The organism is Mesorhizobium sp. L-2-11, from assembly GCF_016756595.1.
Classification (GTDB): Bacteria; Pseudomonadota; Alphaproteobacteria; order Rhizobiales; family Rhizobiaceae; genus Mesorhizobium.
The window spans coordinates 4,924,594-5,385,966 of record NZ_AP023257.1 but is presented as its reverse complement, the minus strand read 5'-3'; the positions used below and the strand labels follow the sequence as shown (position 1 = coordinate 5,385,966).

406 protein-coding genes and 10 pseudogenes (1 of these 416 only partly in view) are annotated in these 461,373 nt (G+C 61.0%); 236 read left to right on the top strand and 180 right to left on the bottom strand.

Features of this window, described 5'->3' with window-relative positions; translation table 11 throughout:
* The first annotated feature begins 106 nt into the window (after positions 1 to 106).
* From coxB to JG739_RS25650, 12 genes are all read left to right on the top strand, one after another.
* Positions 107 to 985, top strand: coding sequence for a cytochrome c oxidase subunit II (gene coxB / locus JG739_RS25705; protein ID WP_202363969.1), 879 nt, complete (start codon positions 107 to 109; stop codon positions 983 to 985).
* Positions 986 to 1,022: 37 nt separating this feature from the next.
* A complete protein-coding gene (ctaD, locus tag JG739_RS25700) occupies positions 1,023 to 2,672 on the top strand; it encodes a cytochrome c oxidase subunit I (RefSeq protein ID WP_202363968.1) in 1,650 nt (549 codons plus the stop codon).
* Positions 2,673 to 2,749: 77 nt separating this feature from the next.
* Positions 2,750 to 3,694 (top strand): heme o synthase, encoded by a 945-nt coding sequence (locus JG739_RS25695; RefSeq protein ID WP_202363967.1) that lies wholly within the window; start codon positions 2,750 to 2,752, stop codon positions 3,692 to 3,694.
* 2 nt (positions 3,695 to 3,696) lie between these two features.
* Positions 3,697 to 3,858: a hypothetical protein gene (locus JG739_RS25690; protein ID WP_202367727.1), complete on the top strand. Its 162-nt coding sequence runs from the start codon at positions 3,697 to 3,699 to the stop codon at positions 3,856 to 3,858.
* Positions 3,859 to 3,865: 7 nt separating this feature from the next.
* Positions 3,866 to 4,507, top strand: coding sequence for a cytochrome c oxidase assembly protein (locus JG739_RS25685; protein ID WP_202363966.1), 642 nt, complete (start codon positions 3,866 to 3,868; stop codon positions 4,505 to 4,507).
* Position 4,508: 1 nt separating this feature from the next.
* A complete protein-coding gene (locus JG739_RS25680; RefSeq protein ID WP_202363965.1) occupies positions 4,509 to 5,390 on the top strand; it encodes a cytochrome c oxidase subunit 3 in 882 nt (293 codons plus the stop codon).
* 81 nt (positions 5,391 to 5,471) lie between these two features.
* Positions 5,472 to 5,858, top strand: a complete 387-nt coding sequence (locus tag JG739_RS25675) for a DUF983 domain-containing protein (protein WP_202363964.1) — start codon at positions 5,472 to 5,474, stop codon at positions 5,856 to 5,858.
* Complete coding sequence (locus JG739_RS25670; protein ID WP_202363963.1) at positions 5,855 to 6,652, top strand: SURF1 family protein; 798 nt, start codon at positions 5,855 to 5,857, stop codon at positions 6,650 to 6,652. Before JG739_RS25675 ends, JG739_RS25670 begins: the two co-directional genes overlap by 4 nt.
* 153 nt (positions 6,653 to 6,805) lie before the next feature.
* Entirely contained in the window at positions 6,806 to 7,816 is a 1,011-nt protein-coding gene (gene ispH / locus JG739_RS25665; protein WP_202363962.1) for a 4-hydroxy-3-methylbut-2-enyl diphosphate reductase, read from the top strand.
* Positions 7,817 to 7,821: 5 nt separating this feature from the next.
* The gene (locus tag JG739_RS25660; protein WP_202363961.1) at positions 7,822 to 8,784 is read left to right on the top strand and encodes a homoserine kinase; all 963 of its coding nucleotides are present in this window, start codon (positions 7,822 to 7,824) and stop codon (positions 8,782 to 8,784) included.
* A complete protein-coding gene (gene rnhA, locus JG739_RS25655) occupies positions 8,781 to 9,308 on the top strand; it encodes a ribonuclease HI (RefSeq protein ID WP_202363960.1) in 528 nt (175 codons plus the stop codon). Before JG739_RS25660 ends, rnhA begins: the two co-directional genes overlap by 4 nt.
* A gap of 40 nt (positions 9,309 to 9,348) precedes the next feature.
* Positions 9,349 to 9,942, top strand: coding sequence for a histidine phosphatase family protein (locus JG739_RS25650; protein ID WP_202363959.1), 594 nt, complete (start codon positions 9,349 to 9,351; stop codon positions 9,940 to 9,942).
* Positions 9,943 to 9,946: 4 nt separating this feature from the next.
* Here the strand turns inward: JG739_RS25650 and JG739_RS25645 are convergent, their stop codons facing one another.
* The 3 genes from JG739_RS25645 to JG739_RS25635 form a co-directional block, all read right to left on the bottom strand.
* Positions 9,947 to 10,426, bottom strand: a complete 480-nt coding sequence (locus JG739_RS25645) for a DUF2938 domain-containing protein (protein ID WP_202367636.1) — start codon at positions 10,424 to 10,426, stop codon at positions 9,947 to 9,949.
* Between the two features lie 169 nt (positions 10,427 to 10,595).
* Entirely contained in the window at positions 10,596 to 11,096 is a 501-nt protein-coding gene (locus JG739_RS25640; RefSeq protein WP_202363958.1) for a peroxiredoxin, read from the bottom strand.
* A 120-nt stretch (positions 11,097 to 11,216) separates the two neighbouring features.
* Positions 11,217 to 12,023 carry a protein-disulfide reductase DsbD domain-containing protein gene (locus JG739_RS25635; protein ID WP_202363957.1) on the bottom strand — a complete coding sequence of 269 codons (807 nt, stop codon included), beginning with the start codon at positions 12,021 to 12,023 and terminating at the stop codon, positions 11,217 to 11,219.
* A gap of 169 nt (positions 12,024 to 12,192) precedes the next feature.
* On the opposite strand from JG739_RS25635, the gene JG739_RS25630 reads away from it, so the two are divergent.
* Positions 12,193 to 12,801, top strand: coding sequence for a YqgE/AlgH family protein (locus tag JG739_RS25630; protein WP_023799312.1), 609 nt, complete (start codon positions 12,193 to 12,195; stop codon positions 12,799 to 12,801).
* Positions 12,802 to 13,012: 211 nt separating this feature from the next.
* Here JG739_RS25630 and JG739_RS25625 read toward each other — a convergent pair whose 3' ends face one another.
* From JG739_RS25625 to JG739_RS25615, 3 genes are all read right to left on the bottom strand, one after another.
* The gene (locus tag JG739_RS25625) at positions 13,013 to 14,038 is read right to left on the bottom strand and encodes a transglycosylase SLT domain-containing protein (RefSeq protein ID WP_202363956.1); all 1,026 of its coding nucleotides are present in this window, start codon (positions 14,036 to 14,038) and stop codon (positions 13,013 to 13,015) included.
* A 348-nt stretch (positions 14,039 to 14,386) separates the two neighbouring features.
* Positions 14,387 to 14,713, bottom strand: coding sequence for a nuclear transport factor 2 family protein (locus tag JG739_RS25620; RefSeq protein ID WP_244749571.1), 327 nt, complete (start codon positions 14,711 to 14,713; stop codon positions 14,387 to 14,389).
* Between the two features lie 529 nt (positions 14,714 to 15,242).
* Complete coding sequence (locus JG739_RS25615; RefSeq protein WP_202363955.1) at positions 15,243 to 16,121, bottom strand: LysR family transcriptional regulator; 879 nt, start codon at positions 16,119 to 16,121, stop codon at positions 15,243 to 15,245.
* Between the two features lie 151 nt (positions 16,122 to 16,272).
* On the opposite strand from JG739_RS25615, the gene JG739_RS25610 reads away from it, so the two are divergent.
* Both JG739_RS25610 and JG739_RS25605 read left to right on the top strand, forming a co-directional pair.
* Positions 16,273 to 16,536, top strand: a complete 264-nt coding sequence (locus JG739_RS25610) for a DUF4242 domain-containing protein (RefSeq protein WP_202363954.1) — start codon at positions 16,273 to 16,275, stop codon at positions 16,534 to 16,536.
* Positions 16,537 to 16,686: 150 nt separating this feature from the next.
* Complete coding sequence (locus JG739_RS25605) at positions 16,687 to 17,715, top strand: oxygenase MpaB family protein (RefSeq protein WP_202363953.1); 1,029 nt, start codon at positions 16,687 to 16,689, stop codon at positions 17,713 to 17,715.
* Between the two features lie 108 nt (positions 17,716 to 17,823).
* Here the strand turns inward: JG739_RS25605 and JG739_RS25600 are convergent, their stop codons facing one another.
* The 5 genes from JG739_RS25600 to thrC form a co-directional block, all read right to left on the bottom strand.
* A complete protein-coding gene (locus JG739_RS25600; protein ID WP_202367635.1) occupies positions 17,824 to 18,234 on the bottom strand; it encodes a DoxX family protein in 411 nt (136 codons plus the stop codon).
* A gap of 244 nt (positions 18,235 to 18,478) precedes the next feature.
* Positions 18,479 to 21,367: an EAL domain-containing protein gene (locus JG739_RS25595; protein WP_202363952.1), complete on the bottom strand. Its 2,889-nt coding sequence runs from the start codon at positions 21,365 to 21,367 to the stop codon at positions 18,479 to 18,481.
* A gap of 2 nt (positions 21,368 to 21,369) precedes the next feature.
* Positions 21,370 to 21,966 (bottom strand): GNAT family N-acetyltransferase, encoded by a 597-nt coding sequence (locus JG739_RS25590; protein WP_202363951.1) that lies wholly within the window; start codon positions 21,964 to 21,966, stop codon positions 21,370 to 21,372.
* Between the two features lie 15 nt (positions 21,967 to 21,981).
* Positions 21,982 to 23,274 (bottom strand): M16 family metallopeptidase, encoded by a 1,293-nt coding sequence (locus JG739_RS25585; RefSeq protein WP_202363950.1) that lies wholly within the window; start codon positions 23,272 to 23,274, stop codon positions 21,982 to 21,984.
* A gap of 14 nt (positions 23,275 to 23,288) precedes the next feature.
* Positions 23,289 to 24,686 (bottom strand): threonine synthase, encoded by a 1,398-nt coding sequence (gene thrC / locus JG739_RS25580; protein WP_202363949.1) that lies wholly within the window; start codon positions 24,684 to 24,686, stop codon positions 23,289 to 23,291.
* A 127-nt stretch (positions 24,687 to 24,813) separates the two neighbouring features.
* On the opposite strand from thrC, the gene JG739_RS25575 reads away from it, so the two are divergent.
* Positions 24,814 to 25,488, top strand: a complete 675-nt coding sequence (locus JG739_RS25575; protein WP_202363948.1) for a hypothetical protein — start codon at positions 24,814 to 24,816, stop codon at positions 25,486 to 25,488.
* Positions 25,489 to 25,527: 39 nt separating this feature from the next.
* On the opposite strand, the gene JG739_RS25570 is transcribed toward JG739_RS25575, so the two are convergent.
* Positions 25,528 to 26,217 (bottom strand): HAD family hydrolase, encoded by a 690-nt coding sequence (locus tag JG739_RS25570; protein ID WP_202363947.1) that lies wholly within the window; start codon positions 26,215 to 26,217, stop codon positions 25,528 to 25,530.
* Between the two features lie 177 nt (positions 26,218 to 26,394).
* On the opposite strand from JG739_RS25570, the gene JG739_RS25565 reads away from it, so the two are divergent.
* On the top strand, positions 26,395 to 27,528 hold the full coding sequence (locus tag JG739_RS25565; protein ID WP_202363946.1) for a site-specific DNA-methyltransferase: 1,134 nt from the start codon (positions 26,395 to 26,397) through the stop codon (positions 27,526 to 27,528).
* An 8-nt stretch (positions 27,529 to 27,536) separates the two neighbouring features.
* Here the strand turns inward: JG739_RS25565 and JG739_RS25560 are convergent, their stop codons facing one another.
* The 3 genes from JG739_RS25560 to mutY are packed head-to-tail and all read right to left on the bottom strand — an operon-like array spanning position 27,537 to position 29,754.
* Positions 27,537 to 27,920 carry a hypothetical protein gene (locus JG739_RS25560; RefSeq protein WP_202363945.1) on the bottom strand — a complete coding sequence of 128 codons (384 nt, stop codon included), beginning with the start codon at positions 27,918 to 27,920 and terminating at the stop codon, positions 27,537 to 27,539.
* Positions 27,921 to 27,934: 14 nt separating this feature from the next.
* Positions 27,935 to 28,546 carry an HAD family hydrolase gene (locus JG739_RS25555; protein WP_202363944.1) on the bottom strand — a complete coding sequence of 204 codons (612 nt, stop codon included), beginning with the start codon at positions 28,544 to 28,546 and terminating at the stop codon, positions 27,935 to 27,937.
* Between the two features lie 47 nt (positions 28,547 to 28,593).
* On the bottom strand, positions 28,594 to 29,754 hold the full coding sequence (mutY, locus tag JG739_RS25550) for an A/G-specific adenine glycosylase (protein WP_202363943.1): 1,161 nt from the start codon (positions 29,752 to 29,754) through the stop codon (positions 28,594 to 28,596).
* A gap of 55 nt (positions 29,755 to 29,809) precedes the next feature.
* Between mutY and JG739_RS25545 the strand changes: the two genes are divergently transcribed.
* The 4 genes from JG739_RS25545 (at position 29,810) to JG739_RS25530 (ending at position 35,922) form a co-directional block, all read left to right on the top strand.
* Complete coding sequence (locus JG739_RS25545; RefSeq protein ID WP_202363942.1) at positions 29,810 to 30,310, top strand: DUF721 domain-containing protein; 501 nt, start codon at positions 29,810 to 29,812, stop codon at positions 30,308 to 30,310.
* A gap of 130 nt (positions 30,311 to 30,440) precedes the next feature.
* Positions 30,441 to 31,187, top strand: coding sequence for a DsbA family protein (locus JG739_RS25540; RefSeq protein WP_202363941.1), 747 nt, complete (start codon positions 30,441 to 30,443; stop codon positions 31,185 to 31,187).
* A gap of 117 nt (positions 31,188 to 31,304) precedes the next feature.
* The gene (gene smc / locus JG739_RS25535) at positions 31,305 to 34,763 is read left to right on the top strand and encodes a chromosome segregation protein SMC (RefSeq protein WP_202363940.1); all 3,459 of its coding nucleotides are present in this window, start codon (positions 31,305 to 31,307) and stop codon (positions 34,761 to 34,763) included.
* Between the two features lie 172 nt (positions 34,764 to 34,935).
* Positions 34,936 to 35,922 (top strand): NAD-dependent epimerase/dehydratase family protein, encoded by a 987-nt coding sequence (locus JG739_RS25530; RefSeq protein WP_202363939.1) that lies wholly within the window; start codon positions 34,936 to 34,938, stop codon positions 35,920 to 35,922.
* A gap of 78 nt (positions 35,923 to 36,000) precedes the next feature.
* Here the strand turns inward: JG739_RS25530 and JG739_RS25525 are convergent, their stop codons facing one another.
* From JG739_RS25525 to JG739_RS25490, 8 genes are all read right to left on the bottom strand, one after another.
* On the bottom strand, positions 36,001 to 36,831 hold the full coding sequence (locus JG739_RS25525; protein ID WP_202363938.1) for a BtpA/SgcQ family protein: 831 nt from the start codon (positions 36,829 to 36,831) through the stop codon (positions 36,001 to 36,003).
* Positions 36,828 to 37,736, bottom strand: a complete 909-nt coding sequence (locus tag JG739_RS25520; protein ID WP_202363937.1) for a PfkB family carbohydrate kinase — start codon at positions 37,734 to 37,736, stop codon at positions 36,828 to 36,830. Before JG739_RS25520 ends, JG739_RS25525 begins: the two co-directional genes overlap by 4 nt.
* A 3-nt stretch (positions 37,737 to 37,739) precedes the next feature.
* The gene (locus JG739_RS25515) at positions 37,740 to 38,510 is read right to left on the bottom strand and encodes a glutamine amidotransferase (protein WP_202363936.1); all 771 of its coding nucleotides are present in this window, start codon (positions 38,508 to 38,510) and stop codon (positions 37,740 to 37,742) included.
* Positions 38,511 to 38,529: 19 nt separating this feature from the next.
* Positions 38,530 to 39,639, bottom strand: a complete 1,110-nt coding sequence (locus JG739_RS25510; protein ID WP_202363935.1) for a phosphotriesterase family protein — start codon at positions 39,637 to 39,639, stop codon at positions 38,530 to 38,532.
* Positions 39,640 to 39,643: 4 nt separating this feature from the next.
* Positions 39,644 to 40,648, bottom strand: coding sequence for an ABC transporter permease (locus tag JG739_RS25505; protein WP_202363934.1), 1,005 nt, complete (start codon positions 40,646 to 40,648; stop codon positions 39,644 to 39,646).
* Positions 40,645 to 41,442 (bottom strand): ATP-binding cassette domain-containing protein, encoded by a 798-nt coding sequence (locus tag JG739_RS25500; RefSeq protein WP_202363933.1) that lies wholly within the window; start codon positions 41,440 to 41,442, stop codon positions 40,645 to 40,647. The genes JG739_RS25505 and JG739_RS25500 overlap by 4 nt, the downstream gene beginning before the upstream one ends.
* A 73-nt stretch (positions 41,443 to 41,515) precedes the next feature.
* The gene (locus JG739_RS25495) at positions 41,516 to 42,454 is read right to left on the bottom strand and encodes an ABC transporter substrate-binding protein (RefSeq protein ID WP_202363932.1); all 939 of its coding nucleotides are present in this window, start codon (positions 42,452 to 42,454) and stop codon (positions 41,516 to 41,518) included.
* Positions 42,455 to 42,573: 119 nt separating this feature from the next.
* Positions 42,574 to 43,185, bottom strand: a complete 612-nt coding sequence (locus JG739_RS25490; protein WP_202363931.1) for a cupin domain-containing protein — start codon at positions 43,183 to 43,185, stop codon at positions 42,574 to 42,576.
* 680 nt (positions 43,186 to 43,865) lie between these two features.
* Between JG739_RS25490 and JG739_RS25485 the strand changes: the two genes are divergently transcribed.
* The 16 genes from JG739_RS25485 (at position 43,866) to JG739_RS25410 (ending at position 61,915) form a co-directional block, all read left to right on the top strand.
* Positions 43,866 to 44,690 carry a class I SAM-dependent methyltransferase gene (locus JG739_RS25485; protein WP_244749569.1) on the top strand — a complete coding sequence of 275 codons (825 nt, stop codon included), beginning with the start codon at positions 43,866 to 43,868 and terminating at the stop codon, positions 44,688 to 44,690.
* Between the two features lie 4 nt (positions 44,691 to 44,694).
* Positions 44,695 to 45,666, top strand: a complete 972-nt coding sequence (locus tag JG739_RS25480; RefSeq protein ID WP_202363929.1) for an NAD-dependent epimerase/dehydratase family protein — start codon at positions 44,695 to 44,697, stop codon at positions 45,664 to 45,666.
* Complete coding sequence (locus JG739_RS25475) at positions 45,663 to 46,838, top strand: glycosyltransferase family 4 protein (RefSeq protein WP_202363928.1); 1,176 nt, start codon at positions 45,663 to 45,665, stop codon at positions 46,836 to 46,838. Before JG739_RS25480 ends, JG739_RS25475 begins: the two co-directional genes overlap by 4 nt.
* Positions 46,835 to 49,084, top strand: a complete 2,250-nt coding sequence (locus JG739_RS25470; RefSeq protein WP_202363927.1) for an AGE family epimerase/isomerase — start codon at positions 46,835 to 46,837, stop codon at positions 49,082 to 49,084. The genes JG739_RS25475 and JG739_RS25470 overlap by 4 nt, the downstream gene beginning before the upstream one ends.
* Positions 49,085 to 49,154: 70 nt before the next feature.
* Entirely contained in the window at positions 49,155 to 49,628 is a 474-nt protein-coding gene (locus JG739_RS25465) for a hypothetical protein (protein WP_202363926.1), read from the top strand.
* 362 nt (positions 49,629 to 49,990) lie between these two features.
* Positions 49,991 to 50,506: a hypothetical protein gene (locus JG739_RS25460; RefSeq protein ID WP_202363925.1), complete on the top strand. Its 516-nt coding sequence runs from the start codon at positions 49,991 to 49,993 to the stop codon at positions 50,504 to 50,506.
* 251 nt (positions 50,507 to 50,757) lie between these two features.
* A complete protein-coding gene (locus JG739_RS25455; protein WP_202363924.1) occupies positions 50,758 to 51,567 on the top strand; it encodes a tyrosine-protein phosphatase in 810 nt (269 codons plus the stop codon).
* A 251-nt stretch (positions 51,568 to 51,818) separates the two neighbouring features.
* Positions 51,819 to 52,346, top strand: a complete 528-nt coding sequence (locus JG739_RS25450) for a polysaccharide biosynthesis/export family protein (protein ID WP_244749568.1) — start codon at positions 51,819 to 51,821, stop codon at positions 52,344 to 52,346.
* 51 nt (positions 52,347 to 52,397) lie between these two features.
* On the top strand, positions 52,398 to 54,770 hold the full coding sequence (locus JG739_RS25445) for a GumC family protein (protein ID WP_202363922.1): 2,373 nt from the start codon (positions 52,398 to 52,400) through the stop codon (positions 54,768 to 54,770).
* Positions 54,658 to 55,917 carry a tetratricopeptide repeat protein gene (locus tag JG739_RS25440; protein ID WP_202363921.1) on the top strand — a complete coding sequence of 420 codons (1,260 nt, stop codon included), beginning with the start codon at positions 54,658 to 54,660 and terminating at the stop codon, positions 55,915 to 55,917. The genes JG739_RS25445 and JG739_RS25440 overlap by 113 nt, the downstream gene beginning before the upstream one ends.
* Positions 55,914 to 57,233 (top strand): O-antigen ligase family protein, encoded by a 1,320-nt coding sequence (locus tag JG739_RS25435; RefSeq protein ID WP_202363920.1) that lies wholly within the window; start codon positions 55,914 to 55,916, stop codon positions 57,231 to 57,233. The genes JG739_RS25440 and JG739_RS25435 overlap by 4 nt, the downstream gene beginning before the upstream one ends.
* 245 nt (positions 57,234 to 57,478) lie before the next feature.
* Positions 57,479 to 58,384, top strand: coding sequence for a sulfate adenylyltransferase subunit CysD (gene cysD / locus JG739_RS25430; RefSeq protein WP_202363919.1), 906 nt, complete (start codon positions 57,479 to 57,481; stop codon positions 58,382 to 58,384).
* A 2-nt stretch (positions 58,385 to 58,386) separates the two neighbouring features.
* Positions 58,387 to 60,324 carry a sulfate adenylyltransferase subunit CysN gene (gene cysN, locus JG739_RS25425; protein WP_202363918.1) on the top strand — a complete coding sequence of 646 codons (1,938 nt, stop codon included), beginning with the start codon at positions 58,387 to 58,389 and terminating at the stop codon, positions 60,322 to 60,324.
* Between the two features lie 10 nt (positions 60,325 to 60,334).
* Positions 60,335 to 61,123: a 3'(2'),5'-bisphosphate nucleotidase CysQ gene (cysQ, locus tag JG739_RS25420; protein WP_202367634.1), complete on the top strand. Its 789-nt coding sequence runs from the start codon at positions 60,335 to 60,337 to the stop codon at positions 61,121 to 61,123.
* A gap of 124 nt (positions 61,124 to 61,247) precedes the next feature.
* Positions 61,248 to 61,487, top strand: a complete 240-nt coding sequence (locus JG739_RS25415; protein WP_091589846.1) for a type II toxin-antitoxin system VapB family antitoxin — start codon at positions 61,248 to 61,250, stop codon at positions 61,485 to 61,487.
* Positions 61,487 to 61,915 carry a type II toxin-antitoxin system VapC family toxin gene (locus JG739_RS25410; protein ID WP_202363917.1) on the top strand — a complete coding sequence of 143 codons (429 nt, stop codon included), beginning with the start codon at positions 61,487 to 61,489 and terminating at the stop codon, positions 61,913 to 61,915. The genes JG739_RS25415 and JG739_RS25410 overlap by 1 nt, the downstream gene beginning before the upstream one ends.
* A 138-nt stretch (positions 61,916 to 62,053) precedes the next feature.
* Here JG739_RS25410 and JG739_RS25405 read toward each other — a convergent pair whose 3' ends face one another.
* From JG739_RS25405 to JG739_RS25390, 4 genes are all read right to left on the bottom strand, one after another.
* Positions 62,054 to 63,196: a DegT/DnrJ/EryC1/StrS family aminotransferase gene (locus JG739_RS25405; RefSeq protein WP_202363916.1), complete on the bottom strand. Its 1,143-nt coding sequence runs from the start codon at positions 63,194 to 63,196 to the stop codon at positions 62,054 to 62,056.
* Between the two features lie 254 nt (positions 63,197 to 63,450).
* Positions 63,451 to 64,374, bottom strand: coding sequence for a carbohydrate kinase family protein (locus tag JG739_RS25400; RefSeq protein WP_202363915.1), 924 nt, complete (start codon positions 64,372 to 64,374; stop codon positions 63,451 to 63,453).
* A complete protein-coding gene (locus JG739_RS25395) occupies positions 64,371 to 64,817 on the bottom strand; it encodes an RbsD/FucU family protein (RefSeq protein ID WP_202363914.1) in 447 nt (148 codons plus the stop codon). The genes JG739_RS25400 and JG739_RS25395 overlap by 4 nt, the downstream gene beginning before the upstream one ends.
* A 3-nt stretch (positions 64,818 to 64,820) precedes the next feature.
* The gene (locus tag JG739_RS25390) at positions 64,821 to 66,047 is read right to left on the bottom strand and encodes an ROK family transcriptional regulator (RefSeq protein WP_202363913.1); all 1,227 of its coding nucleotides are present in this window, start codon (positions 66,045 to 66,047) and stop codon (positions 64,821 to 64,823) included.
* Positions 66,048 to 66,316: 269 nt separating this feature from the next.
* Between JG739_RS25390 and JG739_RS25385 the strand changes: the two genes are divergently transcribed.
* From JG739_RS25385 to bglA, 10 genes are all read left to right on the top strand, one after another.
* Positions 66,317 to 67,294: a sugar ABC transporter substrate-binding protein gene (locus JG739_RS25385; protein WP_244749982.1), complete on the top strand. Its 978-nt coding sequence runs from the start codon at positions 66,317 to 66,319 to the stop codon at positions 67,292 to 67,294.
* Between the two features lie 157 nt (positions 67,295 to 67,451).
* On the top strand, positions 67,452 to 68,516 hold the full coding sequence (locus JG739_RS25380) for an ABC transporter permease (RefSeq protein WP_202363911.1): 1,065 nt from the start codon (positions 67,452 to 67,454) through the stop codon (positions 68,514 to 68,516).
* Between the two features lie 2 nt (positions 68,517 to 68,518).
* Positions 68,519 to 69,301, top strand: coding sequence for an ATP-binding cassette domain-containing protein (locus JG739_RS25375; protein WP_202363910.1), 783 nt, complete (start codon positions 68,519 to 68,521; stop codon positions 69,299 to 69,301).
* A gap of 316 nt (positions 69,302 to 69,617) precedes the next feature.
* Positions 69,618 to 72,080: a glycogen/starch/alpha-glucan phosphorylase gene (locus JG739_RS25370; RefSeq protein ID WP_202363909.1), complete on the top strand. Its 2,463-nt coding sequence runs from the start codon at positions 69,618 to 69,620 to the stop codon at positions 72,078 to 72,080.
* A 51-nt stretch (positions 72,081 to 72,131) separates the two neighbouring features.
* Positions 72,132 to 74,345, top strand: a complete 2,214-nt coding sequence (gene glgB, locus JG739_RS25365) for a 1,4-alpha-glucan branching protein GlgB (protein ID WP_202363908.1) — start codon at positions 72,132 to 72,134, stop codon at positions 74,343 to 74,345.
* A 36-nt stretch (positions 74,346 to 74,381) separates the two neighbouring features.
* Entirely contained in the window at positions 74,382 to 75,650 is a 1,269-nt protein-coding gene (glgC, locus tag JG739_RS25360) for a glucose-1-phosphate adenylyltransferase (protein WP_202363907.1), read from the top strand.
* Positions 75,651 to 77,096 carry a glycogen synthase GlgA gene (glgA, locus tag JG739_RS25355; RefSeq protein WP_202363906.1) on the top strand — a complete coding sequence of 482 codons (1,446 nt, stop codon included), beginning with the start codon at positions 75,651 to 75,653 and terminating at the stop codon, positions 77,094 to 77,096.
* Between the two features lie 3 nt (positions 77,097 to 77,099).
* Positions 77,100 to 78,728, top strand: coding sequence for an alpha-D-glucose phosphate-specific phosphoglucomutase (locus JG739_RS25350; protein WP_202363905.1), 1,629 nt, complete (start codon positions 77,100 to 77,102; stop codon positions 78,726 to 78,728).
* Positions 78,729 to 78,957: 229 nt separating this feature from the next.
* Positions 78,958 to 80,970: a glycogen debranching protein GlgX gene (gene glgX, locus JG739_RS25345; RefSeq protein ID WP_202363904.1), complete on the top strand. Its 2,013-nt coding sequence runs from the start codon at positions 78,958 to 78,960 to the stop codon at positions 80,968 to 80,970.
* The gene (gene bglA / locus JG739_RS25340) at positions 80,960 to 82,585 is read left to right on the top strand and encodes a beta-galactosidase BglA (protein WP_202363903.1); all 1,626 of its coding nucleotides are present in this window, start codon (positions 80,960 to 80,962) and stop codon (positions 82,583 to 82,585) included. Before glgX ends, bglA begins: the two co-directional genes overlap by 11 nt.
* Before the next feature lie 10 nt (positions 82,586 to 82,595).
* Here bglA and JG739_RS25335 read toward each other — a convergent pair whose 3' ends face one another.
* Together JG739_RS25335 and JG739_RS25330 are read right to left on the bottom strand one after the other, a co-directional pair.
* The gene (locus tag JG739_RS25335; RefSeq protein WP_244749567.1) at positions 82,596 to 84,380 is read right to left on the bottom strand and encodes a pilus assembly protein TadG-related protein; all 1,785 of its coding nucleotides are present in this window, start codon (positions 84,378 to 84,380) and stop codon (positions 82,596 to 82,598) included.
* Positions 84,381 to 84,815 (bottom strand): TadE/TadG family type IV pilus assembly protein, encoded by a 435-nt coding sequence (locus JG739_RS25330; protein ID WP_202367632.1) that lies wholly within the window; start codon positions 84,813 to 84,815, stop codon positions 84,381 to 84,383. It lies immediately after the preceding gene.
* Positions 84,816 to 85,245: 430 nt separating this feature from the next.
* On the opposite strand from JG739_RS25330, the gene JG739_RS36435 reads away from it, so the two are divergent.
* The 5 genes from JG739_RS36435 (at position 85,246) to JG739_RS25305 (ending at position 91,367) form a co-directional block, all read left to right on the top strand.
* Entirely contained in the window at positions 85,246 to 85,506 is a 261-nt protein-coding gene (locus JG739_RS36435; protein WP_446720514.1) for a diguanylate cyclase domain-containing protein, read from the top strand.
* 447 nt (positions 85,507 to 85,953) lie between these two features.
* A complete protein-coding gene (locus JG739_RS25320) occupies positions 85,954 to 87,546 on the top strand; it encodes a peptide ABC transporter substrate-binding protein (RefSeq protein WP_202363902.1) in 1,593 nt (530 codons plus the stop codon).
* Positions 87,547 to 87,708: 162 nt separating this feature from the next.
* Positions 87,709 to 88,632 carry an ABC transporter permease subunit gene (locus JG739_RS25315; RefSeq protein WP_202363901.1) on the top strand — a complete coding sequence of 308 codons (924 nt, stop codon included), beginning with the start codon at positions 87,709 to 87,711 and terminating at the stop codon, positions 88,630 to 88,632.
* Complete coding sequence (locus JG739_RS25310) at positions 88,625 to 89,746, top strand: ABC transporter permease (protein ID WP_202363900.1); 1,122 nt, start codon at positions 88,625 to 88,627, stop codon at positions 89,744 to 89,746. The genes JG739_RS25315 and JG739_RS25310 overlap by 8 nt, the downstream gene beginning before the upstream one ends.
* Before the next feature lies 1 nt (position 89,747).
* A complete protein-coding gene (locus tag JG739_RS25305; protein ID WP_202363899.1) occupies positions 89,748 to 91,367 on the top strand; it encodes an ABC transporter ATP-binding protein in 1,620 nt (539 codons plus the stop codon).
* Positions 91,368 to 91,618: 251 nt separating this feature from the next.
* Here JG739_RS25305 and JG739_RS25300 read toward each other — a convergent pair whose 3' ends face one another.
* Positions 91,619 to 92,446, bottom strand: coding sequence for an alpha/beta fold hydrolase (locus tag JG739_RS25300; protein WP_202363898.1), 828 nt, complete (start codon positions 92,444 to 92,446; stop codon positions 91,619 to 91,621).
* Positions 92,447 to 92,946: 500 nt separating this feature from the next.
* Here JG739_RS25300 and JG739_RS25295 point away from each other — a divergent pair, with 500 nt between their 5' ends.
* Both JG739_RS25295 and JG739_RS36245 read left to right on the top strand, forming a co-directional pair.
* A complete protein-coding gene (locus JG739_RS25295; protein WP_202363897.1) occupies positions 92,947 to 93,897 on the top strand; it encodes an AraC family transcriptional regulator in 951 nt (316 codons plus the stop codon).
* A gap of 65 nt (positions 93,898 to 93,962) precedes the next feature.
* Positions 93,963 to 94,167 (top strand): annotated as a pseudogene (locus JG739_RS36245) (microcin ABC transporter ATP-binding protein); the annotation flags it as partial.
* 171 nt (positions 94,168 to 94,338) lie between these two features.
* Here JG739_RS36245 and JG739_RS25285 read toward each other — a convergent pair.
* From JG739_RS25285 to rnk, 4 genes are all read right to left on the bottom strand, one after another.
* Entirely contained in the window at positions 94,339 to 94,785 is a 447-nt protein-coding gene (locus tag JG739_RS25285; RefSeq protein ID WP_202363896.1) for an SRPBCC family protein, read from the bottom strand.
* Between the two features lie 46 nt (positions 94,786 to 94,831).
* A complete protein-coding gene (locus tag JG739_RS25280) occupies positions 94,832 to 95,275 on the bottom strand; it encodes an SRPBCC family protein (RefSeq protein WP_202363895.1) in 444 nt (147 codons plus the stop codon).
* A gap of 49 nt (positions 95,276 to 95,324) precedes the next feature.
* On the bottom strand, positions 95,325 to 95,804 hold the full coding sequence (locus JG739_RS25275; RefSeq protein ID WP_202363894.1) for a VOC family protein: 480 nt from the start codon (positions 95,802 to 95,804) through the stop codon (positions 95,325 to 95,327).
* Between the two features lie 625 nt (positions 95,805 to 96,429).
* Positions 96,430 to 96,891: a nucleoside diphosphate kinase regulator gene (gene rnk / locus JG739_RS25270; protein WP_202363893.1), complete on the bottom strand. Its 462-nt coding sequence runs from the start codon at positions 96,889 to 96,891 to the stop codon at positions 96,430 to 96,432.
* Positions 96,892 to 97,908: 1,017 nt separating this feature from the next.
* Between rnk and JG739_RS25265 the strand changes: the two genes are divergently transcribed.
* On the top strand, positions 97,909 to 99,408 hold the full coding sequence (locus tag JG739_RS25265; RefSeq protein WP_202363892.1) for a DUF6600 domain-containing protein: 1,500 nt from the start codon (positions 97,909 to 97,911) through the stop codon (positions 99,406 to 99,408).
* Positions 99,409 to 99,473: 65 nt separating this feature from the next.
* Here the strand turns inward: JG739_RS25265 and JG739_RS25260 are convergent, their stop codons facing one another.
* The gene (locus tag JG739_RS25260) at positions 99,474 to 99,923 is read right to left on the bottom strand and encodes a dihydrofolate reductase (protein ID WP_202363891.1); all 450 of its coding nucleotides are present in this window, start codon (positions 99,921 to 99,923) and stop codon (positions 99,474 to 99,476) included.
* Positions 99,924 to 100,228: 305 nt separating this feature from the next.
* Between JG739_RS25260 and JG739_RS25255 the strand changes: the two genes are divergently transcribed.
* The 8 genes from JG739_RS25255 (at position 100,229) to JG739_RS36240 (ending at position 105,716) form a co-directional block, all read left to right on the top strand.
* Complete coding sequence (locus JG739_RS25255; protein ID WP_342216426.1) at positions 100,229 to 100,405, top strand: DUF1127 domain-containing protein; 177 nt, start codon at positions 100,229 to 100,231, stop codon at positions 100,403 to 100,405.
* A gap of 77 nt (positions 100,406 to 100,482) precedes the next feature.
* Complete coding sequence (locus tag JG739_RS25250) at positions 100,483 to 100,665, top strand: hypothetical protein (RefSeq protein ID WP_202363890.1); 183 nt, start codon at positions 100,483 to 100,485, stop codon at positions 100,663 to 100,665.
* Between the two features lie 226 nt (positions 100,666 to 100,891).
* The gene (locus JG739_RS25245; protein ID WP_202363889.1) at positions 100,892 to 102,229 is read left to right on the top strand and encodes a tetratricopeptide repeat protein; all 1,338 of its coding nucleotides are present in this window, start codon (positions 100,892 to 100,894) and stop codon (positions 102,227 to 102,229) included.
* Between the two features lie 70 nt (positions 102,230 to 102,299).
* On the top strand, positions 102,300 to 102,716 hold the full coding sequence (locus JG739_RS25240; protein ID WP_202363888.1) for a DsrE family protein: 417 nt from the start codon (positions 102,300 to 102,302) through the stop codon (positions 102,714 to 102,716).
* Between the two features lie 149 nt (positions 102,717 to 102,865).
* Positions 102,866 to 103,681 carry an alpha/beta fold hydrolase gene (locus tag JG739_RS25235; protein ID WP_202363887.1) on the top strand — a complete coding sequence of 272 codons (816 nt, stop codon included), beginning with the start codon at positions 102,866 to 102,868 and terminating at the stop codon, positions 103,679 to 103,681.
* Between the two features lie 203 nt (positions 103,682 to 103,884).
* Positions 103,885 to 104,007 carry a DUF1127 domain-containing protein gene (locus JG739_RS25230; RefSeq protein WP_202363886.1) on the top strand — a complete coding sequence of 41 codons (123 nt, stop codon included), beginning with the start codon at positions 103,885 to 103,887 and terminating at the stop codon, positions 104,005 to 104,007.
* Between the two features lie 3 nt (positions 104,008 to 104,010).
* On the top strand, positions 104,011 to 105,291 hold the full coding sequence (locus tag JG739_RS25225; protein ID WP_342216424.1) for a hypothetical protein: 1,281 nt from the start codon (positions 104,011 to 104,013) through the stop codon (positions 105,289 to 105,291).
* Between the two features lie 62 nt (positions 105,292 to 105,353).
* A complete protein-coding gene (locus tag JG739_RS36240; RefSeq protein WP_342216423.1) occupies positions 105,354 to 105,716 on the top strand; it encodes a tetratricopeptide repeat protein in 363 nt (120 codons plus the stop codon).
* A 242-nt stretch (positions 105,717 to 105,958) separates the two neighbouring features.
* On the opposite strand, the gene JG739_RS25220 is transcribed toward JG739_RS36240, so the two are convergent.
* Positions 105,959 to 106,672, bottom strand: a complete 714-nt coding sequence (locus JG739_RS25220; RefSeq protein WP_202363885.1) for a response regulator — start codon at positions 106,670 to 106,672, stop codon at positions 105,959 to 105,961.
* 69 nt (positions 106,673 to 106,741) lie between these two features.
* The gene (locus tag JG739_RS25215) at positions 106,742 to 110,413 is read right to left on the bottom strand and encodes a PAS-domain containing protein (RefSeq protein WP_202363884.1); all 3,672 of its coding nucleotides are present in this window, start codon (positions 110,411 to 110,413) and stop codon (positions 106,742 to 106,744) included.
* Between the two features lie 465 nt (positions 110,414 to 110,878).
* On the opposite strand from JG739_RS25215, the gene JG739_RS25210 reads away from it, so the two are divergent.
* The 3 genes from JG739_RS25210 (at position 110,879) to JG739_RS25200 (ending at position 113,658) form a co-directional block, all read left to right on the top strand.
* Complete coding sequence (locus JG739_RS25210; protein WP_202363883.1) at positions 110,879 to 112,261, top strand: FAD-binding oxidoreductase; 1,383 nt, start codon at positions 110,879 to 110,881, stop codon at positions 112,259 to 112,261.
* 107 nt (positions 112,262 to 112,368) lie between these two features.
* A complete protein-coding gene (locus tag JG739_RS25205) occupies positions 112,369 to 112,998 on the top strand; it encodes a DUF924 family protein (protein ID WP_202363882.1) in 630 nt (209 codons plus the stop codon).
* Between the two features lie 30 nt (positions 112,999 to 113,028).
* Positions 113,029 to 113,658 (top strand): NAD(P)-dependent oxidoreductase, encoded by a 630-nt coding sequence (locus JG739_RS25200; RefSeq protein WP_202363881.1) that lies wholly within the window; start codon positions 113,029 to 113,031, stop codon positions 113,656 to 113,658.
* Between the two features lie 151 nt (positions 113,659 to 113,809).
* On the opposite strand, the gene JG739_RS25195 is transcribed toward JG739_RS25200, so the two are convergent.
* Positions 113,810 to 113,971: a hypothetical protein gene (locus tag JG739_RS25195; RefSeq protein ID WP_202363880.1), complete on the bottom strand. Its 162-nt coding sequence runs from the start codon at positions 113,969 to 113,971 to the stop codon at positions 113,810 to 113,812.
* A 745-nt stretch (positions 113,972 to 114,716) separates the two neighbouring features.
* On the opposite strand from JG739_RS25195, the gene JG739_RS25190 reads away from it, so the two are divergent.
* Positions 114,717 to 114,977: a DUF680 domain-containing protein gene (locus tag JG739_RS25190; protein WP_202363879.1), complete on the top strand. Its 261-nt coding sequence runs from the start codon at positions 114,717 to 114,719 to the stop codon at positions 114,975 to 114,977.
* A gap of 173 nt (positions 114,978 to 115,150) precedes the next feature.
* Here the strand turns inward: JG739_RS25190 and JG739_RS25185 are convergent, their stop codons facing one another.
* Positions 115,151 to 116,860 (bottom strand): ABC transporter ATP-binding protein, encoded by a 1,710-nt coding sequence (locus JG739_RS25185; RefSeq protein WP_202363878.1) that lies wholly within the window; start codon positions 116,858 to 116,860, stop codon positions 115,151 to 115,153.
* A gap of 160 nt (positions 116,861 to 117,020) precedes the next feature.
* Between JG739_RS25185 and JG739_RS25180 the strand changes: the two genes are divergently transcribed.
* The 6 genes from JG739_RS25180 (at position 117,021) to JG739_RS25155 (ending at position 123,185) form a co-directional block, all read left to right on the top strand.
* Complete coding sequence (locus tag JG739_RS25180; protein ID WP_202363877.1) at positions 117,021 to 117,305, top strand: DUF2218 domain-containing protein; 285 nt, start codon at positions 117,021 to 117,023, stop codon at positions 117,303 to 117,305.
* 28 nt (positions 117,306 to 117,333) lie between these two features.
* Positions 117,334 to 118,236, top strand: a complete 903-nt coding sequence (locus tag JG739_RS25175) for a siderophore ABC transporter substrate-binding protein (protein ID WP_202363876.1) — start codon at positions 117,334 to 117,336, stop codon at positions 118,234 to 118,236.
* A complete protein-coding gene (locus JG739_RS25170) occupies positions 118,233 to 119,213 on the top strand; it encodes an ABC transporter permease (RefSeq protein ID WP_202363875.1) in 981 nt (326 codons plus the stop codon). The genes JG739_RS25175 and JG739_RS25170 overlap by 4 nt, the downstream gene beginning before the upstream one ends.
* A complete protein-coding gene (locus JG739_RS25165; RefSeq protein WP_202363874.1) occupies positions 119,206 to 120,180 on the top strand; it encodes an iron chelate uptake ABC transporter family permease subunit in 975 nt (324 codons plus the stop codon). The genes JG739_RS25170 and JG739_RS25165 overlap by 8 nt, the downstream gene beginning before the upstream one ends.
* On the top strand, positions 120,177 to 120,935 hold the full coding sequence (locus JG739_RS25160) for an iron ABC transporter ATP-binding protein (protein WP_202363873.1): 759 nt from the start codon (positions 120,177 to 120,179) through the stop codon (positions 120,933 to 120,935). The genes JG739_RS25165 and JG739_RS25160 overlap by 4 nt, the downstream gene beginning before the upstream one ends.
* 168 nt (positions 120,936 to 121,103) lie before the next feature.
* Positions 121,104 to 123,185, top strand: a complete 2,082-nt coding sequence (locus JG739_RS25155) for a TonB-dependent receptor domain-containing protein (RefSeq protein ID WP_202363872.1) — start codon at positions 121,104 to 121,106, stop codon at positions 123,183 to 123,185.
* A gap of 143 nt (positions 123,186 to 123,328) precedes the next feature.
* On the opposite strand, the gene JG739_RS25150 is transcribed toward JG739_RS25155, so the two are convergent.
* The 5 genes from JG739_RS25150 to JG739_RS25130 are packed head-to-tail and all read right to left on the bottom strand — an operon-like array spanning position 123,329 to position 129,804.
* A complete protein-coding gene (locus JG739_RS25150) occupies positions 123,329 to 124,174 on the bottom strand; it encodes a sugar phosphate isomerase/epimerase family protein (RefSeq protein WP_202363871.1) in 846 nt (281 codons plus the stop codon).
* The gene (locus JG739_RS25145) at positions 124,171 to 125,514 is read right to left on the bottom strand and encodes a DUF6005 family protein (RefSeq protein ID WP_202363870.1); all 1,344 of its coding nucleotides are present in this window, start codon (positions 125,512 to 125,514) and stop codon (positions 124,171 to 124,173) included. The genes JG739_RS25150 and JG739_RS25145 overlap by 4 nt, the downstream gene beginning before the upstream one ends.
* Positions 125,514 to 126,785, bottom strand: coding sequence for an AMP-binding protein (locus JG739_RS25140; protein WP_202363869.1), 1,272 nt, complete (start codon positions 126,783 to 126,785; stop codon positions 125,514 to 125,516). Before JG739_RS25140 ends, JG739_RS25145 begins: the two co-directional genes overlap by 1 nt.
* Positions 126,786 to 126,797: 12 nt before the next feature.
* A complete protein-coding gene (locus JG739_RS25135; protein ID WP_202363868.1) occupies positions 126,798 to 128,507 on the bottom strand; it encodes an IucA/IucC family protein in 1,710 nt (569 codons plus the stop codon).
* A complete protein-coding gene (locus JG739_RS25130) occupies positions 128,491 to 129,804 on the bottom strand; it encodes an IucA/IucC family protein (protein WP_342216466.1) in 1,314 nt (437 codons plus the stop codon). The genes JG739_RS25135 and JG739_RS25130 overlap by 17 nt, the downstream gene beginning before the upstream one ends.
* Between JG739_RS25130 and JG739_RS36235 the strand changes: the two genes are divergently transcribed.
* The 14 genes and pseudogenes from JG739_RS36235 (at position 129,799) to JG739_RS25075 (ending at position 147,219) form a co-directional block, all read left to right on the top strand.
* On the top strand, positions 129,799 to 130,326 hold the full coding sequence (locus JG739_RS36235; RefSeq protein ID WP_342216472.1) for a hypothetical protein: 528 nt from the start codon (positions 129,799 to 129,801) through the stop codon (positions 130,324 to 130,326). The two genes, JG739_RS25130 and JG739_RS36235, sit on opposite strands and share 6 nt — an antisense overlap.
* Before the next feature lie 432 nt (positions 130,327 to 130,758).
* Complete coding sequence (locus JG739_RS25125) at positions 130,759 to 132,636, top strand: AMP-binding protein (RefSeq protein WP_244749564.1); 1,878 nt, start codon at positions 130,759 to 130,761, stop codon at positions 132,634 to 132,636.
* The gene (locus tag JG739_RS35540; RefSeq protein WP_244749563.1) at positions 132,527 to 133,597 is read left to right on the top strand and encodes a lysophospholipid acyltransferase family protein; all 1,071 of its coding nucleotides are present in this window, start codon (positions 132,527 to 132,529) and stop codon (positions 133,595 to 133,597) included. Before JG739_RS25125 ends, JG739_RS35540 begins: the two co-directional genes overlap by 110 nt.
* Positions 133,598 to 134,024: 427 nt before the next feature.
* Positions 134,025 to 135,308 (top strand): adenylate/guanylate cyclase domain-containing protein, encoded by a 1,284-nt coding sequence (locus JG739_RS25120; RefSeq protein ID WP_202363866.1) that lies wholly within the window; start codon positions 134,025 to 134,027, stop codon positions 135,306 to 135,308.
* 21 nt (positions 135,309 to 135,329) lie between these two features.
* Positions 135,330 to 135,545, top strand: a pseudogene (locus tag JG739_RS35535) (tetratricopeptide repeat protein); the annotation flags it as partial.
* 265 nt (positions 135,546 to 135,810) lie between these two features.
* Positions 135,811 to 136,842, top strand: coding sequence for a substrate-binding domain-containing protein (locus tag JG739_RS25115; protein WP_202363865.1), 1,032 nt, complete (start codon positions 135,811 to 135,813; stop codon positions 136,840 to 136,842).
* A 106-nt stretch (positions 136,843 to 136,948) separates the two neighbouring features.
* Positions 136,949 to 138,487: a sugar ABC transporter ATP-binding protein gene (locus JG739_RS25110; protein ID WP_244749562.1), complete on the top strand. Its 1,539-nt coding sequence runs from the start codon at positions 136,949 to 136,951 to the stop codon at positions 138,485 to 138,487.
* Between the two features lie 19 nt (positions 138,488 to 138,506).
* Positions 138,507 to 139,496, top strand: a complete 990-nt coding sequence (locus JG739_RS25105) for an ABC transporter permease (RefSeq protein ID WP_128245196.1) — start codon at positions 138,507 to 138,509, stop codon at positions 139,494 to 139,496.
* Positions 139,497 to 139,524: 28 nt separating this feature from the next.
* A complete protein-coding gene (locus JG739_RS25100) occupies positions 139,525 to 140,505 on the top strand; it encodes a sugar-binding transcriptional regulator (RefSeq protein ID WP_202363863.1) in 981 nt (326 codons plus the stop codon).
* Entirely contained in the window at positions 140,502 to 141,497 is a 996-nt protein-coding gene (locus JG739_RS25095; RefSeq protein WP_202363862.1) for an aldo/keto reductase, read from the top strand. The genes JG739_RS25100 and JG739_RS25095 overlap by 4 nt, the downstream gene beginning before the upstream one ends.
* A gap of 18 nt (positions 141,498 to 141,515) precedes the next feature.
* Complete coding sequence (locus JG739_RS25090; protein ID WP_202363861.1) at positions 141,516 to 143,246, top strand: glycerol-3-phosphate dehydrogenase/oxidase; 1,731 nt, start codon at positions 141,516 to 141,518, stop codon at positions 143,244 to 143,246.
* Positions 143,219 to 144,061 (top strand): class I fructose-bisphosphate aldolase, encoded by an 843-nt coding sequence (locus JG739_RS25085; protein WP_077381191.1) that lies wholly within the window; start codon positions 143,219 to 143,221, stop codon positions 144,059 to 144,061. Before JG739_RS25090 ends, JG739_RS25085 begins: the two co-directional genes overlap by 28 nt.
* 27 nt (positions 144,062 to 144,088) lie before the next feature.
* The gene (locus JG739_RS25080; protein WP_202363860.1) at positions 144,089 to 145,603 is read left to right on the top strand and encodes an FGGY-family carbohydrate kinase; all 1,515 of its coding nucleotides are present in this window, start codon (positions 144,089 to 144,091) and stop codon (positions 145,601 to 145,603) included.
* Positions 145,600 to 147,219 carry a GMC family oxidoreductase gene (locus JG739_RS25075; RefSeq protein WP_202363859.1) on the top strand — a complete coding sequence of 540 codons (1,620 nt, stop codon included), beginning with the start codon at positions 145,600 to 145,602 and terminating at the stop codon, positions 147,217 to 147,219. Before JG739_RS25080 ends, JG739_RS25075 begins: the two co-directional genes overlap by 4 nt.
* A gap of 84 nt (positions 147,220 to 147,303) precedes the next feature.
* Here the strand turns inward: JG739_RS25075 and JG739_RS25070 are convergent, their stop codons facing one another.
* Positions 147,304 to 148,092, bottom strand: a complete 789-nt coding sequence (locus JG739_RS25070) for a class I SAM-dependent methyltransferase (RefSeq protein WP_202363858.1) — start codon at positions 148,090 to 148,092, stop codon at positions 147,304 to 147,306.
* Positions 148,093 to 148,206: 114 nt separating this feature from the next.
* On the opposite strand from JG739_RS25070, the gene JG739_RS25065 reads away from it, so the two are divergent.
* The 4 genes from JG739_RS25065 to JG739_RS25050 all read left to right on the top strand — a co-directional run bounded on the left by JG739_RS25065 (position 148,207) and on the right by JG739_RS25050 (position 151,939).
* Positions 148,207 to 149,337 (top strand): ABC transporter substrate-binding protein, encoded by a 1,131-nt coding sequence (locus JG739_RS25065; protein ID WP_202363857.1) that lies wholly within the window; start codon positions 148,207 to 148,209, stop codon positions 149,335 to 149,337.
* Entirely contained in the window at positions 149,327 to 150,397 is a 1,071-nt protein-coding gene (locus JG739_RS25060) for a FecCD family ABC transporter permease (protein WP_202363856.1), read from the top strand. The genes JG739_RS25065 and JG739_RS25060 overlap by 11 nt, the downstream gene beginning before the upstream one ends.
* Complete coding sequence (locus JG739_RS25055) at positions 150,391 to 151,176, top strand: ABC transporter ATP-binding protein (RefSeq protein ID WP_202363855.1); 786 nt, start codon at positions 150,391 to 150,393, stop codon at positions 151,174 to 151,176. The genes JG739_RS25060 and JG739_RS25055 overlap by 7 nt, the downstream gene beginning before the upstream one ends.
* A 508-nt stretch (positions 151,177 to 151,684) precedes the next feature.
* The gene (locus JG739_RS25050) at positions 151,685 to 151,939 is read left to right on the top strand and encodes a hypothetical protein (RefSeq protein WP_202363854.1); all 255 of its coding nucleotides are present in this window, start codon (positions 151,685 to 151,687) and stop codon (positions 151,937 to 151,939) included.
* 347 nt (positions 151,940 to 152,286) lie between these two features.
* Here JG739_RS25050 and JG739_RS25045 read toward each other — a convergent pair whose 3' ends face one another.
* The 8 genes from JG739_RS25045 to JG739_RS25010 form a co-directional block, all read right to left on the bottom strand.
* Positions 152,287 to 153,900, bottom strand: coding sequence for a DUF7055 domain-containing protein (locus tag JG739_RS25045; RefSeq protein ID WP_202363853.1), 1,614 nt, complete (start codon positions 153,898 to 153,900; stop codon positions 152,287 to 152,289).
* A 57-nt stretch (positions 153,901 to 153,957) separates the two neighbouring features.
* Complete coding sequence (locus JG739_RS25040; RefSeq protein ID WP_202363852.1) at positions 153,958 to 155,112, bottom strand: glycosyltransferase family 4 protein; 1,155 nt, start codon at positions 155,110 to 155,112, stop codon at positions 153,958 to 153,960.
* Between the two features lie 12 nt (positions 155,113 to 155,124).
* Entirely contained in the window at positions 155,125 to 155,787 is a 663-nt protein-coding gene (locus JG739_RS25035; protein WP_202363851.1) for a class I SAM-dependent methyltransferase, read from the bottom strand.
* 6 nt (positions 155,788 to 155,793) lie between these two features.
* The gene (locus JG739_RS25030) at positions 155,794 to 156,183 is read right to left on the bottom strand and encodes a GtrA family protein (RefSeq protein WP_202363850.1); all 390 of its coding nucleotides are present in this window, start codon (positions 156,181 to 156,183) and stop codon (positions 155,794 to 155,796) included.
* Positions 156,180 to 156,869 (bottom strand): class I SAM-dependent methyltransferase, encoded by a 690-nt coding sequence (locus JG739_RS25025; RefSeq protein WP_202363849.1) that lies wholly within the window; start codon positions 156,867 to 156,869, stop codon positions 156,180 to 156,182. Before JG739_RS25025 ends, JG739_RS25030 begins: the two co-directional genes overlap by 4 nt.
* A gap of 72 nt (positions 156,870 to 156,941) precedes the next feature.
* Positions 156,942 to 157,835: a glycosyltransferase family 2 protein gene (locus JG739_RS25020; protein WP_202363848.1), complete on the bottom strand. Its 894-nt coding sequence runs from the start codon at positions 157,833 to 157,835 to the stop codon at positions 156,942 to 156,944.
* Positions 157,816 to 158,157 (bottom strand): glycosyltransferase family 2 protein, encoded by a 342-nt coding sequence (locus JG739_RS25015; RefSeq protein ID WP_274609403.1) that lies wholly within the window; start codon positions 158,155 to 158,157, stop codon positions 157,816 to 157,818. The genes JG739_RS25020 and JG739_RS25015 overlap by 20 nt, the downstream gene beginning before the upstream one ends.
* 655 nt (positions 158,158 to 158,812) lie before the next feature.
* Positions 158,813 to 159,757, bottom strand: coding sequence for a lipid kinase (locus JG739_RS25010; RefSeq protein WP_202363847.1), 945 nt, complete (start codon positions 159,755 to 159,757; stop codon positions 158,813 to 158,815).
* Positions 159,758 to 159,910: 153 nt separating this feature from the next.
* Between JG739_RS25010 and JG739_RS25005 the strand changes: the two genes are divergently transcribed.
* The 12 genes and pseudogenes from JG739_RS25005 (at position 159,911) to JG739_RS24955 (ending at position 171,572) form a co-directional block, all read left to right on the top strand.
* The gene (locus JG739_RS25005) at positions 159,911 to 160,144 is read left to right on the top strand and encodes an AbrB/MazE/SpoVT family DNA-binding domain-containing protein (RefSeq protein ID WP_202367628.1); all 234 of its coding nucleotides are present in this window, start codon (positions 159,911 to 159,913) and stop codon (positions 160,142 to 160,144) included.
* A pseudogene (locus tag JG739_RS35530) lies at positions 160,141 to 160,295 on the top strand (DNA-binding protein); the annotation flags it as partial. The gene JG739_RS25005 and the pseudogene JG739_RS35530, both read left to right, overlap by 4 nt.
* Before the next feature lie 156 nt (positions 160,296 to 160,451).
* Entirely contained in the window at positions 160,452 to 161,534 is a 1,083-nt protein-coding gene (locus tag JG739_RS25000; protein ID WP_202363846.1) for a hypothetical protein, read from the top strand.
* Positions 161,513 to 163,093 carry an ABC transporter ATP-binding protein gene (locus JG739_RS24995; protein WP_202363845.1) on the top strand — a complete coding sequence of 527 codons (1,581 nt, stop codon included), beginning with the start codon at positions 161,513 to 161,515 and terminating at the stop codon, positions 163,091 to 163,093. The genes JG739_RS25000 and JG739_RS24995 overlap by 22 nt, the downstream gene beginning before the upstream one ends.
* 298 nt (positions 163,094 to 163,391) lie before the next feature.
* A complete protein-coding gene (locus JG739_RS24990; RefSeq protein ID WP_244749981.1) occupies positions 163,392 to 165,236 on the top strand; it encodes a TRAP transporter large permease in 1,845 nt (614 codons plus the stop codon).
* A gap of 43 nt (positions 165,237 to 165,279) precedes the next feature.
* On the top strand, positions 165,280 to 166,296 hold the full coding sequence (locus tag JG739_RS24985; protein ID WP_202363843.1) for a TRAP transporter substrate-binding protein: 1,017 nt from the start codon (positions 165,280 to 165,282) through the stop codon (positions 166,294 to 166,296).
* Positions 166,297 to 166,374: 78 nt separating this feature from the next.
* A complete protein-coding gene (locus JG739_RS24980; protein WP_202367627.1) occupies positions 166,375 to 167,178 on the top strand; it encodes an SDR family NAD(P)-dependent oxidoreductase in 804 nt (267 codons plus the stop codon).
* 8 nt (positions 167,179 to 167,186) lie between these two features.
* On the top strand, positions 167,187 to 168,038 hold the full coding sequence (locus tag JG739_RS24975) for an IclR family transcriptional regulator (RefSeq protein WP_244749980.1): 852 nt from the start codon (positions 167,187 to 167,189) through the stop codon (positions 168,036 to 168,038).
* Positions 168,035 to 168,211: a hypothetical protein gene (locus JG739_RS24970; protein ID WP_202363841.1), complete on the top strand. Its 177-nt coding sequence runs from the start codon at positions 168,035 to 168,037 to the stop codon at positions 168,209 to 168,211. The genes JG739_RS24975 and JG739_RS24970 overlap by 4 nt, the downstream gene beginning before the upstream one ends.
* Entirely contained in the window at positions 168,211 to 169,836 is a 1,626-nt protein-coding gene (locus tag JG739_RS24965) for an acyl-CoA synthetase (protein WP_202363840.1), read from the top strand. Before JG739_RS24970 ends, JG739_RS24965 begins: the two co-directional genes overlap by 1 nt.
* Before the next feature lie 10 nt (positions 169,837 to 169,846).
* Positions 169,847 to 170,605 carry an SDR family NAD(P)-dependent oxidoreductase gene (locus JG739_RS24960; RefSeq protein WP_202363839.1) on the top strand — a complete coding sequence of 253 codons (759 nt, stop codon included), beginning with the start codon at positions 169,847 to 169,849 and terminating at the stop codon, positions 170,603 to 170,605.
* 10 nt (positions 170,606 to 170,615) lie between these two features.
* The gene (locus tag JG739_RS24955; RefSeq protein ID WP_244749561.1) at positions 170,616 to 171,572 is read left to right on the top strand and encodes a PCC domain-containing protein; all 957 of its coding nucleotides are present in this window, start codon (positions 170,616 to 170,618) and stop codon (positions 171,570 to 171,572) included.
* 88 nt (positions 171,573 to 171,660) lie between these two features.
* Here the strand turns inward: JG739_RS24955 and JG739_RS24950 are convergent, their stop codons facing one another.
* The 6 genes from JG739_RS24950 to JG739_RS24925 all read right to left on the bottom strand — a co-directional run bounded on the left by JG739_RS24950 (position 171,661) and on the right by JG739_RS24925 (position 177,068).
* Entirely contained in the window at positions 171,661 to 172,644 is a 984-nt protein-coding gene (locus JG739_RS24950; protein ID WP_202363838.1) for a branched-chain amino acid ABC transporter permease, read from the bottom strand.
* Positions 172,644 to 173,531 carry a branched-chain amino acid ABC transporter permease gene (locus tag JG739_RS24945; RefSeq protein WP_202363837.1) on the bottom strand — a complete coding sequence of 296 codons (888 nt, stop codon included), beginning with the start codon at positions 173,529 to 173,531 and terminating at the stop codon, positions 172,644 to 172,646. Before JG739_RS24945 ends, JG739_RS24950 begins: the two co-directional genes overlap by 1 nt.
* Before the next feature lie 69 nt (positions 173,532 to 173,600).
* Positions 173,601 to 174,797 carry an ABC transporter substrate-binding protein gene (locus JG739_RS24940; RefSeq protein ID WP_202363836.1) on the bottom strand — a complete coding sequence of 399 codons (1,197 nt, stop codon included), beginning with the start codon at positions 174,795 to 174,797 and terminating at the stop codon, positions 173,601 to 173,603.
* A 45-nt stretch (positions 174,798 to 174,842) separates the two neighbouring features.
* Positions 174,843 to 175,589 carry an ABC transporter ATP-binding protein gene (locus tag JG739_RS24935; RefSeq protein ID WP_202363835.1) on the bottom strand — a complete coding sequence of 249 codons (747 nt, stop codon included), beginning with the start codon at positions 175,587 to 175,589 and terminating at the stop codon, positions 174,843 to 174,845.
* Complete coding sequence (locus tag JG739_RS24930; RefSeq protein WP_202363834.1) at positions 175,582 to 176,337, bottom strand: ABC transporter ATP-binding protein; 756 nt, start codon at positions 176,335 to 176,337, stop codon at positions 175,582 to 175,584. The genes JG739_RS24935 and JG739_RS24930 overlap by 8 nt, the downstream gene beginning before the upstream one ends.
* A 584-nt stretch (positions 176,338 to 176,921) precedes the next feature.
* Positions 176,922 to 177,068 (bottom strand): hypothetical protein, encoded by a 147-nt coding sequence (locus tag JG739_RS24925; protein ID WP_202363833.1) that lies wholly within the window; start codon positions 177,066 to 177,068, stop codon positions 176,922 to 176,924.
* A gap of 176 nt (positions 177,069 to 177,244) precedes the next feature.
* Between JG739_RS24925 and JG739_RS24920 the strand changes: the two genes are divergently transcribed.
* The 3 genes from JG739_RS24920 to JG739_RS24910 all read left to right on the top strand — a co-directional run bounded on the left by JG739_RS24920 (position 177,245) and on the right by JG739_RS24910 (position 180,992).
* Positions 177,245 to 178,339, top strand: a complete 1,095-nt coding sequence (locus tag JG739_RS24920; RefSeq protein ID WP_202363832.1) for a glycosyltransferase family 4 protein — start codon at positions 177,245 to 177,247, stop codon at positions 178,337 to 178,339.
* A gap of 77 nt (positions 178,340 to 178,416) precedes the next feature.
* Complete coding sequence (locus JG739_RS24915) at positions 178,417 to 180,585, top strand: amylo-alpha-1,6-glucosidase (protein WP_202363831.1); 2,169 nt, start codon at positions 178,417 to 178,419, stop codon at positions 180,583 to 180,585.
* 197 nt (positions 180,586 to 180,782) lie between these two features.
* Positions 180,783 to 180,992: a hypothetical protein gene (locus JG739_RS24910; RefSeq protein WP_202363830.1), complete on the top strand. Its 210-nt coding sequence runs from the start codon at positions 180,783 to 180,785 to the stop codon at positions 180,990 to 180,992.
* Positions 180,993 to 181,434: 442 nt separating this feature from the next.
* Here the strand turns inward: JG739_RS24910 and JG739_RS24905 are convergent, their stop codons facing one another.
* The 4 genes from JG739_RS24905 to JG739_RS24890 are packed head-to-tail and all read right to left on the bottom strand — an operon-like array spanning position 181,435 to position 183,583.
* On the bottom strand, positions 181,435 to 181,608 hold the full coding sequence (locus JG739_RS24905) for a hypothetical protein (protein WP_202363829.1): 174 nt from the start codon (positions 181,606 to 181,608) through the stop codon (positions 181,435 to 181,437).
* Between the two features lie 33 nt (positions 181,609 to 181,641).
* Positions 181,642 to 182,769: a WD40 repeat domain-containing protein gene (locus JG739_RS24900; protein ID WP_202363828.1), complete on the bottom strand. Its 1,128-nt coding sequence runs from the start codon at positions 182,767 to 182,769 to the stop codon at positions 181,642 to 181,644.
* Positions 182,770 to 182,783: 14 nt separating this feature from the next.
* Complete coding sequence (locus tag JG739_RS24895) at positions 182,784 to 183,071, bottom strand: hypothetical protein (RefSeq protein ID WP_202363827.1); 288 nt, start codon at positions 183,069 to 183,071, stop codon at positions 182,784 to 182,786.
* A 35-nt stretch (positions 183,072 to 183,106) separates the two neighbouring features.
* Complete coding sequence (locus JG739_RS24890; protein WP_202363826.1) at positions 183,107 to 183,583, bottom strand: hypothetical protein; 477 nt, start codon at positions 183,581 to 183,583, stop codon at positions 183,107 to 183,109.
* A gap of 560 nt (positions 183,584 to 184,143) precedes the next feature.
* On the opposite strand from JG739_RS24890, the gene JG739_RS24885 reads away from it, so the two are divergent.
* From JG739_RS24885 to JG739_RS24850, 8 genes are all read left to right on the top strand, one after another.
* Positions 184,144 to 185,817 carry an aromatic/alkene/methane monooxygenase hydroxylase/oxygenase subunit alpha gene (locus JG739_RS24885; RefSeq protein ID WP_202363825.1) on the top strand — a complete coding sequence of 558 codons (1,674 nt, stop codon included), beginning with the start codon at positions 184,144 to 184,146 and terminating at the stop codon, positions 185,815 to 185,817.
* A gap of 53 nt (positions 185,818 to 185,870) precedes the next feature.
* Positions 185,871 to 186,932: an NADH:ubiquinone reductase (Na(+)-transporting) subunit F gene (locus JG739_RS24880; protein WP_202363824.1), complete on the top strand. Its 1,062-nt coding sequence runs from the start codon at positions 185,871 to 185,873 to the stop codon at positions 186,930 to 186,932.
* 50 nt (positions 186,933 to 186,982) lie between these two features.
* Complete coding sequence (locus tag JG739_RS24875; protein WP_202363823.1) at positions 186,983 to 188,041, top strand: aromatic/alkene monooxygenase hydroxylase subunit beta; 1,059 nt, start codon at positions 186,983 to 186,985, stop codon at positions 188,039 to 188,041.
* Positions 188,042 to 188,057: 16 nt separating this feature from the next.
* On the top strand, positions 188,058 to 188,429 hold the full coding sequence (locus JG739_RS24870) for an MmoB/DmpM family protein (RefSeq protein ID WP_202363822.1): 372 nt from the start codon (positions 188,058 to 188,060) through the stop codon (positions 188,427 to 188,429).
* Positions 188,430 to 188,504: 75 nt separating this feature from the next.
* Positions 188,505 to 189,527: an amidohydrolase family protein gene (locus JG739_RS24865; protein ID WP_202363821.1), complete on the top strand. Its 1,023-nt coding sequence runs from the start codon at positions 188,505 to 188,507 to the stop codon at positions 189,525 to 189,527.
* 5 nt (positions 189,528 to 189,532) lie between these two features.
* A complete protein-coding gene (locus JG739_RS24860; protein WP_202363820.1) occupies positions 189,533 to 190,333 on the top strand; it encodes an iron-sulfur cluster assembly protein in 801 nt (266 codons plus the stop codon).
* A gap of 77 nt (positions 190,334 to 190,410) precedes the next feature.
* Positions 190,411 to 192,042, top strand: coding sequence for a molecular chaperone GroEL (groEL, locus tag JG739_RS24855; protein WP_202363819.1), 1,632 nt, complete (start codon positions 190,411 to 190,413; stop codon positions 192,040 to 192,042).
* 38 nt (positions 192,043 to 192,080) lie between these two features.
* A complete protein-coding gene (locus JG739_RS24850; protein ID WP_202363818.1) occupies positions 192,081 to 193,124 on the top strand; it encodes an NAD(P)-dependent alcohol dehydrogenase in 1,044 nt (347 codons plus the stop codon).
* Positions 193,125 to 193,313: 189 nt separating this feature from the next.
* Here JG739_RS24850 and JG739_RS24845 read toward each other — a convergent pair whose 3' ends face one another.
* The 3 genes from JG739_RS24845 to JG739_RS24835 all read right to left on the bottom strand — a co-directional run bounded on the left by JG739_RS24845 (position 193,314) and on the right by JG739_RS24835 (position 196,973).
* Entirely contained in the window at positions 193,314 to 195,389 is a 2,076-nt protein-coding gene (locus JG739_RS24845) for a sigma-54-dependent Fis family transcriptional regulator (RefSeq protein ID WP_202363817.1), read from the bottom strand.
* Between the two features lie 102 nt (positions 195,390 to 195,491).
* Complete coding sequence (locus tag JG739_RS24840) at positions 195,492 to 195,965, bottom strand: hypothetical protein (RefSeq protein ID WP_202363816.1); 474 nt, start codon at positions 195,963 to 195,965, stop codon at positions 195,492 to 195,494.
* Positions 195,966 to 196,322: 357 nt separating this feature from the next.
* Positions 196,323 to 196,973 carry a GntR family transcriptional regulator gene (locus JG739_RS24835; protein WP_202367625.1) on the bottom strand — a complete coding sequence of 217 codons (651 nt, stop codon included), beginning with the start codon at positions 196,971 to 196,973 and terminating at the stop codon, positions 196,323 to 196,325.
* Between the two features lie 205 nt (positions 196,974 to 197,178).
* Here JG739_RS24835 and JG739_RS24830 point away from each other — a divergent pair, with 205 nt between their 5' ends.
* The 3 genes from JG739_RS24830 (at position 197,179) to JG739_RS24820 (ending at position 201,578) form a co-directional block, all read left to right on the top strand.
* Positions 197,179 to 198,573, top strand: coding sequence for a malonyl-CoA decarboxylase (locus JG739_RS24830; protein ID WP_202363815.1), 1,395 nt, complete (start codon positions 197,179 to 197,181; stop codon positions 198,571 to 198,573).
* A gap of 22 nt (positions 198,574 to 198,595) precedes the next feature.
* On the top strand, positions 198,596 to 200,116 hold the full coding sequence (locus JG739_RS24825) for a malonate--CoA ligase (protein WP_202363814.1): 1,521 nt from the start codon (positions 198,596 to 198,598) through the stop codon (positions 200,114 to 200,116).
* Between the two features lie 112 nt (positions 200,117 to 200,228).
* Positions 200,229 to 201,578 (top strand): SLC13 family permease, encoded by a 1,350-nt coding sequence (locus JG739_RS24820; protein WP_202363813.1) that lies wholly within the window; start codon positions 200,229 to 200,231, stop codon positions 201,576 to 201,578.
* A 180-nt stretch (positions 201,579 to 201,758) separates the two neighbouring features.
* On the opposite strand, the gene hutC is transcribed toward JG739_RS24820, so the two are convergent.
* The 8 genes from hutC to JG739_RS24780 form a co-directional block, all read right to left on the bottom strand.
* Positions 201,759 to 202,490, bottom strand: coding sequence for a histidine utilization repressor (gene hutC, locus JG739_RS24815; protein WP_202363812.1), 732 nt, complete (start codon positions 202,488 to 202,490; stop codon positions 201,759 to 201,761).
* A complete protein-coding gene (locus JG739_RS24810) occupies positions 202,487 to 203,488 on the bottom strand; it encodes a zinc-dependent alcohol dehydrogenase (RefSeq protein WP_202363811.1) in 1,002 nt (333 codons plus the stop codon). Before JG739_RS24810 ends, hutC begins: the two co-directional genes overlap by 4 nt.
* Before the next feature lie 6 nt (positions 203,489 to 203,494).
* Positions 203,495 to 204,817, bottom strand: a complete 1,323-nt coding sequence (gene hisD, locus JG739_RS24805; RefSeq protein WP_202363810.1) for a histidinol dehydrogenase — start codon at positions 204,815 to 204,817, stop codon at positions 203,495 to 203,497.
* 34 nt (positions 204,818 to 204,851) lie between these two features.
* The gene (locus tag JG739_RS24800; RefSeq protein ID WP_202363809.1) at positions 204,852 to 205,652 is read right to left on the bottom strand and encodes an ABC transporter permease; all 801 of its coding nucleotides are present in this window, start codon (positions 205,650 to 205,652) and stop codon (positions 204,852 to 204,854) included.
* On the bottom strand, positions 205,649 to 206,593 hold the full coding sequence (locus JG739_RS24795; RefSeq protein ID WP_202363808.1) for an ABC transporter permease: 945 nt from the start codon (positions 206,591 to 206,593) through the stop codon (positions 205,649 to 205,651). Before JG739_RS24795 ends, JG739_RS24800 begins: the two co-directional genes overlap by 4 nt.
* Positions 206,594 to 206,659: 66 nt before the next feature.
* Positions 206,660 to 207,766: an ABC transporter substrate-binding protein gene (locus JG739_RS24790; RefSeq protein WP_202363807.1), complete on the bottom strand. Its 1,107-nt coding sequence runs from the start codon at positions 207,764 to 207,766 to the stop codon at positions 206,660 to 206,662.
* Between the two features lie 35 nt (positions 207,767 to 207,801).
* Positions 207,802 to 208,947 carry an ABC transporter ATP-binding protein gene (locus JG739_RS24785; RefSeq protein ID WP_202363806.1) on the bottom strand — a complete coding sequence of 382 codons (1,146 nt, stop codon included), beginning with the start codon at positions 208,945 to 208,947 and terminating at the stop codon, positions 207,802 to 207,804.
* Between the two features lie 93 nt (positions 208,948 to 209,040).
* Positions 209,041 to 209,814, bottom strand: coding sequence for an SDR family NAD(P)-dependent oxidoreductase (locus JG739_RS24780; protein WP_202367624.1), 774 nt, complete (start codon positions 209,812 to 209,814; stop codon positions 209,041 to 209,043).
* A gap of 286 nt (positions 209,815 to 210,100) precedes the next feature.
* On the opposite strand from JG739_RS24780, the gene JG739_RS24775 reads away from it, so the two are divergent.
* The 4 genes from JG739_RS24775 (at position 210,101) to JG739_RS24760 (ending at position 212,824) form a co-directional block, all read left to right on the top strand.
* Positions 210,101 to 210,487 carry a transposase gene (locus JG739_RS24775; protein ID WP_183445375.1) on the top strand — a complete coding sequence of 129 codons (387 nt, stop codon included), beginning with the start codon at positions 210,101 to 210,103 and terminating at the stop codon, positions 210,485 to 210,487.
* A complete protein-coding gene (gene tnpB, locus JG739_RS24770) occupies positions 210,484 to 210,828 on the top strand; it encodes an IS66 family insertion sequence element accessory protein TnpB (RefSeq protein WP_183445374.1) in 345 nt (114 codons plus the stop codon). Before JG739_RS24775 ends, tnpB (JG739_RS24770) begins: the two co-directional genes overlap by 4 nt.
* Before the next feature lie 76 nt (positions 210,829 to 210,904).
* Entirely contained in the window at positions 210,905 to 212,545 is a 1,641-nt protein-coding gene (tnpC, locus tag JG739_RS24765) for an IS66 family transposase (RefSeq protein ID WP_183445373.1), read from the top strand.
* 36 nt (positions 212,546 to 212,581) lie between these two features.
* Positions 212,582 to 212,824, top strand: a complete 243-nt coding sequence (locus JG739_RS24760; RefSeq protein WP_202363805.1) for a plasmid stabilization protein — start codon at positions 212,582 to 212,584, stop codon at positions 212,822 to 212,824.
* A 137-nt stretch (positions 212,825 to 212,961) separates the two neighbouring features.
* Here JG739_RS24760 and JG739_RS24755 read toward each other — a convergent pair whose 3' ends face one another.
* Positions 212,962 to 213,204, bottom strand: coding sequence for a hypothetical protein (locus tag JG739_RS24755; protein ID WP_202363804.1), 243 nt, complete (start codon positions 213,202 to 213,204; stop codon positions 212,962 to 212,964).
* 530 nt (positions 213,205 to 213,734) lie between these two features.
* On the opposite strand from JG739_RS24755, the gene JG739_RS24750 reads away from it, so the two are divergent.
* Together JG739_RS24750 and JG739_RS24745 are read left to right on the top strand one after the other, a co-directional pair.
* Complete coding sequence (locus JG739_RS24750; RefSeq protein WP_202363803.1) at positions 213,735 to 214,361, top strand: transglutaminase-like cysteine peptidase; 627 nt, start codon at positions 213,735 to 213,737, stop codon at positions 214,359 to 214,361.
* 298 nt (positions 214,362 to 214,659) lie between these two features.
* A complete protein-coding gene (locus JG739_RS24745; protein ID WP_202363802.1) occupies positions 214,660 to 215,397 on the top strand; it encodes a TylF/MycF/NovP-related O-methyltransferase in 738 nt (245 codons plus the stop codon).
* A 9-nt stretch (positions 215,398 to 215,406) separates the two neighbouring features.
* On the opposite strand, the gene JG739_RS24740 is transcribed toward JG739_RS24745, so the two are convergent.
* A complete protein-coding gene (locus JG739_RS24740; protein ID WP_244749978.1) occupies positions 215,407 to 216,237 on the bottom strand; it encodes a GSCFA domain-containing protein in 831 nt (276 codons plus the stop codon).
* Between the two features lie 404 nt (positions 216,238 to 216,641).
* On the opposite strand from JG739_RS24740, the gene JG739_RS24735 reads away from it, so the two are divergent.
* The 7 genes from JG739_RS24735 (at position 216,642) to JG739_RS24705 (ending at position 224,696) form a co-directional block, all read left to right on the top strand.
* Positions 216,642 to 218,447, top strand: a complete 1,806-nt coding sequence (locus JG739_RS24735; protein WP_202363800.1) for an ABC transporter ATP-binding protein — start codon at positions 216,642 to 216,644, stop codon at positions 218,445 to 218,447.
* Positions 218,448 to 218,453: 6 nt separating this feature from the next.
* On the top strand, positions 218,454 to 219,632 hold the full coding sequence (locus tag JG739_RS24730) for a hypothetical protein (protein ID WP_202363799.1): 1,179 nt from the start codon (positions 218,454 to 218,456) through the stop codon (positions 219,630 to 219,632).
* A 166-nt stretch (positions 219,633 to 219,798) separates the two neighbouring features.
* Positions 219,799 to 220,812, top strand: coding sequence for a hypothetical protein (locus JG739_RS24725; protein WP_202363798.1), 1,014 nt, complete (start codon positions 219,799 to 219,801; stop codon positions 220,810 to 220,812).
* Entirely contained in the window at positions 220,812 to 221,984 is a 1,173-nt protein-coding gene (locus tag JG739_RS24720; RefSeq protein WP_202363797.1) for a hypothetical protein, read from the top strand. Before JG739_RS24725 ends, JG739_RS24720 begins: the two co-directional genes overlap by 1 nt.
* A 191-nt stretch (positions 221,985 to 222,175) precedes the next feature.
* Entirely contained in the window at positions 222,176 to 223,210 is a 1,035-nt protein-coding gene (locus tag JG739_RS24715; RefSeq protein ID WP_202363796.1) for a hypothetical protein, read from the top strand.
* 38 nt (positions 223,211 to 223,248) lie between these two features.
* Complete coding sequence (locus JG739_RS24710; protein WP_202363795.1) at positions 223,249 to 224,013, top strand: sulfotransferase domain-containing protein; 765 nt, start codon at positions 223,249 to 223,251, stop codon at positions 224,011 to 224,013.
* 86 nt (positions 224,014 to 224,099) lie between these two features.
* Positions 224,100 to 224,696 (top strand): sulfotransferase family protein, encoded by a 597-nt coding sequence (locus JG739_RS24705; RefSeq protein WP_202363794.1) that lies wholly within the window; start codon positions 224,100 to 224,102, stop codon positions 224,694 to 224,696.
* 18 nt (positions 224,697 to 224,714) lie between these two features.
* On the opposite strand, the gene JG739_RS24700 is transcribed toward JG739_RS24705, so the two are convergent.
* Positions 224,715 to 225,500 carry a sulfotransferase family 2 domain-containing protein gene (locus JG739_RS24700; protein ID WP_202363793.1) on the bottom strand — a complete coding sequence of 262 codons (786 nt, stop codon included), beginning with the start codon at positions 225,498 to 225,500 and terminating at the stop codon, positions 224,715 to 224,717.
* Between the two features lie 462 nt (positions 225,501 to 225,962).
* Between JG739_RS24700 and JG739_RS24695 the strand changes: the two genes are divergently transcribed.
* The 8 genes from JG739_RS24695 to JG739_RS24660 all read left to right on the top strand — a co-directional run bounded on the left by JG739_RS24695 (position 225,963) and on the right by JG739_RS24660 (position 236,023).
* Positions 225,963 to 226,490, top strand: coding sequence for a sulfotransferase domain-containing protein (locus JG739_RS24695; protein WP_202363792.1), 528 nt, complete (start codon positions 225,963 to 225,965; stop codon positions 226,488 to 226,490).
* A gap of 303 nt (positions 226,491 to 226,793) precedes the next feature.
* Positions 226,794 to 227,963, top strand: a complete 1,170-nt coding sequence (locus JG739_RS24690; protein ID WP_202363791.1) for a glycosyltransferase family 4 protein — start codon at positions 226,794 to 226,796, stop codon at positions 227,961 to 227,963.
* 108 nt (positions 227,964 to 228,071) lie between these two features.
* Positions 228,072 to 228,887, top strand: a complete 816-nt coding sequence (locus JG739_RS24685; RefSeq protein ID WP_202363790.1) for a glycosyltransferase family 2 protein — start codon at positions 228,072 to 228,074, stop codon at positions 228,885 to 228,887.
* A 78-nt stretch (positions 228,888 to 228,965) separates the two neighbouring features.
* Positions 228,966 to 229,694 carry a glycosyltransferase gene (locus JG739_RS24680; RefSeq protein WP_202363789.1) on the top strand — a complete coding sequence of 243 codons (729 nt, stop codon included), beginning with the start codon at positions 228,966 to 228,968 and terminating at the stop codon, positions 229,692 to 229,694.
* 1,262 nt (positions 229,695 to 230,956) lie between these two features.
* Positions 230,957 to 231,676, top strand: coding sequence for a Crp/Fnr family transcriptional regulator (locus JG739_RS24675; protein ID WP_202363788.1), 720 nt, complete (start codon positions 230,957 to 230,959; stop codon positions 231,674 to 231,676).
* 404 nt (positions 231,677 to 232,080) lie between these two features.
* Entirely contained in the window at positions 232,081 to 232,851 is a 771-nt protein-coding gene (locus JG739_RS24670) for a response regulator transcription factor (RefSeq protein ID WP_202363787.1), read from the top strand.
* A 59-nt stretch (positions 232,852 to 232,910) separates the two neighbouring features.
* Positions 232,911 to 234,851, top strand: a complete 1,941-nt coding sequence (locus JG739_RS24665; protein WP_244749977.1) for a GNVR domain-containing protein — start codon at positions 232,911 to 232,913, stop codon at positions 234,849 to 234,851.
* A 314-nt stretch (positions 234,852 to 235,165) separates the two neighbouring features.
* Entirely contained in the window at positions 235,166 to 236,023 is an 858-nt protein-coding gene (locus JG739_RS24660; RefSeq protein WP_342216422.1) for a sugar transferase, read from the top strand.
* Between the two features lie 69 nt (positions 236,024 to 236,092).
* Here the strand turns inward: JG739_RS24660 and JG739_RS24655 are convergent, their stop codons facing one another.
* On the bottom strand, positions 236,093 to 236,335 hold the full coding sequence (locus JG739_RS24655; RefSeq protein ID WP_202363785.1) for a hypothetical protein: 243 nt from the start codon (positions 236,333 to 236,335) through the stop codon (positions 236,093 to 236,095).
* 397 nt (positions 236,336 to 236,732) lie between these two features.
* Positions 236,733 to 236,951 carry a hypothetical protein gene (locus tag JG739_RS24650; RefSeq protein WP_202363784.1) on the bottom strand — a complete coding sequence of 73 codons (219 nt, stop codon included), beginning with the start codon at positions 236,949 to 236,951 and terminating at the stop codon, positions 236,733 to 236,735.
* A gap of 307 nt (positions 236,952 to 237,258) precedes the next feature.
* On the opposite strand from JG739_RS24650, the gene JG739_RS24645 reads away from it, so the two are divergent.
* Positions 237,259 to 238,971 carry an FG-GAP repeat domain-containing protein gene (locus JG739_RS24645; RefSeq protein WP_202363783.1) on the top strand — a complete coding sequence of 571 codons (1,713 nt, stop codon included), beginning with the start codon at positions 237,259 to 237,261 and terminating at the stop codon, positions 238,969 to 238,971.
* Between the two features lie 214 nt (positions 238,972 to 239,185).
* Here the strand turns inward: JG739_RS24645 and JG739_RS24640 are convergent, their stop codons facing one another.
* The 4 genes from JG739_RS24640 to JG739_RS24625 form a co-directional block, all read right to left on the bottom strand.
* Positions 239,186 to 239,581: a GtrA family protein gene (locus tag JG739_RS24640; protein WP_244749558.1), complete on the bottom strand. Its 396-nt coding sequence runs from the start codon at positions 239,579 to 239,581 to the stop codon at positions 239,186 to 239,188.
* 70 nt (positions 239,582 to 239,651) lie between these two features.
* A complete protein-coding gene (locus JG739_RS24635; RefSeq protein WP_202363781.1) occupies positions 239,652 to 240,965 on the bottom strand; it encodes an NAD(P)/FAD-dependent oxidoreductase in 1,314 nt (437 codons plus the stop codon).
* A gap of 9 nt (positions 240,966 to 240,974) precedes the next feature.
* Positions 240,975 to 241,910: an NAD-dependent epimerase/dehydratase family protein gene (locus tag JG739_RS24630; protein ID WP_202363780.1), complete on the bottom strand. Its 936-nt coding sequence runs from the start codon at positions 241,908 to 241,910 to the stop codon at positions 240,975 to 240,977.
* A 221-nt stretch (positions 241,911 to 242,131) separates the two neighbouring features.
* Positions 242,132 to 243,814, bottom strand: coding sequence for a glycosyltransferase family 39 protein (locus JG739_RS24625; RefSeq protein WP_202363779.1), 1,683 nt, complete (start codon positions 243,812 to 243,814; stop codon positions 242,132 to 242,134).
* Between the two features lie 337 nt (positions 243,815 to 244,151).
* Between JG739_RS24625 and JG739_RS24620 the strand changes: the two genes are divergently transcribed.
* The 7 genes and pseudogenes from JG739_RS24620 to JG739_RS24590 all read left to right on the top strand — a co-directional run.
* Positions 244,152 to 245,621 carry a UbiA family prenyltransferase gene (locus JG739_RS24620; protein ID WP_342216421.1) on the top strand — a complete coding sequence of 490 codons (1,470 nt, stop codon included), beginning with the start codon at positions 244,152 to 244,154 and terminating at the stop codon, positions 245,619 to 245,621.
* A gap of 248 nt (positions 245,622 to 245,869) precedes the next feature.
* The gene (locus JG739_RS24615) at positions 245,870 to 247,114 is read left to right on the top strand and encodes an FAD-binding oxidoreductase (protein ID WP_244749557.1); all 1,245 of its coding nucleotides are present in this window, start codon (positions 245,870 to 245,872) and stop codon (positions 247,112 to 247,114) included.
* On the top strand, positions 247,111 to 247,857 hold the full coding sequence (locus tag JG739_RS24610) for an SDR family oxidoreductase (RefSeq protein WP_202363777.1): 747 nt from the start codon (positions 247,111 to 247,113) through the stop codon (positions 247,855 to 247,857). Before JG739_RS24615 ends, JG739_RS24610 begins: the two co-directional genes overlap by 4 nt.
* A gap of 89 nt (positions 247,858 to 247,946) precedes the next feature.
* Positions 247,947 to 249,377 (top strand): hypothetical protein, encoded by a 1,431-nt coding sequence (locus tag JG739_RS24605; RefSeq protein WP_202363776.1) that lies wholly within the window; start codon positions 247,947 to 247,949, stop codon positions 249,375 to 249,377.
* Between the two features lie 209 nt (positions 249,378 to 249,586).
* Positions 249,587 to 249,753, top strand: a pseudogene (locus JG739_RS24600) (IS5/IS1182 family transposase); the annotation flags it as partial.
* 157 nt (positions 249,754 to 249,910) lie between these two features.
* On the top strand, positions 249,911 to 250,708 hold the full coding sequence (locus JG739_RS24595; RefSeq protein ID WP_202363775.1) for an FkbM family methyltransferase: 798 nt from the start codon (positions 249,911 to 249,913) through the stop codon (positions 250,706 to 250,708).
* A gap of 149 nt (positions 250,709 to 250,857) precedes the next feature.
* A pseudogene (locus tag JG739_RS24590) lies at positions 250,858 to 251,128 on the top strand (IS5/IS1182 family transposase); the annotation flags it as partial.
* 55 nt (positions 251,129 to 251,183) lie between these two features.
* On the opposite strand, the gene JG739_RS24585 reads toward JG739_RS24590, so the two are convergent.
* Positions 251,184 to 252,557, bottom strand: a complete 1,374-nt coding sequence (locus JG739_RS24585; protein ID WP_202363774.1) for a polysaccharide biosynthesis/export family protein — start codon at positions 252,555 to 252,557, stop codon at positions 251,184 to 251,186.
* Positions 252,558 to 252,993: 436 nt separating this feature from the next.
* Here JG739_RS24585 and JG739_RS24580 point away from each other — a divergent pair, with 436 nt between their 5' ends.
* From JG739_RS24580 to JG739_RS24570, 3 genes are all read left to right on the top strand, one after another.
* A complete protein-coding gene (locus JG739_RS24580; protein WP_370463496.1) occupies positions 252,994 to 254,277 on the top strand; it encodes a glycosyltransferase in 1,284 nt (427 codons plus the stop codon).
* A gap of 233 nt (positions 254,278 to 254,510) precedes the next feature.
* On the top strand, positions 254,511 to 255,494 hold the full coding sequence (locus tag JG739_RS24575; protein WP_202363772.1) for a class I SAM-dependent methyltransferase: 984 nt from the start codon (positions 254,511 to 254,513) through the stop codon (positions 255,492 to 255,494).
* A 29-nt stretch (positions 255,495 to 255,523) separates the two neighbouring features.
* Positions 255,524 to 256,483, top strand: a complete 960-nt coding sequence (locus JG739_RS24570) for a glycosyltransferase family 2 protein (protein WP_202363771.1) — start codon at positions 255,524 to 255,526, stop codon at positions 256,481 to 256,483.
* Positions 256,484 to 256,725: 242 nt separating this feature from the next.
* Here the strand turns inward: JG739_RS24570 and JG739_RS24565 are convergent, their stop codons facing one another.
* From JG739_RS24565 to rfbF, 5 genes are all read right to left on the bottom strand, one after another.
* The gene (locus JG739_RS24565; RefSeq protein WP_199202942.1) at positions 256,726 to 258,081 is read right to left on the bottom strand and encodes an IS5 family transposase; all 1,356 of its coding nucleotides are present in this window, start codon (positions 258,079 to 258,081) and stop codon (positions 256,726 to 256,728) included.
* A 280-nt stretch (positions 258,082 to 258,361) separates the two neighbouring features.
* Positions 258,362 to 259,534 (bottom strand): class I SAM-dependent methyltransferase, encoded by a 1,173-nt coding sequence (locus JG739_RS24560; protein WP_202363770.1) that lies wholly within the window; start codon positions 259,532 to 259,534, stop codon positions 258,362 to 258,364.
* A 44-nt stretch (positions 259,535 to 259,578) separates the two neighbouring features.
* Positions 259,579 to 260,832 carry a class I SAM-dependent methyltransferase gene (locus JG739_RS24555; protein ID WP_244749556.1) on the bottom strand — a complete coding sequence of 418 codons (1,254 nt, stop codon included), beginning with the start codon at positions 260,830 to 260,832 and terminating at the stop codon, positions 259,579 to 259,581.
* A 19-nt stretch (positions 260,833 to 260,851) separates the two neighbouring features.
* The gene (locus JG739_RS24550) at positions 260,852 to 261,895 is read right to left on the bottom strand and encodes an NAD-dependent epimerase/dehydratase family protein (protein WP_202363769.1); all 1,044 of its coding nucleotides are present in this window, start codon (positions 261,893 to 261,895) and stop codon (positions 260,852 to 260,854) included.
* Entirely contained in the window at positions 261,831 to 262,670 is an 840-nt protein-coding gene (rfbF, locus tag JG739_RS24545; RefSeq protein WP_244749555.1) for a glucose-1-phosphate cytidylyltransferase, read from the bottom strand. The genes JG739_RS24550 and rfbF overlap by 65 nt, the downstream gene beginning before the upstream one ends.
* Positions 262,671 to 262,759: 89 nt before the next feature.
* On the opposite strand from rfbF, the gene JG739_RS24540 reads away from it, so the two are divergent.
* Entirely contained in the window at positions 262,760 to 263,584 is an 825-nt protein-coding gene (locus JG739_RS24540) for a PIG-L deacetylase family protein (protein ID WP_202363768.1), read from the top strand.
* A gap of 226 nt (positions 263,585 to 263,810) precedes the next feature.
* Here JG739_RS24540 and JG739_RS24535 read toward each other — a convergent pair whose 3' ends face one another.
* On the bottom strand, positions 263,811 to 265,916 hold the full coding sequence (locus tag JG739_RS24535; RefSeq protein WP_244749554.1) for a DNA-binding protein: 2,106 nt from the start codon (positions 265,914 to 265,916) through the stop codon (positions 263,811 to 263,813).
* Between the two features lie 559 nt (positions 265,917 to 266,475).
* Between JG739_RS24535 and JG739_RS24530 the strand changes: the two genes are divergently transcribed.
* The 5 genes from JG739_RS24530 to JG739_RS24510 all read left to right on the top strand — a co-directional run bounded on the left by JG739_RS24530 (position 266,476) and on the right by JG739_RS24510 (position 271,508).
* Positions 266,476 to 266,772 carry a hypothetical protein gene (locus tag JG739_RS24530; RefSeq protein ID WP_202363767.1) on the top strand — a complete coding sequence of 99 codons (297 nt, stop codon included), beginning with the start codon at positions 266,476 to 266,478 and terminating at the stop codon, positions 266,770 to 266,772.
* Positions 266,773 to 266,857: 85 nt separating this feature from the next.
* On the top strand, positions 266,858 to 269,005 hold the full coding sequence (locus JG739_RS24525; RefSeq protein ID WP_202363766.1) for an FG-GAP repeat domain-containing protein: 2,148 nt from the start codon (positions 266,858 to 266,860) through the stop codon (positions 269,003 to 269,005).
* A gap of 155 nt (positions 269,006 to 269,160) precedes the next feature.
* Positions 269,161 to 269,913, top strand: a complete 753-nt coding sequence (locus JG739_RS24520; protein WP_202363765.1) for an FkbM family methyltransferase — start codon at positions 269,161 to 269,163, stop codon at positions 269,911 to 269,913.
* Positions 269,914 to 269,943: 30 nt separating this feature from the next.
* A complete protein-coding gene (locus tag JG739_RS24515; RefSeq protein WP_244749553.1) occupies positions 269,944 to 270,573 on the top strand; it encodes a class I SAM-dependent methyltransferase in 630 nt (209 codons plus the stop codon).
* 410 nt (positions 270,574 to 270,983) lie between these two features.
* Positions 270,984 to 271,508: a class I SAM-dependent methyltransferase gene (locus JG739_RS24510; protein ID WP_202363764.1), complete on the top strand. Its 525-nt coding sequence runs from the start codon at positions 270,984 to 270,986 to the stop codon at positions 271,506 to 271,508.
* A 35-nt stretch (positions 271,509 to 271,543) separates the two neighbouring features.
* Here JG739_RS24510 and JG739_RS24505 read toward each other — a convergent pair whose 3' ends face one another.
* The 3 genes from JG739_RS24505 to JG739_RS24495 form a co-directional block, all read right to left on the bottom strand.
* Positions 271,544 to 272,866: a glycosyltransferase family 4 protein gene (locus JG739_RS24505; protein ID WP_202363763.1), complete on the bottom strand. Its 1,323-nt coding sequence runs from the start codon at positions 272,864 to 272,866 to the stop codon at positions 271,544 to 271,546.
* An 11-nt stretch (positions 272,867 to 272,877) separates the two neighbouring features.
* Positions 272,878 to 274,329 carry a lipopolysaccharide biosynthesis protein gene (locus JG739_RS24500; RefSeq protein ID WP_202363762.1) on the bottom strand — a complete coding sequence of 484 codons (1,452 nt, stop codon included), beginning with the start codon at positions 274,327 to 274,329 and terminating at the stop codon, positions 272,878 to 272,880.
* Between the two features lie 820 nt (positions 274,330 to 275,149).
* Positions 275,150 to 276,358 carry a glycosyltransferase family 4 protein gene (locus JG739_RS24495; protein ID WP_244749552.1) on the bottom strand — a complete coding sequence of 403 codons (1,209 nt, stop codon included), beginning with the start codon at positions 276,356 to 276,358 and terminating at the stop codon, positions 275,150 to 275,152.
* Positions 276,359 to 276,815: 457 nt separating this feature from the next.
* Here JG739_RS24495 and JG739_RS24490 point away from each other — a divergent pair, with 457 nt between their 5' ends.
* Entirely contained in the window at positions 276,816 to 277,721 is a 906-nt protein-coding gene (locus tag JG739_RS24490) for a glycosyltransferase family 2 protein (protein ID WP_202363760.1), read from the top strand.
* 168 nt (positions 277,722 to 277,889) lie between these two features.
* Here the strand turns inward: JG739_RS24490 and JG739_RS24485 are convergent, their stop codons facing one another.
* The gene (locus tag JG739_RS24485; protein WP_446720574.1) at positions 277,890 to 279,335 is read right to left on the bottom strand and encodes a DUF4214 domain-containing protein; all 1,446 of its coding nucleotides are present in this window, start codon (positions 279,333 to 279,335) and stop codon (positions 277,890 to 277,892) included.
* A 408-nt stretch (positions 279,336 to 279,743) separates the two neighbouring features.
* On the opposite strand from JG739_RS24485, the gene JG739_RS24480 reads away from it, so the two are divergent.
* Positions 279,744 to 280,910, top strand: a complete 1,167-nt coding sequence (locus JG739_RS24480; protein ID WP_202367617.1) for a glycosyltransferase family 4 protein — start codon at positions 279,744 to 279,746, stop codon at positions 280,908 to 280,910.
* A 93-nt stretch (positions 280,911 to 281,003) separates the two neighbouring features.
* Positions 281,004 to 281,459, top strand: a complete 456-nt coding sequence (locus tag JG739_RS24475; RefSeq protein WP_202363759.1) for an NUDIX domain-containing protein — start codon at positions 281,004 to 281,006, stop codon at positions 281,457 to 281,459.
* Positions 281,460 to 281,524: 65 nt separating this feature from the next.
* Here the strand turns inward: JG739_RS24475 and phnF are convergent, their stop codons facing one another.
* Together phnF and JG739_RS24465 are read right to left on the bottom strand one after the other, a co-directional pair.
* On the bottom strand, positions 281,525 to 282,310 hold the full coding sequence (gene phnF, locus JG739_RS24470; RefSeq protein ID WP_244749550.1) for a phosphonate metabolism transcriptional regulator PhnF: 786 nt from the start codon (positions 282,308 to 282,310) through the stop codon (positions 281,525 to 281,527).
* Entirely contained in the window at positions 282,307 to 283,488 is a 1,182-nt protein-coding gene (locus JG739_RS24465; RefSeq protein WP_202363757.1) for an alpha-D-ribose 1-methylphosphonate 5-triphosphate diphosphatase, read from the bottom strand. The genes phnF and JG739_RS24465 overlap by 4 nt, the downstream gene beginning before the upstream one ends.
* 135 nt (positions 283,489 to 283,623) lie before the next feature.
* Here JG739_RS24465 and JG739_RS24460 point away from each other — a divergent pair, with 135 nt between their 5' ends.
* The 3 genes from JG739_RS24460 (at position 283,624) to phnE (ending at position 286,123) form a co-directional block, all read left to right on the top strand.
* Positions 283,624 to 284,481, top strand: coding sequence for a PhnD/SsuA/transferrin family substrate-binding protein (locus JG739_RS24460; RefSeq protein ID WP_202363756.1), 858 nt, complete (start codon positions 283,624 to 283,626; stop codon positions 284,479 to 284,481).
* Positions 284,482 to 284,586: 105 nt separating this feature from the next.
* On the top strand, positions 284,587 to 285,336 hold the full coding sequence (locus JG739_RS24455) for a phosphonate ABC transporter ATP-binding protein (RefSeq protein ID WP_202363755.1): 750 nt from the start codon (positions 284,587 to 284,589) through the stop codon (positions 285,334 to 285,336).
* Positions 285,329 to 286,123: a phosphonate ABC transporter, permease protein PhnE gene (gene phnE / locus JG739_RS24450; RefSeq protein WP_202363754.1), complete on the top strand. Its 795-nt coding sequence runs from the start codon at positions 285,329 to 285,331 to the stop codon at positions 286,121 to 286,123. Before JG739_RS24455 ends, phnE begins: the two co-directional genes overlap by 8 nt.
* Positions 286,124 to 286,260: 137 nt before the next feature.
* Here phnE and JG739_RS24445 read toward each other — a convergent pair whose 3' ends face one another.
* Entirely contained in the window at positions 286,261 to 287,319 is a 1,059-nt protein-coding gene (locus JG739_RS24445) for a calcium:proton antiporter (RefSeq protein ID WP_244749549.1), read from the bottom strand.
* Positions 287,320 to 287,735: 416 nt separating this feature from the next.
* On the opposite strand from JG739_RS24445, the gene JG739_RS24440 reads away from it, so the two are divergent.
* Positions 287,736 to 288,392, top strand: a complete 657-nt coding sequence (locus tag JG739_RS24440; RefSeq protein ID WP_202363752.1) for a TerC family protein — start codon at positions 287,736 to 287,738, stop codon at positions 288,390 to 288,392.
* An 82-nt stretch (positions 288,393 to 288,474) separates the two neighbouring features.
* Here the strand turns inward: JG739_RS24440 and JG739_RS24435 are convergent, their stop codons facing one another.
* Both JG739_RS24435 and JG739_RS24430 read right to left on the bottom strand, forming a co-directional pair.
* On the bottom strand, positions 288,475 to 289,605 hold the full coding sequence (locus JG739_RS24435; protein ID WP_202363751.1) for a site-2 protease family protein: 1,131 nt from the start codon (positions 289,603 to 289,605) through the stop codon (positions 288,475 to 288,477).
* 383 nt (positions 289,606 to 289,988) lie between these two features.
* On the bottom strand, positions 289,989 to 290,426 hold the full coding sequence (locus tag JG739_RS24430) for a CBS domain-containing protein (protein WP_202363750.1): 438 nt from the start codon (positions 290,424 to 290,426) through the stop codon (positions 289,989 to 289,991).
* A 290-nt stretch (positions 290,427 to 290,716) separates the two neighbouring features.
* On the opposite strand from JG739_RS24430, the gene JG739_RS24425 reads away from it, so the two are divergent.
* Positions 290,717 to 291,127: a DUF427 domain-containing protein gene (locus JG739_RS24425; protein ID WP_202363749.1), complete on the top strand. Its 411-nt coding sequence runs from the start codon at positions 290,717 to 290,719 to the stop codon at positions 291,125 to 291,127.
* 70 nt (positions 291,128 to 291,197) lie between these two features.
* Here JG739_RS24425 and JG739_RS24420 read toward each other — a convergent pair whose 3' ends face one another.
* The 5 genes from JG739_RS24420 to JG739_RS35520 form a co-directional block, all read right to left on the bottom strand.
* The gene (locus JG739_RS24420) at positions 291,198 to 291,614 is read right to left on the bottom strand and encodes an HD domain-containing protein (RefSeq protein WP_202363748.1); all 417 of its coding nucleotides are present in this window, start codon (positions 291,612 to 291,614) and stop codon (positions 291,198 to 291,200) included.
* Between the two features lie 229 nt (positions 291,615 to 291,843).
* The gene (locus JG739_RS24415; RefSeq protein WP_244749548.1) at positions 291,844 to 293,256 is read right to left on the bottom strand and encodes a PAS domain S-box protein; all 1,413 of its coding nucleotides are present in this window, start codon (positions 293,254 to 293,256) and stop codon (positions 291,844 to 291,846) included.
* Between the two features lie 275 nt (positions 293,257 to 293,531).
* On the bottom strand, positions 293,532 to 293,696 hold the full coding sequence (locus JG739_RS24410) for a DUF3309 family protein (RefSeq protein ID WP_023799553.1): 165 nt from the start codon (positions 293,694 to 293,696) through the stop codon (positions 293,532 to 293,534).
* A gap of 241 nt (positions 293,697 to 293,937) precedes the next feature.
* Positions 293,938 to 294,159, bottom strand: a complete 222-nt coding sequence (locus JG739_RS24405; protein ID WP_123147253.1) for a hypothetical protein — start codon at positions 294,157 to 294,159, stop codon at positions 293,938 to 293,940.
* A gap of 8 nt (positions 294,160 to 294,167) precedes the next feature.
* Positions 294,168 to 294,350 (bottom strand): hypothetical protein, encoded by a 183-nt coding sequence (locus tag JG739_RS35520; RefSeq protein WP_244749547.1) that lies wholly within the window; start codon positions 294,348 to 294,350, stop codon positions 294,168 to 294,170.
* Between the two features lie 170 nt (positions 294,351 to 294,520).
* Between JG739_RS35520 and JG739_RS24400 the strand changes: the two genes are divergently transcribed.
* Complete coding sequence (locus JG739_RS24400; RefSeq protein WP_202363747.1) at positions 294,521 to 294,952, top strand: hypothetical protein; 432 nt, start codon at positions 294,521 to 294,523, stop codon at positions 294,950 to 294,952.
* A 115-nt stretch (positions 294,953 to 295,067) separates the two neighbouring features.
* On the opposite strand, the pseudogene JG739_RS36430 reads toward JG739_RS24400, so the two are convergent.
* Positions 295,068 to 295,175: pseudogene (locus JG739_RS36430) on the bottom strand (DUF4396 domain-containing protein); the annotation flags it as partial.
* 141 nt (positions 295,176 to 295,316) lie between these two features.
* Here JG739_RS36430 and JG739_RS24395 point away from each other — a divergent pair.
* The 5 genes from JG739_RS24395 to JG739_RS24375 all read left to right on the top strand — a co-directional run bounded on the left by JG739_RS24395 (position 295,317) and on the right by JG739_RS24375 (position 298,807).
* Positions 295,317 to 295,778 carry a YbhB/YbcL family Raf kinase inhibitor-like protein gene (locus JG739_RS24395; RefSeq protein WP_202363746.1) on the top strand — a complete coding sequence of 154 codons (462 nt, stop codon included), beginning with the start codon at positions 295,317 to 295,319 and terminating at the stop codon, positions 295,776 to 295,778.
* 246 nt (positions 295,779 to 296,024) lie between these two features.
* Positions 296,025 to 296,231 (top strand): sugar phosphorylase, encoded by a 207-nt coding sequence (locus JG739_RS24390; protein WP_202363745.1) that lies wholly within the window; start codon positions 296,025 to 296,027, stop codon positions 296,229 to 296,231.
* Positions 296,232 to 296,293: 62 nt separating this feature from the next.
* A complete protein-coding gene (locus JG739_RS24385) occupies positions 296,294 to 297,700 on the top strand; it encodes a Do family serine endopeptidase (RefSeq protein ID WP_202363744.1) in 1,407 nt (468 codons plus the stop codon).
* Between the two features lie 160 nt (positions 297,701 to 297,860).
* A complete protein-coding gene (locus tag JG739_RS24380) occupies positions 297,861 to 298,298 on the top strand; it encodes a DUF2267 domain-containing protein (protein ID WP_202363743.1) in 438 nt (145 codons plus the stop codon).
* Positions 298,299 to 298,342: 44 nt separating this feature from the next.
* Entirely contained in the window at positions 298,343 to 298,807 is a 465-nt protein-coding gene (locus JG739_RS24375; protein WP_202363742.1) for a YbhB/YbcL family Raf kinase inhibitor-like protein, read from the top strand.
* A gap of 25 nt (positions 298,808 to 298,832) precedes the next feature.
* Here JG739_RS24375 and JG739_RS24370 read toward each other — a convergent pair whose 3' ends face one another.
* Entirely contained in the window at positions 298,833 to 300,308 is a 1,476-nt protein-coding gene (locus JG739_RS24370) for an FAD-dependent oxidoreductase (RefSeq protein WP_202363741.1), read from the bottom strand.
* A 78-nt stretch (positions 300,309 to 300,386) separates the two neighbouring features.
* Positions 300,387 to 301,298, bottom strand: coding sequence for a hypothetical protein (locus JG739_RS24365; RefSeq protein ID WP_202363740.1), 912 nt, complete (start codon positions 301,296 to 301,298; stop codon positions 300,387 to 300,389).
* 50 nt (positions 301,299 to 301,348) lie between these two features.
* Here JG739_RS24365 and JG739_RS36425 point away from each other — a divergent pair.
* The 3 genes and pseudogenes from JG739_RS36425 to JG739_RS24350 form a co-directional block, all read left to right on the top strand.
* A pseudogene (locus JG739_RS36425) lies at positions 301,349 to 302,071 on the top strand (PfkB family carbohydrate kinase); the annotation flags it as partial.
* Positions 302,072 to 302,171: 100 nt separating this feature from the next.
* Positions 302,172 to 302,345 (top strand): hypothetical protein, encoded by a 174-nt coding sequence (locus tag JG739_RS36420; protein ID WP_244749546.1) that lies wholly within the window; start codon positions 302,172 to 302,174, stop codon positions 302,343 to 302,345.
* 89 nt (positions 302,346 to 302,434) lie between these two features.
* On the top strand, positions 302,435 to 303,187 hold the full coding sequence (locus JG739_RS24350; RefSeq protein ID WP_202363738.1) for a hypothetical protein: 753 nt from the start codon (positions 302,435 to 302,437) through the stop codon (positions 303,185 to 303,187).
* A 143-nt stretch (positions 303,188 to 303,330) separates the two neighbouring features.
* Here JG739_RS24350 and JG739_RS24345 read toward each other — a convergent pair whose 3' ends face one another.
* Entirely contained in the window at positions 303,331 to 304,389 is a 1,059-nt protein-coding gene (locus JG739_RS24345; protein ID WP_202363737.1) for a LacI family DNA-binding transcriptional regulator, read from the bottom strand.
* A 212-nt stretch (positions 304,390 to 304,601) separates the two neighbouring features.
* Between JG739_RS24345 and JG739_RS24340 the strand changes: the two genes are divergently transcribed.
* From JG739_RS24340 to JG739_RS24310, 7 genes are all read left to right on the top strand, one after another.
* Positions 304,602 to 305,591, top strand: coding sequence for an autoinducer 2 ABC transporter substrate-binding protein (locus tag JG739_RS24340; RefSeq protein WP_202363736.1), 990 nt, complete (start codon positions 304,602 to 304,604; stop codon positions 305,589 to 305,591).
* A gap of 89 nt (positions 305,592 to 305,680) precedes the next feature.
* Positions 305,681 to 307,195, top strand: a complete 1,515-nt coding sequence (locus JG739_RS24335; RefSeq protein ID WP_202363735.1) for a sugar ABC transporter ATP-binding protein — start codon at positions 305,681 to 305,683, stop codon at positions 307,193 to 307,195.
* Entirely contained in the window at positions 307,188 to 308,189 is a 1,002-nt protein-coding gene (locus JG739_RS24330; RefSeq protein ID WP_202367615.1) for an ABC transporter permease, read from the top strand. Before JG739_RS24335 ends, JG739_RS24330 begins: the two co-directional genes overlap by 8 nt.
* On the top strand, positions 308,186 to 309,181 hold the full coding sequence (locus JG739_RS24325; protein WP_202363734.1) for an ABC transporter permease: 996 nt from the start codon (positions 308,186 to 308,188) through the stop codon (positions 309,179 to 309,181). Before JG739_RS24330 ends, JG739_RS24325 begins: the two co-directional genes overlap by 4 nt.
* A gap of 5 nt (positions 309,182 to 309,186) precedes the next feature.
* Positions 309,187 to 310,035 (top strand): sugar phosphate isomerase/epimerase family protein, encoded by an 849-nt coding sequence (locus tag JG739_RS24320; protein WP_202363733.1) that lies wholly within the window; start codon positions 309,187 to 309,189, stop codon positions 310,033 to 310,035.
* A gap of 4 nt (positions 310,036 to 310,039) precedes the next feature.
* Positions 310,040 to 311,500, top strand: a complete 1,461-nt coding sequence (locus tag JG739_RS24315; protein WP_202363732.1) for an FGGY family carbohydrate kinase — start codon at positions 310,040 to 310,042, stop codon at positions 311,498 to 311,500.
* The gene (locus JG739_RS24310) at positions 311,497 to 312,189 is read left to right on the top strand and encodes a class II aldolase/adducin family protein (RefSeq protein ID WP_202363731.1); all 693 of its coding nucleotides are present in this window, start codon (positions 311,497 to 311,499) and stop codon (positions 312,187 to 312,189) included. The genes JG739_RS24315 and JG739_RS24310 overlap by 4 nt, the downstream gene beginning before the upstream one ends.
* Positions 312,190 to 312,261: 72 nt before the next feature.
* On the opposite strand, the gene JG739_RS24305 is transcribed toward JG739_RS24310, so the two are convergent.
* Entirely contained in the window at positions 312,262 to 312,735 is a 474-nt protein-coding gene (locus JG739_RS24305) for a phosphatidylglycerophosphatase A family protein (protein ID WP_202363730.1), read from the bottom strand.
* Positions 312,736 to 313,083: 348 nt separating this feature from the next.
* Between JG739_RS24305 and JG739_RS24300 the strand changes: the two genes are divergently transcribed.
* The 5 genes from JG739_RS24300 to JG739_RS24280 all read left to right on the top strand — a co-directional run bounded on the left by JG739_RS24300 (position 313,084) and on the right by JG739_RS24280 (position 316,248).
* Positions 313,084 to 313,503 (top strand): CDP-alcohol phosphatidyltransferase family protein, encoded by a 420-nt coding sequence (locus tag JG739_RS24300; RefSeq protein ID WP_202363729.1) that lies wholly within the window; start codon positions 313,084 to 313,086, stop codon positions 313,501 to 313,503.
* A gap of 51 nt (positions 313,504 to 313,554) precedes the next feature.
* Entirely contained in the window at positions 313,555 to 313,941 is a 387-nt protein-coding gene (locus tag JG739_RS24295; protein ID WP_183445375.1) for a transposase, read from the top strand.
* Positions 313,938 to 314,282, top strand: a complete 345-nt coding sequence (tnpB, locus tag JG739_RS24290) for an IS66 family insertion sequence element accessory protein TnpB (protein ID WP_183445374.1) — start codon at positions 313,938 to 313,940, stop codon at positions 314,280 to 314,282. Before JG739_RS24295 ends, tnpB (JG739_RS24290) begins: the two co-directional genes overlap by 4 nt.
* Positions 314,283 to 314,358: 76 nt before the next feature.
* Positions 314,359 to 315,999, top strand: a complete 1,641-nt coding sequence (tnpC, locus tag JG739_RS24285) for an IS66 family transposase (RefSeq protein WP_183445373.1) — start codon at positions 314,359 to 314,361, stop codon at positions 315,997 to 315,999.
* Positions 316,000 to 316,059: 60 nt separating this feature from the next.
* Positions 316,060 to 316,248, top strand: a complete 189-nt coding sequence (locus tag JG739_RS24280; RefSeq protein WP_202363728.1) for a hypothetical protein — start codon at positions 316,060 to 316,062, stop codon at positions 316,246 to 316,248.
* 66 nt (positions 316,249 to 316,314) lie between these two features.
* Here the strand turns inward: JG739_RS24280 and JG739_RS24275 are convergent, their stop codons facing one another.
* Entirely contained in the window at positions 316,315 to 316,989 is a 675-nt protein-coding gene (locus JG739_RS24275) for a protein-L-isoaspartate(D-aspartate) O-methyltransferase (RefSeq protein WP_202363727.1), read from the bottom strand.
* A gap of 478 nt (positions 316,990 to 317,467) precedes the next feature.
* Between JG739_RS24275 and JG739_RS24270 the strand changes: the two genes are divergently transcribed.
* Positions 317,468 to 318,460, top strand: a complete 993-nt coding sequence (locus JG739_RS24270) for a glycosyltransferase family 2 protein (protein WP_202363726.1) — start codon at positions 317,468 to 317,470, stop codon at positions 318,458 to 318,460.
* Positions 318,461 to 318,639: 179 nt separating this feature from the next.
* Here JG739_RS24270 and JG739_RS24265 read toward each other — a convergent pair whose 3' ends face one another.
* Positions 318,640 to 319,938, bottom strand: coding sequence for a polysaccharide biosynthesis/export family protein (locus tag JG739_RS24265; protein ID WP_202363725.1), 1,299 nt, complete (start codon positions 319,936 to 319,938; stop codon positions 318,640 to 318,642).
* Between the two features lie 557 nt (positions 319,939 to 320,495).
* On the opposite strand from JG739_RS24265, the gene JG739_RS24260 reads away from it, so the two are divergent.
* From JG739_RS24260 to JG739_RS24245, 4 genes and pseudogenes are all read left to right on the top strand, one after another.
* A complete protein-coding gene (locus tag JG739_RS24260) occupies positions 320,496 to 320,711 on the top strand; it encodes an exopolysaccharide production repressor protein (RefSeq protein WP_202363724.1) in 216 nt (71 codons plus the stop codon).
* A 563-nt stretch (positions 320,712 to 321,274) separates the two neighbouring features.
* Entirely contained in the window at positions 321,275 to 323,143 is a 1,869-nt protein-coding gene (locus tag JG739_RS24255; RefSeq protein WP_202363723.1) for a Wzz/FepE/Etk N-terminal domain-containing protein, read from the top strand.
* A gap of 206 nt (positions 323,144 to 323,349) precedes the next feature.
* Entirely contained in the window at positions 323,350 to 324,486 is a 1,137-nt protein-coding gene (locus tag JG739_RS24250) for a glycosyltransferase family 4 protein (protein WP_202363722.1), read from the top strand.
* A 41-nt stretch (positions 324,487 to 324,527) separates the two neighbouring features.
* Positions 324,528 to 324,632, top strand: a pseudogene (locus JG739_RS24245) (IS66 family transposase); the annotation flags it as partial.
* Positions 324,633 to 324,782: 150 nt separating this feature from the next.
* Here JG739_RS24245 and JG739_RS24240 read toward each other — a convergent pair.
* The 4 genes from JG739_RS24240 to JG739_RS24225 form a co-directional block, all read right to left on the bottom strand.
* Positions 324,783 to 325,742, bottom strand: coding sequence for a class I SAM-dependent methyltransferase (locus tag JG739_RS24240; protein WP_202363721.1), 960 nt, complete (start codon positions 325,740 to 325,742; stop codon positions 324,783 to 324,785).
* 2 nt (positions 325,743 to 325,744) lie between these two features.
* On the bottom strand, positions 325,745 to 326,710 hold the full coding sequence (locus tag JG739_RS24235) for a glycosyltransferase family 2 protein (RefSeq protein ID WP_202363720.1): 966 nt from the start codon (positions 326,708 to 326,710) through the stop codon (positions 325,745 to 325,747).
* The gene (locus JG739_RS24230) at positions 326,707 to 328,023 is read right to left on the bottom strand and encodes an O-antigen ligase family protein (protein WP_202363719.1); all 1,317 of its coding nucleotides are present in this window, start codon (positions 328,021 to 328,023) and stop codon (positions 326,707 to 326,709) included. The genes JG739_RS24235 and JG739_RS24230 overlap by 4 nt, the downstream gene beginning before the upstream one ends.
* Before the next feature lie 244 nt (positions 328,024 to 328,267).
* A complete protein-coding gene (locus JG739_RS24225; RefSeq protein ID WP_202363718.1) occupies positions 328,268 to 330,325 on the bottom strand; it encodes a hypothetical protein in 2,058 nt (685 codons plus the stop codon).
* A 345-nt stretch (positions 330,326 to 330,670) separates the two neighbouring features.
* Here JG739_RS24225 and JG739_RS24220 point away from each other — a divergent pair, with 345 nt between their 5' ends.
* Positions 330,671 to 331,414 (top strand): sulfotransferase family 2 domain-containing protein, encoded by a 744-nt coding sequence (locus tag JG739_RS24220; protein ID WP_202363717.1) that lies wholly within the window; start codon positions 330,671 to 330,673, stop codon positions 331,412 to 331,414.
* 3 nt (positions 331,415 to 331,417) lie between these two features.
* Here the strand turns inward: JG739_RS24220 and JG739_RS24215 are convergent, their stop codons facing one another.
* From JG739_RS24215 to JG739_RS24190, 6 genes are all read right to left on the bottom strand, one after another.
* Positions 331,418 to 332,959, bottom strand: coding sequence for a lipopolysaccharide biosynthesis protein (locus JG739_RS24215; RefSeq protein ID WP_202363716.1), 1,542 nt, complete (start codon positions 332,957 to 332,959; stop codon positions 331,418 to 331,420).
* Entirely contained in the window at positions 332,895 to 334,094 is a 1,200-nt protein-coding gene (locus JG739_RS24210; RefSeq protein WP_202363715.1) for a glycosyltransferase family protein, read from the bottom strand. The genes JG739_RS24215 and JG739_RS24210 overlap by 65 nt, the downstream gene beginning before the upstream one ends.
* Positions 334,095 to 334,200: 106 nt before the next feature.
* Positions 334,201 to 335,343 carry a hypothetical protein gene (locus JG739_RS24205; protein WP_202363714.1) on the bottom strand — a complete coding sequence of 381 codons (1,143 nt, stop codon included), beginning with the start codon at positions 335,341 to 335,343 and terminating at the stop codon, positions 334,201 to 334,203.
* A 91-nt stretch (positions 335,344 to 335,434) separates the two neighbouring features.
* Entirely contained in the window at positions 335,435 to 336,652 is a 1,218-nt protein-coding gene (locus tag JG739_RS24200; RefSeq protein WP_202363713.1) for a glycosyltransferase, read from the bottom strand.
* 46 nt (positions 336,653 to 336,698) lie between these two features.
* Positions 336,699 to 336,869, bottom strand: coding sequence for a hypothetical protein (locus JG739_RS24195; RefSeq protein WP_202363712.1), 171 nt, complete (start codon positions 336,867 to 336,869; stop codon positions 336,699 to 336,701).
* Positions 336,870 to 336,882: 13 nt separating this feature from the next.
* Complete coding sequence (locus tag JG739_RS24190; protein ID WP_202363711.1) at positions 336,883 to 338,130, bottom strand: glycosyltransferase; 1,248 nt, start codon at positions 338,128 to 338,130, stop codon at positions 336,883 to 336,885.
* Positions 338,131 to 338,596: 466 nt separating this feature from the next.
* On the opposite strand from JG739_RS24190, the gene JG739_RS24185 reads away from it, so the two are divergent.
* The 6 genes from JG739_RS24185 (at position 338,597) to JG739_RS24160 (ending at position 345,019) form a co-directional block, all read left to right on the top strand.
* Entirely contained in the window at positions 338,597 to 340,597 is a 2,001-nt protein-coding gene (locus JG739_RS24185) for a hypothetical protein (protein ID WP_202363710.1), read from the top strand.
* On the top strand, positions 340,582 to 341,229 hold the full coding sequence (locus tag JG739_RS24180) for an SGNH/GDSL hydrolase family protein (RefSeq protein ID WP_202363709.1): 648 nt from the start codon (positions 340,582 to 340,584) through the stop codon (positions 341,227 to 341,229). Before JG739_RS24185 ends, JG739_RS24180 begins: the two co-directional genes overlap by 16 nt.
* Positions 341,226 to 341,486 carry an acyl carrier protein gene (locus JG739_RS24175; RefSeq protein WP_202363708.1) on the top strand — a complete coding sequence of 87 codons (261 nt, stop codon included), beginning with the start codon at positions 341,226 to 341,228 and terminating at the stop codon, positions 341,484 to 341,486. The genes JG739_RS24180 and JG739_RS24175 overlap by 4 nt, the downstream gene beginning before the upstream one ends.
* 10 nt (positions 341,487 to 341,496) lie before the next feature.
* Positions 341,497 to 343,059, top strand: a complete 1,563-nt coding sequence (locus JG739_RS24170; protein ID WP_202363707.1) for an amino acid adenylation domain-containing protein — start codon at positions 341,497 to 341,499, stop codon at positions 343,057 to 343,059.
* Positions 343,059 to 344,207 carry an acyl-CoA dehydrogenase family protein gene (locus tag JG739_RS24165; RefSeq protein ID WP_202363706.1) on the top strand — a complete coding sequence of 383 codons (1,149 nt, stop codon included), beginning with the start codon at positions 343,059 to 343,061 and terminating at the stop codon, positions 344,205 to 344,207. The genes JG739_RS24170 and JG739_RS24165 overlap by 1 nt, the downstream gene beginning before the upstream one ends.
* Before the next feature lie 503 nt (positions 344,208 to 344,710).
* Positions 344,711 to 345,019, top strand: a complete 309-nt coding sequence (locus tag JG739_RS24160; RefSeq protein WP_202363705.1) for a hypothetical protein — start codon at positions 344,711 to 344,713, stop codon at positions 345,017 to 345,019.
* A gap of 63 nt (positions 345,020 to 345,082) precedes the next feature.
* On the opposite strand, the pseudogene JG739_RS35515 reads toward JG739_RS24160, so the two are convergent.
* The 10 genes and pseudogenes from JG739_RS35515 to JG739_RS24115 form a co-directional block, all read right to left on the bottom strand.
* Positions 345,083 to 345,229: pseudogene (locus JG739_RS35515) on the bottom strand (IS630 family transposase); the annotation flags it as partial.
* Positions 345,230 to 345,364: 135 nt separating this feature from the next.
* Positions 345,365 to 346,648, bottom strand: a complete 1,284-nt coding sequence (locus JG739_RS24155; protein WP_202363704.1) for a hypothetical protein — start codon at positions 346,646 to 346,648, stop codon at positions 345,365 to 345,367.
* Positions 346,649 to 346,682: 34 nt separating this feature from the next.
* Positions 346,683 to 347,426, bottom strand: a complete 744-nt coding sequence (locus JG739_RS24150; protein WP_244749545.1) for an SDR family oxidoreductase — start codon at positions 347,424 to 347,426, stop codon at positions 346,683 to 346,685.
* The gene (locus JG739_RS24145) at positions 347,423 to 348,856 is read right to left on the bottom strand and encodes an FAD-binding protein (protein ID WP_244749544.1); all 1,434 of its coding nucleotides are present in this window, start codon (positions 348,854 to 348,856) and stop codon (positions 347,423 to 347,425) included. The genes JG739_RS24150 and JG739_RS24145 overlap by 4 nt, the downstream gene beginning before the upstream one ends.
* 11 nt (positions 348,857 to 348,867) lie before the next feature.
* A pseudogene (locus JG739_RS24140) lies at positions 348,868 to 349,152 on the bottom strand (NAD-dependent epimerase/dehydratase family protein); the annotation flags it as partial.
* A 179-nt stretch (positions 349,153 to 349,331) separates the two neighbouring features.
* Positions 349,332 to 350,972, bottom strand: a complete 1,641-nt coding sequence (gene tnpC, locus JG739_RS24135; protein ID WP_183445373.1) for an IS66 family transposase — start codon at positions 350,970 to 350,972, stop codon at positions 349,332 to 349,334.
* A gap of 76 nt (positions 350,973 to 351,048) precedes the next feature.
* Positions 351,049 to 351,393: an IS66 family insertion sequence element accessory protein TnpB gene (gene tnpB, locus JG739_RS24130; protein WP_183445374.1), complete on the bottom strand. Its 345-nt coding sequence runs from the start codon at positions 351,391 to 351,393 to the stop codon at positions 351,049 to 351,051.
* The gene (locus tag JG739_RS24125) at positions 351,390 to 351,776 is read right to left on the bottom strand and encodes a transposase (RefSeq protein ID WP_183445375.1); all 387 of its coding nucleotides are present in this window, start codon (positions 351,774 to 351,776) and stop codon (positions 351,390 to 351,392) included. Before JG739_RS24125 ends, tnpB (JG739_RS24130) begins: the two co-directional genes overlap by 4 nt.
* Positions 351,777 to 351,841: 65 nt before the next feature.
* The gene (locus JG739_RS24120) at positions 351,842 to 353,161 is read right to left on the bottom strand and encodes a UbiA family prenyltransferase (protein WP_202363703.1); all 1,320 of its coding nucleotides are present in this window, start codon (positions 353,159 to 353,161) and stop codon (positions 351,842 to 351,844) included.
* A 241-nt stretch (positions 353,162 to 353,402) separates the two neighbouring features.
* On the bottom strand, positions 353,403 to 354,770 hold the full coding sequence (locus JG739_RS24115) for an exopolysaccharide biosynthesis polyprenyl glycosylphosphotransferase (RefSeq protein ID WP_202363702.1): 1,368 nt from the start codon (positions 354,768 to 354,770) through the stop codon (positions 353,403 to 353,405).
* Positions 354,771 to 355,156: 386 nt separating this feature from the next.
* Between JG739_RS24115 and JG739_RS24110 the strand changes: the two genes are divergently transcribed.
* Positions 355,157 to 355,879, top strand: coding sequence for a Crp/Fnr family transcriptional regulator (locus JG739_RS24110; RefSeq protein WP_202363701.1), 723 nt, complete (start codon positions 355,157 to 355,159; stop codon positions 355,877 to 355,879).
* 318 nt (positions 355,880 to 356,197) lie between these two features.
* Complete coding sequence (locus JG739_RS24105) at positions 356,198 to 356,491, top strand: hypothetical protein (RefSeq protein WP_202363700.1); 294 nt, start codon at positions 356,198 to 356,200, stop codon at positions 356,489 to 356,491.
* Positions 356,492 to 357,241: 750 nt separating this feature from the next.
* On the opposite strand, the gene JG739_RS24100 is transcribed toward JG739_RS24105, so the two are convergent.
* Positions 357,242 to 359,392: a GDSL-type esterase/lipase family protein gene (locus JG739_RS24100; protein WP_202363699.1), complete on the bottom strand. Its 2,151-nt coding sequence runs from the start codon at positions 359,390 to 359,392 to the stop codon at positions 357,242 to 357,244.
* A gap of 27 nt (positions 359,393 to 359,419) precedes the next feature.
* A complete protein-coding gene (locus JG739_RS24095) occupies positions 359,420 to 359,812 on the bottom strand; it encodes a hypothetical protein (protein WP_202363698.1) in 393 nt (130 codons plus the stop codon).
* A gap of 481 nt (positions 359,813 to 360,293) precedes the next feature.
* On the opposite strand from JG739_RS24095, the gene JG739_RS24090 reads away from it, so the two are divergent.
* Together JG739_RS24090 and JG739_RS24085 are read left to right on the top strand one after the other, a co-directional pair.
* A complete protein-coding gene (locus tag JG739_RS24090) occupies positions 360,294 to 362,015 on the top strand; it encodes a hypothetical protein (protein WP_202363697.1) in 1,722 nt (573 codons plus the stop codon).
* A 183-nt stretch (positions 362,016 to 362,198) separates the two neighbouring features.
* Entirely contained in the window at positions 362,199 to 363,545 is a 1,347-nt protein-coding gene (locus tag JG739_RS24085; RefSeq protein WP_244749543.1) for an SGNH/GDSL hydrolase family protein, read from the top strand.
* Positions 363,546 to 363,610: 65 nt separating this feature from the next.
* On the opposite strand, the gene JG739_RS24080 is transcribed toward JG739_RS24085, so the two are convergent.
* Positions 363,611 to 364,651, bottom strand: a complete 1,041-nt coding sequence (locus JG739_RS24080) for an EscU/YscU/HrcU family type III secretion system export apparatus switch protein (RefSeq protein ID WP_202363696.1) — start codon at positions 364,649 to 364,651, stop codon at positions 363,611 to 363,613.
* An 84-nt stretch (positions 364,652 to 364,735) separates the two neighbouring features.
* Between JG739_RS24080 and JG739_RS24075 the strand changes: the two genes are divergently transcribed.
* Positions 364,736 to 365,539 carry a tetratricopeptide repeat protein gene (locus JG739_RS24075; protein WP_202363695.1) on the top strand — a complete coding sequence of 268 codons (804 nt, stop codon included), beginning with the start codon at positions 364,736 to 364,738 and terminating at the stop codon, positions 365,537 to 365,539.
* 220 nt (positions 365,540 to 365,759) lie between these two features.
* Here the strand turns inward: JG739_RS24075 and JG739_RS24070 are convergent, their stop codons facing one another.
* The 7 genes from JG739_RS24070 to JG739_RS24040 form a co-directional block, all read right to left on the bottom strand.
* Positions 365,760 to 366,209 (bottom strand): hypothetical protein, encoded by a 450-nt coding sequence (locus JG739_RS24070; RefSeq protein WP_202363694.1) that lies wholly within the window; start codon positions 366,207 to 366,209, stop codon positions 365,760 to 365,762.
* A 13-nt stretch (positions 366,210 to 366,222) separates the two neighbouring features.
* Positions 366,223 to 367,572, bottom strand: coding sequence for a type II and III secretion system protein family protein (locus JG739_RS24065; RefSeq protein ID WP_244749542.1), 1,350 nt, complete (start codon positions 367,570 to 367,572; stop codon positions 366,223 to 366,225).
* A gap of 57 nt (positions 367,573 to 367,629) precedes the next feature.
* Positions 367,630 to 369,795, bottom strand: a complete 2,166-nt coding sequence (gene sctV, locus JG739_RS24060; RefSeq protein WP_202363693.1) for a type III secretion system export apparatus subunit SctV — start codon at positions 369,793 to 369,795, stop codon at positions 367,630 to 367,632.
* Positions 369,792 to 370,103: a hypothetical protein gene (locus JG739_RS24055; protein WP_244749541.1), complete on the bottom strand. Its 312-nt coding sequence runs from the start codon at positions 370,101 to 370,103 to the stop codon at positions 369,792 to 369,794. Before JG739_RS24055 ends, sctV begins: the two co-directional genes overlap by 4 nt.
* 17 nt (positions 370,104 to 370,120) lie before the next feature.
* The gene (locus JG739_RS24050; RefSeq protein ID WP_244749540.1) at positions 370,121 to 370,498 is read right to left on the bottom strand and encodes a hypothetical protein; all 378 of its coding nucleotides are present in this window, start codon (positions 370,496 to 370,498) and stop codon (positions 370,121 to 370,123) included.
* A gap of 59 nt (positions 370,499 to 370,557) precedes the next feature.
* Complete coding sequence (locus tag JG739_RS24045; RefSeq protein WP_202363692.1) at positions 370,558 to 371,538, bottom strand: SctD/MshK family protein; 981 nt, start codon at positions 371,536 to 371,538, stop codon at positions 370,558 to 370,560.
* 112 nt (positions 371,539 to 371,650) lie between these two features.
* Positions 371,651 to 371,833 carry a hypothetical protein gene (locus tag JG739_RS24040; protein ID WP_135901656.1) on the bottom strand — a complete coding sequence of 61 codons (183 nt, stop codon included), beginning with the start codon at positions 371,831 to 371,833 and terminating at the stop codon, positions 371,651 to 371,653.
* Between the two features lie 213 nt (positions 371,834 to 372,046).
* On the opposite strand from JG739_RS24040, the gene JG739_RS24035 reads away from it, so the two are divergent.
* Positions 372,047 to 372,907, top strand: coding sequence for a MurR/RpiR family transcriptional regulator (locus tag JG739_RS24035; RefSeq protein WP_202363691.1), 861 nt, complete (start codon positions 372,047 to 372,049; stop codon positions 372,905 to 372,907).
* A gap of 87 nt (positions 372,908 to 372,994) precedes the next feature.
* A complete protein-coding gene (locus tag JG739_RS24030; protein WP_202363690.1) occupies positions 372,995 to 384,898 on the top strand; it encodes a LysM peptidoglycan-binding domain-containing protein in 11,904 nt (3,967 codons plus the stop codon).
* On the opposite strand, the gene JG739_RS24025 is transcribed toward JG739_RS24030, so the two are convergent.
* Both JG739_RS24025 and JG739_RS24020 read right to left on the bottom strand, forming a co-directional pair.
* Positions 384,874 to 385,833: a LysR family transcriptional regulator gene (locus tag JG739_RS24025; RefSeq protein WP_202363689.1), complete on the bottom strand. Its 960-nt coding sequence runs from the start codon at positions 385,831 to 385,833 to the stop codon at positions 384,874 to 384,876. The two genes, JG739_RS24030 and JG739_RS24025, sit on opposite strands and share 25 nt — an antisense overlap.
* A gap of 39 nt (positions 385,834 to 385,872) precedes the next feature.
* Positions 385,873 to 386,574 carry a L,D-transpeptidase gene (locus JG739_RS24020; protein ID WP_244749539.1) on the bottom strand — a complete coding sequence of 234 codons (702 nt, stop codon included), beginning with the start codon at positions 386,572 to 386,574 and terminating at the stop codon, positions 385,873 to 385,875.
* Positions 386,575 to 386,775: 201 nt separating this feature from the next.
* On the opposite strand from JG739_RS24020, the gene JG739_RS24015 reads away from it, so the two are divergent.
* From JG739_RS24015 to JG739_RS23930, 18 genes are all read left to right on the top strand, one after another.
* Entirely contained in the window at positions 386,776 to 387,423 is a 648-nt protein-coding gene (locus JG739_RS24015) for a type III secretion protein (RefSeq protein WP_244749538.1), read from the top strand.
* Between the two features lie 20 nt (positions 387,424 to 387,443).
* On the top strand, positions 387,444 to 388,076 hold the full coding sequence (locus JG739_RS24010; RefSeq protein WP_202363688.1) for a hypothetical protein: 633 nt from the start codon (positions 387,444 to 387,446) through the stop codon (positions 388,074 to 388,076).
* A 9-nt stretch (positions 388,077 to 388,085) separates the two neighbouring features.
* The gene (sctJ, locus tag JG739_RS24005) at positions 388,086 to 388,925 is read left to right on the top strand and encodes a type III secretion system inner membrane ring lipoprotein SctJ (protein ID WP_244749537.1); all 840 of its coding nucleotides are present in this window, start codon (positions 388,086 to 388,088) and stop codon (positions 388,923 to 388,925) included.
* A complete protein-coding gene (locus tag JG739_RS24000) occupies positions 388,922 to 389,545 on the top strand; it encodes a SctK family type III secretion system sorting platform protein (RefSeq protein ID WP_202363687.1) in 624 nt (207 codons plus the stop codon). The genes sctJ and JG739_RS24000 overlap by 4 nt, the downstream gene beginning before the upstream one ends.
* Positions 389,546 to 389,550: 5 nt before the next feature.
* Positions 389,551 to 390,174 (top strand): type III secretion system stator protein SctL, encoded by a 624-nt coding sequence (sctL, locus tag JG739_RS23995; RefSeq protein WP_202363686.1) that lies wholly within the window; start codon positions 389,551 to 389,553, stop codon positions 390,172 to 390,174.
* A complete protein-coding gene (locus JG739_RS23990; RefSeq protein ID WP_202363685.1) occupies positions 390,171 to 391,529 on the top strand; it encodes a FliI/YscN family ATPase in 1,359 nt (452 codons plus the stop codon). The genes sctL and JG739_RS23990 overlap by 4 nt, the downstream gene beginning before the upstream one ends.
* A 1-nt stretch (position 391,530) precedes the next feature.
* The gene (locus JG739_RS23985; protein WP_202363684.1) at positions 391,531 to 392,004 is read left to right on the top strand and encodes a hypothetical protein; all 474 of its coding nucleotides are present in this window, start codon (positions 391,531 to 391,533) and stop codon (positions 392,002 to 392,004) included.
* Positions 392,005 to 392,122: 118 nt separating this feature from the next.
* Positions 392,123 to 393,130, top strand: coding sequence for a type III secretion system cytoplasmic ring protein SctQ (gene sctQ, locus JG739_RS23980; RefSeq protein ID WP_202363683.1), 1,008 nt, complete (start codon positions 392,123 to 392,125; stop codon positions 393,128 to 393,130).
* Positions 393,123 to 393,776, top strand: coding sequence for a type III secretion system export apparatus subunit SctR (gene sctR / locus JG739_RS23975; protein ID WP_202363682.1), 654 nt, complete (start codon positions 393,123 to 393,125; stop codon positions 393,774 to 393,776). Before sctQ ends, sctR begins: the two co-directional genes overlap by 8 nt.
* Positions 393,777 to 393,794: 18 nt before the next feature.
* Positions 393,795 to 394,064 carry an EscS/YscS/HrcS family type III secretion system export apparatus protein gene (locus JG739_RS23970; RefSeq protein WP_202363681.1) on the top strand — a complete coding sequence of 90 codons (270 nt, stop codon included), beginning with the start codon at positions 393,795 to 393,797 and terminating at the stop codon, positions 394,062 to 394,064.
* Positions 394,065 to 394,073: 9 nt separating this feature from the next.
* Positions 394,074 to 394,889 (top strand): type III secretion system export apparatus subunit SctT, encoded by an 816-nt coding sequence (sctT, locus tag JG739_RS23965; protein WP_202363680.1) that lies wholly within the window; start codon positions 394,074 to 394,076, stop codon positions 394,887 to 394,889.
* Positions 394,890 to 395,078: 189 nt separating this feature from the next.
* Positions 395,079 to 395,900, top strand: a complete 822-nt coding sequence (locus JG739_RS23960) for a D-glutamate cyclase family protein (protein WP_202363679.1) — start codon at positions 395,079 to 395,081, stop codon at positions 395,898 to 395,900.
* A gap of 266 nt (positions 395,901 to 396,166) precedes the next feature.
* Complete coding sequence (locus JG739_RS23955) at positions 396,167 to 397,558, top strand: glycoside hydrolase family 16 protein (RefSeq protein WP_202363678.1); 1,392 nt, start codon at positions 396,167 to 396,169, stop codon at positions 397,556 to 397,558.
* A gap of 188 nt (positions 397,559 to 397,746) precedes the next feature.
* Complete coding sequence (locus tag JG739_RS23950; RefSeq protein ID WP_244749973.1) at positions 397,747 to 399,402, top strand: type I secretion system permease/ATPase; 1,656 nt, start codon at positions 397,747 to 397,749, stop codon at positions 399,400 to 399,402.
* Complete coding sequence (locus JG739_RS23945) at positions 399,402 to 400,712, top strand: HlyD family type I secretion periplasmic adaptor subunit (protein WP_202363677.1); 1,311 nt, start codon at positions 399,402 to 399,404, stop codon at positions 400,710 to 400,712. Before JG739_RS23950 ends, JG739_RS23945 begins: the two co-directional genes overlap by 1 nt.
* A gap of 77 nt (positions 400,713 to 400,789) precedes the next feature.
* Positions 400,790 to 401,089: a hypothetical protein gene (locus JG739_RS23940; RefSeq protein WP_202363676.1), complete on the top strand. Its 300-nt coding sequence runs from the start codon at positions 400,790 to 400,792 to the stop codon at positions 401,087 to 401,089.
* Positions 401,090 to 401,820: 731 nt separating this feature from the next.
* On the top strand, positions 401,821 to 402,486 hold the full coding sequence (locus JG739_RS23935) for a dienelactone hydrolase family protein (protein ID WP_202363675.1): 666 nt from the start codon (positions 401,821 to 401,823) through the stop codon (positions 402,484 to 402,486).
* Positions 402,487 to 402,608: 122 nt separating this feature from the next.
* Positions 402,609 to 405,152 (top strand): NAD-dependent epimerase/dehydratase family protein, encoded by a 2,544-nt coding sequence (locus tag JG739_RS23930; RefSeq protein WP_202363674.1) that lies wholly within the window; start codon positions 402,609 to 402,611, stop codon positions 405,150 to 405,152.
* Between the two features lie 161 nt (positions 405,153 to 405,313).
* Here the strand turns inward: JG739_RS23930 and JG739_RS23925 are convergent, their stop codons facing one another.
* The 3 genes from JG739_RS23925 to JG739_RS23915 form a co-directional block, all read right to left on the bottom strand.
* Entirely contained in the window at positions 405,314 to 405,736 is a 423-nt protein-coding gene (locus tag JG739_RS23925) for a hypothetical protein (protein ID WP_202363673.1), read from the bottom strand.
* On the bottom strand, positions 405,729 to 405,995 hold the full coding sequence (locus tag JG739_RS23920; protein ID WP_202363672.1) for a type II toxin-antitoxin system prevent-host-death family antitoxin: 267 nt from the start codon (positions 405,993 to 405,995) through the stop codon (positions 405,729 to 405,731). Before JG739_RS23920 ends, JG739_RS23925 begins: the two co-directional genes overlap by 8 nt.
* Before the next feature lie 356 nt (positions 405,996 to 406,351).
* Entirely contained in the window at positions 406,352 to 406,606 is a 255-nt protein-coding gene (locus JG739_RS23915) for a DUF982 domain-containing protein (protein ID WP_202363671.1), read from the bottom strand.
* 116 nt (positions 406,607 to 406,722) lie between these two features.
* On the opposite strand from JG739_RS23915, the gene JG739_RS23910 reads away from it, so the two are divergent.
* The 7 genes from JG739_RS23910 to JG739_RS23880 all read left to right on the top strand — a co-directional run bounded on the left by JG739_RS23910 (position 406,723) and on the right by JG739_RS23880 (position 411,675).
* Positions 406,723 to 407,247, top strand: a complete 525-nt coding sequence (locus JG739_RS23910) for a metallophosphoesterase family protein (RefSeq protein ID WP_202363670.1) — start codon at positions 406,723 to 406,725, stop codon at positions 407,245 to 407,247.
* A 172-nt stretch (positions 407,248 to 407,419) separates the two neighbouring features.
* Positions 407,420 to 408,574 (top strand): DUF3182 family protein, encoded by a 1,155-nt coding sequence (locus JG739_RS23905; RefSeq protein WP_202363669.1) that lies wholly within the window; start codon positions 407,420 to 407,422, stop codon positions 408,572 to 408,574.
* A gap of 78 nt (positions 408,575 to 408,652) precedes the next feature.
* Positions 408,653 to 408,874 (top strand): hypothetical protein, encoded by a 222-nt coding sequence (locus tag JG739_RS23900; protein WP_202363668.1) that lies wholly within the window; start codon positions 408,653 to 408,655, stop codon positions 408,872 to 408,874.
* Positions 408,875 to 409,166: 292 nt separating this feature from the next.
* Positions 409,167 to 409,385, top strand: coding sequence for a hypothetical protein (locus tag JG739_RS23895; RefSeq protein WP_202363667.1), 219 nt, complete (start codon positions 409,167 to 409,169; stop codon positions 409,383 to 409,385).
* Between the two features lie 191 nt (positions 409,386 to 409,576).
* Positions 409,577 to 410,104, top strand: coding sequence for a YciE/YciF ferroxidase family protein (locus JG739_RS23890; protein ID WP_202363666.1), 528 nt, complete (start codon positions 409,577 to 409,579; stop codon positions 410,102 to 410,104).
* A 331-nt stretch (positions 410,105 to 410,435) separates the two neighbouring features.
* Positions 410,436 to 410,930 (top strand): hypothetical protein, encoded by a 495-nt coding sequence (locus tag JG739_RS23885; protein WP_202363665.1) that lies wholly within the window; start codon positions 410,436 to 410,438, stop codon positions 410,928 to 410,930.
* Positions 410,931 to 411,111: 181 nt separating this feature from the next.
* Positions 411,112 to 411,675: a sigma-70 family RNA polymerase sigma factor gene (locus JG739_RS23880; RefSeq protein WP_202367604.1), complete on the top strand. Its 564-nt coding sequence runs from the start codon at positions 411,112 to 411,114 to the stop codon at positions 411,673 to 411,675.
* A 58-nt stretch (positions 411,676 to 411,733) separates the two neighbouring features.
* Here JG739_RS23880 and JG739_RS23875 read toward each other — a convergent pair whose 3' ends face one another.
* The 20 genes from JG739_RS23875 to JG739_RS23780 all read right to left on the bottom strand — a co-directional run bounded on the left by JG739_RS23875 (position 411,734) and on the right by JG739_RS23780 (position 431,000).
* The gene (locus tag JG739_RS23875) at positions 411,734 to 411,916 is read right to left on the bottom strand and encodes a hypothetical protein (protein WP_202363664.1); all 183 of its coding nucleotides are present in this window, start codon (positions 411,914 to 411,916) and stop codon (positions 411,734 to 411,736) included.
* Between the two features lie 281 nt (positions 411,917 to 412,197).
* Entirely contained in the window at positions 412,198 to 413,376 is a 1,179-nt protein-coding gene (locus JG739_RS23870) for a class I SAM-dependent methyltransferase (RefSeq protein ID WP_202363663.1), read from the bottom strand.
* Positions 413,373 to 414,362, bottom strand: a complete 990-nt coding sequence (locus JG739_RS23865) for a GNAT family N-acetyltransferase (RefSeq protein WP_202363662.1) — start codon at positions 414,360 to 414,362, stop codon at positions 413,373 to 413,375. Before JG739_RS23865 ends, JG739_RS23870 begins: the two co-directional genes overlap by 4 nt.
* A 9-nt stretch (positions 414,363 to 414,371) precedes the next feature.
* Complete coding sequence (locus JG739_RS23860) at positions 414,372 to 415,436, bottom strand: glycosyltransferase (protein ID WP_202363661.1); 1,065 nt, start codon at positions 415,434 to 415,436, stop codon at positions 414,372 to 414,374.
* A complete protein-coding gene (locus tag JG739_RS23855; protein ID WP_202363660.1) occupies positions 415,433 to 416,284 on the bottom strand; it encodes a PIG-L deacetylase family protein in 852 nt (283 codons plus the stop codon). The genes JG739_RS23860 and JG739_RS23855 overlap by 4 nt, the downstream gene beginning before the upstream one ends.
* 7 nt (positions 416,285 to 416,291) lie before the next feature.
* Positions 416,292 to 417,224 carry a beta-xylosidase gene (locus JG739_RS23850; RefSeq protein WP_202363659.1) on the bottom strand — a complete coding sequence of 311 codons (933 nt, stop codon included), beginning with the start codon at positions 417,222 to 417,224 and terminating at the stop codon, positions 416,292 to 416,294.
* On the bottom strand, positions 417,217 to 417,978 hold the full coding sequence (locus JG739_RS23845; RefSeq protein WP_202363658.1) for a TIGR04290 family methyltransferase: 762 nt from the start codon (positions 417,976 to 417,978) through the stop codon (positions 417,217 to 417,219). Before JG739_RS23845 ends, JG739_RS23850 begins: the two co-directional genes overlap by 8 nt.
* A 2-nt stretch (positions 417,979 to 417,980) precedes the next feature.
* Positions 417,981 to 418,787 carry a sugar phosphate nucleotidyltransferase gene (locus JG739_RS23840; RefSeq protein WP_202363657.1) on the bottom strand — a complete coding sequence of 269 codons (807 nt, stop codon included), beginning with the start codon at positions 418,785 to 418,787 and terminating at the stop codon, positions 417,981 to 417,983.
* Positions 418,787 to 419,890, bottom strand: coding sequence for a CgeB family protein (locus tag JG739_RS23835; protein ID WP_202363656.1), 1,104 nt, complete (start codon positions 419,888 to 419,890; stop codon positions 418,787 to 418,789). The genes JG739_RS23840 and JG739_RS23835 overlap by 1 nt, the downstream gene beginning before the upstream one ends.
* 13 nt (positions 419,891 to 419,903) lie before the next feature.
* Positions 419,904 to 420,500, bottom strand: a complete 597-nt coding sequence (locus JG739_RS23830) for a histidine phosphatase family protein (protein ID WP_202363655.1) — start codon at positions 420,498 to 420,500, stop codon at positions 419,904 to 419,906.
* Positions 420,497 to 421,600, bottom strand: coding sequence for an inositol-3-phosphate synthase (locus tag JG739_RS23825; protein ID WP_202363654.1), 1,104 nt, complete (start codon positions 421,598 to 421,600; stop codon positions 420,497 to 420,499). Before JG739_RS23825 ends, JG739_RS23830 begins: the two co-directional genes overlap by 4 nt.
* A 131-nt stretch (positions 421,601 to 421,731) precedes the next feature.
* A complete protein-coding gene (locus JG739_RS23820) occupies positions 421,732 to 421,881 on the bottom strand; it encodes a hypothetical protein (protein WP_202363653.1) in 150 nt (49 codons plus the stop codon).
* Positions 421,882 to 422,055: 174 nt separating this feature from the next.
* Positions 422,056 to 423,102, bottom strand: coding sequence for a UDP-glucuronic acid decarboxylase family protein (locus JG739_RS23815; RefSeq protein WP_202363652.1), 1,047 nt, complete (start codon positions 423,100 to 423,102; stop codon positions 422,056 to 422,058).
* Between the two features lie 23 nt (positions 423,103 to 423,125).
* Entirely contained in the window at positions 423,126 to 424,235 is a 1,110-nt protein-coding gene (locus JG739_RS23810) for a CgeB family protein (protein WP_202363651.1), read from the bottom strand.
* Entirely contained in the window at positions 424,232 to 425,326 is a 1,095-nt protein-coding gene (locus JG739_RS23805) for a CgeB family protein (RefSeq protein ID WP_202363650.1), read from the bottom strand. Before JG739_RS23805 ends, JG739_RS23810 begins: the two co-directional genes overlap by 4 nt.
* Positions 425,323 to 426,453, bottom strand: coding sequence for a CgeB family protein (locus JG739_RS23800; protein WP_202363649.1), 1,131 nt, complete (start codon positions 426,451 to 426,453; stop codon positions 425,323 to 425,325). The genes JG739_RS23805 and JG739_RS23800 overlap by 4 nt, the downstream gene beginning before the upstream one ends.
* Positions 426,454 to 426,455: 2 nt before the next feature.
* Positions 426,456 to 427,556, bottom strand: coding sequence for a glycosyltransferase family 4 protein (locus JG739_RS23795; RefSeq protein WP_202363648.1), 1,101 nt, complete (start codon positions 427,554 to 427,556; stop codon positions 426,456 to 426,458).
* A complete protein-coding gene (locus tag JG739_RS23790; RefSeq protein WP_202363647.1) occupies positions 427,541 to 428,833 on the bottom strand; it encodes a TIGR04295 family B12-binding domain-containing radical SAM protein in 1,293 nt (430 codons plus the stop codon). The genes JG739_RS23795 and JG739_RS23790 overlap by 16 nt, the downstream gene beginning before the upstream one ends.
* On the bottom strand, positions 428,830 to 429,897 hold the full coding sequence (locus tag JG739_RS23785; protein ID WP_202363646.1) for an NAD-dependent epimerase/dehydratase family protein: 1,068 nt from the start codon (positions 429,895 to 429,897) through the stop codon (positions 428,830 to 428,832). The genes JG739_RS23790 and JG739_RS23785 overlap by 4 nt, the downstream gene beginning before the upstream one ends.
* Positions 429,894 to 431,000, bottom strand: a complete 1,107-nt coding sequence (locus JG739_RS23780; RefSeq protein ID WP_202363645.1) for an NAD-dependent epimerase/dehydratase family protein — start codon at positions 430,998 to 431,000, stop codon at positions 429,894 to 429,896. Before JG739_RS23780 ends, JG739_RS23785 begins: the two co-directional genes overlap by 4 nt.
* A gap of 302 nt (positions 431,001 to 431,302) precedes the next feature.
* On the opposite strand from JG739_RS23780, the gene JG739_RS23775 reads away from it, so the two are divergent.
* Positions 431,303 to 431,575: a hypothetical protein gene (locus JG739_RS23775; RefSeq protein WP_202367603.1), complete on the top strand. Its 273-nt coding sequence runs from the start codon at positions 431,303 to 431,305 to the stop codon at positions 431,573 to 431,575.
* A gap of 116 nt (positions 431,576 to 431,691) precedes the next feature.
* Here the strand turns inward: JG739_RS23775 and JG739_RS23770 are convergent, their stop codons facing one another.
* Positions 431,692 to 432,288: a response regulator gene (locus JG739_RS23770; RefSeq protein ID WP_202363644.1), complete on the bottom strand. Its 597-nt coding sequence runs from the start codon at positions 432,286 to 432,288 to the stop codon at positions 431,692 to 431,694.
* 1 nt (position 432,289) lies between these two features.
* Positions 432,290 to 432,484 carry a hypothetical protein gene (locus JG739_RS23765; RefSeq protein WP_202363643.1) on the bottom strand — a complete coding sequence of 65 codons (195 nt, stop codon included), beginning with the start codon at positions 432,482 to 432,484 and terminating at the stop codon, positions 432,290 to 432,292.
* Positions 432,485 to 432,649: 165 nt separating this feature from the next.
* On the opposite strand from JG739_RS23765, the gene JG739_RS23760 reads away from it, so the two are divergent.
* The 3 genes from JG739_RS23760 (at position 432,650) to JG739_RS23750 (ending at position 439,964) form a co-directional block, all read left to right on the top strand.
* Complete coding sequence (locus JG739_RS23760; RefSeq protein ID WP_244749536.1) at positions 432,650 to 435,748, top strand: CheR family methyltransferase; 3,099 nt, start codon at positions 432,650 to 432,652, stop codon at positions 435,746 to 435,748.
* Positions 435,745 to 436,104 carry a response regulator gene (locus JG739_RS23755; RefSeq protein WP_202363641.1) on the top strand — a complete coding sequence of 120 codons (360 nt, stop codon included), beginning with the start codon at positions 435,745 to 435,747 and terminating at the stop codon, positions 436,102 to 436,104. Before JG739_RS23760 ends, JG739_RS23755 begins: the two co-directional genes overlap by 4 nt.
* Positions 436,105 to 437,336: 1,232 nt before the next feature.
* Entirely contained in the window at positions 437,337 to 439,964 is a 2,628-nt protein-coding gene (locus JG739_RS23750; RefSeq protein WP_244749535.1) for a caspase family protein, read from the top strand.
* A 465-nt stretch (positions 439,965 to 440,429) separates the two neighbouring features.
* Here JG739_RS23750 and JG739_RS23745 read toward each other — a convergent pair whose 3' ends face one another.
* Positions 440,430 to 440,996, bottom strand: a complete 567-nt coding sequence (locus JG739_RS23745; protein ID WP_202363640.1) for a DUF6931 family protein — start codon at positions 440,994 to 440,996, stop codon at positions 440,430 to 440,432.
* Between the two features lie 190 nt (positions 440,997 to 441,186).
* On the opposite strand from JG739_RS23745, the gene JG739_RS23740 reads away from it, so the two are divergent.
* On the top strand, positions 441,187 to 441,717 hold the full coding sequence (locus tag JG739_RS23740; RefSeq protein WP_202367601.1) for an OmpA family protein: 531 nt from the start codon (positions 441,187 to 441,189) through the stop codon (positions 441,715 to 441,717).
* 135 nt (positions 441,718 to 441,852) lie between these two features.
* Here JG739_RS23740 and JG739_RS23735 read toward each other — a convergent pair whose 3' ends face one another.
* The 9 genes from JG739_RS23735 to tagH form a co-directional block, all read right to left on the bottom strand.
* A complete protein-coding gene (locus JG739_RS23735; protein ID WP_202363144.1) occupies positions 441,853 to 443,016 on the bottom strand; it encodes an IS4 family transposase in 1,164 nt (387 codons plus the stop codon).
* Between the two features lie 203 nt (positions 443,017 to 443,219).
* Positions 443,220 to 445,541 (bottom strand): M23 family metallopeptidase, encoded by a 2,322-nt coding sequence (locus JG739_RS23730; RefSeq protein WP_202363639.1) that lies wholly within the window; start codon positions 445,539 to 445,541, stop codon positions 443,220 to 443,222.
* Entirely contained in the window at positions 445,538 to 446,044 is a 507-nt protein-coding gene (locus tag JG739_RS23725; protein WP_202363638.1) for a DUF1036 domain-containing protein, read from the bottom strand. The genes JG739_RS23730 and JG739_RS23725 overlap by 4 nt, the downstream gene beginning before the upstream one ends.
* Positions 446,045 to 446,055: 11 nt before the next feature.
* The gene (locus JG739_RS23720; RefSeq protein ID WP_202363637.1) at positions 446,056 to 448,776 is read right to left on the bottom strand and encodes a serine/threonine-protein kinase; all 2,721 of its coding nucleotides are present in this window, start codon (positions 448,774 to 448,776) and stop codon (positions 446,056 to 446,058) included.
* 5 nt (positions 448,777 to 448,781) lie between these two features.
* The gene (locus JG739_RS23715) at positions 448,782 to 449,549 is read right to left on the bottom strand and encodes a PP2C family protein-serine/threonine phosphatase (RefSeq protein ID WP_202363636.1); all 768 of its coding nucleotides are present in this window, start codon (positions 449,547 to 449,549) and stop codon (positions 448,782 to 448,784) included.
* Positions 449,546 to 449,707 (bottom strand): hypothetical protein, encoded by a 162-nt coding sequence (locus JG739_RS23710; protein WP_202363635.1) that lies wholly within the window; start codon positions 449,705 to 449,707, stop codon positions 449,546 to 449,548. Before JG739_RS23710 ends, JG739_RS23715 begins: the two co-directional genes overlap by 4 nt.
* 1 nt (position 449,708) lies before the next feature.
* Positions 449,709 to 453,272 (bottom strand): type VI secretion system membrane subunit TssM, encoded by a 3,564-nt coding sequence (tssM, locus tag JG739_RS23705; RefSeq protein ID WP_202363634.1) that lies wholly within the window; start codon positions 453,270 to 453,272, stop codon positions 449,709 to 449,711.
* A gap of 22 nt (positions 453,273 to 453,294) precedes the next feature.
* A complete protein-coding gene (tssL, locus tag JG739_RS23700; RefSeq protein ID WP_202363633.1) occupies positions 453,295 to 454,803 on the bottom strand; it encodes a type VI secretion system protein TssL, long form in 1,509 nt (502 codons plus the stop codon).
* A 426-nt stretch (positions 454,804 to 455,229) separates the two neighbouring features.
* Complete coding sequence (tagH, locus tag JG739_RS23695; protein WP_202363632.1) at positions 455,230 to 456,282, bottom strand: type VI secretion system-associated FHA domain protein TagH; 1,053 nt, start codon at positions 456,280 to 456,282, stop codon at positions 455,230 to 455,232.
* 200 nt (positions 456,283 to 456,482) lie between these two features.
* Here tagH and JG739_RS23690 point away from each other — a divergent pair, with 200 nt between their 5' ends.
* The 3 genes from JG739_RS23690 to JG739_RS23680 are packed head-to-tail and all read left to right on the top strand — an operon-like array spanning position 456,483 to position 459,580.
* A complete protein-coding gene (locus tag JG739_RS23690; RefSeq protein ID WP_202363631.1) occupies positions 456,483 to 458,810 on the top strand; it encodes a type VI secretion system Vgr family protein in 2,328 nt (775 codons plus the stop codon).
* 9 nt (positions 458,811 to 458,819) lie between these two features.
* Positions 458,820 to 459,245 (top strand): DUF6484 domain-containing protein, encoded by a 426-nt coding sequence (locus tag JG739_RS23685; RefSeq protein ID WP_202363630.1) that lies wholly within the window; start codon positions 458,820 to 458,822, stop codon positions 459,243 to 459,245.
* Complete coding sequence (locus JG739_RS23680; protein WP_202363629.1) at positions 459,245 to 459,580, top strand: hypothetical protein; 336 nt, start codon at positions 459,245 to 459,247, stop codon at positions 459,578 to 459,580. Before JG739_RS23685 ends, JG739_RS23680 begins: the two co-directional genes overlap by 1 nt.
* Before the next feature lie 66 nt (positions 459,581 to 459,646).
* On the opposite strand, the gene JG739_RS23675 is transcribed toward JG739_RS23680, so the two are convergent.
* Both JG739_RS23675 and JG739_RS35510 read right to left on the bottom strand, forming a co-directional pair.
* Positions 459,647 to 460,552 (bottom strand): hypothetical protein, encoded by a 906-nt coding sequence (locus JG739_RS23675; protein ID WP_202363628.1) that lies wholly within the window; start codon positions 460,550 to 460,552, stop codon positions 459,647 to 459,649.
* Positions 460,553 to 460,570: 18 nt separating this feature from the next.
* Positions 460,571 to 461,373 carry the 3' portion of a PAAR-like domain-containing protein gene (locus JG739_RS35510; protein ID WP_244749534.1) on the bottom strand. It continues 265 nt past the right edge of the window, so only the last 803 of its 1,068 coding nucleotides appear in the window; its start codon lies off the right edge, out of view; the stop codon is at positions 460,571 to 460,573.

Genomic DNA, 461,373 nt, shown 5'->3' with positions numbered 1-461,373 from the left:
ATAGAGTATGGTTTGAACCAGCCTCGGGACTTTCCGGGATTCCCGTCCCGGCGTTGTTCGATATCCTTGCGGTCCGATCGCGAGGAACTGGGAGATAATGACGGCAATGAGAAAATTCCTAGCAGGCGCCAAATTCCTGGCAAGCGCTGCCGCCACACTGTTCACCGGCGCGTCCGCCCATGCGGCCCAGCCTGCGCCGTGGGAGGTGAGCTTCCAGCCCGCCGCCACCGAGATGATGCGGCAGATCGCCTGGTTCGAGCACTATACGCTGTGGTTCATCGTGCCGATCACCCTCTTCGTGCTCTTTCTCATCGCCTATTGCATCCTGAAGTTCCGCGCCAGCGTCAACCCGATCCCGTCGCGCACCAGCCACAACACGCTGATCGAAGTGATCTGGACTGTTGGGCCGGTCGTCGTCCTGCTCTTGCTCGCCATTCCCTCGTTCCAACTCCTGACCGCGCAATACACGCCGCCGGAGGAAGCCAAGCTGACCGTCAAGGCGACGGGAAACCAGTGGAACTGGGACTACGAATACCAGACCGAAAACACGCTTTCCTTCAACTCGGCGATCCTGGCGGATTCTGACCGCGCCGCGGCCGGCAAGGAGGACCGCGGCGTCTATCCGCGCCTGCTCGCCGTCGACAACGAGATGGTGGTGCCGGTCAACACCATGACCCGCGTGCTGGTGACGGCGGCGGACGTGATCCACGCCTTTGCCATGCCGTCCTTCGGCATCAAGACCGACGCGGTTCCGGGTCGCATCAACGAGGTCTGGTTCAAGGCGGAAAAGGAAGGCCTCTATTACGGCCAGTGCTCGGAGCTCTGCGGCAAGGACCACGCCTATATGCCGATCGCGATCCGCGTCGTCTCCGACGCCCAGTACAAGACCTGGCTGGCAGCAGCCGGCACCGACCTTCCCGGCGCCAACAAGGCGCTGATGGCCGAGGTCGACGGCAAAGACAAGGTAGCGGCCGCCGGCAACTGATGCCGCGACCAGAAAAGATCAGGGAACGGAGCCGAACATGGCAGACGCTGCAGCTCACGACCACGACCACAAGCCATATCATGGCTGGGTCCGGTGGGTGTATTCGACCAATCACAAGGATATCGGTACGCTCTATCTGATCTTCGCGATCATGGCGGGCTGCGTCGGCGGCGCCCTTTCGGTCGTCATGCGCATGGAACTGCAAGAGCCGGGGATCCAGATTTTCACCGGCCTGGCGCAGATGGTCTACGGCTTGAATGCCGACGCCGCGCTCGACGGCGGCAAGAGCATGTACAACGCCTTCACCACCGCCCATGCGCTCATCATGATCTTCTTCATGGTCATGCCTGCGCTGATCGGCGGCTTCGCCAACTGGATGGTGCCGATCATGATCGGCGCGCCCGACATGGCATTCCCGCGCATGAACAACGTCTCGTTCTGGTTGCTGCCACCGGCTTTCATCCTGCTGATCATCTCGGCCTTCGTGCCGAGCGCGCCTGGCGCCTACGGCGTCGGCGGCGGCTGGACGATCTATCCGCCGCTATCGACCTCGGGCCAGCCGGGACCGGCAATGGATCTTGCGATCCTGTCGCTGCACATCGCCGGCGCCTCGTCGATCCTCGGCGCCATTAATTTCATCACCACCATCTTCAACATGCGCGCGCCTGGCATGACGCTGCACAAGATGCCGCTGTTCGCCTGGTCGGTGCTGATCACCGCTTTCCTGCTGCTGTTGTCGCTTCCGGTCCTGGCCGGCGGCATCACCATGCTTCTGACCGATCGCAATTTCGGCACCACCTTCTTCGCGCCCGATGGCGGCGGTGACCCGATCCTGTTCCAGCACCTGTTCTGGTTTTTCGGCCATCCGGAAGTCTACATCCTGATCCTGCCGGGCTTCGGCATCGTCAGCCACATCGTCTCGACTTTTTCGAAGAAGCCTATCTTCGGCTATCTCGGCATGGCCTATGCCATGGTCGCGATCGGCGCGGTCGGCTTCATCGTCTGGGCGCACCACATGTACACGACCGGTCTGTCGCTCGACACGCAGCGCTATTTCGTGTTTGCTACCATGGTTATCGCGGTGCCGACGGGCGTGAAGATATTCTCGTGGATCGCCACCATGTGGGGCGGGTCGATTTCGCTCAAGACCCCGATGCTGTGGGCGATTGGCTTCATCTTCCTGTTCACCGTCGGCGGCGTTACCGGCGTCCAGCTTGCCAATGCCGGTCTCGACCGTCCGCTGCACGACACCTATTACGTGGTTGCGCATTTCCATTATGTGCTGTCGCTGGGCGCGGTCTTTGCAATCTTCGCCGGCTGGTACTACTGGTTCCCGAAGATGACCGGCTACATGTATTCGCCTGTCATCGCCAACACCCACTTCTGGGTCACCTTCGTCGGCGTCAACCTCGTCTTCTTCCCGCAGCATTTCCTCGGCCTCTCCGGCATGCCGCGCCGCTACATCGACTATCCGGATGCGTTTGCCGGCTGGAACATGGTGTCGTCCTACGGCTCGTATATTTCGGCCGTCGGCGTGGTTATCTTCCTTTATGGCGTGTTCGAGGCCTTCCAGAAGAAGCGGGTTGCCGGCGCCAATCCATGGGGCGAGGGTGCGACGACGCTTGAATGGCAGCTGTCTTCGCCGCCGCCCTTCCACCAGTGGGAGCAACTGCCGAAGATCAAATAGGCTTCTGCTTGGGGGAAATACGGAACCGCCAGTTCGCCGGCGGTTTTGGCCAACGGAATGATGGACTTTAAGTACGCATGGCCCTTGTCGACGACACATTGACTGACGAACCGGGCTTTCGCATGTCGGAAGCGACGGCGGGCGATTTCTTCGCCCTGTTGAAGCCGCGCGTCATGTCGCTGGTGGTGTTCACCGCCTTTGTCGGCCTGGTCGCCGCACCTGTGACCATCAATCCGCTTCTGGCGGTGATCGCTATTCTGGCCATTGCCATTGGTGCCGGAGCGTCCGGCGCGCTCAACATGTGGTATGACGCCGACATCGATGCTGTGATGACCAGGACCGCCGGCCGTCCGGTGCCGGCCGGCCGCATTCGGCCAGGCGAGGCGCTGAGTTTCGGCCTGGTGCTGTCGGTGCTGTCGGTGATGACGCTCGGCGTGCTGGTCAACTGGCTGTCGGCCACACTCTTGGCCTTCACCATCTTCTTCTACGCCGTCGTCTACACGATGTGGCTGAAGCGCTGGACGCCGCAGAACATCGTCATCGGCGGTGCTGCCGGCGCCATTCCGCCGGTGATCGGCTGGGCCGCGGTGACCGGAACCGTCAGCCTGGAAAGCGTCGTTCTGTTCCTCATCATCTTTTTATGGACGCCGCCGCATTTCTGGGCGCTCGCCCTGTTCAAGTCCGAGGACTATGCCAGGGCCGGCATCCCGATGATGCCGAATGTCGCCGGCCAGGCTTCGACCCGACGCCAGATCTTTGGCTACGCGCTGATCCTTGCGCCGGTTGGCGTGCTGCCATGGCTGCTCGGTTTCACCACGCCCGCCTATGGCGTCTTTGCGGTGCTGCTTGGCGCCGGCTTCGTCTGGTATGCGTGGCAGGTGCTGCGGATGGCGGACGACGACCATGTGATGAAGCCGGCCAAGGCATTGTTCGGCTATTCGCTGCTCTACCTCTTTGCCATTTTCGCCGTCTACCTTGCCGACTGCGTTGTCGGCCGCGTGCTGACCATGGGCGGAGCATGACCATGGTCGACAAGAAGCTTGAACTCGTCACGCTGACCGAGCGCCAGCAGAAGGCCCGGCGCAACCGCTCGGTGGCCATCGGCCTGGCACTGGCCGTGCTTGTCGCCATCTTCTATATCGCGACCGTCGTGAAATTCGGTCACAACCTCACCGGAACGATGTGAGGCTCAGATGAACCGCCAAACCGTGATCCATCCCGAAAAGAAGAACACCAACCGCATCGTCGCCGGCGTCTGCATCGCCTTTTTCGGCGGCATGATCGGCATGGCCTATGCTGCGGTGCCGCTCTACGCGATGTTTTGCCAGGCGACCGGTTACGGCGGCACCGTGAAACGCGCAACGCAGCAATATGCCGACCGCGTGCTCGACCGCGATATCACCATCCGTTTCGACGCCAACACAGCCGGCGTGCCCTGGCAGTTCGGGCCGGTCGCCCGCTCGGTCACCATCAAGATAGGCGAGACGGCGCAGGCGCATTATAGCGCCACCAACAAGTTCGTCCGCGCCACCACCGCCCGCGCCACTTTCAACGTGCAGCCGGAATTTGCGGGATCCTACTTCAACAAGGTCGAGTGTTTCTGCTTTACCGATACGACGCTGAAGCCTGGCGAGACGCTCGACATGCCGGTCGTGTTCTATGTAGATCCCGACATCGTCAATGCGCCGGAATTGAAGGACCTGAAGACGATTACCCTGTCCTACACGATGTTCCCGGTCGAGAAGAACGAGAAGAAGAAGCCGGTCGTGTCTTCGGCGCCGGCCGAAGGCACAAGCAACAAAGTTTCACATACCGAACGAAGCCTCGGGGGTTGATATGGCAGACGCGCACGCAAAACCACAACATGACTACCATCTCGTCGACCCGAGCCCGTGGCCTTTCCTCGGCTCCGTCGGCGCGTTGGTCACCGCGATCGGCGGCGTCTGTTACATGCAGTATCTCAAGGGCAGCGAATTCACGATGTTCGGCTTCAACATCGCCAATCCGTGGCTGTTCTTCATCGGCCTCTTGATCGTCATTTACACCATGTACGCCTGGTGGTCGGACACCATCAAGGAAGCGCATGAAGGCCACCACACGCGTGTCGTGTCGCTGCATCTGCGCTACGGCATGATCATGTTCATCGCCTCCGAGGTGATGTTCTTCGTCGCCTGGTTCTGGGCTTTCTTCGACGCCAGCCTGTTTCCCGGCGAGGCACAGCAATATGCCCGCGCCGCCTTCACCGGCGGTGTCTGGCCGCCGAAGGGCGTTGAGGTCCTCGACCCCTTCCACCTGCCGCTCTACAACACCGTCATCCTGCTTCTGTCGGGCACCACGGTGACCTGGGCGCACCACGCGCTGCTTCATGGCGATCGCAAGGGGCTGATCAACGGTCTGGTGCTGACCGTCGGTCTCGGCATCCTGTTCACCATGGTGCAGGCTTATGAATACATGCACGCGCCGTTCGGCTTCAGGGATTCGATCTACGGCGCCACTTTCTTCATGGCGACCGGCTTCCACGGCTTCCACGTCATCATCGGCACCATCTTCCTGCTGGTCTGCCTGGTCCGCGCGATGAAGGGCGATTTCACGCCCAAGCACCATTTCGGCTTCGAGGCCGCCGCCTGGTACTGGCACTTCGTCGACGTGGTCTGGCTGTTCCTGTTCGCGTCGATCTATGTCTGGGCCTCGAGCGGCGCGGTCATCGAAGGTCACTGAATCTTCTCGGGGAAATCGATGAGGCGGCTGCGGCGACGTGGCCGCCTTATCTTTTGGGGTGAAGGGCATTAAAGTATCGCAATGCGTGACGACAAGGCGATCTGGCCAGCAATCGATCCGATTTCGGCAGGCCTGCACGGCCGCTGCCCGCGTTGCGGCGAGGGACGACTGTTTTCCGGCTTCCTCACCGTCGGCAAACGCTGCGCCAATTGCGGCCTCGACTATTCCTACGCCGATGCCGGCGACGGTCCGGCGGTGTTCGTCATCCTGATCATCGGCTTCATCGTCGTCGGGCTGGCGCTGTGGATGGATGTGACGCTGAATCCGCCGCTCTGGCTGCATTTCCTGCTGTGGATACCGCTGACGCTGGTGCTTTGCCTGGGCGCGCTCAGGCTGATCAAGGGCGTGCTCCTGACGCTGCAGTACCGCAACAAGGCGGCAGAGGGCAGGCTGGACCTCGGCGAATGAGCACGACATCCGCTTCGATTGCAGGCCGTTCGCGGCCGAAGACGGCATTGCTGCTTGGCCTCGGCCTCGTGCTGTTCTTCTTCCTGCTGGCGCTCGGCACCTGGCAGCTCCAGCGCCTGTACTGGAAAGAGGATCTTCTCCAGACAATCGACCGGCGCACGCACTCAGCGCCCGTGCCGTTGGCCGAGGTCGAAAAGCGGTTTGCCGCCAGCGGCGATGTGGATTACATGCCGGTGACGGCATCAGGCACGTTCCTGCATCAAGGCGAGCGACATTTCTTCGCGACCTGGGAAGGCCAGTCCGGTTTCGATGTCTTCACGCCCTTGCATCTGGAGGACGGCCGCTTCGTTCTGATCAATCGCGGCTTCGTGCCGTACGATCTCAAGGACGCGGCCAAGCGCCCGCAAAGCCAGGGTGCGGGCCAGGTGACGGTGACGGGGCTCGCCCGCAATCCGCTGCCGGCAAAGCCCTCGATGATGCTTCCCGACAATGATCCGCGGAAAAATATCTTCTACTGGAAGGATCGCGACGCCATGGCGGCCAGCGCCGGCCTGCCGGCCGGCGCTGGGCTGGTGCCATTCTTTATCGACGCGAATGCTGCGCCGAACCCGGGTGGACTGCCGGTCGGGGGCGTTACAATCATCGACCTGCCGAACAGCCATTTGCAATATGCCGTAACCTGGTTCAGCCTTGCCGCCGCCCTTGCCGGCGTCCTCATCTTCAGGCTTCGCCGCGCGGCGAAAGACGCATCGGCCCGAAAATCGGAATCGATTTTCGGAAAGCACGATGCGTAGATTGAAAGTGTTAGAGCGTACTTTGTGCGTCCAAATGGACGCACGTCGCTCTAATGATCGGCACCGGCGCTCTTGACAGGCAGGGGTGCGCACCTCATTTCGCGCCTTGAGTTCCAGACTTGAGTTCACGCTACGACCAACCGGCCGGGAATCATGCTTCACACGACCACAAAGCCACCGCTGACGATAAGGCTCTGCCAGCCGCGCGGCTTCTGCGCCGGCGTCGACCGCGCCATCCAGATCGTCGTGCTGGCGCTGAAGAAATACGGCGCGCCGGTCTATGTTCGCCACGAGATCGTGCACAATCGCTACGTCGTCGAGGGGCTGCAAAGCCTCGGTGCGGTGTTCATCGAGGAACTCTCCGAGATACCAGCTGAGCATCGTCAGAGCCCGGTCGTCTTTTCGGCGCATGGCGTGCCGAAGTCGGTGCCGGCGGACGCCCAGGCGCGCAACCTCTTCTATCTCGACGCCACCTGCCCGCTGGTGTCGAAGGTTCACAAGCAGGCAATGCGCCATCAGCGGCTCGGCCGCCATGTGCTTCTGATCGGCCATGCCGGCCACCCGGAAGTGATCGGCACGATGGGGCAGTTGCCGGACGGCGCCGTCACCTTGATCGAGACCGAAGCCGACGCCGCGAATTTGGTGCCCGCCGACCCGCAGGCGCTCGGGTTCGTCACCCAGACGACGCTGTCGGTCGAGGACACCGCCGGCATCATTCGGGTGCTTAAGGACCGTTTTCCCGATTTGCATGCGGCGGCAGCGGAATCGATCTGCTACGCCACCACCAATCGCCAGGAAGCGGTAAAGGAGACCGCCGCGGGTGCCGATCTCTTCCTGATCGTCGGCGCTCCCAACTCCTCAAATTCGCGGCGTCTTGTCGAAGTGGCCGAACGCGCCGGCGCCTCGATGTCGCTTCTGGTGCAGCGCGCCTCAGAGATTCCATGGACCGACATCGCCGGCATCTCGACGCTCGGTCTGTCGGCAGGTGCCTCGGCGCCGGAAATCATCGTCGACGAGATCATCGATGCGTTCCGGCAGCGCTTCGACGTAACCATCGAGCTGGCGGTGACGGCGACGGAAACCGAGGATTTTCCGGTGATGCGGGTGCTGCGCGACGTCAAGCTGACGGCGGCCGACATGGCTTTCGTCAACGGGGCCGCGTAAGGTTCATGGCGGTTTACACCGACGTCAGCGAAGGCGATCTCGGCGCTTTCCTCGAGGCCTATCCAGTCGGCGATCTCCTGTCCTACAAGGGCATCGCCGAAGGCACCGAGAACTCTAATTTCCTGCTGCACACGACCAGCGGCTCCTACATACTGACGCTCTACGAAAAGCGCGTCGACAAGGCCGACCTGCCGTTCTTCCTCGGCCTCATGAGCCATCTCGCCAGGAAGGGCATTTCCTGCCCGCTTCCGGTGACCGCGCATGACGGCGACGTCATCGGAACACTTGCCGGCCGGCCGGCGGTCATCATCACCTTCCTCGAAGGCGTTTCACTGCGGCGGCCGACATCAGCGCATTGCGGCGAGGTCGGCAAGGCGCTGGCGGCGCTGCATCTGGCCGGCGCCGACTTTCCGATGACCCGTCCGAATGCCCTTGCCATCGATGGCTGGCGCAAGCTGTGGAGCGCCTCTCGCCTTCGCGCCGACGAGGTCGAGCCGGGACTGGCGGCCGAGGTCGATGCCGACTTCGCCGATTTTGAGCGGAGCTGGCCGAACGGCCTGCCGGAAGGCATCATCCATGCCGATCTTTTCCCGGACAATGTCTTCTTCCTCGGCGAGAAACTGTCGGGGCTGATCGACTTCTATTTCGCCTGCAACGATCTGTACGCCTATGATGTCGCTACCTGCCTCAATGCCTGGTGCTTCGAGAAGGATTTTTCCTTCAACCTGACCAAGGGCACGGCGCTGCTTGCCGGCTACCAAAGCGTGCGGCCCTTGAGCGGCGAAGAGAAAGCTGCGCTGCCGATGCTGGCGCGCGGCTCGGCATTGCGCTTCATGCTGACCCGGCTTTACGACTGGCTGACCATTGCCAACGGCGGGCTGGTCGTGAAACGCGACCCGACCGAATATATCAGGCGCATGCGTTTCCACCGAGCGATCAAATCTCCTTCCGAATACGGGCTGACATGACCAAGCGCGTTGAAATCTTCACCGATGGTGCCTGTTCGGGCAATCCGGGGCCTGGCGGCTGGGGGGCGGTCCTGCGCTTCAACGGCGTCACCAAAGAACTGTCGGGCGGCGAGGCTGCTACCACCAACAACCGCATGGAACTTTTGGCCGCCATCTCGGCGCTCAATGCGCTGAAAGAACCCTGTGCCGTCGATCTTTATACCGACAGCAACTATGTCAAGGACGGCATTTTCAGCTGGATCGACGGCTGGAAGCGCAACGGCTGGAAGACCGCTGCCAGGCAACCGGTGAAGAATGCCGAACTGTGGCAGGCGCTCGACGAGGCGCGCAACCGTCATCAGGTGATCTGGCACTGGGTCAAGGGCCACGCCGGCCATCCGGAGAACGAGCGTGCCGACGAGCTGGCGCGGCTCGGCATGGCGCCGTTCAAGAAAGGCTCCGTCAAGACCGCGACGCCGAAGCCAGGTCCGCAGTCGAAGCAGCCGGCGATCGCAAAGCCACGGCGCTCGACCCAGAGTTATTGAATTCCCGCTCTGGGTCCGCTCTCTGGCAGGAAGACCTATCATGCCGATCGCATACTACATCACGCATCCCCAGGTTCGGATCGATGCCAATGTTCCAGTGCCAGAGTGGGGGCTATCCGACATCGGGCGAGCGAGAACGTCTGCAATGCTCGATCAGCCGTGGGTTCGGTCGATCCGGCGTATCGTGTCATCGGGTGAACGCAAGGCGATAGAAACCGCCGAGATACTCGGAAGGCATCTCCGCCTTGAGGTCGAGGTGAGGGAACGGATGCATGAGAATGACCGATCGGCAACCGGTTTCCTGCCGCCTGGGGAGTTCGAAGCGGTCGCGGACCAATTCTTCGCCAATCCATACAGCAGCATTCGCGGATGGGAGCGGGCAATCGATGCTCAGCATCGTATTCTGAGCGAGGTAGACACTGTGCTCGGCACAGATGACGCCGCCGACGTTGCTTTCGTGGGCCACGGAGGTGTCGGAACGCTTCTGCTGCTTTCTCTCGGCGGGCGGGAGATCAGCCGCGAGGCGGATCAGCCAGCGGACGGCGGGAACTATTTCGCGTACGATATCCGCGCGCGTCGCGTTGTCCACGGATGGCGGCCGATCGACAGGCTGGCGCAGCTCCGCGACGATTAATTGGCTAACGGATCAGCAGCGCCGTGCCGAAAAGTCCGAGCGCGAACACAGTATGCGACACGAGGTTGAGGGCGCGGATCTGCATCGGGTTGGGGCGCTTTGACGCGGCCCAGCCGGCGCCCATGCCGGGCGCCAGCAGGAACCATCCGGCGCCTACGGTGACGATGCCGAGGATGAAGGCGGGCAGGAAAGTCGGCGCGGCCAGCCACGCTGCTCCCGCCAAAACGGCCAGAATGATGCCGTAGATGATGCCGACAAAATAGTGGAAGGCCCAGCCCAGCGCCGATTCATGCGCATAGGGTGCTGCCTCGCCGATATCGTCATGGAAGACCTTGCCGTCCCTCAGGTGCCAGACCCAGCGACCGACCAGTCCCCAGTTCGGTCGCGGCTGAGCAAACACCGTGTTCAGGAAAATCGCCCAGAGGTCCATGAGCGCCGTGGCGCCAATGCCGATTGCCACAGCGCGCCAGAAGTGGTCGAACATCATTGAGGTCCCCCAAAGCAGGTAATTCCCGAACAGCTAGCGCACGCCCGAAACCGGTTTGTTGGGATCGTGCGGCTCAGAAGTTTGGATCGTTCTTTGCACGCCCAATTGGACGCGCAACTGCCCAAACAAGTGTGATCGTCAGGCCAAAGGAGCGTGAAACCTCGGCCTATGCTGTCGCCAAAGCGGAAAGCTGTCCGAGAATGTGAGCAGCACCGGATTCATCGACGCCGGGCTTTGTCTCGACATTGAGCGCGGTGACCTTGCCGTCGTCGACGATCATCGAAAACCGCTTCGAGCGCAGCCCCATGCCACCGCCGGAAAGGTCGGCGTCGAGACCGATCGACTTGACGAAATCGCCATTGCCGTCGGCAAGATAGAGGATCTTGCCTTCACCGCCGCTGAAGCGCGCCCAGGCGCCCATCACGTGGACATCGTTGACGGCGACGACGGCGATGGTGTCGACGCCGCGCGCCAGGATGGCGTCGAAATTGTCCAGATAGCCAGGCAGATGGTTGTTGGAGCAGGTCGGCGTGAAAGCGCCGGGAACAGCGAACAGCACCACCTTCCTTCCCGAGAAGATCTCGGCCGTCGTGATCGCTTTTGCGCCGTCGGCAGTCATCGTCTTGAACGTCGCTTGGGGCAGCTTGTCGCCAACGGCAATCATCATCGTGGTCCTCGTTTGACTCATGGAAGGGAGTGTCCTTGCGATAGCGAATTCAGCCGTTCCCCGCAACTGTCGGGGAGGCTGGAGCAAAGGACGTTCGACCTGAACATCCTTTGCTCGGAATCAAGGGAACGGCAGCAGGCCTTCGACGGCGCCGGCCGCAGTTGTCAGCGTGTAGTAGAGTCCGCCATCTGTCGGCGTCGACGTCGGCCTGTCGAGGATCTGCACGGTAAACACCAGCTTGCCGTCCTTTTCGCTGCGGGCCGGCACGCCGAACATGTAGCCGAACTCACCGGCGACGAAGAAATCCGCTGCTTTGGCATTGCCCGGAAAGCTCGCCTCGACAATCAGTGTCTCGCGGTCGCCCGGCAGGATATTGACGCCGAAATCGGGATTTGCGGGAGCAGGCAGCGTTGCAAGGGCCGCCTTCACCAAAGCGGCGTCTTCGACATTGTCCGGATCAGAGCTCGGATCGATGGTCAGCTTTGTTTGCACCGGGATGCAGATCGTCTCACAAATTCCGAGAAAGATATCGGCATCGATGACGGCCGGCTCGTTCGGCGCCGACAGCGTGAACGTTACCGGCAGCGAAACCGGATGGTCGTAGCCGGCCCATTTGCCGGAGCCGTCGTCGTGGCGCTGGGGTGGCGGAAACGAAAACGTCGCGTTGGCAATGTTGGTGCTGGCCGAGATATCGATTTGCGGCGGCACGCCCGCGTCGCCCGGATCGCGCCAGTAGGTTTTCCAGCCAGGCTTGAGCGCAATATCGAGGACGCCATGGATGCGCCCGGCTGTGTCGGGCTTGCCGCTGGTCACAAGGCGTACTTTGCCGCCCTCGCTGTCGTACCAGATCGACGAGGTGGCTGCGGCGGGAAGGCCGCTCCCACATCCAACAGCGGCGCTGAGCGCAAGGACTTTCAAGCTTTGCATGGCGGTGATTTGAGCGTCCGTTCGTGGCTGCGCAATGATTTCATGGCGTCGCTGCTATCATATTTGCGTGACCTCGGGCACAGCTTTGCGTGCCTTAGATGCACATCTGCGACCAAATCGCGCGCGGCGCATCTTTTCGGCGCTCCAGAAACGCGTTACGCTCTCCCTCATGGACTTGTTGCGCCACAAGAAGATGGCTGCGGGACGCGGCTTTCTCGACGACCAGTTCCTGATTGCCATGCCCGGCATGAAGGACGACCGCTTCACGCGCTCCGTCATCTATATTTGCGCGCACAGCGACGAAGGCGCGATGGGCCTGGTCATCAACCAGACACAGCAGATGCTGTTTCCGGATCTTCTCGTGCAGCTCGGCATCATGAACGAACAGGAGGCGATCCGCTTGCCTGCGCAGGCCCGCGACTTCGTCGTCCGCAACGGCGGACCGGTGGACCGCAGCCGCGGCTTCGTTCTGCATTCGGGCGACTACCGCGTGGAATCGTCGCTGGCCGTCTCCGACGACATTTGCCTGACCGCGACCGTCGACATATTGCGCGCCATTTCGTCGGGCCGCGGGCCCCGGCACGCGCTGATGGCGCTCGGCTATTCGGGCTGGGGCGCCGGTCAGCTGGAAAGCGAAATCGCCGAGAACGGTTGGCTGACCTGCCCGGCCAATGCGGAGCTTCTGTTCGATACCGACATCGAGCGCAAATACGACCGGATACTCGCTTCGATCGGTATCGACCTCGCGCATCTCAGCCTGGCCGCCGGTCACGCCTAGAGGTGAACCCTATCCGACCGCGACGCCCGCCTGGGTGGAATCCTGCTGTCTGCTAAATGCTTGTCGCGCAAAAAGCATGCCCTCGGGCCTGACCCCGAGGGTGCGCAGCGGATTTGCGATAGCGACATGCATAAAACAACGACCTGAAGCGTGTCACGTGAGGCCGATCAATCGCGACGCGCTTAGAGGTGAAAACCCGATACCTGGCTGATTACCGCCGCATTGCCGTCGCCAGCCGTTTGCCCAGATCGTAGACGAGATTCTCGAAACCGGCTGTCCAGGACAGGTCAGCCTCTTTCACGCGGGTTTCGACATCGCTGTATTTGCCGATGCGGGCTTCCAGGAAGGAGCGCAGGCGCTGGTGAAACTGGCCGACGGTGAGCTGTTTTCCCTCGGCCTTGAAGATCGCAATGTTGAAGCGTGCCGCCTTGGGGAAGATTTTGCTGGCCGTGGCATTGGGCTTCTCATCGGCATTCGACAGGAGCGCTGCTGCCCCGTTGGTGCCAAGAAAATGGGGGAGGTAGAGATCCTTTTCATCCATGGCCTTCTCAAGACGAGCTTCGATGCGTTGCTTGGCCGCGAGAAGGTTCTTGGCCGCAAGTGCCGCCGACAGATAGGGATCGCGCCTGAATTCAAGGATGCGCTGTTCTTCGGCCTTGTCCTCGACGAAATGGTATTCGCGTTTGCCCTCAGGGCGGGTCCGGATCAGTTCCGCTTCGTCGCCCAGGCCGAATTCTGCACCGTACTTCTTCACCGCCTCGAGCCATGTCTGGTCGAGGAATTGCATAAGACCAAGCGCCGACCCTTTAGACGGGCGATTGTTGATGTCGAAGGAGGATTCCTTCTCGGCGATCGCAAAAAGCGTATCGGCAGGAAATTGGGTGTCCTTGGCTGCACGAAGGATTTCGCTGGCGATGTGCTGCGACACCTTGTACTCGCCGAACTCGTGCATCGACATGCCGATGACGATCTGTTCCGCGCCTTCGGATAGGATGGAGACGGTGCCCTTCAGTGCCTGAGCCAGCGTGGGTTCTCCCTCGCGTCCAGAGGTCGATCTGGTGTCTGGATCGATGAAGTCGAACTCGGGCGCGGCCGAGGGGAAACTCAGAGCCGAGAACGGAACAGCAGTGGCAACCGCGGCTTCGGTCACGCCGTTGACCAGGACTCCCGAATAGACCGGCCATGGCAAGACTGCCACTGTCGCCGCCAGGCCAAGCCCCGCGATCCTTTTCGACAAAGGCCGGCCGCCCGAAAGGATAACGGCTCCGCAAGCAAAGAATTCAAATGTTCTTTGGAGTGACGCCAGGTCCCCCTCCGTTCCTTGTCTACCCGCCCAGATACTTTGGGTCAGATCTATTTCCAACGTTGAGCCGCCAACGTCGAAAAAGACAAGAAGAACGGTCAGTGCTTCATTTAACTAGGCATGGATAATGGCGGCACAATGGCCACAGTGCGGCAAAATAATTCGAAATGTAAATCAAATCGAGGGCTGCGTAGCCGATGCGTTGCTTGTGGGCAATCCTTTCGGCTCTCAAACGGCAGACCGGCAGCCAGAGCGCTCCGTCGAATGGCAATACTCTTCACATCAATCAGCTTCGCCGCGTGCAAGGGCGGCCGCCTGTTCCAGGCTCACGCCCTTGACCAGTGGGTCGGCGTGCCGATGCACCAAGCGCCATTCCGCCTCTTCGCGGCGATAGACCAAGGTAACCCGAAGCGGCCAATCCTGGGCCGGCAGACCGCCGACCTCGACGTGCGGGCATTCAATGATCGCGAGGACCACCATGTCTGCGGAACCATAGGCTTGAAGAAGCTCCTGCTCGAAGGTGCCGTTCTTGAAAAAGCGGCCCATCGCCTCGATCCGCTCTGCAGTCAGTTCTGAAGCCCGCGTGGGCTTTCCTCCGAAGGGAGACATCAGCAGGAAGTCCTCGGTATGTGGGAATCACCTCGTAGTACTTCGTTATCTCCCCCCGCATCAGCGCCGAATTTGCTTCCGCAGACCGCTCGACGAGATCGGCAGCCGTCTGGTTTATAGCAGCCTCCTCAAGAGCCTGCGCCAAGGCTTTCGTTAATCTTGCAGTTTGTGACAATGCCACGCCAGCGCTTGCTGCGGCGAGAAGGGAACGTCTTGATACCGGCATGCGGGTGCTCCTGCTTCTGTTTCGGATGTGAAGCGCGCCTTGCGCTACTCCGCTTGCTCAGGAGATCGCACTTCAATGATGCTGAATCCAGTGATATGATTTCATCAATATGCTGAACGGAGTTGACCCAACGCAGACCTCAACCTCCTACCTAGCGACGAGCGCAACGCAGGCCGGGCGGCCGAAAAGTTGAATCTGACGCTTTGGCAGTCAGCCATCGGCTAGGCCGATTGCGTTGCCTTCTTCCTGAAATAGGGGTCGGTACCGGTCCGAGGAACACCAGTCGGCAGAAGGCATCTCAAATCAGCCTGGCCAATCAAACGTCTGGGCAGCTCGGACCATTGCCGCCGTCGCCGGGCTATAGGGCCGGCCCGGAACGCTAGCCAGGGACACCGTGCGTGCCACCGCGGGTTCGATCAGCGGACGCTGCAAAAGTTCAGGCGATGTCACCGAATATTCAGGCATGAAGGCGAAGCCGATCCGCGCCAGCACCATCGATTGGATCCAATCCTCACGCTCGGAACGAAAGCGGGCATAAAGGCTGACGTTTCTTTCCTGGCACACACCCATCACCAGGTCCCGCATTTCGCAGGACAGACGATCGACATAGGGTTCTTGAGAGAGATCGACCAACTTGATTGCATTGAGGCTCGCAAGCCGGTGATCCGGCGCGAATACGACGACGTAACGCTCGCTGTAGAGATCATGGACGCGGAACGCCGCTCCCAATCCCTCCAGCGGATTGAGAACGGCAACATCGAGATCGCCTTGCTCAAGCCTGTTTTTCAGTTCCTGAACGCTCGCCTCGCTAACTTCAAGCTCGACGCCATGATAATCGCGCTGGAACTTTGCGAGAAACCGGGCGAGTTTCACATGGCCGATGGTCGACATGACGCCGAGGCGGATCGGCACCTGGTTGAGCAGCCTGAAATTGTCGGCGAGCGTTCTGGTTGCGTGGGCCTCCTGCATGATCTGCTGAAGATGCGGCAGAATGGAGCGCCCGAACTCACTCAGGAGGACGCGCTTTCCCTCGCGGTGGAACAAGGGCGCGCCAAGCTCATCCTCGAGCGTCTTGACCGCTTTGGTGAGCGCCGGTTGAGACACATTGCATTCGGTAGCAGCCTTGGTGAAGTTCAGCATCTTCGCGGCGGCAAGCACGTAGCGGACCTGAAACATCTCCATGGCGAGCCCTCCCGAGGCGGTTCCACGAAACGACATTATAGTCCTTTCATCGATAACTGTCGGCTATCGATCGATAGAATAAATGTCGTTCTCTTTCGCCCGCCGTTGCATTCAACTCCGGTAGTCACTGTTCACAGAAGGAGATCTGGAAATGACCGTCTACATGGTGGAACGCGATCTCAAGGGCATCAGCATGGAAGCTCTGGGAGATGCGCAGAAGGCGGCGATCAGCAAAGCCGCCGAGATGACCTCCAACGGCACCGACATCAGCTACCTGCGCTCGACCTTCGCACCGGAGGACGGGCGCTGCATGTGCCTGTTTGACGCTAATTCCGATGTCGACGTGAAGCGTCTAAACGACGATGCGGGGCTGCCCTATCACAGAATCGTGCCGGCGCTCGATCTTACCCCATAGGGCTGGCGCGACCGGGCTCGCGATGGCTATCCGGGCCCGGTGTTCTTGCGGAGTAATGCAGCGCGTCAGTTTGAATCTTTGGAACGACGGAAGGGCCAAGACGTTCGTGCTGCATCCGCCAGCCACACGCGTTGCCAGGAGAGTCGGAGCATGTTTGGCAATTCGGGCACCCTTCCTCTGCCTCGCCCGCTTGAGCGTCGTGTGGATACTCTTGCGCAGTCGTTCATGCGCCAGCGGCTCGGATCGCGGATGGACTTCTCGACCCCGCAGGGCGAGCCGGCGCTGTTGCCGCCCAACTCGGTGTCGTGGCGTATTTTCAAGAACCCGGTTGCGCTGTTCATCGGCGGGGCTACGGCGGTGCTGCTCGAATTGGCAGAGCCGCGAGTTCGCGACGCCATTTGGCAGCACAGCACATTCCGCTCCGACGCGCTCCGACGACTACAGCGCACTGGCCTCGCCGCCCTGGTCACGGTCTACGGTCCCCGGACCAAGGCCAAGGCCATGATTGAAGGCGTGGTCAGGATGCATGGGCGCGTTTCAGGCCAAACAAGCGAAGGTGAGCCATACCACGCCACCGACCCGGAGTTGCTGGACTGGGTGCAGGCGACGGCTGGGTTTGGTTTCATGGAGGCCTATCACGTCTATGTGCATCGTCTGCATTTTTTCGAACGGGATGCGATGTTCGCCGAGTCTCGCCCCGTCGCGCTGCTCTATGGTGCGACCGGCGCGCCCACGTCTCAGGCCGAACTTTACGGGCTGTTCGACGTGATGAGGCAAAGACTCGTCGCGTCGCCGATCGTCCTGGAATTCCTGCAGATCATGGAAGACGTTCCCGCCTTGCCGGAAGTGGCTCGGCCGCTTCAGCGGCCATTTCTGAAGGCGGCTGTCGAGATCCTGCCCCGCTGGGTCCGCAAGCGGTTGGCACTCGGCGACCGCTGGACGTTAAAGCCGTGGGAGCGCGCTTTTGTGAAGACGACGGCTGCAATCTGCGAGAGCATGGTGCTCCCTTCATCTCCGGCCGTCCAGTCGTGCCGTCGCCTCGGCCTTCCCGAGAACTATCTCTATCGCCGACAGAAGGCACCCAGAACACGAGCGTCCGGCCGCGATCATGCGGGTCATCAGTTTGATGCCCGCACAACGGAAAGCGACGGGTCGAACGTGCGGCAATGGCCGCCCTAAGCCCGAAAGCGACGATCAGCGGCGTCGAAATTTCTTGTCATTTCCACTTGGCAGGCTGTCGGACATGCTCCGCTGGAAGCCGCCCGGGAAGTTCCCTCGCGATCCTGTTCAGGGCGTCGCGAGGCCGGTCCCGCGACGGGCCGCATCGACGCTCCACGCGCCGCCTCCCGCGAAAAAGAAGTACAGGAAAATGAAGCAGTAGAGGATCGACGAGTCGCCCTGGTTGACTACCGGAAAGAAGCTTTGCGGCGCATGCGCCATGAAATAGGCGACCGCCATGTTGCCGGACAGAATGAACGCGACCGGCCGGGTGAAGAGTCCGAGGGCAAGCAGCGCGCCTCCGATCAGCTCGATCAATGCCTGAATCACAAGAAATCCCGACAGTTGCATCGGCTCGGGAGCGGGCGGAAAATTGAATAACTTTTGAGTTCCGTGCTCCAGAAACAGCAGCGCCGACATGATCCTCACGACGCTTAACCACACCGGAGCCCAGGCAGAAATCTTGTCGAAATTCATCAGTTGGCCTCCATCATGACCCGGTGAGGCTGAATTGTCAGCGGGTCTGCTCTTCGCACCGATTTCGCGGAGAGGGTATGATGCACAGCGCGAGCGGTAAACCGTACTCCCAGTTCACAGTCGCGTGACCACCGGTCGTTGGAGTGCCGAGCCGCGGGAGACTTTCGATGCGCTCCAGCGGGTGCCAATCGCCAGGCTCATGCCGCCCCAAATGGGCAGCGGTTTTGGGACAACGACATGAACAAGATCAAGCCCGGGTCAGCGGATACTGTTCCTTCAGCGTCCTCAGCACCTGATCACCGGGCATCGGCGCGCCGAACATGAAGCTCTGCACATATTCGCAGCCCATCTGGCGCAGCTCGAGTGCATCGCTTTCGTCCGAAATACCCTCGGCCACGACCGAAAGGCCGAGTTCATGCGCCATGTTGACCATCGATTTGAGCAGCACCGCGCGTTTCGGTGTCGTGTCGTCGACAAAGCTCTTGTCGATTTTGATCGTATCGAAGGGAAAGCGCGTCAGATAGGCCAGCGATGAGTAGCCGGTGCCGAAATCGTCCAGCGACAGGCCGATGCCAAGTTTCTTCAGTTTGTTCAGCACATGGGCTGTCTGCTCGGGATTGTCCATCACCAGCGATTCGGTGAGTTCGAGCCGGAAGCAGCGCGGCTTCAGATTGGCCCGCGCGATCACCGAGCGAACGTCGCTGACCAGATCGCGGCGGATGAGCTGTCGGCTGGACAGGTTGACCGAAACCGACAGCGGCGCGTCGCCGATCTGCTTTTGCCATCCCGCCAGATCTTCGGCGGCCTGTTGCATGGCGAACAGGCCAAGCTGCACGATCAGGCCGCAGCTCTCGGCGACCGGAATGAAATCGCCTGGCGGGATCATGCCACGACGCGGATGGTCCCAGCGCAAGAGAGCCTCGAAGCCGGCAACACTGCCGTCTTCCAACCGCACGATGGGCTGGTAGGCGAGTGTGAATTCGCGGCGTTCGATGGCGCGGCGCAGGTCCGACTCGAACTGCAGCCGGTCGGTCCCGACGGTGCGGAAGGCGGGTCGGAACGGTTCGATCCTGTCGCCGCCAAAACGCTTGGCCTGGTGCATGGCAAGCTCGGCGTCCTTGACCATGTCCTCGGCCGAACTTTGCGCCGAGGTCCAGGTGACCAGACCGATCGAGGCGGTCAGCACGATCTCGCGCTTGGCAAAGGTGATCGGATTGTTGATCGCATGCTTGATGGCATCGGCAACGGCTGCGATGCGAGCCGGGTCCTGCTCGGAAAGCAGCATCAGAGCGAACTGGTCGCCGGCAAAGCGCGACAGCGAATCCTTCGGCTTGAGCAGCCGGTGCAGCCGACGCGCAACAGTCAGTAGGATGGTATCGCCGGCCGAAATGCCGAGCCCGTCATTGACCTGCTTGAACCGGTCGATGTCGATGACGAAGACGGTCGGACGGACCTTCTCTTCCGTGCGCGCGATCGAGATGATCGCCTCCAGCCGGTTCATCAGCAATTCCCGGTTCGGCAAGCCGGTCAGATTGTCGTGCACGGCATCGTGCAACAGCCTTTCCTCGGACTTCTTCTGCTCCGTCACGTCGACCATGGTGCCGACGCAGCGGATGACTTCGCCGTCCGATCCGATCACCGGCCGGGCGCGCAGCGAAAACCAGTGATAGTGCCCGTCGGCGCCGCGCAGGCGGAAATTCTGCGACACCCGGCCGCGCCGGTGCTCGAGCACCACGTCGAGCGTGGTGCGGAACGTGTCGCGGTCGTCGGCATGGAGCACCGGCAGCCAGTTGCGGGCAGCGCCGCCCAGGCTGTCGGGCGCAAGGCCAAGCTGGATGCTGACATCCGGCCTGGTGACGACGCGGTCGCGCATCACGTCCCAGTCCCACACCGTGTCGCCCGATCCGGCCACGGCCAGCGCCTGCCGTTCGAGATCGGAGAACAGGCCCTGATGCAGCGCACCGCCGGCAAAGGCGTGCTGCATGACGGTGAAGCCGATGAGCAGGATGATGAGGATCAGACCGCCGCCCAGTGCCGGCTGGGCGATGTCGTTGTCGAGCATGCCGGTGATCGCCATCCACGACCCGCATAGCCACAACAGGACCATGACCCAACTGGGCACCAGCATGATGGCGCGGTCGTAGCCGCGTATGCCGAGGAAGATGATCAGGCCGAGACCGGTCAGCGCGGTGGCGGCGAAGGACAGCCTGGCGATGCCGGCGGCGACCGCCGGGTCGACGATTGCAACGCCGGCGATCAGCAGCAGCCCCAGAATCCAGACCAGAGCGCCGTAGCTGAAATGGCCGTGCCATCGGTTAAGGTTGAGATAGGCGAACAGGAACACCACGAAGGTCGCTGCAAGCGCCACCTCCGTTCCGGCCCGCCACATCTGCTCGTTGCCGGGCGATATTTCTAGGACCTTGTTGAGAAAGCCGAAATCGATGCAGATATAGGCGAGCACCGCCCAGGCGAGTGCTGCGGTTGCCGGGAACATCGAGGTCCCCTTGACGACGAAAAGGATGGTCAGGAACAGCGCCAGGAGGCCGGCGATGCCGATGACGATGCCGCGAAACAGCGTGTAGGAATTGACCGAATCCTTGTAGGATTCCGGCTCCCAAAGATAGACCTGCGGCAGTTTGGGCGACGCCAGTTCGGCAATGAAGGTGACCACCGTTCCGGGGTTCAGGGTCACCCGAAACACATCAGCATCGGGGCTGCTCTGGCGGTCGAGCGCGAAGCCCTCGCTGGGCGTGATCGCGGCAATGCGGGTCGAGCCGAGATCCGGCCAGAAGATACCGGAATTCACCAGCCGGAAATGCGGTGCGACGATCAGCCTGTCGAGCTGCTGGTCGGTGGTGTTGGCAAGCGCGAACACCGCCCAGTCGCCGGTCGAGCGCGCATCATTGGCCTCGACCTCGATGCGCCGCACGATGCCGTCCGGTCCGGGCGCAGTCGACACCTGAAAATTTTCGCCCTGGTTGCGGTAGATTTCGACGGCGCCCGAAAGGTCGAGCGCCACATCGTCGCGGGCAATCTTGATCGGTTCGACGGCGAAGGCCGATGACGCCGCGCAGAGCACGACGATTGCCGTCAGCACAAAGGCGAACAACGACCCGATTCGCAGGAAATTCGTCAAAATCAGTCCTTCGTTTCCGCGCCCGGCGGATCGTCCTCGATCCGGGCGTAGAGGTAGTGGTCCTGCCAGATGCCGTTGATCCTGAGATAGGATCGGAGAAGTCCTTCGCGCCGGAATCCGGCTTTTTCAAGCACGCGGATCGACCGGGCGTTGTCGGGAATACAGGCAGCTTCGATCCGGTGCAACCTCAGCGTATCGAAGGCGAAGCGCGTCACCACCTTGACCGCGTCGGTCATCAGGCCACGGCCGCTGTAGCGTTCGCCGATCCAGTAGCCGATATGGCCGCTTTGCGCGACGCCGTGGCGGATATTGCCGAGGGTGATTCCACCGACAAGCTTGCCGTTGCTTTTTTCGAAGATGAAGAAGGCTATGGCCGTTCCCTGCGCATAGTCTTCGCGATAGCGGCTGAGGCGATGCCGCCAGGCCGTGCGGTCGAGCTCATCGGGGTTCCAGCGCGGCTCCCACGGCTCCAGGAAGGCGCGGCTTTCGCCGCGCAGCACCGACCATTCACGATAGTCGTTGGTCAGCGGCACGCGCAGCGTGACCCGGTCACCCTTCAGTGCCGGCAGGTCGCGGCGAAAGAAAGGGAGCGCGAACATGGCGCGTTGATGGACTTAGACGGCGAGCTTTCGGGCCGTGGTCTGCGTGCCCGAAAGCGACTCAAGGACCGCCTCATAGGGAGCGAGCGTGCCCACCGGTCCGACGGCAGTCAGCGTCGGCTTGGTCGAAAACAGCCGTGACGACAGGTCCGTCAACCGCTCGACGGTCAGCGCCGACAGCCGTTCCATCAGCTCTTCCTTGGCGATCGGCCGGCCGAACAGAAGCATTTGCCGGGCGATCTGCGAGGCGCGACTGGCTGGGCTTTCAGCAGACATGATCAGGCCTGCACGGTACTGGGCGCGTGCCCGGTCAAGTTCCTCCTGCAGGATGTTCTCGCCGACCTTCTGCAACTCGCCGATGACCACCGGCACCAATTCGGCAATGTCGCTCTGCCCGGTCGCGGCATGGACGCCGAATATGCCGGTATCGGAAAAACCCCAGTGGAAGGCATAGACCGAATAGCACAGCCCGCGCTTTTCGCGGACCTCCTGGAAAAGACGCGACGACATGCCGCCGCCAAGGATCATCGACAGGACCTGCGAGGCGTAGAAGTCGCGTACATGATAGGCGCGGCCCTCGAACCCCAGCACGATCTGCGCGTCCATCAGGTCGCGGTCCTCGCGGAAATCACCGCCGACATATTGCGCATATTGCGGCATGGTGTTGTCGGACTTGCTGCGGAAACCGCCGAGATGCTTCTCGACCTCGCGCACGAAGTTGTCGTGCTTGATGTCGCCGGCGGCAACGATCACCATGCGCTCGGCGCCATATTGCCGTTCGATGAATTTGTGCAATTGCTTTGAGGTGAAGGATTTGACGGTTTCCGGCGTGCCGAGGATGGAGCGGCCGATCGTCTGGTGGCGGAAGGCGGTCTCGGTGAAGTGGTCGAAGACGACGTCGTCGGGTGTATCGTGTGCGGCGCCGATCTCCTGCAAAATCACATGCTGCTCGCGCTCCAGCTCCTGAGGGTCGAACTCGGATTCCTGCAGGATGTCGGACAGGATATCGACGGCCAGGGGCACGTCGTCGCTCAGCACCCTGGCATAATAGGAGGTGGTCTCGACACTGGTGGCGGCATTGATCTCGCCGCCGACATCCTCGATTTCCGAGGCGATCTCGAAGGCGCTGCGCCTTCTGGTTCCCTTGAACGCCATGTGTTCAAGCAGGTGGGCCATTCCGTGCTCTTCGCTACGCTCATTGCGGGCGCCTGATTTGATCCAGGCGCCAAGAGCGACGGATTCGAGGCTTGGAAGGGTTTCGGTGGCGACTGTCAGGCCGTTCGACAGACGGCTTACCTCAACACCCATATAGCTGATACTCCCTAACTTGCCGCCCGCGTGTGGCGGCTAACATAATCTTCCACCATTTTCAGGTCGGATGGAAGTACCGTGTATTTTTCCTCTGACGTCATCAACCCGCCTAGCCATGCAGGCAGGGCAGGCGACACGCCGCTGGACGCTTCGACGGCGGCCGGGAATTTTGCCGGATGGGCGGTGCCAAGCACCACCATCGGCACGGCATTAGTGGCATTTGCAACCGCAACGTGCATGGCCGCGGCCGTGTGCGGGTCAAGCAGATAGTTGCTGGCTGCGAGCGTCGCGCGGATCGTGGCGGCGACTTCGTCCATGGTCGAGCAGCCGGCGTCGAATTCGGAGCGGATCCTGGCGATCTCGCCCGCTTCGATAGTGAAGGCGCCGGACTGATTGAGGCCGTTCATGTAGCGCCGCACGGTCGAGGCGTCGCGGCCGGCCGCCTCGAACAGCAAGCGCTCGAAATTCGAGGAGACCTGAATGTCCATCGACGGCGACGTGGTCGAAAAGACGCCTTTCGTGCGGTATTCGCCGCTCGACAGCGTGCGCGCCAGAATGTCGTTGTCGTTGGTAGCGATGATCAGCCGCTCGATCGGCAGCCCCATCTTCTTGGCGGCGTAGCCGGCGAAGATGTCGCCGAAATTGCCGGTCGGCACCGTGAACGAAATCGGCCGGTCGGGCGCGCCGAGCGACAGCGCCGATGAGAAGTAATAGACGATCTGCGCCATGATGCGGGCCCAGTTGATCGAATTGACGCCGGACAGCGATACTCGGTCGCGAAAACCGTGATCGTTGAACATGTCCTTCACCAGGCCCTGACAATCGTCGAAATTGCCTTCGACCGCCAGCGCATGGACATTTTCGGCGGTGGACGTCGTCATCTGCCGCTGCTGCACCGGCGAAACCCGGCCGTGCGGGAAAAGGACGAAGATGTCGGTGCGGTTGCGCCCCGCGAAGGCATCGATGGCGGCCCCGCCGGTATCGCCGGAGGTGGCGCCGACAATGCTGGCGCGCTGGCCGCGTTCGGCAAGCACATGGTCCATCAGCCGGGCGAGAAGCTGCATGGCGACGTCCTTGAAGGCAAGCGTCGGGCCGTGGAAGAGTTCCAGAACGAACATATTCGAGCCGGTCTGCACCAGCGGGCAGACCGCCTCGTGACGGAACGTCGCATAGGCTTCGCGCACCAGGCGTTCGAACACCGGCGTCGCGATCTCGCCGCCGAGAAACGGCGACAGCACGCGGATGGCGAGGTCGGGATAGGCAAGGCCGCGCATGGCGCGGATCTCCGCCTCCGAAAACTGCGGCCAGATATCAGGCACATAAAGTCCGCCGTCGCGCGCCAGGCCCGCCAGCACAGCGTCGGAAAATCCAAGCACGGGCGCTTCCCCGCGGGTGCTCACATATCGCATCGTCATGTTCCATTGCTGCCGGGCGGTATTGTCCGCGCCAAAGTGGTTAATTTCGGTACTTGCTCAGTCGCATTTTTGCCGCGCGGTTGATATACGTCACCCGCTTTGCGAGAGGGAAGTGCAGTTCATGGCGTTCCATACATTTAACGGTCGTTTTGTCGCGGGTCTGGCTCTCACCGGCTTTATGCTTACCGCCGCCGGCTGCCAATCAGGCGGCAGTAGCATGCTGGGCTTGGGAAAGAAGGACACGACACCGCCACCACCTCCAGACCCCAAGGTCCTCGCCAGCCAATTGCTGGCCTATTGTCCGAACGTGACGCTGCGCGACGGCACCGCCTATTTCAACACCTATGCCAAGGGCAGCCAAAAGCCCAAGAAAAAAGCCGCCGCCGAGGATGCAGAAGCTGCCGCGCTTGGCGCGAGCAGCGACCAGCAGGACGATTCCGCCAAGATCGTCTATCAGGCCTCGATCATGGATGTGACCCGCGACTGCAACCGCGCCAACGGCTCGCTGACGATGAAGATCGCCGTCGCCGGCAAGGTCGTTCCGGGACCGATGTTCAGCCCTGGCACCATCACCATGCCGATCCGTATCGCTGTGATGCATGGCAAGGAGGTCCTTTACTCGCAGCTTCACCGACATCAGGTCCAGGTTACCAATCCCTCGAGCGCCACCCAGTTCGTCTTCACCGATTCGAACGTTGTCGTTCCCGAGCCCACCGCGCGGGACTATCAGGTGTTCGCCGGCTATGACGAAGGCCCGCCGAAGAAGGCCGACAAGAAGGTTGCCGCGGCCGAATAGCCGCGGCTTTGGAGCTGCGCGTCCATCTGGACGCCTGCTTCACGCATCCGCCGACCACTCCGACAGGGCGGCGATCACGCTTTTCAGTTCCGCCCAGCGGCGGATGACCGTTTCGGCGCCGGCCTCGGTCAACGCGTCGGCATGCCCGGGATAGCTGTGCGCCGCTCCGGTGAAGCCGATCACACGCATGCCGGCTGTCCTGGCGCCGGTCACGCCATGCACGGAATCCTCGATGACGAAGGTGTTCGCCGGATCGGCCTGGAGCTTTGCCGCGGCAAAGAGAAACACGTCGGGCGCCGGCTTGGATTTCCCGCTTGGTGTTTCCAGCGAGGAAAAAATCCGGCCGCTGAAATACGGCAGCAGATGCACCTTCTCCAGCATGAATTCGATCCGCTCGGAGCGCGAATTCGAGCAGATGCAGCGCGGCGCCGTCACCGCGGCAACCGCCTCGTGCACCCCGTCGATGGCGCGCACGTCGCTGCGCAGGCGGCGGTCGACCAGGTCTTCGGCGCGATCGATCAGCGAGGCCTGGAACGGGACGCGGGATTTTTCCTCGACCCGCATCATGATGTCCTTGAAGGTCAGCCCGGCATAGGTTTCGGAAATCTCCTCAGCCGATATCTCGTAACCGGCCGACGTCAAAAGCTCGGCTTCGATGCGCGCGGCGATGATTTCGGAATCGACGAGCACGCCGTCGCAATCGAAGATGACAAGGTCTGGCTGGGGCATCGCGATCCGGGAAAAGCGGGAGGGAGAAGGCTGAGACGTTTCAGGCCGGCGCGACATACACCAACAGGCCGGCCTTCGCAAACTACCGCGGTGCGGACCCTTGGCCTTCACCGAATATTTACGCTGATCGGTAACCATAACAGGGAGTAAACAGTAACGCGTGCTTTGGGTGTCACAATGTCTGCCGTGCGTCTTCTCGACGAGCTTTCCCATGCTCCCCAGCAATCCGAATGGCTGGACACGATCCTGAAGGGCGATTGCGTCGCCGCACTCGACCGGCTGCCCGAAAAATCCATCGACGTGATCTTTGCCGACCCGCCCTACAATCTGCAGCTCGACGGCGATCTGCATCGTCCTGACCAGTCCAAGGTCGATGCCGTCGACGACGCCTGGGACCAGTTTGCAAGTTTTGAGGTCTACGACGCCTTCACCCGGGCCTGGCTGCTGGCGGCGCGCCGCGTGCTGAAGCCCAACGGCACCATCTGGGTCATTGGCTCCTACCACAACATTTTCAGGGTCGGCGCCAAGATGCAGGATCTGGGGTACTGGATCCTCAACGATGTCGTCTGGCGCAAGACCAATCCGATGCCGAATTTCCGTGGCCGCCGCTTCCAGAACGCCCATGAGACGATGATCTGGGCCTCGCGCGATCAGAAGGGCAAGGGTTACACCTTCAACTACGAAGCGCTGAAGGCGTCGAACGACGACATCCAGATGCGGTCCGACTGGCTGTTTCCGATCTGCACCGGCGCTGAGCGCCTCAAGAACGAAAACGGCGACAAGCTGCATCCGACGCAGAAGCCCGAAGCGCTGCTCGCCCGCATCATGATGGCCTCGACGAAGCCCGGCGATATCGTGCTCGATCCCTTCTTCGGCTCCGGCACCACCGGCGCCGTGGCCAAGCGCCTCGGCCGCCATTTCGTCGGCATCGAGCGCGAGCAGGCCTATATCGACGCTGCCAACGATCGCATCGATGCAGTCCGGCCGCTGGACAGCGCTGCTCTTACCGTGCTCAGCGGCAAGCGCGCCGAGCCGCGCGTTGCTTTTGTCAGCCTCATCGACACCGGGCTGATGCTGCCGGGCGCCACGCTCTACGACGCCAAGAAGCGCTGGGCGGCGAGGGTGCGCGCCGACGGCACCGTGGCGGTCGGCGACAGCGCCGGATCGATCCACAAGATCGGTGCGGAGGTGCAGGGGCTGGATGCCTGCAACGGCTGGACCTTCTGGCACTATGAGCGCAGCGGCGGCCTGACCCCGATCGACGAGCTTCGCCGCATCGCCCGCCTCGGCATGGAGCGGGCAGGGGCCTGATCGCAGGTTCAGGCCTTATCTTCCTCAAGAATAATTTCGGTCAACTCGCCTTTAGCCATCAGTGAAAGCTGGTTAGTGAAGCGAGACAGACGCGAATAGTCTGTACGAAGCCGAACTCGCGCAAAATCATCGGCTTCGATCTCTTCGGCAACCTCAATCTGGACGGTCAGATGGCCTACGCCATCCGCCGGAAAAACGGAGATTTTTATCAAGCCGGGCGACTCCAAAGAGAGCATTGCGCTCTGAAGGGGGTATGCCTTCAGCGACGTAATGAATTCGCTTACTTCGCTCTCTGGGAAATATACGACGCCATGGCCACGAAAATTGCCATGCTCGATATCGATATCGAGCATGGGCCAGTGCGGGTCGTAGGTTAAGACAATTCTGCCCATGCCGTATTGCTCTATTAGAATTCGATGCCGTATCGTTCGAGGTCCGCCTCGAGCGTCTTTGCGTCGGTGAACAGCACCGACTGCCAGCCGGCGGCCTTGGCGCCGTCGACGTTCTTCTGGCTGTCGTCGATGAACAGCGTGGCCGCGGGTTCGAGGCCGAACGCGGCGACGTGATGGTCGTAAATGCCGCGATCCGGCTTGATCATGCCGATCTCGCCCGAAATGGTCACACCGCGCGGGCGGTTGAGAAAGTCGAAACGCTGCCGGGCTTCGGCAAGCGTGTCGGCCGCGAAATTGGTCAGCATGGTGACGTCGTGGCCGCTCTCGATCAGCTTGTCCATGATCTGGACGCTGTCGTCATAAGCGTGCGGCACCATCTCGTGCCAGAGGCGGCGGAAGTTGCGGATGTTTTCGGCGTGGTCCGGGTGTTCGGCGATCAGCAACGCCTCGGCCTCTTCCCAGGTGCGGCCGCGGTCCTGCTCGATGTTCCAGTCGTGCGTGCAGACATTATCGAAAAACCACTTTCTCTCCTCGGCATCAGGAATGATACGGCTGAACGGCAGGTTCGGATCGTAGTGGATCAGCACTCTGCCGATGTCGAAAACGATGTGGCGGATTTCGGTCATTCTTGTTCCTCGTTCAACGCAATTCAATGCGGGGCGATGTGGGCGATTCAATGTGCGCGCTGCTTCTTCGTCGCGCCCGGTATCGCCGCTTCGATTACCTTTTTCATGACGGTGGGCAGTGCTTCGCCGGAAATTTCGTCGGCCAGCGACCAGAAATGCCCCGCTGGGGCGGCGACATCGGTCATCGCTTTGAAGACGTCGAGTTCGAGCGCGAAATGGGTGAAGACATGGCCAATTTTCCCGGCTGGGCGCCAGTTGCCGGGGAAGGGCGCCGCCGCATCCGTGGTGGCGCCGTCGATCCGCGCGGTCCAGCCGGTCGTCGGCACTTCGGTCATGCCGCCGAGCAGGCCCTTATCCCCGCGTTTGCGCAACAGTATGGCGCCATCGCCACGCACGGCGACGAAGGCAGCCCCGCGCCGCAATGGTTTCTCGCCCTTCGGCAGGCGGACAGGGAAGCGTTCGGCATCGCCCGAAATAATGGCGCTGCAATCCTCGCGCAGCGGGCAAGGCATGCAGCGCGGCTGCCGCGGCGTGCAGATCGTCGCGCCGAGATCCATCATCGCCTGGGCGAAATCGCCCGGTCTGGTCGCTGGAACCATGCGCTCGACATGGGTGCGAATGTCGCTCTTGGCCTCGCTCAGCGGCGTGACGATCGAAAACAGCCGGGAAACCACCCGCTCGACATTGCCGTCGACGACCGCGGCGGGCTGGTCGAAGGCGATCGCCGCGATCGCCGCCGCCGTGTAGGCGCCGATGCCGGGCAGCTCTCTCAAGCCAGCTTGCGTATCCGGAAACTTGCCGCCTTGCCGCGCGACGAGATCGGCGCAGGCCTTGAGATTGCGCGCGCGGGAATAATAGCCGAGTCCGGCCCAGGCCTTCATGACATCTTCGGTCGGTGAAGCGGCCAAAGCCTCGATATCAGGCCATTTCTCGACAAAGGCCCGGAAATAGGATTTTGCCGCTTCGACCGTGGTCTGCTGCAGCATGACTTCGGAAAGCCAGACCCGGTAGGGATCGGGCCGTATGCCGCGTGCCAACTCGCGCGGCGCAATGCGCCACGGCAAGTCGCGGTGATGCACGTCGTACCAGGCGAGCAGGCGGGACGCGATCTCGCCGCTGTCTCCGGACGCGGCCTTGCCGCTGTCTCCGGATGTGGCTTTGCCGCTGTCGCCGGATGCGGTCTTGCGGGTCTGGTCGTGCAGTGCCATTGATCGAGGACTGGCCTAACCGATGCATGGTGAAGGTCGTGACTGGAGAACGCACATGGCAGGGAAAAGGCCCTTCGGCAATCCCGTTCCGGTGAGTGATCTCGCAACCCAGATCCTCGATCCGGTGCTGCGCAAGCGAGCCGGCATGTCGATCGGGCTCGTCCAGTCCTGGGAGGAGATAGCCGGGCCGCGACTTGCCAGCCGTTCGCGCCCTGAAAAGATTCAATGGCCGCGCCGAATGCATGACGATGATCCGTTCGAGCCGGCGGTGCTGGTCATCGCCTGCGAAGGCATGGCAGCGCTTCATCTGCAGCACGAGACCGGCGAGATCATCAACCGGGTCAACGCCTTTCTCGGCTTCAACGCTATCGGCCGCATCAGAATCGTGCAAAAGCCGGTCACGGTTGACAAAGGGCGGCTTAAGCCGAGCCTCCGGCCGCTGACCGCGGCCGAGAAGGTGAAGCTGTCAGGCGCTGTCGGAATGATCGAGGACGATGGGCTGCGCGCCTCGCTGGAGCGGCTCGGCGCCACCATTCTCGGTCAAAAGAAAACATAATCTCGCGCTTTCGTGATCGCGTACCCAAGATTTGGCGATTGGAATGGGGACGGCGATGCCTTAATTCGCGCCAACTCTCGCCTTTTCTAGCCTTTGCATTGCAAAATCCAACCATTGTCAGGTGATTCGTATGCCCCGTCTTTTGTCCCGCAGAAACCTCCTGTCGTCGCTGGCCGCCATTCCGGCGGTGGCTCTGCTCGCCGCCTGCAGCGACTCGGGCGAGAAAGCCGTGGCGGAGGATGTGAAGCCTGCGGCCCCCGCCGATGCGATGAAGCCGGCCGATCCGGCCAAGCCCACCGCTGCGGCCGCGGCCAAGGCGCCTGAGGCCCAGGGCACGGTGGACATGGCCGCCTTGCTGAAGCCCGGCGCACTGCCCGACATGCAACTCGGCAAGGACGACGCGAAGGTCACGATCGTCGAATATGCCTCGATGACCTGCCCGCACTGTGCGCATTTCCATGAAACCACGCTCCCGGCGCTGAAGACGAAATACATCGATAGCGGCAAGGCCCGCCTTATTCTGCGCGAATTCCCCTTCGACCCCAGCGCCGAGGCCGGTTTCATGCTGGCGCGCTGCTCCAAGGACAATTATTTCCCAATGGTGGACGTCCTGTTCAAGCAGCAGGCGAACTGGGCAGGTGTCGCCAATACCAAGGACGCCCTGCTGCAAATCTCCAAGATGGCCGGTTTTACACAGGAGTCATTCGAGGCCTGCTTGACGGACCAGAAACTTCTGGACGATGTGAGGTCGGTCCAGAAGCGCGGCGCCGATGAATTCAAGGTCGACTCGACGCCGACCTTCTTTATCAACGGGAAGACCTACAAGGGGGCGCTGTCGATTGAGGAAATCTCGGCCATTATCGACCCTCTGCTCTGACGTTTCGGCAGCGCCGAAGCGGCTGCGCGTCGGCGTGCGCGACTTTTTGTTGCGCCGCGAGTTCTTGTCGCCAAATCGCGAAACACATTTGCAAAACCCGCTTTTGGGGCGGCGCGAATGAAATTCTCGCGCCTTCGCCTACTCGGTTTCAAGTCGTTCGTCGAACCTGGCGAGTTCGTCATCGAACGCGGCCTGACCGGCATCGTCGGGCCGAACGGCTGCGGCAAGTCAAACCTAGTCGAGGCGCTGCGCTGGGTGATGGGCGAAAGCTCGTACAAAAACATGCGCGCGTCCGGCATGGACGACGTCATCTTTTCCGGTTCCGGAACGCGTCCGGCCCGCAACACCGCCGAAGTCACGCTTTTCCTCGACAACAGCGACCGCAGCGCGCCCTCGGCCTTCAACGACGCGGACGAGTTGCAGGTTTCGCGCCGCATCGAGCGCGAGGCGGGCTCGCTCTACCGCATCAACGGCAAGGAAGCCCGCGCCAAGGACGTGCAGCTGCTTTTCGCCGACCAGTCGACCGGCGCCCGTTCGCCCTCGATGGTCGGGCAGGGCCGCATCGGCGAGCTGATCCAGGCCAAGCCGCAGGCGCGCCGCGCGCTGCTGGAAGAGGCGGCCGGCATTTCGGGCCTGCACACACGCCGCCACGAGGCAGAACTGCGTCTGAAGGCGGCCGAACAAAATCTGGAACGGCTGGACGATGTCGTCGGCGAGCTGGAAAGCCAGATCGAAAGCCTGAAGCGCCAGGCTCGTCAGGCCTCGCGCTTCAAGAACCTGTCGGCCGACATCCGCAAGGCTGAAGCGACGCTGCTGCATCTGCGCTGGACGCTGGCCAAGACGCAGGAAGGCGAGGCGCGCTCGGCGCTGGCGATCGCCACGGCACTGGTCGGCGACCGCGCCGCCGCCCAGATGGCTGCGGCCAGGGAGCAAGGGATCGGCGCCCATCGGTTGCCCGACCTGCGCGACGCGGAAGCCGCCGCCGCTGCCGCCTTCCAGCGCCTGTCGATCGCCAAGACGCAGATCGAGGAAGAAGCGGGCCGCATCCGCGCCCGCCAACTGGAACTCGACCGCCGGCTCCAGCAGCTCGACGGCGACATCGTCCGCGAGGAGCGGATGGTCCGCGACAATGCGGATATTCTTGAACGCCTCGCCGCCGAAGAAGCCGCGCTCACTACCGAGAACGCCGGCGCCGCCGACCGCGAGGCCAGCACCCGCGCGGCGGTTGAACAGGCTGCGTCGACGCTTGCCGCCAGTGAAGCCAAACTCGCCGGGCTGACTGCCGAACGGGCCGAGGCCGCCGCCTCCCGCAACCAGATCGAACGAACGCTGCGCGACACCGCGGAGCGCCGCGACCGTTTCGCCCGCCAACTCGCCGATGTCGACCGGGAATTGTCCGATATCGCCTCCAGGGTCGCCGGCCTGGCCGATCCCGCCGAGAAGCAACTTATGGTTGAGCAAGCACTGGCGCTGCTCGAGGAGACCGAAGCCGCGGCGATTGCCGCCGAACAGGCTGTCGCCGAGGCGCGCGCGGCGGAGAGCGCCGCCCGCCCGCCGGTTCAGGATGCAAAGGCCGAGCTGGCGCGAATCGAAACCGAGGCCCGCACGCTGGCCAAGATCCTGAATGCCGCGAGCGGCGACCTCTTCCCGTCCGTGCTGGAGCAGATCAGCGTCGAGCGCGGCTACGAGACGGCGCTGGGCGCCGCCCTTGGCGAAGATCTCGACGTGCCGCTCGACCGCAGCGCGCCGGTGCATTGGGGCCAAAGCGAGGTTCAGCCCGGCGACGCCGCTCTGCCCGAAGGCATCAAGAGCCTTGCCAGCGTCGTCCGCGCGCCGGCGCAACTCGCCCGCCGATTGGCGCAGATCGGCATCGTCGAGGCCGCCGACGGAAACGGGTTGCAGGCGCAGCTTGCTCCAGGGCAGCGGCTGGTCAGCCGCGAAGGGGCGCTCTGGCGTTGGGATGGGTTCACCGCCAGCGCCGATGCGCCGACCGCCGCCGCGCAGCGGCTGGCGCAGAAAAACCGGCTGGCCGAGCTCGACGCCGAGGCGGTCCACGCAACGCGCATCCTGCGCCAGGCCGAAGGGGCCCTTGCCCTTGCCGAGCAGGCGCTTGCCCGAGCGAGCGAGGCCGAGCGCAACGCCCGTCAGGCCGGGCGTGATGCCCAGCATGGGCTGGACGCCGCCCGCAACGCGCTGGCCGAGGCCGAGAAGGCCGGCGGTGAGCTGTCGAGCCGGCGCGCCGCGCTCGACGAGGCGCGCGCGCGCATCGTCGACAGCCATGAAGAGACGGCGGCGGCTTTTGTCGAGACCGAGATGCTGCTGCAAAGCGCTCCCGATCTCGGTGATCTGCAGTTGCAACTCGATCAGTCGGCCGCCAACGTCGCTCGCGACCGCGCCACCCTTGCCGATGCCCGCGCGGTCCATGAAGGCTTGAGGCGGGAAGCCGAAGCGCGCTCGCGCCGCCTAGACGCCATCGGCGCGGAACGCCGCAACTGGCTGGAGCGCGCCGAAAACGCATCGACGCAGATCGCCGCACTCGGCGAACGCAAGGCCGAGGCCGAGGCCGAGCGCGAAAGGCTGGCCGACGCACCCGACGAGATCGACGCCAAGCGGCGCGCCTTGCTGTCGCAGCTTGCCGAGGCCGAAAGCCTGCGCCAGGCCGCCGGAGACCGGTTGCAGGAAGCGGAAAGCAAGCAGTCCGAACTGGACAGGGCCGCGACATCGGCGATCCAGTCGCTGGCCGAAGCGCGCGAAACCCGCGTCCGCGCCGAAGAGCGGCTGACCGCTGCCGATGAAAGACGGCTCGAGGTCGAGGCGCGCATCCAGGAAACACTGAACACGCCGCCGCATCTGGTCATCCGTCACACCGGCCTGGAGTCCGACAGCCCGATGCCGGAGATGACCGAGATCGAGCGTCAGCTCGACCGGCTGAAGATCGAGCGCGAGCGGCTGGGAGCCGTCAATTTGCGCGCCGAGGAAGAGCAGAAAGAACTGTCCGATCGGCTGGAGACTATCGTTTCCGAACGCGAAGACATCATCGAGGCTATCCGCAAGCTGCGGCAGGCGATCCAGAGCCTGAACCGCGAAGGCCGCGAACGGCTGCTGGCTGCCTTCGACGTGGTCAATGGCCATTTCCAGCGGCTGTTTTCGCATCTGTTCGGCGGCGGCACGGCGGAACTGCAACTGATCGAGTCCGACGATCCGCTCGAGGCCGGTCTCGAAATCCTTGCGCGGCCGCCCGGCAAGAAGCCGCAGACGATGACGCTGCTTTCCGGCGGCGAGCAGGCCTTGACGGCGATGTCGCTGATCTTCGCCGTGTTCCTGACCAATCCCGCGCCGATCTGTGTGCTCGACGAAGTCGATGCACCGCTCGACGATCACAATGTCGAGCGTTTCTGCAATCTGATGGACGAAATGGCCGCCACCACCGAGACGCGCTTCGTCATCATCACGCACAACCCGATCACCATGGCGCGCATGAACCGGCTGTTCGGGGTGACCATGGCCGAGCAGGGCGTCAGCCAGCTCGTATCGGTCGACCTGCAGGCGGCCGAGGCCCTGCGCGAGGCGAGCTGACGCGTCGACCGCACAGCTTGTCGGTAGCGCCTATTGGGGCTTTCGGCTAAAGCACGAATTGGACTAGGTCGGTTCCGTCATTCCGATGTAGCATTTTGATATTGCGCATGATCCTTTCCGCAATCGATCTCGATTTTGCGATCATGTGCCATCATATGCACGGAGAACCTTGTTGCCTGTACTTGTCACCGGAGCCGCGGGATTCATCGGCAGCCATGTTTGCCATCATCTCCTGAGCAGGGGGGAAGCTGTCGTCGGCGTCGACAACATGAACGACTATTACGACCTGGCGCTCAAAAAGGGGCGCCTCGCCCGCCTGCAGCCTCACAAGGATTTTTCATTCCATCAGATCGACATCGCCGAACAGGGCGCTCTTGCCGACGCTTTGGCCGGACAAGGCATAGTCAGGATCGTCCATCTCGCCGCTCAGGCCGGTGTGCGCCATTCACTCGACAATCCGAGGCTCTATGTCCGTTCCAATGTCGTCGGCCATCTCGAGATGCTCGAGTTCTGTCGCGCGCAGCCCGCATTCGAGCATCTGGTCTATGCCTCGTCGAGCTCGGTCTATGGCGGCAACCGCAAGGTGCCGTTCAGCGAGACCGATCAGGTCGACAAGCCGGTCTCGCTCTACGCCGCCACCAAGAAGTCAGATGAATTGATGAGCCATACCTACGCCCATCTCTTCGGGGTGCCGCAGACCGGCTTGCGATTTTTCACCGTCTACGGTCCCTGGGGCCGGCCCGACATGGCCTATTGGATTTTCACCAAGGCGATGTTCGAAGGCAAGCCGATCCGGGTGTTCAACAATGGCGAGATGTGGCGGGATTTCACTTATGTCGACGACGTGGTGAGAGCTGTCGTTGCCGTGCTCGACAAGCCGCCATCGGCTGAAGTTCCGCCGAACAGGCTCTACAATGTCGGCAACAACCGGCCGGTGCGGCTGGGCGATTTCATCGACACTCTGGAAAAACTGCTCGGTGTAAAAGCGATCCGCCACAGCGAGCCGATGCAAAGCAGCGATGTCGAGCGGACCTATGCCGACATGACGGCACTGGAGCGCGATTTCGGCTTCAAGCCGAGCGTTTCGATCGAAGATGGGCTGAAGAAATTCGTCGACTGGTACCGGTCCGAATGGGCTAAGAGATCGCCGACAACGTGACTGCGGCCTGCGGGTCGTCGTCTGCGGGTCTCCGCCTTTGCGGCTCAAGGCCGCAGCTTCGCTCCAGTCGCCGCTCGATTATCGCCTCAGCCCGGCCATGAACGTCTTTACGCGGGCAGGGTCGACCTGGTTCCACCAGACGCCGTCGTGCTTCAGTGAGCTGGCGATGATGAGGCCATCGACGACGCCAAGAATATCGTTTGCATTATCAGACGTCACGCCGCTGCCGACCAGCGTCGGTAGGCCGGCAGCCTCTTTGATCATGCTGATATAGCTCAGATCCGCAGCGTGCCCGGTGCGCTGACCGGTCGCAATAATGGCGTCGGCGTCGAAGAAGACCAGATCCTTGACCAATTCCTCCACCGGGCGGTCGGCAACGATCGCGTGCGCGCCGTGCTTGACATGAGCATCGGCGAAGATGCGGATGCCGTTGGCGCGCAGCCTGGCGCGATACCGTGCCGCGCGACCCGACTCCCCCTCGACAAAACCCTCATTGGCGACATAGGCATTTGCCCATTGATTGACGCGGATAAAGCCCGCGCCAGCGGCACTGGCGATCGCAAGGGCAGGGATCGCGGCGTTAGCGAGCACATTGATGCCGACCGGCTTGCCGAGTTCGCGGCGGATGCGGTCGGAAACGACAGCCATGTAGGCCGCTGTCTCCGGTCCGATATCGTCAGGTTTGGCAAACGGTATGTCGCCATGATTCTCGACGATCACGCCGTCGCATCCGCCATCGAGATAGGATCTCGCATCGTCCAGACCGCGCTGATAGATCGACTCGACCGCCTCGCCGTCATAGCGCGGCGCGCCGGGAAGCGGCGACAGGTGAACGACGCCGATCACCACCTTGGTGCGGCCGAAAAGTTCTACGAGCACGTCGCCGCCTGATTGGCCGAGTTGGGTCATGAGAGCTCCGTTCGATCGATGAGCGCCGCCATTTCAGACGCGGAAGGACAGGATATCAATGTGCCCGGGCGAGTCACCGCAATCGCCGCGGCCGCGAGCGCGAATTTCAGCGCTGGGGCAACCGACATTCCCTTGGCAAGCCCGCCGGCCAAACAGCCGCAAAACACATCCCCGGCGCCGCTGGTGTCGAGCGCCTCGACGCGTGGCGCCGGCAAACGAAGCGATCCCACCCGGTCCGGGCCAAGCACGAGACAGCCTTCCGCACCAAGGGTGATCACGACTGTCCCGGCGCCTTTGGCCGCCAGCGCGTCGGCGGCGGCTGACATGTCATCCTGGCCGGTCAGCGCTTTCGCCTCGGATTGATTCACCACCAACAGCTGCGCCAGGCCGAAGTCAGGCAGAGCCGCCGCATCGACAGGGCTGGCATTCAGGACGGTGCGCGCGCCATTTTGCTGTGCTGCCCGCAGGCAGGCATCTGTCGCGGCGCCCCGCAAATTTCCCTGGCAGACCAGGATGTCGCCAAACGCGATCCGGCGCGAAAGTGCAGTTTGCGCGATCGGATCGAACGCCTCGCTGCAGGCGACGCCGCTGACGATGAAGTTCTCGCCGCCGGCATCGACGATGATGGTCGAGCGGTCGCTTGGCAGGTCCAATTCAATCGCCTCGAGGTCCGACAGCTCGCTGTCGAGGTGGCTCCTGATCCATGTGCCTGCGCGGTCCGTGCCGAGCGCCGTCCAAAACGTTACCGCAGCACCGGTGCGCGCGGCCGCAACCGCCTGGTTTGCTCCCTTGCCGCCGAGGCCATCGGCGTAGCTGCTGGCGTTCAAAGTCTCGCCGGCGGCAGGGAAGCGGCCGACGCGAAAAATCGTGTCGACGCAGGCATTGCCGACGACATGGACATGCATCGCTCAGCTCTCACCGGTCGCCCAACTCAGCATCTGTCCGAACAGGGTTTTGTAGCCGTTCCAGGCGATAAACTCCGGTGGCAGCCAATGCGGCCCGACATCGGACGTCCAGGCCACAGTGCGGCCCTTGCCGTAGTGGCCGGTGACAAGCAGCGGCAGCGATCCATAGTCGGACGATACGGTTGCAAGAACTTCCGCCCCGTCTTTCGGCGTCACCTCGTTGAAGCCGAGCAGGATTGGCCAATCCGAACCGAGACCCCTGAGGATCGGATGGTCCGAGGAGCCTTTCAGGACAGGCGAAAACCCTTCCGGCACCTCGACACGGTCGTCGAACGCGAGGCAGCTCACCGGCAGCACCTCTTCGACCGGCGTCTTGCGATAGCGCGCGCCGCCATTGATGCCCTGAAAGCTGTAGTAGCCGCCGAACATCAAAAGCCCGCCGCCGTCGCGCACATAATCGCGCAGCAGCCGCAGCCGGTTCGGCGTCGGCTTGGAGTGAACCCAGGTGTCGGGATGCAGAAGCAGCGTGTTGGCGCCGATGTCGGAGAGCACCACCGCGTCATAGGCCGAAAGCGTCTCCATAGTTTGCGGAAAGCTGCGCTGCGCCTCATGTGCCGGCATGAACGTCACGTCGAAGTCGGTCGCCTTCAGCGCCGTCAGCAATTCGTCGGCGCCGGTGTGGTAGGTGACCGTCGGAAACTGGTCGAAGCCCTTGATATGGGTGGCGGTCGACACCCAGGATTCGCCGGCAAGCAGGATTTTTTTCTTGGACATTTGAACTCCGTCGTAAGTCTCAGCCGCAAGTCTGGGCTTGATTCTGCCGCGAGAACACGGCTTTCGGATTGGCGATCAGCATGCGGTCGATGGCTGACTGCTCGACGCCATGCCGTTTCAGGCGCGGTATGAAATGCTTGAGGATGTAGCCGTAGCCGAAACCGCCGAAGCGGGTCAGCATGATCTTGAGGAAAACATCCTGAGACAACAGCAGGCGATCGCCGAAACCGACCTCGACAAGTGCCGCGATTGCTCGCGCGTTCTCTTCGTCGGAGGGCGATTGTGCGTCCTGATCGGCATAATAATAGTCCATGCCGATCATATCGTATTCGAGGAACGCGCCGCGCCGGGCGAGGCTTGTCTGGTAGTCGAGATCGTTGTGGCTGGGGTTCATGTGACAGAGCACAGTGTGGTGAAGATCGGCGCCCTCGGCCTCCACGACATCGAGCACCTCGTGCGCCAGCCGCTCCCAGCCGGGCAGGTGGATCGACAGCGGCACGCGGGTGATGCGCGAGGCCCGCGCCGAAGCTTGCAGCGACTTTCGTTCCTCTGAAGTAAAATCCTTGCTGACGCCGATCTCGCCGATCAGGCCGGCCAGGATCGGCGGCTGCGTCTCGCCGCCGCCGACGTCGTTGACGATGAACTCGGTCACCGCGTCGACATCCATCGCCTTCAGCCATTCGGGATGGGTGTGTTCCAGATAAAAGCCGGTGCCCATGACGATCTTCAGGCCGGACATGCGGCTGATGCGGGCGAGCTTTTCCGGCTCGCGGCCGATGCCGATATTGGTCGCGTCGACGACGGTATGGCCGCCCAGTGCGCGATAGCGTTGCAGCTCAGACAGGGCCAGGTCACTGTCATCGAGCGAAACATTGTCGCGGTTGACGTAAGGGTTCATGCGCAATTCGCCGATGATCTCGATGTTCACCGGCTGCTCGGCGAGCGCCATGTCGTCGGGATGACAGGGACATTTCCAGCTGCGCGCGCCGTCGAGCAAGATGTGCTCGTGCATCAGCGTAATGCCCATTTCTTCAACCGGAACGGGGCCGAGCACGGTCATCACATGGCCGGTATCGACCCCGATCGCCAGCCGCTGCCTGGGAGCCGCATCATCGAAGAGATCGCTCATAGGCTCAACGGCTCCGTACGGCGCCGCGGAACAGGCGGAAGTTCAGCCAGATGGCGATCAGGATGATCGTTCCGGTCACGATCGGCGTCAGGAAAGGCGACAGATGCGCCAGGATCAGGCCGTTGCCGATGACGGCCACGGTAAGCGCGCCGAGCACCGTGCCGACGATCGTTCCGCGGCCACCGAACAGACTGGTGCCGCCAAGCACGACGGCAGCGATCACTTCGAGCTCAAACCCTTGCCCGGCATTCGACGATCCGGATCCGAGCCGGGCCGCAATGATGATCCCCGCAAGTGCTGCCGCAGCGGCGGAAATCACGTAAACAAAAAGCGTCATCAGCCGCGTGTTGACGCCGGCGCGCCTGACCGCTTCGGCGTTGGCGCCGATGCCGGTCACGTAGCGGCCGAACGGCGTCTCGTTGAAGGCGATATAGGCGATCGCCAGGATCGCCAGCGCGATCAGCGCCGGCGCCGGCACGCCAAGCAACCAGGCGCGGCCCAGCACCGTAAAAGGGCTTCCCGGCTCGATGGGGATCGAGTACCCGCCGGTGATCAGCAGCGCCACGCCACGGATCACCGAAAGCCCGGCAAGCGTGACGATGAAGGCCGGAATGCCCTCATAAGCGACGAAATAGCCCTGCACCGCGCCAAGCAAGGCGCCCAGCGCAAGCATGGCGAGGATGACCAATGGCCATGGCAAGCCCAGTTGTAGCAGCGTCGCCGACAGCGTTGCCACCAGTGCCAGCACGGAGCCGACCGAAAGGTCGATGCCGCCGGTGGTTATGACGAATGTCATCGCCGCGGCGACGATCAGCAATGGTGCCGACTGACGCAGGATATTCAGCAGATTGGGCGACGTCAGAAAGGCGTCCGTCGCCACCGAAAAGATGACGCTGACGACAAGAAAGAACAGCGCGATCGACACGACACTGCCATTGGCAAGCACCGCATCTCGCCACGTGCCTTCGCGGACCCTTTGAGACTGAGCGGAGTGGGTCAGGTCGCTCATACTGGCGCTCCATCGCGATAGGCGTTGGTGGCTGAACGAGCGTTGAACTTGCGGCCCACGATCAGGTTGACGACATCCTCGATATTGGTTTCGCCGATCAGCCGCTCGGCGACGTTGCGTCCTTCGTACATGACCTGGATGCGGTCGCAGACGAGGAACAGATCCTGAAGGCGGTGGGTGATCAGGATGACGCTGACGCCGCGGGCGCTTACGGTGCGGATCAGGTCCAGCACCGCCTCGACCTCGGCGACGGCAAGCGCTGCCGTCGGCTCATCCATGATCAGCACGGACGGCTCGAAGGAAGCGGCGCGGCCGATCGCGATCGACTGTCGCTGTCCGCCGGACAGGTTTTCGACCTTGAGCCGGGTGTCTGATATAACGATGCCGAGACGGTCGAGCATCTGGCGCGTTTGCTCATGCATGCGCTTCTTGTCGAGAAAGGAAATGCCGGCGATGCGGCGGCGCGGCTCGCGGCCTAGAAAGAGATTGCCGGCGACATCGACCGTGTCGCAGAGCGACAGATCCTGATAGACCATCTCGACGCGCGCTGCACGCGCGTCCGCCGGCGAGTTGAAGGTCACCGGCGTTCCATCGATCTCGATCGTGCCGGCATCGGGAACTACGGCTCCCGACAGCACCTTGCTCAACGTCGACTTGCCCGCGCCATTGTCGCCGACCAACCCGAGGACCTCGCCCGGCCTCAGCACCAGCGAGACGTCATCGAGCGTCTGAATGGCGTTGTAGCGCTTTGAGATGCCGCTCATCCGCACCCGATAGGTCTCGCCACTGCTCATCCTGGATCCCGGGCATTGCAAAGCGTCCGCGGCGTAGCCTCAGGCGCCGCCGCGGGCCAGTCATCGACGCAGTCTACTGGAACATCGCGCGATATTTGTCGACATTGTCCTTGGTCACGATCGTCACCGGAATATTGATGATCGGCTCGACCGTCTCGCCCTTCTTGAGCTTGACCAATGCTTCGACAGCGGCCTTGCCTTCGCCGGCCGGGTCCTGCTGGACGACCGCCACCACCCAACCATCGTCAATGCCCTGAATGACCTGCTTGGTCAGGTCCCAGCCGAACACCTTGACGTCGCCGGTGCGGCCTTGGCTGGTCACGGCCGAAACAGCGCCGAGCAGAGCCGGCTCGCCGGTCGCATAGAGCGTCGTCATGTCCGGATTGGCGGTCATCAAATTCTCCGAAGCGCTCATCGCGGTCTCCTGGACATTCTGGCCGTCGACCGTGTCGAGGAAGGTGATATCAAGGCCGCTGTCGGTGACCGCCTTCTTGAAGCCGTCGAGCCGCTGGTTCTGGATGAACGAATTGAGCGCGCCGACAATGCCGATCTTGGCTGTGCCGCCCATCTCCGCCTTGACATAGTCGGAGTAGAATTTGCCGATATCCTCGCCGGCCTTGGCGTTGTCGACACCGATGAACGCAACGTTGTCGCCGTCGGGTATCTGCGCGTCGATGGCGATCACCGGGATGCCGGCCGCCTTCGCGGCGGTGATTGCAGGCTTGACGCCATTGACGTCGATGGCGACCAGAATGATGCCGTCGACTTTTTGCGTGATGTAGTTCTCGATCGCGTCATTTTGCGCGCTCGGCACGTTGTTGGCATTGAAGATGACCAGCTTGGCGCCCGCGGCGTCGGCCGCCTTCTGCGCGCCCTCGTTGATCTGGTTGAAGAACAGGGCCTGCTGGTTGATGTTGACGAGAGCGAACGTATCGGCGAACGCCGATCCCATCGCTGTCGAGCAAATGGCGAAGACGGCGGCGCAACGGAAGAGAAGCTTGAACGGACGCATTTACGGTTCCCCTTGCTTGCGGGCCAATCCCGTCAGGCTGGCCCATTGGTGCTACAGGCACAAGGCAAACATTCAAGAGACTTGAATACTTGTCAACGAATTTGATCTGACAGCAGCCATCAGAAGGTCGCTGGTGTGTTGACCCAAAAAATGCTGGCTCTTTCCTTGCCGATGTTGCGGTAATGGTGCGGCAGCTCCGACCTGAATACGAACGCATCGCCGGTGGCGAGATCATGGCTCTTGCCATCGACGATCAGCTTGATCCGGCCGGCAAGCACGTAGCCGACTTCCTCGCCGACATGCTGGATGGGACCCTCGCTCTCGCCGTCTGCCTCGATATGATGGATGTTGCACTGCAACAGGTGTCCGGGCGAATAGGGAATGATGCGTTCGGGCGAGATGCCCTCGCCGCGCCTCAGCGCGTCGAGCGAGATCAGTGGCCGCGCGCCTGCGCGGAACACGATCGCCTCTTCATCGTCGACCTGTTCGAACATCCAGCCGATATTGGTCTCGAGAGCTTCGACCAGGCGGTGAAGCATAGGCAGGGATGGCGAAGCCTTGCCGTTCTCGATCTTGGACAGAAGGCTTTCAGAGCAGTTCGCAGCCGTCGCCAGCGTCTTCAGCGTCATGCCCCGCGTCTGGCGGGCGAGGCGCAACCGCGTTCCAAGCCGCGCGGCATTTACGGTGGCGTCCATTTCCGACTCCGGCCGTCGCCGATCGATTTTGTTCATCCGTTCGCCAACCATTCAACGGGGCAACTGTCGCGCGAGCAAAAGACAGCCGCGACCGATTTGCAAGTGGTGATCTGTCACTTTCGACCTGGCCGGGCCTCGACCGGTTTTTGATAGCACCGATAAAGCAACCCAGTGTCGCACCCGGCGCCGACTGGACAAAAGCGTCCCGGCGTTGTTCTCCAACCGTCCCGATGTTCGAAGGGGCTGGTTCATACGCCGGCCAGAGGCAATCGTCGCGGCAGGCGCTCGGCGGAAACTCAATGCAGGTAAGGGATGCAAGAGCGTTTTGCGCGGACGAGATTCGCGCGGTTCGAATTCTCGTGATCTGAACTTGACGAGGCAACAGACGGTAGCGTAGCTGTTCGCTTGAATAATGTCCTGGCCGAAGTGTGATCGACGATGTGCCGCTTTTGAGGTCAATGGGCAGCGTACTACGTCTCACGAGCGCCGGAAACAACCTGCCTTGAATGACGGACGGGAAAGCATGCAAGCCTGTGACGCGAAAGCGTTGTCGCGCTGGTCAAGCTAGCATTGATGGCGGCTGTTGTGGGCGTATCCGAGATATCGACGGAAGAGCGAGATCGTTGTGACCAAGCATGTGCCGCCTCACGCAGTTGTTGCCGGAAAACCACTGGGATTGATCCAGCACACGGTTCGTCTCGATGCCTGAAGCGGCCATGACTTGGGAAGACGCCGTCCGCTGGTGCATGAGCGAGCCTTCGATGAAAGAGCTCGCCCGCGCCGCCTATTTCGACGATCCGGTCGTGGCCGCGCAGCGCTATCACGAAAGCGCGGAATTCGATGCGATTCGCAGCATGATCCCGGACAAGGTCGGCCGCGCTCTCGACCTTGGTGCCGGCAATGGCATCCTCTCCTATGCCCTGGCGCGCCAGGGCTGGTCGGTAACCGCCGTCGAGCCCGATCCCAGCGCCCTTGTCGGTGCCGCCGCAATCCGGAGGCTTGCCGACAAAACAGGCACGCGCATCGATGTGATCGAAGCGTTCGGCGAGGCTATCCCGTTGAGCGCCGCCGGCTATGACCTAGTCGTCGCCAGGCAAGTGCTGCATCACGCGCATGACCTTCCGGCGTTCTGCTGTGAGGTTTCGCGCCTCTCTCGCGAGGGCGCGACGTTCCTGTCATTGCGCGACCATGTGATATCCGGGCCGCAACAGCTGGAACCGTTTCTGCGCTCGCATCCGCTGCATCACCTTTACGGCGGGGAGAACGCTTTCACGCTGGCGGCCTACCGCGCTGCGTTGCAGGGGGCGGGACTTACGATCGATCGCGAAATGAACTCTTTCCAATCGGTTGTGAACTATGACCCGATGACGGCTTCCGAAATTCGCGAAAGGCTCGCGGCTGTCTTCGGCCCGGTGTCGGGGCTCGTCCGCGCGGCCCTGTCCCCACTGCCTTTCGGTGCCGTTGCCCGAGCAGCGGCATTGCTGGACCGCCGGCCTGGGCGCCTGGTCTCTTTCCTTTGCCACAAGCAGGGGAAGGGCTGATCTGGTGGCGCAACTGAAACAGGCGAAGCCTGTCTGGGTGACTGGAGCCGGCGGCTTCATTGGCCTGCATTTATCGCGATTTCTTGTCGGAGAAGGCCATCATGTCGTCGGCTTCGGCCGAAGCGAAGCCGCGGGATTCGCGGCGGCGACCGGCGCATTCTATTCCGGCGGAGTGACCGCGCATACGATGGACGCGGCTCTGGCTGCATACGGCCGCCCGGCAGCCGTTTACCATCTGGCAGGCGGCGCTACTGTCGGGCAGTCGATTGCCGATCCGCTGAAGGATTTTGAACAAAGCGTCGTTTCGGCGGCTTGTGTCCTCGATTTCTTGCGTCGCCACGCACCCGATGCCTCAGTCGTCCTTGCGTCCTCCGCCGCCGTCTATGGCGGCGGCCACTTCGGCCCCATCAGGGTCGATGCCGCGCTCGACCCCTATTCTCCCTATGGCTATCACAAACGCATGGTTGAGGAGCTTGGCCGGTCATATTGTGCCGCATACGGCCAGTTGGTCTCGGTGGCACGCCTCTTTTCGGTCTATGGCGAAGGGTTGCGCAAGCAACTGCTCTGGGATCTCTGCGGCAGGCTCGCGGCAGGCGAAACCGATATTGTGCTTGGCGGCACAGGTAAGGAAATGAGGGATTGGCACCATGTCTCGGATGTTGTGCGGTTGATCCATCACATTTTGCCTGCGGGGGAACCACGTTTCACCGTCTATAATGGCGGTGCGGGCGCTGCTGCATCCGTCAGCACGATTTCCCGCATGGTCTTGGAGGCTTGGGGAGGGAACCATCGCCTCTCGTTTTCCGGAAAATCCCGGCGGGGCGATCCTGTCAGTCTGATCTCAGATCCGTCCGGCGTCCCGGCGGGGCTTCAGTTGCAGGTGCCGCTCAGCAGGGGCATTGCCGGCTATGTCGATTGGTATCGCACTGAAATTCTCGCCGAGCCGCTCGGCCATTTGCGACGCTCGGCGCCTTGATTACCGTCGCCTTCACTCTTATCGGCCGCGGAACCTGGTCAGGTGGCGAGTCCTATCTACGCAACATGTTGAGCGTCGTCGCCTCTGAGTTGCGTGGCAAGGTGCAGGCGAAACTGTTTCTTACACCTGAACAGCATTCAAGCATTGGCGCGTCCCTCGATCATATGTTGGCTGCGCCTGCTATTGTTGATGACCGGGTCACGGGCGCCGGGCTCGGCAGGCGAGGGCTGATCGCACTTGCTGGCGGAAGTGACCGTGCCTTCGCGGACCTTGTCGCTTCGCAAGGCATCGATGTTGTCTTTGAAGTCGCCCAGTGGTTCGGCAACCGGTTTCCAGTGCCGGTCGTTTCCTGGATACCGGATTTCCAGCACCGTCGCCTGCCGCACCTCTTTCCGCGTAGCGCCTGGTGGCGCAGGGATCTCGGCTATCGCCTGCAGACGTCCGGAAGTCGCACCATAATGTTGTCGAGTGGGGATGCGCTGGCGGACTGCGAAACCTTCTATCCAGCCTCGCGCAACAAGACCGCCGTCGTGCGCTTCGCTATCGATCTCGATCCAGGCGCCGTCCTGGCGCGTGCCGATGAGGCGCGCCAGGCACATGGTCTGCCCGCGCGGTTCTTCTTTCTCCCCAACCAGTTTTGGATCCACAAGAACCACAGGCTGGTCGTAGAGGCGTTGAAGTATATAGAGCAAATCGGGGCGCTAGGCTCCTTGCCGCCGATAATCCTCACGGGGCGCACCACCGATCCGCGTGACCCGACATTGTTCAAGCGTATGATGGAGCTTGCGGAAGCACACCGGCTCGGAAGCCATTTTCGACACCTCGGCTTGATTCCCTACGACGATGTCGTCGCCCTGATCGGCGCTGCTGACTACCTTCTGAATCCTTCGCACTTCGAGGGGTGGTCGACCACGGTCGAGGAAGCGAAGTCGCTGGGCACGCCGATGCTGCTGTCCGACATTCCACTGCATCGCGAGCAAGCGCCGGAATCGCTCTTCTTCGCACCCGATAGTGCAGAAGCGCTGGCGCAGCGACTCCTGGAAGCAGGGCAGCGTCCACGCTTGGCCCGCGACAGTGTCTCCGTGCTGCAAGGTCGGCAACAAATGCGCCGCCGAGACTATGCGGCAGCGCTCCTTGCTTTGTTCGAAAATGCCAGAGGTGTCACCCCATGACCGAGCGGATCGTCAGTTTTGTTATGAGTGGCGGTATTGGCTCACGACTGTGGCCGCTGTCGCGCGAGGACAATCCCAAGCAGTTCCATGATTTTTCCGGCAATGGCTCGATGCTGGTCAAGACTTTGCACCGGCTGACGGCGCGGCCGGATGGCGAAACACCGGTCTTCCTGATTGCCTCGGAGCGGCACGCCGACCGCGTCCACGCCGATCTCGCCGGCATCGATCTTTCCGGCGGCGGCCCCTTGTTCGAGCCGACCGGACGCAACACCGCCGCTGCCGTCGCCTTGGCGACGCTGCGCACCCTCTCCGAATTTGGCGACAGCCTGGTGCTGGTTGTGCCATCCGATCATGAGATCACGACCGCACGGCAATTCTGGCAGAGCGTGGAAAATGGCGCCGGCGCGGCGCGTGCGGGCCGGCTGGTGGTATTCGGCATCAAGCCCGGCCACCCCGAAACCGGTTATGGCTACATCGAGATCGCCGGCGAGAAGGATGGCATCTGCGATGTCTCGCGTTTCGTCGAAAAACCGGACCTCGCGACCGCGCAGAATTACCTGGCGGCCGGCAACTTCTACTGGAACACCGGCATCTTCCTGTTTCGCGCCAGCGCCATGCGCGACGCCTTCACGGCTTTTGCGCCTGACATCTGGAAGGCCACTGAGATTGCCTACCAGGCGGCGACGTCAGATCTTTCCGGCCTCTATATGCCTCTGGAGCTTTACGCCGCGATTCCCTCGACGTCGATCGACTATGCCATCATGGAGCGCGCCAGCGACATCGCCATGGTGCCGGCCGGCTTCCGCTGGAACGATCTCGGTTCCTGGCAGTCGCTGCTCGATGTCGGTCCCTCCGACAATGACGGCAATGTCATCGTCGGCGATGTCGTCGCCATCGATTGCGAGAACTCCTATATCCGCAGCGACAGTCGCCTGCTCTCTGCCATCGGTTTGAAGGATGTTGCCATCGTCTCGACCGCCGATGCCACCTTCGTCGCCCCGGTCAGCCGCAGCCAGAACGTTAAGAAGATTGTCGAGCAGCTCGAAAAGAGTGGCCGGCTGGAAACCAGATTCACGCCCGCCGGTGACCGCGTCATCGAAAGCGGCGCCTGGCGGCGCCGTGTTCATCACTGGCTGTTCGAAGAGACGGTGCCGCTGTGGTCGACAGTCGGGGTCGACGAGCGCCATGGCGGTTTTCACGAGGCGCTCGGCTTTGACGCCACACCGCTGAAGAAGCCCAAGCGCATGCGCACAATGGCCAGGCAAGTCTACGCGTTCGCTGTCGCCAGGGCGCGCGGCTGGGACGGGCCTGCCGACCGGCTGATCAGCCACGGCCTCGAATTCATGGCCAGGAACGGCCGCACCGACAATGGCGGCTGGGTGCGCACGCTCAATGTCGATGGCACGGTCGCCGACGCCGCCGAGGATGCCTATGATCATGCCTGCGTGCTGCTGGCGCTGGCGCATGCCCATATGGTCGGCAATCCTGATGCATTGCGGCTTGCCGAAGAAACGTTTGCGTTTCTCGACGCGCATCTCGAGGATCACCGCATGACCGGCTTTCTCGAAACGTCGATCGGCGTGGGCGAACGCCGTTCCAACCCGCACATGCATCTGCTCGAGGCTTTTCTGGCCTGGCATCAAGCGACCGGCGAGCTCGCCTATCTTCGCCGCGCCGCGCGCATCGTCGATCTGTTTCGCAGCCATTTCTTCGATCCGGAAAGCTGGACGCTGGGCGAATATTTCGATGCCGAGTGGAGGCCGGCGGAGGGCGAGAAAGGTGCCTGGACGGAACCTGGCCACCATTTCGAATGGGCGTCGCTGCTGGTCGACTTCGCCGGGCGCAGCGGCCAGAGCGACCTGACCGGCTTTGCCAGAAAGCTCTATGCCTCGGCCATCGCCAGCGGCCTGAATCGCGCCACCGGCCTCGCCTATAGCGCCGTCTCGCGGCAAGGCCTGCCGCTCGATCGTGTCTCGCGCAGTTGGCCGCAGGCCGAAGCAATCAAGGCGGCGATTGCACTGGACGGTTCGGGCGGACCCGACCTCAAGCCCGAGATCGAAGCGCGTGTCGGCCGCCTGTTCCGTTGGCACATCAATCCGGCGCCGCTCGGCCTGTGGATAGACCGGATCGACGAGCGCGGCCGCTCGCTGGCGACCGATGTGCCGGCAAGCATCTTCTACCATCTGGTCTGTGCGCTGACCCAATATCTCGACAGCACCATCGACGAAGCTCGATTGGGCAGTTGACGGAATGTCTTCGATTGAAATGGATGCCAGGCGGCGGTGAGTCGGCGTGCCTGGCCGGGAGTGAGGTTTTTTGTCGTTCAAGAAAATAAGCTTGCTGGCACTCCTTGCCCTGGCGTTTGCGGTTGGCTTCTTTGCCATCATCGTGGAAAAAGGGACGCCTCGTCGTCCCCAGCCGCCAAAGCCGCAAGCGGCGATCGAGCCGTTTGACGGCAAGCTTTTCATCCAGGCGATCGATGATCTTCGCGTCGGCAACCGCAAAATTGTCCTATGCGGAGTGGCGTTTACCAAGCCTCAATCTCTACGTGCCATGGTAACGGACACAGCGCGCCGGGACTACCAGGGGCTCGCCCTGACCTGCAAGCCGGTCGGCATGGGGACGCCTTGCGACGGCAATGTCGCCTCAAAGTTTGGTGATGCCATCGTTGTGCAGTGCCTCACATCCGATGGCACGGATTTGGCCGCCAGACTTGCCGAGAATGGCATCTTGTGCGGACAGCCGGCGCAGGCAGGTTCGACCTACAAATCTTGCTTATCAGGTTCGTAGTTCTCGCCAACTGCCTGTCATAAAACGAAAGACAGAATGTGCGATAAGCCCCACGTCAAACAGAGTCGACCACAATCCCTGTACCAAAGCATCGGCCCCTGTACCAAAGCATCGGCGCGATAACCCTCAAACGCCACGAAATAAACTTGCCTTTCCGACAATTTCCACAGAGGGCCGGCACGAAAAATGGTAGATTCAAATTCGGCAAGCGAGTGTGTCCAATGAAACACATGAGAACCCAAAACATCATCTCGCATAAGCGCAGCAGGTTGGAATCAACGCAAAAAGCTGTTACCCGCTTGTTCAATACCTTGGTGCCTGGGCGGGGCCGAGGTGCGGCGGGACAAAAAGGATCGAAACGAATGAACCTCACTGTAAAAGTTGCGTTGGCCGGATTTGTCGCCTCGATCGGTTTCGGCCCGGTTTCGTCTTTCGCTCAGGACGCGTCTTGCACCTGCACGACACCCTATCAGGGAGCGGCGAATTCGATTGGTTCCATAGGGCACGCCAATGGCGACGTAATGGTTTCGCAAGCGGCGGGCTATGGCCCGGCAAAAGCGGGAAATGCGCTGGATTTCGGCAGCCGCATAGTGGTTGGTGCCAAGGGCGCGGCCTCTGTTAATGTCGGTAGCTGCAACCTGGATGTGCCGGCGAATTCAAGCCTCGACATTTCCCGTATCGAGAACAATATCTGCCTGAAAGTTGTGGGCTCCGAGCAGACGGCTGCCGCCGTCAGCTCCGAGCATACCGGTCAGATTCCCCCGGGCTCAACCGCCAACTCCCGCCTTCCGCTCTTTCTTTTTGGCGGCATGGCTGGCACGGCTGGTATCCTTGCTGCAACGCAGGATGATGGCGACGGCGGCCCTGTCAGCCCTTAAGTCGCCCAGTAGACAATATGGCAGGGCGTGTGTCTGCCTCTGTTGTATTGCCGGTGCCGCAGTGCCTTCACTGGCTGGAGCTGGGGATGGTGATGGAATTCATTCACCGTACCGCTCGCTGTCAGCGAATAGCTTGAATCTACCGCATTGCATGGACTTGATGAATGCGTCATTCGCCATCGTGCGGGTGGCGCATTTACCTTTTATTTGGGAGAAGTCGTCACGTTGCTTCAGTGCGGCCACAAACGCCTATGATCGACCTGCATTCCCACATCTTGCCCGGTCTTGATGACGGCTCGCCCAGTCTTGCTGAATCGCTGGAAATGGCGCGGCTGGCGGTGGCCGATGGAACGACCCATATGGCGTGTACGCCGCATATCGTGCCAGGCATGTATGAAAACGGATCGGCAAATATTGCCCGAGCGGTTCAAGAGTTGGAGCAGGCGCTACGCCGCGCGGCGATACCGCTTGCTCTTTATGTTGGCGCCGACGTGCATATAGCGCCGGATCTTCCGGAGCAATTGGCGCTAGGTAGCGTGCCGACCTTGAACAGATCGCGTTATTTTCTATTCGAACCGCCGCATCACGTTCTACCGCCAAGGCTGGAAGATCTGGCTCTGCGCCTCATAAACGCCGGGTTCATTCCGATTCTTACCCATCCTGAGCGGTTAACCTGGATCAAAGCAAATTACGATATTGTCGAGAGGTTGAATGCAATCGGCTGCCTTGTTCAGCTTACGGCAGACTCGATTGTTGGTGCTTTTGGACGCACGGCACTTTACTATTCGGAAAAGCTGATTGACGAGGGCAGGGTAGATATTATCGCATCGGACACCCATGGCGCTACCCGCCGACCGCCTGGGCTTTCGCAGGCCGTCGCCGCGGCGGCGAAGCGATGTGGGGAAGATGAGGCCCGCAACATGGTGGTGAAACGTCCAGGCGAAATATTGGCGAACCGGCCGCTCGATCCGGTCGGAAAGGCACGCTCGAAAAAGCCAAGCCCCGGCAACGCCGCTCGCCTTGCAGGATTGGGTCGCTTGTTGAAGGGTGGGACAGCGTAATGGACGTTTTTCATTTCGCGAAAAGCCGCACGATATGTGTCTTGCTTGCTTTGCTCTCTATGTCTGCCTGCACGAGCACGTCGTCGACATCGTCTTCGCCGGCTGCCGTCGATGCGCTGCAACTGACGTCATCGTCAGCGCCGCTCTCGGGCGGCGGTGCCCTGCAGGTCGTAAAGGAACTGCCTGCGCCGCAGAACACCCAGAACGGCAACGAGCAGCCTTTGTCGCCGAACGATGTGCTCGAGGTGAATGTGTTCCAGGTCGACAATCTCAACAGAACCGTTCAAGTCGACGCCGGCGGGCAAATTTCGCTTCCACTTATCGGGACCGTCACCGCGGCAGGGAAGACCGTCCGTCAGCTTGAGCAGGAAATCGAAACGGCCTACGGCGCCAACTATTTGCAGTCGCCCGATGTGTCGGTCTATATCAAGGAATCGATCGGACAGCGCGTTACCGTCGATGGCGAAGTCACCAGGGCCGGTATTTTTCCGGTGTCGAGCAATTCTTCCCTCATCGACGCGGTCGCCCTTGCCGGAGGGTTCAATGCCGTAGGCGATGCAAAAAAAGTGTTTGTCTACCGCAATATCGGCCCAAACACCTTGGTCGCAAATTACGATGTGGAACAGATTCGCGCCGGCAAGAGCCGCAATCCACGCATTTATGGCGGCGACAAGATTGTCGTCTTCGCCTCGAAATCGAAAATTGCGATGAACAATCTCAAGGATGCTCTCGGACTTGCATCAAGCGCAGCGAGACTTGCCGTAGTCCCCGGATTGTAAATCATGGCCGTTCAAAATTAAGCCCAGAGACAAACCGAAGGTTGTCACGCAATGCTCGACCGTAACAGACAACATCAAATTGCAGGCCCAGGGCATGGCCAAGCCTTGTCTGCCGACCTGTATTATGACGGTGCGCAAAACTATAGCCCGTATGGTCGCGATTACGCCGAGCAGGACGAGGGCTTTAATCCACTCAAATTGGTTTTTTACGCTGTCCAGTATCGGTGGCTGATCGTCATGATGATAGCGGGCGGGCTTGTCGCCGGCATCGTCGTTACCATGATGAAGACGCCAAAGTACCGGGCAACAGCGCAATTGGAAGTGCTGGTTCCTTCGGCCAAGGTCTTTCAGGACATTGAGGCGGTTTCTGAATCCAACGACTACTGGGTCTTTGAAACCGCCCGGGAAAAGCTGAAAAGCCGGGCTTTGGCGCAGCGCGTGGTGTTCCAATTAGGGCTTAGCGAAAAGCCGGATTTCCTGTTTCCGACCCCGAACTTCTCACTTAGCAATATTTTCTATCGCGCCTTCGGAATTTCCAAATCGCCTGCCATTGAAGAAACAACCCCGGAAGAACGTGAAGAAATTGCGATCGGTCGCGTTCAAGATGACCTCAAGGTCAGTCTGGTCGAAAATACAAGCCTGCTGTCGATTACGTTTGCCGACCAGAAACCGAAATATGCAAGTGATATAGCCAACCAGGTCGCGCAAAGTTTTATCGACCAGCGCCTCGATCAGACCAGCGAAACCTCAGACCTGGCACGGCAGTTCATCCAGGAACAGGTTTTGCAGGTAAAGCAAAAGCTGCAGAAGTCCGAGGAGGAACTCGTCGCTTACGCAAAGGATGTAGGCATCACGATAACCGGCGACGAGAAATCGTTGATAGGGTCGAATATCGAGAGTCTGAACACCGCGCTCGCGACAGCAATCCAGGAACGTCTCGACGCCGGACGGATGGTGGACCAGATAGACAAAGGTCGCGCGGCGAGCCTCGGGCCCGTCCTGGACAGCGAAGGTCTGCAGAGGATCACCGAAAAGCTGTCGGATTTGACCAGCCAGTATCAGCAGAAGTTGGGCATATTGAAGCCTGGCTTCCCAGAGATGCAGCAGCTCCAGGCGCAGATCAAGGAGCTGCAACGACTTTATGACAACGGCGTTTTGACTATAACTGACTCGCTGCGTCAGAAATACCAGGAGGCCCAGAACAAAGAGGCCGACCTCAAGTCAAAGCTTGCCGAGATGGAGATGCAGCAGGTCATCTTCAACGATAAAAATATCAAGTACACAATCTTGAAACGAGAAGTTGATTCAAACCGCTCCCAGTATGACAGTCTTATTGCCAAGCTGAACGAGGTTGGCGTGAGCTCGGAGCTCAAGACACAAAGTGCCGCGATCGTCGATTTCGCCACGCCGCCCAATAGCCCTTATTCTCCCCGCCTGATCATCAATCTTGCGACCACTCTGGTTCTTTTTTCGGCTCTGGGCGCATCAATTATCTATATTGTTGAGTTGTTGAACAACACTTTCACCAATCCTGAGCAGGTCGAAAAGGAACTCGGATTGGCGATGCTCGGCATCTTGCCGCTTGTCGATGATCGGGAACTCATAGCGAGCATCACCGATCAGAAATCAGGACTGTCCGAAGCCTACCGTTCGCTTCGAACGTCATTGCAGTTCTCCGGCGCCGAAGGTGCGCCGCGATCGCTGCTGGTCACGAGTTCGGAACCCTCGGAAGGCAAGTCGACCACGTCGTTCAAGCTCGGGCAGGATTTTGCCGCGCTCGGTGCAAGGGTTCTCATTGTCGACGGCGATCTGCGAAAGCCCAATCTTCACCGGTTGTTTGGCCTCGACAACACGATCGGACTGAGCAATCTGCTGACGAACACCGTCCGCAAAGAGGATCTGGCAAGCATCTTCAGGGCGACGAAATACCCCAATGTGACCGTTCTGACTTCCGGAACGATTCCGCCGAACCCCGCCGACCTGCTTTCTTCGCCGAAGATGGCGCTGATCCTTACCAATCTCGGCAAGCGCTTCGATCTTGTCATAATCGATGCCCCACCGATCGTCGGACTTTCAGATGCGCCTATCCTCAGCCGGCTTGCCGAGGGCACATTGATGGTCGTCTCTACCAAGCAGGTGACGCGCAAGTCGGCGAAGACGGCGTTGAAGCGCCTGCGAGCAGCCGGCGCGAATGTGGTCGGAGCCGCGATGTCGAAGTTTGCAGTGAACAAGTTCGATTACAACTACGCCTACAAATATATGAACTACCAGTATTACGACTACGGCACCCCGAAAATTGAGGGCAAAGTCGATGACGGAGCAGGCCAGCCCGCTTATGCAAAATCTCCGGCGTTCCGGCGTTTGGTTCGTCGCATCCGTTCTAGCATTGGCGGCTTCGTCGATCGGGCTAAGTCGGTTTCTTGAAACCGAAACGCCAACCGTTTCCCTCGCGCTGGATCCGTTGAACGTCAATGCCTTGATAGGCGAGATTACCGACGACCTGAACGATACAAGCAATGCTCCAGATCTCGACGCATTGCTTGCCCAGGCCGAAAGCGCGCTTCGTTTTGACCTTGCGGACGCACGTCTCTACAGCCTGATCGGCGAGATCAAGTTCCGACAGGGCGCAAAAGACCAAGCCTATGAATTTTTCGATCAAGCTCGAAAATTATCGAAGACCGAGATCCACGCGCTCCAGAGGTCGATAGGCCGCTCGATCGAAACAGCCGATCTGTCCGGGGCTGTCGGCGAGATCGATATTTTGCTGCGGCGATGGCCAGATCAATTTCCCGCGATCGCCGAGGGGCTGCCGACAATCCTCTCGAACCCCGATGGATACCACGCTGTGATGGCAGCCATCAGGGCCGCGGCGCCCTGGAGAGCCAATCTGTTCGCGGCTCTCGGCAAAACCCCCGACGGACTCGATTTCGCAAATCGGCTGCTGCTCGATTTGACTGGATCAGATGCGCCACCAATCTCGAGCGAAGTGTCCGCTGTGATCAAAGGGTACATTGGTCAAAAGGAATATGAACGGGCGTATCGGTTGTTCCTTTTCAGCCTGTCCGATCAGGAACGGAAATTGGGCGGGTATGTTTTCAACAGTACCTTTGAACCGGTGCGGAGCGGCAAGCCTTTCGATTGGCAAATCCACGATCAGTCGGGCCTGGAAGTTGCGTTTTCAACATCGAACGGTTCCATCGAAGGCGAGGGTGGGGCGACGGTCCGATTCCTGAATACGCCGGTTAGGAATACAGCTCTTTCGCAGTATATTGAACTGCCCCCTGGTTCGTACAAAATTTCCTTGCTTGCTTCTGCAAGAAACCTGAAGCTTCCGAAGGAATTGTTTTGGACGATCAGGTGCGTGGGGCTGGCCGGCGAAATAGCGCGGTTCAATATTCCCGAGGGTACATACAATCGTCAGGCCCTGAGCCAGACTTTTTCGGTTGGACCGGCTGGGTGTCCCATGCAATGGTTAAGCTTGGAAACTGCCGCCATTGCCCAGAGCTGGCGCTTTCGATATGTCGGCATGCTGGAAATGCACAAATTGAGCATCGAGAGACTTCCATCTTGAGCGACCGGCCATCGGAATGGGATAAATATCTCCTCGGATCGGTTCTGTTTATAGCGCTGCTGATCGGCGGTGGCACTGCGAGCGGCCTTTACACGGACACGCTGATTGAGGTTGCGGCAATCGTCTCGGCAGCGGCGGTCTTTTCCCAGGCCTCTAGCCAAAGGATCCCCCATCCTGTTCTGTGGCTGCTTATCTTCGCTGTGGCGCTGCTGGTTTTGCAAATCATCCCGCTGCCTGCGGCGATATTCAGCGGATTGCGGCCGGAGCTGTTGCTCGCAGATTCCGGGCTGGTTGGAGAAACCCGATTTCGTTTCGTCAGTGTCGGCGTCGGACGGACGATCGAATGTCTGTTGTATCTGGTGGCGTTGGCGGCGTTTTTTTTGAGCGTATTGCGTTTGCGCGTCGAGCAGGTCCATGCACTTCTGCCGTTCTTTTTTATGGGCGTTATCTGCAACGGCCTGGCAGGGGCGATTCAATATTCGCTCTCGGATGACATCGCCATAGAGGGATTGTTGCCGTTCACGATCAATGCCGGGCTTTTTGCCAACCAGAATCATTTTGCAGCTTTACTTTTTGTTTCCATCCCCTTTGTCGTTTATTATGGTCTGTTCCGAGGACATCTTTTGTCCGGATCACTCGGGCTGGCCACGCTTTTGCTACTCCTTTTGGCCGCCGGTTCGCGTGCCGGCGTTCTGATCGGATTAGCGATCACCGTCCTGTCCATAGTCTTTCTTTCAGCCCGTTCCAGGATGAGTGGGCTCGGCATACTTGCAGTTTTCATAGGACTTTCGGCCTATTCGATAGGCGCATGGACAAAGATCGATGCCGACGCGATTGACCCGGCTTTCGGGCGAGGAGAGTTTGCTCGCACCACCATTGAGGGGATCAACGAGAATTGGGCAACCGGCGTTGGGTTTGGAAATTTTCAAAAGGCCTACCAGATATATGAAAAGGAAGGGATGATTTTCAAGCAATATGTAAATCATGCTCACAATGAGTATCTTGAAATAGCTTTCGAAGGCGGAGCTCTTGCTGTTCTGTGGATGGCGCTTTATTTCGTGATGCTTTTTACGGCGCTTACCAAAGTTCGCCGCGATCCCCTTCAAAAGGCGGCGTTTCTCTCCGTGTCGTTTCTTCTCATTCATTCACTCGTCGATTATCCATTGCGGACCGAGGCGCTTGCAATGACGTTTGCCTTTATGAACGCCATCATCTTCCACAAAGGATTTGCAGCCCGTTCGGCCCAGAAGAGTGAATTGATCGAGATCGACCACAACGGTGACAAATTACTTGTTCCGATCGGAACGCTGTCCTAGCGCCTCCTGGTGACGGCCTCTGCGATCAGGGCAGGAATTTCCGGGTTCTGGTCCCTGCGTGGAAAATTCATTCTCGAACCACTCCAGCGCAGGCCTGTCTTGCATTGTTATAGATAATGGCAATCTGCTAGAACGCCTGCACGAAAAGAACATCGTCCAGAAGTGAAGCTTGAACCGGGCTGCTGAAAAAATGCGCCTGATGCATCGATGCAGATCCGGGCGGCACGAGAGAACGCTTAAAGTCCATGAACATCGCGCTAACGCATCTGCAGCGGCTTGAAGCCGAATCCATCCATATCTTTCGCGAGGTGGCGGCGACCTTCGCCAAGCCGGTCATGCTCTATTCGGTCGGCAAGGATTCCTCCGTGCTGATGCATCTTGCGATGAAGGCGTTTTATCCGGCCAAGCCGCCCTTTCCCTTTCTGCACGTCGACACGACCTGGAAATTCCGCGAGATGATCGCCTTTCGCGATCAGATGGCGCAAAAGCTCGGCTTCGACCTCCTGGTCCATGTCAACGTGGATGGTGTGCGCGACAATATCAATCCGTTCGACCATGGCTCGAACACCCATACGCATGTGATGAAGACCGTGGCGCTGCGACAGGCGCTCGACAAATACGGCTTCGATGCAGCCTTCGGCGGGGCGCGGCGCGACGAGGAAAAATCGCGCGCCAAGGAGCGGATATTCTCCTTCCGCAACGCCCAGCACGTCTGGGATCCGAAGAACCAGCGGCCGGAGATGTGGAAGATATTCAACACCCGCATCGCGACCGGTGAATCGATCCGGGTCTTTCCGTTGTCGAACTGGACCGAACTCGATATCTGGCAGTACATTCTGCAGGAAGACATCCCGATCGTGCCGCTCTATTTCGCCAAGGAGCGACCGGTCGTCGAACGCGACGGCATGCTCATTCTGAAGGATGACGACCGCATGGAGTTGCGTCCCGGCGAGATGGTTGAGAACCGGGTGGTGCGGTTCCGCACGCTCGGCTGCTATCCGCTGACCGGCGCGATCGAATCGGACGCCGACACGCTGGAGGCCATTGTTGGCGAAATGCTCACGGCGCGCACCTCCGAACGGCAGGGCCGCCTGATCGACCGTGATGAAGCCGGCTCGATGGAAAAGAAGAAGCGCGAGGGGTATTTCTGAGCATGCGCCACATCACGGCCGAGAGCCTCGCCCCCACTGACGGCATTCGCGACTATCTGGCGGTGCAGGAACAAAAATCGCTGCTGCGCTTCCTGACCTGCGGTTCCGTGGACGACGGCAAGTCGACGCTGATCGGGCGCCTGCTTTCGGACACCAAGCAGATTTTCGAGGACCAGCTTGCTGCACTCGAGCGTGATTCGCGCAAGCACGGGACGACGGGCGACGACGTCGATTTTGCCCTGCTGGTCGATGGGCTCGAGGCCGAGCGCGAGCAGGGCATCACCATCGATGTCGCCTATCGCTTTTTCGCCACGCCGAAACGCAAGTTCGTCGTTGCCGACACGCCCGGCCACGAACAATACACGCGCAACATGGCGACGGGCGCGTCGACCGCCGATCTGGCCATCGTGCTGATCGACGCCCGGCAGGGCGTGCTGCGCCAGACCAGGCGCCACTCGATCATCGCCTCGCTGCTGGGCATCCGGCACATCGTGCTGGCCGTCAACAAGATCGATCTCGTCGGCTTCGACAAGGCCGTGTTCGAACGGATCATCGAGGACTATCGGCAATTTTCGCACAAGCTTGGCTTCGAGACGATCGTGCCCATCCCGATGTCTGCCCGTTACGGCGACAATGTCACCAGCCGCTCGGACAAGACGGAATGGTATTCCGGGCCGACGCTGATCGAGCACCTGGAAACCGTGTCGGTCGATGAAGCCGCTGTCGAACTGCCGTTCCGCTTTCCGGTGCAGTATGTGAACCGCCCCAATCTCGATTTTCGCGGTTTTGCCGGCACGATTGCGTCCGGCTCCGTCTCACCAGGCGACGAGGTCGTTGTCGCCAAATCCGGCAAGTCTTCTCATGTCAGGCGCATCGTCTCGCATGGCGGCGATCTGAGCCAAGCGGTGGCCGGCCAGGCCATCACTCTTGTCCTCGACGACGAGGTAGAGGTTTCGCGCGGCAATATGCTGGTGTCACCGTCGGCGCGGCCGCAGGTCGCCGATCAGTTCGTCGCCAACATCGTCTGGTTCGATGAGCACGCGCTGCTGCCGGGCCGCTCCTATATCCTGCGGACCGAGACCGACCAGACCAGCGCCACAGTCACCGACCTGAAATACCGCGTCAACGTCAACGACTTTGCTCATGAGGCGGCCAAGTCGCTCGAAATGAACGAGGTCGGCATTTGCAACATCTCGACGCGGGCGCCGATCGCCTTCGATACGTTCGCCGAGAACCGCACGACCGGCGCCTTCATTCTGATCGACCGCATCACCAACGCCACGGTCGGCGCCGGCATGATCCTGCATTCGCTGCGCCGCGCCGAAAACATCCACTGGCAATCGCTCGATGTCGGCAAGCACGGCCGCGCCGATCTGAAGAACCAGCGGCCCGCAGTGTTCTGGTTCACCGGGCTCTCGGGCTCGGGCAAGTCGACCATTGCCAATCTTTTCGACAAGAAGCTGTTCGCCACCGGCCGCCATACCTACATCCTGGATGGCGATAATGTCCGCCACGGCCTCAACCGCGATCTTGGCTTCACCGACGCCGATCGGGTCGAAAACATCCGCCGCGTTGCGGAAGTGGCGCGCCTGATGGCCGATGCCGGGCTCATCGTCATTGTTTCCTTCATTTCGCCATTCAGCGCCGAGCGGCGCATGGCCAGGGAATTGATGGCCAACGGTGAATTCGTCGAGGTGTTTGTCGACACACCTTTTGAGGAATGCGCCAGACGCGATCCGAAGGGCCTCTATGCGCGGGCATTGAATGGCGAAATCAAGAATTTCACCGGCGTCGATTCACCGTATGAAGCCCCGGAAAACCCCGAAATCCATCTCAAGACACTCGGCAAGTCTGCCGAGGAGATGGTAGAGGCCCTGGAACTCTGGCTGAACGAGCGCGACATTGCCGAAAACCAATACGATAGCGGCGGCGGCATCTGACGACGAAGTGATGCTCGGTGTGTTCGAGCGCCTTGCCTTGGCGGCCGGGCGAGAGGTGATGCGCGTTTTCGATGCCGGCTGCGCGGTCGATCAGAAATCAGACAGCTCGCCGGTGACCGAAGCCGATCGCGAGAGCGAAAAGATCATTCTCGCCGGGCTGCGCGCGGCGTTCCCCGATATCCCCTGCGTGGCTGAGGAAGAGGCATCGGCCGGCATCGTGCCGCCCGACCTCGACGACGCCTTCTTCCTGGTGGATCCGCTCGACGGCACCAAGGAATTCGTCAACCGCAGGACCGACTTCACCGTCAACATCGCGCTCGTTCGCCACGGCGTGCCGGAGATCGGTGTCGTCTTTGCGCCATGCACCGGACGCTTCTTTTCCGGCCGGCCGGGCAGCGCGGAAGCAATCGAAGTCAATGGCGACTACCAGATCATCGGCCGTCGGCCGATTTCGGCGAGGACGGGTGTGGCGCCTCTGACCATCGTCGCCAGCCGGTCCCACAATACGCCGGAGACCGAAGCCTATATCCGCACGGTGGGCGCTGCCGAGATCGTCTCGATCGGCTCGTCGCTGAAATTCTGTCTTGTCGCCGGCGCCGAGGCCGACGTCTATCCGCGCTTCGGCCGCACCATGGAATGGGACACCGCGGCTGGCGATGCGGTGCTGCGCGCGGCAGGCGGGATAACGCGCACGCTCGACGGTCAGCCGCTGGCCTACGGCAAGCGCGACCAGAGCGATGACGTGGATTTTGCCAATCCGCATTTCATCGCCAGCGGCAAGGGGGCCGGGCCAACCTGACGCCATGCGAGCGCGTCCTCGACAATGACGGAAGCGCTCCCACAAAACCTTATGCTCTCCTGATGGACAGTTGCCATCGCGTGTTGGCGTTGTTATATTTACGTCTACACAGGAGAATTGGCTAATGCCGCTCAACATTCGCAGTGAAGAGGTAAACGCGCTTGCCGAAAAGCTGGCAGCGCGCACGCGCTTGAACAAGACGGCTGCCGTGAAGCTGGCCCTGGAGAACGAATTGCGCCGCGCCGAAGAGGCGATCCCTCTTTGGGAGCGGCTGAAGCCTTTGCGCGCGAAGATCGCGGCCTATCCGGACACCGGCCTTGCGGCGGACAGGGCATTTTTCGATGACCTCAGTGGTGACTACTGATGTTCGTCGATGCGTCTGCAATCATCGCCATCATGACGGAGGAGCCTGAGGCCGAGGACCTTGCGGCGGCGCTCGATGCCACGCGCTCGCCGCGGCCGATCACATCGGTCGTTGCTGCATGGGAGGCGACAGTTGGGCTGTTTCGCAAAAAGCGGATTCCCATGCCAGAAGCTGAAGCACGGGTGCAGGAGTTCCTTGAAGCGGCTGGGGTCCAGGTTATGGCGATTTCGAGCCGTGAGTTGACCGCCGCGCTGCAAGCCTTCGATCGCTATGGACGGCACCGCTATCCGGACGCTGAGCGGAATAGTGCGCTCAATCTTGCCGACTGCTTCCATTACGCCACTGCGAAATCCCACCAGGCGCCGATCCTGACCATAGATGCGGGATTTGCGCTTACCGATGTCGCGACTGTGGGTGTCAAGATCTGATATCCCGGAAGGGACCTGGTGGCCGAACTCGCGGAAACCAGATGGCCGTCATTGTCTTCTTTCCCGCTTCGACGCTCTCTTACGCGCGATACCAAATCGGCGTATTGCTGGAGGGTATACCGGTGCTCGCGCGTGGCTCTACGCGGCGGCGATTCGCGCCGAGTTCGAGCCGATATAGTTGCGGATCGTCTCGATGATCCGGTCCTGGTCGGCCTCGCTCAGATAGGGATGCATGGGCAGGCAGAGGATGCGCTTCGGCAACTCCTCCGAAACGGCAAGGCCTGTCGGCGTACGCGGATAGTCGCGGTAGGCGATCTGGCTGTGCAGCGGCTTCACATAATAGATCACCGACGGGATGCCTTTTTCCCCGAGATGCGCCTTCAGCCCGTCGCGCTTCGGCGTCTCGATGGCATATTGCGCCCAGGCCGAACGGCCGCCGTCCAGGTTGCGCGCCGCCTTGACGATATCGCCGAGGCCTTCGGCATACCGTTTGGCGACCGCTTGCCGGGCAACCATCTCCTCTTCGAGAATGGCCAGCTTCTCGATCAGGATCGCCGCCTGCAGCGTGTCGAGCCGCGAATTGATGCCGACGCGGACATTGTCATATTGGGTTTCGCCCTTGCCGTGGAAGGCGAACGAGCGGAGCTGTTCGGCCAGCGCATCGTCATTGGTGAACATCGCGCCGCCGTCGCCATAGCAGCCGAGCGGCTTTGCCGGGTAGAAGCTGGTCGAGCCGACCGCGCCGAACGAACCCAGCATCTTGCCGTCGCTCGAGCCGCCGATCGCCTGGGCGGCATCTTCGATCACCATCAGCCCTTCGCGGTTGGCGATGGCCATGATCGCCTCGTAGTCGGCGGCGAGCCCGAACAGGTCGACGGGGATGATCGCCCTTGGCTTCAGCCGGCCTTCCGCCTTGATCATGGCGATGGCGGCTTCGAGGCTGGCGATGTCGATATTGTAGGTTTGCGGATCGACATCGACGAAAACCGGCTCGGCCTTGGCCAGCGCCACCACTTCCGCCGTGGCGGCGAAGGTAAAGCTCGGCACGAACACCGCGTCACCTGGACCGATGCCGGCTGCAAACAGCGGCAGCAGCAGTGCGTCGGTGCCGTTGGCGCAGGCGACAACATGCTTGGTGCCGATATAGGCGGCGAGCTTGTTTTCGAATTCGGTGACCTCAGGTCCGAGAATATAGCGCCCCTCGTCGACGACGCGGTCGATGGCAGCTTTCAGCCTGTCGCGGATTCGTTCGCGCTGCGCGCCAAGATCGATGAACTGCATGTCAGCCTCAAAACGGGACTAGCCAGATAACCGGCCGCTGGTATCAGACTTGGCGCGGCCGAGAAAGCTGCACGGACCAGTCGACGAATTGCTCAAATGTCGCAGCCTGTTACCTCTCAGTCCGACAGGTCCCATCAGACGCCGGAAATCCGGGGCTTTGTTGCGCACGACACGGCCTTCGTGCCGCACGCGCTCGGCTGGGCGAAACATAAAGTGATCGATGTTTAGCGCATCTTCAGCGCATCGCCGTCCAATCAGGCGATTTCATGCCGCCAGGGCGGATTGGCGCCGGCCCGCGACACGGTTACCGCCGCAGCCTTGGCGCCGAGCGCCAGCGCCTTGTAGATGGCGTCTTCCGACAAATTGGCGATAGCCTCCTTCGACAGCAGGCCTTGCTCGTGCAGCGAGGCCAGGATGCCGGCGTTGAACGTGTCGCCGGCGCCGACCGTATCGACCACCTCGACCTTGTCTGGCACGACCGTGACCTTGTGATCCCTGGTGTAGCCGATGGCGCCTTCGCTGCCATGGGTAACGACGATCAGCGTCGGGCCGCGCTCCAGCCAGCTGCGGACGACGTCCTCGTGCGAGCCGGCTTCGCCGAACCAGTTGAGGTCCTCGTCCGACAGTTTTACGATGTCGGCCATGGCCATCATCGAGCGGATGCGCCTGAGATGCTTGGCCTTGTCCGGTATGAAATTCGGTCGGATGTTGGGGTCGAGCATCATGACGCGGCGACTGTGCTCGCGCCGCATGAATTCCTCATAAGCTGATCCGGCCGGCTCCGAGATCAGGCTGATGGCGCCGAACAGCATGGCTTCGATCTCGCTGCCGAGTTTCGGCAGATCGTCGATGGTCAGCATCCGTCCGGCTGTGTTTTCATCGTAGAACGTGTAGGTCGCCTGGCCGTTGTCCAGCCGCACGAAGGCGAGCGTGGTCGGCCGGGGCGATGTGTGCGCATAGGTGGAACTGACTTGGCTCGCCCTCAGCGAGTCCTTGAACTGGCTGCCGAACAGATCCGTCGACAGGCCGGAAAAGAAACCGGCGGGCGCTCCCAGCCGGCCGAGCGCTATTGCCGTGTTGAACACCGCGCCGCCGACATAGGGGGCAAAGGCCGGCTCGCCCTCAGTCGTGGTGCGTGGCAGCATGTCGATCAGGGCTTCGCCGCAACAGAGGATCATGATTTCCTGGTCTCCGGCGGATAGATCACACCCTTGCGGATGATGATGTTGGCGTAGAGCCGCGGCTCGCTCGTCGCGACGATCGCGTGCGCGGACCTGACCCGTTGATAGAAGTCGGCGCCGGCAAGCGCAACCACCTTGCGGCCCGGAGCACGCCTGGCGCAGATCGCCTCCATTTCGTGATGAACGGCATCGGCAAGCAGGGGATCGCCTTTGACCGAGGCGCGAAACAGCGCCTCCGGCACGGCGTCATCGACAGGCAATACGCTGAGGATGGCGTCGAGCATCGGAACAAGATGATGACCGTCGGCGCGGATGAGCCGGTGTGCCTGTTCCTGCGCCGGGTAGTTCCCGTCGACAAGGGCGATCTCGTCGCCATGACCCATGGCACGCAACGTCGCCAGCAGCTGTGGACCGAGCAGCGCCGGTATTCCGATCAGCATCGCTCAGGCACTCCTGGAAATCGTGGTCGAGCCGATGAGGAAGCGCTCGGAAAGCGGCAGGCTGGCACCGCCCAGGGCACGTGCATGAATGCCGACAGTCCCCTCGCGCACGGCCGGAAGCTTCAGGCCTTCACCGTCGATCTTGCCGATTGCATCGATAACGGCATCGACGAGCCGGCGCCGCACGGCCTTCGGCATCCATCCGTCGATCACCGCCGCCTCGAAATCGATAACCGATGACGCCGCCACAATGGCATAGGCGAGCGCCTGCGAGGCGCAGGCGATCCAATCATCGAGTTCGACGCCGATTTCGCCCCAATCCTCCGGTGACGTCCACAGATGTGAGGCTTCGACGCCGCGCGCGTTGAGCGCCTTTTCCAGCATGGCGATCGACGCCACGTCGATCAATTGGGCGGGCTTGCCGTCCGGTCCAGGCACCGGCATCGAACCCAGCGCGCCGGCATTGCCGGTCGGTCCGCCGAAAAGGTGACCGTTCAGCACGATGCCGCCGCCGGCGAAGGCGCCGATGTAGAAATAGACGAAGTCGCGTGCCGTGCCCGCTTTGCCGAACACCAGTTCGGCGCCGCAGGCAGAGGTGGCGTCATTTTGCAGATAGACCGGGAATTCGCACTGTGCCTGGATGTCGGCGCGGATGTCTCGGTGGCGCCATTCGTCCATGACGTCGCGCGGCGCACCTGCCGTATCGGCCCAGCTCCACAATTCGAACGGCATGGCGATGCCAAGTCCGGCAATGCGCTTGTCCTGCGCCGGGGTGAGTTCGCCGCGCATCGTTTTCATGCCGGAGGTGACGAACTCGACTGTCTCGCGCGGCGCCGGATAGCGGTAGGAATGCTGCAGCATCGAGCGCACATTGCCGAGAAAATCGATCAGCACGAGTTCGGCGCTACGGCGGCCGATCTTCAGGCCGATGAAATAGGCGCCATCGGGATTGAGCGCCATCGGAATGGAAGGTTGGCCGATCTTGCCGCGCAGCGGCGCCTGGCGGACAAGAAGGTTGTCCTCCTCGAGCTCGCGCATGATGACCGAAACCGTCTGGGCCGAAAGTCCGGTCATGCGCGCGATGTCGGACTTCGCCAGGCTGCCGTGCTGACGCACCAGCGACAGCACCAGCCGCTCATTGTGGTCCCGCATGCCGCTCTGGTTAGTGCCGCGGTGAATGCGGCTTTTGGCTGCCTCGGGCGAACCGTGCCTTGTGATGCCGGTCTCCACCCCTTCTCCTCCCGTCGTTTCCGTCAATGCTTTTGGCCAGAATGGGTGACCGACGCCACGCTGTCAATAATAAATAAGAGTGATTTAATTATTGACAGAAACCTCAGTCTGGTATTCTCTTTGGGGCAAGCGTCCACACTGGGAGAAGTCGCTGGATGCTCATGCGATGCCGGTTGGCCGGCATCCGAACTCGTTCCACTGGGAGGAAAATCGTGACCAAGACAGCACTGCTAAGATCCACCGTTTTTGCCGCGGCCGGACTGGGACTCATGGCGTTCACCTCGGCTGCGTCCGCCGCCGATGTCGGCGCTTGCCTGATCACCAAGACCGACACCAACCCGTTCTTCGTCAAGATGAAGGAAGGCGCGACCGCCAAGGCCAAGGAACTCGGCGTCGAACTCAAAGCCTACGCCGGCAAGATCGACGGCGACAGCGAAAGCCAGGTGGCGGCGATCGAAAGCTGCATCGCCGACGGCGCCAAGGGCATCCTGATCACCGCGTCGGACACCAAGGGCATCGTCCCGACGGTGAAGAAGGCACGTGACGCCGGTCTGCTGGTGATCGCGCTGGACACGCCGCTTGATCCGGTCGACGCCGCCGACGCGACCTTTGCGACCGACAATCTGGAGGCCGGCAAGCTGATTGGTGCTTGGGCCGCAGCGACGCTCGGCGACAAGGCGAAGGATGCCAGGATCGGCTTCCTCGACCTGACGCCCTCGCAGCCGACTGTCGACGTCTTGCGCGATCAGGGCTTCATGATGGGCTACGGCATCGACGTGAAGGACCCCAACAAGATCGGCGACGAGGACGATCCGCGTATCGTCGGCCACGACGTCACCAACGGCAACGAGGAAGGCGGCCGCAAGGCGATGGAGAACCTTCTGCAGAAGGATCCCGGCATCAACGTCATCCACACCATCAACGAGCCGGCAGCCGTCGGCGCCTACCAGGCGCTCAAGGCCGTGGGTCTCGAAGGCAATGTGCTGATCGTATCGGTCGATGGCGGCTGCCCCGGCGTGAAGTCGGTCGCCGAGGGCGTGATCGGTGCGACCTCACAGCAATATCCGCTGCAGATGGCGGCGCTCGGCATCGAAGCGATCGCCGCTTACGCCAAGGACGGGACGAAGCCCAAGCCGACCGAAGGCAAGGATTTCTTCGACACCGGCGTCAATCTCGTGACCGACAAGCCCGCAGAGGGCGTGAAGTCCATCGACACCAAGGAAGGCCTCGCCAAGTGCTGGGGCTGATGCCGGTCTGACAGGCGGCAGACCGAAGCGGCCAGGGGCTTGATCCCCGGCCGCTTCGGGTGGACGATGCGGAAATCGTAAGCGCGAACAATTCCGGCGGCAGATCGGGAACGGTTGAACGGGCGTCGGCGCGTGGCTGAAGCCTCACGGAGGAAACATGTCTCAGGTTCAGGAATTCGAAAAGGCTCTCGCGAACAGCGACGCAAGCGTTGCTGCGTTTGACGAGCATGGCACGTCGCTCGTCAAACGCATTCAGCATTTCCTGCACTCCACTCCGGCTGCAGTGCCGCTGATCGTGCTGGTCCTGTCGATCGCTGTCTTCGGCGCCACCATCGGAGGGCGGTTCTTTTCGTCCTACACACTGACGCTGATCCTGCAGCAGATCGCCATCGTCGGCATTCTAGGAGCCGCGCAGACGCTGGTCATCCTGACGGCCGGCATCGACCTGTCGATCGGCGTGATCATGGTGATTTCGGCCGTGATCATGGGCAATTGCGCGATCACCTATGGCCTGCCGACCTTGCTTGCCGTGGTGATCGGCCTTGGCGCCGGCGCGGCCTGCGGGCTGCTCAACGGGCTGCTGGTCGCCTACATGAAGCTGCCGCCCTTCATCGTCACGCTCGGCACCTGGAACATCGTCATGGCCACGAATTTCATCTATTCGGCCAATGAGACGATCCGCGACGCCGATGTCGACGCCCAGGCGCCGCTGCTGCATCTGTTTGGCCTGAACTTCAAGGTCGGCACGGCGGTGCTGACGTTCGGCGTCATTGCCATGGTCGCGCTGGTGCTGTTCTTGTGGTACGTGCTCAATCACACGGCATGGGGCCGTCATGTCTACGCTGTCGGCGACGATCCGGAGGCGGCGAAGCTGTCGGGCATCCAGACCAAGAAGGTGCTGATCTCGGTCTACACGCTTGCCGGGCTGATCGCCGCTTTCGCGGCCTGGGTCTCCATCGGCCGCAACGGCTCGATCTCGCCATCCGCAGCCGTCACCGACTACAATTTGCAGGCGATCACCGCGACGGTGATCGGCGGCATTTCCCTCTTCGGCGGGCGCGGCTCTATACTGGGCACGCTGTTCGGCGCGATGATCGTCGGCGTCGTGTCGATGGGGCTCAACATGATGGGGGCCGATCCGCAATGGAAAGTGCTGCTCACCGGCGTGCTGATCATCGGCGCCGTGGCGATCGACCAGTGGATCAGAAAGGTTTCGGTGTAACCATGACCCAGGAGCCCATCCTCACCGCGCGCGGTCTCGTCAAGCGCTACGGCCGCGTTACCGCACTGAACAACTGCGACTTCGATCTCTATCCGGGAGAAATCCTGGCCGTGATCGGCGACAATGGCGCTGGCAAGTCGACGCTGATCAAGGCGATCTCTGGCGCCGTTGTCCCGGACGAGGGCATCATCGAGTTGGACGGCAAGCAGGTGCTCTTCAAGTCGCCCATCGAGGCCCGCGAAGCCGGCATTGAAACCGTCTACCAGAACCTGGCGTTGTCGCCGGCGCTGTCGATTGCCGACAACATGTTCCTCGGTCGCGAGATCCGCAAACCGGGTTTTTTTGGCGACTGGCTTCGCATGCTCGACCGCCCGGCAATGGAAAAGCGCGCCCGCGACAAACTTACCGAACTTGGCCTGATGACCATCCAGAACATCAGCCAGGCCGTGGAGACTCTGTCAGGGGGCCAACGCCAGGGCGTGGCGGTGGCGCGCGCCGCCGCCTTCGGCTCGAAGATGGTCATCATGGATGAGCCGACGGCGGCATTGGGCGTCAAGGAAAGCCGCCGCGTGCTCGAACTGATACTCGACGTGAAGAAGCGCGGCCTGCCCATCGTGCTGATCTCGCACAACATGCCGCATGTCTTCGAGGTGGCCGACCGCATTCACATCCATCGGCTCGGCCGTCGCCTCTGTGTCATCGATCCCAAGCAATATACGATGTCGGACGCCGTCGCCTTCATGACCGGAGCGAAGCTTCCGCCGGAGGCGGCACTGGCGGCCTGATGCATGTCGCCCAAAAGCGTGCAGCGGTTTTGGGACGACGACATGCATCGAACAAGAAATTACGTGTCGCCCAAGAGCATGCCCTCGGGCGCGAACCGAGGGTGCGCAGCGGTTTTGGAACGATATGGACATGGCTAGAACTTAAGGTGCGTCGCAGCGGCCGCCCAAACGCGACGCACTTCAAGTTGCTAAACTGCCGCAGGGTAAGTTGCTCCGCGGCAATGTAACTCGATTGAACGCTTAACAATATGCGCTAGCATGGGCTGGGAGGAATGGTGAAAGCCGGTATGATCATGGCAACCGCACGAGAGGCAGCATGACGCGCGCGATGACAACCGAAGCTCCCATTCTCGAAAACTCCGATCCCAAGGCGCTTGCCGACGAAGTCTTGAAGGCCCTCAAATACAGGCTCGGCAAGGGGACCAGCGTCGCGACGCAATACGACTGGCTCACCGCCTCGATCAAGGTCGTGCGCGACCATATCGTCGATCATTGGATGCAGGCGACGCAAGAGGCCTACGCCCATCAGGAAAAGCGCGTCTATTACCTATCACTGGAATTCCTCATCGGCCGCCTGATGCGCGACGCCTTCTCCAATCTCGGCCTGATGGACAATATGCGCGAAGCGCTGCGGTCTCTCGGCGTCGACCTTGACCTCATCGCCGCCCTCGAACCAGATGCAGCGCTTGGCAATGGCGGTCTCGGCCGGCTCGCCGCCTGCTTCATGGAAAGCATGGCCACCGTCGACATCCCCGCGCATGGCTATGGCATTCGCTACGCCAATGGCATGTTCCGGCAGGAAATCCATGGCGGCTGGCAGGTTGAGCTGCCCGAGACCTGGCTCGATCACGGCAACCCCTGGGAGTTCGAGCGGCGCGAACGCTCATTCGAGGTCGGTTTCGGCGGCTCGGTGGAATCGATCACCTCGAACGACGGCAGGCTTGAGCGCCACGTCTGGAAGCCGATCGAACATGTTCTGGCGGTTGCCTACGATACGCCGGTGGTTGGCTGGCGAGCCAACCGCGTCAACACGCTGCGGCTCTGGTCCGGTATGCCGATCGATCCGATACTGCTCGACAAGTTCAACGCCGGCGACCACATCGGTGCGCTCGCCGAAAGCAACAAGGCCGATGCCTTGTCGCGCGTCCTTTACCCTGCTGATTCCCACAAGGCCGGTCAGGAGCTGCGGCTCAGGCAAGAGTATTTCTTTTCCACCGCATCGTTGCAGGACATCATTCAGCGTCATCTCAGCCAGTATGGCGACCTGCAGTCGCTGCCCGACAAGGCGGCGATCCATCTGAACGATACCCATCCGGCCATTGCGGTGGCCGAGCTGCTGCGCCTGTTGATGGATGTCCACGGCATGGATTTCGACCAGGCCTGGAGCATCACCAAGCGGACCTTCGGCTACACCAACCATACGCTGCTTCCCGAAGCGCTCGAAAGCTGGCCGGTGCCGCTGTTTGAGCGGCTGTTGCCGCGCCATATGCAAATCGTCTACGCCATCAACGCCGAAGTGCTGCTGGAGGCGCGCGCCTCCGACCAGTTTTCTGACGAGCAGATCAGCCAAATCTCGCTGATACAGGAAAACGGTGAGCGTCGGGTGCGCATGGGCAATCTGGCCTTTGTCGGCTCGCACTCGATCAACGGCGTCTCTGCCCTTCACACCGAGTTGATGAAGGAAACGGTGTTTGCCGAGCTCCACCGGCTCTACCCCGACCGCATCAACAACAAGACCAACGGCATCACGCCGCGGCGCTGGCTGATCCAGTGCAATCCCGGTCTCACCGCACTCACCCGCGAGGCGATCGGCGACCGCTTCCTCGACGATATAGACGCGATCAAGGAGCTCGATGCCTTTGCTGACGACGCCGCCTTCCGCGACAAGTTCGCCGCAGTCAAGCGGGCGAACAAGGCCAAGCTTGCCAATCTCGTCGCCGACCGCCTCGGCATCAGGATCGATCCCTCGGCGCTGTTCGACATCCAGATCAAGCGCATCCACGAATACAAGCGCCAGCTCCTGAACATCCTCGAAACAGTCGCGCTCTACGACCAGATCCGCTCCCATCCCGAGCGCAACTGGATGCCACGCGTCAAGTTCTTCGGCGGCAAGGCGGCGCCCAGCTATCACAACGCCAAGCTGATCATCAAACTCGCCAACGACGTCGCCAAGGTCATCAATCGCGATCCGGCCGTTCGCGGCTTGCTCAAAGTGGTGTTCGTGCCGAACTACAATGTCAGCCTGGCCGAGATCATGATGCCGGCCGCCGATCTTTCGGAGCAGATATCGACCGCCGGGATGGAAGCCTCCGGCACCGGCAACATGAAATTCGCGCTGAACGGTGCGCTGACCATCGGCACGCTCGACGGCGCCAATGTCGAGATCAAGGAATGCGTCGGCGACGACAACATTTTCATTTTCGGCCTGACCACCGAAGAGGTCGCTGAGCGGCGCAGCAACGGCTACGATCCGCGATCGGTGATCGAAGCCTCTCCCGAACTGGCGCAGGCCGTGGCTGCCGTTTCGACGGGCGTCTTTTCGCCTGACGATCCGGAACGCTATCGCGAGCTGATGAACGGCCTCTATCAGAGCGACTGGTTCATGGTCGCCGCGGATTTCGATGCCTACGCCTCAACCCAGCGCGATGTCGATGCCGTCTGGCGCGACAGCCCGGATTGGTACGCCAAGGCAATCCGCAATGTCGCCCGCGTCGGCTGGTTCTCGTCCGATCGCACGATCCGCCAATATGCGAAAGAAATCTGGAACGTGCCCGTCTGATATGATTGCATGAGGCCACGAACAACGTGGTCCGGGGAGGGTCACTGCCTGATGAGGAAGCCGCGCGCGACCGCTGCGACAAGCGGGCCGGATGGACTGGCGTCAGCCGGCGATGTCGCGGCAATTGTCGCCGGCACGCATGGTGATCCTTTCGCGATCCTCGGTGTGCACGAGGTTAACAAGGGCTTTGTCGCCCGCTGCTTCGTCCCTCATGCCGAGTTCGTCACTGCCTACACGCTGACCGGTAAGAACGCCGGCGAACTCTCCAGGCGCGACGAAGGCGGCTTCTTCGAGGGCAGCCTGTCGCTCAGAAAGCGTCAGCCGCTGCGCTATCACGCGCGCAATGCCGGCGGTGACTGGTGGCTGACCGATCCCTATTCGTTCGGTCCGGTGCTTGGTCCGCTGGACGACTATTACATCGCCGAAGGTTCGCATCTCAGGCTGTTCGACAAGCTTGGTGCGCATCTCATCGACCACGAGGGTGCGTCCGGCGTCCATTTCGCCGTCTGGGCGCCCAATGCAAGGCGCGTTTCGGTGGTCGGCGACTTCAACGAATGGGACGGCCGCAGGCATACGATGCGCGTCCGCCGCGACACCGGCATCTGGGAGTTGTTCATCCCCGACATCGGCGCCGGACGGCCATACAAATACGAAATCATCGGGCCCGATGGCGTGAGGCTGCCGCTGAAGGCCGATCCGTTCGCTTTCAAGTCGGAACTGCGCCCGGCCACCGCTTCGGTGACGGCGCTTCCGCCGGCGCATCAATGGGGTGACGAGGCGCACCGCCATTACTGGCGCAATGCCGATCCCAGGCGCGAGGCGGTGTCGATCTATGAGGTCCATGCCGGCTCCTGGCAGCTTCACGACGACGGCAGTTTCCTGTCTTGGGACGAGCTTGCCGGCCGGCTGATCCCGTATGTGGTCGAAACGGGCTTCACCCATATCGAATTCATGCCGATCTCCGAACATCCCTATGATCCGTCCTGGGGTTACCAGACGACGGGCCTCTACGCGCCGTCGGCCCGCTTCGGCGATCCGGAGGGTTTTGCCCGGTTCGTCGACGGCGCCCACCGCGCCGGCATCGGCGTCATCCTTGACTGGGTGCCAGCGCATTTTCCAGTGGATGCGCACGGCCTGGCCAATTTCGACGGCACCGCGCTCTATGAGCATGCCGACCCGCGCAAGGGCTTCCATCCCGACTGGAACACCGCGATCTACAATTTCGGCCGGCGCGAGGTGGTCTCGTTCCTGGTCAACAATGCGCTGTTCTGGGCCGAGAAATACCATGTCGACGGTTTGCGCGTCGATGCCGTCGCCTCGATGCTCTACCTCGACTATTCGCGAAAGGCCGGCGAATGGATCCCCAACGAAAAAGGCGGGCGCGAAAACCTCGAGGCGGTCAGCTTCCTCCAGAGGATGAACAAGGAAGTCTACGGCCAGCATCCGGGTGTGATGACGATCGCCGAGGAATCGACCTCATGGCCAAAAGTCTCGCAGCCGGTGCATGAGGGCGGGCTGGGTTTCGGCTTCAAGTGGAACATGGGCTTCATGCACGACACGCTGGAGTATTTCTCCAAGGAGCCGATTTTCCGCAAGCATCACCATGGCGACATCACCTTCGGTCTGGTCTACGCCTTCTCAGAGAATTTCGTGCTGCCGCTCTCCCATGACGAGGTCGTGCACGGCAAGGGGACGCTGCTTGGCAAGATGGCCGGCGATGATTGGCAGAAATTCGCAACATTGCGCGCCTACTACGCCTTCATGTGGGGCTATCCCGGCAAGAAGCTGTTGTTCATGGGCCAGGAGTTCGCCCAGCGCCGCGAGTGGAGCGAGGCGCGCGCGCTCGACTGGAACCTGCTGGATTTCGGGCCCCACCGCGGCGTCTGGCAGACGGTGCGCGATCTCAACTATCTTTACCGCTCGCGCCCGGCCCTGCATGCGCGCGATTGCGAGCCGGAGGGCTTTTCCTGGCTGATCGTCGACGACAGCGCCAACTCTGTCTTCGCCTGGCTGCGCAGCGCGCCGGGCGGAAACCCGGTCGCCGTCATCGCCAATTTTACGCCGGTGCCGCGCGACGATTATCGCGTGCCGTTGCCGACGGCTGGAAGATGGCGCGAGATCATCAACACGGACGCAACCGAATATGGCGGTTCCGGCAAGGGCAATGGCGGCGCCGTCGAGGCTCGGGCGGAAGCAGGAGGCATCTCGGCGACGATGGTGTTGCCGCCGCTGTCGACGGTCATGCTCGAATTTGTTCCGGACTAAGCGATGTCTCGCAGCGCGTAACTTGGGAGGATAAAAATGGCAGAGATAACACGGACCCAGCCGCTGGCGCGCGATGCCATGGCCTATGTTCTGGCCGGCGGCCGTGGCAGCCGCCTCAAGGAATTGACCGACCGGCGCGCCAAGCCCGCGGTCTATTTCGGCGGCAAGACGCGCATCATCGATTTTGCGCTGTCCAATGCGCTCAATTCCGGTATCCGCCGCCTCGGCGTTGCTACTCAGTACAAGGCGCACTCGCTGATCCGCCATCTGCAGCGCGGCTGGAACTTCCTGCGGCCCGAGCGCAACGAGAGCTTCGACATCCTGCCGGCCAGCCAACGCGTATCGGAAACGCAATGGTATGAGGGGACGGCCGATGCCGTCTACCAGAACATCGACATCATCGAGGCCTACGGGCCCGAATACATGGTTATCCTGGCCGGCGATCACGTCTACAAGATGGATTATGAGCTGATGCTTCGCCAGCATGTCGACGCCGGCGCCGACGTCACCGTCGGCTGCCTCGAAGTGCCGCGCATGGAGGCGACCGGCTTCGGCGTCATGCATGTCGACAAGAAGGACACCATCATCTCCTTCATCGAGAAACCCGCCGATCCGCCCGGCATTCCCGACAAGCCGGATTTTGCCCTGGCGTCGATGGGCATCTACGTGTTCAAGACCAAGTTCCTGATGGAGCAGCTGCGCCGCGACGCGGCCGAACCGGGCTCGAGCCGTGACTTTGGCAAGGACATCATCCCCTATGTCGTCGAACACGGGAAGGCGATCGCCCATCGCTTCGCCAAATCCTGCGTGCGCTCGACCGCCGAGAACGAAGCCTACTGGCGCGATGTCGGGACCGTCGACGCCTATTGGGAAGCCAATATCGACCTCACCGACATCACGCCCGAGCTCGACCTCTACGACCGCGACTGGCCGATCTGGACCTATGCCGAGCTGAAGCCGCCGGCAAAGTTCGTGCATGACGAGGATGGCCGCCGTGGCTCGGCGGTATCCTCGCTGGTCTCGGGCGATTGCATCGTCTCAGGCGCCTCGCTGAAGCGAAGCCTGATCTTCACCGGCGCGCGCATCAACTCCTATTCGACGCTCGAGGACGTCGTCATGCTGCCCGACTGCCAGGTCGGCCGCAGCGCGAGATTGAAGCGCGTGGTGATCGATCATGGCGTCAGGATTCCCGAAGGCCTCGTGGTCGGCGAGGATCCCGTCCTCGACGCCAAGCGCTTCCGCGTTTCCGAAAAGGGCATCTGCCTCGTCACGCAGGCCATGATCGACAAACTCGGATTGTCGTGAATGCAGGTCCTGTCGGTCACGCCCGAAATATTCCCTCTGATCAAGACTGGCGGGCTTGCCGACGTGACCGGCGCGTTGCCCATCGCGCTCGCCGGCAAGGGCGTGGCGATGCGCACGCTTGTTCCCGGCTATCCGCAGATCATGGATGCCTTCAAGAAGAAGAAACCCGTTCACCACTATCCGCTGCTGCAAGGCGGCAAGGCTTCGGTCCATGCCGTCCAGATCGCCGGGCTCGACCTGTTCGTGCTCGACGCACCGCACCTGTTCGATCGCCCCGGCGGCCCCTATGGCAATGCCACCGGCGCCGACTGGCCGGACAATTGGCGGCGTTTCGCGGCCCTGAGCCAGGTTGGCGGCGACATCGCCGGCGGCGCGGTCTCGGGCTACCTGCCGGACATCGTCCATGCACATGACTGGCAATCGGCGATGACGCTGGCCTATATGCGCTACGGCAAGGCGGTCGGCACGCCCTCGATGATCACCGTTCACAATCTCGCTTTCCAGGGCCAGTTCGGCGCCGGCATCTTTGGCGAACTCGGCTTGCCGGCGGCGGCCATGGCGCTCGACGGCGTCGAATATTATGGCGGCGTCGGTTTCCTCAAGGCTGGCCTGCAGGCCGCCTGGGCCATCACCACAGTCAGCCCGACCTATGCGCAGGAGATCCGCTCGCCGGAATTCGGCATGGGGCTCGATGGCCTCATCAACATGCGGTCCGTCGATCTCTATGGCATCGTCAACGGCATCGACACCGAGATATGGAACCCTGAAACCGACAAGCATCTGGTTTCCAACTACACGGCCAGGACATTGAAGGCGCGGCACCCCAACCGGACCGCCGTCGAGGATCGATTCAACCTTGACCGCGACGACAGTCCGATCGTCTGCGTGGTCAGCCGGCTCACCTGGCAGAAGGGAATGGACATCCTGGCAACGGTCGTCGACGGGATTGTTGCGAGGGGTGCCCGCCTGGCGATCCTGGGGTCCGGCGACGCCGGCCTCGAAGGCGCGCTGCTGGCCGCCGCCGCCCGCCATCGCGGTCGCATCGGCGTCGTCGTCGGTTATGACGAGGCGCTTTCCCACACCATGCAGGGCGGCTGTGACGCAATCGTCATCCCGTCGCGTTTCGAGCCTTGCGGACTGACGCAGCTTTACGGCCTGCGCTATGGCTGCGTGCCGGTCGTCGCCCGCACCGGCGGTCTTGCCGACACCGTCATCGACGCCAATGAAGCGGCGATTTCGGCAGGTGTGGCGACCGGCTTCCAGTTCGCACCTGCCGATCCCGGCGCCTTGCTGCACGCCATCCGCCGGCTGGTCGCGGGGCACGCCAACCCCACGATCTGGACGTCGATGCAGCGGCAAGGCATGAAGGCCGATGTCTCGTGGGACAAAAGCGCAGAAAAATACCTCGAACTCTATCGCTTGCTGCTTTCGAAAAGGGCTGTCTGACGCATGATACGCACCGTCGCCACCAAACCTTATCTAGACCAGAAGCCCGGCACCTCCGGGCTGCGCAAGAAAGTGCCGGTGTTCCAGCAGGAGCACTATGCCGAGAACTTCATCCAGTCGATTTTCGATGCGCTGGACGGGTTCGAGGGCAAGACCCTGGTGATCGGCGGCGACGGCCGCTTTTACAACCGCGAGGTCATCCAGAAGGCCGTCGCCATGGCGGCGGCCAACGGTTTCGGCAAGGTGATGGTCGGGCAGGGCGGCATCCTGTCGACGCCGGCCGCTTCGCATGTCATCCGCAAATACAAGGCCTTCGGCGGCATCATCCTGTCAGCCAGCCACAATCCAGGCGGCCCGCACGAGGATTTCGGCATCAAATACAATGCCGGCAATGGCGGCCCGGCACCGGAAAAGCTGACCGACGCGATCTTCGCCAAGACCAAGGTGATTTCGAGCTTCAAGATCGCCGATATCGGCACAGTCGACCTCGACACGATCGGTACGGTCGAGGCGGGCGGCATGACCGTCGAGGTGATCGACCCCGTCGCCGACTATGCCGAACTGATGGAAAACCTGTTCGATTTCGATGCGTTGCGTGGGCTGTTCAAGTCAGGCTTCCGCATGCGCTTCGACGCCATGCATGCCGTGACTGGTCCCTATGCCAAGGAAATCCTGGAAAACCGGCTCGGCGCGCCGAAAGGCACCGCCCGCAACTTCGTCCCCCTGCCGGATTTCGGCGGCCACCACCCGGACCCGAACCTGGTCCACGCAAAGCACCTCTATGACGAGATGATGGGACCGGACGCGCCGGATTTCGGCGCCGCTTCCGACGGCGACGGCGACCGCAACCTGATCATCGGCAAGGGCATTTTCGTCACCCCGTCGGATTCGGTGGCTATGCTCGCCGCCAATGCTCATCTGGCGCCGGGCTACAAGGCCGGCCTGAAAGGCATCGCCCGCTCGATGCCGACCAGTGGTGCAGCCGACCGCGTCGCCGAAAAGCTCGGCATCGGCATCTATGAAACGCCGACCGGCTGGAAATTCTTCGGCAATCTGCTCGATGCCGACATGGCGACGATCTGCGGCGAGGAAAGTGCCGGAACCGGCTCCAACCATGTCCGCGAAAAGGACGGGCTGTGGGCCGTGCTTTTGTGGCTCAATATTCTCGCAGCCCGGGGCGAAAGCGCCAAGCAGATCGTTACCGAGCACTGGGCCGCCTATGGCCGCAATTACTACTCACGCCATGACTACGAGGAGGTCGAGACCGACCGGGCCAATGCGCTGGTCGACGAATTGCGGACCAAGCTCGCTTCCTTGCCCGGCACCAGCGTGCGCGGCATGAAGATCGCCAGCGCGGACGATTTCGCCTATCACGACCCGGTCGACGGGTCGATAGCCAGGAACCAGGGCATCAGGGTGCTGTTCGAAGGCGGATCGCGCATCGTCTTCCGTCTCTCCGGCACCGGTACCTCGGGGGCGACGCTGCGCGTCTATATCGAGCGCTACGAACCGGACCAGTCCAGGCACGATCTTGACACGCAGGAGGCGCTTGCCGACCTGATTGCGGCAGCCGAAGATATCGCCGGGATTCGCAGCCATACCGGCCGCGCCAAGCCGAGCGTGATTACTTGAAGCTGGTTGACAGCCGGCCGTCTGAATTCGGCCTGCGTTGCGAGGCTCCCCCTTCTCTCCTTGTTGTGGGAGAAGGTGGCCGAGCGAAGCTCGGTCGGATGAGGGGTGTTCCAGCTTGTCGCATACCTTTGCTCAAATCGCCCATGCCTCGTTGCTTCCAGCACCCCTCATCCGTCTCGGCGCTGCGCGCCGATCCACCTTCTCCCACAAGGGGAGAAGGAGACGCCGTATGAGTCCGCTCGGCGCCACCGTCGCTTGCGAAGGCATTCGCTTCGCCGCATGGTCCTCGTCAGCTCGGCGCATCTGGGTCTCGATCTTCGACGATGAAGGAACCCGGGAGATCGACCGGCTCGAGCTCCAGCCGGAAGGCGAGGGCGTTCACGCGCTTTTCGTTGCCGGCCTCGCCGCCGGCACCCGATACGGGCTTCGCGCCGATGGCGACTATGCGCCCGAGCAAGGGCTTTGGTTCGATCCCGACAAGCTGCTGGTCGACCCCTATGCCGTCGAAATCGACAGGCCCTATGTTTATGACGGCAGGCTCGCCGCGCGCCGGGGCGAGGCCACGGACACTGCGCCGCTGCTGCCAAAGGCTATTGCCGCAACCTTGCCGCAAGCGGTGCCTGTCTTGCCGCCGCTGTTCCAGCCCGGCGGCCTGATCTATGAAGTGCCGGTGCGCGCCTTCACCATGCTGCATCCGGCCATCCCGAAGCACCAGCGCGGGAAGCTTGCAGCGCTTGCCCATCCGGCCATCATCGAGCATCTGAAAAAACTCGGGGTCGGGGCGGTCGAACTGATGCCGGTGACGGCATCGATCGATGAGCGGCATTTGCCGCCGCTCGGGCTGCGCAATGCCTGGGGCTACAATCCCGTGACCTTCATGGCGCTCGATCCGCGCCTCGCGCCCGGCGGTCTGGCGGAATTGCAGCAGACGGTTGCCGCGCTGCGTGAGGCCGGCATCGGCGTCATCCTCGATCTTGTCTTCAACCACACCGGCGAAAGCGACAGGCTTGGGCCGACGCTGTCGCTGCGCGGCCTCGACAGCCGCGCCTACTACCGGCATCGGCCGGACGGCAGCCTGATCAACGACACCGGCACCGGCAACACCGTCGCTTGTGATCATCCGGCCGTCCGGGAAATGGTCATCGACACGCTTCGTCACTTTGTCTGCCACGCCGGCGTCGACGGTTTCCGCTTCGACCTGGCCCCCATTCTGGGGCGGGTCGATGGTGCGTTCGACGCCGCTGCGCCATTGCTCACGGCTATTCGGGATGATCCGCTCCTTGGCGACCGGGTGCTGGTCGCCGAGCCTTGGGATATCGGCCCGGACGGCTATCAGCTTGGCAATTTTCCGCCGCCCTTCCTCGAATGGAACGACAGATATCGCGACGACCTCCGCCGGTTCTGGCGCGGCGATAGCGGCATGGTCGGCGCGCTCGCCACCCGGCTTGCCGGCTCGTCCGACGTGTTTGCCAAACCAGGCCAGCAGACGAGCCGCAGCGTCAATTTCATCGCCGCGCATGACGGCATGACGCTGGCCGACATTGTTGCCTACGAGCACAAGCACAATGAGGCCAATGGCGAGCAGAACCGCGATGGCCACGACGACAACCTGTCCTGGAACAATGGCGTCGAGGGCGAGACCGGCGACCGGGCGATCGTTACGGCACGTTTCGATGACCGATGTGCGCTGCTGGCCACGCTGTTTGCCTCACGCGGCACGATCATGCTGACCGCCGGAGACGAATTCGGCCGCACCCAGAAGGGCAACAACAACGCCTATGCGCAGGACAACGAGATCACCTGGCTCGACTGGGCCGGGCGCGATCAGGCGCTGGAACAATACGCCGTTTTGCTCGCCACGTTGCGTCGTTCCGTGCCGGCGCTTTCCGACACGCGCTTCCTGACTGGAGAGCCGCCCCCTGGATCAGAAAAACCGGACGTGGTCTGGCTCACTGAAACCGGCACGCCGCTCGACGAGGCAGGCTGGCACGATCCGGGGCGGCACCGCCTGGTCTTGATGCTCGGCAGCGATGATCGCCGCCTTGCCGTTGTTATCAATGGCGATCGTCGGGCCTGTATGTTCACGCTGCCGGAGCGCGACGGATTTCGCTGGGAGCCAGCCATCGAGACAACGGACGGCGCAGCCGGAATTTCACGACCGGTGCCGGGGCGAACGGTGATCTTCATGATCGAACACGAAGCCGCGCAGGCTCGGATAAAGGAGAACCCGAGTGGCAAGTGACCACGCCGAGTGGTGGCGCGGCTGCGTCATCTACCAGATCTACCCGCGCTCCTTCCAGGACACGACGGGGGACGGCAGTGGCGATCTGCGTGGTATCACATCAAGGCTGGCTCATGTCGCATCGCTCGGCGCCGACGCCGTCTGGCTGTCGCCCTTCTTCAAGTCGCCGATGGCCGATATGGGCTACGACGTCTCCGACTATACAGCCGTCGATCCGATGTTCGGCACATTAGAGGATTTCGACGCAGTGGTCGCCGAGGCCCACCGTCTCGGGCTGAAAGTCATTATCGACCAGGTTCTGTCGCATTCGTCCGACCGGCACGAATGGTTCGTCGAAAGCCGCGCGAGCCGCGATAATCCCAGGGCGGATTGGTATGTCTGGGCCGATCCGAAGCCAGATGGCACCACGCCCAACAACTGGCTGTCGGTTTTCGGCGGCCCCGCCTGGGAGTGGGACGCGACCCGCAGGCAGTATTACATGCACAATTTTCTCGCCTCGCAGCCGGATCTCAATTTCCACAATCCGGAGGTTCAGGACGCCCTGCTGGAAACGGTGCGGTTTTGGCTGGAGCGCGGCGTCGACGGGTTTCGCCTCGACACGGTCAACTACTATGTCCATGACCGCTGGCTGCGCAGCAACCCGCCGCTGGCGTCAAGTGTCGCAGGCACCAACACCGAAACCAATCCCTACCTCTATCAGGAGCATTTGTTCGACAAGACGCAGCCCGAAAACCTCGCTTTCCTCAAACGTTTTCGGGCGCTGCTCGATGAATATGAGGGCCGCGCCGCTGTCGGCGAGGTCGGCGACGAAGCCCGCTCCTTGCAGACGCTAGCCGCCTACACCGGCGGCGGCGACAAGCTCGACATGTGCTACACTTTCGACCTGCTCGGTCCGCAATTCTCGGCCGCACACGTGCGTGGATGCGTCGAAGCGTTCGAGAGTGCTGTCTCCGACGGCTGGGTCTGCTGGGCGTTTTCCAACCACGATGTCGTTCGCCATGTGACGCGCTGGACGAGGCCCGGCGGCGATCCGGAAAGGACTGCGAAGTTCTCCATCGCGCTGCTGTCCTGCCTGCGTGGATCGATCTGCCTCTACCAGGGTGAGGAACTCGGGCTGGAGGAGGCGGAATTGGCGTTCGAGGATCTGCGCGATCCCTACGGCATCCGCTTCTGGCCGGGGTTCAAGGGCAGGGATGGCTGCCGCACGCCGATGGTGTGGGAGAAAGGCGCCAACAATGCCGGTTTTTCAACCGGCAAGCCATGGCTTCCGATCCCGGAAAGCCATCGCGCCCGCGCAGTCGATATCCAGAACGGCGAGGAAAAGTCAGTTCTGGCCGGCTATCGGGCGATGCTGGCGTTGCGCAAGCGGCATGCGGCGCTGGTACAAGGTTCGATCCGCTTTCTCGATGCCGAGGGCGAAGTGCTTGCCTTCATTCGCGAAGGCGGCGGCGAGAAGCTGCTGTGCGTTTTCAACTTCGCCGAGGAGCCGGCCAACTGGCCGTTGCCGCAGGGTATCGATGTCGCAGAGACAATCGACCTTGGCGCTGGCGCCGCCTTGCAGGGAAAAATTCTGTCGCTGCCGCCCTTGGGCTGCTTTCTCGGACGAGCCGGCTGACCTCTCCAACTCATTGAACAAGCACGGCGCGCCCGCAAGTCGCGCCCATGACCCGGACATCGGCCTCGCCGACATGCACGCCCAGTGCCGCAAGCACGTTGTAAACCAGGTCATCGACAGGCGCCGTCACGCCGTTCAGCAGCGCCACCACTGCCGGCTTCACGGTTCCGAGCAAGGCGGTTACATCAAGTCCGAGGCCCAGCGCACTGACCGAAAGCGACAGATTGTTGACCAGCGACGTGGTGAGAGATTGCGCCAGGTTTTTCGTGGAAGCGGTCTTTATCGTCTTGTTGGCGATGTCGGTGCTGTTGAAGGTCAAGATCGTAGGATCGGTGTTGGCGATCTCAACGGCCGCAGAACCGTTCACCCCGATCAGGTTGAGAGTGAGAAACAGAAGCTTCACGCTGACCTGCGCCATTTCGGCAGGTTGAAATGATTGTGGGTTGCTGAAATCGGCGAAGGCGCTTGGGCTGCTATCGGCATCGCTGGCCCCAAGGTGCAGCGAGGCAAGGCCCGGACGAGCGGCAATGGTAACCTTCAAACTGTCGGGGTGCCCCGTCGGGCAGCTGATGTCGGTCAGCTTGGCTTCGGCAGAGGCCACCTCGACATGAAGCGGCAGTTTGACGGACAGCAGGCTGATGCCGCCACCGAGATTCGCATTGCCGCCGCCGACGGACGCCACCAGCTTGATCCGCGTCTGCGCCGTGCGCACCACGGCGCCCTTCTCGCCGATTGTCAGCCATGGCGAGAATTGTGCAGGTTCGCCGACTGCAATGGCGAGCGTGGTGGAGGCAAGCCCCGGAATGGTGGCTCCGAGATTGAGCTCGACCTGCTTCGAGCCGTTGGCCAGTGCAGCGGCGGTGGTCAGCATGCCCATGGCGCTGGCGTCGACTGAAAAGCCGGGCGACTTTTGCCCAAGGCCAAGCTGGCCCATCGATCCAAGATCGACAAGATGATTGAGCGGTATCTTGACTGTGTTGGTGGTCCTTGACGCGATTGTCTGCAAAGCCAGCTTGCTGGTGCTGCCAACGGGTGAAACATTGGCCATGGCGGTGGCTATCTGGCCCACTGTCGCTTTCGAAGCCAGCACCTCCGAATAGCTGACACCTGTCAGCTGCATCTCAACGGCAAGGGCATCAATGAACGAAAGCAGGTTCACGTCGGCAGCGATCAGAGCGTTGTAGTCCATGACGCTGAGCGCGATGTTGCCGCCCAGGAACTTGCTGAGAAGAGCGTTGAGGATGCCGCCATTGACGCTGAGAAGCCTGGACCCGACCGAGAACATCGCCTGCGGCGCAACGCTGGCGGTAGCTTCAGTGCCGATCACCGGCGTAGGAATGACGGAACTCGCAAAGTAGCGGGCAGGAATCTTTTTGAGCGCGACATGGACGGCGTTGTAGGGCGTTTTGCCGGCCTCGAAGCGCTTGTCGACGCCGAGCGACGACTCTGCCGAATATCGGCCGGGGGTGACCGAAACGATAGTCTTTCCGAGGGCGGGGGTGATCGTCTGCCCTGCCTTCTGAACAACGATGCCCGGCATTCCGTTGTCGCCGAGCGTGGTGACCACCGCGGCTTCAAAGTTGTTGATGTTGGAGGCGGCGGTGATTGCCGCCAGATCGGTCATTGCCTGGGCTTCCCGGCGTTCCACATAGATCGAGCCTTCATCAATGGCGAAAGCAGCCAGCGCCAGCGCGAACGGTGCGCACAGCGCCGTCATGACGGCGAAGTTCGCCTTGAGGTCGCCGAGCATCGAGCGGGCGGCCCGGCTGATTCTCCCCAGCAAAGGTTCCGACATTCAGATGCCTCCGACCCGGATTGTCGACTGGCGTGAGATCGTGGTGCCAGGCATGGGCAGCGCCGGGAACAGATTCCAGACCGGCAGGTTGCGGGCATCATATTGGATGGACACGACGAACTGGCTTCCATCGGCCGTGCTGTCCTTGGCCTGATAGGTCAGCTTGTTGGATTCGACGAAGGGATATCCGCCGGCATTGTTGGTGACGAAACTGGTCACCAGCGCCTGGCGCTCACCTTCGTTCAGCCCGGCAATTGCCGTGCGGGCGGCGTCCGCTGCGATCTGCTGCACCGAATGGCTTGCACCAAAATAGATACCATATGCAACCATTCCGAGAAGTAATAAGATAAAAATCGGCGAAAGCAGCGCGAACTCAATCGCGGAAGTTCCGGACCGCTCGCTAAACTGGCACAATTTTCGTCTTAACTGGCGCATATTACGCCGTTGTATGGAGAAGGTCTTAGTTTCTCTGCTGTTCATGTCCTTCGCCCACCGGGACATACCGAAGCCCGCAAAAGATGTAACCCGTGGTTGCTTAAAGGCGGCTTAAGACATTGTGGCAAAATGGAATCGACGACAGATTTCCTGCCGGGAGCGAATGCTTGAAGCGGCGAGAACGAAGCTGGACCAATTCCATGCGCCCCGCTTCGATGCGCGACTTCTTCAACAAAAGCGGCGCGACCTGCTCGTTGCAGACAAGCCGTCGTTCCCATGGACCGCCACCTGGGTAGCAGGATGTCGCTGGTGGGCTTGAGGAGGCCGAGGCAATCGTCGGTTCCGAGGCCTTTAGGGAAGGCGCCGTACTGTTCATCGACGCATCAACGACACCTTTGGTCATGCCATCGGTGATGCCGTCCTCCAGGAGATGGGCAGTGCTATTCGCAACTCGATTCGGGAAAGCGACTTGGCGGCGCGCATCGGCGGCGAGGAGTTCGCTGTGTTCCTGGTCGAAGCTGGCCGCGACAAGACATTGGAAATAGCCGAGCGCATCAGACAGAACATGCGCGGCGTCAGACGGGCAGTCGGCATCGAGGATCGAGAAATCACCGTCAGCATCGGGATTTGCGTGCACGGACCAGGCCAAACCTTGAACGACATCCTGCTGCGCGCTGATCAGAATCTCTAGGTGGCAAAGAACAAGGGGCGCGACTGCATCGTCGCAACCACCGGGTTCGGACCGGTATTCGCATGATCGTGACTGGCACGATTGCTACGCATAGGCTGGACTCACAATTATTGGTATCCACGCCATCGCCCCGTTTGCCGAAGAGAGTTCCGGCCTGACCGAACAGCGATCCGCCAAGAGCGAAAGCATCCGCAATATTGACAGCAGAAGCTGAAAAGGCTCGGTCCATGGTTTCGACTGCTGTTCTGGCGGCCGCGAAGTGGCTTGGCTGCGCCTTACTTAGGGTGACCTCACGAGTCTGTTGAAATAAAAAATCGCCACGTTACTGTTTGGCCACCAGCTGCCGGAAAGGGAACCGGCGGCGCGCTCTAAGGGCCAGCGAATCGGTTTCGGGGCGTCAACACTCAAGAGGCGCAGCGCAAGGGCCGCCTCGACAGGGAGAACTTCATGCTGAAAAACATGCTGAAGGCGACGGTGTTCGCCACAACCATGGCTTTGGCCGCTGGCACGTTCTACACGCCAGCCTTCGCCGAGGTCGTCTACAACCGAGGCACCGCTGCCGAATCGGAGTCGCTCGACCCGCACAAGACCTCGACGATCTACGAAGCCGCTGTTTTGCGTGACCTGTTCCAGGGGCTGGTCATGCAAGACCAGAAGGCGAACGTCATCCCGGGCGCCGCCGAAAGCTGGACGGTATCGGACGACGGCACTGTCTACACCTTCAAGCTGCGCAAGGACGGTGTCTGGTCGGATGGTAGCCCGGTCACGGCAGATGACTTCGTCTACGCTTTCCATCGGCTGGAAGATCCGGCCACCGGCGCCGAATACGCCTCGATGCTCTATCCCGTGAAGAACGCCGAGGAGGTGAACACCAAGAAGGCGAAGCCGGAGGAGATGGGCGTCAAGGCAATCGACGCCAACACTCTGGAAGTGACGCTGAAGGCGCCGACGCCCTATTTCCTTGAAATGCTGACCCACCAAGCGACCTATCCGGTCAGCAAGGCGTCCATTGACAAGCTCGGCGCCGATTGGATCAAGCCGGGCAATCTGGTCTCCAACGGCCCCTTTACCTTGGCGGAGTGGGTTCCCAATGACCACATCAAACTGATCAAGAATCCGAAATTCTGGGATGCTGCGAGCGTCAAGCTGGATGTCGTCAACTACATCCCGACCGAAGATCGTTCGTCGGCGATAAAGCGCTTCGAGGCTGGCGAACTCGACAGCTATGACGACCTCCCGACCGAGCAGCTCGCCGATCTCAAGGCCAAGTTTGGCGATCAGATTCGCGTTGGACCTTATCTCGGCACCTACTATTTTGCGATCAAGACCGACAAGGCTCCGTGGGACAACGTCGAACTGCGCAATGCCATCTCAATGGCGGTCGACCGCGATTTCCTTGCCGAAAAGGTCTGGCAGAACTCAATGCTGCCCGGCTATTCGATGGTGCCTCCAGGCATTGAGGGCTATACGCCGGCAATGGCCAAATATGCGGACATGTCCCAGATCGACCGCGAGGATGAGGCCAAGAAGGTGCTCGAGAAGCTTGGCTACACGCCCGAGAACCCGCTGAAGATGGAAATCCGCTACAACACGTCGGAAAACCACAAGAACACTGCAGTCGCCATCCAGGAGCAGTTGAAGCCGCTCGGCGTTGAAGTCACGCTGCTCAACACCGACACCAAGACCCACTACTCCTTCCTTGAGCAGAAGGGCGACTATGACGTGGCGCGTGCCGGCTGGATTGCGGATTACAAGGATCCGGAAACCTTCCTCGGCATCTCCCGCAAGGCAAGCGGCAACAACTATTCGGGCTACAACAGCCCGGAATTCGAGAAGGCCATGGACGAGGCGGCCGCCGCCGGCGGCAAGCCCGAACAGCGCATGAAAGAACTCGCCGAGGCTGAGCGCATCCTCGTCGATGAGGTCGGCAACATCCCGCTTCTCTACTACAGCTACAAGGATATCGTTTCTCCGAAGCTTCATGGCTTCGAGGATAACGTTATGGACGTGCATCCCTCCCGCTTCATCTCCAAGGACTGATTTCCTTGGCCGGACTGCCGCCCCTTTACAGCGCCGCGCGTCCTTCGGGACGCGCAAGGGGCGCTGTAACGCCTTGATTTTGCGCGTGATCCTTGTCGAACCTTCGGTTCTGGTCATGCGCTAGGGGCGGCGGCTCCGGTTTGCTGGCAAAGCGGGGAACCGATGCTACGATACGTATTCCGGCGGCTCCTGACCGCCATCCCGACGCTGTTCGTCATCGTGACCATGGCGTTCTTCCTGATACGTGTCGCGCCTGGCGGCCCGTTCAATCAGGAGCGGGGCCTGAGTCCCGAGATCAAGGCCAATCTTGAAGCGCAGTTCGGCCTCAACGACCCGCTCTGGCTGCAATATGTCCACTATCTCGGCAATCTGCTGCGTGGCAATTTCGGTCCGAGCTACAATATGCCGGATTTCACTGTCGGCGAATTGTTTGCCAGGGGCCTGCCCGTTTCGATCCAGATCGGCGCCTCGGCCCTGATCCTGGCGCTGCTGCTCGGCAGCCTCCTCGGCACTATTGCCGCGCTCAACCAGAACAAACTTGCCGATTATTCGGTGATCGCCCTGGCGACCGCCGGCAGCACCATTCCGACCTTCGTCATCGCGCCGGTTATCCAGCTTCTGTTCGGACTGACCTGGAAACTACTGCCGATCGGCGGCTGGGGTGATGGCGCCCTGCTCAACAAGATCGGCCCTGTGCTGACCCTCGCCTTGCCGCAACTCGCCATCGTCGCCCGCCTGATGCGCGGCTCGATGATCGAATCACTGCGCTCGCACCACATTCGCACCGCACATGCGCTCGGCCTGTCGGACTGGTCGGTGGTCGTCAAGCATGCCCTGCGCGGCGCCATATTGCCGATCGTCTCCTTCACCGGCCCGGCGGCGGCGGCACTTCTCACCGGCTCGATCATCGTCGAGACGATCTTTTCCATTCCCGGCATCGGCCGCTATTTCGTCGAGGCCGCGCTCAACCGCGACTACACGCTGGTCATGGGCACCGTGGTGGTCATCGCGCTGTTCACCATCGTCTTCAACCTGATCGTCGACGTCATGTACGCCTTCGTCGATCCGAGGGTGCGCTATGACTGACATCGCAGCCACCGCTCCGGCCATCGTCGGCCGCTCCCTGTGGGGCGATGCCTGGGTGCGCCTCAAGGCCAACCGCGCCGCCATGTTCAGCCTGTATTATCTTGCCTTCATCGCGATCCTCAGCGTGTTCGGACCCTCTTTGGTGCCGCATCGATACACCACCATCTACGCCGACTATGTGCGCATGCCGCCGAGCTTGTCGGCCTATCCGAAGCCCGACAAGATAGAAATCGCGCTCAACGAGGCGATCAAGCGCATGCGTGTCGACATCAAGCAGTGGCGGCAGGAAGGCAACCGCATCTTCGTCACCGTCACATCGCGCAAGCCGATCGACGATCGCAATGTCCGCTACCTAGACCGTTCGGATGCCTTCGATGACACAAAGATCGAGGGTAAATCGCCTGACGGCCTTGAAGCGGTGATGAGCGCTTCGATCAGGCAGCAATATTTCCTGTTCGGCACTGACAATACCGGCCGCGATCTCTTGTCGCGAACGCTGATGGCTGGGCGCATCTCGCTGGCGATCGGCCTGCTCGCCGGGGTCGTCGCCGGCGTTATCGGCGTGCTCTACGGCGCTACGGCCGGCCTTGCCGGCGGCAAGATAGACGAGGTGATGATGCGCATCGTCGATGTGCTCTATTCGCTGCCGTTCATCTTCTTCGTGATCATGCTGGTGGTGTTCTTCGGCCGGAACTTCGTGCTGATGTTCCTGGCGGTCGGCGCCGTGCTGTGGCTCGACATGGCGCGCATCGTGCGCGGCCAGGCGCTGTCGATCCGGCGGCAGGAATATGTCCAGGCGGCGGAGGCGATGGGCGTGGGCCAGCGCGGCATCCTGATCCGCCACGTCATTCCCAATCTGCTTGGCCCGGTGGTTATCTATATGACGCTGCTGGTGCCGCAGGTCATCATCCTGGAGAGTTTCCTGTCCTTCCTCGGGCTCGGCGTGCAGGAACCGATGACCAGCTGGGGCGTGCTGATCTCGACCGGCGCCAAGAACATCGGCACCGCCAACTGGCTGCTTTTGTTCCCAGCGTTTTTCCTTGTCTCGACGCTGTTCGCGTTGAATTTCGTCGGCGACGGCCTGCGCGACGCGCTCGACCCCAGGGATCGTTGAGATGGACACTTCCGAAACGATCCTCAGCGTCAAGGACCTTCGCGTCCGCTTCCGCACACTTGACGGTGTGGTCGAGGCGGTCAAGGGCATCAACATCCACGTCAATGCAGGCGAAACCGTTGCCGTTGTCGGCGAATCCGGTTCCGGCAAAAGCCAGACGATGATGGCGGCGATGAGCCTGCTGGCCTCGAACGGCGAGGCGACGGGCGTCGTCGACTATCGCGGCCGCAATCTTTTGACCCTGAGCAAATCCGAGCTCAACCAGGTCCGCGGCCGCAAGATCAGCATGATCTTCCAGGAGCCGATGACCTCGCTCGATCCGCTCTATTCGATCGGCAACCAACTGATCGAACCGATCCGTCGGCATCGTGGCCTTGGCGCGGCGCAAGCACGCGAAGAGGCGCTCAAGCTCTTGCGGCTGGTCCATATTCCCGATCCCGAGCGGCGGATGAAATCCTATCCGCACGAATTATCGGGTGGCCAGCGACAGCGGGTCATGATCGCCATGGCGCTGGCCAACGACCCCGACATACTGATCGCAGACGAACCGACGACCGCGCTCGACGTGACCATCCAGGCGCAGATTCTCATGCTGCTTGCGGAGCTGCAGCGCAAGCTCGGCATGGCGATTGTCTTCATCACCCACGATCTCGGCATTGTCCGACGCCTTGCCGACCGCGTTTATGTCATGCGCTCCGGCGAAGTCGTCGAGGAGGGCGAGGCGGAAGCGATCTTCGTCAATCCGCAGCATGCCTATACCAAGATGCTGTTGGCCGCCGAGCCGACCGGCACCAAGGCGCCGCCACCGCCAAATGCGCCCGTCTTGCTCGAAGGCAGGAATGTCGAGGTGACCTTCAGGATCGGCGGTGGGTTTCTTGCCGGAGAGCCGCTGATCCTGCGCGCAGTCGATCACATTTCGATCCGGCTCAAACGCAACCAGACCATTGGCATCGTCGGCGAATCCGGTTCGGGAAAATCCACGCTCGGCCGAGCCCTGCTGCGGCTCCTGCCAAGCGATGGCCTCATCCGCTTTGGCGATCGCGATATTTCCGCCGCCGACCGTCAGGCCATGCGGCCGCTGCGGCGCGAATTGCAGCTGGTCTTCCAGGACCCGTTCGGTTCGCTGTCGCCGCGCATGACCGTCGGCCAGGTCATCACCGAAGGGCTTCTGGTGCATGAGCCGGCCCTGTCGGGCAGGCAACGCGATCTGCGCGCCGTCGAGGCCTTGCGCGAGGTCGGGCTCGACCCGAATGCGCGCAATCGCTACCCGCACGAATTCTCCGGCGGCCAGCGCCAGCGCATCGCCATCGCCCGGGCGATGATCCTCAAGCCCAAGCTGGTCGTCCTCGATGAGCCGACGTCGGCGCTCGACCGCTCCGTCCAGAAGCAGATCGTCGAATTGTTGCGCAAGCTGCAGGCCGACCATGAACTGTCCTACCTGTTCATCAGCCATGATCTCGCCGTCGTGCGCGCCATGGCCGACTACATCATCGTCATGAAGCAGGGCAAGATCGTCGAGGAAGGGCCGACCGAGGTGATCTTCAGCAATCCGCAGGCAGCCTACACGCAGACGCTGATGGCCGCGGCCATCGACGTCACACGGTTTCGCTTGAGTGCATAGCGCGACCGGTCAGCAGCGGATGGTCGATCCATGGATCAACTATGGAAACGTTCGCCAAATACGCCAAGGCGGCCAATGCGATCAGAACCGTGAGCGTTACCGCCAACAGAACAAGCATAGCGAGTTTGCGCGAGCCGCTGCTGACTCTTGTCCACCAACGGCGGCTTGCGCGCAGGCGCTTGGCTGTCGGTTGCCTCCGAGACCGCGAACGTGGTCCCCGATCTACTCAGGTTGGCTGCGCTTGTCAGCGCCTAGGCGGCTTGTTGGGACGTAGTCCTGGCCTCGATGAACGCAGCGACATCCGAAGCGAAGCGAAGCGGCTCTTCCCAATGGATCGAGTGGCCGGCCCGGTCGTAGAGCGACAGCTGGGCGCCTGGAATCCGTGCGAGGAGCACGTCCTGATCCGAGCGCGGAAACAATGCATCGGCCGCGCCCCACATGACCAGCGTTGGCGCCCGGATGAGTGTAAGCTCCGCCGTATGGTCGGCGTCCATCAGCCCCCTCAATGCGTCCTTCCATATGCGAGCGGGGGTCTTTAGGCTTTCGTCGACGAAGGTTTCAAGAAGCGCGCGCGGGATTGGTTGCGCGAGCGTGCTGCTTTGAAAAGCAAGGGCGAAATCCCTTTCGATGGGATCTGTGAAATGCTCAACCTCCCGCCAGAGCTCATCCACGGCAGCATTGCCCGCCGTTGCCGGAAACGAGCCCTCGAGGACGAGCCCCGCGACCCGGTCGGGATAATCGATCGCAATCCGCTGCGCGACGAAACTGCCCATAGAGTGGCCGGCGATAACCGCGCGGCCAATGCCCAATCGGTCAAGCAGCGCCACGGCATCTGAAGCGAGATCTCTGGGGGTGTAGCCTTCGGCGGGTTTCCCCGCTTCGCCGTGCCCCCTTTGTGTGAACGCGATTGCGCGGACCGAAGCCGGGAACTTCTGCAGCACAGGCTCAAACGAACGCCAGCTGTCCGTATATCCGTGCAGGAGCAGCAGCGGCGTCGCGGCGGGATTGCCGTGCTCAACGCATGGAACCGAAAGTCCGTTGTCGAGTCTGATTGTATATGACCTCAAATTGTCGCTCATTATGTCCTCCCTGAGGGCGATCTCGCCCTGTGTGATCCTTCTCAACCCGCTTCCGGGCAGTGGATGCAGATCTGTTCAATGTGTCGGTGATCGGTGCCACAGCCGCCCAGCACGTCGACGTGGCGGAAGCGACTGCCGAGGTTTCGATATCGAAGGCCAAGCTCGATCGGTTCCCGCCATCCAGCTTCGTGGCCTGCCCGCAAGATAGGCGAGGTCGAAACCCTCCAGGAACATCAGCTTCGTCTCGATCCCGGCATCGGTCAAAAAGATGTCGCCACCGAGCTGCGGCAGACGATGTCTGAAGTCGGTCATCTATGTGTCCTCTGATGGGCGACAGCATTCGCAACCGCTGACGCATTCGGCGCGCGGGATCCGTCACGATCTCTTCGCGCGGATACTCATTACTGTCCTGTTGCGATAGGTTATGATGCAGCTCGCGTCCTTTTAGAATGATGGGGACGCCGGTTCTCTTGCCCGATCCGCCGGAGCATGAGGTGGTCATGGATGCGCTGCTGGATATCTGCAGGACGATGCAGCTTACGGGGGGTGTCTTTCTTGAGGCTGAGTTCACCGCACCCTGGTGTGTGACCTCGCAGGTCGCGCCCGAGGACTGCAGCCCTTTCATGCCGGCGCCGCTCCATCTGATTGCCTATCATTACGTGACCGCCGGTCGCCTTGTCCTGCAGACGGAAGGGCATGCGCCAGTTTCGGTCCAGGCTGGCGAGATCATTCTGATCCCGCGCAACGACGGGCATGTTCTCGGCAGTGCGGCCAATCTCAGGCCGGTCAACGCCCATTTCCTGATCCAGCCTGCAGGAGCAGGGGGAATGGCGCGCATCGTCTACGGAGGCGGTGGCGAGCGGACGCAAATCCTGTGCGGTTACCTCGGCACGAATACGCCCAACACGGCGATCTGCGGTATCTTGCCCAGGATGCTCAAAATTGGCGTGGAGGAGGGCGCTTCTGGCAGCTGGATTGAAAGCTCGTTCCGCTTTGCCGCGCATCAGTTGGCGGAAAGCCGCATCGAGTCGCCGGCCGTGCTCGGCAAGCTTGCCGAACTGCTGTTCGTCGAGGCAGTGCGCCGTTATGTAAGGTCGCTGCGACCAGAGGCGAACGGATGGCTCGCCGGCCTGCGCGATCCCGCGGTGGGGCGGGCGCTTGCACTGCTCCACAGCCGTATGACGCACCGCTGGACCACGGAGGAGCTTGCGCATGAAATCGGATTATCGCGCTCCGCGTTCGCCGAGAGATTCACGAGCCTCATAGGAGAACCGCCAATGCGCTACCTGGCGAATTGGCGAATGCAGGTCGCCGCCCAGCGCCTGAAGGGCTCCCATGAACCCATCGCCCGTATCGCTTTTGAGATCGGCTACGAATCGGAAGCCGCGTTCAATCGGGCCTTCAGACGGGCATTCGACATGCCCCCCATGGCCTGGCGCAAACTGCAGTAGGGCGTGAACGCCGTTTGCTGATACGTATGAGGAGCCGTGCGGCCGTCATTTTGGTCCTTCGCCGCTCCGACCATGAACTATCCTACCTGTTCATCAGCCACGATCTCTCGCCGTCGTCCGTGCCATGGAGACTACATCATCGTCATGAAGCAGGGCAAAATCGTCGAGGAAGGGCCGACCGAGGCGATCTTCAGCAATCCGCAGCCAGCCTACCCGCGGACGCTGATGGCCGCGGCCATCGACGTCACACGGTTTCGCTTGAGTGCATAGCGCGACCGGTCAGCAGCGGATGGTCGTTGAAAGATCCCGAGGCGAATAGACCGTCGTCTGCAGCCACGGCTGCCATGGCTTCAATCTCGATCATCGCCTCGGGTGTTGGAGGGCTTGATCTCGACGATCGTCTCAGCCGATAAAAACTGGAAAAACTACTTCCGGTGGAGTTCAACGACCTCCTTGAACTTGCTCACGTCCTGCGCTGGATTCAACATAACGCCCGAAGTTGTTCAGGATCGCCTGCCAGCCGTCACGCTGCATCTCGATGGAGTTCTGCGCCTCGGCATCGAATATGGTCGTCACCTTCGTACCGTCCCCTGCGGCTTCGAAGGTCGTACGCGCCTTGCGCCCGTCGCTCATTGCGAATGCGATCGCCTTGTACGGCTCGACCTCTTCGTACACCGCCTCGAAATCGAAGCCGAAACTGCCGTCCTTGGCTTCCATGCGCGCCTTGTAGCCGCCGCCCACCCTTAGGTCGGCTTCCGCGCTTGGGCAGCACCAGTCGTCGGAAGCGAAGTTCCACCGCGTGATATCGCCGGGCGTCGTGTAGGCCTGCCAGACGCGTTCTATCGGCGCGGCGATCGTGGTGGCAATGGTGATCTGCTGGTTGGTCATTTTTGGTTTCCTTGTCGTCGCAGTCGGATGAGATCACGCAGACGGTTTATTGCGTGATTTCGGGCTCGACGAGATTGGCAAGCTTGCGCAGCGACTCTTGCCAACCGAGATAGCATGCCTCGACGGGGATCAGATCGGGCACGTTCTCCTGAACCACCGTCATCTCCGTTCCAACTGAAACGGCCGTCAGCGTGACGGTCACTTTCATCTCGCCCGCAAGGTTCGGATCATCGAACACATCGCTGTAGACGAGCGTCTCGCCGGGGACGAGTTTCAGATAGGTGCCGCCGAAGGAATGGCTTTGCCCGGTCGTGAAGTTTCGAAAAGACATCCTGTGCTTGCCGCCTTCCTTCGCCTCAAGCTCATGCACAGTACAGGTAAAACCGAAGGGCGGCAGCCAACTCGCGACCGCGTCAGGTTCCAGAAATGCGCGATAGACCTTTTCGGGCTTCGTGGCCAAAACCCGGTGCAGTTTAACGGTGTTGGGCATGATCATCTCCATTCATCGAGTTCACCAGGGCGTCTTGCCTTGGATCGGGTCAGTCGGCTGCTGCGGCTTCCAGCGCCGCGATATCGATTTTCTTCATCGTCATCATCGCCTCCATCGCGCGCTTGGCCTTGGCGCGGTCCGGGCTGGTCGTCAGTTCCATCAGCCGCTTCGGCGTGATCTGCCAGGAGAAGCCCCACCGGTCCTTGCACCATCCGCAGGCGCTTTCGCTGCCGCCGTTTCCAACGATCGCATTCCAGTAGCGGTCGGTCTCTTCCTGATCTTCGGTCAGCACCATCAGGCTGACGGATTCGTTCGCCTTGAAATTCGGGCCGCCGTTCAGGCCGAGAAAAGACTGGCCGAGCACAGTGAACTCGACCGTCAGTTCATTGCCTTCCTTGCCGCCGGGATAGTCCGACGCGGCCGCATTCAGCCGATCCACATGACTGTCGGGAAAAGTGGCGGCATAGAATTCCGCCGCCTTGCGTGCTTCGCCGTGATCGAACCACAGGCAGGTCACGAGTTTCGTCATATCTAATCTCCTCGGTTCTTGTTCGTTCGTGGGGTATTTGTTCGCGCCGCGATTGCCAGACCTCAGTCGAACCAGCCCTTGGGCGGCTCGTCGGCCAGAACGGGGCCGCTGAACGCACTGTCGGCCTGGATCACACCGTCCAGAGACGTGTTCGATGATCTGAACCTTCTCACGGGTCTCACCTGTCTTCGTTGCTTCGTGTCCCGAGGACGAACAAGTGGCGTGCCTCCCGACAGCCAACCTCTTATTTTCTGCCACGCGGCTGGCCTAACCCCGATTCGATCCCTCTGTGCCTGCTGAACGACTGATTGCCCGACCACCTCGCGAAGCCCTATGACCCTGCAATTGTTCTGGAGCACGTCAAGAGGCTAAAGGGCGGGTCGGCGTAGGGCAGGGCCGTTTGCTCCAGCACCGGTTGTCCATATCACGAGGCGTTCGCGAAGAAGGTCGCTTGAGGTCCTCGGCGCGCTGATGCCTTCGCCGGAAACACGCTCAAAAGCATGCCCTCGGCCTGACGCAGGGCCTGACCCGAGGGTGTCCAGCGGATTTGCGATGACAACATGCATAAAAACAACAATCTAAAGCGCCGCCGCATGAGGCCGGTCAAACGCGAACGCGACGCGCTTTAGTCGCCCGCCGTCGTCGAAGGTGCTGGTGCACGCTGATCGGCTGCATCGCCTTCCCGAGCAGGCCGGTTCACGGCAAGCACCGACAATTCATGCCGGCGCCCATCTCGAGCGGTCCACATGATCGATTGTCCGGCCGAGAGACCGAGCAGGGCCGTGCCGATCGGCGTAAGGATTGAAACCTTGCCTTCGGAGATGTCTGCATCGCCAGGAAAAACCAGCGTAACCGTTTTCGCGTCACCGGTATCGGGCTTGAACGTCACCGTCGAACCCATCTGGACGGCGCCCGCGGAGATCGAACCATCGGAAACGATGCGCGCTCGCTCGAGTTCGCCGAGCAGTTCATCGGAAGCCTGCGGATTCCGTGCAGCCACGGCGCTGGCAAGCGCCGATAAACGCGCATGGTCCGATTTCGAGATGCGGATGGTCGGCTTGCGCCGGGCCTTCATGTTATCTTGCATTTTCGAGTACTCGTATTCTCAGTTGAGCGGGCTGCCTCAAGCATGGTGGAACCGGTCAATTCGAGGCAGATATTGCGCAAAGCCGATGCCCCAGAGCCGGTGCTGGCCTGCGTATGTTCGATGTCGATTTTATGTGCTTGCCCCCTCGGCCCGGGGCGCATGGCAGCCGAGCCGGGGGTTACGATCCCGCGATGGGGCAAACCCGGAAAAGAAAATCGCGACGGATCTTTTTTGTGGCGTTCATATAACCGTAGTTGGTGCCGAGATCGGGGAAGTCAAGACGGCCCTGTAGCAGGACGCGGCCCTCAGCCTTCTTCGGCAGATGCCCTTGAAGTTAGGGTAGACTACGTTTCGTGGACTAAGGCATGGAGTTCGCAATCCACATCGTCAATAGCCAAGACACATCTGTCCCGCCTTGTCGACAAGACAGCCAAGGGCGACCTGCAGCCGCCGATCCAACGCCACAGGCACCACACCTTCGTCATCCTAGGGCGGAGCAGGAGCGAAGCGACGTCGCGGAGACCCTGGGATCCAATGCCGTGACATCCGCCGAAGAATGCAGCGACCCAGAACGGCGCTTCCGCCAGTGGAAGATCGAACTGATCGAGAAGAATGGTTCGAGCTTTTTCGCGGAACCAGGGGTAGCGTTCAGTTCTGGGCCGTAGCATTCTTCGGCTGGCCTAACGGCATGGATCCTAGGGTCTGCGCCGCGTCGCTTCGCCCCTTGCTTGCCGTAGGATGACGAAGCGAGGGATGCATTCGCTAGTCTCAAAGGTTTGCGATTCGCCACTGACTCCACGTTCGCTGCCGATCGCCGGGCTGGGCCGGGCAGGCTTTACCGTCGATGTGCGACATTTGCGTCGGGGGACCGCTGCGCACAACGGTCGTGATCCGGCTCGCCGACCTCATGAAGCAACTCTGATGTTGATCCGTATCATCGTGCCATGCCAGGCCGGAACAATTCGACGGCCGGTGAGTTTCCACGATGAAGGGCGATCTGTTTCGGAGGAAACTGCGATGAAACGCGTCCTTGCCCAAAAAATTGTACGGCTGATGCTGGGCGGCGTAACCGCTGGCGTGCTCACGGTCGTCGAGATTCCTAACCCGGTGGCGCCACTGGTGGCGCCATTGTCGCTTGTATCCGAGGCGAGGGCAGCCACCGACGTTTCCATTTCGATCAGCACATTCTACGATGAACTGTCTTCCCATGGTGATTGGGTTTCGTACCGGGGAGCGACCGTTTTCGTCCCGGTTGATGTACCTGACGATTGGCGTCCGTACACCATTGGGCATTGGGTCTATACCGAGCAGTATGGCTGGCTCTGGGTGTCGGACGAGCCGTTCGGGTGGGCGACCTACCATTACGGCCGCTGGGGCTATGCCGACGACATCGGCTGGTACTGGGTTCCCGGCACTCGTTGGGCGCCGGCATGGGTGAGTTGGCGGCGCGAAAGGGAGCACGTCATCTGGGCTCCGCTGCCGCCGCGCCGCGATCCCGATTTGATTTCAATCGAGGTGACCATCGACACCACCCCGGATTTTTACTGGGTCGTGGTCCCGACCCGCGAATTCCTCGCTGATGACGTTTCTGTCGTCGTAATCCGTGATGAGCCGGAGTTTGTGCGCATTGTCGAGGCGGCCGAGCCGGTCGGCGACGTGACGATCCAGAACAACGTGGTGATCAACAAAGTCATTGATGTTGATGTGATCGAGAAGGAGACGAACCAGCAGGTGACCGTCGTCGAGGTCAGCGAGACCGAGACGCCCGAGCAGGCCGGCAAAGTGGAAGACAATACGGTCACGGTCTTTGAAGCTGAAGTGAAAGCCGATCCCGAGGCTAAGCCAGCTGAACTCAAAGACATCGAGGAGGTGAAGCAGGTTCAGGCAGCCCGGAAGTCGAAGCCGACCGAAGGCGCAGCAGCGACCGAACAGGCGCCGGATGAAGAGGTCAAGCCGGAAGAGACCGCCGAGCCTGAGAAGCCGACGACCGACGAGCAACCGGCCGCCGAGCAGGAGCAGGCCGAGCCCGAACAGGCGGCCAAGCCCGAGAAGCCGAAGGCCGAGGGGCAGCCGGCCGCCGAGCAGGAGCAGGTCGAGCCCGAAAAGGCGGCCAAGCCCGAGAAGCCGAAGACTGAGGAGCAGCCGGCCGCCGAGCAGGAGCAGGCCGAGCCCGAAAAGGCGGCCAAGCCCGAGAAGCCGAAGACCGAGGAGCAGCCGGCCGCCGAGCAGCAGCAGGCCGAGCCGGAAAAGGCGGCCAAGCCTGAGAAGCCGAAGACTGAGGAGCAGCCCGCCGCCGAGCAGCAGCAGGCCGAGCCGGAAAAGGCGGCCAAGCCTGAGAAGCCGAAGGCCGAGGAGCAGCCCGCCGCCGAGCAGCAGCAGGCCGAGCCTGAACAGGCGGCCAAGCCCGAGAAGCCGAAGGCCGAGGAGCAGCCCGCCGCCGAGCAGCAGCAGGCCGAGCCCAAACCACAGCAGCAAGAAGACAAGGCCTGCGATCCGCAGACTCGGGCGAACTGCTAGGTGTGCGGCTAAAGACTACGGGCACCGCCGTCGTTGCACCGCGGTGCCCGCAGTGAGTCGAGCCTTCATTGGTCGCGGTGAGTGCTGGGGCGGCGGTGATTTCTGGCACCCTCGCCACCCGCCGTAAGCCATCTTGCGTCGAACCAGCGGTCCGCCGGTCCGTCATAAGGCAGCCGCGTGATATCCCAATGGCTGACGAAGCGCGCGTAGGCGTCCCACACTGGTGGACCGCCGCCAATGAAGACGACGCGGCCGACGAAGCGCCGGAGTGTCTCCTCGGGATCCATGCTGGAGCGAACGACGACCAGATCCCGATCCGCGCGAGCAAAATCCGGAACGCTGGCGATCGTCTTGGGACCGGCGAGCAAGACATGTCCTCTGGTGAGGTCGAAAAATCGTGCAACGTCGGCGACGAACTCCGGCGACCGGTTGCCTTCCCAGGGAAGGCCCCCTTTGAGGCCGAGCTGCCCCGCTTGGCCAATGGCACAGACGACTCTAACAACAGTCTTCTTCATGAATACTCCATCGATAGCCGGTCTGGTCGCGTTCTCAACGCTTGCACCTCATGCTGCGCCACGCGCTTTGGCAGGATGACCCAACTCGCTGCCTTACTCCGCTGCGGTTAGCTGGTCCACCGCCTCGTTGAGGAAGTTGTTTTGAATGTCGTCGGCCGGACTATGGAACTCCTTCTCACAAGTCCATCCCGGCGCTGAAACAAACGAAACACTTCGCGTTCGGCGCGGAAAAACGCCTGAAACAGCGATGGTTTAAATCCAATGGCACCGCTGCATCCCGCGGCGACTATCAATGGAGTATTGCGATGTCGAGAATGCGAGCAGCTTACCACTCATTCCGGAATTACCGGATTCACCGCATGGCGGAACGGACCCTTGCGGCAATGGACGATGCCCTCCTGAGGGACATCGGGATCAGTCGGTCCGAGATTGGCTTGGTGGGCCGCGGCTTGCAGCGCGGCCAAGAAGACAAGGCGGGCTGAACCATGAAGCTTTCATTCAGGCTCCCGCTACTGGCCTGTGCGAGCGCGGCCGCCCCTTCTGGCGGCGCCCGCCGCGAATGCCCATGAAACGGGCGTTCCGCACCGCCAGGCCAGGCAGCGGCTGCAGAGTCGAAAACCTCGGCAGTCATTCCTACCCTGTCACCACTGCCAACCCGCTGGCGCAGGCCTATTTCAATCAGGGCCTGCGCTGGGCGTGGGCATTCAACCACGCCGAAGCGCAACGCACCATGGAGCGCTGAACTCGGCGACAAGGAAGATACCGCCCGTGAGACGCATGTCACGCAGCATGTCCAAGAGCGCGTCCATCCGGCGACGTCTCCTCAACGGCGGCGGATCGGTCAACAGATCCGGCGCATCGCTCATTAACCGCTTCAACGAAGCAGGTCTAGCTTAGCATCGAAACCGCGAGACGGGCAGTCGGCACTGCTGCGCCGAGCGGTCACTCTCAAGAGAAGGGCAGAATCCATGATCTCCGATCTCCAAGGAAACGCGCTATCGGGCGCAACGAGCGAAGCCAGAGACCTCTTCGACCAAGCCGTCGAAGCCTTCAATATATATCGCGGCGACCCGGTCGGCATTCTGGACCACGCGATCGAGGTCGCCCCCGGCTTTGCGATGGCGCACATCATGAAGGCGCATCTGTTCGCTCTTGCCACCGAGCCGGAGGCGACCAGGGCCGCGAAAGACATTCTCTCGAAGCTCAAGACTATGCGCCTTTCCGAGCGCGAGGCCTCGCACGTTGCCGCGCTCGACCTCCTTGTTGAGGGAAACTGGAACGCCGCCGCGGTGGCGCTTGACCGCCACAGCATGCTTCACCCGCACGATCTCGTGGCGCTCCAGTCCGGCCACCTGATGGACTTCTACCGGGCCAATGCCCGCGATCTGCGCGATCGCATCGCCCGCGTCCTTCCGAAGTGGTCGGCGGACATGCCGGGCTATTCGATCCTGCTCGGTATGCATTCCTTCGGCCTTGAGGAAACCGGCGATTACCGGAGGGCCGAAGAGGCCGGCCGGCGCGCGGTGGACCTCCAGCCGCTCGACTGCTGGGCGCACCATGCGGTCGCTCATGTGATGGAAATGCAGGGCCGCGCCGAAGACGGCATCGGCTGGATGATCGCGCGCGAGCCGCATTGGTCGGGCGACGACAATTTCTTCAAGGTCCACAATTGGTGGCATCGGTCGCTCTATCACCTGGATCTCGGCCAAGCCGACGAGGTGTTTGCGCTCTATGACGGCCCGATCCGACACGACCGCAGCATCGTGGCGCTTGATATGGTCGACGCTTCGGCGCTTCTCTGGCGGCTACACCTGTCAAGGCACGACGTCGGCGATCGGTGGAACGAGCTCGCGGCCAATTGGGACAGCCACGCCGACGGCCGCACCTACCCGTTCAATGATTGGCACGCGGTGATGGCCTATCTCGGAGCGGGACGCGATGCAGATGTCGACCGTATTCTCGCGGCCTATCGCGCAGGCAAGGGCTCGAATGACGCCGCCGAATGGGGACGGCGTACCGCCGTGCCTCTGGTGGAAGGCTTCGCAGCCTTCTGGCGCGGCGACTACCAGACCGCTGCCGATCGCCTTTACGGCGCTCGCTTCATCGTCAACTCGTTCGGCGGCAGCCATGCGCAGCGCGACATCATCGACTGGACGCTTGCGGAGGCAACCGTCCGCGGCGGCCTCATCGCAATGGCCGAAGCTATCGCCAATGAGCGGCTGGCGCTGAAGCCCCACAGTCCGGTCAACCGAAGCTTCCTTTCACGGGCCGAAGCGAACGCATCGCCAGAGAAGAAAGCTGCCTGAGCCGGCCTACGCCCATCACCCATCCGGACGACTTTAACGAAATGTCGCCGCACCATCTGGAGACCACATCATGAAAAATCTCGCCATCGTCGTTCGCGACGATTCCTACGATATGATGCTCACCCCGCTGACCTTCGCCTACACGCAAGCCAGGAAGGGCGTGCAGGTGGACATACTCTTCCTGCTTTGGGCGGTGCGGGCGCTGACCAGCGAGGGAGCAGCCTCCCTCACTGTGGATGGCCGGCACAAGGACGATGCCGACTGGCTGCGCGCCCGCATGACCAAAGACGGCGAGCCGACCGAAATCGAGGATTTCCTGAAGCTCCTCGTCAGCACGGGCAACGTCCGCCTTTATGGCTGCCGCTATGCAGCTCAAACCTTCGAGGTCAAGCCGGACGACCTCATCGCAGAGGCTGATGGAATCGTGGATCCCGGCTGGTTTCTAACCGAGAAGGCGGTCAAAGCGGATCACTGCCAGTATTTCTAACGGATCGGCTGCCGACGGGCGGATGGAAGAATCCAACCCGCCCATCCCTCGCTACGCCGTCTCCCTCGCTAACGAGCCTGAATTCCCAACGCCAGCCGCAATGGCGGCTGTGCGGGGCGTGATGACGCGCAATACAATGGAGATGAACCATGTTGCTGAAAACAAGACTTGAGACATCACTCGTCACCATCCGAGACGGCATCGAAATTCCCTTTGCGGAACAGGGCGAGGCTGACGGTTTGCCGATCCTGTTCCTGCACGGTTACTCGGATTCCTGGCACTCCTTCGAGGAGATACTTTGTCTGTTACCGCGTTCCCTCCGAGCGATCGCACTCTCGCAACGCGGACATGGCGATGCGAGCCGGCCGCAGTCAGGATATAGTGCGTCGGATTTCGCCGCGGACCTCGCCTCCTTCATGGACGTGCTCGGGATTGAAGCCGCCGTGATCGTCGGACATTCGATGGGCAGCTCAATCGCGCAGCGCTTCGCGATCGACTTCCCGAGCCGCACGATTGGCCTGGTGCTGGCTGGCTCCTATTCGACCACGAAGGGCAATCCCGGCGTCGAGGAACTGGTGGGAGCCATCTCGGCTCTCGCCGACCCGGTTGATCCGGATTTCGTGCGGTCATTTCAGGAAAGCACGCTGGCCCAGCCTATCTCACCGGAGTTCCTGAACACCATCATCATCGAGAGCCTGAAGCTTCCGGCACGTGTCTGGAAGGCGGTCGCGGCTTCTCTGGCGCGCGACGATCATTCGGAGCGGCTTCGCGAGATCCGGGCTCCGACACTCATCGTCTGGGGCGACCGGGACGAGTTCTTTCCGCGGGCTGAACAGGTCACGCTGAGGGCGGCGATCCCGCACGCGAGGTTTCTCGTCTATCCGGCTGCCGGACATGCGGTTCATTGGGAAGAACCCGACCGCTTTGCAGCAGATGTCGCGGCGTTCGTGACAAGCTTCGGCTGAGCGCCACACGCCACCATTCAGCGCATTGCCGCTCGGCGCTGAAACAAACGAAACACTTCGAGTTCGGCGCGGAAAAACGCCTGAAACAGCGATGGTTTAAATCCAATGGCATCGCTGCATCCCGCGGCGCCAATCAATGGAGTATTGCGATGTCGAGAATGCGAGCAGCTTACCGCTCTTTGCGGAATTACCGGGTTCACCGCATGGCGGAACGGACCCTTGCGGCAATGGACGATGCCCTCCTGAAGGACATCGGGATCAGCCGCTCCGAGATTGGTCTGGTGGTCCGCGGTCTGAAGAGCGGCCAAGAAGGCAAGGCGGGCTGAACCATGAAGCTTTCATTCAGGCTCCCGCTACTGGCCTGTGCGAGCGCGGCCGCCCTTCTGGCGGCGCCCGCCGCGAACGCCCATGAGACGGGCGTTCCGCACCGCCAGGCCAAGGCGGCGGTTGCAGAGGATTCGGCAAGCGTCCCGCTGTTCGAAAACCTCGGCAGCCACTCCTATCCTGTCACCACCGCCAACCCGCTGGCGCAGGCCTATTTCGACCAGGGCCTGCGCTGGGCGTGGGCGTTCAACCACCTCGAAGCGCAGCGCGCTTTCAGGGCCGCACAAAAGCTGGACCCGACCTGCGCCATGTGTTTCTGGGGCGAGGCCTACGTGCTCGGCCCCAACATCAACGCCAGCATGGGCCAGGAGGCGGCAGCGAATGCCGCCGAAGCCGTCGCGCGGGCGCGCAAGCTGGCGCACCTCGCCTCCAGCCGGGAAAAGGATCTTATCGCCGCGCTCTCCAATCGCTACAGCGCCGATAGTTCGGCCGATCAGGGTGCCCTGAACCAGGCCTATGCCGAGGCGATGGCGGAACTGGCAGACCGCCATCCGCAGGACGACGAGATCGCCACGCTCTACGCTGACGCGCTTATGAACCTGATGCCGTGGGACTACTGGCTTGACGGCGGAGCAACGCCAAAGCCGGACACGGTCAAGCTTGTGGCCTCGTTGGAGCGGGTGCTGGCGCGCAATCCGGATCATGCCGGTGCGATCCATCTCTATATCCATGCCGTCGAAGCATCCACGACGCCGGAAAGGGCCGAAGCTCATGCCGACCGGCTTGCCGCCCTCATGCCCGGCGCCGGACACATCGTGCACATGCCAGCGCACATCTATCACCAGGTCGGCCGGTGGATCGACAGCCTGGAGATCAACCGCGAGGCGGTGGCAGCAGACGAGGCCTATTTCGAGCGCGTCGGCATAGCGCCGGAGAGCACGCCCGGTGTCTACACGGACGGCTATTATCCGCACAACCTGCATTTCCTGATGACCTCCGCCCAGATGGCGGGCGACGTCGAGGCAATCGCCGAGGCGGGCAAAAAGCTCGAATCGCTCGTCTCCAATACACGGCCAGAAAGGTGGCCGGGCTGCAGCCGATCAAGGCGGCGACCTATTTTGCGCACGCCCAGTACAGCGATCCCGAGGCCATACTCGCGCTGCCGCTGCCGGCAAACGCCTTGCCTTATGTCGAGGCAACCTGGCGATATGCGCGGGGCGTCGCCTTCGCCGCAAAGGGTGCGAGCGAGGCGGCGCGCGCCGAGACCGCCGCAATCCGCAAGTTAGCTGCCGAGACCGATTTTTCCACGGAAACGGCGGGAGGACTTCCGGCACCGGACCTGCTGGAATTGAGCGCGCTGATCGTGGAGGCCCGCATTGCCCAGCGCCAGGGCAACCTGCGGGAAGCGCGCAACAAGCTTGAGGCGGCGGTCGCGATCGAGGACGGCCTTGCCTACATGGAACCGGCCTACTGGTATTATCCGGTCCGCCAGACGCTCGGCGCGGTCCACATGGCCATGGGCGAGCACGAGGCGGCCGCGGCAGCTTTCGAGCATGTCCTGAAGCAGACGCCAAACAACGCCTGGGCGCTGTGGGGCCTGCGCGAGGTTTTCCGCAGGACCGGCAGGGCAGCGGACGCCGAAGAGATGGATGCGCGCTTCAAGGCTGCCTGGGTGGGAGCGCCGGATTTTCTCGGCATCGAACGGCTCTGACCTGCGCTTAAGGTGCCGGCGTCGTTGTCGGCTGAGGAAACGTGTCGCAGCCTCGCAACCTCGGCTGCGACACGCAATCCCAGGTTGAAACAAGACATGCTTGGCCGGTAAGTGCGCCTCAGTTCCACACGTCATAGTGGAAACGCACCCGAGATCAGAGGTTAAGAGGGCAATCCCCCTGGAGCCACAAACTGCATAAGCCGCAGGGGCCGAGGCGCTGGTCCAACCAGCCAGCGGCGCGCTCAGGCGTAGAGGTAACCCATGCCGCGGATCGTCCTGATCACCTCCGGCTTCGAGGGATCGGCCTCGATTTTCTTCCGCAGGCGCGAAACGCGAATGTCGATGCTGCGATCGAAGGGATCCCACCCGCGGTCATGGGCGAGTTCGAGCAGTTGATCGCGGTTGAGTACGCGTCCGCGATGTTCGCTGAATACTTTCAGAAGCCGGAACTCCATCGGGGTGATCGCTATTTCGGCCCCCTCGGCGTTGTATAATTTGTGTGCGTCCGGGTCGAAGCGGCACTTGCCGAACTGGACCTGGTGAGGGCCCGGAGTCCTCGCTTTCTCCGCAACTCGTTCGCTCGCCGATGTTCTGCGCAGCACCGCCTTGACCCGCGCCAGCAACTCCCGCAGGTCCACGGGCTTCGCGACGTAGTCGTCGGCGCCAATCTCCAATCCGACAACGCGGTCGACGATTTCCGCCGATCCGGTCAGCATGATAATGGCAACGTCCGAGTGCTCTCGTAGATATCGCGCCAGAGAGAGGCCGTCCTCACCTGGCATTCGGATGTCCAATATGACCACATCGACGTGCTGGCTATCAATAAGTTCACGCAGGGCAGGCCCCGCATTGGCCGGTGTCACGGCATAGCCATGGTGCTCCAGATATTCCGCCACCGTGTAGCGGATATCCGGTTCGTCATCGCAGACCACTATGTGTGCGTGCGTCGTCGTCAAAATCGACCACCGAGCAACCAGCCTGATGGATAAGTTGCCTCTAAAGTGACGTGCAAATCAACTGATCTGTCAAGTATTGTTGTTGACCAGATTTGAGACAAACGAACGGAGTTCGTTCGGTTTGATCGGTTTCTCAAGATAGGGCCGTTTCGCGGCGCGCAGGAACATCTGCGCGTCCGGACTGATCGTGTCCCCCGTCAGGAAGGCCAACCTGTCGAGCTCGGCCGGATGGAGCTTGGCAATCTGGTCGAACAATCCCCTTCCGTCCATATCAGGCATCTTCAGATCGCTCAGGATCAGCGCGAAAGTGCGGTTCTTGAGGTGCAGCAGCGCTTCTTCGCCAGATCTGGCAATGGTGACGTTGAAACCATCTCGCCTGAGCACCTCAGCAACCAGCTCACCCACTTCCTCTTCGTCGTCCACCACCAGACAAGCAATGCCGGTTGAATTCGGCAGCTCGTCTTCGGCCGTTTCGGTTTCTTCGTCGAGACGGTCCGAAGCAGGCAGCGAGAGTATGAAGGTCGAGCCACCCCCCTCGGGGGAGTCGACTTCGATGGTTCCTCCATGGGATTGAACGATCCGATGACAGAAGGATAGCCCGATCCCAGTCCCTGCCCCAATCTCCTTGGTCGTGAAGAATGGCTCGAAAATGCGGGGAAGTATCTCTTTGGGAATTCCCGGACCCGTGTCGGCAACGCTGACGACTATGTTGCCGGTTGTGGGATGAAGCCGCGTTGAAACGGTGATTGCCCGTCGTCCTTCCCAGCCGTGCAACGCCTGTTCTGCATTGACAAGCAAGTTGATCAGCACCTGGCCAAGCTGATCGGGATCCGCCCAGATCGGGGGAAGACCAGGCTCAAGATGAACTGAAAGCCCGATGTCCGACGATCGAATCGAATAGCTCGCCACTTCCACCGCTTCGGAAACAATGTCATCGATCACAACGTTTGAGGTTCGCGTCGGCTGCTGTCTGGCCATGGCCAGGAAAGTCTTGACGATCCTGGCGCAGCGTTCGGCTGCCTTGCTTATCTTGTCGGCTCGTTCCACCACCTTGGCGTCGGAAGCGGTCTCCTTCAACAGCGATGACAGGCCAAGCACCACCGAGAGCGGATTGTTGAGCTCATGTGCCACCCCGGCCAGCAATCCACCGAGCGCCGACATTTTTTCGTTCTGGTGCAGCGTCTCGCGCTGCCGCTCCAATTCCTGCTGCATTTCGATGCGGTCGGTGAGATCGTAGGCGTGGGAAACGATCACCTTCTCCCCGTGGTAATCGATCAGCCGAGACGAAATCGAGCACCAGCAGGTTCCACCGTCCTTGCGTTTGAGCTGGGTTTCGAAATCGTCGACCGACCCCGTCGCGAGCAGCCGCTCGACGTATCGCCGCCGCTCTGAAGGATCGACATAATAGTCGACGGCGCTGGTGACGTCGCCGAGCAGATCAACGGTGGCGGGGCTGCGGTAGAGCAGCTTGCCGTCATGCGCGCGGGTCATCTGGATGTTGACGGGGCAGGCTTCGAGGACTTTACGGACCAGTTCATCCGCTTCCTTGGCGGCCTCCTCGGCCCGCTTGCGCTCTGTAATGTCGACACGGGTGACCACGAACCCGCCTTCGCGGGTCGGACAGTTCGAGACGAAAAACCAACGCCCGTCCGTATGACGGAATTCCTGTTGCCGGAATTCGCGGCGGTCCCGTGCCCGCTCGGCAAGCCAGTCGTCGATCTTGTCGCGTGGAACCGGAAACTGGTTGCGCTCTGCGGTCACGCGGAGGAAATCGAACCAGTTCACCCCGGGAACGAGCACATCCGCGCTTATCGCGTGCATCTGGCGGTACCTGCTGTTGGCCAGCACCAGGCAATCGTTCCTGTCGTAGAGGGCAAACCCTTCGGCCAGAGATTCGATCGCGTCGATCAGCCGCTCGTTTGCCTTGCGCGTTTCTTGCTGGGCGGTGATCATGTCGGTGATATCAGTCGTGTTCGACACTATCACCTGCCTTCCCTGAAAATCGATCAGGCGAGCGGAAATCGAAGCCCAGAAGGCCTTGTTCTCGGTGTCGTACTGCTGGACCCGAAAATCGTCGATCCTGCCCTTTTCGATCAGGGTACGCTCCAATATCGCGCTTTTGTCTGGATCGACATAGTGGTCGGTTATCCGAGGACGGTCGGCGTAGAGATCTCTGGTGGCAGGATTGCGGTAGAGCGTTTGTCCCTCGAACGTGGTCATGCGTATCGGCGAGGGGCAGGCATCGAGCACCTTTTGCAGCAGTGTCGTGGCGTCGCGCTCGAAAGCCTCGGCCTTCTTGCGCTCGCTGATGTCGGCACGCGTTACGACGAAGCCGCCAAGATCGGTGGGATGTATCGATACCGAGTGCCATTTGCCGTCGGAGAGGGGCACCTCGAAATGGGAGTGGAACTCGATCCGGCTTTGGAGCCGCTCGTCGAGCCACTCATCCTCGCGCCCAATCGCATTGCGGTACACGCCGCGTTTGGCTGATTCGCGAAGGAGTTCGTTCCATTCCACACCCGGTTCAACGAGATCCCGCACCGGGTGGTTCAGTTCGCGGTAAAGGCTGTTGCACATGACCAGGCGGTGATCTTCGTCGTACAGCGCAAATCCCTCGGAGAGTGATTCAACGGCGTCTGCGAGCATCTCCCGCGCCGCGGCGACTTCGCCGTCACGCTTCTTCTGCTTGGTCACATCGGCGATGCCGGCGAGAACCACTCGCCGGCCCTGGAACTCGACGATCCTGAGATTGCCCGTGGCCCAGAACTCCTGGCCGTCGGGTCTTTTAAGCAGCACCTCGCAATTTTCGACGACGCCCTTTTGCATGAGTTCCCGATTGATTTCCCGGTGTTTCTCCGGGTCGACAAAGTAGTCGCCGAGCCGCACCGTCTCGCGTTGCGCCTTTTTGCTCCATCCAAGCAGCCGTTCGGCAGCATTGCTCTGGTAGATGAGTTCCCCCGAGCTTGCATCGTTCATCCATACCGGCAACGGGTGATGCTTGATCAGAAAACCGAACAGATCCTCGCGCTGCTTGCGTTCCGTGATGTCCAATACGCCGATGATGAGCGAGGGGCGCCCGCCGTAGACGCCGCGACGGCAGTTGGTCGAACACCAGACGGCCGATCCGCTGGTGTTTCTAAGCTGGATTTCGTGATCCCGGACGATCTCGCTGTTGCTGGCGAGAGAACTGATTTCATCGAATTCGCCAGAATTCACGAAATGATCCGTCAGGAATTGCGGCTCGTTCGGCGTCCATTTTCGGCCAAGCAGTTTGGAGGCATCGAGGCTTTCGTAGAGGATCTGCCCGCTTCCTGAGTCCACCACCCAAACCGGCAGCGGGTGACTGTCCGTGATGCAGCGGAATATCTCGGCGTTCTCCTGGTGCGCGATTTGCGCTCGCTTCATCTCGGTAATGTCGACGCTTACCAGGGCCATGCCGCCATCCGGCCGAGGATGTGCGGTGAGCAACTTCCACCTGCCATCCAATGTCTCAGCTTCAACTGGAGCGTTGTCGATTTGCGTCCATCGCGCCGCGGCGCTTTCAACGAATGCGTTGCCCGGCTCGATGGGGCGTCCGTCGAAACTCTTTAGATGTGAAAGGGCTTCGGCGACGGCGGCAATGGCGTCCGTAGGCTGCATCTCGCCGCGGTCGAGCCGCCGGCTTCCGAATATCCCCGGATTGCTGTCGACGAGAACATGGTTGGCGTCAAAAAGCGCATAGCCTGTGTGTGTTGATGGCACCGGATTATCAGGCCGCATGGTCGTTCCCTTTGTTCGCGTGATGCCGCGAGGGCTTATAATAGCCCCTCTTTGTTTCAGCACACATTCAGCCGGTGCGTGTTTTGTTTCAACTGTTTCGGCGCGTAGCAGTCTTCGCCAGCGCTGACATGAAACGAAACTCTATCCGTTGGTCCAGAAAACCGCCGAAAATACGAACGGCATGGACAGCACAGCGGATACCAAGACTCGAGCTAGCGATTTGGAGCAGTCACAAAATGTCGCCTGTCAACCCGTCAGGCGCGCTGAAACAAACGAAACACTCCCATCGCACTACAGAAAAACGTCTGAAACGAAGGCGGTGTATGACAAGAAGAGCCGCAGATGCGGCAGATTCAACCGGCGAAGCGCAAATGTCCGGCGCCCAGGATGAACAATCTAGTCTTGGCGAGTGTCTACGCGTCTTGCTCTGAAACCTGAGGGTTCAATATGGATAAGCCAGTTACTTCGCACGATTTCCCCGACCGGCTCCGCGCGAGCCTTATTGACCAAAACCATCCGGCCTATGAAGAGGCTCGCGGGCTCTACAACGCCATGATCGACAAGCGGCCGCGCTGGATCGTCCCCTGCGCCGAGGTCGCCGACGTCGTCGCGGCAGTCAACCATGCCCGAGAGAAGCATTTGCTTGTTGCCATTCGCGGTGGCGGCCACAATGGTCCAGGCCTCGGCAGTTGCGACGGCGGAATGGTCATCGACATGTCGCCGATGAAACGGGTCGATATTGATCCCAGGACCAGCACGGTCCGCGTCGAGGCCGGCTGCACCCAAGGCGATGTCGACCGTGCCACTAGCGCTCATGGGCTGGCGGTGCCGGCTGGCCTCGTCTCGACCACAGGCATCGCCGGGCTGACGCTGGGCGGCGGCACCGGCCATCTAACGCGCAAGCACGGCCTCACCATCGACAATCTGCTTGCGGCCGAGGTCGTGCTGGCCGACGGCAGCGTGGTGACGGCAAGTGAGGACGAACACCCGGAGCTGTTCTGGGCGCTGCGCGGCGGCGGCGGCAACTTCGGCGTCGTGACGCGCTTCACATTTCAGGCGCATCCGGCGAAGGATGTCTATGCCGGGCCGATCTTCTTCGACATCGAGCATGCCGCAGAGATCATGCGCTGGTACCGTGACTTCCTGCCCGGAGCGCCGCGAGAGCTCGGGATGTTCTTCGGCATCAAGACGGTGCCATCCTGCGACCCTTTCCCGCGCGAGATCTGGGGAAGGCGCATCTGCGCGCTGATCAGTTGCTACAACGGCGCGGAGGAGGACGGCATCCGGGCGATGCAGCCCGTGCGCGACGCGCTTCCCAGGCCTCTGATGGACGGTATGATGCAGATGCCCTTCGTCGATCTGCAGGCGCTGTTTGATCCGCTGCTGCCGAAGGGCCTGCAGTGGTACTGGAAGGGCGATTATGTCGACGAGCTGTCGGATGCGGCCATCGCTGCCCATGCCGAGCATGGCTCGAAGACCCCGAGCGAGCTGTCGTTGATGCATCTCTACCCCATCGACGGAGCGGCCCAGGAAGTGGCTCCGGACGCCACCGCCTGGGGAGCGCGGCGAGCGCGTTGGTCCATGGTTATCGCCGGCATCGACCCCGACCCGACGAAGGCGCCGGAGCTGAGGCGCTGGGCAAGCGAGTATTGGGCCGCGGTGCACAAGCACAACCCGCATGGTGGCGCCTATATCAACTTCATGATGGATGATGAAGGCGAAGCGCGCATACGGGCCGCCTACGGCGCCAACTATGAGCGGCTCGTCGCGGTCAAGCGCAGATACGATCCGGCCAACCTCTTCCGCGTCAACCACAACATCCGGCCGTAAGCCGAGGCAGAGCCTGTCCGTCCTTGGGTCGCGCCGAGGCGGACAGGCCCGTGGCGCGCGCTCGTAACAGCCCCTCCGCCCCAGATTGCATTTGTGAAGGATAACCGATGACCGCGACTACACCCTTGCTGCGGCACGAGCCGCACGACCTCCCCGTCCTCGAGCGGAACATCGTTCCGGCGCCAAATCCGAAGCACGTTCCCGCCGAGGCCATCGGCGTCATCGAGTACTGGTGGCGCGCCGGCCCTCAGGAATGGTTCGCTGCGAGACCGGACTTCGACCGCGAGTTCCGCGACAGCTTCCTGCCGCTCCATGAGCGAGCGGCGCGAGGCGAGCTGGAGGACTGGGCGGCGACCGCCTACGGATCGCTCGCGCTGCTCCTGCTGCTCGATCAGTTTCCGCGAAACGCCTTCCGCGGTACTCCGCGCATGTACGCCACGGACGCTGGCGCGATCGAGATCGCCGGAGCAGCCATCGAGGCGGGCCACCAGCGCCTGGTCCACCCCATTCTCGCGATGTTCTTTGGACTGCCTTACGCGCATGCCGAGCAACTCGCGGCGCAGGATCGCTCTGTGGAGCTTGCACGCGAATTCGGAGCGGCACAGCACCAGCGGGCGCAGCACCATCGCGACATTATCCGGCGCTTCGGCCGTTTCCCACATTGCAACCCGATCCTCGGCCGCCCCATGCGGCCGGACGAGCAGCGGTTTCTCGATGAGGGCGGTTTCGCCGGCTGAGCGGATCGCCCAACCACAAAGGATATGACCATGAACCTCCTGATCATCGGCGCCAGCCGGGGCGTTGGGCGCCTTGTTGTGCAGCAGGCCCTCGACGAGGGCCATCATGTCACCGCCTTCGCCCGCGACCCGTCGTCCCTGCCATCAGGCTACGAGCGCCTGACCGTCTTTCGCGGTGACGCAACCAACATGGACGATGTCCTCGCCGCCGTCCCCGGCCACGACATTGTCGTGAGCGCTCTGGGCAGCGACAACCGCCGTGGGCCGACGCGGCTCTACTCCACTGCGACCGCCAACATCGTTTGGGCAATGACGGAAGCTGGCGTGCGCCGGCTCATCGCCCTCTCGAACTATGGAGTGCTGTCAGAAGGCTCCCGTCACCCACTGACGGCCCTGCTCGCCTGGGCGGTAAGGCTCGCCATTCGCGACACGCTCGCCGACCATCGGCTGGCCGTTGAACACCTCAAGCGATCCTCGCTCGACTGGATCGCGATCCGTCCGATGGCGCTGACGAACGGGCCACATACGGGAATTTATCGCGTCGCTCCCAACGGTCTGCCAAGCGGCGGCACCCGCATTTCTCGCGCCGACGTCGCCGACTTCATGCTCAAGCAGCTAGCCACCCCCCTGTCCGGTCAGCTCCCCGCACTCGCGTACTAGGGCGCCGGCGGCCCGCCCGATGAGGCGGCGAGCGCGGTAGGCACGCAGTAGCGTTTGCTGCGGACGCCCGCTAATGGCGCAGGCAAGACCTGCTCAGGCCGTGTTGGGGCCTCGCAGGAACAGCTTTGGCGTTAGTTACAAAATCACCGCATCAGTGCTCGTCGGTGCTCGTGCTCGCCTCCAGCAGCAGCCGGACAAGCTCGGCTTGCCTTCGCTCGTGCTGTTCTCGTTCAGGATCGGTGACCATATGGATCACCACCGGCCGCGCAGCGCCGCGCCAGGACCTGTCGATCGAACGGCGCGGAAAGGACACTTCGCGAGATTGCAGGCGGCATTCCATTCGTTCGGGGCCGCTCGGCTACGCGCCAGAGTGTTCGCAATCTTGTCGACTGGATCGTTCTTGATCCGGAGCAAGCGACTCGGGACCCACAACCATCCACAAAAATGCGCCCCGCCTCATCGCGCGTGCCGCTGAAACAAACGAAACACTCCCGCCGGTCGACAGAAAAACGCTTGAAACGAAGGCAGTGTATGACAATAGGCACCGAAGATTCTGAAGGTCAAACAGGATTAACGAAAATATCAATCGCCAAAAGACAAAGAATCTAGTCTCATCGAGATGCCGACACGTCTCATATCGCAACCTGAGGTTCAAAATGCACAGGCCATTTACTTCATACGATTTCCCCGACCGGCTGCGCGCCAGCCTTGTTGACCAAAACCATCCGGCCCATGAAGGGGCTCGCCGGCTCATACAACGCCATGATCGGCAAGGGGCAGACGTCAACCCCTCTACGCGACGACTGATCGGGAACAGACGCCATTCGTGCAGGCCGCGCTGACGCTGCCGATTGGTGAGTGATCTCGGCTGCCATTGAGCAGTCCACCGAACAGCGCACGAACGCCACAAGAGACCGTGCGCTGAACGACCTGCCGCCGCACATCCAGGAGGATAGCGGTTGGTCGGTTTGCCCAAAGGGCACGAAAAGGCCTCATCGATGCGGTGCGGGGCACGGCGCGTCGAGGCCAAAACGCCAACCCTCAAAATGGAGAATTGAATGCTCAAGATCGTTCTTGCCACTGCCACCTTGCTGTTTGCCTCCGGCATGGCTTTTGCCGGCAGCGACCACTATGGCTCCGACTACAGCCACGGCCATCCGAAGACCGGTCACCATTCGATGGTCTCCGACGACGGCTACGCGGTCGACCCGAGCGGCACAACGAGTGTCGACACGGCCGACAGCGCACCGACCTCGGCAGGAAAATCGACCTTCGATATCCCCGCGCCTGGTTATGGCCGGGGGAACTGGGGGCGCTGACAACAGCGTTCGGCCACACGGTCGAGATTCGACTTCCAGGCGGCGGGCTCGCCCGCCGCCTGGAAGTCACGTCACGCCCAGCGGAGGGAAGATCCTTTTCGATCTCGTACCGTGGGCTGGGTGCGTTTCAGGAGAACTCTCCTCGGCCCAAGCTTTGAGAGCTGCATCATCCTTTAATCTGAAGCCGCGCCCAGTCGTGAGTAAGCACCGCCGCGCGCCACCAGTTCATCATGCGGACCTTGTTCGACGATGCCTGTATCGGCGACCGCCACGATGCGATCGGCATTGCGGATCGTCGCCAGCCGGTGCGCGATCACCAGTGTCGTCCGGCCCTGCGCAAGCTCTGCCAGCGACTGCTGGATCTCCCGCTCAGTCTGCGTGTCGAGTGCCGACGTCGCCTCGTCCAGGATGAGGATGGTCGGGTTCTTCAGGAACATACGCGCGATTGCCAGGCGCTGCTTCTGACCGCCCGAAAGTTTCACGCCGCGCTCGCCAATGATCGTATCGAGGCCCTCCGGCAGCGAGGCGATGAGTTCGTCGAGGCGCGCGCGGCGCGCGGCCTCGACGATCTCGCTTTCGACCGCGTCCAACCGGCCATAGGCGATGTTCTCGCGGATCGTACCGCCGAACAGGAACACGTCCTGCTGCACGATACCGATCTGGCCGCGCAACGAGGCCAGCGTCATATCGCGGATATCCAGACCGTCGATGGTGATGGCGCCGCTGTCGACCTCGTAAAAACGCGGCAGCAGCGAGCAGAGCGTCGTCTTGCCGGCGCCGGATGGCCCGACGAAGGCGATGGTCTGTCCTGCTGCGATGTCGAGATCGATGTTCTTCAAGACCGGCCGTTCGCCGCCATAGCCGAAGGTAACGTCCCGGTAGCTGATGTCACCCCGGAGCGTCGGTGCGTCAAATGCACCGGGCCGATCCGCGATGTCCGGCTCAGTGTCGAGGAGGGCTGCATAGCGGCGAAATCCGGCGATGCCTTTCGGATAGGTTTCAATCACCGAATTGATCTTGTCGATCGGCCGGAAGAACACATTGACCAGGAGCAGGAAGCCAACGAAGCCGCCACTGGAAAGTTCGCCGCGAAGCACGAGGTAGCTTCCGGCGATCATCACCACCAGTTGGATCAACCGCATGCTCATGTAGCTCAGCGACGTGCTGGCGGCCATGATGCGATAGGCATCGAGCTTGGTCTTGCGGTAGCTGGCGTTGTCGCGCGCGAACAGGTTGCGCTCGTGGTCTTCATTGGCGAAAGCCTGCACCACCCGCATGCCGCCGACATTCTCCTCGATTCGAACGTTGAAATCGCCGACCCGCCCGTAGAGCGCCTGCCAGTTGCGCGTCATGCGCGCGCCATAGCGGCTTGTCACCCAGGCGACCAGCGGCACAATTGCCGCCGTAATCAGCGCAAGTTGCGGATTGACCAGGAACATCAGCGCGAAGGCGCCGATGAACGTCATGATCGCGATGAACAGGTCTTCCGGGCCATGATGGGCAACCTCGCCGATTTCCTCGAGGTCCTTGGTGACCCGGGCGATGAGGTGACCGGTTTTATGATTGTCATAGAAGCGGAACGAGAGCTTCTGCAGGTGATCAAAACTCTTCCGGCGCATCTCGGTCTCGATGTTGATACCGAGCATATGGCCCCAATAGACCACGACCGCCATCAGTCCGGTGTTCACCACGTAAATGGCAAGCAGGCCGGCCGTCGCGGCAAGGATGAGCAGCCATTGCTCAGTCGGCAACAGTTCGTCGACAAACAGCTTGACCGCCATCGGAAACCCGAGTTCGAGCAGGCCAGACAGCACCGCGCAGCAGAAATCCAGGATGAACAGACCTCTCCAGGGGCGGTAGTAGGCGAAAAATCTACGCAGCATTGGGACGCTTTTTCTGTTCGAAGGTCTGGCCTGCCAGGAGCATGGCTATGCGGGGGCTGTCGCTACAGGCAGTTCTTGCGGCGACTGTTCAGCGACGCCGACTTGTCCGAACGGATAGCTTACGATAAGTGGAGTGTAAACATCATATTATGAGGTCTCCATGCTGACTGCTACGACGCGCTGCGAAACGCCGAATGCTGGCAAATATCTCCAGCAGCTTTGCAAGCATTTCGCGCACAAGGTCGAGGTCGCCTATGGCGATGGGCATGGGCAGTGCCGGTTCTCCTGCGGCACGGCTACCATGAATGCCGGTCTCGAACGGCTGGACATCGTGGTGGAAGCGGCCGACACCAGGGCGTTGACCGAGACCAAGCAGGTAATCGAATCGCATCTCATCCGGTTCGCCTTCCGCGAAGATCTCCAGCCATTGGCCTGGCGCGATTGAAGCGTCGTTTGCGACACGGAGCATGCTGATGAGATGGCTCAAGTCGGTCCTGGCCTTGCCGGCATTGGCGCTTTTCCTCGTTCAGGCGTTCGCAGCCCAGATCGAAACCGCGAGGGGCCCGGTAATCGTCGGAAAGACGCCGCAAACGCTCGCGGTGTTCGACATTGCGGCGGTCGACACATTGAACAGCCTGGGCGTGAAGATCGCCGGCTTGCCCGATAAGCTCTATGTGCCCGAACTCGCCGAGTTAAAGGACGGCGCGGAAACCGTCGGCACCATCTTCGAGCCCGATCTGGAGGCGCTGAGCGCGCTGGCGCCGGACCTGATCATCGTCGGCGGGCGCTCCTCGCCGCAACTGGCGACGACCAGCCGGATTGCGCAGAGCATCGATATGACGATGAATGGCGATGATCTGTTTGCGCAGGCGAAGCAGCGCCTGATGGCCTACGGCGCTATCGTCGGCAAGCCGGCCGAGGCGGCGGCGCTTGCTTCGGAACTCGATGAGGCGCTTTCGTCGACACGTGCCGCCGTCAAGGGCAAGGGCACGGCACTGATCCTGATGACCAGCGGCCCGAAGGTGACCGCCTACGGCAAGGAGTCCCGCTTCGGTTGGCTGCATTCGGCGCTCCAGCTCACGCCGGCGGTCGAGGATGTCGAGGCCGCCACCCACGGCGAAGCGATCTCCTTCGAGTTCCTCCGCGACGCCAATCCGGACTGGCTCATCGTGCTCGATCGCGCCGCGGCGATCGGTTCGGGGGAGCAGAATGCCAGGGCGACGCTCGACAATGAACTGGTGGCCGAAACCACGGCCTGGAAGAAAGGGCAGGTGGTCTACATGCCGGCAGCCGATTTCTACATCGCTGCAGGCGGCGTCCAGTCGACGAAGCGCGTGCTCAAGACCATTCGAGACGCTTTCTCGCGGACCCAATGACCGCCGGATCGCTTGGCTCTCAAGGGTTCGCTTATTGGGCCGTAGGCGCCGCAACCCTGCTGGCGCTGTTTGTCGCCAGTCTGTTCGTCGGCGTCGGCGAGCTCGCCATAGGCAGTTTGGCCTCCGACCCGGAAGCGTTGCGGCTGATCATGATCAGCCGCTTGCCGAGGACGTTGGCGGCCCTTCTGGCCGGCAGCGCGCTGGCCATCGCGGGGCTTGTGATGCAGACGCTTGCCCGCAACCGTTTCGTCGAGCCGTCGACGGCTGGAACCGCGCAATCGGCGGCACTCGGCATACTGGTGGTGACGCTGGTTTGGCCCGATGCAGCGCTTGGCTGGAAGGCAGCCGGTGCGGCGGTGACCGCTCTCGCGGGGACATCCATTTTCCTCATGCTCGCGCATAGGTTGCCGCCGACACAACCTTTTCTCGTTCCGCTGTTCGGATTGGTCTATGGCGGCGTCATTGGCGCTGCCGCGATCTTTGCCGCATGGCACCTGGACCTCCTGCAGTATCTCGAAGTGTGGATGACGGGCGAGTTTTCCGGCATCCTGCGCGGGCGCTATGAACTGTTGTGGGTTGCGGCCGCACTGGTCGTATTGGCCTGGTGGACGGCCGACCGCCTGACGATGCTTTCGCTGGGCAGGGACGTCAGCATCGGGCTCGGCCTGAACTATGCCGGCATGCTTCGGCTCGGCCTGGTCATCGTCTCGGCCATCACCGCGCTGACTGTGGTCGTCGTCGGAACGATCCCGTTCGTCGGCCTTGTCGCTCCCAACATCGTATCGCGCTTCGCCGGCGAAAACCTGCGCCACACCCTGCCATGGGTCGCCGGCGGTGGCGCGGCGCTGGTGCTCGCCTGCGATATCATCGGCAGGCTCATCCGTTTCCCTTACGAGGTTCCGGTCGGCACGATCCTCGGCGTCGTCGGGGCGGTGCTGTTCCTCGTCCTGTTGCTTGGCCGAAGCAGCAATGACTGAAGTCGTGATGCAACGCGCCCTGGTGCGGCACGAGGGCCGCCTCGCGATGATGGCGGCGGTCGCAGTGCTGGTCGGCGTGGCGTTCATGACCATCGGCCTGCGCGGCAATCTCGCCTTGGTGATTGAACTGCGTGCTGTACGGTTGGCGGCGATGGTTCTGGTCGGCGTGGCGGTGGCGGTTTCGACCGTCGTGTTCCAGACCGTTTGCGCCAACCGCATCATCACGCCATCGATCATGGGCCTGGATGCGCTCTACGTCTTTTGCCAGACCGCGCTGGTTTTTGCGCTGAGTGGTTTCGGCTTTGCCGGCATCGATCCCCGCCTGCACTTCCTTGGCAATTTCACCGCTATGACCAGCCTCGCGCTGGCACTGTTCCTGCCGATGCTTCGCCGGCGTTTCGACCTGACGCTGATGCTGCTGACCGGCGTCGTGCTCGGCGTGCTGTTCCGATCGCTGACGACGTTGCTGGCGCGGTTGCTGGATCCGAACGATTTCGCCGTACTGCAGGGTACGGTCTTCGCCAGCTTCAATGCGGTGGAACCTGATCTACTGCTGTTGGCCGGCGTGATCACCGTGGCCTGTGTCGCCATCGCCTGGAGGGCGCGACATGTTCTCGATGTGCTCGCGCTGGGCACCGACACGGCCATTGGGCTCGGCTTGGCGTGGCGCGCCACGGCTGCCAGGCTGCTGGTTTTTGTCGCCGCACTCGTGTCGGCGTCGACGGCGCTGGTCGGCCCGATGGCGTTTCTGGGGCTGCTGGTGGTTTCGCTGACTGAGCGCATCGTCGGCACCAACCGCCACGCCATCCTTCTGCCGGCAGCCGCGCTCACGGCGATCATCGTGCTCGTCGGCGGCCAGACGGTCCTCCAGCATGCTCTGGGCGGGGAAGGCAGCCTTGGCATCGTCGTGGAATTCGTCGGCGGCATCGTGTTCCTCGCCATCCTGTTTGCCGGGGGCCGGCGATGATCGAGATTGCAGGCGTCTCCCTGGCTCTTGGCGGCAGCCGCATTCTGGATAATGTCAGCCTGACCGTACCGAAGGGCGGCGTCACGGCGCTTGTCGGACCGAATGGCGCCGGCAAGTCCAGCCTGTTGTCGTTGATCGCCCGCCTGCGACCCCTGCAAAGCGGCCGCATCATCGTCGACGGACTGCCGGTCGATACGACGCCGAGCCGGCAATTGGCCCGGATCATGGCCATCCTGCGACAGGATCCCGGCGTCGCAAGCCGCCTGCGCGTCGCCGAACTGGTGGGGTTCGGCCGTTTCCCGCACAACCGCGGGCGGCTGACGGCGAAAGACCGCGAAATCGTCGCGGCGTCGCTCGAACAGTTCGATCTCGGCGCCCTGGCACTGCGCTTCATTGATACCTTGTCAGGCGGGCAACGGCAGCGCGCCCTCGTCGCCATGACCTTCTGCCAGGGAACGGATTACATCCTTCTCGACGAGCCGCTGAACAGCCTCGACATGTTTCATGCAAGAAACCTGATGCGGACGCTGAGACGCATCGCCGACGAGCACGGCAAGACCGTGCTCATCGTGCTCCACGACATCAATCATGCAGCCTCCTACGCCGACCGTATCGTCGCGATGAGGGATGGCGCCGTTATCGCATCGGGCGAGACCGGCGACATCATCCGGCCGGATATGCTGGAGAGCATTTTTGGCTTCTCGATGCGGGTCGAAAACATCGCCGGTCGGCTGACAGTCCTGCACCACGCCTGAGTAAGCTCCGCCGCTGCGGCGCTCGAAGAGCGCAACAGTTACAACGGCTTGTAGAAAGTGGATTTTTATTATCAAGTTTATTGCCGCAGCGCAACCGATGCGTTAAGGCAGTCCCAACAGGCGCGGTTCGCGCCCGCCGGGGCTACCGTATTCGAGGGGATTTAGCCGATGTCGCCAGAACTGTTGCGAGCGCTGACCGTCAGCACCGCGATATCCATTTTCCTGTGTCCCGAAGCGCTGGCGCAGTCTGCTCCCGCCCCAGAAGCGGAAGCCACGACGACCAAAGAAAATGAAGAAGCGCAAGCTCCCGGCGGGGGCACGCAACTCGACACCATTCTCGTCGTCGACGTGGGGGCGGGCGCCAACGCGACGGCCGGCGCCAACCTGATCACCATCGACCAGCAGGAGATCGACCGCAAGAAACCGCAGGATTTGAGGGAGGTGTTTTCCGGTGAGCCGCAAATCGCCGTCGGCGGCGCGATCCCCAGCACGCAGAAGATCTATGTCAACGGCGTCGATGAGAACAACCTGGCCGTGACCGTCGACGGGTCGCGACAGAACAACAAGGTGTTTCACCACAATGGCACCTATCTGCTCGACCCGGCACTTCTAAAGGCGGCGTCGGTGCAGGCAGGCGTCGCGCCGGCCGACGCCGGTCCGGGCGCGCTCGCGGGTTCGCTTGGTTTCGAGACCAAGGACGCCGTCGACCTGCTCGAACCCGGCCGCAATTTTGGCGGTTTCGTCACCGGCCTGTGGGACACCAACAGCGAGACGTTCACCACCGGGGTGAGCGGCTTCGGCCAGCAGGAGGGCTTCGAGTATCTCGGCTACATCAATTACGGCCGTGGCGGCAATTTTACCGCCGGCAACGGCCAGGAGATGCCGGGGACCGGCACCGACCTGATCAGCGGGCTGGCCAAGATCGCCTACGAGAGCGTCGAGGGCCATCGTTTCGAACTCAGCCACGAGCAGGTCCGCGACGACGCGCTGCGCCCCTATCGCGCCAATGTCTATATCAATCGGCCGGGCCGGGAACCCGAATTGCGAAACTACGATCTGCGCCGCCAGAACACGGTCTTTACTTATACCGATACGTCGCCGGAAGGCTGGTGGGACCCCAAGGTCGTACTCGCCTACAGCAAGACGCAGATCGCGGCGCCCGAATATTTCGGCGCCGTGGTTTCGCCGACGGAAGGCGCGACCAGCAGCTTCAACGGCAAAGTGGAGAACCGGTTCGCGCTCGACATCGGCAGCATCACTGCCGGCTTCGATTTCTACAACGACAAGGCCGAATTGGACTATCTCAACCCGACTGAGCCGTTCTTCACGGACGAGCGCGCCACCAATGTCGGCGCCTATGCCCAGGCGCGGCTGGAGCCCTTCGACCGGACCAGGATTTCGTTCGGCGGGCGGGCCGATCACCAATGGTTCACCGGCGTCGACGACTCGGACTGGAACAACGCCGGCATCAGCGGCAACATTTCCGGCGAGTATGATCTAATGCCGGAGTTCCTGACCGTAAAGGCGGGTACCTCGCATGTCTGGGGCGGTGTTCCGCTGGCGGAAAACTACCTGCAGAACCCCGCCTGGACCTATGGCGACGGCCCGGAGCCGGTGACGTCGAACAACTATACGGCCGGTCTGGAGGCGCGCTACAACGGCTTCACCTTCGAGGCGAACGTGTTCCGCACCGACATCAACGACGCCCGCCTGCCGGTGTTCGGACGCGGCGCTCTGGTGCCTGCTTTCACCTCGATCCGAACGCTCGATCTCGTTTCCAAGGGCTGGGAGATCGGCGGCCGCTATGATTGGGACGCCGGCTTCGTCAGTGTGAAATATGCCGACATCAATGCCGACGTCGACGGCATGCCGGCTGATACGGAGATCGGCCGCTACCTGACGACCCCTCTCGGTCAGATCGTGATGATCGGCGCCGGCTACTCATTCGACGATTGGGGCGTCAAAGTCGGCGGCGACATCGAAATCGCCTTGAAAACCGACAGGACCCTGGTGCGGCATCCAACTGACCCGGCAAGCGAGAAGAAGGAACTGCCCGGCTATGAGGTGGTGAACGCCTATGTCGAGTGGACGCCGCCTTCGAAGCCGAACTTCACACTGCGCGCCGACGCCCTCAACATCTTCGATGAAGCCTACACCGACCGCGCTGCCTACGGGCAGGATTTCGTTGGCGTGGCGCCGCACTTTGATCCCGGCCGCTCGTTCCGGCTGAGCGCCACGGCGCGGTTCTGATCCTTGGCAAAACGCCGGCCTGGGCAATCGCCCGTGCCGGCTGCGAAAAAGACGTCTGCGTTGGCGCCTTCGGAACGGATCGTGCGCCAAATCAACGCGCTACAGCGCCGCGCGTCCATAACGACGCACGGCCCTGTCGACGCTCAAGCCACGCCGGCGCGGATCGGTGCTTCGCGGTCCGCCTGCAGCAGACGCATGTTGCGGGCGTCGTTGGCGAGGATGTTGAAGCAGTCGCCGCCGAACCATTCCAGCGAGGCATCCACCTCCTCGCGCTCGAACAATTCGTCGAGGAATTGCAGGTAGTCCACCGCGCCGTCGAAAAGCGCGGTCATGCCCGTCCGCCTTCCGGCCGCGGCATAGACGTTTGCCGGCTCGAAGACGGCGAGGTCGGCACGCGAGCGGACATTTTTCAGATGATAGTGCCGGATATGCGGCAACAGCGCGCGATGCGAGGCGACCGGATCGGCGCCGCCTTCCCAGACGTGCAAAGTGTCGAAATTGATGCCCAGCGCCGGATGATCGACCTCCTCAAGCAGGCGCTGCGTCGACGACAGCGTATCGGCAAGCGTTCCCGGATGTGTCTCCACCAGGATCTCGCACCCCTGGTCCTGCGCCATCATGCAGGCATCCCTAAGCCGCGCCGACAGTCGCCAGCGCGCTTCGGGCGAGGTGTCCCGACTTGCCGATTTGCCGGCGAACGTACGCACCTTGCGGGCGCCCCAGCGGCCGGCAAGGCGGCAGAGGTTCGACGTGGCGTGACGCAGCGACGCCAGATCCTCATCGAGAGGCAGATAGTCGCTGAGCATCGGCACGGAAAGGCCGAACGCCGCCATCCAGTCGGCGTTGCGCTCGGTCATGTGCTGCATGTTGCGCGCGTGTGCTCCCCACAGCTCGATTCCCTGGAAATCGTTCGCCGCCGCCCATCGCGCGATGTCCTCCAGCGACAGCAGGTGATGGCGGAAGGTGATCGTGCAGAGCGACAGCCTCATGCGACGGCGTCCTCGACATCGTGGCGCGGCGCGTGCAGGAGGCCGCGCGTGTCGCACCACAGCCGATAGGTCTGGGCGAGACGGCGCTTCAGCGAGCGCTCCATCGCGTCCAGCACATCGAGTTTCTCGAACACCCGCGCCGCCAAGGCTTCGTCGCCTGTCTGGCTGAGCTTCATGATGGCGTAGTGAAGCGCCTTGAATTCCTGGATCAGAGATTCGATGTCGTCGCAGATCGTGTCGAACTCGGCGTTGGAAAGCTGCAGCGATCGCCAGAAGAAGGCGAAGCCGTGCTCCAGCGCGTATTTGCGGATCGAGATGACCGGCAACTCGCGCAGCGCCATCGACAACTCGGGCAGCTTCACGCCGTCGCGGCTTTCCAGATGCGCCCGAACGATTTCGCGCGTTGCGCGCGTCAGCAGATTGTCGTCTTCATGGAAACAGGCAAGGAAATAGTCGCGCAGATCGACGGCGGACGGTTTCCTGATATCGGCAGCGTCGAAAATGAAACCGCCGGCAACGGTCGGCTGCATGATTGCGTTGATGACTTTCTGTTTCTCTATCCGGCCTTCCCAGCGAAAATCCGGGTCGAGGACCATCCATACTGCGGGATCCTCGGTGTGTTCCACCATCAGATAATGCGGGAACGGGTTCTGGTTGAACTTGTTCTCGCGCTCCGGCAGGTGGAAGAGATCGAGCATGACCATCAGGTACTCGCTCTGCTTCTTGCGCTCCAGAAGCTCCAGCATCGTCGCCAGGTTCTCTACCTTGGCGGCGTCCGGCCGATACCATTGGCGAACCTTGGCGCCGTACAGGCGCTCGAACCAATCGCGGAAGAAGTCGTGGTTGATTTCAGGTGCGTGATACGCCAGCCGCCAGCTTCTATCGACGGCGAAACCCGCATCCCAGACGCCGAAGAAGAAAGGTCGATGATCAAGCTGCCTTTGCTTCACCGCGTGGCAGACATTGCTGACGAAGCAATGGACCTTGATGTCGACGAAGTCCTCGCCATGCACGCCGATCCGCTCAACCGCCTCTCGTTCGGCGCGAGCGAGAACAAGGTCCTTAGCCGGTTTCACCAGTGTTCCATTCGGTCCCGGGGTTTTGGCGAACAGCCGCGCCAGGTCGTCCACGGTGTCCAGATCCTGACGACTGATCACCTCCTCGGGCAGCGCGACGCCGTGGTCGAGTTCAAGCGCCAGCATGATCTCGAGGATGAGCACGGAATCGAGATACAGATCCTCGTTCAGCCTGGCTTGCGGCGCAAACCTATCCATGTGCTGGTTGTCGAGCTTGTCGCGCAGGATCGTCCCGATCGCGTCGAGTAGTCGATCGTAGGTCATCAGGCCGCCTCCGTCCGTACCGGCGCGAATTCGCCCGTGCCGTAGCGCACAGCCACGTCGCGCCGGCTGATCTTGCCGTTTGCCTGGCGCGGGATGCGCTCCACCTGAACGATCTCGGTTGGCATCTGGTGTGCAGCAAGCCGCTCGGCGCACCATTGCCGAAGCTGCGTCCGGTCGACCGCATGTTCGGCGCTGAAAAGCAGCGCGACGCGCTCGCCCGCGAATGCATCCTGTTTGCGGAACACGACGGCGTCGCCAATGCCGCGGAACGTCATGGCAACGTCCTCGACTTCCTTCGGATAGACGTTGAGGCCCGAGACGTTGATCAAATCGTCGAGGCGCGACAGGAAGACCAGCATGCCGTCGTCGCGGCGGTAGCCGAGGTCGCGCGTCTCGACCGCCACGCCTTTGCGCTCGATGGCAATTTCCTTCGGCTCACTGGCCGTGCCGGCATCGCGCAACGCGAAGCGTGGCAGCACATAGCCAACTTCATTAGCCGCCTGCACATCCGGGTTGATTGCTATGCAGCCGGCTTCCGAACAGCCGTACTGCTGCAACATGTGTTTTGATTTGGCCCTGATCTGCTCGAACCAAGGGTCGGGCAAGAGGGTGCCGGACGTCATCGTTGCGTGGATCTGCTCGCCGGCCGGCAAAAGCCTGGCGAGCGTGTGCAGGATGGCCGGCGACGAGATCAGATAGGGGCGCTCCGTTTCGCGCAGCTTGCGAAGCAGGAATTTGGGGTTTCCGGTATCCAGTATGGCAGGCGTCTGGCCGCGTTTCAGCGCCACCATTACGCCGCAGATCAAGCCATAGGAATGGGTGGTTGGAGCGGCGACCAACGGCGTCATGTCCTGTGGCTCGACAAACGCCGAAGTGTAGCTGTCGATCTCGTCGTCTATGTCGCTCCAGGCGCGCGCGATGCATTTCGGCTCGCCGGTGGTGCCAGAGCTCATCTGCAGCAGCTGTCCAGCTTCGCCGGCGCGCTCCTCGCAGATCGGCTCGCCTTCCAGCCGGTTGTAGAAAAGCCAGTTGCAGTTCGCCGTCTCCGCCTGCCGGCGCGCCGCGGCATATGGCGTCGAGGGATGCAGCGGCAGCACGCTGGCGCCGGCCGCGCGCGCTGCAAAGAAGAAGGCCAGCCAATCCTGCGCCTCGGAGAAACAGACCGCAAAACGGTCGCCTGCGCGCTTGTCGAGTTGCGCCGCGGCCGCAATGCGGTCCGCCGCGGCGCGGAAATAGGCCTGATCAAAGACCGTGTCGTTGATGGTGATCATTTTTCTGTCTCCTTACGCGACTGCAAGGCTGTTTGGGATTTCGTGGGCGCATTCGCTGCCCGCTGGCGCGAGCTTGCGTCGCAGCAGCGATTCCGTGCGGATGCGTGGCTGGAACAGGCCAAGCGCGGCTTGCCGATCGGTCAGTCCGAACTGCCGGCAATGGTCCCGCAACCGCCCGCCGACGCTCGACCAGAAGCTGTCTTCGTCGAGGCCATAACAATGCCGCAGCAGGTGCGAAATCTCGGCGAGGTTGTAGACGAACAAGGCGTCCAGGCAGAGCTCGCCGAGCAAATCGGCGCTCTCCATCCAGTAATACTGGTTGGGCGCGGCGTCGCGATAGGCGGGGTTCAAGGCGAGGAAGTCGGGAACAGCAGAGGGATCGCGCAGGAAGCCAGGCACATATTCGACGCTGTCGTGGAAGTCGCGCATCGCCAGCCTTACTGGCCAGCCGTCGCGATGGATCAGGATCAGGTTCTGGCCATGCGCTTCCGTCGCGATGCCATGGCCGACGAGCAGGTGAAACACCGGCATCGTCACCGTGTCCACAAGCCTGTCGAGCCAGGCGTCCAGCCCGTACTGCTCGACCCAGGTCGCGACGAACGGCCGGCCGTCACTCTCCAAAACCATCAGCGCGTTGAGCGGCACCGCGGTTTCGCCGGGCTTGAGGCTGCCTGTAACCTCCTCCCGCCAAATCGCAGCGATCTGTCCTGCCAGCTGTCCTTCCCGATCTGCGATCGTGCCGGCATATTCGGCGAGGATGGTAAGCGGATAGCGCGCCTCGAACAGCGGATCGCTGGCGACAATGTCCTTGAGCCAGCGGCTGATCGACGGCGCGCTGCACACCGAATGCGGCTCGATGATGCGCCTGGCCGACGAGTTGACGAGATTCATCGGCAGTTTGAGATTGGCGCGTCGCGGCTGATCGCGATTGAAAAGCGTCCGCACCGATTGGCTGGCGGTGTAGCGATCGCCGGCCTGGCCGAGAAATCCCGCGGAGCCCTCCGCCAGCCAGCGCGACAGCTCCGAGCCCTGCAACGCTTTCCATTGCCAGGGATGCAGCGGCATCAGGCCGAACCGCCTTGCATTGTCGCCGAGCCGGGCACGGCGCTCATTCAGCAGCGAATAGGTTTCGACGCCGAGTTCGTGCAACCAGAAAGCCTGCTCGTCCGTGGGAAACGCCGAGTGCAGACGTTCGGGCGCGACCGCCAGCCAGGCCAGTTGGAAGGCGTTGCCTGCTTCGGGGCCGTACGCCGCGTGGTCGGCGTAGTCGAAGCCGGTGCGCGGCTTGAAACACGGATGATAGGGATGACCCTCATCAATGGCGCTGTCGAGTTGCGCAAAGGGCAGATCGCGGCGCGGGCTAGGCCGGAGAATGCGCTCGTTCCAGGCGCTGAAATCGAGCGTCCGATCCAGTTCGGATGTGAGTTGCGCACGCAGTTCGGGGCAGGTGTCTATGCTCGCAAGCACATCGCCGAGCGTCGCTGGTCGCCATTGGCCGTCGCAGCCCCGCTCGATCGTTTCGGCGACAACCCTGACCCGGCCGAAGGCGCCGATCGATCCCTCGCATCGTATCGAGGCGCCGCCGTAGCGCCATTCGAAGCGGGCTTTCCCGCCGCCGCGCGACATCGCGCAATCGACCAGCCCCTCATAGACCAGGGCTTCCGCGAGCTGGCGCATCACACGCAGCTCGGGGATGCCGTGGAGATCAAGAGGCAATGGCATGTGCCTGCTCCGCGGCCACAAACAGCCCGACGCGGCTCAGTGGATTGGGAAAATGCGTGTAGATGGCGCTGCCGCCCTCGGCCAGCTCATCGACATCCCCGAGCCGGATTGCCAGGTTGGCCTTTGCGGTGATGTGCGGCTTGTCCAGCAGGCTGGTCGCGAATTCCCCGCCTGCGCCAGTAAGCTCCTGCGCCAGCTTCTTGAGCCGCGCACGCAGGATGGCGAGCAGTTCGGCCTCGCTTGCCAGGCCGTCATGCCCGGCGCGCGCGATGACCGAGAAGATCTGGTTGACGATGAGATAGTAGGAGAGCCGCTCGCGAATGTCCCGGTCGTCGAAGAAAAGACTGCGGATCTGGACAACCTCGGGGACCAGGCCATACCACCGGGCCCTGAAACTGTTCGAGAGGTAGAATCCCTGGCTGTCGCGATAAAAATATCGGCTGGGCAGCCCCTGCTGCGACAGGTCAAGCAAGCTGTTCTGCTGATGCGCTTCCAGCGCGACGCCGAACCGGTCGTAGAGTTTGACCAGCGGATCGAGTGCACAGTCGAGATAGCATTCGAACCAGCGACGGCACGCCTGCCGCACCGAGATATCCTGATCCTGCGCGACGCGCCGGACGATGGTTTCGAACAATGAGCTGTGCCCGGGACGTGGTTCGGCCGTCAGTGCCGAAACGGTGATCACCGGATCGCCGGCGCGGCCCCGGAAGGGATTTTGGCGGAAGATGACTTCGAAACCGCTCTCGGCCTGTCCGAAAAAATCCAGCGTCACGTATGCGCTGTCATGGAGAAAGCCGAGGCGCGGCTCGAACATGTCGATCCCGGCGCGTTCGAACAGGCGCGCCACCGCAACGCCTGCCTCCAGCTCGTGCCGTCTGTTGACGCGCTTGGAGTTGGTGATGCGGACGGGCAGCGAGAATTTCGGCATCCAGGCGGCGTCATCGCTGTAAACCGTGCGCACCGAAGAAGTCGCCGTGAACACCGGCCCTGCCGGACCGAGATAGCGGATCTGCCCTGAATCCATGAGCGCGCGCACCGCCGGATCGAGCATCAATGCTTGTGCCTGAAGCGGATGCATGGGCAGGAGCATCTCGCCGTTACCTGCGGCGACCTTGCCGGCGTCGCTGCCCAGCAGTGAACCGACGATCGAGGTCACCGCGATGCCGGCGGAATCCTCGCGAACGAGATGGGCAGCGGCGGCGAAATAGGCCAGCTGGAAACCGCCGCGCAATTCGGGGGCATAGACATCCTGCTGCCAGTTCGACATCCCTTGCAGGCTCTTGGGCGTCGGATGCAGCGGATGCCCGAAATACAGGGATTGTTCCGCGGCTATAAAGTCGGCCAGTGGCGGCGCCCGATCGGCGGCGTCGAGGTAACGTTTCGTCGCCTGACAGCTTTGAAGAATCCGTTCGAGGAGCTCGACGTCGGCTTGTCGATGCGTGGCCGATCCGGCTTCTCTGGCTCCCAGCACAAGCAGATGCACGGCCAGGATCGGTTCTATCTCGTGCCAGTTCGGACCGGCATCCTGGCGCATCCAGATCTGTCCAAACAGGTGCATTCCGCAAAGCGATCGGGATTTCATTTCGATGCGCAGCACGGCATGCCGCGACGGCAGGGAAATCTCGACGCAATCGAAGTTCCGTTCTCCAATGCGGTGGAACACGGGGTTCCCGGGATTCAGCTCTCGCAGATAGCTGTTTGCGAAGGCTCGAAAAATTGCCTGTTCTGCTGCAATCTGATTGTTGTCGATCATTCGTTGCGGACGCCATGTGGCACAGGCGCCGCGCAGGCGCTCTGTGCTGAGTTTCAAAGGTTTTGATGGCGCCGCGCGTGAAGGGCCAGCCTTGCTGCGGCCGCGGCTAAAACTAAACTACGATTGTCATGTTATCCTAGTCGGGTGCGCGGATCAACCTCCTGAAGGGGGCATTTGGGCAATGCCAGCAATGGGTGATGCTCACGTGCGACCGGGCTGACAACAAAGTGATGGCCGACCCTGATGAGAGAAGCGACCTAGGCGATGAGACACCTGAAAGTCTTTATTGCAGAGCAAAACTGATATTGAATTTGGCAGGGCGGTTTGGGCGCCAGATCCCAGCGCCGTTGCTAAGCCGCCAGAACGCCATAGTTAAACACAATGGCTTGCCGCCCGCCACGGCTTCAATCCGCTCGATTGCTCTGGCTGTACGCTCGATCGCGTCAATGTCCAATTGCCTGAAGCCGTTAGCATTGTGGCTTGGAAACGGGCACGAAGATGGTTCCCACGACGATCGATGACAGGAGATCACGCGAGGGCGACCTGATCGCAGTTGTACGCGAGTTCGTGCACGAGCTTCAGCCGCAACGTGCAAATGCGATCGACATCTCTCCGTCAAGCCGGATCGAAAGGGATCTCGGCATCGACAGCCTGGGTCGGACGGAGCTGGTTCTGCGGATCGAGCGGGCGTTCCGGGTGCGGCTGCCCACTCAAATCGTTGGCGAGGCGGACACGATCGGCGATCTGATCAATGCTCTCGAACACGCCGGCGCCCGACCAGACTCGGCCCGCGCGGCGCAGCCGACCGCTGCCCTTCCTCCCGTTCCGGCCGCCACAGAGGCCAAGACGCTCGTAGAGGTCCTCGACTGGCACGTGGCGCAGCATCCTGCTCGCCTGCACCTGACGGTTCTGCAGGACGACACAACGGCGTTGGGGGCAATGACCTACGCAGAACTGGCGCAATCGGCCCGCGTCGTTGCGGCCGGCCTGATCCGCCGCAATGTCGAGCCGGGCGACCGTATAGCTTTGATGCTGCCCACGAGTCTCGATTTCTTCTCCGCATTCCTCGGCATTCTCTACGCCGGAGCCGTGCCGGTGCCGATCTATCCGCCGATGCGGCTGTCGCAGATCGAGGACCATCTGCGTCGCCAGGCCGGCATCTTGAGCAATGCCGGCGCCCGCATACTTATCACCATGCAGGAAGGAATGGGTCCTGCGGCGCTGCTGCGCGGACAGGTCGAATCCCTGGACAGCGTCGAGAACGTCGCAAGTCTCAGCACCGAGCCCGCCGCCACACAGCTGCCGCCGGTCACGGACGACGGCTCGACCGCGCTGATACAATACACGTCGGGCAGCACCGGAGATCCGAAAGGCGTCGTGCTGAGCCACGCCAATCTGCTTGCCAACGTTCGGGCCATGGGGACGGTGATGGAGGCGAGCTCGGCCGACGTCTTTGTCAGCTGGCTGCCGCTCTATCACGACATGGGCCTGATCGGCGCCTGGTTGGGATGCCTTCATTTTGGCGCGCCGCTTTACGCGATGTCGCCCTTGAGCTTTCTCGTGCGCCCGGAGAGCTGGCTCTGGGCCATGCACCGTTTTCGCGCCACCTTGTCCGCTTCCCCGAACTTCGGATTTGAGTTCTGTCTCAACAAGACAGACGAGGCCGATCTCGAAGGACTTGATCTGAGCTCGCTCCGCATGGTCGCAAACGGGGCGGAGCCGGTCAGCGTTCAGACGCTGCGCCGATTCATCGAACGATTTGAGCATCATGGCTTCAAGCCGGGAGCCATGGCACCGGTTTACGGCCTGGCTGAGAACACGGTGGGGCTGGCCTTTCCTCCGCCGGGCCGCTCGCCGATCATCGATCGCGTGGATCGTGCAGCGCTGACCGGCCGTGGCGCGGCCGTGCCCGCCGGCCCCGACGATCCCAAGCCGCTTGAAATCGTCGCCTGCGGACATCCTCTGCCAGGTCATGAAGTCCGCATCGTCGATGGTGCCGGCTATGAGCTTGGTGAACGCCAAAGGCCGGCTCGAATTCCGCGGCCCATCAGCGACCTCCGGCTATTTCGAGAACGAAGCCAAGACACGCGAGCTGTTCCGCGATGGCTGGCTCGACAGCGGAGACAGGGCATACGTGGCGAGCGGCGATGTCTACATCACCGGCCGGGTGAAGGACATCATCATCCGCGCCGGGCGTCATATCTACCCGCAAGAGATCGAAGAGGCCGTCGCGGGCATCCCCGGCGTGCGCAAGGGAGGCGTCGTCGTGTTCGGCGCCACCGATCAATCCACGGGAACGGAGCGCGTCATCGTCGTGGCGGAAACGCGCGAGACCGACGAATCTGCCCGCGCGGTGTTACAAAAGCGCGCTCATGAGGTCGCAACGGATATCGCCGGGACACCTCCCGACGATGTGGTCCTTGCGCCGCCGCGGGCCGTGCCGAAAACATCCAGCGGGAAGATTCGCCGCAGCGCCGCCAAGGAGCTTTACGAGAGCGGGACAATTGGAGCGCCGGGACGGTCGCTCTGGTGGCAAGTCTTGCGGCTGTCGCTTGCGGGAGCAGGCCCGCAACTGAAGCGACTGCGCCGGTTTCTCGCCGACTTTTTCTACGCCGGATGGTGGTGGATCGTCGTGGCCTGCAGCTTCCTGCTGGCATGGCTGGCGGTGATGCTTCTGCCGCGACTCGACTGGCGCTGGGCCGCGGCGAGGACGATCGCCCGTGCTGCGCTCGCCCTCGCCGGTGCAACCATCACGACGAGCGGCATCGAGTACATTCCCGGCCGCAACGCGGTAGTCGTGTTCAACCATTCGAGCTACATGGACGCCTTGGTCCTGGCTGCAGTTCTGCCGGGAGAACCAGCTTTCGTGGCCAAGAAGGAGCTGGCGGGACAGGTCTTTGCCGGGCCCTTCCTGCGCCGGCTAGGCACACCGTTCGTCGAGCGCCATGACGTCACAGGCAGCCTTTCCGACGCCGAATCCCTGACCAAGATCGCCCGGCAAGGGCGCATTCTCGTGTTCTTCCCCGAAGGCACGTTCACGCGCAGACCAGGTCTCTCCGCCTTCCATCTCGGAGCTTTCAAGATCGCTGTGGATGCCAACCTGCCGGTACTGCCCGGCATTATCCGTGGAACGCGATCCATGCTGCGCGGTGACCAATGGTTTCCACGATGGACGCCGGTAACAATCGAGATCGGCGCCCCCATTGCGCCGTCTGGAACCGATTTTGCAGCGGTATTGCGTCTCCGCGACGCAGTACGCGAAGCGATCCTGGCGCGCTGTGGCGAGCCGGACCTCGGCGAGATGGTAAAGCCGACACCGCCCGAGGCCGGAGCCTGACGGCACCGGACGTTTCCACAAGCAGTGTCGCGTTCCGATCGAGAGGAGTTGCAAACGGCAAAATTCGACCTCTTCTCTGCCTCCTTCTGGGCAGCCATACGGCAATCCGTGACCCTAACCGGTCGTTCCGGCAGCGATATAGCGTCTTGAGAGCCGATATTCAGCGAACCAGCGTTCCTGACCCTTTCGAGACCTTCCGAGGCCGATTCTCCTTCCCGGAACTGGACATTAGCGCAACCAGCTCTGGTGACCCGGAGCGGACATTGGCGATGGCCAAGAGGAGGTCGGCAATAAGTGTGGCGAGCGGTCATTCGCAGAGAGCCCGCGTAGCTCGCTAGCCTCAATCCCGAATTTTGATATGCTGTCCAGCATGCGCGACTATGCGCGCACGGGCTAGGACGCCCAGAACTCCGACCGAGGCGCTGCGATGCCGTACCAAACGCCCGCCAACGAGACGGAGCGGCTTGGTGCGGTCCGAGCACTTAATCTTCTCGATACCGCGCCGGAGATCGCCTATGACGACATTGGCGAACTGGCTGCGCAGATTTGCCAGTGCCCCGTAGCCTATGTCAGCTTGATGGACGACGACCGCCTCTGGCTAAAGGCCAAGTATGGCCTTCCTCCGAACTTTAACCAGTGTCCGCGCGAAATCGCATTCTGCGCTACGACTGTTTGCGGCACCGAGATGGTCGTAGCGCCCGATCTGCTCATGGATTCCCGATTCAATCAAATCCCCTTTGTTACGGGTGAACCGCACTTCAAGTTCTATTGTGGCATTCCGCTTGTGACCGAAGCAGGTTATGCGTTGGGGACACTTTGTGTGATGGATTTCGTGCCGCGTCAGCTGGCCTTCGAACAAACTGAGTCACTGCGCCGCCTTTCGCGCCAGGTGCTGACCCAATTGGAGCTGCGCCGCAAACTCATCGAGTTCGACCAAGCATTGAAAGAGCTGGATCACGCGCATGTGGACTTGGTCGCCGAGAAGGCGCGCACCGAAGAGCTGCTCATCAATATCCTTCCTGTGTCGATTGCCGACGAGCTCAAGAAGAGCGGCAAGGTGCAGCCGAAATATGAGCCGTCGGCGACGATCCTATTTGCGGATTTCAAGGGCTTTACCCTTCTGGCCGAACGCATGGAGCCCGCCGCGCTCATCGGGCTCCTTGACCAGTATTTCACAGCTTTTGACGAGATCGTAACGCGCCATGGGCTGGAAAAGCTCAAGACGATCGGCGATGCCTACATGGCCGTTGCCGGAGTACCTACGGCCAATCGCCGGCACCCAATTGAGACCTGCCTCGCGGCACTGGAAATCCACGCCGTCACGGCCCGCATGAAGGCGCAGCGCGAGAAGATGCGGTTGCCGGCACTGGAGTTGCGTGTCGGAATCCATACTGGCCCGGTCATATCGGGCGTCGTCGGCCGGCGGAAGTTCACCTTCGATATCTGGGGCGATGCGGTGAACACGGCCGCACTCATGGAGGAGAACGGCGCGCCCGGACGGATCAATGTCTCGGAAACCGTTGCCGGGCATGTCAAGACTTTATTCGAACTGGAACCCCGAGGCGCCATCGAGACCAAGCACGGGCGCAGGCTCGAAATGTTCTTCCTTAACCGGCTGAAGCCGGAGTACTCGCGCGATGCGGATGGCCGCATGCCAAATGAAAAATTCGTCGCCGAATGCAGCCGACTGCTCAGTGGCTTTCCCGGCTAGGAAGTGAACAAGCGAAAATGGCTGGGGCGGAACCCTGACACTGACGTCTCACGTGTGCTCCTGGCGGCGAGCTACGGCCATCTGGGCCGCTTCGAATAAGCCCGCCATGAGTGGCAGGAAGTGTTCCGCGTCAACCCTGATTATTCTCTGGAACACCGCCGCAAAGTGTTGCCTTACAAGAACCCAGACGATTTCGAATTAGTGGTGGACGGGCTTCGCAATGCCGGCCTGATGTAACTACGGACCAGGGGAATGCCCGGTTTTCAACCGTCTGCAGCCACTCGCTCAAACGACGAGCAATGACTGGTGTTGGCGCGAAGCTGCCGATCGCGATGAGGATGTGAAATATATTTCTGCATGTGAATTTTATTGACACTCGAGCCAACTCCTGCGAATGATCAACTGCTGGGCCTCGGGAGGAGGTTCGGCCTCATCAACCACAAGCGGCGGCACGTAAGTGCCCGACCGCCCAATTGACCAGGCTTCGGCCGAGGGAGGACTCTTGCGCAAATTTTTGAGCATGCTCGCCATTTCGGCAGCCGCCAGCACAGTGTTGGGGGCAAGCCACGCCGCTGCCCAGGCCGCCAACCCGTTCAAGTGCGAGCCGGGTGAAAAATACGTCATGAACGTCATGGTTTCCGGCGTCGAATATTGGTTCCCGGTCTACGAGATGTTCAAGCAGGCTGGCAAACAGTTCGGCTGCGAGACCGAATATACCGGGACGCCCGAATACGACGTGAACAAGCAGATAGCGACGTTCGACCAGGCGCTGGCTCAGAAGCCGGCTGGCATCCTGGTCCATCCGATGAACTCCGATCCGTTCATCGAGCCCATCAATCGGGCCATTGAGCAGGGAACAGCAGTCGTCACATTCGCCGCAGACTCGCCCAACTCCAAACGAGTGTCCTACATCACCTCCGACAACGTCGCTGAAGGCACCTATGCCGCCGATGCAGTCGCCAAGGCGATGGATGGCAAGGGCGAATACGCGGTCCTAGAAAACCCTGGACAGGACAATCACGACAAGCGCATCGCCGCCTTCATCGCCCGCATGGAAGCCAAATGGCCGGATATGAAGCTCGTCGGCCGCGCGGCGTCGAACCAGGATGCGACAAAGGCCTACCAGGCCGTGCTCAGCCTTGCCCAAGCGCATCCCGAACTGGGTGCGGTGTTCATGCCGGAAGCCAACTCGGCAATCGGCGCCGCGCAGGCCGCGAAGGAGGGCGGCGGCAAGATCCGGGTCATGCTGGCCGACGTCAACGCCAAGATCCTCGATATGATCAAGGCCGGCGAAATCTTTGGCTCAGTCAACCCGAACCAAGGCATGCAGGGCTATATGGGGTTCATGCTGCTGTGGCTGGCCAAGCATCCCGATCTGATCGACCCGATGAACGACGCCCGGAGGTCGGGTTTCAACGCCATGAGCGTGCCCTTCGTCGACAACGGCTTTTCCATCGTCACTGCGGAAAATGCCGACGATTTCTATTGGGACGCCTACCTCAAGCGGCGCGGCACCAAGGGCATCGAGGAATAAAGCCCGCCGCTCCTGAAGCTCTTTCGGAATGCTCGACCGGACGGGGCGCGTTCGCGCCCCGTCGACCCGGGCCATATCAACAATTTCAATGCTGCAGGGGGACGGAGTGACCGCCGCCATTCTTGAAATCCGCGACATCTCGAAATCCTTCGGCGCCATCAAAGCGCTGACCGGGGTCGATTTCACGCTGCAGCGCGGCGAAATTCACGCGCTGTGCGGCGAAAATGGTGCCGGCAAGTCCACGCTGATGAATATCATCGCCGGCATTGTGCAACCCGACGAAGGCGCCATTCGCCTCGATGGCGAGAACGTCACGATCACATCGCCATCCGCCGCGCAGCGGCTTGGCATAGGCCTCGTCCATCAGGAAATCGCGCTCTGCCAGGATGCCACGGTCGCCGAGAATATCCTCATGGCGGCCGTCAACAATCGGCGCGCGCCGCTGATGAATTTTCGCCGGCTCTACGCCGATGCGCAGAAGATAATGGACCTGCTGGCGCCGATCCCGGTCGAGACGCCGGTCGCCGAGCTTTCGATTTCCAACCAGCAACTTGTGGAAATCGCCAAGGCGCTGACGCTCGACTGCCGGGTGCTGATGCTTGACGAGCCGACGGCCGCCCTGACCGAGACCGAGGCGCAGCGCCTTTTCGCAATCGTCCGCGATCTCAAGGCGCGCGGAATTTCAATCATCTACATCAGCCATCGCATGGCCGAGATCTTCAGCCTGTGCGACCGAGTCACCGTGTTTCGTGACGGCAGATACGTAGCGACCGATTCTATCGCTTCGGTCACTCCCAATGATGTCGTGCGCAAGATGGTCGGGCGCGAAATCACGCAGCTCTATCCCGAAAAGCTCTCGCCTGAGCGGCGTACCGCCCGCCCTGTGCTGTCGGTCGAAAATCTCTCCTATCGACAGGGTTCCGCCGGCGTTGGTTTCACGCTTCGAGCGGGCGAAATTCTTGGCATTGGCGGATTGATTGGCGCCGGCCGCAGCGAGATGGTCCAGGCCGTTTGCGGCTTGTGCCCGAAAGTGTCGGGATCGGTCGAACTCAATGGCGAGCCGGTCAGCATCAGGACCTACAGCGATGCGGTGCGCGCGGGCCTGGTCTATCTCTCGGAGGACCGCAAGGCCTCGGGCCTGTTCCTCGACCTGTCGGTTGCATCCAATATCGCCGCGCTCGACCTTCGGAAACTGACCACGCCGCTTGGGCTGCTCGATCGCCGCGCCGAGGCAAAGCAAGCCACCGACCTGGTCGAGCGCCACGGCGTGCGCATGGGCGGCATCGAGACACAGGTATCGACGCTTAGCGGTGGCAATCAGCAGAAAGTCGCCATCGCCAGGCTTCTTTCGGTCGGTCCCAAAGTGGTCATTCTGGACGAGCCCACACGCGGGGTCGATGTCGGCGCCAAAGTGGAAATTCATCGCCTGCTTCGCGATCTCGCCGAGCGGGGCGTCGGCGTCATCGTGATTTCATCCGAGCTTCCGGAATTGATCGGACTGAGCGACCGGGTGCTTGTCGTACGCGAAGGCGCCATCGTCGGCGAACTGGGGGCTGACGAATTGACCGAAGAAGCGATCATGCTGCTGGCTTCGGGTCTCCGGCAGCAACGATCAAACACAAGGCAGGTTCAGAATGTCGCTTAGACAGACCGGAGGAACCCTCATGGACGCTGAAATCAAGGCGAGCGCCCCCGGGCTTGGCGGACGCAACTGGCTGCGTCTTGGGTCGATGCGCGAGGCGGGGCTGATCGCAATCATGCTGGCGCTGTGCATCGCCATGACATTCGCTTCGCCGCATTTCCTGACCTGGGGAAATTTCCGCGCCATGCTGATGAGCTTCTCCATTGAAGGCATCGTCGTGGTCGGCATGACGATACTCCTCATTGTCGGTGGCATCGACCTTTCCGTCGGATCGGTGGTCTGCTTCTCCATGGTGGTGTCAGGCGCTCTGTTCCTGATGGGACTGGACCCGTGGACGGCGAGCCTCATCGGCATAGGCGCCAGCGCCCTGATCGGCGCGGTAATGGGCTTCTTCGTGACCGTTATCGGGCTCAATCACTTCATCACATCGCTGGCGGCGATGGTGATCGTGCGCGGTCTCTGCCTTGTCATCACCAAGGGAACCCCGCTGTCGCTGTTCACCCTGCCGCCTGGGTTCAAGGCGATCGGCCAAGGCAGCTTCGGCAATGTGCCTTATGTCATCGTCATCTTTGTAGTGGTCGTGGCCATCTTCGATTTCCTGCTTCGGCGTGCCACGGCCTTTCGGAAGGTCTTCTATACCGGCAGCAACGAGAAGGCGGCCCAATTTTCCGGTATCAAGACCAAGCAGGTCAAATTCTGGGTTACGGTTCTCTGCTCCACCCTCGCGGGCTTTGCCGGCGTCATCTATATGTCACGCTTTGGCGCTGCGACCCCGACCTTCGGCGCCGGCATGGAGCTGAACATCATCGCCGCGGCGGTGATTGGTGGAGCATCGCTCAATGGTGGCTCGGGCACCATCTTCGGCGCCATACTGGGCATGGCGTTGCTCTCGGTCGTCACAAGTTCGCTGATCCTGCTCGACGTTTCAGTTTATTGGCAGGACATGATCAAGGGATGCATCCTGCTCGCGGCGGTATCGATCGACCACTTTCTGCACCGCAGGAAATCCTGAGCAGCAGCGCAAGAGTTGAGCATCCGATATGGCAAAAACCAATTCGCGGGACGACGTCACGATCGTCCGCCAGATGTATCAGGCGCTTGTGCTTCATTACATGGAAGCCAAAACACAGGCGGAAATCGCCAAGGAGCTCGGCATCTCGCATGCGACCGTCAACCGCCTCATCAAACGTGGTCATCAACTCGGGCTTGTCGAGATCAAGATCAAGTCGCCGGTCGAGCAACTGATCGACATCGAGGCGCGACTTGTCGCGATAGGTGGACTCCAAAGGGCCGTCGTCGTCCCCTCCGTTTCGGACAATCCGCAGACTGCGCTTCAGCGTGTCGGCGAGGCCGCAGCCGGGCTGGTGCTCGAGACGATCAAGAGCGGTGACACGATTGCCATTACCGGGGGCAAGGGGGTGAGTGCCGTCGTCGCCGGCCTCAAGCCGAGCCGCAGCTACGACGTCGAAGTTGTTCCCGCGACCGGCCTGGTCCAGGGCAAGCATTACACCGACGTCAATCATGTCGCGTCTCTGATGGCGGACAAGCTCGGCGGCCGCGCCTATCAGATTCACGCGCCGCTGTTTGCCGACAGCCCGGCCCAGCGCGACATGCTGATGGGCGTCCGGGCGGTTTCGGATGTCTTCAACAAGGCGCGCGATGCAACGCTTGCGGTCGTCGGCATCGGCTCCATCCTGGCTGACGATTCGAGCTACTACGATCTGCACCCGTCCTCGAGCGCCGACCGGCTGGCCATCGAGCGCTCGGGCGCGGCGGGCGAACTGCTCGCCCATCTCATAGACGGCGACGGCAAGCTCGCCGACTACAGCCTCAACCGTTCACTGGTCTCGCTGACGCTTGAGGAATTCGCGACCATTCCGCAGTCGATCGGTGTCGCAAGCGGCGCAAGCAAGGTGATCCCGATCCTCAGTGCCATGCGCGGCTCTCACCTCGATACTCTCGTCACCGACGAAACCACCGGCTTGAAGATCCTCGAGCTTGCCGAAGGAAATGCAGCATGAATTCTCGACAAATCACCCGCTCAATCGGCAAGTCCGGCGTTGTCGCTTCGGCGGTCGGACTCGGCACCTGGGCCATCGGCGGCTGGATGTGGGGTGGCACGGATGAAGCAGAATCGATCGCTGCGATCCAGGCGTCCATAGATGCCGGCATCTCACTGATCGACACCGCGCCGGCTTACGGCCTCGGCCGCAGCGAAGAGATCGTCGGCAAGGCCATCAATGGCCGACGCGACCGCGCGGTCATCGCCAGCAAATGTGGCCTGAACTGGCATTCGAAAAAGGGCAACCACTTCTTCGATCAGGATGGAACGCCGGTGAACCGATATCTGGGCGCCGACGGCATCGCTTGTGAAGTGGAACAGAGCCTGCGGCGGCTCGGCACCGATTATATCGATCTCTACATCACCCATTGGCAGGACCCGACGACGCCCATTGCCGAAACAGTGGAAGCGCTCGAACGCCTCAAATCCGCCGGCAAGATCCGCGCCATCGGCGCAAGCAATCTCGATGCCGCCGAACTGCAGCAGTATGTCGCCGCTGGCCAGCTCGACGCGATCCAGGAAAGATATTCGATGCTGGATCGCGAGATCGAGCAGACATTGCTGCCGATCGCGCGCCAGCATCAGGTCGCGGCGCTCAGCTACTCGTCGCTTGCGCTCGGCCTGCTCTCAGGCGCCATCGATCCGGCGCGTGAGTTCAGCGGCGACGACCAGCGCAAAGACAATCCGCGCTTCTCCCAGGCCAACCGGCGCAAGGTAGCCGCGTTGAAGCATGCCCTGGCCCCGGTCGCTGAAGTCCACCAGGCAAGCATGGCGCAGATCGTCATCGCCTGGACGCTGGCGCAGCCCGGCATCACCTTCGCCTTGTGTGGAGCGCGAAACGCGACGCAGGCGCTCGACAACGCCAGGGCAGGGGAGATCTTGCTGAGCGCGGCGGAACTGGGGGCCATCGATGCGGCGGTGGCCGGGCATCTCGTAGCGATAGACGCGTGATCGAAAGCGCGTCCTGAGATGAATCGCATCCAGACGATCGCCGGCTTGCGCGAGAACCCCGATGTTGACGTCCTCGTCATAGGCGGCGGCATTAACGGCATCAGCGTGTTTCGCGAACTCGCTTTGCAGGGCGTCGATGTCCTGCTCGCCGAAAAGGGCGATTATTGTTGCGGCGCCAGTGCCGCCCTCTCGCGCATGGTTCATGGCGGCCTGCGCTATCTTGAAAACGGCGAGTTCAAGCTGGTCCGCGAATCTCTGCTCGAACGCGATCGGCTGTTGAGGAACGCGCCGCACTACGTTGCGCCACTGCCAACCACGGTGCCAATCTTCGACCTGTTCTCAGGCATGGCAAATGGCGCAGTCCGCTTCCTTGGGTTGAGCCGTCGTCCTGGCCGGCGCGGCGCATTGGTCATCAAGACCGGCCTGGCGATGTATGACTTCTTCACCGCCGCAAGGCGTGTCGTCCCGACGCACAAATTCAGGAGTCGCGCTGAAACGCTCAAGGTCTGGCCTGCAATCAATCCTGCTATCCGGAATTCGGCGACATACTATGATGCCTGGGTCAGCCACCCCGAGCGGCTGGGTACCGAAATGCTGCGCGACACGATGAAGGAAAGTCCGTCCGCTCGAGCGCTCAACTATGCGCGCGTGTCGCTCGGTGACGCGAGCCTGGTGCTTACCGACGGACTGTCCGGCGAAACCGTAGCCGTGAAGCCGCGGCTCGTCGTCAACGCCACAGGCGGCTGGATCGACCTGACCAATTCGGCGATCGGAGCCGTTGCGCCGAAGCTTATGGGCGGCACCAAAGGTTCTCATCTGATCGTCGACAATCGCGAGCTTCACGACGCACTCGACGGCCACATGATCTACTACGAGAACGAGGACGGCCGGATCTGCATCCTGTTCCCCTATCTTGGCAACGTGCTGGTCGGCTCGACGGATATCCGTATCGACGATCCCGACCAGGCGCGCTGCGAGGACGACGAGCGGCAATACATCCGGCAGTCGCTGTCCTTCGTGTTTCCCGAGATCGAGATCGCCGATACCGACATCGTCTTTCAGTTCACCGGGGTGAGGCCGCTGCCGAAAAGCCAGGACAGTTTTACCGGGCGCATTCCCCGCGATCATTTCTGCGAACTCATCGAGGGCGCAGGGCCGCCGACGCTCTGCATGATCGGCGGGAAATGGACAACCTTCCGGTCATTCGGCGAACTGGCAGCGGATATCGTGCTCGAGCGATTGTGCCGACAGCGCATCGTCGGCACCGAAAACATGCCGATCGGCGGCGGCCGGCATTTTCCCATGGCCCCGGCAAAATGGTGCGCAGAACGCGCGGCCGCACACGGCCTTTCGCTTGACCGCATGCGCAGCCTGTTCGAGCGCTACGGTACCGCGGCGGTTGCCGTCGCCGCCCATATGGCAGCGGGACAGGACGAGCTCTTGCCCGGCAACGACTACTCGGCCCGGGAGATCCAATATCTCATCGCCAATGAATATGTCGAACAGCTGGAGGACCTGCTGCTTCGCCGCACGACAATCGCCATCAGCGGTGCTCTCACTTGTGACCTTCTCGACGCGGTTCTCGATATTCTTGCTGTCGAAAAGAGCTGGGACGCTGCGCGCAAGGCGTCCGAGCGCACCGATTTCCTCGCCCTGCTGCAACGCCAGCATGGCGTCGATCTCGACCAGCTATCACAAAAAGACCAAGGAAGGAGCGCTGAATGCGCATCAACAAGAAAGTCCGCATGAACCGGCTGTTCGGCGGGGCGCGCTGCCTCGACGTCGCAATCGACCATGGCGTATGCAACGAGCCGTCGTTCCTGGAAGGGCTCGAGGATATGGCCGGCGTCGTCGCCCAGCTGGTCGCCGCGGGACCGGACGCCATTCAGATGAATTATGGCCAGGCCGATTTGCTGCAGTCCCTGCCTGGCAAGGACAAGCCGGCATTGGTCATGCGCATAGACATGGGCAATCCATACAACAAAACCCGCCATCGCTCGATGTGGGCGATCCTGCAGAACGAAGCCGAGCCGCTGATCGGCGCCCTGGAGATGGACGCAGCCTGCGTGGTCGTCAATCTGTTCATGCTGCCCGACGAGCCGGACCTGTTCCGGCAATGTGTCCACAACATTGCCAGGGTTCGCGCCGACTGCGAAAGATATGGCCTGCCGCTGATGATCGAGCCTCTGGCAATGCTGCCCAATTCGGAGCGCGGCGGCTACATGGTCGACGGCGACCCCGAAAAGATCGTCACCCTGACCCGGCTCGCCAGCGAGATGGGTGCCGACATCATCAAGGCGGATCCGACCACCGATCCGAACGACTTTCACCGGGTGGTGGCGGCGGCGCGCTGTCCTGTCCTTGTGCGCGGTGGGGGCAGGGAGGATTTGCGCGCCGTCTTCGACAAGTCGGCGGCGCTGATGGCACAAGGCGCGGCAGGCATGGTCTATGGCCGCAACATATACCAGCATTCCAACCCTCGCGCTGTCGTGAGAGGATTGATGGCGATCATCCATGAGAATGCCGACGGCGCGGCGGCCTGGGAGCTCTACCAACAAGAATAATTTTTTGGCGGCTTGGGAGGAGCTTCAATGCAGCGATACATTCTTGGTCTTGATGCGGGCAATACCGTCATCAAGGCCATCATCTTCGACATCGCAGGTCGCGAACTGGCGCTAGCCACTCGCGACGGACGCTCCTGCATGCCAAAGCCTAGCCATGTCGAGCGGGATCTCGGCGAATTGTGGCGCAACGCCGTCGAGGTCATCTGCCAGTGCCTCGACCAATCGGGCATCGACCCTGGCGATATTGCGGTGATCGGTTGCGCTGGCCACGGCAACGGGCTCTACGCGCTGGGCCGCGGCGGCGACCCGCTGCTCGGCATCCAGTCGCTCGACACGCGCGGCGTCGGCATCGTCAGCGAGTGGGCGGCCGCAGGCGTTGGCGACCGCACCTATGCCCACTGCCTGCAACGGCCCTGGGCGGCGCAGACGCCGACTCTGCTGGCGTGGCTCAGGCGCCATGATCCGGCACTTTTTGCCAAAATAGGCACCGTCTTCCTGTGCAAGGATTTTATCGTCAACCGCCTCACCGGCGCACGCTCGACCGACACTTCGGACATGTCGGGCTGCGGCCTTTTGCACATGCCTGGCCGACGCTACGAGCCTGAGTTGCTGGCCGCCTATGGTCTCGACGATTGCATGGAACTGCTGCCGAACGTGCTGGAAGCCTCCGACATCGCCGGCCATGTCACGCGCGATGTCGCCGCTGCCACCGGCCTTGTTGCGGGCACGCCCGTGGTGGCCGGCCTGTTCGACGTCGTCGCCAGCGCCATCGGCTCGGGCGTCACCAGCACCGGCGCCGCCTCGATCATTGCCGGCACCTGGAGCATCAACCAGGTTATCACCGAGGAGCCGATCCGCGATCCGTCGATCTTCATGCTGTCGACATTCGATCCGCTGCGCTACCTCGCCATCGAATCGAGCGCCACATCGGCCGCAAATCTCGAGTGGATCGTGCGTGAGTTCTTCGAGCATGCGCCGCCGGCGGGCGCATCGCCATTCGAGATCTGCAGCGAGCTTGTCGCTTCCGTCGATCCCGCGGCAGACATGCCGATCTACCATCCATTCCTTTACGGCTCGCAGCAGAACGGCAAGGCGCGTGCCGGTTTCTACGGCATCGCCGGCTGGCACACGCGGGCGCACATGCTGCGCGCACTGTTCGAGGGCGTCGTCTTCGAGCACCGGCGCCATGTCGAGACGCTGCGTCGAGCGGGAGCCATGGTCAGCCAGGCGGTTCTTTCGGGCGGCGGCTCGCGCAGCGCCGTCTGGCCGCAGATATTCGCGGATGTGCTGGGGATGCCGGTGACCGTGGCGCGCGGCCGCGAGACAGGTGCGCTGGGAGCTGCAATTGCAGCTGGGACAGGCGTCGGGTTGTTTGCCGACTTCACTGCGGGTGCCGCCGCGATGACCGCGCCCGACCGCTGCTACCAGCCCAATAGCGTGATCGCACCGGTTTATGAGCAGCGCTATCGTCTCTATGTCGAGATCAACCAGGCCATGGGTCCGCTGTGGGACAGGATGGCAAGCGAACGGACGTCCCATTGACACAGACCGCTGCCGATTTTGGACAATACGACTTCATCATCGTCGGCGCGGGTTCAGCCGGCTGCGTGCTGGCCAACAGACTTTCGGCTAATCCAGCCATGCGCGTGCTGCTTCTGGAAGCCGGCGGCAGCGACCGCTATCACTGGGTGAACATTCCCATCGGCTATCTCTACTGCATGGGCAACCCGCGCACCGATTGGCTGATGAAGACCGAGCCGGAGGCCGGGCTGAACGGTCGTGCGCTCAACTATCCGCGCGGCAAGCTTCTGGGCGGCTGCTCATCGATCAACGGCATGATCTACATGCGCGGCCAAGCGGCCGACTATGATGGCTGGCGGCAAGCCGGAAATCTCGGCTGGGGCTGGGATGACGTGCTTCCGTATTTCCGCAAGTCCGAGGACCATTTTGGTGGCGCCAACGACCTTCACGGCGCCGGTGGCGAATGGCGCGTCGAGCGCCAGCGCCTGTCGTGGCCAATCCTAGATGCCTTCCGCGACGCTGCCGAGGAACTCGGCATCCCGCGGACCGAGGATTTCAACGGCGGGACCAACGAGGGGTCGGGCTATTTCGAGGTCAACCAGAAGAAGGGCGTGCGCTGGAATACCTCAAAAGCGTTCCTGCGGGGCGTGCTCCGGCGCCCGAATTTGCGCGTCGTGACCGGCGCCGAGACCGAGAAGCTAAATTTCGATGGAGCTTGCGTCACCGGCGTTGTCTTCCGCATGGGCGGTCAGTTGCATCGTGCGCGGGCAGGCGAGACGATACTTGCCGCAGGCGCGATCAATTCGCCGAAGCTGCTCGAGCTTTCCGGCGTCGGTCGACCCGACGTGCTTGGCGCAGCAGGAATCCCGGTCCGCCACGCGCTGGAAGGCGTCGGCCAGAACCTGCAGGATCACCTGCAGATCCGCACGGTCTTCAAGGTTGCCAATACCTCGACGCTAAACCAGCGCTACCACAATCTGTTCAGCCGCGCGGCCATGGGCGTCGAATACGCCATCCGTCGCAGCGGACCGCTGTCGATGGCGCCGAGCCAGCTTGGCATCTTCGCCAGAAGCGACCCACGCCTGGAGACGCCCGATCTCGAATATCATGTCCAGCCGTTGAGCACTGACCGGCTGGGCGAGCCGCTGCATCGCTTCCCCGCGGTCACGGTTTCGGTCTGCAACCTCAGACCGGAAAGCCGCGGCACCGTCCACATAGGGGCGCCCGATCCGCAGTCGGCCCCGAAGATCCGGCCGAACTATTTGTCTACCGAAGGAGACAGGACCGTGGCTGTAGCATCGCTGCGCCATGTCCGCCGCTTGATGAAGGCGCGCGCAATTGCCCGTTTCGCGCCTGAGGAAATGCTGCCCGGCGCACACTATGAAAGCGACGAAGATCTCGTCCGCAAGGCCGGCGATATCGGCACGACGATTTTCCACCCGGTTGGAACCTGCAAGATGGGCGCAGACTCGACGGCGGTGGTCGATCGCCGGCTGCGGGTGCACGGCATTTCCGGCCTGCGCGTCGTCGACGCTTCGATCATGCCGGCGATCGTTTCCGGCAACACCAACTCTCCAGTGGTCATGATCGCGGAGAAGGCATCGGAAATGATCTTGCAGGATGCCAACCAGAAATAATCCTCGGTGGCGCATCTGGGCTGATGCAGACCGGCATCTATTCGCTGTCGTGCCGTCGCCCCGCTCCATGCAATGCCGAGGCGTTTACTGCGGCTTTGTCGCGCAGATCGCGAAGCGATGTTGAGTGGTGCGTTCGATCGCTTTGGGCCAACTCATCTGTCGAGCCTGGGCACGATGGATCGCGCCCAGTTTCCAATCGACGACCGGCTGCTCGAACCCGGCTTCGGCCAGCAAGCGCGCTATCTCTCTTGCCCGTGCGCCGCCCGAGAAATAGACACGAGCAAGAATGTTCTGGTGGCGTCTGGCCATGGCGGCGTCGTCATTGCCCGGGACCCGGGATTTGCCGGCCGTGAGCTTCTCCCAAATTTCCCGCAAACCCGTCGCCCAGTTGCGGCTGACGAAATCGCCATCGATGATCAGCAGCTTGCCGCCGGGCTTCAGCAGCGAGAACCATTCGGCAAAGGCCGCCTTCGGATCCAACAACGTCCAGACCAGGTGACGGGTGACGATGACATCGTAGCTCGCTCTGTCCTCGAGCGTGCGTTCTGCATCCCTCATGATGAAGCGGATATCGGCGCCGCGTTCTTGTGCCTTGGCGCGCGCCTTGGCGAGCATCGGTTCCGACCAGTCGAGGCCTGTCACCACAAAGCCCAGATCGTGCATCAGATGCGAAATGACGCCTGTCCCGCAGGCGAGATCCAGAGACGCCCGTCCCGCGCCTGGGCCAAGATGCCTGGTTATGAGCGCATGCCAGGCGGCACGCTCCCGTTCGGAAAAAATCTCGTGGCCGACCTGCAGGTCGAACGTCTCGGCGCGGTCGGACCAATAGTCCCGAATTTCGTCGCGCAGCGAATAGTTTGCGTGAGCCGTCATTGCCCGAAACGCACTCCCCAAAAGCGGCTACATTGGAATTGCTCTAAAAGAAAATTCTTGATTATACAATTCATGTTTCATAAGCCGGGCCGGCAACTGAATTGCGAGAGCCCAATGATCTTGAAATCGATATTTGCGGCCGCGGTCGCGCTCGCGGCCTTGATGCCGCTTACCTCAGGCGCGCGCGCCGAGACCGTCACTGACATTGCCGGCCGCAAGGTCGAGGTGAAGACGCCGGTCGACAAGGTCATCCTCGGCGAAGGCCGGCAGATCTACCTGATCGCCGCGCTCGATACCGACAACCCGTTCAAGCGCATCGTTGGCTGGCGCGAGGATTTCTCCCAGGCCGATCCCGACAATTACGCCGTCTACCTGGAAAAATTCCCCTCGATGGCCACGATACCGACCTTCGGCGGTTTCAAGGACGGCACCTTCGACGTCGAGCAGGCCATCGCGCTTCAGCCGGACGTGATGATCATGAACATCGAGTCCAAGCAGGCAACCGAGGACGCGCAATATATCGAGAAGCTCGCCGCCGTCGGCATTCCGGTGGTCTATGTCGATTTCCGCGAGCAACCCTTCACCAACACCGAGCCGAGCATGCGCCTGATCGGCAAGCTGCTTGGCCAGGAACAGCGGGCCGAGGCGTTCATCGCCTACCGCGCGGCCCAGATCGCGCGCGTCACCGATGTGATCGCAGACAAGAATCCCAAGCGCCCGACCGTGTTCATCGATCGCGCCGGGGGCTATTCCGATGATTGCTGCATGAGTTTCGGCAACGACAATTTTGGCAAGTTCGTCGACATGGCCGGCGGGGCCAATATCGCGGCCGACCTGATCCCGGGCACGTTTGGCGCGCTCAATCCCGAGCAGATCATCGCCAGCGATCCCGACCAGGTGATTGTGACGGGCGGCAATTGGGAGGCCTATGTGCCGGGCGGCAAATGGGTCGGCGTCGGTCCCGGCGCCGACGAAGCGGCGGCACTGAAGAAACTCAAGGGCCTGACCAAGCGGCCCGCGCTAACCGGCATCAAGGCGGTGGAGAACGGGCAGGTCCACGCCATCTGGCACCAGTTCTACAACAGCCCTTATCAGTTCGTCGCCATACAGCAGATGGCCAAATGGCTGCACCCCGACCTGTTCGCCGATCTCGACGCCGAGGCCACCTTCAAGGAGTTGCACGAGAAGTTCCTGCCGGTCGGGTACACGCCCGGTCATTGGGTCTCGCTCTCCGATGAGCAGTGAACCGGCCGCACTGTCAGCAGTCAAACAAGGGCGCGGGCTCTACCGCGCCCTTGTCCTGCGCAAGCAACTCATCCTGGCGGGGCTCGCCCTGGCGCTGCTCCTGAGCCTCTGCATCGACCTCGCGCTCGGACCCGCAAGCTATAGCCTCGACCAGGTGGTGCTCGCCCTCGTTTCCCCCGGCAGTGTGCCGCTTCAGGTGCGCGTCGTGTTGTGGGACATCCGGCTTCCCATCGCGCTGATGGCAGTGGTCGTCGGCGCAGCACTGTCGATCGCCGGTGCGCAGATGCAGACCATCCTCAACAATCCGCTCGCCAGCCCGTTCACGCTTGGCATTTCGGCGGCGGCCAGCTTTGGCGCAGCGCTCGCGCTCGCCTTCGGCGTCGCGCTGATCCCGGCGGCGATCGAATATATCGTGCCGCTCAACGCCTTCGTGGTGGCGATGCTGACCGCGCTCGTCATCCACCTGCTCAGTCTCAAGCGCGGCGTGACGGTCGAAACCATCGTGCTTCTCGGCATCGCGCTCGTCTTCACCTTCAATGCGCTGCTGTCGCTCGTCCAGTATCTTTCCTCCGAGCAGGCGCTCGCCGCGGTCGTGTTCTGGACGATGGGAAGCCTTACCAAAGCCACCTGGCCCAAGCTCATCATCACCAGCCTTATCCTTCTCGCAACCCTTCCGATATTCGTGCGCCGCGCCTGGGCGCTGACGGCGCTGCGGCTGGGCGAGGACAAGGCCGCGAGCTTTGGCGTCAAGGTCGCATGCCTCAGGCTCGAAACCATGATGATGGTGAGCCTGCTTGCCGCCATCCCCGTCGCCTTCGTCGGCACGATCGGCTTCATCGGGCTCGTCGGTCCGCACATCGCCCGCATGCTGATCGGCGAGGATCAGCGCTTCTTCTTGCCCGCCTCGGCGCTTTCGGGGGCGCTCATCCTTTCGGCGAGTTCGGTTGCCAGCAAGTCGCTTGTTCCAGGCACGATCTTCCCGATCGGCATCGTCACCTCGCTTATCGGCATTCCCTTCTTCATCTCGCTGATCCTCTCGAATGTGAGGCGCTCATGGTAACGATCAGGCTCGATGGTCTCGGAGCCTTTCACGGGGCGCGGCTCGTCATCTCGGACGTTTCAACTCCCATTTTCCGGGGTGGCGAGGTTGTCGCCGTGATCGGACCCAACGCAGCGGGCAAGTCGACGCTGTTCAAGCGCATCGCTGGACTTCTGAAGGGCCCGGGACGCGTCTGCCTCGAGGGAGCGGTAAAGGGACCGGACGGCATCTGCTATATGCCGCAGGATACGGCAGCCAACGCGGTGCTGACCGTCTATGAATCGATCCTGCTCGCCCGCAAGCAGGGCTCGGCCTGGTCGGTCACCGACGGCGACCTAGCACGTATAGACGGCATCCTGGCCGCGCTCAGCATCTCGGATCTTGCCTTTCGCAACGTCGGAGAATTGAGCGGCGGGCAAAGGCAGGTGGTAAGCATTGCCCAGACCCTGGCTCGCGAACCGGAAATCCTGCTGATGGACGAGCCGACGTCGGCACTTGACTTGCACCGGCAGGTCGAGGTGCTGAGCTTCATGCGCGGGCTTGCACGCAAGCACGGGATTGCGGTGCTGATCGCAATTCACGACCTCAATCAGGCCCTGCGCTTCGCTGACAAATGCATCGTCATCGCCGAGGGGCGGATGGTCGCCTGCGGCACGCCGGAAGAGGTCGTTACGCCGGCGCTTTTGCGTGACGTGTACCGCGTCGAGGCGAGGATCGAGCGCTGCTCGCGGGGCATTAGTCATGTCATGGTGGATGGCGTCGCGGCCGAAACGGCAGCGACTGCATTGATAGCAGCTTAGGCATCTGCGGTCGAAAGCCAGAACCTAGAAAATAGATCAAAATTCTGGCGTAAATGTCTGAATCAAAAACATTTGCTATCGCCATGGCGGCTGCTTGGGCGACGAATGGAGGCATTCACTCACGACCGCTGCACGTCCTTCGACGAGCCACTGTCGTGCGAGATACCTTGGGTAGACAGAGGTCATGAAAACGCGCGATAAGGTTAGCCTGCGCTAGATCTAGAGATGGCCGGGGCACCAGAAAATGGCACGTCGAATGTGCAACGCAATGCTTGGCTTCGCGGCGCTTGCCATAACCGCGTGCCAAACGGCTCCTGAAACGCCGCAACCCACTCTCGAACCTGCGTTAGGACCTGGACCCATTCCTGCCCAAACTGCCTCGGATCCTGCCGCTGTTCCCTCCGGCTCGGCAGTTATTGATCAATCCGTGGCGGTCACTCCCCCTGGCAAGTCCGTTCCGACAAAATATGCTGTTTTTTCGGGTCTATGGGCCGGACGATTGGATGGGATGTATGACGCCAAACTTGCTGTTCAGACGGTTTCTTCCAATGGCAAGGTGACGGTCACCTATGCCTGGGGAACTCTGGGCGACAACCATCCAGGAGAGGCCGCCGGCGTTGGAAGAATAGTGGGGACTACGTTGAAGCTTGAGCGCCTGCCGAATGGCGCAGACCTCAGTTTTGTCATGCGGCCCGACAGAACCCTCGCTGGAACCGTCAGGCTCGCTGGCCAGACCTACACGGGTGTGTTCCTCAAGCAATGATCGAAGACGTTTCCGAAGGCTATGTTTATGTAGGGGCCAGGCGACTGTTCCATATCACAGCCTGCTGTTACCGGGGTGTGGGGCCTGCAGGCCGTGATCCCAGATGTGAGCCTTAATTCGATCTGTCCATCCAAAGCACGTATCCAATTGATCCTCAGCGCAGACGCTTCGGTCGGGCTCGCGCCCTTCCGGAGGGCGAGGCCTTTGTGCTCTTTTCCTGTCACGTCGGCGGCCAGAAGGTGGAAACTGCTGGAAGTGGATGGTGACTCTGCCAGGTTGGGTATGCGAAGGCCGATAAAGATTGGCATGCGTTCTGATACCACCACGCCCAGGATGCACCCGAACACTCAGTCGTAGGCATTGGCAAACATGCTCAAATCGTCACTGCCTGGCTTGAAGCGTCCGGCGTACGAACCTTGTGGCAAAAGCAATGCCTCGCCTGAACCCATCCGCAAAGTTACAGCCTTCGGCCCGCTTGAGAGGTGGACTGGCCGATCAAAGACGGTGCCGTCGATGTCAACCGCGCCCCGTAATGGCGTTCCGGTTGCGCTGTACAGGCCATATACGCCAGGGATTGGGACATCGAAGACCTCCTGCTCACCGAGGTAAAGTCGACTGCCGGCAATCCTCAAGTTTGGTGCGACGGTGACATAGCTGTTTCGGATCAGAGGTGCGATCACTGGATAGATATATTCCATGCGGTAAGACCACAGGATCATTTTAGGCGGAGACTTACTGAATATTTCATAGGCCTCGGATCTGTCGCCCTGCCGCAAAGTCGCGAGGACATAGTGCCTATCAAGCCATAACGTCGACGGTTCGCTCCTGTTGGGCAGCATCCCGATGCCGTCGAAGTACCGGTCACCCGGAGCAAGCAATGATTCTGCACGCGCGACCAGTTCAAGTTGCGCCGCGTTGTTGAAACGGAGGTAAACAATATTGCTGACGAAACTTAGGACCACGGCGGTCACCAGCGCCACCGATGCAATTCGAAAGTGGCGTGTGTTGGCCACGATCCGATCCAATGGTGTCAGTGACCACAATGACATGAACGGCAACGCCATGATGAATACGTAAGGCCAAGGCTGATCGTGAATGAAGACCAGAACGGTGATCACGATCGAGAAGATAAGCGCGATGCGATTTCTTTCCTCAAGCTGCCTGAACCGCATCAGTGACAAAGCCATTCCAGAGAAACAGAAGACGTAGAGCACTACGTTCCGCAAAAGCGTCTGCAACACGAGGTGCCTTAGTCCGCCGTACTCAACACCCCCGCGGGTCGCAACTTCAATCGGACCGAATACAAGGCTCTCGGCGATGGGCACCGGGTTGCTGCCGCCGAAAACGAAGCAGTACGCAAGGATCGAAAGAGACCACCCCAACACCAGGCATGCCCCGCGAGCCAGCCCAGTTGAATAGCGTCTCATCATGGCTGCGTCAGTGACCAAGCCGAGCCCCAGCGCAACATTGAAGTAGACCGATTTTTGAGTGGCCAGGAAAGCCAGTCCGCTTAGGACGCCTGCAGCAAGCACATGCCGTGCACTCAACGCATGTGCACGCACCACGACCAGGAGCGCAGCCACCGCGAAGAACACCGCCAGCGGTTCGGCGATTGTTCGGAAAACACGCTCCATGAAGTTCGAAAAGCACAGTAGGACGAGAACGATGCTTAAGGCACGCACGCGATCCTCCCCGAGCGAACGGGCGCAGGCGTATACCATGGCAACGATCGCGCAGCCCAGCAGCGCGGTTTGTATGCGCCCGACAAGCAGAATAGACGTGGCATCCCAGCCTACCAGGTGCGCCAGCTTGAAGAACGCTGTCGATCCCGCCGCTTTACTCGGCTGAATTGTATCGAAAAGTTCCCTGAACAGATATTTGGCGTATCCGAGCTGCCCGAACTCGTCCATGACGAAGAGACTGTTCCACGCGAGGACGAAAAGCAGAATAATCTTCACCATGATAAGACCGAGTGCGATTGTGCCTATCTGGTATCGGTCTCCACCGTAGGCTCGCATTCAAACATCGCTCTGATTTTCAGGAGAATTGGGCTTCTCTCCTCGCGCCAACGCAAGTAGACGCTCCGCCATAGACCTCCAGTCATAATGTGCTGACGCGTAGCGAGCCATGGCGGCCCGTTCTTTAGACGTGGGTGCAAGGGAATTAATGGCTTGGGCGCAACGTCTGGCCGAGCCTTCCGCGTCGCTGAGATCGATGGTCACGCCACGGAGCCAGTCGGTTGCGTTAGGGTCGGCTCGGTTGCTGGGTTCACCGCAGACGACCGGCAGCCCAGATGCCATCGCCTCCTGGATTACGAGCGGAAAGCCTTCGCCCACGCTCGGCAACAGCAAGAGGTCAACGCTGCGATAGAGAGCGGCTAGAGCCTGCGGGCTCTGAGTCCCAAGGTCATGGACGTTGGCTAGTCCCCACATGGCGGGGCAGATCGGTCCGCTGCCGACCATCAGAAAGGCCAGGTCTTCCCTGGACGCGGCCAGGGCGCGTACCACCCTGAGCCCCTTCTTCGCGACATAGCGACCAACGAAGAGAATGCGGCGCGCACCCGGCGCAATTGGCATCCCGGCCAGAGCGTCCGGCTCGGGAGCCAAACCTTCACTGGGGTGAAAAACTGCACTGTCGACACCATTGAACAGTAGAGAACACGGCATGCGGGCTGGCGTACCGACAAGGTCGTGTCGCACGGTATCGCTAATGAACACGAGTGCGTCGGCTGCCCTCAGCATGGGGCGTGTGACGACGATGTTAGCCAGTGCAACTGCCGAGCGGAGCACGCGCGATGAAAAAGCAACGCCAGCAATATGCTGGATCAAGACAACGCGCTTGCGGTGCGCCTTCGCCATCAGCAATGCGAGTATCGAGGTGACGTACAATGCGTCATGCACCACCACCGCGTCGCAGCGGCGCACTTCGCGAACCAGGGTTCGGATCGCGCGCGCACCCGGTAGTGGAATGGGCAGGCCAGTGATCTTCTCGATTGGGTTGGCGCAGGCAAGCGAATGCGCCTCAACTTCGGTATACGGCGCTGGATCGGCATTACTGGCCGCCCAGACTGCCTCAGTACCTAAGCTTGCGAATTGGCGGCACAGTTGTCCGGCGACACGCTCAATGCCGCCGCCATGGGCCTCATAGAAATGGCTGATCGTGAGAATGCGCAACGGCTTATTCGGTCATACTGGCTCGAAGCGCATGGTTACTTCGAGCCGATTGGGAAACAGCAGCGCACCGAGGCTTTTTCGATACCGCGCTGGTGTAGCGCGACAAGCGATGCGGTAGCCACTGTTGGCGGCCAGCATCTCCCATTCTGCTCGAGTGAGGTAACGCGCCCAGATCATGCCTCCAAAGGGGATATTCCCTATGGCATCCAAGGCCATGAGCCGCAGGTTGTCGAGCGTGCCGCATCTTTCGTGATCCTTGATATAAAGTGGACCGGTCACTACCCGCCGTATTTCGCGCAAGAGATCCGAACGAGCAGTGACCGGAACGTGGTGCACGACGTTGTTGAGCGTCGCTGCTTCAAAAATTGCGTCAGCGAAAGGTAGTGTTTTGCCGTCATATTGCCGGGTTGGTACGCTGAGCGAGGAGCAGAAGCGATCGACTAGATCAACCGCTTGGACCTCGTCGACTGGGAAAAGTTCCGCCATGGCCTGGGCAATCACGCCAGTGCCGCCGCCAACGTCGAGCAGGTTCCGATGGCGCGCGGCCCATACCTCACGCAAACTATCGAGCATCGTCGCTTGATAAATTGGGACCCTGGTCCGATACGCCGCCAGATGGCGCGATAGGATGACTTGCAGAAGCCGCGGGTCGATCGGCGACATCGTTGTGTTCATCGTCAATCACCTGAGCGCCGTCCAGCGGGTCGGCGTGGCGATGGCCCAGCGACCGAGCAGGAAATTCAGAGCGAGCATGCAGACCGAAGCGATCGGTGCGGCGAATGTCATCGGCAGGTCGACCTGCTCACGCCAGAACCAGGTGGCAACGAAAGCGAACGGTATATTTGCCGACATTGCGATGAAGTAACGCACCAGGCCAATCGGGGCTAGCGGCTGACGAAAAGTGAACAACCCATGCAGAACATACCCGGCGCAAGCAACGATGCCGAAGGACAGCAGCACGGCGAACCACAGCGGCATACCGACACTATCTGCCAAGATGATAACGGCGTTGTGTAGCGCTATGCACAGGCCGGCGACAGCAACGTAAGCGAGAGGGGTCCGCACAGTCATGCAGCAGCCTTGCGAGCTCGTACCAGGAAGACACAAGCGTTGTCATCGCGTATGTGAGCGGGCGTGATCCGGTCTTCCAACTGAGCGCGCAGGTTCATCAACACGGCCAACGAGGACGCCAAAATGCCACCGATGATAGGCACACGCCTGAGGACGAAAGAAAATCCCGTCGATCGGATCAATGTGGTAGTCGCCAGCGGACCGACGATTGCGTGCACATCCTCCACTTCGAGGCCTCGATTGGCGAGGTCCACGATAAGCCCGGTGCGTGTCCAGCGGCGATGATCTTCGGGGTGAGGATGATAGAGCCAAGTGCCGTGAGTAGATAGCAGCAGCACGCCATCGTCGCGCAACAGCCTCCGTATTTCGCCACAATAGGCGTCGAGGTCGCGCACGTGCTCAAGTACCTGCACCGAAAGCACTGCACCTGCCGCACCATCGGCAAGCGGCACACGGCCCTGCTCGTCTATTTGCAAGAAACCATCACCGCCGATGTCTGCACCGCAGTAATCGATATTCATCTGACGCATCATGTCAGCATACGGCATGTCGCCGCAGCCAAGGTCTACCATCAGCGAGCCTTGTCTGACATGCGCACTTGCTTCTTCCCGCAACAGTCGCGCAAGCGCGCGTAGGATCAGCCAGTCCGTATCCCAGACGCGTGGAACAGCCCTGCTTTGTCTCATGCGGTCCAGTCCCCAAGAACACGCACGATCTGCCTCGTGGCACACAGGTTCGGAATGCCCGAAACCGAATGGTTAGCAGACACGTCGATTGTCCAGGTTATCCAGGAGCAATTTGAGTACAAACCCGGAAAGCACCATGGAAACGCCTGCCACACAGGCCGTGGTAATCACAAAGGTCAGATGCACGGATTGCTCCATTGAGCCGCCAACGAAGATCCGTCGCAGCGCCAGCAATATGTCCCCGAGGAAACCAACCGTCGCGAGCACACCTCCGGAAAGGACTAGCCATTCCAGCGGGCGACTGCGCGTCAGCCAGGCGATCATCAGTCCTGCGGGTATAGGGTGATAGATTGCGATCGCTACCTTGGCCAGCGTTCCGAAGAGAATGGCCGAAAGACCGATCAATGTTGCCATCGACGAGAGCGCGACGAAGTGGATCCCGAAATACTGCCCACCTATGGTGACAGGCCCAGCAGCGAGGATGGCAAGCCCGATGACACCGGCGATCAGCAGGATTAGTCCGGGTAAAAGATACATCGTGTCCGGTGCATGAGCTACGATCAGCCGCAGGTGTCGCCACCCGTCACGGAAAGAGCGCAGGTGTGGAGGGCGGTCACGTTTGTCTGGATAGAGCTTGATCGGCACCTCACGGATGATCAATCCGGCGCGATGCGCGTTGATGACCATTTCGGAAGCGAATTCCATACCGGGCGAGCGTGCGCCCATTCTTTGGAATGCGTCACGGGTGAAACCCCGCATCCCGCAATGAAAATCGCCTATGGGAGAGTGGTGAAGCCAGCGCGCAATCGTCGAAAGCACAGGATTGCCAAGATATCGGTGCAGAGGAGGCATGGCGCCAGGCTCTATCCCGCCAGCAAAGCGATTGCCCATGACCAACTCCGCGCCATCCTCCAGCGCGTCGATGAAGTCGTCGAGTTCGCTCCAGTCAGTAGGAATCGTCTGCATCGGCCATGATCAGGTACTTGCCGTGCGCAGATCCAGCCGCTGCACTAATCGCGGCGCCGTAGCCCTTGACCGGCTGGTGCGCGACGCGCGCACCAAGCGACCGGGCAATCTCCACCGAGCGATCGCTCGATCCATTATCCCCGACCACCACCTCACCTATGATGCCCCGCTTTGCGAACGCATCAAGCGCCTTTCGAATGCAGATGCCGAGCGTGCGCTCTTCGTTCAGGCAAGGTATGATCGCCGATACCAAGGGAGCCTCCACCTCAAGGAAGCCTTGGTCAGTTTGGCCCGTCGCGACGTCAGACCAGCTATTCATCATTCCACCTAATCCAGTCGAATCGTCAGCTGCATCGAGAGTCGGGCATGTGACCAACGTGTTGATTCTGGCCTTTATCGACCTGGAAAGAACAAGTTGTGTAATTATTTCCAAAGGCTAATTACCGTTGGGTGCGTTAATTTTTTGTGCTTATGCAACCTCGACGATTCCAGTCAGGAACACGATAGCTCCTGGCCAATACGACGCGCACAGCGCAAAGCTGGCGGTTGAACGTCTGGAACTTTGGTGGATGGCTGTCGTTCGCGCCAAACTCCAAGCCTGCAGCCGCTTTGGGAGGCGTTCGGTCAGTTCTTAGCTGATGTTGAGGCCAGTCATGACACGGGTGTCGCAGATCACCTTCGCCAGGCTCTGACGAGCCGAGGGGGGAATCAAGCAGGCACTCCATCCGAAGACGCGATGTGAGCGCAGAATGTAGCGAAATCGCGTAAGACGCTGCTCAAGTTCGAGTGTACGGCGGTGGCGGGACCATACGGGGCGATGCGGAACGATCCAATTCAAGCCCACGAGCCCGCCCAGCGGTTGCGGCTGTGCATCCGGACAGACGCTTAACGGGCTCGGTCTCATGACACGACCAACGGAGGAGAATGAGATGACCGCAGGCAGTTGGATTTTGTTCGACGCTCGCTTGGTCGCCGGTCTATCCGCTGGTTGCGCTGACCGCTTCACCAAGCACCTTTGTGCGGGGCTGTATGCCCGCCGCGGCAGGAGCGAACACCGAAATCGCCTTCGGGTGGACCTTGAAATGCGCCGGGGTCGAGGTGACGATCTCACCGTCAGTGTTCACCGGCATCGGCCTTTTCGTCTCGATGTCGAACTCGACGCATCTGGCCGTGCGAACCTCGCTCCAGGCGCCGTGCGTGCCCGAGCGGAACGAGCGCAACAAGAGCGCCATTTTCCAGAGATTCGTCATTTCCAGGCTGTACAGGTCGAGATGGCCGTCATCGATCTCCGCGGTCTCCTCGACGACGTTGCCGCCGCCATAGTGGCGGCCGTTGCCGACCGCGATCTGGTAGGTCTCGACTTCCGTCGTTACGCCCTTTTCGGTAATCCTTGCTTCGAAGTGGCGGGCCTTGGTCAACACTTTCATGGCCGCCAAGGCATAGCCAAACCTGCCGAAACGCTTCTTCAGCGCCGGATCCAGCCCCTGCGCAAGATCGGTGCTGAGGCCGATGCTCGCGACGTTGAAGAAAGCGTGACCATTGACGGTCCCGATATCGATCAGACGTCTTCCGCCCTCTACTATCACGTCGGCCGCCTTGCCAAGATCCAATGGTATTTCGAGGGTGCGCGCCAGGTCGTTCGCCGTCCCCATCGGAATGATGCCCATCGGCAGCCCGCTTTCCATGACGGCGACCGCCGCCGAGGATACCGAGCCATCGCCGCCGCACACGATCACAAGATCGGCCCTATGGCGAAGGCGCACGATGTCGCGTGCTATCTCGGGCAGCGCCTCAAATGTCTCGACGCTGACGCGGAGCCCTCCGGCTTCCAGCCGCTCGACAACCGGTGCGATGGATTCCTGCCCGCGTCGTGCCTTTGGATTGATGAGTAGAAGCGCGCGTCTGTTCGTGATGTCATTCATGCGGCGTAGATAGGGTGCGTGCCTGCGGATTACGACGTCGACAGGCGCGCCCGGGAAAACAAGTCACAAAATCACGGCTTTGGCAGCCGCTTGCGGAGGTTGAAATTCGGTCGACAAGATAATACCGAAAATGGGTACTACCAAGGTGCGAACATGACCAACACAGTCACAGCCAAAGGACAGGTGACCATCCCGAAGCCGATCCGGGACCTGCTCGGAATCGGCCCGGGCAGCAAGGTTGATTTCCGCCGCACCGATGACGGCAATGTGATGATTGTGCGTAGTGACAGGAAGCTGCCCGCGAGCCGCTTCGCGAAATTGCGCGGCCATGCCGGCAAGGGCCTCGACACCGACGCGATCATGGCACTGACGCGTGGCGACGCGTGACGCTGGTCGACACCAGCGTTTTGCTCGATCTTGCCACGGGCGATGCGAACTGGCGGATTGGTCGATCGCCCAGCTTGAGACGGCAAGCCTCAATGGGCCGTTGCTGATCAACGATGCGGTCTATGCCGAACTTGCCGTCCGCTATGACCGCACGCCTGTTTCTCGTCCGGCGCCTCGCGGCGTGCGTGGGCCCGCGGCTTGGGTCTGCGCCATCGTGACGAAAAGAATTGCAACACCGAGAATAATCCTGGTTCGACCGCGTTCTCCCCCAGGTAACAGCGCCCCCTTGGTGACCGGAGAGACCACAATGGAAATTCTTGACTGCGAACGCATCGCGAAGGCCAAGCGGGCTTTCACGACCCGCCGAATTCCCACTGAGCGCATGCGGATGTTGCTTTCGCCTCCCGCCGAACCGAAGGCAGGGGACCTGGTGCTCGCGCGGATCGAGGCGCTCGGTCACCACAAGTCGGTCGAGTTGCCCTCGGGACGCAAGGCGGCACTTGCCGCGACGGACGAAGTCGTCCTGGCCTACGGCAACCGCTACGCGCCTGATCAGTTCGAGGCGATCGTGCCGGCGGATCTCGGACCGTGCCATATGGTGGCGGCGGGCGGAGTGGCTTCGCGGGCGATGGCATGGCACGACAAGACCATGTCTCCGACCGCAATCGTGCCGCTCGGCCTCGTCACCAACTCATGCGGCCGCGTTCTGAACGTTGCAGACTTTGCGGTCGCGCCGCAGCCGGCGCGGCTCATCCCGCCGACAATCGTTGTCTTCGGAACGTCGATGAATTCGGGCAAGACGACAACAGCTGCAAGCCTCGTGCGTGGTTTGACCAGGGCAGGTTTTGCAGTTGGTGCGGCAAAGGTGACCGGAACCGGAGCCGGCAACGATCTCTGGTCGATGATGGATGCCGGAGCATGCGCCGCCCTTGATTTCACTGATGCCGGCTTTGCCACGACCTATCTTGCTCCAATCGATGCCATCGTCGAGGGCGCGCAGCATTTGCTGCATTCTCTTGCCGCCACCGGGGCGGAGATCGCGGTTCTGGAAGTCGCGGATGGGCTATTCCAGTCCGAGACGGCCGCGCTCGCAAAGTCCCCGGAATTCCGCGAGCTGAGCGGCGGCGTGCTGTTTGCCGCAGGCGATGCGATGGGGGCGGTGGCGGGCTGCGAAAGGCTGCGCGAGCTTGGATACGACGTGCTCGGGCTCAGCGGGCTCCTGACATGCTCGCCGCTGGCGCGCCGGGAAGCAGGCGCTGCCAACGTGCCTGTCTATGGCGTCAAGGAACTCACCGATCCGGCGACTGCGGCAAGCATAGTCTCAGGGATTTTGAACCCGCGCCTGATGGTGATCGCTGGAGGTACACAATGCCTCTACCAGGAATCCTGATCGGCACGCGACTGGTCGCCCTTGCGGTTCTTGTCGCCATCGGCTTTGCCAAGGCTGCCACGTCGCTCGCTCTTGTCGCCATCGTCGGTGCGGCGGTTTCCGGGGAACCGCAGCCGCTCGGTCAGGGCAGGCTGATCGTGGCCAGCCTTTCGCTCGGCATCGCGCTCTTCGCACTCGGGGTGATGCAGCGCCGGCAGGGGGCAGCTTTTGCACTGGACTATGTGCGCGAGGTCCGCAGACTGCTGGTCGAGCAACTCTTCGCGTTGCCGCCGGCAACCGGCCGGACCGGTCTCGGCCTGGTAATGACCCGCCTCGTCACCGACCTCTCCGCCATCAGATCGTGGCTGGCCGACGGGGTCGCTTCCCTCTTTGTCGCGGGTCCTTCCGTCGTTCTCATCGTGCTTGGCGCCTTCTGGCTTGCCCCGGGGGTTGCGCCGTTCCTGCTTTGCGGCGTTCTTGCCTGGTCGATCGTCTGTCTTGTTGCCCTGCCGTTTCTTCACCGGGCCATCCGCGAAAGCCGGCGGAGGCGGGGACGGCTTGCCGGCCGTCTCGGCGACATCGTTGTCGCCCGGGCGGCGTTTGCCCATTTCGGCAAAAGCGGAACGTCCACACGCAAGATCGACCGGATGTCGGAAGCGCTCAACATGTGGCTCGTTCGCCGGGCAGGGTGGTCGGGGGCTGCGCGCGCGTCCAGCGACTTCGTCATGCCCGTGATCGTCGTCATCCTCGTGGCCTATGCGTTTTCGGGCCGCCCGGCGATGCTGGTTGGCGATCTCAGCACGCTATTGCTCCTCGCCGGACTGACGGTTGGCCAGCTTTCCGACCTCGCTCGCGCCGCCGATTATCGGCTTGCCTATGTCGAGTCCCGCCGCCGGATTGCCTCCATCCTGGCAAGGCCGGTGCTTGCGGATCCCGTGAATCCAATTCCCCTGCCGCGCTCGACGTCAGGCCGGCGGCTGCGCATCGAATTTCATTACCGAAACGGCACGCCGTCAAAAGTGCTGGAGGCCGCGCCCGGCGCCTCGATCCTGCTTGGCGGTGATACGCCTGAAGCACGCAGCGCGCTGTTTTCCAGCATCGCAGGTTTTGAGGAAAACAGCGGCCCTGCGATTTTCCTCGATGACGTCCCTGTCGACAAGATTTCGCAGCGCGACCGGCGCCGGGCAATCACCCTTTTGTCGCCGGCGATCCCGTTGGTGCGGGCAACAATGGTCGACAATATAACCCTGGGAGCGCCCTCAGCGACCTCGCAGGAAGAGATAATCGCCGCGGCCTCGCTGTGCGGCCTGGCAGTCGATGGACCTCCAGACAGCAGCCAGAGGCGACTGGAGCCTCAGCAAATCAGTGCAATGCAGGCCGCCCGGATCCGTGCCGCACGAGCGCTGGTCCGATCAGCGGCCGTGCTCCTTATCGACGACATCGATGTCTGCAAGGACCGGGACTTGCTTGCGGCCGTTCTTGCACACGCGCGTGCCGCGCAAACGACAGTGATCGTCTCGTGCGAAGCAGCCACTGCGGGGATGGAATTCGATGATACCTGGCTTCTCGATTGCGAGTGATCGAGAGATTGCCCTCGGCCCCGCTGCATGTCTTGTTGCAACCATAAACAGTCGCGACAAGCGACATCGATCCACAATATGGATCGCATTTTCGCCGCGAGTCGCTGATATACAGCCGATCGCATGGCAAAAATCGGTTATGCGAAATTATAGGTCCATGATATAGACCCATATGCGAGTCTGGAACGAGCGGGAGGAGATCGCGTCGTTCCGATTTCGGCGTGAGCGTTTCAGGCAGGCGTTGTTGCCTGGTCCGAGCGGAGGAGCTTGAAGCATGGCAGCCGCCAGCAACAACACGATGATCGTCGATACGCCGGCCGAGGTGCTGGATGCGCGGCCAGGGTCGCGGCTGATGTGGCCGGTCGAGGCGGTGGCCTCGATACTGCTCGTCTTCGTCATCGGTCTGCTGCTCGCCGGCGTCATCTCGCGCTACGTGCTATCGCTGCCGATCGTCTGGATCGATGAGGCCGCCTCCATCTCCTTTCTCTGGCTCGCCATGCTCGGCTCGGCGATCGCCATCGACCGCAACGAGCATCTGCGTCTTACCATCTTCCTCAACCTGATCCCCGAGCGCGGCCGCCCCTTCGTGGACGCCCTCGCTTTGCTCGTGGTGGCGACGGTGCTGCTCGTGCTGATCGTGCCGGCAAGCCAGTATGTACAGGAAGAGTGGTACGTCACCTCGGCGGCGCTCAACATTCCGATGAGCTTCCGCGCCTCGGCAATTGTCGGCGGGCTGGCATTGATGTCGGTTATCGCCGTGGGCCACGCGATCCGCGCAGCGACGCTCGCCAACCTGGCCGCCGCTGTCGCAGTGATTGCAGCACTGGCCTTGGTCGGCTGGTTGCTTTCGCCATTGTTCCTCACGCTCGGCTACGCCAACATCGTCATCTTTCTCGTCGGCGTGGTGGCGGTCTGCCTTCTGCTCGGCGTGCCGATCGCTTTCTGTTTCGGCGTCGGCACGATCGCCTTCATCGCCTTCAGCACGCACGTGCCGATGATCGTGCTTGTCGGCCGCATCGACGAGGGGATGTCGAGCCTCATCCTGCTGTCGGTGCCGATCTTCGTTCTGCTCGGCTGTGTGCTCGACGCGACAGGCATGGGCAAGGCGATCGTCGAGTTCATGGCGTCGCTGCTCGGCCATGTGAAGGCCGGCATGTCCTACGTGCTGCTGGGCTCCATGTTCCTCGTCTCGGGCATTTCCGGTTCGAAGGTTTCCGACATGGCGACTGTCGCTCCGGCACTTTTCCCCGAAATGAAGCGTCGCGGCCACAAGCCCAAGGAGATGATCGCGTTGCTCGCAACCGGCGCTGCGATGGCCGATACGGTGCCGCCATCGATCGTGCTGATTGTGCTCGGCTCGGTCGCCGGCGTTTCGATCGCCGCGCTGTTCACCAGCGGCTTCGTCATCGCCGTGGTTCTGTTGCTTGTCCTTGCGGTGCTGGCGCGCTGGAAGGCTTCGGGCGAAAGCATGGAAGGCGTCCATCGCGCTCCGTTCTCGCTCGTCTGGAAGACGCTGCTCGTCTCCGCCCCCGCGCTGGTGCTCCCCTTCCTGATCCGCGGCGCCGTCGGCGGCGGTGTCGCCACCGCCACCGAGGTGTCCACAATCGCCGTGCTCTATGCGCTGGTCATCGGCGCGTTGTTTTATGGCGGCATCGGCGCGAAGAAATTCTACGCCATGCTGGTCGAGACGGCGGCGCTGTCGGGCGCCATCCTGCTCATCCTCGGCACCGCCTCGGCGATGGCCTGGGCGCTGACGCAAACCGGCTTTGCCAACCAATTGGCCGTCACCATGGCTGACCTGCCGGGAGGCTGGTTCTCCTTCATGCTCGTCACCATCGCCGTCTTCATGGTTCTCGGCTGCGTCCTCGAAGGTCTGCCAGCGATCGTTCTGATGGCGCCGATCATGTTTCCGATCGCCGCTCGGCTGGGCATCAACGACGTGCACTATTCGATGGTCGTGGTGACGGCGATGAACATCGGGCTCATGGCCCCGCCTATCGGCATCGGCTTCTACATCGCCTGCAAGATCGGCGACGTCTCGCCCGACGAGGCCATGAGCGCCATCTGGCCCTACCTAGGTGCGCTGCTTGCCGGTCTGTTGCTGATCGCCGCCGTCCCGGCGCTGTCGGTAGCCTATCTCTAGCCACTCGTCTCTAGCCACTCGGTTTCAACCAGGAGGAAACTCAATGACCATCACCCGCCGCAGCTTGATGATAGGCGCAGCCGCATCCATCCCGCTCGTGAGCACCATCCGCTACGCCGGGGCGCAGGCAGCGGAGTTCAACTACAAATACGCCAACAACCTGCCGCTCACCCACCCGATGAACCTGCGCGCGCAGGAAGCCGTCGAGAAAATCCGCGAGCAGACCGGCGGCCGCGTCGCCATCCAGATTTTCCCCAGCAACCAGCTCGGCGCCGACACCGACATGCTGAGCCAGGTTCGCTCGGGCGGCGTCGAATTCTTCACGCTGTCGCCGCTGATCCTTTCCACGCTCGTCGCCAATGCCTCGATCAGCGGCATCGGCTTTGCCTTCTCGGACTACGACGCGGTGTGGGCGGCGATGGATGGCGACCTCGGCAAATATGTGCGCGGCGAGATCGAGAAATCGAACCTGGTCGTCATGGAGAAAATCTGGGACAACGGCTTCCGCCAGATCACCAGTTCCGTCGGCCCGATCGAGACGCCCGCCAACCTCGAAGGCTTCAAGATTCGCGTCCCGGTCAGCCCGCTCTGGACCTCGATGTTCACCGCCTTCAAGTCGGCGCCGGCCAGCATCAACTTCGCCGAAGTGTATTCGGCGCTGCAGACGAAGATTGTCGACGGGCAGGAAAACCCGCTCGCCATCATCTCGACGGCCAAGCTCTACGAGGTGCAGCAGTTCTGCTCGGTCACCAACCACATGTGGGACGGCTTCTGGTTCCTCGCCAACAAGCGGGCCTGGGAGGCGATGCCGCAGGACATGCGCGAGATCGTCGCCAGGAACCTCAACGAGGCCGGCGTGAAGGAGCGCGCGGACGTCGCCAAGCTCAATGCCACGCTTGAGCAGGAACTCGCCGCCAAGGGCATGAAGATCAACCATCCGGATGCGGCCCCGTTCCGGCAGACGCTGAAGGACGCCGGCTTCTACGCCGAGTGGAAGGGCAAATACGGCGACGAAGCCTGGGCCATCCTGGAAAAGGCTGTTGGCGCCAGCCTGACCTGAGCGCGGGCGGCTCCCGGGCGGGCAGGCCACGTGGCTCACCCGCCCGATAACAGCCGTGATTTTGTAAGGAATTCGATGGTGGTCGACCGGCTCAGGGGAAAATCCGCAATCGTCTTCGGCGCAGGGTCGTCCGGACCCGGCTGGGGCAACGGCAAGGCAGCGGCGGTTTCCTTCGCGCGCGAAGGCGCGCGTGTCGCCTGCGTCGATCTCGCTGCGGCGGCGGCCGCTGAAACCGCGGCGATCATCCGCGACGAAGGCAACCAGGCGATCGCTTTGTCGGCCGACGTGACCAATCTGGCCTCAGTCGAACTGGCAGCAGCGGCGGCAATGGAGGCGTTCGGCGCCATTGACATCCTGCACAACAATGTCGGCGTGACCCATATGGGCGGTCCCGTTGAACTCGATGAGGACGCGTTCCAGGCCGCCGTCGACCTCAATATCGGATCGGTCTATCGTACCGCCAAGGCGGTGTTGCCGCATATGCTCAAGGGCGGCGGCGGTGCGATCGTCAATATCTCGTCGCTCGCCGCGATACGCTACGTTGGTTATCCCTATTTCGCCTATTATGCGGCCAAGGCCGCGGTCAACCAGGCCACCGTGGCGCTGGCCATGCAATATGCCCGGCAAGGTATTCGTGCCAATTGCATAATGCCGGGCCTGATCGACACGCCGATGATCTATCAGCAGATTTCCAGCCAATACGGCTCGGCCGACGAGATGGTGGCCGCCCGCAACGCCATGGTACCGATGGGCAGGATGGGAACAGCGTGGGACGTCGCTGCGGCGGCCGTGTTTCTTGCCTCCGACGAGGCGCGCTTCGTCACCGGCGTTTGCCTGCCTGTCGATGGCGGCCAAAGCTGCGCCGTCTGCGAGCCCCGCTGACCATGGACATCGCGCCGCCCCCAGAACGCGATCAGACCGGCTCGCAGAGCGTCGACCGGGCGCTCAGCCTTCTTTCGATGGTCGGCCGGCACGCCGACCGCGGTGTTTCGCTCTCCGATATCGTCGAGGAAAGTGGGTTGAACAAGCCGACAACACGCCGCCTGCTGCTGGCGCTGATGCGCGCGGGAATGATCGAGCAGGACGAGATGACGCGGCGCTATTATCTCGGCGAGGAGGCTTACGTGCTGGGCAGCCTCGCCTCGCGACGTTTCGGCTTGCTTCAGGTCTCGATGGAAAGTCTGCTGCGCCTTTCGAAGAAGACCGAGGATGCCAGCTTCCTCTCGGTTCGCCGCGACACATACTCGGTTTGCCTCTATCGCGAAGAGGGGACCTATCCGGTCAGGACCCACGCGCTGCAGGCCGGCTTCGAGCACCCATTGGGCGTCGGCGCCGGCTCGCTCGCCATGCTCGCCGCACTCCCCGACGAGGAAGTGGAAGCGGTGCTGGCCGCCAACGACGCGGTGCTCAAATCCGACTACCCAATGCTCCCGGTCGAGCAGATCCGGCGCGACGTCGAAACGACGCGCGCCAACGGCTATTCCCTCAATCCCGGCCGCATCGTCGCCAATTCCTGGGGCGTCGGGGTTGTGCTTCGCAGCGCCGACGCACGGCCAGTCGGCGCACTGTCGATCGCGGCGATCGACAGCCGGATGCAGCCGGCAAGACAGGTCGAACTCGTCGGATATCTCATGCACGAGGCAACGCGCGTCGAGGAACGGCTTGCCCAGATGTTCGCCTCGCGCGCGCATATCCGCGAGCACCCCATCCTAAAGCCGCGCACCAGGAGGTTGTCACAATGACGAAAGCTCAGATCGTCGGACGGGCGCATTCCGCGTTAGGAAAGTCGGAACTGGAAAACGCCGGGCAGTTGATGGCGACGGCAGCGGCGCCCACGCTTGCTGATGCCGGTGTCGTGCCCGGCGATGTCGACGCCATTTTCGTCTACGTGTCGTTGCTGGAGCGCGCCAAGTGATGACCATGGCCGCAGGCGGCGTGACGCCTTCCTCCACGCGTGTCATGAACCTCTCGCATTTCTTGACCCAGGCGGCACGCCGCAATCCGCACGATATTGGCTTCGTCTGGCGCGAGCAGCAGTGGACATGGCGTGATATGGAAGCGCGCGTCAACGCGATGGCCGCCGCTCTCCGCGACGCGTTCGGCGTGACAAAGGGCGATCGAATCCTCGTCCAGTCGGCCAATTGCAATCAGATGTTCGAATCGATGTTCGCCTGCTTCCGGCTCGGGGCCGTCTGGGTGCCGGCGAACTACCGTCAGTCGCCGGAAGAAGTCGCCTACCTCGCCAAGGCGAGCGGCGCGCGTGGCCTGATCTGCGGCGCGGGCTTCCCGGCTCATGCTGCTGCCTGCCGGCAAACAGCCCCCGGGATCGACTTCGTCCTGTCGATCGGCGCGGCCGAATTCGGCGATGACTACGACGCCGTCGCCGCCCGTTTTGCCGGCCGGACCATTGCCAGCGTCGCCGTCGATCGCGACGATCCCTGCTGGTTCTTCTTCACCTCCGGCACGACCGGCCGGCCGAAGGCCGCCGTGCTCACGCATTGCCAGATGGGCTTTGTCATCACCAATCATCTGTGCGACCTGATGCCCGCCACGACCCGCGACGACGCCTCCATCGTGGTGGCGCCGCTGTCGCATGGGGCCGGCATTCATCAACTCGTGCAGGTGGCGCACGGCGCCAAATCCATCCTCCTGCCAACCGACAAGTTCGACGTGCCGACGGTCTGGGCGCTGGTCGAAAAATGGCGGGTGACCAACGCTTTCACGGTGCCGACCATCCTCAAGATGCTCGTCGAGGACGACAGCGTCGACCGGTTCGACCATTCCTCGTTGCGCTATGTCATCTATGCCGGTGCGCCGATGTACCGCGCCGACCAGAAGCGGGCGCTCGAGAAACTCGGGCCGGTTCTGGTCCAATATTTTGGCCTGGGGGAAGTCACAGGCAACATCACTGTGCAGCCTCCTTCCTATCATTCCGTCGAGGATGGCCCGCAAGCGCGCATCGGAACCTGCGGTTTTGAGCGCACGGCCATGCAGGTCGAGATCCAGGACGACGCCGGCAACGCCGTCTCGCCGGGCGAAACCGGCGAAATCTGCGTGATCGGGCCGGCAGTCTTCGCCGGCTATTACGACAACCCGCAAGCCAACGCCGCAGCGTTCCGCAACGGCTGGTTCCGCACCGGCGATCTGGGCCACATGGCCGAGGACGGCTTCGTCTACATCACCGGCCGCTCGTCCGACATGTATATCTCAGGCGGCTCCAACATCTATCCGCGCGAGATCGAGGAGAAGATCCTGCTCCATCCCGACATCAGCGAAGCCGCCGTTCTCGGCATTCCCGATCCCGTCTGGGGCGAGGTCGGCGTCGCGGTTTGCGTCGCCCGCGCCGGCGTTGTGCACGAAACGATCGAGATTGAGCGCTGGCTGGAAGGCAAGCTCGCCCGCTACAAGATGCCCAAGCGCTTCGTGTGGTGGGAGACGATGCCCAAGTCGGCCTATGGCAAGATCGCCAAGAAGCTGATCCGCGAAGAGCTGGAGCGACGCGGCGAGTTGGGACCGTCCGAGCCGAAGCTCTCGGCATGAGGAGCAGGCGATGAACAGCAGCCATCAAAGCCGCGCCGTGGCGATCACCGGCGGCGCGTCGGGCATCGGCCTTGAGACGGCGCGCCTGCTGACCGAGCGCGGCTTCGAAGTCTTCCTCCTCGACCTCGCCGCGCCAGCGCTGGGTTCGGCCTGCGCGGATCTCGGCCTGCGCGAGGAACGCGGCATCGTCTGCAACGTCATCGACGAAGCGGCTGTCGACGATCCCATCGGCCGGATCACCGCCGCGCACAGCCTCGCCGCGGTCGTGAACTGCGCCGGCATCGCCATGGACCGGCCGACGGTCGAGACCAGCGTCGAGGATTTCCGCCGCATTGTCGACGTGAACCTCACCGGAACGTTCATCGTCTCGCGGGCTGCGGCGCGCTACTGGCTTGAACGGAAGCTGCCGGGGGCGATTGTCAATATCACCTCTGTTTCTGGTCTTTGCGGCAGCAAGGGCCGCAGCGCCTACGGCGCATCGAAGGGCGGCCAGAATCTGCTCACCCTTGTCATGGCCAACGAGCTCGGCGTCGATGGCATCCGCGTCAACGCCGTCGCACCCGGGCCGATCGAAACGCCGCTGACGCAGGCCGTCCACACCGAGGACGTTCGTCGGCAGTGGTTGGATCGCGTGCCGCAGCGCCGCTACGGCACGCCGCGCGAGATCGCCGGAGCGGTGGCTTTCCTGATTTCCGACGACGCCAGTTACATCAACGGCCAGGTCCTTGCCGTCGATGGCGGCTTCATCCATGCCGGCCTTGTCGCCTGAGATGGCTCCGATGCGCAGCATCCGCCATCCCGGTCCGATCGCGTCGGAACGTTTCGCAGCGATGCCCTGCGCCGCAGCGCCGCTGACATTGCGGCTCGAAACCGGCAGCTCGGTCAATGACGCCGTGGCGCAGGCTCTCGCGGACGCCGGGTTCGGCGGCGGCTATATCCGCCTGCGCAACGCGCGGCTTGACCCGATGCGCTACGTCATCCCCGCCGCATCACCCGATGGCACCCACGCCGCGTGGTATAGCGATACATTCGCACCGGAAGGCATGACGGTCATCGAGGATGCAGGCCTCGTCGCCGGCCGGCGCGACGAGCAGCCTTTTCTTCATTGCCATGGCATCTGGCGCACCCCCGACGGCGTGCGCCGCATGGGCCATCTCCTGCCGCTCGACTCGCATTTGGCGGAGCCGGTCGAGGTCACCGCTTGGGGCATCGAGGGCGCACTGTTCGACGTGCGCGACGACACCGAAACGAATTTTCGCCTTTTCGCGCCGATCAAGGCTCCGGTCCTGGAGCATTTTGCAGCCAAACGTCTTCGTTTGGCGTCCGACAAAATGCGTCAAAGCAAAGAATTGGAGCGCGGTTTTGGTTCCCCCAAAACGCAAAGCGCCCCAGGCGAGCGCCGCGGCCGCCGCGCAGCCATCTGCACGGTAAAGCCCAACGAGGATATCGGCCAGGCGATCGAAGCCGTCTGCCGACGGCACGGCTTTGACCACGCCTCGATCCAGGGCATCGGCAGCCTGGTCGGCGCGGATTTCGACGACGGCTCGGCTGTCTCCTCCTATGCGACGGAAGTTCTCGTCACGGACGGCGCCGTGCGCTCCGGTCGTTGCACGCTCGACATCGCGCTGGTCGGCATGGACGGTGTGATATCAGCAGGTCGCCTTCGCCGCGACGCTAACCCGGTCTGCGTGACGTTCGAACTGCTGGTTGTCGCATCCGATGAGGAACCTGCATGAGCTGAGGGCGCTGACCACGCTGTGCGCCCGTGTCCTGTCGCGGCCCCACTTGGCCGACCGTGGATCACCCGAAAGTTTCACGACCCGGTCAGAGCGGTTTTCGGATCCATTTTGCCAGGACGCCAACGATGCCTTCTCGGAACGACAGCACCGCGACGACGAAGATGATGCCCTGGCCGATCGTGACCCAGTCGCCGAACGTCGCGAGGTAGTTCTGCATCGTGACGATGACTGCGGCGCCGACGATCGGTCCGAACACCGTGCCCATGCCGCCCAACAGCGTCATCAGCACGACTTCGCCTGACATCGTCCAGTAGACGTCGGTAAGCGACGCCAACTGGAACACGATGGCCTTGGTTGCTCCGGCGACGCCGGCGAGCGCGGCCGACAGCACGAATACGGCGAGCTTGTAGCGATTGACCCGATAGCCCAGCGAGATCGCGCGCGGCTCGTTCTCGCGGATCGCCTTCAACACCTGCCCAAACGGCGAATGGATGATCCGATAGATCAGCAATATGCCGGCGAAGAAGATGGCGAGCACGAAGAAATAGAGAACTTCGCTCGAACGCAGGTCGATCAGCCCGAACAGATGGCCGCGCGGTACGGCCTGGATGCCGTCCTCGCCGCCGGTAAACGCCGCCTGCAGCGAGAAGAAATAGATCATCTGCGCAAAAGCCAGCGTCACCATGGCGAAATAGATGCCGTGACGGCGAATGGCGAGGGAGCCGATGGCGAGACCGAGCACGGCTGCCACCAGCGTGCCCGCGATAATGGCAAGTTCAGGCGTCAGGCCCCACATCTTTGCCGCATGGGCCGAGACGTAGCTCGCCATGCCGAAATAGGCTGCGTGGCCGAAGGACAGCAGACCGCCAAAGCCGAGCAACAGATTGAAGGCGCAGGCAAACAGCGCGAAGCACAGCACCTTCATGACAAAGATCGGATAGAGCAGAAACGGCGCGGCGACGAGGAAGACGAAGAGCGCGGCGAAGATCGCAAGGTGATGACGGGGCATGCCCGCGGCGCCGACCGAGGTTATGGCCGCGATGGCGATCGAGTTGGTGTCGGTTGTCATCACACACCCCGTCCAAACAGGCCCGCGGGCTTGACCAGCAGCACGAGCGCCATGATGACAAAGATCACCACGGCCGAGCCTTCCGGATAGAACACGCGGGTCAAACCCTCGATCAGCCCGAGCCCGAAGCCGGTGATGATCGAGCCCAGGATCGAGCCCATGCCGCCGATGACGACGACGGCGAAGACGACAATGATCAGGTCTGCCCCCATGTTTGGATTGACTGCGTATATCGGCGCGGCGAGCACGCCGGCGAAACCCGCGAGTGCGACGCCGAAACCATAGGTGAGCGTGACCAGCAGAGGCACGTTGATGCCGAACGCGCCGACCATGGTCGGGTTCTCGGTCGCAGCCCTAAGATAGGCGCCAAGCCTGGTCTTTTCGATGATGAACCAGGTCGCGAGGCACACGATGAGGGAAGCCGCAATCACCCAAGCGCGCGAATTGGGCAGGTACATGAAGCCGAGATTGTACCCGCCGGTCAGAAGCGGCGGCGGCGGGTACGGCAGGCCGGATACGCCAAAAAACTGGCGGAAGAAGCCGACGATGATCAGCGCCAGGCCGAAAGTGAGAAGCAGCCCATAGAGATGGTCGAGGTGATAGAGCCGCCGGATCAGCACGCGCTCAAGCACGATGCCGGTGACGCCGACGATCGGCGGGACGATGAACACAGCCCACCAGTAACCGACGCCGAGATAGTTGAGCAGCATCCAGGCGCCGAAGGCGCCCAGCATGTACTGCGCGCCATGCGTGAAATTGATGATGTTCAGGAGACCGAAGATGACCGCCAGCCCAAGGCTCAGAACCGCATAGAAGGAGCCATTGATCAGCCCGAGCAGCAATTGCCCGAACAGGACCTGTGGCGGAATTCCAAGCAGTTCGAACATGGTCGCTCCAGCTGACTTGTCGACAAAACGACGCGCCGAGCCGTTCGGCGCGTCGTTGGCGGGGCTCGCTTACTTGACGAGCGGACAGCCGCCTTCGGCGAGCGGGCGGAACGCCTTGTCGGCCGGAATGGTGGCCACCGTCTCGAAATAATCCCATGGACCCTTCGATTGGTCCGGCTTCTTGACGCGGAACAGATACATGTCGTGCAGCTTGCGCCCGTCGGCGCGGATCGTGCCCTTGCCGAACAGCGGATCATCGGTCGGCATTTCTTTCATTTTGGCCATCACCTTGGCCGCATCCTTGTCGCCGACGGCCTCGACGGCTTTAAGGTAATGCAGGACAGAAGCGTAGACTCCGGCCTCGATCATCGAAGGCTTTTGTCCGGCATTCCGCTCCTGGAAACGGGCAGAGAACTCCCGCGTTTGATCGTTCTTGTCCCAGTAGAACGCACTGGTGAGCACGAGGCCTTGCGCCACGTCGAGGCCAAGCGCATGCACGTCGTTGATGAACATCAGCAGGGCGGCGAGCGCCTGGCCACCCTGGGTGATGCCAAATTCCGACGCCTGCTTGACCGCGTTGATCGTGTCGCCGCCGGCATTGGCGAGGCCGACGACCTTGGCGCCCGACCCTTGCGCCTGCAGCAGGAAGGACGAAAAATCCTGGCCGGGGAAAGGATGACGGACGGCGCCGAGAACCTTGCCGCCCGATGCTTCGACGACCGCGGTCGTATCGCGCTCGAGCGCGTGGCCGAAGGCGTAGTCCGCTGTGACGAAGAACCAGCTATCGCCGCCCTGTGCGACCATGGCCGAGCCCGTGCCGTTGGCAAGCGCCCAAGTGTCATAGGTCCAGTGGACGGTGTTGGGCGAACAGGCTTTGCCGGTGAGGTCGGAGGAGGCCGGACCCGAAGCGAGGAAGATCTTGTTCTTCTCCTTGGTGATCTCGTTGACCGCGAGCGCCACCGACGAGGTCGGCACGTCGGCGATTACATCGACATTTTCGGTGTCGTACCACTGGCGGGCGATATTCGAGCCGACGTCCGGCTTGTTCTGATGGTCAGCGGAGACGATCGACACATTGATGCCTTTGTCCGTCGCCTTGAAGTCTTCGACCGCCATCTGGGCGGCGATGACCGAGCCTTCGCCGGCGATGTCTGCATAGATGCCGGAACGGTCATTCAGAACGCCGATCTTGACATCCGTGGCGTAGGCCGCACCGGCCATCAGCAGGCTCGCCGTTGAAGCCAGGATAAATCCGATCTTTTTCATCGCTATTTCCCTCCGATTGCGGCGCAGCGCGCCGTTGATGATTGTCTAGACGCCGAGATAGGCGTGCAGCTTGTCTATGTTGGCGTCGAGTTCGCTATTGGGGATCGTGTCGATCACACGCCCCTGTTCCACCACGTAGTGACGGTCCGCGACCAGCGCGGCGAAATGAAAATTCTGCTCGACGAGCACGATCGTGAATCCCTCGTCCTTGAGCCGGGCAATGGTGCGGCCGATCTGCTGCACGATTACCGGCGCAAGCCCTTCGGTCGGCTCGTCGAGCAGCAGGAGCTTGGCGCCCGTCCGCAAGATCCGGCCGATGGCGAGCATCTGCTGTTCGCCGCCCGAAAGTTTGGTGCCCTGGCTCGAAAGCCGTTCCTTCAGGTTCGGGAAGAGCTCGAAAATCTGCTCGACGGTGAGCCCACCAGGCCGCACCTGCGGCGGCAGCATCAAATTCTCCTCGACAGAGAGGCTGGAAAAGATCGCCCGCTCCTCGGGGCAGTAGGCGATGCCCATCTGTGCGATCAACCGCGACGGCAGCTTGATCGTCTCCCGACCGTCATAGGTGACCGAGCCCGAGCGCCTGGAAAGAATTCCCATGATCGCCTTCAGCGTCGTCGTCTTGCCGGCGCCGTTGCGGCCGAGCAGCGTCACCACTTCGCCTTCGCCAACCTCGAAACTCACGCCGTGAAGCACATGGCTCTCGCCGTACCAGCCCTGCAGGCCATCGACGCGAAGCAGGGGTCTCGTCGAGGGGCCAGCAGCCGGCCTGCTTGCAAGTTCAACTTCAGACATGTCCGGCCCCGATATAGGCTTCGATAACGCGCGGATCCTTGGAAACCGCGGCATAGTCGCCTTCGGCGAGGACTTTGCCGCGCGCGAGCACAGTGATGCGGTTCGACAGCGAGGCGACGACCGACAGATTGTGCTCAACCATCAAAATGGTGCGGTTCTTGGAGATGCGCCGGATCAGCGCCGAGATGCGCTCGATGTCTTCCTGCGCCATGCCGGCCATGGGCTCGTCGAGAAGCAGCATTTCAGGGTTCAGCGCCAGCGTCGTCGCGATTTCAAGCGCGCGCTTGCGGCCGTAGGACAGATCGCTGGCGCGGATATCTGAAAACTCGGTCAGGCCGACATCGGCGAGAAGAGCCGCACCCTCGCCATTGAACTTTGAGAGCACTGTTTCGGAGCGCCAGAAATCGAAACTGTCGCCGCGCCGGCGCTGCAGCGCGATTCGGACATTCTCGAGTGCCGTCATGTGCGGAAACACCGCCGATATCTGAAAGGAGCGCACAAGGCCCAGCCGCGCGATGTCGGCCGGCTGCATCCTGGTGATGTCGCGGCCTTGGTAGCGGATCGCGCCGCGCGTTGGCTGGAGGAATTTGGTCAGCAGGTTGAAGAGGGTCGTCTTGCCTGCGCCGTTGGGGCCGATCAGCGCGTGGACCGATCCTCGCTCCACCGTCAGGTTGACATTGTTGACAGCGACAAAGCCCCCAAATTCCTTAGTCAATCCCGCCGCTTCGAGGATCGCTCCGGCATTCATGCGCGGGAGCCCTCGCCGGTCATTGGCGCGAAAACGTGGAACCGCGCTGCGAGGCCAACCGCCCCCAGGGTGACTTCCATGGTTTCCTCCCGTGGCACTTCCGCCCGCAACAAACGACCTAATGCACATCGCGTCAAGGCCGCAATTGCCGGCACTGTGGCTCGGAGCCTTCGACCATTTCGAATTGCAATGTCGAAGCCGCGCAAACGACAGGCTTAACGGCCGCAATCCGAACCCATTCCCAATCCAAACCATCCGGCCGAGCCGTTCGAAATTCCGCCCCGGCTGATTGGGCCACCTAATTGGATGAATGCGAAAAGCTTAGCTGCGCTGGCTTGAGTTGCGGTTTTCCCGGTCTGCTGGGGTGATCTTGCCTTTCGACGCTTTCGATCCGCCGCCCCATTCCTGGGCGTTGGGCGCCGCCCTTGGCCGGTTGTTTGGCCTTGTCGCTGCCGCTTGCCCTTTTTCCCGATACAGGCCGGCCCGATACAGGCTGGTCGGCTTTCGTAGTCGAGTTTGTCTTTGTCATGTGTCACTCCTCTCGATGGCAAGGGGTTCAGCCATTATTGCCGCCTCCGGGGCGGTTAGTCCTTGCCGCGCTTTGGATCCTTGCCGGCAGCCTGGCTGCTCTTTTGCGGCTTGTCCTTCTTGTCCTGATTGCCACCGCGGTTGCCGCCGTGCTCGCCGCTCGATCCCTTGACGGCTTTTGTATCTTGAAGCTTCGTAGCCATGCTGGTTCTCCTTTTGGTCCCTGGTTGAACTCCCCTGACGCGGCGATTGTTCCCGCCGGGAACATATCGGCCCGTCGAGAGTTGGCGCAGGAGGACCGCACCGCAATGGATGCGAGGAAGGGGATTGCCGTCGGAGCTTTTTGAATGATGACCTTCGCTTTCGAGAAGTGTTGCAGATGAAAATTGCCCAGATCGCCCCCCTTACCGAAGCCGTGCCGCCGCGGACCTATGGCGGGACCGAGCGAATAGTTTCATATCTGACTGAGGAGCTTGTTCGACAGGGGCATGACGTGACCTTGTTCGCCAGCGGTGATTCACGCACCTCTGCCGAATTGGTCCCGTGTTGCGATATTGCGTTGCGCCTGAATCCAAGGATCCGGCACGACATTCCCCACCACGTGATGATGCTTGAACAGGTGCGAAGGCGGGCCGATGAATTCGACGTGCTGCATTTTCACATCGATATTCTCCACTTCCCCATAGTCCGGGACTTTGCCCAGCGAACGGTTACGACGCTTCATGGACGGCTCGACCTCCCGTACCTGGCGCAGCTTTATGCGATGTTTGATGACATTCCGCTGGTTTCGATTTCTTATGATCAACGCTGGCCCATGCCGCCTGTCCGTTGGGTCGGAACGGTATATCACGGTCTGCCTCGCGATCTTCTGCAGTTTCGCCCGAAAGCCTCGGGCTATCTCGCATTCCTCGGCCGCATCTCACCGGAAAAGGGGCCGGAAACGGCCATTGAGATCGCTGCGCGTACCGGAATGCCGCTGAAGATCGCTGCCAAGATCGACAAGGTAGATCAATCTTATTGGAAGGAGAGGGTCGAACCCCAGGTGCTTCGAAATTCGAACGTGGAATTCATCGGCGAGATCGAGGAACGGCAAAAAGCCGACTTTTTGGGGAATGCGGCAGCGCTTTTGTTCCCTATCGACTGGCCGGAACCGTTCGGACTCGTAACCATCGAGGCGATGGCCTGTGGCACGCCTGTGATAGCGTTCCGGCGCGGTGCCGTTCCGGAGGTCATCGACGACGGTGTGTCCGGGTTGATCGTCGAAACGGTAGACGAAGCTGTGGACGCGGTACGGCGGATAAACGGCCTCGATCGTGCGCAGGTGCGACGGGCTTTTGAAGAGCGATTCACAGTCGAGCGCATGTGCCGCGACTACGTGGCGATCTATGGCTCGCTCTCGGAGGACATAACGGAAGCACTTGGCTCTCAAAACGAGCGCGCTAAAAATGCCGCAATGATGACTATGTCTACCTGACCGAGCAAGGCGACGGCTCGGCTGCTCGGATCAGCGCCTGAGCCGCCTTGGTCGCTTCTGGACGGGAGGGGTTGACCATGACCACTCAACTCGAAGACCGCAAGATTGATCCAGCCGTGGCGCTGCCGGCAATCGACGAAACGGCGCCGCGCGAGCCGCATCGGCAATTCGCGTTGAAACACGAGGATTGCTTCGTCGTCGCAGACAGCTACGGCGACATACGCGGCACCGGCGACGGGCTTTTCCGTGACGACACGCGTGTTTTGTGGCGCTTCCGCCTGTTCATCGGCGGCCGGATGCCGTCGCTGCTCGGCGCCTCGCTGTCGCAGGACAATATCCTGTTCACCGCCAATCTCACCAATTTGGCCACAATTGGGCCGAATGGCAGCGAAGCCTTGCCGGGCGTCGTCCACATCGATCGGACGCGGTTCATCTGGCAGGACCGCATGTTCGAGCGCATCACCTTCACCAACTACTCCGCGCGCGAGGTGGTTCTGCCGGTCCGGCTCGACTTCGACGCCGATTTCCGTGACATGTTCGAAGTGCGCGGCACTACGCGTAGCCGCCGCGGTCGCGCCCATGACGCGCTGGTCGACGCGGCGAGCGTAACGTTCCGATATGAAGGCCTCGACAATGTGGCGCGTCAATCGGTCATCGCATTCTCGATCAGGCCCGATCAGGTGCACCCCAATCACGCCGATTTCCTTATTGTCGTGGCAAGGCGTGACAGCAGAGCATTGTACCTGGAGGTGGGCCACAGCGAAGAAATCCCCTCCAGCGACCGCTTTCGCGCCGCCGCTGCGCGAGCCCGCTTCGCCATGCGCTCAAAGCGCCGGCAGGGCGCCACCGTCTTCAGCTCCGGTCGCGTGTTCAACGACTGGCTGACACGCACGCGCGCCGACATCGCGCTACTGACGACCGATCTGGAAACCGGGCCGTACCCTTATGCCGGCATCCCCTGGTTCTCGACGGCTTTCGGCCGCGATGGCGTCATTTCCGCCTTGCAGATGCTTTGGCTCAATCCGGAACTTGCCCGCGGCGTATTGGCCTTTCTTGCTCGGTATCAGTCGACCGAGACCTCAGTGTTCGACGACGCCGAACCCGGCAAGATCATGCATGAGACCCGCAAGGGGGAGATGGCGGTGCTGCGCGAGTTGCCGTTCGGCCGCTACTATGGCGGCGTCGACACCACGCCACTCTATGTCTATCTGGCTTCGTCCTACGCCGAACGCACCGGGGACGAGGCGTTTGTCGATCATATGTGGGACTCGCTGGGCGCTGCCACTGCTTGGATGGAAGAGGTCGGAGCCCGCAACGGGGAAGGCTTTGTGACCTACAACAGGGCGGCCGACACGGGTCTGTTCAACCAGGGCTGGAAGGACAGTTCCGATGCCGTCTTCCATGCCGACGGCACCATCCCCAAAGGGCCGATCGCATTGGTCGAGGTGCAAGGTTATGCCTTCGCCGCATATCATGGGATGGCGGCGCTGGCCGCCAGGCGCGGCGACGACGCCAAGGCGGCGCACTGGAGCGCCCTGGCAGAGAGGATCCGTCAGGCCGTGGAGACGCATTTCTGGATGCCGGACCGCGATTTCTATGCTTTGGCGATCGACGGAGAAGGCAAGCAATGCGCGGTTCGCACGTCCAACGCCGGTCACCTGCTTTATGTCGGGCTGCCGTCGGCGGAACGGGCTCAGGCTGTCGCCACCCAACTGCTCTCTGCTCATCTTCATAGCGGTTGGGGCGTTCGCACGCTGGCCGACGACGAGGTCCCATTCAACCCGATGTCCTATCACAATGGCTCGATCTGGCCGCACGACACCGCGCTCTGCGCCTCCGGGCTCGCCCGCTATCACGAACGAGACAGCGTCGTGAAGCTGATGAGCGGTATGTTCGAGGCTGCGGTTCGTTTCAACATGCGGCTGCCAGAGCTGTTCTGCGGCTTTATGCGTGCGGCCAGCGATTCACCGGTGGCCTACCCGGTCGCCTGTCTGCCGCAAGCCTGGTCGGCTGGCTCCGCTTTCATGATGCTGCAGGCTTGCCTGGGCATTCGGGTTGACGGCTGGAAACGCGAGATCACCGTGGAACGCCCGCGGCTGCCTATCGGCATCGACAACATCGTTATCCGCCACCTGGCCATTGGCGAGGCGAAAGTCGATCTCATCTTCGAGCGCATTGGCGACCGTGTCGTGTGTTATCTCGACCACCGCCATGAGGGTCTGGTGCCTCTGGTGGTGCGCTCATGACGCAGGCCGGCAAGCGGCCACTGGCGTCAGCCGCTGTCGGCAGAGGGCCAGCAGCGCGCGCGCCTAATACATGTCGCGCAAAAGCATGCCCACGGGCCTGACCCGAGGGTGTGCAGCGGTTTTGCGGTCGAACCACCTCCCGGAACACAATGTCGCGGCAAACGTTGCAAAGACATCGATTGTCTTTGAGGGGTGCCATGGCGATCCGTCGAAAAGCTGAAGAAGCTGGTATTTTCGATCCGTCCGAGTTGGCGTTGCTGGCTCGAGCGTTTGAACAGCTCAGGCTTGAAGGTCAATCGACTGGTCAGCGTGAGGCGCTCGCGTCTCGGATCATTGCCAATTACATGGCCGGCGTGACCGACGAGACAGAACTGATTTCTCTATCAAGGCAGCCGTTGGGACGATAGCGCCGCCCGCCTTGCCTGGCTCGCTGCTCATGCGGGAGGGCGCGTAGCGGCTGCCGCCATAGGTAAGCTTGTTGACAGTGGCGACCGCCGCGCCCCAGAACGGTGCACTGATACTTGCGCCGATCGCCAGTGCTACCTGCCAAACCGGACGACTATCTGCTCGCCAGCGTCGCTACAAGGTCGCTGAAACTTCGACGACCTCTACCGGCATTTCGGGATTGACCCGAACCATCGCAACGGCCGGAGAGCGAATCGCCGACGGCACGTCCCGTGCGGTATCTGCGAGCGCTGGATTGAGTCGCGCCTGGATGAGCCCTCGATCCAGGGTAAGTCGCAATCTGAAGGAATGGCATACACAGCCAGCGCAGCGCAAAACCTGTTCGGCGAATCCGCCTGAAGCTCCTTCGGAGCTGGCTTTCGAGCGCAATTGATTGGTCGTGAGTTAGTTGGTCTTCAACTGGCCGACGCGGTTCTCGGCAATCCAGCGGGCGGCAAGCACCAATGCGCCCATACTGAAATCTTTGCCGTGTTTGGCCACCATTTCTTCCGACAGCTTGGCGAGCCGTTCGAAGAATTCGTCCTTGCTCTCGTCCTCGGGGGTGGGGTCGGTTTGCATTTTGTGCTCCTTTTGCATGCGGCCTGCCTTTGCTTATTTGAACATCTGTGCGGGAAAGGTGACGATCGCGACGGTGCCGTCTACTGCACCCACTGCTAGGTGGCGTCCGTCGCCGGACCAGGCAAGCACGGTCACCGCGCTGCCCAGCGGCCTGACGAGGAGTTCGTCTCGCGCGCCGATCTGGGCGATGGTGATCCGGCCGTTGGCATAGCCGGCCGCAATCAGTTTTTTCTCCGGGTGCGCAGCCACTGTCTCGATCGGAACCAGCCCGGCTCGGCCAGTCTCCAGCGCGCCCGAGGTGTCGCCGTCAAGTGGCGGAGCGGTCATCGACCAGCCGGCGAACCGGAACGCGCCCGACGCAAACAGCGCATTCTCCGGTAGACTCCAGCACACGGTCCGGACCGGCGATGGAAATCCCGCGACGATGCCGTAGCGATCATCGGTCATGCTGACCAGGGCAAAGCCGCTTGTTTCGAGCCCACAGGCCAGCCATGTGCCATCGCCACTCCAGCGGATCGACACCGGGCGCGCCGAAAAAGAAACGTCGCGTATCGGGGTGGCGTCGCCGTCGACCGCCCAGATCGATAGTCCATCATCCCGGCCACAGGCTAGGCGCTGCCCGTCTGGCGAAAAGGCAAGCGCATCCGTGGACGGTGTCGCATCGTGTCGCAGTCGTACTGCATCGCCTTGGCCACGTGCCAGGAAGACATCCTGCCCGTTGCTGACGGCTGTTATGGCCGTCCGGGGGTTGTAATCGACGGAGACGACCGGCCCGTCGATCTTGACCAGCGTCTCCATCACATTGCCGTCCGCGGCCAGATGCACCGCTTCGCCAGCCGCCGTTCCAATGAGGAAGCCGGAGGAAAGGTAGCTGGCGAGCGGGACGTCTCCATCCCCCAACGCATCGGTGGCGATCAATGGTGCCGGTGACTTCTCCCGGGGGCGGATCGTCGTCCGGCCGAGATCGCCGCTCACCCTGATCCGCGACTCCGGCGGCTCCTGATCCGCGACCGCGGCTATGGCGACCGTTCCGTCCACGCTGGTGCATGCGACAGCCAAGCCATCGGCGCTGAAGCGCAGGTCGGCGATCGCCGACGGGCGACGCCAGCTTCGCGCCAGCAGGTCGAACAAGGTCAGGTTTTGTATCGCGTGCTGGTTCATGACCATTCCCTCCGTTAGCTGCCCACCGCCGCCGCGAGGCTGCGGTCGACGTCCTCGACCTCACCCTCCGCGGCGGCGATGCGTTGCTCGCACCTCGCGCCTTCCTGCATGACCGCCGCAGCTCTCTCCTCCGCCTCATGCAAATCCTGCACCAGTTGCGCGCTGGCGCCGCTCCTGCCGATTTCGAGTTCCAAGCGCAGCACATCCATCTCGATACCGGCGCGTTTCTGATTGAGCCGCAGCGCCTCGGCAGTCAGCGCGGAGACGTTGGCGACAAGATCGAGCCGGCGGGCGAGCAACATGTCACGCCTGGTAGTTTGCCCCATCGGATCCTCCATTATTTTTCGGTCCCAGCCGTCGGTCCGGGTGGTTTTTCGAAAGCCGATAGCAATTTGGGCAATGAGCCGGCCTGCGACTGGAACTGTTTTTCGGCCGTTTCGATGTGGCTCTTGAGCTGATCCCAGATGTCGACGCGGATCATCGATGTCGTATCGCCGGTAAGGCGCTCGATCTCCTCGACGCGGAACTGCCGCGACAGCGAAACGCCGGAAAACACGAAGTCCCGCAACAGGATCGCGTGGTTCTCGATGAACAGATGGAGCATCGGATGCGTTTCCGTGGTGACGCCGCCGGCGGCAAGCTCGGCCTGGATGAAGTCCTGGAAGTGGCTCTGCAGGCGGTGTTGGCTCTCGCCCATGAAGCGCATCACAAAGACCAGATCGTGCGGCATCAGCCTGACAAGATCGCCGGTGACGTCATCGGCCTGCCTGGACATTGGCTCGGGCGGCGCCCGGCTGTCTTTATCGTTTGGCATAGTCTCTCTCCAGCGCGAGGCCCGTCCATGGGCCATCACCCCAAATAGTGGAGAAAGACGAAGAATTGAATAGATGATAGTCGTTTTTGTACTTGCTGCACTTGCTAACTAAATATATTGCAGTTGCGAATAGACGTTAAATATTACAGACGTACGTTACAACTGTAAAAGAATGTTACAGTTGATCATCTGCTCATATGCCGCAAGAGCAGCGATTTTGTTTTGAGCCCTTGCCATGGGTGCTATTTTCAAGTTGGCACGACGCTTGCTTTGCTCATTTTCACAAGAAGCCCATCGCGCTTTGACGCGGTGCCAAAAGAACGAAGGAACGGAGGAAGCAGGTCACGTCCGCTTCGATACGCCCATCGCATATGCGGTTGGCGCCGCGGCCCCTGCCAGATGCCTCGAGAACCTTTGCCACGATCCACTTGAATGGCCGGACCATGAGTCGCGCCTGAACGCGCAACCCTTTGTCGTGCCGTTCGCACTCTCACTAGCGGTGCTGTGCGCCGCTCCATGCCGGGGTCAAGGGACCTACGGCTCAAACCTGGTGGAGGCTTATGACCATGACGTCTCTGACGCTCAACAAGATCACCTCGCAACGCGGAATCTCCGTCGGCGAGGCAACCAAGAAGATTGCCGATCTCGGCTGGAATCCTTCCTACGTTCAGGAAGCGATGACGTTTCCGACGGACTACAAGATTAACAAGACACCGCGCGACCCGATGAAGCAGGTTTTGCGGTCGTACTTTCCGATGCAGGAAGAGAAGGACAACCGGGTCTACGGCGCGCTGGATGCGGCGCTGCGCGGCGACATGTTCCGCAATGTGGAACCGCGCTGGGTCGAGTGGATGAAACTGTTCCTGGCGATCATTCCCTTCCCGGAAATCTCGGCTGCCCGCTCGATGGCGATGGTCGCCCGTATCGCTCCTGGCGAGGAACTCAGGACCGGCTTCACCATGCAGATGATCGACGAGTTTCGGCACTCGACGATCCAGATGAACCTGAAGAAATGGTACATGGAGAACTACATCGATCCGGCTGGCTTCGACATCACCGAGGAAGCCTTCGGCAAATGCTACGCCACGACTATCGGCCGGCAGTTCGCGGAAGGCTTCATCACCGGCGACACCATGACTGCCGCCTGCATGTACCTGACCGTGGTGGCCGAAACCGCCTTTACCAACACGCTGTTTGTCGCCATGCCTTCGGAAGCTGCCCGCAACGGCGACTACGCGCTGCCGACCGTCTTCCTGTCGGTGCAGTCCGACGAGAGCCGGCATATCGGTAATGGCCACTCACTGCTGATGGCGGCCCTCAAGGAGCCGGAAAATCATCTGCTGCTCGAGCGCGACCTGCGCTATGCCTTCTGGCAGAACCACGCGATCGTCGATGCGGCCATTGGCACGTTCATCGAATACGGCACCACCAACCGCGATAAGAACAAGGAGTCCTACGCGGAAATGTGGCACCGCTGGATCTATGAGGATTACTACCGCACCTACATGCTGCCGCTCGAGAAATACGGCATCAAGGTCCATCACGACGACGTCCAGGCGGCCTGGGAACGCATCACCAAGAAGAACTATGTCCACAAGGTCGGACAGTTCTTCGCGGTTGGCTGGCCGGTCAATTTCTGGCGCATCGAAGCTCAGACCGATAAGGACTTCGAGTGGTTCGAGCACAAATATCCGGGCTGGTACGCCGAATTCGGCGACTTCTGGAAATGGTACGCCAAGCTCAGCCACAAGGGCGAGAAGGTGCTGCTGTTCAACAACGACGTCGGTTACGTCTATCCGCATCGCTGCTGGTCCTGCCTCGTACCTTGCCTGATCCGCGAGGATATGGTGGTCGGCGAGATCGACGGCCAGTTGCACACCTTCGCCCATGAACTCGACAAGTGGACTGCCACCGTGGCGTTCGCCGACGAATATCAGGGCCGTTCGACGCCCGCGATGGGCCGCTTCAGCGGCAAGCGCGAATGGGAGACGCTCTATGACGGCTGGGATCTGGCCGATGCCATCAAGGACCTGAACTTCGTCCGCTCCGACGGCAAGACGCTTGTTCCGCAGCCACATATGCGTTTCGACGACAAGGAGATGTGGACGCTGGACGACGTGCGAGGCAACAAGCTCGGGTCGCCGCTCAACGCGCTGCGTGCCATGTCACCCGCGGACCGCGAGAAGCACCTGGCGGAATACCGGGCCGGCTTCACGATCAAACCCTGCAACTGATCAGGCCAAATGGGGCGGGTTCGTCCCGCCCCTTCCTTTCACTGGAGGTCCGTATGTCGGAAACCCACACGGTCAGGCTCAGCCCGGTCGGCGTCGAATTTGATGTCGAAAATGGCGAAACGGTACTCAACGCCGCTTTCCGCCAGGGCATCGCGCTGCCGCACGGTTGCAAGGAAGGGCAATGCTCCGCCTGCAAAAGCGTGTTGCTCGAAGGCGAAGTCGACATGCTCAAATATTCGACCTTCGCACTGAACGACATGGAGAAGGAGAGCGGCCACGTCCTTTTATGCCGCTGCATCGCCTACTCCGATCTGGAAGTCGAGCTTCTCAACTACGACGAGGAGATTTTGGCGAAAGCGATCGCCGTGAAGACGTTCAAGGGCCGGATTGCTCGGATCGAGCACCTGACCCACGACATTCGCGGCATCGAGATCGAACTCGGCTCGCCGATAAAGTTCTGGGCGGGGCAATATGTCGACATCACGGTTACCACGCAAAAAGGGGAGACGATTACGCGCTCGTTCTCCATGGCAAATACGCCGGACCAAACCGAAAAACTCTGCTTCATCATCAAAAAATACCCTGACGGAAAGTTCTCTGGAGAACTCGATTCCGGAGGAATCAAGGTTGGAGCCGAAATCACCGTCGTCGGACCCTACGGAACCTGTTTCCGTCGGGAAGAACGGCAAGGACCCCTAGTCCTGGTCGGCGCCGGCTCGGGCATGTCGCCGATCTGGTCGATCCTCAACGACCATCTGAAGAGCGGCGAGAAACGTCCGGTCTATTTCTTCTACGGTGCCAGGACCCGCAACGACCTGTTCTATCTCGACAGGATCGCCGAGCTGATCGGCCAGCATTCGGATGTCACTTTCATTCCCGTGCTGTCGCACGCGACTGATGACGCCGAATGGGAAGGCGAACGCGGTTTCCTACACCAGAGTGTCGACGCCAAGCTCAAGCAACTGGCGGTCGACGGGCAGGGCGATGTTCATGCCTGCGGCCCGCCGCCGATGATCGATGCGCTTCAGCCGGTTCTGTTCATGAACGGGTTCGAGACGGAGCGGATCTTCTTCGACAAGTTCACAACATCGGCAGGTGCAACGCCGGCCCACTGAGAGGGCCGCCACGCAACTGCGACCACAACTGCAACAAGGGAGTGAAGACTATGCCAGCTATCTCGAGTTCAGTCGGATCCGGAGCCGCCGGCGCGGCGATCTTTGCCGACTCCGACAGCCGGAAGTACCGGTATTTCGACCCCAAGGGCCAGCGCGCCACGCACTACGAAGACATGACGGTCGACGTACAGCCTGACCCAGAGCGCTACCTGATCCAGGACTGGATCATCTCTTTTGCCGACGGCAAGGGCGCCTATGTCAAGCAGAACACCGCCGCGCAGAGCTCCAACTGGCATGCCTTCCGCGCCCCCGATCAGGAGTGGGAACGCACGCACTACCAGCGCCAGTCGAAGATCGAGACGATGGTGCAGAGCGTCATCAACAATGCCCGCAAATCGGGGGCGCCCAAGACCTTCGACAACGCCTGGGTCAAGATCCTGCAGACGCAGCTCGGTGCCTGGAAACATGCCGAATTCGGGCTCGGCACCTCGCTGATGCAGGCGCAGCGTTACGGCTACACCCAGATGATCAACAACGCGACGCTGACCAACTCGTCCTACAAGCTGCGGCTCGCGCAGGACATCACGCTCTACCTTGCCGAGATCGGCATGGACCTTTCCGGCTGGGACGACGAACTCGGCAAGAAGGCCTGGCTCGAGGACAACAACTGGCAAGGCGCCCGCGAAGCGGTCGAGACCATCATGGGCGCGGCCGACTATCTCGAACAGTATTTCGCCATCAACATCGTCTTCGAACCGCTGGTCGGGGAAGCATTCCGGTCAGGTTTCCTGATGCAGATCGCCGCCGCCAACCATGACTTCATCACGCCTGCGGTGATCTCGGCAGCCGAGGCCGACTATGAGCGCAACCTCGCCAACACGATCGACCTCATGCACATGCTCGCCAACGACGAGAAGCATGGCGCGGCGAACAAGAAGCTCTTCCAGGGCTGGGTCAAGAAGCACGGCGCGCTCGCCGACAAGGCGGCCACTGGCCTGCAGCCGATCTGGTCGATGCCGCATTCAAAGCCGGTCGCTTTCGCCGATGTCCGTGCCAAATCCGAGGAACGGATTGCCCAGATACTCGGCGAACTTGGCCTCAAGCGCTGACCAGGGAGAAACTGTCATGTCAACTGCAGCACGCGACGCATCGCAATCCAACATCTTCAGGTCGATGAAGGACATCACCTTCGAACAGACGATTTCGCATCAGTGCGGCGTCACCATGAACGACTCGGTGGAAGCCAGGGCCATCGCTGAATTCATGGGCCTGAAGCCGAACGTAACCGTCACCTACCAACCGGCGATGATCCGCATCGATGGCGTCGGCAAGCTGACCTTCAAGATGGACGAGATCAGCGAATATCTCGGCCGCGAGATGACGGCGGAAACCTTCGAGGTCAACAGCTCCACCCATTACGGGCGGATGGTGCGCATCGACGACAACACCGTGATCCTGTTCGGCAACATGGACGAGATGTTCGAATACATCGAATAGACGCCAAGAAAATCAGGCGCGCCGCCTGGTTGCGGCGCGCCGAACCGATCAAATGCCCATCTTGCGGAGGAAAGAATGTTTAGGACACCGGAAGGCAAGGATATATTCGTGGTCGATGGCCACACCCATTTCTGGGACGGCAGCCCGGAGAACCAGAAGAATATTCACGGCAAGCAGTTCATCGACTGCTTCTACGCTTATCATACCGGACTCAGCCCCAAGGAGCAGCTCTGGGAGAAGAGCAAGTTCGAGAAGTATTCGGCCGAGAATCTCTACAACGATCTGTTCATCGACGGGCCGGATGACATCGCGATCTTCCAGACCACGTCACTAAGCGATTTCTACAAGACCGGCTTTGGCTGCATCAAGCGCACTTCGGAAATCGCCAAGAAATATCCCGGCCGTTTCATTGTGAATGGGGCGTTCGATCCGCGTGATGGCAAAAAGGCGCTCGAATACATCCATTTCATGAAGGAGACCTACGACATCAAGGGGGTGAAGATGTACACCGCCGAGTGGAACGGCGCGTCGAAAGGCTGGCGGCTGAACGATCCCGAGGCCTACAAATGCTTCGAGCTCTGCGACAAGCTCGGCATCAGAAACATCCATGTCCACAAGGGTCCGACGATAATTCCGCTCAACAAGGATGCGTTTGACGTACACGACGTAGATCATGCTGCTACCGATTTCCAAGGCCTCAACTGGATCGTGGAGCATTGCGGCTTGCCGCGCCTCGACGATTTTTGCTGGATCGCGACGCAGGAGACCAATGTCTATGCCGGGCTCGCGGTGGCGTTGCCCTTTATCCACTCGCGTCCGCGCTATTTCGGCGAGGTCATTGCCGAGCTGCTGTTCTGGATCGGCCCGGAGAAGATCCTGTTCGGCTCGGACTACGCGATTTGGACGCCGCGTTGGCTGGTCGAAAAGCTCTGGGCCTATCAGATCCCTGAGGACATCGCGGCCGAACGCGGCGTGCAGTTGACCGACGAAATCAAGGAAAAGATCCTCGGCCTCAACGCTGCCCGCCTCTACGACATCGACATCGAAGCCCGGAAGGTGGAATTCGCCAGTTCGCCCTTCAGCATCGCGGCGGAGTAGGGGCCATGGCAACCGCCGCCAGCGTTTCTGGCAACCGCGAGAAGGAGCTCTGGCGGTGCCTTGGTGAGGTCAATGACCCCGAGCTCGACGAACCGATTACCGAGATGGGCTTCGTCGAGCGAGCCGTGATGACGGGCGATGGCAGCGTAGAGATAGATTTCCGACTGCCGACCTACTGGTGCTCGCCCAACTTCGCGTTCCTGATGCTGGACGGCGTCCGCAAGGCGCTCGACCAACTCTCATGGTCGCCGGCCTATCGCGTCAAGCTGCACGACCACATGTTCGCGGAAGAGGTCAATCGCGGCATGGAAGCCGGCAAGACATTCGGCGATATTTTCGCTGAACTTGCCGAGGATCAGGATCTCGGCGCCTTGGGCGAAACCTTCAGGATGAAGGCGTTCAAGCGACGCCAGGAGGCAGTCTTGCGAGGCCTCCGGCAGCACGGTCTGACAGATCGGGAAATCCTCGGCATGGACCTGCCGGCATACGACGTCGCGCGGCTCGAGGCGGGCGAAGCGGCCAAACAGAAGCCGAGATACCGGGCGGCTCTGATCGAGCGTTTTCCCGACCGCCGGGCGGGTGATCCGGTCTTCGTGACCTGGGAAGGGCAACGCATACCGGCGGCCGCACTCGGCGCCCATCTCGCTGAACTGCGCGGTGTGCGCGTCAATATGGAGTTCAACGGCGCGCTTTGCCGTGGGCTCAAGCAGACCAGATACAAGGAACTGGATGTGGTCGACGGCGAACCGACACTGGTCGATTTCATCATGGATCGCGTGCCGGCACGAGCCGCGCCGACCGCCTGAAGTAGAGCCGAAAACAACGGCCTCCCTCGCACGAGGCCCCTAACCAACAACCCGCCCGTAAGGCGGAAGGAGGAATCATGCCCAAAATAATGCTTCACAACTCCGACGCCCGCCGCGCGCTCGCCCGTGGCGTCTTTCGGCTGGCCGCAGCCGTCGAGCCGACGCTCGGCCCCAAAGGCATGAACGCCATGATCGACCGGCCGATCGGCACGCCGATGGTGACCCGTGACGGTGTCAGCATCGCCTCCGAGATCGAATTGCACGACCGTTTCGAAAACATGGGCGCGCAGGTCGTTCGCGAAGTGTCGATGCAAACCAACGAGGTCGCCGGCGACGGTACCACGACTGCCATCGTGCTCGCCAACGCTCTCATCCAGGGCGGTGTGGAGGCGAATGAACGCGGCGTGAAATCCGTCGACCTGTGCAAGGGCATCGACCTTGCCGTTGCTGCGGTGGTGGCCGCGCTCAAGGCCTCGGCCAAGCCGGCAAAGGGGAACGGCATCCTGGCTTCGGTCGCCAATATCGCGGCTACCGATGCCAAGCTTGGCGCACTCGTGGCGGAAGCCCATCAGCGCGTTGGAGCCGAAGGCGTCATCACCACAGACTTCAGCGTCACCACCGAGACCACGCTCGATGTGGTCGAGGGCATGTCCTTCGAACGCGGCTATCTTTCTCATCACATGGTGACTGACCAGGAGAAGATGGAGGCGGTTCTCGAACGGCCTTACATCCTGATGACCGACCTCAAGATCAAGGAACCCGAGGCGCTTGAGAACGTGCGTCGCATCGCCAACGAGGCCGGGCGGCCGTTGCTGATCGTGTCCGAGGAAATGTCGCCGGAAGTTGTGGTGACGCTGCTCGGCAAGCAGGGACCTGGAAAATACCTCGTCGTCCATCCCCCGGAATATGGCCATTGGCGCAAGGCGATGATGGAGGATCTGGCCATCATCACCGGTGGCAAGGTGATCGCGCGCGACCTCGGCGGCCGGCTGGAGGACATCACCGTCGACGATCTCGGAACGGCTGACAGGGTAAAGACCAGTTCGTCCTACACCTCGATCATTCGCGGCGGCGGCGATCATGCAGCAATCGCATCGCGCCGCGCCCAGGTGCAGCGGCAGTATGAAGCCTCGCCGCCGAACATCGACCAAGACAAACTGCGCGAACGCCTGGCCAAGCTCTCGGGCGGCACCGCGATCCTTTATGCCGGCGGTGTCACGCCGGTCGAGCAGAAGCGAACCATTCAGCTCATCGAGGATTCGCTGAATGCGGTGCGCGCCGCGTCCGAAGAGGGCGTGGTCGCCGGCGGCGGCTCGGCGCTTGCCCAGATCGCCCCGTTGCTCGATAAGATGGCGGCCGGTGTCGACGGCGATGTCGCCGAAGGCGTGCGCTTGGTGCGGTCGGTGCTGTCGCGGCCGCTCTGGCGCATCGCCGCCAATGCCGGCGCCGATCCCGAGGTAGTCGTGGCGGAAGTCACGCGCATCAACGGCGGCTACGGCTACAACGCGTCTGCCGGCAGCTACCAGGACATGTTCGAGGCAGGGATCATCGATCCGGTCCGCGTCACCTACACAGCACTCGCCAACGCAGCTTCGGTGGCGACGCTGATCCTGACCACCGAAACGCTGATCGGCCATCTCGCCGAAGACGAGGACCCGACGGCCGGACCAGCTCGCGGTGGCGGCTCCGAAAAGCTCGGCCGCGCCTGAAGCAATCCGAACAATCTCGACGTTGAAAGGATACGACGATGAAAGCCGCCAGACTGTACGAATACGATCCGCATATGAACGTCCAGCTCAGGATCGAGGAGGTCAAGGCGCCGACGATCACCGCCCCGGACGAGGTGATCGTGCGGGTAGGTGCTGCCGGTCTGTGCCGCACCGATCTCCACATCATAGAAGGTGTGTGGAAGCCTACCATGGACCCCGAAGGCACGCTGTTGCCCTACATCATGGGCCACGAGAATGCCGGCTGGGTCGAGGAGGTCGGCAGCGGCGTCAGATCGGTGAAGCGCGGCGACGCGGTGATCTGCCATCCCTTCCGCTCGTGCGGCATCTGCCTCAACTGCCGGCACGGCGAGGACATGTACTGCGACAACGGCCAGTTTCCTGGCCTTGGCATGAATGGTGGCTTCGCCGAGTACTTCATCACCAGCGAACGCTCGCTGATCAAGCTGAATGCCAATGTGACGCCGATCGAAGTGGCGCCGCTTGCCGATGCCGGCATCACCGCCTACCGCGCCGCCAGGCGCGCCGCCAAACTGCTGCGGCCGGGGAGCTACTGCGTACTGCTCGGCATTGGCGGGCTCGGCCATATCGCGTTGCAATCATTGCACGCGATCTCGGGCTGCCGCATCATCGCCGTCGATCGCGAGCCGGCAGCACAGGTGCTGGCCAAGGATCTTGGCGCCGACTACGTCCTTGATGGCGGGCCGAACATCGTCGAGGAGGTCAGCCAGATCACCGGCGGCGGCGCCCATGTGGTGATCGACTTCGTCGGTGAACTCGGTGTCGAGAACATCTGCTGGAAGATGGTGCGCAAGGGCGGGCAACTGTTCGTCGTCGGCTATGGCGGCAATATCAACGTGCCGACCGCGCATCTGGTCATAGAGGAGATCAACATCGGCGGCAGCCTGGTAGGCAATTTCACCGAGCTTGTCGAACTGATGGAGCTCAACGCCGACGGCAAGGTGAAGATGCACTACACCGAATACAATCTCGCCAGCATCAACACCGCCCTCGACGATTTCAAGAACCGGCGGTTCACCGGCCGCGGCGTCATCGTGCCCTGAAATATATGGACCGGATTTCGCGCGGACCGGTGCGGTGTCCGGTCACATCTAGAAGAGGGAGAGAAAGGGTCCAAGCGGCATCACCAAGATCCGCGCTGCTGTGGTGATTTCGCTGACCATTGGCATGACTTTCCCCAGCCAGTGGCGCGAATGCCGCGCGGCGCTTTGTGCCGGTGACGGGTTCTGATCCTAGAGGAAACCGCGGCGGATGCCGTATTGGTCGAGTTTGCGATAGAGCGTCGGCCGGGAAATGCCGAGCCGCCGCGCGACCCGACTGAGATTGCCGCCCTCGGCTGCCAATGCGTTCTTCATCGCCTGGCGTTCCGCCTCGACGAGTGTGCCTCCAGGCAACTCGGCCGACAGGGTCTTACCATCATCGGACGTGGCGCTGGGCGCCGCGATTTCACCGGGGAGATCGTGGAGCCCGATATCTCGGCTCCGCGCCAGGACATGCAACCGCCCGATGAGGTTCTTCAGTTCACGTACATTGCCCGGCCAATGATAGGCGAGCAGGGCATCGAGCGCTTCTTGCGAAAATTCCAGCGGGTCCTCGCCCGCTGCCGTGGCGATCTGCCGGTTGAAATGTTCGACCAGCAGCAGCACATCCTCGCCGCGCTCGCGCAGCGGTGGAACAGTGATCGAAACTGCGCCAACTCGATAGTAGAGATCGCGGCGGAATCGGCCTGCGTCAATTTCGTGCTTGAGATCGCGATTGGTCGAGGCGATCAGGCGCACATCCACCGGGCGGCCCCGGCTGTCGCCAATGCGGTTGACCACGCGCTCTTCCAGGACACGCAGCAGAAACGGCTGGATCTCGAGCGGCAATTCGCCGATCTCGTCGAGACTGAGGACGCCGCCATGGGCGAGCTCGAAAACCCCCGGTTTGCCTTCACGCGAGGCGCCGGTAAAGGCGCCGGCGACATGGCCGAACAACTCGCTGCCGAACAGGTCCCTGGTGATTGCCCCGCAATTCATGGCGATGAACGGATCGTTCGCCGTGCGCCGGCTGCCGGCATGGACAAGCCGCGCAAACAGCTCTTTCCCGACCCCTGTTTCACCTTCGACCAACAGCGATGTTACGCTGCTCGACCGAGCGACGCGGCAGGCGACGTCGATGGCGGCATGCAGCGCTTCGCTTTCGCCGACGATCATGGCGACAGCATCCTGAAGATGCTTGTTCACTTCCCCGCGGACCACCGCCGCACTGGAGACTGCCGGCACGGAGGGGAACACCAGCGCCGCGCCGCGGAGGTCGCCATCGAGCTTGAGCGGTGTGATATGGCAGGATCTCAGATGGGCCGGCAGCGCCTTGGCAAGGTCGGCTTCGGAGCCGGAGGACGGAAGGTTCATCAGCCAGCGGCCACGGCCAGGCTCCATCGGGCCGTCCATCATTTCGGTGGTCTCGCCGTCAGGCACGTTGTTGCAGAAGATGGCGCGGCCGCGATGGTCGACGATCACCAGCCCGTCTTTTCGGCGGTAGCTGGGGGCTGAGGAAATGAAGGCTTCGAGCAGGCGCGTGCGCTGTTCCTGCTGCTGTTCGGCCAATGCCTTTTCGATCTGCCGGGCTGTGGCGGCGACGAGCGCGGTGTTGTGCGGCCGGAAGATCGGCGAATAGCCTGACAGGTCGACGACACCGATGATCTTGCCGTCCAGCGGATCGCGGATCGGTGCGCCAGCGCAGGTCCAGGATTTGATGCCGGCGCAGAAATGCTCGGCCGCATGGACGAAAGTCGGCTCGCCGGTCCATAGCGCCGTGCCGATGCCGTTGGTTCCGACGGCATCCTCGTTCCATTTGCCACCGATGGCAAGGTGGATATCCATGCCGTCATGCAATGTCTTCTTGTCGCCGATGGCGTCGATCAGCACGCCGTCGCTGTCGGCCAGAACCAGCATCGCGCCTGTCCCATCCAGCAACTGGCCAAGGGAGGCGAACGATCGTCGCGCCGCCGAAAGCAGTTCTGCGTTGGCCTGGGTCAGATATTCGATCTCGTCGCGATCGCTGCTCAGCGGCGCTTCAATACCTTGAGCGTTGATGCCGCCGGTGGCGCTGCGATACCAGGAATCGTGAATGAGGGAGCGGACGGGGCTTGGGTGGATCACATCGCGAGCAGATTTGGGCTCGTCGGCCAGGAAATTTTCCCAGGCGCGCATGGTAGCGCGCTCGTCATAATCGATGTTGCCCAGAACCATCTGCCCCGCGGCCAGCGACGCACGCGCTGGAAGGGCATCGATCTTCATCTGATTGGGGCCTATCTCGCGTTTCATTCAGTCATCACAGAACCTTGAGGCATGCCATTTCTGTATACTGTCGCTTTCGTATGCTGCCACGGATTGGACGTGCACAAGCACGCCCAGGCGTCTGCACGGTCAGTTGATGCCGAGTTTCGCGCCGATGTCGGCGGCAAGCTGTTCTTCAGTGTAGGTGGCGGCGAGGCGGGATCCGTCCAGGTCAGCAAGCGCCTCGGCGACGGTTTCGTCGACCGGCGAGAAAAAGCCATTTTGCTTCGTTGCCAGGACGAAGATCTGCTCCCCACTCCGGTCGCGGATATCGCCGATATGATGAAGCTGGCGCCCCGTGTTCTGATCCTTCGAGACCACGCGGCCGTTCACGGTGACCTGGATGGACGGCTTGGCTTCGGCCACAGGCGCCGTGCTGCCGCGAACATGGATGATCAGGCCTTCCGCCTTCGGTTGCTGGCGTGGCTTCCTCGAAGCTGAATAGCCGCCACCGCTGATCTGGTCGGCAAGGCGAACGATGGTCGAGTGGTTCTGCTCGATCAGTCTTTTGACTTGTACGTCCTCGCGCCGCGGGCCATCCCGCTTGGAGATAATCTCGACCATGAATCCTCCCAGATTCGCTCAGCGTTGCCGTTGATACGGCTCATTTCTTCTTTGAGGTGAACTCTACACCGCCTCGGTGAAGTTCGCCATTCATATCGCATAGCGCTAAAATTCGAGTCGCTGGTAGCAGGCGGCTGCTACATGGGATTTCCGATATCGGACGTTGTTGCCTGTCGCGCACGTCCACGCTTTCGCAGACGCCTTCGGCTAGGCCTCGCTTCTACAGTCGATCACCACGCCGAACGGGGCGAACGCCCGCTTGCTCATATGTACGTCCGCTGCCATGCCGGTCTCGGCATGCTGCGGCTTGGCTCATTGAGGCGGCGGTGAAAGGCGAGAGGCTCGATTTGCGACGGACTATCTGCTCGCCAGCGTCGCTACAAGATCGCTGAAGCGTTCGCCCTGGATGCTGACATGCTGGCGCAGCAGCGTGCGCGCCTGCTCCGCGTCGCCGGCGAGGATTGCTTCCACGATCGCGCCATGCTCGGCGAACGACGTGGCAACGCGGTTGCGCACGCGCAGTTGCAGACGCCTGTAGGGCTGCAGGCGGCGATGCAGTGCGACGCACTGTTCGGCCAGAAAACCACTGTGGCTGGCAGCGTAGATAGCTTTGTGAAAGCGCTCGTTATCGTAATAGTAGGCGTCGCTGTTGCCGGCCGAAGACGAACGCTCGCAATCTGCATGCGCAGCCAGGATGGCTGTTCGATCGGCATCGGTGAACCGCCGCGCGGCCAGTGAACCGGCTAAACCTTCAAGTTCCGCCATCACTTCGAACATTTCGAAAATGCGGTGCGGTCCCGGATCGATCACCACGGCACCCCGGCGCGGCCGGATCTCCACCAGCCCGATTGCGTTCAACTGCATCAGCGCCTCGCGCACCGGCGTTCGCGAGACGCCGAAGCGTGTTGCCAATTGCACCTCGTCCAGTCGTGCACCGGGGGCGAAGTCGTTCGTGATGATGCCGTTTTCAATCTCGTCACGTAGGCGCTGAACGACATTTTCTGACATTTCTGGGCCTTCTAATGCAATATGATAAATCTTGTATGCAAGATTGTTGACTTTGCGTACAATGGTGTCTAAGAACAATACCACAAAAGGCAAGTCGCACACAAATGGCTGGACGCATCCGAGCACCAAAACGCGTCGAGATCACGCGGAGGTCTGGCGGGGGTCTGCTTGCGTCGCTTTCGATTTCGCCAGGAGGGACTCCGACATGGCAGGCATCTCGTTCTTCAGCGATATGGTGCAAAGCATTACCGATCGCGGCCGCAGGCTGCTCGCGGCAGGGGCGCGCAGCGAGCCGGTCCAGGCCGAGACCAATATCGAAACACTCTGCGATATGCTGTTGTCGAGCCGGGGCGAAGCCTCGGGCATGGCATTGGCCGCCGAGGTCCTTCAGCGTTGGGCCCAACTGGACGCTGCCGGTCGGCAAGACTTCGTGCGTATGCTGCACGAACAGTTCGGCCCAGACATCGCCAAGCTTGACAAAGCCATCGAGCGCTACCGCAGCGACAGGAGTTCGGACGCCGTCATCGAACTGCACCAGGCCGCCGAGCCGCGTCGCCAGGAACTGGTGCGCAGACTGAACCTGGCCCCCAAAGGCACGGCAAGGCTGGTGGAGATGCGCGAGCGCCTGTTAGCCATGAAGGATGCGACGGAACCGTTTCGCGCCGTCGATGCCGACTTCGCCCACCTGTTCGGCTCATGGTTCAACCGCGGTTTTCTGACCCTGCGTCCGATCGACTGGTCGACGCCGGCCGACATCCTGGAGAAGATCATCAGATACGAGGCTGTGCACGAAATCGCCGGCTGGGAGGAACTGCGGCGGAGGCTTGCTCCAGCCGACCGCCGGTGCTTTGCGTTCTTCCACCCGCGGCTCGCAGACGATCCGCTGATCTTCGTTGAGGTTGCGCTGACCAAGACGATTCCTTCTGCCATCGATGATGTGCTCGATGTAAACCGTTCGCCGATCACGGCGCAGGACGCCACCACCGCTGTCTTCTATTCGATATCCAACTGCCAGGACGGACTGCGTGGCATCTCTTTCGGGAACTTTCTCATCAAGCAGGTGGTGGAGGATTTGCGCCGCGACCTGCCGGGCTTGAAGACCTTCGTGACGCTGTCGCCGGTTCCGGGTTTCGCTGGCTGGCTGGCAAGACTGCGCAAGGCGGCCGATGCCAGCCTCGATGATCAGGCTCTCAAGACACTCGAACTGCTGGACGATCCGAGCTGGGCGGACAATCCGCAGAAGGCACGGCTCGTTGAAGCTGTGCTCCTCCCGCTCGCCGCACGCTATTTCGTCAGGGAACGGGCCACCGGCAGACGGCCGGTGGATCCTGTGGCGCGTTTTCATTTGGGCAACGGCGCTCGCCTTGAACGGCTGAACTTCCTCGCCGATCGCTCCGCCAAGGCGATGCGGCAGTCCCACGGCTTGATGGTCAACTACTTTTACAAGTTGGACGACATCGAGGCGAACCACGAAGCCTTGGCGCAACATGGCGAGATCGCTGCTTCGCCGGAGGTGAGAAAACTGGCGGCAACCGCTTCGACCGACACCAGTATCGGCGCCCAGGTTCGTCGACGCCGCACCGAAATGCAGAAAACCTGATAAGCAGATTGGGAGGAGTTCAATGAGCAATCACCTGTTCGACGCCATGCGAGCATCCGCCAAGTCAGGCGAGTCGATTTTCATCGAGACTATTGATGGTCAGCGTTGGACCTATGCAGATGCGCTGCGGCTCTCCGGACAGATCGCCAGCGCAATTGATGTGCTCGGCGTTCGCCCTGGCGACCGCGTCGCGGTCCAGGTGGACAAGAGCCCGCAGGCTCTGATGCTCTATCTCGCATGCGTGCGCTGCGGGGCGATCTATCTGCCGCTGAATACCGCTTATACGCTGGCTGAACTCGACTATTTCATCGGTGACGCCGAACCGCGGCTCGTCATCGTCTCCTCGAAGTCGCGAACTGATGTCGAGAGGATCGCGCACGGCTACGGCGCGATTGTCGAAACGCTCGATGCGGACGGCGCCGGGTCGCTCATGCAGTTGGCCCGGGACGAGCCTGCCGATTTTCTCGACGCGGCGCGCGCGCCCGACGATCTCGCCGCGATCCTGTACACATCTGGGACCACCGGCCGTTCCAAGGGCGCAATGCTGACGCACGACAACCTCTTGTCCAATGCAATGGCACTGCGCGAATGCTGGCGGGTGACTGCAGCCGACCGGCTGATCCACGCACTGCCGATTTTTCACACGCATGGGCTCTTCGTGGCGACCAATGTCACGCTCATCGCCGGCGCGTCGATGTTTCTGCTCCCAAAGTTCGAGCCTGAGGAAATCCTTTCTCTGATGCCGCGGGCGACGCTGATGATGGGCGTGCCGACCTTCTATGTCCGGTTGCTTCAGCATGAGGGCCTGAACCGGGAGACGGTCGCCAATATCAGGCTGTTCATCTCCGGCTCGGCGCCGCTGCTCGCTGAAACGCACGCCGCATTCAAGCAGCGCACCGGTCACGCCATTCTCGAACGCTACGGCATGACCGAAACCAACATGAACACCTCAAACCCCTATGACGGCGAGCGAAGGGCAGGGACGGTGGGTTTCCCACTCCCGGGCGTGTCGGTGAGGGTCACCGATCCGGCCACGGGCGAGACGCTCGAACCAGGCAAAACCGGCATGATCGAGATCAAGGGCCCGAACGTTTTCACGGGTTATTGGCGGATGCCTGAAAAGACGGCGGCGGAATTCACAAAGGACGGCTATTTCATCAGCGGCGACCTCGGCAAGATCGATGAGGCGGGCTATCTCCACATCGTCGGCCGCGACAAGGACCTGGTGATCTCCGGCGGCTACAACATCTACCCGAAAGAAGTCGAGGGTGAGATCGATCAACTCGACGGTGTCGCCGAGAGCGCGGTCATCGGCATTGCACACCCGGATTTCGGCGAGGGGGTGACGGCCATCGTGGTGCTCAAGCCCGGTGCCGCAATGGACGAAAAGGCCGTGCTCAACGCGCTGCGCGACCGCCTCGCGCGCTACAAGCAGCCGAAACGGGTGATCTTCGCCGAGGACCTTCCGCGCAACACCATGGGAAAGGTGCAGAAGAACCTTCTGCGCGACCGGTTCAAAAGCCTTTACATGCCTGCCTCCTAGGAGGCGCCGACGACCCTGCATTGGTGCTTGGGAGCGAGACCAACGCAGGCTGATCCACTACCGATGGAAATGAGAACGGGCGCCTGTGGGCGTTTCCCGAAGGGAGGAAGCTATGAACATCCAGATTTTGTCGATTGCGCTGCTGGTCGGCATGTTCGTGATCGCCACCATGCAGCCGATCAACATGGGCGCGCTCGCCTTCGCGTGCGCCTTTCTGGTCGGCTCGCTCGTCATGGCCATGAAGCCGGCGGTAATATTTGCTGGCTTCCCGAGCGACCTCTTCCTGACACTGGTCGGCATTACCTACCTGTTCGCCATCGCCCAGATCAACGGCACTATCGATTGGCTGGTCGAGGGCGCGGTCAAACTGGTGCGCGGACATGTGGCGTGGACTCCCTGGGTCATGTTCCTGGTCGCCGCCGTCATCACCGGCTTCGGTGCGCTCGGACCTGCAGCGGTCGCCATCCTGGCCCCGGTGGCGCTGGGTTTTGCGTTCCAGTACCGCATCAATCCGGTCATGATGGGATTGATGGTTATTCACGGTGCACAGGCGGGCGGCTTTTCGCCGATCAGCGTCTATGGCGGCATCACCAATCAGATCGTCGAAAAGGCGGGGCTGCCGTTCGCGCCGACATCGCTGTTTCTCTCCAGCTTCTTCTTCAACCTGGCCATCGCCGTCCTCGTCTTCTTCGTCTTCGGCGGCTCGAAGGTGCTGCGCAAGTATTCGGTCGCGTCGGGACCGCTGCCTGACCTCCACCCTGAGGGCGTGACGCAGTCAATCGTCGGCCACGGCGGCACGCTGGCTACTCCGATCAGCCATCACGTCTTTGAGGAGCAGACGAAAAATATGTCGGCGCTTTCCGGCCTGACTACGGAGAGGTTGACGACATTGATCGGCCTGACCGCGCTCGCGGTCGGCGCGCTTGTCTTCAAGTTCAATGTCGGCCTGGTTGCGATTACTGTCGCTGTCGCGCTGGCGCTGCTCTCGCCGAAGACTCAAAAGGCGGCGATCGACAAGGTCAGCTGGTCGACGGTGCTCCTGATCGCCGGCATCATCACCTATGTCGGCCTCATGGAGAAGATCGGCACGATCGACTACGTCGCCCAAGGCATTTCGAGCCTGGGCATGCCGCTGCTGGTCGCACTCCTCCTCTGCTTCACCGGAGCCATTGTATCGGCATTCGCCTCGTCCACGGCATTGCTGGGAGCCATCATTCCGCTGGCCGTGCCCTTCCTCCTGCAGGGACAGATCAGTGCCATAGGCGTGGTTGCCGCGATCGCGATCTCCACCACCATCGTTGACACCAGTCCATTTTCGACCAACGGCGCGCTGGTCGTTGCCAATGCACAGGAAGCAGAGCGCGACGGCGTGCTGAAGACGTTGCTGATCTACAGCGCGCTTATCGCGATCATCGGTCCTGTCATCGCCTGGCTGGTTTTCGTCGTCCCCGGGTTGGTTTGAACGGTCGGCCGCTTTCCACAGTCTGGCCGCTCCGGTGCGACTTGACCGGCGGCCAGGCTTGACCCGAACCTGATCTGGTCGGCGCCAACGAGAAAACGACGGCGCAGGCAGAACGGATTCCCTATCAAGGCAGCCGTTGGGCCGACAGCGCCGCCCGCCCTGCCTGGCGGCCGTCGCTGCTCATGCGGGTGAGGGCGCGTAGCGGCTGCCCAGCGAATAGCGGCTGCCGACATAGGTGAGCTTGTTGACGGTGGCGACCGCCGCGCCCGACCAGGTCCGCCGATGCAGGAGCAGGCAGGGGTCGCCGGGTCGGATCATCAAATGGCGGGCCGCCGTCTCTTCTGCTGCGATGGCCGAGATCACATGCTCCACTTCCGTCAGCGGCGTCGCCCGCTGCAAATAGTCGTAGGTGGTGGTCGCCACGAAATTCTGCCGATGGTAGTCGGGTGCGAGCGCCGGATTGACAAAGCGTTCCTCGAGCTGGACCGGCACATCGTCTTCGAAATGCACGATGATCGAATGGGCGACTGGCCTCCGGCGCGTGAACTCGAAGGCGACGACGAGGTCCAGCGCCGGATTGCGGATCTTCTCGAGGACGATGACCTCGGCCCTGTGGCGCGCGCCGCGCGCGGCGATCTCGCCGGCGATGTTCCTGATTTCGATGAGGGCCGATTGCGGTTTCGGCGGCGCCACAAAGGTGCCTACGCCCTGGATGCGCAGCAGGTGGCCTTCCGAGGTCAGTTCCCTCAGCGCCCGGTGCACCGTCATCCTCGAGACGCCGAGCGTGCTGACCAGCTCGTTTTCGGAAGGCAGCCTGCGGTCCTTCGGCCAGTTGCCGCTGCCGATATTGCCGAGCACGTAGTCCTTGACCTTTTCGTAGAGAGGTCCGGCGGATTCGGGAAGCCTGATCATCCTCTCTCCATTCGGACGATGGTCTTCAACCCGCCGCTCGCGCCGGCGATCAGGCGCTGGTAGGCGGCGGGAATCTCGCCGATCGCGATCTCCTCAGCCACGAAGCGCGACAGCGCGGGCGCGAGATCGCCAAGCATCGCGACGGCCGGCGCAAGCTCGTCGGTGAAGGCGTGGCAGCCGACAAGCGCGATCTCGCGCTCGACCAGGAAGTTGGGGTCGAGGTCGAGGCGGCCATGCGAAATGCCGACCAGCGCCAGCGTGCCGCCGCCAGCCAAGACATCGAGCAGCCGCGCCATCACCGCCACGCTGCCCGTCGCGTCGATGGCATGGCGCAAGCCAGGATCACGGGGCGGGGCGTCGAGGTCGACGACGGTCGCGCCGCTGACCTTGGCCACAAGCTGCGCACGCGCCGCATTGCGGTCGGCGACGAGGACCTGTCTCTCGCCCGGCCGCGACAGGAGCAGCGCCGCCAATCCGCCGATCGGGCCGCAACCAGCGATCAGCACCGGCGCTGCGGCCGGCGCCGCCAGCTGCCGCACAGCGTGCAGGGCGACCGCCAGCGGCTCCGCCATGGCGGCGATCGCGGGATCGAGCGTGGCGTCGTGACGCACAAGCAGCCGCGCCGGCAGCTGCGTTTCTTCCGCGAAGCCGCCGTCGCAGACCTCGCCTACAAAGCCCAGCCTGGCACAAACATTATGCAGGCCGGCCCGGCAGGCAGGACATTCGCCGCACCAGAAGCGCGAATCGGCCACGACCCGGTCTCCGAGCGCAAACTGGGACACGCCGGCCCCCACGGCGGTCACCTCGCCGGCGAACTCATGCCCGGCGACGCTCGGCGCGCGGCTGATCCACTGACCGGTGCGGAAGTTGTGGAGGTCGGAGCCGCAAATGCCGGCGGCCGTCACCTTGAGCCGCACCCAGCCAGGCGCTGGTTCGCCGGGAGATGGCACATCCTCGACCCGCAAATCGCCCGCCGCATGGAGTCTGGCCGCCTTCATCGCCCGCTACCGCGCCAGATATCGGTCGCGCACGCCGGAGACGGCGTGTTCATGCGAGGAGAAGCCTTCATAGCGCGCCAGTGTGCGGGCATGGCGTGCGAATTCCGGATAGGCCGCCGCCGTCACGTAGCCGATGGAAGAGCGCTTGACGAAATCCGTGACCGAGAGCGGTCCACAAGTGCGCGCCCAGCGGCTGGTCGGCAGCACGGCGTTGGGGCCCAGCCCGAAATTGCCGATCGAGACCGGCGTGTGCGGCCCCATCAGGATCTCGGCAGCTTCGGTGATGTGGCCAAGGTGCGCAAAGGGGTCGGTGGAGAGGATCTCCAGATGCTCCGGTGCGTAGTCGTTGATGAAACGGTAGCTCTCCTCGATCGATGCCGTCAGCACGATGCCGCCACAGGCGCCGGTCAGGACCGCGGTGGAGAACGCGACCCGTTGCTCGGTCATGCGCGCCCAGTGTTCCGGCAGCGCGGCCAGTGCCTCCTCCGCGACGCGGCGGCTGTGGGTCACCAGATAGGCCGACGAGTCCGGCCCGTGCTCCGCCTCGATGAGGAGGTCGAGCGCGGCCAGCCCGCCATGCACGCTGTCGTCGGCGAGGATGATCGCTTCCGACGGACCGGCGGGAAGGCCGGGATCGATGACGCCGGCAAGCAGCCGCTTGGCCGCAACCACCCAGGGGCTGCCTGGTCCGACGATCTTGAGCGCGGCCTTGATCGTCTCTGTGCCGTAGGCGACCGCGGCGACCGCCTGCGCGCCGCCGCATTTGTAGACCGTCTCGACGCCGGCGAGGCGCGCCGCGACCAGCGTCGCTGCGTCCACCGAGCCATCGGGCGCCGGCGGCGTGACGATGGCAAGCTCCGGGACGCCCGCCACCACTGCGGGCACTGCGGTCATCATTGTGACCGAAGGGAACGCCCCTTTGCCGCGCGGGACATAGAGCGCCACCGAGCGGATCGGCGTGAAGCGGTCGCCGGCATAGGCGCCGGGCCGCATTTCCTTGAGCCACATCGCTTCCGGCTTCTGCTCTTCGTGGAAATGCCGGATATTGTCGATGCCGAAGCGAATGGCGGCGGTCACGTCCTCGTCAACCATGCCGAAGGCGGCGTCAAACTCGGCGGGGCTGACCTTCAGCCGCCCGGCGTCGAGATCTGCCTTGTCAAAGTCGCGGGCGAAGCGGACGAGCGCGGCGTCACCTTCTGTTCGGACCGCCTCGATGATAGGCGCGGCTTTCTCCATAAAGCCAGAGAGATCGGTCTCCGAGCGCCGCATCAATGCCGCACGATTGGCGGCGTCGAGTTGGCTCAGATCGTGGAATGATACGTTTGGCATAGGATTTCCTTGCGGCGCGAGGAGCCGGCTTTCCTCATTTCGATTTCAGGAAGATGTCGAGCCCGACCAGCCTGTCGAGCAGGAAAACGGCGACGCCAGAGCAGGCGATGAAGACCACGGAGATCGCGGCGAGATCCGGCGTGATGATCGAGCGGATGGAGTTGTAGATCAGCACCGGCAGCGTCACGATACGCGCATCGACGAGCAGCAGGCTGACCAGGAACTCGTTGAGCGCAAGGATGAACATCAGCAGCGAGCCGGTGATCACCCCCGGCATGACCGCGGGCAGGGTGACGGAGAAGAACACCTGGAGCGGCGGCGCGCCGCAATTGGCGGCAGCCAGTTCAAGGTCAGGGTCAAGCCCGGTGGCGCTCGCCGTCACCGCCCAGATCATGAACGGCAGGTTGATGACGCAGCAGGCGATGCCGACCGGCCAGAGCTGGCCGAGAATCCCGGCGTTGCCGAAGATCAGCATGAGGCCGATGCCCGATCCGATCAGCGGAATGGTGAAGGGCAGCAGCAGATAGATCTGGATCGTCTTCTCAAAACGCACCGCATATTTCGCCAGCGCGATGCCGGCCAGCGTGCCCACTGGAATGGCAACGATCGTACAGACCGTCGCGACCTGGAGCGTGCGCAGGAACGCATTGCGCAGGTCGGAGGCCTGCGAAATACGCGCGTACCACCGCAGCGACAGCCCATCCGGCGGAAAAATGATGATGTTGCCGCCGGTGAAGGAAGCGCCGAGCACCACGATGGTCGGCGCCGAAAGCGTTGCCAGGGCGATCGTCACCAGGGTCCACAGGACAATCGATTTGCTGCGCGAGCCGCTCATGCCCGGGACCTCCCCATGGCGAGCGTTCCGGCGCCAAACAGCGCGAACACCAGGCCGACAAGGATTGATCCGAGTGCGACCAGCATAAGTGCCAGCATCGCGCCGAGACCCTGATCGGACGTTCGGAAGAACTGATCGTAGATGGCGTTGGCGATGAAGTCCTGGGAGCCGCCGCCAAGGATCGCGGGGACTGCGAAATCGGTGAGGGAAAGCGTCAGCACTACCACGCCGGCGCCGATGAAGCCTGGGCGGGCGAGTGGCAACACGACGTGGATGAACGTGCGAACCCAGTTCGCGCCGAGCGATCCAGCGGCTGCCTCCAGCTCTTCGGGAATGGCGGTAAGTGCCGGCGCGAGCATCAGCACGGCAAAGGGCAGCATGTACTGGACGAGGCCGAACAGCACGGCGGAATAGTTGTAGATGAGCCGCATTGGGGCGATCCCGACAAGGCCGAGCGCCTCGTTCACCATGCCCTGGTTGCCTAAGATGATCAGCCAGCCATAGGCACGCACAACCTGGCCGATGAAGAACGGCAGGAACAGCGCGATCAGCAGGAATTTGCGCAATCCTGGCGAACGCGTACGCACCATCAGATAAGCGTAGGGAAAGGCGAAGACCAGCGTCACCGCGGTGACGATCAGGGCGGCGACCAGGCTGCGCTGCGCGACAACCAGGAACAGTGGCTCGGTCAGCGCGCGGCGGAAATTGGCGATCGAATAGTCGTCGGAGAACTGGAAGGTGGTGGTGTCGAGCGTGCGCAGGCTGGCATCCGCGATCTGGATGAGACCAAGCACCAGCAGCCCGACCAGCAGCACCGCCGGAAGCAGCATCAGAGAGGGCGTAGCGCGCCTGAACCGCGTCGGCCAGATAGCGGCGGCGACGCCTTCCAGCGCGTCCATGATGCGCCATGTCAGGGGATAGGCTGTCCTGGTTGCCCGCATGAAAAATCCGTATACGACGTCGTGAAGGAGCCGGTGCCGCACGAGCGCAGCACCGGCCGACCGGCGTCAGCCCTGCATGATCGCCTTGAACTTGGAAAACCACTCGCTCTCGTTCTCGACCTGGATCTTCGACGAGATGCGGATAAGGCGCTTAAAATCCGCTTCGGTGGTCGGATAGGACGGATCGCCCACCAGATCCTTGGGCGGCGTGAGGCCCGGCACAACGCCCGGCAAGCCAAGCCCATCCAGCCAGACCTGCTGGGCTTCTTTGGTCAGGGCGTGATTGATGTAATGCTTGGCCCAGTAGAGTTCGTTTTCCGGCAGGCCCTTGGGGATCCACAAACCGTCGGTGTCGAATTTCGCACCCTCTTCCGGCACCACCCATTCGATTTTGACGCCGTTCTTGCGGGCCTCCCGGGCGTTGGTCGAGATGGTGCAGGCGGCGTCGATCTCGCCGTTCTGGAACCAGGTGGTGAAGTCGGGATCTTCGCCGAGCAGCGGCTGCTGCGCTTTCATCTTGGTGATGAAATCCCAAGCCGGCTGCATGTTGCCCGGTATGTCCTCCAGCTTGCCGCCACCGGCGACCTGGGCGGGGAAATGGAAGCCGATGCCGTCATTGTAGAAAGCAAGCCGACCCTTGAACTTCGGGTCGAGCAGATCTTTCCAGGACTTGGGCGGTCCATCCGGGAATGCCTCTGGCCGATAGGCAAGCACATAGACATAACCGTAGGTATTGACGATCGGGAAGCCTTCCAGGCCGGCCGGCTTGGCAAGATCCGTCACATTGGCGAGGTTCGGCAGGTCGGAGAGGTCTTCCGTTACGCCGCGCAGTGCCGATTTCGTGGCATTGGTGGTGGTGTCCCAGTTGATATGGATCGGCGGGACCCGTTTCTGCGCCACGGCCGCCCAGACCTTGGGCTGAATCTCGTTGTCTTCGGTCAGGTCGTGACGGACCGCAATCCCCGTCATTTTGGTGAAGCTGTCGGACACCCCGGCCTTCAGGCTGTCCACCCAGCTGCCGCCCCAGGCGCGCACGATGATCTCCGCCGGCTTTTCGGGCTCCTGAGCGTACGCGCCGCGCAGGCCGAGCGCCGAGGCGCCGCCGAGCGCGGCTGTGGCCTGGAGGAAGGTTCTGCGGGAAACATGGGATATCTTCGGCTTGAAGCGCTTCATCTGCATTCTCCTCTGGGTTTGACCGGTTTCCGGTTCTATCGAAAAACAAGCATATCCCTGGCGTTCCACCCCAGGAACACGCTTTCGCTTATGTCGAACTGCGTGTGCGCGGCGGGATCATGGTCGAAAACGCGAATGACTTCGTCGCCAATCGCGGCGCAGGCGACCTCGTAGACCATGCGCTCGCCTTCGAAGATGGTGTCGGTGACGGTCCCGGCCAGCACGCAATCGAGTGTCGACAGCTGCGCAGCATCGCCGGCGAGGCGGATCTGCTCGGCGCGGATCGCTCCCGATGCCTTGTCGCCCTCGGCTGGCGGATTGGCTGGATCGCCGAGTTTTCCGGCAAGCATAAGATCACCCCGACCGATGGAGACATCGCCCGCTTCCGACACGGCCCGTACCGTGCCGGCAATGAAATTGGTGACGCCGATGAAATTGGCGACGAAAGCGTTGCGGGGCTGGCGGTAGGTGTGGATCGGCCGTGCCTTCTGCTGGATCTCGCCCTGATCCATGACGACGATATCGTCGGAAACCACCAGCGCCTCGCGCTGGTCGTGGGTGACATTGATCGTGGTGACGCCGAGCTCACGCTGGATGCGGCGGAATTCGAGCTGCATTTCCTCGCGCAGCTTGCGGTCGAGCGCAGCCAGCGGCTCGTCGAGAAGCAGCAGGTCGGGCTCAAACACCAGCGCGCGCGCAATCGCGACGCGCTGCTGCTGCCCGCCGGACAGTTCGTGAATGCGCCTGCCGCCGTAGCCTGCGAGCCGGACCAGCGCGAGATATCGCTCGACGCGGTCGGGAATGGTGCGTGCATCGCGCCGACGCATCTTCAGCGGGAAGGCGACATTCTCGGCCGCCGTCATATGAGGAAACAAGGCAAGTCTCTGAAAGACCATGCCGATCGACCGCTTGTGCGGTGGCACCGCGCTCACCGGCTCACCGTTGATGAAGATCTCGCCGCTGCTCGGGGTCTGGAACCCGGCGATCATGCGCAGGAGGGTTGTCTTGCCGGACCCAGACGGCCCGAGAATGGTGAGGAACCGACCCTTCGGCAGATCGAAGGACGCATTCTTGACGGCTTGAACCCCATCGAAGTCCACCCCGACGTTGCGGACCGTGACGGCGATTTCCCCGTCGCCTTCCGCTACGTGCGAAGCTGCGGCCCGGAAAGGCTCGTGCATAGTGGTTCCCCTTTTGTCGCCGGTCGCATGCAAGAACCTCCAGCATGTGGTATATACAACCATATACAAGCTCGGTCTACCTCGTGCGCCACATCAGATGGATGCGAGATAGCCGCCGTCGACCGGGAGGCAGTGCCCGGTGACATAGGCGGATGCCCCGCTCGCCAAAAACACGACAGCGCCGGCCAGATCCTGCATCGTGCCGAAGCGCCGCTGCGGGATCTTGGCCAGCATCGCTATCTGCCAGTCGGGATCCTGATAAAAGGCATCCGTCATCGCCGTATGGAAATAACCCGGAGCGATGGCGTTGACGCGGATGCCGAGCGATGCCCATTCCGCGGCCAGTGCGCGGGTCATGCCCAGAAGCCCGGACTTGGACGAGCCGTAGGGTACCGCCGTCGGAATGCCAACAAAGGAGGTCAGCGAGCAAAGATTGATGATCGCGCCACCGCTGTTGTCGGCAGCCATCCGCCGCGCCGCAGCCTGCGCGCAGAAGAAGGCGCCCTTCAGATTGGTCGATACGATGCTGTCCCATACCGCCTCGTCCACGTCGAGCGAGGGCTGGACTTTTTCGTAGCCGGCGTTGTTGACCAGAATGTCGAGCCCACCAAAGGCATCCGCCACCTCGTCGATCACGACGCGGATGCGATCGGTGTCGAGCACGTCCAGAGACCGGCAAAGCGACCTTCGCCCGTGTGCGCTGATCCGGTCCGCCGTCTCACCAAGGGAATTTTCGTCGCGGGCGGTCACCGCCACATCGGCACCAGCCGCCGAGAGCGCCTCCGCCATGGCCTGGCCAATGCCGCGGCTGGCGCCGGTCACCAGCGCCTTTTTTCCCGTCAGGTCGAACAGGCGAGCGGCGTCCATGGCGGTTTCTTCCCGAAAAACACATGCGGTCGGATTGGAAACGAACACCAGTTGCGGCCGGTTGTCTATACATGTTGCGCTATTGCGGGGGTGCCACCAAAAAACGGGGGCGCCGGTTTGCGTCGATCGGCTGGACGACGGCATCCCGGATCCCCCGCAACAGAACGCCATCAACTGGCGTCTCTCTAGAAAGGCGATGAAGCTCTATCGTAAGCGCGTAGGCGTCCCCACGTAGCGTGCAGGCGGTTGATCGCTCATTTTCAGCATGAATCATGCGGAGAATCCTATGAGCGACAGTATGAGCCATCATCGAACATTCGAGATTTTGACGGCGGAGCCTGTGCCGTCCCGACGCAAGCCGCGCCATCGGTCGGACGAAGAGAAGGCACGGCTTGTCGCCGAAGCGTTCTCGCCAGGGGGCAATGTCTCGGCGGTTGCGCGTTCCGAGGGGCTGGACCCCTCGCAGCTCTATGCGTGGCGCCGCAAGGCGCTTTCGTCGGGCATGGTTGCGCCACTGACGGAGGGAGCGAGCAAGCCGGCGAAGTTCACGCGCTTTGAAGCGGTGGGCAGCGACACGGTGGAAATCGTCATTGGCGACGCAGTGGTGCGCGCCGGCGGCGATGTCGATCCCGATCGCCTGGCGAGGATCATCCGCGCGGTTCGTAAGGCATGATCGCTTCCGGTGTGGTGGTTTACGTGTCGTGCCAGCCGGTCGACTTCCGCAAGGGCGCGGCATCTTTGATGGCGCTGGTCAGGGATGGCGGCCTGGACCCATTCTCGGGGGCACTTCACGTATTCCGTTCGAAGCGTGCGGACCGGGTTCGCATCGTGTGGTGGGACGGCAGCGGGGTTTGTCTTTATTCGAAGACTCTGGAAGATCACAGCTTCTGCTGGCCGGGGATATCGGCCGCGCGCATGCGTCTCGACCACGCCCAGTTGATGGCGCTTCTGGCCGGACTGGACTGGAAAAAGATTCGTCCGGCCAGGGTCAGGCGGCCGTTATCGACGGGCTGAAACCGGCCTGCGGCAAGATGAATCATGCGGCTGGAACGGTTGGGAAAGCGGCTGTTTTTGTGCTCTGTTGCTTGCCATGGTTCTACCGGGTCTTGCCCTTCCCGACGACGTTGATGCGCTGAAGGCGATGATCCTTTCCATGGCTCGCGAGCAGGCTGCAAGCGAGGCCCGGATCGCAGTCGCCGACGCTCGGATCGCAGCATCTGAGGCGGAGGTCGCCCGGCTGAAAGCTGTCGAGAAAAGCGCCAGCGAGCGGATCGCCAATCTCACGTCAATCCTGAAAGTTTTACAGCGCACGCAACATGGCACGCGTTCCGAGCGGCTACGCCTGGCCATCGACGACGAGCAGGCCTCCTTTGCCTTCGAAGAGGTCGAGACCGGCCTTTCGGAAATCCGGAGCGAACTCGACCGCGCGGTCGGGAACAAGCCGAAGCGCGCCCCGCGTCCGCGCAAGGGCTTTGCTGCCCACCTCGAACGCATCGAGGAGGTCGTCGAGCCGGAAATCCCGGCCGACTGCGAGGGGCTTGAAAAGGTTCTGATCGGCGAGGATCGATCCGAGCGGCTGGACGTCGTGCCGCCGAAGTTCCAGGTCATCGTCACGCGCCGTCCCAAATACGCCTTCCGGGGCCGTGACGGCGTGGTCCAGGCTCTGGCGCCGGCGCACATCATCGAAAGCGGGCTGCCGACGGAGCGGCTGCTCGCCTATATCGCCGTCTCCAAATACGCCGACGGCCTCCCGCTTTATCGGCAGGAGGCGATCTATCTGCGCGACGGCGTCGAGATCAGCCGGTCGTTGATGGCGCAGTGGATGGGGCATCTGGGCTTCGAGCTGCAGATGCTTGCTGATTACATACTGGAGCGCATCAAGGAGGGCGAAAGGGTCTTCGCCGACGAGACGACCTTGCCCACCCTTGCCCCTGGTTCCGGGAAAACCACGAAAGCCTGGTTGTGGGCCTACGCACGGGATGACCGACCCTATGGCGGAACCAGTCCGCCAATGGTTGCCTATCGTTTTGAAGACAGCAGAGGTGCGGATTGCGTGGCGCGCCACCTCGCCGGATTCAGCGGTATCCTGCAAGTGGATGGCTACTCGGCCTATACCAACCTGGTCAAGGCACGGGCCAAAGCCGGCAGCAATGAAACAATCCGGCTCGCCGGGTGCTGGGCTCACCTGCGGCGCAAATTCTACGACCTGCACATCAGCGGGGTCTCGCAGGCCGCGACGGATTCGATCATCGCCATGACCGAATTGTGGAAGGTCGAGGACGAGGTCCGCGGCAAGGATGCCGGAAGCCGCGCCGCGCTACGTCAGGAAAAGTCCGTGGCCATTGTCGCGAGCCTCTTCGATCTATGGGAAGCGGAACTGGGCAAGGTCTCCGGAAAATCCAAGACCGCCGAGGCGATCCGCTACGCGCTCACCCGGCGGGAGGCGCTGGAACGCTTTCTGATGGACGGTCGCATCGAAATCGACTCCAATATCGTCGAGCGTGCAATCAGGCCCCAGACGATCACGCGAAAGAATAGTCTATTCGCCGGCAGCCACGGCGGTGGACGAACCTGGGCGACGGTAGCCACCTTGCTGCAAACCTGCAAAATGAACAGCGTCGATCCGCTCGACTGGCTCTCGCAGACCTTGACCCGCATCGCTCAAGGCTGGCCGGCATCCGAAATCGAAATGCTCATGCCTTGGAACTTTAGGCCTGACGTTATCGGCTGACCGCTTACGCTCTATCAACGGCAAGGAGTGATCCAAATGGTCGAACCGCGGCTTTCCGTGCGCGGCGCAAAGGCGCGTGATCTTGCCCATCGGCTGGCTCGGCGCGAGAACCGCTCGATCGCCGACGTGGTTGAGCGCGCGCTGGAATCCTATGAGGTTCGGCAAGCCGGTCGTGAGCCGGCGTCGACGTTCTACCCGCGTATCGCTGGCGCTTATGGCGTCGAAATCGACCTTGAAGCAGCGATCCGGGGCGCTCGGCAGGTTGATGCGGAGCTTTGATTTTCCCTGCTGCCAGCATCATTTCCGAGACGCTGAAGAGGTCGCCTGAGCCACGATTTTCTCGCGCCCTTGTCCAACCACCCCCGCTGAATGGGGGGTGATTGGACAATTTTGCATGGGAGGAAAAGTTCAGCGTATCAACGGTTGCCCGCCCATGGTGCACGACCCCTAAGAACCTTGCCGGGCTGTGGCTGCTTTTCTTTCGGAGCTACCAACGGTTGAGGCAAGGAAGCCGTGTGACTGGTATCCAGGGTCATTCCGCGATTGTCGACGCCAGTAGCAAATCCGCGGGTCGGGTCGCGATCCGGGTTTTGATTGGCAGCGAACGAGACCCCTGTCGACAAGGCGAGGAGGGCGATAGCGATTACAAGTTTGTTCATCGTACTTTTCCTTCAATTTCAATAATGAGCAGACCCGCCAACGGCGGCTCGCGCGGAATTGACTCCTGCTTTGCGAAATCCCGTCAGCTCTCTGTCTCGTCACTATGACGAGGCTTCCTGCTCACGGATGAAACTACGCTACGCCTGTCGCAGAGGTTTGCCCGAGTGCTATCGAAGTGTATCCGAATGTATGAGAATCGATGCGAGGTCCCGCAGCGCTTGGACTTCGACAAATTTGGCTACAATTTTTTTCGGCCGCCTGTCGGTGTTGGCGCAGCCAAAGACCTGTCGGCGTCGTCATCAGGTCCGGCAAGCGGCGCGCCCGAAGAACGCCGATGGCGCAAAAGCGGGACGATTCCCCTGATTTGGTGAACGCACAATTTGCTGATTGGGCGACTGCGCGGCGCCCACCGTCAGGTTGTTCGCGACCGTCGTTTCAAATTGTGCGGCGGCTGTGTTGCTGCGCCTATGAAAAAATGGTAACGCAGTATTAAAGATTGTTTCGGATCGTTACCTCTGGGGCGGGGCGAATGGGATTGGTGGTACCGCGGGCGTGGCTGTGTGCCGGCCTACTGATAGGCTTGATGATGTCCGCGACGCCGATGCAGAAGGCTTCGGCCGACGTCGTGCCTGGCGCCATGGCCACCGGGGAGCCAACCTCCATCCCTGTCGGCTACGTCGAATTCTGCAGACGGCGGGCCGCGGAATGCGCCATTCGATCAGGCAAGAGCGCTCCAGTCCGTCTGTCCGCGGGCATGGAAGGCAGGCTCGCCTCCGTCAACAAGCTGGTGAACAGATCGATCAGGCCGGCGAGCGATTTGGACGTTCACGGCATGATGGAGTTCTGGTCCTATCCTGACGGCGCCCTCGGCGACTGCGAGGACTATGTCCTGCTTAAGCGCCAGTTGCTCAATCAGCAGGGCATATCGCTGTCGAACCTTCTGATCACCGTCGTCAGGAAGCAGGACGGCGAGGGGCACGCGGTGCTGACCGTCAAGACCGACAAAGGCGATTACGTGCTCGACAACCTCAACGACGATGTGAAGCCTTGGTCGGCAACTGGATATCGATTTATAAAAAGGCAGTCGTCTACGCATACCGGGCGCTGGGTCGCGATAATTGAACACCCCGATGTACTGGTCGGGGCAGTCGACTGAACCTCCCGAACTAGCGGATCGACAATGTTTGGCGCCGGCTCTCATGCCGGAGAACGGCCAGAGATGCCCGGCGCCGCCTGTCTCTGCACCGGGCCAGGCACATGACCCGTGATCTTGAGTCGCACTGCATGGGAGTTCCATTCCAGGCACAGGCTCATTACGAGCACCGGGAGCGCTCCTTGCGGCGCTCGATAAGCCAGGGTCGATCAGCCCAGAACTCGACATCATCGCGCGCCTGATGCCGGCGGAGCTTTCTCTTCCTCCGGTTTTATGAACATATCGAATGCTGGAGGTACGGATGAAATTGCGAGACGTGGCGCGTGCTTTTATCTCGAAAAAAAGCAGAGGTGTGGCCTGGTACAAGGTCTCGCAGAAGAAGGCCGACAAATACGGCTTTTATGTTTATTCCAGTCACATGGTCTGGAAGGATCAGCCATTTTTCCGAAAGGCGTTGCAGCGGGTCAAGGACATAAGCGGGATTCCAGACCCCCGCGCTTTTGTCCTGCAAAGCTGTTTGCGATCGATCGAGCGCATCGACGGCGATGTGGCCGAATGTGGCGTAAGACAAGGCCGCTCGACCATATTCATGCTGATGAGCGACCTGCGGCCACGGCACTATCATCTTTTCGATTCGTTCGCCGGCCTCTCGGAACCAACCGCGGAAGATCGCAAGCGAAACGGCAGAATGCCATGGAAGTCCGGCGATCTCAGCACCGACGAGAGCGTCGCCAGGGAGAATATTTCCGGCTTCGGCAACACCACTTTTCATGTCGGATGGATACCAGATACTTTTTCCGATGTATCCGACCGGCGTTTCGCCCTGGTCCATATTGACGTCGATCTATACGAGCCGACGCGTGACGCGCTCGCCTTCTTCTACGACCGGGTCGCCGCGCATGGCATGATCATCTGTGATGACTACGGCTCCGCGCTCTGTCCTGGCGCCCGAAAGGCCTTTGACCAATTCTTCGAAAACCGCCCGGAAGGCATCATCGAACTTCCAACCGGGCAGGCGATTGTCGTAAAGGCGAGCTAGCGGCTGCGGCTACGCCGACGGCGGGGCAAAGTACGCATTGAAGAACTGTTCAACGATCTCGTCGACGACCGGTGTCTTTACGTGCCGCAGGTCCTCCCTGTAGCTGCGAGCAAGGCCTCCATAGGTGACGAGCTCGAACGAGGGAAGGTAATGGACATTGTCCCGTTCCCGGCAGACTTGACCGAGCACGGCGCGAAGGACTGACTTGCCTTCAGTGCTGGCGGTGACGACATCGGCGTCTTGAAACGTCCGGGCCAGTGCTACTGGTGAGACCGTTAGAATTATTGGTGCGTCGGGTTTGCGTTTGCGGACCATGTCCACGATGGCCAAGACGTTGGCGTGGTTTTCCTGAAAGCTGCTGACGTGAAGCGTCGTTTCCTGCATTCCACCGCCGCCGCGATAGAGCGGTTTCTGTGCCGCTACCTTGCCGCTGGCCTTGTTGATGAAGACCTCGGTCATTCCGAAGGTGAATATGAATGCCGTCGCTGCATCAAAGCCAACCCGCATCTCCCGGTTCATGCTCTCGATCACCTCTCTGAGAACTTCCGGAGATTTCGCGAAGATGCCGCGGCGATACGGATCCTGAAAACAGATTGGGCCCCAAGGCACACGTTTCTTAACCTGCCACCAGTCGTCATCGGCTTGATCCCACAAGCCGAGCATTTGCTCGATCTGAAGACGAACAGTGAAAGTGTTGTAGAAGTTCATGTGCTCTTGCCGAGGCAGCTCATCTACAATCGCTTCTGCCGGGTCGAAGCTGATATTTCTATAAGATGGGACGCATGCAATTTGTCTGCTTGTCAATGCACGTCGAATTTCCTGCGCGAAGCAACTCCCCATCGTGAAGAATATATCGTCAGAAGTGAACAATGAGGCCTTGCGAATTGTGATAGCGCCAGAGCTGACAAAGTCGTCATACTTCGTGTTTGATTTGTTCGATGCCATCAAACGGATAGGTTTAATGTATCCGAGTTTGTGGCGGAGCCGAAGGTACTTTCGTCGAACGCGCTCTAGTAATGTCACAATGGCTCCATGATCTTCATAGCCGGCCGCCGACCGCTATGCGCGACATTTAGTCCGCTTCGCCGCCAGCCGCAATCAGGAGGATTCAAGATTGACTATAACTTCGAACGAAGTCAGACGTCAGGTACCAGTTTGGCGCATGTGTGACGGCGTCGAGAGAATTTCATGGATCGGCAGGAGCGAGGGTCGTCGCAAAACGATATATCGCATCGGGAAACAGAATGAGCGCAAAGAAACGAATTTCAGCGGCCCTCGCGTATCCGCTGGTCAAGCGCCTGATCGTCGAGAACCTGCCACCGCATAAGGCGCTTTATGTGACAGCTTTGCTGTGTTCGATCGCCGCTGCGGCGGCGACCGGCGCAACGGCGTGGATCATGAGTGTCATGGTCAATAGCATTTTTGTGGATCGCAACGCTGCCGCCGCATGGGGTATCAGCGCCGTGATCGTCGGCATCTTCCTGATCAAGGGGATCGCCGATTATTGCCAGACTATCACCACGGGCAAGATTCGCCGGGCTATCGTTTCAGACCTTCAAAACCGCCAGTTTTCCCGAATGGTGCGCTTCGACATCAACCGGTTCGCCAACCAGCATCCGGCGAAATTCGTCTCCAAGATCATGTTCAACGCGCGCGCCGCCGCCGCCGTTATTCTCACCCTCACGAGCAGCACCGTCTCCGATGTGCTGAAGTTGATTGCCCTGGCAAGCGTCATGGTCAAGCAGGATCCGGTGATGTCGCTGATTTCAGTGACGATTCTACCCCTGCTGTTCCTATCGGTGGGTGCCGTCACCAGGAAGCTCAGGGCGCTGGCAAGGGGCGAGACGGAGTTGGCAGCACTGGTCCAGTCGATCGGCACGGAAGCCGTAGAAGGCATCCGCACCATCAAATCGTTCCAACTCGAGGAAAAGGCGGCCGCCAGCTTCGCCAAGGCCGTCGGCAAGATGGAAAGGCGCGGCATCCAGATCAACCGGACATCGGCGTTGATGAGTCCGTTGATGGAGACCGGCGGCGGCTTCATCATCGGCCTTTTCATCATGTATGCCAGTTGGCAGACCCTCGGCAACGGCAAGACGCCGGGCGAATTCATGGCCTTTATAACCGCCTTTATGCTCGCCTATGAGCCAGCCAAGCGGCTGGCCCGGGTCAATGTCGACATCCAGAAGCAAATGGTGGCCGTCGAGCAGATGTATGATCTGATCGACACGCCCGAACAGCGACAACTCGCAACTGCGGGTGAGCACCTCGGTGATGTCGAGGGCGGAATCCGCTTTGAAGATGTGGCCTTCTCCTATGGCGGCAACAGCCCGGCGCTGCACGGTGTTTCCTTCGAGGTGCGACCTCGTGAGAAGCTGGCGATCGTCGGCCGCTCCGGCGCCGGCAAGACAACCATCGTTAATCTTGTCCTGCGCCTGATGGAGCCGGACAAGGGCAGGATTCTCCTCGACGGCAAAGATATTTCGAAGATCAGCCTGTCCGACGTTCGCGACAATATCGCACTGGTGTCACAGGACGTCTTCCTGTTCGAGGGCTCGATCCGCGACAATATCCGCGACGGGCGCCCGAGCGCTGCTGATCTGGAGATCGAGGCCGCGGCCGAACTCGCTCGGGTCACCAGCTTTGCCTCGAGCCTGGAAAACGGGCTCGACACGCTTGTCGGGCCGGGCGGTGCCAATCTGTCGGGCGGCCAGAAACAGCGCGTTGCAATCGCACGCGCCCTGCTCAAGAATGCTCCGGTGATTGTCTACGATGAGGCGACATCCGCGCTCGACGGCGAAAACGAAAGAGCGGTCATGGAGGCTGCGTTCGACGATGCGTTCGAGCGCACGGTCATCTGCATCGCGCACCGGCTTTCAACCATCAAGGCGGCCGATCGCATCCTCGTATTCGACGCAGGCTTGCTCGCGGACTCCGGGACTCATGACGAGCTTGCCGGGCGCAGCGAAATCTATCGCTCGATCTTCCATCTGGAAGCGTCCGCTCCGCGCGTCGAGGGCGGCAAAAAGCTGCGTCAGAGCGTATTGCGCTGAAGGCCGATGACCAGTTTTTACCACGGTTCGCGTATCCGGTATGTGATTGGTGGATTGGGCCTGCGGTTGCGCCGATACACAAAAGCGGCGCGGACGCTGTTTGGCCGCTCCAAGCCCCGCTCGGTTCTGGACCAGCAGGCCAAGGTCGACGCGCTGATCGCGCGCAGGGATTGGACAGGGCTTGAAGCAAGTACCAATGAAATGGCCATCATGGCCGATCGTGCCTGTGACCCCGAGCTGATGCAGAAGGCAGGCCAGGCGTTCGAACGGCTGGGTAACTTCGCGCGGGCGGCCGAGCTTCGGCTTTCGGCTCGCCGGCAACGAAAAGGCAAGGGCGCCAATGAATGGACCGGCGAAAACCTCGGCTCAGATACGCTGCTGATCGATCTTGTTGAGGATGACCCTCGAAGTCTTGGCCGCGTCATCCGCCACGCGCGACTGGCTGGCGCCGCCGCTGCATGTGCGCGAAGCGCGACGATTCGCGTCGAACCGCGCCTGGTATCGCTTGTGCAGCGGACGTTCCCCAACGCGACCGTGGTCCCAGCGCAGCAGAATGTCGTTGGCGACAAATTTGCGACCTTCGAAAATCTCGCCTGGATGTTCGGCCGCGATGCCGAAAGACTGGCCGCCGATTTCGTGCCGCTGCGGGCAGATCCTGAACTCGTCGAGACATTCCGCAAGCGCTATCGCTCGATGACGGATCTGCCATTGGTCGGTCTGTCCTGGGGCAGCAAATCACACAGCAAGGACGTGCCTGATTTCCCCGAATGGGCACGGTTCATCGCCCAGACGCAGGCGACGTTCGTTTCTCTCCAGTACGGTCAGATCAAGCCGGCGCTGCGGCGCCTGCGCGATGGCGACGAGGCGCGGCTTATCTACGATGACAGTGTCGACCAGATGGTCGACATGGACCGGTTCGCCGCGCAGGTCGCCGCGCTCGATGCCGTGGTGACGATCAGCAATACGGCAGCCCATCTGTCCGGAGCACTCGGCGTCCCGACCGTTTTCCTGATCGATGACAATTTTCAAACCGCCTGGCCGGTGACTGGCGACCGAACGCCTTGGTATCCAAAGGGCATCGTCATACACAAGCAAGGACGCACGTGGCCGGTGGTGCTTGACGAAGTCGGCCGGCGGCTCTCGTCGGTTCTGACCGCGCCTTCCACGCTGTCTGGCAAAAATTGAGGGCGCCGTGCCGAGCAGACGATCCATCCTGGAAAAGGCAAAAGCCGCCGACCTGCGCCCGCAAGCTGTTGACGGCAGGTGGCTGCGGAAGGCTCTCGATCGGGCGAGGACGTTTTTCAGGCGGCCTTCGCGCCACGACCAAAGCGTTGAACGGCATTTGCACCTGATGGCGCGGAGTGTCGAGCGGCGTGACTGGCAGGCGGCCCGAGATCATGCGCTGGCACTCGGCCTTCTCGGTGAGCAGCTTGGCGATCGCGGGCTGGTCAAAAAAGCTGGGCGTGGACTGAGACGCCTCGGCGGCGGCAACCGCGCCTGGCAGTTGATCGCATCGAGCAAGCAAGTGCCCGGCCGGCCCGAATGGGATGGCGGTGATCTTGCGGGTCGCAGCCTTGCCGTCGAGCGACGCGAAGGCGATCTTGCAATTTTCCTCCAGTTCGCGTCGCTGCTTAGCCCGGTGGTCGCGGCCGCCGACCGATGCACCGTCCTGATCGAACCGCGACTGGCGCCCCTTTATCGCAGAACATATCCCGCGCTCGATGTCAGGCCAGAGGCGGAAGGGGCGGCGGCGGTCGACGCCGATGTCTTCGCCTGCTTCGAGACGCTGGCAAGGCACCTCTGGCCGGACGAGCCGACGGCGCGCGCCCCGTTCATTCCGTTGGAGCCGGACCGCCGGCTGGTCGCCGAGTTGCGCGGCACCTATCTCGATCATGGCCCAGGTCCCCTGATCGGCTTTGCCTGGGGAAGCCTGAACAAGGCCAAGGACCTGCCGGCGCTGGATGATTGGCGGTCGCTGCTCGGCAATCTGCCGGGCCGCTTCGTCAGCATGCAGTATGGCGATGTCGGGCCGGCGCTCCGCGAGTTCGAGCGCTGGGCGCCGGGACGCATCATCCATGACGCGTCCGTGGATCAATTGTCGGATATGGACCGCTTCGCCGCGCAAATCGCCGCCCTCGACGCGGTGGTGACGATCAGCAATACCGGTGCCAATCTGGCGGGAGCGCTCGGCGTGCCGACCGTCGTCCTGCTCGACGATGGGTTTCGGCTGTCATGGCCTGCCTTCGGCGAGACCGTGGCCACATATCCAAGCGTTAGACTGGTGCGAAAGGGCGGCCGGGCGTGGGCGTCCGCGATGCGGGAAGCAGGTGTACGAGTCGCGCAGATCATCGGTGGAGCCGGTTGATGGAAGCCAGTCAACTGCTTCGCCAGGTTCGCCGCGTTGTCGCGCTCGCAGGCTACAATTACAAGGTCTGGTTCCGTCGTCACCGGCGGCAGCTTTTCCTGCGCTGGCGCGATGGCGACATTGCCGATCAGATGGCGGATTACAGGCGAAGCATCGAGGCGCGCGACTGGTCGGCGGCGCTGCCGAAAGCCCTGGCGCTGGGGTCGATCGCGAAGTCGAGGCGCGAGGTTCACCTGCTCGACGAACTCAGCAAGGCACTGATGCGCATGGGCGCCTACGGCCCGGCGGCCGAACTCAAGATCGCCCGGCGCCACATCGTCGAGGGCCGCGTCGACGGCGAATGGTTGGGCCAGGATATCTCGGGCCAGGTCCTGCTCGTCGATCTGATGGAAACCGAAAAGCAGGGTCTGGCCACCGCGATCCACCATGCGAGTTCCGTCGGCCGTGCTCTCACCCGGGCCGCTCGTCTGATCGTTCTGGTCGAGCACCGCCTGGTGCCGCTCTTTCAGCGGACATTTCCGACCGCCGATGTGCGGGCCGTCGGTCCCGGGACCAAGGCAGCCTATGGCGAGGCCCAGCTCTTTGCCGGCGTCCAGCATCTGACCGCCGTGTTCGAGACGGACGAGACCACGATCCGCGAACATTTTGTTCCCCTGAAGCCGGACCCGGCGCGGGTCGCTGAACTTCGCGCCCGTTATCGTAAGGATGGCCGCCCATTGGTCGGCGTCGCATGGGGCAGCTCCAATCCTGGCAAGGACCTGCCGCCACTCACGGCATGGCGTGGGCTTATCAGCCGTCCGGACCTCCGGTTCGTTTCGCTGCAATATGGCCGGATCGAGCCGGACCTGAAAATCCTCACCGATGGTGATCCCGCGCGCATCTTGCACGACGTCTTGGTGGATCAACTCGTCGACATGGATCTTTTCGCCGCGCAGGTCGCGGCGATGGACGCCGTGGTAACCATCAGCAATACCGGGGCGCATCTGGCGGGCGCGCTCGGTATCCCGTCGGTCTTTATTCTTGGCGATGGGTTCAAACGTTCCTGGCCGGTCGAGGGCGATTGCACGCCCTACTATCCTTCCGCCGTGCTGGTCTCGAAACGGGAAAGGCCTTGGGCCGAGGTGATGGAAGACGCACAAAACCACATGGGCTCACTCATCAGCGCTATTTGAATCCACCACGCAAGGCATCGCGAGGTGCCAGGCAGGCCACCGCCGGCCAAGCGGTGAAGCGCCTTTCTTGACGGCAAGAGCATTGTAAACTACCCGGCGGGGCGGCCGTTCTAAATTTCATGGGCAAGAGGCGATGCATATCTTTGGGTAGGTCGAGAACCGAGGCGGTTTCTCCTGTCAGCGAAGGCTTTGTGCAGCGGCTCCTCGCCGCGTACCGGCTTGTGCATCCAGGAAATCTGTTCAAGCGCGGGCGTATCTATGTTCGCGGCAGGGCGGCCACGAGGACCGTCTACTTCGTCCCACACAACCGCAACAATGTTCGGCTGCTGGCTGACGCGGCAGATATTCTGGTTGACCGCGGCATCCGCTGCGTGTTCGCGCATCTTGATGGATTGAAACGCGGCGGTGTAGCGCAACCTGAACTCAACGCCCGGGGAATATCGCATATCGGCTTTGCCGAGCTCGAGCGGATGATCAGACCCGGCGACATGCTGGTGACTGGAAATGACTATGCGCCGCAATTCTTTAGGCGGTTCATCGACTCCATCAACTTTGGCATGGTCCGTGTGGTCGGCCTCATCGGAGGTGCGCGACTGCTGCAGCCGCATCGATTTGTGAGAGCCGATTACATCCTGTCGATGGGACCAGCGGCGCTGCAGCAAAGACGACAGCCGACATATGTTGTTGGCTCCCCGGTCATTGAGCGTGCCGTCGGAAGCGCTGGCGCCAGGCACGACGAAGGGCTTTTTGTGCTGGTGAACTTCAAGGGGGATGTCGAGGACCCCGCAGATCGCCAGGCGATTGAAGCCGTGGCAGCCGCATGTGCGAAACTCGGCCTTGCCCATGTCGTTAGCGTCCACCCTACGATGTTCGCAAAAGTCGATATGCCGAACAAATCGCCCCTGGATTTCGCACAACTGCTCCCGGACGCTCTGGCGCTCGTAACGCGCCCAAGCACGACTGTTTACGAAGCAGTCGCCTGCGGCATTCCGGTGGTGCTGTTTCCGCTGGTTTCGCCCATGGTCGAGTTCGATAGGCCCATGGGTGCCTTCAAGCCAACATTGTCGGAGCATGACCTCGTCGAGGATATCCGCGCTGCGGTCAGGTCAAGGCCGACCTATTTTGAGCAAAGCCGGGACTTCCTCAATGCCAATCTGTCGATCGATCCAGAGGTGCCGGCTTCGCAACGGATCGCCAATGCCCTGATCGATATTTATAATCGCTGATCTGCTCGATCAAAGTGCCCGCAATCGGAGTTCGCTCGTTGAGTTTGTTGTCCAACTTTTTTGCAAGAAAGCCGTCGCTGCTTGTCGTCTCATTTCCCAAATCCGGGCGGACCTGGCTGCGCGTAATGCTTGACGACCTGGGCGTTGATGCGGCCTACACGCATGACGGTTCCGACCATAAGGATCTGCGTGACATAACGCAGATCAGCGCCGACAAATCCCGCTACAAACGGCAACGGATTCTGTTCCTGACGCGAGACCCCCGCGACACTGCGGTGTCAGGATACTTCCAGGTCAACAAACGCCATGGGCTGGAAGCAGGTCCGATCGGCGATTGCATAAGAAGCCCCAAACACGGTGTCGAGAAGATCGCGCTTTTCAATCTGCAGTGGTTCGCAGCCGCAACTCACCTGCGAAAGATTGCGCTTCTGCGCTATGAAGATGTGCAGCGGGATACAAACGACGCATTGCGCAGCATCGGGAAATATTTGGGAAAATCCTTTGACGAGTCCCAGCTTGCCGATGTTGCTGCCAGCAGATCGTTCGAACGAATGCAGCAATCTGAAATCTCAGGAGAACTGGGTGCGCGCTATGGCGGAAGATTGCAGCCACGCGATCCTGACGACCCGGAAAGCTTCAAAGTTCGAAAGGGTAAGGTCGGTGGTTATTTCGACTACCTCAGCGCGGATGACGTAGCTTTCTGTGACGAGGTTCTTGCCAGGCTCGATTACTGGAAGCGGCTCGATGACGCCTTTCGACTTCATGGCATGTCTTATTACGACGGCAGGGCAGGTGTGAATTGATCCGATGCAAAGGCTTTGTCTGCGGATGCGGGCATAGCGGCACGACGCTTATAGCTACGATTCTTGCATCGCATGCCGATGTCTTTTTGCCGTTCGAAGAAACGAACGCGTTTTTCAAATGGGCTCCACTTGCGCTGTATCGCTACTCGAAGCTGAAACAGGCGGCCACTGGGGCGGGCAAGTCGGTGCTACTTGAAAAGACACCGCGTCATATCAGGCGTGTCGACCGGATACGACGCCTGGTGCCGGGCGCGAAGTTCGTGATGCCGGTACGCGATGGCCGCGATACCGTTGCTTCGCTGACAAGGCGGCTTGGCGATGCGGCCGCGAGCCTGGATCGCTGGATATCGGACAACACAATGGTGCTTGCCGAGCGCGGCAGCACGGACGTCCTGATTTACCGCTACGAAGATCTTGTCGATGACCCGGAAGCAACCGTCGAAAAGATCTGCACCTTCCTGGGATTGTCGTTCGATCAGAGTTTGCTCGACTATCATCGGAATCCGCAACGATGGTTCACACTTAATGCGCAACCCCAACATGCTGCGTTGCGCAACCAACAAGTGAACCAGCCAATTTATGATGGCCGCGGCCGCTGGAAGACCGAACTGGGTCAGCAGGAATTGATGGAGCTTACCGAGGGGCGCGGGAAGCCCCTGATGCAGGCGTTCGGATATATTTGAGACGGCCGCGCCACCGCTTTACGCTGGAAGCGCGCGCGGGTAGCCAAATTGATCGAAGTCGCGCTCATACGCACGATAGATGGTATCCGCCAGTTCTGGCGTGAAATAGTCGGCAAGCCTGCGGCGCGAGGAGGTGTGCAGAGGTGGCATCGCCGCGCGTCGCATTTCCTCGCTTGCACTGACATGATCGAGAACCTGTTCGAAATCCCGTGCGAAAGTCTCGGTTTTGCCGATGAGGTCGAACACAACGCCTGGAAGGTCGATGATGTCGCTTTGCCTCTGCCAATGCTTGTCGATGCGCCATGTGGACGTCGTGCAGGCAAAGGCGACGAAATCTGCAAAGGACAGGCTCTTGTCAGCACCGACAGGCAGCGCGGGATCAGCCCTTTCGCGGTGGGCTAGATAGACCTCCACCCTGCCATAACCAGGCACTAGGGGACGGTCGCGATATTGGTCGGCCCAGCACGACAACAGCCTTGTATAGGGATTGCGAACGAAGGTGAATCGCAAGGCTTCGGGACTTGTGGCCATGCGATGGAACTGCACGACGCCATGGCGAGGCGCCTGCAAGCTCGACGCCTTTCGGTTGTGCACCTTCCAGTTCTGGTCGCTGCGCCACCCCGACACAGTGTCGTTGCCGATCATGGCTGCAAGGTTGCTGCGAATGCGGCTGCTCGCCGCCTTCGGCATGGCGAGGTACAGGATTTTGAGTTGCGGCACCACGTCGATCAGGTCGTCCGGCAGATATGCCGTTTCCATCGCCCTGCGGTAGAATGCCAGCGCCTCGGGATTGCGCCAACTCAAGACCTGCTCGACAACCCGCCACCGGAGCGACCGCAGCTTGGGCCTCAACTGGCGTTCGATTCTCCTCAATCCACGAGCCTGCTTCGAGTTCGGGGCGGGAATTTCATACGAGGGGGTGGTGGTAATCATCCGCTGTTTCCTGTTGGTTTTTAAATGCCTCACCGCTGGAAAAACCGCAAGCGACAGTGGACAATCGACCCAAATCTGCCTTCGCCTCGCCGGTAGCGACTTCCTGATCTACTGACGAAGATCTTGTAACGACCCTTGATCCAGTGTTGCTGGACCTCATCGGAATTCACAACAATGATTTACAATCGACGCGCAAGCCGCTGCCGCGATTGGGAACGAGGCGCGACAAACATGTGGCTGCCCATCGGCCAAGTTTGATCGAGATGACTGGTCATGTCATAAGGTCCGGAAGCCGGATCCTTAGCGATCGGAAGCCGACAGGATGTTTGCGGGATGACCATGAAGTTACTGCAGTGGCTCAAGCCGGAGGCAGAAGGAAATTCCAGTAATTTAGGGCTTTGCATTTCCTACCCAAAATCAGGGCGTACATGGTTAAGAGTCATGCTTGATCAGCTTGTCGTCGGCCTTGATTACACCCACGGCGGCAGCGCTTTCCATAGAAAAGATTTCCGCTCTGCCGACGCTTTTTTGGGAAAGCGGCCCCTGATTTTTTTGTATCGCAATCCGATCGACACAACAATTTCCGGATATTTTCATGTCACCAAACGCGAAGCATGGCGCGGCTTATTCCAAGGTGATTTGTCGAGCTATGTACGAGACCCGCACTTTGGCATCGAGAGGACACTCCGGTTCAACGCAATGTGGCTGGCGGCAATCCGCGAAAGAGACGATGTGTTGATCACACGATACGAAACGCTCCATAGCGATGCCCTCTCCGAGCTTAGACGCATCGCCAAATGGTTGAAGGTAGAACCAGACGAAGAGGAAATTACAAAAGCAATTAACGCCGGTCGGTTTTAGACCATGAGAGCCAAGGAATCCTCTGGGCAAAGCGATGAGCGCTATGGTCATCGCTTGAGAACTGCAGACAGTACAGATTCCGATAGCTTTAAAGTTAGACGCGGCGTAGTTGGCGGGTATAAGGACTATCTTGCCGAAAAAGAGATTTTATACTGCAAGGATATGATGGAAAGTTATGGGTTATCCGCGTAGCGGTAAAAAGAATCTTCACTCCAGCAGTGGGCGCGGATAGCCAGACTGGTTAAATTGCGCTCGTCTGCGTGTTTATGAATTCGCCAATGCGAAACAGCGTAGCGAGGTCGCATGGATTTGCCACGGCATGATCACCAGGTTCAAGCTGATCCGAAAAAGCCTATCCTGTTCGTGCGCCAGCGCTACGCGCCCTTTGGCGGAGGCGAGATCATGCTGGAAAATATCATGGCGGCGTTCGCCGCGCGTCAACGGCCGGTGGCCGTGCTGTCAGGCGACTGGCCGCGACACGAAGGCATAGAGTTCATCCAGTGCGCCGGCCGCCGCTTTCCCCGCTACCTGCGGGCGACGTCCTTTGCTCGAGCCGCCTGCGGCAAGATCGCCGAAATGCCGCCGGCCCTGGTGCAGAGCAACGATCGCCTTCCGTGCTGCGACGTCTTCCGGGCCGGCGAAGGCGTTCATGCCGCCTATCTTGCCGAGCGACGGCGTTTTGAGACGCGGCTTGGCAGGGCAGCGATGGCGCTGAGCCCGTTTCACCGCCAGACGCTGCGCCTCGAGCGCGCAACCTATGCCAGCCCTCGGCTTAAAGCGGTGATTGCCATTTCGAAAATGGTGGCTGAGGACGTTGTCCGTCACTACGACTATCCGGCCGAACGCGTGCACCATATTCCCAACGGGGTCGACCTGGACCGCTTCAACCCTCAGTTGCGCCAACAGCATCGAGCGGTGGTCCGCGCGCGGCTTGACGTCGACGAAAACAGGTCGGTCGTCCTGTTTGTCGGCTCGGGCTTTGCGCGAAAGGGACTGCTTGCCTTGATGAAGGCTGTCGCCACGCTGGATGGCGAGCCGGAATTGTGGGTCATTGGCCACGATTCGCGCGCCAATGCCTTCAAGCAGGCCGGCGACAGCCTTGGTCTTGGCGCCAGGCTCCGCATGCTGGGGCCGCAAAAAGATACGCTGCCATGGTACGGCGCCGCCGACATTGCCGTGCTGCCTTCCATCTATGATCCATTTGGCACAGTGGTGATCGAAGCCATGGCCAGCGGCTTGCCCGCCGTGGTCAGCACCGGGTGTGGGGCGCGCGAGCTTGTCGATCATTTCGAGCCGACGCTTGTTTGCGACGCAGCCAGCGTAAACGAGCTCGCCGCCGGGCTTGCCCGCGCGCTGCAGCTGTCGTCACGGCCTGAGACTGCGGCCAGCGTCAGGGCGGCGGCCGAACACTACGATTTCAACGTCATGATCAGGAGGATGATAGCGCTGTACGAAAGTCTCGACCTGAAATGATTTTTCGACATATTTTTTGAATCCGTTAGTATCACCGGAGTGCCAACCGGCCGGGGGAAAGGTTCATTTGAACAACAGTCGCAGTTTTGATGCCGGATCCGTCTGACCGTGCCGGCGCTCTCAGTCGTCATAATCAGTCGCAATGAGGAAGCGTGCATTGCACGTTGCCTTCGCTCGGTACATTTTGCCGACGAAATCGTCGTCCTCGACAATAACAGCACCGATCAAACCAGGGACATCGCCAGTGGACTCGGGGCCAAGGTGCTGATCACCCTCGATTGGCCGGGTTTCGGCGCGCAGAAAAACCGCGCGCTGGCCGCGGCGACAGGCGATTGGGTCCTTTCGCTTGATGCCGACGAATGGGTCGAGCCGCCGCTGGCCGCGGAAATCAGGGCTGCCATCGCCAACCCGAAAGGCTGTGACGGCTTCGAAATACCAAGACGATCACGCTTTTGTGGGCGCATTGTCCGCCATGGCGGCTGGTCGCCCGATCTGGTGCTTAGGCTTTTCCGTCGCCAGTCCGGTCGCTTCAGCAACGACACCGTGCATGAGAAGGTGGTGGTGGATGGCAAGGTCACGCGATTGTCCCATCCCATGGAGCATGACTCGATCGCCGACCTGGCGGACGCGCATGACAAGATCGGCAGATACGCGCAAGCGTCCGCCGCGCGGATGCTTGCCGAGGGGAAAAAAAGCTCGATCAGCAAGGCGGTTTTGCGCTCGGTCTGGGCTTATGTGAACAGCTATGTCTTCAGGCTGGGGTTTCTGGACGGTTCGACCGGTGCGATGGTCGCCGCTTACTCGGCCGGCTACACCTATCAGAAATGGGCGCTTGTCGCGTTGGGCGGCAAGTCGGGGTGCGCCGAAGAAAGCCGGGCCGGGGTGAAGGGCAAATCCGCGGGTTTCAGAAATCGCCCTGGCTAATTTCCGCGCCATTGTTGCCGTGCTGTTGCCAGACAGTTAGTGTATGACCGTTTTGAAATTGGAGCCAAGGTACTGAATATGACTGATGCGTTTAGGGTATTCGTTGGATGGGACAGCCGTGAGCCGATCGCCTACGACGTGGCGCGGCACTCTTTGCTCAAAAACGCTTCGGTGCCTGTCTCCGTCATTCCAATCAAACAGGACGAGCTGCGTGCCCGTGAATTGTATTGGCGGGAAAAAGATCCGCTCGCGTCAACAGAGTTCACTTATACGCGGTTTCTGACGCCATTTCTCGCCGGCTATACGGGTTGGGCCTTGTTCTGCGACTGCGACTTCCTGTGGCTCGGTGACGTCGCAGGTTTGCTGGAATACACGAAGTCGAACAAGGCGGTCTATTGCGTCCAGCATGACTATACGCCGAAGGCCACCACCAAGATGGATGGCGTGGTCCAGACGTCCTACCCGCGAAAAAACTGGTCCTCGCTGATGCTGTTCAATTGCGCGCATCCGGCGGTTAAATCGCTTACCCCGGAGGTCGTGAACCGCGAAAGTGGCGCCTACCTCCACCGAATGCAGTGGGTTGCCGATGAGGATTTGGGCTCGCTGCCGGTAGAGTGGAACTGGCTTGAAGGTTGGAACGAAAAACCGGCGCATGGCACACCCAAGGCAGTGCACTATACAAGTGGCGGTCCGTGGTTTGCCGAGTGGCAGAATGTCGACTATGCGGATCTGTGGATAGCCGAACGCGACGAATTCCTGAATGCCGATCAAGCGGAAGCCGCTCTTTCGCGCTCGGCGAGCCGGTAGCCAGTCAAAAAGCTACGGCATGGCCTCCGCAGAACACCGGGTTGGGCGGGCTCTTCGCGGGCGCCTGGACGGCCCGTGTCATTTCGAGCGGGGTCGGGCGCCTGCTCCGCCCCGGCACAAAGCGCCCTCTACACCTGCCCGTCCAGCCATTCCCGCAAATCGCGGTCCTGCTTGTTCTCGGCAACGGGCGGCGAGGGCCGCCTCCAGACATACCAGATGGCGGCAAGCACGCCGGCAGCCCACGTGCCGGCGAAAACATTCGCAATGAGGTCGATTGGAACCTCCCAAGCCGGCTAGAACATTAGCACGGCATCATTTAAAAAGGGCAACACCAATTAGGAGTAGGGCGGGTGGAGCCGTAGGAGCGTCACCGCCATCCACCGGCGCAAGCAGCTATCCCTTGCGAGGCGCGGCCAAGATGGCGATGAGCGGCCAGCTTCAAGACGGCGCGTAGCATTCTTCGTCAACAGCCAGCGCCGAGCCTGGCGACAATTTCGGATACATCTCTTCCGGGTACGTGGCGAGCGGTCTCTTCGCACCTGCGAGGCGATCAGGGGGCTCATAGCTAAAGCGAATGGGGTATATACCTCGCCTCCCTTGTGTCGCTGGCTGTCAATCGGCCCGCTCCGGTCCTGGAACTGCAGCCAAGGTTAGTCATCGAGCCGAAGTGGCCCGAGCCAGTGAACGAACGCTCTTGTCCGTTGAAACCTCGTCACGGCAATGAGGAATTCTCGTACCGCGCCCAGCGCGCCCTGCCGGTTTTGTGAGGCATCTGACCTGCAGCGGTGAGACTTGAGTGAACCGGTGCTGCTCGATCTGGGGAGTGAAAATCAGAAGGTTGCATGGATCGGGCAGCGGCAGGTTTTGCCCGATTTTGAACGATCGCCGGGTCGCCCCCGACAACGTCAGCCCGACCGCAAGTCAGCAGCAGTGCCTGGCCTTGCTGTCGGTAGAACGAGCCAGTCACGCCGAAAGCCGTAAGCGATCCGCAAGGGTGCCGTGTTCGAAAGTTGCACGGTGTCGCCAAGCGCTTGCGTCCGCCGGTGGCCTCGCCATTCGAATGGATGGTGCAGAAAGTCGGTCGAACTTTATGATGGAATTCGGGTCCTACTGCGCTCGATCAGGCATGATCCTTGCTTTTTTGTGAGAGTGCAGTGCAACATCAGCCAATGGTTGTAGCCTGTGCAGGGTACTCAACACGTTAAAGCTGGAGTACGTTTTTGCGTAGGGAGGTATCTAGGGGAGGATTGGCGGGGTATCGAATGACGTATGCTGCAAGCCTTTCATCGAGTGAGAATGAAAACCGTCCGACGTCAGTCGCAGTCAAAAGCGACGATAAGGCGTACATCAAGGCGCTGGGCTTCGTGCCGAAGCGATATGCGGCGGAAACCGCTATCGTCAATCAGGGGGAGGATGGCGATCGCGTCTTCATAATCGAGTCTGGCTGGGGTTGCATTTCTCATGACCTTGCCGGTGGACAGCGACAGATTTTGGACTTTGCCCTGAAGGGCGACATTGTCCTGCCACAGACCTACACGGGCGCTGCTCTCCAGACATTTGTGGCTCAAACCGACCTAGCGGTGCTGGAAGCCTCGGCCAAGACGCTTGCTCTTGGAGCAGCGAAGTCGCCCCACATAGCCTCGCTTTTTCTTGAGACGCTCGCGCGCCAGCGAGCGCTTGTTGCCCAACACCTCACCAATATAGGCCGACGCAGCGCCTTGGCGCGTACAGCGCACTTGCTGCTCGAACTGAGAGCGCGCCTGGAGCGCGTCGGCGCCGCCAGCCGCACTGGCTTTGCATGCCCTCTCACCCAGTACGACCTCGCGGACGCGCTCGGCCTGACGCCGGTCCATGTCAATCGAATGCTGCGGGAACTACGGGAACGCGGGTTTCTGGAGTTCCGCCAAGGTCATGTCCGCGTGCTGGATCGGCTGGGCGTAACGAGGTTTGCCGAGTTCGACGACAGGTATATCGATGGTTGACGCTTGTCTGGCGCAAGACGCAAAGGTGGTGCGACGCGCCTTGAAGCCGCACTGCCATCGCGGCGCCGGCTGTCTTGCCGACGGACCACCCGCGCCTGGCAAACAACGCGAGGCCCAGATTCCAGTCGCTGTGTTCTCTGGCTATCCTCGCTCCTAGACCAAATTGCTAGGGCCAAGTGAAGGGGTAAAAATTTTTTACGTTTTATTAACCTAAATTAGTGAAGGCACATCTTTTTGGCGGTAGACATTATTGACGGGGTAGTGTTGTCCAAGTTGGGGCTTGGAAAATCCCGAGGTTATAGTGAAGGCGACGCGAACAGAGCATCGTTCGCGGAAATTGTATTTGCCTGCAGTACATATCGTACTGGTCTCGAAACGTTGGGTAGAGTTTGGGGAGTAGGTTCATGGTTCCGACAATTCAACTGGATAGCAAATCACCCGGTGCACTGGAATTCGTATCGCGCAAGGCCGGGAATGGGATACATCTTCAAAGACATGGCTTGACCGAATCCTGCCTTGCTCTGCTGGACGAGCGAGTGCTTGACCGACAATGTCTTGCGCAATGCCTGACCGCCTATGGCATCGGGAAGGAAATCCTGTCGTTCGGCTCGATCGAAGAGTGGCGGCATCAAGAGAATGCACTGTCGATATCGGCCATTCTGCTGAATGTGGGCAGCCGAAAGGTGACAGATGCAAGGACCGGCAGCGAAATCGCCGATCTCGTGAATGAGGCCCACCCGGTCCCAGTGGTGATTTTGGCCGATACCGACGATCTCGAGCAGATTCTGAAGGCGTTGAATTATGGCGCAAAAGCCTACATCCCTTCATCGATCCGTTTCGAGATCTGTGTTGAAGCCGTAAATCTTGTCCTTGCCGGTGGCACATTTGTCCCTGCAAGCAGCGTGCTTGCCCAGCACAAGGCAATCGACACAACCGTCGAACTGACAAGGCCCATGGCGAGTGTGTTCACGGAGCGGCAAGAAGAGGTCGTCCAGGCTCTCAGGCGTGGCAAGGCGAATAAGATAATCGCTCATGAACTCAACCTTCGCGAGAGCACGGTCAAGGTCCATATCCGCAACATCATGAAGAAGCTAAAGGCGACGAACAGGACGGAGGTTGTCTACAAGCTCAATGAGATGTTTCCTGGCGCCCACCTGTTGGGCCGGTCGAGCTAAACGGTTGTCATCGTAACAGTGGCGCGGCTGCATGCTCGAACCGGGGCCCATCGGTGGCGATGCCGCTCGACCGTTGCAGTTCGCCGCTCTTTTTGTCGCAGATATGGAATGAAGCCATGCTAGACCGGCCGTCGGCGGCAATTGCTCACAAGCCATGGCTCGGGGCGGACGCACCGCAGGACTTTATCAGCCTCGCTGACGTTGTCTCGTTTGCCCGGCAGTATCTTTTCTCGATTCTGGCGTTCGTCGTCGTCGGAATCGTTTGCGCGACGTTCTACTTTTCTACCTCGAATCCGATTTATTCGGCGCGCACCCAGATCCTGATCGAACCGAAGATACCCGGAAACCTTCAGCAGCAACCGGCCGATGTGAACCTGTCGCTCGATACTGCTCAGGTCGAGAGCCAACTTGCAGTTTTGCGTTCCCAGAAGATTGCGATGATGGTGATCGATGACCTTGGACTCATGGACAATTCAACCTTCAGGGGTTTGGAGGGTCCGACCATCGGCGAGAGGTTTCGCAGAGCCTGGATGAGCATCGTCGATGCCGGCGGCCTCCATGCCGGCAATGCTGCGCTGACGGATTTCTTCCATCGCGTGCTGCCTTGGCCGGATCGAATGGAGGCGAACAGCCCGCAGCTGGAATCCGAGCGTCGGCGTCAAGCGGTGGAGATGTTCAGCGGTGGCCTGGATGTCCAGCGTGTCGGTGTCTCCTATGCCATCGACATCACATTCCAGTCTCAGAATCCGGCATTGGCGGCACGCATCGCGAACGCCACGGCGGAAGCGTTCGTGCGCGAGCAAGTGCAGACGACAACAGCAACGGCTAGCGAAGGCATCGCATGGTTGGAAAGGCGGATGCGGGAGGTCGGTGATCAGATGAACCGGGCGACCCGGGTCGCCCAGAAATTTCGCGCAAAACACGACTACAGCATCGGTCAGGACGAGACGTCCGTCGCCGGACAGGACCCCGCACTCAGCGAAGGAAAGCCAACAAACCAGATTACGCTGGAGCAGTTGGAGGTTACCGCCGATACTTATCGAAAGATGTATGAGAGCCTGCTAGCGGCGTATACGAACTCGGTCGACCAACAGCTTTATCTGATCGCCAATGCTCGTGTCATCACCTCTGCAACCAGCCCAAAGAAAGCAAGTCGGCCGCGCAAGACGCTGATCCTCGCCTTTGGCGCGCTTGCAGGAATGGTGGCTGGCATCGGGTTCGCCGTGGCGCGACGCGGCCTTGATCGGAACGTGAGGACCCCGCGTCAGATCCGTCGCGAACTGGGCCTGGCCTGTATTGGAGAATTGCCGCCGGTCAGTTTCAGGCGGGGTGGTTTTGGCCGACTTGACGAGGTGCTCAGGAATCCGGACTCTTCATTCAGCGGCAGCCTCAGGAGCGTCAGGGCGATCATGGGCCTGGCCGGGGCCACCCCTTCAAGGCGTCGCATCGGAATTACATCCGTGTCCCCCGGTGACGGAAAGAGCACAGTTGTAAGCAATCTGGCGGCGCTGTGTGGGGCGACGGGCACAGCGACCCTCGTGATCAACGCCGACGATAAGTCGGCACTGGCCAACGAACCGCTCTTTTCGTCCGATTTCAACATGATCGATCGGGATTCCGGCTGCCCTAAAGACATCGGCAAGCAGATCCGATTTATTGAAAAGACATCGTTTTATTACCTGAATAACCATGCGTCGAATTCGGCGAATCTGCTTGTTCCCGACAATATGGAGAAATTGCTGAGCGAAGTTGGTAGTTACAGTATCGTCATTGTTGAGCTCCCACCGTTTAGTTCAGGAGCCGAAGGGCTTGCTCTCTGCCCGCTTCTTGATGGCGTGATTGTGGTGGCGCAGTGGGGCGTGACGTCGCTTGATCAGCTGGAAGACCTAACGCAGACACTCAAAAACACCAATTCCTCCGTCCTTGGCGTGTTGATGACACGTGTTCGTACTGTTTCGGCTCGGCGATACCGGAAGCGCGCAGGTCAAGCGCCGCGCTGACATCCTGTCTTCCTCGCGGCGGCGTCGAGCTAGAGCCCAGCGGCAAGTCGACACCGCCCCGTCAATTCGACACTTGCCCGTCAAAGTGAATCAGCGCCCCCGTCAGGGCCTCACGGGTCGACCGATCGATTCCGATACCGTGCCAGGCATTGGACGGAGCAGCCATTCGTCCGTACCTGGCCTAGCAACTAAGGGGTAGGCCACGCCGACAAACATCCCCTATCTACCACCTTTTCCCTGCTTGCCGGAGATCATCCGTCGTCGACAAGATGGAAGGATAAGTTGAAATCGAGCGCACGCGGAAAATGTCCAACGTGATCGAAAGCAACCTGCGACAGTGCGAAGACCTGGCTGTTGAAGGCTGGGCTCTACTTGTCGGAGCCAAGCCCGCCGAGACATCGCTTGTTCGGCGTGAAGGCGATGCGGCCGTGAGATCGAACACGCCGGACCTTTCGTCGCCTCAACTCAATGCAAGCCATGACCATGGCGCCGTTCCGTTTGGGCCGGATATGCGCACGGCAAGCATTGACGACGATGCGCCCAGCGAAAACCGACAACCGCTCGGCGGTTGGGCCAAGAGGCTGCTGGATCTGATGGTAGCCTCGACAGCGCTCATCCTGGCCGGTCCGATCCTGGTTCTGATCCCGCTTCTGATCAAGGCGACCACGGGCGGTCCGGTGCTGTTCGTTCACCGGCGCATTGGATTCAACGGAAAGGCCTTCGATTGCTACAAGTTCCGCACCATGGTGCCGAATGCCGAGGAGGTGCTCGAACGGCATCTGAGTTGCAATCCGCAAGCCGCCCAGGAATGGGCGGCCAACCAGAAGCTGAGCTGCGATCCGCGCATCCTGTTTTTCGGAAGGATGCTTCGCAAATCGAGCCTGGATGAGCTGCCGCAGTTGTTCAACATCTTGCGGGGCGACATGAGTTGCGTCGGCCCGCGTCCTGTCGTTGCCGACGAATTGCAACGCTATGGCGCCGCATCGCACGAATATTTGAAGACCCGGCCAGGACTGACCGGCCTCTGGCAGATAAACGGGAGAAACACGACCGAGTATTCGCATCGCGTATTGCTGGACACGCAGTACGTTGGGGCATGGTCTCTGCGCCGCGATCTTTCGATCCTGCTACGGACGATACCGGCCATGCTGAAGTTCGATCAGACCTCCTGACCTCGCCTATGGTAAGGAGGGCTATGTCAGGGAGCGCGGCAGAACGGCCTCATACGATTGTCGCCCACGCTATTGTCGCCTTGGGCGATGCCGCAGCACGGCAATCGCAAGGCCGACCACATAGGCAATTTGGGTGACGACAACAAGATAAAACGTCGAGCGGATTGTGTTTGGAACAGACAGTTGAAGAAAACTGCCTACAGCGATGCTGCCGAGGATCACCACCAAGGTCGCCGCTATCAGCGCCGGCGCGCGCAGCGTAAGCCCTATTGCCAGGGCAAAACCGGCAACGCCGACAATGGCAAGCAACACGGCGACCTCCTCCCAGGGTCAATCGACGCCGCGAAGACTAACCCTGTCCCCAAGAAATCAGAGTCGCTCGTTGTTGTGAAGCCCAACCTTTTAGCTCAGGGTCGGGGTATGAAATGCAGGTTTCCGTCGTTGGGGCACTGATTGCACGGGAATAATGGGCCTCGTCGTCTATATGCGCTGGTCTCTGATCACTGCGCTGATTGCCTCTCTGGCAGACGGCAATCGGGGCAACCTCCCTTGGCGGCTCTTCTGGTGGCAAGTTTGGGGGGACGGGGTGGCAGCGGCCGCATCGATCCCGGAGGTCGACGCCATCGCATCGAGTGTCCACGCTTGATCTCCGCAGCTCAACCCTCATCAGGCCAGCGATCTGGCTTCTTGGCGGGCAAACGCAGCAACTTCAGTCTGCTCTGTACGGAACCTCGTCGAACATGAAGCCGGCGAGTTTAATGATGCGCAGGGCTTCCAGCACCTGACGATCATCTATCGTGCCTTCCCAACTGTCGAGTATGGTGTCGACTTCGAAGTCGAAGCCGTGCAATCCCATGACATCGGTCAGGTTCCTGCGGATTTCGGCCCTGATGGCTCCATGCAAAGAAATGATGTTGTCCTTGCTCATCGTCGAACAACATTAGCGGGATCTTAATATTTCCGGTACCTGACCGAAAGGGGAACCTTCATTGACCAAATCGCACAGGAGCCGATCGCCTTCACTTGATGTCAACCTCGACCACGGTTCCGGCTTTACCAGACTGCGCCCTCAAACGTGGGTATACATACTCCCTTTGGGCCTCTAACGGCCGCCAAGCCTCACGTGCTTTGCTCGGACGACTTGGAGGCCGGATCATTCTCGGAGGGACGGTGGCCGCAAGGACTAGTTGAGGTTTTCCGATTCGAGCCGACGCCATGAGCATTGAGGTCTTCAGATGCTGAGCACATTGGAACGGCGGAGACGGCACTATGCCGCTTGGTGGACCTGCTTGCTGGCAATGGCCGTGATGGTGGGGTGCACGAAGTTCACGGCCAGCGAGCCGGTGTCGCTGTTGTCGGCCGTGCTGTGGGATGGCCTCGAATTTCGAATGCAAGTCGTCGACGATCGATCCGGCGACGTAAAGATCGTTGGTGACATTGACGGCGACGGCCTCTTCGACCTCGTGATCGGAGGCGAAGTCAAGGAAGCGTTGGTCTGGTATCGTGCGCCGGATTGGCGTCCATATCTGATCGGACGACCCAAAACCCAGTTTACGACCGACGGTGCGTTGGGCGACATCGACAGTGACGGCGATCTTGACATAGTCGTTCCTGATGGGCCGGAAGGTGCCAATCTAGTGGGGTTCCAGAATCCACTGCCAGGCGGAGACCCTACCGATGGCGCGCAATGGCTCCGTCGCGAGATCGGAGAGATCGGAGGTTGGGGCAAGGATGTCAAACTCGCCGATTTCGATGGTGACCAACGTCTGGATATTGCAACGCGGTCGCAAGAAAGCGTCATCATCTTTTTCCAGAATGCTGACGGATCATGGATGGGCCGCCCTTTGACGAGCCGCGACATTGGTCAGGAAGGATTGGGCATAGGGGACATCGATGCTGATGGCATACAGGACATCGTTGTAAGTGGAGCCTGGGTAAAAAATCCAGGATATGCACAAGCGCGAGTGGACAATTGGCGGAGTTATTCGATAGGGCCGGCACCTCAAAACTTCAAAACGGTCGTTGCGGATATCGATCAAGACGGCCAACCCGACGTCTTGTATTCATCCTCGGAGGACGTTGCAGACATCGTGTGGTACAAAGCTCAGGATGGAAACCCCCGAGGGTATTGGAAAAGCAGCAAAATATTGCCTCTCGTCGAGAAGGCGCACACCCTGGCCGTCGGCGATCTGGACGGAGATGGCGATCCAGACCTCATTGTAGGTCAGATGCATACCTCTAGCGATCAATTGATCGCCGCTGTCTACAACATCGACGGGCGTGGTGAGATGTGGAGGGTCCAGGTCATCGGTCAGGGTGGGGTCCACAATGGCGTTCTCGCTGATCTCGACGCTGATGGTGATCTTGATGTTTACGGCTCCAATTGGGTGACGAATCCGCCAGTTCACATCTGGATCAATGCGCTCGATTTATCACGCGACCGGTTGCCTCTGGACCGATGGGAACTCGCGGCTTCAATAGAAACAGGGCAGCAAACGTGCACCCTCTCAACAGACGACGTCGATGGCGATGGTGTGACCGATGTGGCTTGCGGCGCATTGGCATGGCGCAACACTGGAGGCGATCTTGCAGGGGGCTGGCCACGAACAGTCAACGCCAGGGTCAAAAACTCCGCAAACGATGAATCGAATGGGCCGCGGCTAGTGTCACCCGATCTTGCGCCTCTGTCGGCTGCTGACCTCAACAGCGACAATGCGCCGGATGTGATCGCGGCGGGTACTACTGGGTTGGGCGGGCTTTATGTCCTCGCCGACCATGGCAACGGTCATCGAGGCCTGCAGTATATTAGCTCCGGCAGTTTTGTGGCCGCGCGGGCCGTTGACCTCGATGTCGACGGCGATCTCGATATTGTCGCCCTCTCCAATGGCGAATTTCCATCGCTTCGCATTCTGCGCAATCTCGCGATTTCTCGCGATCGTCGGGGCTAAGAGAGGGGCCGTCCACACAACGGCTCGCGCTTTGGCGCGGCTTTGAATGCGATCGCGCAGGTTTTCGAAGTAGCGGTCGTTGCTCGGCTCGGTCGGCGGCGATGACGCAGCTTCCATGAGCAAGCAGGCCCACGCAACTGTTCGCGATCCAGATCACGCCGGATGTGATCTTCTGGCTTTGATCAACAAGTCCTGACCCCAAGTCCTTATTTTTTCAATCAGAGAACGTATAATACTTGTGGGCAACATAGCTCGTCAACGCAGGGCTGAGTACGCCGATAACATGGGCAAACGTTTCCGGATGCCAGAGGAAACCGATCAATGGGAACAGCCAACGAGCCAATCCGACGCTGACGAGCCATACCTGAGCGAGGGCAAAGACATTGACAATTGTGAAACGTAAGAACTGGGATTTTCCACGTCCGTTTCTCGCATCGAAAACAAATGTTCGGTTAAGAACGAACGCGGTCGTCAAGCCCACAAAATAAGCGAACATGACTGCGATCTCATATGAAGTTGCGAGGTCCAGTAACAAGCGAGATCCCACATTCGCGGCTGCCGCTAATCCACCGACAAAAAGGAAGCGGACGAACTCACCGGCAAGAATCATAGTACAGCCTCGGTGGAGACATGATCGCGTCGACGTATTCATCGCAGGGCGATAGGGGGAACAAAGAAGATTACCCACTAATAGGCGTAGCTACCTTAAGGCTCTCGGGGACCGATGCTGCCATCATTTGCCCGTACCGGATACTCTCCGCAACTCCACGGTCTTCAGGATAGTAATAGCAGGTGTCAGCAATTTGCAGGCCAAGAATCGGTGTCTGAATGGGTGGCAGCTTACTTCTGAAATTCGGCTCGCAAACTGGCTGAGCATACCGCAAGCGCCCCACTGTCGTATCAACAAGATCATCATTCTCGATTGTGGGGTTAATGTGTTGGATGTAACCAAACGCCTGTTCGACAAACTGCTGGTTTGTCCATTTCCACTTCGGCTGCATCGCAGGCATGTAGTAGGGCACATAGACGATGGTATCCCCAACTGGCCGCAGATTTGAAAACTCGATCAGACCCGGAATCTCGATATCCGGGTCGACTATATTGAGCCAGAAATTGGGGGTTACGGATCGCTTGAGCTTCAACAGCACGCATACAACACCAATATTTCGGATCGCGTCATACTTCTCCCGCCACTCGGTAGGTAGATCTGGTACCAGGTTGGAAACAAGCGGCGTCGGAATCGTGGAAATCACGGCGTCGGCAGCGAAGAAGCGGCCGCCTGCTGTGACACCTGTCACCCGTTGATCGACCGTCTCCACTCTTTCGGCAAGTGTCGAAAGGTGGAGGTTGCCGCCTTTCTTGACGAAGGCACCAACAAGTGCATCCACGAGCGTTTGTGTCCCGCCATCGATGTAGCCTAACTCCTCCTGAAATATCGAGCGACGCGAACTACCGACGCGCTTTACCCGTGTGGCAATCCAGGATGCCGAGATGTCATCGGATAACTGGTAAAACTTCAGCTCCATCAGTCGTTTCCACAACGTGTCATAGACAGCCTTGCCGGATCCCCGTTCCAGCCACTGCCGCGCAGTAAGGCTTTCGATCGAGGCGAAATTCTTCCGTTTCGTTGTCCGGAACATCTGCAGCCCGGTACGGAGCTTAGAAATTAAGCTGAGGTGGGGGAAAGAAAGGAGCGAGAACGGGTCGCCCCACGGATGTATCTTCCCCTTCATGTAATAGGCCATGGATGTCGGCGTCCAGCGCATCTTGTCGCCAATGCCAAGTTCATCCATGAGGGCGAAGGTCGCTGTGTCGGACTTGCACACAAAATGATAGAAACGCTCGATGGAAAGTCCGCCGAAATCAAAGTGCGCGGCCATTCCGCCTGGTCGGTCGTCAGCCTCTATGATATGGACCTCATGACCCTCAGTGGCCGCTCTATGCGCCGCAGCCAAGCCCATTGGGCCAGCGCCAATCACGATGACATTGCTCATTCTCGTTTCCTAGAAGTCCAAGACGACGTCGGCGAAACGGCGATCGAGGAAAGTTTCTTTCAAAGCCTCACGAAGCGGTGTCGCCCTCACGTCAAAAATGCTCTCCCAGTCTATGACTGGAAAGGTTTCGGGGATGACCAATGCCTCCAACTGATACGTGGTGAACGGAGGATTCTTGTTGAACTTGGCGTAAAGGAACAAGAGCCACCAAAACACGCCATACGGTAGGTGAACGATTCTCGCCTTCGGTTTTACGATCGTATGAACGAGCCTGATCATCTCCCCATAATGGATCTGCTCCAGACCAGAGATGTCGTAGGTTCCAGTTATCCGGTGCTCCAAGCTTGAGGTGATGATGGCTGCCAGATCGCCGACATAGAGGGGTTGGCGAATGAACTGACCGTCGCCCGGAATCGGGAAGACGGGCGTACGGTCCATAAATCTCCGCAGCCATCCGAGGTGCTTGCGATCGAACCACCCGAACATCAGCGTGGGCCGGAGCACGACGTGCCCGATGTCGCTCACACTGTCTATGAGCCTTTCCTGGGCGGTTTTGGTCTTGGTGTAGAAGTCATTTGCCCGCGAGGTTACTACCGACGACGAAAGGTGGACGAAATACGGCATCCGGTGGACACGCATCGCCGCCACGATGTTCTCGGTCGCAGTTACATTGTTTTGTATGAACTCCTGCTCGCTCAAGCCGCCAATTTGTGCCTGATTGAGGACGAGGGCATCGGCGTCCGCGAGCGCATCGGTCCAGCGTCCGGGCTGGGACAGGTCCGCCTCGATCACTTCGATTTCCGGATGTATCTTCCGTAGAAGTGCCGTGTTCGCCGGATGCTTGTCGATGCCTATTATACCGATGCCAGGTTTAAGCTTCAGCCTGGCGATGAGGTTCTGGCCGACAAGCCCGGCTGCGCCAGTAACTACTATTTTCTGGCTCATACGTTCATCCGATTGAAGATTCTTGCCATGCTGCAATTAAGTTCAGGCTTCTGTCTCATCGTCACTCCTTTGAAAGGCTACGATGAGCCAGATATTCTCCTCTCTCAGGTAAGCGATTATGTCCAATGATGCTCACGTCGGATAGTTCACACCCACAGTCATAGCGTCTCGCGCGCGACAGTTGACCTCGATGGGTGATGGGCTGTTCTAAGACGTTTGCCTCAATTCTCCCGTCGTTCTGAATGAGGTGCCGGTTGGTTGGTAGCGGAGTAGCAGACATATTTCGGGTACGCTGCGGTCCCTGTCGCGTGACACGTGACTCCTTCAATATCCTCCATGACCTTATGATCATATGCTGCCGAGAACCCGCGCTCGCGAATACGCTTCATCATGCCATCGGAGCCGGACGGGATTGGGTCAGACGTCGGCCCCGGAAAGAGGGTCCAGATCAGACCACGCCCAGGCTTTTCGCTGAGAAAGCGAACAAAATGGGGCCGCGGATCGGAGTATCCCTGAAAATCCGGAACGAACTCCCGAACACTCACCTCGGCGCCAACACGGGAAAAGTAGAAGCCGAACACTTTGGTGTGTAGAAATTCGGGATAGGGGGTTGGGAAGCCTTGATCGAGGAAGAAAAAGACCTCTGAGACTCCAGCGTCCTTCAAAATGGCGCTTTCGTGCTCCCACGTCAGGACTTTGTCAATTTCTGCGGCACTTCGGGCGCCCCAGAGTAAGGCTCCTGCAAAGAAGATGGCAACGGTCGCATAGCCTGCCCGCAAGCGAGTGCTAGGCATCGCATCGATGATCCATATCAAGCCCAGAAAGATACCGGGTGCAAAGGGGATGAGGAGACGAGGCATGAAAATAGGTCGAAAAACTGCAATGCAGAGGAAAAGGGATAACCCTAGAAAGCTGACCACAGCCGTCAGGAATACCGGAGATCCAATGGCATTGTGTAACCGAGCCGTCCACAGCTCCGCGACATTTGTGAGTGCATCGCCGCCGCGCCGCGCCCCTTCATCCGCGGTGTTCTTAGCATCGACAAGAAGCGCCACCCCAACAACGCAGACCAGAAGGAGAAAGACAAAAATGTCGCCCGCCAGGAATTGCAGGGCACGCCCGAGATCGTAGAAAGTCAGGGGCTTGAGCCAAAAGTGCTCAAAATTGGTTATACGCACAAAGGCTTCGTAGTGACTCAGGAACACCGCGAGAACTACTGTGTACGCAAGGCCCGCAAAGGTGACCGAGAGGAGCCGCGTTCGCCAAAAAAGAATGAGCAGCGTGATGCCCTGGACTGCCGACATAACCAACGTCGTGTAATGGGTCAGTCCGAGAAACAGACCCGACAGCGCCCACCCGGCAATATCGCCGCGAGCGCCCTTGCTCCGGAGCGCACGAAAGAAGAAGACGGTTTCCAACACGGCGCCGAGCACCGTGAATGGATAGCTTCTCGCCTCCTGAGCGAAATACAAGCCGGGAATCCACAGCGCAACGATGATCGTGAACAGCGCTCTTTGATGCAGTGGCATCCGTCCGCGTAACAGAAGCCACGCCACGCACGGCGCCGCGACGGTCGCAATCAGGCCAGGCGCACGAATTGCGGCATCAGACGAGCCGAAGATTTGGACCCAACCCCAGACAGACAGGTAGAAAAGGGGAGCGTTGAAATCGATTCCGAGAATCTCAAGTGCTCCGCGCCAATCCTGTATCGCAATCGTTCCGGTCCACACCTCATCATACCAGAGTGCTTCATCTGCGTTGACTAGCCAACGCAGCGCCGTCCCCGTCAAAACGGCAGTCAAGACACAAAAGAGAGTAATTGTCTTGTCGATCCGATCATGTGAGGTCGTCGAACGCTGAGGGACCGTTCCAGAGTCGATATGTAGGGAATTCTCATAGGCCATTGCTGCCGCCCCGCCACAATTATCAAGGATAAACTTCGAAGCCACGACAGGCATGCTGATTGCTTACCGTGATGAATACGGCCTTCAGAGCTCATGCACATACAGGTACCGAAGCGAGTTATCGCTATTCCAAATATCACCCTGACCAGTTCGACGTGAACTTCCTAACGTCAAAACCTTTGTGCGGCCAAGCTAGCGCCATCACAACGCATTATATTTGATTATGTCTTGTCGAAAACCTACACAATTGTGGTATCGATTTACTCCGTTTTGCGCACTACGCTGATTCAGAAGCGCATGCTCTCCTCTGGAACCTGCAGAGTGGGCAGAAGCGCAAATGGCGGATCAATCGATACACGTTGAAGATATGGCGGCCTGCCGGTCGCAATCGGTTCGGCGTCGCCCGCTCGTTGTCGATATGGACGGCACGTTGGTCCGTTCAGACCTCCTGATAGAGACCGCCCTGTCAGAACTTGCGTGCCGGCCTCGGTCTGCGATCGGCATGTTCAACGCATTGAGGTGTGGCAAGGCTGCCTTGAAACATTACGCTGCTTCGTCACTCGACTTCGACGCGTCTGCACCTCCATACGACGAGGCTGTGCTCGAAGAGATTGAAATAGCGCAGAAAGACGGGCGGCCAGTTTATCTGGCATCTGCCGCAACCGAACGCGTCGTGAGGGCTGTTGCAGATCATTTGGGTGTCTTTGACGGACACGTTGGATCGGATGCGACGACGAACTGCACTGGAAAAACGAAGGCAGCCAAGCTTGTCGAGGCGTTCGGCGAGGGGGGGTTCGACTATATCGGCAACGACGCCGACGACCTGGCCGTCTGGTCAAAATGCGGAAAGGCAATAGGCATCCGGGTATCTGGACGGGTGTCCAGAAGGCTTGCGGCAATGCCTGTCGAAGCGAAATACCTGACCGACGAGAAACCAAGCTGGCGGACATGGGCGCACCTCTTGAGGATGCACCAATACTCGAAAAATCTTCTTCTGCTGGTTCCCTTGCTGGCTTCGCACCAACTCACTCCCGCGAACCTGGTTGTGCTCGGGATTGGCTTCGTCAGCTTCTGCCTCTGCGCTTCGAGCGTCTACATCATCAACGACCTCGTTGACCTGCAGGCCGACAGGATGCATCCGACCAAGCGGCTTCGGCCATTGGCCGACGGAAAAATTCCACTGATCCACGCTCTGTTCGCCGCGCCACTGCTTTTCCTTGCGTCATTCATCCTCGCTGCTGGTGTCTCCCCTGCCTTCTTTGCCGTCCTCCTTGGGTACTTCGCCCTTACCACGGCCTATACGTTCTACCTCAAGCGCAAGATGCTCATCGACGTCGTTACGCTGGCGATGCTTTACACAGTGCGCATCATTGCCGGGGCTATCGCGATCGGAGTGGACGTCTCGCCGTGGCTTCTGACCTTCGCTATCTTCATTTTCTTGGCGTTGGCGCTGGTCAAGAGATATGCCGAACTTGCCACACGCCTAGATCTCCAACTCTCCGAGCCTTCGAACCGGAACTACAAGTTCGAGGATCTCGGCGTGGTTGCCGCGTTTGCAGCGGCCGCGGGGTACAATTCCGTCACCGTGTTCGCGCTGTACATATCCTCGCCGGACGTGAACGTGCTCTACCAACGGCCGCAAATGCTCTGGTTCGTCTGCCCCGTACTCATCTACTGGATCAGCCGTCTGGTGATGATTGCCCACAGGCGCAGCATGACCGAGGATCCGATTGTGTTTGCGATGACCGACCGAAACAGCCTGCTGTCCTTCCTCATTGCCGGACTAGCTGTCGTGGCGGCGGTCTAGGGGAGCGCAAAAAGGTGTAACGAAATGCGTTCCCTTCAATTCATGACATACCCGACCCGTGATGTGGCTTTCGCAGTCATCCAGACGGCAGCCGTTCTCCGACATGCCATCGGCTATGCAACCAAATTCGCCCTCGATAGCAGATATACCTTCCGTTCCGGGAGGCCACAGTGGAGCTAAGCGGGTGGGGACGGTATCCAAGGCACAGCAGCAACGTCGTCAGCCCGGGAACTCCTCACGAACTGGCGATGCTGCAGCGGCACATACCGACCTACGTGGCGCGAGGCAATGGACGCTCATATGGCGACGCCGGTATCGGTGCAGGAGTGACGCTCGATATGCGTCGCTTCGACCGAATGACGGGTTTCGACGAGACCTCGGGCTTACTGACAGTCGAAGCTGGTGTGTTGCTAGCTGACCTAATCGACAGGTTCCTGCCTCGAGGGTTTTTCCCTGCCGTGGTACCGGGCACGCGCTTCGTCACGATCGGCGGCATGATTGCTGCGGACGTTCACGGCAAAAACCATCATTGGGTCGGGGGCTTTGGCGATCATGTAGAAGCGCTGAAACTGATGTTTCCCTCGGGACAGACGGTCCGATGCTCCCGGGATGAAAATTCTGACCTCTTCAAAGCTACGATTGGGGGGATGGGCCTGACTGGAACGATCGTCGAGGCCACGATCCGGTTGATCAAGGTCGAAACAGGATGGATGAGGCAGAACACTGTACGAGCCGAGAATATATTATCGGCCGTCCAGCTACTGACTGCTAATGAAGGCGCCAGCTATGCCGTAGCTTGGGTCGATTGCCTTTCCAGGGGAAACGCGCTTGGCCGCTCGCTGGTTTACCTCGGCGAACATGTCAGCTCTGACGCTCTCCAGGAAAGAAAGCCGGGTGCACCGATCTACCCGAATACCCGTGGTCGCGGGATTGCTGTGCCATTGGATGCCCCGGGATTTCTTCTCAACAGACACTCCATCCGAGCCTTCAATGCGCTCCGTTACGCCCGCGCACGCACCAAGGATGAACTGGTTTCGTGGCAATCCTATTTCTTCCCCCTGGACGGCCTTGACCAATGGAACCGGCTCTACGGCCGCCGCGGGTTCCTGCAATACCAGTTCGTTCTCCCCCATCAGACTGCGTCACGCGTCTTGCCTGAAATCATGGGGGAAATTGCCACAACGAGGGACCCATCGTTCCTTGCCGTCCTCAAGACTTTGGGCAAAGGTGGCGGCCAGCTTTCATTTCCTATGCCGGGAGTCACGCTGGCTCTCGATTTTCCAGTATCCGACAGCATCTTCTCACTTCTTGACAGATTGGACCGCTTGGTCGTCGAAGGGGGAGGGCGGCTCTATCTGGCTAAGGACGCCCGCCAGCGGCCCGAAACATTCGAGGCGGGCTATCCGAACCTTTCCGTATTTCGTCAGCAGCGCCGCGCGATTGGGGCCGAAGGACGGCTCGCATCGATGTTATCGAAAAGGATCGCAGTATGACGACACAACCGGGAACCGCCTTGATCATAGGCGGCACTTCGGACATAGGGAGGGCAACTGCCCTCGTCTATGCCGAGCATGGCTGGAAAGTGATCCTTACGGCCCGAAACGGCGAAGAAGGCCTGCGGGAGGTCAACCACCTTCTCACCGCCTCGCAGGCCAAGGCCGAACTTTGCCGCCTCGACATTTTGGATACGGAGTCGTTCGGGCCGTTCATCGATTCACTCGGCACATTGCCCAATACAGTCGTCTGCGTGGTGGGAATGCTTCCAACCCAGTCGAGAGCGGTTGCCGACACGGCATACGCCTCATTGTCACTCCGCACGAATTTTGAGGGGCCTGCAATTCTCCTTGGCATGCTGGCGGACCGATTCGAGCAGCGGGGCACCGGCACCATCGTTGGTGTCAGTTCAGTCGCCGGAAACCGCGGCCGCGCCTCCAACTATGTCTACGGCTCCGCCAAAGCCGGATTGACTGCTTTCCTGTCGGGGCTTCGAGGTCGATTGTGGCACTCAGGCGTGAGGGTGGTGACGGTCATGCCGGGTTTCGTCCGGACCCGGATGACAGACGGGATGAAACTGTCGCCGTTCTTAACGGCAGAACCTGATGAAGTAGCCGAAGCCATCTACGAGGCTGCGGAATCGCGGCACCGCGACATCATCTACGTGAGAAGAAGCTGGCGTCTTGTCATGGGGGTAATCGCCGCGATGCCTGAGGGTGTTTTTAAGCGGGTCAAGTTCTAAGGGCACTGACGTTCGGTACAACAGCCCTTGTTACGTTAGGTTCGCTTGGGGATCGTCAGGGTCTGGATCATTGATCGTCGGAGTGTGAAATGCAGGTTTCCGTCGTTGGGGCTCTGATTTGCACGGGAATCCTGGCCCTCGTCGTCTATATGCGCTGGTCGCTGATCACTGCGTTGATTGCCTCTCTGGCGTTTGGTGCGACGTCAATCGGGACACTAACCTCGCTTGGCGGTTCATCGCCGCTTATCTTTACCGTCTTTGCTATGCTCGTAATAGTAGCCGCGCTGGCTCGACGGGGAATCTGGAGGGAAATAGGGGCGGTCTTCGTTCGTATAGGTGCCGCATGGATCGTCTGCGCGCTGATGATCTATGTCTGCATCGGAGCGCTGTTGTTTCCGAGGCTCTTTGCAGGGCAGACGAGCGCCTTCGTCTCGTCCCGCACGGCCAGGGGCGTCTACGAAGCGGCCTTAGCGCCGGTGTCCGCCAATATCACTCAGGCGGGGTACTTTATTCTGGGCGGGTTGACCTTCCTGGCGACCTGTCTGCTGCTTCAGCGCAGCGGCACGTTAGCGGACATCCGGCGGGGCTTCTTCCTATGGTTCAGCTTGCACGCGGCGATGGGCGTCCTGGATTTGCTAGGCAAGATCAGTGGCGCCGGTGACATCCTTGCCCCGATCCGCACCGCCAACTACAGCATGCTGACCCATGTTACGACAGCCGGGTTTTGGCGGATTGCAGGGGCCTTTTCGGAGGCATCGGCGTTTGGCGGAGTATCGCTGGGAGGACTCGCGTTTACTTTTACCTATTGGCGGAAGACCGGATCAAAGCTTGCATTGGCGCTAGCAACGTCCCTGTTTATTCTACTGCTGCTGTCGACGTCATCGACCGCCTACGTGGGTCTTGCGATCGTGACTGTGCCTGTAGTCATTTCCATCGTGAAGTCGCTCGCTTCAGGTCGGCTGAGATCGGAGGAGGCACTGCTTGTCGCGCTTATACCGCTGCTGCTCCTCTCCGGGCTGGCCGCAATTCTGTACTACCCTCATATCTTCGATCCTGTATTGCAGCTTGTCGACAGCACGGTGATCAATAAAGCTGCGTCAGCCTCAGGTCAGGAGCGCAGTTACTGGAATTATAAAAGTCTGCAGTCCTTCTTCGATACGGGCGGGCTGGGGATCGGACTGGGGAGTTCGCGGGCCTCGAGTTGGCCGATAGCGCTGCTTTCCCAGTTGGGGCTGTTCGGCACCGTAATGATGGCGATCCTGTTGACAATGCTGGTGCGGGGGCTGTCGGGGCGAGGTCACGTCGATCGAGAGGTCGACGCAATTGCTTCGAGTGTTCGGGCTTGCGCCTTGTCGGCGCTTGTCGCGGGGTCGCTGACAAGCGGCAGCGCCGACCCCGGTATCATCTTCTTGGTTCCCCTTGCTGTCGTTCTTGTCAGCCGGATCCTGGTTGTTGAAGGCAGCCGCGATACTCGGGCGCCATATCCCCACGGTGACGGCCGGCTCGCTGAGGTAGGTTGACGGCTGCCAATCCCTAGTGATTGCACTAGGACTAGTGCAATCACTAGGAGTAGCCTGTGACGAAGCATCAGATCGAAGTGATCACGTCGTGGCCCCGGTCCGTTGACCCAGGCGCTGTGCTGGGTGCATGCACGTCGCAAGTTCTTCGTGCTCGCCGACATCGCTGCTAAATGGCAAGCGCGGCAAGGATGCCGGACCAATCTCCCTGATCGCAGGCGATCGACTGGCCGGTGCTGGAGGAGCGTTTCGGCGCCGTCTATTCGGACGGCCCCGGCACGCCGCCGCTGCCGACCCGGCTGATGGCGGGGCTGGCGATCCTCAAGCACACCTTCAACCTGTCGGATGAGGTGCTGTGCGAGCGCTGATGGAGACCCCTTAGTTCCAGTATCTCACCGGCGAGGAGTTCTTCCGCGACGCAGTGCCCTTCGACCTCTAGCCCATACCTCGCATGGCCAAATTGACTTTCCTTGCGCCGTTTCCTCCACTTGCGGCGAGGCGTGCGCGCTTCCCAAGCTCATCGACAGGGGGATGGCATGACGATAATCCAAACGGCCCAAAAGGCGCGTCACCACCGATCGGTGCACGCGATTTTCAAAGGCTTGATGAACCCGCAGAACATTTCGGCTGTCGCCAAAATACTCGGACAATGCAACCGTCCAATTGATTTCCTCCGTCGCTACCTGTCCTTGGGCGGAGGTGAATACCCTGTGTCATACGTGATCTCGACACCCACCGGGAAGGCAAAGGTTACTGCCTTCAATGCCGACGACGTCATCACAATAAACGAGATATTCTTCAGGGGCGACTATGGAGACAGCAGGAAGAAGGAAGTTATCGTCGACTTTGGCTCGAACGTCGGCATATCTGCTCTTTACTTCCTGACTAGGAACTCGGGTAACTTCGTCTACTGCTTCGAACCTCTGCCACAGAATATCGAGCGCCTCAAACAGAACTTGAAGGCGTTCGAAGGTCATTTCGAGCTCAATCCAGTGGCGGTAGGCTATGCTAACGGAACCGTTGAGTTCGGGTGGGAGCCATCCGGACGCTATGGCGGCATCGGCCAGCCTCTCGCCGACAAGATGACGGTTCAGTGCGTTGATTCAAACAAGGCGCTCGAGAGGGTCATTAAAAAGCACAGTCGAATTGACTTGCTGAAGATCGACATCGAGGTGCTCGAGCGGGAGATCACCGAACGCATTCCAATGGAACTGTCCAGATTAATCGAGAGGATCGCGATAGAATGGCACTTTGTGAACAATCCATTGCCCGCAACGCACGAGATGGCTTGGCGGAGGCCTATTACGACGCTTGTTCGCCTGCCAACACTGTGATGGACTGACGCCTTTGAGTACGCCCACACGCGTCGCTTTTAAGTGTTCTCGGAGTGCCTCGTAAGGGTCTTGCCTTTGAAGGCACCACGAGGCCCTCGAAAGGTTATAGAAGCGCGACCGCACTCGGTGAAGGAACGGATCGCTAATACTTCGACCGCTCGTCGATGACGCCCTGGCGCAGCCGCATGGGGCGAGGAGCGGATCGTCGCGCTTCTGCAGGGAAGCCTCAGCATTGCGGTCAAGGCCGGGGCGATGAAGACGACCGACACGTGCCAAGTGACCGTGGACACGACCGTGCAGTCGAAGAACGTGATGGTCCCGACCGACGCCAAGCTCATCCACCGGGCCCACGGACGGCTGGTGCGGCTGGCCAAACGGGCGGGGCTGGATTGCGCCAGACCTATGTGCGGGTCGCCAGCGCGGCCGCAACATCTACATCTTTACCTAATCATTCCAGCAAAGCCCGCACGGAAGGCTACGGGATGCCTACAGTATTGCCGGCGGTTTCTGCCTTGAGTTCTAGTCCCGGCGCCTTGTGCCGCTCGCTCAATGTCAGGTCCAGCGCGCCCGTTTCATCCGCAGCCAGTGGTATTTCAACCTTGATCGTGTCTCCGGGCTCGATCGCGCTCGTTTCGTTAGCTTGGATTTGCACTGTCGCACCATCCGCCGATAGCCGGAAAATCGTATAGATCGGCGCAGCCAGCTCCGCGTCGGCTCGGCGGGCAAGAAGGGCCGGGGCAGATACCGCTGACTCGTACAATAACCGCCTTGCTGTTTCTGTCTTGCTTTCGATAGCATCGAGCTCAGCTTGCGTTTGGCGCAGGTTGATCGTTACCTCATTTTTGCGTCCCTCCTGGAGCGCGAGAATTGATATGTCTGTTTTACTGATTTCCTGACGCCCGCGCAGCAGACTGGTTTCCGCCGACAACCTCTCGCTCTGCACCTGGGCAAGGGCCCGCTCCAGAGAAAACTCGCGCGGCGCAGCCGCAAGACCTTTGACGACAAGCGTCGAAACCGCTGTCAACTCTTTCTGGATTGAGCCGATTTGCTTGTCGAGGAAAACCAATTGCGCTTCCAGCGAGGCAAGTTCCTTCTGGAGGAACTCGCGCAGACCACGAAGCGCCTTGACCTGAGTGTCCAATCCCTCACTGCGCGCTTGGAAGATCAAGCGCTCCTGCTTCAAGAGCATGGCAAAGACGTCGTCCTGAGTGCGCGATGTCAACTGGGTCGGAAACTGAATGTCGCTGGCATGCGAGAGTTCCGCCTCGAGTCGCGCCTTGCGAGCGAGGAGACTGGCCTCGCTCAGTCTGAGCAGGCTCACATCCCCTTGGCCCTGGATCACTTCGCGCTCGAACCTGGCATCCCTGTCCTCTCGCGTCCGCAACCCGCCCGCGATGCTCAAGGCCTGCAAGACGGTCAGCCCGGGCCGGTATGGGAATTCTCCCGACTGCGTCACCTTGCCGACAACATAGAACGGTCGGAACTGAACGATTTCCACCGCCGTATTCGGTTTTCGGGCAAGGCCGACACTTTTCATGAGGCTGTCGCCGATCGAATTCGCAACTTGGCCGGCTGTGAGACCGACAGCCTTGATTTCGCCGACCAGCGGCAGCGAAATGGAGCCGTTGGGACCGACCGTGTATTCGTCGTTGAGAGCAGCCCAGGCAAAAATCGTGTCGCGCGACGCCCGCCATTCGTAGACCTTGATGCGGATCTTATCTTGCGGCCCGAGTACATACTCTTTGGCATTCACAGCCGAAGTACTCAACATACAGGCCAAGCCTAGCCCTGCCGACAACACCACGTGGAGAAGGCGCCAGGCGTCGCGCCGATTGGTCAGGGTATCCATGCAGCGGGCTCGATTACTTGAGCAAGTGCCGTTCTCAACTAAAAATGGCAGTTCGTGCATTTTTACCTCTACATTGGATTCCCGAAGATAGTGGTCCCGGCAGTTAAGTCTCCGTCCAGGCCAGTAGACATAAGTAACGCTTCCACGATGGCTCCCGAAATCGGAGCACCACCATCGTAATCCACCAAGCGCGCCGATACAGCCTGCGCATAAGGTTACCGTCGATGCGTGCTTAGGCCCATCGAAGTAGGAGGCGTACCCCGTTGGAGTACGTCCAGCCACGGGAGGGTGCGGCGCTTAACCCGATAGGCAGCTTGTTTGGACGGGACGGACGACACACAGTGGCTGAGCATCCGGGCAACAAGAATTCCGGAAAGGTGCCAACATTCCGGGAGGGCAATGCATGCGCCATGTGCGACAGCCGAAAGCAACCACCATGGTGGGCCGGGATACCAAACAATTGCGATCCATCAGCAAGACGCCGTTTGCCGGCATCGACCGCAACGCGCGCATCGCCGTCGTGCATGATTGGTGCCCGAACTTTCGCGGCGGCGAGCAGGTCCTTGCCCGGATCTGCAAGATTTTTCCGAGAGCCGAGGTCTTCACCCTGTTCGATTTTCTTCCGACGGAGATCAAGGAAGAGTATTTTCCAGGCGTAATTTTCCACGTTTCCGGCATGAACCGACTTCCGTTCGTGGAAAAGTACTACCGGTCACTGTTCTTTCTCTGTCCGTTTATGATCGAACAATTTGATGTCACGGGTTATGACGCGGTGATTTCCTCGTCAGCCGCATTCTCTCGAGGCGTTCTGACCCGCCCGGACCAACCACATTTATGCTATGTGCACAGTCCGGTGCGGTATGCGTGGGACGAGCAATTCTCCTATTTGCAACAGGCCCGCTTGGGATTTGGCCCGAAGGGTCTTGCCTTTCGCTACATGCTTCACAGGCTGCGGACCTGGGACACGAGAACGGCGCACGGTCCTGACCTGATGCTGGCGAACTCGAATTATGTCCGCTCTCGAATCGAGCGGATTTACGGCCGTCACGCGCGGGTCGTCCATCCGCCCGTCGCCATCGAGGATCTTGATCTCGTCGTCAACAAGGATGACTACTACGTCACGGCCGCGTTCCACGCCCCGTATAAACGTACGGATCTGATAATCGAAGCGTTCAGCAAAACGCCGTCGCGTCGCCTGGTTGTTGTCGGCGACGAAGTACAATCCCAGCATCTGCGATCGCTTGCCGGCCCTAACATAATCTTCACCGGTTATCTGCCGCGGCATGAATACATCGAAAAAATCGCCAATGCTCGTGCGATGGTGTTCGCTGGATGCGAAGATTTCGGAATAACGCTTGCCGAGGCCCAGGCGTGCGGCACGCCATTGATCGCCTTCGGCCGCGGCGGCGCGCGCGACATTGTCCGGCCGCTTGGCGAGAGCGCCCATCCGACAGGTGTGCTCTTCGACCGTCAAACCATCGATTCCGTAGCTGGGGCCATTGATCTGTTCGAGAAAAATGCGGTGTCCATTACGCCGCACGCCTGTCGTATGAACGCGACCCGGTTCTCCGAGGAAAGGTTCGACCTGGCGATACTCGACGCCTTTGGCCTGGCCCAGTCTGTCCAACTCGCTCGCGCAACCGAGTACAATGAACTCTTCGGAGCCGAAAGCTCGACGCGCGATATCACCGGTTCTCTTGTCGAGCCAATTCTACAATGAATTCATTTGACCTTCACATGGCAAGCAACGGAAAAGCGCTTCGACTGACCGCGTGCCCGTGCTGCTCGGCGCCGGTCAGCCGGTCAATCTACCGGGTCGAATCCATCCCGGTGCATAGTTGCGTCCTGCTGAACTCGGCCCGAGAAGCCCACGCCTTTCCCCGCCGCGACCTTGACCTCGCATTCTGTGAGGCATGCGGATTCATATTCAACAGGGCCTTTGATGAATCGATCATGGGTTACTCGACCAATTTCGAGGAATCCCAGCATTTTTCCAGCACCTTCAACGGTTTCGCGAAGGGACTTGCACGCGAGATTGCACAAAAATGTGCGATTGCCGGCAAGCACGTGTTGGAGATCGGCTGCGGCAAGGGTGAATTTCTCCGCGAACTTTGCATGTCGGGCGGCGCCACCGGGCTCGGCATTGATCCAGCCTATCGAGCCGACAAAGGCCGCAATGATGAGTATGGCGACGTCAAGATGATCGTCGACTATTTCGGACCAGACTACCAGCATCTCCAGGCGGATATGGTCCTCTGTCGCCACACGCTCGAACACGTAAGTTCGGTGTCGAGTTTCGTGCGGCTGATCCGCAAGATGATCGGCAAAAGGACCCAGGACTGGGCGGTCTTCGAGACGCCTGATGCCAAACGTGTGCTCGTAGAGAGCGCGTTCTGGGACATTTACTACGAGCATTGCTCCTATTTTAGTCCTGGCGCGCACGCACGCCTGTTTCGCCAGGAAGGTTTCGACGTTACCGATCTGGAACTCGTCTATGACAACCAGTACATCGTTCAGTACGCTCGGCCGTCGGCCGGCCGGACGACGCCGAGACTACCGCTCGAGCACGACCTGGAAGTGATGCACCGTTTGGCGGAAACCTTTCCTGCCCGCGTGCGAGCCGCTCAGAATTCCTGGCAGGAGCGCATTCGCGCCGCGCACGCCGCCGGCCGGCGGGTCGTGCTATGGGGCGGCGGCTCCAAGGCAGTGTCGTTCCTGACGACCTTGCAGCTTGGAGACGAAGTCTGGGCAGCAGTCGACATCAACCCCTACAAGCAAGGCAAGTTTACGCCCGGTACCGGTCACCCGGTCATCGCGCCAAGCGACCTGTTGGACACTCCGCCTGATCTCGTCATCGTCATGAACCCGATATACCTGAACGAAGTGGCGCAATCCTTGATTGCGCTGGACCTGCGACCGGAAGTCGTCGCGGTCTGATTGCGCTCTCATCAAAGAAGAACCTGAAAATGGAACATCCCAAGTCGCCGCAAGTGTCCCTTGGTATGCCGGTCTACAACGGCGAGAATTTCGTCGCCGAGGCGATCCGGTCGATCCTCGAGCAGGATTTCGGTGATTTCGAACTCGTCATCACCGACAATGCTTCGACAGATAGAACAGCCGATATATGTCTGGAATTCGAGAGGCTGGACAAGCGCGTCCGCTATGTCCGAAACGCACGCAATTTGGGCGCTGGTGCCAATTTCAATCGAGCTTTCCAGCTGAGCACAGGCGAATATTTCAAATGGTGCGCGCACGATGACCTCTTGAGCAGTGGTTTCTTGACAGACTGCGTGCGTGCACTTGACGCGAATGCCCGCCACGTCATTGCCTACCCGCGACTGCTGGGGATCGATGAAACCGGTCAGCTAACTTCTTATGTCGAACGGGTGCGGCCGGATATGGGAGGATCGTCGCCCGCGTCCCGCTTCCGGCAGGTGGTTGCCGCACACGGATGGGATGCGGCCATGTTTGGCCTTTGGCGCCGAGATTCTCTGCTCAAAACGACATTGCACAAACCTTATTATGGGTCCGACTGTGCGCTTCTGGCCGAGATGGCCATTCTCGGGCCGTTTGTTCACGCGCCCAACGCGATACTATACAGCCGTGACCATCCGACGCGCTCGGTGCGATTGCCAAACTCCGAACGATTGGCTTGGCAGAATCCCGATGGCTCTACCGCGAACGCTTTTGAATTGTCGAGGCGGGTAAAACACCTCGTCGCGATTACCTATCGGCACAGGCGGACAGCGCCGCTGGGTAGGACACTGTTTCATCTGCTTGCATGGATATTGGATCCAGTGCTCGTTGCGAGATTTTGCCTGGAAGCTGTAGGCGTGGTTTCTCCGCAGCTCCGGGAGAAGCTGCGTGCCGCCGGCTGGGGGGCACTGAAACGCATTTACGTCGGCTCAGACCGATCTCCTGGTTAGAAATCTGCTGCGCCGGTCAGGGTCCCTTCCGACGACGTCGCCGAACTGTCACCTGCGATCGCGGCAACCCAGCCTCCCGATCGGCTCGAGCAGCCAAGTTGGGCGTCGTAGAGATGCGGCGAAAACAAACAGGCGTGCGGGGAATCCTGGTTCAGTCTGACGTCGTCTGTGAAGAAGGTTGATTTCGGGATCGGAGGCGAAGCGGGAGCATTCCCACCCGCCATATCAGAGCTGATATGGCGTCAGGCTGATCGCGGCCGGATTGGTGGCACTGCAGCGGACGTGAGCAGTACCAGGAAGAAGGCACACAAAAGCCTCAGCCAGTTGAGCAGGAGGCTGAAGTTATAGCCGACGGCTGCAAGGACAGCGTTGTTGGCATCGCCCTCGGAGAAGGCCAGGAAGTTGCGGCCCATGCGGTGGTCGTTCTTGAGATGGCCGATGACGGGTTCTACGGCGGCCCGGCGTCGCAGCGCCCGTTTGACGGCCTGGGTGAGGCCGCGCTTGTAGCCGGCGACATGGACCTTGAACATCTTGTCCTTCGGCGCGTTGTGGCCGCGGTAGCCGGCATCGGTGACGATCTTGCCGAGGCTGACGCCGATGGTGTCCTCGATCGCCGGGATGATGGTCGCCAGCGTGTGGCCGTCATACGGATTGCCGGGCAGCGCCTTGACATGGGCGACGAACTGGCCGCCGCGGCTGCGCTGCAGCGGGGTGGCGACGGAGACCTTGACGCCGAACTCGTAGGGCTTGTGGGCCTTGCCCTTGCCAATGCACTCGATCTCCGGAGCGTGCAGGGAATACACCTTCTTGCCCCGCTCGCGCTGGCGCTGGTCCCTGACGCGCCGGGCCAGCGACAGCGGCAGGGCAAAGACCTGCATCAGCTCTGGCCGCATGGCGAGCTTGCGGACGATGTCGCGGATCACCGCTCCCAGCATGGTGCGCAGGCGCTTGAGTTGCCGGTTGGCCCGCTTGAATTGCTTGGCATGGGCATAGCGCTGATGCTTGATCAGCGCGATCTTGCCGACCCGCGCATAGGACTGGCGCAGGGCAATGCCATGCTTCCTGGCCAGCTTGACCAGCCGCTCGCGGGCGCGATGCATCAGCTTGGCGTCGGTCGGGAAGGTGATGGCCTTTTCCTGCACGGTAGTGTCGACGATTACCGCGCGGAAGTCCGACGGCTTGGCCGCCCCCAACCTGGTCGCCGCCGCAAGGCTCTCCTGGAGCAGAGCCGTGAGCCGTTCTTCGCCCATGCGCAGGCGCCAGCGCGTCAATGACGTGCGGTCGAAGGGCAAGCGGTGCTGGAAGAACTCCTCGCCGCAGAACAGCTGGTAGTAGGGGTTCTCCAGCCAGCGTTCGCACAGGCTTTCGTCGGACAGGTTGTGCATCGACTTGAGGATGGCCAATCCCGCCATCAGCCGGGTCGGCAAAGGCGGCCGGCCAGGATCGTCGTCATAGACCTCGCCCAGCCGTTCTTCGAGGAAACGCCAGTCGATCGTCTTGGCCAGCTTCACCAGCGCATGATCCATATTGAGAATGTGGTCGAGCCGGGATCGCAACAGGTCCGTCTGGCCGCTCTCGCGCCGTTCCTTCGGTCGCATCGCTCGCTTCCCTCGCTGCTTCGTCATCGTCTCGAATCACGCAGAACAAGCGCATCCAATTTGCCGGAAACCGCAGCCCAAAGCCACGAAATTCGGCAATCTGAAAACCGAAATCAGGGGAAATTGTTAAACGGAATCAAAGCATTCCGAGTTTTTCACGGACGACTCTGACGCGAAGCCGCTCTCGTCGCTGGCTACAAGGTGGGCCGCTTCAGGCGCCTGGACCAATCGACAGCGGTGGGGATCAGAGACGCTAAACTGCAGCGGGCAGATCATCGAATTATGCCACGATGATCTCCGCCGAGAGACCGAGCTTGTGTGCGGCCTGGGCAACTTCGTCTCGATAGAGCGGATTCATCACGACGATAGACTGCAGGGGCTTGCCGCGCAGGCTCTCGGGACCGACAACCGGTGTCCCGGTTCCAGGAGCAAAGCGCCCCTGCTTATGCGGGTTGACGTCGACCAGCGCCCCAATCCGCGCCCCTTCAGGAACGATGTTGACGAATGTAATGCCCTTTGATCCCGCACCCCAGACCACGGTCTGCTCCGGATCCCGCGTTGCAAGATAATCCCGCCACCAGGCGACTTTGTCCCGATAGGTCTGGTCGAAGCGACGGACCAACGCGTCGATCGTTCCGGGCCTGGAAGAATCGGCCGTCATCCCAGTTGCGGCAGGCTTTGCTTCGATGAAGAGGTACTGGTCACCGAACGACGCGCCCTGGTCCAGCACCTCGAAGCCTGCTGTCTGCATTGCTGCCCGCAGCGAGTGAGGCGTGAAATAGGAAACGTGCTCGTAGATCAGATCCCAGATTCCCATGTCGCGCAATGTGTAAAGGGCATTAGGCACCTCGATGTAAAAGACGGTGCTCGGCTCAACGCCTGGATGGGAGCGAAGTCCTTGCAGGAAGGCGATCGGGTTGGCTATGTGTTCCAGGACGTGACGGCAGGAAACGAAGTCAGGCTTGACGTCCGGATAGGCATCGCTGAACCAGTCATTGATGAACTCAACGCCGGCGACGTCGTCACCCCGATTGTCTTCGAAGCTCCTGTCGAAACCAATGCCTCTGGCGCCGCCGGTTGAGCAAAGCCGTTTGAGGAAATCACCCTTGCCGCAACCGATATCGACGACCAATTTTCCGTCAAGTGCGTAGGCAGTGGACAGGCGACCCGCTAAATCCTCGACGAAGGCGACGAATCGCGGCGAGAAATGCAGGGAGTTCTCGTAATTCTGCGTATAGCCGATCCGACCATCTTCGAACGCCGCGTTGAAGAAATGTTCACAACTGCGGCAAAACGCGAGGACGAATTGGCCAGTCGGCGCAGCAATGGCCGAGTCTGCATCAGAGTGCAGGGAATTGCACGAAAACGGAATGGCTTCGAATGATACCGAGCGCAGCAGATCGTTGCGCCGACAGACCGGACAATCGCCGCGAAGGCGGATCGAATTCGTCACTAGCTTATGCGTCTCGGCGCAGGCAGCGCTTCGGGCTTGCACGGTCACACGATCCGCGGGTTCGGCACGGGAACGATGAATTTTCCGCCCCGAGCTCGATATTCAGCCTGTTGTTCGATGATTTCATCGAGGAAGTTCCAGGCCAGCACCAGAACATAGTCAGGTTGCGCCTCCAGCAGCGCCTCGGTGGAGCGGATCGGAATTTTCTGGCCGGGCATGTGCTTGCCCTGTTTGTGAATGTTGCGATCCACGACGAAGTCGATCACATCGCGTCCGATGCCAACCGTGTTGATCAAGGTGGCGCCTTTGGCCGCCGCTCCATAGGCAGCAATTGAGGCGCCGCTGGCTTTCAGCCGGTGCAGCAATGTGGAGAGCTCGACTTTCAATCTGTCGACCGTCGCGGAAAAATCGAGATAGTAATCGATGGCGTCGATCCCTCGTGCTCTTTCGTGAGCGATCTGGTTGGTGACGCTCGCTCCGACATGTTCCCGCATTTCGACATACAGGCGAAGTGAACCGCCATGAATCGACAAGTGTTTTATCTCGTTGAGATAAAGGCCATGGCGTCGAAACAGCTTGTCCAATGCCGTTACTGAAAAATAGCAGAGGTGCTCGTGGTAGATCGTGTCGAATTCGCAATGATCGATCATTGGTTCGACATATGGCGCCTCGATCACCGCAACGCCGTCGTCCTTGAGCAACCGCGCAATGCCCGCAACAAAACCATTGGTGTCGGCCACGTGGGCGAGAACATTGTTCGCGTGAATGACGTCGGCTCGCTTCCCCTGTTCGCGGAGCTTCTCCGCCAGTTCGCGGGAGAAAAAAGCCAGGCGTGTCGGCACGCCTATTTTCTCCGCAGCGGCGGCAGGTCCTTCGGCCGGGTCGATGCCGAGCACTGGTATTCCTGCCTCCACATAGTTCTTCAGGAGATAGCCGTCGTTACTCGCCAACTCGACCACAAAGCTGCTGGCGTCCAATTTACGACGCTCGATCAAGTCACGCGCATTGTCTCGGGAATGCCTTAGCAGCGCTTGCGAGAACGAGGAATAGTACGGATAGGCATCGGCAAACAGAATCCTTGGGTTCACCGTTTCCGTGATCTGCACCAAGCTACAATCGCCACAGAAGGCGACGCTCAGCGGAAAGACAGGTTCCTCCTCGCCATCGTCGATGCTCGATGGAAGCCGATCGGCAAGCGGCGTCGTGCCGAGCTTCAGGAAAGTGTCGATGTGACTTCCGCCGCAGGAGCGGCAAAACTGCTCGGTTACAGAGGCTGCACCAGCAATCATCATGGCCATGGCTCCCGCCTGTGTTTGTTCAAACCGCAATCGCTAACTGCGGCGTGCGGCGCAGATCGGTATCCAGTTCGCCGTCTTGGATCAGCTTCTGCACATGGGCGATGCGCTTGAACCGCTCGCCCTCGAAATCCCCAAGGGCAAGGCCTGTGGCGCGAAATGTGTGGTAGAGCTGTTCGATACCGCGCCGCGCTGTCCATTGCGGCTTAAACCCGTGCAGGCGGCGACCAATATAGGTGCAGTCGACGCGATAGCACCGTTTGTCTGGCCCGGCGTCGGGCGCGAACTTCACCCGGCTGTCGGGAACGATCGTTTGCACCAACTCCGCGATATCCCGAATCTGATAGTTTTCCGTGGTCAAGCCGACATTGAATGCCTCGTTGTGGACCAGCTCTCGCTCGGCTTCGAGCACGGCGATATAGGCTAGCGCAATGTCTTCCACATGGACGATCGGACGCCATGGCGAGCCGTCGCTCTTGAGGTAGACCAGGCCGGTCGTGTAGGCCCAGGCGGTCAGGTTATTGACCACGAGGTCGAAGCGGATGCGAGGCGACAGGCCGTAGGCAGTGGACGCACGCAGGAATGTCGGGCTGAACGATCGATCGGCCATCGGCGCCACCGCTCGCTCCACATTCGCCTTCGAGGCGCCGTAAGGCGTAACCGGGTTGAAGGGGGCATCTTCAGTTAAAAAGCTGTCGCCGGCCGCGCCGTAATTGCTGCAAGAGGAGGCATACAGGAACCGCTTGACGCCGGCGGCCTTGGCGAGCTGCGCAAGCCTGACCGAAGCGCCGCAGTTGATTTCCTCGGTAAGCTGGGGTCGGTAGTCCCCCAACGGATCGTTTGACAGTCCGGCGAGATGGATGATCGCGTCGAAGCCGGCGACGTCGTCGATTTCGACGTCACGGATGTCTTTCTCGATCGTCGGCACATTGGCCAACGTTCCTACGAAAGTGCATGACCGGAAGATGTCGCTGTCCAGGCCCATGACGTCATGGCCGCGTTCAAGCAGCATCGGAGTCAGGACGGAACCGATGTAGCCGAGGTGGCCTGTAACCAGAACTTTCATCGATCAATTCCCATGTTTTCCAGGGCGCTTGCCCGCTGTCCCATAATTTCTGAAGGAGATGCTTTTCGCGAATGGTGTCCATGCATTGCCAGAAGGATTCGTGGCGATACGCCATCAGTTGGCCGTCGGTCGCGAGCCGCTGCATTGGCGCGTGTTCGAACATGACATCGTCGCCGTCGATATAGTCCTTTATGCCCGGCTCGAGCACGAAGAAGGCGCCATTGATCCAACCCTCCGAGGCCTGTGGCTTTTCCGTGAAGTCGACAACGCGATGGCCGTCGAATTCGATGTGCCCGTAGCGTGCTGGCGGACGCACCGCCGTCATCGTTGCAAGCTTGCCATGCGATTTGTGGAAGGCGATCAGTTTATCAAGGTTGACGTCCGAAACGCCATCGCCCCAGGTGAGCATGAATGTCTCGTCGCCCATCCAGTCGATCAGGCGTTTTATGCGGCCGCCCGTGAGCGTATTCAGTCCCGTCTCCACAAGATCCACGGACCAGTCAGGCAGCGAGTTCGAGTGGCGCTTGATGCTTCCCGATGCAGCATTGACGGTCAAGCTGCCATCGAATGCGACATAGTCGCTGAACCAGCGTTTGATGTATTCGCCCTTGTATCCCAACGCGACGGCGAATTCGCGGTGCCCATAGGCATAATAATGCATCATGATATGCCAAAGGATCGGCTTTGCTCCGATTTCGACCATTGGTTTCGGCCGGATCTCGGTTTCTTCCGCTAGCCGCGTTCCCAGTCCGCCAGCAAGAATTCCTACCTTCATTGTTTTCTCACCCCAATCGCCTACAGTGTTTTGCTACCATGCGCAGCTCGGGTTGAACCACACCGAAGAAGGGATGATCGGAACCATCGATGCATGACGTCAGGCATACAATTGGCGCTATGCTCGATAGAGCGATGTGTAACCGGTCTCATCCATTCGACGTAGCAGACTGGCAGGCATCGGCGGTCATCATCGCACCCCATCCCGATGATGAAACGCTGGGATGTGGAGGGGTCGCCAGCAAGAAGCTTGGCGCGGGTGCCGATGTCCGGTTTATTTTCGTTACCGACGGCTCGGCGTCCCATGCAAATCGGGTTGACAGTGAGGCACTGCGGATCGCCCGCGAGGACGAAGCGATTGAGGCGGTCTGCCGGTTGGGAGGGTCGGCCGATCGCGTCAGATTCCTGCGTGTTCCCGACGGGATGGCAAAGCATCATATCGGCAAGATCGCAGAGGCGATCGCTGAGTTGCTCTTCGTTTGGCAACCGCAGAGCGTGTTCGTCACCCATGCAAAAGAGCCGCCTGCGGACCATGTTGCCACCAATCTTGGCGCGCAAGGCGCGCTTCAACTGTATGGCCGGCGCGTGACCGTGTTCGAATATCCCGTCTGGTACTGGTATCAGTGGCCGTGGGTTCGCCTGCACGATCGAGTGCCTGGCCTCAGTCGCGTCGCATTGCGGCAAACGATCCGGACCTTTGCAGGTTTGCGTGGGCTCACGCTGTTCAATTCGAACGCATATGTCGGCGACGTCGTCGATGTGAAACGGTATGCGCTGGCCGCGCACCGGTCACAGATGGAGCGGCCGGCGGGACTCGACGACTGGCCTATCCTGGCGGATGTAGGTGGGGGCGATTTCGTCAAACGGCTGCTTAGCGATCACGAGATGTTCACGCGCTATGAGTTCAATGCGTGAACGATGTCTTGCTTGCTGTGCCACCTCTGCTCACGGCAGGTGGGTCTGTGCGCTCGCGGCCAGGCCGAACTACTGATTCAAGTGCACAAGAGCCAGCTTGCCCCCGACCGCACCTGCCGCTCACCGACTGCCAACCAGGTGCGCCTCGTCCGGCGCCTGAAATGGGTGGACGTCGCGCTCAGGTCGGGACGTGCTGACGAACTCGGCGAGCTGGAAGAGCCGTTCCCTATCGGCGCGCAGTAAATGCTGAAAACACTGAGCCCGTATCGGTTCCCCATTCCCAGTTCGTCGCCAGCCCGACGCGGGTGATGCTCAGGCGAGGGTCGTCTGGATAGATGTCCGTCAACCTGCGCTGCAAGACCGGCTCACCGTCAACGAAAACAACAAAGCGTTCGCCGTCAAAGACGATGCGAAGCTGGAACGGCTTTCCCCAGTCGATCTTCTTCCACAGCATCGTCCAGACTGCGTCATAGAGTTCCTCGAAATCGTGACGCTTCGTAAACAAGGCGATCGAGGCGCCATGATAGGCATCGTCCAGGTAGGCCGTAAATGTCAGATAATTGGCATCGTCCTGCCAAAATACCAGCCCTGCGCGGCAGTAGTGGCGCTGGCCGCGCGCGCTGCCCGGCGGTGTGATGGTGACTTCCAAATCCGCAAATTCAGACTGGTCCCATGGCAGCGTGTAGAGCGAGCGCCCCGGATCGGGGCTTTCCTTTGTGCCGCGCACGCGCGCAGCTCCCATGCCGTCAACATCAACGAAGCCGACGCCCAAGGTCCGCTCCCAGCTATGTGTGCCTTTTGAGGGGGCACGTCCTGCCAGCCCGCTGGGAACGCCAACGAAGTCATCGGCATACTCCACCTCCTCTCCGAATCGGGCCCATGGCGCGTCGAACTGCATCTCGGAGGGCACGCCTACCTCGCGAGGATGCGCCTCGAAATCACGAAGCCGCGTGCCGCCGCCGTTTAGCCAGATGCCAACACATGTTGCGTCTTCAAGAAATTCACTTTCGAACCATCTGTCGAAAAGGCGGTCTCCATCCAGATAGCAGCCGATCTGGCCATGAGCATCGAGGACCTGTAGGGAGTGCGTGGAATTCGGCTTGAGACGATGCCGTTTGTCGCTTGCCACAGCTGTTTCGACACCCTGCTCGACACGCAAAAGATCACAGCCCTCCGCTGAAACCTTGAGCAGCCAGAAATTCTCACGATCGCAGCCGCGCCATACGAGACCTGCAGCGGCTGCGGCCTGGCCTGTGTCGACGAGCACGTGAACGAGACCGGACGATGCGCCGGCATCAAGTATTGCCATCGCGTGGTCGTCGCGTGTCAAAGCACCCGCAACAGTCCGATGGATGTTGCCATGCAGGGCACGCCAAATTCCGCCCAGCTTCGCCATATCCCCAACGTTGTCATTTTCGGTCAACGAATCGCCGGCATGGGCGGTGCCAAACGGCCGCGCAAAGTCTTCCAACCGCTGGATCTGGATGGCGTGGACCCGCGTATCGACGCGAAACCCGATCTGGCCGAGGACACATTGATGGACGCCAGCGTAGACCAAAGCGTCGCTGTTGAAGGGATCGATGGCGATCGGACGCATCATCGGGACGGCGGCCATCCCATGGGCCCCCTCCATCGCGGCTGCGTAGTAGACTGCACCGGACTCGCGAAGCGCGATCAGGTAGTGGATCTCTATATTCTTCAGTTGGCGGAAGGCGCTGAGGCAACGATTCCCCACGCGCGTCCACAATTCGCCGTTTTCGCCCTCGGCGGCATGCATAACGAAGCCGCAACCATCGATCAGCGGATTCTTCGGCGCTTCATTGGTGAACCAGCCGATCGCCAGGTTCTCGTTGTGATTGGGCAGCTTGTACGTTCTGGAAGTGCTGCGAATCCACCACAGAAACCGCCGAAGGGTTGCCTTTTTCCGTGGTGCGCGTGCCCAGGCGACCAGCCGCCGCGGCCACGGATCGGTGTCGGGGCCGACAGCCCAGCGATGGAATCGCTTCAGGATATGCTCCGGAATAGGGCTACTCTGGGAGGTGTTGTGCCCGTTGGTGATCGAGACGGCCATCACCAGGCCCGCTTGCCGGCGGAATGGGCCATAGGCGATGCCCTGACGTTGCCAACCTGGTGTGATCAGAGGTTGGAAGCGGAGCGCGCCGTGGTCAATCGCGATCTGCCGTTCGACATCGCATCCCAACCTGACCGCGCCGCCGGCCGCACAGGTTCCGACGACCGTCCCAGCAGCTCGGTCGTCGGAAAAGAAGTCCGCGACCTGAGGCTCCAAGCAGCCTGTCTGAACTGCCGTATCGATCCTCACCGGCACGGTCATCGAGAACTATCCCTTCAAAGCTTTGGCTGCACGTTCGTCCTGACTTCGTGCCGTCGTGATTTCAGCTAGCATGTGTGATCCGCGTCGAACAACGCCAGCGAACGGATGATCGATACGCACCGATGCGGCACCCACACACATTTGCACCATGCTCGATAGGGGTATGCGACTCCGGTCTAAGTCGCTTGAGGTAGCCGATAGGTCAGCATCGGCCGGGTTTTGCGCCGCATCCTGATGACAGCCGCTGGTTGCAGTTATGTTACGGCCAACAGGATCGCCGCAGGTGCGCAGGTTCGGTCGAATTTCGTTTTCGATGGGCAGCGCCTCATCCCGGCTTTCAGGATAACGCGACACGCAACCAAAGCGTGTGCGCATGCCATCGAGGCGGTCCGTTCATCAGAACGTATTACGCTCTTACGGCTTCCTGACGGGGCGATTTCGCGTCTCGTCCGTGAGATAACGACACTGGTCGTGTCGTTGTTCGGCGAGTAGCGACGTGTCCGTGCGAGGGATCCGCCTCCGATCGTCGCACCATCAATGCGGCCGTCCAGTGCGACACTTGGACCGTTTCGACCGTCGTTTGCCGTCGGTGCGCATGCTGAGTGAACTGCCCACCGCGCGGGCAGACCGTCAGGCCTTAGCGGGATTGGGTGAGCCCTACACGCCAGGTTCGCCATTGCACCAAAGTAGGGGAGACCAGGGTGATTGGCACACGCTTGTGGATTTGTCGGGCGGCCAATTCGTCGCGCGGCTGCTGGCCGGCGACGAGATGTTCGCACGCAGCGAAGTCAATATTCGACGTCTGCTGCCGCCTCGTCGTCGTCCTTGTCGTCGGGGCCTCCATCGCAAGCTGTGATTCTGCTCGCGGCAGGGCGCCCGAAGAAGCGCTCAGAACAGGTCTTGCGTTCGATCGCCGGAAGGTCGCCGATTATTCCGGGGATGTGAAGCTCGTCGGCGACATCGATGGCGACGGTCGACTGGACCTGGTTCTCGGCGGATTGCCACAGACCCCGCTGTCGTGGTGGCGTTGGCCGGACCTGCTTCTCACCACCATCGCAACCGCCCGTGTGGAGTTCACGTCGGATGGCGTGCTCGCTGACGCCGATGGAGATAGTGATCTCGACATCGTCACGGCCGACGGGCCGGATGGGGCTAATCTCGTCTGGTTCGAGAATCCGCGCCCGGACCGTGATCCGACCGACGGCCCAAGCTGGAAACCCCATGAGATCGGAGCGCTCGGCGGCTGGGGCAAAGACATCAAGGCGGCCGATTTCGATGGCGACGGCCTTGCCGACATCGTCGTTCGGGCACCCAGCGAACTGATGATCTTCTTCCATGACGAAGCCGGCGCCTGGACTCGCGTGGCCTTGCCATCCTTGCATCTGGGCGAAGAGGGGATGGCCCTCGGAGACATCAACGGCGACGGGGCTGTCGACCTGGTCCTGCACGGACAATGGGCCCAGAACCCAGGCGCAGCGACAGCGCGCAATCCTGCCCAGTGGCAAAGCCATGAGGTTGGCGCGTTCAACCCTGCTTTCAAGGCGCTCGTCGTAGATCTCGACCAGGACGGCAACGCTGACATTTTGACCTCGAGCTCCGAGCACACCGCCGACGTGGCTTGGTTCCAGGCCGTCGACGGGCCGGCGGGACGGTGGACCCGCCATATCAATCAGCCTGCTGTTGCCGGCGCCCATACGTTGCAGGCGGCGGACATGGATGGAGACGGCGATGTCGACGTCGTGGTCGGGCAGATGCACACGACCGAGGAACGCGCCTTGTCCATCCACCTCAATGTGGATGGCCGGGGAATGCGCTGGGCACGACAGGTGATCGACACCGCGGGGCTGCACAACGGGGCCGTCGCCGATGTCGACAGCGATGGGGATTTCGACATCTACGCCGCCAATTGGGCGGGAAACCCGCCCGCCTGGATCTGGATCAATCGTCTCGACCTGTCCGGGCCGGTCCGCCGCCTCGACCGCTGGAGCCATCATCAGATCACGCAGGCGCATGTCCGTTCCTTTGGCCTTGCATTCGCCGACATGGACGGCGACGGACGAACGGATATTGTCTCGGGTCCGTTTTGGTATCGTCAGCCAGCCGACCCCTGGCAAGCTGATTGGCAACAGATCGCTCTCGGCGAGGGGGTGGATGCGATAGCGGCAATCGATGTTGACGGCGACGGACGCGTGGAAGTGATCGCTCAACGCGGCGGAGGCGAGACGCTGAATTTGGTGTGGCTTCAGACGCAGCAAGCGCCAGGGCGCGGCTTTGGTGAGCATGCGATCGGCGAGGTTCCCGCCGCCAGCCACGAAATCGGGGCTCAGGGCCAGGCACTGGCACAGATCGTCGAAGGCGGCCAGCCGGAGCTTGCGGTATCGAGCGGTGCCGGAGTCTTTTATTTTGCCATCCCCGACGACTCGGCGGCGGGCCCCTGGCCGCGAACCCGCATTTGCGCCGAGGCCTCCGACGAGGGAATCGCTTTTGCCGATATCGACGGTGACGGCCTGCTTGACCTTGTGGCCACTACCGGCAATGCCAAGGGGATCGCATGGTGGCGCAATCCGGGAGATGGCTCTGCCGACTGGCAGCGCCGCGACGTCGCCAATGTCCCCAGCATGGTCTATCCGGACCGCGTGGCGGTCGCCGATCTGGACGGCGACGGACGACCTGACATCGTCGTGAGTGAAGAAAACGGGCAGACCGACCACGCAAAGGCCTATTGGTGGCGCAATCCCGGCGACATCAGGCTAAACTGGGAGCAGCAGGAAATCACCTCGCGCGGCTCGCTCAACAGTCTTTCGGTGGCCGATATGAATGACGATGGCCGGCCGGACCTCGTCATGGGCGAGCACCGCGGCGCCCTGCGTGTTTCGCTCTGGCGCAATCTGGGAGGCGGGCGGTTCATCGAGCAATTGGTCGGCGAGGATGTCGAGAGCCATCTCGGCGCCCGCACGGTCGACCTGGACGGCGACGGTGATCGTGAGATCGTCTCGATCGGGTGGGATGCTCCCCAGGCGATCCATGTCTTGCGCAACGATGACACCGTTCCGCCGGACCGAGAGGCCGGGCAGGTATCCCCAAGATGAGATATGGCAGCACAATCGGAGTAGCGATCAGCCGGAGGAGGTAGGAGCCGGCCAACCGTTGTCGGGGTCGATCCGGGGCGCACAATCTGTCACCTTCGCGACGAGCCGCACGGGCTGGCCCGCGTCCCGAGGCGTCGCAAAATGGGGAAGAGCGCGTGACATTGACAGCAAGGTTCCTCAGCGTGTTCGGCGACGCGCGCGTCATAGCCAAGGGCGAGGCCGCCGGTCTCAAGCTCGTGGCGAAGAGCGCCGATCCGAACTTTGTTCGCGGCACGTACGAGCTGCCCATGCAACAGGCGATCGCGGCAAACCTGGCGCCTGGCGACGTCTTTTACGACATCGGCGCGAATATCGGTTTCTTTTGTCTCATCGCCGCGCGCCGCGTCGGGCCGCGCGGTCAAGTGTATGCGTTCGAGCCTGTTCCCCGCAACGCCGCCGCTGTCGCAGAAAGTGCACGGCTCAGTGGCTTCGACGCGATACGGGTTTTCGCCGAAGCTGCCGGAGCCACATCCGGCCGTGGCCAGCTTCTGCTCGCCCATCACATCGGCGGCGCCACGCTTGCCTCGGCGGGAGCACCGCCGGACATGAGTGGCCGCCTGGAAGTCAGCATAGTCGCCATCGACGATGCCATCGCCCACCGAGGCCTCAGGCCGCCCTCGCTGGTCAAGATCGATGTGGAAGGCGCCGAAATCGACGTGCTGGGCGGTATGACGGAAACGCTGCGCAGGCACCGTCCGAAGGTGATTTATGAGGTCGACGATGCAACGCGCGAGGGGCTCGACCGCAAGGCCCGAAAGATCGCGCAACTCCTGACTGCTGCCGGCTACGCATTGAAACCGCTGCCAGCCTCTTATGCCAATGGGGAATGGCGGGTCGAACATGTCTTGGCGCAGCCGGTGGGCGCTTAAGAACTAGATTTGCGCCACGGAAGGAATCTCATGCAAGACACGGCAGGCGTGATCAAACGGACACGAAACGCGGTGCGCGACTTCTGCCGGGCGCGCGCTCCGGGGCTGGTGCGCCATGTCAGCACATTTCACCTGACCGAAGACCGCAAGCTCCTGGAAATGGTCATCCTCACGCAGTTGCGCCACGATCCAGCGGTGAAGCGCATCCTGTTCGTCGGCTGCGAGTGGTATACCAAGCCTTATGAATCCCTGTTCCGCTCCAAGGAATATTGGACGCTCGAAATCGATCCGGGCAGGCGCCGCTACGGGGCGCTGCGACATGTAGTCGATGCCTTGAAGAACCTGACAAGCCATGCGCCTCCCGACTACTTCGATGCGATCGTGTGCAATGGCGTCTTCATGAAGAGCGCGATCGAAACGCGCGAGGAGGCGGAACCGTCTTTCAGCGCTTGCGTGCATTGTCTGCGTCCCGGCGGCTGGTTCATCCTCGGTTGGAACGACACGGACGATCTGCGTCCCTATCCACCCTCCGATAGCCCCGTGCTTGCAGCCTTGACGCGCACATCTTTTCCGCCGCTCGGGACAAGCGAGCATCGGACTGACACGAGCTATCGGCACACCTTCACATTTTACCGCAAGCCATATGACGAAATGCCTTGATTGCAGTAGTGTGCCAGTTAAGCAGCGTCGGGTAGCGCGGCCGCTGGACGACCCATTCGTCATTCTGCTCGAGCAAGGCTTGCTACCTAATTTGGATGACACTTCCGACAGGTTTTTGAACCAACGACGGTCATCAAACTGGTCCGAGAAAGGTCTACTATCCCACCTTGCCGCTTAAGCCGCTTCGTTCCGCTGACCACGGGAACTGCCGCATAGTGATGAATATCACCGAACCCACCAGAGCAAAAAGTTCGCTGAGGCGTCTCAGATTGTTCGTTGTGCACGAGTTAACCTATGCTGCTCGGATTTTATACTATCACGTCCGGTATCCAGGCGATTCTGTGTTTTCAGTCATTTATAGAGCACGAGCGTGGGGAGATGGCCATAGCGCGTCGGGCGGCGGCTCCGAGATGGCCGAGACGCAAACGATTCGAGAGCTTCTTCCGGCGCTTGTAAAAGAGCTAGGCGTACGATCCTTGCTTGATGCGCCTTGCGGCGATTTCCATTGGATGTCCCAGATTGATTTGAATCTGGAAGTCTATTACGGCGTAGACATCGTGGAGCCGATAATTTCTATAAACAGACGAAATCACCAGGCTGACAACGTACGTTTTTCTTGCTTGGATATAACAAGGGATCCCCTTCCGAAGGTCGACCTCATACTCTGCCGTGACTGCATGGTTCACATGTCGAATGCCGATATCATGCTGACGCTGGAAAATTTCAAGCGCAGCGGAGCGCAATATCTTCTTGCTACGACCTATCCCGGAACAGTCAGCCGCAATAGAACTATAGTGAGCGGGATGTGGCGCTACCTTGATCTGCAGCGCCCGCCTTTCAACTTTCCTCCCCCTTTGAGGTTGGTGGACGAACATACCAAGGAGGCCTACCAATCCAAATGCCTCGGCCTTTGGCGTCTCCAGGACATCAGCTAAGTCTATAGTCCGGACTGAGCTGGTGCGGGTCGATCTTAGCTGACCGATCCCAAGTTGCGCTGGCGACCGCGGATGTAATCGGGCTGTGAAGCGGCCACGACCGATCGCGATCGCCGTCCCGACAGGGCCTGTTCGTGAAGGTCGCGGGTGATGCCGGCGACGCGCTCCCACGAATAGAGTTCCGCGACCCGCTGGGCGCCCCGTCTGCCGATTTCATTGCTCGACTCGGGGTCGGCGACAAGGCGGAGGATCGCGTCCGAAAGTGCGGCCGGATCATTCTTTTCGACGAGCAAGCCGCCACCAGTTGCTTCCACAATGTCCGTCATCCCGCCGACCCGCGTGGCGACGACCGGCGTCCCGGTCGCAAGGGCCTCCACCAGGCTCATGCCGAAGGATTCGCTAAGTGACGGATTGACGAGGAGCGACGCCCCGGCACAGCGCTCGATGACTTTTTCATACGGTTCCATGCCGGTGAAGCTGACCGTGTGGGCGAACTGCGGCGGGATCATTTCGCGCAGAGCCGTCTCGTAGGAACCTCTGAAAGCGCCTCCCCCGGGATAGAACCGTGAAAGGTCCAAGACCTCCGGATCCCGGCTCAGGTCGATCAGGAGGTCCCGCGGCAGTGCCGCGGACGGACCAACGATCTCAAGACGGGCCTCAGGGTGAGCGGCGACTACTTTGGGCCAGGCCTCGAGAAGGGTATGAACACCCTTTTCCGGAGAGACACGGCCGACGAACAGCACCTTTGCCGGCGTGCGCCGCGCCGTAACGTGAGCGAGCCGATCCACTGGCGCACCATTCGGCAGGACCGCAAAAGGCGTCCGCGTGCTTTCGAAGCGTTCGCGCGCAGTCATAACGACATGCTGCGAACAACCGGCCACAAGATCGCATGCGGCGACGCCGCGCGCCATGACATCAGGATCGAGCTGCGCCAGCCAGTCGCAGTGCATGTGCAGGAGGATCGCCGCGTCGGGAACGGCGCGCCGGATGGCGGGTGCATAATGCGGAAAATTCTGAAGATGAACGACGTCAGGCGCCAGGCGGCGGAGCCGTCGCAGCGCTTGGGCGAGGAAGTCGAACGCATAGAAGCTTTGCGCAAAGAGCGGAGCGCCTGGCCAGGCGCGGCTCCACATGCGGGACGCTCTCCCCCACACACGCTCCGGCGCACAGGTGAGGAGTTCGACCCGTACGTCATCGATCTCGAGCCGCTTAGGGTTTCCGCGCGGGCGGCGCGCGATCACCGTTGCATCGCAGTCCGCGGCCAGACGGCGTGATACTTCATATGTCCAGATGCCCACCGAGCTCTGGCCGGGCGGAAGGACCACGTCGAAATGTTGCGAGACGAAAGCGACTTTCATGAACTCGGTCCCTATGCAGGCCGACGCAGCCTGAGAACTATGTCGCGTGCGTCGAGAAGGTCGGGACGCACGAGCACAATGGCGGCAGCGACATATACGGCAGCGCCGATGATGATCCCACCTGCGATGAGGAAAGTTTGCGGGGTCGATGCCGGTGCCGCGACCTGCCAAGCGGTGACAGCGACGAACATGAGCAGGCCCGCCACCGCCAGCCGCGGGAATATTTTGAGCGGCTTCAGTACGTCGACGCGTGCGATGCGGTGAACGAGGATGAGAAAGACCGGCAGGAGCAGGAGGTTGCAGGCCAGAAGAGCGGCCATCGTTGTCTCGAGGTCGATCTGCACGGCAGCGGTGAGGAGGATCACGGCCAAGACGGTGTAGGATATGTTTAGCTTGAGAATCAGCCCGGAATGACCGAGCGCGAGGATGGTGAGTGCACAGATGCTATCTACCGTGCGTTGCAGGCCAAGGAGCATCAGGATTTGAACGGCGACGACACCACTCACCCATTGCTGGCCGAAGATGAAAGGTACCGCGACGGGAGCGATCGCGGCGAACCCGAGGAATGCCGGGAAGCCGGCAATCGCGGCCACGCGTATGCTGGTGTTGAAGAATGCATCGATCTTCGCCGGATCGCTCTGCACCCGAGCGACCGCCGGCATCGTCACCGCCGTAAGCGGACCCAGAAAAGCCTCACTCAAAAGGTCCAGCGGCCGGCGGGCGAGGGCGTATACACCTACCGCATAGGGTCCGAGGAAGCTGCCGAGTATGACCTTCGGCATTTCCTCATTGACGAAAGTCCACAGGGATTGGCCGATGAGAGGACCAGCGAAGCCGAACAGGTCGCGACAGCGTGCGTGGGAATATCTGAGACGCGGCCGCCACGAACTGCCGAGCAGAATAACGGCGGTCTCCACAGCTGCCTTGGCGACCTGCATCCACACCAGGCTCCACATGCCGTAGCCGGCGATTGCTGTGCCGATTCCAAGCGTTCCGCCGACGACCGTGCCAGCGAGCGTTCGCAGCGCGAACAGTCGAAAATGAAGCTGGCGCTTGAGGATCGCCGCCGGCACCGCCGCAAGCGCCTGGAGCACGATGACGACGCTGGTCCAGCGGACAAGCTCCTCTAGAACGGGTTGGTTGAATGCCGCGGCGATTGCGCCGGCAAAGCTCCAGACGAGCGCGCTGAGCACCGAGCCGGTGACGGCAAGGAGCCAAAAGGCTGAGTCGAAATGGATGGACTCGACATCCGGACGCTGGATGAGTGCTTCGGGGATTCCGCGCGTCACCGGAACGGCGACGATGACTGGCACCACCATGGCGAGCGTGGCGAAACCAAATGCCTCCGGGCCGAGATGGCGGGCGAGAATGACGAAGACGGCAAACATCGCCAACTGGCGGCCCCAGGTCTCGACTGCGACCCAAGCCGCCCCGTTGATAATCGCCCCGCCGATCGCCTTCATTACCGCTCTCTTTCGCCGTCGACGGGCGAACGGGATATGCGCCCAGATCCAAAAATGTGAAGACCCGCCACCACCCGCATCGACATCGGGCGTGCCGTCACGTCATTGCGCCATCGTGTGGCGTAAAGCTGCTCGCCCGCGGTAAGGACAGCGGGCTGCAGCCGTACCGTTCCATACGTATCGCGACATCGGTTACTCGGAAGGAACCGACGAATTATCGCGTGCCGTCCGGCCAGCGCGACGCGCGGATTTGAACTGAACTCTCTGGACTCCCTCGGCCTCGAAGGCGACATCAATTCGCCCTCATCGAGCCTGCCGCCAGTTCCTTGCCGGAGCTAACGAGTCGTCAGTATGCGAGACGCCCCCGAATCGCCGACCGTTGACGCATGCGGTAGCCAATGCGACACGACCAAGCATGGCTCACCCTTTCTCATTTGCTCTCGGGATCATGCGGCTTTCTTGCTTCAAGCGGCAATCCGCCCTTATTGACGAAACGTCCGTTTCGGCCACCGCCTTTCGACTGTGGCGCCTAACCTATTTGTCAGCACTGTCCGCAGCAAACCTGGAAGAATAATGGACCAGACATGATAGCTTCGGGCAGCAAAGGCGGTTGAGGAAGATTCTACAGTTTTCGTTAACACCGCCGTAGCCGGCCAAAGCTGGTGTCTTCGTTCGCCTTCGAGGTTGCGCGGACGGGTCCGGCCAAGACGTTAGGTTCGAAGCAACCAATATCAAGACCGCCAGGCTGCCGGCCTTTGACGTGCCGCCCCCGATCAACGGTCTCCGGTTGGAGTCATTTGATAACCTCAGAGGACCTTGGTCATCGTAGAGCCATTGCGTCCACCTGCAGCATCAGCTCGAGGTAGATTTCAGCGACGGAGCGCCACGAATAGCTGAGGGATCTTTTATGGCCTGCCTCGATCAAACCTTGGCGCAAATCCGGATATCGCTGGATGTCACGTACCGCTCTGACCCAATGTGCCAAATCATCCGGATCGGCATAGAGCGCTGCGTCCCGGCAGACCTCGGGGAGGCAAGGCGATGTCGAGGCCACGACCGGGCATCCGATCCTCATGGCTTCGACGGCAGGCAACCCGAAACCCTCGATCCTGGACGGAAAAAGAAAGCACAATGCACCCGACAGAGCTTTCTTGAAATCATCATCGCTGATCCGTCCGAGGAGCCGGAGATTGTCTGGCTTCGGCTGCGCAAACCGGGAAACCTGCGCTTCGTCGATTTCGCCCGCCATCCACAGGTTCAAGCCCAACGCGTCAAGCAGCGGAGCAAGCCGGACCAGTAATTCGACGTTCTTGTATTTTTGATCACGCCCAAGGCATAGCACATAGGGGCGGTCGGGCCGGATTTGCAGCTTCGATCGATCGGCATCCCATCGTTCTGCATGGTCGCTGCCGTTATATGTGACGGTGATCTTCTCCTGCGGTGCGATGCCGTATTTGATGAGATGCTGCCGCGAAAGCTGCGAGACGGTGGTTATATGTGCAGCCCGTCGGCCAAGGAGCGGAAGAATGAAACGGTGGGCCCATCGGAAGCCGCGCCCATAGCTCTCCGGCATCAGCCTGGTATGCAGGTCGTGGATGCATGCGATTTGCCGCGTCAGCGCTACCGGCGCCAGATTGCAGAAGCTGAGCAACCCGCCCTCAACGTGGCGAGGCAGTTGCATCTGCACCCAGAACTGCGGAAGGCGCGGTTTGTTGAATTCGGGAACGACCCGAATGCCAATCGCCTGCAGTGCTAATTGCTCCCGACGCGGGACCGCCAAATCGAGTTCAAGTCCCCGCGCCAACGGATGGCCCTCGTCCAGGAGAGCGTCGAGCGCAAGGGTTACCTCGCGCGCATAGCGGGCAACGCCGTTTGGAGGCAGCGCGACGAAATCCCCATTTATGGTCCAGCGCCTGGTGCGGCCACCGGGCCCCCCGTCCTCAGCGGGAACCGCCGGAAATGAGCTGTTGCCATAACTCTCGAATGGAAGCGGATCGGTGCCGATTGTTCCGGCCGCGCTGGCGGCCACGGGCGCAGACCTTCCGTAATTTCGCTGTCCCATAAAGTGCACCATGTCGCGTGATCCATATTCAACCTAGCACCCTGGAGACAGCGCGAACCTCTGCACCTTCGAAGTATGAGCTTATCCCTTGGCGTTAATCCGAGGTCCGCACTGCCCTTGCGCTGCTGACGGAGCAGAGCCATGCCCGCGACATTGAAATGAAATTGGCCGTGCCACCTGTCCGGCCGCGTGAGGCGTTCACCCTGCGAGGATTCGGGGCCCTAATCGTGGAAGGCTGCGAACCTGCGCGGCCGCTAAGCCCAAAGGAGAGGCATGCGACCCGAAGGTGGGGTTGCTACACCGATCGAGGCAGTCGGTAGCGCCGGATTAGCCCCGCAGCCCCCTTTTTAACAGGCTGTCTGCCCCCATCCCAGGGCTTACCATCGCAGCGAAATCGCCCTTGTCGCCTCTAGCTGGATTGCGCATGAAGCTCGTCGTGATCATTGCAACCCTTGGCCGCGGCAGCCAACTTTGCCGATTGCTATCGCATCTGCAGCGTCAGACACAACCACCTGACGAAGTCGTCGTTTCCGCGCCCGATGCCACGCATGTCGAGCTTCCTGAGACGATTAGCTTCCCGGTTTCCCTTATCTTCGGGAAGAAAGGGTCGTGCGTGCAACGCAACAGCGCGCTCGACCACGCGAGCGGACGTTTCGATGTCGTCACTTTCTTCGATGACGATTTCGTGCCGGCCGACGATTATCTCGAGCGCGTCACGAGAGCTTTCGAAGAGCATGACGACTGGGCTGTGGTCATGGGCAGAGTTGTCAAGGACGGCGCCGTCAACGCGGGGTTGGATTGGGATGACGCGATGCTGGCTCTCCACCAGTCGGAACAGGAGCCGCCGCCACAGCCCGAGGTCGTCCATCATCTCGGCGCATATGGTTGCAACATGTCCATTCGGGCGGCCAAGATTGGCAAGTTGCGCTTCGACGAGCGCCTGGTTCTCTACGGCTGGCAGGAGGACATAGATTTCACCAGCCAGTTGAGGTCATGCGGCCGCGTCGTCGCGGTGAATACGATCCGCGGCATTCATCTTGGTATCAAGACCGGGCGCGTGAGCGGCGAGCGGTTCGGATATTCGCAGATCGTCAATCCGGTTTATCTGATCAAGAAGGGAACCATGCCCGCTACATTCGCTCTGCCGCTCATGGCGCGCAATCTCGCCGCCAACCTTGTGCGCAGCGTGCGGCCAGAGTCTTACATCGACCGCCGCGGGAGGCTGCGCGGCAACATCCTTGCCATAATTCATGTCCTTACGGGGCGTATCGAACCCGAATATGTTCTCGATATGGGCAGAATCCGCCATCCCGGAGATCCGCGCGCATGATCCTCGTCATTGGCGTTGCTCGTTGCGGAAGTCGCGAAAAAGGCGGCCGGGGCACCGCTCGGACCACAGGACAATGCGCAAAAATGGTGCTCATGGTGAACTGCCAGCATCATGTTTCGAACGCTGTCCAAGCGCAACGACAATCTGCGGCCGGTGATGTTCATTGAACTATTGAGGCTCGTTGGGAAACAGAACCGGGTGTCTGGAGCGAAACTCATGTGAATGGATGAATTCCGCCACGAGCTGTTCTCCACTCGCCTCGCCTCTGTCCAGTTTCGACACGTAATCAGAAAGACCCTGGCCGTCTGGCTCCCGTCCCAGCAATGTCCGATAGAGAAGGGTCACAAATTGCGCATTGCCAAGACCAACTGGCTGATTGTCGGTCCTGAATTCGACCGAAAGCAACATCTTCGTCAGTGTCGGAAAGATAGATGGATCCTTCTTCATCGCGACGACCGCGCGCCACTGCTCGGCCGGAGACGGCATGCGACGCAAGATTAGGCAGTAAGCATATGCAATCTGGTTGGCGTGGTTGAAGACAGACTTGTCGAACGCATCAAGCGAACAGGGGTGAAATGCACCAGCATCGGCAACGGGGGGTACCGACGTATGGTCCGCAGGCGGCAAGCTCTTCGTCGAGACCGTCGGCGAACTGGAACCTGCATTGCCGTTCGCAATGGTCTTCTTTACGGCATCATATGCCGGCTTTCGCCCGCTCGGCGCCCAAAGCCCGTCGCCGCGCTTCTTCAGTCGAACTAGACCCATGAAGGCTTCGTAGCTCGGCGCCCAGTACGGCTCGTCGAGCAGTTCGTAGATGTGGGCAGCCTCCACTCCATATAAGGCCTGATATCGCCTCAGCAGCGTCATCGTCTCGACGAGACCGTCCGCCTGCTGACTTTCTCCCTTCTGGCTGCCTCCAGGGTGGTTGAATTCAGTGAGCCAGATTGGGCGACCGAGCGTGGCCAGAAACTTGAATACGTCTTCGGGGTCGCCCCCGTACAGATGCCAGACCGATATATCCCATCTGATGCCGTCCTGCAGCATGCGGGTGAACGCCCCGCGGTGACCCCAGCCGGCCGTTCCCATTGCTTTTCTTATGGTCGGATCCACCGCGATGGTTGCATCCGACAGACCGCGCAGTACTGCGCTCACCTTAGACCAGCGCGGGCTGAAATAGTGGGTCGTCTCGGTGCCGCCGGCAGGGCCCCAGGAGCAGTTGTATTGTTCTCCGCTGTCCCGCATCTCGCACGGCATCAAGATGGCGTAATTCTCCATCTCGTTGCCAAGCTCCCAAACGCGGATGTCGTCCTTGAAGCGGGATACCAGTGTCGACGCGAGATCGTAGGCCTGCGCATAGAGATCATCGACGGTCCCATTGTCCAGGTCCAGGTCGGGCGTGATTACCGGCAGGATCTGGACTCCGCGCTGCTTGCCCGCTTTGACCAGTTCGGCAAGTTTGGTGGCGCCGTCGGGGCTGGATATGTTGACGCGATACGACTTCATGCCGAGGTCGCGGACATAGTCGAGTTGCTGTTCGATCGATATTCCAGGATAAGCGGTGAAGGGATGGCCATTCACCCCCCAGAGCAGATCCGCTGCGCACGAAGCTGTCATGCCCAGCAGGCATGCCAGGATTGTCCACAGACGTCTGGTCGCGGCGACCGCCCGTCCAACGGAACCCGGTTGGGATGGATTGGTCGGCCGCTGCATCAGCGCGAACTTGCTTGTTTTGCGCCAGACATCATGTGGCGTCACTCCACTCGCTGAACTCGCCTGACATCCATCCGAGCACGACGATTGGGATCTGCCGCACCGCGCGACGCAGTCTATCAAAACCGCGCCACGCAGAACCTCACACATTTGGCGTAAACGCCCATGATTGGCCTCGCCATTCGGATGAGAGCTGCCTGGAAGCCTCTGAGGCAAACGACCGCGTACGTCCCAAAAGCCAGGATGACCCTGCTGTCCTGATCGTCCAAACTCGTGGAACTGAGGCATGGCGCTGGTGACCAAAACCCTGTGATGACACGACATTGGACAATCAACGGCCGTTTTCTCGCGCAGCCGACCACCGGGGTTCAGCGGTACGCACGCGAGATCGTTTCGGCGCTGGACGCCTTGATCGTGGGCCAGGCTGCCTTGACGCGGGATCTGACGGTCGAGTTGCTGGTTCCGCCGGGGGCGCTTGACACGTTGCCCTTGGCAGCAATCCGTGTCCGCACTGTCGGCAGCTTCGGCGGGCATGCATGGGAACAGGCTGTGCTCCCGGCCTATCTTCGCGGCGGGCTGCTTAGCCTCTGCAATACCGGCCCTCTGACGGTTCGTCGGCAGGTGCTGTGCATTCACGACGTCAATACATGGGCATGCCCGCAGAGCTATTCACTTCCATTTCGGCTTCTTTACCGCACCTTAGGTCCTGCCTTGGGCAGGGCCGTGCTCAAGGTTACGACGGTGTCGAAATACTCTGCGGGTGAATTGGCGCGCTATGGCGTGTGCCCGGCGGCAAAGGTCGAAATTGCAGGCAATGGGCATGAACATGCGTTGCGATGGGCTCCTTGTCACTCAGAACAAACTCTGGCAGTGGCCGGCCCTGGTACGATCGTCGTGCTTGGCAGTTCTATCCCGCACAAAAATGTCGGCCTGATCATCGGCATGCACGACCGGCTTGCCGCGGCGGGGCTGCAGATTGCTGTTGTGGGCGCGGCAACGTCTCGCGTTTTCGCCAGCATCGGCGACCAGAAGTCGCCGAACGTCATTTGGCTGGGAAGACGGTCGGACGCAGAACTCGGCGCGCTTCTGCGCGATTGCCTGTGCCTGGCGTTCCCATCCCTGGTCGAGGGTTTCGGGCTGCCGCCCCTCGAAGCCATGACACTGGGATGTCCGGTGGTCATGTCGGACCGTGCCAGCCTGCCCGAAATCGGCGGCGATGCGGTCTTGTACGCATCACCTTGCGATGAGAATGCATGGTTCGATTGTTTCATGCGCCTGGTCCACGAAAAAGACCTCAGAACCAACTTGATCGCACGCGGTCGCGCCAGGGCGGCGCGATTTCAGTGGGCCGCGTCGGCTCAGCGCTATCTGGAGCTGATGGCCAGCGTGGATGGAGTTGCAGAAGTGCCGCCACCACCGCTCAGGGAAGTCGAGTGCAATCCGAATGAGCGACTTGCGGCGGCGGCCAGCATCATTTGAGGCAATCTCGAGCCAACGATATCTGCCATCCAGGCGCAGCAGTCCCGTTCAGCCTGCCCGCGATCGTAAGCTGGATTCCGGAGGCATGAAGCGATGGCGAAAAGAAGTGCGGGCATCCTGCCTTACCGCAGATTAACCGGCGAATTGCAGGTGCTGCTTGTCCATCCGGGCGGGCCCTTCTGGCAAAATCGCGATCTTGGCGCCTGGTCGATTGCAAAGGGCGAGTATGGTGATGACGAACAGCCGGAAGCTGCGGCGCGTCGTGAATTTGCGGAGGAAACCGGCTGGGAGCTTAAGGGAGCGCTGCTTCCTTTGGGGGAACTGCGCCAGCCCGGCGGCAAGCTTGTTACAGCCTTCGCCGCCGAAAGCGATTTCGACGCCGGCACATTGCGCAGCAACATGTTCGAGTTGGAATGGCCGCCGCGCAGCGGCCGCAAGCAGATTTTTCCAGAGATCGATCGCGCAGGCTGGTTCGGCCTCGATATGGCCCGGGAAAAGTTGCTTGTCGGCCAGCGGCCTTTTCTCGACCGGCTTGTGGTGTCTGTCTAAGGTTGCATGTTTTAGCGCCCGACCACGTGAAGGCGACATGCGCCAGATTCAAACATGCGCCAGAATCAGAAGACGAATTCGACAGATGTCAGCGGCCAGCAGCCGCGGGTCCATTCGATTGCTACGCCGTTGCGATCTTCGTTGACGGCATTGATGCGGAATACTGGCGTTCCGGGCGTCAGCCGCAGGATTTCCGCTTCATCGGGGGATGCAAAGCCGCCACTGATGCGCGTCTCGGCCCGCCGGTAGTTCTCGATGCCATGCGCGCGGAAAACATCGGTCACCGACTGACGCACATCGTATCTCTGCTCGAAGTCGGGGAAGAGATGCGCCGGAAAGAACTTGGTATTGACGTAAACCGGCTGCTTGTCCGACGTTCTGATCCGGCACAGGCGGATAATGGTGGTGTCAGGTGCGAGACGCAACCGCTCGGCCACGGCCGGTTCGGCCGGTTCCCGGACAATAAGCAGCGTCTTGGTGCCGATTTCCTGGCCGTGGGCTACGAAATTGTCGAGAAAGCGCTGTCCGTCGCGAACCGTGAACGTCGAGGGCAGGTTTCGCACGAAGATGCCGACGCCCTTTCGGGCGGTGAGGTGGCCCTCGTGCTGTAGCTGCTGCAGCGCCCGGCGAAGCGTAATGCGGGTGACCGCGAGTTTCTCTGCCAGATGCGTTTCTCCGGGAAGTTGGCTGCCCGGCGCAAGACAGCCGCTCTCGATCAGATCGAAGATGTGATCGTAGATCTGCTGCCAGATCGGCGTATCGCTGCGTGGCCGAAAGACCAGCCCGTCAAAGGCCAGAAGGCGATTGCTGCTGGGCTCGTGTGGCGTTGAAATTTTCGTGTCCAAGTTCATGAGACCTTCTCCACCGGCGACCGCTGTGCACATCGCCGATCTGTGCGCGAGAGCCCGGAGCAATAGACAATTTGTCCATGGACCATGGTGGCCATCACGCGCGGATGCTCTGGATCGCCTGCATCGACCAGGATCAGATCCGCCCGGCGGCCGGCAACAAGCGAGCCGCGATCGTCGAGGCCGGCCACCCGGGCCGGGTTTGCCGAAACCAGATTCCAGATCAAGCGGAAGTCGCCGGCGTCTGGCGAAGACAGCCTGAAGGCCGCATGCAGAGGCGAAGGGTAGTGGTAATCGCTGGTCAGCACCGTGCAAAGCCCGGCTCTGACGGCCTCGGTGGCATTTAGCGCTCCATTATGGCTGCCGCCGCGCACGACGTTGGGCGCGCCGAGGATCACGTCCTCGCCCATTTGCCGCGCCGCCTTGGCTGTTTCGAGCGTTAGCGGAAATTCCGAGGCCTTTGCGCCGAGAGCGCGAAAATACATGCGTTCCTCGGGAGATGCTTCGTCATGGGCAAGAAGTACATTGCCATTGGCCCGCGCAGTCGCGGCCAGTTTCGCGATCGCGATCTCGACCTCGGCCCGGCGGGACCAAATCTGGTCGAGCAACGTCATATATTGCTCCCGGCTCAAGCCGGACCGCTCCGCCATCTGGCCGATCTTGCGGGCAATCGTGCCGTTCAGCACCGACCCCGTCGTATGATCGTTGACGGCGATGATCGGCCGTGGCGAAAGCGAGAGCCATCGTGCGACCTGCGCCATCTGATCAAGCGCGAAGCTCTCCCAGCGCAGATGAAGACGCGTATCGCAGCCAAGGGTGTCCCGGAGATCGCAGACCGCCCTAATCAGCTGTTTGGCAGCGTCGAGCGAGCGAAGTCCAGGCTCCCATGACACCGTGACGCCGTGAAAGGCCGTGGTCACGCCATTGGCGACAAGCTGGCGGTCTGTATCTCTAAGCGCCAGCGCGGTGTCGAAGCGGACACCCGGCCGCGGCATGATCTGGCGCTCGAAGCCGTCGCCGTGAATATCAACGATCCCCGGAAGCACGAGCAGTCCATCGGCGTCGATTATGGACGCATCGGCCGCTCGCAGCTCTGACAGCATCCCGCCGGAAATGCTCAGATCCGCGGTTTCAAATCCCTGTTCGGTAAGGATGCGACCACCCTGGATGTGCCAGTCCACTGTATCCCTCAAAAAGCGTATCCCTCAAAAGCAAAGACTGCCGGTGGGCGCCGATGAAATGTCACGAGCGCGTCATCTGCTGCGTATACGGATTAGCGGGTAACAGTTTCCTGTCTATACAGCAAAGGAAAAACGATGATCCGCACCATCGCAACCGCACTTGCCATAATGATCGGCTCCGCTCTTCCAGTGTTTGCGGAGCCGGTGAAATTCGCGGTGACCGACATGGAGGGGCTGGAGGCTCTTCAGCAGGAATTCGGCGCTTTCCAGACTGCTCTTGAAGAGGCGACGGGCCTGGATGTCGAGCTGTTTCCGGTCAGTTCGCGGACCACCGCCGTCGAGGCGATGAATTCCGGGCAGGTCGATCTTGTGCTGACCGGTCCTGCAGAATACGTGGTCATGAAGGAGTTGAGCCAGCCGAAGATTGTCGTTGCCTGGCAGCGCCCCGATTATTTCGCGCAGATCGCCGTGCTGGCGAATGGGCCGATCCGCTCGATTGAGGACCTGAAGGGCAAGAAGATCGCATTCGGCTCGGTCGGCTCGACCTCGCAGCACCTCGGCCCCGCCCAGGCGCTGGCCGATTTCAACCTGAAATATGCCACCGATTACGAACCGGTGATCATATCGCGCAACATCGCGGCTGAGGCGCTCATCCGCGGCGACATCGCCGCTATCGGCTTGAATTTCGGCTATCTGAACTCGGTGCGGGAAGCGTTCCCCGGCGTTGCCTTCTCGGTCATCGCACGCGGCCGCGATCTGCCGAACGACATTCTTGTCGCCCGCAAGGACATTTCAGACGACGTGTTCGTCAAGATCCGCGATGCCTTTGCGAAGAATGGCAACGAACTGATGAAAGCGATCCTGACCGGTGAGGACAACCAGAAATTCAAGGGCGGTTACTTCCTGACCGACGTCAGGGACTCTGACTACGACTATGTCCGCTCGATGTACCGCACGATTGGAATCGAGACCCTTACCGACTTCGTCAACTGAGGCTTGCTCCTTTTCATCGGCAAGGCCGGCGGTTAACCGCCGGTCTATTTCGTAGTCCGGGCCAATAATCCGGGCCAGCAATCCGGATTGGGCCAAGAGGTCACTATGACAGCTATCATTCGCGCGCACGATTTGGCGAAGAGCTATGCGAACGGAAAGGTCGTTTTCTCCAGTGTCGGCCTCGACATAGCATCGCGCGAACGGGTTGCCCTGATTGGCTCGAATGGTGCTGGAAAATCCACCCTGCTCAAATGCCTTATCGGCCTTCTGCCGTCGAGCGGTGGAGAGGTCGTCACCCTCGGCGAGAACTTCCGCTCGGCGCCGTCCGTCGCCCAGCTGCGGCGCATCCGTAGGCAGATCGGATTTGTCTTCCAGCACCACGGGCTGGTCAGCCGCCAATCGGTTCTTACCAACGTTTTGCAGGGCAAGCTCGGGCTGCCCGGCGGCTGGCGTGGCTGGCACCAGTCCATCGCAAGGCAACATTGGCGCGAGGAAGCAATGCAGGCGCTCGCCGACGTGCGGCTTCTCGGCAAGGCGGGCGCCCGCGCCGACGCGCTTTCTGGAGGGCAGGCGCAGCGGGTGGCGATTGCCCGGGCGCTGGTCCGGCGTCCGAAGCTTTTGATAGCGGACGAACCGGCGGCAAGTCTCGACCCGGCGGCCGGACATGATGTGATGCGCGTTTTCTCCGAGCTCACACAGGAACAGGCGATAACCCTGGTCTACACCACGCACGACATGGAGCATGCTCTCGGCTACTCCGACCGCTTGATCGCGCTCAAGGCGGGCAAGGTCTTCTTCGACCGGCCGACGACGCAGGTGACCCGCGCTGATCTGAAAGACGTCTTCGATGCATGACCGCCTTTCGCCGAGCCGGATTCCATCGATCTCGCCCCTCACTTTCAGCTTTGCCGTCGCATTGGCCGCTCTCGTGATCGTTTCCGCCGGGCAGGTCGCACCATCGCCGGAACAACTGGCAGGCGGAGTGCCCAGAATGGCCCATCTCGTCGGCCGCATGATACCCCCAAATGTCGAGCCAGGGTTCCTCCTGCGGGTTTTCTGGCGCATGGTCGAAACCTTTCAGATAGCGCTCGTGGGCACAGCAATAGGCGTCGCCCTCAGCTTGCCGTTTGCCTGGCTTTCGGCCAAGGACATAACCCCGCTCGGCCCGTTCCGGCATATATCGAGGATGCTGGTCTCGTTGTTCAGGACCGTTCCGGATTTGGTCTGGGCGCTTCTTTTCGTGTCAGCCGTTGGTCTCGGGGCGGTTGCTGGCACCATGACCATCGTCGTCGATACGATCGGCTTTTGCGGGCGCTTCTTCGCCGAGGCGATGGAGGACGCCGACGAAAGACCTCAGGAAGCGCTGTTTGCCATCGGCGCCAGTCGGTTCTCTGTCCTGTGCGGGGCAGTTCTGCCTGACGCCATGCCGTCGCTGATAAACACCACGCTGTTTGCGCTTGAAAAGGCAGTGCGCTCATCCGTTGTTCTCGGCCTCGTTGGAGCCGGTGGCATCGGCCAGGAGCTGAAGGTCGCGTTCGATCTTTTCCAATACAGGAATGCCTCGACCATCATCCTCGTGATCTTCGCCATCGTGGTGTTGATGGAGTTCGTGACGGATCGCTTGCGCTCGAAGGTCCAGTAATTGCAGGCTAGCCCGCAGTTTGGCCATGTGAGCCGCAAATCGACAGGACGCTGCATCCGCATCGGTTAGATACGATCCCAAGCTTCAGGGGTTGGCTCAGCGCAGCGATGGCCATTGGGCGGCGGCTGATCGCTGTCCTAGGGCACGAATATAAGGAACAGATAGGCGACGAATACGACGAGATGAACGAGCCCCGTCAGCATGGTTGTTCGGCCCGTCCCAAAGCTCACGATGCTGATGGCAAGCGCGAGGAGGAGAAGCACGGTATCCCCCGCACCCAGGCCAAGAGTGAGGCTTCGTCCGGTGAGCAGGCTCGCCGCACCGATTGCCGGGATTGTCAGCCCGATTGTTGCGCAGGCGGAGCCGAGGGCGACATTCAGCCCTCGCTGAAGCTCGTTATTGAGCGCTGCCCGAACCGCCGATACCGCCTCCGGCATAAGCACCAGCGCAGCGACGAAGAAGCCCACGATTGCGTCCGCCTGGGTAACTTGAAGAGACTCGAGCCCATTCTCGATGCTGCCGGCCACCTGCTCGGTCAGAAGAACGATCCCTGCCAGCCCGACAAACAAAAGGAGCACGCCGGTGGTCACGTTCCCGCCCTCGGATACATGCGCCTCATGTTCCGCGCTGGACGTCAGATCCTCGATAAAATCGCCCCGGTGGCGCACCATCTGGGCAAAGACGAAGGCACCATAGAGGAGGATTGAAAGAACGCTCACGAACGCGAGTTGCGATGCGGAGAACGTACCGGGGCTTGTCGCAAGAGTGTAGTTTGGAAGGATCAGCGTAAGAACCGTCAGCGCCATAATGACGGCAAGCGAGGCGTTGGTGCCCTGTCGTTTGATGTCCTGATATCGATGCTTCAGCCCACCCAAGGTGAGGCAGACCCCGACGACGCCAGCGCATACGATCATGACCGTCGAAAACACGGATTCGCGTGCCAGCGTCGGGTTGTTCTCGCCGTGCAGCATCATCGAAACGATGACCGAAGCTTCGATGGCCGTCACCGAAAATGTCAACAGCAGCGTGCCATATGGTTCACCGAGCCGCAATGCGGCGGCTTCTGCATGATGCAAAACCACAAACACTGTCGCGAATATGAAGACAGCGACGACGATCAGCGCCAGGATTTTGATCGAGAGCGGCGAATGCTCGATCGACGCGGCGCCGAAATGAATGAGTGCGGCCAGGCCCAAGGAGCCGATTGGGAACAGATATTGGCCGATCGATCGGGGATGAGCAGCCAAGACGGAATTCCTTCAGCGCCATCGACGGTCGCAGATCGGCTATTGCAGAAACTGGCCGAAGCCCACTGTATCAGTCTACTTGCGGCTGCCGGGCCGTTCAATGGCCGCCGAGCTCGATGCCGCCTATGCGGATCACAATTAAGCCTTGAGTTTTTGCGCTTGGGGCAATAGCTAGGTGCTGCCAGGCCGGGCCCCTCTGGCAGTCCATCAGGACTGCGATGTCGGACTGGAATTCCAATCCGGGTGGCCTGGCTTTGAGTTTTCTTCAGCTGTAGCGGCATTTCTCTTGTCATACGCGGTGTCCGCGTTGCTCTACGGTTATGCTCGCAAGCCGCGTCGCCCCTAGCTGAACGCAAGGGTGCCGTATGACAGAATTTTTTAGTCCCGAAGCAATGACCGCTCTGTTGCAGGTCATCATGATCGACCTGGTGCTGGCCGGCGATAACGCCATCGTTATCGGCCTTGCCGCGGCCGGACTGCCCAAAGAGCAGCGCAGAAACGCAATCGTCGTCGGCATAATCGCAGCGGCCGTTCTGCGCATCGGCTTTGCGGCCGCGACAACCCAGCTCCTGCAGATCGTCGGCTTGCTGTTCGCCGGCGGTCTATTGCTGCTGTGGGTATGCTGGAAGATGTGGCGCGAACTCCGGCAAAACCATGCGCAGGAAACACAGGCGATCGAAGCGCTTTCGGAAAGTGACGTCGACTACGATGGCATCGTAGCTGGCAAGGCTCCGCGCAAGACCCTGGCCCAGGCAACCTGGCAGATCATCATCGCCGACGTCTCGATGTCGCTTGACAATGTTCTGGCGGTAGCCGGTGCTGCGCGCGAACATCCGAACGTGCTGATCTTCGGCCTTGTCCTTTCCGTCGCGCTGATGGGCATCGCTGCAAACCTGATTGCCAATCTGCTTCAGAAGCATCGCTGGATCGCCTATGTCGGGCTGGTGGTCATCCTCTACGTAGCTGGCGACATGATCTATCGAGGTGCGATTGAACTTCTGCCTCACGTCCCGGGGGCATGAGACGCAAAAGATGGGCCGGCCGGAACGACGTCGTTCCGGCCGACGTCTGCCGCTAATAGGGCTGTGGAAAGAATTCTCGTGCTCAGATCCGTGTGAATCGCGGCTTGGCCCCACGCAAACGACCAAATTGGAAGGCATCCGACACGGCTGAGCGGATCATGAGCATCTCGCCTATGGTTTCGTGTGTCATGAGCCCGACCAGCCGGTCGGAATTGTCCACGACGGCGATAGCCGGCACATCTGCCTGCTGCATCAGCCGCAGGCTTTCCTCGAGACTTTTGCGGTAATGTATTTTCGGGATGTCGTGCCGCATTGCGCTGGCGACCGGTGCAGCGGGTCCCTTTTCCTTCAATGTCCGGATCATGTCGTTGCGTGTCACCAATCCTTCAAGACGGCCAGCGGAGTCGATTACAGGGAAATCGTGCTGCGTGGTCGCGAGCAGCATCTCGATTGCCTCGTTGAGCGTCGCCGAGCGATCCAGCCGGGCGAACTCGGTGATCATCACATCCGCGACAAGGACGCTTGTGGCTACCTCCCGGATCTGTGCGTTTTGCGCTTCCGCTGCCGCGGCGAGATAGACGAAGATGCCGATGAAGATCAGCAACGGATTGTAGAACAGCCCGAGGAAACCGAAGACGAAGGCCAATCCTTGGCCGATGGTGGCAGCGATCTGGGTCGCGCGCGACCACGAGAGGCGGGAGGCGAGGGCGGCGCGCAGGATACGGCCGCCATCCATCGGGAAGGCCGGGATCATATTGAAAAGGACCAGGAAGACGTTGACCCCGGCAAGCCTGGCGAGAAAACTCATACGCGGGTCCTCGATCCCGGCCATCTGTTCGGCGCCCGCCGACCCGCCGAGCAGGACGAAGAGCAGCGCGGCGATCGCGACATTGACCAGCGGCCCGGCAACCGCGATCACGAACTCCTGCCCCGGCTCTTCGGGCATGCGTTCCAGCCTGGCGACGCCACCGATCGGGAAAAGCGTAATGTCCGGCGTGCTGATGCCGAAAAACCGTGCGGCGGCGATATGGCCAAACTCATGCAGGACCACGCAGGCAAAAACCGCAATGATGAAGGCAACGCCTTGCCAGGCCGCCGGCGTGCCGCCGATCTGATAGTGCGTCAGCCAGATCCAGACGAGCAGAAGCAGGAAGGTAAAGTGAACGCGCACGGTGGTGCCGGCGATCGTCCCGAGGTTCAGCGACCAACCCAAATCCGTCCACTCCGAGAGGCCCCACCTTCGCAAGAGGCTTTGGCAGGACGCTTGCAATCGCTCGAGAACATCAGGTGCTCAAGCTCGTCGTCTGCGACCAAGGGCTGCCCGGCCGCGAGATGCCCGTCGCAAGAAGAGCTTATCACGACATTATACTCCGGTGAATGTCTCGGCGCGTCGTGACCCGACGTCCGCGCCTGCACGATGATTTCGCCCCGCCGCGCTTTTTTCGGCGCTGAAGGACACGGTGCTTCGGATCGTTATCATCGATGCTCCTGAACCTTTGCCGAAGAACATCGCAATGCTCCGGCGGTGCGCCGGCATTTGCCGGCGCACCGCGAAACAAGTGATCGTTGGCCTTCGCTAACATGTCTCGGCGTCAGTTAGTGGGCAGTCTGCGAGTGCTCGCCACCTGGCTTCGAGATGTCGCTTAAAGCCTCTCCCGCTTCTGCCGCTTCGGCATTCGTCGCGAGATCACTGAGCGAGACGATGCCGACGAGCCTCTTGTCGCGGTTCAGAACCGGGAGCCGACGCACCTGCAGGTCGCCCATGTTCTCAAGCACATGCTCGACGTCTTCATCATCGAAGCAATATTTGACCTCGGGGCTCATGACATCACGCACTTTCGTGTCAGGACCCTTACCCAATGCTACGCCGCGGATCGCGATATCCCGATCGGTGATCATTCCGACCAGCCGGTCGTGGTCGCCCACGGGCATCACTCCGGCGTCAAGCCTGCCCATGATCTCAGCTACTTCGCGGATGGACTGTTCAGGGTTAGCGACCTGGACATTTCTCGTCATGCAGTTGCCGACCTTCATGGCAATCTCCCTTCATTTTGCGAAGCCCCGCCGCCGATACGGCATTGGTGACCGATCAACGAAGTATTCGGCGGTAACGTTCCCTTGAACGTGGTTTGAACGGCCCGCACAGGGTTTTCACGGGGCCAGGGTGGGCTGGGAACGCCTGCGTCGCGGGCATCTTGCGGTTGTCTTTAACCACCCGAGGTCGCCGGCTCCCCGATGTCGCCGGCTGCAATGAGCCACTCGCGGTTGGAACCCTGATGGGCGATACGACGTTCCAGGAGATCGGCAGCCAACGGAGAAGTCGAATGCAGCCCTCAGCCGCAAATTCCACCAGCCGTCCCGCCGCGCTGACGATTACCCCGTTCAATGGAACCGTGACGGTCAGGTTCTCCGACGCGATTATTGCCTCGACCGAGCGGGCAAAAGTGCTCCATGAAGATGGGCACGATCCCGTCTTCTATATCCCCTTCGAGGATATCTATTTCGACCTTCTGGAGAAGACCAACACCACAACCCACTCGCCGCTGAAGGGCACGGCCAGTTACTGGCGGGTCCACGCGGTCGGCGGAGCGGCTGACGACTTCATGTGGGCCTACGAGACGCCCGACACGCCGGCATTGGCCATCGCCCGCCATGGCGCCTTCGATCCCAACAAGGCGCGGATCGATGCCGATCCTGCCGAGGACAAGCGACATACGCCTCATATCCCCGAATAGAGCCGAGCATGAGGTCGCACATCGGCCGATCACGCCACAGACGACAATCCTTTCGTCATTGGGCCTTTCGTCATTCGGAGAATTCTTCGTCGAGGATCCGCAGTCCGTCTTCATATTTCGATGTCGACGCGCCAATCTGCTTTGCCTGCCATAGGTTGTCGGCAAGATCGGCGCGCTTGACCGGCAGCGCCAATGGGTTGGCTGCTGCTCTGCGCACGAAAGCGAGGTCATCCTCGTCCGGCCTGCGTGTCATCGCATCGACTGCCGATACGATGGATGTTCCGAAACCAGCCGCCTCGAGCCGCTCGCGATCCCAATCGTCGCTTTTCTCAAGAACGTCGTGCAGGTAGGCAACGGCCTTCTGGTCGAGCGTTTCGACGGCATCAACGACCCGGCGGCAATGCTCGATATAGGATCGCCCGGTCTTGTCCGTCTGCCCCGCATGAGCTTGTTCGGCGATTTTTGCCGCGCGGTAAAGGAAGCTCACTGCCGCGATCCTTGCGTTGTCCCGATGATCCCTTGGTTTAATCATCAATTCGCTGCCGAGTTCCATTCGACGAAACCATGCAGCGCGAGTCTTGCGACGAAGCGTCGTAGGCAAGGCTGAGTGGAGACCCGCAATCCCTGCAGAAGCCTCTGCGGGCGAGTGGTGATGACCTGCGATCGGTTGGTCTTGGCACTTTCAGAAGCCAGCCACGCCAGAACGGCACGGGGGCTCAACTCGCTTGTGCCGCGATATCGGCCAAGGACGTCTGGACGAAATGCAGCGGCGCCTCGAGCGTCCAGGTGATGCCTTGCGCGTGGAACTCCAGCCGCCCGCTGCCGCTGAGAGCCTGCGGCGCCACGCGCTCGAGGACGACCACTCCGAAACCGCGCCCCCCGACAGCGTCGAGGATTGGCCCGTCCAACTCACGCCAGACCAGTCGAAAGGTGTCGGCGCCGTCGCCGGCAGGCATCACATTCCAATCGATTTCGACGCGTCCGCCGCTGCACGACAGCGCTCCATGTTTCGCCGAATTGGTGGCGAGTTCGTGAAAGGCTATGCCGAGATACTGGACGGCGTTCGGCTGGAGTATCACCATTGGCCCGGCCGTCGACACGCGGGACTGCGCTGCGAACGCCTTGAGCTGTGCCTGGATGAGCTCGCCGACCGTCGCGCCGCGCCATTCGGCATTGACCAGGAGATCATGGGATTCCGAAAGCGCCATGATGCGCTCTCGAACTTGCTCGAGGAAAGCCTCAGGTGTGCTCGTCAGCTTGCTCGTCTCGCGGATCATCGAGATGATGACCGAAAACTGGTTCTTCACCCGGTGATTGACCTCGCGCATGAGCAGACGGATGCGCCGTTCGTTCTCCTTGTGGGAACTTATGTCGCGCGCGATCTTGGAGGCGCCGACGACGCGCCCGATGGTGTCGCGGATCGGCGAGACGGTGAGCGAGACCGAAACGAGTGTGCCGTCCTTGCGCTGGCGCATCGTCTCATAGGAGGGGACGCGTTCGCCGGCGCGGATGCGGCTGATGATCGAGACTTCCTCGTCGAGACGATCGGGCGGGATGAGCATCGTCACCGGCCGGCCGATCGCCTCGGCAGGCGTGTAGCCGAACAGGCGTTCTGCAGCGTCGTTCCAGCTGGTGATGATGCCATTCATGTCCTTCGAGACGATGGCGTCCATCGACGACTCGACAATTGCGGCAAGACGCAGGCGGGCTTCATCGCCCAGCGTCTGCGTGCGCAGATCGAGCAGCGTGTTGATGGCACCGACAACATTGCCCGCTTCGTCGCGAAGCAGGCGTGGGTGGGCCCTGAACGGAACGAGTTCGCCGTCCGGCCGCTCCGCAATCGCCTGGTCCCAGGAGACGTCCCGGCCTTCGCGCAGCGCCACGGCCATCGGACACTCGCCATGCGCCATATTCCGACCGTCCAGATGACGAAGCTTCCACGAGCCGCACCATAGGTCCCGACCGACAACGGGACGATGGCCCCAGAGCTCAGCTGCGGCTTCGTTGAAGAAGGTGATGCGTCCCTGTTCGTCGACGGTGTAGATGGCGACGGGCAGTGCCTGCATCAGATCGTCAGGCGGAATCCCCGGAACTCCGAGGCCGATATCGGCTTGTTCAACGAAGTTCACGTGTAAACGCCATTCTCCTGGATTTCTGCAGCGGACATAATGCCCTTGAGCGATTTCGGTTCCGTCGAGACAATCACGTGCGCCCCTTGTCCGCAGCCGCGGCGACATTCCCGGACGAGGCCCTAAAGCGCGTGCGTTCGACCGACCTCACGCGACGCGCTTTAGGCCGTTGTTTTCATGATGTCGTTATCGCAAAACCGCTGCGCAATTTTGCGCGACATGCATTGCAGCGACACGGATCAACGCTGAAGTTTGTCCGCCTGGTCATGCGGGCCCTAAATGCGTCCGAGAAGGACCAGGATAATGACGATCAGCAGCACAAGCCCGAGGCCGCCACCGCCATAATAGCCAGTGCCGTAGAACGGCCCGCCACCCAGGCCACTGAACCCGCCAAGCAAGATAAGGATCAAAATGATGATGAGTATGGTTCCAAGGCTCATGGTGGTTCTCCCATTCTTGCGCTGCCGCGCCAAACAAAGGCCACGTCCATGCGCCTGTTGATGACGGTAGGAACTCCCAGAAGCGGCTTCCAGTTCCACCGCAAGTAGCATCGCTGACGCTCTCTAGCGGGAAAGGCTGGTAGGCTGACGAGAAAGCTCGCCGGCCGCGAGCCTGCGGGCGACAGGCTTTCTCAGCCTCGGACTGCCTGGAGGAGCGCCTCGCCCGGGACGTGAATACAATTCACCTTCCCTGGCGTGCCGGTCGGGTGCCGCCGCCCTTCTTTTCCGGGTCATGAGTATGGTGGCTGTCGCGTTCGCCTCCGCCGCCTGAGATCTTGCTGCGGCTGCGCAGATCGGAATCGGCTGGCGGCTTTTCTATCACCAGCGGTTCCTTGGCATTTTCGTGCGATGCGCCAGGACCGCCATGACGGATGCTGGCGCGGGTCTTCTTCGACGTGGACATGAAATCACCTAACGGTCCTGCTGGTGGCCTTGATGGGTCGTATTGACCCTCGTGTTGCCCTGCTGGCCCTGTTTGTCGGGATTTGGGGCGGAATGGCTGTGCTGCGTTTGGTCGACAGGAACCGACTTTTTGTCGCCCGGACCCTTAGGGCTCTGGTTCTCTGACGGAACGGGTGGTGGTCTTGTGCTCATGACGTTCTCCTTTCACTAGCCAAAACAAGCAGGCCCCGGGGAAGGTTCCTGATAGGAACCGTGCGAGGAGCAAACTACTGACATTGCCAATTCCGGCCTTGTCGGCGCGTCGCAGCGCAATAATCTTTTGTTAGGGCGTGGGCGCTTCCACCAGTTGAAAGGAGCCGACCATGAAACACCAAACACTCGACCAACTGCAGACAATTGCAAAAGTTGAGCCCTCGGCGACATACCCGACCATGACTCGGGCGCAGCGGATCGAGCGTTGGGCAGAGCTTCTCGAACAAAATCCACGGCGTTGCCTAGGAGCCCTTTCAGGCACCGAATATCTCAGTCCTGAAGCTCGTGACGTAGCGCGTGGCGCGGGGTCCCCGATCACCGTTGCCTATGAGGATCCGGTGCTGCGCGCCATGGGTCTGAAAGATGATACTTACGGTGAGGCAAAGCGCTTCTTCGAGCTGAGTGACTGGCAGTTGCACAACATCGTCTGTCACTGCCACGTTGGTGCTACGATGCAAGCGCGATGGGCTGCCGCCAGAGTCCGCCGGACAATAACCGGGAACAGACTCCTGGCTTGGTTGCGGGCAAGGTTTGTGCATTGAAGCCGGCCCAGAACGGTGACGACAGGTCTTGATCGTTTTCGTTAGCGGCTGGCCGCCAAATCCTGGTGGCATCGCCGGCAACGCAGTGGATCGTGGAGCCGATGCCGTGCTTTCAGAGCGGGCGGGTGAAGACCTCATGCTCGTCCGGTCGGGGCTCATTGTCGGCGAGCACAAATTCGAGCGGACCCATCTGGAGGGTGACCAGATGAAGCTCGACTTTCATGTGAACACGGCCCGCGCTCATACGATCCAACCACCGCATGTGCATCGCTCTCGGAGCAACAATAGCCGGTCATGGTTGTTGGGATCATCTGTTGGAGAAAGGCCGCTACGAGACGAGTCTAGCCGAGCAAGGAAGAAAGTGATGGCGTTCACTTTGACCAGTCCCGCCTTTCAAAATGGCCAGCCGATTCCGGATCGTCATGCCCGGCGCGGCGATAATCTCTCTCCGTTTCTGGAATGGAACGATCCGCCGCCGGGCACTCAGAGCTACGTGCTCGTCATGGAAGACACGGATGCACCGTCACAGGCGTCCCGGCATTGGGTCGTCTACGACATCGGCGGAGACCGGCGTCATTTGGCCGAAGGGCGGAGTTCCAAAGCGCGAACCGAGGACCTGCCTCATGGCTTCAATGATTTCGGCAACCTTCATTACGATGGACCCGACCAGCATCCGGGCGGTAAGCCACACACCTACCGCTTCAGGCTCGCGGCTCTTGGCATTGCCAATCTTCCCATCGGCCCGGAACCCGATGCCCTGGTCGTGTGGCAGGCTGCCCGTGAAAACATGTTGGCTGAGGCGGAATTAATCGGCACTTACGGATGAATCAGCGCCAGGCAGGTTCGTTCTTCTGCTCGCAATGGCTGAACGCGGTTCGCAGTCGCTGGAAATTCCTATGAATCTCCGGGGTCGCGTCGTGGCGTTCAAACACCGTTCTCTCGGGCTCTATGAGAGAGACTGCGCAGAGTTCATCCCGTGACATTCCCGCAATTTCGCCGGGGAACCTTTCTTGACGGACATGGTTGGGATGTGCAGCCGAAAGAATCCGGGCCTGCGCCAGGGAGGTTCGCCATGAAGCTTCGCGAGTTGATGGACCAGGGGAAGGATCTGCCCCCGGATACCCTGGTCTGTGCCGCCGAGATTGACGAGGCCTTTGCGGCCAACGTTGCCGGCATAGAAACGGTAGAAGGTGCCCGGATCGAAAGCCGCAAACCGGATGGCACCGAAGCTGTCGAACTCGCCAACGGCAACGACAGGGTTGTCGTAATCCGCTGGTGATCCGCTGGTTCATGCCGGAGCGGTCGCATGCTGATCACTGAACGATGGAGGAGTCGCAGTCCATGTTTTCGGTATTGAACCAAAGACTTTGCGCCGGCCTGATCGCTGGAACTCTGATGCTCTCGGCCGGCGGCCTTGCTCCGCTCTCAGCCCAGGAGATCCCGAACGACTTCACGGCAATCGTGCGCGAGAAAATTCCGGCCGTGGTTGCAATAACGACCAAACAGATCATCCAGGACCAGGCGACGCTGGGTGACTTTTTTAGTCCTTTCGGCACTCCCGGCCTCGGGCCGGCTCAACCGCGGGTGCGAGAGGCGCTTGGCTCAGGCTTTGTGATCAGCCCCGATGGCTACATCGTCACCAACAACCATGTGGTTGCCGATGCAAGCGAAATTCATGTCGTATTCTCCGACAAGGAGAATTTGCCTGCGCAGCTCGTCGGCCGCGATCCGGCAACCGACCTCGCGGTGCTGAAGATCGAGCCACGGCCCAATATGACAACGACCGCCTGGGGTGACTCCGATGCAGTACAACCCGGCGCATGGACGATCGCTATCGGCAGTCCTTTCGGGCTCGGCGGAACCGTCACCGTCGGCGTGCTTTCGGCCCGTTCGCGCGACATCAATGCCGGTCCTTACGACGACTTTCTCCAGACCGACGCCTCAATCAATCGCGGCAATTCCGGCGGCCCCCTGTTCAATGCGCGCGGCGAAGTGATCGGCGTCAATACCGCCATCGTATCTCCCACAGGCGGCAGCATAGGGATTGGCTTTGCGGTGCCATCCCGCACTGCCCGCAATGTCGTCGACCAGTTGATCCGCACTGGCCGGATCGAGCGCGGTTACATCGGGGTGCGCCTGCAGGAGATCACGCCGTCGATTGCCGAGGCGCTTGGAATACAAGGCAGCAAGGGAGCGCTGGTCGCCTCGGTCGAGCCCGGCAGTCCGGCAGACCAGGCAGGCATACAGGCGGGAGACGTGATTACGCGATTTAACGGCAAGGACATCCAGAGCGTCCATGATCTGACGCTTGCGGCTGCGAGCCAAAAGCCCGGAACCAAAACGACGCTGACACGGAACCGCGGAGGCAGCCAACAGGAAGTAGCTCTGACCATCGGACAGCGCGACGATGAAGAGCAACAGACCGGCGCCGTTCCAAGGTCGGAAACGGTCGACCAGCGTCTTGGATTGTCGCTCAGCCCGATCCCGGATGAGGCGCGCCAGCAACTCGGACTCCAGCCGGATACTACAGGCGTGTTCGTCCAGGAAGTGGCTCCAAAAAGCCTCGCCGCCGAAAACGGCTTTCAGCCTGGCGATGTGATCATCTCGGCCAACAACCGGGATGTGACACAGCCGTCGGACATCCAGGAGGAGTGGGCGAAGTCCCGCCAGCAGAACAAGCCGATATTGTTCCGCATCAGCAGGCAAGGGCAGTCCCTTTTCGTTGCTGTGGCCACCGCCAAATCTTGACGGGCCAAATCTTGACGGCGAATGCGTTAAAGCGCGGCGAGCGTAAACCTGGCCGAATAGATCACACGCTTCGCGAGAGGCGGCCTTTAGGGACGGGAACAACAGCCGACCGAGGCCGTTTCGTCCAATGAGTCATTCAATCTGTTGAAAGGAGGCTTCGATGAGCGCCACCGGACTCGACGTATTCGACAAGACGCTGCAGACAACAAACATCTGGCTCGACGAGATCATGACCGAGCTGGGGCCGGATCGGCAGGTCGCATGGCATGTGCTTGGAGCGGTGCTCCACGCCTTGCGAGACCGCATGCAGCCGGATCTTGCCGCCCACCTCGGCTCGCAGCTGCCGATCCTCGTGCGCGGCGCCTATTACGACCAATATCAGCCCTCCAAGACTCCCGAGAAGTTGCGGTCGCTCGACGAGTTCCTGGCCAAAATCAAGGCGGAGCTGGAATTCACCCGACCGGTCGATTCCAAGGATGCATTCAGGGTCGTATCCAAGGTGCTCGCTCACCATGTGGGAGAGGGTCAGATGATCAAGGTTTGGGATTCCTTGCCAGCAGAAATCAGGCGCGTCGCGGAAGCTCAGCAAGCGGCGTGAAATAGCGCCAGATATCGCTGGTCTCGTTTCTTGGGGAGACGGAAATGCCACTCACCCTTATCAGCCCGGCGTTCCCGGCGGGCGGGAAAATCCCTGAAAGGTATACCCGCGACGGCCAGAACGTCTCACCACCGCTAAAATGGTCCGGTATTCCCCACGGTACCAAGAGCCTTGTGCTTGTCGTGCAGGATCCCGACGCGCCGAGCGGGATTTTCGGGCACTGGGCGGTGTTCAATATCCCGCCTGATGCCGGCGAGCTCACCGAGGCGCAAGACGGCAAGCCAGGCCCGTCGGCACTCAGTCAAGGCACCAACGATTTCGGCAATGCCTATTACGATGGCCCGCAGCCGCCGGTGGGACATGGCGTCCATCATTATCATTTCCGGCTGGCCGCGCTCGACGTGCCGAGTCTCAGTGTGCCGGGACAGGCGGGCGTGCAGTCTGTCTGGAAGGAAGCCCAGAAGCATGCGCTGGAGCAGACTGAGCTGGTCGGAACCTACGCACGGTAACGCCGGCCCCTGGCGGTCGCTGCTTTTATAGCGCGGCCGGCGCAAGCGGCTTTCGAGCCGGGCCATGGATGACCGAACCGTCGGCGGCGAAAATCGAGCCATGGCAAGGACAATCCCAGGTGTTGTCCGCGTTGTTCCAGGTCACGGTGCAGCCTTTGTGGGTGCATGTCGCCGACACCGGGTGGAGCACCCCTTCAGCGTCTCTCCACGCCGCGATCTTTTCGTCACCCCTGACGATCACACCGCCCATGCCGGGCATGATGTCGTCGAGGCTTGAGACAATCGATTGGCTGCGGCCATTCTTGTGAAAGTCGTCGGGATAAGACCGCGCCGGATCATAGAGCTTTTGCCATGGGCTCGGCCGCGCGCAGATCAAATCCGCAATCATCATGCCTGCGGCCGTTCCATTGGTGATGCCCCAGGCGTTGAATCCCGTGGCGATATGAAACCCGGAGGCTTTGTCCGGATCGGGCTCGCCGGCATACGGAACCCTATCGGCCGTATCATAGTCCTCATTGCACCAGCGCCACGCAACGTCCCCGACTGGAAGGCTCATTCTTGCCCATTGTTCCAGCTCGATGAACCGTTTCGCCACGTCGCCGTCCTGGCCCGTGTCGAACTTGGGGCCGAGTGCGACAAGCAGCGGGCCTTCGGCGTCGCGGCCGGTGCGGATGGAATGCGTCGGATCGTCGATGCCGATGAACATGCCGTCGACAGCAAGAGGGTCATCGATCCGAAACGCCATGGCAGTGTGGCAGCGCGGCTGGGTCCGGTTCGCCATGCCGACGGGGCTCTTCACTGTCATGTTGGTGGCGACGACCACATGCTCGGCGTGAACGGTGCCGCTGTCGGTGACGACACGCCAGCGGCTTGCCTCGCCGATCGAGATCGCGCGGCTGTTTTCGAAAATCCGTCCGCCACGGGCCGTCACCGCTTGAGCCAGGCCAACCAGATACATCGCCGGATTGAACTGCGCCTGGTCGGAAAAACGCAGAGCGGCGGCCGTTTCGAAAGGCAGCGGCGCGCGCTCGAGAACATCGGCGTTCAATCCAACCTGGCGCGCGGCCTCTGCCTCGGCCACGATCGCCGCGCGCTGGCTTGCGTAGCAGGTGTAGGTATAGGCATCCTTGTTCTCGAGGTCGCAGGCGATGGCGTAGTCGCGAACCCATTCCCGGATCTGGGCGGCGCCGGCGGAATTCGCATCGGCATAGGTCTGCGCCAGGTCCTGCCCGAACGTGTCGATGAGATGGCGATAGATCAGCGCGTGCTGCGTCGTGATCTTGGCCGTCGATCGGCCGGTTACCTGGCCGCCTGTTCGCAGGCCTTCGACGACGATCACCGATCGACCGGCTTCGCAAAGGCGAAGCGCCGTCGTGAGCCCGACCATCCCGGCGCCGACGACAACGGCATCGGCATGGATCGAGCCCTCGAGCGGGGGATAGTTCGTAGCGGTGGCTGCCGCCACCCAACAGCTTCCCGGTTTTCCCGAAAGAATGGCCATTTCACCGGCGTCCCATGCGTTCGATGCATCTTCATCGACAACCCGCGCCGGCGCGAAAACGTTCCGGATTTGCCATCTTCAGTCGCTGTTTGGCCGTCCGGAAGCTAGAAACGCACCTGGAAGATGCGAGGTGCAAGCCATCACCCAGGTGATCGCCTCGCGATCGTATTGATCGCCGGAGGGCCAATTCTCGAAGAAAGTGTTCAACCTCGCGATGCGTTCGGGCCAGACGCCGGCGGCCTGCAGGCCCAGCGAAACGCCGTAATTGGTGAAGGCGAATTTCGTATCGGGCAGCCACGGCGCGCGGCTGAAATAGCCCGGCGGGTCGACCCACATCGTTGCCAGATTCCGCAGCGAACGTTTCGTCTGCGCTTTGGCCCATGGCTCGGCGGGAAAGAAGTGGGCGAGCCACAGCATCATGCCAAGGCCGAGATCCTGTTCGATGTCGAGGGTGCGCCAGTCGCGCTCCATCAGGTCATGCATCTGCGCGATCTCGAGCGCCAGTGCGTCTTCATCGAGCATCCGGTAGGAGACGTAACCATCGTAGGCGTCCATGCTGCCGAGACCGTAACCGGGATAAGGGCCGCTCAAATCCTCCTGCATTTTCCAGATCACGCCGCGGCCGGGGATCACGAAGGCCGGATGGATATCGCGCGCCAGCTCAACGCCGCGCGCGCGGTATCGCGGTTTCAGATCGCCGAGCCGCGCCAAGGCGAACAGCCACATCGCCAGGTAGTGGAAATACTGTCCGTCGCGATCTGCCGCTTCGCCGATCCTCAATCCGCGCGGACGACCGAGCACACGCTCGACATCCGCCACAAGCCGTTCAGCGTCACCCAGCCAACGTTCCTCGCCGAGCTCCTTGTAAAGCGAGACATAGAGCACGACCCCAAAAGCATCGGTCCAGAGATAGCGCAGGCCGTTGGGCCAGATGCCTTCGGCGCGCATCCAGTCGAGTTTCCGCAGGACGTAGTCAACGTCGCGCAGCATGACGCTGGTCTGGAGCCCGAACGGAAAGTATCGGGTGCTCCAGCCTTGGCATGCTTCGGCCCAAGCGGAGTGCCGACCGGCTATGTGCGCGTCGCAGTCGCGAGCATGCGGGATGTCGAGCATGTCTGCCTACGTTCCGATTAGTCTGGGTCAGATCGCAAACGATCTGGTCGGCGGCGGGTTCCTTGGCCGTCGCAATAAGCACCAGCCCGTACCGTCAGCCTGACCCCGGAACCCTCCATCTGTTCACGAGTTCCCTGGTCAGTCGCTCACTTCCACACGAAATGGTTGAGGAGGTTTCGTTGCCGCGCCCGATCGTGCTCTCGCTGGGCAGCATCAATGCCGATCTGCAGTTCGACGTTCAGGGCTCCCTTGGCGTCGGCGGCACCGTTAGGGCCAGCGGCTTCGCCCAACGCGCCGGCGGCAAAGCCGCCAACGTTGCGTATTTCACCCATCGCCTCGGTGTTCCGACCAGGCTTATCGGGCGCATCGGCGACGATCATTTCGCGGAGATCGCAGTCGGTCCGCTGAAGGCGGCGGAACTCGACCTCGGGTCCGTCGGCGTCACCCGCGACGTCCCGACTGGCGTTGCCATCGTGGCGGTTCCGAAGCACGGCACGAAAGCCATTCTGTCCGCATCCAATGCCAACAAGTCCTGGAATGACGCGGCCGTTGACAACGTCGTGGCAGCCATCAGGAATTCTCCTGATCGATCGATACTCATTGCTGACTTTGAAATTCCCTTGCCCGTCCTGAATGCCGCTTTCGAGACAGCGCAGGAACATGGGTTCAGAGTCCTGGTCGACCCGACATTCGCCGACCAAATCGATCGGTGGTCACAACTCGGGTGCAGGCGACGCGTTTATCGCGGCGATGGCCGTCGCCTTGCTCGACGGCAAGTCCGCCTACGCCGCCGCTTGCTGGGGCGTCGCGGCTTCGGCGATTGCCGTCAGGAAAAAAGGCGCGCAGGAATCCTATCCATCAATGATGGAACTCCGGCAGATGATCGGGTCGGTCGAACTCTGCAACGGACGTGAATTGGTATAGGCTGACGCATTACTGTCAGGTCGGCGCCGAAGACTGCGCCGTTGCGGTCTGTGGCGCAGGTCTCCTGCGCGCGCGGCAAAGCCTGAAGAATGGTTTCGAGCCACCCGCACCAGTATTTTGGCGATAAAACAATTCGTACCTTGTTTTTTCTCACTGCAATTGCCAACCATGGAAAGGGATTGATTCGGAGCTTGTCTATGCGTGGACTGCAAGTGGCCCTGGCTGCGGTGATCTTGGGCATTTCAGTCAGTTCTGGACTCGCCGATGACAATTCTCCGTTTATCTATTTTGCGACCCAAGATCCTTTCGCAGACGGTTTGCCGACCAAGAATGATGTCTATGTCTTTGGCGGCGTCTTTACGCGCGGGGCCTTCGGCGACGCGATCAATGTTTTCGATGCCGACTACACCGACAACTATATAGTCGGAGCTGCATACGGTCGTGATTTCGTCGATATCGGCGCTGGCTTCGTTCTTGGCGGCGTCGCCGGCGCGGCCATAAGATTTGGCGAGGACGATGATACGACTGGCGAACTTTGGGCCGGAGCGCGACTGCGCCACCACGGCCTTGTCGTTGGTGATTTGGCGATTGCGCCCGCACTGACAGCTGGATTCAGCGCCGTTACCGGCCCTACCGAGATCGAGCGCGAACGCGAAATCGTCCACGATGGCGATGCATCATTCCTCGGCTTCGTTGGCGCGGAGCTTTCGTTCAGAGTGAGGCAGGCTCCCAACGTCGAACTCGTCTACCAACTCCACCATAGATCCGGCGCCGATGGCACGTTTGGAGATATCACAGAGGGTTCCAATGCGAACACTCTTGGCATCCGTTATCGCTTCTGACGCTCGGTGCTGTAGCCTCTTTTACAGGCGCCTACGCACCCACCCTGTTGGCTCACGGTGAGGACAGCGACACTCCCGTGAGGCTCGGCACGATGTACCATTGAAATTTCAAGGCGGTGTCGCCCTATAGCGCCGGGTCACCCTCATGCTATATCCTTCAGCGTATCCAGCGGCCCTTTCAATGCAGACCTGGGCTGGATCAACTCTGGCGCAATCAGGAAAGTCTGCGGTGCCGTCGGCGGTTCATCGATCAGCTCGAATGCTTTCGTGATCATCGCCTCAACATTCTGCCGCACCATGATTACCGGGAAGGGCAGGAAGGAGCCGAAGGGGTCATAGTCGTAGCAACCGACGACGAGCTCGCTGAACATCTCCGCCGGCCGGCCCGCCATGAAACGCAGCAGACCTTCCATATTTATCGACGAATTGATGAACAGCGCGCGCGGCAGCTTGCCATGGCGTTGGTAAAACGCCTCGAAGGCACGCAAAGTTATATCAGGCGAATACCCGGACGACTGCACACCGTCTTCAGGGTCGGCGCCCAGCAGTGCCTTCTTGGTCGCATGGAAAGCGGCGATGCGTTCGCGGCTGGCGTGGTCGTTGCGGCCGCCAAACAGAAACAGCTCGTCCGGCCGCAGGGGATCATCATTGCCGAAGCGGCGGATGATTGCTTCCGTCAGCATCCGTGCGCCCTCATAATTGTCGCTGATCACCGAATGCGCCTTCGCTCCCGGCAGGTCGATGTTGATATGCCTCAGCCCCGCCGGTTCGCAGACCTCGTGCACACCATCGGGATCGGTGGCACCGACGATAAAGAGCTGGTCGATTGAATAGGAGATCAGCGTCTCCGCGGTCCGCCGTTCCTCTTCCGGGTCGCGGCTGGCGCTGACCACGACCGGGCATTGGCCGCGGCTGCGCACATGCCCTTCAAACGTCTGCGCCATGGAGGAGAAGTAGCGATTGTCGTGGACGGGCAGCATCAGGCCGACCAGGCCCGATCGCGAGCGTCGCAAGCCTCGCGCCTGCAGATTGGTGGTGTATTGGTGGAGTTCGGCGAGGCCGAGAATTGTTTGCGCCGTAGTTTCCTTGATGCGGCGCTTGCGCCAAGTGCCGTTCAGCACGGCACTCACGGTCGACGGCGAACTGCCTGATAACACCGACAGGTCATAGATCGTCGCCTTCTTCTTGACCCGCTGATCCATCTGGTGTCTCCGGCGCGTCTATTTAGCGCGATATCCCGCTTGACGAGAGCTTCTCGATGCACAATAGTTTCTGCACCATCGATTGTGCAAGCGAAAACCGGTGGATGATCGATGGGGAAGTGCCCCGTCTCTTTCGGGGGAGGTTTCTAATGGCCGCCGTCGTTCGACGGCTCGAGTGTGTTCCCACTGGGAATGTTATGGGAGGAGTACAGATGAAAAAGCTCATGATCGCGGCGCTTGCCGCGACCCTTATGCTTGTTGGATCATTCGCTGTGATGGCACAGCAGGCCGGCAAGGTCGGCGTTGTCGTCAAGATCGGCGGCATTCCGTGGTTCAACGCAATGGAGGCGGGTATCAAGGAGCGCGGCCAAAAACTCGGCGTCGACGCATTCATGGTCGGCCCGACCAGTGCTGATCCAGCACTGCAAGTTCGCGCCATCGAGGATTTGATCGCGCAGGGCGTCAAGGTCATCGGCGTCGTGCCGAATGATGCGAAAGTGCTTGAGCCAGTCCTGCAGAAGGCCAAGGATGCCGGCATCATCGTCATCACGCATGAATCGCCTGGCCAGAAGGGCGCCGACTGGGATTTCGAACTCGCATCCGCGACCGGCTTCGGCGAGGCTCACGCCAAGCTATTGGCGGACAAGATGGGCGGCAAGGGTGAGTATGCAGTCTTCGTCGGCTCGCTGACGGTGCCGCTGCACAATGCCTGGGCCGATGCGGCAATCGAGTATCTGAAGAAGAACCATCCCGACATGAAGCTTGTCGGCGAACGCTATGGCGTCGCCGAGGATGTCGACAAGAGCCGCAGCACTGCGCTTGACTTGATCTCCGCCAATCCAGGTTTGAAGGGCTTCCTCGCATTCGGCAGCCAAGGACCGATCGGCGCTGGCCGCGCAATCGAAGAGCGCCGGAAGGTGGGCGAAATTTTCGTGCTCGGACCATTCTCGCCAGGCCAGGGCCGGAAGCTCATCAAAAGCGACGCGATCTCCGGCGGCTTCATGTGGAATCCGAAGCAGGCGGGCGAGGTTTTCGTCACGTTGGCCGACCACCTCATGAAGGGCAAAGAGATCAAGGATGGCGATACGATCGAAGGGCTTGGGACAGTTAAGCCCGACTTCGAAAACCGTAACATCATCGTCGATCAGCTGGTCCCCATCAACAAGGATACTGTCGACGATCTCGCGGCGATGGGCCTGTAAAGCCTCCCAAGGCTAATGGCAGTCGGGCCCGGCATCGAGCCGGCCCGGCTGCAGGATTGCAAACGCGATTGGATCCAGGTTTCGACTCGATGGCTGATCAGGCACTCGATGGCGCCGCACCACGGCCGCTGCTGTCGCTCCGCAACGTCAACATGACGTTCGGCGGCGTGAAGGCGCTGAAGAATGTCAGCTTTGAGGTGCTGCCGGGCGAGGTGCATTGCCTGGCCGGCGAGAACGGCTCCGGCAAGAGCACGCTGATCAAGGTCATCACGGGCGTGTACAAGCCCGAGGCGGGCGCCGTGATCGACTATGATGGCCAGAGCTACTCCCATATGTCGCCGGTTACGGCGCAAGCCAGCGGAATTCAGGTCATCTGGCAGGACCTCGCCCTGTTTCCCGAGATGACTGTCGCCGAGAATATCGCGTTCCAGACCGTCATCGGCCGCTGGCCGCGGCTGGTGAACTATGCCGAGATGCGCCGTGTCGCGATCAACGCCTTGCAACGTCTTGGTGTTACCTTCGATGTCGATCTGGCACTCCACCACCTTCCCATCGCACAGCGGCAGATCGTAGCAATCGCGCGCGCCCTCGTCGGCGAGGCAAAGCTCGTCTTCATGGACGAGCCGACGGCATCGCTCACCCAATCCGAAACCGACTATCTGCTGGACATTGTTCGCAATCTGTCGGCGTCGGGCGTCGCCGTTGTGTTCGTCAGTCATCGCCTGGCGGAGGTTCTCGAAATCTCCAGCCGCGTCACCGTGCTGCGTGACGGCGCCCTGGTTGGCGTCTATCCAACCAAAGGCCTGACCCAGTCGCGCATTACAGAGTTGATGACGGGCAAGACCTTCGACTATTCCGTCCTGCATCGGGATTTGAGCAGGAGCCCGGTCATGCTTGAGGTCAAGGGACTGTCGCGGCCCGGCGAGTTCGACGACGTGTCCTTGATGGTCCGGCGCGGCGAGACGGTCGGCATCACCGGGTTGCTCGGGGCAGGGCGCACCGAATTGGCGCTGACATTGTTTGGCATGCGCAAGCCGAAATCGGGCTCCGTCGTCCTGGATGGCAAACCCGTTCGCTTCGGTTCCAACCGTGACGCGATCGCCGCCGGCGTCGCCTATCTTTCGGAAGACCGGCTGTCGCTCGGTCTCATTCAGCCCCAGGCAATCGCCGACAACATGGTCATCGCCTCGCTGGACAAGATCCTTTCAGGTGGTTTCATTTCGAGCGATCGCAAGCGATCTCTGGTCAATCGCTGGATAAGGGATCTCGGGGTCAGGATCGGAAAACAGGACGACGCGATCTCGACCCTGTCAGGGGGAAATCAGCAACGTGTCGCCATTGCAAAATGGCTGGCGACCGACCCGAAGCTGCTTATCCTCGACGCACCGACGGTCGGCGTCGATGTCGGCGCGCGCGCCGGCATTTTCGACATCGTTTCCAAGCTTGCGGACAGCGGCCTGGCCATTATCCTGATCTCGGACGAGGTGCCTGAGGTCTATTTCAACGCGGACCGTGTGCTGCACATGGCTCAGGGGCGCATTGTCGGCGAATTTACGCCGGGCGCTACGACCCTCCAGGCGATCGAGGAGGCGGTCTATGCGTAGGTTTGTCCGCTCCCACGCAACGGAACTGGCTTTGCTCGCCGTTATCGCCGTCATCTGCGTCTTCCTTTCGTTCGCAACGGACCGGTTCTTCACCCTCGGCAACGCGTTTGACCTTCTGAACACCAGCTCGGTCAACATCATCTTCGCTGTGGGCCTGCTGGTCGTACTGATCGCCGGCGGCATTGACATCTCCTTCGCGGTTGCTGCCTCCGTTGTGCAATATCTGACCGCGACCGTCCTCGGATGGGTCGGCGGAGGAAATTGGATTGTCGGCTTCATCATCGCTGGCGCACTGGGCGTCGCGTTGGGCTGCATCAACGCCTTCCTGATCCACGGGTTCAGGATCATCTCGATCGTCGCCACGATTTCGACTTTCAACATTTTCTTCGGCTTGCTGATGTTTTTCACAGGCGGCGTGTCGATCTACAACCTGCCAGACTGGCTCACGACCCGCGTCGTGCTGTTCGAGCGAGAGATGGCTGACGGGACCTGGGCGGAGATCACCCTGCCTGTGCTCATTATGGCCATATGCGTGTTCGCTACCTGGGCGTTGATCACGCGCACCACCACTGGCCGCCAACTGTACGCATTCGGCGACAACCCGGAGGGCGCGCGCCGCTTTGGCATCAATATCGGTGCCATGCAATTTATCGCCTTCGGCTGGCTGGGCCTGATGGCGGGTATCGCCGGTCTCGTCCAAGCGCATTACGCGCAGGAAGTTGTGCCGAATGCCCTTTATGGGCGCGAACTCGACGTCCTGGCAGCCGTGGTCCTTGGCGGGGCGCGGCTCGGCGGCGGCAAGGGCAGCGTGCTCGGCTGCATTCTGGGCGTTCTGTTGGTCTCGATCACCCAGAACGGACTAAATTTGATGGGCGTATCGCCTTTCGCGTTCAAGATGATCGTCGGCGCCATCATTCTTGCCGCCATCACCTTGTCGAACACCAGCATCGAACGCCTGCTGCCATTCCTGAAAAGCCGACGGGTGCCTTCATGACGGTGTTGATTGAACGCGTCCGCAACGCGCTCGGCCCCGAACTTGCAGGTCCGTTTGCCGCGTTCGTAGCTGTCATGATCGTGTTCGGTTTTGCCGCACCGAACTTTTTTTCCCGCGCTACCTTTGGATCCGTCGCCTTCCAGCTGCCGGAACTCGGCCTCCTCACACTCGCCATGCTGCTGCCGATCCTGACCGGCGGCCTGAACCTGGCCATCACCTTCACGGCCAACATGGCCGGCCTGACGCTCGCTTGGGTACTGCAAAGCCAGGGAGGCGTCGACGCCGGGGTCGGCGCCTTTATGCTTGGCTCGGTCCTTGCCATCGCGGTCGGCGCACTGAGTGGGCTGATCATGGGGCTCGTCATCGCCTACACCAAGGCTCACCCGATCCTGGTCTCGCTGTCGATGATGATTTTCCTGCGCGGTCTCGGCGAATTCCTGACGCGCGGCGGCGACGTGTCCGGCATTCCCGGCTTCCTGGCGCCGATCGGCTACGGTTCGATAATTGGCATCCCGGTGCCGTTGCTCATCTTCATCGCTTGCGTGCTGATCTGGCACGTTTTGCTGACGCGCATGAAGCTAGGCTTCAACACCTATATGATAGGCTCCAACATCGAGGCCACGCGTTATTCCGGCATCAACACGCGCAAGGTGCAGGTTCTCGTCTACACATTGTCCGGCGCGATGTGCGCGGTCGCCGGCATCATCATGCTGGCGCGCTTCAATTCGGTGCGTGTCGGCCACGGCGAGTCTTACCTGCTGATCACCGTGCTTGCCTGCTTCCTTGGCGGTGTCAATCCGTTCGGCGGCTTCGGTCGGGTGATCCCGGTCTTCGTTGCGCTGGTCGTGCTCCAGCTTCTGTCCTCGGGACTCAATCTGATGGGCGCAAGCCAGCATCTTGCGACGGCAGTCTGGGGCATCCTGATGATCACGGTGATGATCCTGCGCTGGCTTGCCGGGCGCCTCAAATTCCTGACCACAAACAGAGGATGAGTTAGATGCATGGTTTTGGGGTCCACACCTCGATGTGGACGATGAACTGGGACCGGGCCGGCGCGGAGAAGGCGATCGCGGCTTCGGTCAAATACGGGATGGACTTTATCGAGATCGCGCTTCTGAACGCGCCGGCGGTCGATGCCGCGCACACACGCGCCTTGCTCGAAAAGCACAATCTTCCTGCCGTTTGCTCGCTTGGCCTGCCGGAGCGCGCCTGGGCCTCGGTGCGGCCGGATGCGGCCATCGAACATCTCGAAGTGGCGATCGACAAGACCGCCGAGATGGGCGGGCTGGCGCTTTCCGGCGTGATTTTTGGCGGCATCGGCGAACGCACCGGCCTGCCACCGACTGAAAAGGAATACGACAATATCGCCCATGTGCTGACCGTCGCCGCCAGGCACGCCAAGAAGCGCGGCATCGAGCTCGGAATCGAGGCGGTGAACCGCTACGAGAACCATTTGATCAATACCGGCGCGCAGGCCGTCTGGATGGTCGAGAAAGTCGGGGCCGACAACATCTTTGTTCATCTTGACACCTACCACATGAACATCGAGGAGAAGGGGGCCGCCAACGGCATTCTGGCCGCACGCGATCACCTGAAATACATCCACTTGTCCGAGAGCGATCGCGGCACACCAGGCACCGGCAACTGCCCCTGGGACGAGATTTACGCGACGCTGGCCGCGATCGGCTTCAAGGGCGGACTTGCCATGGAAAGCTTCATCAACATGCCGCCGGAAGTCTCCTACGGCCTCTCGGTCTGGCGGCCGGTTGCGAAGGACGAGGCCGAAGTGATGGGCAATGGCTTGCCGTTCCTGCGCAACAAGGCTCGCCAATACGGTCTGATCTGACACGATGGGTGACGGGCAGAAGGCGGACGGCGCGAGGATCGCCGTCTTCGACGTCGGCAAGACCAACATAAAGCTCTCCGCGATGACGCTCGATGGCGTGCTCGTGGAGAGCCTCTCTGTCCACAACGAAGTGCTGCCCGGTCCACCTTGGCGGCACCACGATCTCAAGGGCATTGGCGACTGGCTGTTCGGCTCGCTCGCCACTTTGTGCCGTCATCATCCGTTGGAAAAAGTGGTCGGCACCGGACATGGCTCCGCGGGGGTTCTGGTGAACGCAGATCCCGACGAGACTTGCGCCCTGCCGATGATCGATTATGAGCAGGACCTGCCGCTTGCAATTCGCGATGGCTACGCGCCGCTTTCGGGCGATTTCTTCGATCGCGGCAGCTCGATCATGCTGAAGGCCGCCCACCAGGCGCGCCAGCTGTACTGGATGCAGCAGGTTGATCCGGAGCGCGTCGCTCAGGCTCGGTGGTATCTGGGCTTGCCTCAATATTGGGCCTGGCGGCTGTCAGGCGTGCCATCGGCCGAAACGACGATCCTCTCGGCGCAGTCGCATCTATGGAACAATGTGCGCAAGCAGTGGGCGCCCATTGTGGCGGGGCAGGGGTGGCAGCGCCTCATGCCACCATTTCATCCGGCCTGGGAGACGCTGGGGCCAATCCGGCAGGATCTGGCGCGCCGGCACGGCATACCGGAAGAACTTTCTACTCTGACCGGCGGCCACGACAGCAGCCTGAACCTCTATCGCTATCAGGCGGCAGGCATGCGCGACGTTTGCGTGATCTCTACCGGAACCTGGATTGTCGGAATGTGCGCGGCGACACCTCTCGACCAACTCGATGAAAATCGCGGAATGGTGCTGAACAGCGACGTGGCAGGACGCCCGGTCGGCGGCGTTTTGAGCATGGGCGGACGAGAGTTCAGTCATGTGGCAGGGCAGGGGCAAGAAGGGAATGCAGCCGACGCTGCGCTGGTCAGCTTGTTGATTGAGCGCGGCAGCTTCGCGTTGCCGTCGTTCGGCGACGATGACGGCCTGTTTCCCGGCAGCGCTGGGCGCGGCCGGTTTGAGGGGCCGCCTGCAGAAACCCCTGCTGGGCGCAAGGCGCTCGCGGTGCTTTATGCCGCGCTGCTGACGGTGGAATGTATCGATGCGCTGAACGAAGACGGGCTGGTTGCATTGGATGGCACCTTCCTGCGAGACCCGCTCTACGCCACGCTGGTTGCCGCGCTGCGGCCAAACGCCGAAACGGTCTACAACCTCGACTCCTATGGCACCGCTTCGGGTGCGGCGCTACTTGGCGAACACGACACTCGTGACACGCCGGCTCCGATCGCGCTCAGCCTGCCGACTGCCTTTGCCGGCGATCGTGAGGCGCTCGCAGCCTATGCACAGCGGTGGCGCGAACTGGCGAAGCGAAACAACTTGCAACAGGGCAAGACCAGCAAAAGGAAAATTCGATGACTGATGACAGCGCTCTGCGCCGCGAGATGGTGGATGTTTGCCGCCGGATGAACTCGAGCGGTATCAACCAGGGCAATGCCGGCAATTTGTCGGTGCGCTGCCGCGACGGTTTCCTGATCACGCCCTCGTCGCTGCCCTACGAAACGATGACGCCCGAAGATATCGTCGAGATGGGTTTTGACGGCACCTATGTCGGCCGACGGCCCTCCTCGGAGTGGCGCTTCCACCGTGACATTTTGAGGGAGCGGCAGGAGATCGATGTCGTGCTGCATTGCCACTCGCTATACGCCACGACGCTGGCCTGCCATCACAAGACGATCCCGAGCTTCCACTATATGACGGGAGTGGCGGGCGGTACGACCATCCGCTGCGCAGACTACGCAACCTTTGGCACGCAGGCCTTGTCCGACAATGCCTTGGTTGCACTCAAGGATCGCCTCGCCTGCCTGCTCGGCCAGCACGGCCAGATTTCGCTCGGCAAGACCATGGAAGCGGCGTTGTGGCTGGCGAATGAGGTCGAAACCCTTTCGCGCATGTATGTCCAGGCGCTTAGCCTTGGCGAGCCGCCGGTCCTTTCCGACGAGGAGATGGCGCGGGTGATCGAGCAGATGAAGAAGATGAGCTATGGCCAAGCGCCGGATCCGGAGGGAACGAACGATTTGGCAAGGCCGCGCGATGCTGCGGTCTAGCGCTGCTCCGGCAGATTTTAGTGAAGAGGTCTGTTTCGCGCTGGGTGGCAGGTGAAGACTGAGTTGTCCTCCCTACGGCAAACGGTAAATCAAATCGTTCAGCAAAAGCAGTGACGCGCCGGCGAACACAGCCGCAACCGCGTCGTCCAGCATGATGCCGAGCCCACCCCTTACCTTCTTATGCACGACACCGATGGGCCAAGGCTTGACGACGTCGAAAAACCGGAAAGCAAGGAAACCTGCTGCCCACCAGACCGGGTCTGGCGGCAGCATGGAAAGCGTTGCGGCGGTGCCGAAGGTCTCGTCAATGACGACGATCTGCGGATCCTCCGTCCTGGTATGGGAGACGACATGCGACGACGCCAATACTCCCACGGCGAATAAGGCCATATAGGCGAGCACGATCAGCCAAGGCGATGCAGGTATCAGGACCGCGGCAACAGCCACTCCGACGCCCGCGCCGGCCGTCCCCGGCCATACCGGAGATAATCCCGCGCCGGCAGAGGTCGCGAGCAGGTAAGCAAGCTTGGGCAGAAATTTACGCATGGCGTTTCGAACGGCTTCTCCGTGAATTGCGAATATGCGTTGTATCAGTCTTTCCGGTTACTTCCGCTAATGCAGGTCGCGCAAGAGCATGTCCCCGGGCCCTGACCCAAGGCCCAACCCGGGGGTGCGCAGCGGTTTTGCGACAACGACGTGCATAAAAACAAGAGCTTGAAGCGCCTCGTATGAATCCATTCAGCCGCGACGCGCGTTAGACCGCCAGTCGATTTGCGCCAGCGGACACAATGGGCATTGCGCTGACCACCTCGGACGCTGCCGACGGGCTGGAACGAACCCACAATTTGCCGGTTAAACTTCGCGGAACGACATCATCAGAGGAGCCAAGTCATCATGATCGCCGGTCTCATGAAACGTCGTATCGACCCGCTATGGGAGCACGCCGCCGCTCCGCTGATCGGGATCGGCATGACCCCGAACCAGGTTACGTCAGGCGGGCTGGTGCTCGTCGCCCTGTCGTGCGCCGCCTACGTGTACCACCAGTCAAGCCTTGCCTTTGGCCTTTGCCTGGCGTTTGCCTTCACCTTCGACGCGCTCGACGGGGCGGTTGCTCGCCGCAGACATATGAGCACCAAGGCGGGTGGCTATTTCGACGCCATGGCCGATCGTTATCAGGAACTTGCCGTGTTTGCGGCAATAGGCTGGGTCGCCGACCTGTGGGCGATCGCAATGATCGCGTTCGCCGGCGGACTCCTCACCAGCTACGCCAAGGCGCGGACGGCGATCGGTAAGCGCGTAGGCGTCCCCACGTAGCGTGCAGGCGGTTGATCGCTCATTTTCAGCATGAATCATGCGGAGAATCCTATGAGCGACAGTATGAGCCATCATCGAACATTCGAGATTTTGACGGCGGAGCCTGTGCCGTCCCGACGCAAGCCGCGCCATCGGTCGGACGAAGAGAAGGCACGGCTTGTCGCCGAAGCGTTCTCGCCAGGGGGCAATGTCTCGGCGGTTGCGCGTTCCGAGGGGCTGGACCCCTCGCAGCTCTATGCGTGGCGCCGCAAGGCGCTTTCGTCGGGCATGGTTGCGCCACTGACGGAGGGAGCGAGCAAGCCGGCGAAGTTCACGCGCTTTGAAGCGGTGGGCAGCGACACGGTGGAAATCGTCATTGGCGACGCAGTGGTGCGCGCCGGCGGCGATGTCGATCCCGATCGCCTGGCGAGGATCATCCGCGCGGTTCGTAAGGCATGATCGCTTCCGGTGTGGTGGTTTACGTGTCGTGCCAGCCGGTCGACTTCCGCAAGGGCGCGGCATCTTTGATGGCGCTGGTCAGGGATGGCGGCCTGGACCCATTCTCGGGGGCACTTCACGTATTCCGTTCGAAGCGTGCGGACCGGGTTCGCATCGTGTGGTGGGACGGCAGCGGGGTTTGTCTTTATTCGAAGACTCTGGAAGATCACAGCTTCTGCTGGCCGGGGATATCGGCCGCGCGCATGCGTCTCGACCACGCCCAGTTGATGGCGCTTCTGGCCGGACTGGACTGGAAAAAGATTCGTCCGGCCAGGGTCAGGCGGCCGTTATCGACGGGCTGAAACCGGCCTGCGGCAAGATGAATCATGCGGCTGGAACGGTTGGGAAAGCGGCTGTTTTTGTGCTCTGTTGCTTGCCATGGTTCTACCGGGTCTTGCCCTTCCCGACGACGTTGATGCGCTGAAGGCGATGATCCTTTCCATGGCTCGCGAGCAGGCTGCAAGCGAGGCCCGGATCGCAGTCGCCGACGCTCGGATCGCAGCATCTGAGGCGGAGGTCGCCCGGCTGAAAGCTGTCGAGAAAAGCGCCAGCGAGCGGATCGCCAATCTCACGTCAATCCTGAAAGTTTTACAGCGCACGCAACATGGCACGCGTTCCGAGCGGCTACGCCTGGCCATCGACGACGAGCAGGCCTCCTTTGCCTTCGAAGAGGTCGAGACCGGCCTTTCGGAAATCCGGAGCGAACTCGACCGCGCGGTCGGGAACAAGCCGAAGCGCGCCCCGCGTCCGCGCAAGGGCTTTGCTGCCCACCTCGAACGCATCGAGGAGGTCGTCGAGCCGGAAATCCCGGCCGACTGCGAGGGGCTTGAAAAGGTTCTGATCGGCGAGGATCGATCCGAGCGGCTGGACGTCGTGCCGCCGAAGTTCCAGGTCATCGTCACGCGCCGTCCCAAATACGCCTTCCGGGGCCGTGACGGCGTGGTCCAGGCTCTGGCGCCGGCGCACATCATCGAAAGCGGGCTGCCGACGGAGCGGCTGCTCGCCTATATCGCCGTCTCCAAATACGCCGACGGCCTCCCGCTTTATCGGCAGGAGGCGATCTATCTGCGCGACGGCGTCGAGATCAGCCGGTCGTTGATGGCGCAGTGGATGGGGCATCTGGGCTTCGAGCTGCAGATGCTTGCTGATTACATACTGGAGCGCATCAAGGAGGGCGAAAGGGTCTTCGCCGACGAGACGACCTTGCCCACCCTTGCCCCTGGTTCCGGGAAAACCACGAAAGCCTGGTTGTGGGCCTACGCACGGGATGACCGACCCTATGGCGGAACCAGTCCGCCAATGGTTGCCTATCGTTTTGAAGACAGCAGAGGTGCGGATTGCGTGGCGCGCCACCTCGCCGGATTCAGCGGTATCCTGCAAGTGGATGGCTACTCGGCCTATACCAACCTGGTCAAGGCACGGGCCAAAGCCGGCAGCAATGAAACAATCCGGCTCGCCGGGTGCTGGGCTCACCTGCGGCGCAAATTCTACGACCTGCACATCAGCGGGGTCTCGCAGGCCGCGACGGATTCGATCATCGCCATGACCGAATTGTGGAAGGTCGAGGACGAGGTCCGCGGCAAGGATGCCGGAAGCCGCGCCGCGCTACGTCAGGAAAAGTCCGTGGCCATTGTCGCGAGCCTCTTCGATCTATGGGAAGCGGAACTGGGCAAGGTCTCCGGAAAATCCAAGACCGCCGAGGCGATCCGCTACGCGCTCACCCGGCGGGAGGCGCTGGAACGCTTTCTGATGGACGGTCGCATCGAAATCGACTCCAATATCGTCGAGCGTGCAATCAGGCCCCAGACGATCACGCGAAAGAATAGTCTATTCGCCGGCAGCCACGGCGGTGGACGAACCTGGGCGACGGTAGCCACCTTGCTGCAAACCTGCAAAATGAACAGCGTCGATCCGCTCGACTGGCTCTCGCAGACCTTGACCCGCATCGCTCAAGGCTGGCCGGCATCCGAAATCGAAATGCTCATGCCTTGGAACTTTAGGCCTGACGTTATCGGCTGACCGCTTACGGCGATCGAAATCCCCATAGAAAACCACGCGTGGCCGGATTTCTTCGAACGGATGGAACGCCTGGTATTCATTTGCGTGCTGTTGGTCGCCGACGGGTTGGCGACCGTCATGGGCACCGCTTCGCCCTGGATTCTGACGGGCGGGTTCGCACTATACGCACTGCTGGTAAACGCCACAGCGCTGCAACGGATCAATCGCGCATTTGCGATGCTCAAACGAGCGGACGCGAAGCAGCCGTGAGACGGCGAAATCCCATAAGGATGAGGCGGCCCGGCGCTCCCTGCGTGCCGGATGTCCGTGCTCTTGTTAGACCGTTTCGAGCCGGCTGAACCGAACCGGGATGATTTTGCGGGTCTTCAGTTGTCCTGCCGAACCCTTGTCGATGACCGTCAGCAACTGCCCTTGTTCAGGGCCCACAGGCATAACCAGGCGGCCCCCCGGCCTGAGTTGCTCAAGCAAAGCCGGCGGCGCCCGCCCCGCCGCGACGCTGACCAGGATCTTGTCGAATGGGGCGTGCTCGGGCCAGCCGCGAGACCCGTCCCCGACACGAATGCTGACATTGGATAGACCGAGGTCCTGGAGCAGAGCCTCGGCATGGCTTGCGAATTCCTCGATGATTTCGACGCTCCAAACGTGCCCGGCGAGTTCCGCGAGGATTGCGGTTTGATAGCCCAGGCCGGTGCCGATCTCGAGCACCGCCTCGTGCGGTTGGAGGGCAAGGAGATCGGTCATGAGCGCGACGATGAACGGCTGCGAGACGGTTTTGTCGAAGCCGATCGGCAGTGGCATGTCCTGGTAGGCATAAGGCGCGACCGAGCTTGGCACGAACAGATGGCGCGGCACCCGCTGCATCGCTGCCATCACCCGTTTATCGAGCGCCGCCTTGCCAAGCTCTTCGCTTGCAAGGTCGGTATGGATCGCAATCATCTCGACCATGTGCCTGCGTAGCACTGCGAGATGCTCTTCCTTCATTGGCTTCATGACCGTCGGGCTTTCTTCAACCAGGCTTGCTGCCAGTTAGGCTTATATCCTGTTCGTCACAGCAACGCCCGCCATCGTTTCCAGTTGCGGATAGCCACGGCGACCGGAGGTAATTTTTGGCGTTGCGTCTGGTAGATATCGGCGGCGGCCGTGGATATCCGGTGCCATGTCGCCAAAACGCTATGTCCTAGATCGCGGTGATCGAACGATGAGCCGCTGAATTGCCTGCATGCGTGGGCAGTCAGCGATTGTTGTCGGCACGACTCGTGGATCACAGGTTGGGTGAAGATCATGTCCGAGGTTTGAGCCTGGTTCCACCTACCATCTCCCTGCCCTCGTGCGGGAACCACGCGTTTGACCTCTGCCTTGCCGCTCGGCCGTCGTGGTTGAATCCTTCATCGGCTAAAGTAGTGAATTCTGATGGAACTACCGGCCCTGATGTGCCATTTTACCACGTCGCGAGAGAAGACGAAGGCAAATGAGCCAGCACAATGCCACTGTGATAGGCGTGGTGGTGCCCATGTTCAATGCCGAGAGAACCATTCTCCCGACGCTGACCAGCATCTGCCAGCAGAGCCACCAGGCGCTGGACATTGTCGTAGTGGATGATGGGTCGACGGACCGGTCCGCGTCAATCGTGGCCGCCTATGCCGAGCAGGACCGGCGTATACGCCTTCTCAGGCAGCCGAACGCCGGTGTTGCGCACGCGCGCAACACCGGCGCCGCTGCCACAGATGCGGAGTTTCTAGCGTTCGTGGATGCGGATGATCTTTGGGCTCCGTCCAAAATCGCGCTGCAACTGCGCGTCCTGCAGGAAGGAGGCTCGTCAGCTGGCCTGGCATATTGCTGGTTTGCGGAGATCGACGAGGACGGCCGGATATTTTCATTCCAGCAGCCCGATGCCGATGGTCGCGTGCTGCAACGCATGTGCAGAAACAACTTTGTCGGTAACGGAAGTTCGATGCTTGTACGTCGCTCCGCATTCGAGCGGGCGGGACAGTTTGATCCTTCCCTGAGGGCAAGGAACGCACAAGGCTGCGAAGATCTTCTAATGTGCCTCAGAATAGCGGAGAATTACGAGTTTCGTGTCGTGCCCCAACATCTAGTGGGTTACCGGAGGACGATCGGCAACATGTCGAGCGATGTCATGCAGATGTTTCGTTCGTATGAAATTGTCCTGGCCGAGTTTCGCGAGAAATATCCGCAATTTGGGAGCGATCTCAATGCCCATCTGCTTGACACGACCAATCGGCTTGCCGTGAGAGCTTTGATTCAAGGGCGGCTTTCCGCAGCCTGGTACCTGTCGAAGAAGCTCTTTGCCCTGGAGCCGCGCACCGCCATTTCACGTCTGCCTCACACGGTCGACGTCTGCTGCCGGGGGCTGGTTCCTCGCTGGATCAAGGTTCGAGTGAAACGGATGCGAAACGCCGAGTCACGGCCTCTTTATGGAAAGATTTATCTGGAGAGGTGAGGGCGTCGCTGTTCGGGCGAGCTGTTGAAGCGAGATGCCTGATCCCAGACTTTGGCGGCGCACTCGGCAATCACGTCACTGCCCGAAACCTGAGCGGCCACCAGAACGATCCTGCGCCGGACCATATTTCCACAGGACATGGGCAACTACGCGCCGCCTCTATACAATACCTTAATTGTTTAGTTCGCGACCGCCGCTCCTGGTGGGGTCTCCAGCGTAATTGTGATGGTGTCACCCGGAGCAAGCAGAGTATCTTCAGTCGCCTCGGTCGTTGCTGCCCGTCCGTCAGTGGAGCGGGTTACACCGATCGTAATTCGGTCCCCTTCGCCTACAAGGTCGCTGCGCATCTGCATCACGTAGGCGATTTGTTTGGTCAAAGAATCCATCTCAGCGCGCAATTGCGTCATCGCTGCGCGTTCAGTCTGCAAATTAGCCATCAGGTCAATTCGACCCCGGTCGATAAGCTTATCAAGACTGCGCTGCAAATCTCCTTGGTCGCGTTCAAGTCGAGCGATTTCGGCGTTGGTTTCCAAAGCGCGGGTCGCCGACAAGAACACTGCGCGTTGAGCATTGTTGACGCTGGTGATCTGGACCAGACCTTTTTCGAAGAGCTTCTTGAGGCGATCAAGTTCCGCCGCATCTGCGGCTGCGCCCGCTTGATCCGCCTTCTGCTGCTCCTTCAGGTAGCCCATTCGTTCCGCCGCCTTGGTTCTGGCCAACTCAATCGAAGCGCGCTCCTTCTCCTGATCCGCATAGACAGCTTCAAGATGCTCCCCCTCCTGCTGCAAAGCTTCGTCGCGACGAGGTTCGAGGCTCGGGTCACGTTCTGCGTTCGGAAGCTCAATCGCTCTGGCGCCGCTCAGCTGCGCCTCTATGCGAGCAGCTTTGATTTCGCTTTCCTGGTACTTGATGCGCAGAATGTGGAGGCGGCCGCCAAGGTCCGCTGCTGTCATTTCAGGGTTTTCAAGCTCACCGCGACCGAGCTGATAGCCGCCGCCAGCCGCCACAGCTTGTCGGACAGTCATGCCTGGTCTGAAGGCCTGAGTCCCAGGAGAGGCAATGTCCCCGTCAATATAGACGGGTCGGTATTCCTCAATATCAACTACAATCTGATCCGGATAAAAACCAGTCCAAGTCTCAGTGCCGTCCGTGGATCGTTGCGGAAGGGATTTTGGTTTTAGGACCTCAACTACCTCCTTGCGAACATCCTCTATTGTCTTCCCGAGAACGTTTAATGGGCCCAGCACCGGCAACACAATTACACCGCTTTGGTCGATCACAGCTCGCTTCTGCATCTCGGGATAGCCTATGACAGCGAAGCCGATCACGTCGCCAGTCTGCAGACGGTACTGGCCGACATTGTGCTCCTCAGCTAGGGCAACGCCATTCGACAGATTCGCATATGCGAACAACAAAAACATGCATGCGAGCGCAGCGCAGCTGCCTGCCCGCATCCAGCGCACCGATCTATTCAACATTCGCGATCACCCCGCAATGCTTGAGCATGACATCGACGCAGACCTTTCTCACAACGCCATTGCATTGAGGCGAATTTACGCTCTGAACAACGGCAACAAGGCAGACGATGTTCTGAGATCGCCCCACTCTGATCATCATTCGGCTGGAAGAATATCCGGCGGCCACCGCGATCGTTCGAGATGCTGCTCGTCAATCTGATGCAGTCGTGGAGCTGTAAACGCTATGGCTGACGTCACCATCGTGTCGCCGACCGGAAGCGACACCGCTGGCCAGCGAGCAGCCCATTTTGCTCAACTTGGCACACACACCTCGACTCAACCTCTGCCAAATCCCGATTGCATGTCATGGCCAATCCGCGTGGCAAATCTCTCTTGGCCGCCGAACGGGAGTTGGTGGCGCCTGGAAGCAAGCGTCCCGGCCCAGGTTGGGGCATCTTTATTCGCACCTGCTAATATATTGGTCGCTCTGACGCGTTCCGATATGTTATGATGGTTAACGCGCTGAGGCTTGGATAGCCGAGAAGCGCGTCACACCAGCGGCTGCGAGTGGGACGGCGATGTCCTTTTTGCTTTTTTTGCGAGGCCTTATCATAGTACTGTCGGCGTTTGCCATCAGTATATATTTGCTCACCGACTCCCTCTGGGCCACATTTGTCCAAACGTTAATTTGTGGGATCTTGATACAGATTGGGTACTTTGTTGCTGTCATGCTGCTGGTGTGGCGCTCGATCCCCAAGGAACCGGCGACTCCGAAGTCACACATCGCGCGATAAGTCCGGAGCAACTGCCGAGCCACTTAATAAGTCAGGCGGGCCAGTCTCCGCCTTTACAGGCTCTGGCTGCTAAGCAGGACGATGAGCAAGATGACACCCCACACCACGAAACAAAATGTGACTGCAACCTGTCTCATTCGGGCAGCGGAAAGGCTTTCCGCGCGGCGCCAAATGCGCGCAGCGCACTTGCGGTGATCGTTATCGCGCGTCTGTGATCGACGAGCCATCCCTGTTTCCCGCAGGACAGGCTCAACCTGAGCCCGGAATCTCTTGCCCAGATATTTTGCCATTTGGCGATACGACTCAATTTATTCCTTCAATTGGAGCTTACGACATGCAGCGGAATTGCGGCAGTCGGAGCATGGGCCGCGTGAGGTTTCGTTTATGGCATCGAGGTTAGGAGTTGCGCCTTTGGCGACGAGCGGGCTGATGCCCGCCCCGAGCGGCATGCCCTGGGCTCCGCGGGCCTCGATATTGAATTGCAGACATTTATTCAGGTAATGTGATAAGGTCTTTGTTACTACCAATGCGCTGCCAGTCTCATCGCACGGGTTTGAAGGCGTATGCTCCGCGAAGTTGAAAAGCACCCGGATTCTGCCTTCACATTCGGCGATCCTCAGTGGGGAACGATTGATCTCGAAACACTCGTGGCGGCAGCGCAACGGCAGTTGAGGTTCGTCCTTACATGCGCGCTCGCAGGACTTGTGCTGGGGCTGGTGTATCTTTGGGCCGAGGTGCCCTTGTATGAGTCGACCGCCAGAATCCTGATCGACAAGAACCAGCCATCCGTCGTGACGAAGTTGACAGAGAGCGGAAGCTCCGCACAGCTTGACCCGATGATGCTGAGTCAGGTCGAATTGTTGCGTTCCGACCGCATCGGGCTAAAGGTCGTTGACAGCCTCGGTCTTGCTACCGATCGCTCTTTCTTGTCAGCGCCATATTCATTGCTCGACAGTCTCACAGGATGGGTCGCTCGGTGGCCATTCATCGGCAGTTCCGAAGCAAGCGGAGCGCCGGTGAAATCGAGCGCCGCGCAAGGATCCGATTCTCGATGGCAGGCATTTGGCATTCTGGCTGAGAATATAACGGTTGAACGTGTAGGGGATTCTTACATTCTGCAAGTCCAGTTTCGGTCGCCTAGCGCCGAAATGGCGCAAAAAATAGCCAGTAAATATGCAGAAATCTATATCTCTGACCAAGTCGGAGCCAAAGACGAGTCGATTATCCGAGCTCGCAGCGCACTGGCGGAAGAACTCGAGACAGTGCGGAAGCGATCGGTCGATGCCGAGCTCGCAATCCACAGGTTCCGAACAGACAATACGCTGACCAAGGAAACGCTGGTTACTTTGCGCCAGCTCGAACTTGAGGCGTCCTCTCTCAAGTCGCAATATGAACAGGTCCTGCAGCAGTACCAAGCGAGCCTGCAGAACCTTTCGATGGCGTTGACGGAGGCGCGGACTATCTCGGAGGCAGCAACGCCCAGCAGCCCGAGTTCTCCGAATAGCAGTCTTACATTGGCGTTCTGCGTCGTGCTCGCCGGCATGATTGGCGCCGGTGTGGGCGGAATTCGGGAGTACCGGGAGCGCTTTTTCCGCACGACGGCTCAAGTGCGCGATGAACTCGGACTTCAGACGCTCGGAATGATCCCTTTGCTGGACGGGAAGCCAATTCGCCGAGACAAGCACGATCGTGCGGCCGGAGAGCCGTCATTCATCGAGGTGGGGAACAGCGCTTTCAGCTGGGTGGAGCAACATCCGCGCTCGGAATTCGCTGAAGCGATGCGAACTGTGAAAGTCGCTGCTGACGTCGAGTTGCCGAGGAAGAGCACCAAGGTGCTCGGCATTGTTTCTTGCCTCCCGGGAGAAGGGAAGTCTCTGGTCGCTGCTAATTTGGCGATCGTTCTTGCTATGCAGCGTTGTAAGACGTTGTTGATCGATGCCGATATCCACAATCCGGGCTTGTCCCCTATGTTAGCCAACGGCTGGGAACGAGGCCTGGCCAACTTGTTGGCTGGAGAATTCAATGCGAGAGACTTGCTGGCCCATCAGTCATTGCCATTGAGGTTCCTGCCCGGCGTGAACCAGAGCCAACAAAAGCTCGCAAACACCGTGCAGCCTATCGAGAAAATGGGCGACTTTCTGCTCAAGGTAGGCCCTATGTTCAATTATGTCGTCGTTGATTTGCCCCCGTTGGCTCCAGTCGCGGACGTGAGGTCCTTTGTCCAGCACCTCGACGGCCTTGTTCTGGTTGTTGAATGGGGTGTGACCGCTCGTACATTCGTGCGCGAAATTCTCAACAACAATCCGATCCTGGCGGATAAATGCATCGGCGTTCTGCTCAACAAGGTCGATTTCAAGAGAATCAAGCGGTATCAAAAGTTCGGCAGTGCCGAATTTTACAGTGAACGTTATAGTCAGTATTACCAGACCTAGTTCTGGAGCAGGCATTGTTTTGTCTTGAGCAGATGGCCCAAGGAGGGGCTTTGACGAAAAAGCTCCGTCCGGGCCTATCCGCGCAAGACGCAGGAGATGGTGTTCGTCGGCAAGGACCGGCGATACATCGTCGCTTCTCGGCCCGCCTACAGTATCCCCTCATATCGGCTAAAGGCGAGGCGGGCGGCGTTGGGAGTTCTTGACCCATGATATCTCAGCCTCCGCACGGCATCATCCTGATGACGTACGAATATCGTCCATTTCCTGGTGGCATCGGAACATACGCCGGACGGTTGGTCGACATCGTTCGTGCTGGTGGCCACGCTGCGACCGTCATAGCGCCTGCCTATCCTGACCTTCCTGCCGTTCCCCAGGAGCCGGATACCCATCGCATTCTGCGGCATCATCAAATTTCCCCATTCGGGGCGCTGCGGGCGCTTTCTATTCTGCGCAACGTTCCCAAGGACAGGTTGTTTTTGGCCGCCGACATACGCAGTGTACTTTTGACATTTGTGCTACGACCGTTCCATCGCAGAGGGTATCGAGCGATGATTCATGGCAGCGAAGTCAGCAAATTCAGGACCGATTCCATCCTTTTTCGGTTTGTACGCCGCGCCTACGAAGAAGCAGAGGTCGTTTTCGCCAACTCACATGCGACGCTGCGGATCTTTTCCGAAAGTTTTGGAATGCCCCGGAAGGGTGTCGTCACGTATCTCGGCGTGGATCCCATGTGGTTTCAGCCAATCCATGGGAATTTTGAACACCCGCAACTTGCAGCTGTACCACAAGCTGCAAGCGTCATTTGCGCAGTCGGACGTATCGAGCCTCGGAAGGGTCAGTTGGAAACTGTCCGGGCTATCGCGAGCGCGCGCGATGAATACGGATTAGACAATCCGATCTTTGTGATGGCTGGACGGGCCGAAGATCAGGCCTATGCCTCAAAGATATTGGATGAAGCGGCACGAGCTCGTGTTCCAGTGATCGCTACCGGTAGGCTGTCCGACGACGACTTGAAGCGCTTATACCGCCGTGCGGCGTGCCACACATTGTTCGCACGAGAGCTACAGGGAAAGATCGAGGGCTTCGGGCTAGTGTTGGTTGAGGCCGGTGCGCAAGGATGTCCTTCGATAGCGACGGCCGTCGGCGGCATACCCGAGGTCATGGGCTCCACTGGTGTGCTGGTGCCCCCGGAGGACGTGAACGCGATGGCCCGCGCGATAGCAACCTATGTGGCCAATGCAGAACTGCGTGAGCGCGACGGTGCTCTTGCCAAATCACGGGCACGCACCTTCGACTGGGCAACCTGTGCAGGCGCGACGTTTCCGGAGCTGAAATGGGGCTGAGCCCGAGGCCAAAGTAGCTGCTCAGCTTTTCCGGAGTCGGGAACACCGCCGAGCGCGCTCTGCGCGATATCGCTCTGGGGCGAAAGGCATGGCTCTTCGCTGGATCGCAGCGCGGAGAGAAGCCATTGAAGCCGATGGTTTCCATTTTCTAATGTCTGAACCGGGCGCCGAAGACGCCGTCTGTTGCAGCCGGGCCAAGGGCGACAGACTTGCCGATGACGGCCTCGCAGAGGCGTATGGAACGGCCGAGGACAGAGCTGCTGACCGCGGGGGGACGAGATCGCCGTTCCCGGTACTTAGCGTTGAGCGCCCCGATATTCGTCGACAATGCTGCTTAATGAGATACTGGTTCCGGTGAGCCTTCCCAGGAAATAGGCTCCATTGCTGCCGTCAATTTTGTGATCCTCTCTGATCATGCGGTCCATGAGCGCGGCCAGCGCGAAGGGAAGACTAAAGACGTCACCAAGCCACCGGCTCCGGGTGAGGCCACGTACGAAATATTTCGCCGCCCAGTAGAGTGACAAGCCGGGTCCACCGAGCGCTCCGCGACTGATCGTCTCGAATTTCCGGAACAGCCAGCGATGTCCGACCTCAGTGAAGCGCGTAAAATCATAAGCGCCCTCATGTACTTGCTGCATGAACGGTGTCTCGGCGTAGACGAGACCACCGGGCTTGAGCACGCGGGATATTTCTGAAACGACCTGTTCCGGATTAATAACATGCTCGAGGACCGCCTGAATGCAGACGCCGTCCACCGAGCCAGTGGCAAGCGGAATTTGATGGGCGTCCGCGATGAAATGCGTGTGTGCGGATGGGTAGATGTCGAACGCAATTTGTCGAACGGCCTCGGTTTCATAAAGGCCGTCGGTCCCCGCGCCCTTGGTCCCGGCGCCGATCATGAGCACGAGGGGGCACTCAATGCCGTACGCGAGAACGTGATCGCGAAAGCTGACAACGTTTTGCGCGCTGAGATTTGCAGTTCCGAAGAGCCAACCCTTCGTGATCCTCAGCCAGTTTGGTCGCCTCTTTATGGGTGAGATGCCACTTGCCGTCAGCACATCGGGACGCACGAGACTGCAAGAGAAATCGATCAGTGCGGGCTGACCATGCACCACCGGATAATCGGTCGTTCGCGCATCGGAGAACTCTGATTTCGCCTCCGTTATGGTCCTGCCGTCGCGGCACAGAATAATCGCTACGGAAGGATTCCCGGGCTGCCGCATGAGATGCTCGAACTCTCGCCATTCCGCCAGCATCTTTAAGAGCCGTCAGCAACGTGTTTGCGCAAGGCGCGGTAGAACAACAGCTTGGCTGCACGGCGCACATGCGGATCCATGCCCCTCGGCAGGGCGCAAAGAAAAAAGTAAACGTACAACCGCCATGATAATGGATCGTGCCGCATCGCGCGAATGAGCAAGCGCGCTCCGCGTTTCTTTTCGCCTTGAGCCACGCAATCATTGCCCGCCTTTGTGTACAAACGCGCATTGCGCCGACGCGCGAGGTGCGTAAGTTCCGGCCGTCGCATGGCCCATTCTCGCGTGAGGCGTTCGGCTACCGGCAGAAGCGCGTCGAGTCTGCGGGTTATGTTCGAGCCATGGCGACGCTTGTAGACAAGTGCTTCGGCCACATGTTGAAATGTCCAACGCTCGGCTGCGCGCAAACAAAACTCTGTATCCTCTCCAGCCCTGAATGCCTCGTTGAACAACCCGATATCTTCGACCATCTCCCGCCGCATAACCATACTGGAAGGAATAATAGGCCCATCAAGCAGAAAATATTTCGGCAGAGTATCGCATTGGTCCGCGCGATAGCGGCGCACGGCGACGTGTAGAGCATCGGACAGATCCGGAGCGGAAAAATCGACAAAATCACCATAGACAAGACCTGCCTTGCAGCCATTGCCCAAGACGGCTAATTGACGCTCAAGCTTGTCCTCGGCCCAGAAGTCATCGCCGTCGAGAATTGCAATAAAATCGCCGGCAGCATGTCTGATGGCAAGATTCCTCGCCGATGAAAGCCCGATACCCGCCGTCGTCAGGACATGTACGCGCGGCTCCCTGCGACCCAGCGATGCAATCACCTCCGACGATCCGTCCTTCGAGCCATCATTGACAATGATGATCTCTTTGATGTGGCTCGACGCGGTCTGATTGATCACGCTTTCCACTGCCTGCGCGATGAAGCGTTCTTCATTGTGGCATGTCATGATAACCGAAACACTCATCTCGTGTTTCCTGGCACGGGGCTCGCGAGAAATCGAGGATGTCTCATGCTCCTGGCGTGGCTCCTCCGCATCCTGAGCAATGATAGGCAAAGCCCGTGCCGCGTCAATTCAGGCAGGAGCGAGACAAGACTCAGCGTAACGAAAGCTCGTGTGCCGGAGGCTTCTGTTCCAACGTAAAGGGCGCAAGGAACAAGGAGCACGAGGGGCAGAAGCCGTGCCTGGGCCGCTCCGATCAATCCGTGAGAAAGCGCCCAGCCTAGAGTACGGCTTAAGCGAAACCATGCAGCAATCCATATGAGAAGATAGAGGCTGAGCCCAATGATGCCGTTCTCGGTGAGGATACGTTGAAACTCGCCATGTATCCCAAGCCGCAACTCGTCAGGAAGTCCGCTGAAATCCGTATCGATGATATTCTTGAATTGGTTCGTACCCACGCCCATCAGTGGATGTTCGGAGATGAGTTGTTTGGACAGAGTGAAAGCAAACGCGCGCTGGACATTGCTCGGGGTATCTCCAGGGGCATATTTCCCCGTCGCGGCCAGATATTCGTATTGCCCCATGCTCAGCGGATCGAGGATGGTCTGCAATTGCTTTTCGACATAGTCGTTGTCGACCATGGCCGACAGCACGAAAAGACCCGCGAAGCCGGCGGCGATCGCCGGAACTACCGCAGCGAGCCGCCCGCGCACCAGAAGCGCAGCGGTCAGAAAGAGATAGATCAAAAACGCCTTGCGTTCCCCAGATAGCACGAGCAGGGGAAGTATCCCCGCCCACACAAACCAAAGGATGCGCCGCTTGCCCCGGTTGACGAAGAGGAGGAGCCCTGCGAGCGCAATTGGAAGGAAGGTGAACGCGAGCCTCGGATCGACCAGGTGCTTCCAACCGACCAAGTAGCCATGGGCGACATGCCAGGTGATCGTATAGGCGAGGATCAGCGCCATGCCGAAAAGCAAGATGTTGGCGGCCTTGTGCGTGTCGACCCGGCTGGCCTCCTGTGCCAAGGCGAACGCAAAGGCGCCCACAGCGGACGTCTGCAACAGCTCGCGCAGGCCATTCTCTGCGTCCACGCTGAAGGCCGAGACCATGTGCCAGCCCAAGAAGGGCAGGAGCAGTAGAAAACCGGCTGAAAAAGCCAACCTTCGCCAACGCCCTGTCCCCAGGCCAATCAAGAGCATGAGCAATGCGATCAGCTCGAACGGACGCAGCAGTACAAGACCCGTCTCGAGCCTGATTGGCAGGAAGAGGCTCAGTACCGCGAATGTGAGAAGATAACGCATCACAGCTCTCTCGCTGGGCGCGATCTTCTTTAGCATGTTCTCTTCCCCGGAAACAGAACTTATTGGATGTATCAATGCCAGCCCGCGGAGAAACACTTCACCGTGCTCGAGCCGACGGCCTCATCGTTCCGCCCGCTGTGGCAATCGCATATCGAAGAGGTTTCCGCCTGTTGGGAAAGCTCACCCTTCTCGCTTGCGGGGAGGACTGCTAGTGGCAGAGCACGTCAGGCAGTCCGACGGAGAGTGATGACGCATCCTGGCGTCGCGCAGTCGATGCGTTCTAGCCGACGGTCTCGCTCTCCGGGGTCCAGGCTTCTGGCTGGTCGAGCACGGAGACCGCGCGAACATGGCAGCGAATCTTATGCCCGACATCCCGCGAGCTGAGCTCATAGCTTGTGCCGGTTTCGCCCACGATCGGAACGCCGTCACGATACCATAGACACTCAATTTGCGACGCAATAACGTTCGGTACGACGGTCAGCGCCTGGCCCGATGAAGCCTGGCCCGAGAAGGCCGGCAATGCGCTGAATCCCGTCGGGACCCTAGCCAGATCCGTTTCCGTCTGCCGGACCCGTATATAGTCAATCACCATGTCATACGTCTGCGACGGGTCCGGTTGAGCGCGACCCTTTTTTTCATCGTAAGCGAAATCCACCATGATGTATTTTTTCGCTGCGAGTTCCGGCGTCGTCGGAACGCGCGCGACTTCATGGCCGTCGATCACGAAATAAGTATAATCATCCTCGATCTGCGCGTACCACGTATGAAATTCGCCATCGTATACGTCGATCGTGCTGGGAAAACCACTTGATGGATCGACTTGATAGCCGGCGATTTTCCGGTGCACGCCACGTGGCGTGATATGTGGATCTGCATAGCCGAGGCTGGGTTTGTGCACGTGCTGGCTGATGTTGATATAGGCCCCATTGAGACCGTCATATTCCCAAAAGTCCGTCTCAAGACGATTGCGTGTCCGCCAGAATAGATGATCCCTGCCATACGCCCAAAAAGCAGGAAAAAATCCAGGGCGGGGCGCTGCGATCTTCGGCAGTCTGGCGCGGATCTCAAAGATACCCTTTCCCCAACACCGCCCCTGGCCATTGTTGTTCACGGAAGAGAACGCACCTGTTCTCCAACGGCCCTTATGCAAGAGCCGGAGCGCCAGCGTGTGGCTGGTGGCGTCGTGCACATAGGAGGAGGGTGACGCCGAGATCGGCGGGGTAGCGGCGTCGACACCAACGGTCGTCAGATGGGTCGGCGCATACCAGATGCTGCCTTGCGCGCCTTTGGAATAATCGACAACCGAGTTGGATTCGAAGTCGTCAAAAAAAACCGTTGTGTAAGCGCGGATCGGGGGCGCCGCCTCACCACGATGAGCATATCGCCGCTCTTTGCCGATGGCTGCCCAGGACGCCCACGAGGCTGCATCGAACGCATAACGTGCCGGTTTGTCATTCGCATCCACGGCTGAAGGAGGGCTCTGGCGATAGGGATGAACGTCGGGTAGGGCGGATTGCCGGCCGACGCGCCACATGCCCCATCCCATCAGCTTGTCGATCTGCGAGTCACTCAGTTCGCTTTGTCCGATAATGACGCAATCGATCGCGACATCGGCCCTCATCGGATTGTTCACATCGCCCATGAAGCTCTGCGATTTCATCCGGTTGGGTGTCAATGCATAAACCGTCTGGCCGGCCGTCTTGACCCCGTTCACCACGGCCTGCATCGCGAATCCGCGGCGGTACCCGACCATGACATTCCAGTCGCCAAAATCCGTCGAGCATTGCCCTTCCTCGCTCTTAATCTTACCGTCATCGATCTGCGAAACGAATGCGCCTGCCGAAGGCCTGAAACAGACCCGCGGCTGGCGATGCACCGAGCCACCCTCCGCCCCATTGACGCAAAGAACGGAAACATTTTTCGCGTCGGCGTTGACTGCCGAATTGCACCGGGCGATCACCAACCACCAGCGGTGAAGATACGGGGCATCATTATCGGCGGGCCAGGTCAACGCCTGTTTCGTGTCCTTCTTGAAGAGGACGCCGCCGTTATTCGGAAGCTTTGTTGGGCGCAGGGAGGGCTCGGCTTGCGCCGCAGCCACCGACTTCACGCCGCCGGATTGCCACGAGGAGACTTCGCCTTCCGATAGATCCTCCTGAAACCAGGATTTCACAATCATTTCCGGGAACAGACCAGGATGCCAGGAGTGAGCTTTCGACTGCGAGCCTTGCGCGGGACCGGCGGCGCGAGCATCCCGTCCTGGGCGACCAGTTGCCGTCAGCACAAGGGCGGCGCATACGGCCCGCGCCAGATCCCGGCGGGAAATGCGGTTGGTCATGGTCGTGTGCCCTACTTATCTCACGTCGCACCAGTAATCGCTGGCTTCGGGGTAAGACTGCACCCTGGACGGACGTTACCGACCATTGCGCTTCTCCTCGCAGGAAATTCACCGCGGAACACGTCAACCCCGGCAGTATATCATGACGGCTTGATTTGCCTATGAACGGCCAAAGAAAGCCTATATCGTGGCGGATGTGAACGCCAGACCGCTGCCCAGCTCGATCCGTATCAACACTAGACCGGAACTCGCACGCAACTCTGTCGACCGTGGGATTGTTCGGCTACGCCGATGACACCCTTTGACCCGCTACATTGGCCTCGCAGAAAGGAGACGCAGCGAAAAATGTCCCTCCTTTTTCTCGGCATCCGTCACGGAAAACAGCTTTGGCGCAATCTGAAGCCAGGCCCCGGCTACGGATCAAAGAGCTCGCATATGCGCCTGCAACGAAACATCTTTCCGAGCATCGGGGTGATCTTCGTCCATATTCCCAAGACGGCCGGCACGTCTCTGCATTCCTACTTCTCTCAATTGTCCGACGCGTATGGCGCCACGCCGCGCCTTCCCGAGTTGGAGCCCTATGCCCGCGAGATTGCATACAAGCACAAGATGGCATGCGAGCTTAAGGCATGGATCGGAGACGAACTCTGGAGCCGCGCATTCAAGGTCGCCTTCGTCAGAAATCCGTGGGATCTGATGGTCTCGAGCTATAATTGGTGGCTTCAGAAGGCGCCGACCTATCCGCATTTCGGCGCCCAGGTTGAGCAGGTCCAGGCTCTGGGAAGCTTCAAGAGCTTTCTCGCCTCCGATTTCGGAACGCGCATGATCAACGAGGTGACCGGCTCCATGGAAGATTGGTTTCAGGACTCCGGGCGCGATATCGTGGACTATGTGGGCAAGGTCGAGACGATCGATGCCGATCTTCGGGCCATCCGCGATCTTGCGGGTTTGTCGGATGGAGGAATTCTGCTGGAGCAACTCAACCCGACCAAGCGTGAGGGCTACCGAAGCTACTACGACGATGAATCCCGCGAAATGATAAGGCGACGATTTGCCTATATTATCGACCGGTTCGGATACAGGTTCTGAGGCTTAGCGCAGCGTCCATTTGAGCTTCTTGGATGTCACGCTTTGCAGGACTTCCACCCCGTATTTCCCGAAGAGGAGCGACGCTCTCAGATAGAGAGTGACAACGGATAATGTACCTACAACGAGAAGCCCGATCGCGAGCACAAGATAGGCGGGCGATCCGTCAAGCAGCATTTTGACCGCGGAGCCGGTGGCGAAGACCACAGCGGCGAATGCGACAGGCGGCATGTGGACGAGCGCGAAATCCAGAGCTGATAATCCCGTTATCCGACAACTCATCGCCGCATAAAGGAAGAAACTCGTCGCAATGGCGCCGGACACTGCAAACGCCACCGCGTTCACGCCGTGGGGTGCCGAGAAGAATGCGAGTGAAGCGACAAGGGCCATGTAAATGATCTGCATGGAAGCCGTTCGGTAACTTTGGCCCGTTGCAAGCGTCACGGCTGCGCACACTCTGTAACCCACGCGGAAATAAATTACTGCAGAGAATACGATAATAGGAGCGACGGCATCCATCCATTTCTGGCCGAGGACTGTCAGGACAAGCTCTTTCGCAAAACAGCATAGAAACGCGCTAGTCGGTAGGGCAAGCGCCGCTGCCAACGCATAACCCTTGAGCTGAGCGGTGCGGAGCCTGGCCTTATCGTGATGAACCTTCGACAGGAGTGGAAAAACCACGCTCTTGTTCAGATCGCCGAACAGATTTGCCGGCATCGCGATCAGATAATACGCTCGCGAATAAATGCCCAGCTCGGCGGTGCCGATCAAGCGCGCGACAATAACATTATCGATATATTTGGCGGTGAAGCTCGATATACCGGCCAGCGAATAGCCCAGGCTCTGTCTGCGGATATCGCGGTAGGACTGAATGTCGAAACGGGGACTCACGAGATAGTCCCTGGCGATGAAGAAATAGATGGCGGCCAGGATGAATGCCTCAGCCATATACGCGACCACCAAGGCCCAATAGCTGAATCCTAAATAGGCAAGCGGAATGGCTAGGCCGACGTGGGAAGCAATCCAAGCGACCAGCCTCGCTATAGAGGATATTTTGAATTTCAGGTGCCGCGACAAAATGGCCTCGGCGGTCAGATTGAACGCGTTCGCGACCATCATGACCGCCAGGACGCGCGAAACGAGGACCAATTCCGGCACATGAAGGAAATCGGCGATCTGACCTGCAAGCAGCCACTGAAGCACAGCAAGCCCGACGGCGATCAGCAGAGACAGGAACGAGATGGTTCCCATATGGCGCTTATCGAGGTCCTTCCGCTGGACCACGACGTTGGACATGCCGAGATTGGCGATTGTGTTGCCGAGGGCCCCCACGATAAGCGCGGCGCCAACGACACCATATTCCTGAGGAGAAAGCAGGCGAGCGAGGACAGCCGTGACAAAGATGTTCAATACGGTCCGAGCCAGCAGTGTGGCACCCGACCACGAGAGGCCCCTGGCCGCCCTTCTTGTCAGGTTCTTATCTTCAGTTATTTCGTCCAAGTTGACCTGCTCCAGACCGTTCAATTGGCCTGCGGCGTTTCCCTGCATGCAAACGCGATCCAATATCATGGGCTATTTTTCTCGCCCATGCCTCGCGGGTGAATTCGCGCTCCATTCGCCGTCTCGCGTTCTCACCAAGTCGCCTCCGCAACTCAGTATTGTCGCGCAATTGGGTCAGCGCCCGAGTCCAATCCATAGGATCATCCGGGGAGCAAAGAAGTGCGGTTTCGCCACCGGTGAATATTTCTTGCAAAACCGGAAGATCGCTGCAGAGGATGGCTTTTCCATGCGCCATGTATTCGAATGCCTTCAGGGGCGACATCCAATCGGCCAGGTTCGTGGCATCATTGCCGACGCCTCGTACAACCCGCTGGTAGGGCGCGAGCGCCACGTCGAACGCCGCAAGGAAGGACGGGATCCGCGCATGCGGCACATATCCGTGAAAGATGATATTTCTCTCAGATTCTGCCCGCGCCCGCCACTGGTCGATGTCATGCTGTGCCCCACCGACGATATGAAAGGTAGCCCAAGGGCAGGCTTGCGCAAGAGGAAGTATGATCTCCATTCCTTTTCCTGGATAGAGTTGCCCCGCATATCCAACATTGAAATCCCCGCAGAGCGGGATCGCGCCTTGCGTCGGCTCTGTCACGAGATCGCCACCGAGCGGCGTGGACAGGATGCGACCTGACAACTCGGGCCACCGGCTTTCAAAGTGTTTCCTCAACGCTTCGCTGATGACAACGAGTGAAAGAAGGTTTTTCGACTTCACCAACATGTGGAAGCGCTTGATGACAGCTTGGCGCTCGGCTTCAACCGGGCTGTGCAACTCCAGGACCGTTGGCCTGCCCGCTGCAGCCGTAACCCTGGCAACGGAGATCGACCGTGTGATCACGGCATCGCGCGCCGTCAGCCATGCGAGCAACGACACGGCACCGCCAAAGACAAGCTGTTGGGCTGGAAAATGGTCGAATGGTATGCGCCACAAACCAACACGCCGCTCTGGATTGTAGGCCTTCCTAATTTCGCTCCACTTGTTTGTGCCGGGTCGATCAAGGGGAATTGCAAGAACAGTTCTGCACCCGATTGCTTGAAACGCGCTGCATGCCTTCACGACCTGCACGGTGTTTGCCGCCTGGCCCGGAATAGGCACGGGATGCGCATAGACAAGCTTCAAATTACTCATTGCTTAGGCGCCCAATCGCCGTTGCCGTCATCGCTTCATCAACCTAGTCTTTATGCGGACGGACAGGCACCCCCCGCTAAGCATCGCGACATCACGGCGCACTGGTTCACTGAAACCGGCTTGTTGCTTCCAGCAACAATCTGCGTATTCCGCTGCCGCGCGCAGAATCGAGAAGCCATGAGAGAAATGGCAGCCGCCTGCGCGTCAACGACGCCGCCCGTATGAGAAGGCGTTCCAGACGGAAGCCGACCTGACGTTGAACGGCGTTGTAGTGGTGTTCGATCTCGCGCCTCTTTTCGAGCGAAAGTCCCGGATAAGGCTGCCAGGACGCGCTGGCCGCTTCGAGGTCGAACCGCGGAAAGGGCGGCAGAGTGAATTCCGTTCGTAGCCGCTCCATGGAGGGCTCTAGCCTCGAAAGGAGCGCGGCTCTTTCATCGGGTGAGAGATATTCGTGATTGTTGTTGGGGCTTGTAATTATCTTGTCTACCAATTCAAATATCTTGCGCTCCAATTTATGCTCGGAATAAGAAATATTCTCATGTCTTAGGCGCTTATATTCCAATACATCTCGGCTTATCCTCTCATTCGAACGAAGACGCAGCTGCGTGAAAGACGAGATATCCTCAAGATCGAGAACATGTCTCACGAAATCTTCGATCAGATTTGGCAGGGCCGCTTCGTAAGCGCGTACCGAACACGCGCTGCTCCCAAAGACTTCGCGCCAAATGGACAGGCATCGATGATAGTCCAGCATACCCTCGATTATTTTTAGGAAATCTATAACGTCTCCGGTGAACAGAGATACTTGGCGCGTTTGATCGCCAAGAAGTCCAGCGCCGATAACGCCGCGCTTGACGTTCTGGTTGTATAACGACTCGAGACAATGATCCGGCCTTCTCACATAACACAGCACACGGCATTCCACCTCCGCCGGAATGGAAGCACGCAACTGTTCGATCAAATTGCGCTCCTCTAATAGGGCACTGATCGAATAGAGACTTTCGGAACTTGCGATGATCGTGTGAGCTCCGTCTCTTTCGGCCACTTTCAGCTGATTCAGGAAGAAAGTCCGAAATTTATCCAGTCCGGTCAGCAACAGAGTATTGGTAATGCTGTTGAAATTGAACTCGTTCGGAGGCGTGGCGTAGTGAATGCCGTACTTGCGGAGCTTCTTTGCATTCACGCACAGGAAATGCTGCAACGCTGTGGTGCCCGTCTTAGCAGTGCCGATATGAAGGATGAGCTTCATGTTATCTTTTTACCCGAGGGTTCAAGCAAGACGAAGCGAGCAATGCGGACAAAAGCTGCGAGATTCCGCCGCATTGTCTCGCAAGCAAGCTTCAGCGGGCGCATGGCAAAGCTTTCTGCATAAGCGTGGCGAAGAGACTCATTTGTCGTGTTGCGACGCTTTCCATAGTGAATCGCGATACGATCGTTTGTACTGCGCGCCGCGCCATCTCATCGCGCTCGGCGTCCGATAGGCCGAGCGCGCGAAGAAGGAGTCCGCAATACTCCGGATGCGAGTGAGCCAAAAAACCGCTGCGCTCATGCTCTACAATATCGGACGCACCGCTGACATCGGTGACGATCGGCACCACGCCGCAGCTCATGGCCTCGAGCAGGGCGTTTGACATGCCTTCTGACACCGAGGTGGAAAGATAGAAATCTGCGTCGCATAGAAAGGGAAAGACATCTTCGACTGCGCCGGCGAATGTGACCCTGCCGGAAAGGCCCAACCGGGCCGCCTGTTCCTCGAGCGCGGCGCGGCACTGGCCATCGCCCAGGATGGTGAGTTGCGCCTTTGCGTCGGCGGGAAGTGCCGCGAACGCATCGATCATGTGCTCGAGGCATTTCTCCGGATCGAGGCGGCCAAGGCAGATAAAGCGTCGGCTCCCATCGGCGTTCGGCTTGCGGCGCGGCTTGCGGGGCAGATCGATCCCATTCGGAATCATATGAATGCGATCCGCGCCGATGCCATGTCTCTTCAGATCACCAGCGATTTGGCGGCTATTGGCGATGAAGGCCGTGACGTGACGCTTAATCAACGCGGACGCCCAGCGACCGATGATTTTCTTTTCGCGCACAACGTCGAGATCGAAACACCGTCCGCCCCGGGCCAATTTTGCGAGAACCGGTTTGCGCAGGAGGGCTCCTGCCAATGCCGCCGGAACAGCGTGAAGTCGGGCATGGATGATATGTACGACGTCGAATTCGTCGCGACGGCGCAGCATCCAGATCAAAACCTGGACACACCACGACAGGAACGACAGCATATGCCGCCCGCCCAAATACGGAGCCGCGCGCAAACGAAGGCGATGGATAGGCACCCCGTCGATGGCGGACCGTTTCGGGGTCGAGCGCGACAGTCTGGGTGCCAAAATGGTTGCGGAAACGCCGCTTTCAACCAGCGCCCGAGCAAATCGCCGCGCCTGTTGTTCGCCGCCGCCATATGACTCAGGAAAATAGGTTGGGAGCACGAGCAGAACACGTATGCCGGGAAGAGCTTCGGCTCGCGGGGGCTTCATCGGATAAGCGGAGGCAACTTCTGCTGCAATCATACCAATCCGCCGGATAGCGTTCCTGGAGCCAAGGCGGCCACCAAGTTTACTCCCGTCCCATGTGCAAAGAAAGAAGATGCCTCTTTGGCGTCTCACTGCCTTTCAGCGCTTCGATCCCCTTGTCGTCCAGATCGGCGCACTCCACCTCATCCCCGAAATCGGCAAAGTATGCACCGCTAACCAATCCGGCAGGCTGCCCGATCACCGTCAAACGCATAGGCTGCACCCGTTCATCGCGGAAGCGCCACATTTCGGACAGGAGACCTTGTTGACACTCCCCTGCTTGCCCGATGCTGGTCAAGAGCCTCGCGGTAAACGGCATCGATGCGGTTGCCCATCAGCTTGACGTCCCAGTTTGAAAGATCCGTCGCCGCGGCACCTTGGGCGAGGCAAGCCAGTCTTTCACGATCCTCCAGGACGGCGGCAATGGCGTCGGCCATGGCTGCCAAATCGTCCGCGGGTGTAATCACACCGTTGATACCAGGGCGGAGCACTTCGCGAAGACCTGGCAGATCGCAAGCGACGCAGGGTTTGCCGCCGGCGAGATATTGCATGACCACGCGGGGCAATCCCTCCCGCATGGAACAGAGCAGACAGAGATCCGCGAGTGCAATCAGCCGCTCGGGGTCGTCCCGATAACCGGCAAAGACCACTTGTCGCTCGAGCCCAAGCCGCTTGGCCCGCGATTCCACGGTCGAGCGAAGCGGCCCGTCGCCCGCGAGCACAAGCATCGCGTCGGGTAACCGGAGGGCGACTTTGTTGAAAGCGTCCAGAAATTCCGTGTGTCGCTTGCGTGGCTCGAAAGCCGCGATCATCAAGAGCACGGGCGGGCGCGGCGCGCCCGGCGTCAAGCGCAACAAATCGCGCCAATCGTCGGGCGGACCGGCGTTGCGAAAACGATCGAGATCGAATCCGGAACGGACGACATAATGTCTGTCTGGATGTCCCACTCCTGCGCTCAAGCATAAGTCGCGGATGCCCTCGCTCACACTGATGAACGCACTGGTGACTGGCGCTGCCAGCTTTTCCAAGGCGAGATAGACAAACCGCTCGGCGACGCCGACATTGACAAAAGGCACGATATGCACGCCATGAACGATCGCTGGAACTCCCGCCGCCCATGCGGCGAGCCGCCCGAGAATGCCTGCCTTGCTGGTGTGCGTATGCACGATGTCGGCATTCAAGGCGCGGAATCTCCGGGTGAGCGCCAATAATGCCTTCACGTCGGAGACAGGCGAAATGGATCGGGTCAGGCCTGGGACGCCAATGAGTTCCACCCGCGGGTCCACTTTAGCTACAATTTCCGGCTGGACCACCTCGCCATGCAGCAGGACAACATCATGCCCCCCTTGCGCGGCCCAATTGCAGGAATGGACGGTATTCTCATCAGCACCGCCATTGATGAGACGGGTAATGACATGAGCGATACGCAGTCGATGCCCCCGGTCAAACTTGCCCTCCGCATCCTGTGCTTTCATATCGCCGCACCGATCGCGCTGAATCCGTCCGGTGGGTGCGTTCCCACGCCGAGCCGCGCTTTCGGTCTCATGCGTCCCGATATCGGTGCTACTGCATTGGGGTGACATGCCACACCTCAGTGGGTGCCGTATGGAGACGAACCCCGAATCCTGGGATACCCTTGTCCTTTTGGGTCGTGGCACGTGCCGTCCATAGGAGGGGTTATCCCAATGGCTTCCAGTCGGTCAGATCAGATTTATCTTGTTGGATTTAAACGTCTCAGAGACGTGTCGCTGTTACCCCGGGCACAGCGGAGCGATTATTCTGTGATATGTTAGTGCTAATACTTCTGCGTTTTGCGCGGAATCGGACTGGGTCCAAAGGACTAGTCAAGGCCACGCTTCAAGGGACCTGGGCGCTTTAGCCTATCAAGGGGACAGAAGCCATGGCAGAGGGCGGTTCACCAGCACCTTGCGGATTTTTCGCATGCCCCAAAGCTACTTCTTGTCGATGTCCGCCGGCAGCTGGTTGAGGCGCTCGAGCGTGCATTGGATCAAGACATTGTCTCTTCCCTGGTCGGCGGATCCTACGGGGACTGAGTCGAGAAGCATCCTGTCTTGGTTCGCCATAGCCGGCCAGCTGGTCCTCTTCATCGCGCTGGTCTATCTCCTCAGGCTCGAGACTACTGCGCTTGTCCGCGTCCTGCTCGTTGCCCTCGCCGGCTGGTGCGTGCACTACTTCCTGCCACAGCTTTACCGGCTGCCGTTTTTCGTGCTGCTCTCGTTCGCGGCTATCGCCGCGGTTTTCGCGAACCTTGGGCCCAACTGGCACCACTGGAGATTTGATGGCCTCATCGATGCCGCCTGGATCGTCGCCATTGGGCTCGTACTGATCGGCATTGTCCACCTACCCATCGCTTTTGGATGGAGAGTGCTGGCGCTGGTTGGCGCCGGCTGCGGGCTCGCCGCCGCACGAATGGACTGGATTGCGACCCCGTGGACGCGCGCCGTCTGGCCCGTGCTCGCTTCCATGTTCATGTTCCGTCTCATTGTCTATGCGTACGAAATGCGGCGTGACCAGAGGATGGCGACGGTTTCAGAACGTCTCGCGTATTTTTTCATGTTGCCGAACGTGTGCTTCCCGCTCTTTCCGGTCGTAGATTTTAGAACTTTCCGCAGCAGCTACTACAATGCTGACCGGCACTACATCTATCAAACGGGCATTCAGTGGATGTTTCGCGGCGCTGTCCATTTGATATGCTACCGCATCGTGTATCAACGATTTGTTATAGATGCTGCGGATGTACAGGATCAGGTCGATCTTTTGCAATTTATCATATGGCCGTTTTTACTTTATCTAAAGGTTTCAGGAACTTTTCACATAATCACCGGGATTTTGCATTTATTTGGATTCAACCTTCCAGAAACCCACAATCTGTATTTTCTTTCCTCAAGTTTCACAGATTTCTGGCGTCGAATAAACATATACTGGAAGGACTTTATAATGAAAATTGTATATTATCCGTTGTATTTTCGTTTTCGACGCTGGGGAGAGAGCATAGCGCTGGTCAGCGCGACCCTCCTCGCGTTCCTCGCGACTTGGCTGCTGCACAACTATCAGTGGTTCTGGTTACGTGGCACCTGGGTATTCACCTGGAACGACTTCCTCTTCTGGATGATCCTGGCCGTGCTTGTGACGATCAACGCCCATTATGAAATGCGGCACGGTCGCACCCGGCGCCTGCGTGGCGGGGCACTAAGCTGGAACGGTGCGCTGCAGACTGCGAGCCGGACCATTGGCGTATTCGTCGTCATCTCGCTCCTTTGGTCGTTTTGGAGCGCGAGCTCGGTCCCGCAATGGTTCTCGGTCTTCGACACTGTGGGCGTAGAAGGACCTGGCAAAATGACGCCCGCCCTCGTACTGGTCGCGGTGGCAGCTATCATTGGCATTCCTGCGCTTGCGCTCGCGCGCGGCGGCGCCGACCGCCAGTACAGTTTCCAACGGTCGGTTGCGTCGGTCGGTGTCTGCGGGTTGATCGCGGTTTGCATCTCGCTTCCCGTGGTTCACGATCGCCTCGGGGAGACGGTCAGTACCGCAATGGCCGACATTAGAATGCCGACCCTCAATAGCCGCGACAACGCGAACCTGGAGCGCGGCTACTACGAGAACCTCGTCAATGTCGGCGCATTTAACCCAGAACTCTGGATTGTCTATGGCCAGCAACGACACGACGGTTGGGACAATTTGGACAAGACGCCGCTGAGCGAGTTCACGGGTGCGCTTCCCACGACCTATCTGCGACCACTTTCCCAAGCAGACTTTAAGGGAACGCGGGTCCACATCAACCGCTGGGGCATGCGAGATCAGGACTACGAAAAGATTCCTGCTCCCGGCACCCCGCGATCGCATTCGTTGGCTCTTCGCATGTCTTCGGCGAGGGCGTCGCGGATGACGAGACTTTCGAGGGCCTGTTGGAGCGGCGGCTGAATGCGCAGGCAGCCGCCAGCGGGTATCGACACTACGAGGTGCTGAACTTTGCCGTTGGGGGTTATGTTCCTCTGGACATTCTGGCCATCATCGAGGATCGAGTGCTCGCATTCAAACCAAAGTACATCTTTTACTTCGAGCACAGCGCGCTTGTTCCACGAACGCTAAAGCGTCTCGGGAAAGCAATCCAGAATGGCTCCGCATATCGCTACGACTTCGTGCGCGACATTGTACGCGAGAGCGGGATCGATCCTCGTGCCGACCCCGAGGTACTTCAAAGAAAGCTCACGCCCTACGGAGACAGACTTCTGCGTGCGATCTATTCTCGGATCGTGGAAGCTGCGAAGCGAGAAGGGGTCGGGGTCTTTTGGATTTATTTACCCAGACCAGACGAGAGGACCAGTACCGATCTGGAGAAGCGCCTCGCTGCCGAGGCTGGCTTCAACGTTCTCGATCTTTCCAACGTGTATGACGGGCACGACAGGCGGACCCTTCTTGTAGCACCTTGGGACGATCACCCAAACGCCGCCGGCCATCGGCTCATCGCCGACAAGCTTTACGAGGTGCTGCGGCAACACCGGGATCTAATTCGCCTGAACCTTGCGGCTGCTCCACAAAAGGAGAAACAATGAACGCGATCCAGATCAGGACGATGGCCAGGGATTTCATATTGAAGGAATTTCTGCCCGGTGAAAGGCCGGAGAATCTGACGGATTCAACGGAGCTGATAACTGACGGCATTCTCGACTCGTTGGCGACGCTTAAGCTCGTTGCCTACCTGGAAAAATCCTGCGGTATCGAAATCGCCCCTGACGAACTCGTGCCGGAGAACCTGAACTCCATCGCCCAAATTGCCAATTTCGTCCAATCGAAGCAGGCGTCCATATAGAGAGCCCGCCATGACGGTCGCTGCCTTACACGAGTATCTGGAACAGAGCGCGAGGCGGGATCCCAAGAGGTGCGCCGCTGTCGAGGCGAGCTCTGGGCGGCAGATCACCTACGGCGAGCTCGACGCGCTGTCGGACCAAGTCCGCGACCATCTGCGTCGGATCGGCGTCCGGCCGGCGGACCGCGTCGGCATTTGCCTTCCAAAATCGATCGCCTCGCTCGCTGTTCTGTTCGGCATCTTAAAGATGGGCGCAGTCTATGTGCCCGTCGACTCTCTGGCACCGCCTGCGCGTAACGCGTTCATATTTAACGACTGCGGCGTGCGCGCGATTTTCGTGGAGGCGTCCCGAGCCGAAACTTTGCGCTGTGAGTTGGCGCGCTTGGCTGCGGAACCATGTCTCTTGCAGCTCGACTGGTCCGACGGTCCCTCGCCGCTCGCGACGTACCTGGCTCGCGTAGCGGCCGGCGGCTTGGCGGTGGAGGACGAATCGGCGCGGCCGGGGCCGGACGACCTCGCTTACGTGCTTTACACTTCGGGCTCGACCGGCCAGCCGAAGGGCGTGATGCTGACGCATCGTAATGGCTCGAGCTACGTGGACTGGTGTTCCGATATCCTCGCCCCTGACGAGAACGACCGCTTCTCTTCCCATGCGCCTTTCCACTTCGACCTGTCTATTCTCGACATCTTCGTACCGCTGAAGCACGGCGCGACCGTATTCCTCATCGGTGAGGAGCTCGGCAAGAATCCGACCCGGATGGCGTCGGTTATCGCCGAGCGGCGGTTGACCGTCTGGTATTCCACTCCCTCCGTACTCACGCTTCTGGTCGAGCACGGCAGCCTTGATGCTCGCGACGACCACGCTCTTCGGTTCATTCTATTTGCCGGCGAGGTTTTTCCGGTCAAGCATCTGCGCAGGCTGAAGGCTGTGGTCCCACGCGCACGCTACCTGAATCTCTATGGCCCAACCGAGACCAACGTCTGTACCTACTACGAAATCCCGCAGACGATCGCCGAAGACCGCTCGGCGCCGTTTCCGATCGGGCGCGCCTGCTCGCATGTTAAGGCACGCGTGATCGATGCGAATGGTCGCGACGTGCCGCGAGGCCAGGAAGGCGAGCTCGCAATCAGCGGTGCTCCCGTGATGCTGGGCTATTGGAACATGCCTGAGCGAACAAGCGCCGCTTTTCATGTCGATTCAACCGGTCGCTGGTACCGTACCGGCGATGTAGTGATCGAAGGCGATGGCGGAGTCTACACCTTCCGCGGTCGACGCGACCGGATGGTGAAGAGACGGGGATATCGGATCGAACTCGGCGAGATCGAGACGGCGCTCTATCGCCATCCAGCGATCTCCGAGGTGGCGGCGATCGCTCGCTCGGAGGAGTCGGGCGTCTCCATAAAGGTGTTCTATGCCTCGCGCGGCGGCCATGCGCTGTCGCTCATCGAGCTGAAGCGGTTCTGCGCCCACAACTTGCCGGCCTACATGGCCCCGGACTGGTTCTCGCACCAGCAGTTACTTCCCAAGACATCGACAGATAAAATCGACTACCAGCATCTGATGAGGATGGAGTAGTGGATTTCACGCTGAACGAGGAGCAGCGTATCCTGCGTGGCCAGATCCTTCGCTTCGCGCAAGATGAGCTCAATAAAGATGTCAGGCAGCGCGACCGAGACCAAGTTTTCCAGCGCGAGTTGTGGGGGGCCTGCGCGCAGATGGGCCTGACCGGCCTGCCAGTCCCCCAGGCCTACGGGGGACCCGGTCTCGATTCCCTGTCCACGGCCATTGCAATCGATGCGCTTGGCTACGGCTGCGAGGATTCCGGTCTGGTCTTCTCGATCTGCGCCCACCTTCTCGCCTGCGTGGTGCCGATTTGGAAGTTCGGCACTGAAGAGCAGAAGAATCGATATCTTCCGGGGCTCTGTGATGGCACTTTGATCGCAGCCAATGCGATGAGCGAACCGGAGTCGGGCTCCGATGCATTTGCGATGCAAACCCGGGCGGAGCCTCATGGCGACGGCTTTCTAATCAACGGCACGAAGACCTTCGTGAGCAACGGGCCGGTGGCAGATGTTGCCGTCGTCTTTGCTGTCACCGACCGCGCCAAGGGGTATTTCGGCGGCATCACGAGCTTCCTCGTGGACCGCGCGCTGCCCGGCTATCGGGTCGCGCAAAAGTTCGAAAAAATGGGACTGCGGACGTCTCCGATCGGGGAGCTTGTCTTCGATGACGTATTTGTTTCGAAGGACGCTGTTCTCGGTGGAGTGGGCGGCGGCTCCAGGCTGTTCGCTCACAGTATGGACTGGGAGCGGGCGTGCCTATTCGCCAGTCATGTAGGCACCATGGAGCGGCTTCTGGAAAAGGCAGTGGCCTATACGCGCACCAGACGTCAGTCCGGCCAGGCCATCTCCAAGCACCAGGCGGTCGCCCATAAGATTGCCGACATGAAGATGCAGGTGGAGGCGGCCCGACTGCTCGTCTACAAGGCGGCGTGGGGCCTTGAGCGCTCCGAGTCCGTATCCCTCGACGCCGCCGTTTCGAAGCTCTTTGTGAGCGAATCGCTAGTCCGCACTACGCTCGATGTCGTCCAGGTCTTCGGCGGCTATGGTTTCTTGAGCGAATTCGACGTCGAACGTGCCGTGCGTGATGCCATCGGCAGCAAACTATATTCCGGAACTTCGGAGATACAACGCAACATTATTGCTGGCTGGCTGGGGCTTTGATGATGGCTGTGGTCAGAACCTGTCCGATGAAGGGCGGCGTGAGCTGCCGCTGGGCCTGCCCTCAGTTCGCGAAAAAGGCGACGCTCGATTTTGGTAAGGCAACCGGAGAGTGGTACTATCGCAACCCATGGAGCCACCCGGCCGGAGGGCGCTTTTGTCGTTCGACTTGGGTGCGTCTGCCCAGCCCGTGATCTCCGAACTTGCGGCTCAGAGGCGAAGAACCAGACCAGCCGCGACGCGTGAAAGATAGGCTTTGTGGATGCGGCTTCTCTATATACATTCTGCGCACGTCCCGGCACCGGCCGCCAATGCGGTACAAGTCGCAAAGATGTGCGATGCATTTTCGGGTTGCCGGAGCGGAGGTCTTGCTAGCGCTTCCACGCGCCTCCATGAATACACGGGATCATTATGATCGCGCGCGAATACGGATTCGCTACCGAGTTCCCATTCCGCGTTGTCCCTGTACCCTTTTGGCCTGTGCCCGGCCGGGCGCTTTTTTTTCTGTGCTGGCGCTGCTTGCTGCGGTCTGGCTGCGGCCGCATGTCGTCTTTACACGCTCGGCTACTGTCGCGCTTGTTTCTGCCGGACTTTTCGGGTTCACGACCGTTTTTGAGCTTCACGACCCGATTGGCAGTTTGAGCAGACGTCAGCGTCAGCGCCTTGCCAAACTGATAGGCCTAGAGACGTTCCGTATGCTGGTCGTCACGTCGCAACGTCTGGGGGACGACAGCGTCGGCCTCTTTCCTCAACATGCGGGAAAATTTCTCATCGCGGCCAAGTACGAGCGGAAGCTCATAGGCTGCATAGTTTAAGGCGGCTGCGCCATCCCATGATCGCCGCCGAATGGAGATCGTTGAGCCTCGTGGGCTGGCCGAACGAGCGGCCGCGGTGCGCGAAGCGCCCTCATAGATCGCGCCCAGCGCCAGAAGGCGCCGCGCCTGCGCTGCGGTCTTCGTCTGCTTGGCGATCGCAGGCAGGTGGGCCGCGCCAAAATCCGTCCGGAGCGGAACGGGAATGCGAATCTTCTCGGTCCGCCATGTCGAATCGAATCATACCCCGACGCTTCGGGAAGCCCTCAGCGAGTCACGATCTCAGAGACTTGATATGACTCGAAGAAACCGGAGCCGCACTCCATCGGCCCTGCCGAATCGCGAGCCTCAGCCCCGCAGGCGCATGAGCCCGCCAAAGGCACTGAGCAGTAGGACGATGATGAAGTGCCGCACCAGCGCTTGGATGACGACCATGGGCATGAGTATGGCGAGGCAGAACACCACGAAGGAGAAGCTGCGCCACCGTCCCCATTCCCGCATGGCGGCTACAACAAACCCGAGGAGGCCAGCAAGTTCCAGAAGACGGTAGAACACCTGATCTACCGCAGGTGAGATCAAGCAACCGTAGCGGCCGCCCAAGCACGCATTCCCACTCACGAGCTTCCAGAAACGCAGAGCCATGCGCCGCAGGGCGCTAACCGGATCGCTCCGGATCTCATCCAGGGCAATGGCCTTGAAGATGCGCCGCTGGTTCTCGTCGTGCAGCCATTGCTCGTAACGCCCCTGTGGAATGAGAGGCGGCTTTGGGAATGCCACCTTGTCGCCCGCGGCGTAGCGGCGCTCCATCTCTTCGAAGAGGTGGTCCACGGCTGATCGCGGATGGGTTCGCAGGAACGGGTTGTTGCTGCGCGCCAAGTTCTCCTCGGCGGTCGTCGCGAAGAGGACGAAGCCGTTGTGAATCAAGTTCTGTGCCACAATATAGGGCCCGCCTATTGCGAGGAAGCCGATCAAGAACATCGCGCGGGCGCGCCGACTCAGGCAGGCGAGCACCGAAAGGTAAAGCGCGGCGAGGAGGAAAACCGCGTGGGTCAGGCAGATGAGCGCTGCGAGGATTCCGGTCGTCCCGTAAGCGCGCCGCCAGCGGGCGTTCCCTTCATCGGCCGAGAACAGGCCCTTGCGCATTATTAGGAAGATCAGGGCGGCGATGAGCAGGATGGCAAGGTTCTCGGGCCGAATCTGGAAGTAGTTTCGGGTACCAAGCACGAACAGGACGGCGAGGATCACGCTCGCGGCCCGGAGACGCGCATCCGTGATGGCGGCCGCAAGGAGCGCGAACCCGGCATAGGCCATCGCCATGTTGAACACGCGCAACGCAGCGAGATCGGCCCCGGTCAGGCGCTGCACGAACCCGATGGTCATGGAGTAGAGCGGCGGCCAAATCCCGCCGGCGTAAAAAGTCCCGATGGTGTTGAGGGAAATGTCTCCCCCCACCATGCGCGAGAACAGAAGGGCGCGGCGATAGTGCTCGGCCTCGTCCGAGTAGGTTTGCGGATTCCACAGGACGCCATTGCGGCTCAACATCCAGAGATTGAGCAGGAAGAGGTGACCGAGTAGCACCATGTAGAGGTTGCGGGTGAGCCACCGGTCGTGCCGGGAATTGAGCTGGTCCATCGTTCGGCTCCGAAACACCGCAGGCCCGGTCCGGTCAGATCTTCATCCGCATGAAGATCGGCTCCGGCAAGAGGCGGATGACGAGCATGATGAGACGCCAGCGCCCGAGGATGTAGATCACGGTGCGCCCCGCGAGCTGCGCCTCCACGATAACCTTGGCAACCTGATCCGGGCTGGCCGTCAGGGCCTTGGAGAGCTTCAGGCCGCGTGTCATGCGGGTTGCGACGAAGCCGGGCTTCACGGTCATCACCTGCACGCCGCGCCCGGCGAGCCGGTTTCGCAAGCCAGACAGAAAAGCCGTGAAACCCGCTTTGGCGGAGCCGTAGACATAGTTCGTCGCCCGGCCTCGATCGCCGGCCACCGAACTGATGCCGATGATCGTTCCCGCGCCTCGCTCGGACATGCGGTTCGCCAGAGCCGAGAGGAGTAGCGCCGGAGCGACATAGTTGGTCTCCATGATCCTCCGCGCGGCCTCGAGATCGGCCTCGGCCGCCTTCTGGTCGCCCAGCAGGCCGACCACCGAAACCACCGTGCCGGGTACCTCGTTGAGCCCCGCCAGAAACGCCTCGCGCTCGGCGCGGTCAAGGATGTCGAGCTCGACCGCCCGGGCCGTGGCCCCGTGCCGATGCAGGAGGTCGCGAAGATCGGGGTCGAGCCGCTCCACGCGACGGGCCGCCAGCACGAGGGAGGCGCCCCGGCGCGCATATTCATGCGCGAGGGCGCGGCCGATATCCGACGAGGCGCCGATGATCAGGACCGGTGACAGGATCGCGGTCAAAGCCCGAGCCTTTCCGACTGGACGGACGCAAAGTGGCGTTTGGGATCGAAGCGGTCGCGCAGGCGCGCGAAGTCCCGCAGGCGCGGATAGCCCCTTTCCATCACGGCGATGCCCGCGCGGGCGTCCTTGGCGAGATAGAGCCGCCCGCCATGGTCGGCCACGATGGCATCGAGCTCAAGCAGGAGGCTGAGATTGGCGGTCGTGCCGGGGAAGTCGAGGGCCAGGGTGAAGCCCCTCATCGGAAACGAGAGCGGGCCTGCGCCCTCGGCACCGCACAGCTTGAGCACCGCCAGCAACGACCCGGCGTGCCGGGCGGAGATCAGCGAGAGCATCGTCTCGACCCCGTGCCGGCTCGCCTCCTCGGGCAGCACGCTTTGGTGCTGCACGAAACCAGCGCGGCCATAGATGCGGTTCCAATGCGCAATAGCATCGAGGGGATAGAAGTACGGATCCAGGGGAACCAGCGCGGTGCCTGGGCGCCCGCGGGCGTAATAGAGCTCGTTGAAGGCGGCCACGGTGAAGCGGTTCAATGTGGCGCCCGGAAAGTCGAAGGGGACCGAGCGCATCCGCCCACCGCGGGGGAGGTAGGGCCGGCCCTTGCGCTCCTTTGGCAGATCATCGAGGGCGACGTGTTCTCCCCGATAGACCAGGGACCGGCCGAGGCGGCCGCCCCGGGCCAGGCAATCGATCCAGGCCACAGAATAGTTGGCGATGGAGGCCTCCTTGAGCCGGGCCATGCTCTCGGCGAGGTTCTCCGCCCGGATCGTCTCCTGCCGGACGAGGTCCGTCTCGATGGCCCGGAGCGGGAAGGCCGCCCGCAGGATGACACCGGTGAGACCCATGCCGCCCTGGGTCGCTCGGAACAGGTCGGCATTCTCCGTCGGCGAGCAGCGAAGGATGCGACCATCCGCCAGCGCGAGGTCTAGATACGCCAGGTTGGCCCCGAAGCACCCGTCCCGGTGATGGTTCTTCCCGTGCACGTCGGACGCGATCGCCCCGCCCACTGTGACGAACTTGGTGCCCGGCGTGACCATTGGAAACCAGCCCCGCGGGACGAAAATGTCCGCGATCTCGGCGAGAGTCACCCCGGCCTCGCAGGTCAGAAGCCCGCTCCCGGAATTGAAATCGAGGATGTGGTTCGAGGCGGTCATAACGAGGGTCGCACCCCGATTCAGGGCGGCATCGCCGTAGGAGCGGCCGGCCCCGCGGGCGATCAAGCTGCGGTTTTCCGCAATGATTGCAATCACTTCTTCCTCGCCGCGCGCCTCGAGGACACGGCAGGACACGCGCGGAAACCGTCCCCAGCCCGAGAGCATCATAGGGCGGGCGCCATAAATACGCTTCTGCTTGACGATCGACGCCGGCGCGAGCTCGGGTGCGGAAACGACGGCGCGGGACCCGACCTCGGCCGGCCTAGCCATGACGGTCATCAAAGGCTCTCCTATCCGGAGGGAACGTGAGAGGCGGCCAGTGTATGCCCCTCTTTCTTCAGTCGGTATTCCTTGTAGGCTGCGATCAGCATGCCCTCGTCGAGGTACTGCGGCACCCAGCCGAGCTGGTGCTCGGCCTTGGAGACATCGAGCACGCAGACATCGTCGGCGATGAGATACTGCTCCGGATCCATGATCGGCAGGTTGAGGAGATCGAGCAGGTCGAGCGTGCGCTTCACCGCCCAGGCCGGCGTCGGGATCAGCAGCGACTTCGAGCCGGCATGGCGGATGAGGTCGTCAGCCTTGATGCCGACCGCGGCGACCGCGGTCCGGTTGGTGACGTCGGTTTGGACGAAGCGCACGCCGCCTACCTCACATGCTCGCCATAACGATGAAGGCGCAGAGGAGCCCAGTGACGAGGCTCACCCGATCCCGCACCGCGAACACCACCGGATCATCGTTCATCTGTAAGCGGTCAGCCGATAACGTCAGGCCTAAAGTTCCAAGGCATGAGCATTTCGATTTCGGATGCCGGCCAGCCTTGAGCGATGCGGGTCAAGGTCTGCGAGAGCCAGTCGAGCGGATCGACGCTGTTCATTTTGCAGGTTTGCAGCAAGGTGGCTACCGTCGCCCAGGTTCGTCCACCGCCGTGGCTGCCGGCGAATAGACTATTCTTTCGCGTGATCGTCTGGGGCCTGATTGCACGCTCGACGATATTGGAGTCGATTTCGATGCGACCGTCCATCAGAAAGCGTTCCAGCGCCTCCCGCCGGGTGAGCGCGTAGCGGATCGCCTCGGCGGTCTTGGATTTTCCGGAGACCTTGCCCAGTTCCGCTTCCCATAGATCGAAGAGGCTCGCGACAATGGCCACGGACTTTTCCTGACGTAGCGCGGCGCGGCTTCCGGCATCCTTGCCGCGGACCTCGTCCTCGACCTTCCACAATTCGGTCATGGCGATGATCGAATCCGTCGCGGCCTGCGAGACCCCGCTGATGTGCAGGTCGTAGAATTTGCGCCGCAGGTGAGCCCAGCACCCGGCGAGCCGGATTGTTTCATTGCTGCCGGCTTTGGCCCGTGCCTTGACCAGGTTGGTATAGGCCGAGTAGCCATCCACTTGCAGGATACCGCTGAATCCGGCGAGGTGGCGCGCCACGCAATCCGCACCTCTGCTGTCTTCAAAACGATAGGCAACCATTGGCGGACTGGTTCCGCCATAGGGTCGGTCATCCCGTGCGTAGGCCCACAACCAGGCTTTCGTGGTTTTCCCGGAACCAGGGGCAAGGGTGGGCAAGGTCGTCTCGTCGGCGAAGACCCTTTCGCCCTCCTTGATGCGCTCCAGTATGTAATCAGCAAGCATCTGCAGCTCGAAGCCCAGATGCCCCATCCACTGCGCCATCAACGACCGGCTGATCTCGACGCCGTCGCGCAGATAGATCGCCTCCTGCCGATAAAGCGGGAGGCCGTCGGCGTATTTGGAGACGGCGATATAGGCGAGCAGCCGCTCCGTCGGCAGCCCGCTTTCGATGATGTGCGCCGGCGCCAGAGCCTGGACCACGCCGTCACGGCCCCGGAAGGCGTATTTGGGACGGCGCGTGACGATGACCTGGAACTTCGGCGGCACGACGTCCAGCCGCTCGGATCGATCCTCGCCGATCAGAACCTTTTCAAGCCCCTCGCAGTCGGCCGGGATTTCCGGCTCGACGACCTCCTCGATGCGTTCGAGGTGGGCAGCAAAGCCCTTGCGCGGACGCGGGGCGCGCTTCGGCTTGTTCCCGACCGCGCGGTCGAGTTCGCTCCGGATTTCCGAAAGGCCGGTCTCGACCTCTTCGAAGGCAAAGGAGGCCTGCTCGTCGTCGATGGCCAGGCGTAGCCGCTCGGAACGCGTGCCATGTTGCGTGCGCTGTAAAACTTTCAGGATTGACGTGAGATTGGCGATCCGCTCGCTGGCGCTTTTCTCGACAGCTTTCAGCCGGGCGACCTCCGCCTCAGATGCTGCGATCCGAGCGTCGGCGACTGCGATCCGGGCCTCGCTTGCAGCCTGCTCGCGAGCCATGGAAAGGATCATCGCCTTCAGCGCATCAACGTCGTCGGGAAGGGCAAGACCCGGTAGAACCATGGCAAGCAACAGAGCACAAAAACAGCCGCTTTCCCAACCGTTCCAGCCGCATGATTCATCTTGCCGCAGGCCGGTTTCAGCCCGTCGATAACGGCCGCCTGACCCTGGCCGGACGAATCTTTTTCCAGTCCAGTCCGGCCAGAAGCGCCATCAACTGGGCGTGGTCGAGACGCATGCGCGCGGCCGATATCCCCGGCCAGCAGAAGCTGTGATCTTCCAGAGTCTTCGAATAAAGACAAACCCCGCTGCCGTCCCACCACACGATGCGAACCCGGTCCGCACGCTTCGAACGGAATACGTGAAGTGCCCCCGAGAATGGGTCCAGGCCGCCATCCCTGACCAGCGCCATCAAAGATGCCGCGCCCTTGCGGAAGTCGACCGGCTGGCACGACACGTAAACCACCACACCGGAAGCGATCATGCCTTACGAACCGCGCGGATGATCCTCGCCAGGCGATCGGGATCGACATCGCCGCCGGCGCGCACCACTGCGTCGCCAATGACGATTTCCACCGTGTCGCTGCCCACCGCTTCAAAGCGCGTGAACTTCGCCGGCTTGCTCGCTCCCTCCGTCAGTGGCGCAACCATGCCCGACGAAAGCGCCTTGCGGCGCCACGCATAGAGCTGCGAGGGGTCCAGCCCCTCGGAACGCGCAACCGCCGAGACATTGCCCCCTGGCGAGAACGCTTCGGCGACAAGCCGTGCCTTCTCTTCGTCCGACCGATGGCGCGGCTTGCGTCGGGACGGCACAGGCTCCGCCGTCAAAATCTCGAATGTTCGATGATGGCTCATACTGTCGCTCATAGGATTCTCCGCATGATTCATGCTGAAAATGAGCGATCAACCGCCTGCACGCTACGTGGGGACGCCTACGCGCTTACGTTCATCTCGCCCCGGCGGGTCTTGATGATGATCCGGCTGATCCAGAACAGGATCGCTATGCAGATCAACCAAAGGCGCTCAGGGTGGCGGTAGAGGGAGGTGACCGCCTCGCTGTTCAGGTAGAGTGCCATCACGAGGGCGGTGAGATAGCCGCTCGCCGCCGCCATCGCCTCCAGGCTCGGCAGGTCGCCGAGCTGATAGCCCCGGCCGGCCGGATCGCCTTGCCCGCTCTTGACGCGTTCCACCAGTTCCGTGCAGCGCTTCACCAGGGCGAGGCTGAGGAACAGGAACATTGAGAGGGCCTCGAGCCAGTGCGAGATCGCCACCCCGGCCGCGACGCCGCCGCCCACGAGCCGCAAGGCATAGAGGATTGCGAGGGTCATCACGTCCGCGATGATCTTGCGCTTGAGGTAGAGCGAATAGGCCGTGGTCAGGGCCAAGTAGCCGCCGACGACCAGCAGGAAGGTGGGCGTCAGCATCAGTGCCAGCAGCAGCGAGGCCAGGAGCAGGGCCGGCACCATCGCGATCCCGTGGATCAGCGGCACAGCCCCTGACGCGAAGGGCCGTCGGCATTTGCGCGGATGCTCTCGGTCGGACGGAAGATCAAGGAGGTCGTTGACGATGTAGACCGCCGAGGCGCAGAAGCTGAAGCTCAGGAATGCGATGGTACAGTTCAGTGCTGAGGGCACGATCACGTGGCCAGCGGTGGCCGGAGCGAAAACGAGAATGTTCTTCAGCCATTGGTGCGGCCGCAGGGCCCGCACGTAATCGCGCCAGTGCGATCCGCCCTCGTCCAGTGACACGGCGAACGGCATGGTGCCGCGCAATTGCCGTAGCAGCCGCGGGGTGCCGCCGGCCACCAGGGCCTCGCCGCAGCGGCTCCAGACGTGCAGATCCACCCGGTCCCCGCCGATATAGGCGAAACCGCGCTCGCCGAAGCGTTCGCACAAAGCTTCCGCCTTGGTCTTTCCAGCGAGATTTACCTCTTCGCCCGAGCCGAGCACGCCATCGAAGAGGCCGAGATGGCCGCTCACCGCCCGGACGAGGCGTATATCGGATGCAGAGGCGAGGTAGATTGGCCGGCCTTTCGCTCGCTCGGCTTCAATATAAGCGAGCACGCAGCCATTGTAGGGAAGGCGCGCCACATCCACCACGAGTTCGTCCACAATCCGAGTCTTGAACACTGCTTTGCCCTCGCGCAGCGCGGCCAACGTCCGGAGCGCCACAAATGGCTTATTGGCGAAGAGCGCCAGGAACGACTCAATCAGCAGGTCGGACTGGATTAGCGTCCCGTCGAGATCGACCACGAGAGGGCCCCGCCCAACGCCGGACGGCGGCTTCGCGGTGCAAGGAGGGGGAAGCTCCGAAGATGTGACGGACCGCTGGTCCACGCCCGTCGATGATGACACCACATCCGTCCCTTTCCCTCGGCTAGAGGATACTTGAAAAATCTTGCTCCCGGTAAATTCACCAAAACTATCCGTTCAATCAATCAGTTGGAAGACAGAGTACATATATCCATTCAGCTTCCTGAGAAGCTGCTATACATCAATAGACATTACGATCAGAAAAGATCAGTAGAGCAGTTTTCCAAATTATCTTAATGTCGAGAAGCATGCTCCAGGATTTTATATACCAGAGGTCGTGCTCAATGCGTTTTTCCATCCTCCAGAGTTCCTTCGTTTCCCCTCGAAAGCCATTGATCTGAGCCCAGCCTGTCAAGCCGGGTTTTACATGATGGCGATAAGCATAGCTCGCAATGGTCAAAGTATAGGTGTCGTCATGAGCGACGGCGTGAGGTCGGGGCCCAACCAGGGACATCTCCCCCCGAAGCACGTTGAACAATTGCGGCAGCTCGTCGATGTTCGACCGGCGCAATATTCGGCCAAGTCGGGTAACCCGCGCATCATTACGCTGAGCCTGGCGAATTTGTGGACCGTTCTCCTGCACCGTCATAGATCGGAATTTGTAAATATTGAACGGCTTGCCACCAAAACCTCGTCGCATCTGCCGGAACAGCACAGGCCGACCGTTCTCGAGCGCTATGGCACATGCGACCAAGGCCATCAACGGACACAGGAACAGCAGTAGCAGGGATGCAACAGCAATGTCGAACAACCGCTTGAGCAGGCGTTCGGCAGGCCTCAAAGGCATACGCTGGACTTCGAAGGCTCGCTGCCAGCCGGTGTGCAGCGGGCTTCCAGCCAGAATTCTGTCTATGTAGGCGTCGGCGAAAAGATAAATCGGCAGCGGGAGGCGGGACATTTCCTCCAAGATGCGTTCGATCAACTTCCGCTGGTCCCAGGAGCAAAAGAGATAAACTGCCCCATACGAGCCATTACGAAACGCAGCCTGTGCAGCTGCGGCGGCGGCATGTACCGATCGTGCTGCGATCGCGCCATCATCGTTCTCGATGTTCGAAACACCACAAACCGCGATGCCCTGTTGCCCAAGCTTGTTGATTATCCCCTGTTCCTTTCCAGGAACGCCAGAGTAAAACAGATAAACTGTGCGCAACACGAGTTTCTCAGCCGCGAGAAGCCGTCTCAGCCCACGCGCCAGAACCGCGTGGCCAGGCGCCAGGATTGGAAAGCCGACCGCAAACGCCAGCGTCAAGGAGCCGCGCGAGAACGTCGACGTCGTCTTCGTGAGAAAGGCGAGCCAGAGAATTGAAAAGAAAACGAACACCCAGCCACTGAAGAGTGTTTTGATCCTGCAGTGATCGTCCAGGATGCCACTAACCGTGTAGGCGCCCCTGGCGGTCATGAATGCGACCAGCAACAGACCGGCGGTAACACTTAGGCAGATCGAATCCCAGATATCTGGCGGCCTGACGCCGAAGGCCCTATGGTAGAGCTCAATTGACGCAAGAAGTATTGTCTGTCCAAGAAGGAAATCAGCAGTTGCGAGAAACACGCAAACTGCTCCCACAGGAAGCCGTAGCGGCTCTACGCTTCGCTTCCAGAGCGCACGCGACGCCTCGGTTGGTGCATGCCGCATAGAGACGAACCCCCCGAATCCTGTTGCATCCCTTCTCCTTCTTGGCTCATGGCACACGCCAATCCCACAAGGAGGGGGTTATCCCAACGGCTTCCAGTCGGTTGGATTTGATTTAAATGTCTCAGAGACATGCCGCTGTTACCCCGGGCACAGACGAGTCGCTATTTTATCGTATCCTAATGTGCTAAATTTTGTGCCTTAACGCGTCTGCGCGAGACGGATTGGAGGTCGGACTCGTTCAAAGAGGTGGTCAAGGCAACGCTTAAGGGGCTGGGGCGCTTACCCTATCAGGGAGAGGAGCCATGGGAGAAAATGGCGCTGAGGTTCGGGTCAAACAGCTGAACAAAATACGCTTATTTCGGCAATTTGGGGAAGATACTCTTAGTGAAATGGCAAAAGCATCCATCCTAAGGAGGGTTCCAAAGAATAAAGTCTTAACTCACATTGGAGACATACCGCGTTATATTTACTACATAATTCATGGAAAAGTTCGTCTTAGTGTTCCCCTCTCAGATGGCCGAGAATTCATCTTTTCCGATCTCGGTCCCGGTGACACTTTCGACTTGACTAGATTGTTCATCGCGCGACACAGTAACATGAACGCTGCGTCAATCGTGGACAGCGATTTGCTTCAAATCGAAGCAGCTTTCATGGCTAGTGTCTTCGACAAGCACCCAGATCTCGCACTGAAGGTGATCCCGTACTTATGCCAAGCTACGCACGACGCGCAAGAGCGAGTGATCCACAGTGCGTCCAATGCCCTATCCATTCGATTGGCGAGCACGCTCTTGCGATTGACTGAGACCCCGCACAGTACGGCTACCGTGAATGGAGCTCGGAGAATCCACATTTCGCAGACCGACCTCGCGGCAATGATCCCGGCGTCTCGAGCGAAAGTAAATCGTTGCCTGAGAGAATGGGAACGGCGGTATCTGACCCAATACGACCACGGCTCGCTGACAATTCTCAATCGCACCGCATTAGAGTCTGTAGCTCTTGGCTACTCGCGTTTGATCGTTCAATGATGCCTTTCCCGTGTGCTCGGGCATCTCCACGCCATCCTCCGGGAAGATAGTGAACCGGAGGTGGTGGCGGTCGTGCTCGGATCGCTCGGTAGAGTCTTTTACGTCGTCGTCGTAGGTCGCCGCACCGGACGTATGCGCCTTCGTCGGTAACGAGACACCGCTCACTGCCGTGCAGACTGCGTCGACTGTCGCCCGAGATTGGACGATGGCACGCACCAGGGTACCGCCCCTTTGCTGTGCTCGGCGCGACTTTGCTGTTGCAGAATCCGGGACTACACTACCATCGGCTCCGCGCAATTACCTCACATCGGGGGAAGAATGGATCTGCAAGCCTTCAAAGATTCGATTGCGAAATCACAGCCGCTCGCCGGCTTGAGTCCTGCCCTGCAGGCGCTGTGGTGGGATGCAAAGGGCGATTGGGACAAGGCGCACGAGCGCGCACAGCTGCGCGACGATATGGCGGGTATGCGCGTGCATGCCTACCTGCATCGCAAGGAAGGCGACCAATCGAATGCGGAATATTGGTATCGTCGCTGCGACGCCGCACCGTCGACCTTGCCGCTTGATGAGGAATGGCAAGAGTTGGCGCGGGAATTTTTGCGGCAAAGCTGACGCCTTTCCCGCGTCAAGTCTGATTGTGGGCCGCGATCCCGTCGTCGTATGCAGGTTTTTCTCACGATGCTACCGCCTGTCGACGATTCTTGGCTTGCAGGCCTGGGCGAGGGCAGGGGCTATACTAGCTCCTGACTTTGATCGGCAAGCGACACGGCGAGCTCGCCATCTGCGGCTCGGCCGCCGCAGTGGCGCGAAAAGGATATTTGGCTCGCTCGCTGTGCAAATAGAAACGCGCGATGTGAGGAGTTGGCCATGTTTTCGTACGATTGCGTCGGCACTGTTCGCCGCGCTGCTCTGCTCGGTGGCCGCGCGTGCTGCTGCGGAGGAAGTCCGCTACTATCCCGTTCCGGAGGGCGCCGGCCCGCACGATGTCGCTCCGGCGCCGGATGGCTCCATATGGTATACCGCCCAGGGACAGGGCGCGCTTGGGCGGCTCGATCCTGATAGAGGCGCGTTCAAGCACATAACCCTTGGCGACGGCTCGGCGCCGCACGGGGTGATCGTTGGTCCCGACAGAGGCCCCAACGCCATCGTGCGCGTCGATCCCGAAACGGAAGCGGTGAAGGCGTTTCTGCTCCCCGAGGGGCACGGCAACGCCAACCTCAACACCGGTTCCTTCGACAAGGACGGGAGGCTCTGGTTCACCGGGCAGGAGGGCATTTACGGCAGGCTCGATCCGGCGAGCGGCAATGTCGACGTCTGGAACGCCCCGCGAGGTCGCGGCCCCTACGGGAGGCAGATGCCGCTCTACACGAAGAGAAAATCGCTGTTCGAGATGCTTGCAACGAGGACACCGTTCAGTGAAAGCATGTCACTGTCGGAGAAGACGACCAGCGTGTCGCTCCCGACCTGCCGGAGTTCGCTGTAGCTTTGGTAGCCTGAAATCTCCAGCAGATCGTCGCCGGAAAGGTCGAAGTCGGTGATGGTGTCGTGGCCATGGCCGGCGGCGAAGACGAAGCTGTCGTTTCCGGTTCCGCCAGTAAGGATATCGGTGCCAAGACCACCGACGAGCCGGTCCGAGCCGCCCCGGCCGTCCAGCCGATCGCCGCCGCCGAGGCCTTCGAGCGTGTTCGCTGCGCCGTTGCCCACCATGGTGTTGGCGAGCTCGTTGCCTTTTCCCGCCAGATTGGCGGCCGACCTCAGGAAGAGGTTTTCGACGTTGTCGGCCAGGGTCCAGTTCACATAAGCATGCGTCTCGTCGAAGCCGCCATCGATCTCTTCGATGGTTTTGTCACCGGTATTGTCGACATGGTAGACGTCATCACCCGCGCCGCCGACATGCATGTCGGCACCCGCTTCTCCGTTCAGGATGTCGCTGCCGCCCATTCCATAAATGACGTCCGCACCGGAACCGCCGGTAAGCGTATTGTTGCCGTCGTCGCCTACGATTGACCCCGGCGGCGGCTCGTCGAGGGCATCGTTCCAGACGAAATCCGAACTGCTCAAGGAGGCGCTGGTCACGCCTTTGAGGAGAACAGTGTCACTGTCGGAGAAAACGACCAGCGTGTCGCTCCCGACCTGTCGGAGTTCGCTATATCTTTGGTAGCCTGAAATCTCCAGCAGATCGTCGCCGGAAAGGTCGAAGTCGGTGATGGTGTCGTGGCCGTGGCCGGCGGCGAAGACGAAACTGTCGTTTCCCGTTCCGCCGGTGAGGATATCGACGCCAAGACCACCGACGAGCCGGTCCGACCCGCCCCGGCCGTCCAGCCGATCGGCCCCGCCGAGGCCTTCGAGCGTGTTCGCCGCGCCGTTGCCTACCATGGTGTTGGCGAGCCCGTTGCCTTTTGCCGCCAGATTGGCAGCCGACCTCAGGAAGAGGTTTTCGACGTTTTCGGCCAGGGTCCAGTTTGTATAAGCATGCGTCTCGTCGACGCCGCCATTGGTCGCCTCGATGGTTTTGTCACCGGCATTGTCGACATAGTAGACGTCATTACCCGTGCCGCCGACAAGCGTGTCGGCGCCGGCCCCGCCGATGAGTTGGTCGGAGCCGCCGCGGCCCTCCAGCAAATCATCGCCAGCCAGCCCATCCAGCACATTGGCGCCCTCGTTTCCGCCGAGTTGGTCGGCAAAGGAAGAACCTGTGAGATTTTCAATGCTGGTGAAGGTGTCGCGGTCGCTTCCGATACCGGTCCCGTCCAGGCCGAGATGTTGCTCCAAGGCGTCCATCCAATGTGAGGCGATTTTTGCATAGCCCCCGGCAGTCGGATGCAGCCCGCTATCAAGCGGCGGCGCGGTGATGTCATCCGGTGTCAGATCGCGCATGTCGACAAAGGCGATCTTATGCCCCTGGGCGGCCAGTTCAGAGATCAGACCGGGCATTGCATCATTATACGCATCGACACGGTCTGCACGCGCTTGTGATTGTTGGCCGACGCGAACGGGAGGCACGGATCCGACGAAGACGGTCAAGGCGGGATCGCTGGAGGTCAAGCTGAGCAACAGGCTGCGCAGATCCTGCAGCATTGTTGGCACGCTATCGGTCGAGCTGTCATTGGTTCCGGCAATCAGCAGCACGGCGTCGGGTTTCGTGGCTGCCACGACATCGTTGTCGATGCCGTTCAGTTGATTGAGCGTCCAGCCGCGGTGACCCTCGTGATCCCGATCGCCCATGCTGGCGGGTCCGTTGGACGAGGAACCGACGAAGTCGATCTTCACATTGAGTGCCGCCAACTGATCCAGCATAAACTTCCGATATCCGCCGCTTTCGGTATCGGAAGAGCTCGCGATCACTCCATATGTGATGGAATCGCCCAACGGCAGTATCGACAGCAACTTGTAAGCATAGCCGGAAGCCAAATCGGCGATGACTCCACGGGACGAAGCGCTGTAACTTACGGCGTCGCTACCGGCTCCGCCGACGAAAGCGTCCGGACGGCTGCTATCATAGAACACCGTCATAGGATTTTCTCCTCCTGGCAAAGCTGCTCATGGGGATGACCGCCTGGGCCGCAGCAGAAGATCGCCATACCTGATCGGCGAGTCGAGACCGATGCCGTAGGGGCCTTTCAGCCCGAAGATGTTAGTATTGAACGGCGGCGTCTGCCCGGACCCGCAGTCGGGTCCGGCTGTCAGGCCGATCGTGTAATTCCACGCTCTGCCAGCGTCGTCGCGGATATTGCTGTTTGCGCCGCGTTCGAGCTGCCGATCATGCGGGTTGTGGCAACCCCATTCGAGGACGGGAACGCTAGCTTTCTTCCGTCCGACGAACTGCTGCAGGAAAAAGGCTGAATCGAAGCCAGCGCCGATCACGACGATACCATGGTGCACGATACCATTGTGCTTGTCGGCGACCTGTTTGGCCCGGGTGTCGAGTACCATGTCCATGGCCTCTTCAGCCACTGACCCTGCACCTGATGCCGATGCGATCGGTTTCCTGCAGGTCAGCGAGACGAATTCAATGTTGCATCGCACTCTTAGGCACTGCAACATAACATTTGCCACTACTTTGGGTAGTTAGGCAACATTTTTTTGAGTCTCCGATACCTGGCCCGGCACCGGCACGGGTGACGACGGCTGGGCGATCGCTGTTGCTGTTACTGGACCTAAATTGCGACAGATCGGCAATTCAACGCGGGTATTTATCGATAATTGGCGCAAATTGTGCGCGCGCATTGAGCCGGGGCATCTTGAACTTTCGTCGTTGCCTGTGCGTTTAGGTTGTAGTACGCGTCCTGTTGCAGTGCAGCAATGTCCCCTGCAAATGTGCGGCCGCGTGAGGGCTCAATTCGTCATCGGAAAGGTGAGCACCCGAAAACCGAATAGGTGAGGCGGAAATTCCGGAAGACGGGAGAAGCATGGTATGAGCATCGGAGCGGGCAACGCCCCGCCTTGGCCGTCAGTCGGCATCGAGCGTTCACCCGTTGAACGCTGTGTCCTTGCAGCCCTTCTTTTTTTCCCGTTCCTGTGCGGGCTCGTTCCGATCCTGCTCTACCAAAAGGCGGCATCCCGCGTGGCGTGGCACGATCCTGCCTTTGCCACGGCAAGCGCTTTCGGGTTGGCTCTACTATGCTGCCTTTTTTCATTCGTGCGCTATCCCGCCGAGGCGCGGGCTGCGCGAATTATCGTCGTCGGCTTGGCGATAACGCTGGGCCTCTTCAGCTTCGGGCTTGGGGACGAACTTGGCATTGCCGACGCGGCTCGCGCCGACGCGTTGGGCAATGTACTCATCTATTCTCGCCTGATCGCGCTTGTGGCGGCGTTTTTTTCGATCCTGCGGCCCTCCTTTGCAATTTTCCCGATGGTCTATTTCGCCTTCCACAAGGATGTCACACGGGCAGTCTCCGGTGCTGAGGAACTGGGCCGCAACGACTATGCGCCCTTGATTGAGGCCGGTCTCTTCCTGGCCTGTGGCCTATTGGCCCTAAGCCTGCTGCAGGGTTTGAGCCGGCTGAAGCTCTTCACCAGGAACGTGCCCAGCCTTAACGAACTCGGAACCAGGGATTTCGCGGCCCAGGCTGCCGGCATACTGCTGCTTGCTGGGATCGGCGCCCATTTTGGCAACTACTTCATGTCCGGGATCGCCAAGGTCACGCTTGACGGAGGGCCGTTGAGCTGGATCCTCGAGAACCCGACCAGTTCCATCATGCTGGCCGGGTACGGGTTGGGCGCGGCCCCGCTGGGCTTTTCCGAATCGCTGCTCGCTCTTGCTTATGAAGCAGTCAGGGCGGTCCAGATTCCGATGAATGTCCTCATCCTTGCTGCGCAGCTTCTGTGTTTTCTCGCTTTTTTGCGCCGGCGGTGGCTCATCGGACTGACCGCGTTCTTCGATATCATGCATATCGGGATCTTCCTTCTGAGCGGCGCCCTTTTTCTGCATTGGATCATCTTGAACAGTCTGATCGTCGCCGCTCTGACGAGAATGAAGGAAAATTCGTTTTCCAAAATTGCCATCGCGACCGGGATTGTTGTCACCATATTCGGCGACGCGGTCTTTTATAACGCGCGGCTCGGCTGGTACGATTCAAGGCAAATCCGGCAAGCATATTTCGAGGCGCTGACGAAACAAGGTGACTGGGTGCGGGTCGCACCGAGCTTTTTCCGCGACGCCTCCTATCTGCTCTATGCCCGTCACTTCGGCTATCAGGAATATCGTCGTGAATCCGGCCACGTTCCGACCTCAGCCTGGGGCCAGATCGGGATTAGGCAGGTGCAGCCAAAGTCGTCGGACGTTGCCTCGTCCAACTATGAGGTCATGAAGCTTACCAAAGAGTGCGCCTATCCAGTCGAACTGCCAATCACGCCGGCTGACTACGATGCGGCCCGCCCGACGTCGTTTATTCTCGGCCAGCACAATCGCGCCGCGAACCTGGCGAACTCGGCTGTTGCGGTCGGTTACAACTTCTATCCACACCATCATTATTCCATGCCGTTCCTGCACCGCCCGTTTGAGGCGTTGGAGCCTCGCGACGTCGTTGCGTATCGATACCTGGTCGATACCGTCTGCCTCGATGTCGCAGATGGCAGGATCGTGCGGCGGGTCATGACCCAGACATTGGGACCCCGGATTGATGTCCGCCAGTGAATCCGGCGAGGGCGCAGCCGACGTTTCAGCACGCGAGCTTTGATTACAAGGCAGCACCAGTTCCGTTCTCGCAATCCTACCCTGACACTGGTCCAGAATTGCCACGGAAGTTGAATTTCATTCCCTCGGCAGCCCGTCATAATAAGGCCGGCGGCGGCATTACCGGCATGTCTCGAGGAGGAGATGAAGATGCGGCTCAACAGGCCTTTGGTTTTTACGGACAAGGTTTCATCGGCGCTTTCTGCCGCAGCAGGGAGGAAACGGCGTCTGCGTCATATCCTGATATGTTCAACTGTGGCGGTCGGTTCCGCGATCGCAGGTTTTTCGGCACAAGGCGCCGAAAAGGGAAACTGGATCACCACTTGGGCTGCCACACCTGCTCCGCGCTGGTCGGACGATCTTCCTGCGCCTTTCGGAGTGCCGGAGGTATTGGAGAACCAGACCATCCGCCAGGTCGCCCGGATCAGTGTTGGCGGCAATAGCGTGCGGGTCGTGCTGTCGAATGCTTTCGGCGAAAAGCCGCTGACCATCGGCGCTGGCAGCGTCGCAATAGCAGGCAAGGGCGGCGAGATCGACCAGAAGACCCTGAAGCCCCTGACCTGGGGCGGCAAGAGTTCTGTGGTCGTTCCGCCGGGAGCTCCGATCCTCAGCGACCCCGTCGCGCTATCGGCAGAAGCGCTTTCCGAAATCTCGGTCAGCATCTTCCTGCCGAAGAAGACGGCACTGTCGTCGGTGCATTGGGATGGCGTGCAAACTGCCTACATCTCCGGCCCGGGTAATTTCACGAGCGACGCAGCGTTCAAGGCTGACACCACGCTCAAGTCGCGCCTTTTTCTGAGCGATATTTGGGTTGATGCCGCACCGGAATCTGAGGCGATCGTGTTTTTCGGGGATTCCATCACGGATGGCAATTGCTCGACCCCTGACGCCAACAATCGCTGGCCAGACCATATCGCCAAGCGATTGCAGGAGGCCAACCGCAAGGTCGCGGTGGTCAACGAAGCCTTTTCGGGCAATCGCGTGTTGACCGACGGTATGGGTGTCAATGCTCTGGCCCGTTTCGATTCCGATATACTGAGCCATCCCAAAGTCGCGACCGTTGTCCTGATGATGGGCATCAACGATATCGGCTGGCCCGGGGGAAATGCAATCACGCCGGACGACAAGCAACCGACGGCGCAAGACATCATCACCGGATACAAACAGCTCATCGACCGCGCCCATGCCCGTGGCATACGCATTGTAGGCGCGACGCTGACCCCCTTCGCCGAAACCTTCAAAGGACTTCCCACCGAGGGTTACTACACAGCCGAGAAGGAAAAGATACGCGTCGCGGTGAACCAATGGATCCGCACCGGCGACGGATTCGATGGCGTGATCGACTTCGACAAGGTGATGGAAGATCCGGCCAAGCCGGGGTATCTGCGCGACGACTACGACTGCGGCGATAACCTCCATCCCAACGACGCGGGATACAAGGCAATGGCAGACGCGGTCGATCTCGAAATCCTGTTGGGTCCAGCCAAGTAGCCGGCTGTCGCTGCCGACCTTGCCGCGCTGCTCAGGCATTGCGGCAAGGTCGGTTCGCGCATGGCTCAAGTGAGCCCGAGCCGGACAAGATGGCGTACGACCGGCGAGAACATCTCCTGACCGATGTAAGCTCCGGTGTTGGTATTTTCGAAGAGTGGGCCGGCGACTGACGCATCCTCGAGCACCGGAATACCTGCCTGGCGTGCTTGAGCCGCCATCTCACCAGCCGCTCGGCCCTGGCCTTTGCCGACGACCGTCGGCACCGGCGTTTCGCCCTTGATGTAACGCAATGCCACTGCGCGGTCACCGGACACGAAGACGATGACCGCGTTTTTCACGCCCAGCTTCGCAGGTTGCATCACCGCCTCACGGCGCTGGCGCTGCTGTTCATGCCGAATCAACGGATCGCCTTCGAGGTCCTTGTGTTCGCGCTTGTATTCAGTTGTCGTCATGCGCATGTCGCGCAGGAACAGCCAGCGCTGAATAGGTACATCGATCACGCCGATGACGACAAAGGCCAGGGCGGCGGCAATTCCAAGCGGTGTCAGCACCGCCTTGATAATTGGCTCCAGGCATGACGGAGCGCATCCCGGAGCATCGAAGAGCGGTTGCAGCCATGCGATCAAAAGGAATGCGAACAGGCCGGCTAGCAACACCACCTTGGCAAGGCCTTTGGTGAACTCGACGACGTTGCGCAGCGACAGGATCTTCTGAAGACCTTTCGCCGGGTTTATGTGATCGAATTGCGGCTTGAGCGGCTCAAACGAGAACACCGGCCCAAACGTTCCCAGCATGCCGAAGACCACGGCGAGAACGACAACGATTCCGACGAGCGGTAATGTGGCGAGCATCAGCAATGACAACGAATGGCGGATGGCCAGCAGGCTGACTTCAATGAACGAATCGCCCGGGGTGGTCACCGTCTGCACGAGTTCCGAAAGGTGCTCGACGAGCATCGGCCAGGCAAAATAAAGATAGCCAAGCGCTGCGAAAAGCGTGAAGCCGGAGCCCAGGTCGCGGCTTTGCGAAACCTGGCCTTTGCGGCGAGCGTCGCGAAGCTTCTTGTCGGACGCCGGTAGTTTCTTTTCCTCAGCTTCTTCGGCCATGTTGCAATCTTATCGCACTGTTGTGGTTCCAGTCGGCCAAGGCCGTGTGTAAGGTGCGGCGGGCTTGAATACGGAGAGGTGGATATGCGGCTGCACGTCGTGTTCTTGCCCGTCGTCGCCATGTTGGCGGCGGCCGGTTGTCAGACGACCAAAACCGATACCGCGCAGGCAAAGGCACAGGGCCCGTCGTCGCAATCGGAGCGTCTGATCAAGCTTGCGGACGATATCCATGCGCAGGGAGACAGTGGCACCGCAATCGCGCTCTACGAGCGCGCGGCAGCGATGCCGGATGCCAAGCCGAGCGCCTTCGTCAAGGCGGGCGAGGCCTATATGCGAGCCGGCTATCCCGCCGAGGCGGCTAAAGCCTATCAGGCCGCGCTCGCAAAAGCGCCGAATGACGGAGGGGCAATGCTCGGGCTTGGCTCGGCGATGATGGAAACGGGCGATATCGATGCTGGCATGCGCGCGCTCGCGCAGGCCGCGCCGCTGGTCAATACCAGCAGCGCCTATATCAGGTTGGGCGTGGCGCAGACATTCGCCGGCCAGACCGGGCAGGCGCAGGCTGCTTTTGCTCAGGCGTTGAAACTTGCGCCGGGGGATCTCGACGTCGAGAGCAACATGGCGTTGGCCGCGGCGCTCGAAGGCAATTCCGCCACAGCACTGCCGCTGGTCCAGAAGATCTCCGCCGCACCCAATGCGCAGTTGCATCACAAGCGCAACGTCGTGGTGGTCTACGGATTGCTTGGCCAGGCCGATCAGGTCAGGGCCTCGCCGCCGATCGGCCTGGCGACCAAGGAGGTGAACACCTTGCTTGCGCGTGCCAGAACCATCCGCTCGAAGGGCAGCACACAGGCCAGGGCGAAAGCGCTCGGCTCTATCCTCGGCTAGAGCAATTCCAGGAAAAGTGTGAAACGGTTTTCCCGGGAAAAGCGCATAGCGCTTTCCCTGGGGAATTGCGCAAAAACAAGGAGATAGAGCGGTTCGGCGTTTCCGCGAAACGATGAACCGCTCTAGCGGATCGGACCGGAACGCGCGAAGCCGATTTGGGTCGAGCCCGACGCGCAGACAACCGGACAAATAAGTGCACCGCGGGCAGGGCCGCATCGGTTCACTCGACCGGGAGCGTTGTTTGCGGCGTTGGCGGCCCGCTATTGGCCCCACCTATGGGAGCCTCTTCGCCATTGAGGTAGCGCCGGGCGGCATTTGCCGTCGGCGCCGCCGCAGCCGCCCCCATGCGCCGGCCCTCGACCAGGTCGCGCTGGCTTTCGGCCATTCGTTGAAGATTGTAGGCGTTGGCGCAGCCGGGCGGCAGGTGGGAGCCGACGCCGCGGACGATCGTCAGATCGGTCGCAGCGGCAGAACGGTCGTCGTCGGCCGGTTCGTTCAGACATGCATTGGGAGCAAGCACAGAGCCGCCGACGCCCTTCTCGGAACCGCCGGTGTCGGTCGACACATAGCTGTAGCCGGGAGAATAGTCCTGCGGCTGTTGCCGGCTGTTCGCGCAGCCGACCAGAAGCAGCACCGGAAGAACAGAGCACAAAGCGAAGCGAAATGTCATGTCCGGTTCCCCGCTACTTTATGATCAGGCCCATCGCCGATGCGTCATTGGCGCGCTTCCTGGGGCGCTTGGCTGCCGGACGATCGAGCGGCGTGGCGAGGCTGTCGCGCACCGGCTCGACCAGATAAGGCGTTATCAGGATCACCAGTTCCGTCTCTTCGCGCTGGAAGCGCTGTGACTGAAAAAGCGGGCCAAGCACCGGCACATCGCCGAGAACCGGAAACTTTTCCAGATTACGCGAGGTCCGCTGCTGGAAAAGACCGGCGATCGCAAAGGTCTGGCCGCTCGCCACTTCGACCGTGGTGTCAGCCCTGCGCACGACGAAACTCGGCATGGCAAAGCCATTGGCGCTGACTGAGCCTGCTTCCGACAAGGAACTGACTTCCGGCTGGACATGCAGCGCAATGCGATCGCGGCCGATCAGCGTAGGCGTGAACCCGAGGGAAACGCCGAACGACTTGTATTGAACGGTAACGACGTCCGTTCCCTGCGGAATCGGAACCGGAATTTCGCCGCCGGCAAGAAAGCTCGCGGTCTGACCGGTCATCGCTGTCAGGTTCGGTTCGGCCAGTATCTTGACGACGCCGTTGCGTTGCAGCGCTTCGATGAGAATGTCGAAGTTGATGCCATGCGCCGGGTCCATGCTCAAACCAAGATTGCCGGTGCCGGAAGGCACGCCATTGTCCTGGAACATGTTGAATTCAAAACCGCCGCTCCTGTATCCGACAGACCAGTCGACGCCGTAGGACTGCAACTCAGTGCGCGAGACTTCGGCGAAGCGGACCCGGATGTTGACCTGCTGCGACCCCTGCACGGTCATGTTGTTCAGCGGCGGCTGTTCCGGCGGCGAGAACGTGCGGGCGATATTGTCGACATCCGTTGCCTCCTCGACGCCTCCTGCCTCGCCGGTCGCAACAATGCGGGTCCCGAAAATCGAGAGATTTGTCGCCGAGTTCGGCTGCATTGCGTGTTTCGCTTCGTTGGCAGGCGTGACATCGGGGGTGACGCGGAACTGGGCCGTTGCCTCGATCCGCTCATCGGCTGTGATTGCAATGAGGTTGGTCAGGCCGGGCTTTAGGCCGAAGACATAGACCATCCCCGGCGACACGACCTGAAGGTCAGCGATCGTGGTGTCGGCGATCAGGACTGATTCTACGGGTTCATTGAAGCGCAGCAGACGTCCTTGCCCGACCGGCAGGTCGACCGTTGGCCGGCTCGGCAATGGCGACACATCCTGTGCCATAGCGTCGGCAAATGTGGACAAAAACGCCACCAAGACGCCAGCCGTCGCGATAGCGAGCCAGCGCATCCGCCCGGCGAAAGTGGCGGATCGAACGCCTGCTGCGGTATCGTGAATTGTCATGCCGTTCCCCTGTTGAGCATGTAGTTCCCCCAATTGTCCCAATCCGCCCGGCTGGCATCATGAGGCTGCCTCTTGTCCGGCTTTCGCCTCAGTTGCTGATGGCAGCGACCGAGAGACGTTGCGTGCGACGCCCGAACGGCCGGATATCGTGGCCAATGGCTGGACGTTGAATTCCTGTGCGATTTCCTGGAACGACAGAACCGGAAGTTCGATGGCATTGTGCGTGAGCAGGCTTCGCATATGACGGCGTACATCCATCGCCGCGAGGACGACCGGTGAGACATCGGTGGCGTTCTGCGACAAGGCTCGTTCGATTTCGGCGATCAATGCCTGCGCATCGTCATCCGAAAGGTTCAGGAACGTGCCGGTCGATGTGCTTTGCACCGCGTTTCGCAGGATGTCCTCGGCCGACCGCTGCAGAACATAGGCTGCGATGATGTTGCTGCGGCCAGCGAAGCGGAAGCTGATCTGGCGCTTCAAGGACGCGCGAATATATTCCGTAAGCAGAACGACGTCCTGCTCGCGTTGACCCCATTCGATCAGCGCTTCGAGGATCAGGCGCAGGTTGCGGATCGGCACGTTTTCGCCGACAAGTCGCCGAAGCACCTCCGCGATTTTCTGCAGCGGCACGATCTCCTGCGCCTGTCTGACCAGATCCGCATAGTCCGGCTCCATGTCCGACAGCAGCCTGCGGGTCTCCTGGATCCCGACGAAATGGCCGGCATAGAGCCGAAGTGCATTTCCGGTCCATTTGGCCGCTGTTTGTGCCGGCGTGGAGAAGTCGAAGCCGGCTTCCCTCAACGCCGAAAGGTGGCGATCGTCGACCCACATGAATTTGCGCTGACCGGCAATCGGAGACCCCTTTTCGTAAGTCACATCGAGCAGGTCGAGATGGGTTGGGTCGGATTCGACAAGAACGCGATCGGCGGGGATTTCAGCATCCAGGATGGGTGCGCCCTCCAGATCGATGCGCATGCTTCTCGCTGAAAGCTTCTCGTCGACCTGCAGGCCGATGGCCGGGACGTCGACACCGAGATCGCCGAAAAGCTCGCGGCGCACGCCATCGGCGAGCGTGGCGAATTCGGGTTCCGGGACCGAGCGTCCGAGTTCGGTTCCGAAGCGTACGACGATGCGGGATGAAGAAGGCAGTGCTGCAACGGGCGTTGATGAAAGCGACGCCGGTTTTCCAGCTTGTTCGGCCATCGCGGTCTGGCCGATATCCCTAAATTCGGATTCCCGGGCGGTGCGGCGGTTGATGGCATAGGCGCCGGCGCCGAAGCAGGCGCCAAGGATCAGAAACACAAGGGATGGAAAGCCTGGCACGACGGCAAGGCCGACCATGATCACCGCGGCGAGTGCGAGCGCACGGGAGTCGCGTAGTAGCTGGCTGGTTATTTGCTTGCCAAGGTCGCTCGTGCCGTCCGAGCTGCCGACGCGCGTCACCATCGTGCCGGCGGCCACGGCGACGAGCAGTGCCGGGATCTGCGCCACCAGCCCGTCACCCACCGTGAGCAGTGAGTAGGTCACGGCGGCGTCGCCCAGCGACATGTCGTGCTGCATCGTTCCGATCGCGAAACCACCGATCAGGTTGACCAGAATGATGACAATGCCGGCGATGACGTCGCCCTTGACGAATTTCATGGCGCCATCCATCGCGCCGAACAGCTGGCTCTCTCGCTCAAGCTGCTGGCGCAGCCGGCGTGCCTCCGCCTGATCGATGTCTCCGTTGCGCAACTCTGCATCGATGCTCATCTGCTTGCCGGGCAGAGCATCGAGTGTGAAGCGCGCGGCAACTTCTGCAACGCGTTCCGCACCCCGCGCAACCACAATGAACTGCGCAACGGTGATGATCAGGAAGATGACAAGGCCCACGGCAATACTGCCGCCGACGACGAAACTGCCGAAGGCTGAAACGATCTCGCCTGCGTCGGCCTGGAGCAGGATCAGGCGCGTGGTCGTGATCGTGATCGCCAGCCGGAACAAGGTGGCGATGAGGATGACCGATGGCAGCGACGAGAACTGGAGCGGATGAGAAACGTAAAACGAAGCCAGCAGGATAAGCACGCTGACGGCGATATTGGCGGTGATGAGAATGTCGACGAGGAAGGTCGGCAATGGGATGAGCATCATCACCACCGCAACGAGCATCAGGATGGCAATGACCAGATCGCTGCGGCGTGACAGCTTGGCAAGGAAGTGCAGAAGGCGCTCAGATATCGTCATTCGGCGCCTCGATGCGACAGGAAGCTCCGCAAGGCACTGTGCGCCTCGGCCTTACGGCCGGCCACAAGCAAGGCGCGGCTCTTCAGCAACGCCAGTGTCGGGTGGTCCATTCCCTCCAGCGTCTCCAGCCTGGCAATGGTGGCAAGCGCCTTGTCCGCTTCGCCATCGAGTATCAGCAGATGCGCCAGCGTGCGCAGAACGCCGGCATTTCCCGGCGACAGCTGCGCTGCGATAAGCAGGTATGCCGCGCCCCGCTTTGCCTGCCCGTGACTGCCGTAGAGATAGCCCAGGACATGCAGCAGATGCACTGTTTCATGCGGATCAGTCAGGTTTCGATTCCTTCCTGTATCCGGGCAAGCAGATCGCGATGACGCTCGATTTCATCCTCCATCAGCGTCCTGGCAAGTGTCTTGAGTTGCTCGCCACCCTCAAGATCGGGCACCAGATGCGCTACAAAATGCTGGAGAATGGCTACCGAGCGACGCAGGATGGCTGGCTCGGGAATAGCTGGCATGACGAAATTGATGAGCGCCTCGTCGAGCGATTCGCCAGCCGTACCCCGAGAGGACTGGAATTCCGCTGTTTCTGGCTTTTGCGTACCAGCGGCCGATCTGGTCCCCTGAGCACGGCTTGCGGCCTTGTCGACGCCATTCATCCGCCGGCGGTTGATTGCCTGACCGTGCACGCCTTCCGCCTGCCGCACCTCGCGGCCGGCTGCGTCCATCCTTGCCGTATCGAACCGCGGCCCCTCAAGCCGGCGGTTCACGGATATTTCAGCGCGACCGTGGCGCCGCCCTTGGTCAGGAGAAGTTCCGTCTCGCCAATGCGCTTCACGGTCCAGCCGTCATTGGTGAATGCGCCTTCATGATAGCGTGCGCCGTCGGTGGCGATGACATAAGGCCGCTCGCCATACCAGATCGCCTGCAGCCTCAGGCGCGGCGCCTGCTCGGCGTTGCCGACCATGACATTGGAGGCGAGGGTGATGTGCGCGCCGAACGCCTGGTCGAACCAGGATTGCGTTTCGATCCAGGCACCATGCTTGTCATTGGCGATCATGCCCGAGACCACGAGTCGTCCAGGTGACTGCTGAACGGCCAATGTACTGATGCCGGATTGCTCGAGGCGCAGCTTGAGCTGGCGTTCCGCCTCAGTGGCGCTGGGTGCTTGTGTCGGCGACGAATCGTCCACGACACTCTGCCCGGCGTCGCCGGCGAAGGCCAACGTGACCGGTTTATCGACTTGAGCGGATAGCTTTTTGCCACTGTCGGGCTCGGCGAAGGAGAACCCGTTGGCGGCGACGGAAACAGCGAAAACGGCAAAGAGAACGCTGCCCGCAACCAGGAGGGGTCGATTGGAAACAGACCAGCGATTCGGCCGGCGTTCCGGGTTGACCAGCCGGATATGGGCATCGCCGATGCTTATCGTCAGCGGCAGCTTGCAGCGGCTGCCTTGGCCTTCACGGATGATCTCGCCGGTGGCGAGCGTGACATCGCCGCCAACGGCTTCGATTTCAATTTGGCTGCCCTTGCGCCGCAACCTTGCGTGGACTGGCGCGATGCCGGCGTCCCTGAGAACAACGTCCGACTCCGTGCTGGAGCCGAGCGTATACAGAGGCGCGACCAGGCTGAGCTGGGCGCCGGCGTGAAATCCATGCGTTACGCTGAGCGCAACGCAATGTCGCGATGCCGGGGTGCGGGCCGCCGCATCCCGATTTTTGCCGATAGCCCAATCCTTGCCGATCATGCCACTTCATCTCCCGCCGATGACAATTCAGACGCAGCCCGACAACGGCATCGAAAGCCGTGAACGTGCGCCGCCGGCGCTTGCGGCGGCGCATGATTTCGAGAATCCCGCCTTAGGCCTTTTCAGCCGACTGGCCGAGCGTCTTGGCGGTGCTCATCAGCATGTCATGTTGGGACTTCGCGATCTCTTTTGTGATCTCGAGGCCAAACATGCGCTCCTGATGCTTGATCATCTTGTCCAGGTTCTGTTCCGGTGACCCGGCAGAGCCGGACGTAATGGGAGGGGTAGCAGCCATCAATTGTCTCCTTGAGGGATCATTCAAGTTACAAACTCCGGAATCGTGTCGACGCCGGCAGGTTGCGAAACCAGCTTAAGGCAGCATGATCGAAATTGAAAGTCCACTTGGAATATTTGAACCAGTTCAGTTCCAACTGTTGCATTGCCACCATTGGAGGAGTAACCTTGCGATCGGGGTAAATTGGGGTATGGCAGAATGGAACAAGGTCCTTTGGCGGAGCTGTTGGTCGAACGGTTCGAGAATATGCCGCCGCAACTGCGGGTCGCGGCGCGTTTCGTGCTAGACCATCCCAAGGATGTCGCACTGATGTCGATGCGCGAGCAGGCACATCAGGCCGGTGTTTCGCACAGCACGATGATGCGGTTGGCGCGATGGCTCGGCCTTGACGGCTACGAGGACATGCGCAGCCTGTACGCGCGCGCGCTGCGTGAGACAGGCGCCGGTGAGCCGGCGCGAAGGGGTGCCGACCAGGGGGGCGATGCGGGATATTCGACCGCAGGGGTTGTCGCCGACACGCTCGCGGCGCAGGTCTCAAGCCTGGGTGAGTACGGCAATGCCTCGCAATTCATTGCCGCAGCGGACCTCCTTGCACGATCACGCAATCTGTTTGGCCTCGGCTCGCGCTCCTTCTATCCGGTCGCCAACCACTTCGTTCACATCATGTCGTTTCTGGCTGGCGGCGACCGCAAGGTGACGCTTGTCGGCGAGATGGGCGGACATGGTCTGGATGCCTTGCAGGGCGCGGGACGCGGCGATGTGCTGCTTGCTGTCGGCATGTCGCCTTATGAACGCACGACGATCGAGGTGGCGCGCCAGTCGGCCAGGCAGGGTGTCGGCGTGCTGGCAATCACCGACAGCAGCGTGTCGCCGCTGGCCCGGATCGCGCGGGAGACCATCATCGTTACGGCCAATTCGCAGTCGTTCTTCCGCAGCATGGCGCCGGCGTTCGCCGCCGTCGAGATTCTGGCGGCACTGACGGCTGCGCAGTCTGAAGTGAATGCTGCAGAACGAGTAAGACAGTCGGAAGAGCAACTCGCTGCTTTCGGCATTTATTGGAAGCCGCCCCGCTAGGCACAGGGCTTCCACTGTCGGGCGCGGGGGCGTTGACGGCAGGCAGACTGCCTGAACCAGGACTGGACCGGCTCCGGAGGTTGTTTGATGATCCGCCCGATTAACACCGTCAAGCCGCCGCCGCCGCCCAGGGTCGATCCAAAGGCCCAAGTCGAGCAGACCACGCGGCTGCAGGCGGAAGCCACGAAATTGCAAAACGAAATCCGGCTCGCCAACAGGATGGGCGAGGTCGACGCGGCCGCGGGCGCCCGCCAGCGGCTGACGCAGGTCAATGCGGAACTTAAGACGGCGCAGCCGACTGCCCCGATGCAGCCAGGACCGGAGCTGCCTGCCGCGGTCACCGCGGCAACCGGCAATGGCGTCGCCACAGCCGCGCCGGCGCTTTTCACGCAGGATCTCGGCGGCGCGCCAAACCTCGTTGTTTCGCCGGAAGTCAAGGCGCCGGAAGTCAAGGCGCTGGAAGTCAACGCGCCGGACATCAAGGCGAACGACATTCTCAAGGCGATCGACGGTGGCAAAAGCATCGACAACATCGCCGCCGAGCAGCGCGTGGCTCCCGAGGATGTGGTGGCGGCTCTGAATGCCGGCGGCATGACGGCGGTAGCGACCGAGCATGCCAACGGCGACACCCGCACTGTGGTGATCACCGCCGGAAACCGCACGATCACCGAAAACCAGGATTATCAGCACGGCGGCTACTACACCCAAGAGACCGGCCTGGACATGCAGGCGAAGTCATCGCCGATCCGTGACGATCTCGGCCGCAAGGAAACCACCAGCGTCGACGCGCAGACCGGCGCGATCACCACCACGCTGGTGGACGATCTCGGCGACGGCGCGGTCACCGAACGCACGACCAATCCCCAGACCCGTGAAACCACAACCACCGAAACGACTGGTAACGGCGCCGTCACCGTCACCAGCAACCTGCCGAATGGGTCGACCGTGCAGACGGTGACGCCCGCCGGCGGCCCCGCATTGCCGGTAACCACGGTTACGGCTCCGGACGGCGAGGTGACCACCCTGGCGCAATCGCAGACGGCGGACGGCTCGGGCGTAGCGGCGATCGAGGAACAGCTTGCCGCCGGCAAAAGCATTGACGAGATCGCCGAGGCGAGCAATCTCACGCCGGAGCAGGTGATCGCCGAAATGAACGCCGCCGGCCTCGAGGTGACGCAGGGCGGTGACCCTGGCGAGACCCTGCAGACCGTCGTCACCGATCCGAATACCGGCAGGACCGCCACCTACAACAACGACTACCACCATGGTTCGCGCTCGTCGACGATCACCGAAGGAAGCACCGAGACGACCAGCATGGTCGACGGCAACGGCGTGACCACGCAGACAGAGCGCAACACCGAAACCGGCGAGCAGACCACGACCATCGTCGACCCCGTCAACAACACCGAGACGAAGATCGTCGTGGACAAGGATGGCCGACGCATCGAGACCATCGTCGAGACGCTGAACGACGGCGAGCCGATCGACTACGAGGTCAAGCCGGGCGACAATCTGAGCGACATCGCCGAGGCCAACGGCGTGACGCTGGACGATCTCGCCGTAAGCAATCCGGAACTGTTCACCAATCCGCGCGACCCTGACCTTATTCATCCAGGCGAGACGGTGGTGATCGACGGCGCCACCAGGACCACCGTCAATGTGACGTTCAACGGCTACACGATGACCACGTCGCCGGACGGCAAGATCACGCTGACCAATGCCGCGACCGGCGCCGTCACCGACATCGCGGCCGGCACCGCGCAACAGGCGCTGGCCGAGCTGCTGCTCGACATCAACCCGAACAGCAGTGACCCGCAACAGGCCAAGGAAGACCAGATAGTCAAGACGGCGCTGGATGGCATATTCGGCGGGGCGACACCGGAGCTGACCGCGGATGCGCTTGAAAAACAGCAGGCCGTGGTCGCTGCGATGGAAGCCTATGGGGCGCCGGTCCCTGCCACGCCGCAGCTCGAGGGCACGCCGACCTCGGTCGGCCCGTTCGGCGAACCGCCGTCGGCCACCGCGCCTTCAGGCGGCAAATGGGTGCCGCTGTTGGTGGACGGGAACTGGCAGTGGTACGATCCGGAGGTGGCCAAGGCGATCGCGGCCGAGAACGTCGCTGTATCGCGCCTCGGCGAGGCGCAGGCAACTTCCGTGCAAAGCCAGGCGCAGCTCGACGTCTACGCGCTGGATCCCGCTTACAAGGAGGCCATGGAAGCCGCCGAAGCGACGCTCGACGACACTTTGGCGCCTTATGGATTGGAGTTGAAGCCGACCGAACCCAAGGGTACGCTGGCCGAAGCGCAGGAACGGCTGAGCCTCGCCAACAGCGCGCTCGAAGATGCCGCCACGGCCGCGGCCGAGTACCAGGCAGGTCAGCAGAGCCTTCTCGACGCCATCGCCAAACAGGTCGACCTGCCGGCGATCAGCGATCCCAACCAGGCGGCCGTCCGCAGCCCGGATGGTCCCAGCGCGGAGGAAGCAAACCAGGACGCCAAGGCCGAGCATGCCGAGGTCGCCCAGCTGCTTATCGATTCGGCGCTGCACACCGCCAATGGCAACAAGGCCACCGTCGATCAGCTGGTCGCCTCGACCGAGCTCGAGCTCAAGCTGACCGATGCCAAGCCCGGAACCCCCGAATACACGGCCATCGAAGAGCGGCTTCAAGGTCTGCAGACGCTCCAGGGCGCCGCGGCCAATCAGGTGACCTTGGCCGAGGCATATCAGGAGTATGGGATTGCGCAGAAGGCGGCGGCGGATCTTGCCGTGACCGTGGAGCCTCTCAAGCAGGAACTGCTTGCGCAGGCGCGCGAACGAAACCCGCATCATTTCGACTGGGAAGGTTTTACCAACGGCCGCGGCGAGTTTACCGGCAAGATTCTGTCGCAGGACATCGTCGAGGAGAACGGCCAGCTCTATGTCGTGACCGTCTATGAGAACGCCACGTTCACCGACGAGAATGGCGATGACACGAACGTCCATAAATCCGCCCTGACATACGACCTCAACGACGAGAACATCCGGCAGGATTTCCGCGACGATCCGCTCAACAAGCAGTGGCAGGAGATGCTGGCCTCGACGGACGTATCGTCGGCGCCGGTATGCACAGCCAATGCAAACGGATCGCAATCGGCGCTGGACGCGGCCAGGTCGAAGATCGTCGATGTGCAGGTCAACAATCTTGATGCCGCGCTGAAAGATGCGAGGGCGGCGCTCGTCGACGCGACGGCGGCGCGCGACCAGGCGATCACCGACCACGGGCCGGGAACCGTCGAGGCCCCCGCTGGCACGCTCAAGCCGGGCGAGACGGCGGTGCAGGTCACGGTGAGCGGCCGCGACATGTGGGTCGCGCCGGAGGTTGCCGCGGCCTACGAAGCGCAGGGGCCGGGCGCTATCGGCGAAAGCGGCAAGTCGGTCCAGATCGAGATGGACGGCCAGAAGCTGTGGGTGTCCCCCGAACTCGCCGCCGCGGAAATCAATCACGACCAGGCGGAAACCCAAAAGGACCAATTGGAGGACTGGGAACAAAACGTGCGGCCGGCGATGCTGGCGGGGCGCGACTGGTATGCTTTTTCGGCAAGCAAGCCCAAGCTTCTCGAATATGGTTCGGGGGAGGAGTACGAGGCGAAACTCAAAAGCCAGTATTTTGAAGAACGCCAGGACCAGGCAATGGCTGGCTATCAGGTGCGGTTCGAGAGCCTTTATGAATCCGGTTTCACCGGCGAGTACAAGACCTATGCGCCCGGCGAACTCAGCGGTACGGTTGCGCAGACCCTTGGCCAGGATCCCTCGAGCGAGGGAGTCGGGAAGGTCGTCGACGAAATCGCCGACCGCGCCGGCGATGACGCCGAGGTCAAGATCGTGCCGATCTTCTCGCTTGATGGCGGGATGGAATCGTCGACGGCCCTGTTCGCGATCAAGAGCGGTGGCAACGAGGCCGGCTATGTCGACAGTGCTGGTAAATACTACAGCAGCTTCGACGAATTCCAGCACGAGAATCGCCTGTTCAGCGGCAACGGCAATCTGGTCATGGCCAAGGGCGGCGACATGTCGCTCGGCAAGGATGGCTTTTCGCTCGACGAACTGGAAGTCGCCGATGCGCGCAAAGTGGATTTCTGGGACAAGGCCAGCGACATAGGCCTCGGACTCCTCGCCGGCGCCGCAACCATTGTCTCGTTCGTGCCGGGCGGCCAATGGGCCATTCCCATCGCTGTCGGCGCCGGTTCAATCCTTGGCGGCAAGGCTCTGTACAAGGAGGCTGATCACCTCCTGCAGGGCGGCGACTTCGACAGCCAGTCGGCCTGGAATGTCGCGACCGGCGTAACCGCTTTCCTGCCAGTGGGCGCCGGCGCCCTGCGCACGTATGGCCTGGCAAAGACCGGACTGTCCTTCGGCAAGGCTTCGGCGGGCGGCTTCGGGATGACCCACATGAATGAGGTCAAATGGGGCATCGGCAGATTCCAGGTGAAGGTAGACAAGGCCCAGTATGCCGATGACGTCTCGGCGTTCATGCAAAGCGGCAACAAGCTGACCAACGCTGCGTGGGACCTTGATGCCGCCGCCGTGGTTACCGGTGTTCCGCTGCTCGGCAAATCGGTGCAAGATCTGGTGGCGAATTGGGGCGATATGGACATGCTCGAGCTCGCCAACGCAATCGTGGGCATAGGCGTCGGCACTGTCGGCACGGGCCTGGGCGGCCGCTCGCTGTTGAACAACATGCCCGGAGCGGGCGGAACTCGAAATGGACCTCATGGGTCGGCCAGTTTTCCTAACGCCGGAGGGGCTGACGTTCCAACCGGTCCGCGGGCGCTGCCGCCCGGCGATGGCGACGGCCAACCGCCGCCGACGGGTGGCAGGTTCGATCCGCCAGGCGACGGGCAATCGTCGCGGCCGATGGTCGTGCATGAGCAAGGCGCCGACGGCACGGTTGTCAACGTCCATGACGAAGGGCCGAGTGCCCCGGGCGAGCGCGGCGATCCCAAGAATGCCAGCGACCAAGACGCCCAGGCAGCGCGTGAGCAGAATGTCCCCGCCGACGGCGATCCGATCGTGGTTCCGCCGGCCCGCGGCGACGCAACGACGCGCCCGGCCGACAGCGGCATGCGGCTCGTCTGGGATCCGGCGACCAAGACGTTCACTGGCACGCCGGGCCCTTCCGGAGCGAAGCCGTCGGAAGGTGGTGCCGAAGGCAGCCGCCCGTTGATGCGCTACACTGTCGGCAACCGCCATACCGGCGAGATGCTCGTCGATTTCAACCTGCCGGAAGGGCAGCGTGTTGTCGCCATACCCGAACCCAGGGCGAACACGGCCCCGCCGGAGCCGGTGCCGGCTCCTGTCGAGCTCGACCCTTCCTTGCCGGTGCTTTATCTCGGCGCCGACGGCCGCTGGACAGCCGATCCGAACGCCCGCACTGAGCCACCGGTCGTGACGGACTCCGGGCACCCCAGCCCGGTTCGCCCCGACGGCACGCCGATCATCAACAATTTCTCGTCAAACCCGTACAGCTTCGGCCAGACGTTCACTGCAGTCAAAGCCGGCCTGCGGCGTATCGGCACGCGCTACCTGAACACCGAACCCCGCTATGACTATCCGAAGCTCGGCGAGTTGGTCGACAGCATCTATCACCGGCCGGTTGCGCAGGACGGCGTCACCGCCGGACAGGACATCTATGTCGAGGCCGGCGGCGAATACCTGCCGGCCAAGGTCGTCGTCGCCGGCCCGCAGGCGAGCATGACCCGCGACGTCGTCCCATTGGGCGAGCATGCCACGGAGGCCGGCTATTTGGGGTCCGGCCCGACCGTCGAACGCGCCAAGCGCGGGTCGATAACCACGCCGAACGGCCAGAACAGGGTCAACACCCCGGCACGGGAAGTGCAGACGTTCAAACCTGCCGACAATCCGGAAGTCAGCCATCGCTCGGCGCTCGGCGAGATCCTGGCCACGACCTTGCCGGCGCTTCCCGACGATGCGGCGACGCCGGCGCTGACATGGACGCCCGAGCAGTTGGAACTCGTCGGCGACTACCTCAATTCCCTCGAACGTTCCAGCGATCTTGTCGTCCGCGACGCGGTGACCATGACCAGGGTGCAACTCGGCGGCAAAGGTCTGCCTCAGTCCGGCACGGAGATGACGCAGGCTCAGCACCATGCGCTTGGCGAAATGCTCAACGCCGACCGCAACAGCCCGTTCACCGGCTCCAAGCCGGCCGGCCAGCTTTCGAAGAACGGCTTGACCACCCTCCAGGTGTTCAGCGCACAGGGCAAGCTGCCGCATCTGTCGCCGGGAGAAGTGATCGACCAAATCGGCCTGTCGTCCCACGCCAGGCTGACCGGGGGCGAGCAGTTCCTCACCGCCGGGGCGCTGCCGGGAGAAGCCGGCTGGACCGATGCCGGCCGTGACATCGTCGGCGATTACCTCAAGGCGGCGTCACGCTCCACCGATCCGAACCTTGCCGCCGCGGCAAATGCCGCCTCGCCGTTGTTCAAGGGGCGCGCCACCAAGCCCGGCAAGGCGGTGACCGCCGCGCAGCAGGATGCGCTCATGCAGGTCCTGCAGGCCGACAGTGGCAGCACGTGGGTCTACGGTCCGAAGCTTCAGCCGGGCTCTTCGTTCAAACTCGCCGGCGAGCTTTCGCCGGAAGGCCGCTACAATGCGAAGGTTCTGTCCGGCCACGACACCTGGACGCCATATCTTTGGCGAGAGATGCGCGGTTACGCCGCCAACCAGCAGAAGTCCGCGGACCCCGCGGTCCAGTCGCTCGCGCACGCGCTGGAGAACGCGCTGCCCGCAAGCAAGCCCAGGGCCGGTACCGAGATCAACAGCGACGTGCCCGTCCTGCTGGAGCGGTTGCTGGGTGCCGACAAGGCGAGTTCTTGGCGCGCCCCGACATTCTTCACCGACGCACAAGGGGTCTGGCGATCCGACCGCGCCACCGTTTCCTGGTTCCTGCAGGAGCACGAAGCCAATGTCCTGGGCGGCCCCGTGCTGAACGACATGGCGACCAACGGTGCCTTGCAGGCTGCCGGGTGGATCCTCGGCCCCGATGGCCGCACGGTCACGCTCGGCATCGGATCGATGCTCGGCATCGGCCTCAAAGTGCCGCTGCCCAGCCGTCAGGTCTATGGCGAACTCAGCCTGAAGAACAATGGCCCGATCTCGGACGGCGGCACCGGCTTCCTGCTCCCGGTCCACCCCAACGACGCGAAGGGCCAGAAACTTTTCGTCAATGGATACCGGCCGAATTTCGCTTATGACGAGGCGGCGGCTCCCTCCGCCCAGTGGGTCGCATCGGCGCCGATGCTGTCGAAGAATACGTTCCAGAGCGAAAGCGCCACTGGCATTTCACTATCCCTCTTTGGCTTCTCTGTGAGCGGGGCCTACGTCCATCGCACGCTGCGCTATCTCGGCGGCGAAGGCGGCCGGCCGGGATATACGCGCAGGGAGCCTGGCCCGCTCAGCCAACGGGCAGCCTCTTTCTGGGAGGAGGCGGCGAGAGGTGGCGCCAGCCACTATAGTTCCGAAGGCAAGGTGCCGGGTTTCGAGGATCGTATCCTCTACCGCAACTACAACGTCATTCCGCCCCTCGGAGGCGGCAAGGAACCCTGGCGCGGCAGCCCCGCCTTCGAGGGCGTTCCGCGCGAGACGGGCGCCGGACCGCTCAACCGCCTGGACCGCACGGACCACGGCGCCGGTCTCGCCGTGAACTATGGGCCATTGCCGCTGACGACGGTGGAACTCGGCTCGGTGAGGAAGGATGTTGTCCCGCATGCCCGTACCGCCCGCGCGCACCCCGGATCCTCCGAAGGCGCGCAAAAGGTCTTCTCGGCGCTGGACACCTCGGGGGGGCGACTGACGCCGGACGTCCTGCAGCATCTCGACGCCTATCTCGCCGAGGTTGCGGCATCGCCGCACGGCGATTTGAGGTTCGCTGGTCAGCGCGTGTTGGATGTGTTCCCGGAACTGGGTGTGGCGCCATATCCGGACCAGCTCGCCGGCGGACGGCCAGACGGCATGAGCCGGCCAGCATGGAAAGCGTTGCGGCAACAGCTGGACCAGCAGGCCCGCAGCGAACTGACGCCCACGCAGGCGCATTACCTCAACCGGCTGCTCGAGCAGGACGTGCTGCACAATTCGCCGCCCCCGGACACCGCGCCGGCCCCGGCGGGCGACGGCCCGATTGCGCCCAGGAGTCCGGCGCCGCGACGGGAACAGGGTCCGGCGGCTGAAGGGTCGTGGGGACCGTCGACGGCAAAACCGCTGACACAAGCTGAAATTGCGGCCAACCGCCAGGACGCATCGAGCATGCTGGACGATATGATCCAGCAGGATCTTGGCATGCCCGAAATGACCGAGATGAGGGCCGATCTTGCCGATCAGGTCAGCCGGTCGCCCGAGATGATGGAACTCTTGCGGAATGCCCACGCGAAAGGCGTGCGCATCGTCAACCCGGCGCGGCGCGATCTGCGGATTTTCGATCCGAGCTTGGAACAGGATCTGACTGCAACCGGATCTGGGTTGGACCGATCGCTCGACGTGATTTCCGTGGATGCCGATATGTTCCGCACGCCGGCCGCGGACAATGACGCGGTCGTCGCCGGATTCGTCGATGCGCTTAGCCATGAACTGTCGCATGTGACCGACGCCCCGATCGACGTGATGCCCCAGGATTTCGCGAACCGCCAAGCCCATAGGGACGCAAACGTAGACGCCCGCTTGAAGTCGGAGGGCGAAGCGGCGCTGGTTCAATACATCGTAGCCGATGAGCTTGCTGCCAACGGCGGCAAGCCGAATCTCGCGCTGCGAGCCGACCACGCGCAGGCCGATATCTATGACCGCTTCGCCGCCCGCGAGATCGACCGCACCCAGGCTGTCCACGAGATGGCGGCGCTCTACAGGAGCATGGAGCCGAGCATTGCGGACGGCGGCACCTACGCAGACTACTACGGACATTTCGCGGACGCGGCATATCAGGCAGCGAATGTCGCGTCGGGCCGCGAAGGCGATGTTGCATCCAACGCATCGCATGTCGTGGGTGAACCGCGCGCTGCCGCACCAGCAAACGGCGCCGGCGACCCTGCAAGACCGTTGCGCGGCAATGTCGGCCCCTATGTTTTCCGCGCCGATACCCGCGCGCCGAGCGAGATCAGGGATGCGGGCGGCTTCTCGCCACCGCCGCCGACCGGAATCTGGGTGGACAATCCGCAAGGCATTGTCCTCAGCAACTATGTGCTTGGCAATACCCATGGCCGTTTTGTCGGCACCAGCCAGTCGATCTCGGGCGCCAAGGCTTTCGTTTCGGAAGAGTCACTGGCCGCGCGGCAGCAGGGCTATACCTATCTCTACACGCTCAATCCCAGCAGACCGCGCCTCCACGTCCCGACTGAGTTCGAGGCGATGGGCCGGCCGGTCAGCGACAGCATGGCCCGCGTCGACGAGACTGCCATCGATGGCAGCATACCATGGAACGAGGTCCATGGCTGGCGGATGATGGATCCGGATGGGAACTTCGTCGGGGAGTTCACGCGCAATGAGGATGCAGTCGCGCCCGGCGGACCGACGCAGAAACGCCCGCAGGTGATCCTGCGGCCGGCCGACGAGTTCTGGGACGCGCCGGCGCAGGCCGAAGCGCCCCCACCGCCGGTCGCCCCGGAGGTCGGCAACGAAGCCCCGCCCGTGGCTGGCGAAACGCCGCCGACCGAGAATAGTGCTGCCGAAACGCCGACAGCCGCGACATGGCCGCCGGCGCCCGACCGGGGCAGGGTGGTTTTTGACCCTGCCAGCGGAAGGATCGTCAGCCTTGAGCTTCCGGTGAGTTCCGCAGCGGAGCCGGGATTTGCCGGACCCGTGCGGGCGCCGACCGGGCCGGAGGTCAGGGCGCTTGCAGCTGACGAGATTGCCGAATTGACCGGCCCGCAATTGCACGCCATCAAGCCGGAGCAGATCGCCAAGCTGGCGCCTGAACAGGTTACTGCACTCAGCCCTGAGCAGGTCGGGCAGCTGACGTTCGATCAACTTGCCGCATTTCGGCCGACGCAGTTGCGGGCGCTGGGTGGCGAACAGCTCCAGGCGATCAGGCCAAGCAAATTGCAGGCAGTTGCCCCTGGCCGGATCACCGGCTTGCGGCCGGATCAGGTCGCGGCCTTCTCGCAAGAGCAACTCGCCGGATTGACCATCGAGCAGGTGCGCAAGCTGACGCCCGACCAGATCGCCGGGCTCAGTGACGAGCAGCGCAACGCCCTTACGCCGGAACAGGTCGCCGCCATGCGGCCTGCCCAATTCAGCCATCTCAACGCCACCCAGTTCGTGGCGCTGGACCCGGCTCTCGTCGCAGCACGCGATCCCGCGACAATGGCAAAGCTGTCGCCACGCCACGTCGCGGCGCTGACGCGGGAGCAGCTTGACGCTCTGACCATTCACCAGATCGAGGCGCTGACCAAGCAACAGATAGCAGCGCTGACGCCGAAGCAGCTTGGAGAGTTGAGCCCCGGCCAGTTGCGCAAGTTCACGCCCAGGCAATTTACCTGGATGTCGACGGAGCAGACCAACGCGCTATCCGTGCTGCAGTTGACGACCTACCGGGCGACCCACAAGAAGGCCATGACGCCGGATCAAACTGCGGCCGTCGATCAGGCGCTGACCTACGCCCGGCTCAAGGAGAACGCGCAGTTGGTCGCGACCTTCGGTCCGATGGCCGGCTACTCCTACACGGTGTGGCAGATCCTGCCACCGCATTGGGCCGCGACGGCTGCGGGCGTTGCGTTCGGCGTGCGCGGCGTCGTCTTCAGCGCGCAATCGGTGTTTCCCAACGCCACGGCCAATCACAAGCCGCTGGGACGCGCCCTCAATGCCGCGAGCGGGGCGTCGTTCATCTTCTCGTCGCCAGGCTCGGCCGCCGGGCTGCTGCGCGGCGACAATATCGGGGTGAACGGCTCCTTCACGCTGGGCAATGTGGTCTACGGCACGAAATCCGCGCTGCAGTCGATCGCCGGACGGCCGGTGATGCGGAATGTGGCCGAGCATCTGGCCGGTCCAGGTTATGTCTTTGGCTCCCTGCTCTACACGGCACAGAACCTGCACTCGCCGCTGGCCGCGACGGCGGGCGCCTTGTTCACCGTCGGCAGCGCCGAGTTCTGGGTGTCGGCCGTGCGCACGGATCTGCTCAATCGCCGGGCGGCGCCAAGGACGCCAGAGGAGATCGACGCCCGCGCAAAGTCCGACGCGCGCTGGGGGATCGCCGATCGCATCGCGCTTGGCGTGACCTTCGGTGTCGGCATGCTGATGTTTGCCTGGGATGCGCTGGACGATCAGCCATGGAACAACACCGGCAAGACGCCGGCAACCGACCCGACCGCGCCGGGCGACGCACCTTCCGGCGTCGATGGCGCGCCACCGGACGAACAGACCGCGCCGGGTAACGATCCTTCCGGCGTCGACGGTGCGCCGCCGGATGAACAGACCCCGCCGGGTAACGATCCTTCCGGCGTCGATGGTGCGCCGCCGGACGAACAGACCGAGCAGCCTGACCCCGCGACGCAAACCCCGCCGCAGGATTTCCCGCAGCTCGCCGTGCTGGCTGATGACGGCCTGAACTTGCGGACCCAGCCCGACGCGGATTCGACCGTGGTGACGGTTCTGCAACCCGGCACATTTGTCGAACAGACCGCCGGGTCTTCGGCCGATCAGTCAGGGGAAGCCTGGATACCGGTCGAAGGTCCCGGGCCGGACGGCGAAATGCATAGCGGCTGGGTTTCGGGCGACCATGTCGAGGCACATGCCGACGGCAGCAGCAACCCTGCGGGCCGCACCAATCCAACGCTGGAGAAAGACGGCTATCAGTGGGTCGAGGTCAAGAACGGCGACAGCATTCGCCTGATCGCCAGGACCCATTCCGCTGACGTGGCCGAGACGGTGGTGCTCAACATGGATCATATAATGAGCCCGGATGTGATCTTCTCAGGCGACCGCATCTACCTGCCGGCCACCTTGGGTTGAGAAACCGCGGGCCTGAGCTTGTCGGTTCTCGCAGCATAGGCATGCGCGACGCAGCCGGCCAGCTTTGCCGCCCGCTCCGCTATTGGATTGGAGGGCTCGGAAGAGTAGGAGGCGGTGAACTGCAGGTCTGACGGGTGCCATTCGCATTCGACGATGCGCAGTTTTCCGCTTGCGAGATAGTCCTGGACGACTCCCTCGGGCAGCGAGGCTATGCCGATCCCGTTGAGTGTCATGGTGATGGACGCGGCCAGCGAATTGGCCGGAAAGATGCGCGGCGTCTCTTCGAATTCGCCGGTGAGCTTGCGGTAGAGTTCGCTGTAGGGTCGCGTGGTGCGCGCGTAGCTGATGATGGGAAACTGCATCAGGTCGTTCAGCGTCACCTGGCGCCGGTTGGGCAATTCCAGCTGCGGCGAGCAGACCCAGACAAGCGGAAAGGACGGCATCTCGATATTCTCGATGCTGTACTCCAGGACAGGGCCCATCAGCACCGCAAGATCGAGCCGGTGCGACATCAGTTCGTTGCGAAGGGTCGTCGTCGCATCGACGACGATATCGGTATCGACAAGCGGAAAGTTTGCTTTCAGTGCCGTGAGGAAATCCGGCAGCCAGGTGTGCACGATCGTTTCGGCAACGCCTAATCTCAGCACCCTCGTCGTCTCTGAAGTCTCTGAAAGAGAGCTGGCCATCAGCTGCAGCCGCTCCGCGACGCGCAGAACCCGTTGGGCCGGTGGCAGCAGCCGTTGTCCCTCGGCGGTCAGCCTGACCGTGCTGCTCTGCCGCTCGAACAGCCTGGCGCCAAGCGCTTCCTCCAGCCCGGCAATCCGGGTGGACACCGCCGGCTGCGTGGTGTTCAGGCGTTCCGCCGCCTTGCGAAAGCTTCCGAAGGTCGCCACCAGGAGAAAGGTTTCGAGCTGCTTGATGTTGAAGGGTATCACGGCTGGGAATCACTCATTTGCGGCTTTCGGGAACGGCCATCAATGCCGCACAATGATCTGGCTGCCGATCTTGACGCGGTCATAAAGATCGATGACGTCGTCATTGGTCATGCGAATGCAACCGGAGGAGTTGGCCTGTCCGACGGTCCATGGCTGGTTGGTGCCGTGGACGCGATAGAGCGTGTTGCCGATATACAGTGCGCGCGCTCCCAGTGGATTGTTCGGTCCTCCCTCGACATGCACGGGCAGGAAGCGGCCATTTGACGCTTCTCTGGATCGCATTTCGGCCGGCGGCCGCCAATCTGGCCAGGTCTTCTTGGCCGAAATCGTGTCGCGGCCGGACCATTCCAATCCCTCCTTTCCAACCCCCACCGCGTAGCGCAGCGCCCTGCCGTTGCCCAAAATGTAGTAAAGCCGCCGCTCCGTGGTGTCGATCACGATCGATCCCTTCGGTTGCGCCTCGCTGAAATGCACGATCTCCCTCGGGATTGCCGACCACTCCTGCTGGACTGCGCCATCGGAAGTCTGGTCGGGAGCGGAAGGCGAGACCAGTACATTTCTTGCCGCATCGTAAGTCCAGCTTCGTGGGTCATAACCGCTATTCGATTGGGCCTGCGCCGGCGCCATGGCGGCAATCGAGAGGACAGCGATCAGAAATCCACGCAATCCCGCAACCTTGACGGGAACAGGCAAGTTCGCAAGCAGGATCATGATTGCCGCCAAGACCGATCTCTTCTGCATCCAGGCGTCCGCTGGCGATCACCTGATTCCAGCGCGCACCATATCGCTTTGCATGTGGTTCGCAACATTTGGCACCAAATGCTCGCGCGCAATCCAATTGGACTTCCAATTTGGCAATGTGCACGATAGAGTGAATCGGCGGGTAAACCATGAAACCAGCGACGCGGGCCATCGCTCGTGCGTCCCTTTGCGATAGGACCAATGTTGACGGGACGCGACACCTGCCATGCGGATCGGTTGGGAGCCAGGGCTGCGTTCGCCGCCTGCGGTCTTGCGATGATCCTGGCGTTCGGTCTTGCCTCGTCGCACGCCAACGCCGCCGAACCGCGCTGGCCTGCCGGCCCGTACAAATACATAACCGTCGATCAGTCGGTGGCCGACGCGCTGGTCGAGCTGGGCCGCAACATGCACGTGCCCATGCGTGTCAGCAAACTCGTAAAGGGCCGTTTAAGCTCCGGCATGCCGGTTGGAACCGCCCGCGAGTTCCTGCAAGAGATCTGCAATCGATACGGGTTGGTCTGGCATTTCGATGGCATCGTCATGAACGTCGCGACCGAAGCCGAGGTCCGGACGGAAATGATCGCGCTTGACGCCAACACGGCTGCCGGTGCGGAAGATCGGCTTTCGCGGCTGGGCGTCATCGACCCGAAGTTTCCGATAAAGGTGTCCAGGCAGGACGATGTTGTCTCGGTATCGGGGCCGCCGTCCTATGTTGAACTTGTCAGGAAGACACTGGGAGTTCCTGCGGCGCCGAGCGCCAAGCAGGAGGCTGGCAAAGTTGTTCCGGTCCGCGTTTTCCGCGGCAGGCAGGCGGAGGCGCAGAATGTTCCCTCCGGCAAACCGAACTAAACAAGCAGGAGGGCAGGTTCATGCAAATCGCGCCGATTGGAGCCCTGGAAGCCACACTGGCAAACTTGACCACCAGCATAGCGTCGCAGCAGCAGATCACCGCCGGCTCGACCGCGCAGCCGGGCAACCGAATGGTGGGTGCCAATCAGGAAAAACATGATGCGGCGAAGGTTGCCATGCCTGAACGCGGTGATGTCGCCGCGCGGGCAGGCCAGCAGGTGGCGCAGGCGTCTTCGGGGGCCAATCCGGCAATGGCCGGACAATCCTCCAAACTGGAAAAGACCGAGCCGATCGCCGAACACAAGTTGTTCGACTATCTGGCCGAGGTGGAGAAGGCTGGGGGCGGGGCGCTCACGGACCCGTCTGCATTGTTCGGTTCTGCGGTTCAGTCGCTGGAAGGGACCATGCAGCAGGTCCAGAAGGCGCTTGGCCAGACAAACGCTCCCGTGAATGCTGAAACGGCCACCATCCAGGATGGCGCCGGCAAGACCGCCCCGTCAGGCAAGGAAGACGAAAACGCCACCGCAAAAAATGCCGAGCAACTGCTCGAACGATCCATTTCGGTGATGTGGGCAGCCGCCAATCTCGAAGTGGTCACGAGCAGCGTAACGGCCGTTACGTCGTCCACCAGCACGCTGATCAAGCAACAGTAAGCCTACGGAGTGTTCGTGCACACGATATCCTTGCCGCGGCGGTCAACGCTATTGGCGCGATGCGGCGTCCGGTGCCGCGTCGCGCTCGTCGTGGTGAGCATGCTTGTACTCCAGGCGTGCTCGGTTGAGTTGTATTCCAACCTCAACCAGCGGCAGGCCAACGAGATCGTGGCCACGCTGATGCGTCATGGCATCCCGGCCCAACGGGAGGCGGCCAAGGACGGCAAAATGACGGTTTCCGTACAGAAGGACCGTTTCGCCGAAGCCATGGCTATTCTCGACGAAAGCGGGTTGCCCAAACAGGAATTCCAGACGCTCGGCGACGTGTTCAAGCGAGACGGGCTTGTATCCTCGCCGGTCGAAGAGCGCGCGACGATGATTTATGGCCTGAGCCAGGAGCTGTCGCAGACGATTTCGGACATCGACGGCGTGCTTTCCGCGCGCGTTCATCTCGTCCTGCCCGAAAACGATCCGTTGAGACAGCGGCTGGTGCCATCGTCCGCCTCGGTTTTCATCCGGCATCGCGCATCCGTTCCGATGAATGAGCTGATCCCGCAGGTCAAGATGCTGGTGGCAAAGGGCATCGCCGGGCTGACTTATGACAATGTATCCGTCACGCTCATTCCGGTGACCGCGGCAGTTCCCGAGAACGCAACCGGCGAGCCAGGTTTCACGACGTTCCTCGGCCTCTGGTTGCACCCCGACAGCGTCGTCGCCGCGATGTGGCTGTTTTACGGCATGACGGCGGCACTATTGGCGCTGGCTGCCCGCCTGGCTTACGTCCAGTGGTATCGACGACCCGGCGTTTATGCGCTCGACGCCTCGGCCATGCCGGTGAAGAAGACATGATTCAGACCGGCTCGAAGCAAACCGCCAGCCCGGAATGGCAGGCATTCATGGCCAATCCCGCATTCTATGCGGATGCGGCCCGGCTGGCGCAATGCTTTGACGGCACGATCGGCGAGGCTGCCTGCGAGCGTATGTTGCGGTCGCAGCGCCTGCAGGAGCGATTGTCAGTGCTCCTGCTTGACCGTTACGGCCTCAGCGGCGCCGTCTCCAGCGAACCAGCCGACGAGATAGACCGGGCGATTGCCTTGTCGTCGGCAGAGGAGTTGGAGGACCTTGCGCTTCGCGCCGGCGCCATCCACTGGGCCGGCAGTCTGGCCGCCGTCATTGATGGACGCCAGGCCGCCGCGCTACAGGCAGCACTCGGCGCGGAAATCTGCGCTTTCGCAGTCGCCAACCGCGATCTGGCCGGTCCAATGCAGCCGTTGGAGCCGCTGGAAGACATTCATAGTCGTGTCCATGCCGACGGCCTGCGTTGCCTTGGCGCCTGGTGTCAGGCGATGCCGGGCGAAACGGGCATGCGGGTCCGCCTCAAGCTGATGCCGCATGCGCTTGTTGACCAGCCGACAGCCGAACCATTCGCCGAAGCTGGTCCGGCGATTGTTCGACGGGCGATGGGTTAGCCAAAATGGTCGACCCGGGCAAAGCGACCACTGCCGTGCCGAGGCGCCCCTTCGCCCGCATCCTGCGCGCTGCCGAGGCACGCGCCTGGCAGGATGGGCACGCCTTTCTCGATGAGGCCAGGCGTGATGCGCAGCAGTTGCGTGACGCCGCGCGGCGAGCCTATGCGGCCGAATATGCGCAGGGCTATGAAGATGGCAAGGCGCAAGGCGACGCGGACGCCGCGCGTTTGGTCAGCGAGACCGCGGTCAAGGTCGATCGCTATCTTGGCGGACTGGAAGCCGAAATCACCGGCCTGGCGCTCGATGTCGTCAGGCGCGTGCTGGGAGAATTCGACGCGAGCATGCTGGTCGCCAAGGCGGCCGCGCAGGCCGTCACTGAAATTCGCCGCGCCAAATATCTGAAGGTCCGAGTTCATCCTGCTTCCGTCAACAGGGTTCGCGACGAACTGAACGCGGTCTTGCGCGAGAGTGACCTGGTGGGCATGACGGTCGAGATCGACGCCGACGATACGCTGGCGACAGGCGCCTGCATCCTCTTGACCGACATTGCCGTCATCGACGCCGGCATCGAGGCGCAGCTCAACGCGATTGCCGCTGCGATTTCATCAAAGGCCGAGGCGGCGGCATGACAAGTCCCGCCAGCAAGCTCGAGAGCCGCCTCGCATCGATCGTTCCGAACTTGCGTTCCGGCCTGCGTGACGATGCCAGCCGGCCCAGGAAAGGGCGTGTACGGCGGGTCACCGGCACGGTCATTCACGCGACGGTGGAGGAGGTTCGGATCGGCGAGATCTGCGAACTCGTCGATCCGAGGACCGGCACGGCGACGAAGGCGGAAGTCGTTGGGCTCATGGACGAGATGGCAATCCTTGTTCCGCTTGGCGATCTCACCGGCCTTTCAAGCCTCACCGAGGTCATTGCGACCGGAAAGACCCAAACGGTGCCCGTCGGGCCCGGCCTGCTTGGTCGGGTGATCAGCGCGTTCGGCGAGCCATTGGATGGCAAGACGCTTTCGCCGGATGGCATTGCCGCCAGCTATCCGGTCAACGCCTATCCGCCATCGCCGCTGGAGCGCAGTTTGATTTCCGAGCCTATCCAGCTCGGAATCCGCGCCCTCGATGGGCTTCTCACCTGCGCGCGTGGGCAGCGCGTCGGCATCTTCGGCGAGCCTGGCGTCGGCAAGTCGATCCTGCTTTCGGATATCGTCAGCGGCACCGACGCAGATGTTGCCGTGGTTGCGCTTGTCGGCGAACGCGGACGTGAAGTGCGCGAATTCATCGAGCATCAGCTTGGGCCGGAAGGGCTGGCGCGCGCAGTCATCGTCGTCGCCACGTCCGACCGGCCGGCGATCGAGCGCGTCAAGGCCGCTTATGTGGCAACCAGTATTGCCGAATATTTTCGCGACCAGGGCAAGCATGTGCTGCTGGCAATGGACAACATCACGCGCTTTGCCCGTGCGCAGCGCGAGATTGGCCTCGCTTCTGGCGAGCCGCCGACGCGTCGCGGTTTTCCGTCTTCGCTTTTTGCAGTTCTGCCCCGATTGCTCGAGCGCTCAGGGCCTGGCCGCGTCGGCTCCATTACAAGCCTCTACAGCGTTCTTCTGGAGGGCGATGGCACGCTGGATCCGGTTGCCGAAGAAATCCAGGCGCTTCTCGACGGCCACGTCTTTCTGTCGAACGAGCTTGCGCAGCGCAATCATTTCCCGGCCATTGACGTGCTGCGCAGCCGCAGCCGCCTCATGGACACGGTGGTGCCGGCTGAGCATCGCTCGGACGCCGGCCGCTTACGCGAACTGCTCGCCCGCTACGCCGACGTCGAATTGCTGCTGCGCGTCGGCGAATACGAAAAGGGCAGCGATGCGGTGGCGGACGAGGCGGTGGCGAAGATCGACGCCATCAACGCCTTCCTGCGACAGCCGTCCGCCACCCACGAAACAATCGAGCAGACACGCGAACGCATGCGGGGGATCGTCAATGAAGGATCGTGACATGATCGCACGATTGCGCGACCTCAGGCGCCACAGTGAACAGCGCGCAAACGAAGCGGTCATCAGGCGATACGCCGCTGCGCAGCGGGCTGCCGGAGCGGTTCGGGAGGCAGCCGCCGCGGTCAGCGAACACCTGCAGCACACAGCCGACGCTGAGGATGCAGCATTCGCTTCGCTTGTTGGACAGCCGGTGAAGCCCGCCAGCCTTTACCGGCTTCAGGGACAGTTCGAGACCGCCGCCAGGCAAACCGAGCAGCTGCGGGAAAACCAGAAGATGGCCGGCGTCACCGAGCAACGACGCAAAACGGAGTTATCGGCCGCCCGCAACGGTCATCGCGCCAGCATGAAGTCGGTGACGAAGCTGGACGGGCTGTTGCAGCATCTGACCAAACGCACTGCGCGTCGCAGCCTGGCGCTTGCAGAGCTTTCCGAGGAAGACGAGCGCAGTCCACCGCGCTTGCCCACAGAACGATAGTCCAATCCGTGATCGTGAATATGGAAGTGTGATGCCTCAGGCCTTGGCGTCGGCAAAAAAGAAAGCGCGCGCAGAACCGGTCAGACGCACACGCTCGAGCGTTGGCGAGCCGCTGACATTGGAATCTGTTGCGGCTGCGCAGGTCGAGGCATTGAACGCCTTCTACCGCCGTCGTGCTCCCGCGCAGATCACGATCGCCGGGAAAACCATGGCGATCGCGGCGGTCTGGCCGGCGCCGAACCCTGTGGACCAGCCGTTGTGCACGATTGCGTTCACGGTTGGAGACATGGCGGGCAAATTGCGCCTGCCGTTATCTGTCGTCGAACGGGGTCTCGCCAGGGCTGACGAGCTAGTCGACGTGAAACGATTGGCACCCGCTCACGCCGGATTGCTGCTGGAGTCCGAATTCGAAAAGGATCTCGAATGGCTCGAGAGCAAGCTCGGCGAGACGGTCACTATTACCTCCGTCGAACAACAAGACAGCGTTCTGGACGAAACCGCTTTGACTTTCGCCCTGACCGGCAAGAATGAAACCATAGGTTGCGCCTTGCACGCCGAGAGCGTCGATCTGGCGGTGCGGGCCGGCGGCTTTCTCGACTCGATCGGCAAAGCGAGGCCCCCGCTCCCTGCCGAATTCCCGTTGCCGGTCCGCCTCTGGCGTCATGCGCTTACAATCAGCCTTGGCGAGCTCCAAAGTCTGCAACCTGGCGATGTCGTGCTCTTCGATGACGAAGAGCAAGAGGCGGCATTGGTCATTGCCGAGCGGCTTTATGCCCCGGCGGTGCTGACTGCCAGCGGGCCGCAACTGCTTGCCGCGCCGACTGCAATCGCTGGATCGAAATGGGAGTGGACCATGAATCAAAACCCGCCGCCGCACGCCGATCAGGCATTGGAAGAGGCAACTCTGGACGAGCTGCCGGTTGCGCTTGCCTTCGAGCTCGGCCGCACCGCGATGCCTCTCGGCGAGGTAAGGCAGCTTGCGCCCGGCGCCATCGTTCCGCTCGCCAATGTGACGAAGGAGACAGTCGACATCATCGCCAATGGCAAACGCGTTGGCCGTGGCGAGATCGTGCGGATTGGGGAGAGCCTGGGCGTGCGGATCGCCCGCATGTTCGACAATGCTTGACAATTCGCCCAACCTGCTTGGGATTCTGATTGCGGTCGGCTTTGTCGGTCTGCTGCCGCTGGCAGTCGTCACCATGACCGGATTCCTGAAAATCTCGGTCGTGCTGTTCCTCATTCGCAACGCGCTCGGCGTCCAGCAGATGCCGCCCAATCTGGTGCTCTACGGCATAGCGCTTGTGCTCACGGTCTATGTCACGACGCCGTTGCTGAGCGAGATGTCGGGACGGCTTCAGGAAGGGCAGGTTCAGTTCCAGACGACCGACGACCTCGCCAGGGCGGCGCAACTGGTCAGGGAACCATTGCAGCAGCACCTGATCAAGTTCACCCAGCCGGAAGAGCGGCAGTTCTTTCTCGATGGAACGAACCGCCTGTGGCCGGAACAGGCACGCCAGGACCTGAAGGACGACGATCTTTCGATACTTGTTCCTGCCTTTGTCGCGTCCGAGCTTACGCGGGCGTTTGAAATCGGCTTTCTGCTTTATCTTCCCTTCCTCATCATCGACATCGTCGTTGCCAACATCCTGATGACGCTCGGCATGATTATGGTCTCTCCGGTCCTCATTTCGGTCCCGCTGAAACTGTTCCTTTTCGTCGCCATAGATGGCTGGTCGCGGCTGATGCACGGTCTGATCCTGAGTTACGTCTGACGCCGCTGGGAGGTTTGCATGAGCAATGACTTCATCCTGGCGAAGGTCCAGGGCGCGCTCCTGACGGTGCTGTTCGCGTCAGGCCCGGCGATCGTCGCGGCGCTGGCCGTCGGCATCCTGGTCGGGCTGGCCCAGGCGCTGACGCAAATTCAGGACCAGTCGCTGCCGCAGACGATCAAGCTTGTCGTGATCCTGCTGGTCGTCATCGTCTTCGGTCCGCTGCTTGGCCAGCAGATCGCCGAGCAGGCCTCGACGGCGCTGGACGAATTCCCCGTCGTTACGCGTTGAGGCGCGCGGATGCCGGTCGAACCCTTCTTCGCGTCGGTCAAGGAGCTTCAGTTGTTTCTTCTGGCGGGAGCTTTCGCGCTCGCCCGCATGACCGGGTTCATGCTCTTGATGCCGCTCTTTTCGCGTGTGCCGCTGTCGGGCCTGCTGCGCAACGGCGTTGCCCTGGCGCTGGCGGTTCCGATCTTTCCGATGGTCGTCGACAGATTGACCAACACCGACATCGCGACGACGATGATCGTCGCCTACATGCTCAAGGAGGTCGTCGTCGGGGTAACGCTCGGGCTGGCGATGGGCATTCCGTTCTGGGCGGCCGAGGCCGCCGGCGACATCCTGGACCTGCAGCGCGGCTCGACGATGGGGACGCTGATCGATCCGATGATGACGCATGAGACGAGCGCCACCGGCACTTTGCTCGCCGTCATCATGGTCACGGTCTACCTGGCCGCCGGCGGCCTCGAGCTTTCCCTGACCAGCCTCTACGACAGCTATGGCCTGTGGCCGATCGACCGGCTTTTGCCGGTGTTCAGCAGGGATGCAGCCAGCATCTTTCTCGATCTGCTGAACCGCATTCTGATGATGGCATTGACCCTGGTATTCCCGCTGATCATCAGCATGCTGTTGTCCGACCTTGTGCTGGCCTTTTTGGCGCGCGCCTCACCGCACCTCAACGTTTTTGCGCTTTCGCTGATCGTGAAGACGCTGGTGTTTAGCCTGGTCTTCGTCCTCTACGCCGCGTTTCTGCTTTTCTACATGGAGCGGGACCTTGGCTTCCTGCACGAGGCAGGCCGACAGATAGAAGCGATCGGCTGCCGCAACTGTCAATGACAGCAGGAAGATTTGGGACACAAGCAAGGTTTGCGCAAGCGTCGATCGCAAGATGAAGCAATCGTTGGCCGGCCAATAAATACAATTTATCGTTGAGGAAAGATTCTGACGATTTGACAAGCAGCCGAGCCGCCAACGATCTTACGCCCTCCCGACTTGGATCTGAAACGCGCATACCCCTCGGAAGCCATGGCTCGCCTGACCACTTCACCGATCTTCGAGGACCTGCGGCTGGTCGATGCGGACAGGCTGCGCAGGCTTGTCAGAATGGGCGCCTATGAGGGGCATACTGGGGGGCTTGCACACGGCAAGCTCCAGGCCAATGTTGTGATTGTGCCCCGCAGCTTTGCCAGTGATTTCCACCAGTTCTGCATCCGCAACCCGAAACCCTGTCCATTGGTCGGCGTTAATATCGCCGGCAGCCCATTGATCCCAGCGCTGGGCGATATCGACATCCGCACCGATGCCCCCCAGTACAACATCTATCATTTCGGCGAGCTGACCCGTCGCAGGACGGACATCATCGACCTGTGGCAGGATGATTTTGCCGCTTTCGCGCTCGGCAGTTCGCTGACCGTCGAAGCTGCACTTGCCGAAAAGAAACTGAGCCGCATCGGCTGTGGCAAGGCCTCACCCAAGTTTCGGACCAGGATCCAGACGTGTCGCGTCGGACCGTTTGGTGGCGAAATGGTCGTCTCGATGCGCCCGATAAGCCGTTGCGATGTCGACAGGGTTCGCGCCGTCACCGCACGTTTCCCGCATGCCCACGGCTCTCCCATCCATGTCGGAGATCCCATGGTCATCGGAATAGCCGACTTGATGGCTCCCGACTGGGGCGATGCGGTCAAGATCATGGACGGCGAGGTCCCCGTATTCTGGGCCAGCAGCATAACCGCGCAGGATGCACTAGCCCGCGCCGAACTGGCGACCTCGATCACGGTATCGCCGGGGCACATGCTGATCACCGATATCGATGCACGAGCCGATGCCGGCGCTTTCAAGGTCTATTAGCAGTTCTTCATCACCGGTCAGCGGTAATTCTTTCGAGGGGCGAAATGCCGTGAGGGTCCGTCTCGATCTGCCTCACCACATCTTCGATCATGTTGCAGCGGCCCAAACTTATGCACTCGAGGCAGTGAAGCTCCCGGCAAGTGTTCCCACTACGTGATAACCATTTGGTAACCCTCCGAACGCGAAAGTGAAAAAGGACTGGCTCCTTTTGCCCTCGATAAATGTTAGGGCTGCCATCGAGGCGAGACATAGGAGAAAACACCGCGATGGCCACGGTTCTGAACGCCAAGGGTGTTCCACTTCCCTACAGCGGCTCCTCCGCAAAGTGGTATTCGGCGACGAATTCCGGCCCGACACTTTATGGCAGCACGTACAACGACTCGATGTATGGCGACGCCGCCGTCACCGTCACAATGCATGGCGGCAAGGGCGACGACATCTATTATCTGTATGCCGCGAAAAACAAGGCCGTCGAGCTGTCCGGCGAAGGGGTGGACACCATCTCGACCTGGATGAGCTACAAGCTCCCAGCCAATTTCGAGAACCTGACGGTCACCGGCGACAAACGCTATGCTTTCGGCAACGAACTGAACAACATCGTTAGCGGCGGCTCCGGCCAACAGACGCTCGACGGCTTGCAGGGCGATGACGTGCTCAAGGGCGGCTCCGGGGCGGACATTTTCGTCGTCAACCCCGGCAACGGCAGTGATCTGATCCTGGACCTTGGCGCGACGGATACCGTTCGCGTCGGAAGCTACGGCTTCACCTCCTTCGAGGAGGTGCGCGCCAACATGGTCCAGTCGGGAACCAACGTCCGGCTAAATCTGTCCGACGACGAGTTTCTCGTCTTCGCCAACAAGACCATCGGCGATTTCACCGCAAGCCAGTTCAAGCTGGCCGTGGACAGGTCGGCTCTGGAGCTCACCTTTTCGGACGAGTTCGACACGCTGGATCTGTGGAACGGCTCGAGCGGCACCTGGGACTCGAACTACTGGTGGGGGGCCGAGAACGGCAGCACGCTCACGAGCAACAATGATCTTCAATGGTACATCGATACCGACTACGCCCCGACACGCTCCGTCAATCCGTTCAGCATTGATGACGGCGTTCTCACCATTACCGCCGCCCGGGCTCCTGAGGCGATCCGTCCCTACATAAACAACTACGAATACACGTCAGGGTTGCTGACGACCTACGAATCCTTCGCGCAGACCTACGGCTATTTTGAAATTCGCGCCGACATGCCCGAAACACAAGGGGCATGGCCGGCCTTCTGGCTTCTCCCGGAGGACGGCTCCTGGCCACCGGAACTGGACGTCATAGAAATGTTCGGTAAGGATCCAAACAAGCTCATCCTGACAGGCCACTCGAACGCGACGGGAACTCATACAACAGTGGGCACCACGGCCTATGCCGCGGACACCGAAGGGTTCCACACATACGGCGTGCTGTGGACAGAAGACGAACTCGTCTGGTATTTCGACGACGTCGAAGTCGCTCGTGCCGCAACGCCTGCCGACATGCATGACCCGATGTATATGCTGGTGAATATGGGGATTGGTGGCCAGGCGGGAGAGCCCGCCGACGACCTTGCGACGCCTGCGGAAATGCAGATCGACTACATCCATGCCTATGCGTTGCAAGATTGGGTTATTTAACATTTGACAGAGGGCTCGGCACCGACACGTTCGTCATCAGGCCTGATTTCGGGCGCGGCCATTGCCGCTGAGACCGAACTGGAACTGATGTGAAGCCGACGTCGCATCCCATTCCACCCGAGCCGCCGCGGACGACACTGGCGGCGGTTCTGGCTTCCTTCCGGCGCGCGTTGGCCGGAATTGCGCTGATGAGCGGCGTCGTCAACGTTCTGGCGCTGACCGGCTCGTTTTTCATGCTGCAGGTCTACGATCGCGTCATACCCGGCCGCAGCGTGCCGACGCTCGTCGGGCTCGCCGTGTTTGCCGGCACGCTCTTTGTGTTTCAGGGCGCCCTTGAACTCATCCGGTCGCGTTTGCTGGTGCGCATCGGAATGGCGCTGGACGCGCGCTTGAGCGGACAGGTCTATGCCGCGCTCATGCGTCTGCCGTTGCGCACCAAGCTTGCGGGCGACGGCCTTCAATCCTTGCGCGATCTCGACCAGGTGCGTTCGTTCATGTCGAGCGCCGGTCCGACCGCGCTTTTCGACCTGCCGTGGATGCCGCTCTACCTGGCAATCTGCTTCCTGTTCCACGTCTGGATCGGCATGACGGCGCTGGCCGGCGTGGTCATTCTCTTCGGCCTGGCATTGCTTGCTGAAATTCGCACGAGAGAGCCCGCCAGAAAGGCAAACAGTCAAGCGGCAGCGCGCAACACACTTGCCGAAGCGACACGCCGCAATGTCGAGGTTCTGCAGGCCATGGGCTTTGGCTCGCGCATCGCCGAGCGCTGGTCAGGGATCAATGCCGACTATCTCGACACCAATGCAACAGCCAGCGACCTTGCCGGGACGCTCGGAACGATCTCTAAGATCCTGCGCATGATGCTGCAATCGGGTATCCTGGCGATCGGCGCCTATCTGGTCATCCATCAGGAAGCGACCGGCGGCATCATGATCGCCAGTTCGATCATGATGAGCCGGGCGCTCGCACCGATCGAACTGGCAATCGCCCACTGGAGGGGCTTCGTCACCGCCCGCCAGGCCTGGACCAGGCTGACCCAGCTTTTGGTCCTGCTTCCCGAAACGGCGGTAAGTGTCTCGCTGCCTGCGCCGAGATCGGCTCTTTCGGTCGAAAGTATCAGCGTCTCGCCACCGGGGGAGCGCCGTATGGTCGTGCAGGACGTCACCTTTGCATTGGAAAAGGGCGTCGGTCTTGGCATCGTCGGACCGAGCGCTTCCGGCAAATCATCGCTCGTCCGGGCAATTGCCGGAATATGGGCTCCAATCCGCGGAACCGTCAGGCTGGATGGCGCAACGCTCGACCAGTGGTCGCCGGAAGAACTGGGCAACCATGTCGGCTACCTGCCGCAGGATGTGCAACTGTTCGACGGCACCATTGCCGAGAACATCGCGCGCTTCGAGCCGCAGGCGCCGTCGGACAAGATACTGGCGGCTGCGCGCGCGGCCGGCGTTCATGATCTCGTCATCCACCTGCCGGAAGGCTACGAGACGCGGATCGGCGAGGCCGGGTCGGCGCTTTCGGCCGGCCAGAGGCAGCGGGTGGCGCTTGCCCGGGCTCTCTACGGTGACCCGTTTCTTGTCATTCTCGACGAGCCTAACTCCAACCTCGATGCGGAAGGCGAAGCCGCGTTGACCGTGGCGATCCAGGGTGTTCGCGCTCGAGGCGGTATTGCCATCGTCGTCGCACATCGGCCGAGCGCGCTGGCCAGCCTCGATCAGGTTCTCGTGATGGCGAACGGCCGTATCCAGGCCTTTGGCCCGAAGAATGAGATCTTGAACAAGATAACCCGCCCGGCAGGCGTTCCCCTGAAAGTCGTTTCCGGACTTGAAGAGACGGCATCCTGATGGCGCAACGCACGATATTCGCGACCGATCGTACCATTCGACGCTATCTGCTTGGCGGTGTCGCAACCTGCATCCTGCTGGTTGGCGGGGCGGGGAGTTTGGCTGCCGTCACCGAACTTTCCGGAGCCGTCATCGCATCGGGAAAGCTGGTCGTCGATTCCAGCGTCAAGAAAGTGCAGCATCCAACCGGTGGCGTGGTCGGTCAGATCTTCGTCCGAGAAGGCGATGCGGTAAAGGCGGGCCAGGTCTTGATCCGTCTCGATGAGACCATCACCCGGGCCAATCTGGCGATCGTCACGAAGAGCCTGGACGAATTCGAGGCGCGCCTGGCTCGCCTTGAGTCCGAGCGCGACGGCAAAGGGAGCATCAGCTTTCCAGCTTCGCTTGTGTCACGCCGGGATGCGCCCGAGATTGGTCGGGCGATGGCCGGCGAGCAATCGCTGTTCGAATTCCGCCGACAGGCACGCGCCGGTCAGAAGGCTCAGCTGGAAGAGCGCATTGCGCAGCTTGCCGAAGAAGTTTCCGGCTTGACCGAGCAAAGAGAGGCTAAGAGCCAGGAAATCAAGTTGATTGGCTTTGAGCTCGAAGGCATGCGCAGCCTGTGGCAACGAAAGCTGGTCTCGATCGATCGCATCACTGCGCTTGAACGCGATGCCGTGCGGCTCAAAGGCGAGCACGGGCAACTGACCGCGGCCATAGCGCAATCGAAGGGTCGCACCTCCGAAATCCGTTTGCAGATCATCCAGATCGACCAGGATCTGCGCAGCGAAGTGGCAAGCGAATTGCGTGACGTCCAGGCAAAGATCTCCGAATCCGTCGAGCGCAAGGTTTCGGCCGAAGATCAGCTCAAGCGCATCGATATACGCAGTCCGCAGAGCGGTGTCGTTCACCAGCTCGGCGTGCACACGGTCGGCGGCGTCATTTCTCCAGGCGAGCTCATCATGCTGATCGTCCCGGTGACAGACGACCTGACCGTCGAGGCGCGCGTGGCTCCGCAAGACATCGATCAATTGACGTCAGGGCAAAGCGCGACCCTGCGGCTGTCGGCATTCAATCAGCAAACGACACCGGAACTGAATGGCGCCGTCAGCAAGATTTCCGCCGATCTCAACGTCGATGAGAAAACAGGCACAGGCTTTTACACCGTGCATGTTGTTTTACCGCGCACCGAACTTGCCAGGCTCAAGGGCGTGGCCCTGGCGCCAGGCATGCCTGTCGAGGTGTTCTTTTCGACCGGCAGCCGCACCATGCTGTCCTACCTCGTGAAGCCTTTGGCGGATCAGATCCAGCGCGCCTTCAGGGAGGAGTAGGCTCTCTGGACGAGCCGACGAGCTCCGGAGCAAGGACGCGATTTTGCCGTTTCGCCTGAAATCGAAAGCGGTCCAACATGTCCGAGTTGACGAATGAAGAGATCGAGGGGCGGCTCAATGCCCAGCGAGAGACTCTGGCGCTGGTCGTCGCGCTGCTTGCCGGCCGCGACAAGTCAGAGCGAATATGGGCCGAGCTGGAGGCCCGTTTTCAATTCCAGAACAATCAGGAAGACCCCGGCGCCGTGCCAAGCCGACCATTCGCCATTGAGAGCGCGATGATGCGGGAGTTCAAGCTGATCTTCGAGGAAGCGCGGGCACGCAAGGCGGAATGGAACGTGGACAAGCCGTCCACAAGTGGCGCCAGTTCCTCTGGATAGGGGATGGTCTCTTTGACAGACGGTGGCTGCCGGCCGGCCTGCAGCACCAGGCCACCATGCTTTCGTCATCCCAGGGCGAGCGAAGTACCTCAGAGCGTCGCGACTGTACAGAACCTTTGATGGCAGAGCGAGGCGCCCCCCTCTGTCCTGCCGGACATCTCCCCCACAAGGAGGGAGATTGGCCTTCATCACTGATTTCGCCAACCACCAGCCTTGCAGAAAGGACGCTGTCCGCGAAGCTGCCGATCTCCCCCCAAGTGGGGGAGATGTCCGGCAGGACAGAGGGGGGCGCGAAGGATCGCTACAGAGCGCTTTGTTCCGGGCCGCTGTATTCTTCGGCTTGGGTAACGGAATGGATCCCAGGGTCTGCGCCGCGTCGCTTCGCTCCTTGCTTGCCCTAGGATGACGAAGGGGAGGGATGCATCCGCTAGTCTCAAAGGGTTGTGATTCGCCACTGACGGAATTATCGGCGTTCGCTGCTGGTCGCCATCTGTCAAATTACTGTGCCGAGGCTGAAAATCGCGGTCGTGGGCATCGCTAGGTTCGTGCGGGCGTTGCGCCGAGGGGGGCCCACAGTACCGAATGGCGGGGCGGCACAAATCCACTCCGGACGGGAAAGCCATATTTTTTCTGACCTTTCCCGGAAACATTTCCGGCATGCCGGTGTTTAACGCACTGAGTGGGCGCGAGGCGCAGTTCCTCTGCGGCGATCTTCCCTTTGGAGTGAAACGATGCCGGCAACCGCCATGACAGAGGTCGAGGAGGTCAGGATCGAGCCCGACGGGCTCATCGGCCTGCTGGGCGTGCCGCACGGTGCGCAAGGCATCGTCATCTTCGCTCATGGCAGCGGAAGTGGACGGCTCAGTCCGCGCAACAATCACGTGGCCGCCGCACTTCGGCAGGCGGGATTGGCGACCCTTCTCGTTGACCTTTTGACGTCGATCGAGGAAGGCGACAGGCGAAACGTCTTCGACATTGACCTGCTCGCATCGCGGCTCGCACTGGCGACGCATTGGGCGGCTGCGGAAGCACGGGCCAGAAGGCTTGTCCCACTTTATTTCGGGGCAAGCACTGGCGCCGCAGCCGCGCTGGCGGCCGCCGCACGCCCGGATGCAGGTATCGCGGCTGTCGTCTCGCGCGGCGGCCGGCCAGATCTGGCGATGGACGCGTTGCCGGCCGTGCGTGCCCCGACACTGCTTCTGGTCGGCAGCCTGGACGGGCCGGTGATCGGGATGAACGAGCGTGCCCTTGCCGCGCTACAAGGCGAGAAACAGCTGATCATTATTGAGGGTGCCGGCCACCTGTTCGAGGAGCCGGGGACAATGGACGAAGTGATCAGGCACGCCACGCGATGGTTCCTCGATCATCTCGCGCCTCCGGAAAGGCCGGCGCAATGATCGTGGGCAGGTCAAAGCGCGAGAAACAAAATGAATCCAGTTCCAAGTTGCCGGGCGAGCCGAGCAAGGCCGAAGCGCACCACGCCATCGGGCCTCTCTTCCAACGCGAACGGGCCTGACCCATGGCAAATCACGGCGCGCCCCTTCCGACGGTCCTTATCACCGGCAGCAGCGGCTTCCTGGGGCAGGCGATCGCGCGAGGCTTGATCGACCGCTATCGCGTCATCGGCCTCGACGTCGCAAAACCGAAGCATGCCCCCGCCGGCATGGAGACGATCGAGATCGATCTCACCTCCGATGAGAGCGTGAGTCGGGCTGTGAAAACAGCGCGGGAGCGCGGCGGCCGTATCGCTTCGGTCGTCCACCTCGCCGCCTATTACGACACGACCGGCGAGGACAACCCCAGATATGACGCCGTCACCGTGCAGGGCACGCGCCGGCTCCTGAAGGCGCTGACGGCGGTCGAGACCGAGCAGTTCGTGTTTTCCAGCACGCTTCTCGTCCATGCGCCAAGCCCGGAGAAGGGCGCGAAAATCAATGAGGACTCGCCGCTTGACCCGGCCTGGGCATACCCAAGATCGAAGGCCGAAACCGAGGCGCTGATTTCGAGGGAGCGCGGCCAGATCAAGACGGTGATCCTGCGGCTCGCCGGCGTCTATGACGAAGACTGCCGGGCGGCCTTTATCGCCCAGCAGATCGCCCGCATCTTCGAGCGCTTGCCGACCGCTTATCTGTTCGCCGGCGATATCACCGCCGGCCAGCCCTATCTGCACAAGGACGATCTCGTCGACGCGGTGGTGCGCACCGTCGACCGGCGCGCCGAACTTCCGGCCGACACCATGCTTCTGATCGGCGAAGAAGGCACACCGTCATACGAGGAGATGCAGAAGCGCATCGGCCGGCTTATCCATGGCGAGGACTGGCGCACCCTGGCGCTGCCGAAGCAACTGACGAAGCTGGGCGCCTGGGTGCAGACGGAGGTGCTCGATCAGGACACCGACATCAAACCGTGGATGATCGAGAACTCGGACGATCATTACGAGATCGACATCTCGCGGGCCAAAACTCTGCTCGGCTGGACGCCCAGACATAGCCTGTTGGAGACATTGCCGGAGATGATCCGCCGGCTGAAACAGGATCCGACGGACTGGTACGCGGCCAACAAGCTCGATCCGCCGGTTGTCGCGGCTTCGGAGCCCGAGATCGAGCAGGCCCAAAAGCGGCTCAAGGGACCGCTCGAGCGAAGCAAGGAAGACGTCGAAGCGGCGACAAAACGGCATCGCTCGAGGACGCTCTGGGCGCCGATGACCAACGCTGCGCTCGGACTGTGGCTGGTCACCTCGCCGATGACGATTGGCCTGTTCGATCCCGTCACGGCCGCGATACCTCCCGCTCTGGGCCACGCTATTGCAGAGCCGCAATTGCGCAACGCAGGCCTTGGCGTCAGCGAGATCGTTTCCGGCCTGCTGGTGACGGTCTTTGCGTTGATGGGCATGTCCCGACGCTGGCGCTGGGTGCAGTGGATCACGGCGTCGCTCGGCGTTTGGGTGATGCTGGCGCCGTTGCTGTTCTGGACGACCAGCGCCGCCGCCTATGCCATCGACACGCTGGTCGGCATGCTGATCGTCGCGTTTGCGGTGATGATCCCGCCGACCCCTGGCATCAGCCGCCGCGCGCTGGCGGCCGACGACGACATTCCGCTGGGCTGGACCTATTCGCCATCGACCTTCACGCAGCGGATTCCGATCGTCGCGCTGGCCTTCGTCGGCCTGTTCGTCTCGCGCTATCTCGCCTCCTTCCAGATGGGCCACGCGGATGGCCTGTGGGACCCGTTCTTCGGCCCCGGCGGCGCGCCGGTGCGCAACGGCAGCGAGGCGGTGGTGACGTCATGGGTCTCAAAAGGTTTCCCGATCGCCGATGCCGGGCTCGGCGCGCTTGCCTATTGCCTCGATATCCTCGCCGGCGCGATCGGCGACCGCCGGCGCTGGCGCACCATGCCGTGGATGGTGCTCCTCTTCGGCTTGCTGATCATTCCGCTTGGCGTGGTCAGCGTCTCCTTCATCATCATCCAGCCACCGCTGATTGGCGCGCTGTGCACGCTCTGCATTGTCCAGGCCGCCGTCACTGTGGTGCTGATCCCTTACTCCGTCGATGAGGTGCTGGCGACGATCCAGTATCTCTGGGGCGCCAAGAGGGCAGGCGAGCCGTTCTGGCGTACCTTCTGGATGGGCGGACCGGCGCTGTCGGAGAACCAGACGCCCGGGGCCGACCTCGACCGTCCGGTTTTCGAGGTGCTGAAGGAGTTTGTCACCGGCGGCGTCAACTTCCCGTGGACGCTTGTAGCAAGCACGCTGCTCGGCGCCTTGCTGATGACGACGCCATTGCTCTTCGGCACGCAGCCACCGCTTTACTTCAGCGATCACGTCCTCGGCTGTCTCATTATCATGGTCGCAGTCACGGCCATGGCCGAAGTGGTCCGGCCGGTGCGCTTCCTCAATGTCGTGCTTGGCGCATGGATCGCGATGTCCCCCTTCGTGCTTGCCGGCGGTGAAACCCTGGCGATCGTGGCTGACGTTGCGATCGGTCTGGCGCTGATCGTGCTCAGCCTGCCGCGCGGCACGCGCAGCGACCAGCACTATGGCGGTTGGGATCGAGCGATTGTTTGAGCAACTCGACTTCAGCAGCTGGCGATCTGGGCCGGTATCGCAACGTATCTAATCTAATCTAGTGACGGGCTTATTGGATAAGCTACATCCCTCTTATAACTGCCGCGGCCCTTTGCGAGGGCGTGAGGCTCGCGATGCGGGCGTGGAATGGCCGCTGACCACTAGGGCGTGCGGTCTATGCGGCCTTTTTCAGCAGCGAGCATCGGGCGGATCGCGCGCCTGATCGCTTCCATAAAGGTCGGGCCGAACTTGCCGCGCGGCTTCTGGTTCGGCTCGAAATAGTAGGACCGTTCAGCTATGTCATAGTTGTACTCGCTGATCGTGATCCAGCCGCGCTTGAACATGGAGAGACCCGCGCGACGGATTTCGAGCGGCGGAATCTCAAGCGCCATCTGGCCTTGGTGAGGCGGTGTGCCGGAAATTGGCAGAATGACGAGATGGGTAATCTCATGCTCAGGATCTCGAACTGTGATCGCGAGGCAGACGGGGCGATCCTTTTCGGCATTCTCCCGCCCCTCCTCATGTTGCCAGCGCCAGAGATAGGGATAGCTGACGATCGAACCGCTCGCGAAGCGATCAGTCATTCTTTCCGGCCTCGTATTCGGCCGACTGGCGGTCAAGCTCGGTCACAAGGATCTTGGCCAGTTCCGGCGGCGTCTCGCCGGCGGCGTAGGCGCGGCGTGGGTCGCCCTGGGCCATCAGCCGTTCGAAGATCTCGGCCGAAACGACGACAACTGACGCGCGGCCATGCTTGGTGAGGGTGAGCGGCGCGCGCTGCGCCTCGTCATGATAGCGCCCGAAATGCCGGATAAATTCGGCGGTGGACACGGATTTGGTTTGCATGTCGGCTCCATTCTGTATTTTCTGCATTATACAGAAAACTTGCACAGTTGCAAGCAGGAGGCCGGACCTTCCCGCGCGCCGATCCAATGCGGTCAAAATGGAGCAGCATCTCCTCTCGATGCTAGTGACGCGCGATCTGCTTGGACTGGGTGACTGACCGCTCCCGAACAGTGGTTTCGGCGCAGGGCTGGCCGCCAACATGTTCGCGACTGGCCGAAAAGTCGATGCCGAAAGAAACTATTCGATGAAGGGACGCGATGGGCTATCGCCCTATGCCATGTTTGTGGCCGGGCTGAATCCCTTCGAGTCCATCAACGACTTGAACCAGCACGTGCTAGGCGCCGATGGCGGCCGGTCTAGATTTGTTCGCCGAGCAGGATCCTCGCGTCCTTGGCCGCGACGATGAACGCCTGGCGCGCGACCCTTGGCGGCTTTTCGCCGCGGATAACAGCGAGGCAGGCAGCGATTGCAGCCAGTCGCGACTTGGACGCTGGCGTCGGCCAGTCCCTCAGCAGCACTTCAGCCGCATCTGCGACAGACAAAACAACCCTGTCACGATCGATCCGACCGGGTTGAACGACAATTGGCTTCCTGAAACGTCTCGTGCGCACGACACTCTCCAAAGCGAGGAGTATGTTAGCCGCGTCTGATCTTGTTGGCCACCTCAAATGCCAATTGCAGCTGGAAGGCGAGGTTCGGACAACGTCCGCAAAGGCTGTGAACGACCATGATCTATTTCACGGCCGACACACATTTCAGCGATCCCCGCATTCTGCGCATCGATCGCCGCCCATTCGGCTCGCTGGCCGAACACGATCGAGCGCTGATTTCGCTCTGGAACGAAACCGTCAGCCCGGACGACGAGATCTGGCATCTCGGCGACTTTGCCAAGGGATCGGCCGAATTCGTTGCATCGCTGCTGTCGTCTCTTCATGGCGAGAAGCATCTGATCATCGGCAACAATGATGGCGCGGCGACCATAGAGGCTGCGGGTTGGGCCAGCACACAACATTACAAGGAACTGACGATAGACGGCAGGTTGCTGATCCTTTGCCACTATCCTTTTCGCACCTGGAATCAGATCGGCAAGAAATCGATCAATCTGCATGGCCATTCCCACGGCAGGCTGAGCCCGGTCACGCGCCAGTACGACGCCGGCGTCGACAGCTGGGATTTCCGCCCGGTCACCCTTTCCGCCATCCTAGCAAGCCGACGCCGGCGAACCGTCAGCCGCGAAATTCAACGCGAATGATTAAAACGCAGGTCATCCCGAGCCTGCCAAGCCGGGCTGAACGTTTCTGCCATCTGCTGCGTTCTCTTCCGGGTAGAGCGGGTTGGGGGCAGGGCGCGTAGTGTCCGCAACATCGGCGCCCAATAACGAGGAAGCGTTGGGGCCATAACGAGGAAGCACCGGAACGAGCGAGATGACCGAGCGCAGAGGCACCCAGCCGAGCCAGCCAAAAGGCACCGTGATTGCATTCTCCGCGCCGGGCTGCGAGCCTCTCTACGCGCACGAGCGGGAAGCCATAGCTGCCGTCGCCCGCACCATTGCCACGCTCAAGGGGTTTGCCTTCCGGCAGGGTCTGGGCAACAGCAGCGGCAATGGCGGCGGCTTGTATTTCGTGCCGGACGACAGCTTGCTTGCCAGCGATGCGGCGCGGCTGGGTATCAACGGGCCGCAAGACCTCTTCGGCGGCGTGGTGCCTTGGCGCTTCGCGACCACCAAGGCGATAACCCATGAACTGGTCGACGACTTGGCCGAGCGACCGAAAGAATGGTCAACCGGCTTCGGCAGAACTGTCGCCGCCGCAGTATTGCCTGGCTACACCGTGTTTTCGCGGCACGATGCGCTGCGAGCAGCGCGACGCCTGCTGAGGCTCGGGCGGGCCCGACTAAAGCCACCGCTTGCCTCGCGAAGCCAGGACCAGCACATCGTTCGCACGGTCGCTGACGTCGAGAGACTGCTCGAGCAATACCGCTCCCCCGACTTCGACGAGTGCGGTCTGGTGCTCGAAGCCGACCTTCGTGACGTCGTCACATTGAGTGTTGGCAGAACCGAGATCGACGAGATCATGGTCGCCTACTACGGCACTCAAACGACGACGACCGATAATGCGGGACAATCCGTTTATGGCGGATCGGATCTCATTGTCGTGCGCGGCGGATGGGAAGCTCTCGAAGACCTTCAGCTTCCCCGCGCACTGGCTTTGGCAATTGCGCAGGCGAGGACCTATGACGCGGCGATGGCTGAGTATCCTGGATTTTTCGCCTCGCGGCGCAACTACGATATCGGCCAGGGTGTCGATTCGTCGGGTATCTGGCGATCCGGTGTGCTCGAGGCCAGCTGGCGCATTGGCGGCAGCAGTACCGCCGAGCTTGCGGCAATAAAAATTATGAAGCAGGACCCTGGCATCCAACTGGTGCGTGCGTCCGCAGTCAAGAAGTTCGGCAATATCAGCCGGTTCCCGGTGAACGCGGACGTTCATTTTCAAGGAGAAGACCCCGATGAGGGTCCGATCACGCGCTATACCGTCGTCACCCATGCGACCCGCGAGCCGCCAAAGAAAGCGGCGGATTAATGTCTTAGCTAGGGAACATCCGTGGGCGGCTTGAGTTGTTCGGCATAATCCCGAAAGCCAATCTGTCGGGGAGCGGCCATGCCAACCATCTACAAAAAACGACAGGATTCGGACGGTTGGTGGGAAGTCTATGACGACGAGAGCGAGGAAGCCGTCGTGGTTGACGGTATGCCGCTTTCCGGCCTGGATGAACTCGAAGCCAATGAAGCCATTCGAAAACTCGAGCGGGGTGAGGTGACTTCCGACAACATTCCGCCGACGGCCCAGTCTGGCTGGCCTCCGACCAAAGACGGCATATAATGAATGCAGGCGTCTTGCCCCTCCGTCGTCTTCGAACCGAGAGCGGACTGATTCAGTGTTGCAAAACCGCGAACCGCGTAAGCCGTTGTCCAGAACCGCACTGGCAGCAATTGCAATAATCTGCGCGCTGATCCTCGCTGCGTTTTTCATCGGGTTTGAGTATTCGGCCCCCGAAGGAGGCGCGCTCGTTATCCCCGGATCGCAACATTCGCCGTAATGCCCCATCCCTGTACATTCTTACCAGTTCAACAGAGTTGCCAATTCGACAGACCGGCGCGAGCGAGGTTCGTCCATGACCAAGCAGTATCTTAACCACCAGTTGGAATGCCCTTATTGCTTGACGATAAGGCTGAGGATTCCGGCCGACGCCGGTCCTGACGACCGGATCTTTTGCGACGACTGTGGCGAATTCCTCGGGACCTGGGACGATCTGCTAACCGATTTTGAGAGGCAGGGCGGCCAGGATGGAGTGTTCCGTCTCGACAAGGGCCGTATCAAGCGGATCGATTGAAGTTGCTGCCATATGCGAAGCCATTTGCTCGCACTGCCGCCTCACCAGCGTAAGCCTTGCAGCACCTGTGCGGCCTAAAGCGAAAAATTTCCAGCGGCTCGAATCATCAGGGAACTTGTTGCCGGCCGGCGGGGTTATCGGACCGCCTTCATGGTTAAGGAGGCTAGCTCCAACCTCAGCGGGAGACGACCATGGCAACTGCAAAAAAAGCTGCGAAAGCGACAACCAAGGGTCTTGAGGACCTGTTCCTCGACGGGCTCAAAGATCTTTACTACGCCGAAAAGAAAATACTGAGGGTGCTGCCGAAAATGGCCAAAAGCGCGGAGTCGGAAAAAGTGACTGCTGCCTTCGAAAAGCATCGCATGGAGACGGAAGCTCACGTCGACCGGCTCGAGGAGGTATTCGAGAAATTCGGCAAGGCGGCACGTGGCAAGAGCTGTCCGGCGATCGACGGCATCCTTGAAGAAGGCTCTGAGATCCTCGAAGACTATGACGGTGCTCCTGCGCTCGATGCCGGACTGGTCGCAGCGGCGCAAGCCGTCGAGCATTACGAGATCGCCCGGTACGGCACTCTTGTCGCCTGGGCAGAACAGATGGGAAAGGCCGATGTCGCCGCCCTTCTCAAAGAGACGCTCAAGGAGGAGGTCGCGACGGACGAAGCGCTGACCGGTTTAGGCGAGGGTGGCGTCAACCAACGCGCTCTCCAAGCCGCCGCGTAGTTCCTTGTGCTACAGGCTTGCGGAGCCCAGGCAAAGATCGCCAGGCTCCGCTCGGAAGATGAAGGTAGCGCTGCCGTTCGAATTCTTGAACCGGCGTGACCGACTGACCGTTGCCGGGATAAAATTATTTTGAACCGGAATCCACAAGCAAATCAACGGGTTCAAAGACACTGCGCAGATATCAGGTGAAAGAGCAGGATCACGGATCCGGTTGTTATTGGCCTGAGCGGTCGCATGGCGGAGCGACCCGTTTAGAGAGCCCGGTCGCGGGGTGATTGGAACATCTGCCGACCAGCGCCGTTGATATGCTCGTCAGGCGAAAGGGCTGCATATGTCAAAACTTCAGGCGGTGACTCCAGAGCATTTGCAACGGCTCAAGCTCGAGGCGTCTGCTTATTTTGCTCCGAAAGTGCTCCACGAAGCATTGTTGCGTCTTTGCCAGGCTGGCGGAAGCCGCAGCCTTGACCGGTTCGAGAAGACCATGGTCGATCAGATCGAGGCAATGCAAGATGAGAGGGCGGATTTCGAGACAATGAAGGAATTTGCCATCGAACAGCTTTACGCCTGCGTTCGCGAGGTCCGGTGTTCGCCGCAAATGAAACAGCCGCTGGAGGAGGCGGAAACCCGAAGGACGCCTGGTCGGTCGGAAGAGCCGCAAACCCTGGAAGACCAGTTGCAGGCCGGGCTTGAGGATTCTTTTCCCGCGAGCGACCCGCCTGCCGTGGTGTCCACGGCGATATCCGGCGGGGCGAAAAAGCTGGTCGGGACTGACGAAGTCCTGAAAAAGCAGCGAGAGGAGGCGGCTAAGAACAACGATCGCTCATAGACGGCCCGCGGACTTGCTGCAGGCCGGCCATCGGGCGACAGATGTGCGTTCGCCCGATCCGAGATTTTCCAGCGACTTATTCGATGTCCGGAACGATCCAAACCTTCATGCATTTAGCTTGGCTGCGTTCATCAACTCGTTCTTGCTGGGAGTTGGACTATTGTCCTCCAGGGGGTACGCCTTGGCCAACCAGGAAAAGGATGACGTTTCCATCGTTGACCTGATACCTGCCTTGCGAGCCTTCGCCCGCACCTTCTGCCGTGTTCCCGACGATGCCGACGACCTGGTCCAGGAGACATTGACCAAAGGGCTTGCCAACATCGACAAGTTCGAGCCCGGAACGCGTATGAAGTCGTGGCTCTTCACCATCATGCGCAATACCTACTATACGCGCATCAAGGCCGCCGACAGGGAAAAGCCAGGCCTGCTTGACTGCGCCTCCGCAATCCCGATTACGGAAGCGACGCAGGAGTGGTCCGTTCAGAGCAAGGAAGTCTCCAATGCGGTCCAGAGGTTGCCGCAGCATCAGCGCGAGGTCCTGATGCTGATCGGGGTTCTTGGCGTCAGCTATGAAGAAACTGCCGAAATATGCGGTTGCGCGGTGGGAACGGTAAAAAGCCGCCTTAACCGAGCGCGTGCCAGCGTGCTAGAATACCTCGGCGAAAGTTCCTTGCAGACATTGGTAGAAAGACGCAATCACTTGTCGGAAGCCCAGGGAAACTTCGCAGTCGACAGGCGTCGATAGCTAGAGCAACCACGCCTTCGTCATCCCAGGGTTTGCCCTAGGATGACGAAGGGAGGGTCTAGTCCTGTTTCTTTGCTTTGCATCGACGCTTCTCGACAAGCGCATTCTGCAGTTGAACCGCAAGGTCGGTCAGCCGGTCGGGGACCTTTTCCTGCTCGATGGCAGTCAGCAGAGATGCGATCTTCCGGTCTATTGCCAGCCGGAGTTGCGGGCTGATGCTATCGTCGCTCGAGCGAGACATAGTGTTCTCTTAACGAATCAGTCCCTTCACCAGTGTGGTGACGGCAATCAGGGTTTGCAAGAATTCGCGCGCCATCCTTACAGCCAGCGCCGTCCTCACAGCCCGTCCCTTGCACAGCCCGTCCCTTGCACGGCATTGTGTATCGAAGCTGCTGGTCTCGTCGGGGAAGCCTATGCTTTCCCCTCGGGTCCTCCCGGCACTAGTCCCGGGTGCGCTCGACATTTCGACTCTCGCGACCTGGACTGGCCACTGGTCATGATTGGCGTCTGCGGTTGCAGCAGTCAGTCTTGGGAGAGCCGATCTGCGGCGTGATACTGATCGGAGTTGATCCGATTGCCAACGAGCCGGCATTGCTCGGTGTGCAGCTTCCGCGTTTCCTCGACCTTGTCCTCGGCCCAAATCGTCATCGCGCCGGCGTCGGAGCCTTTACCTTGACGGCAGAGGTGATGTCTATCTTGCCGCCGGGCGCCATCTAGTCCTCCTTCGGATTGTGCCCTTGCCTGTTTGACGCCCGAACAATCTTTGGGCCGTAATGTTCCGTCGGATGCCGTAAGAAGAAAGGCATTGCCGTCCCACAGAAGGAACGGCTTCTCGCCGTCAACCATGACCTGCATGCCGTGGGCTTCGGCAAGGCGGTGAACGTCGGCCCGATCCAGCGCCGGCGATCCGCGATAGGAGTAATTCAGAAGTGCCGCCCTGCCTGACGGTTTCAGAACACGCGAAATTTCCTCAAAATACCGCTCCGCCAGGCCAGCCAGCACCAGGTAGGGGAAGCTGTCGACGGCCAGCACGCAATCGAAGCTCGCGTTGCTGAAATCGGCAAGATCGAGACCAGAGGTCGGCCGCAGGTCCACATTGCGCAGCCCGGCACATCGCCGACGAGCGACCGAAATCATCTCCGGGGATATGTCGATGCCGACGATCCGGTGCGCTGCATGCGAGAGCGCGCGTTCGAAACGCCCGATGCCACAACCAATGTCCAGAATATCACGGTCGGTGCCGGTGAAGCCTTGCCCCTCCAACCAGGCGGCGATCTCGTCGGTGGCGGCGCTGAGTTTCTCCTCGTCTCCCAACGAAGACAGCTGAACGCTCGCCGCCTGGGAGATCGTCGCCGCGGCATCAAAGCCGGCGGCCAGCCGCCTGACGACCGCGGCGTCGGTTTCCCATTCATCGCGTTCATGGCGGACGGCCGCCGCTGTTTGGCGCAGCGTGGCGAAGATGTCAGACCTGTGACGAAGCAGATCGGCGATCCGCTCCAGCCTGTCGCGTTTTCGCAGTTCGGCTGAACTCATTTCCAGCGCCACATCGGCCAATTCTGCGGCATCGACCCCGGTCTCGAAGCGCAGCGCCAGTCTGGCGATGATGGCTTCGACGCAGGCGCCGTCGGCCATGCACTCCTCGATCACCATTTTTGCTGTCGACGCCGCCTGTGGCGATGGCTTTCGTCCGGTGGTGCTCATTGAGCCATGCTCCGCGTCCAGACCCTTCGCATTGTCCATTGGTCGACGGCGCCCCAGCCATACTTGTAGCTCTCCTGGCCGCGCAGAAAATCGAACTCCCGCGCCCCTTCACGAGCCGCTTCGGCGATCGCGTGACCGATCAGGATTGCGCCGGGACTTTCCTCGGCATAGGCCGGATCAAAACCGCCAAGGTAGGCGTAGGCGCGGTGGCGATGATGAAATCCGTAATAGGCGCCAACGACCGCATCATCGATAGCAACAAGCCAGCATCGGACAAGACCCTGTGCGGCAAGCATGGGAAGCGCCTGCCGATGGAATTCTTCTGCAGCTGGATCGGCCAGAACGCCGTCGCCACGCCCGGCCCAACGCGCGCCGTGAAGGCGGACCAGGTGATCGAAAAACGCTTTGAAATCGGCCTGCGCCGGTATGATGGAGACGCAGCCGCGCCTGCGTGCGGCATTGTGCGCGCGGCGCAACTGGCGTCTCCGTCGCGCTGGAACGCAGACCGCGAGCGCATTGTCGCCAGCGATCGGCAGCACGGGACAAGCTGCGTGGTCGACGAGTTGACCCGCCTCCAGCGCAGGGTGCGCGATAGCGAGACCGGCAGCACCGGCCGGCAGGTCCGGTAAAATCCATTGCGACCAATCGATCGCAACAACCCGGTCGGCAATAACGGCGGCGACAGCCGCTTCGATGCCGGGCAAACACAGGATATCCAGATAGTCGCTCAACGAAATCCCGACCGGAAGCAGTCTCGACCCGGAAGTTGTCTGTTCCAGGTAAAGCGGCGCCAATCCCACTAGATCGTCGCCTCGCCAGACGGCGATCGTGGCCAACTCTCCGGGCGCGAATGCGCGCCACCACGGCACCAGCCAGGCTGGGCTTTGGAACGGCGTCGCTGTCCGGCTGTGCGCCCAGAGCTCCCGCCAGCGCGGCGCCAGCGCCGCAAGAGCGGCCAGGTCGTCGATGATCTCGGAGCGGAGCATGAAAACCGCTCACTGCACCGTCGAGAGGCGCCTGCGGCCGGCACCAAGCCCTGCCAGCGCATGGTAGGCGTCCATGTAAGACGAAATCATTTGCTTTAGCGAAAAGCGCCGCCGCGCTTCGGCCCGGCATATCTCGGCATCCAGGCCGGATGCTGCGACGATGGCCTCCGCCATCTCACGGATGTCATTGACCAGAAAGCCCGTCTTGCCGTGTTCGACCACGTCCGGCAGCGCGCCGTTGGGAAAGGCGACGACCGGCGTGCCGCAGGCGAGAGCTTCCATCGCGACAAGCGAGCTGGTTTCCGCGGCAAGGCTGGGAATGACCAGGCAGCGGGCAGCGTTGAGAAAGCGCCGCTTCGCGACGAAGCCGAGCGGGCCGAGGAAGCGGCGCCGATTGCCGAGGCGCGGCTGGACTTCGTCACGAAAGTACTGCGCGTGCGTTTCGTAGGGGTAAACCTTGCCGCCGATGATCAGCGGCACGCCAGCCTGTTTGGCCGCGTCCTGTGCCAGGTGGATGCCCTTTTCCGGGCAAATGCGGCTGAGCACCAGCGCGAAGCTGCGCTTGGACTGGCGACCGCTCAGCGCGTCGATATCGACGCCGTTTGGAATGGGTGCCAGCAGCCTGGCACCCGGCGGCGCGGTCCTCTGTTGGGCCACCGAGACGGTGTGAAGCCATAGATCGTCGCGGGCGGGGCGCAAGGCATCCGCGGGGTACCAATCGAGCGGCAGGTGCAGGCTTACAAGGGTCGGGCCATCATCAGGCAGATAGGCATCAAAATCGATGCCGTGCAGATGAACCACGTCGATCGGCCAACGGGCGCGTGCGACTTCTATCGCGGTGCGGTGAGAGCGCTGTGCCCGTTTTTTCGCCGCATCGTCGAGCACACCCGGTTCAGCAGGCGTCTCGATGAGGACGCCCGCCGCTTTGGAGCCCCGGCAACCGATCACGATGGAAGCGTGCCCGGCGCGCACAAGTGCCTGGTCGAGCATCGACAGCACCTGCTCGGCACCGCCAACCGCATCCGGGCCGACTGGCGCGAGAGGGTAGGCGACGTTCAGGACGGTGAGGGTCATGGCCGGTCGAGCCCAAGCTCCTCATGCGCAGCCGCCGCGGCGTGAAGCCAAGCCGCTGGCTCGAAGCCGAGCGGCAGCGCCTCGTAGTAAAGTCTGCCATTGTTCGGCAGCGCCAGGAAATCATAAGCAGGCGCCACCCGGAAACGTTCGACGCGCGCCGTGAACGGCGCCAGCGTCCGTTGCTGTGTCCGGTGGCAGGCCAGCATGCGCTGCTTTCGTTCGAAGGCAGCTTCGGTAAGGTGCAATTCGATGCACTCGCTGCCGGAATGGCTGTTGAAATCCTGAAGGACCGCACCCTCAGGTCCGGCGCAATAGAATGCCATTTCGACGATGGCCGGCGCCTGGCGTCCGTCGCGGCGCAGCAAATGGCAGGCCGCATGGACGGCAAAGGCGGTCGCGTCATGATCGGGGTGACCACCTTCATAGGGATGCGTGCAGACGAAGCTGATGCCGCGATCGGCCAAAAGGCCGGTCAGCTCCCGTGCGAGCGAGCCAAGATTTCCGGCGGCCTGCTTGTCGGGATAACCGAGGCTGATCAGCGCCGTCGACGGCAATCCCGCTGCCGCCACCGCCGCCTCCAACTCCCGATGGCGGGCCTCGGCATAGTCCTGCCACGTCTCGAAGCCGTATGCTCGCGCATCTTCAAGATCTCGCGGCGCGCCGTCGGTGACATGAACGATGCGAGATCCGCGCAAGCCGGCAAGATGCCCGCCGATGCCGACGGTCTCGTCGTCCGGATGCGCGACAACGATCATGATTTCAGCACCGTCAGAGCCGTGCGGAGCAGCACCTAGCAACAAGGCCGCGAATTCGGCAAGCGGTCCGGACCTGTCGGGTGCGTGTTGCATGACACACTCATGCTGCCGAAGCCCGCACCGCTCTGACCGGCGAGGCAGCCATGGCAGGAGCGTAGCGGCGGGTCATCGTCGCACAAAACTCCGCAAATTCCTCCGGCATCAGCGGCGGACTGGTGTGATGCGGCATCACTCCGCGGTGCTCTGGCGTGAAGCAGAAGGTGATGGTCACGTCGAAATCGGCAAGTGCTTCCATCTGCCGGTCGTACCAATCCTGCGCATTCGGTCTGAAACTGTCGGCCCAGGAAAGCCCGGTGCGCAGATTGGTGACGCCCAGCCGTTTCATCCAGGCGACGGCGTCGTCCAGCCGGGGATCTTCAAAGTGGAACCATTGCACCAGCCCCATCCCGGGTGCGTAACGCAGGAATTCTTCGAGCGCCGGTTTGGGCGTGCCGTCTTCGCGGAGCAGGCCCATGTAGAAGTGGCGATAGTAGGACGAGCCTTCGGCCTCGCGATGACGCGTCGTTGCCCCCCATTCGCGCGGAAGATCGTAGAGGCTGTACCATTGCACGCGCGCGGCATTGCCGAGCAGCAGTTCGGCGCTCCGACGCAAACCCCAGAGCTGTACCTCCTCAGCCCCGAAGCTCGACACACCAACTTCGCTGACCCATACGGGAAGATCGGTGACGGTCGAAATCTCGCCGATCTTCTGGGGCCATTCCTGAATCTGCCAGAGGTTCCAATCGAGCGGGAAGCCATGCACACCGACGGCATCGACATGATCGAGCACCCCGTATTGCTTCATGAGTGCCATGAAATCGGCATCGATCGGCGAAATGCCGCCCAGGATCCTGGTGACGGCGGGGTTTGCCGATGCGATCGCATCGGCGGCCAGTATTGCCATGTTGGCGAAGCGGCTCCAGTCGGGGTCGAGTTCGGGATCCCAATGGGATTTGTTGTTCGGCTCGTTCCAGATCATCGCGGCTTCAATCATGAAGTGGTCCTTTCGACGGGTAGACCGCGCCGCCGCCGGCCGGCTCACCGGCGGCGCGGCAGAAATAAACCTCTTGCTCCGGGTGCAGCACGATCTCGAAGCCAGCGCTGCGCAGCATCGCTTCGGTGCAGGCGCGATTGGGAATCCACCAGTTGGTCGGGTCGTCGGCATAGCGATGCTCGACGAAATGCAGCTTGGGAAACTCCGGTCGGTCGAACAGATCGTGTGTCCAGAAAGGATAGTTCTCATCGAGTGCAGGCAGTTCGATGCTGCCGCGCTGCATGGACTGGAAGATCATCAGGTCGCCGGCAACGTGCTCCCGGATCAGATCGAGAGCGAGCAGCGGGTGGCGCAGGTGATACAGCACGCCCATGAACAGGACGATGTCGAATGTCTCCCGCAGGGCGCCGACGTCGTAGACCGACAGCTGCTGGAATTCGATGTCGCAGTCCGCGATTTCGGCGGCGAACCGCGCCTGCGCCAGATAGGCTTCATCGAAATCGATGCCGAGGACGCGGCCGGCACCGCGTCGCTTCATCTCGATCGAGTAGAAGCCGGCGTTGCAGCCTATGTCGAGCACGGCCTTGCCGGACAGATCGGCAGGAATGGCGTCGGCGAACTTGCGCCATTTGATCAGCGGATAGTTGCCGAGGAAATGGTCGGGGGCGGTTTCGACGCCCGCCAACTCCATATTGTGGAACCACGGGCCAAGGGCATCGATGCGGCGGCGTATTTCGGCGTTCGAATGCAGCATGGCTAGCCTCCTTCGCCTGGATGGCTTGGTATCTGCGCCTGCCCCGGCAGCACGAACATGAGGTTTTTCGGGTCCTGCGACGTGGTGTCGTTGTTCTCGAGAAGCCGCAGCGCCGTGCGGTAGCCGTTGAACGTGCCGACGTCGACATAGGCGGTGCCTGCCTTGAGGCCGCAAGCCTCACCGCCGGCCGCCAGATAGGCGTTGATCAGGGTACCGACATATTCGTCGCTTTGATCCCGTTCGCGCCAAAGCGCGGCAAGCTGGTGGAGTATGCGGCCCGGCATCTTGAACGCCCCCCAAATCCAGTTCGATGCGGCGGCTTGTTGCTTGACCTGGATCTCCTTCACCAGGTCATCCCCGTCGAGAACGACGGCATCGAACAGTTCCGGGTGATCCACCGGGAACAGCAAAAACGACAGCCGGTCGTCCGGCAGGCGGCAAAAGCCATCTTCCGGAAACCAGATCGTGTCGGGCAGGCCGACCAGAACCGTCTCGTCCGCCGCGACCAGCGGCGCGGCGCGGAAGATTGCGTCGCAAAGCCCGACGGGGTTGGGCTGCACGACAAACAATGCGGCGGCGTCGCCGTAGCCGGCGGCGTAGTATTCGAGAATGTCCGATTTTCCCGATCCGATGACGAAGCAGATTTTGTCGACGCCGTTGCGCACCATGCGGCGCACCAGATATTCGCTCACCGCGCAAGGACGCTCGGTCTGGCCGTCGATGCGGCTGCCGACCGGCAGGAGCTCCTTTGAGAAGCCGAGCGGTTGAATGCGGCTGCCGCGGCCGGCGGCGGGCACAATGCCCAACATCAGATTGCTTCCTTCAGCGGCTCGCCCGCCATCAAGCACTGCAATGCATCGGACAGGAGGCGGTCCAGTTCCCTGGCGCGTTGCGCAGAGGTGTGTTCGTCCAACACCCGCTCGCGGGCCCGGCGCCGGATTGCGTCGACTTCGCTGTCGGGCAAGCCGACTGCCGCGACCACGTCGTCGGTGCTATCCGCCAGGATGATCTCGCTGCCGGGCTGGAAAAAACTGCTCAGCCCGGGCCAGTTGTCGCTGACGATCGCCGCGCCGCAGGCTGCCGCCTCGAACAGCCTGCCCGAAGGACACCAGCCCCTCTTGGCCATCGCCTCACGGGTCACATTCAGCGTCAGACGCGATGAGCAGAAGAAGGCCGGATGATCCGCAGGCGGAAGGTGCCTGACAAAGAAGATGTTTTCGCCCCACGGAAATTCGTGCGGATATTGGGCGCCGCCGATGACGAAGCGGTGGTCCGGCAGGCGCGCTGCCGTGCTGACCAGCAGCTTTTCGACGCCGGCCTGGCGATCGGCCGCATAGGTTCCGAGATAGGATAAATCCCCGGCGAATTCAGCCCGGGGCTCGGCCGGCCGGTGTCGCTCGGGATCGACATGGCCGTAGAGAGGCAAGACACGGCGGGCACCCAGCAGCGTTTTCAGCGCATCGATTGCGGTTCCGCCCGTATAACTCAGGGCGAGGTCGAAATCGCGCAGCCCTTCGGGCCCGTAATAGGCCGGTCGCAGACCTTGTTCGATGCGGGCGAGTGTGACTGGCGTGTCAAGATCGTAGAAAACCTTCAGCCCGCGACAGGCCTGCTGCGCCAGGCGCGATGCCTCCACGGCGTCGGGACAATAGGACGTGACGATGACGACGTCGGATTGCCCGATCGCCTGTTCCGCGACATGGCGAATGTCCTCCCACTCCGGATAGAGAACGACATCGCCGCCATCGAGATGATCAAGATCGCGTGCGCCGGCATAGTATGGGGTGTTGCGTTCGAAAAAGCTGACCGACCAGCCCAGCCGGCCGAGCGCACGGATCAGCCCGCGCCATAGCGTCGCGTGCCCGTTTCCCCACGAGGAGGTGACGGTGAGACCGAAAATGACCATACGCATCCGGCAGTCCTCGTCAGACGGCTTCGTTCAGTCGGATCAGCTTTGAGCCCCAGTCACCGGACACGACCGTAGTGATCGAAGCGGGGTCGATGTCGAAGCGAAAGCAGTCTCCCAGCGGCAGGCCGAGCACCTTGCAGACGGCGGCTTTGATCACGTCGGCATGGCTGACCAGTGCCACGGACTGGTTCTGGTGGCGTTTGCGAAGCTGCTGCATCAGCGAGATGACACGTTGCTGGACGTCCAGCATGGTCTCGCCGCCGGGCGTCCTCGCCTGCTGACGGTGACTGTTCCACGTCAGCCAGTCGGCGTCCTGGCTCAACTCTTCGAAGGTCTTGCCCGACCACGCGCCGAAGTCGATCTCATCGAGCTCCTGGCAGATTGTGATCTTCTCGGGTTTGCAGGCGATTGCGATCGGTTTTGCGGTTTCCATGGTTCGTTCGCGCGGGCTGCAACAGATTGCCGCCAGCGGCCGCGCCGCCATGTGGCTGGCAAGGCGCGAGGCTTGTGCCCTGCCGGTTTCGCCGAGGCAAACTCCAGCCATGCGTCCGGCAAGATAGTCGCCGACATTGTCGTGCGCCGCATGGCGGATCAAGAGGAACGTCGTCGTCATTCCGCGGCATCAAGCATCGGCTCGTCCCTCCCGGCGATGAAAGACAGCGTGCGCAGGCGTGCCTCGGCATCGGTGAACTGCTCGGGCGGCGACTTCATGAAATAGCTGCAGGGGCCGGTCAGCGCCCCTGCGATGCCGCGGTCGAGCGCCAGCTTGGCGCAGCGGACAGCGTCGATAACGACTCCGGCCGAGTTGGGCGAATCCCATACTTCCAGTTTGAGCTCTGCATTCAGCGGCACGCCGCCGAACGTCGTGCCTTCGACGCGGATGTAGGCCCATTTTCGATCGGTAAGCCAGGGCACATGGTCGCTGGGGCCGACATGGATGTTGCCGGCCTCCAGGGGAACATCGAACTGGCTGGCCACGGATTGCGTCTTGGAGATTTTCTTGGATTCCAGCCGCTCGCGCTCCAGCATGTTGAGGAAATCGGTGTTGCCGCCGAAATTCAGCTGATAGGTGCGGTCGATGCGGACGCCGCGCTCGCGGAACAGATTGGCGAGCAACCGGTGCACGATCGTCGCGCCGACCTGGCTTTTGATATCGTCGCCGACCAGTGGCAGACCGCGCTGTTCAAAGCGCCGGCGCCATTCCGGCCGCGATGCGATAAAGACCGGTATGCAATTGACGAAGGCGCAACCGGCCTCGAGCGCACACTCGGCATAAAAACGCGTGGCTTCTTCCGAGCCGACCGGCAGATATGAAACCAGGACGTCCGCGCCGCTTTCCCGAAGCAGCGCGCTGACATTCGCGACCGGCTCCTCTGCCTCCTCGATCGCATCGCGCAGATATTTGCCGATGCCGTCAAGTGTCGGTCCGCGCTCGACGCGAATGCCGGTTGCCGCAACATCGGCAAACCGGAAGGTATTGTTGGGCGCATTGTATATGGCTTCGGCCACATCACGCCCAACTTTGCCCTTGGCGACGTCGAAAGCACAAACCACCTCGATATCGCCGACATGATAGCCGCCGAGGTCAGCATGCATCAGGCCTGGTATCGGCTCATTGCCGCTGGCGTCCCGATAATATGAGAGGCCCTGGACAAGGGAGGATGCGCAATTGCCGACGCCGACTATTCCAATCCGTACCTTTTTTGATCCCACGAAACTGCCGCCATCGCTGTTGAAGGTATGTTCCTCGCGCCGAACTGTCGACTGCCGCGAATGTTCCTTGCGACCTGGAAAAATCACGAACCTCTAATCGGATCAGAGCTGCGCCCTGTGTGTCGCAAGTCTCAGTCGAGCGTTCGCAGCATGTCCGCTTCTTTTTCCAGGATGCTGGCCACTTCCTCGCGCTCAAGATGCGTCATCATCAGGCTCACACAGCATTCGAGGTAGGTGATCGAGGCACGTCTCAGAAAGGCAGCCGCTTCCCGTTCGGCCATTTGCTCGATGTCCTTGGCGGATCGTTTTCGATGCACGGGTCCGTTCTCCCTGCCGATATCTTCGCCCAACGGCGAGCTCGACCGGATGTTCCCACAATGAGGAAAAGTGAAAGCGCCTTTCGGGACGGTCAGGTCCTCACCACGATCATGCCGAGGGCGCAGCTCTCACCGACTTCAGGCCGGCAGGTTTTGCAGCCGGCCTGAAGCGGACCTCACGCTTGTCGCAATTGGGGAAATTCGGTCCTCGTTACGGCTGGCCTCGAGCTCCGTAAAATAGCTGATCGTCTGCATCAGGCCTTGCTTGAGCGGTACCTTTGGCGACCAGTCGAGAAGGGCTTTTGCACGGGAAATGTCCGGTTGCCGCCGGCGAGGGTCGTCCTGCGGCAGTGGCAGGAATTTGAAGACCGAGCTGCTATGGGTCATATCCCTCACCAATCCCGCCAGTTGAAGAACGGTGAATTCCCCGGGATTGCCCAGATTGACCGGTTGGCGCGGATTGGGGTCGACATCCATCAGGCGGACCAGGCCGTCGACCAGATCGGAGACGTAGCAGAACGACCAGGTCTGCAGCCCGTCGCCGAAAATCGTCAGTGGCCTCTTCTCGAGCGCCTGCATTACCAGATTCGAGACGATCCGGCCGTCGGCAGGATCCATCCTCGGACCATAGGTGTTGAAGATGCGCGCGACCCGGATGTCGGCCATTTCGGTTCTCAAATAGTCGAAGCACAGGGTTTCGGCGGTTCGCTTGCCCTCGTCATAGCAGGCACGAGGACCGGTGCAGTTCGCGTGACCGACATAGTCTTCCCTTTGCGGGTGCTGTTCGGGATCGCCATACACTTCGCTTGTCGATGCCTGCAGGAAGCGCGCATTGTCTCGGGCGGCGAGCTCAAGCAGATTGAGGGTTCCGATCACGCAGGTTCGCGTGGTGTGGATTGGATCGGCCTGGTAGCGCGGCGGCGATGCTGCGCACGCCAGGTTGAAAATGCGGTCGACCGGCTCAGCAAGGTCCAATGGTCGACAAATATCCTGCTCGATCAGCCGGAAACGAGGACTGTCCAGCAGCGAGACGATGTTCTCCATCCGACCGGTAAGAAAATTGTCGACACAGATCACCCGGCACCCGGCCTGAAGCAGTGTTTCGCAAAGATGCGAACCGAGGAAACCCGCGCCGCCGGCGACAAGCGCCGTTCTGGTCCGTTGCGTCCTTCTTGATCGCCGCATCTCTATTTTCTCCTGTCTGCCAGTCATGCTGCACTTTCGATGTCCAGATCGAGAGCTGGACGTGCCGATCCTGGCCGCGCCAGCAGCGAAACGAACTCGCGGGCTCTCGCGGCGCTTGTATGTGCCGCCAGGATCGTTGCACGCGCTCGCTTGGCCATAGCCAGCCTGACGCGGTCGGGTTGGCTGGACAGGATATCGATCACCTCTTCGGCTTGGCCGGCCGTGTTGATCGTGGCTGTCGGAAAGAAGCTGTCCAGACCGGTCCAGCGATCGCTGATGATCGCGGTGCCACAGGCCGCCGCCTCGAACAGGCGTACGCTGGGGGACCACCCAGCCGCTATCATGGAGCTGCGTGTGACGTCCAACGTATAGCGTTGGCGGCTGTAGAACGAGGCGTGGTCCGCCGGCGGCAAGTGCTCGATGCGATCGACATTGCTTGGCCAGACGGTCTCGGACGGAAATTGCGAGCCGGCCACGACGAAGCGACGGTCCGGCATGCGTCTTGCCGGTTCGAGCAGGAGAGCATCCAGTGTCGCCTGCCGGTCCGAGCTGTAGGTTCCGAGATAGCCAAGATCCCAGCAGATTGGATCGGCCGTTCGGCGATGCCGCTCCGGGTCGACGGAGCAGTAGAGCGGCTCGGCGCGCCGTGCACCAAAATCCGCCGCCAAACGGGCGAGCGTTGGCCCGCCGGTGAATGAGAAATAGACATCGAAATACGGAATTTGCCGGCGGCATAGGTAGTCGCAATCGTCCGCGGCGAGCTTTGCCAGCGTGACCGGCGTGTCGATGTCGAAGAAGCAGAACTGGCCCGTGCACAGGGAGGCGACGATGTCGATGACGGCTCGCCCCTCCGGAACGAACGATCCGACCACCACGACATCGGCCTGCTGCAGGCAGCCGGCATAGGTCCGACGAAGATCGTTCGTCGTTTCGTAGTAGCGCAACCTGCAGAAATCCGGGTCACGCAGATCGCGATGGTTCGCGTACCATGGCACGTCGCGCTCGAGGAAGGTGATGCGATGGCCAAGCTGGTGCAGGCCCTTGAGCAAGCCGCGAAAGGTCGTGGCGTGGCCGTTTCCCCATGAAGAGGACAAGGACAGGCCAAGAAAGACGATATCGAGCTGCCTGGTCATTCGGCTGCCTCCACGGTAGGGCGCTCGAAATGACGCCTGAAGACAGCGTCGGCCACAGCGGCCCTTAACGCATAGGTATGCTCGGCGAGAACACGCCGAAGCGCAGATGCGCCGATCGCCCTTGCCCGCTGGGGGGTGAGGGTGCGCATGATCTCAGTGACATCGTTGCCATCGCGCGCCACGAGGATCTCTTCCCCAGGGGCCAGGAACAATTCGACGCCGAGCCAGGCGTCGGTGATGAGGCATGCGCCGGCACCCGCAGCCTCGAAGACCCGCGTGGCAGGCGAAAAGCCGTTGGCGGCCATGCTGTCGCGGCTGATGTTCAGCACCGCCTTGGGGGTGACATTGAACGCATTGTGGTCGCGCGTCCCGACGTGGCCGAGCCATGCGACATTTGGCGGTAGCTGCTTGTCACCCCAACCCGATCCGCCGAGCAGGAAACGCTGATCGCCCGAACGGCTGGCCGGATCAAGGAAGAAAGCTTCGACGCGCGCTTCACGGTCCGGCAGGCGGTTGCCGAGAAAGGCAAGGTCGCAGGCGAAACGCTTGTCCTTCGCGACCGGATGGTGCGTTTCGGGATCGAGCGCATTGTAGATCGGCACGCATTCGGCAGCCCCCAGGGCACGATAAGCCCAGACGACCGGATCGCCGCCGCCATAGGTGAGGACAAGGTCGATCTCCCGCAAAGCGCGGTGCAGGGGATGATCCGGCTCGTCGCGCAATTGGCCCAGAGTGGCCGGTGCGTCGACATCCCAGAACACTGTCAGCGCATCCGTCCGGGCGTGGTCGAGCACGGCGCGCAAAAGCGCGTCGTCTTCGAAGCCAACTCCGCTCGCCTTGACGACGATGTCGGCTTCGCCTGCGCTTGCTGCCACCTGCATCAGCGCATGCGGGGTCGCCTCGTAGATGACGACGTTGCACCAGTCCGGTGCCTCGATATCGCGGTTCTTCTGCCGGTCGTAGACGTCCGGTTCATAGAAAGTGATCTCGTAGCCGAGCTGAGAAAGAGCCTTGAGCAATCCGCGGTAATAGGTCGCCGCGCCGTTCCAATAGGACGACAGCAGGCTCGATCCATAAAATGCAATCTTCATGCGACTGTCTCCTCTATAACGATGCGATCGATGGCTTGGCGGTTGCCGCAATCGGCGAGCACGTCGAACAACTCGTCGGCCCGGTGCCGGCAAGTGTGTCGCCTCCGAATGGTTTCGAGGCCGGATCTCACCAGAGAGGCGGCCAGGTCAGCATCGTCCAGCAGGTCGCGAAGATGACGGCGCATCTCGGATCCGTCGCGCGCGAAAAGAAAGTCGATGCCTGGCCTGAAGAGTTGTTCGACATCGGCCCAAGGCGCCGAAACGAGCGGGATGCCACAGGCGAGCGCCTCGAACATGCGGATCGTCGGGATGCCGGGCAGATTCTCGCGGTATGGGCGCCGCGGGATGTGGACGGTAACGCGGTGGGCGGCGAATGCCTTGGGCACGTCGGCATTGGCAATCCAGCCTTCGTAACCCAGGCCGGCGGCGGCAAGATCGGCGAGCGCTTCGCGTGGATAGCGCACGCCATGAACAGTGCCAGCCAGGCCAAGCTCTTCCACTGGATCGATCAGGAATTCCTTGATTTCGGCACTGCGCTCGTCATCACCCCAGTTGCCGATCCAGATCAGGTCGGCTGTAGGGGCGATCTCCGGATGCGGCTTGAACAGGCGCTCATCGGCCGCCTCGTGCCAGGTGAAGGCACGTTTGCCCCAGCCGGCACGAAGGTAGCTTTCCCGCAACGCCTCGCCGAAGGCGAGCACGCCGTCATAATGCTCGAGCCGCAGAGCCGAGATCGCCTGCGTCGCCGAGACGGCGCGATGGTGGGTGTCGTGGAACAGAAGCGTAAAGCCTCCTCCATTCGCCCTGGTCCTGCCGATGCGCTCGACAAGGCCCGGGTCGGTCCATTCGTGGACGATCACCACATCGGCGCCGGCAATCCAGCCTTCATGGTCGAAGGAGGCGTCGTAGGTCACCGACATCAGATCCGGAAAATCCTTTCTGAAGCGCTCGACCGCGAAGGGCCCTCTCTCTGCCAGCAGGTTCGAACGGCTCCAGCCGTCTGCTGGCTCCAGCGCGATCGCCTGGTGCCCGCGTGCAACCAGCTCCCGCATGATGCCGCGCAGGAAATGCGCGTTGCCGTGGTTCCAGTCGGAAACGACCGAATGGGTATAGAACAGAAACCGCATTGTCAGCGTTCCGCAACGGCCGGCGCGGCCCGATGGTAGATGTCGCGCATGGCCGCCGCCTGCCTTTCCGGCGAAAACTTGCGCGCCCGGCGTGCGGCGGCGTCGCCGAGCCGGCGCCTGTGTTGGGTGTCGTCAGAGAGACCATCGACACATCTGGCGAGATCGCGAGGATCATGCACGTCGTAGAACATGGCCGCGCCATTCCACAATTCGCGATAGGTCGGGATGTCGGCGAGCACCAAAGGCGTTGCGGACGTCGCTGCCTCCAGTGCGGCAAGGCCAAAGGGTTCATAGACGGACGGCGATACGAAGATGCCGGCCCCCGCCATCAAGCGACGCACCTCATCGTGGCAGACAGGACCCAGAGGAACGACATTGCTGAAATTGGCGCGTTGGCGATCGCCGCCCTCGAGCGGCCCGGCAGCAAAGACCGGCCATTTCGTCAGTGCTGCTGCCTGGTCCAGCGTAGCTGCGTTCTTTGCTTCGTCCCACCAGCGCGCGGCGGCGAGAACCACTGGTTCGCGCCTCTCTGCCTTTGGACCCGGCCGTGCGCCGTTGCTGACAACGCTCAGCCGGGCGATCGGCCCGTAACAGGCCTCGAGCATGTCGGCATGGCTGCGGCTGGGCGCGACTACCGCATTGGCCCAATCGAAACCACGTCTGTTGCGGTCCCTCTGCCAGGCCCATTCGCCGTCCACAGCCTGTCCCCTGACGGCGTGGAGCCAGGTCACAACGCATGAGTGCGAGACCGTCACGACCGGGCAGGGCAGATCAAGTCCCACGGCCTGGGTCGGCGCATTGAGATGGACGAGGTCGATCGCGTAGTCGCCAACAAGCGCGCGCACTTCCTGCGGCAACATTTCCAGATCGTCCTCATTGCGGGTCATCCAGTCCGGCGGTGTCTTGAGCCACGCCAAATCAGCGAAAGCCTGCGCCTCCTTCGCCTGCGCTGCGGACGGTCCCGGGCCTAGCCCGGCGAGCACGATGCTGTCGCCGGCATGAGCCAACTCCCGCGCCAGATCGAGCGCGTAGCGCCAGACGCCGCCGACGGCATCGACGGTCATCAGGATTCGCCGCGGGCGGCGGATCAGTGACTGCAACATGTCACCTCCAACTCGGCCAGCGCTCGCGGGCGCTTCTCCTGGATGTCGCTGAACGTCTGGAACGAGGCCAGGTAATGCTCGTGGGCGCGCTCCCAGGCGAGATCGTCGGGCTCGCCCCAAAGCTCGCGATAGCTGGGCGAACTTGGGTAGGGATAGAGCGGCACCGGCTCGTTGGCCCACACGCCGCGGTCAATGAGGTGCTTGCGCCAATGATCGACCAGAGCCGGATCGTCCTCGACGACGCCGATCAGATTGGCCTGGACGAACGGAACGTGACGTCGTGCATTGACCAGCAAAGCGGCCAGTTCCTCGGTGTCCAGCCGGCAACGCTTTGCCAGCATGGCCCGGCCTTCCACCGTCAGGCTTTCAAGGCCGGCTTCGATCGAAACGCAGCCGGCGGCACCCAGCAGTTCCAGGAGCTCCGGCTTCCAAAGATCGATGCGGGTCTGCACGCCGAACTTGACGTCGCGATCGACCAGTGCCTCCAGCAGCGCCTTCTGCGGCAGGAAGATCTCGTCGATAAAATAGATGTAGCCGACGCCTTGCCCGATCAGCCGATCGATTTCAGCGGTGATCGCATCGTGGTTCCTGCGGCGGTAGGCGTCGCGGAAATCGATCTTGGCGCAGAAGCTGCAATTGTAGGGGCAGCCGCGAGACGCCTCGACCTCGGCTCCGAAGCCCAGCTGATCGTCGTCGAACCGGTGGTGATGGTGCAAATGCGCGGCAATCCAATCGGACGGCCAGCTGAGCGGCGGATGATCGACAAACGAACTGGCATGAACGCCGCCATCGCCGACAAGTGTTCCCTCGTAGAAACGAGCGGTGTGGGGCACGGCGCTCCAATCGTCACTGCGGGCGAGTTCGGCGACGACCTCTTCGCATTCGCCGCGCACGACGACATCGACGCCCAGCTTGCGCAGCGTCGGCGCCGGCGTCGCCGAGCCGTGCGGCCCGACAGCCACTGTGTGGCCGCCGCGCCCGGCGAGGCGGTTGAGGAAGTCGGCGGGCACACGCAGCTCGGGCGGCGCGCAGCGCCAAAACAGATAAGTGGGCGCCGTGCTGACGACGGTCATCGCCGGTGCGAAGGCGGCGACGCGATCGGCAAGTGCTGCGTTGTCCAGCTTCTGGATTTGCCCGTCCAGCATCAGCACCTGGTGGCCGTCGGCCTCCAGCAAGGCTTTCGAGTAGCCCAGTTCCAGCGGCAGATGTGGCTGGCGGCAGCCGAAATAGATGCTGTCCTCGTAGGTCCAGAACGGATTGACCAGGGCGATTTTCATGCCACGTACCTCGCTGGTTCAGGCTCGAGGCGATGACGCTGGAGCCAATCGGCGAGATCGCGGACCCCGTCGCGCCAGGAGACATGCGCTTTCCAGCCGAGCGTCGCTTCTATTTTGCGCGTGTCGGCGACAAAGAAAGGCTGGTCGCCGGTGCGTTCCCGGTCGTAGCGGATCGAGAGGTTCCGCCCGGTCAGCTCGCCGATCTCCTTGAGCAGCATGCGCAGGCTGACGGCGTTGCCCGGTCCGCCACCGAGATTGAATGCCTGGCCGCCGATGTCGTCGATCCTGGCAAGTACCCCGCGATAGGCCGCAACGGCGTCGGAGACATGAAGGATATCGCGCACCTGCTTGCCATTGCCGTAGATCGTGATCGGCCGGCCGGAAAGCGCGCTTAGCAGAAAATGGGCGACCCAGCCCTGGTCCTCCGTGCCGAACTGGCGCGGCCCGTAGATGCAGCTCATGCGCAGGACCGCGGTCGGCAGATCGTACGACTTGGCATAATCCAGCACATATTGGTCGGCCGCGCCTTTGGAGCAGCCATAGGGCGTGCAGAAATCCAGGCCGCAGGTCTCGTCTATGCCGTTGGCGCCGATGCCGGCATCGCAGGGCACGCACCGATCCTCCTCTTCGCGCACTGTGACGTCGGGCAGGCCGCCATAGACCTTGTTGGTGCTGGCGAAGATCACGGGAATGCGTCGGCCGCTGCGGCGAGCCGCTTCCAGGACGTTGAAGGTTCCGCGAAGATTGATGTCGAAATCTTCGCTTGGCCGGACGAGGCTCGTGGTGACGGCGGTCTGTGCGGCAAGATGGAATATCGCCCTGGAATGCGCCAAAAGCGGCGCCAGCACGTCTTCGTCCCGGACGTCAACGGTTTCAACGGCAAGTCGATTGCCGTGCTTCTGCGTGAGCCAGGCCAGGTTCTGATCGACGCCCGGGCGGCTGAGATTGTCGATGACCAGCACCGGAACCCCATCTGACAACAGGCTGTCGGCGAGGTTCGAGCCGATGAAGCCGCTGCCGCCGACGATGGCAACCGGCGCTTCACGAAAACCGTCCGGCCTCATGATACCAGCCCTCGCTCTTCGAGTTCCCGTTTCATGTCGGCGCCGCGGTCGATGGCGACCGTGTTGCGAACCCATGCGACGAACTCGTCGAGCGAATCCTCCAGCCGGTGCTGCGGCTCGAAACCGAGCAGTTCGCGCGCCTTCGAGATATCGGCGAAGCAATTGCGGATATCGCCGGCGCGCGCCTTGCCGAGGATATCAGGCAGCTGTTCGGGCACACCCATGGCGTCGGCGAGCATCCGGGCGACCTCGCTGATCGCATAGGCCCGTCCGCTGCCGATGTTGATGACGTGGCCGCGCGCCTGGCGTTGTTCCAGCGCCAGGCGGAAGGCGCGGGCGACGTCGCGCACATGCACGAAGTCGCGTTTCTGCTCGCCATCTTCGAAAATCATCGGCCGCTGTCCGTTGGCGAGGCGGGAAGCGAAATTCGCCAAAACGCCGGTGTAAGGGTTTGACAGCGCCTGTCCGGCGCCGAAGACGTTGAACAGGCGCAGCGCCACCGCATCGACGCCATAGGCATCGCCAAAGATCAGCACGGCGCGCTCCTGGGCATATTTCGTCAGCGCATAGATCGAGGCGAGGTCGACCGGCTTTTCCTCGTCAGTCGGCAGCGGCGACAGGCTTTCATCCGCCGCCGACAGCGGATTCCATTGGCCGCTCTTGACGTCGCTGGCCTGCCGCCGTGCATTGTCGACGCGCCGGCCGCCTGGCGTGGCATAGAGACCCTCGCCGTAGACACTCATCGACGAAGCGACGACGATCCGCTCGACCGGATGTTTGATCAGTGCCTCGAGCAGGGTGGCGGTGCCGAGGTCGTTCGCGCCGACATAGCGGGCGATCTCGTACATCGACTGGCCGACGCCGACCTCGGCGGCCAGATGGATGGTGGCGTCGACGCCCTGGAGCGCCTGAGCGACGGCGTCGCGATCGCGAACGTCGCCTTTGATCAGGTCGGCTCCCGCCGGCAGGCTGATCGCCTCGCTGCCGTGCACCTGTTCCAGCAGTGCATCGAGAATGCAGACGGCATAACCATGTTCAACGAGTTCCTGGACGACGTGGCGGCCGATGAAACCGCACCCTCCTGTAACCAGTATGCGTTTCACGACAACTCCTTACGCAGTTGGCCTTGGCGCCCCGAACTGTTTGGCAAAAGGTTTGTTCCCTCTGCTTCAACAAAGATGGTTTGGCGCGGCTGCAACCTCAGGTGAACGCATGCCGAACAAGCCTTGGGCGATGCGCTGGAACATTGCAGCTTCTTTGGGGTTAGGGCGCTCATCCGGTCCGTGGGCGGCCCGTGGGCGGAAGCAGTGGCTGGCAGCTGATGATCGAAGCGGTATCGCGTAGCAATCCAGACCCGATCATGAGCCTCACACGCCTGCACAGCCTGGATCAAAGGGAGATTTCAATGTCTGAATCGAAAACAACCACCAATCATGACGACATCCGTCAATGGGCCGAAGATCGTGGTGGCCGACCTGCGGTTGTACGAACCAAGGGTGAGGGCGGCATCCTGCGCATCGATTTTGGCGAGCCCGAGGAGGAGTTCGAAGCCATCGAATGGGATGAGTTCTTCCGGATTTTCGACGAAAACAACCTGGCCTTCCTCTACCAGGACGAAACCGGCGGCGGCAAAGCCAGCCGATTCAACAAATTCGTCGACCGCAACCAGAAAAGCTGAGGAGGCTGCTTTTGCCAGCGGTGTCGGTAGCCCTTAGGCGCGCCTCACTTTCTGACGGAAAAAGTCGCTCTAGATTGCTGTTTTTGCGTATCTTACGACTGTTGGAAAAACCAGCCTCAGTGCAACAGGCTCGTTCCGCCCGATCTGGCAATGTTTCGCATGATGCCGTTCAGCCAGTCTTCGGTCGACACGCCGGCCCGCCTCCTGTCGATCTCGCCGATGGCGCGCTCCAGCGTTCGCTCGACCAACCGATCGGAAGCACCGACGTCGCCCAGAAGCAGACGCGCCGCGAGCCTGAGCTTAGGCAGAAGTGAAAACACATTGTCCGACAAGTTCACGGCAGGGCGACCCGCCAAGGCCGATCGTTCCGGAGGAAACAAGGCGTCGAAGATGGCGTAGCTATCCGACGACTTTCGAAGATTGCTGGCGTGGCGGAGACGTTCGGGAATGATGATGTCCTCGTCAGCGCTGAAAAAGACGAAGGGAACGCCACGGCGCATCAGTTCGTCTGCGATCGGAAACACTCGCCGGCCGTTGAGATTGACGTCGAGGATCGCCGCCTCGGCCAACTCGGTATGCATGGATGCGTGTTCGACCGTCGCCGCAGGGCCGAGGACGACCGCGCCCATATTGCCGAAATACTTTGCAAGATCGCCGGCCAATACCCAATCGTCTTCGACGATCAGGATGCGCACTCCTCGTAGATCGCGCACCTCATCGTCCTTTCTTCGAGCGGGATTTCTTGTCCGCTCGAGCTTGTTCAGAATGTTCCTGCAAGGCGGCCTGCAATCGTTTCGCCAAAACCAGCATGCGGGGTGGAATGGATTCGTTTCCCGGCAAACTCAGCAAATCCTCGAAGCGCAACGACGCTCGTTTTTTCGGCTTCAGGTCAGGCGTGCGTTTTGGCATTGGAATTCCACAGCAATTCAGACTTTAACGCCGTCTGCGCGGACTTGTTCCGGCCCTCGTGCCCGTTGTATGCTGGCGTTGAGTGCAGCCCAGTCGTGGGCTTTGGGTCGATTTGGCGGACTTGTCGTCCAGGCTGTTAACCGAGGGCTTGCGGTGACATCCCAGATGAAGAGATTTCCCATTGTGGGCGTCGGCGCGTCAGCCGGCGGCATTCCCGCAATGGAGGGCCTGTTCAAGGGCATCACCGGCCGGCCCGGCATGGCGTTCGTCATCGTCACCCATCTCAGCCCCGGGCGCGAAAGCCTGCTTCACGAGGTCGTCGGACGTTACACGCAAATGCCGGTGGTCGTCGTCGAGGACGGCACCACTGTCCTGTCCGACCATGTCTATGTGATGCCGCAAAACGTCGTGCTCACGATTGAGCGGGGAGTGCTGCACCTGCGGCCATCCAACGTGCTCAGCCGCGAGCGAAAGCCGATCGATATTTTCTTTGGCGCGTTGGCCGAGGATCAGGGCGAATATGCGGTCGGCGTCATTTTGTCGGGCGGCGATTCCGACGGTACGCTTGGCGCGAAGGCGATCAAGGAACATGGCGGACTGACGGTCGCCCAGGCTTCCGACGGCTACGGTCCGCGCAATCCGGACATGCCGAAAAGTGCGATCTCCAGCGGGCTGATCGATATTGCGGCGCCGGCGGAGGAAATCGGTGCCAAGCTCGAGGGGTTCGCCCGCAGCTTCGATATGCTGAACGGAGTTGCCGGAGACGGCGAGCACGAGGCGGCAGAACTGGGTCGGCTCCGCGACGAGATCTACGGCATTCTGCAGGGCCAATCCGGCCACGATTTCTCCGGCTACAAGACCAAGACATTCCTGCGGCGCATAAAGCGGCGCATGCAGATCGCGCAGCTTAATTCGATTGCAGCCTATGTCGAGTGGCTGAAGAAAGACCCTCGCGAGGTGATGGACCTGTTCCGTGATCTCTTGATCAACGTCACTGATTTTTTCCGTGACCCCGATGCGTTCAAGGTGCTCGAGGACAAGGTCATACCGCAGCTGTTCGAGGGCAAGACCGCCAGCGACGCCGTCAGGATCTGGGTACCTGGCTGCGCCACCGGCGAGGAGGTGTTCTCCATCGGCATGCTGTTGCGCGAACACATGGAGACGCTTTCGGTTGTGCCGCGCGTCCAGATATTTGCGACTGACATCGATGAGCCCGCGCTTACGGTGGCGCGCGCGGCGCGTTACCCGGCGGCATTGCTGCAGGGGGTTTCGCCCGAACGCAAGCAGCGTTTTTTCAGCAGCGACGGCGAGAGTTACGTGCTTGCCAACGAGGTCCGGGAGCTGTGCGTATTTTCCCCACACAGTATCGTGCGCGACCCGCCGTTTTCGCGCATGGACATGGTTTCATGCCGCAACCTGCTGATCTATTTCGGCTCCAACATCCAGAACCGGGTCGTTCCGATCTTCCACTACGCGTTGAAGCCGGGCGGTTATCTTTTCCTCGGCACGTCCGAAAGCGTCGGCCAGCACGACGACCTGTTCGCCACCGTCGACAAGAAGCAGCGCATTTTTCAGGCGCGCGAACATGCCTCGCCACACATTAGACTGCCGATGCTGGTCGGCGACGGCCGTTCGGGCGCCTTGCTGCCCGAAGGCACGGGGCCGAAGAAGGCAACCGCCAGCTATCCGCTTCGGCAGGCGGTCGAGGCACAGGTGCTGGAGCGTTTCGCGCCGCCGCATGTTGTGGTGAATGGCGATGGTGACGTCGTCTACTATTCGGCGCGGACCGGCAGATTTTTCGAAGCGCCGCAAGGCATTCCGAGCCGGCAGGTGCTGGCTTTGGCCCGCTCCGGGCTGAGGCTCGACCTGCGCGCGGCGTTGCGGGAAGCCGCCACGACGCGCCGCACCATCGTACGGGAAAATGTCGTCGTCGACGAGGACGACGAACAGGCCCAGTCGATCAAACTCATGGTCGAGCCGTTGGCGGAACGCGGCAAGGGCGAACAACTTTACCTTGTCCTGTTCGAACCATCAGGGCCGGTGCAGCCGCGGCCGGATATGCGGCGCGAAAACCGGGATGGCGAAGGCGCTGCTGATCTCGAGCGGGACCTGCGCGAAACGCGCGAGCGACTGCAGTCAACGATCGAAGAGTACGAAACCGCGCTGGAAGAACTGAAATCCTCGAACGAGGAACTCGTCTCCGTCAATGAGGAGGCGCAGTCGACCAATGAGGAGCTTGAGGCCTCGAAGGAGGAGATGCAGTCGCTCAACGAGGAGCTCAACACGATCAATTCGGAGCTGACCAGCAAGATAGAAGAACTCGACCGCGCCAACAGCGATTTGCGCAATCTGTTCGAGAGCACGCAGATCGCGACCATTTTCCTCGACCGCAATCTGGTGGTGCGGACCTTTACTCCGGCGGCCTCGTCTTTCTTCAGCCTGCGTCCGTTCGACGTCGGCCGGCCGCTGACCGAGCTTTCGAGCCAGATCGACTATCCCGAGCTGAAACAGCACATCGATGCCGTCTTCGAAACCGGGGAGACCCTGAACCATCATCTGGCGCGCGACGACCGGGGCCGGTTTTACATGGTTCGCATCAACCCGTATCGCGACAAGGACAACCGGATCCAGGGCGTCGTGGTCACGCTGGTCGACGTCACCACCTTGGCCGAGACGGAACAGCAAAACCGGGTGCTCATTTCGGAGCTGAACCACCGCGTCAAGAACATGCTGGCGGTGGTCGCCAGCATCGCCAACCGCACCCGCGAAAGTTCGGACTCGAAGGAAGAGTTCGCCGACGCGCTGATCGGTCGCCTACACGCCATGTCACGGGCTTACAGTCTGCTGTCGAAGGAACGCTGGAAAGAAGCTTCGATCAACGAACTGCTGCATCAGGAGCTCGAACCTTTCAGCATTGACCGGTTCGAACTTGACGGTGCTGAAGTGAAGCTTAGCCCGCAACAGGGCCTTTCCCTCAGCATGGCCATTCATGAACTGGCGACCAACGCCGCCAAATATGGCGCGCTGTCGAAGCCCGAGGGCAGGGTCGTTGTGAAATGGTCCGGCGAGGGCGATGTTTTCACGCTTGCCTGGCGCGAGAGACACGGGCCGGCGGTCAGAAAGCCGCAGGTTAGCGGCTTCGGGCTTTCCCTGCTGCAGGGTGAGATCGGCTACCGGCTTGGCGGAAACGTCGAGACCACCTTCAATCGTGACGGTCTTGAGGTCCAGATCACATTCCCGATGATGCGCAAGGAGGCGCCGTGACCGACCGGTTGCGCGTTCTGGTGGTCGAGGATGAATGGCTCATCGCCGAGGACATCGCTGCTTGTCTGCGCGATGCGGGACATCAGGTGATCGGCCCGGCCCCGTCGGTGGCGGCGGCCCTTCGCCTTATCGGCGAAAATCCTGTCGACGTGGCGCTGCTGGATGTTCAACTGCATGGCGAAACGAGCCTGGCGATCGCAGAAGAATTAAAGACCCGCGACATTCCGTTCGCATGTCTGACCGGCTTTGGGCCGCACGATGTTCTATCCGCCTTCGCCAACTTCAGATTTGTTCGCAAGCCGGCAGATCAGGCTGCCATTCTCAGAGCCTTGTCTGAATTGGTCCCGACGTCCTAGTTCCTCTGCGCAGGGGATTTGGTTCTTTGACTGACGGTCGCGCTGCCGGCCGGCCTGCAGCCACCATCTCTGATGCTGGGGATTAGCCACAAGCCATCACGCCTTCGTCATCCCAGGGTCTGCGCCGCGTCGCTTCGCTCCTCGCTTGCCCTGGGATGACGAAGTGGAGGGGTATGTCGAACTTACGGTGGCTGCTGATTCTCCGCTGCCAACGCAGCGGCCGCTTCCTCGGTCGTTGAAACCTCTCCTGCTGACGTAAGCGATTTCTGGCATTTTCGTATGGGAAGCACGGCGTGCCCAGTCTCCGGAGGCGATAGCCGGCCGATCCTGCTGCTTCTTGCCAACGCATGTTGATTGGCCCTTGCTGCGAGCCACTCCGCCCGCTCCCGCGGCAAGCCGATAAGGCAAATACCGGCGAAGTACGCCGGCACATCCACGGTCGTATCGAACACGGCCCATGTGTTGGTCGGTTCCTGAACGGGCAAAAACCTCATAACAGTTCCTGCTAATATATAGCACGAACTTACCGACGGAGCACTGTTCCGCCATCAACCAAACGAAGGAGAGTTTTTCGCTTTGCCACGCCGCGGCGCGCCGAGCCTCGCGAATTCATCCACAGCTTCTGCGTCGCGGCTGCGACGTGGCCGCAACAGGTGGCAGATCTCGACGAGCGAACGCATCCAGGAGCCCGCAAGGCGGCAGCGCTTTTGCGTGTCAGCTATCCGCCTTTACGCGTCCTCGGCGTATCACTCAAGGAACTGTCCTTGGGAGCGCTGCTCGGGATCAGGAATCCACCCTTTAGCAACTCCAGGGCGTCGAGCGCCTCCTCATCCAGCAAATTTGTCAGAGCCACCCCTTCTGCGAAGACAACCCTATTGTCGTCTATGTCGTAGACCTCCCAAAGCCCTTCCTTGATCCGTCGAATGGCGTGCCGGTGCTCCATAAGCGGACGCTAATTGAGTCGCGGAAATGGTGGCTAGAAAAAATCCGGGGCAGGCCGACATTAGCAGTGGAAAACCTCAGGCCCCCTGCCGCGTGATGCGTGCGCAAGTCAAGGCTATGCCGGCCGCGCCTGGTCCGAGGGGGGCCAAATCGACCCCGGGCAAATAGTTGAGAAACCGCTTGACGATCATTGCGGACACTCGGGCTCTGATGTAATTTAGGGGTCGATCAAGTGAGGAATATACCGCTGTCGCGACGGCTTTTCTCTCTTTTCTGTCTCGGCAGACAGCATGCTCTCTAACGGACCTTGGCCCTGCAAGCTGTGTTCTTGTGGTCGCCAGGTAACGACGGTTAAGGGATTTGCCATGCTCCGACGTTGCGGATTCGTTGCAGCCTTTGTGCTCGCAAGCGTCGCGACTTTCGACGCTTCTGCAGTCGAACGAAGGGTCGCCTTTGTAATCGGCAACTCCGATTACCAGGAAATCTCGGCCCTCAAGAACCCGGCCAAGGATGTGGTGGACGTGTCCAACACGTTTCGATCGGCTGGTTTTGATGTTTTTGTCGCCAGCAATCTTACAAAGCTGCAGTTTGAAAAACAGTTCCGCAACTATCTTGCCGCCGTGGACGGGGCGGATGTAGCTGTCGTCTACTATTCCGGCCACGGCTTTCAGATCGGCGGCGAAAATTTCCTGATTCCTGTCGATGCCTCGTTGAAAGATGCGGCGGACGTCGAGGTCCAGGCAATCAAGCTGAACGATGTGCTGCAGCAGATGCGTTCGAAATCGAAGATCCAGGTGATCATCCTCGATGCCTGCCGCAACAACCCATTCCCTCGCAAGGACTATTGGCTCAGGGACCAGCTTATGACCGCCAGCGGTAGCGGCCTTGCGCAAGTAAGAAGCTCACTGAACACACTGATTGCTTTCGCCACCGAACCCGGCGCGGTCGCCTATGACGGCGCCGGCGACCTCAGTCCTTTTTCATCGGCGTTTTCTCGTCGCGCGCTCGCCCCGAACCAGGAGATCCGCACGGTCATGTCGGCCGTCCGCCGGGATGTGGTCGAGGCGACCAAGGGCCTGCAGGTTCCCTGGGAGAACTCTTCGCTGATCGACGAAGTCGTTCTGATGCGTCGTATTAGCCGCCCATCGCTGCCGCCGGTATTGGAAAAGGTCGTGCTATCCGGGGCCGGCCCCGTCGATCTGGACCTGCCGGAACCGGTCCAGGTCGACGGCGGGACAATAACCGTCAGCATCGAAAGACCACCCGCCTTGGGACGCCTGATGCTGGACGGCAAGGTCGTCGAGGCGGGAGAACTGATCCAGGGCAAGGATCTGCCGCGTTTGCAGTTGGATGTCCCCAAGGGAACTGGCGAGCCGGAAGAGATGGATATGCTGGCCTACTCCGCACGCGACAGTTGGGGCGGAGAAGCCAAGGGCATGCTGGTGTTTCGGGTCAAGAGCGGCGAAGGAGCCGAGGGCGAACAGGTGATGGCCTCGCTCGAAGCCGAGCAGAAGCAGCAGGTCCTGCAGCGCGGCATTCATGTCACCGGTGCGGCCGAGGCGATCGAGAACCGGGAGGTCGACGTTCCGGTCGGAGTGGGTGCCGTTGCCCTGAACCTGGATGTCCCGACAGACGATGCGGCGGTCAGCCTGAAAGTCACAAGCTATCCGGCGACGGGAACGCTATCCCTGCCGGATCGGACCCTGTCGCCCGAATCGAGCTTGACGGTCGGCGAAGTCGAGGGGCTGCGCTATGAACCCCAGATCGGAGCCGGTGCACCGGTCGAGATCGCCTTCGAAATTCGGGCGGACAGCGGAGCATCCAAACCCGCCAAGATGAAACTGTCGCCGAGCGTCGATCCATGCGACCTGGCTGCCGGCGAACCTCTCGACCTTCAAGGCGTCGTCCCCGGCCTGCTGCCAAATGAAATCGGCGCCGACGCGGTGAAGCTGTGCGAGGCTGCGGTGAAGGCGTATCCCGATGTCGCCCGCTTCCGTTATGAACTGGGACGCGCGCTGCTTGCAGCCGGCAAGGTCGATCAGGCCAGGAAAGCCATACAGCAGGCCGCCGACAGGGGGCATGTGCGCGCGGTGTTCGAACTCGGCTACCTCCATGCGACGGGAACCGGCATGGCCGTCGACCGCAAGCAGGCCAACACCTTCTACGCCGCTGCGGCCGACAAGGGCGATCCCTACGGGATGACGTCGTGGGGCCGTGCCTTATTCCATGGCTACGGCGTCGAGCGCGACACCGGCAAGGGGCTGGACCTGCTGCTCAAGGCGGCGGCGATGGGACACACCTATGCGATGAACGATCTCGGCGCGATCTTCACCGAAGGCCGCAACGGCGTGCCCGCCGATCAGGCCCGTGCCGTTGCCTTCCTCAAGGCCGGCGTCCAGCGCCAGGACATGTATTCGATGAACCTGCTTGGTCGCAATTACCTCAGCGGCCGAGGCGTCGAGAAGGATCCGAAAGCTGCGCTGGCGCTTTTTCAGAATGCCATCGACCTCGGCCAGCCCTATGCGCCGGCCAGTCTTGCGCGCATGTACCGTGATGGCGTTGGCGTGGAGCAGAACCTTGATGAAGCCCAACGCCTGTTTGAACTGGGAACCTCGCGCGGCGACCAGTCCGGCGCCTACGATCGTGCGGCTCTCGAGATGCAAAAGGGCGACAAGGCCGACCAGGCCGTCGCCGTGCGTTTCCTGGCATTCACAGTTGCGCTCGATCTTCGCAACGAACTGCCTGACGCCCGGGCGACGTTGGCGAAATTCGGGGCCAAGCCGAAAGCGGCGGCGCTGAAGCAAATGCGTGGGGAACTCAAATCGAAGATTCCGTTGAGCGGTTCTGTCGACAAGCAACTGGTCAAAGTGGCCAGGGCGGTCTGGGAACAAGCCAATCCGCGTCGGGATTTGTTCTGATCAACAAGGAGGCAATGGTGGGCAGAAATCTGAAGCAGGCAACAATCGGGATAACTCTGTCCATCGCCTTGGCGGGGGTCATGGGCTGCACATCCTGGCAACCCCTTCAACCGACGCCGCTGGTGGCGACGCCCACGCCGGCGCCGAAGGCTGTTCGCAGAGCCCCTGCGCAGAGGAAGGTCGTCAACCCCGCTCCCAAACCGGTGGCCGCCAAGAAAGCGGTCAAACCGGTCGCGGACAAGCCTGCTGCCGCACCTCCCGTCATCATTCCTACTTTGGGAGGTGGCGGAGGCGGCGGAGGTGGCGGCGGTTGGGGATAACGTTGAATGGCGGGTGCGCCAAGCAACTAATTCAGAGCATTCTGCAGCCAGGTTGAATCACTTGGCGTCGCAGGAATGCGACTCAATCAAACCGATAGAGCCGGATGCTCAGTTCAATTTGAACGTCGCGGATTCGGGCTATGGTCTAATTCGCATCCGCTGATTGGCGCAGCGCCTCTGTCTCGGCCAACTGGATGCCCATTTCGACAAACGCGGAAAGAACTGAAAAGCGGTCCTCCAACGCAACGCGTGCCAGTCCGGCCAGAACCCCCGCACTGACAGCGCGGGCGACTGGCGGCGATAGCGCTGGCGCCTCCATAGCTGAACCGTTGCCATGGCGTCCTGCGGCCAGGGCAATCCAGGCGGCCGGCGTTGTTGGCGGCATTGCCGCAGCCTGGCTCGCATCTGGTCGATGGTGAGGGCTATCCGGCTCGCTGACCCAGTCACGGACAACCGCGAGCAATTCCTGTTCCCTGCTGTCGAGCAGAACGGTGAGGTGGCTCAGGCATTCATGTGCCCACCACACCGCAGCCCGCTCGGGAAGCAGATAGGCACAGAACGTAATCGCCTCCTCGGGCACCCGCCCGGCCAGCAGGGCGCGGCAAAATTCGATTGAAGGCTGTTCGGTCGGAAGCGCCACGATGTCCCTGGAAACAGCCGGGCAGGCCATGAAAAGGTCCCGTGCCGTTTTGAATCGAAGCTCATTGGCCATGGCGCCACGCTTTCCCCAGGGAACACTCGACACTGAAGCCCTGGACGGGGCAGGTCAAGTCTCCAGTCCGTGGCAAGATGCAACTGCCCTCCACCACTCGTATGCTTGACGTTTATTGACAGACAACCGCTTCGCAATTTGGTATTATCCGCAGTCGATGAAATCGATGCTCAAGACAGGAGTAACCGTTATGCGGTCGGGCAGTTTAGCCTTCGTGTTTACGGTCGCGCTTTTTTCGACCCACGCTTTTGCTGATCCGCTTCAGAAGTCGGAAGACATCGTGAAGTTTTTTGACGCGGCGAGCGAGCTCGGCCCGCCGCGTGGAATCTGTGTCGGCACCGAAGAAGAGTGCAATGGCAAGAACAAAGCAGCGCCTGCCAAAAAAACCAGCCTCGACATGCTGATCAATTTCGACCTTGATTCTGCGGAACTCGATGCGACTGCGCGTGCTGAACTGGACGAGTTCGCCAAGGCGTTGAAGGACAGCCGACTGAGCACTTTGAACTTCGTTGTCGAGGGTCACACCGACGCATCCGGCTCGGCTGATTACAACGAGGGACTGTCGGAACGCAGGGCCAGATCGGTAACAACCTTCCTCACCTCCAACGGCATCGATCCTGCCCGCATCAAAGCGACAGGCCTGGGCGAAGCCAACCCGCGCAACCCCAATCCATTCGATCCGGTAAACCGCCGGGTGGAAATGCGGATAAGGACTGAGTAGCTTGGAGCGGGTGTGCTGGAGCATTTTGCAGCCAAGTGGAATCACGTGCGACAGCACTCCGGCCACACCCCTCAACCGTCTTGGCGCTGCGCGCCAATCCACCTTCTCCCACAAGGCAGGGCTGTCCGGGGAAAGTTATTCATAAATGAAGGCCATCTGATTGGGAGAGGCTCGGTCCCTTGGTCGGCTTGGATTGACCGGTGGCGGCTTATCGATGGTGTGCAGTTTCCGCCGCCCGAACAAGTATTGAGCGACCAGTTCTGTGAACCTCAAGATAGGAATAGTGACGCGGCGGGTGCGCGCGACAATGCGCAGCAGCGCAAAGGCGATCATTGCTGCAAAGAGTTGCAGGCGACTTGCATTGCCGTTGTTGCCGAGGAACTTGCTGATCTTGAGGTGCTGCTTGATCCATCGGAACAGAAGCTCGATGTGCCAGCGGCCTTTGTAGAGCCGTCCAATCTCGACGGCGGAGCGCTCCAGATCGTTGGTCAAAAGCGTGATGGTGTCGCCCGTTTCGCGCTGAACGCGCAGGCGACGCAGCCGCATCGGCAGCTTGCAAGCAGCCTTGCTGACCAGGCTTACCTCACTGTCTTCCACAACCAGGAAGCCGTCGCCCTGCGGCTCGGCTACAGGGCGATCACGCAGCAGCGCCAGCCTCATGTTGGATTTGGGCCGCGTCACGAAGATCGATCCGGCTTCGGCGATCGCCGTCCACCAGCCATAATGGCAGTAGCCCTTGTCGAACACGTAGGTCGCTCCAGCTTCGATCGTGATCTGGCGACCGACCTGGGCGTCGTTGACGTTGGCGTCGGTGATGTCGAGGACGCGCGGACAGTCGGTCTTCGGGTCATAGACGACATGCACCTTCATGCCGCGGATGCGCCCGTTCGACTTGGCCCAATCGCACAGTTTGCCGAGCGGAATGGGGGTCGAGTCGATCAGCCGCAGCATTGCTTCGCCCTCGCGCCGCATTTGCCTGTCGAGCAGGTTCGCCACCAGACCGAACGCCTCGGCAAAGATGGCGACCGGACGCCGTCTGTTGGCATCCGACAAGGTCGAACGCATCAACGGACCGCTGCCCAGGTGATAATGATGCTGGCTGTTGGCGTTCCAGCCGGCTTCCAGGCCACGCAAGCTGCTGCTGCCGCAGAACTGGGCATAGATCAGCGCCACCAGATGATCCCAGCTTCTGAACGATTTGTCGTACGCATCCCCGTCGTGGCGATCCACAATTGCTTGGAATTGACGCCGATCGATGGGTTCAAGAAGCTGCCCGAAGATGCTAGGTGCAAAGCGCATGCCCCGTTCCTTTTCTGAGTCTCGACAACCAGAGAAAAGACGGACAAACCCCGTTTTTACGGGGCATGCACATGTGGCATTTCGATTCACTCAAAACTTTCCCCGGACAGCCCTGCCCACAAGGGGAGAAGGCAAGAGCGTGCCATTACCGCCACGCGTCGCAGAAATGCGGCTAAAACAAATAGATAGAGCGGGATGCTGGCTCACAGCGCATTCTGAACGGAACTCACCATAGCCGTGATCGCCTGCTTGTATTTTTCGAACTCGGGCGATGTCTGCCGGACTTCCGTCGTTGCCTGTTGGCTCACTGCAACCACCGCCGGGCTCAGCTTCCGCCCCATTTTCCTTTCGGCCCAGCTCACGACATAGCTGGCGGACTTGCCGGTGAGAAACGGGTTGGCTTGAATGACGGCCGATCCGAGCACGGCGCTCAATTGCGCCGAGCCCGGCGACGACAGCACTTGATGGGCGCCTTCCATCCCCAGGAAATGACAGAGATAAAGCCGGCCGGCTGTGATCTGGTGGCCGCGCGCCCGAAGATAGGCTTCGCCTTCGCGCGCCAGATTGCTGACCATCTCGCGCGAGATGGTGGCGTCATAACGCAGAGCGAGCAGGTCGGCGGTTGACAGTGTCCGCACCAGTTCGGGGCGGTAGGTGTTCATCATTCTGATCCACGTCTTGGTTATGAACTGACCGGCGCCGGTCGCCGAAGAAAGTGGGTTCTTGGCGCGGGCTTTGCCGCCACTTTCGACTTGAACGATACGCTCGGTCAGCGTTTCGACAGCGGAAGCATCCGTCGCGATTGCCGTAACCGTGCCCAGCGGATCGATTGCCTGGCCATTGCGATAGAGTTCGAAATGCAGGTGCGGCCCAGTCGAAAGACCGGTTGTGCCGATATAGCCAATGACATCGCCTGCCTTCACCTTCGTGCCGACACCGGTCTTGTCAGCGAATTTCTGCATATGGGCATAGCGCGTCTCGCTGCCGTCCCCGTGCGAAATCTTCACCAGATTGCCGTAGCCACTTCCATCGCCCTGGAAGACGATTTCGCCGTCGAAGGCGGCGGCTATCGGCGTGCCCAGAGGCGCCGCCCAATCCACGCCCTTGTGGATACGAACGGTTCCGAGGATTGGGTGCTTGCGTGGGCCGAAAGTGGAGGTCATGACCCCGTTGACCGGCGTGACCATGCCGTTGGCGACTGTCAGCGAGCGAACCTGATCGTCGCCGCTGACGCATGCGAACTGGCCGTCGCTCTGCTGGAACACGAAACAGTCAAGGCTTTTTTCGCTGCCCTGGACGCCAACATACAGCACCCGTCCGGCCGTCTCTTCCTTGCCACGTGGTCGTTGCGAATAGATCAGGACCAGACGCTGGTCTTCGCTGGCGAAGGCATCCAGATCCTGTCCTCGCGACAGGTACATGATCGCTTCTCCGATCACGCCGGTCGGAACCTTGTTGCGCGCTGCTGTCGAGTAGATCGCGTCGAGCAGCCGGTATTGCCTTTTGTGCGTGCCTTGCGCCTGTGCGCCCGAGTAGTTGAACAGGTCTTCTCGGACCCAGGGGTCGACACCAGACACAAACACACCGGCGGCATTGCGCGTCAGCGTGCCGACAAACACGTTCCTCGCGTAGATCGAAACCTGCATGAGGGACATGGTTGTCGTCTCGCGCGTTGGCCTGAAACCGCGCATGGCGACGACATGACCTGGCTCAAGGCTCTCCCGATTGAAAAGCGCCTTCAGGGCTTCGCCTGCCAGCCTGGCATCCTCGGCGGAGAAATGCGCATCGAGCGCAACGCTGTCCAGGCTGCGGTCGTTGAGGATCTTTACGAAAATGTCCTCGGTAGCCTGGTATCGTTGATGTTCACTGACGACATTTGCAACGCTGGTGTTGTTTTCGATCTGGGTTTTCTGGAACGCGGGAAGGGCTGCCTCGCCTGAATCGATCGTTTCGCCCCAACCTGCTTCGGCGTCACTGGCATGCGGGTCCGACGCAACCGGGGCCTCGTTTGGAACGGGCGGTGGCTGAACATCGTTTTGCAGCTCGTTGGATGGCGCCGGCGCGGTCTGTCGCTGCGCCTGGAAGAATGCGAAATCTTCTTGCGTCGACGGTATCGTTGTCATGAACTTTTCGCTGGCGCTAAGCATCACGTCAGACAGAATTTCGATCTGCGGAGAAACGCCGGCCTGATCGAGTTCTGCCGGGCGCGGGATCACTTGGCTTTTTGTTGTGCCGCCGGTGTCGGGCGCAAGGGTGATCCACATCGGGTCGCCTGCGAGATCGATGATGGCAGGCACATAGACAGATGCGTCGGCCGGCACATCGTCGGTTCCCTCGACGGCCTGCAATTCCTCATCTTCGTCGCCAAACGACCAGTAGTCGGCGGTGAGATAGAAGCCGGCAGCGATCGACAACAGGACAACCGCAGCAAGACCGGCAAGCAGCCTGCGCCAGAGCCTGCGTCTGCGCAGGGCGGCGCGCGCCTGCTTTTTCAACCTGAAGCTTGTGTCGATAGAGTGCGTCACGGATTGCTTCCGGTCAGAAAAAACGTCCACCGCACCTGTTCAAGCGTATCGACTTCGAGAAATCGTGCGGCGATATGGCCGCGCTGCCAGCATTCATCGATGCCGCGTATCGAAAAACGCCGCCGGTCGATGCACATTTCGGTCGACCCGGTCAGGGTCGCATGGCCAAAAACGTCCGTCGCATAGATGTAGATGTAGCGGTTGGTGAGTTCCTCGCGGATGACGTTCACGCACTGATTTGCGCCGATGGTCCACCAGCCATCGGTCTGGTCGGCATTGTCGACCTTTTGGCCGACAGCGAGATTGACGACGTCGAGCGTCTGATTGCAGACGGTGAATTCGGCGCGCGCTTCGTGGGACGACAGGAGAGCCAGCAACGCCGCGCCCAATATCACCGTAAGTCTGATACGGCCTCTCAGGGCAAGCAGGCCGCGAAGCCGGTCACGCTGATTGTTGAGCGGGACAGCGGCCAGGAAGGAAAAGCGCGAGCGGCGGTGGTCCATCGGCGTCCATGCTACCCGCCGAGCCGGAAGTACTTTGCCGTTGCGGAGAACTCAGCTCGGTTGGCGTCGATCTCGTCGAGAATTTTGGGCAGCAGCAGTGCGGCTGGTGTCGGCTCAGAGAACGCCGCAGCGTGAATATCCTGTGGACCCGTGATCACCATTATGATCTGCGGCACGACCTTGCCGGCCGCCTTGTCGGCTGCGCCGAGATCGATCGGAATGTTGAAGGTGGCCTTGTCCGCTTGCGCCAGGATACGATCGTCGAGGCTGAATGCCATGCCCCTGTGGTCGATCAGCAGCACGCTGGAAATGAGGCCGCCCTGCGTCACCAGCGTGCCACCGATCGGCGAGCCGCTCGGCACCGTCGTTCGATCGAGAACAAGCTGCGGCTTGTCAGCCGGCATCTGGTCCAGAAAGCGCAGAAAGTTGGTGACTTCGCATTGAGCCGGCTCAATGAGGCGGACGCTGATGTCCGGTTCGACACGGAATCTTGCCTGGAAGTCGGACAGCATTCGTTCGAACGGCTGGACCTCTGTGCCCAATCCTTCGATGGCGACGGCGGCCTCGGTTGCCGAAGTCAACGTCGCATAGAAACAGTCGCCGCCGTTGAAGTCGCGCACCCAGGAGACCCGTTGCGCAGCGTGGTCGAGGGTTTTTTTCGGCGGCAGTTTCAGGTCCGGTTTCGGCACGTTCAAGACAACAGTGGCTTCGCCCGGCTGTTTGCCTGGCGCCGGCTCGTACCGCTGCCGTTTTGCGTTCGCATCATCCGTCTGGCTTGCCGCAGGTGCGGGCACCCGCGCGGCCGCCTTAGGTTGTGCCTGCTGGCTGGCCGGCTGATCGGGCTTCCGGCGCTCCGTCATTTCGGGCTGGACCGCTGCGGGCGAAGCCTTGTCGGCCGGCGGCCTGGGCGCGACCTGGACGCGCGGCGGAACCGGGGTTTCCTCCGATGGCGCCGGCTCAGAGGTTTCCTCGGTTGGCGAAAGGACTTCGGCGGGCCGTGTCGGCTCCAGCTTTTGGTCCGCCGCGGCATCTGCCCGATTTTCAGCCGGCGATGGCGCCTCGGCTACCGCCGGCTCCGAGGTGTCATCGGATGCCGCCGGCTGCGAAATGTCATCGGATGCGGCCGGCTCCGAGGCGTCATCGGATGCGGCCGGCTCCGGGGTTTCCTCGGTTGGCGAGAGGACTTCGGCGGGCCGCGTCGGCTGCAAGCTTTGATCCGCCGCGGCATCTTGCCAATTTTCAGCTGGCGGCTGCGCTTCTTCTGCCGCCGGCTCCGAGGTTTCCGCGGATGCCAACCGCTCCGGGGTTTCCTCGGATGTCGCCCGCTCCGGGGGTTCCTCGGATGGTGAGAGGACCTCGGCGGGCCGTGCCGGCTCCAACTTTTGATCCGCAGCGGCACCTGCCTGACTTTCGGCCCGCGGCGCAGTGGCTTCTGTTTGTGACTGCTCGGGTAGAACTGCCTTTGCCGGCTCATCGCCCGGTGCAGCGCTGTCTGTCGCGGCCGGTTTTGATATTTTTGGCGACAAAAGCGCTGTATCGCCGGGGGTCGGCGTGGAAGGCGTCATCACGCCGCTGAGATAAACGCCTGCACCCGACGCGACGGCCAATGTCGCCAAGGCAGCGATCGCGATCGATCGGGTCCTGGCGGATTTTGCAGGGACCTTTGGCAAGACCGCCCGAGCAGGACCGGCAACTGGCGAAGGCCTTGGCTCGGACAGAAGCGCCGGCCGGACATGTGGAACGAAGCGCTGCTCACCGGCAGCCGCCGGAGGCCGACTTGCCATCTTGGGACCGGCAAGCTTGGGGCCAGGCGCGGCGGTTCGCGGCGTCCGGTCGCGCGGTGTGATCGACGTTGGCGGCCTTGTCTCCTCGTCCGTGTCGTCACGTGTCGCCCTGGCGATATCGGCCATGCTGATCGGCCGGTCCTGTGGATCCGGCTGCAGCATGGCCTCGACAATTCCACGAAAATCGGCGTCGATGTCGGACAGGTCCGGAACGGTTCGGCGTTTTTCCACGATCTCGAACTGGGTGCCGCCCATGTCGATCGGTTTCCCGCGCAGAGCAGCAGCCAGCACCAAGCCCAGGCTGTAGATGTCGGATTGCTCGCTGACATCGCCGCCGTACAGCCCGAGCTGTTCGGGAGAAACGTAGTTGTACTTTCCCGCGAACTTTCCGCCGATCAGCGTCTCGCCGCCGACGGTCGCCGACCGCGCGATGCCAAAATCGATGATCTTTGCGCGATCGACCCGGCCTCCCGGCAGGATGATATTGTCGGGGGAGAGGTCGCGGTGTATTGCTCCCGCCTGGTGCACGGCGCTCAAGCCGGAAGCCAGGCGATGGCAGAGCTTGCGCACGTCTTGCGTCGGCATCGGGCCACGTCGCATTATATCGAACAGCGATTGGCCGTCGACGAATTCCATGGCAAGGTAGGGGCGACCGATACCGGGGTCGATCGTGAAGACGTGATATCGCACGACCGCGTCGTGCGACAGGTGATTGAGGATCGACGCTTCCTTGCGGAACAGCGACAGGATCGTCTGGTCACGGGCGAACTCGGGCAATACGATCTTGATCGCGACATGGTCGCCGGTCTGGATGTTGTGGCCACGGTAGACTTCGCCCATGCCACCGAATGCGATCCGCTCGTCCAGTTCATAGATGCCGCTGAGTTGCGTGCCGACGGCTGTGGTGGCCACGTCAGGCGATATCCGCGTCTTGTCGTCGGCGCTCATCAGCCTCAGCCTTCCGCTCTGGAAGGACCGGGATAGGCCCCATTGCGCCCGTCTCCGATCTTCACGAGCACGATCGTGACATTGTCCGTTCCCCCGCGCGCCAGCACCATTTGCAGCAGGTTTTCGCATGCCGCCTGAGGTGTCGCCGACACCGCCGCCGCCTCGATCTCGGCGTCTGTGACATGCGCTGTCAGCCCGTCGGTGCTCAACACGAATATGTCGCCCGGCATGATTTCGCCTTGCTGGAAATCGATGACGATCTCGTCGCTGACGCCGACCGCATGCGTGATGACGTTGCGGCGCGGCCAGGCGAGCGCTTCGGCTGCGCTGATCATGCCCTTGTCGAGAAGTTCCTGGACTTCGGTATGGTCTCTCGAAATCTGCGAGATCGAGCCGTTGCGGATCAGGTAGACGCGACTGTCGCCTGCCCACAGGCAGGCAAACCGCCCATCCATCGCCAGCAGGGCGGCGACAGTGGAGCCAATGGTTACGCCGCGGGATTGCGATATCCTGCGGATTTCGGCGTTGGCCCGGCTCAGCCGGTCCTCGAAGCGTGCGCGCAGATCCGGTGCCGAGCTTGCAATGCCGATCGTTGCCAGATGATCGACGATGCTGGCCGAAGCGACTTCCCCGGCATCATGGCCACCCATTCCATCGGCCACCACCCACAGGCCGGTTTCCGGCTCGACCAGATAGCTGTCTTCGTTGAGCTCGCGGACGCAGCCTCTGTGGCTGACGCCGAAGCTTTCAAAGGGGAGGGCGACATTGTTCACTTTGCCACCAAGCGCTTCTCAAGCGTCCTCTGCGGCGCACTGTCAGGCGCTCGCTCGCGCCAGTTTGCCACAGGCTCGAACGTTAGAGTATCGAAATAAACGTCCACCCATCTGTTGCCGATGACAGCCGCACCGTATTTGGAAAATTCAAAGGTCATCTCAAAACGCCTTTGGACAGCTGAACCCGGAGAGCGCAGGAAGGAAGAGAGGGTTTTGGTCCGAACTGGCCTGGACCGTATAGGCGACATCGCGTCCGCCGATGACGAAGCGGGCTTGCGTGTTGCCGCCGGTGCTGGTGATATCGGCCTTGTCCAGCAGGCGCTTCAGTGCCCACGGACCATCGAACTTGATCGCGGACTCACGGCCCGGCATTTCCGGAATGAGGCTCAGGCTCGCCGATGCGGAAGCCATGCCGCTCGGCCAGGTCACCGTGCTTGGGGCGTTGCCGGCCTGGTTGCTTTGGACGATCTGGCCATCGACGTCGAGTACCGCCGTATCGGCATCGCCATGCAGTGAAAACGGCGTAAAGGTGACGCTGACCGACGGCACCGAACCACCTGAAGGAAAGAAGGCGTTGCGGATTTCCGCCGCCAGCTGGAAGTTCTTCAAGGTCGCCTTCGACAGGTCACGCCCTAAACGCGCATCCTGCTTCCAGTTCCAGTCCTGGCCGGTCATGTCGATCAGCGATGCCAGATTCTGTGCGAAGAACCGGTCCATCAGTCCGCCTGGAGCGAACAGTTTCGCGAAATCCGCCATCGCAATATCCTCGGGGCCATCGCTGGCGAAGGGATAACGGCCCACGACCATCTCCTCGCAGGCGCGCGTGACCGTCTGGTCGAGCATCTGGTTCAAATTCGTCAGCGAGGTTTCGGCGACGTTGCCGTCAAGCTCGTCGGCGGTCGCAGTAACCATTCGGGCGAGTTGCTTGGGCAGCCGCGAGACATTGGCGCGAAGCGTGGAGATCTGCAGCTGCAGATTCATGTTGGCGTGTTCCGTTTGCGAAGGGACATCGGCCGCCAATTTCAGGCTTTGATGGATGTCGCGGAAATTCTGGGTCAGCGCATCGATTGGGCGGCGTCCGGCGGGACCGTTCACCAAAGCCTGAAATGATCTGAATTGCGCTTCGATGTTCGCCCCGGGGTTCTGGTTTTGCCCGCTGGCGGACCCTGTGCCGGCCCGGCTTTGCGATTTGCCGCTGGCGATTTGAATGCCGATGCGGGCCAATCCGCTGGCGATGTCTGCAGCGTTTTGCGGCTGGTTTTGAACCATGCCGGCTTCGGCCTCGGAGCCTGACTGTTCGCTGGAACCAGCGTCTCGCGTCAGTGCTGTTTCGTCGGCGATCGCCGTAAAAAGCTGGTCGATTGGCGAGCTCGGTGACGCGGCGGCTGAGAGCGCGATATAGTCCGGCTTGTCCTTCAGCATTGGCTTGAACTTCAGTCGGTCGAGAACGCCGTTCCACGCCGCGGCGAACTCCCTGCCATAGCGCTCGACAAGTTCGGGACCGAGTTTTGGCAACTCCTGGTCGATGCCACCTTGCTCGCCACCACCGCCGAGAACCCACTGGTCATCGACAAGCATCTGCGCAATGCGCGAGAGTTGTCCGAGATAGAAGTCGTTGAAGCCGCCATAGGTGTAGATGCCGGGAACGCGAAGGCCTGACAGATCGCCGCCATCGACACGCTCGAACAACAGCTGCGCTTCTGGGCCGCCTTTGACGGAGACGGAAAAATCGTCCAGCGCTGCGGCGTATACCGCCGACTTCACCAGGGCAGAGGCACGATCGGCAAGGCTCATGCGTCCGAGCGAGCGTTGAGCGGCTTCGACCAGTGGCTGGTTGAGTTCGAAAACCGGATCATAGGCGTCGTCCAGCGCAAGCATCGCCCGCAGATGCTTTTCGAGTTGCGCCCGTCCGTCGCGGTTGTTTTCACCCGGATACCGGTTCTGCTCCCAGTCCTGCCTCATCCAGGACACGATCAACTCGTCGTCGACCTTGGGCGCCTTGCCGCCAAGCATCATGTAGATTTTTAGCGGTTCGTAGAGCGCGGTGGGATCAGCCATCCTGGCCTGGATCGTCCGTTCGGCCTGAAGCAGCAGACGCGAGCGGAACATGCGCTCCAGCGCCTGCCGGTAAGCTGTCTTTGATGCCGAAAGCAGTCTTTTCCGCTGACTGAGGCCGAACGTCTCCTGGATCGGGGTCGGCAAGTCACTGGTGTCGAACCCGGCCGGCAGTTCGCGCAACTGGTCGAGCGGGCCGATGACGTTTTCGAGGTCGACGTCGGCGACCGTCGTGCTTTTGAGGAGCGGGTCTGCCGTCCCGCGATACTGACTTGCGGCTTGCGTGGTAGAAGCGATCAGCGACCTGTTGGCGGTAAAGCTCAGGGCCAGGGCGCCCAGAGCCGCGGCAGCCATCAATGCTATCGCGCCAAGGCCGCCATACCTGGCGATCGCTGCACGCCTTTCAGCCGATTTGTCGTATGAAACCCAGCCGGATTCCGCGAAAACGACGCCGGTCAGAAGATCATGCAGGAAGAAGCTTTTGCCGGTGCCGGAAAGATGGGCGCGAGAAGCGCTGCCGAAACTGCGACCGATTGCGCCCAGCACCTGGTCGATCGGCGTGCCCTCCTGCGTGCCTGACGAAAAATAGAGTCCACGCAGGCTGACATTCACCTGGCTGCGGGCCGGATCGAACAGGCTGGCGACGAAACTGCCAACACGGCTTTTCAGCGCGTCAAATTGGGCTGGAAAGCCAAAGATGGCTATGCGCGCGACCGGATCGGCCTCTTCCTGCAGGCGGTCGGCCATCTCCTCCGTCAGGCGCTTTGCCAATGCGTCGAATTCGGCCGGTGCCTCACCGGCCATGTTCTTGCTGCGATCGGCGGTCTGGAATGTCGCGCCCCACACTTTGCGGCGGCGCTGCTCGTCGAAGCCGCCAAAATAGTCCATGAAACCGGAGACAAGGTCGGCTTTGGTGAAGAGCAGGTACACCGGGAACTGGATTTTCAGTGTTTCGTGGATTTCGCGCAGACGGCTGCGTATTTCGACGACATGGACGTCAAGCTGCCGATCATCGAGGCTGATCAGATCGGCAAGGCTGATGGCCAGGATAACCCCGTTTATCGGTTGTCTTGTGCGGTATCCCTTAAGCAGCGACAAGAAGGCGAGCCAGCTCTTCTTGTCGCTCGGCGCATTGGAATCCTGCGTGGTGTAGCGTCCGGCGGTGTCGATCAACACCGCCTGATCGGTGAACCACCAGTCGCAGGATCGTGTGCCGCCAACGCCGGCCACCGGCTGTGCGTCCCCCGAACCGGCAAGCGGAAAATTCAGGCCCGAATTGACCAACGCCGTTGTCTTGCCGGCACCGGGCGGGCCGATGACGACGTACCAGGGAACTTCGTAGAGGAAATTGCGCTTGCCGCTCGACCGCTTGAGCGCAGCGATGGCTTCATTCATCCGCGCCTCGAGCACCTGCGAGTCGTCATCCCTGTCGTCATTGCGGGCGACTATCGTCTCGAGCGCCTTTTGCGCCTTTCGCTTTTGCCAGAAACGCACTCCATAAAACAGCGTCGCGATCGCAACGATCACGCCGATGATCGTCACGCGCAGCCAGACGGGTGCCAGCGGACGCGTGTCGGCAAAGCGGATCAATGGGCCGGCAAACCAGACCGCTGCCGCGAAACCGGCCAACGCGATCGCGCTGAATATCCGCAGCAGCCAGCGCGTCATCGGCGCTTCCCAATGGCCGTGCTCACAGTGTTTCCTCCTTGGGGATCATCAAGTCGACACGGCGATTCTGGGCGCGACCTTCCGGCGTCGCATTGTCGGCGATCGGTTCGTCTTCACCCTTGCCGTCGACGGTGATCCGGGAAGGCTTGCTGAACCGTGGCGCCATCATCGCTGCGACGGCCTTCGCCCGGGCGATGGAAAGGTCGAAGTTGGATTTGAACGGGCTCGATTTCCGCGGCTTCACATTGTCCGTGTGGCCAACGATCATGATCGGCCCAGGCTCCGGTTCCAGGGCGGCGGCAATGTCCGCGGCGATTGGTGCAAACTCCGGTTTTATCTCGGCCCTGCCGGACGGGAACAGCAGGACATTGTTGATCTCCACGATGATGAACCTGCCCTGCGTGCCGACGCTCAGCCCGCCGCGCGCGATAGTCTTGGCCAGTGCCGCATGGATGCGATCGATCTGGGAGCGAGCAGGGGCGACAGGCGGAGCGACCTTCGCCGGCGCAGCCGACGGCACCACGCTGGCGCGTTCGATGGCGATCGGCGTCGACGGATCGAGCGCCAGCAGCCTGCCGGCAAGGGCATCGCCCTCATTGGTGATGAAGACCCGCAATGCGAAGAATGCCGCCGTCAGCAGCGCCGACGCAGCCGCCGCAATCACCCAGAGCGGCAACCGGGCCGACTCCTGTTGGCTGGACACCGCCAGGCTTTGCCAGTGGGGCGAGATGTCGTCGTCGGCGCGCGCCCTGAAGTAACGAAGTGTCTCGTAGACGTCGCGTCGAACGCGTTCGAGATTGTTGTCCTCGCGCGCAAGGCCTCGATATTGGCCTTCGAACCCCAGCGACAGGCAGGCATGCATCAATTCAAGCAGATCGTAGTGTGCCTCCGGCGCGGCCAGTATCTTGTTCAGCGCTTCGTAAAAACCCGAGCCGGTGGGCACGACGTGGAAGAACTGTGACAGCATGCTGTGCTGCGCCCAGGCGTCTGGCTTGGGCCAAGGCAGGTTGCCGATGAGGTCGTCAGCAGTTTCGCAGAGAACAAATTTTGCGATCCGTGCATCTTCTTGGGGAATACCGGCCTTCTCCATTGTCCGGTCGAATTTTTCGATCGCCTCGGTGACATGTTCCGCCAGCTGCTCCGCCTGTCTTTCGACGGCCATAAGCCTGAGCTGGCCAAACAGCATCAGCAGAGGAGCGGCCGCAGCGAGGATCGGATTGGCTGCGGAATATTTCACGCTGTCCGTGGCTTGCAGCAGGATATCCTGCTGAATGCCCGGGGCCGCCGCGAAGGAGCCGGTTGCCGCCGCTGCGCCGGGGTCCTGATAAATCACGGTTCCGGATGTCCAGCCCGGCGGTGCATGCCGACCGACACTCGGATCGAATACCGTTGAATCCTTGACCCGCGAGGAACCGGGCTGCCCGTCGTCGGGAACAGGTCTGTGAGGACCGGGCGTTGATTTTTCGGCGCGGCGCGGTGCGCGAATAACGGTCTTGCCGGCTGGGCCGAAAGGATCGTCCTTCGAGCTCATCGCCAAACGTCCGTCCACGCGTCGGTGCCGCGTGTGCGCCACATCAGGGCAAGACGGTCCCCGGCCAGGCGCAAGAACTGCAGGCGCAGCAATTTTGGGCGCTGCTGACGAGGGCAGTGTCTGGAGGAAGGTCGGCTATATCTTTCTAACCCGCCGTAACATGACATGTGCCACAGACCCCCAGGTCAATCAGCCTTACCCGCTGGCGAACTGTCGTAAGTGATCGTAAGCTTAGAAACGGTCGATTGGAACCAGATGCAGCGCTGCGAAAGGATTTTTCTTCGCCAACGACAGCGCCGCATCTTTGGGGCTCGCCAAGGACGCCCTGATACATTCCACCTGGTGCTTGATCCGGTCCGCAGCCGAAGGTCAGCGCAGCAAACCGATCAGTTTTCCGGGGCATCTGCCAGGATCAGTCCTCCCGGTCTACTTTTGCTTGTCGGCTTTGGCATAGGCTTCGCTGAAATAGGCCAGGAATATGTCCAGCATTCCGTTTTCGTGTGCTTCCTCCATGGTCCGCCATTTGGCGACGAAGGCGTCCCAGGCCAGGCCCTTCTTCGATGTGAATGACGTTGGTGGGAGTTTTTTGCTGATCGCCTCAGGCGACAGGTCGTCAAGCAGCCGCGAGAGCGCAGCTTGCATGGCTGCATAGGTGGCAAATTCGTGTGTCTTGAGATCGCGGAACGCGTCTTCGACACTGTGCCTGGCGTCGAGATAGCCGGATCTGCGCCGCGCAAACATGATCTCAAGGATGTCGTCGGTTCCCGGGACGAATTTTAGGGGATTGTTATCGACAGCGCTGATCATCGTCCGGTGTGTGCTCTTGGCCAGTATTTTCGCAGCCGCACGTGCCTTCAGCAGCTGGGCCAGCTCCTCGACAACCGTTCGCAGCACCGCGCCGATTTCGGCGGCCACTTCATGCGGATCACGCGATTGAAGCAATTCCGGCGAGATGCCGGCTGCGATCGCGATGTCCCGCAGCACCTCGTCTCTCGTCGAAGCGAGAGGCGCGGGCGGCGAAGCCACCGGTGCTCTCTGCCCGGGCCGTTGTTCCACCGGATCGAAGAAAGGCTGGTCTGCGAAATCCAGCGGCCGGCCGGTTGCGACAGGCATTTGTCGCTGCGTCGAACCGTGGCTGCTTCGAGGATGCCCTGTCGCGGCGCGCTCGTCATCAATCGAAACCAGGACGACATAGCGGCCGATCAGCAGCCGGTCGCCTTGACCGAGCCGGTGAGGGCCGGCCATGCGCTTGGTCGATCCGTTGACGAATGTGCCGTTGCGCGAGATGTCGTGCAGCCAGAACGCGCCTGCCTGGTAACGCACTTCGCAATGTCTGGCGGAGATGAACTTGTCGGGGTCGGGCAAGGTCCAGTCACAGCCCTCGCGGCCGATTTCGAAGCTGCGATCACGAGCGGAGTAACCGGTCGACATACCGGCGGGCAGGGAGACGACATTATTGATCTGCAGCCTGATGAACATTCAAAAATCGCCGTCGATCCTGTCGGGAAACTCACCCAGGACATCCCATTATACCAGCAATTTCTGAGCGCGGCGGCACAGAAGCGTGCAAGTAGATGAATCCGCGGGCGACCAGGCCGCAGCGCCAAGCGTCCCCTTTGGTCGCTGCTAGACATGTGCTAGGCTGAAGCAGAAACGAGCGGCGGGAGGGGGCACGACCCATGCCGAACGAACGTGCCACGGTTGTGCAGACGCCGGTTGGCGCTGACCTGTTGACCTTCACGCATCTTGTCGGGCGCGATGAGATCAGCCGTTGTTTGGCCTATACGGTCGGGTTCGTCAGCAGCAGCCCCGATATCGATCCGCTGAAGATGCTGGGCGGTGCGGTTTCGATCGAAGGTGAATCCGACCCGAAACGCTGGTTCAGCGGCCTTGTCTCCGAGTTTCGGCTGACCCGCATCGAGGACCGCCTGGCCTACTACGAAGCCGTCGTCAGGCCATGGCTCTGGTTTCTCGGCAATACCACCGACTGCCGTATTTTTCAGAACATGAGCGTCATCGAAATCGTCGAGGAGGTTTTCTCGAAATACAGCACGGCAAAGTTCGAGAAGCGCCTGCAAGGCTCTTATCCGCCGCGCGAGTACTGCGTCCAGTATGACGAGACCGATCTCGATTTCGTGCAGCGCCTGCTCGAGCACGAAGGCATCCTGTATTTCTTCGAGCATGACGAGGGTAAGCACACGCTGGTGCTCGCCGATGCCATGAACAAGCTCAAGCCGGCGCCGGGCTATGATAAGGTGCCTTATCACTTTGAAGGGCAGGGCTCCCGGCGCGATGTCGAATACATCACCGAATGGATTCCGGGCAGTTCGGTGCGGCCGGGCGCCTATGTCCATACCGACTATGATTTCAAGAAGCCGGGCGCCGACCTGATGGCGAAATCCGCCCAGCCGTTCAGTCACAAGCTGGCGGCGGGCGAGAATTACCGCCAGCCCGGCGCGCATCTCGACGTTGGTCGCGGCGACAGCCTGGCCGCGATCCGGCGCGAGGAAATCCAGGCCGTGCACCAGCGCATTGCTGCAGTCGGCACCGTGCGCGGCCTGTACTCCGGCTGCACGTTCAAGCTGGACGGCTTCCCAAGAGAAGACCAGAACCAGGAATATCTGGTGGTCAGCGCCGAATACAGGCTGTTCGATCCGGGCTACAGAGCCCTTGCCGATGTCGAAAGCGAGAACTTCAAGGTGATCCTCGGCGTGGCGCCGACCGCCTTGGCCTATCGCCCGCCGCGGGTCACGACCCGGCCGATCATGCGCGGCCCGCAGACGGCGACGGTGGTCGGTCCGTCCGGCGAGGAAATATTCACCGACAAATACGCACGGGTGAAGGTCCAGTTCCACTGGGACCGTCTCGGCAAGAAGGACCAGAACAGCTCCTGCTTCGTGCGCGTCTCGCAGACCTGGGCCGGCAGCGGCTGGGGCTTCATCCAGATACCGCGCATCGGCCAGGAGGTGATCGTCGACTTCATCGAAGGCGACCCGGACCTGCCGATCATCACCGGCCGCGTCTACAACGCCTCGCAGATGCCACCCTACGGACTGCCGGGCAACGCCACGCAATCCGGCTGGAAATCCGACTCCTCGAAAGGCGGCGGCGGTTACAACGAGCTGATGTTCGAGGACAAGGCCGGCTCCGAACTGGTCAATTTCCAGGCACAGAAGGACCACAACCTTCTGATCAAGAACGACCGCACCAAGCTGGTGCAGCACGACCAGTCCGACCGCATCGACCACGACGCCAAGCACTCGGTCGGCCACAACCTCGACGAGGACGTCGGCAACAACAAGACGGTCAAGGTCGGCGTCGACCAGACCACCGATATCGGCAACAACGACACCGAGACGGTGGGCGCGAACCGCTCGCTGACGGTCCAGGCCAACGAGACGATCCACGTCGTGTCGAACTCGACGGAGAATATCGACGCCAACCATTCGCAGACGGTGGGTATCGTCCAGACCGTCACCGTCGGCGCGGCGCGCATCGATACGGTCGGCGCCTCCGAGACGAGAAGTGTCGGCGCGGTGCAGTCGAACACGATCGGCGCGTCGAGGTCGGTGACTGTGGGGGCGGGGCAAAGCCATCAGATCGGTGCCGACGACGGCTGGAACATCGCTTCAAATCAGGACGTGACGATCGGCGGCGGCCAGGCCTTTAACATCGCCGGCGACCAGAAGTCGAAGATCGGCAAGGGAAGGCGTACTGAAATTGCCGCCGACGACGGGACCAAGGTGGGGGGCGCCTACGAGTTGCGGATCGCCAAAGCGAGCATGGTTCAGATCGGCGAGGACGGAAAGATCAATGTCGGCAAGACGTTCCTGATCGAGGCCGGCGACGCTATTGCACTGAAGTGCGGCTCTGCGAGCATTACCATGAAAAAGGATGGGACGATCACAATCGAAGGCAAGGACATCAGCATCAAGGGATCGGGCAAGATCAATGTGAAGGCCTCAAGCGACATCACCATGAAGGGTTCGGAAATAAAGCAGAACTGAGGACACGCCATGTCGGCGACAAAAGAGCGGATTGAAGGTGTAGTAATCGGCATTTTTTTGGGTTTCGGAGAGGATTCACCCCTTGTGGTTTTCCCGGGCAATCCAAAGGAAACTGCCGTTTCAGCGCGAAGCCTTTCGGAATTGACCTCCGACATGATCGGCGCCGAAGTGGCGCTGCTGTTTCAGGACGGCGACCCCGGCAGGCCGCTGATTGTTGGGCGTATTGTTGACCCAGCGCACAAGTCGGGTGCACCGCACATCGTTCGGAACGGAGAAAATGTGCGGATCAATGCGAACGAGCGAATCGAACTTCGCTGCGGCAAGGCCACGATCATCATGGAAAAAGACGGCCGCATCACGATCCGCGGCACTTATGTAACGAGCCATGCCAGCGCTACGAACCGTGTTCGTGGGGCATCGGTGAACCTAAACTGATGCCCAAGGTTGTCCTGCGCGAGATTGTACGGCAGCATGCGGAAATGGCGGCGTTTCTTTGGACCGTCTATGACCATCATTTGCTGAATCCAGACGAGAATCCCGATATGGACGAGGAGCGCCTTGCTCGGCTCGTTGAAAGGCTGGACGCTCATATTGATGGCCTCCGGATCGCCGGTGAAGTGGGGCGGGAAGTCTCAGAGGCGCTTTACGCCGAGTATCCGGAAGCCGGAGAAATGTTCGTTTTGCGGATGTTGGTTGACGGCGCGCCGAAACGCATTGCCGAACTCGACCTTGCCAATGTGCGGGCATATCTGTCGCAGAACGGCCGCTAGTCTAGTGGCCACATCACCCGTCTGAACCTTGTAAGGGGAGAGCTGAGGGTAACCAACTGAGTGGTGTCAGATAAGTCGAAGGCCGTCGTCATAGACGAGCGTAAGCGTCTTCCATCTGCGGCCATCAAAGCGCCACGCTGTGTCGATGCCGGCGACGTACAGGAACTCGCTATCAGTGCGCAGATCTGAAGCAATGCCTGTATCCTCGAATGGCTGAAGCGCGTCAGCCGTCTCGATATTGAGGCCGGCCTCGTCGCCCCAATAGGCTTTGCCATTGAAGCTGCGCACGGAGAGATATGTCATGTCGGAGGTGGCGGTCATCTCGGTTACTTCCTCATTTGCAATCCGAAGGCAGACGCCGTCGTCCCCGGCGACCCTGATCTTGCCGTCCGGCGCGACGTCGATACCGCGCAACTGATCGTGCCGATGTGTTTCCAAGGCCTGCCAGCCTGTCCCCACCAGACGGTGGAGAGTGCCCATCTCACCGCATGCATAGATGCCGTGCTTGGGGTGTCCATGAATATCCAGGTACTCATTTGCTCCGAGTGGCGTAACGGCCTGCCACCGCGACCCAACGAGGCGGTAGGCCACACCGTCCGTGCCAACGGTGATCGGTCCCCCGGTATCCTCTGCCCAGACCTGCCTGAGGCTTTTATCGCTGACTTTGTCACGCGTCCAATTGGTACCTGCGTACCGCCAGATCCAAGTGGTCGCTTCAAGTGCGAACAACTCCCCTGAAGGCGCGGCTGAGAGCGCCATCAGCCATTCAGACGTCACTAGTGCGCCACGAGCTTTCTTGGGGTCGAAATTCTCGACGACAAAAATCACGGAGACAGTGGTGACGTAATCGGCGTCGCTGAGCAGGAACAGGATCGCCACTTTGTTGCCGCTCAATGGCGCAACCTGCAGGCATTCGATGTCGGTGTCCGGATCGGTTGCGAATCCCTCGAGGTCTTCCTTGTCCATCTTCATTCGCTTCGTCCTTTCCGGCTAACAGGAAACTTTCGAGGGGGCGACATCTGCGGCTGTCACAACGACGGACTCCCCACCCGCCGCTTTCCTGAGGCGCTTTTTGGCAACTTGCACGAGACGAGCCTGATCCTTCGCCTTAGGGCAAGTCCCGTGGCAGGCTTTCTTGTCCTTCACTTCCTTCTCGGACTTGTTCATGCTCGTCTTCATGTATTCCATGTTCGCAGTCTTGAGGCACTCTGTGGCGGCGGCGTGCACAGCATGCGGAATTTTCGGATCGTCCAAGTTCCTGACCGTGCTGTTCACGCATTCGTCGGTAAAGTCACCCAGCTTGCCGGCAGAATTGTTGCTCAGCCAGTTGCGGGCATCCGCCGACTTCTTGTTGTGCGGGGTTTTGCGTTTCTTGCCGACCACCTTTTTGCCGGGCGCGCCCGCTGCCTTGGCCTTGGCAGCTTCGCCGGCGAGCCATTTCGCCTTCATGCAAATGCATGGCGCTTCCTTGTCGTCATAGTCCTTGCAGCAGTCCAGGGTCAGGTCGCGCACGCCTTCGGCGGTGAAGAACTGGACCTCAACGGTATGCTCCTTTTCGTAGCCTTCCGGGCATTCAAGTTCCTTGTACGGCTTTATCTCAAGATCGGAGCATTTGAAGGTCGCGGGCGTGGCCGTTGCCACCTTGGGCATTGGAGGTCCGCCGGCGGTAGGGGAGGCGTGATCGTTCGACGAAATGTCAGTGAAACGGCTGATCGGCTCGCCGTCCATCTTAACGTCGCCGGACCAGGCATGGGCGTACTCTTTGCCGGTGTTTACCGAGGTGATGATGTTCT

Bases quoted from the DNA above. Each gene is read 5' to 3' on its own strand.
- coxB (WP_202363969.1), top strand. From the start codon at position 107: ATGAGAAAATTCCTAGCAGGCGCCAAATTCCTGGCAAGCGCTGCCGCC.
- ctaD (WP_202363968.1), top strand. From the start codon at position 1,023: ATGGCAGACGCTGCAGCTCACGACCACGACCACAAGCCATATCATGGC.
- JG739_RS25695 (WP_202363967.1), top strand. From the start codon at position 2,750: ATGGCCCTTGTCGACGACACATTGACTGACGAACCGGGCTTTCGCATG.
- JG739_RS25690 (WP_202367727.1), top strand. From the start codon at position 3,697: ATGGTCGACAAGAAGCTTGAACTCGTCACGCTGACCGAGCGCCAGCAG.
- JG739_RS25685 (WP_202363966.1), top strand. From the start codon at position 3,866: ATGAACCGCCAAACCGTGATCCATCCCGAAAAGAAGAACACCAACCGC.
- JG739_RS25680 (WP_202363965.1), top strand. From the start codon at position 4,509: ATGGCAGACGCGCACGCAAAACCACAACATGACTACCATCTCGTCGAC.
- JG739_RS25675 (WP_202363964.1), top strand. From the start codon at position 5,472: ATGCGTGACGACAAGGCGATCTGGCCAGCAATCGATCCGATTTCGGCA.
- JG739_RS25670 (WP_202363963.1), top strand. From the start codon at position 5,855: ATGAGCACGACATCCGCTTCGATTGCAGGCCGTTCGCGGCCGAAGACG.
- ispH (WP_202363962.1), top strand. From the start codon at position 6,806: ATGCTTCACACGACCACAAAGCCACCGCTGACGATAAGGCTCTGCCAG.
- JG739_RS25660 (WP_202363961.1), top strand. From the start codon at position 7,822: ATGGCGGTTTACACCGACGTCAGCGAAGGCGATCTCGGCGCTTTCCTC.
- rnhA (WP_202363960.1), top strand. From the start codon at position 8,781: ATGACCAAGCGCGTTGAAATCTTCACCGATGGTGCCTGTTCGGGCAAT.
- JG739_RS25650 (WP_202363959.1), top strand. From the start codon at position 9,349: ATGCCGATCGCATACTACATCACGCATCCCCAGGTTCGGATCGATGCC.
- JG739_RS25645 (WP_202367636.1), bottom strand. From the start codon at position 10,426: ATGTTCGACCACTTCTGGCGCGCTGTGGCAATCGGCATTGGCGCCACG.
- JG739_RS25640 (WP_202363958.1), bottom strand. From the start codon at position 11,096: ATGATGATTGCCGTTGGCGACAAGCTGCCCCAAGCGACGTTCAAGACG.
- JG739_RS25635 (WP_202363957.1), bottom strand. From the start codon at position 12,023: ATGCAAAGCTTGAAAGTCCTTGCGCTCAGCGCCGCTGTTGGATGTGGG.
- JG739_RS25630 (WP_023799312.1), top strand. From the start codon at position 12,193: ATGGACTTGTTGCGCCACAAGAAGATGGCTGCGGGACGCGGCTTTCTC.
- JG739_RS25620 (WP_244749571.1), bottom strand. From the start codon at position 14,713: ATGTCTCCCTTCGGAGGAAAGCCCACGCGGGCTTCAGAACTGACTGCA.
- JG739_RS25615 (WP_202363955.1), bottom strand. From the start codon at position 16,121: ATGGAGATGTTTCAGGTCCGCTACGTGCTTGCCGCCGCGAAGATGCTG.
- JG739_RS25610 (WP_202363954.1), top strand. From the start codon at position 16,273: ATGACCGTCTACATGGTGGAACGCGATCTCAAGGGCATCAGCATGGAA.
- JG739_RS25605 (WP_202363953.1), top strand. From the start codon at position 16,687: ATGTTTGGCAATTCGGGCACCCTTCCTCTGCCTCGCCCGCTTGAGCGT.
- JG739_RS25590 (WP_202363951.1), bottom strand. From the start codon at position 21,966: ATGTTCGCGCTCCCTTTCTTTCGCCGCGACCTGCCGGCACTGAAGGGT.
- JG739_RS25585 (WP_202363950.1), bottom strand. From the start codon at position 23,274: ATGGGTGTTGAGGTAAGCCGTCTGTCGAACGGCCTGACAGTCGCCACC.
- thrC (WP_202363949.1), bottom strand. From the start codon at position 24,686: ATGCGATATGTGAGCACCCGCGGGGAAGCGCCCGTGCTTGGATTTTCC.
- JG739_RS25575 (WP_202363948.1), top strand. From the start codon at position 24,814: ATGGCGTTCCATACATTTAACGGTCGTTTTGTCGCGGGTCTGGCTCTC.
- JG739_RS25570 (WP_202363947.1), bottom strand. From the start codon at position 26,217: ATGCCCCAGCCAGACCTTGTCATCTTCGATTGCGACGGCGTGCTCGTC.
- JG739_RS25565 (WP_202363946.1), top strand. From the start codon at position 26,395: ATGTCTGCCGTGCGTCTTCTCGACGAGCTTTCCCATGCTCCCCAGCAA.
- JG739_RS25560 (WP_202363945.1), bottom strand. From the start codon at position 27,920: ATGGGCAGAATTGTCTTAACCTACGACCCGCACTGGCCCATGCTCGAT.
- JG739_RS25555 (WP_202363944.1), bottom strand. From the start codon at position 28,546: ATGACCGAAATCCGCCACATCGTTTTCGACATCGGCAGAGTGCTGATC.
- mutY (WP_202363943.1), bottom strand. From the start codon at position 29,754: ATGGCACTGCACGACCAGACCCGCAAGACCGCATCCGGCGACAGCGGC.
- JG739_RS25545 (WP_202363942.1), top strand. From the start codon at position 29,810: ATGGCAGGGAAAAGGCCCTTCGGCAATCCCGTTCCGGTGAGTGATCTC.
- JG739_RS25540 (WP_202363941.1), top strand. From the start codon at position 30,441: ATGCCCCGTCTTTTGTCCCGCAGAAACCTCCTGTCGTCGCTGGCCGCC.
- smc (WP_202363940.1), top strand. From the start codon at position 31,305: ATGAAATTCTCGCGCCTTCGCCTACTCGGTTTCAAGTCGTTCGTCGAA.
- JG739_RS25525 (WP_202363938.1), bottom strand. From the start codon at position 36,831: ATGACCCAACTCGGCCAATCAGGCGGCGACGTGCTCGTAGAACTTTTC.
- JG739_RS25520 (WP_202363937.1), bottom strand. From the start codon at position 37,736: ATGCATGTCCATGTCGTCGGCAATGCCTGCGTCGACACGATTTTTCGC.
- JG739_RS25515 (WP_202363936.1), bottom strand. From the start codon at position 38,510: ATGTCCAAGAAAAAAATCCTGCTTGCCGGCGAATCCTGGGTGTCGACC.
- JG739_RS25510 (WP_202363935.1), bottom strand. From the start codon at position 39,639: ATGAGCGATCTCTTCGATGATGCGGCTCCCAGGCAGCGGCTGGCGATC.
- JG739_RS25505 (WP_202363934.1), bottom strand. From the start codon at position 40,648: ATGAGCGACCTGACCCACTCCGCTCAGTCTCAAAGGGTCCGCGAAGGC.
- JG739_RS25500 (WP_202363933.1), bottom strand. From the start codon at position 41,442: ATGAGCAGTGGCGAGACCTATCGGGTGCGGATGAGCGGCATCTCAAAG.
- JG739_RS25495 (WP_202363932.1), bottom strand. From the start codon at position 42,454: ATGCGTCCGTTCAAGCTTCTCTTCCGTTGCGCCGCCGTCTTCGCCATT.
- JG739_RS25490 (WP_202363931.1), bottom strand. From the start codon at position 43,185: ATGAACAAAATCGATCGGCGACGGCCGGAGTCGGAAATGGACGCCACC.
- JG739_RS25485 (WP_244749569.1), top strand. From the start codon at position 43,866: ATGACTTGGGAAGACGCCGTCCGCTGGTGCATGAGCGAGCCTTCGATG.
- JG739_RS25470 (WP_202363927.1), top strand. From the start codon at position 46,835: ATGACCGAGCGGATCGTCAGTTTTGTTATGAGTGGCGGTATTGGCTCA.
- JG739_RS25460 (WP_202363925.1), top strand. From the start codon at position 49,991: ATGAACCTCACTGTAAAAGTTGCGTTGGCCGGATTTGTCGCCTCGATC.
- JG739_RS25455 (WP_202363924.1), top strand. From the start codon at position 50,758: ATGATCGACCTGCATTCCCACATCTTGCCCGGTCTTGATGACGGCTCG.
- JG739_RS25445 (WP_202363922.1), top strand. From the start codon at position 52,398: ATGCTCGACCGTAACAGACAACATCAAATTGCAGGCCCAGGGCATGGC.
- JG739_RS25440 (WP_202363921.1), top strand. From the start codon at position 54,658: ATGACGGAGCAGGCCAGCCCGCTTATGCAAAATCTCCGGCGTTCCGGC.
- cysD (WP_202363919.1), top strand. From the start codon at position 57,479: ATGAACATCGCGCTAACGCATCTGCAGCGGCTTGAAGCCGAATCCATC.
- cysN (WP_202363918.1), top strand. From the start codon at position 58,387: ATGCGCCACATCACGGCCGAGAGCCTCGCCCCCACTGACGGCATTCGC.
- cysQ (WP_202367634.1), top strand. From the start codon at position 60,335: ATGCTCGGTGTGTTCGAGCGCCTTGCCTTGGCGGCCGGGCGAGAGGTG.
- JG739_RS25415 (WP_091589846.1), top strand. From the start codon at position 61,248: ATGCCGCTCAACATTCGCAGTGAAGAGGTAAACGCGCTTGCCGAAAAG.
- JG739_RS25410 (WP_202363917.1), top strand. From the start codon at position 61,487: ATGTTCGTCGATGCGTCTGCAATCATCGCCATCATGACGGAGGAGCCT.
- JG739_RS25405 (WP_202363916.1), bottom strand. From the start codon at position 63,196: ATGCAGTTCATCGATCTTGGCGCGCAGCGCGAACGAATCCGCGACAGG.
- JG739_RS25400 (WP_202363915.1), bottom strand. From the start codon at position 64,374: ATGATCCTCTGTTGCGGCGAAGCCCTGATCGACATGCTGCCACGCACC.
- JG739_RS25395 (WP_202363914.1), bottom strand. From the start codon at position 64,817: ATGCTGATCGGAATACCGGCGCTGCTCGGTCCACAGCTGCTGGCGACG.
- JG739_RS25385 (WP_244749982.1), top strand. From the start codon at position 66,317: ATGGCGTTCACCTCGGCTGCGTCCGCCGCCGATGTCGGCGCTTGCCTG.
- JG739_RS25380 (WP_202363911.1), top strand. From the start codon at position 67,452: ATGTCTCAGGTTCAGGAATTCGAAAAGGCTCTCGCGAACAGCGACGCA.
- JG739_RS25375 (WP_202363910.1), top strand. From the start codon at position 68,519: ATGACCCAGGAGCCCATCCTCACCGCGCGCGGTCTCGTCAAGCGCTAC.
- JG739_RS25370 (WP_202363909.1), top strand. From the start codon at position 69,618: ATGACGCGCGCGATGACAACCGAAGCTCCCATTCTCGAAAACTCCGAT.
- glgB (WP_202363908.1), top strand. From the start codon at position 72,132: ATGAGGAAGCCGCGCGCGACCGCTGCGACAAGCGGGCCGGATGGACTG.
- glgC (WP_202363907.1), top strand. From the start codon at position 74,382: ATGGCAGAGATAACACGGACCCAGCCGCTGGCGCGCGATGCCATGGCC.
- glgA (WP_202363906.1), top strand. From the start codon at position 75,651: ATGCAGGTCCTGTCGGTCACGCCCGAAATATTCCCTCTGATCAAGACT.
- JG739_RS25350 (WP_202363905.1), top strand. From the start codon at position 77,100: ATGATACGCACCGTCGCCACCAAACCTTATCTAGACCAGAAGCCCGGC.
- glgX (WP_202363904.1), top strand. From the start codon at position 78,958: ATGAGTCCGCTCGGCGCCACCGTCGCTTGCGAAGGCATTCGCTTCGCC.
- JG739_RS25335 (WP_244749567.1), bottom strand. From the start codon at position 84,380: ATGTCGGAACCTTTGCTGGGGAGAATCAGCCGGGCCGCCCGCTCGATG.
- JG739_RS25330 (WP_202367632.1), bottom strand. From the start codon at position 84,815: ATGCGCCAGTTAAGACGAAAATTGTGCCAGTTTAGCGAGCGGTCCGGA.
- JG739_RS36435 (WP_446720514.1), top strand. From the start codon at position 85,246: ATGGGCAGTGCTATTCGCAACTCGATTCGGGAAAGCGACTTGGCGGCG.
- JG739_RS25320 (WP_202363902.1), top strand. From the start codon at position 85,954: ATGCTGAAAAACATGCTGAAGGCGACGGTGTTCGCCACAACCATGGCT.
- JG739_RS25315 (WP_202363901.1), top strand. From the start codon at position 87,709: ATGCTACGATACGTATTCCGGCGGCTCCTGACCGCCATCCCGACGCTG.
- JG739_RS25310 (WP_202363900.1), top strand. From the start codon at position 88,625: ATGACTGACATCGCAGCCACCGCTCCGGCCATCGTCGGCCGCTCCCTG.
- JG739_RS25305 (WP_202363899.1), top strand. From the start codon at position 89,748: ATGGACACTTCCGAAACGATCCTCAGCGTCAAGGACCTTCGCGTCCGC.
- JG739_RS25300 (WP_202363898.1), bottom strand. From the start codon at position 92,446: ATGAGCGACAATTTGAGGTCATATACAATCAGACTCGACAACGGACTT.
- JG739_RS25295 (WP_202363897.1), top strand. From the start codon at position 92,947: ATGGATGCGCTGCTGGATATCTGCAGGACGATGCAGCTTACGGGGGGT.
- JG739_RS25285 (WP_202363896.1), bottom strand. From the start codon at position 94,785: ATGACCAACCAGCAGATCACCATTGCCACCACGATCGCCGCGCCGATA.
- JG739_RS25280 (WP_202363895.1), bottom strand. From the start codon at position 95,275: ATGCCCAACACCGTTAAACTGCACCGGGTTTTGGCCACGAAGCCCGAA.
- JG739_RS25275 (WP_202363894.1), bottom strand. From the start codon at position 95,804: ATGACGAAACTCGTGACCTGCCTGTGGTTCGATCACGGCGAAGCACGC.
- rnk (WP_202363893.1), bottom strand. From the start codon at position 96,891: ATGCAAGATAACATGAAGGCCCGGCGCAAGCCGACCATCCGCATCTCG.
- JG739_RS25265 (WP_202363892.1), top strand. From the start codon at position 97,909: ATGAAACGCGTCCTTGCCCAAAAAATTGTACGGCTGATGCTGGGCGGC.
- JG739_RS25260 (WP_202363891.1), bottom strand. From the start codon at position 99,923: ATGAAGAAGACTGTTGTTAGAGTCGTCTGTGCCATTGGCCAAGCGGGG.
- JG739_RS25255 (WP_342216426.1), top strand. From the start codon at position 100,229: ATGTCGAGAATGCGAGCAGCTTACCACTCATTCCGGAATTACCGGATT.
- JG739_RS25250 (WP_202363890.1), top strand. From the start codon at position 100,483: ATGCCCATGAAACGGGCGTTCCGCACCGCCAGGCCAGGCAGCGGCTGC.
- JG739_RS25245 (WP_202363889.1), top strand. From the start codon at position 100,892: ATGATCTCCGATCTCCAAGGAAACGCGCTATCGGGCGCAACGAGCGAA.
- JG739_RS25240 (WP_202363888.1), top strand. From the start codon at position 102,300: ATGAAAAATCTCGCCATCGTCGTTCGCGACGATTCCTACGATATGATG.
- JG739_RS25235 (WP_202363887.1), top strand. From the start codon at position 102,866: ATGTTGCTGAAAACAAGACTTGAGACATCACTCGTCACCATCCGAGAC.
- JG739_RS25230 (WP_202363886.1), top strand. From the start codon at position 103,885: ATGGCGGAACGGACCCTTGCGGCAATGGACGATGCCCTCCTGAAGGAC.
- JG739_RS25225 (WP_342216424.1), top strand. From the start codon at position 104,011: ATGAAGCTTTCATTCAGGCTCCCGCTACTGGCCTGTGCGAGCGCGGCC.
- JG739_RS25210 (WP_202363883.1), top strand. From the start codon at position 110,879: ATGGATAAGCCAGTTACTTCGCACGATTTCCCCGACCGGCTCCGCGCG.
- JG739_RS25205 (WP_202363882.1), top strand. From the start codon at position 112,369: ATGACCGCGACTACACCCTTGCTGCGGCACGAGCCGCACGACCTCCCC.
- JG739_RS25200 (WP_202363881.1), top strand. From the start codon at position 113,029: ATGAACCTCCTGATCATCGGCGCCAGCCGGGGCGTTGGGCGCCTTGTT.
- JG739_RS25190 (WP_202363879.1), top strand. From the start codon at position 114,717: ATGCTCAAGATCGTTCTTGCCACTGCCACCTTGCTGTTTGCCTCCGGC.
- JG739_RS25185 (WP_202363878.1), bottom strand. From the start codon at position 116,860: ATGCTGCGTAGATTTTTCGCCTACTACCGCCCCTGGAGAGGTCTGTTC.
- JG739_RS25180 (WP_202363877.1), top strand. From the start codon at position 117,021: ATGCTGACTGCTACGACGCGCTGCGAAACGCCGAATGCTGGCAAATAT.
- JG739_RS25175 (WP_202363876.1), top strand. From the start codon at position 117,334: ATGAGATGGCTCAAGTCGGTCCTGGCCTTGCCGGCATTGGCGCTTTTC.
- JG739_RS25170 (WP_202363875.1), top strand. From the start codon at position 118,233: ATGACCGCCGGATCGCTTGGCTCTCAAGGGTTCGCTTATTGGGCCGTA.
- JG739_RS25165 (WP_202363874.1), top strand. From the start codon at position 119,206: ATGACTGAAGTCGTGATGCAACGCGCCCTGGTGCGGCACGAGGGCCGC.
- JG739_RS25160 (WP_202363873.1), top strand. From the start codon at position 120,177: ATGATCGAGATTGCAGGCGTCTCCCTGGCTCTTGGCGGCAGCCGCATT.
- JG739_RS25155 (WP_202363872.1), top strand. From the start codon at position 121,104: ATGTCGCCAGAACTGTTGCGAGCGCTGACCGTCAGCACCGCGATATCC.
- JG739_RS25150 (WP_202363871.1), bottom strand. From the start codon at position 124,174: ATGAGGCTGTCGCTCTGCACGATCACCTTCCGCCATCACCTGCTGTCG.
- JG739_RS25145 (WP_202363870.1), bottom strand. From the start codon at position 125,514: ATGACCTACGATCGACTACTCGACGCGATCGGGACGATCCTGCGCGAC.
- JG739_RS25140 (WP_202363869.1), bottom strand. From the start codon at position 126,785: ATGATCACCATCAACGACACGGTCTTTGATCAGGCCTATTTCCGCGCC.
- JG739_RS25135 (WP_202363868.1), bottom strand. From the start codon at position 128,507: ATGCCATTGCCTCTTGATCTCCACGGCATCCCCGAGCTGCGTGTGATG.
- JG739_RS36235 (WP_342216472.1), top strand. From the start codon at position 129,799: ATGCAGCGGATGCCCGAAATACAGGGATTGTTCCGCGGCTATAAAGTC.
- JG739_RS25125 (WP_244749564.1), top strand. From the start codon at position 130,759: ATGGTTCCCACGACGATCGATGACAGGAGATCACGCGAGGGCGACCTG.
- JG739_RS25120 (WP_202363866.1), top strand. From the start codon at position 134,025: ATGCCGTACCAAACGCCCGCCAACGAGACGGAGCGGCTTGGTGCGGTC.
- JG739_RS25105 (WP_128245196.1), top strand. From the start codon at position 138,507: ATGGACGCTGAAATCAAGGCGAGCGCCCCCGGGCTTGGCGGACGCAAC.
- JG739_RS25100 (WP_202363863.1), top strand. From the start codon at position 139,525: ATGGCAAAAACCAATTCGCGGGACGACGTCACGATCGTCCGCCAGATG.
- JG739_RS25095 (WP_202363862.1), top strand. From the start codon at position 140,502: ATGAATTCTCGACAAATCACCCGCTCAATCGGCAAGTCCGGCGTTGTC.
- JG739_RS25090 (WP_202363861.1), top strand. From the start codon at position 141,516: ATGAATCGCATCCAGACGATCGCCGGCTTGCGCGAGAACCCCGATGTT.
- JG739_RS25085 (WP_077381191.1), top strand. From the start codon at position 143,219: ATGCGCATCAACAAGAAAGTCCGCATGAACCGGCTGTTCGGCGGGGCG.
- JG739_RS25080 (WP_202363860.1), top strand. From the start codon at position 144,089: ATGCAGCGATACATTCTTGGTCTTGATGCGGGCAATACCGTCATCAAG.
- JG739_RS25070 (WP_202363858.1), bottom strand. From the start codon at position 148,092: ATGACGGCTCACGCAAACTATTCGCTGCGCGACGAAATTCGGGACTAT.
- JG739_RS25065 (WP_202363857.1), top strand. From the start codon at position 148,207: ATGATCTTGAAATCGATATTTGCGGCCGCGGTCGCGCTCGCGGCCTTG.
- JG739_RS25060 (WP_202363856.1), top strand. From the start codon at position 149,327: ATGAGCAGTGAACCGGCCGCACTGTCAGCAGTCAAACAAGGGCGCGGG.
- JG739_RS25055 (WP_202363855.1), top strand. From the start codon at position 150,391: ATGGTAACGATCAGGCTCGATGGTCTCGGAGCCTTTCACGGGGCGCGG.
- JG739_RS25050 (WP_202363854.1), top strand. From the start codon at position 151,685: ATGTATGACGCCAAACTTGCTGTTCAGACGGTTTCTTCCAATGGCAAG.
- JG739_RS25045 (WP_202363853.1), bottom strand. From the start codon at position 153,900: ATGGTGAAGATTATTCTGCTTTTCGTCCTCGCGTGGAACAGTCTCTTC.
- JG739_RS25035 (WP_202363851.1), bottom strand. From the start codon at position 155,787: ATGAACACAACGATGTCGCCGATCGACCCGCGGCTTCTGCAAGTCATC.
- JG739_RS25030 (WP_202363850.1), bottom strand. From the start codon at position 156,183: ATGACTGTGCGGACCCCTCTCGCTTACGTTGCTGTCGCCGGCCTGTGC.
- JG739_RS25025 (WP_202363849.1), bottom strand. From the start codon at position 156,869: ATGAGACAAAGCAGGGCTGTTCCACGCGTCTGGGATACGGACTGGCTG.
- JG739_RS25020 (WP_202363848.1), bottom strand. From the start codon at position 157,835: ATGCAGACGATTCCTACTGACTGGAGCGAACTCGACGACTTCATCGAC.
- JG739_RS25015 (WP_274609403.1), bottom strand. From the start codon at position 158,157: ATGATGAATAGCTGGTCTGACGTCGCGACGGGCCAAACTGACCAAGGC.
- JG739_RS25010 (WP_202363847.1), bottom strand. From the start codon at position 159,757: ATGAATGACATCACGAACAGACGCGCGCTTCTACTCATCAATCCAAAG.
- JG739_RS25005 (WP_202367628.1), top strand. From the start codon at position 159,911: ATGACCAACACAGTCACAGCCAAAGGACAGGTGACCATCCCGAAGCCG.
- JG739_RS25000 (WP_202363846.1), top strand. From the start codon at position 160,452: ATGGAAATTCTTGACTGCGAACGCATCGCGAAGGCCAAGCGGGCTTTC.
- JG739_RS24995 (WP_202363845.1), top strand. From the start codon at position 161,513: ATGCCTCTACCAGGAATCCTGATCGGCACGCGACTGGTCGCCCTTGCG.
- JG739_RS24990 (WP_244749981.1), top strand. From the start codon at position 163,392: ATGATCGTCGATACGCCGGCCGAGGTGCTGGATGCGCGGCCAGGGTCG.
- JG739_RS24985 (WP_202363843.1), top strand. From the start codon at position 165,280: ATGACCATCACCCGCCGCAGCTTGATGATAGGCGCAGCCGCATCCATC.
- JG739_RS24970 (WP_202363841.1), top strand. From the start codon at position 168,035: ATGACGAAAGCTCAGATCGTCGGACGGGCGCATTCCGCGTTAGGAAAG.
- JG739_RS24965 (WP_202363840.1), top strand. From the start codon at position 168,211: ATGACCATGGCCGCAGGCGGCGTGACGCCTTCCTCCACGCGTGTCATG.
- JG739_RS24960 (WP_202363839.1), top strand. From the start codon at position 169,847: ATGAACAGCAGCCATCAAAGCCGCGCCGTGGCGATCACCGGCGGCGCG.
- JG739_RS24955 (WP_244749561.1), top strand. From the start codon at position 170,616: ATGCGCAGCATCCGCCATCCCGGTCCGATCGCGTCGGAACGTTTCGCA.
- JG739_RS24950 (WP_202363838.1), bottom strand. From the start codon at position 172,644: ATGACAACCGACACCAACTCGATCGCCATCGCGGCCATAACCTCGGTC.
- JG739_RS24945 (WP_202363837.1), bottom strand. From the start codon at position 173,531: ATGTTCGAACTGCTTGGAATTCCGCCACAGGTCCTGTTCGGGCAATTG.
- JG739_RS24940 (WP_202363836.1), bottom strand. From the start codon at position 174,797: ATGAAAAAGATCGGATTTATCCTGGCTTCAACGGCGAGCCTGCTGATG.
- JG739_RS24935 (WP_202363835.1), bottom strand. From the start codon at position 175,589: ATGTCTGAAGTTGAACTTGCAAGCAGGCCGGCTGCTGGCCCCTCGACG.
- JG739_RS24930 (WP_202363834.1), bottom strand. From the start codon at position 176,337: ATGAATGCCGGAGCGATCCTCGAAGCGGCGGGATTGACTAAGGAATTT.
- JG739_RS24925 (WP_202363833.1), bottom strand. From the start codon at position 177,068: ATGGCTACGAAGCTTCAAGATACAAAAGCCGTCAAGGGATCGAGCGGC.
- JG739_RS24920 (WP_202363832.1), top strand. From the start codon at position 177,245: ATGAAAATTGCCCAGATCGCCCCCCTTACCGAAGCCGTGCCGCCGCGG.
- JG739_RS24915 (WP_202363831.1), top strand. From the start codon at position 178,417: ATGACCACTCAACTCGAAGACCGCAAGATTGATCCAGCCGTGGCGCTG.
- JG739_RS24910 (WP_202363830.1), top strand. From the start codon at position 180,783: ATGGCGATCCGTCGAAAAGCTGAAGAAGCTGGTATTTTCGATCCGTCC.
- JG739_RS24905 (WP_202363829.1), bottom strand. From the start codon at position 181,608: ATGCAAACCGACCCCACCCCCGAGGACGAGAGCAAGGACGAATTCTTC.
- JG739_RS24900 (WP_202363828.1), bottom strand. From the start codon at position 182,769: ATGAACCAGCACGCGATACAAAACCTGACCTTGTTCGACCTGCTGGCG.
- JG739_RS24895 (WP_202363827.1), bottom strand. From the start codon at position 183,071: ATGTTGCTCGCCCGCCGGCTCGATCTTGTCGCCAACGTCTCCGCGCTG.
- JG739_RS24890 (WP_202363826.1), bottom strand. From the start codon at position 183,583: ATGCCAAACGATAAAGACAGCCGGGCGCCGCCCGAGCCAATGTCCAGG.
- JG739_RS24885 (WP_202363825.1), top strand. From the start codon at position 184,144: ATGACCATGACGTCTCTGACGCTCAACAAGATCACCTCGCAACGCGGA.
- JG739_RS24880 (WP_202363824.1), top strand. From the start codon at position 185,871: ATGTCGGAAACCCACACGGTCAGGCTCAGCCCGGTCGGCGTCGAATTT.
- JG739_RS24875 (WP_202363823.1), top strand. From the start codon at position 186,983: ATGCCAGCTATCTCGAGTTCAGTCGGATCCGGAGCCGCCGGCGCGGCG.
- JG739_RS24870 (WP_202363822.1), top strand. From the start codon at position 188,058: ATGTCAACTGCAGCACGCGACGCATCGCAATCCAACATCTTCAGGTCG.
- JG739_RS24865 (WP_202363821.1), top strand. From the start codon at position 188,505: ATGTTTAGGACACCGGAAGGCAAGGATATATTCGTGGTCGATGGCCAC.
- JG739_RS24860 (WP_202363820.1), top strand. From the start codon at position 189,533: ATGGCAACCGCCGCCAGCGTTTCTGGCAACCGCGAGAAGGAGCTCTGG.
- groEL (WP_202363819.1), top strand. From the start codon at position 190,411: ATGCCCAAAATAATGCTTCACAACTCCGACGCCCGCCGCGCGCTCGCC.
- JG739_RS24850 (WP_202363818.1), top strand. From the start codon at position 192,081: ATGAAAGCCGCCAGACTGTACGAATACGATCCGCATATGAACGTCCAG.
- JG739_RS24845 (WP_202363817.1), bottom strand. From the start codon at position 195,389: ATGAAACGCGAGATAGGCCCCAATCAGATGAAGATCGATGCCCTTCCA.
- JG739_RS24840 (WP_202363816.1), bottom strand. From the start codon at position 195,965: ATGGTCGAGATTATCTCCAAGCGGGATGGCCCGCGGCGCGAGGACGTA.
- JG739_RS24835 (WP_202367625.1), bottom strand. From the start codon at position 196,973: ATGTCAGAAAATGTCGTTCAGCGCCTACGTGACGAGATTGAAAACGGC.
- JG739_RS24830 (WP_202363815.1), top strand. From the start codon at position 197,179: ATGGCAGGCATCTCGTTCTTCAGCGATATGGTGCAAAGCATTACCGAT.
- JG739_RS24825 (WP_202363814.1), top strand. From the start codon at position 198,596: ATGAGCAATCACCTGTTCGACGCCATGCGAGCATCCGCCAAGTCAGGC.
- JG739_RS24820 (WP_202363813.1), top strand. From the start codon at position 200,229: ATGAACATCCAGATTTTGTCGATTGCGCTGCTGGTCGGCATGTTCGTG.
- hutC (WP_202363812.1), bottom strand. From the start codon at position 202,490: ATGATCAGGCTTCCCGAATCCGCCGGACCTCTCTACGAAAAGGTCAAG.
- JG739_RS24810 (WP_202363811.1), bottom strand. From the start codon at position 203,488: ATGAAGGCGGCCAGACTCCATGCGGCGGGCGATTTGCGGGTCGAGGAT.
- hisD (WP_202363810.1), bottom strand. From the start codon at position 204,817: ATGCCAAACGTATCATTCCACGATCTGAGCCAACTCGACGCCGCCAAT.
- JG739_RS24800 (WP_202363809.1), bottom strand. From the start codon at position 205,652: ATGAGCGGCTCGCGCAGCAAATCGATTGTCCTGTGGACCCTGGTGACG.
- JG739_RS24795 (WP_202363808.1), bottom strand. From the start codon at position 206,593: ATGCGGGCAACCAGGACAGCCTATCCCCTGACATGGCGCATCATGGAC.
- JG739_RS24790 (WP_202363807.1), bottom strand. From the start codon at position 207,766: ATGAAGCGCTTCAAGCCGAAGATATCCCATGTTTCCCGCAGAACCTTC.
- JG739_RS24785 (WP_202363806.1), bottom strand. From the start codon at position 208,947: ATGCACGAGCCTTTCCGGGCCGCAGCTTCGCACGTAGCGGAAGGCGAC.
- JG739_RS24780 (WP_202367624.1), bottom strand. From the start codon at position 209,814: ATGGACGCCGCTCGCCTGTTCGACCTGACGGGAAAAAAGGCGCTGGTG.
- JG739_RS24775 (WP_183445375.1), top strand. From the start codon at position 210,101: ATGAGCGACAGTATGAGCCATCATCGAACATTCGAGATTTTGACGGCG.
- tnpB (WP_183445374.1), top strand. From the start codon at position 210,484: ATGATCGCTTCCGGTGTGGTGGTTTACGTGTCGTGCCAGCCGGTCGAC.
- tnpC (WP_183445373.1), top strand. From the start codon at position 210,905: ATGGTTCTACCGGGTCTTGCCCTTCCCGACGACGTTGATGCGCTGAAG.
- JG739_RS24760 (WP_202363805.1), top strand. From the start codon at position 212,582: ATGGTCGAACCGCGGCTTTCCGTGCGCGGCGCAAAGGCGCGTGATCTT.
- JG739_RS24755 (WP_202363804.1), bottom strand. From the start codon at position 213,204: ATGAACAAACTTGTAATCGCTATCGCCCTCCTCGCCTTGTCGACAGGG.
- JG739_RS24750 (WP_202363803.1), top strand. From the start codon at position 213,735: ATGGGATTGGTGGTACCGCGGGCGTGGCTGTGTGCCGGCCTACTGATA.
- JG739_RS24745 (WP_202363802.1), top strand. From the start codon at position 214,660: ATGAAATTGCGAGACGTGGCGCGTGCTTTTATCTCGAAAAAAAGCAGA.
- JG739_RS24740 (WP_244749978.1), bottom strand. From the start codon at position 216,237: ATGGGGAGTTGCTTCGCGCAGGAAATTCGACGTGCATTGACAAGCAGA.
- JG739_RS24735 (WP_202363800.1), top strand. From the start codon at position 216,642: ATGAGCGCAAAGAAACGAATTTCAGCGGCCCTCGCGTATCCGCTGGTC.
- JG739_RS24730 (WP_202363799.1), top strand. From the start codon at position 218,454: ATGACCAGTTTTTACCACGGTTCGCGTATCCGGTATGTGATTGGTGGA.
- JG739_RS24725 (WP_202363798.1), top strand. From the start codon at position 219,799: ATGGCGCGGAGTGTCGAGCGGCGTGACTGGCAGGCGGCCCGAGATCAT.
- JG739_RS24720 (WP_202363797.1), top strand. From the start codon at position 220,812: ATGGAAGCCAGTCAACTGCTTCGCCAGGTTCGCCGCGTTGTCGCGCTC.
- JG739_RS24695 (WP_202363792.1), top strand. From the start codon at position 225,963: ATGACCATGAAGTTACTGCAGTGGCTCAAGCCGGAGGCAGAAGGAAAT.
- JG739_RS24690 (WP_202363791.1), top strand. From the start codon at position 226,794: ATGGATTTGCCACGGCATGATCACCAGGTTCAAGCTGATCCGAAAAAG.
- JG739_RS24680 (WP_202363789.1), top strand. From the start codon at position 228,966: ATGACTGATGCGTTTAGGGTATTCGTTGGATGGGACAGCCGTGAGCCG.
- JG739_RS24675 (WP_202363788.1), top strand. From the start codon at position 230,957: ATGACGTATGCTGCAAGCCTTTCATCGAGTGAGAATGAAAACCGTCCG.
- JG739_RS24670 (WP_202363787.1), top strand. From the start codon at position 232,081: ATGGTTCCGACAATTCAACTGGATAGCAAATCACCCGGTGCACTGGAA.
- JG739_RS24665 (WP_244749977.1), top strand. From the start codon at position 232,911: ATGCCGCTCGACCGTTGCAGTTCGCCGCTCTTTTTGTCGCAGATATGG.
- JG739_RS24650 (WP_202363784.1), bottom strand. From the start codon at position 236,951: ATGAGCAAGGACAACATCATTTCTTTGCATGGAGCCATCAGGGCCGAA.
- JG739_RS24645 (WP_202363783.1), top strand. From the start codon at position 237,259: ATGCTGAGCACATTGGAACGGCGGAGACGGCACTATGCCGCTTGGTGG.
- JG739_RS24640 (WP_244749558.1), bottom strand. From the start codon at position 239,581: ATGATTCTTGCCGGTGAGTTCGTCCGCTTCCTTTTTGTCGGTGGATTA.
- JG739_RS24635 (WP_202363781.1), bottom strand. From the start codon at position 240,965: ATGAGCAATGTCATCGTGATTGGCGCTGGCCCAATGGGCTTGGCTGCG.
- JG739_RS24630 (WP_202363780.1), bottom strand. From the start codon at position 241,910: ATGAGCCAGAAAATAGTAGTTACTGGCGCAGCCGGGCTTGTCGGCCAG.
- JG739_RS24625 (WP_202363779.1), bottom strand. From the start codon at position 243,814: ATGGCCTATGAGAATTCCCTACATATCGACTCTGGAACGGTCCCTCAG.
- JG739_RS24620 (WP_342216421.1), top strand. From the start codon at position 244,152: ATGGCGGATCAATCGATACACGTTGAAGATATGGCGGCCTGCCGGTCG.
- JG739_RS24615 (WP_244749557.1), top strand. From the start codon at position 245,870: ATGCTGCAGCGGCACATACCGACCTACGTGGCGCGAGGCAATGGACGC.
- JG739_RS24610 (WP_202363777.1), top strand. From the start codon at position 247,111: ATGACGACACAACCGGGAACCGCCTTGATCATAGGCGGCACTTCGGAC.
- JG739_RS24605 (WP_202363776.1), top strand. From the start codon at position 247,947: ATGCAGGTTTCCGTCGTTGGGGCTCTGATTTGCACGGGAATCCTGGCC.
- JG739_RS24595 (WP_202363775.1), top strand. From the start codon at position 249,911: ATGACGATAATCCAAACGGCCCAAAAGGCGCGTCACCACCGATCGGTG.
- JG739_RS24585 (WP_202363774.1), bottom strand. From the start codon at position 252,557: ATGGATACCCTGACCAATCGGCGCGACGCCTGGCGCCTTCTCCACGTG.
- JG739_RS24580 (WP_370463496.1), top strand. From the start codon at position 252,994: ATGGTGGGCCGGGATACCAAACAATTGCGATCCATCAGCAAGACGCCG.
- JG739_RS24575 (WP_202363772.1), top strand. From the start codon at position 254,511: ATGGGTTACTCGACCAATTTCGAGGAATCCCAGCATTTTTCCAGCACC.
- JG739_RS24570 (WP_202363771.1), top strand. From the start codon at position 255,524: ATGGAACATCCCAAGTCGCCGCAAGTGTCCCTTGGTATGCCGGTCTAC.
- JG739_RS24565 (WP_199202942.1), bottom strand. From the start codon at position 258,081: ATGCGACCGAAGGAACGGCGCGAGAGCGGCCAGACGGACCTGTTGCGA.
- JG739_RS24555 (WP_244749556.1), bottom strand. From the start codon at position 260,832: ATGGCCATGATGATTGCTGGTGCAGCCTCTGTAACCGAGCAGTTTTGC.
- JG739_RS24550 (WP_202363769.1), bottom strand. From the start codon at position 261,895: ATGAAAGTTCTGGTTACAGGCCACCTCGGCTACATCGGTTCCGTCCTG.
- rfbF (WP_244749555.1), bottom strand. From the start codon at position 262,670: ATGAAGGTAGGAATTCTTGCTGGCGGACTGGGAACGCGGCTAGCGGAA.
- JG739_RS24540 (WP_202363768.1), top strand. From the start codon at position 262,760: ATGCATGACGTCAGGCATACAATTGGCGCTATGCTCGATAGAGCGATG.
- JG739_RS24535 (WP_244749554.1), bottom strand. From the start codon at position 265,916: ATGACCGTGCCGGTGAGGATCGATACGGCAGTTCAGACAGGCTGCTTG.
- JG739_RS24515 (WP_244749553.1), top strand. From the start codon at position 269,944: ATGCAAGACACGGCAGGCGTGATCAAACGGACACGAAACGCGGTGCGC.
- JG739_RS24510 (WP_202363764.1), top strand. From the start codon at position 270,984: ATGGCCGAGACGCAAACGATTCGAGAGCTTCTTCCGGCGCTTGTAAAA.
- JG739_RS24505 (WP_202363763.1), bottom strand. From the start codon at position 272,866: ATGAAAGTCGCTTTCGTCTCGCAACATTTCGACGTGGTCCTTCCGCCC.
- JG739_RS24500 (WP_202363762.1), bottom strand. From the start codon at position 274,329: ATGAAGGCGATCGGCGGGGCGATTATCAACGGGGCGGCTTGGGTCGCA.
- JG739_RS24490 (WP_202363760.1), top strand. From the start codon at position 276,816: ATGAAGCTCGTCGTGATCATTGCAACCCTTGGCCGCGGCAGCCAACTT.
- JG739_RS24485 (WP_446720574.1), bottom strand. From the start codon at position 279,335: ATGACAGCTTCGTGCGCAGCGGATCTGCTCTGGGGGGTGAATGGCCAT.
- JG739_RS24480 (WP_202367617.1), top strand. From the start codon at position 279,744: ATGACACGACATTGGACAATCAACGGCCGTTTTCTCGCGCAGCCGACC.
- JG739_RS24475 (WP_202363759.1), top strand. From the start codon at position 281,004: ATGGCGAAAAGAAGTGCGGGCATCCTGCCTTACCGCAGATTAACCGGC.
- phnF (WP_244749550.1), bottom strand. From the start codon at position 282,310: ATGAACTTGGACACGAAAATTTCAACGCCACACGAGCCCAGCAGCAAT.
- JG739_RS24460 (WP_202363756.1), top strand. From the start codon at position 283,624: ATGATCCGCACCATCGCAACCGCACTTGCCATAATGATCGGCTCCGCT.
- JG739_RS24455 (WP_202363755.1), top strand. From the start codon at position 284,587: ATGACAGCTATCATTCGCGCGCACGATTTGGCGAAGAGCTATGCGAAC.
- phnE (WP_202363754.1), top strand. From the start codon at position 285,329: ATGCATGACCGCCTTTCGCCGAGCCGGATTCCATCGATCTCGCCCCTC.
- JG739_RS24440 (WP_202363752.1), top strand. From the start codon at position 287,736: ATGACAGAATTTTTTAGTCCCGAAGCAATGACCGCTCTGTTGCAGGTC.
- JG739_RS24430 (WP_202363750.1), bottom strand. From the start codon at position 290,426: ATGAAGGTCGGCAACTGCATGACGAGAAATGTCCAGGTCGCTAACCCT.
- JG739_RS24425 (WP_202363749.1), top strand. From the start codon at position 290,717: ATGCAGCCCTCAGCCGCAAATTCCACCAGCCGTCCCGCCGCGCTGACG.
- JG739_RS24410 (WP_023799553.1), bottom strand. From the start codon at position 293,696: ATGAGCCTTGGAACCATACTCATCATCATTTTGATCCTTATCTTGCTT.
- JG739_RS24405 (WP_123147253.1), bottom strand. From the start codon at position 294,159: ATGTCCACGTCGAAGAAGACCCGCGCCAGCATCCGTCATGGCGGTCCT.
- JG739_RS35520 (WP_244749547.1), bottom strand. From the start codon at position 294,350: ATGAGCACAAGACCACCACCCGTTCCGTCAGAGAACCAGAGCCCTAAG.
- JG739_RS24400 (WP_202363747.1), top strand. From the start codon at position 294,521: ATGAAACACCAAACACTCGACCAACTGCAGACAATTGCAAAAGTTGAG.
- JG739_RS24395 (WP_202363746.1), top strand. From the start codon at position 295,317: ATGGCGTTCACTTTGACCAGTCCCGCCTTTCAAAATGGCCAGCCGATT.
- JG739_RS24390 (WP_202363745.1), top strand. From the start codon at position 296,025: ATGAAGCTTCGCGAGTTGATGGACCAGGGGAAGGATCTGCCCCCGGAT.
- JG739_RS24385 (WP_202363744.1), top strand. From the start codon at position 296,294: ATGTTTTCGGTATTGAACCAAAGACTTTGCGCCGGCCTGATCGCTGGA.
- JG739_RS24380 (WP_202363743.1), top strand. From the start codon at position 297,861: ATGAGCGCCACCGGACTCGACGTATTCGACAAGACGCTGCAGACAACA.
- JG739_RS24375 (WP_202363742.1), top strand. From the start codon at position 298,343: ATGCCACTCACCCTTATCAGCCCGGCGTTCCCGGCGGGCGGGAAAATC.
- JG739_RS24370 (WP_202363741.1), bottom strand. From the start codon at position 300,308: ATGGCCATTCTTTCGGGAAAACCGGGAAGCTGTTGGGTGGCGGCAGCC.
- JG739_RS24365 (WP_202363740.1), bottom strand. From the start codon at position 301,298: ATGCTGCGCGACGTTGACTACGTCCTGCGGAAACTCGACTGGATGCGC.
- JG739_RS36420 (WP_244749546.1), top strand. From the start codon at position 302,172: ATGGCCGTCGCCTTGCTCGACGGCAAGTCCGCCTACGCCGCCGCTTGC.
- JG739_RS24350 (WP_202363738.1), top strand. From the start codon at position 302,435: ATGGTTTCGAGCCACCCGCACCAGTATTTTGGCGATAAAACAATTCGT.
- JG739_RS24345 (WP_202363737.1), bottom strand. From the start codon at position 304,389: ATGGATCAGCGGGTCAAGAAGAAGGCGACGATCTATGACCTGTCGGTG.
- JG739_RS24340 (WP_202363736.1), top strand. From the start codon at position 304,602: ATGAAAAAGCTCATGATCGCGGCGCTTGCCGCGACCCTTATGCTTGTT.
- JG739_RS24335 (WP_202363735.1), top strand. From the start codon at position 305,681: ATGGCTGATCAGGCACTCGATGGCGCCGCACCACGGCCGCTGCTGTCG.
- JG739_RS24330 (WP_202367615.1), top strand. From the start codon at position 307,188: ATGCGTAGGTTTGTCCGCTCCCACGCAACGGAACTGGCTTTGCTCGCC.
- JG739_RS24325 (WP_202363734.1), top strand. From the start codon at position 308,186: ATGACGGTGTTGATTGAACGCGTCCGCAACGCGCTCGGCCCCGAACTT.
- JG739_RS24320 (WP_202363733.1), top strand. From the start codon at position 309,187: ATGCATGGTTTTGGGGTCCACACCTCGATGTGGACGATGAACTGGGAC.
- JG739_RS24315 (WP_202363732.1), top strand. From the start codon at position 310,040: ATGGGTGACGGGCAGAAGGCGGACGGCGCGAGGATCGCCGTCTTCGAC.
- JG739_RS24310 (WP_202363731.1), top strand. From the start codon at position 311,497: ATGACTGATGACAGCGCTCTGCGCCGCGAGATGGTGGATGTTTGCCGC.
- JG739_RS24305 (WP_202363730.1), bottom strand. From the start codon at position 312,735: ATGCGTAAATTTCTGCCCAAGCTTGCTTACCTGCTCGCGACCTCTGCC.
- JG739_RS24300 (WP_202363729.1), top strand. From the start codon at position 313,084: ATGATCGCCGGTCTCATGAAACGTCGTATCGACCCGCTATGGGAGCAC.
- JG739_RS24295 (WP_183445375.1), top strand. From the start codon at position 313,555: ATGAGCGACAGTATGAGCCATCATCGAACATTCGAGATTTTGACGGCG.
- tnpB (WP_183445374.1), top strand. From the start codon at position 313,938: ATGATCGCTTCCGGTGTGGTGGTTTACGTGTCGTGCCAGCCGGTCGAC.
- tnpC (WP_183445373.1), top strand. From the start codon at position 314,359: ATGGTTCTACCGGGTCTTGCCCTTCCCGACGACGTTGATGCGCTGAAG.
- JG739_RS24280 (WP_202363728.1), top strand. From the start codon at position 316,060: ATGGAACGCCTGGTATTCATTTGCGTGCTGTTGGTCGCCGACGGGTTG.
- JG739_RS24275 (WP_202363727.1), bottom strand. From the start codon at position 316,989: ATGAAGCCAATGAAGGAAGAGCATCTCGCAGTGCTACGCAGGCACATG.
- JG739_RS24270 (WP_202363726.1), top strand. From the start codon at position 317,468: ATGAGCCAGCACAATGCCACTGTGATAGGCGTGGTGGTGCCCATGTTC.
- JG739_RS24265 (WP_202363725.1), bottom strand. From the start codon at position 319,938: ATGTTGAATAGATCGGTGCGCTGGATGCGGGCAGGCAGCTGCGCTGCG.
- JG739_RS24260 (WP_202363724.1), top strand. From the start codon at position 320,496: ATGTCCTTTTTGCTTTTTTTGCGAGGCCTTATCATAGTACTGTCGGCG.
- JG739_RS24255 (WP_202363723.1), top strand. From the start codon at position 321,275: ATGCTCCGCGAAGTTGAAAAGCACCCGGATTCTGCCTTCACATTCGGC.
- JG739_RS24250 (WP_202363722.1), top strand. From the start codon at position 323,350: ATGATATCTCAGCCTCCGCACGGCATCATCCTGATGACGTACGAATAT.
- JG739_RS24240 (WP_202363721.1), bottom strand. From the start codon at position 325,742: ATGCTGGCGGAATGGCGAGAGTTCGAGCATCTCATGCGGCAGCCCGGG.
- JG739_RS24235 (WP_202363720.1), bottom strand. From the start codon at position 326,710: ATGAGTGTTTCGGTTATCATGACATGCCACAATGAAGAACGCTTCATC.
- JG739_RS24230 (WP_202363719.1), bottom strand. From the start codon at position 328,023: ATGCTAAAGAAGATCGCGCCCAGCGAGAGAGCTGTGATGCGTTATCTT.
- JG739_RS24225 (WP_202363718.1), bottom strand. From the start codon at position 330,325: ATGACCAACCGCATTTCCCGCCGGGATCTGGCGCGGGCCGTATGCGCC.
- JG739_RS24220 (WP_202363717.1), top strand. From the start codon at position 330,671: ATGTCCCTCCTTTTTCTCGGCATCCGTCACGGAAAACAGCTTTGGCGC.
- JG739_RS24215 (WP_202363716.1), bottom strand. From the start codon at position 332,959: ATGCAGGGAAACGCCGCAGGCCAATTGAACGGTCTGGAGCAGGTCAAC.
- JG739_RS24210 (WP_202363715.1), bottom strand. From the start codon at position 334,094: ATGAGTAATTTGAAGCTTGTCTATGCGCATCCCGTGCCTATTCCGGGC.
- JG739_RS24205 (WP_202363714.1), bottom strand. From the start codon at position 335,343: ATGAAGCTCATCCTTCATATCGGCACTGCTAAGACGGGCACCACAGCG.
- JG739_RS24200 (WP_202363713.1), bottom strand. From the start codon at position 336,652: ATGATTGCAGCAGAAGTTGCCTCCGCTTATCCGATGAAGCCCCCGCGA.
- JG739_RS24195 (WP_202363712.1), bottom strand. From the start codon at position 336,869: ATGCGTTTGACGGTGATCGGGCAGCCTGCCGGATTGGTTAGCGGTGCA.
- JG739_RS24190 (WP_202363711.1), bottom strand. From the start codon at position 338,130: ATGAAAGCACAGGATGCGGAGGGCAAGTTTGACCGGGGGCATCGACTG.
- JG739_RS24185 (WP_202363710.1), top strand. From the start codon at position 338,597: ATGCCCCAAAGCTACTTCTTGTCGATGTCCGCCGGCAGCTGGTTGAGG.
- JG739_RS24175 (WP_202363708.1), top strand. From the start codon at position 341,226: ATGAACGCGATCCAGATCAGGACGATGGCCAGGGATTTCATATTGAAG.
- JG739_RS24170 (WP_202363707.1), top strand. From the start codon at position 341,497: ATGACGGTCGCTGCCTTACACGAGTATCTGGAACAGAGCGCGAGGCGG.
- JG739_RS24155 (WP_202363704.1), bottom strand. From the start codon at position 346,648: ATGGACCAGCTCAATTCCCGGCACGACCGGTGGCTCACCCGCAACCTC.
- JG739_RS24145 (WP_244749544.1), bottom strand. From the start codon at position 348,856: ATGACCGTCATGGCTAGGCCGGCCGAGGTCGGGTCCCGCGCCGTCGTT.
- tnpC (WP_183445373.1), bottom strand. From the start codon at position 350,972: ATGGTTCTACCGGGTCTTGCCCTTCCCGACGACGTTGATGCGCTGAAG.
- tnpB (WP_183445374.1), bottom strand. From the start codon at position 351,393: ATGATCGCTTCCGGTGTGGTGGTTTACGTGTCGTGCCAGCCGGTCGAC.
- JG739_RS24125 (WP_183445375.1), bottom strand. From the start codon at position 351,776: ATGAGCGACAGTATGAGCCATCATCGAACATTCGAGATTTTGACGGCG.
- JG739_RS24110 (WP_202363701.1), top strand. From the start codon at position 355,157: ATGGGAGAAAATGGCGCTGAGGTTCGGGTCAAACAGCTGAACAAAATA.
- JG739_RS24105 (WP_202363700.1), top strand. From the start codon at position 356,198: ATGGATCTGCAAGCCTTCAAAGATTCGATTGCGAAATCACAGCCGCTC.
- JG739_RS24100 (WP_202363699.1), bottom strand. From the start codon at position 359,392: ATGACGGTGTTCTATGATAGCAGCCGTCCGGACGCTTTCGTCGGCGGA.
- JG739_RS24095 (WP_202363698.1), bottom strand. From the start codon at position 359,812: ATGGTACTCGACACCCGGGCCAAACAGGTCGCCGACAAGCACAATGGT.
- JG739_RS24090 (WP_202363697.1), top strand. From the start codon at position 360,294: ATGAGCATCGGAGCGGGCAACGCCCCGCCTTGGCCGTCAGTCGGCATC.
- JG739_RS24085 (WP_244749543.1), top strand. From the start codon at position 362,199: ATGAAGATGCGGCTCAACAGGCCTTTGGTTTTTACGGACAAGGTTTCA.
- JG739_RS24080 (WP_202363696.1), bottom strand. From the start codon at position 364,651: ATGGCCGAAGAAGCTGAGGAAAAGAAACTACCGGCGTCCGACAAGAAG.
- JG739_RS24075 (WP_202363695.1), top strand. From the start codon at position 364,736: ATGCGGCTGCACGTCGTGTTCTTGCCCGTCGTCGCCATGTTGGCGGCG.
- JG739_RS24070 (WP_202363694.1), bottom strand. From the start codon at position 366,209: ATGACATTTCGCTTCGCTTTGTGCTCTGTTCTTCCGGTGCTGCTTCTG.
- JG739_RS24065 (WP_244749542.1), bottom strand. From the start codon at position 367,572: ATGACAATTCACGATACCGCAGCAGGCGTTCGATCCGCCACTTTCGCC.
- sctV (WP_202363693.1), bottom strand. From the start codon at position 369,795: ATGACGATATCTGAGCGCCTTCTGCACTTCCTTGCCAAGCTGTCACGC.
- JG739_RS24045 (WP_202363692.1), bottom strand. From the start codon at position 371,538: ATGATCGGCAAGGATTGGGCTATCGGCAAAAATCGGGATGCGGCGGCC.
- JG739_RS24040 (WP_135901656.1), bottom strand. From the start codon at position 371,833: ATGGCTGCTACCCCTCCCATTACGTCCGGCTCTGCCGGGTCACCGGAA.
- JG739_RS24030 (WP_202363690.1), top strand. From the start codon at position 372,995: ATGATCCGCCCGATTAACACCGTCAAGCCGCCGCCGCCGCCCAGGGTC.
- JG739_RS24020 (WP_244749539.1), bottom strand. From the start codon at position 386,574: ATGCAGAAGAGATCGGTCTTGGCGGCAATCATGATCCTGCTTGCGAAC.
- JG739_RS24015 (WP_244749538.1), top strand. From the start codon at position 386,776: ATGTTGACGGGACGCGACACCTGCCATGCGGATCGGTTGGGAGCCAGG.
- JG739_RS24010 (WP_202363688.1), top strand. From the start codon at position 387,444: ATGCAAATCGCGCCGATTGGAGCCCTGGAAGCCACACTGGCAAACTTG.
- JG739_RS24000 (WP_202363687.1), top strand. From the start codon at position 388,922: ATGATTCAGACCGGCTCGAAGCAAACCGCCAGCCCGGAATGGCAGGCA.
- sctL (WP_202363686.1), top strand. From the start codon at position 389,551: ATGGTCGACCCGGGCAAAGCGACCACTGCCGTGCCGAGGCGCCCCTTC.
- JG739_RS23990 (WP_202363685.1), top strand. From the start codon at position 390,171: ATGACAAGTCCCGCCAGCAAGCTCGAGAGCCGCCTCGCATCGATCGTT.
- JG739_RS23985 (WP_202363684.1), top strand. From the start codon at position 391,531: ATGATCGCACGATTGCGCGACCTCAGGCGCCACAGTGAACAGCGCGCA.
- sctR (WP_202363682.1), top strand. From the start codon at position 393,123: ATGCTTGACAATTCGCCCAACCTGCTTGGGATTCTGATTGCGGTCGGC.
- JG739_RS23970 (WP_202363681.1), top strand. From the start codon at position 393,795: ATGAGCAATGACTTCATCCTGGCGAAGGTCCAGGGCGCGCTCCTGACG.
- sctT (WP_202363680.1), top strand. From the start codon at position 394,074: ATGCCGGTCGAACCCTTCTTCGCGTCGGTCAAGGAGCTTCAGTTGTTT.
- JG739_RS23960 (WP_202363679.1), top strand. From the start codon at position 395,079: ATGGCTCGCCTGACCACTTCACCGATCTTCGAGGACCTGCGGCTGGTC.
- JG739_RS23955 (WP_202363678.1), top strand. From the start codon at position 396,167: ATGGCCACGGTTCTGAACGCCAAGGGTGTTCCACTTCCCTACAGCGGC.
- JG739_RS23950 (WP_244749973.1), top strand. From the start codon at position 397,747: ATGAGCGGCGTCGTCAACGTTCTGGCGCTGACCGGCTCGTTTTTCATG.
- JG739_RS23945 (WP_202363677.1), top strand. From the start codon at position 399,402: ATGGCGCAACGCACGATATTCGCGACCGATCGTACCATTCGACGCTAT.
- JG739_RS23940 (WP_202363676.1), top strand. From the start codon at position 400,790: ATGTCCGAGTTGACGAATGAAGAGATCGAGGGGCGGCTCAATGCCCAG.
- JG739_RS23935 (WP_202363675.1), top strand. From the start codon at position 401,821: ATGCCGGCAACCGCCATGACAGAGGTCGAGGAGGTCAGGATCGAGCCC.
- JG739_RS23930 (WP_202363674.1), top strand. From the start codon at position 402,609: ATGGCAAATCACGGCGCGCCCCTTCCGACGGTCCTTATCACCGGCAGC.
- JG739_RS23925 (WP_202363673.1), bottom strand. From the start codon at position 405,736: ATGACTGATCGCTTCGCGAGCGGTTCGATCGTCAGCTATCCCTATCTC.
- JG739_RS23920 (WP_202363672.1), bottom strand. From the start codon at position 405,995: ATGCAAACCAAATCCGTGTCCACCGCCGAATTTATCCGGCATTTCGGG.
- JG739_RS23910 (WP_202363670.1), top strand. From the start codon at position 406,723: ATGATCTATTTCACGGCCGACACACATTTCAGCGATCCCCGCATTCTG.
- JG739_RS23905 (WP_202363669.1), top strand. From the start codon at position 407,420: ATGACCGAGCGCAGAGGCACCCAGCCGAGCCAGCCAAAAGGCACCGTG.
- JG739_RS23900 (WP_202363668.1), top strand. From the start codon at position 408,653: ATGCCAACCATCTACAAAAAACGACAGGATTCGGACGGTTGGTGGGAA.
- JG739_RS23895 (WP_202363667.1), top strand. From the start codon at position 409,167: ATGACCAAGCAGTATCTTAACCACCAGTTGGAATGCCCTTATTGCTTG.
- JG739_RS23890 (WP_202363666.1), top strand. From the start codon at position 409,577: ATGGCAACTGCAAAAAAAGCTGCGAAAGCGACAACCAAGGGTCTTGAG.
- JG739_RS23885 (WP_202363665.1), top strand. From the start codon at position 410,436: ATGTCAAAACTTCAGGCGGTGACTCCAGAGCATTTGCAACGGCTCAAG.
- JG739_RS23875 (WP_202363664.1), bottom strand. From the start codon at position 411,916: ATGTCTCGCTCGAGCGACGATAGCATCAGCCCGCAACTCCGGCTGGCA.
- JG739_RS23870 (WP_202363663.1), bottom strand. From the start codon at position 413,376: ATGAGCACCACCGGACGAAAGCCATCGCCACAGGCGGCGTCGACAGCA.
- JG739_RS23865 (WP_202363662.1), bottom strand. From the start codon at position 414,362: ATGCTCCGCTCCGAGATCATCGACGACCTGGCCGCTCTTGCGGCGCTG.
- JG739_RS23860 (WP_202363661.1), bottom strand. From the start codon at position 415,436: ATGACCCTCACCGTCCTGAACGTCGCCTACCCTCTCGCGCCAGTCGGC.
- JG739_RS23855 (WP_202363660.1), bottom strand. From the start codon at position 416,284: ATGCAACACGCACCCGACAGGTCCGGACCGCTTGCCGAATTCGCGGCC.
- JG739_RS23850 (WP_202363659.1), bottom strand. From the start codon at position 417,224: ATGATTGAAGCCGCGATGATCTGGAACGAGCCGAACAACAAATCCCAT.
- JG739_RS23845 (WP_202363658.1), bottom strand. From the start codon at position 417,978: ATGCTGCATTCGAACGCCGAAATACGCCGCCGCATCGATGCCCTTGGC.
- JG739_RS23840 (WP_202363657.1), bottom strand. From the start codon at position 418,787: ATGTTGGGCATTGTGCCCGCCGCCGGCCGCGGCAGCCGCATTCAACCG.
- JG739_RS23835 (WP_202363656.1), bottom strand. From the start codon at position 419,890: ATGCGTATGGTCATTTTCGGTCTCACCGTCACCTCCTCGTGGGGAAAC.
- JG739_RS23830 (WP_202363655.1), bottom strand. From the start codon at position 420,500: ATGACGACGACGTTCCTCTTGATCCGCCATGCGGCGCACGACAATGTC.
- JG739_RS23820 (WP_202363653.1), bottom strand. From the start codon at position 421,881: ATGGCCGAACGGGAAGCGGCTGCCTTTCTGAGACGTGCCTCGATCACC.
- JG739_RS23815 (WP_202363652.1), bottom strand. From the start codon at position 423,102: ATGCGGCGATCAAGAAGGACGCAACGGACCAGAACGGCGCTTGTCGCC.
- JG739_RS23810 (WP_202363651.1), bottom strand. From the start codon at position 424,235: ATGACCAGGCAGCTCGATATCGTCTTTCTTGGCCTGTCCTTGTCCTCT.
- JG739_RS23805 (WP_202363650.1), bottom strand. From the start codon at position 425,326: ATGAAGATTGCATTTTATGGATCGAGCCTGCTGTCGTCCTATTGGAAC.
- JG739_RS23800 (WP_202363649.1), bottom strand. From the start codon at position 426,453: ATGCGGTTTCTGTTCTATACCCATTCGGTCGTTTCCGACTGGAACCAC.
- JG739_RS23795 (WP_202363648.1), bottom strand. From the start codon at position 427,556: ATGTTGCAGTCACTGATCCGCCGCCCGCGGCGAATCCTGATGACCGTC.
- JG739_RS23790 (WP_202363647.1), bottom strand. From the start codon at position 428,833: ATGAAAATCGCCCTGGTCAATCCGTTCTGGACCTACGAGGACAGCATC.
- JG739_RS23785 (WP_202363646.1), bottom strand. From the start codon at position 429,897: ATGAGGCCGGACGGTTTTCGTGAAGCGCCGGTTGCCATCGTCGGCGGC.
- JG739_RS23775 (WP_202367603.1), top strand. From the start codon at position 431,303: ATGTCTGAATCGAAAACAACCACCAATCATGACGACATCCGTCAATGG.
- JG739_RS23765 (WP_202363643.1), bottom strand. From the start codon at position 432,484: ATGCCAAAACGCACGCCTGACCTGAAGCCGAAAAAACGAGCGTCGTTG.
- JG739_RS23760 (WP_244749536.1), top strand. From the start codon at position 432,650: ATGAAGAGATTTCCCATTGTGGGCGTCGGCGCGTCAGCCGGCGGCATT.
- JG739_RS23750 (WP_244749535.1), top strand. From the start codon at position 437,337: ATGCTCTCTAACGGACCTTGGCCCTGCAAGCTGTGTTCTTGTGGTCGC.
- JG739_RS23745 (WP_202363640.1), bottom strand. From the start codon at position 440,996: ATGGCCAATGAGCTTCGATTCAAAACGGCACGGGACCTTTTCATGGCC.
- JG739_RS23740 (WP_202367601.1), top strand. From the start codon at position 441,187: ATGCGGTCGGGCAGTTTAGCCTTCGTGTTTACGGTCGCGCTTTTTTCG.
- JG739_RS23735 (WP_202363144.1), bottom strand. From the start codon at position 443,016: ATGCGCTTTGCACCTAGCATCTTCGGGCAGCTTCTTGAACCCATCGAT.
- JG739_RS23725 (WP_202363638.1), bottom strand. From the start codon at position 446,044: ATGGACCACCGCCGCTCGCGCTTTTCCTTCCTGGCCGCTGTCCCGCTC.
- JG739_RS23720 (WP_202363637.1), bottom strand. From the start codon at position 448,776: ATGAGCGCCGACGACAAGACGCGGATATCGCCTGACGTGGCCACCACA.
- JG739_RS23710 (WP_202363635.1), bottom strand. From the start codon at position 449,707: ATGACCTTTGAATTTTCCAAATACGGTGCGGCTGTCATCGGCAACAGA.
- tssM (WP_202363634.1), bottom strand. From the start codon at position 453,272: ATGACGCGCTGGCTGCTGCGGATATTCAGCGCGATCGCGTTGGCCGGT.
- tssL (WP_202363633.1), bottom strand. From the start codon at position 454,803: ATGAGCTCGAAGGACGATCCTTTCGGCCCAGCCGGCAAGACCGTTATT.
- tagH (WP_202363632.1), bottom strand. From the start codon at position 456,282: ATGTTCATCAGGCTGCAGATCAATAATGTCGTCTCCCTGCCCGCCGGT.
- JG739_RS23690 (WP_202363631.1), top strand. From the start codon at position 456,483: ATGCCGAACGAACGTGCCACGGTTGTGCAGACGCCGGTTGGCGCTGAC.
- JG739_RS23685 (WP_202363630.1), top strand. From the start codon at position 458,820: ATGTCGGCGACAAAAGAGCGGATTGAAGGTGTAGTAATCGGCATTTTT.
- JG739_RS23680 (WP_202363629.1), top strand. From the start codon at position 459,245: ATGCCCAAGGTTGTCCTGCGCGAGATTGTACGGCAGCATGCGGAAATG.
- JG739_RS23675 (WP_202363628.1), bottom strand. From the start codon at position 460,552: ATGAAGATGGACAAGGAAGACCTCGAGGGATTCGCAACCGATCCGGAC.